Source organism: Parasphingorhabdus sp., assembly GCF_039977335.1.
Classification (GTDB): Bacteria; Pseudomonadota; Alphaproteobacteria; order Sphingomonadales; family Sphingomonadaceae; genus Parasphingorhabdus.
In genome coordinates, this window is record NZ_JBDWDI010000004.1 from 628,571 (window position 1) to 1,089,943 (window position 461,373).

454 protein-coding genes, 4 tRNA genes, 1 other RNA gene and 2 pseudogenes (2 of these 461 only partly in view) are annotated in these 461,373 nt (G+C 51.7%); 200 read left to right on the forward strand and 261 right to left on the reverse strand.

Features of this window, described 5'->3' with window-relative positions; all coding sequences use genetic code 11:
* A protein-coding gene (locus ABJM21_RS10220) for an FtsX-like permease family protein (RefSeq protein ID WP_348301249.1) crosses the window boundary here: on the forward strand, positions 1–586 show its final stretch. Its footprint begins 1,922 nt before the window's first position; the window shows 586 of its 2,508 coding nt (coding positions 1,923–2,508); its start codon lies beyond the left edge, outside the window; it ends in the stop codon at positions 584–586.
* Positions 587–597: 11 nt separating this feature from the next.
* Here ABJM21_RS10220 and ABJM21_RS10225 read toward each other — a convergent pair whose 3' ends face one another.
* Positions 598–1,557, reverse strand: a complete 960-nt coding sequence (locus tag ABJM21_RS10225) for a bile acid:sodium symporter family protein (RefSeq protein ID WP_348301248.1) — start codon at positions 1,555–1,557, stop codon at positions 598–600.
* Positions 1,558–1,622: 65 nt separating this feature from the next.
* Positions 1,623–2,498 (reverse strand): glycosyltransferase family A protein, encoded by an 876-nt coding sequence (locus ABJM21_RS10230; protein ID WP_348301247.1) that lies wholly within the window; start codon positions 2,496–2,498, stop codon positions 1,623–1,625.
* Positions 2,499–2,718: 220 nt separating this feature from the next.
* Here ABJM21_RS10230 and typA point away from each other — a divergent pair, with 220 nt between their 5' ends.
* Positions 2,719–4,536 carry a translational GTPase TypA gene (gene typA / locus ABJM21_RS10235; RefSeq protein ID WP_348301246.1) on the forward strand — a complete coding sequence of 606 codons (1,818 nt, stop codon included), beginning with the start codon at positions 2,719–2,721 and terminating at the stop codon, positions 4,534–4,536.
* Between the two features lie 20 nt (positions 4,537–4,556).
* On the opposite strand, the gene ABJM21_RS10240 is transcribed toward typA, so the two are convergent.
* Complete coding sequence (locus ABJM21_RS10240) at positions 4,557–6,056, reverse strand: PQQ-dependent sugar dehydrogenase (protein ID WP_348301245.1); 1,500 nt, start codon at positions 6,054–6,056, stop codon at positions 4,557–4,559.
* 225 nt (positions 6,057–6,281) lie between these two features.
* On the opposite strand from ABJM21_RS10240, the gene ABJM21_RS10245 reads away from it, so the two are divergent.
* The 8 genes from ABJM21_RS10245 to ABJM21_RS10280 all read left to right on the forward strand — a co-directional run bounded on the left by ABJM21_RS10245 (position 6,282) and on the right by ABJM21_RS10280 (position 11,491).
* The gene (locus ABJM21_RS10245; protein ID WP_348414414.1) at positions 6,282–7,223 is read left to right on the forward strand and encodes an MBL fold metallo-hydrolase; all 942 of its coding nucleotides are present in this window, start codon (positions 6,282–6,284) and stop codon (positions 7,221–7,223) included.
* A gap of 459 nt (positions 7,224–7,682) precedes the next feature.
* The gene (locus tag ABJM21_RS10250) at positions 7,683–8,135 is read left to right on the forward strand and encodes a DUF805 domain-containing protein (protein ID WP_348372835.1); all 453 of its coding nucleotides are present in this window, start codon (positions 7,683–7,685) and stop codon (positions 8,133–8,135) included.
* Positions 8,136–8,173: 38 nt separating this feature from the next.
* A complete protein-coding gene (locus ABJM21_RS10255; protein ID WP_348301242.1) occupies positions 8,174–8,560 on the forward strand; it encodes a DUF805 domain-containing protein in 387 nt (128 codons plus the stop codon).
* Between the two features lie 94 nt (positions 8,561–8,654).
* Positions 8,655–9,071: a DUF805 domain-containing protein gene (locus tag ABJM21_RS10260; protein ID WP_348301241.1), complete on the forward strand. Its 417-nt coding sequence runs from the start codon at positions 8,655–8,657 to the stop codon at positions 9,069–9,071.
* 86 nt (positions 9,072–9,157) lie between these two features.
* Positions 9,158–9,472, forward strand: coding sequence for a DUF3297 family protein (locus ABJM21_RS10265; protein WP_348301240.1), 315 nt, complete (start codon positions 9,158–9,160; stop codon positions 9,470–9,472).
* Positions 9,473–9,489: 17 nt separating this feature from the next.
* Entirely contained in the window at positions 9,490–9,879 is a 390-nt protein-coding gene (locus ABJM21_RS10270) for a hypothetical protein (protein WP_348301239.1), read from the forward strand.
* An 11-nt stretch (positions 9,880–9,890) separates the two neighbouring features.
* Positions 9,891–10,715, forward strand: coding sequence for an SDR family NAD(P)-dependent oxidoreductase (locus tag ABJM21_RS10275; protein WP_348301238.1), 825 nt, complete (start codon positions 9,891–9,893; stop codon positions 10,713–10,715).
* Complete coding sequence (locus ABJM21_RS10280; RefSeq protein ID WP_348301237.1) at positions 10,715–11,491, forward strand: enoyl-CoA hydratase; 777 nt, start codon at positions 10,715–10,717, stop codon at positions 11,489–11,491. The genes ABJM21_RS10275 and ABJM21_RS10280 overlap by 1 nt, the downstream gene beginning before the upstream one ends.
* Before the next feature lie 6 nt (positions 11,492–11,497).
* On the opposite strand, the gene ABJM21_RS10285 is transcribed toward ABJM21_RS10280, so the two are convergent.
* From ABJM21_RS10285 to ABJM21_RS10300, 4 genes are read right to left on the reverse strand one after another with little or no spacing between them, the layout of a single operon-like run.
* Positions 11,498–12,394 (reverse strand): alpha/beta hydrolase, encoded by an 897-nt coding sequence (locus ABJM21_RS10285; RefSeq protein WP_348301236.1) that lies wholly within the window; start codon positions 12,392–12,394, stop codon positions 11,498–11,500.
* On the reverse strand, positions 12,391–13,305 hold the full coding sequence (locus ABJM21_RS10290; protein WP_348301235.1) for an alpha/beta hydrolase: 915 nt from the start codon (positions 13,303–13,305) through the stop codon (positions 12,391–12,393). Before ABJM21_RS10290 ends, ABJM21_RS10285 begins: the two co-directional genes overlap by 4 nt.
* A 9-nt stretch (positions 13,306–13,314) precedes the next feature.
* A complete protein-coding gene (locus ABJM21_RS10295) occupies positions 13,315–13,719 on the reverse strand; it encodes a GFA family protein (RefSeq protein WP_348301234.1) in 405 nt (134 codons plus the stop codon).
* Between the two features lie 14 nt (positions 13,720–13,733).
* Entirely contained in the window at positions 13,734–14,867 is a 1,134-nt protein-coding gene (locus ABJM21_RS10300) for a beta-ketoacyl-ACP synthase III (protein ID WP_348301233.1), read from the reverse strand.
* Positions 14,868–14,996: 129 nt separating this feature from the next.
* Between ABJM21_RS10300 and ung the strand changes: the two genes are divergently transcribed.
* Positions 14,997–15,701 carry a uracil-DNA glycosylase gene (ung, locus tag ABJM21_RS10305; protein WP_348301232.1) on the forward strand — a complete coding sequence of 235 codons (705 nt, stop codon included), beginning with the start codon at positions 14,997–14,999 and terminating at the stop codon, positions 15,699–15,701.
* Positions 15,702–15,739: 38 nt separating this feature from the next.
* Positions 15,740–16,087: a DUF962 domain-containing protein gene (locus ABJM21_RS10310; RefSeq protein ID WP_348301231.1), complete on the forward strand. Its 348-nt coding sequence runs from the start codon at positions 15,740–15,742 to the stop codon at positions 16,085–16,087.
* Here ABJM21_RS10310 and ABJM21_RS10315 read toward each other — a convergent pair.
* Positions 16,084–17,067 (reverse strand): alpha/beta fold hydrolase, encoded by a 984-nt coding sequence (locus ABJM21_RS10315; protein ID WP_348301230.1) that lies wholly within the window; start codon positions 17,065–17,067, stop codon positions 16,084–16,086. The genes ABJM21_RS10310 and ABJM21_RS10315 overlap by 4 nt on opposite strands.
* Positions 17,068–17,186: 119 nt before the next feature.
* Entirely contained in the window at positions 17,187–17,393 is a 207-nt protein-coding gene (locus ABJM21_RS10320; RefSeq protein ID WP_207988636.1) for a cold-shock protein, read from the reverse strand.
* A gap of 420 nt (positions 17,394–17,813) precedes the next feature.
* On the opposite strand from ABJM21_RS10320, the gene ABJM21_RS10325 reads away from it, so the two are divergent.
* The 3 genes from ABJM21_RS10325 to ABJM21_RS10335 are packed head-to-tail and all read left to right on the forward strand — an operon-like array spanning position 17,814 to position 19,362.
* A complete protein-coding gene (locus ABJM21_RS10325; protein WP_348301229.1) occupies positions 17,814–18,452 on the forward strand; it encodes a hypothetical protein in 639 nt (212 codons plus the stop codon).
* A 32-nt stretch (positions 18,453–18,484) separates the two neighbouring features.
* A complete protein-coding gene (locus ABJM21_RS10330; RefSeq protein WP_348301228.1) occupies positions 18,485–18,931 on the forward strand; it encodes an ion channel in 447 nt (148 codons plus the stop codon).
* Positions 18,928–19,362, forward strand: coding sequence for a DoxX family protein (locus ABJM21_RS10335; RefSeq protein ID WP_348301227.1), 435 nt, complete (start codon positions 18,928–18,930; stop codon positions 19,360–19,362). The genes ABJM21_RS10330 and ABJM21_RS10335 overlap by 4 nt, the downstream gene beginning before the upstream one ends.
* Here the strand turns inward: ABJM21_RS10335 and ABJM21_RS10340 are convergent.
* Entirely contained in the window at positions 19,359–20,810 is a 1,452-nt protein-coding gene (locus ABJM21_RS10340; protein ID WP_348301226.1) for an MFS transporter, read from the reverse strand. The genes ABJM21_RS10335 and ABJM21_RS10340 overlap by 4 nt on opposite strands.
* Before the next feature lie 149 nt (positions 20,811–20,959).
* Between ABJM21_RS10340 and ABJM21_RS10345 the strand changes: the two genes are divergently transcribed.
* Positions 20,960–21,109: a hypothetical protein gene (locus tag ABJM21_RS10345; protein WP_348301225.1), complete on the forward strand. Its 150-nt coding sequence runs from the start codon at positions 20,960–20,962 to the stop codon at positions 21,107–21,109.
* A 108-nt stretch (positions 21,110–21,217) separates the two neighbouring features.
* Positions 21,218–21,664, forward strand: a complete 447-nt coding sequence (locus tag ABJM21_RS10350; protein ID WP_348301224.1) for a GFA family protein — start codon at positions 21,218–21,220, stop codon at positions 21,662–21,664.
* Positions 21,665–21,698: 34 nt separating this feature from the next.
* Here ABJM21_RS10350 and ABJM21_RS10355 read toward each other — a convergent pair whose 3' ends face one another.
* The 7 genes from ABJM21_RS10355 to ABJM21_RS10385 all read right to left on the reverse strand — a co-directional run bounded on the left by ABJM21_RS10355 (position 21,699) and on the right by ABJM21_RS10385 (position 28,861).
* Positions 21,699–22,358 (reverse strand): chromophore lyase CpcT/CpeT, encoded by a 660-nt coding sequence (locus ABJM21_RS10355; protein WP_348301223.1) that lies wholly within the window; start codon positions 22,356–22,358, stop codon positions 21,699–21,701.
* Positions 22,355–23,308, reverse strand: a complete 954-nt coding sequence (locus ABJM21_RS10360) for a cyclase family protein (protein WP_348301222.1) — start codon at positions 23,306–23,308, stop codon at positions 22,355–22,357. The genes ABJM21_RS10355 and ABJM21_RS10360 overlap by 4 nt, the downstream gene beginning before the upstream one ends.
* 267 nt (positions 23,309–23,575) lie before the next feature.
* A complete protein-coding gene (locus ABJM21_RS10365; protein WP_348301221.1) occupies positions 23,576–24,028 on the reverse strand; it encodes a DUF4442 domain-containing protein in 453 nt (150 codons plus the stop codon).
* A gap of 310 nt (positions 24,029–24,338) precedes the next feature.
* On the reverse strand, positions 24,339–24,707 hold the full coding sequence (locus ABJM21_RS10370) for a nuclear transport factor 2 family protein (RefSeq protein ID WP_348301220.1): 369 nt from the start codon (positions 24,705–24,707) through the stop codon (positions 24,339–24,341).
* Positions 24,708–24,821: 114 nt separating this feature from the next.
* Entirely contained in the window at positions 24,822–25,274 is a 453-nt protein-coding gene (locus ABJM21_RS10375; RefSeq protein WP_348301219.1) for a hypothetical protein, read from the reverse strand.
* A 183-nt stretch (positions 25,275–25,457) separates the two neighbouring features.
* A complete protein-coding gene (locus tag ABJM21_RS10380; RefSeq protein WP_348301218.1) occupies positions 25,458–26,573 on the reverse strand; it encodes a hypothetical protein in 1,116 nt (371 codons plus the stop codon).
* A 179-nt stretch (positions 26,574–26,752) separates the two neighbouring features.
* Positions 26,753–28,861: a tetratricopeptide repeat protein gene (locus tag ABJM21_RS10385; RefSeq protein ID WP_348301217.1), complete on the reverse strand. Its 2,109-nt coding sequence runs from the start codon at positions 28,859–28,861 to the stop codon at positions 26,753–26,755.
* Positions 28,862–29,040: 179 nt separating this feature from the next.
* Here ABJM21_RS10385 and ABJM21_RS10390 point away from each other — a divergent pair, with 179 nt between their 5' ends.
* The gene (locus ABJM21_RS10390) at positions 29,041–29,868 is read left to right on the forward strand and encodes a hypothetical protein (protein WP_348301216.1); all 828 of its coding nucleotides are present in this window, start codon (positions 29,041–29,043) and stop codon (positions 29,866–29,868) included.
* Positions 29,869–29,897: 29 nt separating this feature from the next.
* Here the strand turns inward: ABJM21_RS10390 and betA are convergent, their stop codons facing one another.
* A complete protein-coding gene (gene betA / locus ABJM21_RS10395) occupies positions 29,898–31,601 on the reverse strand; it encodes a choline dehydrogenase (RefSeq protein ID WP_348301215.1) in 1,704 nt (567 codons plus the stop codon).
* Positions 31,602–31,606: 5 nt separating this feature from the next.
* On the reverse strand, positions 31,607–32,755 hold the full coding sequence (locus ABJM21_RS10400; RefSeq protein ID WP_348301214.1) for a hypothetical protein: 1,149 nt from the start codon (positions 32,753–32,755) through the stop codon (positions 31,607–31,609).
* 61 nt (positions 32,756–32,816) lie between these two features.
* Between ABJM21_RS10400 and ABJM21_RS10405 the strand changes: the two genes are divergently transcribed.
* Entirely contained in the window at positions 32,817–33,488 is a 672-nt protein-coding gene (locus tag ABJM21_RS10405) for a cyclic nucleotide-binding domain-containing protein (RefSeq protein ID WP_348301213.1), read from the forward strand.
* A 21-nt stretch (positions 33,489–33,509) separates the two neighbouring features.
* On the opposite strand, the gene ABJM21_RS10410 is transcribed toward ABJM21_RS10405, so the two are convergent.
* The 5 genes from ABJM21_RS10410 to ABJM21_RS10430 all read right to left on the reverse strand — a co-directional run bounded on the left by ABJM21_RS10410 (position 33,510) and on the right by ABJM21_RS10430 (position 39,510).
* Positions 33,510–35,204, reverse strand: coding sequence for a long-chain fatty acid--CoA ligase (locus tag ABJM21_RS10410; RefSeq protein WP_348372213.1), 1,695 nt, complete (start codon positions 35,202–35,204; stop codon positions 33,510–33,512).
* A 99-nt stretch (positions 35,205–35,303) separates the two neighbouring features.
* Complete coding sequence (locus ABJM21_RS10415) at positions 35,304–36,482, reverse strand: amidohydrolase family protein (RefSeq protein ID WP_348301211.1); 1,179 nt, start codon at positions 36,480–36,482, stop codon at positions 35,304–35,306.
* A 212-nt stretch (positions 36,483–36,694) separates the two neighbouring features.
* A complete protein-coding gene (locus tag ABJM21_RS10420; protein ID WP_348301210.1) occupies positions 36,695–37,507 on the reverse strand; it encodes an alpha/beta fold hydrolase in 813 nt (270 codons plus the stop codon).
* Positions 37,508–37,619: 112 nt separating this feature from the next.
* Positions 37,620–38,837 carry a HAMP domain-containing sensor histidine kinase gene (locus ABJM21_RS10425; RefSeq protein ID WP_348301209.1) on the reverse strand — a complete coding sequence of 406 codons (1,218 nt, stop codon included), beginning with the start codon at positions 38,835–38,837 and terminating at the stop codon, positions 37,620–37,622.
* Positions 38,830–39,510 (reverse strand): response regulator transcription factor, encoded by a 681-nt coding sequence (locus tag ABJM21_RS10430; RefSeq protein ID WP_348301208.1) that lies wholly within the window; start codon positions 39,508–39,510, stop codon positions 38,830–38,832. The genes ABJM21_RS10425 and ABJM21_RS10430 overlap by 8 nt, the downstream gene beginning before the upstream one ends.
* 120 nt (positions 39,511–39,630) lie before the next feature.
* Between ABJM21_RS10430 and ABJM21_RS10435 the strand changes: the two genes are divergently transcribed.
* The 3 genes from ABJM21_RS10435 to ABJM21_RS10445 are packed head-to-tail and all read left to right on the forward strand — an operon-like array spanning position 39,631 to position 43,522.
* Positions 39,631–40,341: an ABC transporter ATP-binding protein gene (locus ABJM21_RS10435; RefSeq protein WP_348301207.1), complete on the forward strand. Its 711-nt coding sequence runs from the start codon at positions 39,631–39,633 to the stop codon at positions 40,339–40,341.
* The gene (locus ABJM21_RS10440; RefSeq protein WP_348301206.1) at positions 40,338–42,818 is read left to right on the forward strand and encodes an FtsX-like permease family protein; all 2,481 of its coding nucleotides are present in this window, start codon (positions 40,338–40,340) and stop codon (positions 42,816–42,818) included. The genes ABJM21_RS10435 and ABJM21_RS10440 overlap by 4 nt, the downstream gene beginning before the upstream one ends.
* Positions 42,819–42,820: 2 nt before the next feature.
* Complete coding sequence (locus ABJM21_RS10445) at positions 42,821–43,522, forward strand: type II CAAX endopeptidase family protein (RefSeq protein WP_348301205.1); 702 nt, start codon at positions 42,821–42,823, stop codon at positions 43,520–43,522.
* Positions 43,523–43,695: 173 nt separating this feature from the next.
* On the opposite strand, the gene ABJM21_RS10450 is transcribed toward ABJM21_RS10445, so the two are convergent.
* From ABJM21_RS10450 to ABJM21_RS10495, 10 genes and pseudogenes are all read right to left on the reverse strand, one after another.
* Complete coding sequence (locus ABJM21_RS10450) at positions 43,696–44,436, reverse strand: FCD domain-containing protein (protein WP_348301204.1); 741 nt, start codon at positions 44,434–44,436, stop codon at positions 43,696–43,698.
* Positions 44,437–44,670: 234 nt separating this feature from the next.
* Positions 44,671–47,676, reverse strand: a complete 3,006-nt coding sequence (locus ABJM21_RS10455; RefSeq protein WP_348301203.1) for a TonB-dependent receptor — start codon at positions 47,674–47,676, stop codon at positions 44,671–44,673.
* Positions 47,677–48,198: 522 nt separating this feature from the next.
* Positions 48,199–49,521 carry an oxygen-independent coproporphyrinogen III oxidase gene (gene hemN / locus ABJM21_RS10460; RefSeq protein WP_348301202.1) on the reverse strand — a complete coding sequence of 441 codons (1,323 nt, stop codon included), beginning with the start codon at positions 49,519–49,521 and terminating at the stop codon, positions 48,199–48,201.
* Positions 49,522–49,566: 45 nt separating this feature from the next.
* Complete coding sequence (locus ABJM21_RS10465; RefSeq protein ID WP_348301201.1) at positions 49,567–50,682, reverse strand: MBL fold metallo-hydrolase; 1,116 nt, start codon at positions 50,680–50,682, stop codon at positions 49,567–49,569.
* Between the two features lie 137 nt (positions 50,683–50,819).
* Positions 50,820–51,506: a DUF1013 domain-containing protein gene (locus ABJM21_RS10470; RefSeq protein ID WP_348301681.1), complete on the reverse strand. Its 687-nt coding sequence runs from the start codon at positions 51,504–51,506 to the stop codon at positions 50,820–50,822.
* A gap of 161 nt (positions 51,507–51,667) precedes the next feature.
* Positions 51,668–52,732, reverse strand: a complete 1,065-nt coding sequence (locus ABJM21_RS10475; protein WP_348301200.1) for a glycosyltransferase family 1 protein — start codon at positions 52,730–52,732, stop codon at positions 51,668–51,670.
* Entirely contained in the window at positions 52,729–53,643 is a 915-nt protein-coding gene (locus tag ABJM21_RS10480) for a UDP-2,3-diacylglucosamine diphosphatase (protein WP_348301199.1), read from the reverse strand. Before ABJM21_RS10480 ends, ABJM21_RS10475 begins: the two co-directional genes overlap by 4 nt.
* A 104-nt stretch (positions 53,644–53,747) precedes the next feature.
* A pseudogene (locus ABJM21_RS10485) lies at positions 53,748–54,026 on the reverse strand (hypothetical protein); the annotation flags it as partial.
* Between the two features lie 15 nt (positions 54,027–54,041).
* Entirely contained in the window at positions 54,042–54,176 is a 135-nt protein-coding gene (locus ABJM21_RS10490; protein ID WP_348301198.1) for a hypothetical protein, read from the reverse strand.
* Positions 54,177–54,179: 3 nt separating this feature from the next.
* Positions 54,180–55,190, reverse strand: a complete 1,011-nt coding sequence (locus ABJM21_RS10495; RefSeq protein ID WP_348301197.1) for an NAD(P)H-quinone oxidoreductase — start codon at positions 55,188–55,190, stop codon at positions 54,180–54,182.
* 132 nt (positions 55,191–55,322) lie between these two features.
* Between ABJM21_RS10495 and ABJM21_RS10500 the strand changes: the two genes are divergently transcribed.
* The 5 genes from ABJM21_RS10500 (at position 55,323) to ABJM21_RS10520 (ending at position 60,122) form a co-directional block, all read left to right on the forward strand.
* Entirely contained in the window at positions 55,323–55,523 is a 201-nt protein-coding gene (locus ABJM21_RS10500) for a DUF1192 domain-containing protein (RefSeq protein WP_348301196.1), read from the forward strand.
* Between the two features lie 265 nt (positions 55,524–55,788).
* The gene (gene clpA / locus ABJM21_RS10505; protein ID WP_348301195.1) at positions 55,789–58,110 is read left to right on the forward strand and encodes an ATP-dependent Clp protease ATP-binding subunit ClpA; all 2,322 of its coding nucleotides are present in this window, start codon (positions 55,789–55,791) and stop codon (positions 58,108–58,110) included.
* A gap of 127 nt (positions 58,111–58,237) precedes the next feature.
* Positions 58,238–58,963: a DUF1428 domain-containing protein gene (locus ABJM21_RS10510; RefSeq protein WP_348301194.1), complete on the forward strand. Its 726-nt coding sequence runs from the start codon at positions 58,238–58,240 to the stop codon at positions 58,961–58,963.
* Between the two features lie 92 nt (positions 58,964–59,055).
* Positions 59,056–59,427 (forward strand): VOC family protein, encoded by a 372-nt coding sequence (locus ABJM21_RS10515; RefSeq protein ID WP_348301193.1) that lies wholly within the window; start codon positions 59,056–59,058, stop codon positions 59,425–59,427.
* Between the two features lie 2 nt (positions 59,428–59,429).
* Positions 59,430–60,122, forward strand: coding sequence for a YafY family protein (locus ABJM21_RS10520; protein ID WP_348301192.1), 693 nt, complete (start codon positions 59,430–59,432; stop codon positions 60,120–60,122).
* Between the two features lie 78 nt (positions 60,123–60,200).
* Here the strand turns inward: ABJM21_RS10520 and ABJM21_RS10525 are convergent, their stop codons facing one another.
* Positions 60,201–60,392, reverse strand: coding sequence for a hypothetical protein (locus tag ABJM21_RS10525; protein WP_348301191.1), 192 nt, complete (start codon positions 60,390–60,392; stop codon positions 60,201–60,203).
* Positions 60,393–60,418: 26 nt separating this feature from the next.
* Here ABJM21_RS10525 and ABJM21_RS10530 point away from each other — a divergent pair, with 26 nt between their 5' ends.
* Together ABJM21_RS10530 and ABJM21_RS10535 are read left to right on the forward strand one after the other, a co-directional pair.
* On the forward strand, positions 60,419–61,039 hold the full coding sequence (locus ABJM21_RS10530) for a glutathione S-transferase family protein (RefSeq protein WP_348301190.1): 621 nt from the start codon (positions 60,419–60,421) through the stop codon (positions 61,037–61,039).
* 164 nt (positions 61,040–61,203) lie between these two features.
* Positions 61,204–61,653, forward strand: coding sequence for a hypothetical protein (locus tag ABJM21_RS10535; protein ID WP_348301189.1), 450 nt, complete (start codon positions 61,204–61,206; stop codon positions 61,651–61,653).
* 115 nt (positions 61,654–61,768) lie between these two features.
* On the opposite strand, the gene ABJM21_RS10540 is transcribed toward ABJM21_RS10535, so the two are convergent.
* The 4 genes from ABJM21_RS10540 to ABJM21_RS10555 all read right to left on the reverse strand — a co-directional run bounded on the left by ABJM21_RS10540 (position 61,769) and on the right by ABJM21_RS10555 (position 64,725).
* Entirely contained in the window at positions 61,769–62,425 is a 657-nt protein-coding gene (locus tag ABJM21_RS10540) for a hypothetical protein (protein ID WP_348301188.1), read from the reverse strand.
* Between the two features lie 151 nt (positions 62,426–62,576).
* The gene (locus ABJM21_RS10545) at positions 62,577–63,284 is read right to left on the reverse strand and encodes a Bax inhibitor-1/YccA family protein (protein WP_348301680.1); all 708 of its coding nucleotides are present in this window, start codon (positions 63,282–63,284) and stop codon (positions 62,577–62,579) included.
* A 319-nt stretch (positions 63,285–63,603) separates the two neighbouring features.
* The gene (locus tag ABJM21_RS10550; protein WP_348301187.1) at positions 63,604–64,062 is read right to left on the reverse strand and encodes a low molecular weight protein-tyrosine-phosphatase; all 459 of its coding nucleotides are present in this window, start codon (positions 64,060–64,062) and stop codon (positions 63,604–63,606) included.
* A gap of 81 nt (positions 64,063–64,143) precedes the next feature.
* Positions 64,144–64,725 (reverse strand): superoxide dismutase family protein, encoded by a 582-nt coding sequence (locus ABJM21_RS10555; RefSeq protein WP_348301186.1) that lies wholly within the window; start codon positions 64,723–64,725, stop codon positions 64,144–64,146.
* Positions 64,726–64,822: 97 nt separating this feature from the next.
* Between ABJM21_RS10555 and folK the strand changes: the two genes are divergently transcribed.
* Positions 64,823–65,311: a 2-amino-4-hydroxy-6-hydroxymethyldihydropteridine diphosphokinase gene (gene folK, locus ABJM21_RS10560; RefSeq protein WP_348301185.1), complete on the forward strand. Its 489-nt coding sequence runs from the start codon at positions 64,823–64,825 to the stop codon at positions 65,309–65,311.
* 86 nt (positions 65,312–65,397) lie between these two features.
* Positions 65,398–65,473, forward strand: a tRNA-Lys gene (locus tag ABJM21_RS10565).
* Positions 65,474–65,591: 118 nt separating this feature from the next.
* Here the strand turns inward: ABJM21_RS10565 and ABJM21_RS10570 are convergent.
* Positions 65,592–66,674: a DUF262 domain-containing protein gene (locus tag ABJM21_RS10570; RefSeq protein WP_348301184.1), complete on the reverse strand. Its 1,083-nt coding sequence runs from the start codon at positions 66,672–66,674 to the stop codon at positions 65,592–65,594.
* Positions 66,671–67,366, reverse strand: coding sequence for a hypothetical protein (locus ABJM21_RS10575; protein WP_348301183.1), 696 nt, complete (start codon positions 67,364–67,366; stop codon positions 66,671–66,673). The genes ABJM21_RS10570 and ABJM21_RS10575 overlap by 4 nt, the downstream gene beginning before the upstream one ends.
* Before the next feature lie 26 nt (positions 67,367–67,392).
* Between ABJM21_RS10575 and ABJM21_RS10580 the strand changes: the two genes are divergently transcribed.
* Positions 67,393–68,502, forward strand: coding sequence for a DNA cytosine methyltransferase (locus ABJM21_RS10580; protein ID WP_348301182.1), 1,110 nt, complete (start codon positions 67,393–67,395; stop codon positions 68,500–68,502).
* On the opposite strand, the gene ABJM21_RS10585 is transcribed toward ABJM21_RS10580, so the two are convergent.
* Both ABJM21_RS10585 and ABJM21_RS10590 read right to left on the reverse strand, forming a co-directional pair.
* Positions 68,491–69,285 (reverse strand): hypothetical protein, encoded by a 795-nt coding sequence (locus ABJM21_RS10585; RefSeq protein WP_348301181.1) that lies wholly within the window; start codon positions 69,283–69,285, stop codon positions 68,491–68,493. The two genes, ABJM21_RS10580 and ABJM21_RS10585, sit on opposite strands and share 12 nt — an antisense overlap.
* 134 nt (positions 69,286–69,419) lie before the next feature.
* On the reverse strand, positions 69,420–69,623 hold the full coding sequence (locus ABJM21_RS10590; RefSeq protein ID WP_348301180.1) for a helix-turn-helix transcriptional regulator: 204 nt from the start codon (positions 69,621–69,623) through the stop codon (positions 69,420–69,422).
* A gap of 93 nt (positions 69,624–69,716) precedes the next feature.
* Between ABJM21_RS10590 and ABJM21_RS10595 the strand changes: the two genes are divergently transcribed.
* The gene (locus ABJM21_RS10595) at positions 69,717–70,244 is read left to right on the forward strand and encodes a hypothetical protein (protein WP_348301179.1); all 528 of its coding nucleotides are present in this window, start codon (positions 69,717–69,719) and stop codon (positions 70,242–70,244) included.
* Here the strand turns inward: ABJM21_RS10595 and ABJM21_RS10600 are convergent.
* From ABJM21_RS10600 to ABJM21_RS10610, 3 genes are all read right to left on the reverse strand, one after another.
* A complete protein-coding gene (locus ABJM21_RS10600; protein ID WP_348376524.1) occupies positions 70,234–70,581 on the reverse strand; it encodes a hypothetical protein in 348 nt (115 codons plus the stop codon). The genes ABJM21_RS10595 and ABJM21_RS10600 overlap by 11 nt on opposite strands.
* A 25-nt stretch (positions 70,582–70,606) precedes the next feature.
* Complete coding sequence (locus ABJM21_RS10605; RefSeq protein WP_348301177.1) at positions 70,607–71,353, reverse strand: hypothetical protein; 747 nt, start codon at positions 71,351–71,353, stop codon at positions 70,607–70,609.
* A 172-nt stretch (positions 71,354–71,525) separates the two neighbouring features.
* A complete protein-coding gene (locus ABJM21_RS10610; RefSeq protein ID WP_348301176.1) occupies positions 71,526–71,753 on the reverse strand; it encodes a hypothetical protein in 228 nt (75 codons plus the stop codon).
* A gap of 119 nt (positions 71,754–71,872) precedes the next feature.
* Between ABJM21_RS10610 and ABJM21_RS10615 the strand changes: the two genes are divergently transcribed.
* Complete coding sequence (locus tag ABJM21_RS10615) at positions 71,873–72,334, forward strand: hypothetical protein (RefSeq protein WP_348301175.1); 462 nt, start codon at positions 71,873–71,875, stop codon at positions 72,332–72,334.
* On the opposite strand, the gene ABJM21_RS10620 is transcribed toward ABJM21_RS10615, so the two are convergent.
* Both ABJM21_RS10620 and ABJM21_RS10625 read right to left on the reverse strand, forming a co-directional pair.
* Positions 72,331–73,686: a phage terminase large subunit gene (locus tag ABJM21_RS10620; protein ID WP_348301174.1), complete on the reverse strand. Its 1,356-nt coding sequence runs from the start codon at positions 73,684–73,686 to the stop codon at positions 72,331–72,333. The two genes, ABJM21_RS10615 and ABJM21_RS10620, sit on opposite strands and share 4 nt — an antisense overlap.
* Positions 73,683–74,150, reverse strand: a complete 468-nt coding sequence (locus ABJM21_RS10625; RefSeq protein ID WP_348301173.1) for a hypothetical protein — start codon at positions 74,148–74,150, stop codon at positions 73,683–73,685. The genes ABJM21_RS10620 and ABJM21_RS10625 overlap by 4 nt, the downstream gene beginning before the upstream one ends.
* A 401-nt stretch (positions 74,151–74,551) precedes the next feature.
* On the opposite strand from ABJM21_RS10625, the gene ABJM21_RS10630 reads away from it, so the two are divergent.
* On the forward strand, positions 74,552–75,169 hold the full coding sequence (locus ABJM21_RS10630) for a hypothetical protein (protein WP_348301172.1): 618 nt from the start codon (positions 74,552–74,554) through the stop codon (positions 75,167–75,169).
* Between the two features lie 41 nt (positions 75,170–75,210).
* Here the strand turns inward: ABJM21_RS10630 and ABJM21_RS10635 are convergent, their stop codons facing one another.
* From ABJM21_RS10635 to ABJM21_RS10650, 4 genes are all read right to left on the reverse strand, one after another.
* Complete coding sequence (locus ABJM21_RS10635; protein ID WP_348301171.1) at positions 75,211–77,502, reverse strand: bifunctional DNA primase/polymerase; 2,292 nt, start codon at positions 77,500–77,502, stop codon at positions 75,211–75,213.
* Positions 77,499–77,750, reverse strand: a complete 252-nt coding sequence (locus ABJM21_RS10640; RefSeq protein ID WP_348301170.1) for a helix-turn-helix domain-containing protein — start codon at positions 77,748–77,750, stop codon at positions 77,499–77,501. Before ABJM21_RS10640 ends, ABJM21_RS10635 begins: the two co-directional genes overlap by 4 nt.
* Positions 77,751–77,969: 219 nt before the next feature.
* Positions 77,970–79,112 (reverse strand): tyrosine-type recombinase/integrase, encoded by a 1,143-nt coding sequence (locus tag ABJM21_RS10645; protein ID WP_348301169.1) that lies wholly within the window; start codon positions 79,110–79,112, stop codon positions 77,970–77,972.
* 257 nt (positions 79,113–79,369) lie between these two features.
* The gene (locus tag ABJM21_RS10650; protein ID WP_348301168.1) at positions 79,370–79,534 is read right to left on the reverse strand and encodes a hypothetical protein; all 165 of its coding nucleotides are present in this window, start codon (positions 79,532–79,534) and stop codon (positions 79,370–79,372) included.
* Positions 79,535–79,839: 305 nt separating this feature from the next.
* On the opposite strand from ABJM21_RS10650, the gene ABJM21_RS10655 reads away from it, so the two are divergent.
* A complete protein-coding gene (locus tag ABJM21_RS10655) occupies positions 79,840–80,004 on the forward strand; it encodes a hypothetical protein (protein ID WP_348382155.1) in 165 nt (54 codons plus the stop codon).
* A gap of 15 nt (positions 80,005–80,019) precedes the next feature.
* On the opposite strand, the gene ABJM21_RS10660 is transcribed toward ABJM21_RS10655, so the two are convergent.
* The 4 genes from ABJM21_RS10660 to ABJM21_RS10675 all read right to left on the reverse strand — a co-directional run bounded on the left by ABJM21_RS10660 (position 80,020) and on the right by ABJM21_RS10675 (position 82,499).
* Positions 80,020–80,337 carry a hypothetical protein gene (locus tag ABJM21_RS10660; RefSeq protein WP_348301167.1) on the reverse strand — a complete coding sequence of 106 codons (318 nt, stop codon included), beginning with the start codon at positions 80,335–80,337 and terminating at the stop codon, positions 80,020–80,022.
* A complete protein-coding gene (radC, locus tag ABJM21_RS10665; protein WP_348377250.1) occupies positions 80,338–81,114 on the reverse strand; it encodes a DNA repair protein RadC in 777 nt (258 codons plus the stop codon).
* A gap of 388 nt (positions 81,115–81,502) precedes the next feature.
* Positions 81,503–81,880, reverse strand: coding sequence for a hypothetical protein (locus tag ABJM21_RS10670; protein WP_348301166.1), 378 nt, complete (start codon positions 81,878–81,880; stop codon positions 81,503–81,505).
* 58 nt (positions 81,881–81,938) lie between these two features.
* Positions 81,939–82,499, reverse strand: a complete 561-nt coding sequence (locus tag ABJM21_RS10675; RefSeq protein WP_348301165.1) for a helix-turn-helix transcriptional regulator — start codon at positions 82,497–82,499, stop codon at positions 81,939–81,941.
* 494 nt (positions 82,500–82,993) lie between these two features.
* Here ABJM21_RS10675 and ABJM21_RS10680 point away from each other — a divergent pair, with 494 nt between their 5' ends.
* Positions 82,994–83,473 (forward strand): hypothetical protein, encoded by a 480-nt coding sequence (locus ABJM21_RS10680; RefSeq protein WP_348301164.1) that lies wholly within the window; start codon positions 82,994–82,996, stop codon positions 83,471–83,473.
* Between the two features lie 195 nt (positions 83,474–83,668).
* Positions 83,669–84,802 carry a sigma-54 dependent transcriptional regulator gene (locus ABJM21_RS10685; RefSeq protein WP_348301163.1) on the forward strand — a complete coding sequence of 378 codons (1,134 nt, stop codon included), beginning with the start codon at positions 83,669–83,671 and terminating at the stop codon, positions 84,800–84,802.
* On the opposite strand, the gene ABJM21_RS10690 is transcribed toward ABJM21_RS10685, so the two are convergent.
* From ABJM21_RS10690 to ABJM21_RS10775, 18 genes are all read right to left on the reverse strand, one after another.
* Positions 84,799–85,203: a flagellar export chaperone FliS gene (locus ABJM21_RS10690; protein WP_348301162.1), complete on the reverse strand. Its 405-nt coding sequence runs from the start codon at positions 85,201–85,203 to the stop codon at positions 84,799–84,801. The genes ABJM21_RS10685 and ABJM21_RS10690 overlap by 4 nt on opposite strands.
* 19 nt (positions 85,204–85,222) lie before the next feature.
* Positions 85,223–86,575 (reverse strand): flagellar filament capping protein FliD, encoded by a 1,353-nt coding sequence (gene fliD, locus ABJM21_RS10695; RefSeq protein ID WP_348301161.1) that lies wholly within the window; start codon positions 86,573–86,575, stop codon positions 85,223–85,225.
* A gap of 69 nt (positions 86,576–86,644) precedes the next feature.
* Entirely contained in the window at positions 86,645–87,787 is a 1,143-nt protein-coding gene (locus ABJM21_RS10700) for a flagellar type III secretion system protein FlhB (protein WP_348301160.1), read from the reverse strand.
* Positions 87,787–88,569 carry a flagellar biosynthetic protein FliR gene (gene fliR / locus ABJM21_RS10705; RefSeq protein WP_348301159.1) on the reverse strand — a complete coding sequence of 261 codons (783 nt, stop codon included), beginning with the start codon at positions 88,567–88,569 and terminating at the stop codon, positions 87,787–87,789. The genes ABJM21_RS10700 and fliR overlap by 1 nt, the downstream gene beginning before the upstream one ends.
* Positions 88,566–88,841 carry a flagellar biosynthetic protein FliQ gene (locus tag ABJM21_RS10710; RefSeq protein ID WP_348301158.1) on the reverse strand — a complete coding sequence of 92 codons (276 nt, stop codon included), beginning with the start codon at positions 88,839–88,841 and terminating at the stop codon, positions 88,566–88,568. The genes fliR and ABJM21_RS10710 overlap by 4 nt, the downstream gene beginning before the upstream one ends.
* A 3-nt stretch (positions 88,842–88,844) precedes the next feature.
* Positions 88,845–89,651, reverse strand: a complete 807-nt coding sequence (fliP, locus tag ABJM21_RS10715; protein ID WP_348301157.1) for a flagellar type III secretion system pore protein FliP — start codon at positions 89,649–89,651, stop codon at positions 88,845–88,847.
* Positions 89,641–89,895 (reverse strand): flagellar biosynthetic protein FliO, encoded by a 255-nt coding sequence (locus ABJM21_RS10720; protein ID WP_229953994.1) that lies wholly within the window; start codon positions 89,893–89,895, stop codon positions 89,641–89,643. The genes fliP and ABJM21_RS10720 overlap by 11 nt, the downstream gene beginning before the upstream one ends.
* Positions 89,895–90,236, reverse strand: coding sequence for a flagellar motor switch protein FliN (gene fliN / locus ABJM21_RS10725; RefSeq protein WP_348301156.1), 342 nt, complete (start codon positions 90,234–90,236; stop codon positions 89,895–89,897). The genes ABJM21_RS10720 and fliN overlap by 1 nt, the downstream gene beginning before the upstream one ends.
* A gap of 9 nt (positions 90,237–90,245) precedes the next feature.
* Complete coding sequence (locus ABJM21_RS10730; RefSeq protein ID WP_348301155.1) at positions 90,246–91,133, reverse strand: FliM/FliN family flagellar motor switch protein; 888 nt, start codon at positions 91,131–91,133, stop codon at positions 90,246–90,248.
* A gap of 22 nt (positions 91,134–91,155) precedes the next feature.
* Positions 91,156–91,731: a flagellar basal body-associated FliL family protein gene (locus ABJM21_RS10735; protein ID WP_348301154.1), complete on the reverse strand. Its 576-nt coding sequence runs from the start codon at positions 91,729–91,731 to the stop codon at positions 91,156–91,158.
* A gap of 45 nt (positions 91,732–91,776) precedes the next feature.
* On the reverse strand, positions 91,777–93,471 hold the full coding sequence (locus tag ABJM21_RS10740) for a hypothetical protein (protein WP_348301153.1): 1,695 nt from the start codon (positions 93,469–93,471) through the stop codon (positions 91,777–91,779).
* Positions 93,461–93,907, reverse strand: a complete 447-nt coding sequence (locus tag ABJM21_RS10745; RefSeq protein ID WP_348301152.1) for a hypothetical protein — start codon at positions 93,905–93,907, stop codon at positions 93,461–93,463. Before ABJM21_RS10745 ends, ABJM21_RS10740 begins: the two co-directional genes overlap by 11 nt.
* Positions 93,904–95,262 carry a FliI/YscN family ATPase gene (locus ABJM21_RS10750; protein ID WP_348301151.1) on the reverse strand — a complete coding sequence of 453 codons (1,359 nt, stop codon included), beginning with the start codon at positions 95,260–95,262 and terminating at the stop codon, positions 93,904–93,906. The genes ABJM21_RS10745 and ABJM21_RS10750 overlap by 4 nt, the downstream gene beginning before the upstream one ends.
* Positions 95,255–95,938 (reverse strand): hypothetical protein, encoded by a 684-nt coding sequence (locus ABJM21_RS10755; protein ID WP_348301150.1) that lies wholly within the window; start codon positions 95,936–95,938, stop codon positions 95,255–95,257. Before ABJM21_RS10755 ends, ABJM21_RS10750 begins: the two co-directional genes overlap by 8 nt.
* Entirely contained in the window at positions 95,931–96,983 is a 1,053-nt protein-coding gene (locus tag ABJM21_RS10760) for a FliG C-terminal domain-containing protein (RefSeq protein WP_348301149.1), read from the reverse strand. Before ABJM21_RS10760 ends, ABJM21_RS10755 begins: the two co-directional genes overlap by 8 nt.
* On the reverse strand, positions 96,976–98,748 hold the full coding sequence (fliF, locus tag ABJM21_RS10765) for a flagellar basal-body MS-ring/collar protein FliF (RefSeq protein WP_348301148.1): 1,773 nt from the start codon (positions 98,746–98,748) through the stop codon (positions 96,976–96,978). Before fliF ends, ABJM21_RS10760 begins: the two co-directional genes overlap by 8 nt.
* Before the next feature lie 3 nt (positions 98,749–98,751).
* The gene (fliE, locus tag ABJM21_RS10770) at positions 98,752–99,114 is read right to left on the reverse strand and encodes a flagellar hook-basal body complex protein FliE (RefSeq protein ID WP_348301147.1); all 363 of its coding nucleotides are present in this window, start codon (positions 99,112–99,114) and stop codon (positions 98,752–98,754) included.
* 14 nt (positions 99,115–99,128) lie between these two features.
* Positions 99,129–100,343 carry a sigma-54 dependent transcriptional regulator gene (locus ABJM21_RS10775; RefSeq protein ID WP_348301146.1) on the reverse strand — a complete coding sequence of 405 codons (1,215 nt, stop codon included), beginning with the start codon at positions 100,341–100,343 and terminating at the stop codon, positions 99,129–99,131.
* Positions 100,344–100,699: 356 nt separating this feature from the next.
* Between ABJM21_RS10775 and ABJM21_RS10780 the strand changes: the two genes are divergently transcribed.
* The gene (locus ABJM21_RS10780; protein ID WP_348301145.1) at positions 100,700–101,515 is read left to right on the forward strand and encodes a flagellin; all 816 of its coding nucleotides are present in this window, start codon (positions 100,700–100,702) and stop codon (positions 101,513–101,515) included.
* A 101-nt stretch (positions 101,516–101,616) separates the two neighbouring features.
* On the opposite strand, the gene ABJM21_RS10785 is transcribed toward ABJM21_RS10780, so the two are convergent.
* The 8 genes from ABJM21_RS10785 to ABJM21_RS10820 form a co-directional block, all read right to left on the reverse strand.
* Entirely contained in the window at positions 101,617–102,339 is a 723-nt protein-coding gene (locus ABJM21_RS10785) for a sigma-70 family RNA polymerase sigma factor (protein WP_348301144.1), read from the reverse strand.
* Between the two features lie 17 nt (positions 102,340–102,356).
* A complete protein-coding gene (gene flhA, locus ABJM21_RS10790; RefSeq protein ID WP_348301143.1) occupies positions 102,357–104,468 on the reverse strand; it encodes a flagellar biosynthesis protein FlhA in 2,112 nt (703 codons plus the stop codon).
* 6 nt (positions 104,469–104,474) lie between these two features.
* The gene (locus ABJM21_RS10795; protein WP_348301142.1) at positions 104,475–105,299 is read right to left on the reverse strand and encodes a transglycosylase SLT domain-containing protein; all 825 of its coding nucleotides are present in this window, start codon (positions 105,297–105,299) and stop codon (positions 104,475–104,477) included.
* Positions 105,300–105,472: 173 nt separating this feature from the next.
* On the reverse strand, positions 105,473–105,784 hold the full coding sequence (locus ABJM21_RS10800; RefSeq protein ID WP_348301141.1) for a hypothetical protein: 312 nt from the start codon (positions 105,782–105,784) through the stop codon (positions 105,473–105,475).
* Positions 105,781–106,071, reverse strand: coding sequence for a flagellar biosynthesis anti-sigma factor FlgM (flgM, locus tag ABJM21_RS10805; protein ID WP_348301140.1), 291 nt, complete (start codon positions 106,069–106,071; stop codon positions 105,781–105,783). The genes ABJM21_RS10800 and flgM overlap by 4 nt, the downstream gene beginning before the upstream one ends.
* Positions 106,072–106,193: 122 nt before the next feature.
* Complete coding sequence (locus ABJM21_RS10810) at positions 106,194–106,691, reverse strand: flagella basal body P-ring formation protein FlgA (protein WP_348301139.1); 498 nt, start codon at positions 106,689–106,691, stop codon at positions 106,194–106,196.
* A 74-nt stretch (positions 106,692–106,765) separates the two neighbouring features.
* Entirely contained in the window at positions 106,766–107,251 is a 486-nt protein-coding gene (locus ABJM21_RS10815) for a hypothetical protein (RefSeq protein WP_348301138.1), read from the reverse strand.
* 3 nt (positions 107,252–107,254) lie between these two features.
* On the reverse strand, positions 107,255–107,950 hold the full coding sequence (locus ABJM21_RS10820; RefSeq protein WP_348301137.1) for a MotA/TolQ/ExbB proton channel family protein: 696 nt from the start codon (positions 107,948–107,950) through the stop codon (positions 107,255–107,257).
* Between the two features lie 248 nt (positions 107,951–108,198).
* Between ABJM21_RS10820 and flgB the strand changes: the two genes are divergently transcribed.
* The 13 genes from flgB to ABJM21_RS10885 all read left to right on the forward strand — a co-directional run bounded on the left by flgB (position 108,199) and on the right by ABJM21_RS10885 (position 118,362).
* A complete protein-coding gene (gene flgB, locus ABJM21_RS10825; protein WP_348301136.1) occupies positions 108,199–108,552 on the forward strand; it encodes a flagellar basal body rod protein FlgB in 354 nt (117 codons plus the stop codon).
* A 2-nt stretch (positions 108,553–108,554) separates the two neighbouring features.
* Positions 108,555–108,953 (forward strand): flagellar basal body rod protein FlgC, encoded by a 399-nt coding sequence (flgC, locus tag ABJM21_RS10830; RefSeq protein ID WP_348301135.1) that lies wholly within the window; start codon positions 108,555–108,557, stop codon positions 108,951–108,953.
* Complete coding sequence (locus ABJM21_RS10835) at positions 108,953–109,621, forward strand: flagellar hook capping FlgD N-terminal domain-containing protein (RefSeq protein WP_348301134.1); 669 nt, start codon at positions 108,953–108,955, stop codon at positions 109,619–109,621. The genes flgC and ABJM21_RS10835 overlap by 1 nt, the downstream gene beginning before the upstream one ends.
* Positions 109,622–109,663: 42 nt before the next feature.
* Complete coding sequence (locus tag ABJM21_RS10840) at positions 109,664–110,494, forward strand: flagellar hook-basal body complex protein (protein WP_348301133.1); 831 nt, start codon at positions 109,664–109,666, stop codon at positions 110,492–110,494.
* Positions 110,495–110,527: 33 nt separating this feature from the next.
* Positions 110,528–111,274: a flagellar basal-body rod protein FlgF gene (gene flgF, locus ABJM21_RS10845; protein WP_348301132.1), complete on the forward strand. Its 747-nt coding sequence runs from the start codon at positions 110,528–110,530 to the stop codon at positions 111,272–111,274.
* A gap of 45 nt (positions 111,275–111,319) precedes the next feature.
* Positions 111,320–112,108, forward strand: a complete 789-nt coding sequence (flgG, locus tag ABJM21_RS10850; protein ID WP_348301131.1) for a flagellar basal-body rod protein FlgG — start codon at positions 111,320–111,322, stop codon at positions 112,106–112,108.
* Between the two features lie 29 nt (positions 112,109–112,137).
* Complete coding sequence (locus ABJM21_RS10855) at positions 112,138–112,824, forward strand: flagellar basal body L-ring protein FlgH (RefSeq protein WP_348301130.1); 687 nt, start codon at positions 112,138–112,140, stop codon at positions 112,822–112,824.
* A gap of 21 nt (positions 112,825–112,845) precedes the next feature.
* Positions 112,846–113,970, forward strand: coding sequence for a flagellar basal body P-ring protein FlgI (locus ABJM21_RS10860; protein ID WP_348301129.1), 1,125 nt, complete (start codon positions 112,846–112,848; stop codon positions 113,968–113,970).
* Positions 113,967–114,299, forward strand: coding sequence for a rod-binding protein (locus tag ABJM21_RS10865; protein WP_348301128.1), 333 nt, complete (start codon positions 113,967–113,969; stop codon positions 114,297–114,299). Before ABJM21_RS10860 ends, ABJM21_RS10865 begins: the two co-directional genes overlap by 4 nt.
* On the forward strand, positions 114,292–115,623 hold the full coding sequence (flgK, locus tag ABJM21_RS10870) for a flagellar hook-associated protein FlgK (protein ID WP_348301127.1): 1,332 nt from the start codon (positions 114,292–114,294) through the stop codon (positions 115,621–115,623). The genes ABJM21_RS10865 and flgK overlap by 8 nt, the downstream gene beginning before the upstream one ends.
* Before the next feature lie 22 nt (positions 115,624–115,645).
* Positions 115,646–116,494: a hypothetical protein gene (locus ABJM21_RS10875; protein ID WP_348301126.1), complete on the forward strand. Its 849-nt coding sequence runs from the start codon at positions 115,646–115,648 to the stop codon at positions 116,492–116,494.
* A 131-nt stretch (positions 116,495–116,625) separates the two neighbouring features.
* A complete protein-coding gene (gene motA / locus ABJM21_RS10880) occupies positions 116,626–117,489 on the forward strand; it encodes a flagellar motor stator protein MotA (RefSeq protein WP_348301125.1) in 864 nt (287 codons plus the stop codon).
* Between the two features lie 3 nt (positions 117,490–117,492).
* Positions 117,493–118,362: a flagellar motor protein MotB gene (locus tag ABJM21_RS10885; protein ID WP_348301124.1), complete on the forward strand. Its 870-nt coding sequence runs from the start codon at positions 117,493–117,495 to the stop codon at positions 118,360–118,362.
* Positions 118,363–118,944: 582 nt separating this feature from the next.
* Here the strand turns inward: ABJM21_RS10885 and ABJM21_RS10890 are convergent.
* Together ABJM21_RS10890 and sthA are read right to left on the reverse strand one after the other, a co-directional pair.
* Positions 118,945–120,006, reverse strand: coding sequence for a GGDEF domain-containing protein (locus ABJM21_RS10890; protein ID WP_348301123.1), 1,062 nt, complete (start codon positions 120,004–120,006; stop codon positions 118,945–118,947).
* A gap of 25 nt (positions 120,007–120,031) precedes the next feature.
* Entirely contained in the window at positions 120,032–121,453 is a 1,422-nt protein-coding gene (sthA, locus tag ABJM21_RS10895; RefSeq protein WP_348301122.1) for a Si-specific NAD(P)(+) transhydrogenase, read from the reverse strand.
* A 170-nt stretch (positions 121,454–121,623) separates the two neighbouring features.
* Between sthA and ABJM21_RS10900 the strand changes: the two genes are divergently transcribed.
* Positions 121,624–121,950: a hypothetical protein gene (locus ABJM21_RS10900; RefSeq protein ID WP_348117259.1), complete on the forward strand. Its 327-nt coding sequence runs from the start codon at positions 121,624–121,626 to the stop codon at positions 121,948–121,950.
* A 9-nt stretch (positions 121,951–121,959) separates the two neighbouring features.
* Here ABJM21_RS10900 and ABJM21_RS10905 read toward each other — a convergent pair whose 3' ends face one another.
* Complete coding sequence (locus tag ABJM21_RS10905) at positions 121,960–122,271, reverse strand: hypothetical protein (protein WP_348117261.1); 312 nt, start codon at positions 122,269–122,271, stop codon at positions 121,960–121,962.
* A 416-nt stretch (positions 122,272–122,687) separates the two neighbouring features.
* On the opposite strand from ABJM21_RS10905, the gene ABJM21_RS10910 reads away from it, so the two are divergent.
* Positions 122,688–123,275: a hypothetical protein gene (locus ABJM21_RS10910; RefSeq protein ID WP_348117264.1), complete on the forward strand. Its 588-nt coding sequence runs from the start codon at positions 122,688–122,690 to the stop codon at positions 123,273–123,275.
* Positions 123,276–124,243: 968 nt separating this feature from the next.
* On the opposite strand, the gene ABJM21_RS10915 is transcribed toward ABJM21_RS10910, so the two are convergent.
* Positions 124,244–124,423: a hypothetical protein gene (locus ABJM21_RS10915; RefSeq protein WP_348301121.1), complete on the reverse strand. Its 180-nt coding sequence runs from the start codon at positions 124,421–124,423 to the stop codon at positions 124,244–124,246.
* Between the two features lie 435 nt (positions 124,424–124,858).
* On the opposite strand from ABJM21_RS10915, the gene ABJM21_RS10920 reads away from it, so the two are divergent.
* Positions 124,859–125,641: a DUF2189 domain-containing protein gene (locus ABJM21_RS10920; protein WP_348301120.1), complete on the forward strand. Its 783-nt coding sequence runs from the start codon at positions 124,859–124,861 to the stop codon at positions 125,639–125,641.
* On the opposite strand, the gene ABJM21_RS10925 is transcribed toward ABJM21_RS10920, so the two are convergent.
* The 4 genes from ABJM21_RS10925 to aspS form a co-directional block, all read right to left on the reverse strand.
* The gene (locus ABJM21_RS10925) at positions 125,626–126,414 is read right to left on the reverse strand and encodes a polyphosphate kinase (RefSeq protein WP_348301119.1); all 789 of its coding nucleotides are present in this window, start codon (positions 126,412–126,414) and stop codon (positions 125,626–125,628) included. The genes ABJM21_RS10920 and ABJM21_RS10925 overlap by 16 nt on opposite strands.
* A gap of 88 nt (positions 126,415–126,502) precedes the next feature.
* The gene (locus tag ABJM21_RS10930; RefSeq protein ID WP_348301118.1) at positions 126,503–127,498 is read right to left on the reverse strand and encodes a hypothetical protein; all 996 of its coding nucleotides are present in this window, start codon (positions 127,496–127,498) and stop codon (positions 126,503–126,505) included.
* A gap of 116 nt (positions 127,499–127,614) precedes the next feature.
* Positions 127,615–128,493 carry an alpha/beta hydrolase gene (locus tag ABJM21_RS10935; RefSeq protein ID WP_348301117.1) on the reverse strand — a complete coding sequence of 293 codons (879 nt, stop codon included), beginning with the start codon at positions 128,491–128,493 and terminating at the stop codon, positions 127,615–127,617.
* The gene (aspS, locus tag ABJM21_RS10940; protein WP_348301116.1) at positions 128,490–130,274 is read right to left on the reverse strand and encodes an aspartate--tRNA ligase; all 1,785 of its coding nucleotides are present in this window, start codon (positions 130,272–130,274) and stop codon (positions 128,490–128,492) included. The genes ABJM21_RS10935 and aspS overlap by 4 nt, the downstream gene beginning before the upstream one ends.
* A 200-nt stretch (positions 130,275–130,474) precedes the next feature.
* Here aspS and rnd point away from each other — a divergent pair, with 200 nt between their 5' ends.
* The gene (gene rnd / locus ABJM21_RS10945; protein WP_348301115.1) at positions 130,475–131,665 is read left to right on the forward strand and encodes a ribonuclease D; all 1,191 of its coding nucleotides are present in this window, start codon (positions 130,475–130,477) and stop codon (positions 131,663–131,665) included.
* A complete protein-coding gene (locus tag ABJM21_RS10950; RefSeq protein WP_348301114.1) occupies positions 131,662–131,970 on the forward strand; it encodes an I78 family peptidase inhibitor in 309 nt (102 codons plus the stop codon). The genes rnd and ABJM21_RS10950 overlap by 4 nt, the downstream gene beginning before the upstream one ends.
* A gap of 5 nt (positions 131,971–131,975) precedes the next feature.
* Here the strand turns inward: ABJM21_RS10950 and ABJM21_RS10955 are convergent, their stop codons facing one another.
* From ABJM21_RS10955 to ABJM21_RS10970, 4 genes are read right to left on the reverse strand one after another with little or no spacing between them, the layout of a single operon-like run.
* Positions 131,976–133,466, reverse strand: a complete 1,491-nt coding sequence (locus tag ABJM21_RS10955; protein ID WP_348382303.1) for a Ppx/GppA family phosphatase — start codon at positions 133,464–133,466, stop codon at positions 131,976–131,978.
* A 28-nt stretch (positions 133,467–133,494) separates the two neighbouring features.
* The gene (locus tag ABJM21_RS10960; RefSeq protein WP_348301112.1) at positions 133,495–135,678 is read right to left on the reverse strand and encodes an RNA degradosome polyphosphate kinase; all 2,184 of its coding nucleotides are present in this window, start codon (positions 135,676–135,678) and stop codon (positions 133,495–133,497) included.
* Complete coding sequence (locus ABJM21_RS10965; RefSeq protein WP_348301111.1) at positions 135,679–136,329, reverse strand: DnaA/Hda family protein; 651 nt, start codon at positions 136,327–136,329, stop codon at positions 135,679–135,681.
* Positions 136,326–137,657: a heavy-metal-associated domain-containing protein gene (locus ABJM21_RS10970; RefSeq protein WP_348382157.1), complete on the reverse strand. Its 1,332-nt coding sequence runs from the start codon at positions 137,655–137,657 to the stop codon at positions 136,326–136,328. The genes ABJM21_RS10965 and ABJM21_RS10970 overlap by 4 nt, the downstream gene beginning before the upstream one ends.
* A gap of 62 nt (positions 137,658–137,719) precedes the next feature.
* On the opposite strand from ABJM21_RS10970, the gene purM reads away from it, so the two are divergent.
* Positions 137,720–138,826 carry a phosphoribosylformylglycinamidine cyclo-ligase gene (gene purM / locus ABJM21_RS10975; protein ID WP_348301109.1) on the forward strand — a complete coding sequence of 369 codons (1,107 nt, stop codon included), beginning with the start codon at positions 137,720–137,722 and terminating at the stop codon, positions 138,824–138,826.
* 6 nt (positions 138,827–138,832) lie between these two features.
* Positions 138,833–139,798, forward strand: a complete 966-nt coding sequence (gene purN / locus ABJM21_RS10980) for a phosphoribosylglycinamide formyltransferase (protein WP_348301108.1) — start codon at positions 138,833–138,835, stop codon at positions 139,796–139,798.
* Between the two features lie 170 nt (positions 139,799–139,968).
* On the opposite strand, the gene ABJM21_RS10985 is transcribed toward purN, so the two are convergent.
* The 3 genes from ABJM21_RS10985 to ABJM21_RS10995 are packed head-to-tail and all read right to left on the reverse strand — an operon-like array spanning position 139,969 to position 141,620.
* Positions 139,969–140,625, reverse strand: coding sequence for a LuxR C-terminal-related transcriptional regulator (locus tag ABJM21_RS10985; RefSeq protein WP_348301107.1), 657 nt, complete (start codon positions 140,623–140,625; stop codon positions 139,969–139,971).
* A gap of 59 nt (positions 140,626–140,684) precedes the next feature.
* Positions 140,685–140,834, reverse strand: coding sequence for a DUF2256 domain-containing protein (locus tag ABJM21_RS10990; RefSeq protein ID WP_348301106.1), 150 nt, complete (start codon positions 140,832–140,834; stop codon positions 140,685–140,687).
* Between the two features lie 12 nt (positions 140,835–140,846).
* Positions 140,847–141,620 carry an SDR family oxidoreductase gene (locus ABJM21_RS10995; RefSeq protein ID WP_348301105.1) on the reverse strand — a complete coding sequence of 258 codons (774 nt, stop codon included), beginning with the start codon at positions 141,618–141,620 and terminating at the stop codon, positions 140,847–140,849.
* 84 nt (positions 141,621–141,704) lie between these two features.
* On the opposite strand from ABJM21_RS10995, the gene ABJM21_RS11000 reads away from it, so the two are divergent.
* Positions 141,705–142,172, forward strand: coding sequence for a nuclear transport factor 2 family protein (locus tag ABJM21_RS11000; protein WP_348301104.1), 468 nt, complete (start codon positions 141,705–141,707; stop codon positions 142,170–142,172).
* Here the strand turns inward: ABJM21_RS11000 and ABJM21_RS11005 are convergent.
* The 4 genes from ABJM21_RS11005 to ABJM21_RS11020 form a co-directional block, all read right to left on the reverse strand.
* Entirely contained in the window at positions 142,169–144,049 is a 1,881-nt protein-coding gene (locus ABJM21_RS11005) for a CshA/CshB family fibrillar adhesin-related protein (RefSeq protein WP_348301103.1), read from the reverse strand. The two genes, ABJM21_RS11000 and ABJM21_RS11005, sit on opposite strands and share 4 nt — an antisense overlap.
* A 134-nt stretch (positions 144,050–144,183) precedes the next feature.
* Positions 144,184–144,606, reverse strand: coding sequence for a nucleoside-diphosphate kinase (ndk, locus tag ABJM21_RS11010; protein ID WP_348301102.1), 423 nt, complete (start codon positions 144,604–144,606; stop codon positions 144,184–144,186).
* A gap of 104 nt (positions 144,607–144,710) precedes the next feature.
* Positions 144,711–145,148 (reverse strand): DNA polymerase III subunit chi, encoded by a 438-nt coding sequence (locus tag ABJM21_RS11015; protein WP_348301101.1) that lies wholly within the window; start codon positions 145,146–145,148, stop codon positions 144,711–144,713.
* Positions 145,149–145,173: 25 nt separating this feature from the next.
* The gene (locus ABJM21_RS11020; RefSeq protein ID WP_348301100.1) at positions 145,174–146,631 is read right to left on the reverse strand and encodes a leucyl aminopeptidase; all 1,458 of its coding nucleotides are present in this window, start codon (positions 146,629–146,631) and stop codon (positions 145,174–145,176) included.
* A gap of 263 nt (positions 146,632–146,894) precedes the next feature.
* Here ABJM21_RS11020 and lptD point away from each other — a divergent pair, with 263 nt between their 5' ends.
* The 4 genes from lptD to rsmA all read left to right on the forward strand — a co-directional run bounded on the left by lptD (position 146,895) and on the right by rsmA (position 152,418).
* Complete coding sequence (lptD, locus tag ABJM21_RS11025) at positions 146,895–149,120, forward strand: LPS assembly protein LptD (RefSeq protein ID WP_348301099.1); 2,226 nt, start codon at positions 146,895–146,897, stop codon at positions 149,118–149,120.
* A 108-nt stretch (positions 149,121–149,228) separates the two neighbouring features.
* Positions 149,229–150,584 (forward strand): peptidylprolyl isomerase, encoded by a 1,356-nt coding sequence (locus ABJM21_RS11030; protein ID WP_348301679.1) that lies wholly within the window; start codon positions 149,229–149,231, stop codon positions 150,582–150,584.
* A gap of 11 nt (positions 150,585–150,595) precedes the next feature.
* Positions 150,596–151,591: a 4-hydroxythreonine-4-phosphate dehydrogenase PdxA gene (pdxA, locus tag ABJM21_RS11035; RefSeq protein WP_348301098.1), complete on the forward strand. Its 996-nt coding sequence runs from the start codon at positions 150,596–150,598 to the stop codon at positions 151,589–151,591.
* Between the two features lie 32 nt (positions 151,592–151,623).
* Positions 151,624–152,418, forward strand: coding sequence for a 16S rRNA (adenine(1518)-N(6)/adenine(1519)-N(6))-dimethyltransferase RsmA (gene rsmA, locus ABJM21_RS11040; RefSeq protein ID WP_348419753.1), 795 nt, complete (start codon positions 151,624–151,626; stop codon positions 152,416–152,418).
* Here rsmA and ABJM21_RS11045 read toward each other — a convergent pair.
* Positions 152,415–154,520, reverse strand: a complete 2,106-nt coding sequence (locus ABJM21_RS11045) for a malate synthase G (protein ID WP_348301096.1) — start codon at positions 154,518–154,520, stop codon at positions 152,415–152,417. The genes rsmA and ABJM21_RS11045 overlap by 4 nt on opposite strands.
* A gap of 196 nt (positions 154,521–154,716) precedes the next feature.
* Here ABJM21_RS11045 and ABJM21_RS11050 point away from each other — a divergent pair, with 196 nt between their 5' ends.
* The 5 genes from ABJM21_RS11050 (at position 154,717) to ABJM21_RS11070 (ending at position 159,014) form a co-directional block, all read left to right on the forward strand.
* Positions 154,717–155,121: a hypothetical protein gene (locus ABJM21_RS11050; RefSeq protein ID WP_348301095.1), complete on the forward strand. Its 405-nt coding sequence runs from the start codon at positions 154,717–154,719 to the stop codon at positions 155,119–155,121.
* Positions 155,122–155,191: 70 nt separating this feature from the next.
* Positions 155,192–156,400, forward strand: coding sequence for a hydrolase (locus tag ABJM21_RS11055; RefSeq protein WP_348301094.1), 1,209 nt, complete (start codon positions 155,192–155,194; stop codon positions 156,398–156,400).
* Positions 156,397–157,413, forward strand: a complete 1,017-nt coding sequence (locus tag ABJM21_RS11060; protein WP_348301093.1) for an arginine N-succinyltransferase — start codon at positions 156,397–156,399, stop codon at positions 157,411–157,413. The genes ABJM21_RS11055 and ABJM21_RS11060 overlap by 4 nt, the downstream gene beginning before the upstream one ends.
* Before the next feature lie 5 nt (positions 157,414–157,418).
* Positions 157,419–158,681, forward strand: coding sequence for an N-succinylarginine dihydrolase (locus ABJM21_RS11065; protein ID WP_348301092.1), 1,263 nt, complete (start codon positions 157,419–157,421; stop codon positions 158,679–158,681).
* A gap of 102 nt (positions 158,682–158,783) precedes the next feature.
* Positions 158,784–159,014, forward strand: a complete 231-nt coding sequence (locus ABJM21_RS11070; RefSeq protein WP_348301091.1) for a hypothetical protein — start codon at positions 158,784–158,786, stop codon at positions 159,012–159,014.
* Between the two features lie 44 nt (positions 159,015–159,058).
* Here the strand turns inward: ABJM21_RS11070 and ssrA are convergent.
* Together ssrA and mscL are read right to left on the reverse strand one after the other, a co-directional pair.
* Positions 159,059–159,439, reverse strand: a transfer-messenger RNA (tmRNA) gene (gene ssrA / locus ABJM21_RS11075).
* Between the two features lie 73 nt (positions 159,440–159,512).
* On the reverse strand, positions 159,513–159,932 hold the full coding sequence (gene mscL, locus ABJM21_RS11080) for a large conductance mechanosensitive channel protein MscL (RefSeq protein WP_348301090.1): 420 nt from the start codon (positions 159,930–159,932) through the stop codon (positions 159,513–159,515).
* Positions 159,933–160,075: 143 nt separating this feature from the next.
* Here mscL and ABJM21_RS11085 point away from each other — a divergent pair, with 143 nt between their 5' ends.
* The 4 genes from ABJM21_RS11085 to ABJM21_RS11100 all read left to right on the forward strand — a co-directional run bounded on the left by ABJM21_RS11085 (position 160,076) and on the right by ABJM21_RS11100 (position 162,719).
* The gene (locus ABJM21_RS11085; RefSeq protein ID WP_348301089.1) at positions 160,076–160,666 is read left to right on the forward strand and encodes a LemA family protein; all 591 of its coding nucleotides are present in this window, start codon (positions 160,076–160,078) and stop codon (positions 160,664–160,666) included.
* Between the two features lie 66 nt (positions 160,667–160,732).
* Positions 160,733–161,500, forward strand: coding sequence for a TPM domain-containing protein (locus tag ABJM21_RS11090; RefSeq protein WP_348301678.1), 768 nt, complete (start codon positions 160,733–160,735; stop codon positions 161,498–161,500).
* Positions 161,500–162,186, forward strand: a complete 687-nt coding sequence (locus ABJM21_RS11095; protein WP_348301088.1) for a hypothetical protein — start codon at positions 161,500–161,502, stop codon at positions 162,184–162,186. Before ABJM21_RS11090 ends, ABJM21_RS11095 begins: the two co-directional genes overlap by 1 nt.
* Positions 162,187–162,218: 32 nt before the next feature.
* Positions 162,219–162,719, forward strand: coding sequence for an NUDIX hydrolase (locus ABJM21_RS11100; protein ID WP_348301677.1), 501 nt, complete (start codon positions 162,219–162,221; stop codon positions 162,717–162,719).
* On the opposite strand, the gene ABJM21_RS11105 is transcribed toward ABJM21_RS11100, so the two are convergent.
* Complete coding sequence (locus ABJM21_RS11105) at positions 162,712–162,990, reverse strand: NADH dehydrogenase ubiquinone Fe-S protein 4 (protein WP_348301087.1); 279 nt, start codon at positions 162,988–162,990, stop codon at positions 162,712–162,714. The two genes, ABJM21_RS11100 and ABJM21_RS11105, sit on opposite strands and share 8 nt — an antisense overlap.
* A 26-nt stretch (positions 162,991–163,016) precedes the next feature.
* The gene (locus ABJM21_RS11110; RefSeq protein WP_348301086.1) at positions 163,017–164,030 is read right to left on the reverse strand and encodes a polyprenyl synthetase family protein; all 1,014 of its coding nucleotides are present in this window, start codon (positions 164,028–164,030) and stop codon (positions 163,017–163,019) included.
* 129 nt (positions 164,031–164,159) lie between these two features.
* Between ABJM21_RS11110 and ABJM21_RS11115 the strand changes: the two genes are divergently transcribed.
* Positions 164,160–164,444 carry a chorismate mutase gene (locus ABJM21_RS11115; RefSeq protein ID WP_348301085.1) on the forward strand — a complete coding sequence of 95 codons (285 nt, stop codon included), beginning with the start codon at positions 164,160–164,162 and terminating at the stop codon, positions 164,442–164,444.
* 5 nt (positions 164,445–164,449) lie between these two features.
* Here ABJM21_RS11115 and ABJM21_RS11120 read toward each other — a convergent pair whose 3' ends face one another.
* From ABJM21_RS11120 to ABJM21_RS11140, 5 genes are all read right to left on the reverse strand, one after another.
* Entirely contained in the window at positions 164,450–165,685 is a 1,236-nt protein-coding gene (locus tag ABJM21_RS11120; RefSeq protein WP_348372274.1) for an NAD(P)/FAD-dependent oxidoreductase, read from the reverse strand.
* On the reverse strand, positions 165,675–166,991 hold the full coding sequence (locus ABJM21_RS11125; RefSeq protein ID WP_348301083.1) for a HAMP domain-containing sensor histidine kinase: 1,317 nt from the start codon (positions 166,989–166,991) through the stop codon (positions 165,675–165,677). Before ABJM21_RS11125 ends, ABJM21_RS11120 begins: the two co-directional genes overlap by 11 nt.
* A 107-nt stretch (positions 166,992–167,098) precedes the next feature.
* A complete protein-coding gene (locus ABJM21_RS11130; protein WP_348301082.1) occupies positions 167,099–167,764 on the reverse strand; it encodes a response regulator transcription factor in 666 nt (221 codons plus the stop codon).
* A gap of 99 nt (positions 167,765–167,863) precedes the next feature.
* The gene (locus ABJM21_RS11135) at positions 167,864–168,172 is read right to left on the reverse strand and encodes a hypothetical protein (protein ID WP_348301081.1); all 309 of its coding nucleotides are present in this window, start codon (positions 168,170–168,172) and stop codon (positions 167,864–167,866) included.
* A gap of 67 nt (positions 168,173–168,239) precedes the next feature.
* The gene (locus tag ABJM21_RS11140) at positions 168,240–168,905 is read right to left on the reverse strand and encodes an SIMPL domain-containing protein (protein ID WP_348301080.1); all 666 of its coding nucleotides are present in this window, start codon (positions 168,903–168,905) and stop codon (positions 168,240–168,242) included.
* Positions 168,906–169,106: 201 nt separating this feature from the next.
* On the opposite strand from ABJM21_RS11140, the gene ABJM21_RS11145 reads away from it, so the two are divergent.
* On the forward strand, positions 169,107–170,921 hold the full coding sequence (locus ABJM21_RS11145; protein ID WP_348301079.1) for an ABC-F family ATP-binding cassette domain-containing protein: 1,815 nt from the start codon (positions 169,107–169,109) through the stop codon (positions 170,919–170,921).
* Positions 170,922–170,925: 4 nt separating this feature from the next.
* On the opposite strand, the gene ABJM21_RS11150 is transcribed toward ABJM21_RS11145, so the two are convergent.
* From ABJM21_RS11150 to ABJM21_RS11160, 3 genes are read right to left on the reverse strand one after another with little or no spacing between them, the layout of a single operon-like run.
* Positions 170,926–171,111 (reverse strand): DUF2474 domain-containing protein, encoded by a 186-nt coding sequence (locus tag ABJM21_RS11150; protein ID WP_348372278.1) that lies wholly within the window; start codon positions 171,109–171,111, stop codon positions 170,926–170,928.
* The gene (gene cydB / locus ABJM21_RS11155) at positions 171,060–172,055 is read right to left on the reverse strand and encodes a cytochrome d ubiquinol oxidase subunit II (RefSeq protein ID WP_348301077.1); all 996 of its coding nucleotides are present in this window, start codon (positions 172,053–172,055) and stop codon (positions 171,060–171,062) included. The genes ABJM21_RS11150 and cydB overlap by 52 nt, the downstream gene beginning before the upstream one ends.
* Before the next feature lie 5 nt (positions 172,056–172,060).
* Complete coding sequence (locus ABJM21_RS11160; RefSeq protein WP_348301076.1) at positions 172,061–173,494, reverse strand: cytochrome ubiquinol oxidase subunit I; 1,434 nt, start codon at positions 173,492–173,494, stop codon at positions 172,061–172,063.
* Positions 173,495–173,639: 145 nt separating this feature from the next.
* Here ABJM21_RS11160 and ABJM21_RS11165 point away from each other — a divergent pair, with 145 nt between their 5' ends.
* From ABJM21_RS11165 to ABJM21_RS11190, 6 genes are all read left to right on the forward strand, one after another.
* The gene (locus ABJM21_RS11165) at positions 173,640–174,185 is read left to right on the forward strand and encodes a DsrE family protein (protein ID WP_348301075.1); all 546 of its coding nucleotides are present in this window, start codon (positions 173,640–173,642) and stop codon (positions 174,183–174,185) included.
* A 256-nt stretch (positions 174,186–174,441) separates the two neighbouring features.
* Positions 174,442–174,726, forward strand: a complete 285-nt coding sequence (locus ABJM21_RS11170) for a hypothetical protein (protein WP_348301074.1) — start codon at positions 174,442–174,444, stop codon at positions 174,724–174,726.
* 118 nt (positions 174,727–174,844) lie between these two features.
* Complete coding sequence (locus tag ABJM21_RS11175) at positions 174,845–175,171, forward strand: hypothetical protein (RefSeq protein ID WP_348301073.1); 327 nt, start codon at positions 174,845–174,847, stop codon at positions 175,169–175,171.
* Positions 175,172–175,265: 94 nt separating this feature from the next.
* Positions 175,266–176,108 (forward strand): matrixin family metalloprotease, encoded by an 843-nt coding sequence (locus ABJM21_RS11180; RefSeq protein WP_348301072.1) that lies wholly within the window; start codon positions 175,266–175,268, stop codon positions 176,106–176,108.
* A gap of 139 nt (positions 176,109–176,247) precedes the next feature.
* A complete protein-coding gene (locus ABJM21_RS11185) occupies positions 176,248–177,171 on the forward strand; it encodes a tetratricopeptide repeat protein (RefSeq protein WP_348301071.1) in 924 nt (307 codons plus the stop codon).
* Positions 177,144–178,076, forward strand: coding sequence for a hypothetical protein (locus tag ABJM21_RS11190; RefSeq protein WP_348301070.1), 933 nt, complete (start codon positions 177,144–177,146; stop codon positions 178,074–178,076). The genes ABJM21_RS11185 and ABJM21_RS11190 overlap by 28 nt, the downstream gene beginning before the upstream one ends.
* 74 nt (positions 178,077–178,150) lie before the next feature.
* Here the strand turns inward: ABJM21_RS11190 and ABJM21_RS11195 are convergent, their stop codons facing one another.
* Entirely contained in the window at positions 178,151–179,743 is a 1,593-nt protein-coding gene (locus ABJM21_RS11195; RefSeq protein WP_348301069.1) for an isocitrate lyase, read from the reverse strand.
* Between the two features lie 201 nt (positions 179,744–179,944).
* Here ABJM21_RS11195 and ABJM21_RS11200 point away from each other — a divergent pair, with 201 nt between their 5' ends.
* Positions 179,945–181,366: a short-chain fatty acyl-CoA regulator family protein gene (locus ABJM21_RS11200; protein ID WP_348301068.1), complete on the forward strand. Its 1,422-nt coding sequence runs from the start codon at positions 179,945–179,947 to the stop codon at positions 181,364–181,366.
* Positions 181,367–181,420: 54 nt separating this feature from the next.
* Here the strand turns inward: ABJM21_RS11200 and ABJM21_RS11205 are convergent.
* A tRNA-Cys gene (locus tag ABJM21_RS11205) sits at positions 181,421–181,494 on the reverse strand.
* Positions 181,495–181,745: 251 nt separating this feature from the next.
* On the opposite strand from ABJM21_RS11205, the gene ABJM21_RS11210 reads away from it, so the two are divergent.
* The 8 genes from ABJM21_RS11210 to ABJM21_RS11245 all read left to right on the forward strand — a co-directional run bounded on the left by ABJM21_RS11210 (position 181,746) and on the right by ABJM21_RS11245 (position 190,608).
* Positions 181,746–182,399 (forward strand): protein-L-isoaspartate O-methyltransferase, encoded by a 654-nt coding sequence (locus tag ABJM21_RS11210; protein ID WP_348301067.1) that lies wholly within the window; start codon positions 181,746–181,748, stop codon positions 182,397–182,399.
* 43 nt (positions 182,400–182,442) lie between these two features.
* On the forward strand, positions 182,443–183,930 hold the full coding sequence (locus ABJM21_RS11215) for a TolC family outer membrane protein (RefSeq protein ID WP_348301066.1): 1,488 nt from the start codon (positions 182,443–182,445) through the stop codon (positions 183,928–183,930).
* Positions 183,931–184,022: 92 nt separating this feature from the next.
* On the forward strand, positions 184,023–184,592 hold the full coding sequence (locus ABJM21_RS11220) for a DUF2497 domain-containing protein (RefSeq protein WP_348301065.1): 570 nt from the start codon (positions 184,023–184,025) through the stop codon (positions 184,590–184,592).
* Between the two features lie 94 nt (positions 184,593–184,686).
* Complete coding sequence (locus tag ABJM21_RS11225; protein ID WP_348301064.1) at positions 184,687–186,741, forward strand: S9 family peptidase; 2,055 nt, start codon at positions 184,687–184,689, stop codon at positions 186,739–186,741.
* Positions 186,738–187,409: an enoyl-CoA hydratase/isomerase family protein gene (locus ABJM21_RS11230; RefSeq protein ID WP_348301063.1), complete on the forward strand. Its 672-nt coding sequence runs from the start codon at positions 186,738–186,740 to the stop codon at positions 187,407–187,409. The genes ABJM21_RS11225 and ABJM21_RS11230 overlap by 4 nt, the downstream gene beginning before the upstream one ends.
* 31 nt (positions 187,410–187,440) lie before the next feature.
* Complete coding sequence (locus ABJM21_RS11235; RefSeq protein WP_348301062.1) at positions 187,441–190,173, forward strand: valine--tRNA ligase; 2,733 nt, start codon at positions 187,441–187,443, stop codon at positions 190,171–190,173.
* Positions 190,174–190,217: 44 nt separating this feature from the next.
* Positions 190,218–190,457 (forward strand): GxxExxY protein, encoded by a 240-nt coding sequence (locus tag ABJM21_RS11240; protein WP_348301061.1) that lies wholly within the window; start codon positions 190,218–190,220, stop codon positions 190,455–190,457.
* Between the two features lie 4 nt (positions 190,458–190,461).
* The gene (locus ABJM21_RS11245) at positions 190,462–190,608 is read left to right on the forward strand and encodes a GxxExxY protein (protein ID WP_348301060.1); all 147 of its coding nucleotides are present in this window, start codon (positions 190,462–190,464) and stop codon (positions 190,606–190,608) included.
* Positions 190,609–190,711: 103 nt separating this feature from the next.
* Here ABJM21_RS11245 and ABJM21_RS11250 read toward each other — a convergent pair whose 3' ends face one another.
* From ABJM21_RS11250 to ABJM21_RS11280, 7 genes are all read right to left on the reverse strand, one after another.
* Positions 190,712–191,149: a hypothetical protein gene (locus ABJM21_RS11250; RefSeq protein ID WP_348301059.1), complete on the reverse strand. Its 438-nt coding sequence runs from the start codon at positions 191,147–191,149 to the stop codon at positions 190,712–190,714.
* A 130-nt stretch (positions 191,150–191,279) separates the two neighbouring features.
* Positions 191,280–192,995: a DUF87 domain-containing protein gene (locus ABJM21_RS11255; protein ID WP_348301058.1), complete on the reverse strand. Its 1,716-nt coding sequence runs from the start codon at positions 192,993–192,995 to the stop codon at positions 191,280–191,282.
* 109 nt (positions 192,996–193,104) lie between these two features.
* Entirely contained in the window at positions 193,105–193,848 is a 744-nt protein-coding gene (locus ABJM21_RS11260; protein WP_348301057.1) for a TIGR02186 family protein, read from the reverse strand.
* Positions 193,849–193,874: 26 nt separating this feature from the next.
* Positions 193,875–194,789, reverse strand: coding sequence for a sulfite exporter TauE/SafE family protein (locus tag ABJM21_RS11265; RefSeq protein WP_348301056.1), 915 nt, complete (start codon positions 194,787–194,789; stop codon positions 193,875–193,877).
* A 102-nt stretch (positions 194,790–194,891) separates the two neighbouring features.
* Positions 194,892–195,704 carry a hypothetical protein gene (locus ABJM21_RS11270; protein ID WP_348372291.1) on the reverse strand — a complete coding sequence of 271 codons (813 nt, stop codon included), beginning with the start codon at positions 195,702–195,704 and terminating at the stop codon, positions 194,892–194,894.
* Positions 195,705–196,010, reverse strand: coding sequence for a hypothetical protein (locus ABJM21_RS11275; RefSeq protein WP_348301054.1), 306 nt, complete (start codon positions 196,008–196,010; stop codon positions 195,705–195,707). It lies immediately after the preceding gene.
* Positions 196,003–197,427: a glycosyl transferase family protein gene (locus tag ABJM21_RS11280; RefSeq protein ID WP_348301053.1), complete on the reverse strand. Its 1,425-nt coding sequence runs from the start codon at positions 197,425–197,427 to the stop codon at positions 196,003–196,005. Before ABJM21_RS11280 ends, ABJM21_RS11275 begins: the two co-directional genes overlap by 8 nt.
* 233 nt (positions 197,428–197,660) lie before the next feature.
* Here ABJM21_RS11280 and ABJM21_RS11285 point away from each other — a divergent pair, with 233 nt between their 5' ends.
* Positions 197,661–199,085 (forward strand): MFS transporter, encoded by a 1,425-nt coding sequence (locus ABJM21_RS11285; protein WP_348301052.1) that lies wholly within the window; start codon positions 197,661–197,663, stop codon positions 199,083–199,085.
* A gap of 32 nt (positions 199,086–199,117) precedes the next feature.
* The gene (locus tag ABJM21_RS11290; RefSeq protein ID WP_348301051.1) at positions 199,118–199,552 is read left to right on the forward strand and encodes an acyl-CoA thioesterase; all 435 of its coding nucleotides are present in this window, start codon (positions 199,118–199,120) and stop codon (positions 199,550–199,552) included.
* A 26-nt stretch (positions 199,553–199,578) separates the two neighbouring features.
* On the opposite strand, the gene ABJM21_RS11295 is transcribed toward ABJM21_RS11290, so the two are convergent.
* From ABJM21_RS11295 to ABJM21_RS11330, 8 genes are all read right to left on the reverse strand, one after another.
* Positions 199,579–200,361 carry a crotonase/enoyl-CoA hydratase family protein gene (locus tag ABJM21_RS11295; protein WP_348301050.1) on the reverse strand — a complete coding sequence of 261 codons (783 nt, stop codon included), beginning with the start codon at positions 200,359–200,361 and terminating at the stop codon, positions 199,579–199,581.
* A gap of 39 nt (positions 200,362–200,400) precedes the next feature.
* A complete protein-coding gene (locus ABJM21_RS11300; RefSeq protein ID WP_348382159.1) occupies positions 200,401–201,027 on the reverse strand; it encodes a 2-hydroxychromene-2-carboxylate isomerase in 627 nt (208 codons plus the stop codon).
* A gap of 2 nt (positions 201,028–201,029) precedes the next feature.
* Positions 201,030–201,719, reverse strand: coding sequence for a glutathione binding-like protein (locus ABJM21_RS11305; RefSeq protein WP_348301048.1), 690 nt, complete (start codon positions 201,717–201,719; stop codon positions 201,030–201,032).
* Between the two features lie 241 nt (positions 201,720–201,960).
* Positions 201,961–202,644 (reverse strand): SDR family NAD(P)-dependent oxidoreductase, encoded by a 684-nt coding sequence (locus ABJM21_RS11310; protein WP_348301047.1) that lies wholly within the window; start codon positions 202,642–202,644, stop codon positions 201,961–201,963.
* 146 nt (positions 202,645–202,790) lie between these two features.
* Positions 202,791–205,703 carry an insulinase family protein gene (locus tag ABJM21_RS11315; protein WP_348301046.1) on the reverse strand — a complete coding sequence of 971 codons (2,913 nt, stop codon included), beginning with the start codon at positions 205,701–205,703 and terminating at the stop codon, positions 202,791–202,793.
* 212 nt (positions 205,704–205,915) lie between these two features.
* Complete coding sequence (locus ABJM21_RS11320) at positions 205,916–209,506, reverse strand: TonB-dependent receptor (protein WP_348301045.1); 3,591 nt, start codon at positions 209,504–209,506, stop codon at positions 205,916–205,918.
* A 179-nt stretch (positions 209,507–209,685) separates the two neighbouring features.
* A complete protein-coding gene (locus tag ABJM21_RS11325) occupies positions 209,686–210,756 on the reverse strand; it encodes a FecR family protein (RefSeq protein ID WP_348301044.1) in 1,071 nt (356 codons plus the stop codon).
* Positions 210,753–211,331 (reverse strand): RNA polymerase sigma factor, encoded by a 579-nt coding sequence (locus ABJM21_RS11330; protein WP_348301043.1) that lies wholly within the window; start codon positions 211,329–211,331, stop codon positions 210,753–210,755. The genes ABJM21_RS11325 and ABJM21_RS11330 overlap by 4 nt, the downstream gene beginning before the upstream one ends.
* 165 nt (positions 211,332–211,496) lie before the next feature.
* Between ABJM21_RS11330 and ABJM21_RS11335 the strand changes: the two genes are divergently transcribed.
* From ABJM21_RS11335 to ABJM21_RS11365, 7 genes are all read left to right on the forward strand, one after another.
* A complete protein-coding gene (locus ABJM21_RS11335) occupies positions 211,497–213,521 on the forward strand; it encodes an NADPH-dependent 2,4-dienoyl-CoA reductase (RefSeq protein ID WP_348301042.1) in 2,025 nt (674 codons plus the stop codon).
* Between the two features lie 202 nt (positions 213,522–213,723).
* Positions 213,724–214,620, forward strand: coding sequence for a sulfate adenylyltransferase subunit CysD (gene cysD, locus ABJM21_RS11340; protein ID WP_348301041.1), 897 nt, complete (start codon positions 213,724–213,726; stop codon positions 214,618–214,620).
* Positions 214,620–216,560 (forward strand): sulfate adenylyltransferase subunit CysN, encoded by a 1,941-nt coding sequence (gene cysN, locus ABJM21_RS11345; RefSeq protein WP_348301040.1) that lies wholly within the window; start codon positions 214,620–214,622, stop codon positions 216,558–216,560. The genes cysD and cysN overlap by 1 nt, the downstream gene beginning before the upstream one ends.
* Complete coding sequence (locus ABJM21_RS11350) at positions 216,557–217,285, forward strand: 3'(2'),5'-bisphosphate nucleotidase CysQ (protein ID WP_348301039.1); 729 nt, start codon at positions 216,557–216,559, stop codon at positions 217,283–217,285. Before cysN ends, ABJM21_RS11350 begins: the two co-directional genes overlap by 4 nt.
* Positions 217,286–217,507: 222 nt before the next feature.
* Positions 217,508–218,812, forward strand: a complete 1,305-nt coding sequence (locus ABJM21_RS11355; RefSeq protein WP_348301038.1) for a UDP-glucose/GDP-mannose dehydrogenase family protein — start codon at positions 217,508–217,510, stop codon at positions 218,810–218,812.
* 16 nt (positions 218,813–218,828) lie between these two features.
* Entirely contained in the window at positions 218,829–219,632 is an 804-nt protein-coding gene (locus ABJM21_RS11360; protein WP_348301037.1) for a class I mannose-6-phosphate isomerase, read from the forward strand.
* Positions 219,633–219,642: 10 nt separating this feature from the next.
* Positions 219,643–220,710 carry a mannose-1-phosphate guanylyltransferase/mannose-6-phosphate isomerase gene (locus ABJM21_RS11365; protein ID WP_348301036.1) on the forward strand — a complete coding sequence of 356 codons (1,068 nt, stop codon included), beginning with the start codon at positions 219,643–219,645 and terminating at the stop codon, positions 220,708–220,710.
* Here ABJM21_RS11365 and ABJM21_RS11370 read toward each other — a convergent pair.
* Both ABJM21_RS11370 and ABJM21_RS11375 read right to left on the reverse strand, forming a co-directional pair.
* Positions 220,707–221,084: a hypothetical protein gene (locus ABJM21_RS11370; protein ID WP_348301035.1), complete on the reverse strand. Its 378-nt coding sequence runs from the start codon at positions 221,082–221,084 to the stop codon at positions 220,707–220,709. The genes ABJM21_RS11365 and ABJM21_RS11370 overlap by 4 nt on opposite strands.
* Before the next feature lie 137 nt (positions 221,085–221,221).
* A complete protein-coding gene (locus ABJM21_RS11375) occupies positions 221,222–221,971 on the reverse strand; it encodes a class I SAM-dependent methyltransferase (protein WP_348301034.1) in 750 nt (249 codons plus the stop codon).
* 198 nt (positions 221,972–222,169) lie between these two features.
* Between ABJM21_RS11375 and ABJM21_RS11380 the strand changes: the two genes are divergently transcribed.
* The 7 genes from ABJM21_RS11380 to ABJM21_RS11410 all read left to right on the forward strand — a co-directional run bounded on the left by ABJM21_RS11380 (position 222,170) and on the right by ABJM21_RS11410 (position 228,720).
* A complete protein-coding gene (locus ABJM21_RS11380) occupies positions 222,170–223,657 on the forward strand; it encodes a hypothetical protein (protein WP_348301033.1) in 1,488 nt (495 codons plus the stop codon).
* Complete coding sequence (locus tag ABJM21_RS11385; RefSeq protein WP_348301032.1) at positions 223,654–224,013, forward strand: EamA family transporter; 360 nt, start codon at positions 223,654–223,656, stop codon at positions 224,011–224,013. The genes ABJM21_RS11380 and ABJM21_RS11385 overlap by 4 nt, the downstream gene beginning before the upstream one ends.
* The gene (locus tag ABJM21_RS11390; RefSeq protein ID WP_348301031.1) at positions 224,003–224,701 is read left to right on the forward strand and encodes a glycosyltransferase family 2 protein; all 699 of its coding nucleotides are present in this window, start codon (positions 224,003–224,005) and stop codon (positions 224,699–224,701) included. Before ABJM21_RS11385 ends, ABJM21_RS11390 begins: the two co-directional genes overlap by 11 nt.
* Entirely contained in the window at positions 224,698–225,039 is a 342-nt protein-coding gene (locus ABJM21_RS11395; RefSeq protein ID WP_348301030.1) for a DUF2304 domain-containing protein, read from the forward strand. The genes ABJM21_RS11390 and ABJM21_RS11395 overlap by 4 nt, the downstream gene beginning before the upstream one ends.
* A gap of 72 nt (positions 225,040–225,111) precedes the next feature.
* A complete protein-coding gene (locus ABJM21_RS11400) occupies positions 225,112–225,984 on the forward strand; it encodes a CoA ester lyase (RefSeq protein ID WP_348301029.1) in 873 nt (290 codons plus the stop codon).
* Between the two features lie 99 nt (positions 225,985–226,083).
* Entirely contained in the window at positions 226,084–227,538 is a 1,455-nt protein-coding gene (locus tag ABJM21_RS11405; RefSeq protein ID WP_348301028.1) for a coniferyl aldehyde dehydrogenase, read from the forward strand.
* A 12-nt stretch (positions 227,539–227,550) separates the two neighbouring features.
* Positions 227,551–228,720 (forward strand): CaiB/BaiF CoA-transferase family protein, encoded by a 1,170-nt coding sequence (locus tag ABJM21_RS11410; RefSeq protein ID WP_348301027.1) that lies wholly within the window; start codon positions 227,551–227,553, stop codon positions 228,718–228,720.
* A 44-nt stretch (positions 228,721–228,764) separates the two neighbouring features.
* Here ABJM21_RS11410 and ABJM21_RS11415 read toward each other — a convergent pair whose 3' ends face one another.
* Positions 228,765–230,285: a hypothetical protein gene (locus tag ABJM21_RS11415; protein ID WP_348301026.1), complete on the reverse strand. Its 1,521-nt coding sequence runs from the start codon at positions 230,283–230,285 to the stop codon at positions 228,765–228,767.
* 197 nt (positions 230,286–230,482) lie between these two features.
* On the opposite strand from ABJM21_RS11415, the gene ABJM21_RS11420 reads away from it, so the two are divergent.
* Positions 230,483–231,523, forward strand: coding sequence for a glycosyltransferase (locus tag ABJM21_RS11420; RefSeq protein ID WP_348301025.1), 1,041 nt, complete (start codon positions 230,483–230,485; stop codon positions 231,521–231,523).
* Positions 231,524–231,937: 414 nt separating this feature from the next.
* Here ABJM21_RS11420 and ABJM21_RS11425 read toward each other — a convergent pair whose 3' ends face one another.
* A complete protein-coding gene (locus tag ABJM21_RS11425; protein WP_348301024.1) occupies positions 231,938–233,281 on the reverse strand; it encodes a DEAD/DEAH box helicase in 1,344 nt (447 codons plus the stop codon).
* A 492-nt stretch (positions 233,282–233,773) separates the two neighbouring features.
* Between ABJM21_RS11425 and ggt the strand changes: the two genes are divergently transcribed.
* Entirely contained in the window at positions 233,774–235,570 is a 1,797-nt protein-coding gene (gene ggt, locus ABJM21_RS11430; RefSeq protein ID WP_348301676.1) for a gamma-glutamyltransferase, read from the forward strand.
* A gap of 5 nt (positions 235,571–235,575) precedes the next feature.
* On the opposite strand, the gene ABJM21_RS11435 is transcribed toward ggt, so the two are convergent.
* The 7 genes and pseudogenes from ABJM21_RS11435 to ABJM21_RS11465 form a co-directional block, all read right to left on the reverse strand.
* Entirely contained in the window at positions 235,576–236,238 is a 663-nt protein-coding gene (locus tag ABJM21_RS11435) for a cytochrome b/b6 domain-containing protein (RefSeq protein ID WP_348301023.1), read from the reverse strand.
* A 6-nt stretch (positions 236,239–236,244) separates the two neighbouring features.
* The gene (locus ABJM21_RS11440) at positions 236,245–236,772 is read right to left on the reverse strand and encodes a cytochrome c (protein WP_348301022.1); all 528 of its coding nucleotides are present in this window, start codon (positions 236,770–236,772) and stop codon (positions 236,245–236,247) included.
* Between the two features lie 112 nt (positions 236,773–236,884).
* Positions 236,885–238,045 (reverse strand): acyl-CoA dehydrogenase family protein, encoded by a 1,161-nt coding sequence (locus ABJM21_RS11445; RefSeq protein WP_348301021.1) that lies wholly within the window; start codon positions 238,043–238,045, stop codon positions 236,885–236,887.
* Positions 238,045–238,881 (reverse strand): S-formylglutathione hydrolase, encoded by an 837-nt coding sequence (gene fghA / locus ABJM21_RS11450; protein ID WP_348301020.1) that lies wholly within the window; start codon positions 238,879–238,881, stop codon positions 238,045–238,047. Before fghA ends, ABJM21_RS11445 begins: the two co-directional genes overlap by 1 nt.
* Positions 238,878–239,270, reverse strand: a complete 393-nt coding sequence (locus ABJM21_RS11455) for a VOC family protein (RefSeq protein ID WP_348301019.1) — start codon at positions 239,268–239,270, stop codon at positions 238,878–238,880. The genes fghA and ABJM21_RS11455 overlap by 4 nt, the downstream gene beginning before the upstream one ends.
* 22 nt (positions 239,271–239,292) lie before the next feature.
* Entirely contained in the window at positions 239,293–240,402 is a 1,110-nt protein-coding gene (locus ABJM21_RS11460; protein WP_348301018.1) for an S-(hydroxymethyl)glutathione dehydrogenase/class III alcohol dehydrogenase, read from the reverse strand.
* A 98-nt stretch (positions 240,403–240,500) separates the two neighbouring features.
* Positions 240,501–240,903 (reverse strand): annotated as a pseudogene (locus tag ABJM21_RS11465) (DUF6456 domain-containing protein).
* A gap of 88 nt (positions 240,904–240,991) precedes the next feature.
* Here ABJM21_RS11465 and ABJM21_RS11470 point away from each other — a divergent pair.
* Both ABJM21_RS11470 and ABJM21_RS11475 read left to right on the forward strand, forming a co-directional pair.
* Positions 240,992–241,555 carry a helix-turn-helix transcriptional regulator gene (locus tag ABJM21_RS11470; RefSeq protein ID WP_348301017.1) on the forward strand — a complete coding sequence of 188 codons (564 nt, stop codon included), beginning with the start codon at positions 240,992–240,994 and terminating at the stop codon, positions 241,553–241,555.
* Between the two features lie 24 nt (positions 241,556–241,579).
* Positions 241,580–242,755: a glycosyltransferase gene (locus ABJM21_RS11475; protein ID WP_348301016.1), complete on the forward strand. Its 1,176-nt coding sequence runs from the start codon at positions 241,580–241,582 to the stop codon at positions 242,753–242,755.
* Here ABJM21_RS11475 and ABJM21_RS11480 read toward each other — a convergent pair whose 3' ends face one another.
* Genes ABJM21_RS11480 through yajC form a run of 4 tightly spaced genes read right to left on the reverse strand, consistent with a single transcriptional unit; the run spans position 242,756 to position 246,105 of the window.
* Positions 242,756–243,136: an MTH938/NDUFAF3 family protein gene (locus ABJM21_RS11480; protein ID WP_348301015.1), complete on the reverse strand. Its 381-nt coding sequence runs from the start codon at positions 243,134–243,136 to the stop codon at positions 242,756–242,758.
* A 13-nt stretch (positions 243,137–243,149) separates the two neighbouring features.
* A complete protein-coding gene (gene secF / locus ABJM21_RS11485; RefSeq protein WP_348301014.1) occupies positions 243,150–244,133 on the reverse strand; it encodes a protein translocase subunit SecF in 984 nt (327 codons plus the stop codon).
* A gap of 12 nt (positions 244,134–244,145) precedes the next feature.
* Positions 244,146–245,750: a protein translocase subunit SecD gene (gene secD / locus ABJM21_RS11490; RefSeq protein WP_348301013.1), complete on the reverse strand. Its 1,605-nt coding sequence runs from the start codon at positions 245,748–245,750 to the stop codon at positions 244,146–244,148.
* A gap of 25 nt (positions 245,751–245,775) precedes the next feature.
* Complete coding sequence (gene yajC / locus ABJM21_RS11495; protein ID WP_348301012.1) at positions 245,776–246,105, reverse strand: preprotein translocase subunit YajC; 330 nt, start codon at positions 246,103–246,105, stop codon at positions 245,776–245,778.
* A 301-nt stretch (positions 246,106–246,406) separates the two neighbouring features.
* Here yajC and ABJM21_RS11500 point away from each other — a divergent pair.
* Positions 246,407–246,483: transfer RNA gene (locus tag ABJM21_RS11500), tRNA-Pro, on the forward strand.
* Between the two features lie 78 nt (positions 246,484–246,561).
* On the opposite strand, the gene ABJM21_RS11505 is transcribed toward ABJM21_RS11500, so the two are convergent.
* Together ABJM21_RS11505 and ABJM21_RS11510 are read right to left on the reverse strand one after the other, a co-directional pair.
* A complete protein-coding gene (locus tag ABJM21_RS11505) occupies positions 246,562–246,966 on the reverse strand; it encodes a hypothetical protein (RefSeq protein WP_348301011.1) in 405 nt (134 codons plus the stop codon).
* A gap of 126 nt (positions 246,967–247,092) precedes the next feature.
* On the reverse strand, positions 247,093–248,616 hold the full coding sequence (locus tag ABJM21_RS11510) for a carboxyl transferase domain-containing protein (protein ID WP_348301010.1): 1,524 nt from the start codon (positions 248,614–248,616) through the stop codon (positions 247,093–247,095).
* Between the two features lie 123 nt (positions 248,617–248,739).
* On the opposite strand from ABJM21_RS11510, the gene ABJM21_RS11515 reads away from it, so the two are divergent.
* On the forward strand, positions 248,740–249,975 hold the full coding sequence (locus tag ABJM21_RS11515; protein WP_348301009.1) for a hypothetical protein: 1,236 nt from the start codon (positions 248,740–248,742) through the stop codon (positions 249,973–249,975).
* Between the two features lie 18 nt (positions 249,976–249,993).
* Here the strand turns inward: ABJM21_RS11515 and ABJM21_RS11520 are convergent, their stop codons facing one another.
* Both ABJM21_RS11520 and ABJM21_RS11525 read right to left on the reverse strand, forming a co-directional pair.
* A complete protein-coding gene (locus tag ABJM21_RS11520; protein ID WP_348301008.1) occupies positions 249,994–251,097 on the reverse strand; it encodes an isoaspartyl peptidase/L-asparaginase in 1,104 nt (367 codons plus the stop codon).
* An 80-nt stretch (positions 251,098–251,177) separates the two neighbouring features.
* The gene (locus tag ABJM21_RS11525) at positions 251,178–251,843 is read right to left on the reverse strand and encodes an SDR family oxidoreductase (protein ID WP_348301007.1); all 666 of its coding nucleotides are present in this window, start codon (positions 251,841–251,843) and stop codon (positions 251,178–251,180) included.
* A gap of 117 nt (positions 251,844–251,960) precedes the next feature.
* Here ABJM21_RS11525 and ispG point away from each other — a divergent pair, with 117 nt between their 5' ends.
* Complete coding sequence (gene ispG / locus ABJM21_RS11530; protein ID WP_348301006.1) at positions 251,961–253,097, forward strand: flavodoxin-dependent (E)-4-hydroxy-3-methylbut-2-enyl-diphosphate synthase; 1,137 nt, start codon at positions 251,961–251,963, stop codon at positions 253,095–253,097.
* 24 nt (positions 253,098–253,121) lie between these two features.
* Here the strand turns inward: ispG and ABJM21_RS11535 are convergent, their stop codons facing one another.
* Positions 253,122–253,874, reverse strand: coding sequence for a class I SAM-dependent methyltransferase (locus ABJM21_RS11535; RefSeq protein ID WP_348301005.1), 753 nt, complete (start codon positions 253,872–253,874; stop codon positions 253,122–253,124).
* Between the two features lie 140 nt (positions 253,875–254,014).
* On the opposite strand from ABJM21_RS11535, the gene ABJM21_RS11540 reads away from it, so the two are divergent.
* Complete coding sequence (locus tag ABJM21_RS11540; RefSeq protein ID WP_348301004.1) at positions 254,015–254,308, forward strand: putative quinol monooxygenase; 294 nt, start codon at positions 254,015–254,017, stop codon at positions 254,306–254,308.
* 4 nt (positions 254,309–254,312) lie between these two features.
* Here ABJM21_RS11540 and ABJM21_RS11545 read toward each other — a convergent pair whose 3' ends face one another.
* Positions 254,313–254,822, reverse strand: coding sequence for an Rrf2 family transcriptional regulator (locus tag ABJM21_RS11545; protein ID WP_348301003.1), 510 nt, complete (start codon positions 254,820–254,822; stop codon positions 254,313–254,315).
* 142 nt (positions 254,823–254,964) lie between these two features.
* On the opposite strand from ABJM21_RS11545, the gene ABJM21_RS11550 reads away from it, so the two are divergent.
* From ABJM21_RS11550 to ABJM21_RS11570, 5 genes are read left to right on the forward strand one after another with little or no spacing between them, the layout of a single operon-like run.
* Positions 254,965–255,891 (forward strand): hypothetical protein, encoded by a 927-nt coding sequence (locus ABJM21_RS11550; RefSeq protein WP_348301002.1) that lies wholly within the window; start codon positions 254,965–254,967, stop codon positions 255,889–255,891.
* A 58-nt stretch (positions 255,892–255,949) separates the two neighbouring features.
* Complete coding sequence (locus ABJM21_RS11555) at positions 255,950–257,359, forward strand: NAD(P)-binding protein (RefSeq protein WP_348301001.1); 1,410 nt, start codon at positions 255,950–255,952, stop codon at positions 257,357–257,359.
* Between the two features lies 1 nt (position 257,360).
* A complete protein-coding gene (locus tag ABJM21_RS11560) occupies positions 257,361–257,852 on the forward strand; it encodes a thioredoxin family protein (protein WP_348301000.1) in 492 nt (163 codons plus the stop codon).
* A gap of 17 nt (positions 257,853–257,869) precedes the next feature.
* The gene (gene gspN, locus ABJM21_RS11565; protein WP_348300999.1) at positions 257,870–258,607 is read left to right on the forward strand and encodes a type II secretion system protein N; all 738 of its coding nucleotides are present in this window, start codon (positions 257,870–257,872) and stop codon (positions 258,605–258,607) included.
* A 3-nt stretch (positions 258,608–258,610) separates the two neighbouring features.
* Positions 258,611–259,612: an LLM class flavin-dependent oxidoreductase gene (locus ABJM21_RS11570; RefSeq protein WP_348300998.1), complete on the forward strand. Its 1,002-nt coding sequence runs from the start codon at positions 258,611–258,613 to the stop codon at positions 259,610–259,612.
* Here ABJM21_RS11570 and ABJM21_RS11575 read toward each other — a convergent pair.
* Positions 259,609–260,802, reverse strand: coding sequence for an acyl-CoA dehydrogenase family protein (locus ABJM21_RS11575; protein ID WP_348300997.1), 1,194 nt, complete (start codon positions 260,800–260,802; stop codon positions 259,609–259,611). The genes ABJM21_RS11570 and ABJM21_RS11575 overlap by 4 nt on opposite strands.
* Positions 260,803–260,843: 41 nt before the next feature.
* Positions 260,844–261,962 (reverse strand): acyl-CoA dehydrogenase family protein, encoded by a 1,119-nt coding sequence (locus ABJM21_RS11580; RefSeq protein WP_348300996.1) that lies wholly within the window; start codon positions 261,960–261,962, stop codon positions 260,844–260,846.
* A 190-nt stretch (positions 261,963–262,152) separates the two neighbouring features.
* On the opposite strand from ABJM21_RS11580, the gene ABJM21_RS11585 reads away from it, so the two are divergent.
* The 4 genes from ABJM21_RS11585 (at position 262,153) to ABJM21_RS11600 (ending at position 264,422) form a co-directional block, all read left to right on the forward strand.
* Positions 262,153–262,692: a glycosyl hydrolase 108 family protein gene (locus ABJM21_RS11585; protein ID WP_348300995.1), complete on the forward strand. Its 540-nt coding sequence runs from the start codon at positions 262,153–262,155 to the stop codon at positions 262,690–262,692.
* 180 nt (positions 262,693–262,872) lie between these two features.
* Positions 262,873–263,286, forward strand: coding sequence for a holin family protein (locus tag ABJM21_RS11590; protein WP_348300994.1), 414 nt, complete (start codon positions 262,873–262,875; stop codon positions 263,284–263,286).
* A 225-nt stretch (positions 263,287–263,511) separates the two neighbouring features.
* The gene (locus ABJM21_RS11595) at positions 263,512–263,769 is read left to right on the forward strand and encodes a hypothetical protein (RefSeq protein WP_348300993.1); all 258 of its coding nucleotides are present in this window, start codon (positions 263,512–263,514) and stop codon (positions 263,767–263,769) included.
* Between the two features lie 26 nt (positions 263,770–263,795).
* Positions 263,796–264,422 (forward strand): hypothetical protein, encoded by a 627-nt coding sequence (locus tag ABJM21_RS11600; protein ID WP_348300992.1) that lies wholly within the window; start codon positions 263,796–263,798, stop codon positions 264,420–264,422.
* 64 nt (positions 264,423–264,486) lie between these two features.
* On the opposite strand, the gene ABJM21_RS11605 is transcribed toward ABJM21_RS11600, so the two are convergent.
* On the reverse strand, positions 264,487–265,953 hold the full coding sequence (locus ABJM21_RS11605; RefSeq protein WP_348300991.1) for an ATP-binding protein: 1,467 nt from the start codon (positions 265,951–265,953) through the stop codon (positions 264,487–264,489).
* A gap of 110 nt (positions 265,954–266,063) precedes the next feature.
* Here ABJM21_RS11605 and ABJM21_RS11610 point away from each other — a divergent pair, with 110 nt between their 5' ends.
* Together ABJM21_RS11610 and ABJM21_RS11615 are read left to right on the forward strand one after the other, a co-directional pair.
* Positions 266,064–266,324: a hypothetical protein gene (locus ABJM21_RS11610; RefSeq protein ID WP_348300990.1), complete on the forward strand. Its 261-nt coding sequence runs from the start codon at positions 266,064–266,066 to the stop codon at positions 266,322–266,324.
* A 154-nt stretch (positions 266,325–266,478) separates the two neighbouring features.
* Positions 266,479–267,066, forward strand: coding sequence for a GNAT family N-acetyltransferase (locus ABJM21_RS11615; protein ID WP_348300989.1), 588 nt, complete (start codon positions 266,479–266,481; stop codon positions 267,064–267,066).
* Between the two features lie 83 nt (positions 267,067–267,149).
* Here ABJM21_RS11615 and ABJM21_RS11620 read toward each other — a convergent pair whose 3' ends face one another.
* A complete protein-coding gene (locus ABJM21_RS11620; protein ID WP_348300988.1) occupies positions 267,150–267,593 on the reverse strand; it encodes a host attachment family protein in 444 nt (147 codons plus the stop codon).
* 264 nt (positions 267,594–267,857) lie between these two features.
* On the opposite strand from ABJM21_RS11620, the gene ABJM21_RS11625 reads away from it, so the two are divergent.
* Both ABJM21_RS11625 and ABJM21_RS11630 read left to right on the forward strand, forming a co-directional pair.
* Positions 267,858–268,451: a hypothetical protein gene (locus ABJM21_RS11625; RefSeq protein WP_348300987.1), complete on the forward strand. Its 594-nt coding sequence runs from the start codon at positions 267,858–267,860 to the stop codon at positions 268,449–268,451.
* A gap of 35 nt (positions 268,452–268,486) precedes the next feature.
* Positions 268,487–268,927, forward strand: a complete 441-nt coding sequence (locus ABJM21_RS11630) for a hypothetical protein (RefSeq protein ID WP_348300986.1) — start codon at positions 268,487–268,489, stop codon at positions 268,925–268,927.
* A 51-nt stretch (positions 268,928–268,978) separates the two neighbouring features.
* On the opposite strand, the gene ABJM21_RS11635 is transcribed toward ABJM21_RS11630, so the two are convergent.
* The 3 genes from ABJM21_RS11635 to ABJM21_RS11645 form a co-directional block, all read right to left on the reverse strand.
* Positions 268,979–269,179 (reverse strand): hypothetical protein, encoded by a 201-nt coding sequence (locus ABJM21_RS11635; protein WP_348300985.1) that lies wholly within the window; start codon positions 269,177–269,179, stop codon positions 268,979–268,981.
* Between the two features lie 69 nt (positions 269,180–269,248).
* Positions 269,249–269,890: a response regulator gene (locus tag ABJM21_RS11640; protein ID WP_348300984.1), complete on the reverse strand. Its 642-nt coding sequence runs from the start codon at positions 269,888–269,890 to the stop codon at positions 269,249–269,251.
* Positions 269,880–271,412: a PAS domain S-box protein gene (locus tag ABJM21_RS11645; RefSeq protein WP_348300983.1), complete on the reverse strand. Its 1,533-nt coding sequence runs from the start codon at positions 271,410–271,412 to the stop codon at positions 269,880–269,882. Before ABJM21_RS11645 ends, ABJM21_RS11640 begins: the two co-directional genes overlap by 11 nt.
* 443 nt (positions 271,413–271,855) lie before the next feature.
* On the opposite strand from ABJM21_RS11645, the gene ABJM21_RS11650 reads away from it, so the two are divergent.
* The gene (locus ABJM21_RS11650) at positions 271,856–272,701 is read left to right on the forward strand and encodes a universal stress protein (protein WP_348300982.1); all 846 of its coding nucleotides are present in this window, start codon (positions 271,856–271,858) and stop codon (positions 272,699–272,701) included.
* A 17-nt stretch (positions 272,702–272,718) separates the two neighbouring features.
* Here ABJM21_RS11650 and ABJM21_RS11655 read toward each other — a convergent pair whose 3' ends face one another.
* The 8 genes from ABJM21_RS11655 to ABJM21_RS11690 all read right to left on the reverse strand — a co-directional run bounded on the left by ABJM21_RS11655 (position 272,719) and on the right by ABJM21_RS11690 (position 283,114).
* On the reverse strand, positions 272,719–274,287 hold the full coding sequence (locus ABJM21_RS11655; protein WP_348300981.1) for an MBL fold metallo-hydrolase: 1,569 nt from the start codon (positions 274,285–274,287) through the stop codon (positions 272,719–272,721).
* An 18-nt stretch (positions 274,288–274,305) separates the two neighbouring features.
* The gene (locus ABJM21_RS11660; protein WP_348300980.1) at positions 274,306–275,118 is read right to left on the reverse strand and encodes a universal stress protein; all 813 of its coding nucleotides are present in this window, start codon (positions 275,116–275,118) and stop codon (positions 274,306–274,308) included.
* Positions 275,119–275,231: 113 nt separating this feature from the next.
* Positions 275,232–275,813: an NAD(P)H-dependent oxidoreductase gene (locus ABJM21_RS11665; protein ID WP_348300979.1), complete on the reverse strand. Its 582-nt coding sequence runs from the start codon at positions 275,811–275,813 to the stop codon at positions 275,232–275,234.
* A complete protein-coding gene (locus tag ABJM21_RS11670; protein WP_348300978.1) occupies positions 275,810–276,445 on the reverse strand; it encodes a hypothetical protein in 636 nt (211 codons plus the stop codon). Before ABJM21_RS11670 ends, ABJM21_RS11665 begins: the two co-directional genes overlap by 4 nt.
* A 13-nt stretch (positions 276,446–276,458) precedes the next feature.
* On the reverse strand, positions 276,459–276,818 hold the full coding sequence (locus ABJM21_RS11675; RefSeq protein ID WP_348300977.1) for a hypothetical protein: 360 nt from the start codon (positions 276,816–276,818) through the stop codon (positions 276,459–276,461).
* A gap of 141 nt (positions 276,819–276,959) precedes the next feature.
* Positions 276,960–278,759: an adenylate/guanylate cyclase domain-containing protein gene (locus tag ABJM21_RS11680; RefSeq protein ID WP_348300976.1), complete on the reverse strand. Its 1,800-nt coding sequence runs from the start codon at positions 278,757–278,759 to the stop codon at positions 276,960–276,962.
* A complete protein-coding gene (locus tag ABJM21_RS11685; protein ID WP_348300975.1) occupies positions 278,760–282,326 on the reverse strand; it encodes a FecR domain-containing protein in 3,567 nt (1,188 codons plus the stop codon). It abuts the gene before it with no gap.
* 161 nt (positions 282,327–282,487) lie between these two features.
* A complete protein-coding gene (locus tag ABJM21_RS11690) occupies positions 282,488–283,114 on the reverse strand; it encodes a TetR/AcrR family transcriptional regulator (protein ID WP_348300974.1) in 627 nt (208 codons plus the stop codon).
* Between the two features lie 124 nt (positions 283,115–283,238).
* On the opposite strand from ABJM21_RS11690, the gene ABJM21_RS11695 reads away from it, so the two are divergent.
* From ABJM21_RS11695 to ABJM21_RS11710, 4 genes are all read left to right on the forward strand, one after another.
* Positions 283,239–285,578 (forward strand): TonB-dependent receptor, encoded by a 2,340-nt coding sequence (locus ABJM21_RS11695; RefSeq protein ID WP_348300973.1) that lies wholly within the window; start codon positions 283,239–283,241, stop codon positions 285,576–285,578.
* A gap of 11 nt (positions 285,579–285,589) precedes the next feature.
* A complete protein-coding gene (locus tag ABJM21_RS11700; RefSeq protein ID WP_348300972.1) occupies positions 285,590–286,495 on the forward strand; it encodes an alpha/beta hydrolase in 906 nt (301 codons plus the stop codon).
* Complete coding sequence (locus ABJM21_RS11705; RefSeq protein WP_348300971.1) at positions 286,496–287,770, forward strand: MFS transporter; 1,275 nt, start codon at positions 286,496–286,498, stop codon at positions 287,768–287,770.
* A 286-nt stretch (positions 287,771–288,056) separates the two neighbouring features.
* Positions 288,057–289,424, forward strand: a complete 1,368-nt coding sequence (locus ABJM21_RS11710; protein ID WP_348300970.1) for an alkaline phosphatase PhoX — start codon at positions 288,057–288,059, stop codon at positions 289,422–289,424.
* A 100-nt stretch (positions 289,425–289,524) separates the two neighbouring features.
* Here ABJM21_RS11710 and ABJM21_RS11715 read toward each other — a convergent pair whose 3' ends face one another.
* From ABJM21_RS11715 to ABJM21_RS11730, 4 genes are all read right to left on the reverse strand, one after another.
* Positions 289,525–291,231 (reverse strand): amidohydrolase family protein, encoded by a 1,707-nt coding sequence (locus ABJM21_RS11715; protein WP_348300969.1) that lies wholly within the window; start codon positions 291,229–291,231, stop codon positions 289,525–289,527.
* 8 nt (positions 291,232–291,239) lie between these two features.
* The gene (locus tag ABJM21_RS11720; RefSeq protein WP_348300968.1) at positions 291,240–291,638 is read right to left on the reverse strand and encodes an MAPEG family protein; all 399 of its coding nucleotides are present in this window, start codon (positions 291,636–291,638) and stop codon (positions 291,240–291,242) included.
* A 132-nt stretch (positions 291,639–291,770) separates the two neighbouring features.
* Positions 291,771–292,637 (reverse strand): DUF1295 domain-containing protein, encoded by an 867-nt coding sequence (locus tag ABJM21_RS11725; protein ID WP_348300967.1) that lies wholly within the window; start codon positions 292,635–292,637, stop codon positions 291,771–291,773.
* A gap of 2 nt (positions 292,638–292,639) precedes the next feature.
* Positions 292,640–293,869, reverse strand: coding sequence for an acetyl-CoA acetyltransferase (locus ABJM21_RS11730; protein ID WP_348300966.1), 1,230 nt, complete (start codon positions 293,867–293,869; stop codon positions 292,640–292,642).
* Between the two features lie 249 nt (positions 293,870–294,118).
* Here ABJM21_RS11730 and ABJM21_RS11735 point away from each other — a divergent pair, with 249 nt between their 5' ends.
* Complete coding sequence (locus tag ABJM21_RS11735) at positions 294,119–295,291, forward strand: acetyl-CoA C-acyltransferase (protein WP_348300965.1); 1,173 nt, start codon at positions 294,119–294,121, stop codon at positions 295,289–295,291.
* 49 nt (positions 295,292–295,340) lie between these two features.
* On the forward strand, positions 295,341–296,270 hold the full coding sequence (locus tag ABJM21_RS11740) for an acyl-CoA thioesterase II (RefSeq protein ID WP_348300964.1): 930 nt from the start codon (positions 295,341–295,343) through the stop codon (positions 296,268–296,270).
* A gap of 3 nt (positions 296,271–296,273) precedes the next feature.
* On the opposite strand, the gene ABJM21_RS11745 is transcribed toward ABJM21_RS11740, so the two are convergent.
* From ABJM21_RS11745 to ABJM21_RS11755, 3 genes are all read right to left on the reverse strand, one after another.
* Positions 296,274–298,016, reverse strand: coding sequence for a class I adenylate-forming enzyme family protein (locus ABJM21_RS11745; RefSeq protein ID WP_348300963.1), 1,743 nt, complete (start codon positions 298,014–298,016; stop codon positions 296,274–296,276).
* A gap of 30 nt (positions 298,017–298,046) precedes the next feature.
* Positions 298,047–300,083 (reverse strand): 3-hydroxyacyl-CoA dehydrogenase NAD-binding domain-containing protein, encoded by a 2,037-nt coding sequence (locus tag ABJM21_RS11750; RefSeq protein ID WP_348300962.1) that lies wholly within the window; start codon positions 300,081–300,083, stop codon positions 298,047–298,049.
* Positions 300,084–300,238: 155 nt separating this feature from the next.
* Complete coding sequence (locus ABJM21_RS11755) at positions 300,239–302,242, reverse strand: ATP-binding protein (RefSeq protein WP_348300961.1); 2,004 nt, start codon at positions 302,240–302,242, stop codon at positions 300,239–300,241.
* A 70-nt stretch (positions 302,243–302,312) separates the two neighbouring features.
* On the opposite strand from ABJM21_RS11755, the gene ABJM21_RS11760 reads away from it, so the two are divergent.
* Both ABJM21_RS11760 and ABJM21_RS11765 read left to right on the forward strand, forming a co-directional pair.
* Positions 302,313–302,960 carry a response regulator transcription factor gene (locus ABJM21_RS11760; protein WP_348300960.1) on the forward strand — a complete coding sequence of 216 codons (648 nt, stop codon included), beginning with the start codon at positions 302,313–302,315 and terminating at the stop codon, positions 302,958–302,960.
* Between the two features lie 170 nt (positions 302,961–303,130).
* A complete protein-coding gene (locus ABJM21_RS11765) occupies positions 303,131–304,804 on the forward strand; it encodes a hypothetical protein (RefSeq protein WP_348300959.1) in 1,674 nt (557 codons plus the stop codon).
* 214 nt (positions 304,805–305,018) lie between these two features.
* Here ABJM21_RS11765 and ABJM21_RS11770 read toward each other — a convergent pair whose 3' ends face one another.
* Positions 305,019–305,741, reverse strand: coding sequence for a helix-turn-helix domain-containing protein (locus tag ABJM21_RS11770; RefSeq protein WP_348300958.1), 723 nt, complete (start codon positions 305,739–305,741; stop codon positions 305,019–305,021).
* A 198-nt stretch (positions 305,742–305,939) separates the two neighbouring features.
* On the opposite strand from ABJM21_RS11770, the gene ABJM21_RS11775 reads away from it, so the two are divergent.
* Both ABJM21_RS11775 and ABJM21_RS11780 read left to right on the forward strand, forming a co-directional pair.
* Positions 305,940–307,196 carry a vanadium-dependent haloperoxidase gene (locus ABJM21_RS11775; protein ID WP_348300957.1) on the forward strand — a complete coding sequence of 419 codons (1,257 nt, stop codon included), beginning with the start codon at positions 305,940–305,942 and terminating at the stop codon, positions 307,194–307,196.
* A 276-nt stretch (positions 307,197–307,472) separates the two neighbouring features.
* Positions 307,473–307,910 carry a tyrosine-type recombinase/integrase gene (locus ABJM21_RS11780; protein WP_348300956.1) on the forward strand — a complete coding sequence of 146 codons (438 nt, stop codon included), beginning with the start codon at positions 307,473–307,475 and terminating at the stop codon, positions 307,908–307,910.
* 58 nt (positions 307,911–307,968) lie between these two features.
* Here ABJM21_RS11780 and ABJM21_RS11785 read toward each other — a convergent pair whose 3' ends face one another.
* From ABJM21_RS11785 to ABJM21_RS11825, 9 genes are all read right to left on the reverse strand, one after another.
* A complete protein-coding gene (locus ABJM21_RS11785) occupies positions 307,969–309,000 on the reverse strand; it encodes a sugar kinase (RefSeq protein WP_348300955.1) in 1,032 nt (343 codons plus the stop codon).
* An 11-nt stretch (positions 309,001–309,011) separates the two neighbouring features.
* The gene (gene eda / locus ABJM21_RS11790) at positions 309,012–309,665 is read right to left on the reverse strand and encodes a bifunctional 4-hydroxy-2-oxoglutarate aldolase/2-dehydro-3-deoxy-phosphogluconate aldolase (protein WP_348300954.1); all 654 of its coding nucleotides are present in this window, start codon (positions 309,663–309,665) and stop codon (positions 309,012–309,014) included.
* 30 nt (positions 309,666–309,695) lie between these two features.
* Positions 309,696–310,451 (reverse strand): 3-oxoacyl-ACP reductase family protein, encoded by a 756-nt coding sequence (locus ABJM21_RS11795; RefSeq protein ID WP_348300953.1) that lies wholly within the window; start codon positions 310,449–310,451, stop codon positions 309,696–309,698.
* Positions 310,452–310,490: 39 nt separating this feature from the next.
* Positions 310,491–311,777, reverse strand: a complete 1,287-nt coding sequence (locus ABJM21_RS11800) for an MFS transporter (RefSeq protein ID WP_348300952.1) — start codon at positions 311,775–311,777, stop codon at positions 310,491–310,493.
* The gene (locus tag ABJM21_RS11805) at positions 311,774–312,142 is read right to left on the reverse strand and encodes a cupin domain-containing protein (RefSeq protein WP_348300951.1); all 369 of its coding nucleotides are present in this window, start codon (positions 312,140–312,142) and stop codon (positions 311,774–311,776) included. Before ABJM21_RS11805 ends, ABJM21_RS11800 begins: the two co-directional genes overlap by 4 nt.
* Positions 312,142–314,313, reverse strand: a complete 2,172-nt coding sequence (locus tag ABJM21_RS11810) for an alginate lyase family protein (protein ID WP_348300950.1) — start codon at positions 314,311–314,313, stop codon at positions 312,142–312,144. Before ABJM21_RS11810 ends, ABJM21_RS11805 begins: the two co-directional genes overlap by 1 nt.
* Positions 314,310–316,559 (reverse strand): polysaccharide lyase 6 family protein, encoded by a 2,250-nt coding sequence (locus ABJM21_RS11815; protein WP_348300949.1) that lies wholly within the window; start codon positions 316,557–316,559, stop codon positions 314,310–314,312. The genes ABJM21_RS11810 and ABJM21_RS11815 overlap by 4 nt, the downstream gene beginning before the upstream one ends.
* Positions 316,560–316,660: 101 nt before the next feature.
* On the reverse strand, positions 316,661–317,401 hold the full coding sequence (locus tag ABJM21_RS11820) for a FadR/GntR family transcriptional regulator (protein ID WP_348300948.1): 741 nt from the start codon (positions 317,399–317,401) through the stop codon (positions 316,661–316,663).
* A 149-nt stretch (positions 317,402–317,550) separates the two neighbouring features.
* Positions 317,551–320,646 carry a TonB-dependent receptor gene (locus tag ABJM21_RS11825; protein ID WP_348300947.1) on the reverse strand — a complete coding sequence of 1,032 codons (3,096 nt, stop codon included), beginning with the start codon at positions 320,644–320,646 and terminating at the stop codon, positions 317,551–317,553.
* A 405-nt stretch (positions 320,647–321,051) separates the two neighbouring features.
* On the opposite strand from ABJM21_RS11825, the gene ABJM21_RS11830 reads away from it, so the two are divergent.
* The 5 genes from ABJM21_RS11830 to ABJM21_RS11850 all read left to right on the forward strand — a co-directional run bounded on the left by ABJM21_RS11830 (position 321,052) and on the right by ABJM21_RS11850 (position 326,805).
* Positions 321,052–321,363 carry a TolC family protein gene (locus ABJM21_RS11830; RefSeq protein WP_348300946.1) on the forward strand — a complete coding sequence of 104 codons (312 nt, stop codon included), beginning with the start codon at positions 321,052–321,054 and terminating at the stop codon, positions 321,361–321,363.
* On the forward strand, positions 321,360–321,641 hold the full coding sequence (locus tag ABJM21_RS11835; protein WP_348300945.1) for a TolC family protein: 282 nt from the start codon (positions 321,360–321,362) through the stop codon (positions 321,639–321,641). The genes ABJM21_RS11830 and ABJM21_RS11835 overlap by 4 nt, the downstream gene beginning before the upstream one ends.
* 417 nt (positions 321,642–322,058) lie before the next feature.
* Positions 322,059–323,186 (forward strand): DUF1611 domain-containing protein, encoded by a 1,128-nt coding sequence (locus tag ABJM21_RS11840; protein WP_348300944.1) that lies wholly within the window; start codon positions 322,059–322,061, stop codon positions 323,184–323,186.
* Positions 323,161–324,714, forward strand: a complete 1,554-nt coding sequence (locus ABJM21_RS11845) for an ABC transporter ATP-binding protein (RefSeq protein WP_348300943.1) — start codon at positions 323,161–323,163, stop codon at positions 324,712–324,714. The genes ABJM21_RS11840 and ABJM21_RS11845 overlap by 26 nt, the downstream gene beginning before the upstream one ends.
* A 96-nt stretch (positions 324,715–324,810) precedes the next feature.
* Positions 324,811–326,805, forward strand: a complete 1,995-nt coding sequence (locus tag ABJM21_RS11850; protein ID WP_348300942.1) for a serine hydrolase — start codon at positions 324,811–324,813, stop codon at positions 326,803–326,805.
* A 65-nt stretch (positions 326,806–326,870) separates the two neighbouring features.
* Here ABJM21_RS11850 and ABJM21_RS11855 read toward each other — a convergent pair whose 3' ends face one another.
* Both ABJM21_RS11855 and ABJM21_RS11860 read right to left on the reverse strand, forming a co-directional pair.
* A complete protein-coding gene (locus ABJM21_RS11855) occupies positions 326,871–328,136 on the reverse strand; it encodes an FG-GAP repeat protein (protein ID WP_348300941.1) in 1,266 nt (421 codons plus the stop codon).
* A 16-nt stretch (positions 328,137–328,152) separates the two neighbouring features.
* Complete coding sequence (locus tag ABJM21_RS11860) at positions 328,153–328,776, reverse strand: LysE family translocator (RefSeq protein ID WP_348300940.1); 624 nt, start codon at positions 328,774–328,776, stop codon at positions 328,153–328,155.
* A 117-nt stretch (positions 328,777–328,893) separates the two neighbouring features.
* Here ABJM21_RS11860 and ABJM21_RS11865 point away from each other — a divergent pair, with 117 nt between their 5' ends.
* Positions 328,894–329,367 (forward strand): Lrp/AsnC family transcriptional regulator, encoded by a 474-nt coding sequence (locus tag ABJM21_RS11865; RefSeq protein WP_348300939.1) that lies wholly within the window; start codon positions 328,894–328,896, stop codon positions 329,365–329,367.
* 89 nt (positions 329,368–329,456) lie between these two features.
* Here ABJM21_RS11865 and ABJM21_RS11870 read toward each other — a convergent pair whose 3' ends face one another.
* The 4 genes from ABJM21_RS11870 to ABJM21_RS11885 all read right to left on the reverse strand — a co-directional run bounded on the left by ABJM21_RS11870 (position 329,457) and on the right by ABJM21_RS11885 (position 331,974).
* Positions 329,457–329,948, reverse strand: coding sequence for a nuclear transport factor 2 family protein (locus ABJM21_RS11870; protein WP_348301675.1), 492 nt, complete (start codon positions 329,946–329,948; stop codon positions 329,457–329,459).
* 674 nt (positions 329,949–330,622) lie between these two features.
* The gene (locus ABJM21_RS11875; protein WP_348300938.1) at positions 330,623–330,781 is read right to left on the reverse strand and encodes a hypothetical protein; all 159 of its coding nucleotides are present in this window, start codon (positions 330,779–330,781) and stop codon (positions 330,623–330,625) included.
* A gap of 165 nt (positions 330,782–330,946) precedes the next feature.
* On the reverse strand, positions 330,947–331,345 hold the full coding sequence (locus ABJM21_RS11880; RefSeq protein WP_348300937.1) for a metalloregulator ArsR/SmtB family transcription factor: 399 nt from the start codon (positions 331,343–331,345) through the stop codon (positions 330,947–330,949).
* Entirely contained in the window at positions 331,342–331,974 is a 633-nt protein-coding gene (locus ABJM21_RS11885) for a peroxiredoxin (protein WP_348300936.1), read from the reverse strand. Before ABJM21_RS11885 ends, ABJM21_RS11880 begins: the two co-directional genes overlap by 4 nt.
* Before the next feature lie 101 nt (positions 331,975–332,075).
* Here ABJM21_RS11885 and ABJM21_RS11890 point away from each other — a divergent pair, with 101 nt between their 5' ends.
* From ABJM21_RS11890 to sulP, 5 genes are read left to right on the forward strand one after another with little or no spacing between them, the layout of a single operon-like run.
* Positions 332,076–332,993, forward strand: coding sequence for an MBL fold metallo-hydrolase (locus ABJM21_RS11890; RefSeq protein WP_348300935.1), 918 nt, complete (start codon positions 332,076–332,078; stop codon positions 332,991–332,993).
* Positions 332,993–333,433, forward strand: coding sequence for a YeeE/YedE thiosulfate transporter family protein (locus tag ABJM21_RS11895; protein WP_348300934.1), 441 nt, complete (start codon positions 332,993–332,995; stop codon positions 333,431–333,433). Before ABJM21_RS11890 ends, ABJM21_RS11895 begins: the two co-directional genes overlap by 1 nt.
* A complete protein-coding gene (locus tag ABJM21_RS11900) occupies positions 333,430–333,837 on the forward strand; it encodes a DUF6691 family protein (RefSeq protein ID WP_348300933.1) in 408 nt (135 codons plus the stop codon). The genes ABJM21_RS11895 and ABJM21_RS11900 overlap by 4 nt, the downstream gene beginning before the upstream one ends.
* A gap of 29 nt (positions 333,838–333,866) precedes the next feature.
* Positions 333,867–335,144, forward strand: coding sequence for an FAD/NAD(P)-binding oxidoreductase (locus tag ABJM21_RS11905; protein WP_348300932.1), 1,278 nt, complete (start codon positions 333,867–333,869; stop codon positions 335,142–335,144).
* Between the two features lie 7 nt (positions 335,145–335,151).
* A complete protein-coding gene (sulP, locus tag ABJM21_RS11910; protein WP_348300931.1) occupies positions 335,152–336,921 on the forward strand; it encodes a sulfate permease in 1,770 nt (589 codons plus the stop codon).
* Between the two features lie 286 nt (positions 336,922–337,207).
* Here the strand turns inward: sulP and ABJM21_RS11915 are convergent, their stop codons facing one another.
* From ABJM21_RS11915 to ABJM21_RS11935, 5 genes are all read right to left on the reverse strand, one after another.
* Complete coding sequence (locus ABJM21_RS11915) at positions 337,208–337,537, reverse strand: hypothetical protein (protein ID WP_348377256.1); 330 nt, start codon at positions 337,535–337,537, stop codon at positions 337,208–337,210.
* A 447-nt stretch (positions 337,538–337,984) separates the two neighbouring features.
* Complete coding sequence (locus ABJM21_RS11920) at positions 337,985–338,788, reverse strand: DUF4403 family protein (protein WP_348301674.1); 804 nt, start codon at positions 338,786–338,788, stop codon at positions 337,985–337,987.
* A gap of 43 nt (positions 338,789–338,831) precedes the next feature.
* Positions 338,832–339,230: a nuclear transport factor 2 family protein gene (locus ABJM21_RS11925; protein ID WP_348300929.1), complete on the reverse strand. Its 399-nt coding sequence runs from the start codon at positions 339,228–339,230 to the stop codon at positions 338,832–338,834.
* Between the two features lie 42 nt (positions 339,231–339,272).
* Entirely contained in the window at positions 339,273–339,707 is a 435-nt protein-coding gene (locus ABJM21_RS11930; RefSeq protein ID WP_348300928.1) for a hypothetical protein, read from the reverse strand.
* A gap of 64 nt (positions 339,708–339,771) precedes the next feature.
* Positions 339,772–340,158, reverse strand: coding sequence for a DUF4440 domain-containing protein (locus tag ABJM21_RS11935; RefSeq protein WP_348300927.1), 387 nt, complete (start codon positions 340,156–340,158; stop codon positions 339,772–339,774).
* 105 nt (positions 340,159–340,263) lie between these two features.
* Here ABJM21_RS11935 and ABJM21_RS11940 point away from each other — a divergent pair, with 105 nt between their 5' ends.
* Positions 340,264–341,175 (forward strand): LysR family transcriptional regulator, encoded by a 912-nt coding sequence (locus ABJM21_RS11940; RefSeq protein ID WP_348300926.1) that lies wholly within the window; start codon positions 340,264–340,266, stop codon positions 341,173–341,175.
* A gap of 31 nt (positions 341,176–341,206) precedes the next feature.
* Here the strand turns inward: ABJM21_RS11940 and ABJM21_RS11945 are convergent, their stop codons facing one another.
* Positions 341,207–342,103: a LysR substrate-binding domain-containing protein gene (locus ABJM21_RS11945; RefSeq protein WP_348300925.1), complete on the reverse strand. Its 897-nt coding sequence runs from the start codon at positions 342,101–342,103 to the stop codon at positions 341,207–341,209.
* Between the two features lie 120 nt (positions 342,104–342,223).
* Here ABJM21_RS11945 and ABJM21_RS11950 point away from each other — a divergent pair, with 120 nt between their 5' ends.
* The 5 genes from ABJM21_RS11950 to ABJM21_RS11970 all read left to right on the forward strand — a co-directional run bounded on the left by ABJM21_RS11950 (position 342,224) and on the right by ABJM21_RS11970 (position 347,470).
* Positions 342,224–342,775 carry a carboxymuconolactone decarboxylase family protein gene (locus tag ABJM21_RS11950; protein WP_348300924.1) on the forward strand — a complete coding sequence of 184 codons (552 nt, stop codon included), beginning with the start codon at positions 342,224–342,226 and terminating at the stop codon, positions 342,773–342,775.
* Between the two features lie 80 nt (positions 342,776–342,855).
* Positions 342,856–343,335, forward strand: a complete 480-nt coding sequence (locus ABJM21_RS11955; RefSeq protein ID WP_348300923.1) for a nuclear transport factor 2 family protein — start codon at positions 342,856–342,858, stop codon at positions 343,333–343,335.
* Positions 343,336–343,378: 43 nt separating this feature from the next.
* Positions 343,379–344,026 carry a glutathione S-transferase gene (locus tag ABJM21_RS11960; RefSeq protein WP_348300922.1) on the forward strand — a complete coding sequence of 216 codons (648 nt, stop codon included), beginning with the start codon at positions 343,379–343,381 and terminating at the stop codon, positions 344,024–344,026.
* Positions 344,027–344,175: 149 nt separating this feature from the next.
* Positions 344,176–346,155 (forward strand): hypothetical protein, encoded by a 1,980-nt coding sequence (locus ABJM21_RS11965; RefSeq protein ID WP_348300921.1) that lies wholly within the window; start codon positions 344,176–344,178, stop codon positions 346,153–346,155.
* 427 nt (positions 346,156–346,582) lie between these two features.
* A complete protein-coding gene (locus tag ABJM21_RS11970) occupies positions 346,583–347,470 on the forward strand; it encodes a DUF4238 domain-containing protein (RefSeq protein WP_348300920.1) in 888 nt (295 codons plus the stop codon).
* A gap of 164 nt (positions 347,471–347,634) precedes the next feature.
* Here ABJM21_RS11970 and ABJM21_RS11975 read toward each other — a convergent pair whose 3' ends face one another.
* The 4 genes from ABJM21_RS11975 to ABJM21_RS11990 form a co-directional block, all read right to left on the reverse strand.
* The gene (locus ABJM21_RS11975; protein ID WP_348300919.1) at positions 347,635–348,936 is read right to left on the reverse strand and encodes an APC family permease; all 1,302 of its coding nucleotides are present in this window, start codon (positions 348,934–348,936) and stop codon (positions 347,635–347,637) included.
* Positions 348,929–350,275: an MFS transporter gene (locus ABJM21_RS11980; RefSeq protein ID WP_348300918.1), complete on the reverse strand. Its 1,347-nt coding sequence runs from the start codon at positions 350,273–350,275 to the stop codon at positions 348,929–348,931. The genes ABJM21_RS11975 and ABJM21_RS11980 overlap by 8 nt, the downstream gene beginning before the upstream one ends.
* A 203-nt stretch (positions 350,276–350,478) precedes the next feature.
* Entirely contained in the window at positions 350,479–350,940 is a 462-nt protein-coding gene (locus ABJM21_RS11985; protein ID WP_348300917.1) for a hypothetical protein, read from the reverse strand.
* A 233-nt stretch (positions 350,941–351,173) separates the two neighbouring features.
* A complete protein-coding gene (locus tag ABJM21_RS11990) occupies positions 351,174–351,827 on the reverse strand; it encodes a PEPxxWA-CTERM sorting domain-containing protein (RefSeq protein ID WP_348300916.1) in 654 nt (217 codons plus the stop codon).
* Between the two features lie 335 nt (positions 351,828–352,162).
* Between ABJM21_RS11990 and ABJM21_RS11995 the strand changes: the two genes are divergently transcribed.
* Positions 352,163–353,764: a winged helix-turn-helix domain-containing protein gene (locus ABJM21_RS11995; RefSeq protein WP_348372365.1), complete on the forward strand. Its 1,602-nt coding sequence runs from the start codon at positions 352,163–352,165 to the stop codon at positions 353,762–353,764.
* Between the two features lie 20 nt (positions 353,765–353,784).
* Here the strand turns inward: ABJM21_RS11995 and ABJM21_RS12000 are convergent, their stop codons facing one another.
* Together ABJM21_RS12000 and ABJM21_RS12005 are read right to left on the reverse strand one after the other, a co-directional pair.
* A complete protein-coding gene (locus tag ABJM21_RS12000; protein WP_348302476.1) occupies positions 353,785–356,142 on the reverse strand; it encodes a TonB-dependent receptor in 2,358 nt (785 codons plus the stop codon).
* 141 nt (positions 356,143–356,283) lie between these two features.
* Positions 356,284–357,183 carry an alpha/beta hydrolase gene (locus tag ABJM21_RS12005; protein WP_348302629.1) on the reverse strand — a complete coding sequence of 300 codons (900 nt, stop codon included), beginning with the start codon at positions 357,181–357,183 and terminating at the stop codon, positions 356,284–356,286.
* 5 nt (positions 357,184–357,188) lie between these two features.
* On the opposite strand from ABJM21_RS12005, the gene terL reads away from it, so the two are divergent.
* A complete protein-coding gene (gene terL, locus ABJM21_RS12010; RefSeq protein ID WP_348302477.1) occupies positions 357,189–358,403 on the forward strand; it encodes a phage terminase large subunit in 1,215 nt (404 codons plus the stop codon).
* A 339-nt stretch (positions 358,404–358,742) separates the two neighbouring features.
* On the forward strand, positions 358,743–359,186 hold the full coding sequence (locus ABJM21_RS12015; protein WP_348302478.1) for a DUF1772 domain-containing protein: 444 nt from the start codon (positions 358,743–358,745) through the stop codon (positions 359,184–359,186).
* A 14-nt stretch (positions 359,187–359,200) separates the two neighbouring features.
* Here the strand turns inward: ABJM21_RS12015 and ABJM21_RS12020 are convergent, their stop codons facing one another.
* Complete coding sequence (locus ABJM21_RS12020; protein ID WP_348302479.1) at positions 359,201–359,662, reverse strand: MarR family winged helix-turn-helix transcriptional regulator; 462 nt, start codon at positions 359,660–359,662, stop codon at positions 359,201–359,203.
* 198 nt (positions 359,663–359,860) lie between these two features.
* Between ABJM21_RS12020 and ABJM21_RS12025 the strand changes: the two genes are divergently transcribed.
* Together ABJM21_RS12025 and ABJM21_RS12030 are read left to right on the forward strand one after the other, a co-directional pair.
* Positions 359,861–360,364: a hypothetical protein gene (locus tag ABJM21_RS12025; protein ID WP_348302480.1), complete on the forward strand. Its 504-nt coding sequence runs from the start codon at positions 359,861–359,863 to the stop codon at positions 360,362–360,364.
* 90 nt (positions 360,365–360,454) lie between these two features.
* A complete protein-coding gene (locus tag ABJM21_RS12030) occupies positions 360,455–360,988 on the forward strand; it encodes a cytochrome b/b6 domain-containing protein (protein ID WP_348302481.1) in 534 nt (177 codons plus the stop codon).
* 201 nt (positions 360,989–361,189) lie between these two features.
* Here the strand turns inward: ABJM21_RS12030 and ABJM21_RS12035 are convergent, their stop codons facing one another.
* Both ABJM21_RS12035 and ABJM21_RS12040 read right to left on the reverse strand, forming a co-directional pair.
* Positions 361,190–362,425: a cytochrome P450 gene (locus ABJM21_RS12035; protein WP_348302482.1), complete on the reverse strand. Its 1,236-nt coding sequence runs from the start codon at positions 362,423–362,425 to the stop codon at positions 361,190–361,192.
* Positions 362,426–362,577: 152 nt separating this feature from the next.
* Positions 362,578–363,621, reverse strand: a complete 1,044-nt coding sequence (locus ABJM21_RS12040; RefSeq protein WP_348302483.1) for an ester cyclase — start codon at positions 363,619–363,621, stop codon at positions 362,578–362,580.
* Positions 363,622–363,803: 182 nt separating this feature from the next.
* On the opposite strand from ABJM21_RS12040, the gene ABJM21_RS12045 reads away from it, so the two are divergent.
* From ABJM21_RS12045 to ABJM21_RS12065, 5 genes are all read left to right on the forward strand, one after another.
* The gene (locus tag ABJM21_RS12045) at positions 363,804–363,929 is read left to right on the forward strand and encodes a hypothetical protein (RefSeq protein WP_348302484.1); all 126 of its coding nucleotides are present in this window, start codon (positions 363,804–363,806) and stop codon (positions 363,927–363,929) included.
* Complete coding sequence (locus ABJM21_RS12050) at positions 363,930–364,697, forward strand: alpha/beta fold hydrolase (RefSeq protein WP_348302485.1); 768 nt, start codon at positions 363,930–363,932, stop codon at positions 364,695–364,697.
* Positions 364,698–364,708: 11 nt separating this feature from the next.
* Positions 364,709–366,343 carry a sodium/solute symporter gene (locus ABJM21_RS12055; RefSeq protein ID WP_348302486.1) on the forward strand — a complete coding sequence of 545 codons (1,635 nt, stop codon included), beginning with the start codon at positions 364,709–364,711 and terminating at the stop codon, positions 366,341–366,343.
* Between the two features lie 87 nt (positions 366,344–366,430).
* Complete coding sequence (gene hisD / locus ABJM21_RS12060; RefSeq protein WP_348302487.1) at positions 366,431–367,714, forward strand: histidinol dehydrogenase; 1,284 nt, start codon at positions 366,431–366,433, stop codon at positions 367,712–367,714.
* Between the two features lie 75 nt (positions 367,715–367,789).
* The gene (locus ABJM21_RS12065) at positions 367,790–368,935 is read left to right on the forward strand and encodes a cobalamin-independent methionine synthase II family protein (RefSeq protein ID WP_348302488.1); all 1,146 of its coding nucleotides are present in this window, start codon (positions 367,790–367,792) and stop codon (positions 368,933–368,935) included.
* Here ABJM21_RS12065 and ABJM21_RS12070 read toward each other — a convergent pair.
* Genes ABJM21_RS12070 through ABJM21_RS12090 form a run of 5 tightly spaced genes read right to left on the reverse strand, consistent with a single transcriptional unit; the run spans position 368,932 to position 373,289 of the window.
* Positions 368,932–369,633, reverse strand: a complete 702-nt coding sequence (locus ABJM21_RS12070; protein ID WP_348302489.1) for an RraA family protein — start codon at positions 369,631–369,633, stop codon at positions 368,932–368,934. The genes ABJM21_RS12065 and ABJM21_RS12070 overlap by 4 nt on opposite strands.
* Before the next feature lie 2 nt (positions 369,634–369,635).
* Positions 369,636–370,532, reverse strand: coding sequence for an amidohydrolase family protein (locus ABJM21_RS12075; protein ID WP_348302490.1), 897 nt, complete (start codon positions 370,530–370,532; stop codon positions 369,636–369,638).
* Positions 370,529–371,605 (reverse strand): ester cyclase, encoded by a 1,077-nt coding sequence (locus tag ABJM21_RS12080; RefSeq protein WP_348302491.1) that lies wholly within the window; start codon positions 371,603–371,605, stop codon positions 370,529–370,531. Before ABJM21_RS12080 ends, ABJM21_RS12075 begins: the two co-directional genes overlap by 4 nt.
* The gene (locus tag ABJM21_RS12085) at positions 371,602–372,324 is read right to left on the reverse strand and encodes an SDR family oxidoreductase (RefSeq protein WP_348302492.1); all 723 of its coding nucleotides are present in this window, start codon (positions 372,322–372,324) and stop codon (positions 371,602–371,604) included. Before ABJM21_RS12085 ends, ABJM21_RS12080 begins: the two co-directional genes overlap by 4 nt.
* A gap of 14 nt (positions 372,325–372,338) precedes the next feature.
* Positions 372,339–373,289, reverse strand: coding sequence for a cupin domain-containing protein (locus ABJM21_RS12090; RefSeq protein WP_348302493.1), 951 nt, complete (start codon positions 373,287–373,289; stop codon positions 372,339–372,341).
* A gap of 200 nt (positions 373,290–373,489) precedes the next feature.
* Here ABJM21_RS12090 and ABJM21_RS12095 point away from each other — a divergent pair, with 200 nt between their 5' ends.
* Complete coding sequence (locus ABJM21_RS12095) at positions 373,490–374,500, forward strand: hypothetical protein (RefSeq protein WP_348302494.1); 1,011 nt, start codon at positions 373,490–373,492, stop codon at positions 374,498–374,500.
* A gap of 170 nt (positions 374,501–374,670) precedes the next feature.
* Here the strand turns inward: ABJM21_RS12095 and ABJM21_RS12100 are convergent, their stop codons facing one another.
* Complete coding sequence (locus ABJM21_RS12100) at positions 374,671–377,136, reverse strand: TonB-dependent receptor (RefSeq protein WP_348302495.1); 2,466 nt, start codon at positions 377,134–377,136, stop codon at positions 374,671–374,673.
* A 359-nt stretch (positions 377,137–377,495) separates the two neighbouring features.
* On the opposite strand from ABJM21_RS12100, the gene ABJM21_RS12105 reads away from it, so the two are divergent.
* Both ABJM21_RS12105 and ABJM21_RS12110 read left to right on the forward strand, forming a co-directional pair.
* Positions 377,496–378,518 (forward strand): LacI family DNA-binding transcriptional regulator, encoded by a 1,023-nt coding sequence (locus ABJM21_RS12105; RefSeq protein ID WP_348302496.1) that lies wholly within the window; start codon positions 377,496–377,498, stop codon positions 378,516–378,518.
* Positions 378,519–378,690: 172 nt separating this feature from the next.
* Entirely contained in the window at positions 378,691–379,923 is a 1,233-nt protein-coding gene (locus ABJM21_RS12110) for an FAD-dependent oxidoreductase (RefSeq protein ID WP_348302497.1), read from the forward strand.
* Positions 379,924–379,926: 3 nt separating this feature from the next.
* Here ABJM21_RS12110 and ABJM21_RS12115 read toward each other — a convergent pair whose 3' ends face one another.
* From ABJM21_RS12115 to ABJM21_RS12135, 5 genes are all read right to left on the reverse strand, one after another.
* Positions 379,927–381,165: a dicarboxylate/amino acid:cation symporter gene (locus ABJM21_RS12115; RefSeq protein WP_348302498.1), complete on the reverse strand. Its 1,239-nt coding sequence runs from the start codon at positions 381,163–381,165 to the stop codon at positions 379,927–379,929.
* The gene (locus ABJM21_RS12120) at positions 381,159–382,757 is read right to left on the reverse strand and encodes an amidohydrolase family protein (protein WP_348302499.1); all 1,599 of its coding nucleotides are present in this window, start codon (positions 382,755–382,757) and stop codon (positions 381,159–381,161) included. The genes ABJM21_RS12115 and ABJM21_RS12120 overlap by 7 nt, the downstream gene beginning before the upstream one ends.
* Positions 382,758–384,041: a M14-type cytosolic carboxypeptidase gene (locus ABJM21_RS12125; protein ID WP_348302500.1), complete on the reverse strand. Its 1,284-nt coding sequence runs from the start codon at positions 384,039–384,041 to the stop codon at positions 382,758–382,760.
* Entirely contained in the window at positions 384,041–387,181 is a 3,141-nt protein-coding gene (locus ABJM21_RS12130; protein ID WP_348302501.1) for a TonB-dependent receptor, read from the reverse strand. Before ABJM21_RS12130 ends, ABJM21_RS12125 begins: the two co-directional genes overlap by 1 nt.
* A gap of 211 nt (positions 387,182–387,392) precedes the next feature.
* Positions 387,393–388,268 carry a LysR family transcriptional regulator gene (locus ABJM21_RS12135; RefSeq protein WP_348302502.1) on the reverse strand — a complete coding sequence of 292 codons (876 nt, stop codon included), beginning with the start codon at positions 388,266–388,268 and terminating at the stop codon, positions 387,393–387,395.
* A 252-nt stretch (positions 388,269–388,520) separates the two neighbouring features.
* Here ABJM21_RS12135 and ABJM21_RS12140 point away from each other — a divergent pair, with 252 nt between their 5' ends.
* Positions 388,521–389,153 carry a tyrosine-type recombinase/integrase gene (locus tag ABJM21_RS12140; RefSeq protein ID WP_348302503.1) on the forward strand — a complete coding sequence of 211 codons (633 nt, stop codon included), beginning with the start codon at positions 388,521–388,523 and terminating at the stop codon, positions 389,151–389,153.
* Positions 389,154–389,272: 119 nt separating this feature from the next.
* Here the strand turns inward: ABJM21_RS12140 and ABJM21_RS12145 are convergent, their stop codons facing one another.
* The 4 genes from ABJM21_RS12145 to ABJM21_RS12160 are packed head-to-tail and all read right to left on the reverse strand — an operon-like array spanning position 389,273 to position 393,894.
* Complete coding sequence (locus ABJM21_RS12145) at positions 389,273–390,709, reverse strand: aldehyde dehydrogenase family protein (RefSeq protein ID WP_348302504.1); 1,437 nt, start codon at positions 390,707–390,709, stop codon at positions 389,273–389,275.
* A 39-nt stretch (positions 390,710–390,748) separates the two neighbouring features.
* Positions 390,749–392,005: an FAD-dependent oxidoreductase gene (locus ABJM21_RS12150; protein ID WP_348302505.1), complete on the reverse strand. Its 1,257-nt coding sequence runs from the start codon at positions 392,003–392,005 to the stop codon at positions 390,749–390,751.
* Positions 392,006–392,007: 2 nt separating this feature from the next.
* Entirely contained in the window at positions 392,008–392,937 is a 930-nt protein-coding gene (locus ABJM21_RS12155) for a proline racemase family protein (protein WP_348302506.1), read from the reverse strand.
* Between the two features lie 15 nt (positions 392,938–392,952).
* On the reverse strand, positions 392,953–393,894 hold the full coding sequence (locus tag ABJM21_RS12160) for a dihydrodipicolinate synthase family protein (protein WP_348302507.1): 942 nt from the start codon (positions 393,892–393,894) through the stop codon (positions 392,953–392,955).
* A gap of 155 nt (positions 393,895–394,049) precedes the next feature.
* On the opposite strand from ABJM21_RS12160, the gene ABJM21_RS12165 reads away from it, so the two are divergent.
* Positions 394,050–394,760, forward strand: coding sequence for an AraC family transcriptional regulator (locus ABJM21_RS12165; protein ID WP_348302508.1), 711 nt, complete (start codon positions 394,050–394,052; stop codon positions 394,758–394,760).
* A gap of 171 nt (positions 394,761–394,931) precedes the next feature.
* Here the strand turns inward: ABJM21_RS12165 and ABJM21_RS12170 are convergent, their stop codons facing one another.
* The gene (locus ABJM21_RS12170; RefSeq protein ID WP_348302509.1) at positions 394,932–396,695 is read right to left on the reverse strand and encodes an alpha/beta hydrolase; all 1,764 of its coding nucleotides are present in this window, start codon (positions 396,693–396,695) and stop codon (positions 394,932–394,934) included.
* A 41-nt stretch (positions 396,696–396,736) separates the two neighbouring features.
* Here ABJM21_RS12170 and ABJM21_RS12175 point away from each other — a divergent pair, with 41 nt between their 5' ends.
* Positions 396,737–398,752: a hypothetical protein gene (locus tag ABJM21_RS12175; RefSeq protein WP_348302510.1), complete on the forward strand. Its 2,016-nt coding sequence runs from the start codon at positions 396,737–396,739 to the stop codon at positions 398,750–398,752.
* Positions 398,753–398,943: 191 nt separating this feature from the next.
* Here ABJM21_RS12175 and ABJM21_RS12180 read toward each other — a convergent pair whose 3' ends face one another.
* Positions 398,944–399,234, reverse strand: coding sequence for a hypothetical protein (locus ABJM21_RS12180; RefSeq protein WP_348302511.1), 291 nt, complete (start codon positions 399,232–399,234; stop codon positions 398,944–398,946).
* Between the two features lie 130 nt (positions 399,235–399,364).
* Between ABJM21_RS12180 and ABJM21_RS12185 the strand changes: the two genes are divergently transcribed.
* The 3 genes from ABJM21_RS12185 to ABJM21_RS12195 are packed head-to-tail and all read left to right on the forward strand — an operon-like array spanning position 399,365 to position 401,674.
* Positions 399,365–399,610 (forward strand): DUF3489 domain-containing protein, encoded by a 246-nt coding sequence (locus tag ABJM21_RS12185; protein ID WP_348302512.1) that lies wholly within the window; start codon positions 399,365–399,367, stop codon positions 399,608–399,610.
* Positions 399,607–400,065 carry a DUF2924 domain-containing protein gene (locus ABJM21_RS12190; protein ID WP_348302513.1) on the forward strand — a complete coding sequence of 153 codons (459 nt, stop codon included), beginning with the start codon at positions 399,607–399,609 and terminating at the stop codon, positions 400,063–400,065. The genes ABJM21_RS12185 and ABJM21_RS12190 overlap by 4 nt, the downstream gene beginning before the upstream one ends.
* A complete protein-coding gene (locus ABJM21_RS12195; protein WP_348302514.1) occupies positions 400,058–401,674 on the forward strand; it encodes a recombinase family protein in 1,617 nt (538 codons plus the stop codon). Before ABJM21_RS12190 ends, ABJM21_RS12195 begins: the two co-directional genes overlap by 8 nt.
* A 209-nt stretch (positions 401,675–401,883) precedes the next feature.
* Here the strand turns inward: ABJM21_RS12195 and ABJM21_RS12200 are convergent.
* The 10 genes from ABJM21_RS12200 to hisB all read right to left on the reverse strand — a co-directional run bounded on the left by ABJM21_RS12200 (position 401,884) and on the right by hisB (position 408,177).
* Positions 401,884–401,959, reverse strand: a tRNA-Phe gene (locus ABJM21_RS12200).
* Between the two features lie 99 nt (positions 401,960–402,058).
* Complete coding sequence (gene yacG / locus ABJM21_RS12205) at positions 402,059–402,262, reverse strand: DNA gyrase inhibitor YacG (RefSeq protein ID WP_348302515.1); 204 nt, start codon at positions 402,260–402,262, stop codon at positions 402,059–402,061.
* Positions 402,263–402,265: 3 nt separating this feature from the next.
* The gene (locus tag ABJM21_RS12210; protein ID WP_348302516.1) at positions 402,266–403,699 is read right to left on the reverse strand and encodes a sodium-dependent transporter; all 1,434 of its coding nucleotides are present in this window, start codon (positions 403,697–403,699) and stop codon (positions 402,266–402,268) included.
* 56 nt (positions 403,700–403,755) lie between these two features.
* On the reverse strand, positions 403,756–404,136 hold the full coding sequence (locus tag ABJM21_RS12215) for a histidine triad nucleotide-binding protein (RefSeq protein ID WP_348302517.1): 381 nt from the start codon (positions 404,134–404,136) through the stop codon (positions 403,756–403,758).
* 3 nt (positions 404,137–404,139) lie between these two features.
* Positions 404,140–404,457 carry a phosphoribosyl-ATP diphosphatase gene (locus ABJM21_RS12220; RefSeq protein WP_348302518.1) on the reverse strand — a complete coding sequence of 106 codons (318 nt, stop codon included), beginning with the start codon at positions 404,455–404,457 and terminating at the stop codon, positions 404,140–404,142.
* Between the two features lie 156 nt (positions 404,458–404,613).
* Complete coding sequence (locus tag ABJM21_RS12225) at positions 404,614–405,036, reverse strand: hypothetical protein (RefSeq protein WP_348302519.1); 423 nt, start codon at positions 405,034–405,036, stop codon at positions 404,614–404,616.
* Positions 405,037–405,377: 341 nt separating this feature from the next.
* Positions 405,378–406,145: an imidazole glycerol phosphate synthase subunit HisF gene (gene hisF, locus ABJM21_RS12230; RefSeq protein ID WP_348302520.1), complete on the reverse strand. Its 768-nt coding sequence runs from the start codon at positions 406,143–406,145 to the stop codon at positions 405,378–405,380.
* 103 nt (positions 406,146–406,248) lie between these two features.
* Positions 406,249–406,974: a 1-(5-phosphoribosyl)-5-[(5-phosphoribosylamino)methylideneamino]imidazole-4-carboxamide isomerase gene (hisA, locus tag ABJM21_RS12235; protein ID WP_348302521.1), complete on the reverse strand. Its 726-nt coding sequence runs from the start codon at positions 406,972–406,974 to the stop codon at positions 406,249–406,251.
* Positions 406,971–407,591, reverse strand: coding sequence for an imidazole glycerol phosphate synthase subunit HisH (gene hisH / locus ABJM21_RS12240; RefSeq protein WP_348302522.1), 621 nt, complete (start codon positions 407,589–407,591; stop codon positions 406,971–406,973). Before hisH ends, hisA begins: the two co-directional genes overlap by 4 nt.
* On the reverse strand, positions 407,584–408,177 hold the full coding sequence (gene hisB, locus ABJM21_RS12245; RefSeq protein WP_348302523.1) for an imidazoleglycerol-phosphate dehydratase HisB: 594 nt from the start codon (positions 408,175–408,177) through the stop codon (positions 407,584–407,586). The genes hisH and hisB overlap by 8 nt, the downstream gene beginning before the upstream one ends.
* Before the next feature lie 139 nt (positions 408,178–408,316).
* Here hisB and ABJM21_RS12250 point away from each other — a divergent pair, with 139 nt between their 5' ends.
* Genes ABJM21_RS12250 through ABJM21_RS12265 form a run of 4 tightly spaced genes read left to right on the forward strand, consistent with a single transcriptional unit; the run spans position 408,317 to position 411,416 of the window.
* Positions 408,317–408,802: a ClpXP protease specificity-enhancing factor SspB gene (locus tag ABJM21_RS12250; RefSeq protein WP_348302524.1), complete on the forward strand. Its 486-nt coding sequence runs from the start codon at positions 408,317–408,319 to the stop codon at positions 408,800–408,802.
* A 7-nt stretch (positions 408,803–408,809) separates the two neighbouring features.
* Positions 408,810–410,207, forward strand: coding sequence for a class II fumarate hydratase (fumC, locus tag ABJM21_RS12255; RefSeq protein WP_348302525.1), 1,398 nt, complete (start codon positions 408,810–408,812; stop codon positions 410,205–410,207).
* 47 nt (positions 410,208–410,254) lie between these two features.
* Positions 410,255–411,136, forward strand: a complete 882-nt coding sequence (locus tag ABJM21_RS12260) for a mechanosensitive ion channel (protein WP_348302526.1) — start codon at positions 410,255–410,257, stop codon at positions 411,134–411,136.
* A 4-nt stretch (positions 411,137–411,140) separates the two neighbouring features.
* The gene (locus ABJM21_RS12265; RefSeq protein ID WP_348302527.1) at positions 411,141–411,416 is read left to right on the forward strand and encodes a hypothetical protein; all 276 of its coding nucleotides are present in this window, start codon (positions 411,141–411,143) and stop codon (positions 411,414–411,416) included.
* Here ABJM21_RS12265 and ABJM21_RS12270 read toward each other — a convergent pair.
* Together ABJM21_RS12270 and ABJM21_RS12275 are read right to left on the reverse strand one after the other, a co-directional pair.
* Positions 411,413–411,988 carry a DUF2585 domain-containing protein gene (locus tag ABJM21_RS12270; RefSeq protein ID WP_348302528.1) on the reverse strand — a complete coding sequence of 192 codons (576 nt, stop codon included), beginning with the start codon at positions 411,986–411,988 and terminating at the stop codon, positions 411,413–411,415. The genes ABJM21_RS12265 and ABJM21_RS12270 overlap by 4 nt on opposite strands.
* A gap of 151 nt (positions 411,989–412,139) precedes the next feature.
* Positions 412,140–412,310, reverse strand: a complete 171-nt coding sequence (locus tag ABJM21_RS12275; RefSeq protein WP_348302529.1) for a hypothetical protein — start codon at positions 412,308–412,310, stop codon at positions 412,140–412,142.
* A 386-nt stretch (positions 412,311–412,696) separates the two neighbouring features.
* Between ABJM21_RS12275 and ABJM21_RS12280 the strand changes: the two genes are divergently transcribed.
* The 3 genes from ABJM21_RS12280 to ABJM21_RS12290 all read left to right on the forward strand — a co-directional run bounded on the left by ABJM21_RS12280 (position 412,697) and on the right by ABJM21_RS12290 (position 416,090).
* Positions 412,697–413,587 carry a DUF481 domain-containing protein gene (locus ABJM21_RS12280; protein WP_348302530.1) on the forward strand — a complete coding sequence of 297 codons (891 nt, stop codon included), beginning with the start codon at positions 412,697–412,699 and terminating at the stop codon, positions 413,585–413,587.
* A gap of 226 nt (positions 413,588–413,813) precedes the next feature.
* The gene (locus ABJM21_RS12285; RefSeq protein WP_348302531.1) at positions 413,814–414,413 is read left to right on the forward strand and encodes a thiamine biosynthesis protein ThiC; all 600 of its coding nucleotides are present in this window, start codon (positions 413,814–413,816) and stop codon (positions 414,411–414,413) included.
* A 330-nt stretch (positions 414,414–414,743) separates the two neighbouring features.
* Positions 414,744–416,090: an MFS transporter gene (locus ABJM21_RS12290; RefSeq protein ID WP_348302532.1), complete on the forward strand. Its 1,347-nt coding sequence runs from the start codon at positions 414,744–414,746 to the stop codon at positions 416,088–416,090.
* Here the strand turns inward: ABJM21_RS12290 and ABJM21_RS12295 are convergent.
* Positions 416,087–417,205: an AI-2E family transporter gene (locus ABJM21_RS12295; protein WP_348302533.1), complete on the reverse strand. Its 1,119-nt coding sequence runs from the start codon at positions 417,203–417,205 to the stop codon at positions 416,087–416,089. The genes ABJM21_RS12290 and ABJM21_RS12295 overlap by 4 nt on opposite strands.
* Positions 417,206–417,372: 167 nt before the next feature.
* On the opposite strand from ABJM21_RS12295, the gene gmk reads away from it, so the two are divergent.
* On the forward strand, positions 417,373–418,038 hold the full coding sequence (gene gmk, locus ABJM21_RS12300) for a guanylate kinase (RefSeq protein ID WP_348302534.1): 666 nt from the start codon (positions 417,373–417,375) through the stop codon (positions 418,036–418,038).
* Here the strand turns inward: gmk and ABJM21_RS12305 are convergent.
* Entirely contained in the window at positions 418,035–418,736 is a 702-nt protein-coding gene (locus ABJM21_RS12305) for a hypothetical protein (RefSeq protein ID WP_348302535.1), read from the reverse strand. The two genes, gmk and ABJM21_RS12305, sit on opposite strands and share 4 nt — an antisense overlap.
* Before the next feature lie 67 nt (positions 418,737–418,803).
* On the opposite strand from ABJM21_RS12305, the gene ABJM21_RS12310 reads away from it, so the two are divergent.
* Positions 418,804–418,947, forward strand: a complete 144-nt coding sequence (locus ABJM21_RS12310; RefSeq protein WP_348302536.1) for a hypothetical protein — start codon at positions 418,804–418,806, stop codon at positions 418,945–418,947.
* A gap of 58 nt (positions 418,948–419,005) precedes the next feature.
* Positions 419,006–420,601 carry a sulfatase-like hydrolase/transferase gene (locus ABJM21_RS12315; protein WP_348302537.1) on the forward strand — a complete coding sequence of 532 codons (1,596 nt, stop codon included), beginning with the start codon at positions 419,006–419,008 and terminating at the stop codon, positions 420,599–420,601.
* A gap of 8 nt (positions 420,602–420,609) precedes the next feature.
* Here ABJM21_RS12315 and ABJM21_RS12320 read toward each other — a convergent pair whose 3' ends face one another.
* Entirely contained in the window at positions 420,610–421,764 is a 1,155-nt protein-coding gene (locus ABJM21_RS12320; protein WP_348302538.1) for a serine hydrolase domain-containing protein, read from the reverse strand.
* A 114-nt stretch (positions 421,765–421,878) separates the two neighbouring features.
* The gene (locus tag ABJM21_RS12325; RefSeq protein WP_348302539.1) at positions 421,879–422,271 is read right to left on the reverse strand and encodes a cytochrome c; all 393 of its coding nucleotides are present in this window, start codon (positions 422,269–422,271) and stop codon (positions 421,879–421,881) included.
* Between the two features lie 228 nt (positions 422,272–422,499).
* Here ABJM21_RS12325 and uvrA point away from each other — a divergent pair, with 228 nt between their 5' ends.
* The 3 genes from uvrA (at position 422,500) to ABJM21_RS12340 (ending at position 426,407) form a co-directional block, all read left to right on the forward strand.
* On the forward strand, positions 422,500–425,412 hold the full coding sequence (gene uvrA, locus ABJM21_RS12330) for an excinuclease ABC subunit UvrA (protein WP_348302540.1): 2,913 nt from the start codon (positions 422,500–422,502) through the stop codon (positions 425,410–425,412).
* An 80-nt stretch (positions 425,413–425,492) separates the two neighbouring features.
* Positions 425,493–425,852: a hypothetical protein gene (locus ABJM21_RS12335; RefSeq protein ID WP_348302541.1), complete on the forward strand. Its 360-nt coding sequence runs from the start codon at positions 425,493–425,495 to the stop codon at positions 425,850–425,852.
* An 81-nt stretch (positions 425,853–425,933) separates the two neighbouring features.
* Entirely contained in the window at positions 425,934–426,407 is a 474-nt protein-coding gene (locus ABJM21_RS12340; protein WP_348302542.1) for a D-Ala-D-Ala carboxypeptidase family metallohydrolase, read from the forward strand.
* Positions 426,408–426,440: 33 nt separating this feature from the next.
* Here ABJM21_RS12340 and ABJM21_RS12345 read toward each other — a convergent pair whose 3' ends face one another.
* Positions 426,441–426,644 (reverse strand): dodecin family protein, encoded by a 204-nt coding sequence (locus ABJM21_RS12345; RefSeq protein WP_348302543.1) that lies wholly within the window; start codon positions 426,642–426,644, stop codon positions 426,441–426,443.
* 149 nt (positions 426,645–426,793) lie between these two features.
* On the reverse strand, positions 426,794–427,168 hold the full coding sequence (locus ABJM21_RS12350) for a DUF4345 domain-containing protein (RefSeq protein ID WP_348302544.1): 375 nt from the start codon (positions 427,166–427,168) through the stop codon (positions 426,794–426,796).
* A gap of 174 nt (positions 427,169–427,342) precedes the next feature.
* Here ABJM21_RS12350 and ABJM21_RS12355 point away from each other — a divergent pair, with 174 nt between their 5' ends.
* A complete protein-coding gene (locus ABJM21_RS12355) occupies positions 427,343–427,708 on the forward strand; it encodes a hypothetical protein (RefSeq protein ID WP_348302630.1) in 366 nt (121 codons plus the stop codon).
* A gap of 184 nt (positions 427,709–427,892) precedes the next feature.
* On the opposite strand, the gene ABJM21_RS12360 is transcribed toward ABJM21_RS12355, so the two are convergent.
* Positions 427,893–429,818: an EAL domain-containing protein gene (locus ABJM21_RS12360; RefSeq protein WP_348302545.1), complete on the reverse strand. Its 1,926-nt coding sequence runs from the start codon at positions 429,816–429,818 to the stop codon at positions 427,893–427,895.
* 357 nt (positions 429,819–430,175) lie between these two features.
* On the opposite strand from ABJM21_RS12360, the gene ABJM21_RS12365 reads away from it, so the two are divergent.
* From ABJM21_RS12365 to ABJM21_RS12375, 3 genes are all read left to right on the forward strand, one after another.
* Positions 430,176–431,204 carry a hypothetical protein gene (locus tag ABJM21_RS12365; protein WP_348302546.1) on the forward strand — a complete coding sequence of 343 codons (1,029 nt, stop codon included), beginning with the start codon at positions 430,176–430,178 and terminating at the stop codon, positions 431,202–431,204.
* Positions 431,205–431,762: 558 nt separating this feature from the next.
* Positions 431,763–432,356 (forward strand): DUF1353 domain-containing protein, encoded by a 594-nt coding sequence (locus tag ABJM21_RS12370; RefSeq protein WP_348302547.1) that lies wholly within the window; start codon positions 431,763–431,765, stop codon positions 432,354–432,356.
* 683 nt (positions 432,357–433,039) lie between these two features.
* The gene (locus ABJM21_RS12375; RefSeq protein ID WP_348302548.1) at positions 433,040–433,606 is read left to right on the forward strand and encodes a DUF1993 domain-containing protein; all 567 of its coding nucleotides are present in this window, start codon (positions 433,040–433,042) and stop codon (positions 433,604–433,606) included.
* A gap of 367 nt (positions 433,607–433,973) precedes the next feature.
* Here ABJM21_RS12375 and ABJM21_RS12380 read toward each other — a convergent pair whose 3' ends face one another.
* The 5 genes from ABJM21_RS12380 to ABJM21_RS12400 all read right to left on the reverse strand — a co-directional run bounded on the left by ABJM21_RS12380 (position 433,974) and on the right by ABJM21_RS12400 (position 438,554).
* A complete protein-coding gene (locus ABJM21_RS12380; RefSeq protein WP_348302549.1) occupies positions 433,974–434,660 on the reverse strand; it encodes a DUF4197 domain-containing protein in 687 nt (228 codons plus the stop codon).
* Between the two features lie 120 nt (positions 434,661–434,780).
* Positions 434,781–435,311: a hypothetical protein gene (locus ABJM21_RS12385; RefSeq protein ID WP_348302550.1), complete on the reverse strand. Its 531-nt coding sequence runs from the start codon at positions 435,309–435,311 to the stop codon at positions 434,781–434,783.
* A gap of 67 nt (positions 435,312–435,378) precedes the next feature.
* The gene (locus tag ABJM21_RS12390) at positions 435,379–436,170 is read right to left on the reverse strand and encodes an SDR family oxidoreductase (RefSeq protein WP_348302551.1); all 792 of its coding nucleotides are present in this window, start codon (positions 436,168–436,170) and stop codon (positions 435,379–435,381) included.
* Between the two features lie 12 nt (positions 436,171–436,182).
* The gene (locus ABJM21_RS12395; protein ID WP_348302552.1) at positions 436,183–437,319 is read right to left on the reverse strand and encodes an acyl-CoA dehydrogenase family protein; all 1,137 of its coding nucleotides are present in this window, start codon (positions 437,317–437,319) and stop codon (positions 436,183–436,185) included.
* 41 nt (positions 437,320–437,360) lie between these two features.
* Positions 437,361–438,554, reverse strand: a complete 1,194-nt coding sequence (locus tag ABJM21_RS12400; RefSeq protein WP_348302553.1) for an acyl-CoA dehydrogenase family protein — start codon at positions 438,552–438,554, stop codon at positions 437,361–437,363.
* Between the two features lie 221 nt (positions 438,555–438,775).
* On the opposite strand from ABJM21_RS12400, the gene ABJM21_RS12405 reads away from it, so the two are divergent.
* From ABJM21_RS12405 to ABJM21_RS12430, 6 genes are all read left to right on the forward strand, one after another.
* Positions 438,776–439,612 carry an SDR family NAD(P)-dependent oxidoreductase gene (locus ABJM21_RS12405; RefSeq protein WP_348302554.1) on the forward strand — a complete coding sequence of 279 codons (837 nt, stop codon included), beginning with the start codon at positions 438,776–438,778 and terminating at the stop codon, positions 439,610–439,612.
* A complete protein-coding gene (locus ABJM21_RS12410; protein WP_348302555.1) occupies positions 439,609–441,039 on the forward strand; it encodes an MFS transporter in 1,431 nt (476 codons plus the stop codon). Before ABJM21_RS12405 ends, ABJM21_RS12410 begins: the two co-directional genes overlap by 4 nt.
* A gap of 100 nt (positions 441,040–441,139) precedes the next feature.
* Positions 441,140–442,441, forward strand: coding sequence for an acyl-CoA dehydrogenase family protein (locus ABJM21_RS12415; RefSeq protein WP_348302556.1), 1,302 nt, complete (start codon positions 441,140–441,142; stop codon positions 442,439–442,441).
* 15 nt (positions 442,442–442,456) lie between these two features.
* Positions 442,457–443,542, forward strand: a complete 1,086-nt coding sequence (locus ABJM21_RS12420; protein WP_348302557.1) for a Zn-dependent alcohol dehydrogenase — start codon at positions 442,457–442,459, stop codon at positions 443,540–443,542.
* Positions 443,543–443,560: 18 nt separating this feature from the next.
* Complete coding sequence (locus ABJM21_RS12425) at positions 443,561–444,622, forward strand: phosphotransferase family protein (RefSeq protein WP_348302558.1); 1,062 nt, start codon at positions 443,561–443,563, stop codon at positions 444,620–444,622.
* Positions 444,623–444,644: 22 nt separating this feature from the next.
* Positions 444,645–445,439: an SDR family oxidoreductase gene (locus ABJM21_RS12430; RefSeq protein WP_348302559.1), complete on the forward strand. Its 795-nt coding sequence runs from the start codon at positions 444,645–444,647 to the stop codon at positions 445,437–445,439.
* Between the two features lie 4 nt (positions 445,440–445,443).
* On the opposite strand, the gene ABJM21_RS12435 is transcribed toward ABJM21_RS12430, so the two are convergent.
* The 15 genes from ABJM21_RS12435 to ABJM21_RS12505 all read right to left on the reverse strand — a co-directional run bounded on the left by ABJM21_RS12435 (position 445,444) and on the right by ABJM21_RS12505 (position 457,549).
* The gene (locus ABJM21_RS12435) at positions 445,444–446,103 is read right to left on the reverse strand and encodes a hypothetical protein (protein ID WP_348302560.1); all 660 of its coding nucleotides are present in this window, start codon (positions 446,101–446,103) and stop codon (positions 445,444–445,446) included.
* Between the two features lie 111 nt (positions 446,104–446,214).
* On the reverse strand, positions 446,215–446,745 hold the full coding sequence (locus tag ABJM21_RS12440) for a hypothetical protein (protein WP_348302561.1): 531 nt from the start codon (positions 446,743–446,745) through the stop codon (positions 446,215–446,217).
* 403 nt (positions 446,746–447,148) lie between these two features.
* A complete protein-coding gene (locus tag ABJM21_RS12445; protein ID WP_348302562.1) occupies positions 447,149–449,527 on the reverse strand; it encodes a TonB-dependent receptor in 2,379 nt (792 codons plus the stop codon).
* 315 nt (positions 449,528–449,842) lie between these two features.
* On the reverse strand, positions 449,843–451,177 hold the full coding sequence (locus ABJM21_RS12450; RefSeq protein ID WP_348302563.1) for an ammonium transporter: 1,335 nt from the start codon (positions 451,175–451,177) through the stop codon (positions 449,843–449,845).
* A 16-nt stretch (positions 451,178–451,193) separates the two neighbouring features.
* On the reverse strand, positions 451,194–451,532 hold the full coding sequence (locus ABJM21_RS12455; RefSeq protein ID WP_348302564.1) for a P-II family nitrogen regulator: 339 nt from the start codon (positions 451,530–451,532) through the stop codon (positions 451,194–451,196).
* Between the two features lie 142 nt (positions 451,533–451,674).
* Positions 451,675–452,493 carry a patatin-like phospholipase family protein gene (locus ABJM21_RS12460; protein WP_348302565.1) on the reverse strand — a complete coding sequence of 273 codons (819 nt, stop codon included), beginning with the start codon at positions 452,491–452,493 and terminating at the stop codon, positions 451,675–451,677.
* The gene (locus ABJM21_RS12465) at positions 452,490–452,702 is read right to left on the reverse strand and encodes a DUF2007 domain-containing protein (protein WP_348302566.1); all 213 of its coding nucleotides are present in this window, start codon (positions 452,700–452,702) and stop codon (positions 452,490–452,492) included. Before ABJM21_RS12465 ends, ABJM21_RS12460 begins: the two co-directional genes overlap by 4 nt.
* 5 nt (positions 452,703–452,707) lie before the next feature.
* Positions 452,708–453,268 carry a pyridoxamine 5'-phosphate oxidase family protein gene (locus ABJM21_RS12470; RefSeq protein WP_348302567.1) on the reverse strand — a complete coding sequence of 187 codons (561 nt, stop codon included), beginning with the start codon at positions 453,266–453,268 and terminating at the stop codon, positions 452,708–452,710.
* 14 nt (positions 453,269–453,282) lie between these two features.
* Positions 453,283–453,786, reverse strand: coding sequence for a CPBP family glutamic-type intramembrane protease (locus ABJM21_RS12475; RefSeq protein ID WP_348302568.1), 504 nt, complete (start codon positions 453,784–453,786; stop codon positions 453,283–453,285).
* A gap of 5 nt (positions 453,787–453,791) precedes the next feature.
* Entirely contained in the window at positions 453,792–454,331 is a 540-nt protein-coding gene (locus tag ABJM21_RS12480; protein ID WP_348302569.1) for a DUF924 family protein, read from the reverse strand.
* Positions 454,328–454,600, reverse strand: coding sequence for a hypothetical protein (locus tag ABJM21_RS12485; RefSeq protein WP_348302570.1), 273 nt, complete (start codon positions 454,598–454,600; stop codon positions 454,328–454,330). Before ABJM21_RS12485 ends, ABJM21_RS12480 begins: the two co-directional genes overlap by 4 nt.
* Positions 454,601–454,613: 13 nt before the next feature.
* Positions 454,614–456,041: a metalloprotease TldD gene (gene tldD / locus ABJM21_RS12490; protein ID WP_348302571.1), complete on the reverse strand. Its 1,428-nt coding sequence runs from the start codon at positions 456,039–456,041 to the stop codon at positions 454,614–454,616.
* 48 nt (positions 456,042–456,089) lie between these two features.
* Positions 456,090–456,302: a zinc-finger domain-containing protein gene (locus ABJM21_RS12495; RefSeq protein WP_348302572.1), complete on the reverse strand. Its 213-nt coding sequence runs from the start codon at positions 456,300–456,302 to the stop codon at positions 456,090–456,092.
* Positions 456,303–456,368: 66 nt separating this feature from the next.
* Positions 456,369–456,914: a DUF4402 domain-containing protein gene (locus ABJM21_RS12500; protein ID WP_348302573.1), complete on the reverse strand. Its 546-nt coding sequence runs from the start codon at positions 456,912–456,914 to the stop codon at positions 456,369–456,371.
* Positions 456,915–456,997: 83 nt separating this feature from the next.
* Positions 456,998–457,549 carry a DUF4402 domain-containing protein gene (locus tag ABJM21_RS12505; RefSeq protein WP_348302574.1) on the reverse strand — a complete coding sequence of 184 codons (552 nt, stop codon included), beginning with the start codon at positions 457,547–457,549 and terminating at the stop codon, positions 456,998–457,000.
* A 136-nt stretch (positions 457,550–457,685) separates the two neighbouring features.
* On the opposite strand from ABJM21_RS12505, the gene ABJM21_RS12510 reads away from it, so the two are divergent.
* The 3 genes from ABJM21_RS12510 to ABJM21_RS12520 form a co-directional block, all read left to right on the forward strand.
* Positions 457,686–458,621, forward strand: coding sequence for an ABC transporter ATP-binding protein (locus ABJM21_RS12510; RefSeq protein ID WP_348302575.1), 936 nt, complete (start codon positions 457,686–457,688; stop codon positions 458,619–458,621).
* The gene (nadB, locus tag ABJM21_RS12515) at positions 458,618–460,210 is read left to right on the forward strand and encodes an L-aspartate oxidase (RefSeq protein ID WP_348302576.1); all 1,593 of its coding nucleotides are present in this window, start codon (positions 458,618–458,620) and stop codon (positions 460,208–460,210) included. The genes ABJM21_RS12510 and nadB overlap by 4 nt, the downstream gene beginning before the upstream one ends.
* 257 nt (positions 460,211–460,467) lie before the next feature.
* Positions 460,468–461,373, forward strand: partial view of a hypothetical protein gene (locus ABJM21_RS12520; protein ID WP_348302577.1) — the 5' portion only. It continues 522 nt past the right edge of the window; 906 of the gene's 1,428 nt are visible here — the first part of the coding sequence; the start codon lies at positions 460,468–460,470; its stop codon lies off the right edge, out of view.

Sequence of the window (461,373 nt, forward strand, 5' to 3'; positions counted from 1 at the left end):
GCAAAATTTCGGTTTTAACTATGTACTGGTTTTCCCGCCTAATGTGCTGGCAAACACCCCGCACAATGTCGCTGCCACCATCCAGCTAGATGAAGCAAAGGAAGACGGTTTGCTGGGATCATTGCCACGCGAGTTCCCGTCCATATCCATGGTAAAGGTCAAGGAAATCGCATCGCAAATCGGTACCATATTGGACCAGATGGCGACCGCCATTGCCTCTGCCGCTTCCATAGCAATATTCTCTGGCATAGCCGTGCTGATCGGTGCCATTGCCGCATCCCGCCAGTCGCGGGTCTATGACAGTGTGATCCTGAAGCTGCTCGGTGCGACCCGGTCGCAGATATTGTCGGCGCAAGCGATTGAATATACCGTATTGGCCTTGTTGTTATCTGCCGTCGCACTAGGGCTTGGCCTGCTCGCTGGCTGGTTCGTTATCACACAGATATTCGAATTTACCTGGCAGCCGGATTGGATGGTGGTAAGCATCACTCTAGCTGTAGGTGCGATCATGACTTTGGGTATTGGGCTTTTGGGATCGATACCCGTTCTATCGGCCAAACCAGCGCGGGCGCTGCGCGAGCTGTAGGGTTTCTGCTCTTAGAGATCCGACAGACGCACTGCCAACGGCGCTGAGAGAACCAGACTCGATAGATGATAGAATAGCAGGGGGATCAGCAACAAGCCCGCCGCTTCGGCAGGAAATAATATGGCAGCCAGCGGTGCGCCAACTGCAATGCTTTTTTGCGCGCCGCCAAATAGCAAAGCCTTGCGATCATTTATCACAAAACCCGATAAACCGCCCAACAGCCAAGCCCCGCCAAATGCAAAGATCAGCAGCGCCACAATCGCGGCAGCAACGATCAAAAATTGATCACCCGGTACCTGCTGCCAAATGCCCGCCGCCACGGCTCCGGAGAAGGCAACATAAACGGCCAGGCTGATGGCTATTTTGTCGGACCATCCCACTATGCCGGCATATTGTGCCACCCATGCACGTGCGTGGCGCTGGATCAATTGTCCGATCACAAATGGTAGCAACAGCATGGTCATGATTTTTACAAAAGAAGCGCCCGTAATCACGATACCAACGGATTTAGCAAGCAACGCAAAAAACACGGGCGTAATGATGATCGAGGACAGGTTCACCGTCGCCGCAGCGACGACCGACGCACCCACATTGCCTCTGGCAATGGCAGTATAGCTCGCTGCCGATTGAATGGTGGACGGCAAGCAACCCAGATACAAGAAACCAACCGCAATCATGGGGGCAATATGTCCATCCAAAATCCACGACAGCGTAAGGCCCGCTATTACCATTGCGCCGAAAACAAATCCAAAAACGGCTGACTGAAGGCGCCAATTGCGAAAACCGGCAATCACCTCTTGCCGATCCAACCGAATTCCATGGAGCAGAAATATCCAGAAGATACCCGCCGAAACCGCGAAGGCTGCAATGGGTTCAGCGGTCCCGCTTACCGGAAGTAAGGTTGCCAGAAGAACAGAGCCCCCCAGCAGCCAGATAAACTTATCCGCCAAAATCAGTCTTATAGTCTGCATTACGCCTTCGCCCATGCGCTAGAGCAGTATCTGACGCAAGCCAAACAAACAGCTATCTAAGAAAACTACCGGCCAATCCGATGCCAGATGGCACGGGCCAAATCGACCGTCAGTTGGGGTGATGCTTTGACTACCGTTGCGGGATGGCTCGCGAAAGCCTTGCCGAGTAAGCCTAAATCAAAATGATACCAGTTTGACAATATACGCTGGACGAGCGCCTTGGCGCGCAAGCTTTTGTCATCAACATGCTCCAGTTCCCGAACCAGCACACAAGATACCAATTGCCGGATTTCATCGCTCCGTTGATCGGTCAGGCTGCGCTCATGGCGGCGGTAGAGATAAAGATCAGCGTCCACTGTCATCATTTGAAAATGATTTGCGGCCCGCATCCAGTAATCATAGTCTTCTGCGCCAAAAAGCGCCTCGTCATATCCGCCCAATTTTTCCGTAACTTGACGGCGATAGAGAAAAGCCGCCCCCACTGGATTGCCATACCAACGATCTTCGATCGGACGCGGCGGGACATAGCGCAAAATATTCTCTGTATCGTCAATCACACTATAGCCGGCATAAGCTATGTCCACATCCGGATATGCTGCCAATTTCTCGACCAGCGTTACAAGCATGTTCGGGCGCAATATATTGTCGTCACTGGTCCAACTATGCAACTTACCCCGCGCTTCAGCAAATCCGCGATTGAGCGTTGCCGGCAATCCCAAATTTTGACCGTTACTCAAATGACGTATGCGCGAGTCAGCGACAGCATGTCCTACAATAATTGCGTCCGAACCATCGGTAGATCCATCATCAATGCAGATCAGCTCCCAATCATAATATTCCTGCTGCAAAATGGACCGGATCGCACTATCCAGATAGCGTGCGCCATTATATACCGGCATCACGATAGTAACTATTGGATCACTATTATTAAATGACGACATAAAAGGGATTTTCATATCTATCTATATTGAGAACGAGATAGCGGAATTTCATCTTTATATTATCTATTCAGAAAATGCTTATGCTATTTTAGCGGCGTAGCGATAGACAGTATCAAAGCTGGTTTCTGATGTTGCGGCGCAGCACGAAACAGGTTAAGGGCGCACCCAATATAAGGCGCGGCAGATAAGCCCCCTTTCCTCTCTTACGGCAGAATTTGATATGTCTCTTCGCAATATAGCCATTATCGCGCACGTTGATCACGGCAAAACCACCCTTGTGGACCAGCTTTTCCGCCAGTCCGGTACATTCCGCGACAATGAACGTGTCGAAGAACGCGCTATGGACAGCAACGACCTGGAAAAAGAGCGCGGCATCACGATTCTTGCGAAATGCACCAGCGTTGAGTGGAAAGGCACGCGGATCAACATTGTCGATACGCCGGGCCACGCCGACTTTGGCGGCGAAGTGGAGCGCATCCTGTCGATGGTCGATGGCGTTATCCTGCTCGTCGACAGTGCCGAAGGTGCCATGCCACAGACGAAATTCGTCACCGGCAAGGCGCTGGCTCTCGGCCTGAAGCCTATCGTAGTCGTCAACAAGATTGACCGCCCCGATGGCCGTGCGGAAGAAGTCCTGGACGAAGTCTTTGATCTGTTCGTCAATCTCGATGCCAATGATGAGCAGCTTGATTTCCCGTCATTGTTCGCCAGTGGCCGCAATGGCTATGCCGGCGACACTCCAGAAGTACGCGAGGGAGATCTGTCTCCTCTGTTCGACAAGATTGTCGAGCATGTGCCAGAGCCGGATGTGAACCCGGACGCCGATTTCAAATTCCTCGTCACCCTACTCGACCGCGACAACTTCGTTGGCCGTATCCTGACCGGAAAAGTTGAAAGCGGTAAAATTGATTTGAACGCTCCGATCCACGCAATCGACATGGATGGTAATGTCGTTGAAACCGGCCGCGCGACCAAGATCATGTCTTTTGATGGTTTGGATCGTGTTCCCGTCGAAAGCGCAAAGGCGGGCGACATTATTTCGCTGGCAGGCCTTACCAAAGCAACCGTTTCTAATACCATATGCGATCCTTCCGTCACAGAACCGATTGCCGCACAGCCGATTGATCCGCCAACTCTATCAATGAACTTTGCTGTTAACGACAGCCCGATGGCGGGCCGTGAAGGCGATAAGGTGACCAGCCGGATCATCCGCGACCGCTTGCTCCGCGAAGCAGAGTCCAATGTAGCCATTAAGGTGACCGAAAGTGACGACCGAGACAGCTTTGAAGTCGCTGGTCGCGGCGAATTGCAATTGGGCGTTCTCATCGAAACGATGCGCCGCGAAGGCTTTGAGCTCGGCATTTCCCGTCCCCGCGTCCTGTACCGCCAAGAAGACGGCAAACGGCAAGAGCCATATGAAACAGTCGTCATCGATGTGGATGACGAATATAGCAGCACCGTTGTTTCCAAGATGCAGCGCCGTAAAGCGGAATTGACCGAACAGCGTCCGTCCGGCGCTGGCAAGACCCGTCTGACCTTCTCGGCACCATCGCGTGGCCTGATCGGTTACCACGGCGAGTTTCTATCGGACACACGCGGCACCGGCCTGATGAACCGCTTGTTCGAGAAATATGGCGAGTATAAAGGTATTATCGAAGGCCGCCCGGTTGGTGTACTAGTATCCAACGGCACCGGTTCCACGGCAGCTTATGCGCTGAATATGCTCGAAGAACGCGGCATAATGTTTATTGGCGCGCAAACACCGGTCTACGAAGGCATGATCATTGGCGAAAATGCCAAGCCCGGCGACCTCGATGTTAATCCTATGAAATCCAAGGCCCTTACCAACTTCCGGGTTTCGGGAAAAGAAGATGCCATTCGTTTAACAACGCCAAAGGTCATGACATTGGAACAGGCGATTGCCTATATCGACAATGACGAGCTGGTCGAGGTAACACCGAAAAACATCCGTCTGCGCAAACGCTATCTAGATCCCAACGATCGCAAGAAGGCGTCGCGTAAAGCTGAAGCGGCATAGATAGTTAGACAAAAGCTCTGTTACGCCGGTTCGACGACGAAGATTTCGCCGTCGGAATCAGCAATGATCAGGTTTTTCTCCTGATCAGTGCCAATAGCCACAATGGCATCAATACTGCCTACATCTGGCTCGAAATCAGCATTGAGCAATTCATAGCTTGATGAGGGGATAATTTCTCCCGACAAAAGGTCCGTAACGCTAACAGCCCATATATTGCCGTTTGCGAAATCCGCGAAGATATATTTCGATTGCAGACTTTGGACTGGGCCTTCGTAAATCGCGCCTCCGACAATAGAGCTTCCCTCCCGGTCGCCATTGCCCCTTGCATATTCAGTCACTGGCATAACCAGCGGACCTCCGCTGCTACCCATAAACGGGGAACTACCCTCAAAAAATGGCCAGCCAAAATTTTCGGCACTACCGGTATGCAGGAGGAAGTTGATTTCTTCGGCAACCGAGCTTCCTCTGTCACCAAAGTATACTCCGTCACCAAACAGAAAGCCGTTCTTGGGGTCCTGCACACCAAGTGCAAAAACAAACGGATCTCCGCCGCCAGCAGCAAACGGATTTCCCGCTGGAACAAGAAAAAAAGCAGGCGCTGCTCCGGCAAATGGATCTGGATTCGGTTGCAGTCGCAAAACTTTACCCAATTTTGAATTGGGATCTTGGGCTAAATTGGAATTACCAGAATCGCCGACCATAATGTAGAGATTGTTGTCGGGATCAAACCCAAGCCAACCTCCATAATTCGAGTCGGAAGCATGTGGTATCTGGAGCTGTGTCCCCGTACCTAACAAACCTTCGGGGATCGTACGATTAATTTTCCGGATCGTGATGTCACTCCCTGCGGTAGCAAATATCCCCGTTCTTGCAGCAGTGACGAATGCCCAGTAACTATTGTTGGAAGAGAAAGACGGATCAACGGCTAATCCCAGAAGCCCGCCTTCACCGACTGTGTTCACGTTCAGAACAGTGCGATCGAGAACACGCGTCCCATCAATTGTATCAAGTTCATAAATGTTCCCGTTACGCTGTGCCACGAACACCTTTGCCTGACTCGGTATCGTAGCAATGGCGGTTACATCGTTCATTCCCGTCGCTATTCTTCGAACACCAATTCCTTCCCGATCATTGTTGACGGTTACAGTGAATTCGAGGGTGTCACTAGCGCTACCGTCACTAACCTGAACCCTTAATCGATAAACGTTATCTCGATCAGCATCTGTTGGAAGTTCAAAATTCGGCTGTGACGCGAAACTGAGAACTCCTCCGGCCGAAATCGAGAAGTCGTCGCCATCATCGCCACCTGATATCGAGAAACTTAACCCATCGCCGTCTGCATCGGTCGCTTGTACAGTCAAAACTGCCGTCTCGTTTTCAGCAACGTTTGCCGTCGGACCTGTTGTGATTTGTGGAGGTGAATTGACACTGGGAGGCAACACTACCGGCGAAGAGGAATCCCCTCCCCCACCACAAGCCGTCAATGAAAGAACTAAACCAGTAAAAATATAACGCCGCATAGTTCACAAGCCCCCAACTATTTATTACCGGTGCTAGCGTTGAAATATTCGGCTTTCAAGGGAATTTTCTGATGATTATTATTGAAAATTTCAAAGAAAAATGGGCACTATTGTTATCTCAATGCGTGATCCTTGATAGAATATAATTAACAAGTCACTATTGTGCCACACGCTAAGATACCCCAATAAAAACTCATGACAACATTTACAAAAAGGCCTTTCAACTTGGGCAGCACATTGGCAGCCTTAGCAATGCTCTCTGCTTGCTCAGCTGATACGACTGTCGACACCAAAGTTCCGGCAGAGGATCCGACGGCGTGCCGAGACAATCCCATCGCTTTGCAGGTCCTCGGCTCAGGTGGCCCCATAGCTGATGACCATCGCGCGGGGGCCAGCAATATTCTTTGGATCGATGGTAAGGCACGACTGCTTATCGATGCCGGAAGCGGGGCGTTTGTCCGCTATGGCGAGGCAGGGGTCGATTTCAATGATCATGACGCCATCCTGCTCACCCATCTCCATGGCGATCATGCCAGCGGTCTTCCTGCCTTGCTGAACAACGGCGCTTTCGCGGCGCGGACAGAAGGGCTTACAATAGCTGGCCCAGCGGGTAGCGAGCAATTTCCTTCAACTACTGCCTATCTGGATGCCTTGATCGGCAAAGAGGGCGGCGCGCTTCGCTATCTCCATCCTTATCTGGACGACAACACCGCCCTACCCCGCCTCTCGGTTCAGAATATCGATAGCCAAAAACCGGGACTTCAGCGCATTTGGGACAAGGATGATCTAAAAGTCGATGCCATTGCGGTGCATCATTTAGATGTACCAACCCTTGCCTATGTCGTTCGCACGCAAAGCAAAACCCTGATCTTTTCCGGTGATCAGAGCTTCCTCAGCGAAAATTTTGTCGAAACGCTGTCTCACACAAAACCCGACCTACTGATCATGCACAATGCGATCACCATGGCCGATGGACAGCCCCGCGGCCTGCACCGCGATCCCCAGTCCCTGGGTGAAACCGCCGCCGCGTTGGATGCGCAAACATTGCTGCTCACACATCATATGCAGCGCGCCATTAAATTACAAAATGAGGTCAATGCAGCCATTGCCGAAAGTTTTGGCGGTCCCATTCTAATGGCAGATGATTTGTCTTGCCATCCTCTGTAGGGGAAGAGGGATGGAGCTCATGAAGCCTAGATCAGCTGGTCGTTGCAAACCATCTCCTTCTGATCTTGTCAGTTCCTGAATGGACGGCGTAACCAAGATATCACAAAGCGATATGAGTTGATCGAAATAAATATTGAATCGAAAACAGGTTTCAATTTATGATTTGTTGGCCGGCTCGAATATTCCTGATTTTCTGCTTTCCTACAGCATAGGAATTATCCTATATTCTTAATATGATTAAAATACCAAAAAACAGAAGCTTATAGAACTATTTTCAGATTTCAGTTCGGAAAATATTTTTTAGCAATTCTGTGTATAAGCAGTATAATGCTGCATGGTAGTGTGAATATAAAACATAATAATTGTGCAGTCTTACAAGTTGAATAGGTAATTTATTTTCATCATATCCAGTCCGGGTTCGTAATATGACTGTACGAATAGGAGAATATGATGAAATGGATGTTTTTACCATTAAAACGCTATGCGGATTTTAGCGGGCGATCGCGGCGCAGGGAATATTGGATGTTCTTTTTATTTCAGGTCATCGCGATCACCCTAATTACCATGATTGCTATGGTCTTCGGTGATTTCTCATTCGATCCATCTGATTATCTTGATGCATCCGGTACGTTTGATGCATCACGCGACTTGCCTTCTGGCATCGGCCTATTGGTAGGTCTGTTCAGCATCTATGCACTGGCCACGTTTATTCCGGTTTTGGCCGTGCAAGTAAGACGCCTTCACGATACCGACCGAAGCGGCTGGTGGGTCTTGTTGAGCGTCATCCCCGTGATAAATTATATCGGTTTTCTGGTCTTGCTTGTGTTCTATTGCTTGGAGGGGAACAAAGGCAAAAACCGTTTCGGAGAGGATCCAAAAAGGGATCAGAATACCCACGAGGTATTTGAATAAATATCTTGCTCTGACAGAGACATGAAGGAAATATTGATATGGAATGGATGCTACTTCCGCTCAAGCGATATGCCGAGTTTAGCGGGCGATCGCGGCGCAAGGAATATTGGATGTTCTTTCTGTTCTCTATCATCCTGGGGCTGATAGCATCTGCGATTGACACATTATTGCTGGGTTTCTCATTCGAGAATAATGGTCCCGTAAACTCGATACTTAGCCTTGCGCTGCTAGTGCCCAGCCTAGCAGTTAGCGTTCGCAGGCTACATGATACCGGGCGGTCCGGATGGTGGCTTCTTTTGATATTCTTGGTCCTTATTGGCTGGATCATGCTCCTGATATTTTTTGTGTCGGACAGCGATAGCCACAGCAATGCCTATGGTTCAAATCCGAAAATGGAACAGGATATCGGTGATATATTCAGTTGATATAGTCGGTTAGCTTGCTCGCTCTTCACGGTTGACTTGATTTTCGATCAGGACAGCTTAAGCTCGCCAGACAAATAAAAAGAGGGGAAGACCAATGGAATGGATGTTGATGCCGCTGAAACGCTATGCGGATTTTAGCGGGCGCTCGCGGCGCAAGGAATATTGGATGTTCGCGCTTCTCCAAATAATCGTTGTCTTCGGAATATCAATAATTGGCGGCATCTTAGGTGCTTTTTCACCAGATGCTTCGGGTGGAATGTCGTTGGGCGGCAGCTTAATGTTCGGCCTATTCGGCCTCTATTTCCTGGCAATCATCGTCCCGTCCATAGCTGTACAAGTTCGTCGTTTCCATGATCAGGACAAGTCCGGCTGGTTCGTCTTGCTGAATTTCATACCTTATCTTGGCGGACTGATTGTTTTTGTCTTCATGTGCCTCGATGGAACCAAGGGCAAAAACAGCTATGGTGAGGATCCGAAAATGAGTGATAATGTTGGAGATGTTTTCAACTAAATCACATATCAGGGCAGTTGCTAGCCCTTGATTTTCGATAGGGTTGTGGCAAAGCGCCGCAACCCTTTTTTGGAGATAGTTTTAACATGACCGACACCCCCGAAGAACCAGCGAAAGAAACCAAATCCGCTGCCGATACCCCACCTGATCATCTCGCGATCAATCCGCGGAGCAAATTTTATGGCGGAGAATTGCTAGAGCGCGGCATCGGTATTAATTTTCGCGGGGAGCGTAAGAACAATATTGAAGAATATTGCGTGTCCGAAGGTTGGGTTAAAGTTCAGGCAGGTAAAACCGTTGACCGCAAAGGCAATCCCCTGCTCATCAAGTTAAACGGCGATGTAGAGGCCTGGTTTGAAGATCTGGGTGACGACGCCCCGTCCATCAAAAAAGGCTCCTAAGAGCGGTCAGGCAGCAGATGACACCCCAGCGCATTCAATATTTTATTGCGCTGGTATTCTTCATACTGGGTGGATGGGCTGCTCTGTTTCCACAGCATGTTATCGATACCGTTTTTCTACCGGAATATCGCAGCGGTGGACGCATCTTGCCGTTCATGATGGCCTGCTTCGGCGCACAGGCCTTGCTAGCGGGGCTGTTCGCGGCTTTCGCCCGTTTCACCGCTAGGACATTTCTAGTCTACGGCATCGCGTTGATACCATTTTTTGGCTTCAATTATTATTTCACATTCCATGATCCGGTTTTCACGGCAATGGGCCTTATTGACGCTTTAGGTAATATCGTCATGCTTGCTCTCTGCTATGTTGGATGGCGGAAATCAAAAACATCCGAACAGATCGACAAATAAGGAATTGAACGATGGACTTTACCGATAAAATCGTCTGGATCACCGGCGCGTCGTCGGGGATCGGTGAAGCGCTAGCCAAGGCTTTTGCAGCAAATGGCGCACATATCATTCTTTCTGGCCGCAGGGTTGAAGCGTTGGAAGCTGTGGCAACCGACATCTCCACCGATACGCTGCTACTCCCTTTTGAGACCACTGACTATGATGCGCTGCCGGCCAAGGTAGCTGAAGCCCAGCGATGGAAAGGCCGGGTTGATGTGCTGGTAAACAATGCCGGCATTAGCCAGCGCAGTCTGGCGCTTGATACCGACCCCAATGTTCATCATCAGATCGTAAATGTTGATCTGCTGGCACCGATATGGCTCACGCAGCTGCTCCTGCTCCATATGATCAGTGCTGGCGGCGGTCATATTGTTGGGATTAGCTCCGTCGCCGGACGGATTGGTGTACCGCTCCGTACCGCTTATTGTGCAGCTAAGCACGGTCTGATCGGTTACATGGACGCGCTGCGTGCCGAAACCGAGACGCGCCACAATATCCATGTCACAAACATTTTACCGGGTTCCATACGCACCGATGTTTCGCGCAATGCCCTGACCAAAGACGGATCGAAACGTGACAAATCAGACGCGGTGATCGACAATGGCATGGAACCTTCCGAATGCGCGCGTCAGATCATTGAAGCCGTAGCCAACAAGGTGCCCGAGCTGATCATTGCAGAAGGCCCAGAATTGATGCTGGCCCAATTGCGGCAAAGTGACCCAGAAAAGCTGTTTGAAATGACCGCTGGGCTCGGGGCCCAGATTGCCGAAAAATATGAAGCTGGAGATGATGGCTGATGGCATTGGTTCTGCTTGATAAGAAAGACGGCATAGCAACCATCACGCTTAACCGCCCAGAGGCTATGAACGCCCTCTCCCATGCCTTGCGCGATGCGTTTTTTGACGCCTGTGAGAATATCAAGGCCGATCCCGATATCCGTGCGGTGATTGTAACCGGTGCTGGAGAAAGGGCCTTTACCGCTGGACTGGACCTCAAAGAATTGGGATCGTCAGGCCTTGGCGCTGCAACCGATCAGAAGCCAGCGAGCAACCCGTGCAGAGCACTTGAGAGTCTTGAAATTCCGGTAATTGGCGCGATTAATGGCGTGGCCATAACCGGCGGATTTGAACTGGCGCTCGCCTGTGACGTCCTAATCGCTTCCAGCAATGCGCGCTTTGCTGATACCCATGCCCGTGTTGGTATCATTCCCGGCTGGGGACTATCTCAAAAGCTATCGCGCTATATTGGCTTGTCTCGTGCCTGCGAACTGAGCTTTACGGGTCAGTTCTTAGATGCCCAGACCGCTTGCCGCTGGGGCCTTGTCAATCATGTCTATGCACCGGATGAACTCATGCCAGCAGCGCAGGCCCTGGCGGCCGATATGGTGACAATCGAGCCAGAATTTCTCAAGACCTATAAAAAGCTCATCCTCGATGGCTATGATCGCAATTTCAAAGACGCGATGGCTTTAGAAAAGCAAGTTACTAATGCGTATAACGACAGTGTCAGCGCTGAAGAAGTTGAGCATCGACGGCTAGCGGTTATCGAGCGTGGGCGCGCGTTGAAAGCTTAAGCCTGTTCACTCCTTGATGAATGATACGATCTGATCCAGTGCCAGTTTCGCTTCTCTGATCGGTTGTAACATCCAGACATGCTGCATTTGTTCTCCAACGTGAAGAGTGAGTGGAACGCCTTGTGCATCGGCCTTTTTCTTTAGGCGCAGCGCGTCGGCATAGAGCAGGTCATCGCTGCCGGCGAAAATGGCGATGGGCGGTAATTTATCGATGGCTGCAAAAAGCGGGCTGGCAGGAAAAGCCGAGGGATCTTTACCCTCACCCGCCCAGAACTGGCCAGCTGTTTGCGCGCCTTGGATCGAGAGCAACACATCGTGCTTCTCAAGCTCTCGCTGCGACGGATCGCTGACGGTCGCATCCAGCCAAGGGGAGAGCAATATAATCTTACCCGGCATCGGCTTGCCCTGATCACGCAGCATCTGTGTTAGTCCCAGACTATATCCGCCGCCTGCACTATCGCCCATGATCGTAATATTCTCGGCACCATATTTGGCCACGGCCCGGTCATAAGCCCGCATCACCACGGGGTAACTCTGGGACCAATCATGCTCAGGGGCGAGTGGATAAAGGGGAACCGTCGCGCTAGCCCCTGTCGCCTTGATGAGCTTCTTGATTATCGTCCAATGGACGAACACAATGTTGAACGCGTAGGCCCCGCCGTGCAGATAGAAAATGTGATGCTTGCTTGAGCCTTCTTTTAAATCAACTTCATAAACCTTATGATTATCAATGTGATAATCGCCAAGCTGACTATGCTTCCTGAACCACTTGCTGGGCCGGGCCGGGCCGTTTTTCCGGTCCCGTGATAGAAACTTCATGCCGGTATCATAGTCCGCCAGACGTTGCTGAACCTTCAGCAAGCGCAAGATGAAATTGATAAATCGCGCGCGTTTACTGATCACTTGGAAGCGGACTCAAGATCGGCATTGATGAAATCTGCAATCTGCTGACGAGCTTTCTTGGCTTCCGGAATCGGGAATAACATCCAGACATGCTGCATCGTAGGAAACTCAAAATAATCGATGGATAAATCGGCGGCCTCGGCCTTTTCTTTGAACTTTCTAGCATCGGGCCAAAGCAGATCAAATGTTCCGGTAAACACCGCTGTCGGCGGAAGGTTTTCAACGCTTCCAAATAGAGGACTAACCGGAGCTGTTTCGACGGAACCGCTTTCTCCGGCCCACCACTCGCCGGCTGCACGGAGGCCATCAATGCCCAATATCCCATCCCTCTTCGTCAAGGCTGGCTGCATCGGATCAGTCATACTGACATCGAGCCATGGGGATAACAGAACCATTTTGTGCGGCATCGCCTTGCCTTGATCCCGCAGTATCTGGGTAAGGCCGAGTGCAAAACCGGCGCCTGCGCTGTCCCCCATGATGATGATATTGTCTGCGCCAACCTCATCAACCAGCGCGTCATAGACCTGCATCATCCAGTCATAGCTTTGCTGCCAGTCATGCTCTGGCGTCAATGGATAGCAGGGCGCGACCACCGTAGCATCAGTCCGGTGCACGATCTCGCCCAGCAATGTCCAATATCCCGGCTGAATATCCAGAACATAAGCGCCACCGTGAATATACAACACACGCCGATGGCTTCCCGATTTTGGCGACAGAGTGAATATCGGGTGCCCGTCTCGATCGGTTTCCGTGACGTCAAACTTGCGATGTAAAGCCTTGCCAGGCGCAGCAACCTTTTTCGCACGGGATTTGGGAATACTCGCCCGGAGTTTCGCTTCATCCGAAAAAAGCGCCTTCAACCCCGTCAGCGGAAGGGCTTTGGCAAGCAACCGAGCTCTTATACTGGTCATGGCGCCGTCCTATCCCGGATTGCCTTCCATTTGCGGCACATTGGGGTCGATCGTTACCCAATCCTGAGAGCTTTTGGTCCAGAAATGCACTTGTGGATTGAGGTGGCTGGTATCATCCAAAGTGCCAGCTTTGACAAAGGTCATACCCGGTTGTGTAGGCAGTGTGGAAAGTAGCGGTGAGCCACATTTGCCGCAGAAATGCCGTTCCACGACATTGCCCGTTTCGCTGCTATCTTCATAAGTCGTCAGATCACCTTGAATGCTCAGTTGGTCATTGGTTACACCAAATAACACGGAATAGGCGCTACCCGACTGGCGCTGGCAATTTTTGCAATGACAGACGCCGGTCATTTGTGGCTCTCCGCTGACGTCATAGCTTACTGACCCGCAAAGGCATTGTCCTGTCATTGTCATAATATTCTCCCCGTTTATGCGACTTTTCTAACGAAAACCGTTCCCGCCGAATATCCTGCGCCAAAAGAGCAGATAAGTCCAATATCACCGTCTGACAGGTCTGCGCTATGTTTGTGAAAGGCAATGATTGATCCCGCCGATGAGGTATTGGCATAAGTGTCCAGCACCGTCGGGCTTTCATCGTCATTGGCCTCATGACCAAGCACGCGCTGCGCGATCAGCCGGTTCATTCCGGCATTGGCCTGATGTAACCACATGCGCCGAAGGTCTGAACCTTCGATACCAAGTCTCTCTGCCTGATCGACAATCATCTGGGCAACCATGGGCACGACTTCCTTGAAGACCTTGCGCCCTTCTTGGACAAAAAGCTTGTCCACATCATCCCGTGTCTCTGGGCTGGTCCGGTTGAGGAAACCGAAATTGTTGCGGATATTGTTCGAAAATTGAGTCTTGAGCTTGGTTCCAACAATCTCCCAATGCTCTGCTGGCGCAATGTCTTTTGCTTCAACCAATATGGCCGTTGCCACATCACCGAAGATGAAATGACTGTCGCGATCCCGCCAATTCAAATGGCCTGAACAGATTTCCGGATTGATCACCAGTACCGATTTCGCGCTGCCCGAGCGGATGTAGTCGGCTGCCGTTTGGATACCGAATGTCGCGGACGAGCAGGCGACATTCATATCAAAGCCGAAACCGTCACCAATGCCTAGAGCGTCCTGAATTTCAACAGCAATCGCCGGATAGGCGCGCTGAAGATTGGAGCACGCACAGAGCACCGCATCGACATCTTCTGCTTTCCGTCCGGCGCGTTCCAGTGCTTGTTCAGCCGCCTTTACACCAATTTCAGCAAGGATCGATATCTCCTCATTGGGCCGCTCCGGCATTTGTGGACACATGGTTTCAGGATTTAAAATCGGATCTTTTGACAATACATAACGCGATTTTATGCCGGACGCCTTTTCAATAAATTCTACCGAACTATGCTGCAATTCCGCAACTTCGCCGGCATCAATAGCGTCGGCATTTTCTTTATTATGCAAATCGACATAGGCGTTGAAACTGGACACCAGCTCTTCGTTGGTGATGCTATCGCTTGGCGTGAACAGGCCAGTGGCGGAGATGACGGGGGTGTTAGTATCGGTCATAAAGGCATACTCATAGATTCTGGTCAAAAGGGTTATGTCGTTGATCAATATCGTAAAGTCCCATTTCACAACTAGCAAGTCATGTCGCTGCTCGATTGCCAATTATGGGCATGTTGCTATTTGTCGGATATGACTGACACAGACCGAATAAAATTGCACGAAAGCTGGAAGGCGGCGCTCGCGCCTGAATTTGCCAGTGACTATATGACAAAGCTACGAAGCTTTCTGGTTCAAGAGAAAGAAGCAGGAAAGCCGATCTTCCCAAAGGGCAGCGAATATTTTCGGGCGCTCGACCTCACGCCGCTGGACAAGGTGCGTGTCGTGATCCTGGGTCAAGACCCCTATCACGGTCCGGGGCAAGCCCATGGACTGTGCTTCAGCGTGCAACCTGGTGTGCGGCCGCCGCCATCGCTAGTCAACATCTACAAGGAACTGGAAAGCGATATTGGCATGACGCGCCCACAGCACGGGTTTCTCGAATCATGGGCCAAGCAAGGCGTATTGTTGCTCAACAGCGTGTTGACGGTTCAACGGGCAGAAGCAGCATCCCATCGTGGCAAAGGATGGGAGCAATTTACCGATGCCATCGTCCGCTTGATTGCGGCGAAGGAAGAGCCCGTCGTGTTTCTGCTGTGGGGTAGCTATGCGCAAAAGAAAGCGAGCTTTGTGCAAAGCGTCGAGCAAGGCGGCAAGCATCTGGTATTGAAAGCACCGCACCCCTCGCCGTTGTCAGCCTATAACGGCTTTTTCGGTTGCCAGCATTTCAGCAAGACAAATGCCTTTCTGGAAGCCAAGGGACTGCCGCCGATCGACTGGTCTTTGCCGCTCGCATAGCCTATGACTATGTGGAAAGCAGAAGAAGGATAAGGCCAATGACGGCGAACAGACAAAAAGAACATCAGAGTTTTGAAACATTCTGGCCTTTCTATTTGCAGGAACATGCCAAACCGGCGACACGCAATTTGCATTATGTCGGGACCAGTCTGGTCGTTCTGATTGCGCTTTATTCGTTCTTCACGACCAACTGGCTATTGCTGCTCGCGATGCCATTGGCGGGCTATTTTTTCGCCTGGATGGCGCATTGGCGGGTCGAGAAAAATCGACCAGCAACTTTCACCTATCCGCGTTGGTCGCTGATGGCGGACTTCAAAATGTGGGGCCTTTGGCTGACCGGACGTTTGAAACCAGAGCTTCGAAAAGCCGGTGTAGAAGACATCTAAGCGGCGTCTTCCAACTCCGCTTCCGATGCTTTCATCGCTTCGGTTCCTTCAATCCAGGTACCGATATCCCGCGCCACCTGATCGGGAGTTTCCTCCATCGGCAGATGTCCGGCATCTTTGTAAATGATCAACTTGGATTCAGGTATAGCTGCTTCAAATGCCTTGGCATGCGAAACCGGAATGACTTTATCCTGTTCGCCCCAGATAAGCAGCACAGGCATTTTCAAATCCCCGACCTCTGCCCATTTTTCCGGTTCGCGCTCTGTTTTTCCACGCGCGATCGACGCCTGCCTATTACCCGGAAAGCGAAGCAATTCCCAATAGCGCGTGACCAATTCGTCGGTCAGCCGTTCCGGCTGCGCAAAATTTTCTTCCAGCGAAGAGCGCACGAGAAACTTGGGCGTAATTTCCGGCAACAACAATTGCCCGATGGATGACCGAGCCAGTCGCGCCCCGAGATAAGGTTTTATCTTTTCATCCGTCTGCGCGCCTGAGGCGTCAATCAGTACGAGCCCGGAAACCCGATCCGGAACCGCAAGGCCTCCGCGCCATGACAGCCAGCCACCCATGCTGTTGCCGACCCAATAAGCTTTATCAACGCCGACCGTATCCAGTACTTTCACAGCGGCAGCAATATTCATGTCGGCGCTATAATCGCCCTGCGCCTGAGGACCGGTAAGGCCATGGCCATATAGGTCAAGCGAGATTAGTCGGTATTTGTCACCCAATAACGCGACAACTGGCTCCCAAGTCTGCAACAAGCTGTTCGAGCCATGGATAAGGAGAATCGCGGGACCGTCTTTATTGCCTTCGTCGCGATAATGGATTTTGCCACCAGCACCGTCATCTACAAATTGCGATGCATCATTGCTATATTTGGCGATCATTTCCGCGCGGTCGGTATCTGGCGTTCGGAATATGAAAAACGCGGCGACCAGAATGACGATCAAGCCTAATAAAATACGCAATGCGGTTTTCATATTTTTGCCCCGAATTATTATGAGTGATCATATTACATAGCCGAACGCATGTAGGACAGACAAAAAAAGGGCGGAAGCACTTTCGCGCTCCCGCCCTTTCGAATTTCTAACCGAATGGCTTAGGCTTGCTGAAGATTTACAGCTGCTTTCTTACCATTGTTACCGGTTTCAACGTCATATGTAATGCGCTGCTCTTTTTCGAGCGTCTGCATGCCAGCTGCCTGAACGGCCGTGATGTGCACGAAGCTGTCATCGCCGCCATCTTCAGGAGCGATAAAGCCATAGCCTTTGTCTGCGTTGAAAAATTTTACTGTGCCTGTAGGCATATTCTTATTCCTATTCATAACTTAATTATGCCTGGCTCAGGCGGATTTGCCTAAGTCAAGCGGGTTGGCCAACGTCGAGAAAAAGGAAAAAAGAGTATGCGACCCGCAAGGGTGCGAAACCAGAATTTCGTCGTACGCGATTATTAGCTGCAGCGGCCCATAGCAGCCTCTACCGTACTTAGCAAACCGCTTCGCTAGCGGGATACGCCGATGCGAGCCATTACGACGTCGAAACCAAAGCAATGGCCGCCATTGTCAAAGTTAAAACCCCAATTTCAGTGACGATATCAGGCACAGCTTGACCAACCATCTTGATTCCATGCCTGCCGGCGATTGGTCGAATATGTTTCACAATGCCACCATGGCAGCTCTTTCACTTGATGCCGATAACGTGTAGCGCTTTATCTTATGGAACAGACAATGAAAAACACTAGCATCTTCTCGGCCGCCATCTTGACTATGGTCCTTTCAGCTTGCGAGCCAGGCGAACCACCGGTCGCGCCAGACCCTTCTCTACAGGATGTCTATTTCGAGCGCCTCTCGCTGCTTTGCGACAAGGCTTATCCGGGCCAACTTGTTTCGGATCAAGAGGCCGATGCCGACATGATGGGTCAACCGATGATCATGCACGTCGCGACATGCGATCAGAACCAGATTCAAATCCCGTTCCATATCAGCAATGCCGATGGCACGTGGAACCGGTCCCGCACATGGATCATCACCCGTACCGAAAATGGCCTGCGCCTCAAGCACCGCCACCGCCATGAGGATGGGTCACTTGATGCCGTTACCAACTATGGCGGCGACACAGCGACGGAAGGAACTGCCGAGCGTCAGGAGTTTCCGGTCGATGATGAATCCATCGCGCTGTTCAAAGCATCAGATCTTGATCAATCCGTCACCAACACCTGGGCGGTAGAGGTAAGCCCGCCGGGCGAGCAGGAAGCTCGCTTCGCCTATGAGCTGCGTCGTCCCGAAACATCCGGTGGCCGCTTTTTTCGTGTCGAGTTTGATTTGTCCAAATCGGTCGATGTCCCGCCACCACCATGGGGCGATTAGGGACAATGGTGGGTTGACGCAGGTATAGTTAGTTGCTCACAACCAACGTCATGCTTCCTGCCCTTCTCGTCAGCACTGTCATGGTTCTGCTCACCGTAATCATTCACGGGGCTGGCATCCTCGCGCTCGCCCGCCTTTTAAGGGTCGAGGCCCGCGAAGAGGCGGAAGAACATATCCACCCGATGTCACTGCGCGGGATCTTCGTGACCTTGATGCTGGTGCTGGGATTATTTGCCCTGCATGGCATCGAAATTTGGTTATATGCCTTTGTCTATCTTTTGCTCGACGCCCTGCCAACGCTGTCGGATGCAATCTATTTCTCGACCATCACCTACGCCACCACCGGCTATGATGACGATGGCTTTGCCGAAGCCTGGCGTATGGTCGCCGCGATTGAGGGAGTGAACGGTATCATCCTACTCGGTTGGTCCACCGCCTTCTTTGTCACCGTCGTCGCACGTATGGGGAAAAGTCGATGACCACACTTGTCAAAGATTCACTCTTGCGCCACTTCTTTCGGCTTCTGCTGGCTGTGTTCTACCTGCTCGCTGGCATCGCCCATATCAGAAGCCCCGGCGGATTTCTGGCGATTACGCCGGATTGGGTGCCCTTTCCGGAACAGGTCATCTTCCTGACCGGCGTCGCTGAGATTGCCGGAGCCATTGGCTTGCTCATCCCGCCCAAGCTTGTGCCTCATATTCGCTATGCTGCCGGTATCGGACTTGCGCTCTATGCGCTGTGTGTCTTTCCAGCGAACATCAATCATGCGATCAACAATATCGCCATTGGCGGAGAGACTGCCAGCTGGGCTTATCATGGCCCGCGCCTGCTGTTTCAGCCGGTCTTCATTTGGTGGGCGTTAATCGCTGGCGGGGTTATCAACTGGCCGTTCAGAGAGAAAACAGTCTAGTCAGCCGAGGCCCTTTCGTTGAGCTGACGCAGATTTTCTTCATGGCCCGCTCGATCAAGTCGGTACATGCTGATTACGGCAATCATTGTAAGCCATAGTCCCAGAATTAAGGGCACATAGACTGCGCCCAGACGCCAAATCGTTTCTGCTGACACTTGTCCTTGTCCGGCCCCAGATTGCAATCCAACAATCCCCAACACGGTGCTGGCCAATATTATACCAACCCCTACACCGCATTTGCGGATAAAGGTTGTGGCGGCAAAAAAGATCCCTTCCGAGCGCCGTCCCGTTTTCAGTTCCGCCTGTTCAACCAGATCGGCGATCATTGAAGAAGCTAAAATCTGATAACAAATGATCAAGCCAACATCGATGGTCGTGGCGGTCAACACAAACCAGAAAATAAATGGCGATTCATTACTCGGCAATATATCGAACACGCGCAGCATTATGGGCGTCGGGGAACCAATGAAGGCGATGAGACCGATAATTATAGCTCCGCGCTTCTTACCTATTGTCCGCGTAATAAAGGGTGCCAGAAACAATCCGATAAATGTTGAAATGGTAACGCAAACTGAAATCAGTCCGATTTGTTGGGGGCTGAAATTCCAGAAATAAGTCGCAAAGTAAAAGTTCAATCCGCCCGCAAGGCCAGAGGCGATAAACCCTAAGAGACTGGCAAAGAACAAGGCGCCAAAGGAACGGCTAGATAGGGTTTCAAAAATTTCCCGGAACATCAGCCCCGGTGTAATTTTTCGCTTTGGCGGTGGTGCCCGAAGCTTGGGGATGAGATGATGCGTACCCAGTGCGGATATCATAATCGCCCCAAACATGACTAGCGAGGCGATAAAGCCATATAAGGCATAAGCATCGCGGTTAAACTGGCCATTGCTGATCGCTACCGTCACGAAAGCCGGAAAGATCAATATAAACATAACGATCGCCATCGTATTGCCGCCAAGCCAACCAAAGAACCAGCGAAAGCTGATCACCGAACTGCGCTCATCATAATCTTGTGTCATCTCTGGCGCCAGCGCGGTGCTGGGAGTTTCGTAAATAGTTATCAATGTACGGATGAGGATGGATAGCCCCAGCACATACCAGAAAAGCTGCGCATTGCTCCAGCTTTCCGGTGGGTTCCACAAAAAATAATAGCTGACCGCAACCGGCACTGCGGCCGCATACATAAACGGATGGCGTCGCCCCCATTTGGACCGAAAATTGTCTGACCAATAGCCGACAATCGGATCACTCACCGCATCTGCGACCAACGCAATCAATATCGCCAATCCAACAAGCTGGGCATTTAGGCCAATGACTTGTGCATAGAATATCAGAAGAAAAAACTGAAACCCGCCATCCTTGATCCCATAGGCGACTGAACCAAAGCCATAAGCCAATTTCGTCCAGATTGATGGTTTGTCATCCATCGCACGCACCGTTGCGTTCATATATCCCCCTATTGGCGGCACCTCTTTAATTGGCGCTCTTTCTCATGATCCTAAACAGGTTCCTGCTGTTTACAAGCTGCGCGCCCTGAACAAACCCATCAATCTGTGCTATGGCCCGCATTGGAGGGCAATTTTGGAAGGAAGGCCCAATGGAACGCCATGGAGATGAAATCTTAGTCACGGAGAAGGAAGCCAGCAACAAGACCCGCCCCCAAGGGGTACGATGGGTCCTCGCCTTTTCGCTAGTCGCAGCGCTGATCGCGATGTCCTTTGTCTGGATCATACCGGCCCTGTCATAAAGCTGCGCCATAACGCTCTGGCAGGTGGACTTGGTTCGTTGATCATAGTCAATGGATCTTCTCTTGTGCCGGCATATATTTGCGGAATCATTCAACAGGAGAGCGCCAATGACCCATGCCCCCGACACGCCTAAAACCAAAGAACGCAAAGGCCATTGCCTCTGCGGTGCGGTCCAGATTACCGCCCATCAAGCGAGCACGGAAGTCGGCGCCTGCCATTGTCATATGTGCCGGCGCTGGGGCGGTGGCCCTGCCTTTGAACTGGATTGCGGCACCGATGTCACGATAACGGGAGAAAACCATATCGCTGTCTATAATTCCTCAGAATGGGCCGAGCGCGCCTTTTGCAAAACCTGCGGCACCAACCTGTTCTACCGGCTGAAAGAACCCGGCCAATATATGATCGCCAGTGCGATATTCGACACCGACGACGGCCTGAACTTCACAACACAAGTCTATATCGACAGCAAGCCCGACTATTATAACCTTGCCGAGCAGACCAAAAACCTGACCGGCGCAGAGGTGGAAGCCCTATACGCCCCTCAACCGGAATGACACCGAACAGCAGCAACGCTAACTCGCCTATGCTCTAGTCTGCGTTGACCCGTTGCATCGTTGAAAAAGCGCCGGGTGCCGTACCCCACAGCTGCTTACCGTCCAGATCAAAGCCGCGCTCCGCTTCTTGCAATGTGCTCTTGGTCAGGCGTGTTTCCGAGCCGATGGCGATCCGTTGGTTTCGGCGTTTCGAGAAAATTGTGCACTGCGCCGGATCAACCCGGCCGCGCCATGTGCCGCTCTCAAGCACCCAGATTTGCTGGCAGCCTGGCTCCAGCGTCGGAACAAGCGCATCCCGGGTGAGCGACGCCAACAGCACCGGATCATTGGGCGCGACGGCATAGCCTGCTGGCTCCTTCAGGCTCCACGTAATCTGCGCGACTTTACCATCCGGCCGGTTCACCAGTTGAAGCACCCGCTGGCGATAAGCCTCGCGCGTGTCTCCCGCATCGCGTTTACCGCGATCCCGCTGATAATATAGCCATTGCCCTTCACCCATAGACGGCAGCTTGGCGCGAAAATCGTAAATGGCGATATCACCTTGCTCAGCAAAGCGGCCCGCCATCATCCCGGCGAGTTGCACCGCTTGACCATTCTCCTGACCATCGATTGCGATAATATCTTCGGACGGAGCGCAGCCGGCGGCAAGTTGCGAGAATATCAAGGCGACCAGAACCATTGTCCTGAGGTTCACCGGATCGCGACCGGATTAATCACCATCTGCACCGCGCCCTTGAAACGCGGCTGGCCAAGCACGAACATAAATTCGGTCGCACCATCTTTGGCCAGCTCCGCCGTGTTGATGCTTTCCAAAATATGCACGCCATGTTTGGCGAGCAGAGTCTGATGAACAATGAACGGCTTGGTCGGATCTTCAAACGGGATCGCTTCCAGCGCCGCGGTATCCGCGCCAACCATCACAACGTCCAGCGAAGCGAGATATTCCGCTCCTTGAACGCCCAGGCCCGGTTGCTGCGCGATATAACCCTGCGGGTCAGTCGTGCTCTTGCTCATCCAGCCCGTGTGGAACAACACCACATCACCCTTGCCGATGGTTACACCAGCCGCTTTGGCCGCCGCCTCAATCTCTGCTTGGTTAAACGCTGTACCGGGATCAAGCACTGACTTCCCATAATGCTTGGTCATGTCTAGCAGCACACCCCGGGTTGCAGTTGGCAGGATCGTCTCCGTCCCGTATTTTGTCACGCCAGCCGGCTGATAAAGTTCACTGCCCTTCACACCATTATAATAATGATGGTCGATACCAAGATGCGCGAAGCCATCTATTTGCGTCCCGATCCCGACCCAGCTGTAAATAATATCATCATGCGCCGTCACCTTGTTCGCGCCCATGGAACCACCCTGCCCGTCATTGGTTTGCAAGATGGTCGCGCTATAGGATCGCGGCGGATAGGCAGGCGTTTTTGGCCCCGTCACCACGCCCAAAGCATAAGTTTTGCCAGTTTTGACCAGCTTGGCCGCGTTGACTGTACCTTCGGGCGACAGATTGTTCATCGCGCCCTTGGTATCTTCCGCGCCATATTTACTGGGATACCAGCTCTTCTCCCCCTGCTTTTGGGCATCTTGCGCCAGCGCCGGAACCGCAAGCGCTGCACCCACCAATAAAATCACCATCATCCGCATCTTGTTTCTCCCTTTTCTCGTCCCTGATCCGATCCCTAGCATCGCCATAATCCTTTCGCCAATCGTTGCCGTTTTCCGAAAAGAGAAATTCGACACATTATACGCAAAATGGGGGTCAAATTCGGTTGAGTGGAGCGCCAGCGACGATGAATCGTTTCACCAATGCCCGAGAAGACGATACTGATATATTCCGGTAGTCATGAGCCTAATATAACCGAAGAGGATGCGTGTAGGAAAGCATGTTTGGGGACGGCTCTCCCTGTCATCCTATTTCTTAAAACCGTGGCTAAGCAATTTCACGGTAACCTTCGCCGCGGCCACCGTCACGCAATCCGTATCTTTAATCGCGATTTCGGCGAGATATCCGGCCGAACCCTTGCGCTCCAGATCGGCTTCCAGCGCAGCGATATCCGCATCGCTCAAGCTATATTCCGCCGTCACATCGCTCCCCGCTGGCCGTTGAAAATCGACGAACAAATCCTTGATGATTGGGAAAAAGCGTTTCTTGTCGAGAAAATCAATCGCTGGCGTTGCAGCGGTTGCTTCTGCCAGCACGGTAAAGGCCCCCATATACATCACACCGACATGATTTTCATTCCCGGCAAGCGGCATCAGCATGTTGACATAACCCGTGCGCTTTTCAAGCGGCCGCATCCCGGTGCGCTCGACAAAGGGAACGCTATATTTTTCAGTTTGGATGGCGGTGCTATCAGTTTGCATGGGTGTGAGCTCCTTTGACGCGCAAATTGACATGGTGCACGGCGGAGGGAAATGCGAGATTGTGATAGGAAGTGAATGCAGACGTTTGATTTATCCAGATAGCGGACATTAGACACGACATCATTGTTGATATTCAAAGCCAACGATTGCTTATCTAGTAGACTTGATGAACAATCAGGAGGTTTTTGGGTGTCTAGTTTTCTCCAGAGATTTCTAACACGATCCGATCAGGCTGTGATTTATCGATGGTAATATAGTGGGTCAATGGGTCGTCTTCTGGCCTTGAGTGAAAGTGCCCAGGGCGTTTCGATCAACCGTAAAAATATCGCTCTTCAATGATTTTGCCGTCGCGGACGGTGTAGATAGCGATCTCGGAAAAGGGTTTGCGTTCACCGGTTGCGCGCCGCTTGATCAGCATGTCGATAAACAAGGCAAAGCGGTTGCCCGTGATGAACGGGCCATCGATGCTGAGTTCCTCCATCGCGCTGTGACCCAGCCAATTGTTTAATTTGTCGCGGGCAGCGTCAAATCCCGTCACGATGACCGGTACATGTTCGATACTATCCCCAGGCTCGATGATAACGATATCAATGGCCCAATATTTTTCCGCCGCCGCGACCGCTTGACCGGACTGGATAAGGGACAAAAAATCGTCTGCGAGTTCTTCGATATCGGCCATATCATCTGGCTCATATTTGCTAGAATGAAGAAGAAATCCGGCGGATGGAGGGTCGCAAGTCCATCCGCCGAACGCATCGCTTGCGCGTGCTTTTCGAAAAGACCTAAGGGCGGTCTATCGAACTTTATATTCGCGAAGCAGCATGCTGCTCTGCACGGTCCGGTATTCCGCCCGGTTACCGGATTCTGCTATTTGCTGCTCTGCAGACGATTTCATGTAGGCATCATATGCTTTGTTGCGTCTTTCGCCTTCCGCTGCATCAGCCATTTTCGCAAAGGTGGTCATCAGATAGATTGTTGGCTCGCCATCGCGGGGATATTCGTTGATGAGTATTTTGTAATCGCTGATCCAGCCCTTGGATTTGGCAAATTCCTGAACGTCGACCCACTTGGTTGCAAGGTGGGTCGCATATTTGAACGCTCCGCCGTCTTTGACAAAAATTCCGCTAACTTGCGAATAGTCACCGGCCACCATCGGGAATTCCTGTGCCGCTGCGACTGTTGGCAAGGCCATTGGTGTTGTCACCAGCATCGCGGTTGCGATCATCATTGTTTTCGTCAATTTCATCATCATTCTCCTGTTTTGGTTTGCTTGAAACCGCAGGCAAAGCTCTTCCATTGGCGGCAACCGGGGGTTTCCGGACCAACCTAAATGGTCTAACTTGTCTGCAATCTCAGTAGGTTGTTGATGGGCTAAAATGTAACATCCCGTCAACGGCGCTACCGTCAAAAAAGCGTCAATATTATTTTATCACTGCACATCATATTCGTCATCTGCAGCAATTTCATCAAGAGGTTGGTCTGTCTCACAATCATAGTCGATCTGTTCAGTCTCTGTGGACGCTGTCTTGTTCCCTTTATAGACACCATTGAAATTTTGCGACCTGACAACGTCTTTTTTGTTGCCGTTTTTGTAGTGGATCAGATCATAGGTATAGGGGAGATCAAGGTCAGCCTTTTTTGAGGTGGTTATGACATGTATTTTTGTGGCTGGCTGCGCAGTGGCGTTGATCGTCCGAACATAATTTGACTCGGTTTCAAAACCATTTGCTTTTTCGACAGTAAATGCAGTGTTCACACTGGTTTCAACGCCAGCTTTAACAATTGGTCCAAAACCGCCTTCTACATAGGTCTTGATATTTAACGCCGTTGTATTGCTAAATTTAAAGCTGTGCATCTCCTTCACTTTCTTAGAAATCTCAATTTTCTGAGAAACAGAGCTACTGCTTCGGCAAGCGCTCACAAACTGAAGATCAATCTGTTCCGGCTTGGTGACGTCCATCTGTTTTTTCAGGGCATCATAATCAAATTTGACGTTATCAATATAGTAAGGCAATCCGAAATGTACGCGTACGCGGTCGAGATAAACGCCCCATTTGCCGTCAATTTTCCGGATAGCTGCGCCGTTGCGGTCTTCTAGAATTGTCCGACGACCGCCCCCTTCGCTGAATATTTTAGAAGATTTGCCTTCGCTCATATGAAATTGAATTGCATCCATATATCTGCCGGACCAAATATAGATGCTTTTCAAATATCCCGTTTTCGGGAGAGTCCATATTTCACATCTTCCTCCATTGCCGCCAAATTTTGTGCCGCGTACACCTGCATAAATAGGCGTAATGCTATCAACATGTGCCCCATGGCAAACTTCAATTGCAGAGATTTCTCCGCGTTGCCAAATGGCATCTTTCTCCGCGACCCATGGACCGCCGCCGTTCGTGCCGGCGTCCTGAGCAGACGAGAGTTCAAAAACTTGTTCCGCTGTAACATCGGCAGCTGGTTTCGTTACGGTTTGGGCATTTGCCGCTGGAAAAAACAAAGCCGGTGTAATGCATGTCGCAGTCATCATCTTTTTCATCAGTTTCACTTTAACTCTCCTGTTTTCAATATTTTGAAACAGCAGGCACAGCTTTCTCGTTGCCGGAATCGAATGATTCCGATCCGATAAAATTGGTCTGGCTTGTCTGCAGTTTCGGTGCGTTATTGATGGGCGCAGTTGTAACATCGCGTCAACGGCGCTACCGTCAAAAAAGCGTCAATAATGATCTAGTTCATGGTGGAAGGTTTGGGGAGTAGATCCGGCCAGCCATATTTTTCCCATGCCGCAACCATTCCGATACGCTCTGCAAAATCCATAAAGTCCGGATCCAGTCGAATCTGGTTTATCGGCTCTGCGTCGGTCCACAGCGACATGAAAGAGAAAAAATTGGCCGTTGTTATCTGCTGGCCAAGGGTTTTGAAGACCATCTGCGCCTGACCCATCCAGATCGCCGGTAATGTGATCGTACTATCATAGGGATCGTGCAGTGTCGCGTGGAGCATCTCCACCACAATGCAATAATTTTTGCGATCCTGGTCTTCACCGCTCCAAAGTCCCTTCGCAGCCATCAGCCAATAGGCATCCATCGCATCCGGGTCGAGCGGTGCACTGCCCGCCGGCGGAAATATGACAGTGTTCATCAGCTTCTTTGTCAGCTGATAGGTTTCCACCGCAGCATCATTGTCGCCCGATACTGCCAATGCGGCTGCGAGCCACAGAGATGGAAAACCAAGATCGACCATCCTCTGCCCCGCCTCAATAGCGGCATCAACATTACCAAGGTTGAGATAAACTGCTGAAAGTATAGCGTAATTACGGCCATTTACCGGATCTTGATCTATGCTGGCTTCAATATAGGGCAAGGCGTCCCGAGAACGCCCGCAATAGAGCAGGAAAGAACCGACACGGTTTAGAACATCGGGATTGTTGGGTTCCAGCCGGTAAGCCTCGAAAGCCAGGTCAAGCGCACCGACAATATTATTTTGCGTCCACGCATAAAAGGCAAGTACGATACGGGCATGTGCCTGCTGTGGCGACAGGCTAAGCGCTTTCTTTGCATATCCGGCAGCTTTTTCGCATCGCTCCAATCTGTCCAGACAGGGCGTGTAGACCGTCATATTAATCTCTGCTTCGGCCAGTGCCGTCCAGCATTCCGCAAATTCGGGATCGATTTCCAGCGCCTTCTCGAGCAGTTCAATGGCTGTTGGCAGCACGCCATCTCCGATGGCCCTGATGGTTAGCGCCCGCCCTTGCAAATAAAGCCCATAAGCTTCCCTATTGCTGGTCAGCTTGCGGGGTTTGGTGTCATGCTCCTTCAATTTGAGCGCATCACTCAGCCCGTTTGTTACTGCCTGTACAACTTCTGCCCGGGCGGCAAACATATCGTCGAGACTCCCATCATAGCTAAAGGCCCATGATTCAAAGCCGCTTTCCGCGTCAACCAGACCGACGGCAACACGAACCTGTTCTTCTTGCCGGTGAACCGAGCCTTCCAAAAGATACGACACGTTAAGTGCACCGGCTATTTCCGACGGGGCTTTGTTCGAATCCTTGAACTGAAAGGATGACGTCCGACCGGCAACCAGAAGCTGCGGCACCTGTCCCAGACTGGTGATCAGTTCGTCAACAACACCATCGGCAAAAAATCCGTGATCGTCCGGATCGGACATCGATTTAAATGGCAGTACGGCAATCCGGGCTTTGCCTTGTTTCCGGTCCGATATTGTTTTGCCGGTAGGGGATCGCACCGACCAGACGTTAAGCAATCGGGCATGTCCAGCCAGATTATCACGTTTCTCCAAAGCTGATAATGCTGTTGTGACCGCGCTTTGCAAACGCTGTTCCGCCTGATGGCGATGCCCTGTAAGCCAATCGTTGAACGCTTCGCCAAAATTCATCTGATCCAACAATGGTTTGGTACCGATGGACGTCAGTCTTTCGGTCGCTTCAAGACTATCGCCTTCCGTGAGGCAGACATGCAGATCGGAGAGATCGGTTTTGACGGTTCCGGTTTTCAGGCGGATCCGGGATCGCGAAATATCCAAAAGGTCACAATCCGCTGTCGCCAATATTTTGCCCAAGTCCGACAAACATTGTCGCAGGCTCGCCCGCGCTTGTGCTTCAAACCGGCCAGGCCACAAAAGCTTGCTTAAATGATCGCGGTCAATAGGTTCATCCGGCGCCAAGCATAGCATTGCCAGCAAAGCGCGCGCACGGCGATTTGAAATAAGGATTTCTGCGCCATCCTGCGCAACAAGCTGAAATGGCCCAAAAAGCACCGCCTGTGCATGGCCACCAATTTCAGCGAGCTTATCTTGCCGCTCCAACGAATCCAAAAGGCCGTCCCCCAACCAACATATTGTAACATAATGCAAATTGGATTCGGCACAATCGATAAATCAGCAAGGACCTAGATACGAGGTGGTGAGCGCTTTTGGCTAACGTCCACTTTTGCACCCAAAGCGGGCATTCCTAATCGGTTGTAAGATAGTCAGACTTCTGCAATCTTCGGCTTATGAAAAAAGTTGCTGCAAACCCATTCACGCATTCTCATAGCGTTTTGGACGATGGAATTGTTGCATTCAAATGCTCATCGGACCGAGAGCAATGGCCTTGGCTGGCTTTGCATCCGTTTGATCCTATCGTAGTGCAGACCATTAATTATTGGGCATCAGTGGAAACCAGTTCGGCGCGAGGGACATGGGATCCGACCAAATGGTCTGCCTTGACCCAAACCCATTGGGCTTGTGGAGAGCCTGGTGCGGGTCATGCCACCCACGGCGTTGCAGATGCAGCTAGCGATGAAGGCAATCCGCGCTATCGGCTGACTTTTTTCGACCGCGATGGATCGTTGGTCTACCGCATGAGCGGGGCGGGTGTTGTCTTTCAAACCCGGGATTTCGAATCCTGGCGAGACAAGGCAAAGCAGAAAATCGCTGTGCCACCAGCGATAGACGGTTTTGAGTATGCGCCTGCCAATATTGTCGGAGTAGCGACTCAAAGAGAAAGTTTTCTCTCACCATTGATCAACCATGGTGTACCCACTGCTCACGCGCTAATCACAAAGGAAAATGGATTTCCACCAGCACACCCCTTTCTCAGCGGGTCTGGTGATCACGTGAATTCAACACATCTTGCCGATGTAGCCAGGCAATTTGCAAATCTCTTGCTCGAAGGCGGACCGCACCTATTCATCGGTGGTGAAATGAATTTCAAACGCTATGTGGAGTTGGGACGCCCGTTCCAAATTGAACTGACCCACAAAGACCTTTCACAAAATACGCTCTCTATGACGGTTCAACAGGCTGATCGTTTATGTGCGACTGTTGAGCTTAGATATTGAAGTGAGCACCCAATTACTTACCGCGGGCCTTAACCCAGCGCGCGAACTGCCTGCCCTTCGCGTTGCCGCGTTTGCCAATTTTCATCAATCCAGCTTGGCGCCGAGGAAGCGGGTAACAGGGGCTTCCCCAAGATCATGTCGGAGACACGTTCCGCGACCATGATGGTTGGCGCATTGATATTTCCGTTGGGGACTGTGGGAAAGATGGACGCATCGACCACGCGCAACCCATTCAGTCCGATGATCCGACACTGGGTATCCACCACAGCCATGGCATCGCTTTCCGGTCCCATTTTGCACGTACCGCAAGGATGATAGGCGCTTTCGACATTGTCCTTCACCCACGCATCAATCTGCTCATCCGTTTCAGTTTGTATGCCGGGCTGCAGCTCTTCCTCGCGATAAGCATCCATCGCTGGTTGCCCGATAATCTCTCGCGTCAGTCTTATACATTTACGCCATTTTTCCACATCATCGGCATGCTGCATGTAGTTGAACGTGATCTTTGGTGCAGCCGAAGGGTCTGCTGACGGGATACGCACATGCCCCCGGCTTTTGGGTTTATTGGGGCCGACATGAACCTGAAAACCATGACCTTTTAGAGATGGCGTGCCGTCATAACGCATCGCGGCAGGCAGAAAATGATATTGGATATCCGGCGACTTGATACCAGCGCCTGATCGAATGAAGGCACAGGATTCAAAATGGTTGGTCGCGCCAAGACCCGATTTAAAGAAAAACCAGCGGGCCCCGATCAACAGCTTGCTAAACCAACCAAGCTTGTTGTTTAGACTCACAGGTTCTTTGCAGCGAAACTGAAAATAAATTTCGAGATGGTCTTGCAGATTTTCTCCAACACCGGGCAGTTCATGCAAGGTTTCAACGCCAGCTTTGCTCAATAGGGAAGTGGCTCCAACACCGGAGCGCTGCAAAATTGCTGGCGAAGCGATGGAGCCTGCTGACAGGATTATTTCCTTATCGGCCAAGACGGTTTTCTGCACACCTCTATGGTTCAGGATCACTCCGACAGCCCGTTTGTCTTCCAACATTATGCGATCGACAAGTGCATCGGTCCATACTGTCAGGTTGGCTCGCGATTTTACCGGATCGAGATAGGCTCGAGATGTGGATTCCCGAATGCCGCCGCGTACCGTCATATGCATCGCGCCAAATCCTTCTTGGCGGAAGCCGTTATAATCCTCGGTGGACGGATATCCTGCCTCGACACCAGCGTCGATAAAGGCCTGATAGAGCGGATTGCCATTCATATTATTACCGCCGCCGACGCCCAGCGGTCCGCTACCGCCCCGATAGTCGTCTTCACCGGCTTGCCAGGTCTCTGATCGCTTGAAATAGGGCAAGCAATTGGCATAGCCCCAACCTTCTGCTCCCGCTTCTTCCCATTCTTCGAAATCGCAAGCATTCCCGCGTACATAAACCATGCCGTTAATGGACGATGTACCACCAAGTCCTTTGCCGCGTGGACAGGTTATCTGGCGGCCATCAAGCGCGGCTTCGCCCTCGGACAGATATCCCCAGTTATAAGTTTCGGATGCCATTGGATAGGACAGCGCAGTAGGCATCTGGACCAGGATATTCTTGTCACTACCACCGGCTTCCAACAACAATACGCGGTTCTTGCCGTCTTCTGTAAGGCGATTGGCGAGCACGCATCCCGCAGAGCCAGCACCAATTATGATATAATCCCAGTCTGCATCGGAGGTGGTTGGCATGCGTTTTATACCCTTTGGAACGAGGCGGCTGTTAGTTGACGCCGCCGCTGAAAAATCAGCGCGTATATACAAGCGTAGAGCAAAATAACCACCATGCCGATCCACTCAATTTTCAGCGGTGTGAATTGGTATAACAAGATTAACCCGAAGAGCAGGCCCCAATGGATGGCGATATATAATGATCGCCCCAACCGTTCGACCGTGAGATTGAGATTTTCCGAATAGAGCCGCGTTAAGGAATCCAGCGAATTGATCACAAAAATAATGCCGACCACTATCATGGAAATTTGCAGAAATCCGGTCAGCGGGATTTCTTGGCTGTGAACATGGAATAATATCGAAAACCACAAGGCGATGGGTATAGATGGCAAGACGAGCAATGCCGCCAGCAGCTGCCAAGGCCGAAGGCCGCCAACAAATCGTGCAACAAATTGGCCGATCATGATGCTCCAAGCGAACCACCAGAAAAGATAGAAAGCATGATAGTCGGTCAACGGGCTAACGAACCTGTGTAGATTGCGAAAATAGCCACCCAGATATTGTCCGCTTTGTACAAATTGCTCAACACGCATATCGCTGTGCATCAACATTGCTGTGATCAACGCAAGGAACAGCAGAAAAGAGCCAATACTCAGCCATATGACCAAGCGAATATCGGTACTTGATATTACGGCGGCGAGTACGACAACCGCCACAAGAGCATAGCGCGCGACCTCTGGAATATCGGCAATATAATCGGGGAGATAGCTGAAGAAAAGAAACCCGGTGAAAGCGCAAGTGCCAATAATCACCAGATTGTTGATCATCTTCACCCACCCGATCTCGAACAATTTTAGGCGAGGTTCGACAACACAGAAATAGAATGTTGTGAGAAAGTAAAAGCCCCAGACTAGGAAGCCCCAAAAGCCAAATTCAATCGCTAAGGGGTTAGTGAAGGCGTAAACGGATTCTGCCTCGTAAACCGGAAATTCGGTCAAAGGAAACAAGATCAGGCCAACATCCAAACCCGACGTGAACAGAATAGCGATAAATGCCATCAGGCGGCTCGGTTGCTCTCCCACAAGCAGGGTTTTGCGAGACCAAACAATCAGAAACACTGACGTCGTCAATGTGATCAATATGGCGGTCGTCAATATGATATGTGCGCTTTGCATTAATCGCAATTTTTCGAGTGAAGATATTGCAATACTTATGCAAAAACCCGATGGAAGCAAAATGGAAATTGATTTTAATGCCGCTTTGCTGATCCATGTCGGGGCTCTGTTCTACATCATCGCCTTCCTTATTCGGGATGAAATGAAACTGCGGCTGCTGGTCCTTAGCGGATCCGTTTTCTATCTGCTCTATTATTATCTATTCCCGGATACGCCTCTGTGGGACGCGATCCTGACCACGGTCATTTTGACTGTCGCCAATCTTATTGTTCTGTTTCGCATTGTATTGGAACGCTCGGTGTTCGCGTTGAGCGCTGAAGAAAAACAGTTGTACAAGGCATTTGAAGGATTCAGCCCAGGCCAATTTAGGCAACTATTGAAAATTGCAAATTGGCGCACTGTGCAATCCTCTGAGGCACTCACCAAAGAAGGCGAGCTACTTTCCAAATTATATTATGTGTTTGATGGATCCGTTCACGCGAAAAAAGGAAAGCACGAATTCACATTGGACGACGGCAATTTTATCGGAGAGATTGCCTTCGTGCTCAAAGGTCCACCAACAGCAGACGTCACCGCCCTGCCTGGCACGCGATATGTCGAATGGGATAGCGTCGAAATTGAGCGGCTGATGAAAAAGTCATCGGCTTTTGAGAATGCCATGATGGCGCTACTTAGTCGTGATCTCGCCGACAAACTTGCCACAAGTGTCCAACCAGATTCGGTGATTGCTTAGAATTCTGAGTTCAAGCGTTGGCTATCCCAATTCCTCTGCCCTGAGAGTTTTGCGATCGAGCTTTCCGATCATTGTTTTGGGCAGACGGTCACGCACAACCACATCGCTAACCCGCTCATGCTTTCCAAGTTGCGGATTGAGCCAGTCTTTCAGTGCCGGACCAACGATGTCCATTCCTTCTTCCAGAGCGACATAAGCGCGGGGGCTTTCGCCGCGATAATCATCGGGCACACCAATTACGAGCGCTTCCTTTACAGCCTCATGCTTGTAAAGCACTTCCTCGACTTGGCTGGGGAACACTTTGAAACCGCCAACTGCGATCATGTCCTTTATCCGGTCGACAATTTCTATGTAGCCGTCCTCATCAATAACCGCGACATCGCCCGTGCGCAGGAAACCATCTACAAATACTTCATCATCAGCAGCTGGCAGGTTCCAGTAGCCCTGCATGACCTGAGGCCCAGAGAAGATTAATTCTCCTGGCTCGCCTTCAGGAACTTGTTTCGTCGGATCTTCTTTGTCGACCAATTTAACCAGCGTCCCCGGCACAGGTTGCCCGATCGTTCCGGACTTATTCAAACCGGAATAGGGGTTAGCGCTAACCACTCCGGAACTCTCCGTAAGACCATAGCCTTCGACCAGTTTTGCACCGGTTTTCGCTTCAAATTTCTTCTTGAGCTCCAGCGGCAGCGGAGCTCCGCCGGATACACATACTTTCAGCGACGAGAAATTTGTCTTGTCGATATCGGGATGATCGAGCAACGCTTGATACATGGTCGGTACACCCGGCATCGCGGTAATCCGATTCCGGGTGATCGCTTTCAATGTTTGCTTGGCATCAAAGCGCGGCAGCATAACAATCTCTCCGCCTCTTTGCACCGTGCGGTTAAGCACCGCACTGTTGGCAAAGACATGGAAGAAAGGCAGCACGCCCATTAATCGATCATCATCGTCTATGAAGGGATCTATGCCATTTATCTGGCGAGCATTGCCGGTAAGGTTCTGATGACTGAGCATCGCCCCTTTGGGCGTCCCGGTCGTTCCGCCAGTATATTGCAATAGCGCTATATCCTTTTCGGGATGGATATTCGGCGCAACATATTTACCGTCATTGTCGGTCAGATCGGCGAAACGCGTGATCCGGTCATCATCTGGTTGAGGCGAATTTTCCTTACGCCTGAACAAGCGATAGAAGAGCGCTTTTGCAACGGGTAGCGCACCGGCAACGCTACCGACCACCAATCTTTCGAGGCTCGATTGTTGCAGCACAGCATAAGCTGTAGGAAACACCGCGCTGGCCGAAAGTGTGAAAAGGACTTTGGTGCCGCTGTCCTCCACCTGATGGTTCAGCTCTTCAACCGTATAAAGCGGCGAGAAATTGACCACCGTTGCGCCTATGGCCATCGCGCCATAATAGGCCGTCACATAATGCGGAACATTGGGAAGAAACAGACCAATCCGGTCCCCCTTTTTGATACCCATCTCCTGCAACCCCTTGGCCACCCGAACGACGCCAGCAGCAACCTCGGCATAGCTATATTTGCGGCCCATAAAGTCTAGCAAATTTGCATCGCCCCGGCGACCGGCCGATCGGAAAAACATGGCGGGCATCGACAAGGGTTCGAAAAATTGATCCCAATCCGTGGGATGATTATAGCGCGATTTCCAGATGGGAGTGGAATCGACGGGCGGAGGAGTATCAGGTATTTCGGTCATTGACATCAGTGTAAGTCATCACACCATCAGTGACAATGATTTGCTGACGACAAACTGTAAAAGCGCTTCCACCAGTTGCGGGCTGCAGGGCGCTGTATTTTAATGCGCTCGGGCTTCGGGCCAAATCCGAAGGAAATTTTCCGTAAAAAATGCTTCCTTGGTTGCGTCATCTGCATCGGCTAGATGTCCGTCAAATTTTCCGAGTGGATCGCGGCCACCTTCGACATGCGGATAGTCGCTGCTGAATAAATAGAGGTCCGGGTTTGACTGCGCAATCATATTGGCAACGTCTTCATGCGGGAATGGGGTAAAAGCCATTTGTGCCGTGATCTGTTCTGATGGCGTACGGTCAAAGCGCACGCTTTCATCCGCACGGCTATAAATGCGGGTTAAATCGTCCATCCGGCGGAGCAATTCCGGTACCCAGCCTGCGCCCAGTTCCACGGCGGCTCCGCGCAGATTCGGATGACGTTCGAATAGACCTTCGGCAACCATCATGCTGATAAATGTCTCCACCGCTTGGTGCAGAACGAACGCATCCTTGGTACGTACATTCTCGCCGCCACCCATCCAGTCTTTGACAGCGGCGCGGCCATTGTTGCTCCACGACTTCATCGCTTGCAGCGGTGATCCGCCGACATGGAATAGAAACGGAATACCCGCCTCTGCCAGCTTTGCCCAAAACGGTTCGAGATCGACATGACCGCATGAGAAGCCAATCGGTGCCCTATGAGGAACCCAAACCGCGTCGAGTCCGGATTCAATCGCAAAATCCAGTTCTGCGATTGCCATTTCAGGAACATCCAGCGGGGTGATTGCCACGCCGAGCAATCGCTCATCATCGCTGCAAAAGTCTGCCATGTGCCGGTTATGTGCGCGTGTCGCCCCGTAGCGCAATCGCGCTTCGGTTTTGGAACTGGGGTGAAAGGGCAACGCTACGCTGTGGGTGGCGAATACAAGCTGTTTGCGAAACCCCAACAGATCGACCGCCTTTGAACGGTCTGAGGAGTTAAACGCACCCAGGGCCTGTATTTCTTTGGAAGTTTTGATCAAATCGTCACCCAGAGCGATCATGGAATTTTTGTGATCCTCGCTATGCTGACCGCCTTGCTCCATAATAATCGCGACCTCGTCGTCAGTAACGAGCGAAGCACTATAACTGACTTCGGGAATTTCATCTCGCAAACCAGGGTCAGCATATGATTTAAGAAAGTTGGGGAGCTCCATGATGTGGCTATCTGCGTCGTAGATAGCCCTATTTTCAGGCACGTAGGTCATCTGTTTCTCCCCAGTCGCTTTTATCAACTCACATTGTAGAGTAGCCTAGATGCAATCTCTTCACAACATCGCTGCAGCAAGCGTGCTCATATGAAATAAGACCGCTTTTGCACCCATAGCGGACATTAGTGTCGTGGCGGCTTTATCCCGAAAGCGGACATTAGGAATGCAACGTGAATCGGTAGCAACTGAATAACTGCAAAAGTCTCATTCTACTGGATTTGAGTTTGATTCCTCGGCCCAATGCTCGCAATCCAATCGATCACAGCATCGACATATCCGCGCGGTAACCTGTGTTTGCTATCAAACTCAACCCGCGTCAGTTTTTCGCCACCAGCTTTGGCCAATGCATCATTGTCTGCCTTGCTTGAAAATTGATCCTTGCTCGCGGTTATCAAAAGCCATCGGGCGTGCACTTTGCTGGCATGGTTGATGGGTGCGACGACCTTTGCACTTTGCGCTGCCGGTGGCACCATGGTGACGATATGCGTCACTTCCTTGTGTTTCGCCGCAAAAAGCACCGCCATTTGCGCGCCCATACTATATCCTGCCGCCAATATGTGTTTGGGTGGTCCAAATTTGCTGTTCACTTTCGCAAGCAACACATCATAGTCATTCAAAGTGCCTTCGATCATTGCCAAATAAGGCTCAGGCTTGCCGGACCTTAGGTTTTTCAACCGCTCAAGCGGTTTCATATCATCTTTTCGTGCGCCATGTGATCGAGCGTCCAATGCTACAACCCGGTACCCTCTTCCAATCAAATCTTTGGTGATCAAATCAGTATAGGAACCGTGATCGTGCGCTAACCAGCCGAGGCTGGAGCCAGTCATACCGTGCATCAGTATAGCCAAGGGCGCATCTTTTTCTGTCTTTATGTTCTGATAGATAAACCCGGTAATCCGGTTCCCATCGGGCGCTTCCAATGCAAGCTGTTGGACATTGGTTTGTGCAGACGCGCTTGCGTTGCCCAAGATCATTGCCGAGGCAGCAAAGAAGGTCGTTACTATTGCCATGAGTTTGTTCATCGAAATCTCCATTAGGTTGGAGACTTTTTAAAGGCCCAAGAGTCAAAACAGCGTCAAATGCACCTCTGCGACAAAATACAGCACTAAAAGAGACTTTTCACAAACAGCCAATTTACCAGGAAACAACTGCTGATGTCCCGCCTTCCGAACGGGCATCAACGGAGACCTGAATTCCAAAATGCGAACACAGTCTTTCAACCAGTGATAATCCAATGCCAAAACCATTTCTGCTGGCGGATTGTCCAATCCCAATTCCGGTGTCTTCAATGCTCAACTGTCCATCGGATATAGAAAGCGAGACCATCCCTTTGTCTGTATAACCAAAAGCATTGCGCACAAGATTCCCGACAATGACTTGTGCAACAGCTTCCGGGACCGGCATGTCAATATTCTCACTACCGGTGATGTCTATTTCTACGTTGCCCTCATCAAGCAGATGCTTGTTCAGTTCGATTGCGTGCAAGCATGTTTTCCAGACATTGCATCTTGCGTTGTCATCAGGTTGCCGCCCCAGCCATAGGATTCCTTCCGTCAGAAGCCGCATGTCGCCTAAAGAGGATGCTAGTCTTTTGAAGGGAGCGCCCTTTTGACCCTCTTTCTCCATAATTTCGGCAGCGCCAACCGCAACTGATAGCGGCGTGCGCAATTCATGGCTCACATCCCGATTAAACTGCCTTTCGCGTTCCATCAGATTTTGAATGTGTTTGTCTTTGTCGGCAATTGCATCAGCCAAGACTTTTATTTCAACAGGAGCGCCGCTTAAGTCCAAAGAAGTATGCTCCAGCATCTTGCCAGAAGTCACCGCTGATGCAATTTTCTCTATTGGCAAACTCAACTTCTTGGTCATTCGCAGCAAAAAGAAGATGGTAACAAGCAGCATCAAACCGCCCAGCAGAGCTATCAATATCACAAAACCCCATACTTGCTCGGTTGATCGAACATAGGTGCGCGCATTGAATATCAAATATTGCTTTGCTTCGCCTTCGCCTCGCACCGCCAGGTGGTAATGCCCGTGCTCACCGCCAAAAACTTCATATTCTCCGGCCTTCCAATCAGATTTAATTTGACTGACCAGCCACTTGGGCATCGCCTCTGTCCCATGGAAATATTCCATTTCCAAACCTGAAACCGTTCTCTTGGTTCCTTTTTCATATTGTACCGATGATGACAGTTGATCTGCCTTCACGCTGACCTGATTTCCAAAAATCTCATCTTCAAGACTGAATTGAAACATCACCGCCATAAACACGGTGATTAAAAAACATATGCTGATTGACGTGATGAAATTGCGGAGCACCAGATCATTTACTTTTTGCGGTCGTCTATTCATCGGATGAACTTTCTTTCAGGCGATAACCGCGAGAACGATCGGTCTCGATCTTGCAGCAGGTTTCCAGCGATGACAGTATTTTCCGCAAGTTATATACATGTGTCCTGAGCGCCCCGGAATTTGGAGGATCCTCTCCCCAAATTTTATAAGCAATGGTCTCGCTGGAAATCGCATTGGGCGCAGCCTCTATCAGAAGCCTAAAAATTATGGCTTCTTTGTTGTTCAGAGGTCTCGATGAAGACCCATTGCTCACGATATTATCTGTGGGGTCAAACATTAGTTCGCCGTATCTCAGCGATGAAGCATTTTTGATTTTCGGACGCTTGGCAAGCGCATCAATCCGAATTTTCAATTCCCGCAACGCGAACGGTTTGGTCAGATAGTCATCAGCACCTGCGGCAAATCCAACTTCCTTGTCTTCCAATGTATCGCGCGCGGTCAACATCAGGATTGGCGCTTGCAGATTTGCTTCGTTCTTATAGGCTTTGCAGAGGTCTATGCCGTCACGTCTCGGCAGCATAAGGTCGAGGACAATCACATCATAGTCATTGGCGAGCGCCAGTTCTAATCCGTGATCACCATTATAAGCAAAATCCAGGATATATTCCGGCTCCAAAAACTCGGCAATATTGGCCTGAATATCCAGATTATCTTCAACCACCAAAACTCGCATCAGCTTGTCCATCTCCAAAATCTGGTTGCGCAAACTAGCACAAGCCAACGCATTATTCGCCCAGCCTTTGGCTTAGCGAAATCAATGTCAAAAAGCTGTCAAAACCGACTTCACATTCATTTGACACTGGCCACCCTATCAATGTTCTCACACGAAAATTTTGAGGACTGCATGGATCATAAAATAGAACTAAAGGACGTCGGTCACTATTTTGATACGCCGCATGGCCGTATCTCGTTGTTTGACAAACTGTCGCTTTCATTTTCAGGCGGAAGCACACACGCTATTGTTGGCCCGTCGGGCGTCGGCAAGTCTAGTTTGTTGTCTTTGGCTGCGGGTCTCGAGCTGCCTCGTTTAGGAGAGATAATATTTACTTGCGATGGCGAGCAAATCTCACCCGTTAAACTGCGCCAGAGGTCAGGTTTTGTTTTCCAACAATTTCACCTTATGCAGGAATTGGATGCGATCGGAAATATTGCGCTGCCGCTGCGGTTGAACGGCAACAAGCAGGCATATGATATCGCCAGAGAGTGGCTGAAGAAAATCAATCTTGACGATCGCGCCAATCACAAGCCCACGCAACTGAGCGGGGGAGAACAGCAACGGGTGGCGATTGCCAGAGCGTTTGTATCCAATCCAGCCTTTATCTTCGCCGATGAACCGACCGGGAATCTGGATGAAGCTACTTCGAACAATGTAGCCGATCTTATGTTCGATTTCGCCAAGGAAACCGGATCAGCATTGATTATAGTTACCCACAGTTCTGCTCTGGCTGAACGCGCTGATAATTGTTTCGCGCTTTCCGAAGCCCATCTCGAGAAAATCAAATGAGTTGGATAAAACTGGCCCTCGATAATTTCATAAACGACAGTAAATCAAGCGATGGTCGTTTGGTGATATTGACCCAAATTACCCTGATATTATTCCTATCGACATTGTCGCTAACGAGCGCTTCAGTGCAGCAATATCTGGATGGTAATCTCAACAATATGCTGGGTGCAGATATCTCTGTTTCAGGACCACGCCCGTTGTCAAATAGCGATGAAAAGTTGCTTGCTGACAAGGCCGCAAGAATTGCCAAAGTACAGTTGACCCCGCTGGCGATTTCCCTGCGCGGGGAAACCATTCCAGTGCAGCTAAAAATCACCGATGAAAATTACCCGCTGCAAGGCAGTCTCAAAATTGGGGCTACTCAAAATCAAACAATCCAGAAGACGATCGAACATGGACCGCCACCAGGAGAAATATGGTTGGGCCCCAGAGCAAGCAGCAAGATTGACGCAGATATTGGTGACCGGATAGCAATTGGCGAGGAAACATTCCGTTTCAGCGCGATTATATATCATGAACCTGATCGATTGATGGAAGGTCACTCCGTTGCCATGCGGGCGTTGATCAACGGTAAATCTCTGTCGATTGAAGATATTAAGAGTAGCAAGACCTTGTATCGTTACTTGCTAACGGCAACCGCTGGACAGCAGGAAAACATCGAAAATTGGGCCTCTGATAATCTCAATGATTTCACCCTCCTAACCAAAGCCAGCGGCGATCATCCGTTGGCACTATTCTGGCAGCGGACCGAGAATTTCCTTGGCCTTGCGTCGGTCATCCTCTTTTTCCTTGCCGCGATCGCAATCGATATGGCCAATCGGCGTTATCTGGAACGACAGAAGCAACGCTTGGCCGTGTATCTCAGCTTCGGACAGTCTTTGGCATCGTGCCTCCGTCTATCCCTGCTGCAATGGCTTTTAGGCTTCCTGCTCTCTTTCTTGATCGCAATTGGCCTCGCTTATATCGCGCAGTATTTTCTGATCGCGCAACTGGCCGAACAATTTCCTGGCATCACATCGGGCTGGCATCCAGCTACTATCGTGAAGACTGCTGGTTTGATATTTATACTCTTGCTTGCCTTTCAAATTCCGATGTTGTGGCAGCTCAGTCGCACTTCATTGGTTAGCCTGATCCGCGCTGTCGCATATCCGTCCGCACATTTGCTGAGATTATTTTGGGGTTTTGCGAGCATCTCGCTGCTCGCTGCATATTATTCGGATAATTTTCTGCTGACCGGTTTGACGCTGGGCGCGTTAGGCGCTGCTCTTTTGCTGATGGCAATATTGAGCTGGATCGTTCTAACCGCAGGTGAGCTTTGGGGACGAAAATACCCCGGATTATTGTCCTTTAATTTCTTCATCATGAAACAGCGGATATTGAGTAAATCATCGCAGATACTCGGGCTGGGTCTGTGCAGCCTGCTGCTGCTTTTTACGCTGATGTTGATGAAAGATATCGGCACCACCATGGAAGGTTACACACGCGCCAATAACGGCAATTTGATGGTCGCCGAACTGCAGGCCCAAGATAAGCCTGTGCTTGAGGATTGGGCACGCAGGAACAAGAGTGAAATCCGGCAATTACGGCCATATGCCGCCGCGAAATTATCCGAAATCAATGGCCTGTCCATTGATGAAGCAATTTCAACACCCAGCGATACCTTAGCCACCGTTAAAAGCTCCATCCGGCTTAATTGGTCAAATACCATCCCGTCAAACAACCAATTGGTTGGAGGCAAGTGGTGGTCAGAAAAGGAAGCGAACTGGAATCAAATCTCCGCTGAAGATGAAGTGATGACCGATTTAGGCCTGAACTATGGTGATCAGCTAACCTTCGTGATTGATGGGAAAGCAACACAGTTCAAATTGGTTGCCAGCCACGCCTTTAAACCGGGAGGCGGTTCGGTGACATTCTGGTTTCAGATCCCCGAGCGAGCGATTGAAGCGATCAAGCCCGAGGTCTTCTATATGGGAAGCATGGAACTCCCGGATGCAGCCTGGAGTGAGCTTGGTTCGCTTTGGCAGAACCATCCATCTTTATCACTGGTGCCATTGAAAGAGCTGACCCAACGCTTTGACGATACACTCGCGATGATCACAAAGCTTGTGGTTGGTTACGCTGCCATGGTGTTGATCATGACCGCACTGGTGATTGCCGCATCGATGAAGGGCTTTGAGGCCGAAGATCGGCAAAAAAACGGTCTGTTGATGAGCATGGGCGTGACCAAAAAATCATGCGTAAAACTCGCACTCTATGATTGGCTCACCGTTTCGTTGATCGCCGGTATCGGCGCGATATCGGGCACTTGGCTCGCCGGTTTGCTGATCTACCAGTCGCAATTCTCGATGACTTATGAGCCCGATCCGATCTGGCTTGTCAGCACCATGCTTGCGATCGGCGTTACCGTTTGCGGGATCGGCGTCATCTACAGCCGCAATAGCCTTTCGACATCTATCAACAACCTCTTGAGCGATTGATTATGACGGCGAAGACATCTGGCGAAAGCCCACGTGCATTTAATTTCGGGGCACTTGCTGACTTGTTGATTGTGATGACCGTGCTTGTCATCGTGAAGCAATCGGTGCTGCCCTATAGCTTCCTATATGCCGGCCCCGCATCAACTTTTAGCGCGATGGTGGTCGGCACGATATTGCTCCGGCGGAGGGGTCTCGGCTGGAAAGACCTAGGACTGCGTTGGCCGGAAAGCTGGTTAAAAACAGCGGGCCTGACATTACTCACGATGTTCCTGTTTATTGTGGCCGTAAAGTGCATGGAGTTGGTGGCGGGATATTTCTTCGAGAGTGTCGGTGCCAGCGGACGATTTGATCATGTCGAAGGCAATTTGCCAGCCTATATTGGTATTATGTTTCTTACTTGGACCCACGCATCCTTCTTTGAAGAACTGTTATTCCGGGCCTTTGTTATCAGTCGGGCAAGTCACTTTCTGGGAGGAGGGCTCAAGGCCGATTTAATCGCCGTGGTCTTCTCATCGATATTTTTCGGATATCGCCATTACTATTATCAAGGAATGTACGGAGCGCTGATTACAGGCGCTGCGGGATTTGCTTTTGGAATGTGTTATCTATGGTTTGCTCGGAAAAACATAATGCCGCTGATCTTTGCACATGGCATCTTCAACAGCATCTCGCAGACAAGCAGGTTTTTCGGGTGGGAGGATTAGGTCACTCAGCAACGAAGAATATCGAGAGCCCAGACGGTGTTTGCAATTGAGAACAGTCATGTCCGCTTTTGCCCCCATAGCGGACACTAGCGTTGTGACCGCTTTATCCCGAAAGCGGACACTAAGATCGACTAACCACGGTCATATTTCGGCCTCGTCCGAAAGCACGGTGATCAACCCATTTCGGCGGTTGGCAAGAACCGTTCGCGGCTTTCGCTGGCGCGTTGCTGTACTTCGCGTAGTGCTTCCTTTTCAGTGGCATCGAGCATCGAACCGATTAGACGCAGAAAATGCTCCCGCATGGCACGGCGCGCGGCTGCAGGATTGCGGGCTTTGAGGGCGTCCAATATGTCCCGATGCTCCTCGGCACGAATCTCGGCATCCTCATCACATACAGCTTCGTAGCTATGCCTAACCTGAGGTAATTCCTCGCGCATTCGCCACAGCGTTTCAATTGTATGGACGAGAGCCTCATTGCCGGACGACCCAGCGATTGTTGCGTGAAATTCACGATCAGCCGCAAGGGAAGCCTCTTCGTCGCTGCTGGCCATGGCTATAATGAGATCATCAAGCTTTTGCAGCTTCTCGTCCGAAATTACTTTTGCTGCCAACGCTGCAGCTTCCGCCTCGATCAGGGATCGCGCCTCGGTAAGCTCAAAAGCGCTTACATCGGGAAGATGACCGGGATTTTTGGGCTGTTCTTCACACACATAGGCGCCTGATCCGGTTTTAGTTTGAATACGTCCGATTGCTTGCAAAGCGATTTCGGCCTCACGAATGGTTACTCTGCTGACCTCAAACTTTTCGGCCAATTCTCTCTCGCCCGGCAGCCGTGTTCCGGGAGGAAACATACCCTCATCAATCAGACCGCTTATCCGTTCCGCAACACTATGAAAAAGTCTTTGCTCAGCCATCAGTTACCCATTCCTCCAAGATACCAAGGCTATCTAAGCCTTGTATTCCCTTAGCGCAAACCCGTGATATTGGTCGATAACGAATATGCAATTCAAGAGCTCCAATCGGTGCGGTGGGTTCAAGCTCCCACCGCACCGCCCCCGTTTGGAGTTCGATAAACCCGTCAATCAAAAGCGCTTGCAGTCAAAGGCACTTGAGCTTTTTACAGCTGCAATCGACCTTGCGACCGTTTCCTAGAAGCTCAGAGTAGCACCAAAAGTGATTCTCCGATCCGGTAGACCTTGGAAGCACAACTGTGCACCGCTATTGACACAAGACTGCTCAATTTTAGACTTAGTGAGGTTAACGCCTTCAACGCCGATGTTCAGATAGTCGGTGACATCATAAGTTACACTAGCGTTAAGCTGTCCTCGCGATTCTGTAACGGTTGGAAAACCAAGAGTACTGTTCAAGCTGGCTCCGGCTGCCGTATCCAACGTACGGAATGAATCGCGCCATGTATAACGCGCCCGGGCCGAGATACCATATTTCTCGTAATAGAGGGTTGCGTTGTAAGCATGCGGCGAAAAGTCCAGCAAACCTTGTACCCTAGTAAACGGCCCTGGCAGGCCACTGCTTGAAGCCAAGATTGCAGCTCCGCGAGTGGATGCACTATTTGTGGCCTCACCACCGCTGAACTTCTGGTAGGTATAGTTAGCAATGATACCGAAGCCCGATGCAAATCCTAGTGTATCCTCAAATTGAGAAAGGTCATATTGGAACGCAACTTCAACGCCCGTTTGCTTGGTACTGGCGGTGTCGTTAATGATGGTTTGAAGCGGAACACATAGACCATTGCCCGGAATGTTAGACAAGACGTTGCGATCGGGAAGCGGGTTGAAGATACCGCCGCCTTCACAAGGATCCGTGATATCCCGGAAACCGTTTGCATCAATTGCAACATCTTCTACTTGCGTAACAAACAGGCTGTCACGCTTCTTGTGGAAGAAGCCGACACTCAAAACTGATGCAGGTGCAAAATACCAGCTGACCGATGCATCAAATGATTGTACTGTTTCCGGTGCCAGATTGGGATTACCAAGTGACACGGCATTATTCGGACCCGTCGGGAAGCTAACCGAAAGCGATAGATCATTAAAATCCGGGCGGAGGAGATCTTCACCGTAGCTTGCACGAATGACGATATCATCAGTGACATCTGCAACCAGATTAACGCGCGGCAACCATTCCTGATAACTACCGCTTGACGTTACTGGCGTTACCACTCCGGCGGCAACAGTATTGCCTCGTGAATTAACTTTCGTACTGACATAACGTAGACCAATATTGCCACGGACTGGACCGAACTCAAAATTGGCCTGACCATATACCGCATTGGTTGTTTCATCGATATCAAAGAAAGCAGCCGGATTAGAAACGGGATCGTCTATAGATCCGTTTGTCGTTGCAAGGGCAGCTTGCAAAATATCCAATGTTCCTTCTGGATCAGAAAAAGCGCGATCCGGATCGACGACAAGGAAATTTCGGAACGCCAGCGCTCTACCATCAAAATCGCCAAAATTGCTTGGGCCTTGAACAATAAGCTCTGAGAACAAAGAGCCATTTGGGCTGTTTGCTATTGCGCCCGTGCCAAATGTAGAACGGATTTGATCAAATAGAGATGACGCCTTGTTATAGCGATAGCCCCAGTCAACAGAGGTGATAAAGCCAGTCAAATCTTCAAGCTCGAGAGACATATCAAGACGAGCCGCATTTTCAGCATTTTCGGTCCTGTTGTTACTCGCCGTTATCGCATCCAAAACAGTATTATTCGGGTCCAGAAGCTGATCCACTGTCGGCGCGAATGGTGAATCAAAGTTGACACCGAACGTCAGCGCGCCGCCTGTAAGATCGTAACGAAATGGAACACTGTTATCATTACTAGTGCCATCAAGCGGTGTAAGAGGATTTGGGTTGATGAAGTTCAATGTCGTGCTAAGATTCGGGTTGCGCGTATTAGAGGTCGACCTTGACGCCTCTGCCTGCATCGAAAAGCGGCCACTTTCCCATTCGCCGCCAAATCTGTACACCTGACTATCGGTGACACGGGCGCCCGTGTCGCTAGAAAAGCGAAGGTTCGGATCATCGTCATCGCGAGCCAGATTTGGTTCGATTACGCCAGTCAGTGCGGCTTGGATAGAACCCAAATTCACCCCGTCGAGCGTACCATAGTTGACCGTTTCAAAACTATCCGGGACATTGTTGAAGCGTAGAGAGCTTACACCAGAGCCCTGAATACGCGAGCTGTCTTGCCTCCGCTCCTGATCGTTCACGATCGCATCGAAAAAGAACTTCAGATTGTCGTTCGGTGCCCATTCCAGGGTGCCGGCAAAGTTGATGGTATCATATTCGAAATTCTCCAGCTCCTGATTGAGGAACTGAATGCCGATATAATCGAAGTCCGGTCCAGGGGCCCCTGTGGACGTAACGCCGCTGCCTTGGGCAATCAGGGTATCCCGGTCGACCCGAGGACGGAAAGATGTTGCTTCTTGTTGCGTATAGCTTCCGCTCAAAACAATGCCGATTTCGCCCATACCAGTAGACCAACTGTCACCGAAACTTGCCGAAAACCGAGGCTTGATGCTGTCTGACAGCTCGCTGTATTCCCCTTGGGCGCGGAAAGACATTACGCGATCGGTCAAATCTAGCGGACGAATCGTGCGCAGGTTGATGGTACCACCCACCGACCCTTCGGTCGTTTTTGCTTCCGGCGCTTTGGTCACTTCAACGGAAGAAATGATAGCGGCGTTAATATCTTCAAAACTAATGCCACCACGGCCCGTACCAGAACCAACGGTACCAACACCGTTAATCTCGACACGGTTATCATCGGTACCACGGATCTGGACCCCGGAACCGACACCGGCACGCCTAGTGATTTGCACACCTGTTACGTTTTCGAGAACCTCGGCAAGGTTTTGATCGGGCAGTTTACCAATATCTTCAGCCTGAATGACTTCAACGAGACTTGACGCTTCGCGCTTTTCAGCGAGCGCGCTGGCAAGAGAACTGCGAATGCCGGAAACGATGATGACATTCTCGTTTGCATCCGACGCAACTGCCGCGCCCGATTCTTGTGTTGCCGTATCTTGTGCATAGGCTGGGCTAGCCAACATCATGATAGCCGTGCTGCCCAAAAGTGCCGCCATAGCGCTCGTTTTGCCAGTGACTGACACGCGCGCAATTCCTACTCGAAACATCCTCATTCTCCCCTGTTATTTTTATTGATGGAGAAACTCGGCTCATTATTCCAAATTGTCAACCGTTAATATATACCCATATGTTTATATATGATGCACTTTATGTCATACCAATTATATGTACCAATAATCAAAGTGATAGGCGGGTTTGATCGGATCTGATCAGAAAATCATCGACCTCTGATCTAAGTTAATCCGTAAAAAAGATGAATTTGCTGATTGATTTTCTAGGAATCAGATAAGCTAGTGTTTGTATCGGTAAAGGATCAGAGTAATTTTGATACGTTGCCCGCTTTGTAGTCTGCGGCACATTTTTGACACTCGTGGCGTACAGCGCGTCCGTTATCGCTGACGGTTGGTACAAAAACGCTAGCGTCCGCTTTTGCGCCCATGGCGGACGCTATCTTTCTACGTTTTCCGCCAATGCCAAAGTATTCTGTCCCACGTTATCCCGGTTAATCTCGCTTTATCCCGGCGACATTCTCTAATGGTAATGACAAACTGTAAGAGCATACCTACTAGTCAGACGGCTTGGCTGAAGGTTCCAACCGTTTGCCCGCGAAATTCGTCAAATGTGGCAGCGATACTGCGCGCATAAGGCTTGGCAGATTCGTGTAATTTTATTTGTTCGTCGGTAATTTCAACCAGTCCGCGGTTGATATATGGTACGAGTGAGGTTGCATGCGCCGCTGCACCGCCTAGTGGTGAGAGATCAGCAAGGCCATTGGATAATATCTGCTCGATAATCGCACCATGCCTTTGGTTGCTGGAACTTCGTTCTATGCCCAGCACCGCCGGCAATTTGCCCTTTTCAAGGATCCCCCGATAGCGACCAGTATTTTTCTCATTCTGGACGATCAGGTTCGGAAATTCGCTAATCGCCGATGCTCCCATTCCGATCAATATACGGCTCTGATCATCGGTAAAACCCTGAAAATTGCGCCTCACAACGTCTTGCGCACTCGCCTGTCCCAATGGATCGCTGAGCAGCGCAAAATGATCAAAACCAACGGGTTGATAGCCTGCTTGGGTCAAAAAATCATGGCCGAACGCCGCCATATCAAACCGCTGTCTGGCATCTGGTAAATTGCTATCATCAATCTGGCGCTGACGTGGAATCAAGCTTGGGATATGCGCATATCCAAATAGTGCTATCCGCTCGGGCAGCAGCCTAACTGTCTGTTCAAGCGTTGCCTTTAGAATATCGATTGTCTGACCGGGGAGGCCATACATCAAATCAAAGTTGAGCGAAGTAACGCCCTGACCTCGCAAGTGTACAACCATATCAGTCACCATGTCGAGCGGTTGTACCCGCCCGATTGCCGCCTGCACCGATGGATCAAAGCTCTGTATCCCAAGGCTGACATTATCCATTGTCACCTCAGCCATCATATCCCGCCATTCTGCCGAGTAGCTGCGGGGATCCAGTTCAATCGAGAGCACCGCGTCGTCGACCCGAAAGTCGGTCTGAAGATGTGACATCAAAGCTTTGAAATCAGAGGCACTGAGGGCGTTGGGACTACCACCACCAAAAGCAATCCGTTTCACACGCCCACGCTGGTTAAGGCGAGATGCAACCAGATCAATCTCAGCAAACAAGGCTTGCAAATAGGCTGTTAAACGATGGGTTCGGTTTGCCCGCCCGGTATTACAGCCGCAATACCAGCATATCTGATCGCAATAGGGAATATGCGCGTAAAGCGAGATTTCATCGCACAGGCGAACATCTGCCAGTGCCTGTTCCAATTGCCGTGATCCTATATCAGCATTGAAATCAGCGGCCGTTGGATAGCTTGTGTAACGGGGAACCGGCCGTTCGAGCAATTCAGGATAATATTTCCACATGGACCGGATTTTATGCGGAGGGAATAGTCCCGTCTTTGCGCTAGATCAAAGTGCGCTGTACCAAGCGGTCCCATCTTTCATTTCATACACCGCACGGCCCGTATATTCGAGATGACGGAGCGTGGCCATCGCCTCTCCGGTCGCCATGCCGATCACATCATGGCCAATGGGACGGGAAAAGAGCAGCGGAAAGCTATCCACCACCCGCATAGGTTTTGCGGCTAGGGCGTCGGCAAGATCATCCAACGCCTCGTTGTGCCTAAGCGCCAGTGTGTCGAGCCGCTGATGCGCGCCTTTAAACGGCCTGCCATGTGCTGGCAGGACGAGTAAATTGGGATCAATCTCGGCGCGAAACCGGTCTATGCTGGCGAGCCATTCACCGAGGGGATCAGCAGTAGGCTCGCTAAGCATAACTGAAATGTTAGATGTGATCCGCGGCAATATCTGATCACCGGAAATCATCACATGATTTGCATCATCGATTAGGCATGCATGTTCCGGCGTATGTCCCCGCCCGATCATCACCCGCCAATCATTGTCACCGATGGACAAGCTGTCCCCTTCATCCATACGGATATGACCAACAGGCAACTTCGAGACGGCCCGCGCAAAGCGCCCCCATCCACCTTCGCATTTTTCCTTGATCAGCGCTTCATCCCAACCAGCGAAACGCCATTCATCGATCGCTTCCTGCGGAACATCTTCGCTGACATCAGCAGTCAGCATGCGCGCTAACAACCATTCGGTGCGATTCATGTGCAGCGGCACCTTGAAACGGTTAGCCAACCAGCCAGCACAACCAACATGGTCAGGATGAAAATGGGTAACGACAACTTTGGTCGCCGCCTTCCCATTCAATCCGGTTTTGAAAAGCGTTTTCCAGGATTCGATAACGGCTGGCATGAAAAGGCCGGTATCGACAATCGCAAATCCTAGTGTTCCATCCGGATGTACGTCATCCAGAACCCAATTGTTAATATGCCCCAGCGGCCCCGGAACCGGCGTGCGGGTCCAGCCAATGCCCGGCATCAGTTCAAAATATTCGCCATATTTGGGTTCATAGTCGCCGAGCGGATAGGTTAGCCCTTCCGCTTCTATGGGTTCAAAGCCATGGTCTGCAAGCGTTGCATCATAAGCCGGGGGCGTCGTTGGAGCATCCATCGCGCAACCATAGACGGCGCAGGCGAGCGGGCGCAACCAAATTTAATTGATCGATTAAGGTTCCTACCGCAATCGATAGTTACGGAAATTCGCTCCGCATCAAGTGCCGAACATAGAATCTCAAGCTATGCTAGAACCTAACTGTCTTTGAAGAGCGTCTCAGCGGTCAAATCTTCTGACGCGATCTCTTCCTCGCCAGATTCAGCAGCCAGTGCCGCTTCGGCATCTCGTTCCGCTTGGGCCCGCTCTTCATGCAGCTCGGCAATAAGCGCTTCCTTGTCGCCACCCAGTTTCTTATCTTCGGGAACTTCAGGTTCAATGCCGGCCTTTTTAGCAGCCTTCGCAACCACGGCATCCAGTTCGCGCTGCGAACAAAGACCAAGGGTAACAGGGTCTTTAGGAACGATATTGGCGATGTTCCAATGCTCACGGTCACGGATCGCATTGATTGTCGTACGGGTTGTACCAATTAACTTACCAACCTGTGCGTCGGAAATTTCAGCATGATTGCGCAGCAACCATGCAATTCCATCAGGCTTGTCCTGACGCTTGGAAACTGGGGTATAGCGAGGACCTTTGGTGCGGCGCACCTGATCCGGGCCTTTTTGCAGTTTCATCCGATATTCCGGATCAGCTTCAGCCTTTGCAATTTCTTCGTTGGTCAGTTCATGCGCCTGAACCGGATCACGACCAGTATATTTTGAACCGGCAAGGTCATCAGCCATCGCGTTGACTTCGAGAATGTGAATACCACAAAATTCAGCAATTTGTTCAAAGCTCAATCCGGTATTGTCCACTAGCCAGCTAGCAGTTGCGTGCTGCATGAGTGGGGTCGGGTTATCTTGGGCCACGGCGGCGTCCTTTTTATAAAAAATAAGGGCCGCCCCTTTCGGGAGCGGCCTGTTGTTGATCCCTATGTAGGGGATATCGAAAGAGTCGGCAAGATATTTGGTTATGGCATGGCTCTTTGCCATATTTTTGGCGTTCAGGTCCTCGCAAAAATCGCCTTCGCTAGAAAACGGCGAGATAGATGTGCCGTCCGATCAGGCTCCAATGGAACGAGCCCATCAAGAAATTGACGTGCACTTACACCCCAGTCAAAATCGGTCGCACGTTCCAAACAATCGTGCGACCGCAATTTTTGCGCTGCAATAATGGCGAGATTCAAATCTTCATCCATCACCCCACTTTTTTCAGTCAGTATATCAACTGGTCCAGTTACAGGAAAAGCTGCAACCGGCGTCCCGCAGGCCAGCGCTTCAATCAAAACCAATCCGAACGTATCTGTTTTGCTTGGAAATACAAAAACATCTGCACCGGCATAGCAACCAACAAGCTCGCGCCCGGATTTACGCCCCAGAAAATAGGCTTCTGGATATGCCTTACTCAAGTCGTTCAGCGCAGGGCCATCACCAACTACAACCTTGCTGCCCGGTTGATCCGTTTTGAGAAAGGCTTCGATGTTTTTTTCCACCGCCACCCGGCCGACATAGAGCTGAATTGGCCGTGGAAGGTTGCTGTATATTTCGGAAGCGTTGGCATCCGGTGAAAAAATTTTGAGATCAACACCGCGGCTCCAATCATGCACCTGCGGCAGATTCTCTGCAATCAACTGCTGTTGAACATTGTGGGTGGATACCATGATCGCTTGTGAGGCGCTGTGGAACCAGCGGATATACCGCCAGAAAATCCGCGGCGACAACCGCGTCCGCTTGGCAAGATACTCAGGAAACTGTGTATGATAGGCTGTTGTAAAAATGCGTTTATTTCGGCGACACCATCGCCTTGCAGACAAACATAATGGTCCTTCCGTGGCCAAATGAATTGCATCTGGATCAAATTTGTCAATACGCTGACCAACGCTGCGAGCACGCGTTATAGCCAAGCGAATTTCTGGATAGCTGGGAGCGGCCACTGAGCGATATTGATCGGGCGAGATGACCAGCACTTCGTGCCCCCACTGCCGTAAAATCGCGATGATTGTATCGAGGGTTCGCACAACCCCATTCACTTGCGGATGCCAAGCATCTGTGATCAGAGCTATTTTCATGCCGCCTGCTCCAGATCACCCTTCACTCTTTCCAACTTTACGGGTTGTTTTTGACGCTCTTCCCGTGCTGCAATTTCGTCTGACCAGTGCAATATTTCCATCGTACCGTCATCGCATTCAACCAGCGCGGTGCACCCCTCAACCCAATCCCCATCATTATAATATTCGATACCCTGAATCTCGCGCATTTCCGCAGTGTGGATATGACCGCAAACGACACCGTCAACGCCGCGACTCCCGGCTGCTTTGGCCACTAACTCCTCGAAACGACCTATAAACTCGACCGCATTTTTGACTTTATGCTTGGCTATTTTTGAAAGCGACCAATAAGGCAGTCCCAGCCTGCCTCGGACCTTGTTGACCACCCAATTTAATCGCATCAATGTCGTGTAAGCAGCATCCCCTATGAACGCGAGCCAGCGATGTGCCAGCATGACGGCATCAAACTCATCGCCATGCAGAACAAGCAGCCTTCGCCCATCTGCGGTTTCATGAACAGCTGAACGACGTATTTCGACACCTCCGAAGTTTAGCCCGGTAAACTGCCTAAACATTTCATCATGATTACCGGGAATATAGACAATCCTGGTATCCCGTTTGGCGCGCTTCAATATCCGCCAAATGATATCATTATGGCTATCCGGCCAATAGAATTTCTTTTTGAGGCGCCAGCCGTCAATAATATCACCGACCAGATAAAGCGTGTCGCTATCGACATGATCAAGAAAGTCGATAAGCATATCGGCATTGCAGCCGCGCGTGCCCAGATGAATATCAGATATCCAGATAGTCCGGTAGCGCGTTCGGTCCATCGGATTGACGCGAGGTTGCCGTGTCAGGCGGGCCTCATAACGATCCGCGTCTAGCAACGGGATATCGGACCTGAAAATCGGCGGAAATTGCTTGGCCATCACTTTGCTCCCAAGGAAACCATCCATGGAAGCAGCTTATAACCTGGGTTTGTGACAGGATGATTCCCGTTTTGTGAACCTTTGTTTACAATAGAGCGCAGAATTTAGCGGGATCGAACAAGATAATCGCGCACCCTTGCCTGTAAATGCGGCACCGCCTGATCGCTCTTTAGAAACTCTGGCACAGCCATTAGCTGCCAGTGCTGCCCCTCTTCGCCAAAAACAATAGCCGCAACTTGATCACGCGACAGTTGCCCGACGAAGAACAAAGCCCGGCTGCTACTCGCGCCACGCCAATTCTCGTAATGCTGGACATAATCAAGTGTAGCAACATCTAACCTGATGCCGAATTCTTCGTAAGTTTCCCTTGTTACACATTCAGGGCCACTTTCCCCGTTCTAGCGGCCGCCGCCGGGCAAATCCCAAATATTCGGGAATGGAATATCAACTTTGTTGTCACGGCGATAGACAAGCAATTGATCATCGACAAAAAGCGCTACTTTTGCACCGTGAAAGTCGATCTCATCTGCCATTGGCTAACTCACTGTCAAAATAATCTTCCCGATATGATCACCGGCTTCCATGTGCGCATGGGCCAGGGCTGCGTCGGCAAGAGGAAAACTCTCATCCATCACGGGTTTCAGTTTCCCCGCTTCGATGTCGGGCCAAACATATCGGTAAAGTTCGTCAGCCAGTAACGCTTTACGGTCGGTGGATTGCGGACGCAGCGTTGATCCAGTCAACGTCAGTCGCTTCATCATGATCTGTGCCATGTTGAGGGTCGCATTCAAACCGCCTTGCACGGCGATTGTGACATGCCGGCCATCTTCTTTCAGGCAATTTAGATTGCGTGCTACATAATCACCCGCAACCATATCGAGAACTACCTCAACACCCTGCCTACCGGTGATTTTCTTGATCTCTTCAACAAAATCCTGCGTTTTATAATTGATCGCATGATCAGCACCGATGGTTTTGGCTGCGGTGCATTTCTGATCAGAGCCGCAAGTTACGATGACATTGAGACCGAACAGTTTGCCTAACATGATTGCCATAGTGCCGATGCCGCTAGTTCCGCCATGGACCAGCACGGTTTCATCTTCTCTTGCAAAGCCGCGGTTGAACAGATTGCTCCAGACAGTGAACAAGGTTTCCGGCAAGGCCGCCGCTTCTTCCATCGTGAGACTATCGGGAACGGGGAGGCACTGCCCGGTCGGTGCGACGCAAAACTCGGCATAGCCGCCGCCATTTGTCAGCGCGCAGATTTTACGGCCGATCCATTCCGGTTCCACACCTTGACCCAGTGCGACCACGGTTCCTGATACCTCCAGCCCCGGTAAAGGCGATGCGCCGGGAGGGGCAGGATAAAGCCCCATGCGCTGCACCACATCAGGCCGGTTCACACCAGCAGCAGCCACCTTGATCAAAACTTCGCCAGCCGCCGGCCCTGGCACCGCCATCGTCTCGGGCTTCAGCACATCTGGTCCGCCCGGCTCGCTTATTGCCATGGCAGTCATCTCCGACTGCAATATTTCTGATACTGTCATCCCATCCCCCAAAAATGCCGCAAAAATAGTCAATGCAAATATGCTGATTTTCTTGAGCATCCTTATTGACAGCAAACCCCGAGCGGTCAACATTGACCAAGGTGATTGGCCGAAAAAGATAGGAAAAAATCTATGGATGACGACGATAATCTGCCGCGCAACGCCAATGATCCCCTCGGCCTACTGATAAAACAGGATTTGGATCCATTTTCCGTCGATGAGCTGGAGAAACGGATTTCAATGCTAAAAAATGAAATAAGCCGCTGCGAAGCAAAGAAAAGCTTTGCTGTATCGCATCGTGCCAGCGCCGATAGCCTGTTTAAAAAGTCGTAAACTCTGGCTTTCTGGTAAGGATTTGTTAACCCTATAGCTTAATATTCGGATTTAATATGATCCGACTTGAACCGTTTAGGAGAAGAGACGAGAAAATCCGCATAACCTTAGCTCGTCGCTTGCCCTTCTTGATGCATAGCCCTTGATGTTTTTTGGGTTGCACATAGATTAAGAAGGAAGCCGAAAAGTTAAGGTCTGAGTAAAACCGAACCCAAAAGTTTTCGGCCATCGGGACGCCTCTTTTGTCCCATCAAGGAGTAAGTATATGCCGTCATTCGCAGAATCATTGGAAAAGACCCTTCACCAAGCGCTGAAAAATGCCGCCGATCGGTCCCATGAATATGCGACTCTAGAACATCTCCTGCTCGCACTAATTGATGATGGGGATGCCTCTCAAGTCATGAACGCCTGCGGCGTTGATCTGGGCGAACTCGAAGATGCAGTTGTGCTCTATCTCGACAGCGAGCTGGACTCCCTGAAAGTTGAAAAATCAATCGATCCTTCCCCAACATCCGGATTCCAGCGCGTGGTCCAGCGCGCAATCCTGCATGTACAGTCTTCTGGCAAAGACGAAGTGACCGGAGCCAACGTATTGGTGGCTCTCTTCTCCGAGCGTGAAAGCTATGCCGTCTATTTCCTCCAGCAACAGGATATGAGCCGGCTAGATGCCGTCAGCTTTATCAGCCACGGTGTCGGCAAGGGCGGGCAGTCCCTCGATCCGGCCGAACTGTCCGGCAGCGACGAGGGCGACGAGAAGAAAGACGCAAAGAACAAGAAAGAGACTGCGCTCGATCAGTTTACCGTCAATTTGAACGAGAAAGCCAAGGATGGTCGGATTGATCCATTGATCGGTCGTCAGGCCGAGGTTGACCGCACGGTCCAAATTCTCTGCCGTCGATCCAAAAATAACCCGCTTTATGTTGGGGAACCCGGCGTCGGTAAAACCGCTATTGCGGAAGGCTTGGCCCTTCGCATTGTCGAAGAAAGCGTTCCTGACGTATTGAAGCCAGCGGTTATCTATTCGCTGGACATGGGCTCTTTGTTAGCCGGAACCCGTTATCGCGGTGATTTCGAAGAACGGTTGAAGCAAGTTGTCGCGGAGCTGGAAAAAATGCCGGACGCGATCCTGTTCATTGACGAGATTCACACAGTGATTGGTGCTGGCGCAACCAGCGGTGGGGCAATGGATGCTTCTAACCTTCTGAAACCGGCCTTGTCTGGCGGCATCATTCGTTGCATCGGATCAACCACCTACAAAGAGTTCCGCAATCATTTTGAAAAGGACCGTGCTTTGCTGCGCCGGTTCCAGAAAATTGATGTCAACGAACCTAGTGTAGAGGACACGATCAAGATTCTCGCCGGCCTGCGCGGCGCATTTGAAGAGCATCACAAAGTGCGTTACGCGCCCGACGCCCTAAAATCGGCCGTAGAACTCTCTACGCGCTATATTAATGACCGCAAATTGCCGGACAAAGCCATTGACGTGATTGACGAAGTGGGTGCGATGCAGATGCTGTTACCGCCTTCCCGTCGCAAGAAAATGATCACGACCAAGGACATTGAAGCGGTAATCGCCACCATGGCGCGCATCCCCCCCAAATCCGTGTCGAAAGATGATAAGAAAACGCTCGAAAATCTCGACAAGGATCTCAAGCGCGTTGTCTTCGGCCAGAATGCTGCGATCGAAAAACTGTCGAGCGCGATCAAACTCTCCCGCGCTGGTCTGCGTGAACCCGACAAACCGATTGGCAATTATCTGTTCTCCGGCCCGACAGGCGTCGGTAAAACAGAAGTTGCGCGGCAATTATCATCGATCATGGGCATCCCGCTCAAACGCTTTGATATGTCAGAATATATGGAACGCCATAGCGTCTCCCGCCTCATCGGAGCGCCTCCGGGCTATGTCGGCTATGATCAGGGCGGATTGCTCACTGATGCCGTCGATCAAAACCCGCATTGTGTGCTGCTGCTCGACGAAATTGAAAAGGCCCATCCGGACCTGTTCAACATCTTGCTGCAGGTCATGGACAACGGTAAACTCACCGATCATCATGGCAAGACGGTGGATTTCCGCAATGTCATCCTGATCATGACCACCAACGCCGGTGCGTCGGATATGGCAAAAGAAGGCATTGGCTTTGGCAATGTGTCCAAGGAAGATGCGGGCGATGAAGCGGTGAAGAAAATGTTCACCCCTGAATTCCGCAACCGTCTGGATGCGATTGTACCCTTCGCCTATCTGCCGCCAGAAGTAGTGGCGCGGGTTGTCGAGAAGTTCATCCTTGAACTGGAATTACAGCTGGCCGATCAAAATGTTCATATCACGCTAGACGATGATGCCCAGAAATGGCTCACCGAACGCGGCTATGACAAGCTCTATGGCGCGCGCCCAATGGGCCGCCTCATCCAAGAGAAGATCAAACAGCCGCTGGCTGAAGAATTACTGTTCGGCAAGCTGGTCAATGGCGGCGAGGTCAAGGTACATTTGAAAGATAATGAACTGACCTTTGAAGTCACGCCGTCGGCACCATCAGGCAAAAAGAAAAAGCCGACGCCCAAGAAAAAGGCGCCAACGAAAAGCAAGTAATCTCACTTAACCAACAAGGGCCATCGCCCTGCCCAATAATGAAACGGCGTGACTGGTCTCACGCCGTTTTTTTGTCCGGTTTCATTCAATCACTCTATTCTGTTATATTACCGGCAGGAGATTGAATATGGCCTATTTTCAAGGATTTATTTTACCCGTTCCAGAAAAGAACAAAGAAGCCTATCGCAAAATGGCACAAGACGTTGCACCCTTTTTTGCGGATTATGGCGCTCTACGTACGGTAGAATGCTGGGGTGACAATGTACCACAAGGCAAAACCACTGACATGTATGGCGCAGTCAATGCCGTGGAAGGTGAAAATATCGTCTTTTCCTGGATCAATTGGGAATCGAAGCAAGCATGCGACGAGGCGGCGGAAAATATGACTAAGGATAAGCGCATGGAGGAACCTGGTGAAATGCCCTTCGATGGCATGCGCATGATCTATTCCGGATTTGAGTTACTCGGCGAAAAGGGAGAAAACGGACCGACCGGCTATGTCCAGGGATATGTCGCCCCGGTTGAGAAACAGAAACGCGAGCCATTCGCGCTTATGTGTGCGACAATGCGTGAAGTCGCAATCGATAGCGGAGCTCTACACGCGATCGATGGTTGGGCCGAAAAAATTGAAGATGGCAAGCTGACCGATTTCAAGCGCGCCGTAAAAGCCGAAACCGGAGAGGCGGTTGCCTTCGGTTTTGTCGAATGGCCCACCAAAGAGGCTTATGAGCGCGGCTCAGCGAAGATGCGTGAAGACAAGCGCATGCCCCCACCCGGAGCCGATATGCCGGTTGACGGCAAACGGATGATTTTTGGTGGTTTTGATGTCCTGCTTGTCGTTGACAGCGACTAACTTCGAATAATATCGAAACACTCCTGACAATATGCTGTCAGTAGGCCTATGCCATTACCTGCTTGTCCCCAACAATGAGAAGGAACAAGTATATGACCGAAGCTAAACAAAATCGTCTTGTATGGACCGAAATTCCGGCAACAGATTTAAAGCGGGCATCGCGTTTCTATGAAACATTGCTCGAGGCTCCGCTTACAGAAAATAATGCCGGGCCGCAAACCATCATGATGCTTCCCTATGAAGGTGAGAATGCGGCATCGGGGCACGTATATGAAGGCAAGCCAGCGACCGAAGGCGACGGAATTACGGCTCACCTTGCTGTCGATGGATATCTCGATGACGCTATGGAACGTGTAAAAAGCGGCGGTGGAGAGGTCGTATCGGAGGTAATTTTAATTCCCGCCGGCTCCTTCTTCTACGCCAAGGATACCGAGGGTAATTCGCTCGGTATCTTTAAGAATTAAGCATGCGTAGAGCCGACCGCCTGTTCCAGATCGTGCAATATCTGCGCGGCGGTCGGCTTGTTACGGCAGCCACACTAGCCGAGCGCCTGGAGGTTTCCGAGCGTACAATCTATCGCGATATTGCCGACCTGCAGTCCACCGGCGTCCCCATCGATGGTGAAGCGGGTATTGGCTATATCATGCGTAGCGGATTTGACCTGCCGCCGCTGATGTTCACGCGCGAGGAGATTGTCGCGCTCGTGACCGGTGCACGCATGGTCCGCGCCTGGGGTGGCACCGCGATGATGGGCGCGGCGGAAGAAGCGCTGGTCAAAATTGAAACCGTATTGCCCGAAAAAGAGCGCGATCGGGTCGGTGGTACGAAGATATTCGCGCCAGAAATGGGCCTAGGTGATCAAACCAGGGCTATAATTGACCTTTGTGAAGCCGCCATCGAAGCGCGAGATATCTTGTCTTTTGATTATCACGACCAGGAAGGTTCAGCGACAACCCGCACTGTTCAGCCGCTCGGGCTATGGTTCTGGGGCAAGAAATGGACGTTAGTCGCATGGTGCGAGTTGCGTGATGATTTTCGGATGTTTCGCCTGGACCGAATGGAAGGTCTTGCTAAAACAGGTGTCACTTACGCCCCGGTACCAGAGCGCTCATTGGCCGAAATTCTGAGGCAGATCGAAGATAAATATGGAAAGCAGTAATCTGCTGGTAGGCAGTCGCCCTTATTTATCTGTTTATTTTCCAACACTTGCTGCAGCCTGCAAACAATCAGTTGCGAATTAGTCGATATCCGGAAGCGGTTCAGGGCCGGCAAAGCGAAAGTAACCTCCATCGCGATATCGAGCGACACTGATAACAGCGGAGAGACAATCACAGCGGCCTTTGCCGATATTCATCTCGTTCCGGCCGATCAGCAATGTCAGTATAGATAATCGCTTACTGTGATATCGCAGCCCATTTGCTAAGGTCATGATCCTCATTGCTACAGGAGTCTATTATGTCCTCATCCACCCTCACCTTCTACACCAATCCCATGTCGCGCGGTCAGATTGCGCGCTGGGCGCTGCATGAGGCGGGAGCCGAATATGATCAACAGATCATTGAATATGCCGACGAGATGAAATCGGATAAATATCTCGCTATAAATCCGATGGGTAAGGTTCCTGCCATTGTGCATAATGGCAAAACGGTCACCGAATGTGCCGCCATTTGTGCTTATCTGGCAGATGCTTTTCCCGAAGCGGATCTGGCGCCAAAGCCGGAAGAACGCGCTGATTATTATCGCTGGCTATTCTTTGCCGCAGGACCAATTGAACAGGCCGTATTGGATCGCAATTTCGGTCTTTCTCCAACAGCAGAACAAGAGCGCACGGCTGGTTATGGCAGCTACGATCGGGCGATGGATGTGTTAGATCAGATGCTGCAGTCCAACGATTATGTATGCGGCAAGCGCTTCACGATGGCGGATGTATATGTCGGATCACAAGTGGACTGGGGTCTGCAGTTCCAGAGTTTCCCCGAACGCAATAGTTTCAGGGCCTATGCCGAGCGTTTGCGGGCGCGGGAGAAATATCAGGAAGCCAAGGCGATTGACGCGGCATTAATAGCAGAAAGCTAAGAAATCTGCAGTTCAATATCTGGCTCAATCTATCAAAAGTATACTATTGAGCAATTTTTTCGATAAAAAAATCGCCGGGCTGTAACCTTATCCGGTATCGCCGCGAAACCTTCTATGAGAGCAGCAAGCAAATGCTCGCTGCGAAATATAGGAAGGACGAAGTCATGAAAAATGTAATTATTGCCACCGCCGCTGCCCTTATCAGCATGACCGCAACGCCAGCATTTGCTGACTCCGCCATCGACACAGAAAGCATGGTGGAAGCTGCTGCCCCCCAAAAGCAACAAGCTATCGACCTTCCTATCAGCAATTTTGATCTCGCTAGCTTTACCGGCAAGCAAGACCACAGCTTCATGGCAACCATGGCCGATGCGTTTGAGCCAGGTTACCGGGTAAAGGACAGCGGATCGCCTGTCACAGCACAACCCAATATCGGCCTTTCAAGCCTGCTCATCCCTCAAGAATTTGCTTACCGCTCCACAGCGCAAGATAGCGGTGTCGATGCCGTGAACCCAGGACGCTTCCTGTCCAGTTCGGTACGCTCGGACTATCTGTCGGACGCAGGCCCAGCGGCTGCCGACAAAAGCACCGTCGGTGTCCGCTTCGGCTTTTAAACTTCTCCCTCCTTCTTTCAGCGCTCTCTTCTCATCCCTCTAAAGCTGAAAGACAAAGGCCAGATGGTTCATCCCATCTGGCCTTTTTTTTGCTCTAATTTGTTGCAGCGAAAAATTAGTTAGCTGAATTCCCATATTGAGCCCGCCAAGCCGCAAGGTCTCTTTCATATTCTTCATAGGCCAGATAAAAATCGTTAAATGGTTTTTCCAGTTCAACCAGCGCCTGAGCGCCAAAATCCTTCATCCCATCTTCTTCTGTGATAATGGCTCGCTGGCTTACCTGTACTGCCTGATCGCAGAAAGGACGGCGTAGCGGCGAGAATGACCAGTAGTTATAAAGGCTGGTCTGATGGCGATCGTGGACCTTTTTATAGCCGCTACCTTGCTCACGACGATATTTGCTGATGATCGCATTATTGGCGTTGCGAAGGTATTTCTTATTGTTGCCGATAAACGCGTTATAATCGCTAACCAGGCGCGCATATTGCGGGCCAGTACAGCTAAGCGCTGCCACGTTCAAAGCCGCGCGGACATGCCATAAGGTTTCCAGCGGCCCAAGGTCACGGTTGATCGTTTGGCGTAGACCGTCCGCACGGAGCGCAGGAACGATAGTATTGGTGCTCGCCCCAAAAGGAGTGGTTGGCGCCCGCGGTGTGTAAGTGGGTTGCACCACAGGTGCGACCACAGGAGGAGGAGCGGTCTGACATGCTGCCAAAACAGCAACTGCGGCACCTGCCACCACTAGACGTAGATTTTTAATACCCTGTATCACTTTACTCTCCCCTACAAACTTAACCGTTTTCCTATGCCGGGCTTTTCGGATTGTCCAGCGTTAGCAACAGGAAAACGACCAACCGCCAAAAGAAAAAGCCCAGCAGTTTCCTGCCGGGCTTTGTCATAACTCAAAGCATATGAACTAAAGCTTAGTCCTGGCTGCCCATGAAGCTGAGCAGGAACTGGAACATATTAATAAAGTCCAGATACAGGTTCAGCGCGCTCATGATGATCACTTTTCCGACCATGTCGGTACCAGCTACATAAGCATACATGCTCTTGATCCGCTGCGTGTCATAGGCCGTCAGACCAGCAAAGATCAGGACACCAATCGCGCTGATAACAAAGTGCATCATCGTCGACTGAAGGAAGATATTGATCACCATGGCGACCAACAAACCGACGACACCCATGATCAGGAAACTGCCCCAACCGGACAAGTCTTTCTTGGTCGTATAACCAAAGAGACTAAGGCCCAGGAAAGCGGCCGCTGTGGCAAAGAATGTCTGCGCAATCGACGCACCGGTGTAAACCAGGAAAATCGTCGACATGGAGAGGCCCATCAACGTTGCAAAGCCCCAGAACATAGCCTGAAGCGTGAACGTCGAGAATTTATTCTGTCCAAAGCTCATCGCAAATACGATTGCGAGCGGAGACAAGATAATCACCCATTTCAGCGGTCCGCCGCCAAACATGATTTCAGCTGCCATACCAGAGCTGGCAAAGAGCATCGCCACAATACCGGTCAGCAGCACACCGCTAGCCATGTAATTATAGACTTTGAGCATGTACGAACGCAGTCCTGCGTCATAAGCGACATCGGATTGTGGCGTCGTGCCAACAGGTGTACGCGACATTGTCGCTCTAGGGTCAGGCCAAGCCATAATATTCAAACTCCTCAGTTTATACAGCCGCAAAAACATAAGTGCGGTGCTATCTCCTTTAATATCGGTTGATTATGTGAATTTTTCAAGAAAAACCGGAGATGTAACTGATAAAATCAACAAGCACTCCGATAGATAACATCAATCGATATGCGAAATTCAGCGAGAAAACAGAGGTTCAGGAGCGCATATTCCGGAAATTACCCTCTATGAATATGCACCCTCGCGTTCGGCCCACTGCCGCTGGGCATTGCTTAAGGCTGGTCTTGAATTCACATCTGTGAGTGCTTGTTCAAGATAATTTGTCGATAAGGGCCTTTGCTCCTGCGACCGCGTCTGTCCAGGTTGTATCAAACGCGTCATCGTCCAAATAATAAGGGTCTATAACCCCTTCCCCTTCCCGGCCTTTGACATAATCCAGGAATAAAGACAGCACAGCCGCTCCATCAGCCGGCTGCATGATCTCCAAATGATTCAGATTATCTCCATCGAGCGCGATAATGTGATCGAAATTCCGAAAATCCGCAGTTCGAACAGGACGCGCCCGGAGATGATCAATGGGCGCCCCATTTTTCGCAGCCACTTTCTGCGCGCGATCATCCGGCGGCTGCCCGGTATGCCAATCATGTGTTCCGGCTGAATCAACAATCATACCATGTCCCGACAAGGCGCATTGCTGGCGCAGCGCGGCCTCCGCCAATGGCGACCGGCAAATATTACCCATACAAACAAAAAGAACTGAAATAGCCATGCGACCCCCCGATAGCTAAACATTATAATGTGGTTTTATAGACTCTATATGATGACCATCACATGCCCAATATAGTGAAAATTATCGAACCGGCTCAAATTTCTGAAGCTCAAAAACACCGCAAGCAATCCGGCCACCGCTCTCACCGGATGGATCAGTCTTCATATCATCTGCCCCTGCATGAACCACGAACGCCGCACCATCCGCATCGACAAGAGCATTGGTCCCCTCTTTCAAACTGGCCCCATCAATAGTGGCTTCGGCCGAACCAAACCCATCTTCACCAATAACGAGATTGAGAAAATCACCCATATGCGCGCCTTCAGGGTTTTCCAATCCATGCTGTCTTTCGGTTGGATTCCAATGACCACCGGCTGATTTGAAATCCGGACCATCGCATTTCCCGACTTCATGAATATGAACGCCACGTGGTCCGGGTTCCAGACCCTTCGCATCTATCCGAACAATTAAGCCTCCATCGCCTTCTCCGATAATGACCTCGCCATATTGCGTTTGATCAGCACCAAATAGTGTCGCCCTTGCGATACTTTCGGCAGGCGCAACCTCAGAATCAGAATTTCCGCCACTACAAGCGGCTAACGAAAGACTTAGTCCCACGAGCAAAAACCCCGCTCCACCCGTCTTTCCAAGTTGACCACTCATTATAACTTCCTCAGTTTGCCTTAAGCTAGTTCCATGGTAGCAGCGCTTCTATCGCCTTGAAACCATTTATATAACAGCATTTATCTGTCGGAGCTCGATGCCAAAAAGCCGTTTCTTGATCGCATTGGGATCCAATCAGCGCCATATCCACTATGGTCTGCCACATGCTGTCCTCACAGCAGCGATCGCAGCATTGGAAGCGGATGCTGCCACTACCGTCCTTAGCCAGTCATCTATAGTCAGTTCACGGCCAATTGGACCGTCCAACCGTCGCTACGCCAACGCCGCTATCCTGATCGAAACCCGGCACGATCCCATCTCTCTGCTCAGCATGTTGAAATCTATCGAATCAACTTTTGGACCAAGGCGGGGGGAACGCTGGTCACGGCGCGTACTCGATCTTGATATTATTTTATGGAGCAAAGGTTATTTTTCCAGCCGCAACCCGGCGCTCATCATTCCCCATGTCGAGATGCAGCACCGCCCCTTCGTTCTGCGCCCAGCCGCCGAAATTACGCCCGATTGGAGCGATCCGGTCACCGGCCTGACGATCAGGCAATTGGCCTACCGGATTGGCCAAACTTAAAAACCGTATAAAACCGCTCAAAGCCGCTTGACCCGAAAGCCAAGCCCCACTAGGGAGGCGCTTCGCAGCAGCCATTGCGCAGTTGTGGGCCCTTAGCTCAGTCGGTAGAGCAACTGACTTTTAATCAGTAGGTCGCTGGTTCGAACCCAGCAGGGCTCACCATATTCATGGTTGCATATCAGCGCGTTAACTTGAATTCAGTTGATTGGGCATTGACGTCCGAACGTTCAAGCACCGAATAAGTACCGATTGGTTTTAAGAATTCGAAGATCCGACTGCGTTAATCGCCCTCTTCGATCTCCACAGAAAACCCTTCTATTACGATATCCTCTTCAGGAATCTCTAGCTCAAAACTTTCATTTGGAACGGAAGAAAGCAGCTGCGCAATAACTTCTCCGCGTTTTATACGATTGCTTCGATCATTTGTAGCCTGCAACGTTGTCTCAAAATATTTTCTAGCCTCTTCTTCCTCGGGAGGATCTTCTCTAGCTTCGTCTACAGCCGAAAATAGGTTAGTTAGGGACTTTGCTGCTTCAGCCGTATTCGGCTTTCTGCGCTCTTTGTGGAGCTGCCTATCGACTTCAACAAACAATGTATAAAAATCTACCTTTTTCCAAGCGCGAGAGCTGTCTTCCAAACCTAATTCAAACAAATAGCCGCACACATTGTTCATCCGTACGAATATTTCCTTGTATTGAGGGAACTCATCATTGTACTTTTCTAGATAGTTTTCGACTTCAGAATCCCGATGGAAATATGTCGACAGCATCGTGGCAACTAGTGATGCTATGTAAGAAACATCCTTCATTCTCCTAATATCTGCAGAACTGAAGATTTTTTTGCCTTTGAAAAAGTCTCGTTCGGCGATCGCCTCGCAGAATTTTTTGTATTCCCCAAGATAATTCGCGTTAAACCTCTCCATCTCGTTCAGATCATAAGAGGTTCGGTTCATCCGTGTAAAAATTTCACGAATGATTGAATCGTCGTGAAGGCCTAGATTTCGCACTGCGACTTCGTAATTCAAAAAGTCTCTCTTTTGTTCCTCTAACAAATTTTTATATAGTGTTATCGATTTCGTGCGCTTGAAGGGTGGAGCGCCATTAAAATAATCAAAAATCGTTTGCATACGTTGCTGACCATCAACCAAAAGTTCAGTCGCGACGCCAGAAACCGTGTCAACATTACTTGCTGCAATGTAAATTTCAGGGAACGGATAATCCGAAAGAATAGTCTCAATGAATGCGATCCTATCCTTGTTGGTCCAAACACTTCGCCTTTGAAAATCTGGACGAGGCACCAACGACTCCTCTCGTATTGATTTTATTATATTGGCGATCCGCCTACTTTCTGCTGATGCCTTCATGCCAGTTTCTCCAATTCTTTTCGACATTGGTCAAAAGCCAATGAGACATATTGATTCCAAAAATATTCATTAAAATAGACGCCGGCAGTTATCTTGTAGTGCCCAAACTTTCCAGATGATGTCAATTCCCTGAAAAATTCAAACCATTCGTTCGAACTCGGGAAATTTTCGCCCGCTGGAAGCCGATCCGGTCTCATCCATCCACGTAAATGATACTTTCTGAACGAGTTACTATCATGCCAATTGTTGCCGTGTTCATTCTGATAATCGAAAACTTTTTTCCAAAACCTCAAGAACAGATCTTCTGATATTATAGCAATGTCGATATCAGAAGTGTTGCCAAATTCAGAAAAAATTGGTCTGTCAATCTTTGCAACCGTCGTAAAACCAAGTTTGGCGGATCCAGTAACGATCACATCTCTCATGTTCACGCCATACTTTCCTGATACCAAACGACGTAATTCGGCTTCTTGCTCTGAAGAAAGCACAGCGCATGTTCCACCAAAATAAAAGCGATCAAGCAATGTTTGATTATTGCTATTGGCAAGTGCCGCCTTAAAGTTATCGAACTGCGATATAAACATAAGTACTTGAGAATTGCCCCTTACAACGATCTCTACAGGCTTATCTACTAGCGAGAAAAAAGCAATTTTTTTGTTCACTGAATGTTCGAGACGCGCTACGATTGGCATTTGCAATTTGGCTAAAGGGCAGCTCTATGAAGTTTGTTGATCTTTTTTCGTGTGGCGGCGGCATGTCTTCCGGATTTGTTGCGACGGGAAAATTCGAAACAATTGGTGCTGTTGACTTGGAAGTAGCGAAACCAAGCCATCCGATCGGAGCGACTTCTTGTAATGACACATATGAGAAAAACCTGGGGCTTAGGCCTTTATCTGCCGATCTATCGACTAAATCTCCGACCGATATTTCCGCGCACTTCGAGTTTAACTCGACTGATGTAGATGTTCTAATTTCGTGCGCTCCGTGTACCGGATTCAGCCAAAAGCGCGCCTCCAATCACAAATTTGACGACCCTCGGAATAGTCTTATTGGAAGAACAGCATACTTTGCGGAAGCTTGGAAACCTCAATATATCGTCATCGAAAACGTCAAAGAGTTATTGAGGGGTAGGCACAAACACCACTACCAGAACCTTCATCGATCACTAACCAAGTTGGGCTATAATGTTTTTGCAGAAGTTCATGATTTAAAAGACTTTGGCTTGCCGCAAAGCAGAAAACGCTCTTTGATAGTTGCGAAACTGGACGGAGCATTTTCCTTGAGTTTTCCAAGGGTCAACAGATTTAACACCGTGCGTGACGCAATCGGACATTTACCGCCAATTGAAGCTGGAGAAACACATGCAGATGATCCCATGCATGCGGCTCCAAAAATGAATGGTCTTTCAATGGAACGGATGAAAGCGATCCCGAAAGATGGTGGTAGTTGGATAGATTTGATGGAAAGCAATTCTCATTTGGCTATCCCTAGCATGGACCCCCTAAAACCTGGCTCTTACCCTGACATATATGGTCGCCTTTCATGGGACAAGCCAGCACCAACCGTAACTCGCGAATGCTGTCACCCTGGAAACGGACGATACTCACATCCTGAGCAGGATAGGCTTTTGTCCGTTAGGGAAATGTCGTTGTTGCAAGGGTTCTTCCCGGATTATAGCTTCATGGGTAGCCTGGCTTCTAAGTATCGACAAATTGGTGACGCCGTGCCTCCGATGATTGCACAAAAGATCGCCAGAGCTATTTGGGATGACAGTAAAGGGATAGAAACACATTCAAATCACGAAATGCAATTGGATCTAGCGGGTTAAACCTTCGGAAGATAAAGACCACCAGGCGTGCAAAGGACAGAAATCAATATCTAAATTCCGAATTGTCAGTTTGTCGTCGCTACCGTCAAGACTGAAAGTAAAAGCTCGCCGGCCATTCACCGACACATTCGCCGATGTTGTCTTGGTTTTCGTTGGTTTCTTAAAATCACTGCCTTGGAGATCACCAATCCTGAGCAAGAGGTCTTTGGGAATTTCTCGAAGATCGTACCTCACGTGTGCTGATCTTTCCCCATCTACATAACTCCGCATGATATAAATTCGATCATAATTGTCAAAATGAGGCATAACCTTAGAGGCTATAAAACCTGGAATATCCGATACGTTCTCCATCTGCTTTATCCAGGCAGCCTCCATTAGTTTTGAGATGGTAATGTAACCGTGCTTCAAACCCTTTGCCGCCTCTGTCTTAAGCGAAAGTGTAATCCCCCCAACTGTTAAATCTGCTCCACGATGCGTCATACTGTCCGCTCTCTTAGTAACAATTTTTTTTCGCGTAAAAACCTCTTCTAAGATGTGCTCGAAATTCTCTTTCTTCATAACCGTTGTGCTGAATGCGTGATGTGCCGCCAATCGAACCGCAAAATACTCCCAATCATCCTGTGCAAAAAAGTCATCTCGACAGAGTTCACCCACGGCTTCGTCTTCAAAACGATTCAGTATCAATTTGATCACATCAAACTGTGAAGAGGATAGTGCTTCAAGTGTATCGCGAACGCTGCGAAACTCGGAAGAAGATATTCTCGAATCTTCATTATCTGTCAAATTGGGGCCCTCCGATTCAATAGCAGAGGGTATTGTTGAATTAGTGCGTAATCAAGAACTTCTCGTCCTGACTCAATTGCCCAATTATTTAAAAGCGATCTGCTTTGCTTTTGCTTAGAACGAGAGGGAACAAGTCAGTCAAGTAAGTCCCCCATTGAGCATTCTAGTGCAGTTGCTATGCGATCAATTACGGTCATCGTAGGATTTCTAACCATTCTTTCAATGCCGCTGATATATGTGCGATCAAGATCAGCTTCATGAGCGAGAGCCTCCTGCGACCAACTACGTTCCTTGCGCAACCGCTTCATGTTTCTTGCTAATCGCTCTTTGACTTCCATCAGGTAGGATCAACGATATTGTTGCTGATTGTACCACGGACTATGAATCTCTTTTTCTGTTGACAGATTAGATAGCTACTGCAGTGTTAGTGGATGTTTGATCTATGGGCCGCAGAGCACTCGGTGCTACGTGAAAAGGTGCTTGAGCATATTTTTGTCGCCGAGCTTTCTAAGGTGCTTCTTCTCGACATGAAACTACCGTTTGAGATCCTGCGCGCCGAGTTTGACAGCAACGGTTATGATATCGTGATCGAAGTTGGAGAAGTCACCAGACGAATTCAACTTAAGGCTATGAGGCTTGGCGGCAAACGAGCTAACGTAAACATAAACCTAGCCCTGACTGAAAAAGTGGGCGGATGCATAATCTGGTTCAATGCTGACGCTGCCAATCTAGAACTTGGTCCATTTTATTGGTTGGGCGGACCACCGCAAGCAAAACTGAAATTGCCCGACAGTAAACCGGCTCGCCACAGCAAGGCAAATGCGGCGGGGGTTAAACTCAAGCGAGAACGCCTGCGGATCGTCAACAAGGGCAAGTTTTGGAAACTGGATAGCATGAAAGAAGTTGGCGAGGCTCTTTTCGGAACTTCGCCAAACAACTTTTGGGAACTCAAGGCTTGAAGACTCTTTCAATCCAATTGTCCAAATCAATCATCACTTCTTGACCGTCCTGACATTTGTCTTCCGGCCATTCGTCTGTTCTGATCCAAACCTCTTCAAGCTCGCCGAAAAATTCGACAACGGCTTGATCCTGCTTGTAACCGTGAGCTTTCAATTGACGACGGCATTCCCGCAAAGCTTCGTCGTCAAATGCATCAGCTTTGCCACCTAGGCGAACAAACAGCTCCTTAGGGGGAATGATCCTTTTGCCACAAAGAGCCCCGCGGGAAGCTTCGTGACGTGATGGATAAGTCAAATGAATGGACGATCCCCGTTCTATTGAACGAAGCTGCTTCAAACGCTCCTGTGTTTCTTTTCTTATGCTAAACATCCACATTGCCCCGAGCGGCGGCGTTGTCTTCTTCCTGCTTCATCACAGCGACATGCAAGTCACGACCTGGATTGCGCTTTCCGGTTTCGAAAGCGGTGTCATCATAAACCGCTTCCAAGGCCAGTCGTTCGATTTCGCTGAACGCTGACTGGATTTCCTTGAGTTCATCACCGACGATGACATTCGCCAATTCAGCGGCATCGAAGGGACGTTTTGTCGGTTCAAGTTGGTAGACTTTGGAGCAAAGTGCAGCGGCAAGGTCCTTGTTTTTAGTTGATGCAGCTAATTCGGCGAAAGCTGCAAGCTCAGCGGGACCCGAATGCGCAATTTGCTCAATGTAACGGGAGCGTTTCTCAGACCCTAAGGTGTAACGCGCCAACATCTGGGGTGAAGATTGATAATGATTAGCCGTGCTTTGAACATCATCGCGCAGTTTGCCAGCTGTTTGGACATAAGCCAGGCGTATGCTAGACGATTCAGCATTGAGTTCACGGCGATAGCCGGCAACCGCATCGGCAACCAAGTTCTGTGATCCAGAATTCAATCCTGACAAGGATCGCTCAACTTCTGACTGGCGTTTTTCCAATCTCTGCTTGAGATCACTGAATAGTCTCTTTTGTGCTTCACGATTTGTCTGTGCTTTGGATCGTGCTGCGCGAATTTCGTGCACGTCCATCCATTTCGTTCCAAGTTTTGCTTTGGGGGTTGTCATAGGTCTTCTCCTTGATTGGCTTTGCATTACGTGCAGCCCATGGATCAGACGATTAACGCGGATACATCCGCCCAACTTTCTGCCATCGCAGAGGTTCGTTCAATCAACAAACTGCACGTGAATTTATTAGTTCGATTTGAGGTGTTTGCGGACCAGCATCAGCGAAGAACTTTAGCCCTTCGCGGATGCTGCCTAGCATTCAACTACCCGCCTTACGGTCTTTCAAATAGTTCTTGATATGCTGGACAGGAATTGGATCTAGCAACACTCCAATTGGAATGTGCCCAGGCCCTATGACATATTGCGCATTACGTATTGCGTCCGCAATGCACGCAAGCGGCGCAACGGCATCGCGAGAAATTTCGCCGACCTCAGCCAGCCGTTCAAATCTTTTGATGTCGTTATGAAATGCAATATATTTAGTCATGATCGTTACTCCAAATTGGATGCTGAATTGCATCAAAGGAGCGCCCAATATTCACACGATTACCATCCACGCAACAATAACTGCGTGACTCAGAAGACAAAATAGTCAAAAGTGTCTACATGAGAATTGAAGACGTAAAAACGCTCACAGATCTTGATATTTTCCTTAGTAATCAGTGTGGTGTGCCATATAGTAGCCATGGCAAGAAAACACCCGATGGGACAACCTATGCAAACCGGCGGGCGGTCGTCCGGTTGTTTATTGAAACACATATCGCCGATGCAAAAAGACAAAAAATCAAACCGCGGATCACAATCAAAATGATTGCCGACATGCTGGAAAGACTTGATCGCAAATATGTTTTGAAGACTGATCAGATTAGCCGATCATTGGGCAGTTTTTATCGGAGAGGAGAACTCGAACGCTATTCCAGTAATAGTCGTAGAGTTTCAATTGATGGAACAATCTACCGTAGCATAAGACAAGCCGCTGAACGGAAACAGAAGCCCATTCGAACAGTAACCAATCGTATTGAATCTAGAAATCCAGATTTCCAAGGATGGAAATATACTGACGGCTAAAACGTCTTGCGAAAAAATGTTCGGCGTTCCCATATCACGCCATATCTAACTGCATCAGCAGCATGATCGGCTGAGTCACTATCCAAATCTTCTATATCACGTGGATCACGAGGAATGACTGGCAATGTGTCCCAAGCATATTTGCACAATGTGGAGATATACAGACCCGGTTTGTCAGGCATTCCTGATTGGGAGAGCAGTGTCCTCATTTTCTGCCAACCTGTTTTCCTAGTGCCCTTCCCCGCCGGACTGAAGTTTACGCCTTGCTGACTGAACTCATCGGCAATTGTTGCAGCACTGAACCCTCGAGCGCGAGCAAATATGGCATCGTCAGCGGTACCATCTGGTTCGACTTTCCATTTCTGGCAAAGCTCACAGATAGCTTCGCTAAGTCTAGGCACAGTCCAGCCGAGGCCTTCTGACGGGCGATTTGGACGGACTGTCGCGAGCTCATCGACTACGATGATTGAGCCCCGTGGATAAAATATCCCATCGGGGCCTTCGGCGCCGGGAGATTCAGTCATCAAGTATGTTGCTGATGGAGATGCCGTACCGAAGTCATGAGCAAGCCATGTGTCCCAGCCATCAGGGATTGAAGACCAAGGTTCGGTGGCGCAACGGTCAGGTGATAAGCACCCTGCAAAGAAGGCGCCGCGGGCAACTGACCAATCGCCTTCGGTCCAAGCCTGATAGAGATCTTCATCACCAGCACATGCTGCCTTCAACTGGCGCCGATAGTCATCAGCATCAAGATGAGGATTGTCCAAGTAAGTTGATGGGGCGTGGACACAAAGCCCTTCTGCTTCTGTTCTGAACGGCCGCCAGTTTTTGGCTGGGAGCACGTATCGAGAAGCCACCCACTGATGACCAACACCACCAGGGTTACCGGCATAAACCGTGCGAAGCGGAATTTCTTTAGGGCCACGCAGATTGGATCTGAGCATATCAATCACATGTGGGTCAGCCCATTGGGTCAGTTCATCCACCATGATGAGGGTGAAGCTCCTGCCCTGCACCTTGTCATAGGCTCCCAGGCTATCGACCTGAGCCAGTTCAACATATCCATAAGGCAGGCGAAAAACGTGCTCGGTGGCGTTGTATGAAGCTCCAGAGCCATATGCGGCGCCAAACATGGAGCGCAGCACGAGTTCAAAGTCAGCCAATCCCTTGTAGGTCTTCCTGACGTATAACACCCGGGCTTGTTCTTTGTATTGCTCGATATGACGCAAGATCAGCAGCGCCTTACAATGGGACTTGCCGCCGCCGCGCCCGCCGCCCAGAAACAGGTCACAGCTTTCAGGAACGCTCAGCACTTTAGACTGATAAGGCGTGGCTTCGACATTGGTCATCATGACGATGTGCCATCCACTGTCTTCAAGTAATCAGTCATGTCATTCTGAGCTGCAGGCAAATTGATCTGGATATTGACCTGCTGTTCGCTACCACCACTTGGCGTGCCATGGTCACGATAACCGTGCCGAGCTTTCAGGGCAAAAATGATGGAGGTAGTGTCACCATCCCTCGCTTTATCCAATAAGATGGAAGACAGCTCATCTTCCTCGATTTTTTTGGACTCCTGCAAAGCAGATGCAATCCGCTCATCTTCTGTTCGCACACGGAGCCAAGTACGATAGTTGATCTTGAGCGCGCGGGCGATTGATACCTCGGAGGCACCTTTGGCACAGGCCTCTATGATCTGTGGAACATGGTTCTCAGGGATCACATATTTGGGTTGCCCTGGACCTCTTTTAGCTAGATTTGTCGCCTCTTTCCGGTTCTCAGTGCGGTTTTTGTCCAATTCATTTTCGTTCAACACAATACAATCCCTGACGTTCAGCCAGATCGACCTTTGAACTAGGAATTAGCGGGGCGAATATCTGGCTTGGTTTCGGGGGTTTTTATGTCGCGGGTATTGTGCTTTTGGGGACCAGTGTTCTGGCCCATGGTGATTGATCGGTCATCAAAAATTACGGTGAGTAGACAAGGATACAGGGGGACAGGTCCTTTCCAAGTCTATCTGTTTCATAGAACCCAATTTTCACCTGATCAATTTTTGAGAAGATAATGATACAATAAGATTAGATGACTACCTGTATACAGAACAATAAAGTCAGCTCTCTCTTGCTTCACAGGGTAGGCAGGTGGGGTTGTCTAGAGCGTGTCTACCATCTGTCTATTACAACAAAATAATGTGACTATTAGGAAGGTTAATTCACCATGGGCTATGATATTTCAGCCACTGGCTATCTCAAGAGAGCAAAAGAAGCATTGCAGAAAAAAGATGTCCGAAATCTGTTTTACGCAGCCTTTGAACTACGTTGTTGCATCGAAACTCGGCAAGGAGAATACGCGAATGCTCTGCTTGCTTACGAAAACGTGAAAGTTAAACCTTGGAATGTGAAACAAACTGGCCAAAGAATTCGGCGGGCTTCTTACGCCGATAGGATGGCTCTGTGCCGATACCATCTTGAGGGAGAGACTTTCGATATCTACCACACACCCGTACCTGATAAACTGATCAAGTTTGTCGACACTCCCTTGGGCAACTTGCTTCATGCGCAGCAAAATTACCAAGAGTTAACTTGTGGAAAATGGTCAAAAATTAGAAATGAGTTATTAGAAATTTACAGACTAGCTTGGCTATCCTGTCAAGGAGATAGCCTAGTACCTCCCATGTGGGACAAAAAATCAAGTTATACTCACCCGTTTCAAATTGAGAGAACCGATCGAAACAAAGAGTTTCTTGATCGCCTTCTTTTGCTTCAAGGGAAGCAACTCAAAATGGAAATTTCTTACCCCTCAAAACCCCCAGCAGAATGGGTTTGCGATCTATAAATATGGCGGGATAATTTCCTACATCATCCCGCCATCGTTTTCTAAATCAAATCAGAATTCTGCTTCATAAAGGCATCAATTCTCGCCGATGGACCAGCTTCGTTCCATTTGTCATGATCCTTGATTGACCATAGAACATAATTCGGTCGGTTGGGAATTCCTGCCTTCGTATACCTAGTATGTTTCACGGCAGAAGCTTCATTGAGAAGCCAGTCACCAACACGATTTCTAAGTCGTTTCCCAAGACGATCGACCTTATGGGGTATAGAGTTAAGAACATCTTCGAACCTAACCAACGGGAAGTCGAATGGCGGCAAACCCTCTTCCAACCTTTCGCTCAGATATTGCTCAGCCTCACCAAGGGAAAGTCGACGCATCTTGTCCTTTCCTTTCGTCTTTGGCGCCATACCTTTTGGCTTCAGTGTTGGATCGCGCTTCAAAAGCCAATCCTTGACCGCAGCTGGACCGCCCTCGTCCAAGAAAGCGAACAACCGGTCATAATATGCCTCATCACGAGGCGTCGCGCCTGAAAAGACAACTAGCCATCGCCTATCGCCACGCTCCATCGGTACCGCATCCTCATGGTTGGTAAAAGCCATCAGATTTAGTTTGTTGGGAATGCTGTAGTGACTAAATCCTTTGTTCTCGATCCGCAGGTAGAGTTCGGTAATAATTGGCTTCAGACGATTAGTCATATCTAGTCTGCCTACTGCCATCAGTTCTTCGATTACTCCAAGGTTTGCGCCTTCGGTCCAGCCGGTCCAGTTTGATCGCACTTCGTCATTGCTTGGAAGTGTTACGTTCGGCAGACCAATGATGCATGTCATCAACCGTCCGATCCAGCTTTTACCAGTACCCTGGCTGCCTTTGACTAGTAGAGCATAGTTAATCTTCTGCCCCGGATTTTGTATCAGCATAGCCAAATAGTCGAGAACGTATTCTCGCTCAGCCTCGTCCACGAAAAGATATTCTAAGTGGTCGAGAAAAGGTGTTACGTCGCCCTCTTTTGCCTCTACACCTGATGAACGCCAGATATTGTATCGGTCACCACTTTCGCCATCGGGAAACTCTGCTTCCCCGGGTAAATACACCAACGATTCTAGCTTACGAATTGGCAGTTTACCCCTCCATATAGCATTTAGAACGTCGCCATCGGGATACTGACTGGCGTAGTAAGCTTTCCACTGTTCTTTCTTCCACTTCTTTCCATCAGAACGGCGCACAAATACCTCAGCGTCGACGACATAGACCCACTCATCGACAACTCCTCGAGGTCTCGGCTCGGTTGATGTCGATGGTAGATCATCGGGAAAATCATCCATTGCTGGGGACTTGGGTATGAGATGATCTTTTCCTGATTCATGCAACGCTTTATACAATGTATTTACCGTCACACTTGGACCGCCACGCTCAGTAGATAAGCTATCCCAACGCTTGCCAATGGGCAGGGCGTCATCCGAATATTGAGGATGGCTTGTCGACCATTCAATAAATTCTTCACGTCCTTCACCACCCGTTGCATGATGGCAAGCCATCATCATATTGAGCCAAGCATCGTGATCAGCATAGTCGTTGATATTCAAGCCTGCTAACATCACAGCAAGCTGCTCGGGAGTTACGTCACCTCCTTGGACAATATTATTTCTTGGATCTGGCTTTTTGAGCAAAGCTAGCATTGAATCAGGAACTTGCGGTGTCCTACTCACTTCCACTGTTAGTGGATCCCACTGATAGTTTTTGCCAGTATCGGGATGAACAGAACCAGGCGCGACCATCTGGCAGCCATATGATTTGAATTCTAGGCCAGGATATTCTTTGAGGTTGCTTCTCAGCGCAAGATCGATCGGTTTTTTCATGTAGTAGTGAAAGCCACCTGAACCGGTTACGACTTTCGGAAAGTCGGACAAATCAATGCCGAGATCTTTTGCGAACTGTGCCAAAGAGTCTTTGCCTTTATCATAATGGCGCTGATCAACATCCAAAACCAGATCGGTCCGCTTCAATCGAACACCTACATTGAAACCGCGACGCAAATGCTCTTTTGCATCGTCAATCGACATTGGAGCGATATCGCGCCACCGTTCCATTGGCACCTTCCCGATAGGCTTGCTTTTTTTGTCCTGTGCCTTAGCCGAGTGCAATTTTATGAATCCATGGTCAGAACCCACGAAGCCGTTCAGCTGAAAGGGCTCAGGCTTGAACGACGGTACCGATGCATGCTTGGATTTGTTATTTCCAGAAGCATCAGAGCGACCGTTCCATAGCTCATCTCCAGTGTGGGCGTCGGATCGTTTCCCAGATCCGGCGCCGCCGCTGTTATCATCATAACTCATCGGGCCACCTCCCCGCGAACATACGCGTTAAGGTCATCGACGTTATATCGAACAAGCTTATGGTTGATGACGTGATAGGCAGGACCTTCACCTCGAGAACGCCACGTCTTAAGCGTACCAGATGAGCAATTCAAATAACCGGCAGCTTGATCAGTATCCAGCCAAGGACTTTGATTATCTTGTTTTTTAGTATTTTCTAGAATCTCAGCCAGAAGCGATGAGATGTTTTTTTGATCAAAATGATCCATACAGTTACAACTTTCCTTCGACCAAATAGGGTCAAATCTTCAGAAAATGTTTCATCAAACCTTTTGGCTTGATGACTGTATGAAAGGATCCACACAAAGTGTGGACATTGCTGCGTATCCCTAAGAGTTCGCCCTTGCAAAAAAAATGGGAACCGGAAACGCTAATTTCAAGTACCATCTCTAATCACCTGAAAGAACCATCAAATGGCCCTGAATGACTTAGGCTGGACAATCGGATTTTGAACGGCGGTGAAACACGTACTCTTCCAAAGCTTGCGCATGCGGTCGCAGATGCTCGACCAAATGCTCAGGATGCACATAACCACCGGAAGCTCCAGGCAACTGCTGACCAAGTAGTAATGCTGACTCAGCATAGGGAACGCCAGAAGCAATGAACATCGTTCTTGCATGATGGCGGCATTCATGGGGACTTGGCAATTTCCTGCCCTTCTCTCTTGGCTCAACGATATGACCAGAGCTTGCTCCTGGTGAAGGCCACAGCCAAGGACTGCCGATTTTTTCATCCGCCGCCAGCCGGTTTTCCAAAATCGAACTCAGCTTTTTGCCCATGGGGAAAATCATTGGGCCACCTGTCTTCATATGGCAGAACGTCAAAATGGAATTTTGCAAATCAACATCGTTTCTTCTGATTTGTAGGATTGATGAACGACGGGCACCAGTCAGCAACATCGTCATGTACAGATCACGGCGTATTGGATTGAGCGTCTCAACCTCAAGAAAGAATTTTGGGATATCGAGTGCGCTAACCTTGCGCCGGTTATTTGTCGGGATTCTGATAGCTGCAACAGGGTTGGCAGCGATTGTTTCATCTAGCCTCATTGCCGTGTTTATGACCGCTCTGAGAGTCCTCATGACAGATCCAGCTGTTGTCTGGCCAGATTTTGACCGAAGCTTATCATAAAGCTCTCTGACCTCCTGACGGCTAATGTCGACCACTGCCCTATTTGCAAATCGCTTTAGGTATTTTTCAAGATGGTATTCATAACCTTCTTTAGTCCTGGACCGGAGCGGTTTGTCGATAAGATGAACATCCATAGCTTTTCTAAGCGTGATGCCGCTTTCATCAGGGTTGGCGGTCGGATCAATACCAGACTGAATTTTGCTCATCAGGGCTTTGGCTTGGCTGCGGGCTTCTCTCAAACCAATACGATCACAACGATCAATTTTGGCTCGTACAGTCCTTATGTGACGGCCATTTCGGCGAACATCACCTTGGACCGCATACGTCTTGGTCGTCTTGTGACATACGACCATAAGACCTTTGACTTGTTCGTCGCGCCAAGTCCCTGAACCAAATTCCAACCCTCGGATGCGAGCCTCAGTCAAATTAATAACCGCCATCTAAATTCTCCATAAACACCGAATTAAGTACCGAACGGTGACACCCTCTGGTCGCCGCCTGTTGACTGTAATGTCGTGGAAAACGTTAGTTGTACGCCATTATTCGCTCGGAGTGACCTTGAGCGACTAGCTTTTGCGGGGCTTTTAATCAGTAGGTCGCTGGTTCGAACCCAGCAGGGCTCACCATATTTTTCAATAACTTACGGTAAAAATACGCTAGCTTGGAGCCTAATGTTTTTATAGGCTCCACATCCTTGTTACTGAATTTTTTCAAGTTTCTGCTCCTTGGAATTACTAAGCCAACGCTCCAACTTGGCTTCATTTCCTGGTTGCTGGGCGATATCTTCTGAGCAGCGGCCTAGATCTGCTTTGCCAATATTTAACAGATAGTCCTTTCCTAGAAAACCATTCAACCCCGTCATAAACACCCTCAAATGCAAGGCAGATATCTATGACCAATTGTCCGTCTTCAGCGCCTTTGGCACTTTGAGGCCATGAGAGTTAAATAGATGTTGGTTTCATCTTCGTTCCTTACGTCACTACGATGATACGCAATCACTCACACTTTAATGAACCGCAATCTGTTTATCCAATGCTGACGGGGAACAGAAATTAAATTCTATTTTTCAGAGTTTTGCTGATACATTTATGGTTAATCGCTATTGTGTTGAAATGCTGTTTCGTCAATAGAGCTCCAAATAAAAAAAGCGTCGCAAGGACTAAACCAATGTCGTCGGATGATGAACATCAAAACTTCAGGGATTGTGAGATAAAGGAAAAAGCTAACGCTCTGATGGAGCAAGCATTGGAACTATTAGATTCGAGCGAAGAACTATTAGTAGCTGCTAAGCTGGATGACGCAATCTGCTCCTTAGGAGTTCGCAAAGACTAGGGAGAGCAAAAAGACCTAGTCTTCGAAAATAGATTGAAAACACTCTGTTGCGCTGTCCGAAAGCATAAACACCGAATCCTTAGAATCGCTACCCGATGACTTTTCAATCACGCCGTCATTTTCCATTAACGAAACATATCGATCAAACGTCGATGGTACGGCTGCCACCAAATTCATTAAATCATCTCTATCCAATGCATCTCCACTGCGTTGTGCAATATAGATATTCAGTCCTATCGCTAAAGGTATGTTCTTAGTCATATCTCCACCGACCGCTTGCTCACAGACAGTCAGCAAATTGTAGAAACTCTCTGATTTTGGTGGCTTATTCACTTAAGGTTTCCTTATGATGTTAAGCAATGACTGTAGGTAAATTTCAACCATACTGGCTGGTTTTCCTATTTCCCCAGATCTTGGTCGCTTCCCAAGATCCTTGTTCCGCAAAAGGTCCAGTTCGCGCAAACTGCATATGCCACTTCGGGCTACGATAAGATGATCGATCAATTCCAATTCAAAAGTTTCACAGGCGTTGATGATTTTCTCAGTCAACGCAATGTCCGCTGGACTTGGACTGGGATCACCTGAAGGATGATTGTGGACCAATATGATACTCGCAGCATTAAGGTCCAATGCAGCTTTGACCACTTGTCTCGAATATATCGGAACCCGATCCACAGTCCCAATGCTCATTAGCCTGTCTTCGATGAGACGATTGGCAGCATCCAGAAACAATACCCTAAACATTTCGGTTTCAGCCGCTGAGCAACTGTTAAACAAATAGTCATGCAGCGAACTCGAATTTGGCAGAACAGGGCCACTAAGGACCTCTCGCTCCAGCGCATAGGCAAAAGAATGTGCCAAAATTTTAAGGTACCGGGCAACCGGCTGACTCAGACCAAGAGGAAGCGCGTCATTCTTCGCAAAATACAGAAAGAGCTCGTTGACTGTACTGAACTTGGATATCAGCTTTTTTGCTTCAGCCTTGGCCCTGTCACCGATGATAGGCTCCATAATCTGAGCAACGGTTTTTATGTCCCGTGCTCTAATTGTCTCCTTTTTTTGCTCCGTAAGGCGGCCCAGATCAATATCAGCAGTTGGGGATAGCTCCATATTCCTTGGGTAAGTCCTATCCCGTAGGACTCCAGATCTCGTCCGACCCACGTCACGAAGAAAGTCAGTACCGGTATCATCTGAAAGGCGGCGACTGGCATTGGCCAAAATCTATTACTCCGAAAAGCAATCACTGCGAGAATTATCAGCGCCAGCAAATCCAATATGAATATGCCAACTTGCGGCTGAATCCAGTCGGATCTACCAAGCCAATATATCAAGCCAGTGGCTACAAAATTAATCAGTAAAACAGAGAGAGCTAAACGCTCCTCGAAACGTCCAAACAAAAAGACGAAGGTGAGCGCTGCAATTACGGCCGCTAGAAATATCCAAAAACCCATTTCTCAGGTTTCTAGCGGCGTCCTCACAGCGGTCAACTCGCTAGATTTCAAGCCGCCTGTTCTTTGTGATCTTCTTCTTTGTGATCTTCGTTAACGACAACTGACACATTGGCGGCGTCCGCATGAGGAGGTTTCCAAAAATTTCCGCCGGCATAGGTCCGCAGCCCCATTTGGTCGCGCGCCTCAGCAAAGGCGCTGTGGGCTTGTACCATTTGAGCTCTTGCCTCATGAAGCGACTTTAGAGCGTCGCCAGTCAGTCCTATAGCATCTTGAGCAACAACCGCGGAAAGATTGGCTTTTTGCCTACCGGATGCCACTGTAACTGTCAGATCACCAGCACATATAAGCGCATCGTCAATTGCAGCCTCAAGCGCGGTTAGCTTTTCGGTTACATCTCTCACCACACGCAAACGGTTCTTCAGCATTATAAAACTCCCAGTCGCCCGGTTGAGCGAAATCTTCAGAGGCAGCTGAGAAAAACAATTAAGCTATCCGCGACAATCCTTCAGCGACACTGACCAAAAGGGCGAATGCCACCAGGCCAGTCATCATAATCAACAACATCAGACCCAATCTTGCGCTTATTGAAAGTTGGTTTTCTCTGTCTACCTCAAACAGAGCCGAAAAAAGCGTAGACCATTTTGAAGCACGAGCAGGCCTGTTAAAAACAAATGCCTGAGACTCTCGCAGCTCAGTCTCTCCGCTATCAACCGAAGGGCTCCGTTCATCAGCTGATGCCCCTTCTTTGCGGGCATAGCGATATTGTGGAAGATCCGAACTTTGGTATACCAAAGTCTGGTATATGTCTGAGTCGAGTTTCTTTGCCTCTGCTTCATAAGAAATCAGCAATCGCGCTGCTTCCGCACGGCTAGAAACATTCAAAATAGATTGCGCACGTTTTAGGCGCTGATCTACCGTATGGTGTGATATCTGAAGAGATCTGGCTATCTGCTTTGAGGACATCAGGTCAGCCACCAACCGTAAGCACTGTTTTTGTGCTTCCGTCAGCTTTTCAACCTGAGAATTGACGTTCCGGTCACTCATAATTTCTGCCCCATGAGCTTCTGGAGTAACAGATCAGGTTAACTGCCGCAATTATCGATATTATGGAAGACTGATGTCTGGCGGCCCAAGATGGTCGCTTTAGAAAGCTGTTTCTCACAATAAACTACGCTTGATGATACACCGCCCCAGCATGGACTGATACATGTGCAATTTATATATCTGAAACCACCTAAATGTAAGGGTCTCGCGCCTTCTGACAGAGATGATTGAATACTAACTGGCGCCTCTCTCAAGAGCTTCCTTCAGCATCAGATTATTGAGCGCCAGACTGCCAGTTACATTGCTAGAACATTAACGATAATCCTCCATAACGGATCATTTTTCTAAAAAGATTCGCGGACATCTGAACTTCTTGCATTTCTTTCAGTGAGTTATGTGTGTTCTTCTCATGTTTCTAAAATTGTACAATACTGTAGATATTATCATTAGGGTCAGCTAATCAATTAACAGATGAAAAAATACGGCATGGAAAAATGGTCAAAGTTAGCGCCGAGATAGCTGCGATCAAATCGGTACTAGCCGAAGTGACAGAACACGTTGAAAACCTGGATGGGATGATCTCCTATTCCAGAGATCCGCAGTTGGATAATTCGGCTTTAGCAGCCGATGAAGTTGATGATGCAGAGCTTATCAATCGCGCAAAAAAATTTCTACAATGGAGCCGTTTTAAAGCAGAAACGCTAAATTTAGGGTCAGGTCTATTTTCAGATTCGTGTTGGGACATGTGTTTGGATATTTATATTTGCGACCTCAAAGACGAAAAAATCACAATTTCCTCGATCGCGCACAGCTCGGGTATTCCTATGACCACTGCTATGCGATATATTAATGTGATGACGGAGGATGGCTTATTGGAAAAATCATCCAATCCTTCGGACAATCGCATGGTTTTCATTTCCACATCGGATAACTGCAAGGAAAAAATTTCCACGATATTACGGAATCTAGGCTAGCGGAAAGTTAGCGAAAGTGCCGTGCGACGGTACTATTTTGCACGGACTCCCAAACCAGTTGGATCCGGTTAACCCTAACTTAACTATCTTTGTTCATTTCTGAATTTACCAGGTGACGGTTCGAAGATTGCGGGATCTTCGAACCACCCTTCCCCGGCCAAGCCGGGTCGTGTGGTTTGTTATCTGGGTAGTTGAATGACTGAAGTAAATTTAGAGACGCTCCTTGCAGAGAAGCTGATAGGCAGCAGTACCAAAATGCAGCAATTGCGTATGCTGGTAAAATTTGCCGGTCGTTGCAATTCCTCGATCATGATCACTGGCCCTTCCGGTAGCGGTAAAGAAGTTGTTGCCGAAGCCATTCACACCATCTCACAACGCGCATCCCATCCCAATATTACGGTAAATTGCGGGGCTCTCCCCGAACAGTTGATTGAATCGGAACTCTTCGGTCACGAAAAGGGAAGCTTTACGGGCGCAGTAAACAAACATGTGGGCCTGTTTGAACAATCCGATGGCGGCACCATTTTCCTCGATGAAATCGGTGACATGCCGCTTAACATGCAGGTCAAATTGCTCAGAGTGCTGGAGTCGCGGATCGTCAACCGGGTTGGTGGTAACCAGAATATTCCGATTAATGTCCGGGTAATTGCCGCCACACATAAAAATCTCGGCGCATCAATCCAGGGCGGATCCTTTCGCGAGGATCTTTTCTACCGGCTTTGTGTAGTCCCGATCGAAGTCCCTGCCCTGAACGAGCGCACCGAAGATATTCCGGCGCTGGTCGAGCATTTTCTGAAAAATCAGGCAGATGCCAATCCGTCCCCCATATTCACAGCCGAAGCCTATGCGGCGCTCCAAAGCCATGATTGGCAAGGTAATGTGCGCGAATTGCGCAATGTCGTGGAACGCGCGACCGTGTTCTTTTCCGGCCAGCAGGTGCAAGCACATGATATCGCAATGTTGGTGCAATCAGACATTGCTCCGGCACGCAATGATAACGCAGTAGCGCCCCATTTTGCACCAGCGCAGCCCGTCATGCAGCAACCGCAATTTGCAGCAGAAGATCAAACTGCAAGCACAGCGCAGTTTGCCCCACGCCCCTTTGCCGCGGTGCCAAGCCAGCAATCCAATAATATCATCGACCTCAACGCACATCTTCGAAATGAAGAGCGCCGGATCATCATGCAGGCTTTGGAAACATCTCACGGCGTCGTGTCGAAGGCGGCCCGTTCGATCAATATCAAACGCACCACTTTTATCGACAAGATGCGCAAGCACAGTCTCGATAAACAGATTGAGAATGAAACGGCACTGGCCGCAGGATTTTAGACTCTCATCGCCCCGGGTGCGATCGCTAGCCAGGCCTTTTCAATTTCGTACAGCATCTCTCTGGCTGACTCGGCTCGTTCAATGAATGACGCACCGATCTCCGCCTGAATCCGCCGCGTGGCTTCTGCATATATAGTGTGCAATGTCTGCGCGAGATCACCCGCTGCGTCAAAATCCAGCGACTCATCCAGCCCGTTTAAGATACCCAATGCCTTTGCCCTGAATTCAAAGATTTTTGCATTGTCGTTGCGGCGCGCGCTTTCAACCATCAGGTCAAGATTTTCGCGCAGTTCGGCAAACAGCACAACCACCAGATCATAGGGATTTGCCGACAATACGCGGCTGTTTTTGTGAATGGATTTATAGCTCGACGTGCGCCGAATATTTGATTGGTATGTCATTCTTTACTGCTTTCTAGCGTCAGTTATCATCAAAGGAGGCAAATTGTTGTTGGACATAGGATTGGGTTGCACGCAGGACGGAAAGCTGTCGCTCCAGCCCGGCAAAAGTGCCTTGCAACTGTTCACGAAGGCGATCACCTTCGTCATTAATTTTGACCCGGCGCTCCTCAATGGACTCCCGGATCGCATCAAGCCGCTCTTGTGCTTGCGCCAACGCGCCATTTTCGTCCTGCAACGAAGACGAGATAGTATCCAGCGCGCCTGAAAGACCGGTATTTGTTTCGGTCACAATGGCTGGCTCCAGCATCAGCTTGATCGCACCGGAATCGAGTTCCAGTGCTGCATCAAGCCGCGTATCGTCGATGCTCAATGTCCCGTTGCTTTCGGTCCGGACACCGATATCCGCCAGCGTCCTGAAGTCACCATTGTCGGCCAATGGCGTGGAGGTCAGTTGGCTTAGTTTCCGGATCACCTCTCGCGCGCCGCGGTCTCCGGCGAGCGGACCGCCGCTTGCACCGGCCAGTCCGGGTGCTGTTGCGTCATTTAAAGATGAGCGCAATTCGTTATAGGCGGTCACAAACTCAGTCACCAAACTGCGTACATCAAGCGGCTCTGAATCGCCGCTGATTGTGAAACTAGCCCCCGGTTCTGCCGCCAATAGTGACAGCTGCACACCCGGAATAGCGCCGGTCACGGCGTTGCTGCTATTGGTAAGTTCAATCCCATCCACCCGAATGATGCTGTCCTGAGCCGTCGCAATATTTGACAGGTTCAGCGCCGGTGAGGCTCCGCCCTGCGCAATTGTAAAACTGTTTTCTGTTCCCTCTTGCGCTTCAAAAACCAATCGCGCCCCGGCATTGTCGGTCAATATCGACGCCGTCACGCCGCTGTTGCTGGCATTGATCGCATCTTTCAGGCCAGCAAGGCTGTTATTCGTATTGTCGATGACAACATCAAAGCTGCCGCCGCTATTGGTAATAGTCAGAGTGCGCTCGCCAATGGGGTCGGAGGCACTGGCAAATATGTCGGTCATTTCGCGCTGTGCCGATGCTGTCTGCACAACCTCCACTGAAGCTGGCAATCCTTCCGGCCGGGCACCCTCCAAGACCGTTGCATTGGCCAAATCGGTACGGCTGGAGAGCAGCTCACCAACAAATCCCTGACCATTCAACGTCTCTTTTACAGCATCAGCAAATGTCGCCAGTGCCGAGGCTGTGGCTGCCATTGCGGATATCCGGCTGCTGTTGAGCTGCGCACGTTGATTGAGCTGGTTCAACTTCACACCCGTTGATGCGGCAACAAGGTCAGACACCAACTGGGAAGAGTTGATACCAGAGCCGGCACCAATGCTGTTAATGACATTATCAAACATATATTCTCACCTTCTGGGAGATTTACGGCTGGTTTCGAGACAAATTAAGGTGATGGGATCGGTTAAAAATCATGCCAATCGGCTCCCATCCACGTCGAATTGCATATCTTCTGGCAGTTGAATTCGCGGCTTGTTCAACGGACTGACCATCTTTTCATCCAGCTGGATCAGGAAGCTCAGAACGGCAGCGACCACGGCATAAAGACGGTCATCAATTGTCTCGCCCACATCCGATGTATAATAGATGGAGCGCGTAAGATCGGGATATTCCATTATCGGTGTACCAACGTCTGCCGCCATTTCGCGCATCGCAAGAGCGATGGCATCACAGCCTTTACCCAGCATTACAGGTGCATAATCCTGTTCCCGATCATAGCGCAGCGCGACAGCAAAGTGCGTAGGATTGACCAACAGGACTGTTGCGTCAGCGACCGCCTTGCGCGTTGAATCGCTCAGCATTTCGCTGCGACGCTGACGCTGGATGGCGCGGGTATCAGGCGAACCTTCGGTTTGCTTATACTCGTCCTTAACCTCTTGCTTGGTCATTTTCAGTCGCTTGCCGCGCTGAAACAGCTGGATCGGTACGTCGATCATAGCGATCAGCATCAAGCTGACCGTAATCCCGACCAGCAATTTCAAAAAAAGCGACGTATAGCTTGCGACTGCCATGTTCAGATCTTGCGCGCCCATTTGCGCCAGATCTTCAAGATGCAAGTATAATATGGTCCCGCCAACAATACCCAGCAACAGGACTTTCATCATCGATTTGCCCAATTCCATCAGGCCGTTTGTGCCGAATATCTTTCCCAGTCCCTTAATCGGGTCCAGCTTGGACGGCTTGGGTTTCATGGCTGACCAGCGAAACCCGAGTGATCCTAACAGAGCTGGCGTTGCGATGGCGGCGATGAGCAGGACAGTGAATAGCCCCATAAATTCCGGTATCAGGCCAGAAACAAGCGAAAAGCTGCGCCCCTCAATATCAAAGGCTTCGACGTCCCCCCGATTAAAGACCAAAGCACTGGTGAGCATATCGGCGAGCGCTTGATAAAGTGTGCCGCCAAACATCACGATGGCGACCGTACCGACAAAGGTGACCATCGCGCCGCCAAGATCGCGGGACTGGAGAACATCACCTTTCTTGGCGCTATCCTTCAGCTTCTTTGGGGTTGGTGCTTCGGTCTTTTCGCCGCCGCCTGGGGATTCTTGCGCCACTATCCGCCTCCTGCGATCCGTGCAGCTTGACCAAGCCCCATACCAAGTGACCGAGTAATAGTGTCGGCCATGATCGGCGCCGTAACCGCCAGCGCGACCAGACCGGCGGTGATGGTAACCGGAATACCCACTGCAAAAAGGTTTAGCGCGGGCGCAGTGCGAGCCAAAAAGCCCATGATCAATTGGGTCAGGATGAGCGCCCCGCCAACGGGCAAGGCAATCAACAATCCCATGGAAAACAGCGTGCCGCCAAATTCTACAATGCCCAGCAACAATTCAGGTCCAAGAAACGCGTAGCCAGGGGGCAAGGCGGAATAGCTTTGCACAATCGTGGCCAGCAGCATCAAATGACCATCAATGGCCAATAGCAACAATGTCGCCAATATCATCAGAAACTGGCCGATAACCGGAGTAGACTGGCCAGTCTGCGGGTCGGCCATGCTAGCGAAACCAAGACCCATGGCATTACTGATCGTTTCACCGGCGATTAACACGCTGGAAAAGCCCAATTGCAGGGCAAAACCGATTGCGACGCCGACAAGCACTTCGCCCATAACGAAAATAGTGTTGTTCAGGCTCATGGCGGTGTTGCTTGGCAAATCGAAACTCACGGTGTTGGTCGCCACCATACCGATCATGAAAGCGAGGATGATACGGACCTGGACCGGCACATTGGCCGCACCGAATACCGGCGTTACGACCATGGCGGCTCCGGGGCGGATCATCGCCATCATCCATATCCAGATTTGGCTCTCTACATCAGCAAAGCCCGGCGCAATCATAAGAGCAGATCCGGTATGCGGGCAAAAATCTCTCGGGTAAAATCAACGATCAACACCAATATTGATCCGCCGAATACAGCCGCCATTACAGCTACGACAACCAGTTTGGGGACAAAGCTCAAGGTTTGTTCATTGATTGAGGTCGCTGCCTGCACCATGCCGAGCAAGAGCCCGACGAGCAGTGCGGGGATCAGCAACGGTGCGGCTGACAGCGCGGTAACCCACAGCGCCTGTTGCGCGATACCGACGAAGAAATCTGCGTTATCGGTCATCGGCTAGCTCGCAAACGAGGCCGCGAGAGAGCCCATCGTCAGAGCCCAACCATCAACCAGTACAAATAGCAGCAGCTTGAACGGCATCGATATAATTACCGGTGACAACATCATCATACCCAGCGCCATCAAGACTGCGGCGACCACCAGATCGATGATCAGGAATGGCAGGAAGATCATGAAACCGATCTGAAAAGCGGTTTTCAGTTCGCTGGTGACAAAGGCCGGCAGCATGATCGAAAACGGGATTTCTTCGGTCGATGCAAAGCCCTCTTCATCGGCGAGGTCCATGAACAGGCGGAGGTCCGACTGACGCGTTTGTTTCGCCATGAAGCTGTGCATCACCTTGCCGGATATATCGACGGCCTCAGTCAACGTGATCTCGTCCGATGAATATGGGGCAATCGCCTGTTCGTTGATCTTCTCTATGCTCGGTGCCATCACGAAGAGGGAGAGGAACAGCGACAATCCGATCAAAACCTGATTGGGCGGGGTCTGCTGCAAACCAAGCGCGTGGCGCAATATCGACAGGACAATGATGATCCGGGTGAAACTGGTCATCATGAGGACAATAGAAGGCAATATCGTGAGCAACCCCATCAGGATGAGGATTTGCAGCGTGATGCTCAGCGGCTGTCCATCGCCCGAGACATCATCAAGAGCGCGTTCCAACGCAGCGGAAGCGCCAGGAGCGGCTGCTGCTGCCTCTGTTGGAGATGCCGTTGCCGCCTGGGCAAAGGATGGGTCCGCGACAAAGGCAGAGGCGATGAACGCCAGAACGACCCAGATATATTTAAAATTAGTCCGCATTTTTCGCATCAATCTTTGCAACGCCATTGCGGGTGACGGACAGAAGGATTTTGCGTCCTTCAAAATCGACAACCGCCAATTTGTTATTCACGCCAATGGGCATGACCTCGACGACATTCAGGCTGTTTGAATTTTGCCGCATCATGTTCTGCGGCTGATATTTGCGGTACAACCAAAGCGATCCGTAAATCAGCAGCGCGATAATCGGCAGCATGATGACCAGTTTGAGGATATAAAAGGTCATCAGTTGCGCCTTTCAACCCGCGCCCGCGCCATGCCGTTCGACACGATTTCCGCGATCCGCACGCCAAACTTGTTGTTGACCGGAACCACCTCTCCGCGCGCGACCAGCGTGCCGTTGACATTAATGTCGATCAGCTGGTCAACTTGGCGATCCAGCTCGACAACCGAGCCTTCTTTCAGGTCCATTATCTCAGAGACTTTCATTGATACGCTACCGACCTCGACCGACAGGCGAACCTTGATATCGGAGAGAAATGCATAGTGATCTTGTGGTTGGCTGATTGTTGCTGGCGCCGGTTCTGCGGCACTCAAAGCTTCAGCATCATGTGTCATGTCGTTCATCTTCTGGTCCTATAGAAAGTGTTTTATTTTGAAGGCGACACCGCCATTTTGCTCGCCGATGCTGCCATGTGCGAAGACACGGTCACCAACGATGAGCGGGACGTTATCGGTCGGCGCAACGGGCAATATGTCGCCCACAGCAAGCCTCGAAAGCTGCGACAAATCCATAGTCGGCCGCGCGAGTACAGAGCGGACAGGCATGTAAACATGGTCGAAGGAGTCTTTGAGAGAATGCTGCCAGCTAGGGTCCACTATTTCGTTGTCGCGTTGTAGCGGGCGGCTATGCTGCGGATCGATGGACACCAGTCCATCGACCGATTGAAGCAACTCAATGGCCTCAACCCCATGTCCTGAAATTTCGATGCGCGCTGCTGCAACGAGGATATCATCATCGTCGAGTTGCATCTCGATATCGTCTTTATCGTGGACAAATCCGGAATAGCGAACCGCCGACTCACATACTGTTGACCAGCTATCGCTCAAGCTGGTTTCCACGGCCTCGCCCAATCGCTCGATCATCCGTAGTTCGGAACGATTCAAAGGTCCGGTGGCGCAGCTCTCTCCATCATATTGACCGCCAAAAAAGCAATCGACACAGGCGGTCAAAAACAGGCGCGAGATGCGAACCCAAATAGGAGGTTCCGATATACCAAATTGATATTGCAGATAGACAGAATCCGTTTCCTGCGCTTCCAGCCAATCGGTAAATTTCGCCTTGTCACTGCTCGCGAGCTCCAGAGCAAGTTCACATCCGATCACGTTGATCAGATGCCCCTTCAACTGCCCGGCCAGCCGCTTTTCGACTTTGCCGTACATCGCCAGAAGCGTGTCATCGGGGCCGCCCTTTTTCAGGAGACTATGCTCTGCCGGTGCTGGACTTGGAGAAGAATTAGACATGGCCTTGATACTTTCTGCAGGTTTACTGGATGACCAGGCTGGTGAAGTAGACGTCTTCTATCCCACCAAAACCGGCTTTTTCTTTCAGCGTTGTGTTAATGACATCCCGCAATTTTGCCTTGAGTTTGACCTTTCCGACCGGCGTCTCAAGCTCGATCGGATCTTGCTGACCCAGCTCCAGGAGCACGGCAGAACGAAGTGCAATTTCATGCTCGGTGACATTCTCAAACACACGCTCGTCATAATAAGTCGAAATAGCGAGCGACATTTGTGCGAAGCTTTCAGAATGAGATAAGTTTGATGTAAAAGGCTGCTCAATCTGGTGATACGTGACCTTGAACTTACTCTCGTTTTCAGTCGGCATCGCGGTTTTTGCTTCTTTTTCGCTAACAGCTGTACCGTCTTTCAAAATGATCTTGGGCTTGTTCGGGTCTTCCGGTTCGTGATTTTCACCGCCCATGCTGCCCGCAACATAGAAGCCGCCAGCCGCGCCGCCGCCGCCGACAATGGCAACACCCAACAGCCCGATGATGGTGCCCTTCATCTTGCCCTTTTTCTTTTTGGGTTTTTCTTCTTCTTCTGGATTATTATCTGACATTGTTACCTCTGAAATTTCCAACGGTTCTTGTTGCTTGATCTATGCTCAGGCGTAGCGACTATTGTCGGACGGCATTTGCTGATCGGCCTGACCTTCAATGGGCGTCGATTGCCGATAATTTTGCGATGGATTGGAGCGTTCTTCCCGCGCGTCACTCCGGTCTTGCTGAGCAAAATTCATGCTGTCATTGCCGGAAGACGAGAATATATTGTCCCTGACGTCCACGCGCAGGGTCAGATCGGATCTCCCTTGCGCCTTCAGCATATCCTGGATCGCCTGGCTATGCTGTACAATGACTTCACGAGCCGCATCACTTTCGGCATCAATCTGAAGGACTTCTGATCCCCCCCTTGATACAAAGGACACTTCCAATCGGCCCAGATTTCTAGGATTAATCTCGAATCTCTTTAGATCTCCAGTGGCCGTCAGATCACTCAGTTCCGAGGCAAAGCGCTCTGCAAATTGCGGCGCATGCCAATCAAAATTCACAGTTTTTGGTGTGCCATTGGTCACGCCATTTACCGCAGTTGACTGGACCGGAGCAGACAGTTCAATATTTCTGTCCAGCTGACCGGTTGCGGGACGGCTGTTCAATTCCGCGAAAGATGGTTTGGTTTCGGTCCCAATGGGCTTGTCAGCCGCGAGGGATGTTTCGCCAATTTCGGATTTGATAGGCTGCCGAGAAACGGAATCCTCAATCTTGCTCTTGCTGGCCGTCCGAAGATCAAGCGCGTCTGTAATCTTCCGTCCGGCCCCATTGTCCGACGGTGTTTTGTTACTTAAATCATTGGCTTTGGTTTGATTGGTCATGCTTGGATCAAGCAGAGGCTTTGCTGCGATAGAGGTGCCCACTGTAGAAGCATGGGTTATGGTTTCGGCCGGATTGCGTTTCGGCATATTGATATCCGAAGGCTCCTTGATCACGCCCTGCGTGGAAGAAGATAAAAACTCAGTCTTTGCACCACTTTCCAAAACCGTTTTGCCGTCTGCCAGCGGCTTGCCTTCAATCAACGGCTTGAAAGCGGCAGGTGATTTGCTCTCGACGGCCTCGCGGCTTTCGATTGATGATGCATTCAAATCTTCCGAAACGGCAGAGTTTCGCAATATTGGCGGTTGCGTTTCTGTAGCAGCGACCGCTTTCTGGCCATCTGTGGTGGCCGTCGCAACACCATCATCATTGACTGTCGGACCGTCAACAAAGATCAACGGAATGGAAGCGCTTTTGGGAGCATCTGCCATTTTCTGCTTCTGTTGATCATGGCTGGACTCATCGGCTTCAATATCCGCGTGATCCCGCCCAACAGTCAATGCATGTGCGTTTGAGTGCGCTTCAGTAGCGGCACTGCCTGACTGTTTCGAATTTGATGACGAGACCGAACTGAAGCGTTCTATCTCTGAGACTGAAGGCAGCGATTTGGGTGCATCAGCGGGTAATTTGCTTTCGCCCTCAACTTGTTCGATGGCAAATTTCGTTCCGATCGTCTTGGCGATCTCCCGATCACTGACAGGCGGAACCGGCTGGTCATCACTGCCAACCAATTGCTCCAGGAACTGCATATCGCTTTTTTCTTCTGATGCGTCTGTACCGGCACCGTCAAGCGTCAGACGCGATCGATCTTCACCCGGCAGCAGAAGGGAGCTGAACTCTATATTTGCAGTTTTTGTTTCCATGTTCGAAGGCTTTGCAGAAAGCATGCCAATTATGGAATGAGCGGCCTCTGACATGATCTTACCAATCATCGCGACGATCCTTCCTTTTATTATTACCTATATTATACAATATGTTATGCCGGATATCGTTTTTGAAAATTTCCGATTTCCGGGCTTTTTGCAGGTTGGAGTTGAGGAGTTTTTCTGTCCCCTCATAGGTCGTCCGGGCGGCAAGGTTTTGCCGCTCTGCATGGGCAAAGTCTTGCCGGGCGGTTTCCATCGATGCCTCAATCGATCGCTCCGCATCGACCAAACGTTCTGAAAGCTCCATTCTGGCGGACAACATATCTGCGTCGATCGCTTCGACACCGGACAATGTTTCGTTCTGCAGATTCCTTATCCGGTTGGCATTCTGTTCGAGGATCGCACACTGATTGCCAGCCTTTGCAAGCGCGCTTTCCTTCAGTTTCTTCTGGGTATCACGCACCTTCAAGATACGCTGCAAGCCCTTCACTTTGCGTTTCATGACTGAAACAGGTCAGACAGATCACTGATACTTTTTTGCAGATTGACCAGTTCACGCGGCTTTTGCTTGAGATACTCGACCATGATCGGCCATTGCGCCAACGCTTCGTCGATATCGGGATCACTCCCGGCTTGATAAGCCCCCATCAGGACCAGATCGCGATTCTCCTCGTAGATGGACCAAAGTCTGCGAAAATGCGTTTGCGCTATGTGATGATCTTCATCGATAATATCGACCGCGACCCGGCTGATCGATTTACCGACATCAATGGCAGGGAAAATCCCCTGTTCCGCCAAGGATCTGGACAAAATAATATGACCGTCGGCAATGGCACGAGCGTTGTCGACCACGGGATCATCAAGATCATCACCATCCGCGAGAACCGTATAAATCGCGGTAATCGAGCCCCCTGTCTCGCTATCATTACCTGCCCGTTCAATAAGCCGCGGGATCATGGATAAGGCAGAAGGCGGATAGCCTTTCATGGTTGGCGGCTCTCCTGCTGCCAGGCCGATTTCGCGCTGCGCATGAGCAACGCGGGTCAGGCTGTCGATAACCAGCACAACCGATTTGCCTTCTGAGCGATAATGTTCGGCAATTGCCGTTGCTCGGTGCGCCGCCTTTAATCGGGACGAAGGTGAGTGATCAGCAGGTACCGCAACTGTAATGGTCGGGACCGCGTCCTTTTTCTCATTCCGGCGGGTAACGAAATCATTCACTTCGCGGCCGCGTTCACCAATAAGACCGACGACAACCACATCCGCAACCACGCCATCCAAAATCTGGTTGATCAGCATCGATTTGCCAACTCCGGATCCGGCAATGATCGCTAGACGCTGTCCCCGGCCGATAGTCAAAAGGCCATTCAGCGCTCTTATCCCCATATCAATGGGTGTCGTAACACTCGCACGGCGCATCACATTGCCTTCCATTCCCAACAATGGCACGCTTTCTGTCGCGAGTATCGGTCCCTTACCGTCGATCGGATCCCCCATTGGACCGATAATGCGACCAAATAGTGCATCACCAACAGCCGCCTCATTCGATTTCACGTAGGGCAATACGCGGCTTCCGCTTTTTAGCGGCGCATCCTGTACCATCGGGATCATCAACGCTCGTGATCCCTTGAAGCCAACAACTTCTGCACTAATTTCTCGGCCATCGGTGGCAATAACCCTGCCCGAATATCCCAGCGGATAAGCAAAGCCAGTGACTTCCAACATGCCATTATCATGCGCCGACAACTTACCGACTTGCCGCGGTTCATTGCTGATATGCTCGATCCGCGCTAACAGGCCCTGAATGCCCTTCCCGCTATTGCGATCACTGACAAAGGTTTTCGATGGATCACTCATGGTCACCATCCGACTGCTGGCCACTAAATTCATCGATTAGCCCGCGCAGTTCATCCAGCACGACTTCGGACCCTTTTTCGATCCAGCCCCCTGCATGACTAAGCTTCAGATTTCCGCGCAACATCAATGCGTCGGCACGCAAGGGTAGCTTGCACAAATCTTGATCAATCAATGCCATGTCATCGGGATGCAGGACCAAGCTTGCACCTTTCTGATCCTGATCAATTTTATCTGCCAATTGCGTAGCCCAAGCCTGCAACAATACAGGATCTGGCACGGCCAATTCAGAACAGCGGCGAAATAATGATTCTATGGCATTCAGAATTAACGAGAAACTTCCAGTGGATTGAAGGTCATTCAAATAGCAAATGGCATCTGCCAGATTGGCGGCGGCCTGATCAGTGATTTCTTTTTCGGCCGCCATGGCTGCCTGCCCGTCTTCCCACCCCTTGCGATAGGCAGCTTCAAAAATATCTTCTTCCTGACCATCGACACCTGCGGCGTTGGCAGAACCTTCCGCGTTGCCAAAGCCCTGAAACTGTCCGCCGGAAGCAGAAGATGTGCCGCCTTTCAGCTGGCCGGACCATGCCGAAAATTCCTTCTGCTCAATCGGCATCCGCCAGAGCGGGACTACATCATCCCCATGAAGATTATGTTCAGAGTGCAGATCAGACATAGTCAGCGCCGCCGCCGGACATACTGATTTCGCCGTTATCCAGCATCACTTTGGCAATAGCAATGACACCTTTCTGGGCATTGATTACAGCTTCCATCGGCTGCGGCGGCGCTTCATCAATCTCGTCCTGAATGGTTTCGGCGGCACGCTGTGACATAGCAGCGAACATTTTGGCTTTGAGTTCGCTGGATGCGCCGCGCAGTGCCGGTACCAATATTGCGGTATCGACCTTGCGAACCACTGTACCAATGTCTTTGTTCGACAGGTTCATCAAATCGGCGAACACGAACATTTCATCTTCAATTTGCTTACCGATCTTGCGATCCCGTTTGGTTACGCCTTTAAGAACCGCCTGGCTGAGCTGTTTCGGCAGGCTGTTGATGATCGATGCAGTATCCATCACGCCGCCAATTTCCATGGGCGGTGCAATCTCTTCGGCCGATGGCCCATTATCTTCCAGCAAAGCGTGGATTTGTGCCAGCGCATGAGCGCTAACCGGTCCCAATGTTGCCACGCGATAAACCAGCTCTTCTTGCAAGACCTGCGGTAGCAGTTGCAACATTTCTGCTGCAACTTCAGGGGACATGAAAGACATTAGCACCGCCGAGATCTGCGGCGGTTCGTTCGACACCATTTCGGCCAGATCCTTGACCGGGATCCATTTCAAGATTTCGGCGATATTGCTTGGCCTTTTCGGTGCGAAGCGGTTCATCATCGTTTCAGCGCGTGATGTGCCGAGCGCTTGACGGAATACCCGTCCGACTTTTTCGTCTGACTTATAGGCCAGCATCGTTTGATTCTTGGTGAGTTGCAAAAAGCGCTCCAACGAACCGTCAATCTGCATCGCATCAACATCGGCCACGCTGATCATAGCCTCACCGAGCATCTCAACTTCCTGTGGCTCCAAGCGCTCCAGAATCTTTGCCGCTTCATCATCGTCAAACAGCAACATCAGGATAGCCGCCGTCTGCCGGCCGGTTACGAGTTCCAGTTGCTTACCATTGTGATTAGAGTTTTCAGCGTTTTTTGATGTGGCTTCAGCCATCAGCTTCCTCCAACTCGTCTGCTTCTTTCAAAAGTTCCTTCACAACCAGCGCCGCATGATCTGGGTTCTGTTTGACAAAACTCTGGGTCAGGAGAGCACGTTCCTGATAGCTCGGCGCGGCCTGGATCATGTCTACCGTGACGGACCCGCCAGGAGCCTGCAGTGCTGCCGCTTCGCCGCCAACAGCGGCGCTTGTTTGCGTTCCAGCATTAAGCAGACCGGCATTTTGCGCCATCAGATCACCGCCTATGACGGAATTATTAGCTGCCGCATTGGCCTTCAAATCCTTCTCCGCATTGAGCCAACGCTTCAATATCGGACGGGCAATTACAAAGATGATCAGCAAGGCAACGATAAGCGCAGTGACGTTTCGGCTCACAATTCCAAACCAGGGCGATTCATACCAAGGCTCTTCAGCCTCTTTTTCGGTGACCGGTCGAAACTGGCTGGCAGAAACCGCGATCTGGTCGCCCCGTTCGGCGTTGAAACCGATCGTGCCTTTGACCAGTTTTTCTATTTCCTGAATCTCTTTGGGCGACTTGGCATCTTTCAAAGCCTTGTCATCAATCGCAACGGCAACTGAAAGCCGCGACACCTGACCAGTCGCCTGATTGGTTACGGCGATTTCACGTGCGAGCTCAAAATTACGTTGATACTCTTCGCTGGTTTTCTTTGGTTCCGTTTGTTGTGCACCCTCTTCTTGTTCAGCGTCGGGCTGATCTTCGAACTCTGCCGCAGCGGGGGGGCGATTAGCGAGAGCGCCTGGTATACCACCGAGTTGCGGACCACCAATAGGTTCTTCGGAACGCATGCCTTTTTCTGACCTCAGAACCGAGCCGTCAGTTGGGTAGATTTCACTGGCCGCCTGTTTTTCATCAAAATTCACATCGGCCGTTACTTCGGCAACAAAGTTTCCGGGCCCGACCATTGGTGTCAGAAGACTGGCCAAAGACTGACGATAACGATCTTCTATCGCCGCCTTTATTTTAAGCTGGGCATCATTTTGGTTGGATTCCGGATCTTCGCTGCGGGATAGCAATCTGCCATTTTGATCAATCACAGAAACATTGTCAGCAGACAGACCGGGCACGGAACTCGCTACCAGATTCAATATGGCTAGCGTTTGCCGCTCATCAAGCTTGGTCGAACCCGCCAATTGCAATATCACCGACGCTGCCGGTTCGTTCCTGTCGCGCAGAAAAATGCTCGGCTGCTCGACAGCCAGATGCACTCGAGCAGACAAGACATTATCAAGCGCTTCTATAGAACGCGCGAGGTCCATTTCCCTAGCGGTGCGTAACTTTTCAGATTCAACGGCGCGGCTGGCACCCATTGGCATGCTAGACATCACGGTGTCGCCGCTCGGCGCCGTGCGTGGCAAACCCTGCCCTGCCAATTCGATTTTTGCGGTATGATAGTCTTCATTGCTGACCATCAACGCTCCGGTAGTATCATCAACCTGATAAGCGATATTGGCACTTTGCAGCGCCTGCATCACTGCCGCTTTGTCATTATCCGGCAGTCCGCGAAACAGGTCGCGCTGCGCCGGTTCGCGCAGCATTAGCCAGGCAGACAATGCTGCCACCAAAACGGCTGATAATATAATAAGCGGCATGGCACGTGCAATTGCAGGTTGCCGAGCGAAATTCTGGATGCCGCCCAAAATGCCGCCAGCATTGGCGCCATTCCCGTTCATTGCAAATGCATCAGCACCTACGGAAGATACAGGCGTAAGTGTCTGATTATTGGATGTTTGCTCAGCCATCTATCAAACCTGCATGTTCATGATGTCTTTGTAGGCAGACAAGAGTTTGTTCCGAACCTGCAAAGTGGATTCAAAGCCCAGTGAAGCCTTGTGTTTTGAAAGCATGACCGCTGCCACATCATTGGTCTCACCCATTTGATATGCCGTGGTTGCTTCTTTGGCGGTCGCTTGAAGTTGATTCACCTCTTGAATAGCGTCGGTCAACTGCGCTGCAAATCCGGCAGGGCCTTCGGTCTTTGCTGGCGCAAGCGTTTGACCTGGGCCTGTCAATCCCGACGGCTTGTTGGCAATGTCCTGCAAAGCGTTGTTGCGGTTCAGGATCGCATTGCGTGCGGCCATTAGGCTGTTCATATTGACGGAAGACATGATCTATCCCCTGCTCAAGCCGCCAACGCACGCATATCGGCCATCCGATAGCGCAGCGTCCGTTCAGAAATGCCAAGCTCTTTTGCAGCTTCGCGGCGGTTGCCATTGGTTTGTTCCAGTGTTTTGGAAATCGTGTCATATTCGACGCTTTTCGAAATCGAATGCAGATCACGACCGCGGACGAACCGCGCAGAGCTGCCTGGGTGGACGGCATCTTGTTTGGGTTGGGAAGACAGGCTTTCACCAGAGAACATGAGATCACTGGCTTCGATCCGACCTCCATCACACATCACCAAAGCACGTTGTAGAACATTGGCAAGTTCACGGACGTTACCGGGCCAATGATGGGCCTTCAGCCGATCAACACAGCATTGGGAAAGCGCAATAAATTTCTGGCTGCCTTTTTGAAAGTCCATCATCATAAAGGCGGAAATCGCAACTATGTCAGCAGGACGTGCCGCGAGAGGTTTCAATTCGACCGGCATAACATTCAAACGCCAGTAAAGATCTTCGCGGAATTTTCCGGCATTGACCTCTTCTTCAAAATTACGATTGGCTGCACAAATGATGCGGACATCAATTTTCTCATGACGGGTAGCGCCAACGGGGAGAATTTCCCCCTCCTGCAGCACACGCAACAGCTTGGACTGACTTCCCAGAGGCATCTCTGTAATCTCATCAAGGAAAATTGTGCCGCCGTCTGCCTCCTTGAATAGTCCAACAGCGCTGGCATAGGCTCCGGTAAACGCACCTTTCTTGTGACCAAATAAAATGGACTCGATCATCGTTTCGGTGATTGCGGCACAGTTGACGGTCACAAGCTGTTTGTCTGCACGCGTGCTATTTTCGTGAATATATCGCGCAACTCCCTCTTTGCCGGTACCGGTTTCGCCGGTGATCATGACATTGGCATCGCTCTTCGCCACGCGGGCGGCATATTTATATAAGGCAATAGATTTGGGATCCGCAAAGGCCGGCCCTTTGCCCCCGCGCATGGATTCAATGATGCATGACAGACCAAATTCTCTGTCGGCATCACCAAATTCAATGCGTGGGGGCTGGCTGAGGGTAGCCGGAACGAAACGGAATGGGCCATCGCGAAAAATTACGACGGGATCTTTTGCACCACCATTAGCACCTGTTTTCGCTACGCCATCAATGTGGGGTAGTTGCGTAGCGGCAGACGACAATGAATGGTTGGAGTGAATAGTTTCAACACTCGCAAGCATATCAACAAGCTCTGGAAATCTAGAGACCAGGCTAGACTTTATTGCGTTGTTGATCATAACATTCCCTCACGTTTTACTCTGAGCACGGGATCCTTTGATGTGCTCATCCGACACTTCGCAATCCGCGTGCCAGTTTTGGGGAATGGCTGAAAAACGACGTATTTCTCTCTGAAGCCGTCGGTTATCCGACATTTTTGTCGGAAAGCAGACACCTCTGAAGGGCCCCTGTCGGATAACCGACAAGTTTTTTTCATTAATTTATCTAGACCCCACCGTTAACTCCTCTGAGGCCGCTTCAGGAGACGAGGTGACCCACAACATTAATCAAGTATGTTAAGTGTGAAAAGGATGTCACCATGACTGTAATAGGAACTAACGTAACGGCGCTGCGCACCAGCTATGCTTCTAACCAAGCTGAAATGGGCCTTGCCAAATCTATCGAACGCCTTTCAACCGGCCGCCGTATCAACTCCGCATCTGATGATGCTGCTGGTAACGCGATCGCTACCCGTATGACTTCTGAAGTTCGCGGCCTGAACATGGCTGTTCGTAACGCCAATGACGGTATTTCGCTGGCGCAGACCGCAGAAGGCGGCATGAACGAAATTACGAGCATGTTGCAACGTATGCGTGAACTGTCTGTTCAATCTGCCAACGGCACGCTTTCTGGCGGTGACCGCACCAACCTTCAGACCGAGGTTACCGCTTTGATCGCTCAGATCGGTGATGTTGCATCGCGTACAACCTTCAACGATGTTGCTTTGCTTGACGGTAGTAACGCATCGATCAACATTCAGACCGGCAGCGACGCCAGTCAGACTGTTGCTGTTACATTGACCGATGTGACTGCTGCTACCTTGGCTGTGGATGCGCTGGACATTAGCACCGAAGCCGGCGCTGGTGCGGCACTGACAGCTCTCGACACGGCTCTGGATACGATCACAACGGCGCAGGCATCTTTGGGTGCTGATCAGAACCGTCTGCAAACAACGGTATCCAACCTTACTGACCGGGTTGCTAACATCACGGAATCACGTTCGCGTATTCAGGATGTAGACTTCTCTGCTGAAACCACAGAACTGGCCAAGAACCAGATTTTGAGCCAGGCTTCATCGGCGATGCTTGCCCAGGCTAACCAGTCTCAGCAATCAGTACTGAGCCTGATCCGGTAATTGAAATTCTACCATCAAGAAAAGCCTCTTCCCCTAACCGGGAGGAGGCTTTTTCTTTGCCTGCAACATTTCTAGTAATTGGAGATAGAACAGCCGAAAGTCTATTTTTCGCTCATGGCGGCTTGCAGCTTTTCCAAGGCCCGCTTTTTTATCTGACAGACCCGAACAGACGACACATCAAGAACTGCGCCGATTTCATCGAGCTGCATCTCCTCTATAAAGTAACAGTTTAAGACCAGCTGCTCGCGCTCGTTTAGCTTCTTCAGATTTGCCGACAAAAGATCGACCATTTGGCTTTTCTCAAGTGTCTGATGTTGATCATCCTCCTGATTGGAGAACCAGCTGCTGGAATCGCAATAAACTTCATCCAGAGAATCGACATGAATATCGATTGCCCGGTCGGCATTTTTACGAAACTCCACCTGGTCCATGCCCATTGCTTCAGCCAGCTCAACTTCGTTCGGCTCACGGCCGTTTTGCTGGGCCAGTTGTTCACTGATCCGGCGCAGCTTCTTGTTCCATTCAACCGAACTTCTCCGCAAGCTGCAGGTCGATCGCAAATAATCGATCATTGCGCCCCGGACACGAACATAGAGATAGGTGCTGAAATTATGTCCCTGATCGACATATTTCGCGGCCGCCTCGACCATCGCGACCAGCCCAACCTGGATCAGATCTTCAATCTCTATCTGATCGGGCGAGAATGATTTGATCTGCCAGGCAATCTTGGTGACCAGGCTTTGGTTTTCTTTGACCAACCTGTTCTCATCAATTTGCATGGCACCATAAGCCAGAGATGCTTTGTTTTTGGGTTGTTGCAACATATGTTCATTCCACTCGATTATAATGTCGGGTTTGCGGCGACCTGGGGTATTTCGCGCGAAGATTGCGGAACCCCAATTTTGGCGAGCACTTCAATGGATTTGTCCTCAGGCAGCTCCTGATAAGAAAGCACGGTCAGATCCGGGAACCGGTTCTTAAGCAGTGCGCCCAAAGGTCGCCGAACAATGGGGGACGTAATCAGTGCAATATTACGCGCCTCCATCGGCAAGGTTCGCGCGGTTTCGTCGACGGCTTCCACCAATTGCTGGGCGAGTTGCGGCTCTATGGGGTAGCTGGCGTCCTCGCCGACCTTCAACGCTTTGACGAGCAGGCCTTCGAGTTCGGCATCCAGAGTCACAACCGGCAGCGGAAGGTTCACTGGCACCAGAGTCTGCACAATCAGGCTGCCGACCTTCTGCCTTATCGCGTCAACCATCTGATCGGTTTCACTATGAAGGTTTGATGCCTCGAGCATCGCCAGGCAAATTTGCTGGAAGTCTTTAACCGGCACCTTCTCCGCGAGAAGTTCACGGCAAATCGCTGTGATGGAAAATAGTGACAAGGGTTGTGGTGTCAGGCTGTCGACCAATTGCGGCGACGTTTCTTTCAACAAGTCGATCAGCTTCTGCGCTTCATCCATGCTGAACAATTGTGCCGCGTTCCGGCGGACAACATCATTCAAATGCGTCGCGACTACAGTTGGCGCGTCGACAACAGTATAGCCCTCCGCAATTGCTTGTGATTTTTTGTCAGCCCCGATCCACAATGCATCCATGCCAAATGTTGGATCCTTGCAGGGCCGTCCTTCGATAACCGCATCTACATGGCCATCATCAAGCGCCAGAAAGTCATTGGGCCACACCGTGTCTTCGCCCAGAACCATACCGCCCATCATGATCCGGTAGCTATTGGGCTCAAGCTCAAGATCATCCTTGATCCGCACCAACGGAACAACAAATCCCAGCTCTTTGGAAATCTGGCGGCGGATCCCGGTGATCCGCTTCATAAGCGGCGCACCTTTGCGATCCTCAACCATGGACACAAGCCCATAGCCGATTTCAATACCCAGCCGGGCTTTCTCGGAGACATCTTCCCAGTCAATCTGTTCCGGCTGTTTCTCCTGAACCGGTTCTGGAGGTGCTTCAACCGGCTTTGGTTTGCGGATCAGATAGAAGGCGAAGCCCCCGGCAACCGCTGCTGCAGAGAGAACCACCATATGTGGCATGCCGGGCAATATACCCAAAATGGTCAATATCACTGCCACCGGAACCCAGGCTGCGCCGGATCCAAATTGGGATGTGATTTGATCGGGCAGGTTCTTGCTAGACGAAACGCGGGTAACAATCGCCGCCGCTGCAATAGACAGGATCAGCGCAGGTACTTGAGCAACCAAGGCGTCACCAATGGCCAGCATCGAATAAGTACTCGCGGCTTCGGCAAAAGGCAGATCATGCATGGTGGTACCCAGGACAATCCCGCCAATGATGTTGACCGCGAGGATCAATATCCCGGCCACCGCGTCACCTTTCACAAATTTCGAAGCACCATCCATTGATCCATAGAAGTCAGCTTCGGTGGCTACGTCAGAACGCCGGGTCTTTGCTTCTTCCGGTGCGATTAATCCCGCATTTAAATCGGCGTCAATTGCCATTTGCTTACCAGGCAAAGCATCCAGTGTGAAACGTGCGGACACCTCTGACACACGGCCGGCGCCTTTGGTAATGACGATCAGGTTGATGATCATCAGGATCGAGAACACGAATATACCGACAACATAATTGCCGCCAAGCAACAGGCTACCAAAGGCTTCAATAATCTGTCCGGCTGAATCCCCGCCTTCATGCCCTTGCACCAACACCACCCGTGTCGATGCGACATTAAGACCAAGCCGCATCAACGTCGCGAATAGCAGGACCGTAGGGAAGCTTGAAAAATCAAGCGGCCTGCTAGCGTTCAGAGCGACCATCAGGATCGCAAGCGAGATCATGATGTTGGTAATGAAGCCCATATCCAAAAGGATCGTGGGCAGCGGCAACACCATGAAGATTACCAGCAAGAGGGTCGCCAATGGCAACAGGCCTGATTTGAGGCGACCGGCGATCTGGTCTGTCGAAAAAAGTTCTCGGTTCATTATATATTACATCCCCAGGGTAGCGAGCATCAGATAGGCAGCGCGTGCTGGCTCGCTAAATGGCTTCGGTTGATTGAAGTGGTTTTGGTCTTTGATGTGGGCTTGAGCGATCTTCAGATAATCTTCCGGCTGCACCGTTCGTGGAAGATCACTGGATTGCGGCAAGACACTGCCGCCCATCGGCAAGCTGTTGCCGCCAACCAAATCTACGGCATCGGCCAATTTGCGCTCAAAATGATCACGAATAGCTTCAAAACTGCGCGCCTGGCCTGCACCGTCAAAGAATATATTATGGTTCGCACGGGCCGCTTGCGGAAATTGCGATGCAGCGGATGCAGAGGGGTTCCTTGCCATATTGTTCAGAAATTTTGCAGCGCCGGTTGGCCCTAGAAAATGAGCCAAATAGAGATCAACAGACTCCGGCGGGCGTCCAGTTTTCTGTTGCAGATATTGGCTGTTATCCTTCGCGAACTCACCAGCCAAATTGGCGGAAAGTGCGGGATCGTTTCTGAGCGCCAATATGCTGGATTTCTGGGCTTTATCGGCAATGGTGAATTGCCCGCCACTGTTCTGGGAAATGGCGTCCTGCGCCCATCCCAATCCATATTTGTCGCCTTTTCCTTTTACCAGACCCAGCCAGGTTTGCTCGATAAACTGATAGAGACCGGTGGCTGATGAGGTCGATGCCTTGGCATCCGGCCGCATCCCGCTTTCAATCTGTGCTTGCGCGACAAGATACTGGAAATCAACACCAGTCCGCTGTGCGGATTGCGCAATAACACCCGGCAAATCGCGGCGCTGAGTAGAGCTGATGGTTGATATGTTCGACATGATGGTATCAAAATCTCCTGCAATGGAGATACGCAATCATCGTGCCAGAAATTGAATTGGACGCTTATGCCGATACTATTATGAAACAGGCGCGCCGTTGCCTGCGCAGGCCGGACATTACCAACCTACACATATGAAATAACAAGAAATATTTTTGATTTGGGCAGCTGCTCTTAGCGGCCGCGCGCAGAACCGGAATAGGTATTGGCCTGGTTCTCACGAAACCCTGCCAAAAGCTGCAAACGCGTCGAGCTATGGTCGCGCAAGAAACGCAAACGATAGATGGAAGCCTGCATCAATTCATCCGCTTCAGAGATTAACGGCTGAAGACCGGGATCAATCTCTCCGGCGTCAATGGCACCCAGCTGCGCCGCAGCCTGCCCCAATTGTTTGCTAGCCTGAAAGATCGCGTCGCTGTCATGCCCTTCCAGAGCGGAGAACAATATGTCCTGGGACGTGCGAAAAGACTCCACTATTTGTTTCATTTGTCCGAATCCACTCCAAAGACACCTGTGTCGAGCATCTTTTGTGCCAGGGCAGCAGTATCGACGCTATAAACGCCAGATGCTATTTTTTGCCGGATTTCAGACACTTTCTGTGCATCAAATGGCGGCGTCTGGGCGGCCAGAATAGAAGCGGTCGTCATAATCGACGGCGCCTTTTCGGTACCACCAGCATCCTTGCCAGCATCAAGTTTCTTAGGTGCGCCCTCTTGCAATACAGGACGATCCAGCCGCGTATTAATGGCAGAGTAGCTTTCTACGGGTTTCATTTCATTCCATCCTTAACAGGTTCAACCTATTGATTTTTGTTCCTGAGTTAAAACGCCTACAACTTCTTTCATAACAATTTACGGCGCGTTGTGAAAAAATTAATATCTTCACCGAAAATAAATCATTGGGCCAGTTCAACTTCGCCAGAATTGGAGACGCGCGCCATTAGCAGTTTCGACTTGCGGCTGGAACGGACCGGAATATAGTCCCCGATCCGGCCATTTTTTTGCGCCACCACTCTATAACTGATGCTAAAGCTAGGGCGTCTGACGACCAGTGTCAGCGGCTGATTTCTCAGCACCGCAAATTCTTCTGCACGCTTCGACTGACTGGAAGTTGCCGCCTGACCGCGCCGAACCGGCACAAATATCCGCCACCCCAGATCGGGGCAACTGACCAATACAGCATTGTTATTTGTATCCGATAGCCGAACGGAACGGGGGCAGCGTTTCAATCGCAGTTTCGTATCAATCGGTGCACGCGCGCCCCCTGCATCGCCAATATTTGCACTAAGATGCACGGCGACCTGACGATCAAGATTAGCCGTATCTTCAAAAGCCGATGCTGCGCCCATTGCAAAAATGGACAATATCGGAATGGCGAGACGATGATTGGGCATAAAATGTTCCTGTGCACTTTTGTTTGGGAAAAAACAAAGCAGGTTTCATGCCAATTTCTAATAAAGCCGTTTCACTAATCTGATTGCCCATTTTCCAATGGCAAAAAGGTCAATTTAATTTTCTGGCTTCCTTTTGCTGGGGAAACCAGTTTGTCAGGCATTTTCAACGCTATCATCTTCCCATCCTGCCCCGCCTTTTCAAAAGCATCGGCTATTGCGGCGGATCTTGCGGCTGTTTTTTCCCATTGCCGCAACCTTTGATCATCCTCTGTTTCAGCCATTGCGGGCACATATATCGTGAGTAGCTGATCTTGCTGGACAGCCCGAATTTCAGCAATTTCCTCACGTGCAAACGCAGTCAGCATCGCGTTGCTATCATTGAAAAAATCGCTGGTCTTGTATTCATAGGCACCCAGTACAACCGGTTTTTGTTCAATTCCTTCTGCAAATTTCTTGAGTGTTTCGGGATCAGCAATATTCACGAAATGCGCATAGGCAAAGGCGCTGAGCAACATCAGCGCCAGATCTAGAAAGGACAATGTGGTGCGACCGGCGTTCACGGGTCAGCCTGTGGCCCGCAAAGGCTTTGCCGGGGAAAAATGCACTGGTCCCAGCACCAATAATTCCCGCTTTGCAATTGCTATGGCATGCTGAACTACTGCGCCGCGATAAGCATCTAATATATCCGCTCTGGCTTGCAGACGCACGTAGATGGGAAAAGCGATGATGTGAGAGACGAACAGTCCGTAAAGACTGGTAAGCAGTGTGATACTCATCGCTGGCCCCATTTTCAGGGGATCAATACCTATTGCGAAAAGCTGGATCAGGCCAATAATCGTCCCGATCAACCCGATGGCGGGCGCAATTTCGGATGCTGAGTTCCAATAGGTCGCGGTAATGGTCTGCTTCTTGTGGACCGCGTGCTCTTCAAGCCGCGCCCATTCTTCAAAGTCTTTCGCTTCCTTGGAATTGAGCAATCGTGCGATCACCTGGGTGACGAAACTGTCCTCGCTCCGTATGCGCTCCAGTCCTACAAACCCTTGTTCCCGCAGAACAAAATCGATGCGCCGGCACATGAAGGTGGCATTTTCTCCGCTTTCCGCAAAGGGGTCTCTGCCGCAATTCATTAGCGCTGCAAAAGCCAAGAAAAACGATGCTCGGCCATTTTGAACCCAGGCCAAGATCAGCACGCTGCCCAGTACAAGACTGAACAACAAAGGATCAAAAAACCGACCTAGATTGGTAAAAATGATCTCCATCAGATCGCTGCCTGCGGCAAAGCGGCAAGATTTTTCCGGTGACCGGCAAAACTTTGCCGGTCTGGCCCAGGACCGAATTGACTTTTCCTTTTTACCGACATGAAACCCCCAAAAACAGCCAATTTCTTATCACTGCCACAAAACTGGCACGCCCTTTGCGATGAATTGTTCGAGATTACCGATCCCGGTGTTTCTCATGCCACAGTTACGGTCGTCGGACCGGACAGTTAAGACAGGAATTAGTTTCGATGCCCAGTTTGGATCAAGTATTTGCATTAAACGGCGGAGCGCTAAAATTGCGTTCGCAGCGTTTAAATATGCTTGCGTCAAATATCGCAAACGCATCCACGCCTGGATATAAGGCGAAGGATCTCGATTTCGATCGCGCGATGCAGCAAGCACAAAATGGCAGCTCGGTAGAAAAAGCCGCCAGCGATCACACAGGTTTTCGCGTGCCGCTGCAACCATCGCTTGATGGCAACACCGTTGAACTCTCAGTGGAACAAACCCTGTTTGCCGAAAATGCCATTCAATATCGTACCACCCTCTCCTTCCTTCAGGGGCAGGTGTCTTCGATCAAACGCGCTTTGAAAGGAGAATAAGGATGAGCGGAAGTATGAATGTTTTTGATGTCGCCAGTCGGGCCATGTCGGCCCAGATGGTGCGGCTCAACACCACTGCCTCCAATCTCGCCAATGCCCGGACGGACTATTCGAGCAAGGACGAAGCCTTTCGCGCCATGCGACCGGTTTTTCGTTCGGTCATGGAAGATAATATGGCGACAGTTGATGTCGAACGCGTGGTGCAGACCGACGCGGAACCGCAAAAACGGTACGACCCGTCCAATCCGATTGCCGACAAGGACGGCTATGTCTGGGAAGCGGCTGTCGATGAGACCTCGGAGCTGATCGACATGCTCGAAACGGCACGAAATTACCAAAATAACGTCCAAGTTTTACAAACAGCAAAATCACTCATTCTAGAAACGGTAAGGAACCAATAATGGAAATTGCACCACAAGTTTTTGAAAATAAAACGTCGAATATTGCCGGCCTCGCTGCTGCGCAGCCCGCCAATGCGACGGGTGACAACAATTTGGGTCAGGATTCCTTTTTGCGTCTGATGACAACGCAGCTCAAATTTCAGGATCCATTTGATCCGCTGGATAACCAGGCAATGGTTGCTCAGCTGGCGCAATTTTCAAGTGTTGCTGGTATTTCCGAAATGAACCAGTCGCTGACCGATATTGCGTCGATGCTGGGCGACAACCGCCTGTCTGATGCCAAAGAATGGATCGGCCATTCTATATTGGTGCCGGGCAACTTCGCCGTAGCGAACAAGAATGGTGAATATACCGGTGAATTTGAGTTGAACCAACCGACGGAAAATCTCTCCGTAGACTTGCTAAATGAAACGGGTGAAATAGTAATGTTCGCTGAGCTAGGCGCTCAGGAAGCCGGACCGATCCAATTTAATTTTGACAGCAAGAACGCCGCTGGTCAGCCACAGGATCTCGGACGATTGCGGGTTCGTGTAAATGGCGGTTCCGTATCTGATCTCGCGACATGGGTGCCCGTAGCATCGGTCCAGACATCGGAAGCCAATGGACCGCCCATTCTCGTGACCCCAATTGGAAATGTCTTACCCGCAGAAGCCCTGCGTATCGGATAGGCTTATCCGTCCCCCAATAGATTTAAAACAGGAGAAGAAATAATGTCTTTCTTTACGTCCCTTAGTGGCTTGAAAGCCGCACAGACCGACTTGAACGTAATTTCAAACAATGTCGCTAATACAAATTCTACCGGCTTTAAGAAAAGCCGTGCCCAATTTGGCGACTTGTTTGCCGCCGCACCAACCCAGACAACCAAAACGGTCGCTGGTCAAGGCGTCCGGTTGAGCGGCATCACTCAACAATTTACCCAAGGTACATTGCAGGCGACGGAGAAGACGCTCGACCTCGCAATTGCCGGTGACGGGTTTTTCTCCGTCCGCGGTCAACCTCCGCGGCAGGATTTGACCTTTACCCGTAACGGTGCTTTTTCGGTCAACGTTGATCGCGAAGTTGTCGATACAACGGGTGCCAAGGCACAGCTCTTGCCAGTCGACGCCAATGGCGTGGCGACATCAAATAACGCGGCCGACATGTTCGACTTCATTTTGCCGGAAACCGATCCGGGTGATCCAACAGCCTTGCTGACCAACATTGCCATTAATGGGGAAGGCGTGGTCAGTGCCACATTCTCCAACGGGAACCAGATCAATATCGGTGCGATGGCCATGGCGAGTTTTACCGCCATTGAAGGCCTGCGCCCGGTTGGTGACGCGCACTGGCAAGCGACCGGTGACTCTGGCCCGGCGCAGATCAACCAAGCTGCCAATGGTCCATTGGGTCAGGTCCGTTCTGGTTCTCTGGAACTCGCCAATGTCGACATTACTGAAGAGCTAGTGTCGCTCATTGCCGCTCAACGTAACTTTCAGGCCAATGCCCAGGCGATAGAAACCGCCAATACGCTTAGCCAGACGGTTATCAACCTTCAGGTCTAGAATCTGACGGCCTTATCAACCCGGGAATAGTCCATGGATAAACTTGCATATACCAGCGTGAACGCCATGAAATCGCTGATGAATCGGCAGACGGCCATCGCAAATAATATGGCGAATTCAAATACTGTGGGTTTCAAAGCCGATATGGTGTCGGCGAAATCCCAGTATCTGAACGGCCCGGGTCATGATAGCCGTGCGATGGCCGTTGAGCGTCAGATGCAGGCTGACATGAACAGCGGTTCCGTTACACAAACGGGCCGCTCCATGGACATAGCGTTAGAGGGCGATGGCATGATCGCGGTGCAAGCCGCTGATGGTAAAGAAGCCTATTCGCGGCGCGGCGACCTTCGCATCGCCGCGTCCGGGGCCATGGTAACCGGCGATGGCTTTCCGGTCATGGGCGCAGGTGGCCCCATCACCATGCCACCGGCCGAGCGGGTAGATATCGGGGCAGACGGCACCGTGTTTTTTGTTCCCCAAGGCGGGGATCCGACACAGCCGCAAGAACTCGACAGAATTAAACTCGTCAGCATGACCGGCAGTGCCATTTCCAAGGGACCTGACGCGCTATTCCGTGCAGCCGATGACGGTGTGCTTCCGGTTGATGACAATGCACGGGTTATCTCCGGCGCATTGGAGGAATCCAACGTCAATATGACCGCCGCCCTGGTCGATATGATCGAAACAAGCCGAGCCTGGGAAACCCAGGCAAAATTGCTGCGCACAGCCCAGGAACTGGATGAAAGCAGCGCCAGTGTCATGAACATGCCTCGTGGATAATGAACGCGATAATCGGTGCGATAATCGCACGAAGGAGACTATGAAATGAGCAATGCTGCCCTACAAGTCGCGCGCACCGGTCTGGATGCGCAAAACACCAAAATGCGCGTTATCGCCAACAATCTGGCCAACGTGAATACAACCGGTTTCAAACGCGATCGCGCGGATTTTGAAACCCTCGCTTACCAGAATGTCGTTACACCTGGCGCTCCATCGGATGCTCAGAATCGTTTCGCTAGCGGCCTGCAATTGGGCACGGGTGTGAAGCTTTCGGGCATCGGCAAGATCAGTACACAGGGCACATTGCAAAACAGTGAAAATGCCTTGGACATGGCCATAGAAGGCTCCGGCTTTTTTCAGGTGGAAAGACCCGATGGCACCACCGGCTATTCGAGAGCGGGCAATTTCAATCTGACCGCAGAAGGCAATCTTGTCACAAGTGACGGCCTGCCCCTGATACCCGCGATTCAGGTTCCACAGGGTGCAACCGCCCTGACAATTGGTAATAATGGGACGGTGACAGCGACCTTGGCCGGTCAAACTGAAACCAGTGAACTGGGTCAGATTGAACTTGCCAATTTCACTAATCCGGCGGGACTACTCTCCGTCGGCAACAATATTCTCACCGAAACTGCTGCTAGCGGCGCACCACAAGTTGGCGAGGCCGGCACAGAGGGGTTGGGCAATATCCGTCAAGGTGCGCTCGAACAGTCCAACGTCAATATTGTCGAGGAGCTGGTGAACATGATCGAGACGCAGCGCGCCTATGAGGTCAACAGCAAGATGATCTCGGCGACTGATGAAATGCTGCAATTTGTGAACCAGCAAATCTAATTTTAATTTGAGCGAGAGGCATTAGCATCATGCGCATATCATCCCTTACAAAAACGGCTCTGTCCATCTCGGTTGCCCCCTTTTTCCTGATCAGCTGCATAGGATCGGGCAGCAATATGGCATCGGCGGGTTTCTCGCCGGTGGTGGCTGAACCCCTCCCCGCTAGCGCATCCTCAACCGCCAATGGCGCCATTTTTCAACAGGCTTCGGGCTATGCGGCTCTGACGAGCGGCATGCGCGCGAGCCGGAAGGGCGACATCATCACCATCCTGCTCGTCGAAAATACGCAGGCCGCCAAGTCAAATAGCGCGTCCAAGGACCGCAATGGCGGATTTTCTCTGACCCCGCCGACCACTGGTCTTTTCTCTCTATTTAATCCCAGCGATGTCGCCACCAGCGGATCGCAGAATTTCAACGGCACCGGCAACGCCGCTCAATCCAATTCCCTACAGGGACAGGTTAGCGTCACCGTGGTCGAAAGCTATGCCAACGGAACCATGCTGGTGCGCGGTCAAAAACTGACCTCCCTCAATCGCGGCGATGAACATACGCAATTTAGCGGACTTGTCCGGGCGATTGATGTTTCTTCCGACAATACAATCCCATCCACCAAAGTCGCCAATGCACGCATCATTTACGGCGGCACCGGTGAAATTGCATCTGCCAGCAAACAGGGCTGGCTGCAAAAATTCTTCTCTTTCATTTCCCCTTTCTAATCCCCGATCAGGCGAAACCCTATGACCCTATCCTCGAAAATAACCCGTTTCATCCACTTGCTTGCTGCAATGACCATCACGCTGTTGATCGCTATGCAACCGGCGCAGGCGGAACGGATTAAAGATCTCGGCCATTTTGCTGGTCTGCGGACCAACCAACTGGTTGGCTATGGCGTGGTCGTTGGTCTGGCCGGAACCGGTGATGACAGTTTGGAATATGCAACATTGGGCGTGAAAGGCATGACCAGCCGCTTTGGCCTCGCCTTGCCCCCCGGCGTTAATCCGGCAACCAAGAACGCGGCGGCCGTCATGGTCACAGCGGAAATGCCAGCATTCGCAAAACCCGGACAACGCATGGACATCACCGTTTCTGCATTGGGGAAAGCCAAATCATTGCGCGGCGGAACGCTAATTTTGATGCCTCTCTATGGTGCTGATCAACAGATTTACGCGATGGCGCAAGGCAATTTGGCCGTGGGCGGTCTTGGTATTTCTGCGGCCGACGGATCGAGCGTTACCGTCAATATCCCTTCGGTCGGACGCATTTCCGGCGGCGCAACAATTGAAAGAACCGTCGCCACCGGCTTTGAAAGCCAACCGTTTCTCAGCTTTAACTTAACCGATGCCGATCTGACGACATCATTGCGGGTTGCGGATGTAATCAATGAAGCCGTCGGCTCTGATCTGGCGATAGCAGCCGATGCTGTCACCGTGCGGATCGTCGCGCCAGTTGGCACGCAGGAACGAGTCATGCTGATGGGCAGGATCGAAAACCTGAACGTCAAGCCGGCCGAAGCCAGAGCGCGGATCATCGTCAACGCAAGAACCGGTACGGTCGTGATCAATGGTGCCGTCCGATTGGGTCCAGCTGCGGTCAGTCACGGAAAATTGACTGTCCGGGTCGAGGAAAATCCAACCGTTGTGCAACCAGCTCCGTTCAGTCGCGGCAGGACCGAAACCGAGCCCAATAGTGACATTGCGCTAGAGGACAACGGAGCCCCCGCGTTTGAAATCGGACGACGTGCTTCTTTATCAGAAATTGTCGAAACTATTAATTCCATCGGAGTTTCGCCGTCTGATTTAACAGCGATCCTCGAAGGATTGAAACAGGCCGGGGCCCTGAAAGCGGAGTTGATCATCATATGACCATCATTAATTCTCATGGGAACCTTTTGGCGGCTTCATCTGGTGATGCCGCCAAACCGGCCGTGCGCGGCCAAAAAACCGAAGCGGAATCTATGGCGGCCGATTTCGAGGCGATTTTTGTCCGGCAAATGCTGTCTACCATGCGCACTGCGTCTTTAGGTGATGGCCTTTTCGACGGCCAAGGTACCGAGCAGTTCCGCGACATGCAGGATACCATGCTGGCCGAAAATATGGCAGATAAAGGCGTTTTCGGTATCGCAGCATTGCTTGCGCGCCACGTTGAGAAAGGTGCTGCGGATGGAAGCGGCGGAGTGAATGATAATGTCTGATCTATTATCCATTGGGCGCGCCGCTCTGCGGGTTAACACCCGCGCATTGGAGATTGTCGGGTCCAACGTCGCCAATGCAGAAAATCCGAATTATGTGCGCCGCACATTGAACATCGGTGACACGACAATTTATGGAACCACCAATCCGCTCTATGGAAATTATATCGGCACCGGCAGCGTTGCGGTAAATGGTATCGTCCGTTCCAGTGACCAGTTTCTGGAAGCGGCGACAAGGCAAACCGGTGCCAACAGGGTGCGGACCGAAGTCATGGTCCAATGGCTCGATCAAGGCGAAATTGCGCTAGCCAATAACCAATCGGACATTGGCAGCCAGCTGACCGAGCTTTTTGGAAGTGCTGAAGAGCTTTCGGCCGTTCCCTTCGAACCGGCGCTTAGGGGTCAGTTTCTGGGTGATATTGAAGATACAGTTGCTCGGTTCAACCAGACCGCTTCCAACCTGTCGGCCACCATCACTCTGATGGATGGTGCCGCTGCGCAAGAGGCGTCAGAACTAAATGGTGCGCTGGCCGAGCTTGCTGAAGTAAACGAAAAGTTGCGGCCTACTCGCCCTGGTACATCGCAGCACATTGCCTTGTTGGACCAACGCGACGCCGCACTAACCGTCATTACCGAAAAGCTGGATGTCGAGATCAGTTTTGGTGACAATGGTCTGGTTGACATCTCCAGAGGCGGAGCCAATCTGGTTGCCTTCAATACTGTCAGCCCAGTTACATTTGTTTCCAATGCCGGCGCGGCTTTTGACTTAGAGGTTGGCGGTGCAATTCAACCGCCGCCAACAGATGGAACATTGGGTGGATTGAACCGTGCACAGTCAGATATCGCGGCCGTCGCAACAAATCTTGATAGTCTTGCCGTCCAGTTTGCGAACGAATTAAATGGTTGGCAAGCCAATGGCCGAACGGACGGTGGAGCCGTAGGTGCGGCCGTCGTCTCACAGAGCGGAACAGCCGCCAGCCTCTCCGCCACGGGGTTGACCGCAGATGATCTGGCGCTGGCTTCACCTGCTGGGGTGGCCAATGGCAATATATTGGCATTTGTTGACCTACGCACGCCAGGCGGCACGGAACAACAATTTGAGGGCCTTGTTCTCGGACAAGCCCAAAATCTGCTTTCTGCGCGCAGCGAAAGCGACGCCGCGACAGCTTTTGACCGAGCAACCCGCGAAGCGCGAGATCAGGTGTCTGTGGTGGATCTTGATCGCGAGGCCGCTGATCTAATTCGCTTGCAACAATCTTACGAAGCATCTGCCCGGATTGTTCAGGTCGCTCGGGAAACTATTCAGTCCGTTTTGGCAATCTTCTAACGGCACGTGAAGGAATGACATGATGGAATCTATCAATCGCACGAGACCGGCAGACGCAATTCAAAAGCAAAATGAGCTTTCCCGGCTGATCGCCCGGAATCAGGAATCTGTAGCAACCGGCGTCAGTTTTAACCGGCCCTCAGAAGCACCGTCCAGCTGGCTCGAGATATCCAGCATAAGCCGGCAGTCGACGATCGAAGATAGCTGGTCAAATAATATCGGGCGCGCTCGTATTCTCGCACAACAGGCGGAATCGACTATCGATACGATGTCGAACGGTGTTGCGCGCATCCGGGAGTTAATGGTGCTTGCCAATAACGAAACATTGGCGCCGCAGGATCGTGATGTCATCGCGCTGGAACTGGAAAGTTTTCAAGCACAGTTTAATCAACTGACCCAGGCGAAAGACAATTATGGCGGCCAACTCTTCCACGCCGGCGACCCCATAGAGATGCGCATTGATACTGATGTTCTGGTCACACCCGCTCCAACGCTGCAGGCGGTCTCCGTGGATATCGATATCGGGGGCGGAGCGACCCAGAGCCTTGATGCGATCATGACGAATATGATTGATGCTGTTCGCACCGGCACACCAGCGGAACGCGCCGATCAACTGGATCGCGCCAAGTCTCTGACAGATCATTTCTCGAGCCTTCTCGGGCGGCAGGGCGTACTCGTCAATCGGCTCGATGAGCAGGAATTAAGGTTGCAGGATTCACGGCTCAACACCACGGAACGGCGTACCGTTCTAGAAAAAACGGATGTTGCGCAGGCAATTTCTCAATTCCAATCGCTCTTGGTCAATTTAGAAGCGGCCCAACGGATTTATGCTCAAACGGCAAGCTCTTCCTTGATCCAGCTTATCGGCTAACTCCCAAAATATCATCGCTATCACGCCCTTAACCATGTTGGCTTTCGTCCGTTCACAACTGTGATGATTGTCCGTTCGTAACTTAACCAACGGACAAAATGTAAACGGACCTGTGGATTGGAATTGAGCTTATGTTCGCTGGAATTGGTATAGTCGTCTTGCTCGTCATGGTATTTGGCGTGTTCTTGATATCCGGTGGGGATTTGGGTGTGGTTGTCGCTGCTCTACCAGTCGAAATGGGTATTATCGGTGGCGCTGCTGTTGGTGCGCTCATCATCGGAAATAGCGGCTCACAACTTAAAGCACTATTGGGCGGCTTTGGAAAAGTCTTTAAAGGCCCAACTTACATCAAACAGGACTTTATGGACTGCATATTGCTGGTGTCCAAACTGACCAAAATTCTGAAAAGTGAAGGACCGGTTGCGCTGGAACCACATATCGAAGACCCGAAATCATCTCCGATATTCAGCGAATATCCCAAGCTGCTGAAAGACGAGACGCTGATCCATCTTATTGCTGATAGTCTGCGGCTTGTTGTCGTATCTTCCGGCACGCTCGATCCGCATGCCGTCGAAGATGTCATGGATCAGGCGATCAAAACGCACCATCACGAAGCGATTGCGCCGGCTGATAATCTTCAGGGGCTGGCCGATGCTTTGCCTGCGCTGGGCATTGTTGCCGCTGTTTTGGGCATTATCAAAGTCATGGGCTCGATCGATAAACCGCCGACCATATTGGGCGGTATGATCGGTTCTGCGCTCGTCGGAACCTTCCTTGGTGTTTTGCTGGCTTATGGCCTGGTTGGCCCGATGGCCAATCGTGCGCGCTCGGTAATCGAGAGCGACGCGAGCATCTATCATGTCGCCAAACAGCTGATCATTGCCAGCCTGCATGGTCATCCACAGCCGCTTATCATTGAAGCAGCCCGTACCAGCCTGCAGCATGAGAATCAGCCAAGCTTCTCTGATGTATTTGATGCCATAAGGGCAAAATAAACCATGGCCAAAAAAGCAGCCCCGGAACCGGTTCAACCGATCATCGTCAAAAAGATCATTATGGAAGAACATGGCGGCCATCACGGCGGCGCATGGAAAGTCGCCTATGCTGACTTTGTGACAGCCATGATGGCGTTCTTTCTGTTAATGTGGCTACTTGGCGCGACGGAAGAGAAACAACGCAAGGGTCTCGCTGACTATTTTGCACCAACGCTGGCACAGGTGAAACGCGATAGTGCTGGCGGCAAGGGAATGTTCGGCGGTTCTTCGGTCACTGATCCGGATAAGTATCCCCACAAGAAAGCGAAAAACGTCGGAGACCAGTCGGTTGCAATTCCGCGCCCGCCTGCCGACAATCCAGCTGATATTGCAGGTAAATATAGTGGTACGGAATCCCCGCCCAAATCAATTACGGCAAAAGAGTTTGAAAAACGTATCCGCGAGCAGCTGAAAAATGATCCAGCAAATCTAAAGCTCCTTTCGAACGTTCGTTTTACCGATACTATAGAAGGTTTACGGATCGATATTATTGATGAAGCCAATTTCAGCATGTTTGCGCTTGCGACAGACACTTTGAAGCCAAAAGCTATCGAACTGATCGGACAAGTCGCGAAAATCATCGATACCGTAGACAATGAGCTTGTTATCCGAGGACACACGGACAGCTTGCCTTATGCCAGCGGGAAAAGCATGAATAACTGGCTATTGTCGTCCGCTAGAGCGGAAGCGACTAGACAAGCATTGGTTAGGCAAGGTGTCTCGACAAACCGTATGGCCCGGATTGAAGGCGTTGCTGATACAGAGCCTTATAATCCCCAAGAGCCGACAGATGATCGGAACCGGCGTATATCTATTACGATGAAGTCAAAATAGGCGGATTCTATATTCGCTAACATCATGATATATAAAATAAATACGTAATCAAAACCAAATGAAAGTCGTTTGGTTATTGGAGAATTTGTGTCAGTTAAACCCATTTTGGAAATAAAATCCTAAAACCCTCTCAAATTGGGCTGAAAATGAATTGCCATTCATGTCCTGGATTCGGATACACGTGTAAGAAAGTGTAAAATCTTTCCATCAAGGCCGTTCCAGCCCCCGCAGGCTAGGTCTTGATGTACGTAGCGCACCTGGTCTGCGTTATTACCGATTGGGTAGAGTGGCCGATACCACTCTACCCAATTGCTATTTGGGCAATGACTGCACGGCATCATACTGCCCCGAAAACGTACTCTGGTTTCTATCTGCTTCAACTGCACAGACCTTGCCTTCGCTTCGCACCATGTAACGACAAGGCACAAAAAAGGGGAACAAGCTCGCGCCCATTCCCCTGCCCCAAAAAGATCAAAGCCATCTGCAGAAGGAGTATAGTTCCATCAGCAAATGGCTTTGTAGCTAGTTAGTGTCGATCCGATGGACCGACGAAATAAAAAATCTCATACCCAAATGATCGATTTACAGGTCATTAGAATATGTCAGCACTCTGTTGCGACCTTGGGACTTTGCTTCGTAAAGCGCCAGATCCGCCTTGCGAAGAAGGGAACGCTTTGAATCAGAGTCCAGGCATTCCGCGACTCCAACAGAGAAGGTAACTGTTCCCAAGGCTTTACCGGACTCTAAATCAACAAGCGAACGGGACGCGAGAGCTTCCCGGCATTGATCAATTCGTTTGCAAACCGCCTTGATATCCTCATCTTCGAATATAACCGCAAATTCCTCACCACCATAGCGAGATGTGTGGCAGCGACTGTTGGACAAAGTCTCCAGTTCCTCTGCAACTAGTCGCAGAACGCGATCCCCACATTCATGACCGAAAGTATCATTGATCTTCTTGAAGTGATCAATGTCAATAAAGGCCAACACCATTGGCTGTCCCTTATCAACAAGCTTTTGCAGAACTTCATCCAGAGTTCTTTCAAATTTCCGCCTGTTTGCAAGCTTTGTCAGTTGATCGAAATCAGCTTCGTTCCTGGCCAGCTCTAGCTCGGTCTGCAAGTTTGCCAATTTCTTGTTGGTTTCGTTAATCTGATCTCGGTTTTCACGCGTTGATTCAACCATCAACTGTGAAAGGTCGAGCAATTTTTGGATGGCAATATCAACATCCCCAGACCGTGACCGAATACTGTCAGCCTGCTCGATAAGATTGACCTCGCATTCGATAGTATTTTTATTGCCGTCGTCAATAATTTGCGTGGTGGCGCGAATATGCTCAATCGCTTCCATCAGAATCTTATCAATTTGGACGCCAATATCCGACCGCAAATATTTCTCATGTAGCTCCTGAGCCGAGGCATTATTCAAACGTCCTGCGGAAGACAGACCTAAAATCTCATTTTTCAAGACGCTCTTGCCGCCACAAATATATTCCCATGCCAATTCAAGATTGCATGAGGAAAGGGCTAGGTTATGCTGACGAATGAAACTGGCAATTGCATAGATAGGAGAGCGTTGGCCATCATCCTCTATACAAACCGGACAAGACTCGTCGCCGTCATTTTCGCGGAAATAGCTTTCCAATATATTCTTGATATCGATTTTCATGTTACGCTCGCAATCTAGGTTGGGGCATGCGGTTGTAAGCGTCTAGAGCAGCAACCTTATATGCTTCGGCTAATGTAGGGAAATTGAAAACTGTGCCAGATAGATAGTCGATACCACCGCTCAGGTTGAGAACGGCTTGGCCAATATGGATCAGCTCCGTCGCACCTTCGCCAACAATATGGACACCCAAAAGTTTTCGATCATTCAGGTCAAAAATGCATTTCAACAGTCCCTTGCAGTTACCCAAAATATGCCCGCGAGATGTTTCCTGAAACCGGGCAATGCCGACTTCAACCTGCATGCCCTTATCCCGTGCATCATCTTCCGAAAGGCCAATGCTGGCAATCTCTGGAATCGAATAAATGCCCAGTGGAAAACTATGTTCGGAACAGTGGATCGGATGATCAAAAGCGTGGCATGCCGCAAGCCGGCCTTGCTCCATGGAAGTCGATGCAAGTGCCGGAAAGCCAATAATATCACCAGCGGCATATATGTGAGGCTGTGATGTTTGCAGTGTTTTTGGATCTACGGTCAAGCGCCCTCTATTGTCAGGTTCAATTCCAATTTTATCCAAGCCAAGCTTGTCTACCGCTCCAACACGGCCAGCCGTGAAGAGCAACATCTCGGAACGGAGCTGGCGGCCGTCGTCAAGTTCAACATGCGGATTGCCGTTTTTATTCAATTCGATTTTTTTGATAGTCCGCCCAAGACGAAGACTGATCCCGCGCTCAGAGAGTTGATGAGTGAAATTGGCAACAATATCCCGGTCAATAAATTCCAGTATGTTTTCTCGCGCTTCCACAACTGTGACTGGAATCTCCAGTGTCGAAAATATCGTCGCATATTCAAGCCCAATGACGCCGCCACCAACGACAACAATGGACTTTGGCATTGGCATATTTGCGGCGATAGAATCGCTATCAACAACGCTGGAGCCGTTAAACGGAATATGGTCCGGTCGATAAGGTTTTGTTCCCACTGCTATAAGGAACTTTTCAGCAGTGACAGTATAGGTCGTTGTCTTTCCTTGAACGGATTGTGACACGGCCAATTTGTTGGGCCCGGCAAACTTCGCTCGGCCTTTCAGCGTCTCAATATTGTTGCGAGACAGCTGGCTATCAATCACCTCGACTTCGTCACCGAGTGTCGTCGAAAGCCGAGAGGAAATAGAATTGCGCGTTGCATCTGCACCACTACGCTGGCGCCCGGATTTAAAATATTGATCGCGCCATCCTGTAATAGACAGCACCGATTCCCGGATCGTTTTGGATGGCAAGGTCCCGGTATGCACTGACACACCGCCAATTTTCTTTTGATCATCAACGATCGCTACCGACTTGCCGAGTTTCGACGCTTGTATTGCTGCCCTCCGCCCCGCGGGACCGCCTCCGATTATCACGAAATCATAGTCAAAATCAGTCATGTGTTTCCCTTTCGTGCTATGGTTAACGGCGACAACGAAAAAGATTAAACTGAAAGCTAAAGTGGCAACTTGGTTCAGAGAAAATATGGACGTTCCATGTTCAACATTTGGTGAACAAATTCATCATGATTCATATTTCAATTTCGGAACCATTCTGTTGACTAGTCGATTTGGAACAGACCTCAGTATTTTTGTTGAAATCGCAGCCAGTTGTAATTAGTGGCCTTGATCTTAACAAAGGCATCGTGTTTCTTCATTTGCCCGAACAATGTTATAAAAGCGTAACCCAAACCAGTTCCGCTGACCCGGGAAAGGCACTGTCGATTAATATGAGTAACAGCCAAATCGACGTACTCAATTTAATTGAAAAGCTCCGAAACATCCTGATGATACTGGACAAAAACGATCATCCCATAGCAGCCATAAAAGTCGAAGAAGCTATTAACGTACTAGAACAAGCGGCGGATCAACAAGGGGAAACTGAGAACAATGTCTGATCTTGATCATCACTGGATCTCGTAGATCATCAAGACACAATTTTTAATCAAATGCCGTATCTCGGCATCACAATCCCGAAGGCTGATATCCGGTAAATTTTGATCAACATGGCTTTCGGGTTTCGCAAAATTCTTCGACCGGACCTCGAACCGTTCATGGATTTGTGCACTGGCATAGGTTGTCGCAGATACCTCCCCCTTTCGGGCAAGACTTTCTTCCGCCTTTGCCGAAATCAACATAGAAGCAGCCAATATGGGAGTGATCGCGAATTTCAATCTAGCTGTGCGAGACAACGTGACCTGCCGGTGAAAATAGAGCATGCTATCCTTTCCCTGATACTAGAGTAGTTCAGAGTCAGTAACGGCTGCCGCGACAGAATTTTAAGGTAGTTCGCTTCATCCACGATCGTCCAAAATTCGTGAACTTCTTGAGCATAGCGATTATGCGACGACGTTGCGCTATGCGCCTTTAGCGCCCGAGCATAAGCATAAAGCCGTTGAGATGCTCGACAATAGACAGCGAATGGGCGTCCCTTATCGGCGTTATACAGACAGATGAGTCAGGAAAATATCGTAAATTTCTGCAACCCTCGACCGATGTTTTATCTCGTTCGATTGAACCATTTTGGGCGCAACACTATTTGCTAGTTTGACGAATTGCACGCAATTCATGAACAAGAACAATATTATTCAACCAAATTTCAATTGTCACGAAAACCATAGGACATGGGTGAGTTATGCAATTTTCATATGCTGAAATTCTGGAGATTTTTTCAGAAAAGCATAAAATTATACCAGCTAAGAAAAATGCATTCCGCGGGCGATTACAGCATTTTCAGCGGCTTGGTTTTCCTGCTGGCGCGAATACGGGTAAAGGCAATATGGTTGCCTATTCATGGCGCGACCTGTTTTTAATTGGTCTAGCGCTGGATTGTTTGGAAATTGGCTCTACTCCTGACCGAAGCGTCAATGAGATTACTAAATTTGAAGATGTGTTCATGTCAGCGGTGGCAAGCGTTGTGTTGAGAGATCAGGAAGAAGATAGCACAGAGTTTAAATGCTTTCTGATTGTCGAGCTTTCCAACTTAATGTCGCTAAAAGGAGAAGACGGTTGGAGCGAAACTGTAAAGCTATTGTCCCACCAAGATATGATGCAGATTCTGTCAAGCGAAGGACTGGATGCGCATCAATCACCCTATACACTGATTGATTTACGGCAATTTTTGGCGGCTACCCTGAATGCCATTTTTATGAACGTCAGTGGTTCCAAGAAAAAAATAGTTCGTGAATTGAAGTTGTGGGCCCACAAGAAATTGGAAACTTGATGAGAAGTGAACAGTGTTTTTGGTTGAATTCTGAATCGGTTCACTCTTGCTTTAGCTAACGATATACAAGTAGCATTTATTTTGAGAGGCTTCCGAAAATTGTGGTGGCATAGCCCCACAATTTATTTCAAAGCGTCGGTATAATTTGTTTGAGATTTTATTTGAAGATGCTTCAGGTTTTTCCTTTGGATTGCTTAGTCAGAAGCCACTTCCGAAATATTCAATTTTGACAAAAGATATTCAAAAACTTTTGGATGCAATGCGTGCGTAAACTGACAGCCATAGTCTTTGAACCCTTCCCATTGTATAGTCGCACTGAGCGACCGGATCCCAGGCAATCTTATGAAGACGGCTTGATTTGGATTCAGGCTTCGCCGACTCGTCATCTTGAATCCTGACACTGATATATCTGAGAGGACTACACGGTATAATTTGTTTTCGGACTGCGATACGAAAATTTCGGCCTGGATGCTTTTCCGGCTGGCTTTTCGATTTTCAACAAGGGCGTGCCCATTGTCGGCGTTAGAAATGGGCTGTGCATTGGTCATATTTCATTCCATTCTGATCTCTATTATGATTAGAACGGTATTTTGATTGAATTCTGAAGGTCTGTTTTTTTACAATACCAAATGCGTGGAACAAGTAGTGTGTGAGAGATCAGATTTTGCGATCCAATAAGCCGCTGACGCCTCATTCTGCAGAATTTGGAATAGGCTCATATCTTTTCTGGATCGCTATATGGTTCCCCAGAAAACAACTTCGCAAGAAGCTTAATTCCGATAGGCGAGATGGTATCGGCATGTTGCCCCAGCGTAAGAAATTATAGTGTGAGTTTTAGAAGGGAGCGATCAAATAAGGACCAGTAACAAGATCGCTCCCCTCAAGTTGATGTTAAACTTACCGCTTCATTGTGGGGATGATTAACGCGGGTTTTAACAGTTCGGGCAGCCTAAGTTGCCCAAATCAATTTACGGAACTTCCAAATCCAGATTAACCCCGGTTGCATTTTTTCTTTGCATGCCCTTTATCGTGAAGGATATGAGGACAATGTTGGTGTCGGTTACAACGGTAGTGATACCAAGCGGCACGCCAGCGTCAGCCGAGACAATCTGGCGGATCGGCAAACGTGCCTTCGGAAAGTCCTGCAAGTTGGAGTTCTCGATGCGCTCTGTTGATCTTGGTGGCCAAAGTAACCAATCACTGGTGACTTCCGATAGGAAGGCGAAGGCAAAATAATTGCACTGCGTCACCAGGTTCGATCGCGACTGTCTGCTTTCGGGATAAAGCTGCCACTAAATCCTATCCTATTCATAGCATTCTCGTTCAACGAACCCAGCAGGGCTCACCATTATTTCAATGGACTATGTTGAGTTTCCAACTTCCTTACAATGCCACTATGCCGAAGGTAGAAACTCGCAATTGCGGCAAATGTTGGAAGAAAACTAGCAAATAGACAATTTCTCGCTTTTGTCACCCAAACGGACACGAGGCTGACATCGACTGACAGGCTGCATCCTGCAAAACTTGATATGGCCGATGATTTAGCGCATTATCTCACGACGTTTCCACGAGGAGGGAATGTCATGAGCACCGCCAAACAAGCTCTGATCGCGCCGGCAACGGTCGCAAGCGATCTCAAGGTAAGTGACCTTCGCGCTGCACTTACAGCAGGTTGGAGTGATTTCAAAGCCTATCCAATATTTGGGCTGTTTTTTGCTGCCATCTATGTGGTTGCGGGACTGTTCCTCTATTTCGCACTGTTTGAGCGCGGCGAAATTGCTTGGTTAGTACCGCTTGCGGCGAGTTTCCCGCTCCTGGCACCTTTTGTGGCCGTGGGCCTTTATGAAGTCAGCCGCCGCCGGGAAGCTGGCACGCTTATGAGTTGGCGCGCGGTCCTCGGAGCCCTGAGAGGCCGCGGCGACGAGCAGATATTGAGCATGGGCGTTATCCTGTTTGTCGCTTTTGCATTCTGGCTGATGGTCGCACATGGTATCTTTGCGATCTTCCTGGCGGAATCCGGCATCGGGTCAGAGTCACTTGAACTGTTTCGCACGACAGCGGGCATCGCCATGCTGGTGGTCGGCAGTATCGTAGGTGCGCTGATGGCTCTTGTCTTTTATGCTATCACCGTCATTAGCTTGCCAATGTTGGTCGATCGCGAAGTTGACTTTATCACGGCAATCATCGTGAGCTTGGCGACGGTGCGGTCAAACAAGTTGGTCATGCTGATTTGGGCTGCGCTGATTGCGATTGTCCTGTTTGTCGCCATGCTCCCGCTTTTCTTGGGATTATTTATCGTACTACCTGTGCTGGGACACACGACATGGCATTTATACCGTCGCTCGGTAAGTCAATCCGCCTCATAACCGAAGGCTTCTTCCGCCAGCTTCACCAATTCTGGATCTGCTTCCGGCAATTCGCTCGGCAACGCGGCCTCTAGCGTTTTAGCGACATAGATCATTGCAGCAATCCGGGCCGCTTTCTTGTCATTGCCGTCAATCACTTTCCACGGTGCCCAGCGCGTATCGGTCTGTTTGAACATATCTTCCATCGCATCCAGATAGTCAGCGCGTTTTGACCGGTTGCGGAAATCGTCATGTGTGATTTTCCAGCGTTTTTCCGGTGTATTTAAACGGTCGGTAAAGCGCTGGTCTTGCTCGTCCTGCGTGGTGTGAAAGAATAATTTGATCAGATTTGTTCCGCCGTCAATTTGCTGCGCTTCAAATTCGTTGATTTCATCATAGCCGCGTTTCCAGTCGGCCTTGCTGCAAAAGCCTTCCACCCGCTCGACCAGAACGCGTCCATACCAGCTGCGGTCGAACACAGCTATCTCGCGGCTACCGGGCAAACGTTTCCAAAAGCGCCAGAGAAAGTGCCGATCAAGCTCTTCCCTAGTTGGTGCGCCGATAGGATAAACCTCAAAATAGCGAGGGTCCCATTCGGCGGTCATCCGGCGGATGCAGCCGCCCTTCCCAGCCGCATCCCATCCTTCAAAAACCAAAATCGTGCGATTCCCGTGAATGATATGCTCAAAATGAACACGCGCTAGACGCTCCTGCACCTCTTTCAGTGCCTCGGAATAATCACCATCAAATTTCTTGCCGTCCTCATAATCAGACAGTTTGATATTTTTGCTCATGTTTCGCCTCAATATATTCTTCAGCCTGCATCAGCAGACGGCACGACATACTATAGGACGGAAAAAAGAACGAATCGGTTAACCCTGTTCACTCATCGGTCTTTGCGGTGGCAACAGCTTCGCTCTCGTCTTGCAAACGGTCCTCCTGCAAACTGGCAAAGCGAATATCCCAGTCATCCAATGCGCGTTGACGATCTTCAACGCGGCGGATGGCCTGCTTAATCTCTGTTTTGCTACCCGCTAGTTGTCCAGTTTCGCCATAGAGCGTCAGAGCTTTTTCCAGCGCGCCGTCTTTCTCCGCACATAGACCACGATTATAGGTGATGGATCGATGGGGCGCGCTGTTCACTGACGCCTCGTCCCACATCCGACAGGCTTCCTGCTCATCTGTTTTGGTCATCTTGATCGCCGCCTTAAAAAGGTTAGCGGTGGCCTTATCCATATCTTTGCGGCTTTCAAACACGCGGATATTCCGGCGTTTTTCTATCGGAGCAAGGTCCCGGCGCACTGACTTAGCAGCGCGGCTGATCATATTCCGAATAATCTCTTCGCTGCTCGAATAGCTTTCCTTACGACCACAGACTGTCTGTTCATTGCCATCGGATTTGCGATCGGAATAAATGGTTTGGCCGTCACGGAAACGGGATAATCGGACCTGCGCCTGAAAATCGATCACGCGTTTGAGGCAAAGTACCTTAATGCTTTTGCGTTTTTCGCACTTGCCCTTGTCATTGCGCTCAATGCAGCGTTCCCGATATTCGCGTGTTTCATATTCTTCGATACCGGCTGTAGCTGTGCCTGATAGCGTTGCTTCCGGTTCAATCGCCGAACGTCCCGTCATAATTTTGAAATAGGGTGCAGCGTCAATTTCGACATCGCTCAACCTGTCCTCAATGGCAAAGGCGAGAGCCGTACCATCGCTGCCGCCAAAGCGATCAATAGCTATGGACTTGATCGACGCGACATCTGGCGCTCTGGCGGGATAGAGCCCCTCCACGCGCAAAGTTTCCGCTTGCGCAGTCGCGGCCAGACATAGTGCAGTCAAACCGACCGAAGCCATTTTACTTATAGACAGAATTCGCATTATATAGCCCCTCTAAGTCATTCACCCTGTGGATTTATCCCAATATAGGTGAATGGACAATTACGAGATCGTTCAGAAAGGTACCATGTTGAATGAACGCTGGATCAGATGCTGATTCAGGCGGCGATATAGCCTGCTATACGCTTGGGGTCCTGCATCGGCATGAAGTGCGAAAGCTCCGGCATGTGAACTTCCTGCGCATTTGGATATATGTTTACCAGGTTCGGCCAAGTCGGACTGTTGGCAAAGTCACGCGCCGCTGTGACATCATCATCCACGGACTGCGCGCGCAATATGACGACGGGTAATATGTTCCGCTTGACCAACGGATAGGGATCCACCGAACGAAAGCCTTCGTAGACCGATGCTTCAAGATAGGACGGACAGGCAAGAACGAAACCGTTTCCATCATCGGCCGGCAATAGGCCATATTGGCAATAATCCATCAGCACATCAGGCTGCCAAAGGCTGAAGGGGTGACGATCCTTGAAAGCAGCGAACATTGCTTCCGGAGATGCCCAGCTATTGCGCCGCCGCGATACCGGGTTCTGGTTGGGATCGATATCTGCCAATGCTGGCGGATTTTGGTAGGCCTCTGGTTCTGTAATGGTCGGATCGACCAGCACAAGCCGTTCAAACCGCTCTGGCATAACGTCCGCAACCTGCACGATCACATGGGCACCCATGCTGTGCCCCACGCCGACGATGTTTTGCAGATCAAGCCCATCGACGAACGCGCGAATATCACGCGCCATCAGACTCCACTCGCTTAAGCTATCAGGCTTGGCGCTACGGCCATGGCCGCGCTGATCCACCGCAATGACATGATAGCCGGAAGGCAAGGCCGCGATTGTTTTGTCCCAGCAGCGCGCATGAAAGCCAGTGGCATGGACCATCAGGATCGTCTGATGATCCGGATTGCCCCACTCGAAATAGCAGAGATCCGTATCGCCCTGTTGAAACCGGTTTTCTGTTGGCTGCCCCGCTGCGTTCATCCCTCTTTCGGCGGCTCCACGACACGGATATGCAGTTCGCGCAATTGCTTGGGCGATACGCCACTTGGGGCGCTCATCATCAAATCTTCCGCTTTCTGGTTCATCGGGAAGAGCACGACCTCGCGGATATTGGGCTCATCGGCCAGCAGCATCACGATTCTGTCAACACCCGGCGCAGACCCGCCATGTGGTGGCGCGCCATATTTCAGTGCGTTGATCATGCCGGAAAACTCCCTGTCGACAGCGGCCTTATCATAACCAGCAATTTCAAACGCCTTATACATGATGTCGGGACGGTGGTTCCGGATAGCGCCGGATGACAGCTCGATACCGTTGCAGACAATATCATATTGCCAAGCCAGAATATCGAGCGGATCTTTATTCTCCAACGCATCCATCTCGCCCTGCGGCATCGAGAACGGGTTGTGCGAGAAGTCGAGCTTCTTCAATTCCTCGTCATATTCATACATTGGATAATCAACGACCCAGCAGAATTTAAATTCATTCTCGTTGATCAAGCCTAGTTGTTCGGCTGCACGAGTACGCGCGACACCAGCCAGTTTTGCAGCTTCCGCTTCCTTGCCAGCAGCAAAGAATACACCGTCATCAGGTCCACAGCCGAGATCAGCCAGCAATTTAGCCGTGCCTTCTTCACCATGGTTTTTGGCAATTGGTCCGCCAGCGGCACCCTCTTTCATGTTAATGTAACCGAGACCCGCAAAGCCTTCGCCGCGTGCCCAGTTATTCATGTCATCAAAGAATTTGCGGCTGTTTTTGCCGGCTTCGGGTGCGACAAAAGCGCGCACAGTGCCACCGGATGCGGTAATCTTGTCAAACAGGCCAAAGCCGGAACCTTTGAAATGATCCGACACATCCTGAATGATGATCGGGTTCCGAAGATCGGGCTTATCCGAGCCATATTTCAGCATCGACTCTTTGTAAGGGATACGTGGAAACTCACCGGCAGGCGTTACCGATTTGCCATTGGCAAATTCTTCAAACACACCAGCCAGCACAGGTTCCAGCGCCTGGAACACATCTTCCTGCGTTACAAAACTCATCTCGAGGTCGAGCTGGTAAAATTCACCGGGAGAACGATCTGCCCGTGCGTCTTCATCGCGGAAGCACGGTGCGATTTGGAAATAGCGATCAAAGCCTGCGACCATCAGCATCTGTTTAAACATCTGCGGTGCCTGTGGCAGCGCGTAGAATTTGCCGGGATGCACACGGCTTGGCACCAAATAATCGCGCGCGCCTTCCGGAGATGAAGCGGTCAGGATCGGGGTCTGAAACTCTGTAAAGCCCTGTTCCACCATACGGTTGCGCAGCGAAGCGATCACCTTGGAGCGCAGCATCATGTTGGCGTGGACTTTCTCCCGCCGCAGATCGAGAAAACGATAACGCAAGCGGATATCTTCCGGATATTCTTGTTCGCCAAAGACCGGCATCGGCAATTCATCTGCAGGCCCCTGCATTTCGACAGCTTCGGCCACCAGTTCAACTTGGCCCGTCGGGAGGTTGGAGTTAACTGTCTCTGCCGAGCGCGCCGCGACCTTACCGGTGACGGTAATGACCGATTCTTTGCGCGCCGAGTCCAACAGCTTGAACGCATCGCTACCTTCTTCACTGACAATCTGCGTCAGACCAAAATGGTCACGCAAGTCAACAAAGAGCAAATTGCCATGATCGCGAATGTTGTGAACCCAGCCGGACAGGCGGACTTCTTCGCCAACATTGGCGGCGCGAAGCTGTGAACAATTGTGGGAGCGATATGCGTGCATGATGAACCTTTGATAATTGAAATGTTTCCCGGTTGGAAACTTATGGGGCGTAACACAGGCCAAAGCCACTTTTGTCAAGGAGGAAGGTACAATGGAAGGCCATAAATTGCCCGTAGCAAAAGGCAGAACACAGTTATTGATAATAGACAATCTCTATCGGAAATGTTTGCGACACTCGGCTCAGCTTGTATAGATGCGGCATGAAAATTCATCCTTTACTGACTGACAGTCAGGATATTGCCGATATTTGCGAACGCTTTTCGACCGCTGAGTTTGTTGCGGTCGATACAGAGTTCATGCGCGAAAATACCTATTGGCCGATCCTCTGCCTCATCCAGATTTCTGATGGCAAGGAAGCTGCAGCCATCGACCCGTTGGCCAAAGGCGTTGACTTGAAGCCCTTGCTCGACTTGCTCGTCGACAATGAAGATGTTCTGAAAATCTTCCACGCTGGCGGTCAGGATGTGGAGATTATCCACAATATGACGGGTAAAACGCCGCATCCTATTTTTGATACACAGGTCGCGGCCATGGCTTTGGGACCGAGCGAGCAAATTGGCTATGCCAATCTCGTTGATAGCTGGCTTGGTATCACGCTGGACAAAGGCGCCCGCTTTACCGATTGGTCGCGGCGTCCGCTGAACGACCGGCAGATTGAATATGCCATTGGTGATGTCACACATCTGTCCAAGATTTTTTCAATGATGCTAGAAAAACTGATCAAAACCGGTCGCGGCATGTGGATCAATGCCGAGATGGAAAAGCTCGCCGATCCTGCAAATTATGTGAATGATCCTAAAAATTCTTGGCGGCGTGTCAAATTTCAGGGTCGCAACCTCGAGGCGCTGGGCCGTCTTAAAGCGCTGGCCGCCTGGCGAGAAAAAGAGGCCCAGTCCAAGGACATGCCGCGTGGCCGGATCATGCGTGATGAGACGCTGGCAGATATTGCCGCTCATCCACCCAAGGATCAGCATAAATTATCGCAGGTACGCGGTCTGTCATCTGGTTGGAAGAACAACGAAATTGGCGAACGATTGATGACAGCATTGGCCAATGCCGAGCCACTATCAAAGGACGAATTGCCTGAGCGCAATAGCCGGCGTCCGAAATTCAGCAAGGAAAATGCCCTGGTTGCGGACCTTTTGAAGCTGCTGCTCAAAATCCGATCGGCGGAAATGAATGTTGCATCGAAATTACTGGCGCGTGCCGATGATCTCGAACGCATAGTCGGCGGCGAACGCAACGGTGTTGCACTACTCGAAGGCTGGCGTTATGAAGAATTTGGACGGGATGCGATCGACCTGATCGAAGGACGGATGAGCTTCACGGTCAAAGACGGAAAGTTGCAAATGACCCATCAGCCGGAAACGGATGGCGAAGCGGCTGAATGATAAAACGATGTATTCCTATTGCTCTATGTTGCGCTGCTTTGGTTGCCTGTTCGACCAATGGATCGGAACCCGAAATACCGGAGCGCGGTGTCACACCGGGATATATGTGCAAAGCGGATGATCTAAACATATATGTGGGGCAGCGCGCAAATACTGAGATAGGTGCAAGTGCACTGAAAAAATCCGGCGCAAAAAACCTGCGCTGGATAGCGCCGCGCAGTGCCGTGACCATGGATTATCGGCAGGACCGCCTTAATATCGAATATGATGATACGATGGTGATCACACGCATTAACTGCGGATAAAAGGCTTATTCAGTTACCAGAACTGGTTCGAGATCGAGCATATTAGCCAACTGTACATGCCGCTTTGCGACAGCATCTCCGTAAAGGTCGCGCAAGTCGGCAGCCATTATGATTTCCAACCTACAGTCAATTTTGCGAAGCTGTGTTTGCTCTAACGGATTGCGAGTCCCGCCGCTGAGCCTTTGACCCAGGCGCATCGCTAAACCCCAGCAAATGGCGCGCTGGGTTGCTTTTGCGCTCGCCAACTTGCCGCCACCCGGGAAGATATTATTCCCACCGCCAAAGCTGGTAAACAGCGCTTGCCCCAGCAATTCCCGTTCGGCACCGGTGATGCCAATCCAATTGCCATGCAGCCCCATAACCAGTCCGCGCTCGGCGCGAAAATTAGGATTGGCGCGCCAAGCGACATCACCCAAATTGCAAGCGGCTTGTCGGATACGTTGCCATTCCGGCGGATCTTCTGCAAAAATCGGGGCGATCCACTTGCCCAGCAATTTACTGTTTGCGGGGAAGCGTGCCTGTACAGCTCCAGATTCTTCAGTCGCCAGCAGTAGTGGATCGCGTTTGCTTTCCGATTTGCTGACATTCTGAAAAAGTAATCCTTCGCGCACACCATAAGCGGAAACTATCATCGTGCTGCTGCCCAGATAGCGAATGATGAATGACAACAACCATGCGGCATCATCCAATGTTGGTATCCGCGACGTGGAAAGGCCGGGAACGGCTTTGAGCTTGGCCTTGTTCATACGGGCGAGCTGGCGGACTAGGCGTCTGGCGCGCTCCGGCTGCATTTCGTAATGGTGGATCACCGGAAGTGGATAGCCGCTATCAAACATGTCGAGCCGGGCCAGCGAACGCCAGGAACCACCGACGAGATAAAAGGGCAAGTCTTGTCCGTCTTTATCCCAACCGGTTTTTTTGAGCATCTTGCGCACTTGACGTTTTAGCTTGTCTTTGCCCTTCGCTCGCAAGTCTGCGACGCGCAGCACGCCAAGTGGAAAGCTATAGCGCTCCAGCACCTTGCCCTTGTCGATCATCGCCAATTCAAGACTGCCGCCGCCCAGATCACCCACTATACCTTTGGCACCGGGCATTGCTGAGATCACGCCAAGCCCGGCCAATTCGGCTTCTTCTTCGCCCTGCAATACTTTGGTATCAAAGCCGATTTTTGTCGCAGCTTTGAGTAGTTCATTACCATTGCTAGCATCGCGAACCGCAGCGGTCGCGAAACATTTGATCGAATCCACGTCCATTTGAATGCAAAGCCGATAAAACCGCTCGAGCGCCTGCACAGCCAAAGCCATGGAATCCTCGTCAATAGATCCGGTTGTAGAGAGATTTTTGCCCAGGCCCGCCATGACTTTTTCATTGAACAATATCGCAGGTACACGGGCCGGCCCTTGATAGACAACCAAACGGATTGAGTTAGAACCGATATCAACAATCGCGGTCCGGCGGTTTATTCGCGGTGTCTTTCTCTTCCTGGTTATTTGCAATCCCCCGACCTGCATCTGGCAATCGCGATCAGGCTTTTTTCTTGCGGCGGCGAAGCGACAATCGCGGCACCGCGTTGCTTTTGCTCAAAGCCTTACCACGACCAGATAGCGACGGATTGGTCATAAAGTATCGATGGAGGTTGAACGGTTTCTCGGACGGTTCAACCCGCACATAGCTGCCGTCGGGGTTAAGCTCCCAGCTCTGCTCGTCGTCTATGAGGTTCGCAACCATGACCTGATCCAATATTTGATCGTGGACGGTTTCGTTGGTGATAGGCATCATATATTCGACGCGGCGATCCAGATTTCGCGGCATCCAATCGGCAGAGCTAATGTAAAGGGCCGCGTCATTATTGGGCAGATCGCTTCCGTTACCAAAGGCCCATATCCGGCTATGTTCCAGAAAGCGGCCAACTACCGATTTGACGCGGATATGGTCGGACATCCCTGGTACACCGGGACGCAAGCAACAGATACCGCGAATGACCAAGTCGATTTCAACGCCCGCATTGCTTGCTGTGTAGAGCTTTTCGATTAGCGCTGGGTCAACAAGTGAATTCATCTTCGCCCAGATCATCCCGGGCTTGCCTGCCCGTACATTCGCGATTTCTCGATCGATCAGGTCCATGAGATCATTCCGCATATAGCGCGGTGACATGGAGATCATTTCCAGTTTCTCCGGCTCAACATAGCCGGTAATGTAATTAAACAACTGCGCAGCATCGCGCGCCGCTTTGGGATCGGCTGTAAAAAAGCTCAAATCCGTGTAGATTTTGGCGGTTACCGGATGATAATTACCCGTGCCAAAGTGACAATAGGTCCGATAACCTTCTTGTTCCTTGCGCACGACCATCGAAATTTTGGCATGGGTTTTCCACTCAATAAAGCCGTAAACGACCTGGACACCTGCACGCTCAAGCGCACTAGCCCAAAGCAGATTCTGTTCTTCATCAAACCGTGCTTTGAGCTCAACGACGGCAGTTACCGACTTGCCGGCCTCTGCTGCATCAATCAATGCGCGGATCACTGCGGACTGCTTGCCGGCACGATAAAGCGTCTGCTTGATTGCGACTACGTCTGGATCGGCTGCGGCCTGCCGAAGGAATTCGATCACCACCTCAAATGACTCATAAGGGTGATGGACCAAAATATCCTTGTCGCGAATCGCCGCGAAACAATCTCCGCCATGATCACGAATCCGCTCCGGAAAGCGCGGACTATAAGGTGTGAATTTTTGATCTGGCCTGTCCTCATCGACCAACAGGTCGAGATCGCCAATACCAACCAAGCCATTGATCCGGCTTTCAGTAGCCCCCTCTGTCAATAAATTTTCACGCAGCATCGCAACAACGGGTTCTGACAAATCCGATCCCATTTCGAGGCGAATAACATCCCCACGGCGCCGACGTTTGATCGCACTCCGGAAATAACGGACAAGGTCTTCGGCTTCTTCTTCCACTTCTATATCGCTGTCACGAATGATCCGGAAAAGGCCGCTATTGGTCACGTCATAGCCAGGGAAAATTTGAGCGGAATAGCATTGGATGACAGATTCGACGGAAACATAAGTCGCGGTCTTACCAGGCATACGAATGAAGCGCGGCAGGCCAGATGGGATCATCACCAATTCACGAATACGCTGGCTGTCGGATTGCCGGACAAGGTCGAATACCAGACTTAAGCCCTTATTCGGGATGAAAGGAAAAGGATGAGCCGGGTCCAATGCCTGGGGAGTCAGGACCGGAAATATCTGATCCATGAAGTGCTTTTTCAGCCAGGCATCATTTACATCATCGAGCTCGGTTGCCGGCAGTACATAGATATCTTGTTCTGCAAGCGCGCTAACAAGCTGGTCCCATACTTTTTGCTGATTGGACGTCAAAGTGTTGCTCTGGGTAGCGATGGCCTGCAATTGTTGACTTGCCGTCAATCCGTCAGCCGATCGTTCTTCAATATTTTGACGAAACTGACCGACCAGTCCGGCAAAACGCACCATGAAAAATTCATCTAGATTATTTCCGGATATGGACAGGAAACGGAGCCGTTCGAGCAAAGGATGCGAACTATTCTGCGCTTCATCAATGACCCGCTCGTTAAACCCAAGCCAGCTAATTTCGCGGTTAAAATAGCGCTCTAAACCGCCGTCCTCAACATATGCAGGGCTTTCATTTTCATCATCGGATTTTGGAGTCTGGGGGGCGAGACTATCCATTCAACCTTCCTCATTATTCTGATTTATTTCTGATTCTTCGCCATGCTCTTCGGTCATGGACTGATGCTGTGAAAAGGCTTCCATGGCTATCGCACGCGTAATCGGTTTCTTCCTCTCTATAGCAAGATTGTCCATCAATTGCGCCAAAAGCTGAATATCACGATAACTGCGTTCCATTCTTTTACCGAGATAAGCCATAGCATCTTCCGAAATCGAGAGGCCACGCAGCGAGAAATATTTCTGAAGCAAGCCCTCAATCATTGCTCCGTCTGGAGCGCCAATTTCTATCAGCAATGACGCTGCTAAACGCGATTTGAGGTCGGGAAGCGCAACCTTCCAGTTCGATACTTCCCGCGAAGACATCAACAAAAGTGGAAATTTGTCCGCTTGTGACTGATTCCAGAGATGGAAAAGGTCATCATCCGCCGCTTTATGTGCATTTGCGACAAACCGACCACCGCTTTGACTTGCAAATTTCTGAGCCATTGCAAGTTTGCCGGCGCCATGTGCACCAATTAATATAGCGGTTGCGTTTGGCCAACTGCTCCAATTTTCCAATTGCTCGTGCGCCTGCTTGTTGCAGTCCGTCACAAGATAGCCTTCATCCTGCGAGCTTGGCTCGATATCAAGAGGAAGGGCTATCTGAGTCACTGATCCTGCTCGTCACTCCCGGAATCCGCTGCCGGACCAGATGGTGCACTACCACCCCTAGATATCCGCAGCGCCCCGGAACCCTGCTGCACTTGCCAGCCTTTGGAGCGGAGTGCCGAAGCCAGATCTGACAGATTACCGGTATATGATACCCGCATTACTGAAACACCACCCAATGCAAGGCTGGATGTGGCAGCTGATGAAACACCGGAAACAGAGCGAACAGAAGCCTCGCCGCGACCGACAGCACCAACGTCTGGGGTATCAAACTGAACATTGACCGTTATTGCCGAACTGGTTGCAGCAACGGCATTGCCGCTATCGGTTCCAGCGCCATTCGCATCACTGCCGCTAGACGATCCCGTTGGAATACTGCTGGCTTCAGAGGCCAACTCTGCCTCAATTTCTTTCTCTAGTGCTTCAAGATCAAATCCGTCATTGTCGATAACAAGCGACTTGTCGGTCCGTAGAACCCCGCGAGACAAGGCGCTGGTGTAAATTTTATCCAGACGCTCAATCGCCTGATCCATCATCGCCGGAATGCCGCCGCTGGACTCTGTCTTCAACGTGAAGCTTTCAATGTATTTGTTATCCGGCCCATAGCGCGCGCTAAATCGCCCCGTTACCGGCCCGCCCGGATATTCGTAATGCATCCGAACAATCGGGACAATGACATCGGCCGCTCCGAATTGATCCAATATCATCCGCCACCATCGCCGATCATGACGCTCCGCTTGTCCTGCTGTCAGCATCAATGATTCGCTGTCGGAGCCATAGGGGCGGACATAATCTATCGCACTGTCGCCAGCACGGAACCGTGCCCATGCCTTTTGCCATTCGGTCTTGTTTTCAAACACCTGAGGTGAGCCTTCACTCCACATGATTGGCAGGACGAGCAAGGGCGGGGATCTGAGTCGCCTGCCCCCGACGCCCAAAATCTGTCCAGCACGGGCACGGTCAAACATAACGCCCAATCTCGCAATATAGCGGGTTGGTCCGATTTGCTCTTCTTCCACAATGATTGCAGAGACAATGTTGTTCAATGCGCTATCGGAAAGCCCAGCTGTCTTGCCGCCTTGCGTGCGGGCATAGAGCATGACCCATGCTTTCCGCTGCGCCTCTTCCCAACCTTTTTGGCGCGCTTCGAAAGCATTTTTCCCGCGCGTATTCACTTCAACGCCGAAAACCTCGAAATCACCGCTACTGGCAAGCGGTGCTACACCGCGTTCTGTGCCTTCCAGCTGCGCGTAGACCAGCCCGGCAGTCGCCAGTCCAATCAACGCAAACAGGGCACCAAATCGGTATTTAAAACTAGTCAAAAATCTCATTTCCGCTCTTTTGACGATTATGACGTGGAAATCCACCCACGACTTGTCTAATCGCCTATTTTATGAGTGACAAACTAAATGAACCGGAATCTTACACTTATGCGAAAGCCGGTGTATCGATTGAGGCAGGAAACGCGCTAGTAAAGGCGATCGCTCCGCTCGCCAAGGCTACCGCACGTGCGGGCGCCAATGCAGAACTGGGCGGCTTTGGCGGTTTTTTTGACCTGAAGGCAGCTGGTTACGATGACCCGCTATTGGTAGCGGCCAATGACGGCGTCGGAACCAAGCTGAAATTAGCGATCGACTATGATCGCCATGATAGCGTCGGCATTGATCTGGTTGCGATGTGCGTCAACGATCTTATCGTACAGGGTGCAGAACCGCTATTTTTCCTGGATTATTTTGCAACCGGGAAATTGGAAAGCGGAGTCGCGGAACGAGTCGTCGCGGGCATAGCGGAGGGCTGTAAAATGTCAGGCTGCGCCTTAATCGGCGGTGAGACCGCAGAAATGCCGGGCATGTATGCTGCTGGCGACTATGATCTAGCGGGCTTTTGCGTCGGTGCTGTCGAACGCGAGAAAGCATTAACCGGCGCACAGCTTGCAGATGGCGACATATTGCTGGGCCTGAGCTCATCAGGCATCCATTCCAATGGTTACTCGCTCGTCCGAAGGTTGGCAGAAGATAAGGGATGGAAATTGGACCGCCCAGCCCTTTTCGACCCTGACATATTGTTGATCGAAGCTTTGATCGCTCCGACCCGGATTTACGTAAAGTCTCTGCTGCCGCTTATGCAATCAGGCCGAATCAAGGCCCTTGCCCACATAACCGGCGGCGGATTGCTGGAAAATATTCCGCGCATGCTGCCAGATGGTCTGCACGCGCATGTTGATGCCAGCAGTTGGGATCAGCCGCGGCTAATGGCATTCCTGCAGGCGCAAGGAAATATCGAATCAGAAGAAATGGCCCGCACCTTCAATTGCGGCATCGGCATGATATTGGCCGTATCGCCAAACGATATCGCTTCGGTGTCTGCAGAATTGGAAGCTACAGGCGAATCTGTGCATCAGGTCGGTGTTGTTGCAGAAGGCACAAAGGGTTGTACTGTTGCCGGCAACGCCGGGACATGGTCAGCCCGGAGCGATTGGTCCGCAACTCATAGTGGTTGATGCAGGATGACAGAACGAGCAAAAGTCGCCGTCCTGATTTCCGGCCGAGGATCGAACATGGCAGCTCTAGTTTATGCCGCAAAGGCGGTTGACTGTCCCTATGAGATTATATTGGTAGCTTCTAACGACCCTGAGGCTCCGGGCCTGAAGCTCGCCGAGGCTGAGGGCATTGAGACTTTCGTCCATCCCCACAAAGGCCTGAAACGTTCAGAGCATGACCAGATCCTCCATGAAGCCGTCACAAACGTGGGCGCTGAATATATAGCACTAGCGGGCTATATGCGCATTCTAAGCGATGATTTTGTCAGCAAATGGCAAGACCGGATGTTGAACATCCACCCTAGCCTTTTACCCAAATATAAGGGCCTTGATACCTACCAGCGCGCCTTAGACGCCGATGATACGCATGCGGGTTGCAGCGTGCATCTTGTCACCCCTGAACTGGATGATGGGCCCGTGCTGGCACAAACTGCAGTTACCATAATGCCTGACGATACAGCAGATACACTCGCCGATCGTGTCCTGATTGCCGAGCATCAGCTCTATCCAGCGGCACTCACCAAATATGTTAGCCGGGAGGCGGACCCCAATTGGATATTGGATCAGGTTCGCGACCGTGCATTGGCCCTTGAAGAAACCCATGAGCGTCCCAGCTTTGGCACCCCCGGGTGGCGGGTTGGCAGTGAAAAGACTGGAAAATATTTTGCCTATTTCTCGCGCCGCCATTTCGGCGAAACTGGCACATCGGTATTTGTTAAAACTAGCGGCCTAGATGAACAAAGCGCTCTGTTAGATGCGGACCCCGACCTATATTTTGCCCCCAAATTTTATGGCAAATCAGGTTGGATAGCCATTCGTCTTGATACCGGCCGAACGGATTGGGGACATGTTGCAGATTCTTTGAAGAAAAGCTGGCGTATGGTGGCCCCTAAAAGGTTGACCAAAATGATGGATATCGCTGACGATTTTTAAGAAAATTCGCATCGCGGAAAAAAACTAAAATCCTGAGCGACAAGGAGGAGGGAGGATTTGCCGCCGGAAATCTTGGATCTGGGATGACTGTTTGATCCGCGATGCTTAAGGACTAATTAGCCCATGATCTTGCGAAAACCGATACGGTATTAGGGCCGTAGTCGTTTTACTTACATTCCTGCTTCAACCGCCAGCCGCACCATATCAGCAGCGCTGGGCGCATCCAGCCTCTTCATCAAGATCGCACGGTGCATTTTTATCGTACGCTCACTCAAATTCAGTTCATGAGCAATTTGCTTGTTTAACAACCCCTTGGCGATGAAGTTTAAGACCTCTCTTTGCCTGTTTGAAAGGTCTTTTACTATCTCGGTAGCCCTCATTCGTCGTGCCTTGGCGAGACTTGGCTTATCACCATCTATCTCGACCTGAGATCCTAGAAAATACTCGAGTTCCCCTTTTTCATCAAACAAAGGAGCGACCAGAACAGCATTTTGAAAAGGTGTGCCGTCATTTTTATAATTTAATATTTCGACCAATACCGGTTTGTGCTCTCGGACTCCGCGACGAATTTCCTCCGTCAGCCAGGGTTCAGTCGCAGATCCAGCCAGAAACCTGCAATTTCTACCGATAATAAATTCAGGCTGGTAGCCCGTTAGATCTGAAAACGCCTGATTAGATGCCACAATCGGATTGTCAGGCAACCTCGGATTGCTAATCACCGAAGCGATCGGGCTGTTGTCAATCAACGCTCTCACAGTGGTTTTGGGCAAATCAACCTTGGGGACTGATTGCTGCTCTATGTTATTATTCCCATCCTCTGCCGTCATGATGTAAACTTAGTCCATACTCATCCGCCATGGCAAGCGGAATGCCTCGATATTTGAGGCTAATTTGCTCCATTGCTGCAACGTTTCGAGCAGTATTTCACATCATCCCAAACATCTTTCCATTTCTTGCGCCAAGCAAATGGTCGTCCGCAAGTCTCGCAGACCTTTTGCGGAAGATGATGCTTCTTGATTTGTTTCTTCGCTGGCATTTCAGCGCGATACTATGGAACCACACCCTCCACTACCGATTTTGCATTATCGACCCTGATCGCCGCGCCATTGATAAATTTCGATTCATCCGAGGCTAAAAATAGCACCGTATTGGCAATGTCATCGGGCTCCCCCAAAGCGCTCGCAGCTGGCCCCTCGCTAGCCGGGCGCAAATCCTCTCTACCCATCATCTTGGGTCCAATTTCCTCGACCATGGGCGTCAATATGCCAGCCGGATGGACGCTGTTGCAGCGAATATTGTAGCCATTATTGGCGCAATGTACCGCTATGCTGCGAGTCAGGCTTTCTACCGCCCCTTTTGCGGCTGCATAGGCAGCTACAACAGGCTCCCCCTGCACTGAGGCGATTGATGCCATGTTGATGATCGAACCTCCGCCAGAAGCCTTCATCGCTGGCACCGCATATTTGCATCCAAAAAAAGTCCCATCGGCGCTGACCGCCATCACAAAACGCCATTCTTCGGCTGTTTGGGTCTCGATCGTACCAGGCTCGACCACGCCCGCATTGTTAACGAGTACATCAAGTTTTCCATGCCGAGACACGACATCTGCAATCAAGTCTTCCCATGCGGACTCATTTCGAACGTCCTGCAAATGAAATTCAGCAGAAGAGCCAATTTCGGACGCCACGCGCGCGCCATTTTCCTGATCCATATCGGTTAAGATGACTGTAGCCCCTTCCCGCGCGAACATGCGGGCATCGGCCTCTCCCAATCCTTTTGCCGCGCCGGTGATGATAGCAACTTTGCCTTGCAGCCTGCCCATGTTTGTCCCTCTCTTTTTTGCCAACTATCCTTGGTTTAGCAGCACATGCTAATCCCTTTGCCTAACAATATGAGGGAGAGCGGCATGGACAAGGTTGAAGAGCTTATCGCACGGGAAGAAATTCGCGATTTACTGCACAGTTATTGCAAGGGAATCGACCGAAAAGACTGGCCTCTGGTGAGATCCTGCTTCGCCGATGATCATATCCACAATCATGGCGACTATTCTGGACCACCGGATGAGTTTGTCGGTTTTGCAAGCGAGATCCTAAAGAAAGTACCAGCCACACACCATTCCATTTCCAACGTCCATTTCACTTTTGATGTTGATGGGACAAGCGCATCTACCGAGGCAAATTTTGTTGCTTATCACTATGTCGAGGAAGGCACGCCAGATTTCGAACCCGTGCCAACTAACGGCAAGGCTACCGACTGGATTGTTGCCGGCCGCTATTGCGACAAGTTTGAAAAGCGGGATGGTAAATGGATCATTGTCCGGCGCGAGGCAGTCCATGATTGGGAACGCTACGATGAAGCCAATCCGAACAGTTAGTCCAGGCGCACCTCGAAGCTGATGGTGAAGCTGGGACTACTACTTCCCGTAGAGGCGTCCAAAATACCGGCTGGATTGACAATCACGCCTGTCACGTTCGAATCAAAACCTGCTATATTCGGCGCATAGCTATATGGCGCTCCACCAGATGGTTGGTCGGAAAAATCGACCATCGTCGTCGCATCAAACGGGTCCAAACCGCTTGATACTGGGCCATCAGAAAATGTGACGGGCGCCGAAGCGTTGTAGCTAATATAAGGCGGCAGAACATCGGCAATTTCAATGGTACTAGTATCGACCGGTGCGTCTCCCCTATTCGTCACTTCGATAGTGTAGCGAATCACGGCTCCGGGGATGGCTTTGGGATTGGAAGTACCGTTTACAGGATCGGAAAGTACCATCGATTGCTTGCTGATCTCAAGCACCGCATTGGCGGGATCACGGGTATTGGTAATGATACAGCTTATCACATCGCCAATTGCCGGCGTGAAATCTATTCCCAAGCTGCTAGGCAATATTGTCGAAGAACCCGAATTGGCGTTGGTGCAGGATAGTGTTGCGGTATATCGGCTGAGATCGGTTGTTCCCCGCGCCAGTTCATCGACTTGGTAGCTGTTTCCATCAACCAATTGCGTCATCGCTATAGGAGCATTGCTAACAACCGCTCCCGTACCGGTCGTTGTCCTCGCCGCAACCGTACTACTGCCTTCTCTAATACGAATTCGGAATTCATCACTGTCAAATATCCGGCCTGCTGCGCCCAACTGCTTTTCCAACGAAAGGTGCGCAAAGGGTGTATTGTTGAACACGCATTCGACAGCATCACCAAAAGCCAAGGATCCAAAGCTATAATTTGTTGTTTCAGCGTTTGTCGGCATCACCGTTGGCGAACCACTGCTATTATTCGCACAGGTCAGCTGTGAGCGATACTGGTTTATCGCGCTGGCACTGCCGCTCGCCATGACTTCTGTCAGACTGATCGGAATACCTGATGCTGTTGATATCACAGCCGCCGGGAATGGACCATTACCGGTGCCACTGGTCGTGCCAGATGCCAGCACGTCACCGGAAGAAGTAGATGTAATCTGAAAGGTAAACTGATCATCGGCATCAATCCGCGACCCGGTAATAACCTTGTTAAGAGTTATCGAGGCGAAGCGCACAGCAAACATCATGCCTTGCAATCCCTGCCCTCGCATTTCAGCAGTCACATTGGTTGGCGTATTGGTGCCGGCAATATATCCGCCCATACGGCCGGTTTGCCCGCCACCAGCCATGCGCAACGTCGCTGTACCTGTTCCGGTCAAGACCGGAAACTGATTGCCGCTGATCGGAGGCACAGCATCTAATATTTGCCAGGTCGATCCATTTGTGCCGAACTCTAGATATTCGCTGTTATCTGTTGATTCCGCATCGGCGGCAACAAATGCATAACTGCTCACCGATGCCACGCCCGGAGGCGGAATAACGGTGATATTCGAAAAGATAAAATTCACCAAAGCACCGCTGTTCACCATGTAGAGAATGGGGCGTCCGGGAATGTTCAGAAAGGATGAGTTACCCACTGCGGCTCCGGACCAGCTGGGTGCCGGCCTGTCGTCAGCAGCTGATGCTGTCGAGCTTGTTGCCCTGAGATTAAAGGTCAGCGTCGATCCATCGTCTAGATCGAAAGAGAAATTCTGCCCCAACGCAGAGCGAGCTGTAGTGTCACTATAAGTTGAGAAATCAAGCCAACAATAGGTCTGCCAAGCCGCCGGAGCCGCGCCTTGCGCCCCAGCAGGTGAGCAAGTTGCAGCCACGGCTGTGCCGCCGCCAAAACTGACGGCAGCGGCAGCATAGATCATGATCAGCATGAAATGCTTGATGATGTGTTGCACTGGTCTGTTCCCACAATTCCGATCATCCGGCACCGGATTTCCCACTCCCGTGCCAGTGATCGAATTGCGGGTTAGCAGATCATGCTTAAAATTCCGTGAAAGCCTTGAAAAACAGTCACTAAATCAGCGTAAGTCTAACCTACGATCTCATCTTCATTGAAGAAATAAGCGATTTCGATCGCTGCATTTTCATCGCTGTCAGAACCGTGAACTGAATTCGCTTCGATGCTTTCAGCCAGTTCTTTACGGATCGTGCCAGGCGCGGCATCTGCAGGGTTAGTGGCACCCATAATGTCACGATTACGCTGCATGGCGTTTTCGCCTTCCAGAACCTGAACAACGACCGGGCCGCTGATCATGAAATCAACCAGTTCGCCAAAGAACGGACGCTCTTTATGAACTGCATAAAAACCTTCCGCCTGATCGCGGGTCATGTGAATGCGCTTGGAAGCGACAACGCGCAAGCCAGCGTCTTCCAGCATTTTGGTGACCGCACCGGTCAGATTGCGTTTGGTAGCGTCAGGTTTGATGATCGAAAATGTCCGTGTACCGGCCATGATTTTGCTCCGTAAATAAGATGAAAATGGGGTTTGTTACACAATTGCGCCGCCCTTAGCCGCTGCATTGCAACATGGCAAGCATTGAGACGCGAGCTATAGCCCTATGGTCCTTCGACCCAGCGACCGCCATCCTGTTTCCAATAGCGGGGCGTCACATCATCCCTGGCCGACAACGCGCGCCAAGTGGTTCTGGCATTGTCGATCTGTTCGGCAGTGAAGAGATAGAACGCACGGTCAAAAGTCAAAGCCTCGTCCCGCCATTCGCCATCGGTCAGGGCGACAAACCGCGCTCCGTTGGTGGCTTCACATTTGCCGGAAATCAAGATGGGTTGTGCTTCATCCTTCCCGTTTCCGGCCAGACCGTGGGCAAGAAAACTTGTCGAACTCACCTGCCATAGAGACTTGCTCAGCTTTTCGAGCTGGCCGACGAAACTGGACACCAGCAACATCCTTTGCCCACCATCTAGGGTTTTCTGGGCCAATATGGGCACCAGCTTTTCCGCTGGATCGCGGGTCAAATGATAAAAATCGACCTGCACCGGTCAGATTATCCTCATAGTTGGCCTATTTCTCGAAATTGTCGGCGACATATTGGTCCAGCAAGCGCACGCCAAAACCGGTTGCACCCTTATCCCAAACAGCCCCTGGCTTATCGGCCCAAACCATACCGGCAATATCAAGATGCGCCCATTTGACGCCGTCTTTAATGAATCGCTTCAAAAACTGTGCAGCGGTGATTGATCCCGCGCCTTTACCGCCAACATTTTTCATATCGGCAATTGGCGAGTTGATCTGCTTGTCATAAGCGGCCGTCAACGGGAAGCGCCAAAGCGGATCACCAGCGGTTGTACCAGCGGCGAGCAGATTATCAGACAAACCGTCGTCATTGCTGAAACAACCTGCATGCTCGTTGCCCAAAGACACGATGATCGCTCCGGTCAGCGTTGCCAAATTGACCACCACTTCGGGTTCAAAAGTCTCCTGTGTCCAATGCAGCGCATCGCACAATACGAGCCGTCCTTCCGCATCCGTATTGATGACTTCGATTGTCTGACCGCTCATACTCGTCACAACATCGCCAGGGCGCTGCGCATTGCCATCGGGCATATTCTCAACCAAGCCGCAGATACCCACGACATGCGCCTTGGCCTTACGGCCAGCGAGTGCCTTCATCGTGCCAGCAACAGCACCAGCACCACCCATATCCCATTTCATATCTTCCATGCCGCCCGGCGGCTTCAGAGAGATACCGCCTGTATCAAAGGTCACACCTTTACCGACTAGAGCCAGCGGTTTCTTCTGCGCACCATTGGTACCATCCCAACGCATGGCGAGCATGCGCGGCGGGCGAACCGAACCTTGCGACACGCCCAAAAGCGCGCCCATACCAAGCTTCTCCATTTCTTCCTGACCGAGCACGGTAAGTTCGACACCCATGTCCTGAAGCTCTTCGCAGCGAGCGACAAAGCTTTCCGGGTAAATCACATTGGCCGGTTCCGAAACCAACTCGCGGGTCAGCGATACCCCGTCAGCTACGGCCGAGAGATCTTGCCAGACCGATGCTGATTCCATGTCGGTATCAAGCACGGTAACAGCTTCCAGCGTTTGCTTGGCGTTTTCCGGCATGGTCGTTCGATATTTGTCGATTCTCCAGCTGCGTAGCTTTGCGCCGAATAAAAGGCGCGCCAACTGATCCTGTTTGAGCCCTGCCCCGTTTATGGCGAGATGTTTCACGCCAGATGCAATCAGCTTTGCAATAACCGCCCCGCCGGCTGCTTCACAATCTTTACGCTCACCTTTGCCAATACCAGTTAAGATGATCTGAATAACGGCATCACCCTCAGTCACAAATGTCTGGAATGTCTGCCCGGTCTTGCCTTCAAATCTTCCCGCTTTTGCTGCAGCGCGCACCATAACTGCCTGTTCAACCGATATTTCGGCACTCTCCAAACCATCTCTGCCGACGGCAAAGGCAATCGCATCAGGCGTGGCAGAAGGGCTAGCGGCAAATGTGAATTTCATGGGTTAGGCATCCTTATCAATGGATCAATCGCGTTTGTATCTCACAGTTTTGATCATCTGTTCAGGGTGGATCAATGAAAGATTGGCACTGTATTTGCAATCATCATTTCACTCCGGTTATCGATCAGATTGGGGGATTGCTAAAATTCTGCAACAGAAAATTTGCAGCAAACGCAATCTGATGCAATAGGGCGATGGTCGGGTTGGTAGCAATGTAAAGCGCGCCAATATCTCATCAAGCCAAAGGTAGGTTAATCTCGTCGATGAAATCTTCAATCGCACTGATTGCTCTGGCTTTTCCCTTGGCGCACCCGCAAATTGCGGCGGCACAAACAGAGCCCGATGCGCCGCCCCCTGTTGCTGAATCCACCACTCAAAAATCTGACGAAATCGAGTTCAGCGCTGATACGGTCGATTATGATTTCGAAAATGACGTCGTCACTGCCAAGGGTGACGTACTGCTAAACCGCGACGGCTATAAACTGCGGTCCGATGAAGTGATCTGGAATCGCAAAACCGGTGTTGTTGAGGCAAAAGGCAATATCCGCTCAACAAGCCCCGATGGCGGCACTGCTTATGGTGACAGCATTGTCCTTACTGACAGTCTGCGCGACGGTATAGTTGATAATCTGCTGTTGGTATTGGAAGACGGCAGCCGTCTGGCCGCGCGTAAAGGCGAGCGGTTTGCCGATGGCTCATTGGCACTCGATAACGCCGCCTATACAGCCTGCGCTGTAACAACCGAAGATGGCTGCCCAAAAAACCCGAGCTGGGAAATCAAGGCCGTCAAAGTCCGCTATGACCCGATAAAAAAACGTGTCAGCTATGACGGTGCAAGGATAGAAATTTTTGGACTACCGGTCATTCCCCTGCCCGGTCTTTCTCACCCCGTGAGCAATGAAAACCGCAGCGGGATTTTGGTGCCGAACCTGCGATTCGATTCAACCAACGGCGTTGCGGTATCAATACCCTATTATTTCAATCTCGCTCCCAACCAAGATGCAACCGTTACCGCGCAGGTCTTCACAGAGGTAGCGCCACTGATCAGCGGAACATTTCGAAATCTGGATGATAAAGGCGCCTTCCAGATGACGGGCTATGCTACCTATAGCTCACGTATACCCACTGGGGCATCGGGCGCTTTGCCTGATTCAGAAAGGGATTTCAGAGGTTATTTTGCTACAAGCGGCCGCTTTGTCCTGGATGATAACTGGACGATATCGCAATCTGCACGGATTGCCTCTGACCGCACGTTCCTGCGCCGCTATGATATCAGCGATGATGATAGCCTGCGTTCAACAATCAATGTCGAGCGGATAGACGATAGCAGTTATTTTTCTCTGGCTGGCTGGGCCTTTCAAACATTACGCGCTGGTGATCCACAGAACCGCGTTCCAATTGCGCTACCAGTCGTCGACTATCGCAAGCGTTTCGCCGAGCCGATATTGGGCGGAAAGACTCAGATTCAGCTAAACAGCCTCGCGATCGGGCGGACAGAAGGCCAAGACACACAACGCGCATTTGCTTCCGCGCGCTGGGACTTGCGCAGATTGACAACCATGGGTCAGGAAATCACCCTGACCGGCTTCGCACGCGGCGATGTTTACAATAGCGAGGATAATGCCCTTAATGAAACCGCCATCTATCGCGGAGACACTGGCTGGCAAACGCGCGGTATCGTTACCGCAGCGCTTGATGTGAAATGGCCATTTATTGGCCAAGCTTTTGGTGGCACGCAGACTCTAACCCCGCGTTTTCAGGTGGTAGCTACGCCCGCCATCTCCAACCTGTCTCTCCCTAATGAAGACTCTCGCTCGGTCGACCTAGAAGACACTAATCTCTTTGCGCTGAATCGTTTTCCAGGCTTTGATCGCTATGAAGACAATGTCCGGGCGACCTATGGGTTGGAGTGGAATCTCACACGACCTAATTTAAGAATCGATGCCATTGTCGGTCAAAGCTATCGACTGGCCAACAACAGCAATATTGTCCCTGAAGGAACCGGCCTATCAGAGCGATTTTCCGATATAGTTGGGCGCACAGAGGTCAGATTTAAAGATATCGTGAAATTTACCCACCGATATCGGCTTGATAAAGATAGCGCCGCTGTCAGACGAAATGAGATTGATGCGACGGTTGGGTCAAAAAACACCTATGCGCAAATCGGTTATCTGCGACTCAACCGCAATATCGGCGCCGGCGTTGAAGATCTTAGCGATCGCGAGGAAGTGCGTGTCGGCGGGCGTTATCAGATTGATCAGTACTGGTCCGTCTTTGGTTCAGCGATTATTGACCTTACAGATAGCCGGGAAGATCCGACATCTTCCGCAGATGGTTTTGAACCGGTCCGACATCGTATTGGCGTGGCTTATGATGACGGTTGTCTGTCTCTTGGCGTGACCTGGCGTTATGATTATGACGATACCGGAGATGATCAACGCGGCAGCACTTTCCTGTTCCGGCTGGCTTTACGCAATTTGGGTGTGTAAGGCGTTTGCTGATGACAATTGACTGCTCATATTAGGTTCAGCAGAAATTTGATAATTGATGGTCTCAAAATGTTCTTAGAGTTTGAAAAGAAACAAAAAATGAATTTTATGCGTACCAGAATATTCAACATTGGCGGAAAGTTTGCAATTGCTGCATCTGCCGTATTATTGGCAGCTACACCTTCGGTAAGCCAGACGGTTTCTGACGCTAGCGTGCCGCAAACGGGACTGGATATTCCCGAAAAATTGACCATATTTGGCGAGAATGATCCCAATGTTCGCCGTGCGACGGCACTGGTCAACGGAGACATCATTACCGGCACTGATGTTGATCATCGCTTGGCCCTGATCGTGGCAGCAAATGGCGGCGAAGTTTCTGCCGAAGAACGGGAGCGTCTACGCCTTCAAGTTTTACGTAACCTGATTGATGAAACTCTTCAGATTCAGGAAGCCGAAGCCAATGAAATCACCATTTCCAATGGCGAGATTGAGCAGACATTTAACCAGGTCGCTCAGCAAAATTTCAAACAAGATGTAAATGCATTTGATGCTTTTTTGCGCACCAAAGGCTCATCCACCGACACGTTGAAACGCCAAATCAAAGGCGAACTGGCTTGGAGCCGTTTGCTTCGTCGGAATATCCAACCTTTTATCAATGTTGGCGATGATGAAGTGAATTCCATTATCGAGCGACTCAATGCTTCCAAAGGCAGCACCGAGTATCGCATTGGCGAAATCTATATGTCTGCCGCGCCAGAAGCGACAGAGCAGGTCGCAACAAATATGCGCAAAATATTGGACCAGATTCGTCAAGGTGGTTCATTTGTTGCCTATGCACGCCAATTTTCGGAAGCATCCACTGCCGCAACCGGCGGCGATCTCGGCTGGGTTCGCCCGGCCCAATTGCCGCAGTCGCTTGCTGAAGCCGCTGTTCAAATGCAAGTTGGTCAAGTCGTCGGGCCAATAGAAGTACCCGGTGGATTTTCGATCCTGTATCTTATCGATCAGCGTCAGATCCTGACCGCTGACCCGCGCAATGCAATCTTGAGTTTGAAACAATTGGCAATCAGCTTTCCCCCCGGCACTACTGAAGCGCAAGCAACAAGCAGGGCAGCTCAGTTTGCAACGGCAACCCAAAATATCAAAGGATGTGGCGCAGCCAATGAAGTGGCAGCATCAATAGGGGCACAGGTTGTTGACAATGATCAAGTTCGCTTGAGGGATCTTCCAGGACCACTGCAAGGGACGATCGCGCAATTGCAGATCGGACAAGCTAGTCAGCCCTTTGGTTCGGTGGCAGAAGGGGTACGGGTGCTAATTCTTTGTGGCCGCGACGACCCACAATCGGCAGCAGCACCGTCGTTCGACCAGATCATGTCGCAACTGGAAAACGAACGCGTAAATAAGCGTGCTCAAATTTACCTCCGCGATCTGCGTCGCGACGCCATTATCGAGTATAATTGAGGAATGCGGGGGTGACGAAACCCTTTGTCATTTCTTGTGGTGATCCCGCGGGAGTAGGCCCTGAAATTATCTGTAAAACGTGGCTGGAACGGAACAGTTTCGCTTCCAGGCCATTTTTTGTCGCCGGCAACTTTGCCGACTTTCATGGCCTATACAATACGCCAGTCGTTAAAATTTCCGAGCCTGCAGAAGCCAATCTTGCTTTCGATGGAGCACTTCCCGTTTTGCACATTTACGATGGCGAGATAACCCGTCTTGGCGAACCTACATTGGATGGGGCCCAATGCGCGCTGCATGCCTTGGAAATTGCTTCTGGTTTGGCTCGCTCCGGTGATGCCGGAGCCGTAATCACTGCACCCGTTTCCAAATCACAACTCTACAAGGTCGGCTTCCGCTACCCTGGGCAAACCGAGTTCGTTTCTGAAAGATGCGGAATTGCCCGCGAGAATGCGGTCATGATGCTTGCTGGTCCATCGCTCCGCGTCATTCCAATGACCACACATATTCCATTGAAAGATGTTTCCGGCCAACTTACTCACGCCCTTATAGTCGCCCGCGCTAAGTCCGCTGCTAAAGCGATGACGCGAAACTTCGGCATTGAAAATCCTCGTATCGCGATTGCCGGTATCAATCCGCATGCCGGAGAAAGTGGCAACCTCGGCGACGAAGAAAAGTTAGTTATGCAGCCAGCGATTGATGAACTTCTTGCATTGGGTCTGGATGTAAAAGGCCCGTTGCCCGCCGATACCATGTTCCATGCGGAGGCGCGGTCGCAATATGATATTGCCTTATGCCCATATCATGACCAAGCCTTGATACCTTTGAAAACACTGCATTTTTTTGATGGTGTCAATATGACACTTGGCCTCCCTATTGTCCGCACATCACCGGATCATGGGACCGCGTTTGATATTGCTGGCAAAGATATTGCTGATCCTCGATCAATGATTGCTGCGATCGAGATGGCAGTAACCGCAGTCTCCAATCGCGAGAAATACGACAATTGAGTGCATCACCGCCCCTGCCCCCTTTGCGGGAGGTGATCAAAAAACATGGTCTGACCGCCAACAAGGCGCTAGGTCAGAATTTCCTGCTAGATACTCAATTATTGTCCCGCATTGCTTCCGTTCCGGGCGAGTTGCAGGACAGCGAAGTTTTTGAAGTTGGTCCAGGCCCCGGTGGATTGACGCAAGCTTTATTGCAGGCTGGTGCAAGAGTGACAGCCGTGGAGCGGGATGAGCGATGTCTACCTGCATTGCAGGATTTGTCCGACCATTTTCCCGGTCAGCTGCAAGTGATCAACGAAGATGCCTTGAAAATAGAATTGTCCGAACTGTTTGATGGTCCTTTTCACATTGCGTCTAACCTGCCCTACAATGTCGGCTCCGCGCTGTTGATCAAATGGCTGTCCAGCCCCACTTGGCTGCCTGCATGGCAATCGCTCACACTCATGTTTCAGCGTGAAGTCGCCGACCGGATCGTCGCTAAAGAAGGCTCGAGCGCTTACGGGCGGCTATCGATATTGGCCCAATGGCGCTGCGACGCAAAAATCGCCATGTCGGTCCACCGCTCTGCCTTCACACCACCGCCTAAGGTGATGTCAGCCATCGTGCATTTGACACCGAAAGCGCAACCCGACGGCGTTAATCCAGAGGTGCTTGCCAAGCTCACGCAAACTGCCTTTAGCCAGCGCCGCAAGATGCTGCGCCAAAGTTTGAAAGGCTTACCCCGCGGGTTAGATGCCCTGAACGCCGCTGGAATTGATGGCGCGCGGCGCCCTGAAACTGTAAGTGTCGAAGAATTTGTTGCGCTAGCGCGCTTCCTGTCCGCCTAATTTGCGGCCTTCAGTTTCAATCGATAGGCGTGCAAAAGTGGCTCGGTATAACCACTCGGCTGCTCGACACCTTTGAACACCAAATCGCGCGCCGCCTGAAACGCCAGACTGGCCTCTGGGGCACTCGCCATCGGTCGATACAGAGGATCATCTGCATTCTGACCATCAACCTTTGCCGCCATGCGCAGCAAAGCCGCATCTACCTGCTCCGCCGAACAGACGCCGTGCAGCATCCAGTTGGCCATATGCTGCGAAGAAATCCGCAAGGTCGCGCGATCTTCCATCAAGCCAACATCGTGGATATCGGGCACTTTGGAGCAACCAATGCCCTGATCAATCCAACGTACAACATAGCCCAATATCCCTTGAGCATTATTGTCCAGCTCACGCTCAATTTCTTCGGCTGACCAGTTATGGCCTTCTGCCAAAGGAATGGTTAGCAATTTATCTAGCGCCGGAATTCCTTCACCAGCAACCTCTTGCTGACGCGCGAACACGTCCAGCCGGTGATAGTGGATCGCATGCAGCGTCGCCGCTGTCGGGCTTGGCACCCATGCGGTGTTCGCGCCTGTCATCGGATGACCGATTTTTTGCTCCATCATATCGGCCATCATATCTGGCGCTGCCCACATGCCTTTGCCGATTTGCGCTTTGCCAGACATGCCGCAGGCCAGACCGATCGCGACGTTGCGCGCTTCATAAGATTGGATCCAGTCGCTGGCCTTCATATCGGCCTTGGCGACCATCGCTCCGCCCTGCATACTGGTATGAATTTCGTCACCCGTACGGTCGAGAAAGCCGGTGTTGATAAACACAATCCGGTCTTTCACGACATAGATGCAGGCTGCGAGATTGGCAGATGTACGCCGCTCTTCGTCCATCACACCAACTTTGATCGTGTTACGGGCAAGACCCAAAAGGTCTTCGACCGCATCGAACAGGTCATTGGTCAGGGCACATTCTTCCGGTCCGTGCATTTTTGGTTTCACGATATAGATGGAGCCAGCCTTGCTGTTGCGCAAATCACCAAGACCTCTCAAATCATGCATGGAGATCAGGCTGGTAAACACACCGTCGAGCAAGCCTTCCGGCGCTTCCGATCCATCGGCCAGCAAAACGGCTGGGTTGGTCATCAGGTGGCCGACATTGCGAACGAACATCAGACTGCGTCCCGGCAATGTGAAAGACCCACCTTCCAGATCCTGATAATCACGATCCGGGTTGGCGCGCCGTTCGGCTTCCTTGCCACTCTTCATGAATTTGGCGGCAAGATCGCCACGCATCAGGCCGAGCCAGTTGGTATAAGCCAGCACCTTATCCTCGGCATCTACTGCCGCGACGGAATCTTCCATATCGATGATCGTTGTCAGCGCCGCTTCCATAAGCACATCGGCAATATGGGCCGGATCGTCTTTACCGATGGGGTGATTGGCATTGATGACAACTTCGACATGCAGGCCGTTATGTTTGAGCAGCAGAGAGTCGCCGTTCCGTCCAACCAACTGCGCCGCTTCGGCCAAAGCAGGCGTGCCGCCTTGATAATCTGTCCACGACCCTGATGCTAAGGGAAACGTCTCGTCCAGAAACGCCTTGGCCGCCTTGATGACCGCAGCACCGCGCACTGGATCATAGCCACCCGGCTGGGCCGGCGCGGCATCCAGAGCATCGGTGCCGTAAAAGGCGTCGTAAAGGCTACCCCAGCGTGCATTGGCCGCATTCAGAACGAAACGATCATTCAACGACGGCACAACAAGTTGCGGCCCCGCCATGGTCGCGATCTCCGGATCAACATTTTCGGTGGTGATAGCAAAGGGCGCTGGCTCATCGACCAGATAGCCGATCTCCTTCAGGAACGCCTGATAGGCTGCCTGATCAATCTGTTTGCCTTTGTTGGCGATATGCCAGTCATCAATCTGCGATTGCAGTTTTTCCCGCTTGGCAAGCAACGCCGCATTGCGCGGCGCAAATTGGCCCAAAAGGTCCGCAAAACCCGACCAGAATTGCCCTTGATCTAAACCAGTTTCCGGCAAAGCACGGTCATTGATAAAATCAAACAGCAACGGGGAAATTTGGATACCGTTTTGACTGACATATTCGGACATGGATAGTTCCTCTTTTCACAAAAAGCACAGCACGCCCCGGACATCATCATCTGAGCGCAAAAAAGCAAATGTTCCGGGGAGGAATCGGTCGCATCCTATGGCTGGTGACGCGGATTTTGTAAATGATCGAAATCTAATCCTTGCCGATCGAGGATCGATGGTTCAAAAATCTCGATCTATGGACCGAGATACAAAAATGGAGCGACTTGAAACTAGTCTTGAACGGGCGGCTGACGAGCTCGGCGATATTACTGATCCAGTGATGAAACGTTATTATGAACTACATCCAGACGCCCGCGCTTCCTTTCGCGAGCATGGTTTAGGCAACACGGTAAAGCTAGAGGCGGAAATGGTCGAAAGCGTCGTTTACTGCCTGATGAACTGGCTCGAAAGCCCGCAGGAAATCCGCATCATGTTTGGCAGTACAGTTCCGCACCACGAAGAGACCCTGCATGTTGAGAGCAATTGGTTCAGCGGGTTGGTCGATGCCGCGGTGCATGTCATTGCCGCAACCATTCCCGAAGCGCAGCAGGAAGAGCGCGCGCTTTGGGAAGAGATTCATCAGGGCGTCAATGCCCTGATCGCAGACGCACGATATTGAATTTTGTGATGTGCCTCCGCGTTGCTGGAAACAGGTGACAGCGATTGATTACAAATGCTATCAGTTTCAAATGAAAGCAAATCTTCTCCCCGAAAGCACTATTTTGGAAACAGCCGAAGGCTTGTCGTTGCTGGAACGCACGGAAACATGGTCCAAGGTCAATAGTGGAACCGCCAATCTGGATGGCCTGAAAACCGTTGCCGGACAATTGACAGATGCATTTTCTGTTTTGCCAGGTGATATCAAACTGGTTGATCCCGACCCCGTCGAGGCCGTGCGACCCGATGGCTCTGTCGATCAGGTCCAGCGCGGCCAGCATCTTCATGGATCCATCCGCCCCGAAGCGCCGGTGCGGATATTACTCACCGGCCATATGGACACAGTATTCCCCGCCGATCATCCTTTCCAAAAGCTCGAATGGATTGAAAAGGGCGTGCTCAATGGCCCCGGCGTTGCGGATATGAAAGGCGGACTGTCCGTCATGCTTGGCGCATTGCAATTGCTGGAGCAAAGCGAACAGGCCAGCCGTATCGGCTATGACATCATGATCAACAGCGACGAAGAAGTGGGCTCTGCTTCCTCTGCTGCGCTGATCGAACGCTGTGCAAAGGGTAAGGTCGCGGCCCTCACCTACGAACCTGCTTTGCCCGATGGGACATTGGCGGGCGAACGCGGCGGCAGCGGTAATTTTTCGATCATTTTTACCGGCAAAAGCGCCCATGCTGGCCGCAATCCCGATGAAGGTCGTAATGCGCTGGTTGCGGCGGCAGATATGGCGTTGCAGCTTAAAGCCCTGCACCGGGAAGGCCTGAGCGTGAACCCAGCTAAGATTGAAGGCGGCGGCCCCAATAATGCGGTTCCCGATCATGCAATCCTGCGGGTGAATTTCCGGCCCAAATCGCTGGCAGATCAGGAAGAGGCACAGAATACACTCGATAATCTGGTCGACATTATCGCCCGCAGTCATGATCTCGACGTGCATTGCCATGGCGGCTTTGGCCGTCCGCCCAAGCCGATTGACCCACAAGCGGAGAAGCTGTTCCATCTAGTCAAAAGTTGCGGTGCTGATCTCGGACTGGATATCAACTGGCGCGGAACCGGCGGGGTGTGCGATGGCAATAACATTGCCGCTTGCGGTGTACCTGTCGTTGACACAATGGGGGTGCGCGGCGGTGCCATTCACAGCAGCGATGAATTTTTGATCAGCGACAGTCTGATCGAACGCACGCAGCTATCGGCACTTACAATCATGCGAATTGCCGACAAGGGGGGATTATGAGTTTTAAGATACGGGCCGCGCGCATTGACGATCTGCAACATCTTTACGAAATGGCAAAATTGACCGGAGGCGGGTTCACTAATCTGCCGGCCGACAAGGATAGTTTGACGGCAAAGCTGGGGCGCTCGGCAAAGGCCTATGACCGGAATACCGAAGAGCATGGCAATGACCTGTTCGTTATGGTGCTGGAAAATGTCGAAACCGGCGCGGTGCGCGGAACATCGCAGCTCTTCACGATGGTCGGGCAAAGCTGGCCCTTTTATTCCTATCGCCTCAGCACTTTGTCACAAACCAGCAAGGAACTGGATCGGACATTTAGCGCTCAAATGCTGACGCTGGTCACCGATCTCGAGGGCGCTAGCGAAGTCGGCGGACTATTCCTTCATCCCGGCGAACGTGCTGGTGGGCTGGGTATGTTGCTGGCGCGCAGCCGCTATTTGTTCATCAAGGAGCATCGCTCACGCTTTGGCGATCGGTTGTTCGCGGAATTGCGCGGTGTCATTGATGAAGCTGGCGGTTCCCCTTTTTGGGATGGGCTCGCTGGACGCTTTTTCGGCATGGGCTTTCAGGAAGCGGATTATTTCAACGCCATTCACGGCAACCAATTTATAGCTGACCTGATGCCCAAACATCCTATCTACACGGCAATGCTAAGCGAAACCGCGCGTGCCGCCATTGGCATCCCGCACCCCAATGGCCGGGCAGCGATGCGAATGCTGGAGAATGAGAATTTTTCCTATGATGGCTATGTTGATATTTTTGACGGTGGCCCGACGATGATTGCCAAGACCGACCAGGTCTCCAGCGTGAAGAACGCCAAGTCTGACGAAGTTGCGGGGATCACAGCCTCCGGTGCTGGCATCAAGTCGATTATCTCCTGTGGGAAGCTGCATGATTTTCAAGCCACCTACGCCTTTATCGGTGAAGCGGAAGGAGGTGTGACGATTGATGAAGATGCCGCAGCCAATCTCGGTCTCGCAGTCGGCGATACAATCCGGCACATTCCAAGGTAATTAAAATGACGAAGCTTCAGGAAATCAATTTCGACGGGATTATCGGTCCCAGTCACAATTATGCAGGCCTCAGTCTCGGCAATATCGCGTCCTCAACCAATGCCGGAGAGGCGTCCTACCCACGCGAGGCCTCGCTTCAGGGTATCGCCAAGATGCGACACAATATTGATCTGGGACTGGCGCAGGGCTTTTTCATGCCGCTCGACCGGCCTAATATCGGCTGGCTTGATACCCTTGGAACGAAGATAAAAGAGGCAGAACCGCATATTCGCGCGGCCGCCTACTCCGCCTCCTCTATGTGGGCGGCCAATGCGGCGACCATATCCCCTGCTCCGGATAGCGCAGATGGCAAATGCCATATGACGGTTGCGAACCTGCAAACCATGCCGCACCGCAGCCATGAATGGCCGGGTACATTGGCGCAATTGCGACTAGCCTTTGGCCATCAGGACCATTTCGCAGTCCATGGGCCGATACCCTCTCCCTTTGGTGACGAGGGCGCAGCCAACCATATGCGATTGTGCCGGTCTCATGGAGAGGCTGGGGTCGAGATATTCATCTACGGCAAAACCGGAGGCCCCTTCCCTGCACGGCAGCATGTCGAGTCCAGCAAAGAAGTAGCAAGGAAGCATGGTTTGCAAGACGATCGTGTGATCTTTGCACAGCAATCTGACAGAGCAATTGCTGCTGGCGCCTTTCACAATGATGTGGTTGCCGTTGCCAACGAACAAGTGCTGTTCGCGCATGAAGAAGCGTTTGAACAACGGGAAGAGTTTTACGCAGAAGTCGGTCGCAAATTCCCAGAAGTAGAGATTATCACCGTCCCGGCAGACAAAGTCAGTCTAGCCGATGCGATCAAATCCTATTTGTTCAACGCCCAGCTTGTCACGCTGCCTGACAATGGCGGAATGGCTCTCATTTTACCGACCGAAGCAAAAGAGACGAAAACGGTTTGGTCCTATCTACAAGAACTAGTGGCTGGCAACAGTGCAATCCGCAAACTCTGTCCCGTCGATGTGCGTCAATCCATGGCCAATGGAGGTGGCCCAGCTTGCTTGCGTCTGCGCGTCGTTGCCGATCCAACACTGGTGGATCAGCGCTTCATGGCAACACCATCAAAGCTGGACGCAATTGCTGGAGTGGTAGAACGATATTGGCCGCAAACCATCATGCCCGATCAATTAACCGATGCCGGTCTGCTTGTGGAAATCCAGAAAGCCCGCAGAGCGCTTTTAGAGACATGCGCCTTGACGGATCTCGATAACTAGAATCCAAGCCCCAACTGTCGAGTTAACTTACAGTTAACTATGTTGCTATGCGCGAAACTCCGACTTTTCTGGGCTTGGCATAGGCCTTGCTAAGCAATTGTCATGTGGAAAAAATTCAAACGGCTGTTCATTGTCAAAACCAAGTTTGAAGCGTTCTTGATTATCTATGCACTGGCGACTGGCGCTGTGGCGAGAGGTCAGGACTATTTGATGCAATATCCCGGTTTTGGCGGAAAGTTGTTATTTCTAGCCTGTACTGGCGCAGTTTTCATGGCCGGAGCCAAGATGCTCGATGCGATCGAGTATCGCAACGCTTATGGGCCGGACTACTAACAGTCCTTCTTTTACATCTCAGCGTTCTACGAAGATTTCTGGGAAGTGGGGGTTTCTGTTGCTCGGCACCCCCAGGCCGCCGGTATCCCTTCTGTTGCCCGGTGGGTCCAACCGCGCTTTAACTTCTTAAGTTACAACCGTGAGGTCGTTGGCTTAAGCCGCTACTGCGAGTGCTTCATTATCGTTTGCACTTATAGTTTTTGAGCAATCACGGCATACTCAGGCCGGGTAAAAATAATGCTTTTCAACACACGTCGATCCTAGTTCGGCCCCATCAACAAAGATGCTGTAAAAACATCCAAAATGGTGGAGCCGCCGGGTACCGCCCCCGGGTCCGTTGTGCCTATTGCACATCACAATTTATCACCATAGACTGCCGAAGCAGACAGGTCCTATATAGGCGCTTAATCCTGAATGAAAAGAGAATGACACAAAAAAATGGGCGCGGATATCTCTATCCACGCCCATCAAAAAAGCGCTTAAGCTATTGATTTAGAATTATTTTTTCAAATTATCCCGAATTTCCGTCAGCAGGTCTATTTCGCTTGGGCCGGAAGGAGCTTCCTCTTCAGCCTTTTTCATCACCTTGTTAGCATAACGCACTATCATGAAGATGATGAACGCCAGGATGACAAAGTTGATCACAACGGTCAGAAATTGACCCCAGCCCAACATAGGGACGCCCGCCTCTTTCAGCGCTGCATAGTCGGTTGAACCGGCTAGTTCCGCTGGCGGTGTACCGAGCAGTATGAACATCGTCGTGAAATCCGGTGTGCCAAAGATCGCACTAACGATCGGCATAATCACATCTTCGGTCAATGATGTCGTAATTGTTGCAAAGGCGGCACCAATAATGACCGCAACTGCCAAGTCCAGCACATTGCCTTTCAGTATAAAATCTTTAAATTCTGCAAACATAGCAATACTCCTCTTCCCCGTAAGATGATGGTTAAATGCCTGATAACCTCTGATTTGTCGAGGGAAGTCATTGCATTTGCCCGTTTTCGTACCTATTTTTACATTTGATGAGGCGACCAATCTGAACGTGGGAGAAAATCGACATGCGTGGCAAGTTAAGTAAATTTTTGATGGTACCGGTTTTGGCATTAGCGCTCAGCGCCTGTGGCATTAACAGCGTCCCGACAGCGGAAGAACAGGCCAAGGCCAAATGGGCCGATGTCGAAAGCACCTATCAACGCCGTGCTGACCTGATTCCCAATCTGGTTGAGACCGTGAAGGGCTTTGCTGCACAGGAACAGGATACATTGACTGCCGTGGTTGAAGCGCGAGCAAAAGCTACATCTATCCAAGTCAGCGCCGATGATCTGGGCGATGCTTCTAAAATTCAAGAGTTTGCTGCCGCTCAAGGCCAACTTTCACAGGGCCTGGGCCGCCTATTGGCCACCGTGGAAGCTTATCCTGATCTTAAATCCAACCAAAACTTCCTGGCTCTGCAAAGCCAGCTTGAAGGCACCGAAAACCGCATCAATGTGGCACGCCGCGACTATAACGAAGCGGTCCGGCAATATAACACAACGATCCGGACCTTCCCTGATATAATTGGCGCCAAAATTATTCACGGTGCCGAACCGATGGAACCATTTACGGCGACAACCGAAGGTGCGGATGAAGCGCCAAGTGTAGCGTTCTAAACGACAATGCGTAGTTTCCCCCACAGCGTTTTCACAGCCATTTGGGCTACTTTGGTCTTGGCGATCATGATCCCTAATGGATCAGCCGCCGCCCAAAATTTCCCTGACCTGACTGGCCGTGTCGTCGATCAGGCCAATCTGCTTGATGCTGCGCAGGAAGCTGCGCTCACGGCCAAGCTTGAAGCATTAGAGACAAATTCAAACCGTCAATTGGTCGTCGCAACGGTCTCTGATTTGGAAGGCTATGATATTGCCGACTATGGCTATCAGCTGGGCCGGACATGGGGCATTGGACAAGATGGTGACGGTGAGGTCGAAAAAGACAATGGCACGATATTGCTGGTGGCCCCCAATGATCGCAAGGTCCGTATAGAGGTTGGTTATGGCCTTGAAGGCATTATGACCGATGCCCTGTCGAGCATGATCATTCAAAATGATATCCTGCCCCGATTTCGGGATGGCAACATGCCGGCTGGAATCAACGCTGGCGTAGATCGGATATCAACCCAATTGACACTGCCGGAAGAAGAAGCGCGTGCATTTGCTTCACAGGCGGTCGTTCAACAACGCGAACAATCCAGTAAAGGCGAAGGCGGTCTGGCGATATTCTGGATTATTGTAATGATTGTTATTATTGTGATGTCCATCTCCAATTCACGAGGCGGCAGACGTTATCGTGGTGGTGCTGGCCCAGTCGTTATCTGGGGCGGAGGCGGCTCCAGCGGATGGGGCAGTTCCGGCGGTGGATTTAGTAGCGGTGGCGGCTTTGGCGGTGGCGGCTTCAGCGGCGGTGGCGGCAGCTTTGGCGGCGGCGGCGCATCGGGAGGGTGGTGATGAAAAAAGTAAACCAGCTTTCTGAAGCAGATCACAAACTTGTCACCGAAGCAGTCGGTGAGGCAGAAAAATCGACCGATGGTGAGATTGTTACCATAGTCACTGATCTATCAGATAAATATCATGATGCCGGCTTGCAATGGGCCGTTGGGATCACCTTTTTATTCTTGTCCTCCCTCGCAATTTTTCCCGCCTTCTATCAAACCATAATCATGGGCCTCTTCGGCGGTTGGGAGCAGGACTTCACCACAGCGGGTGAGCAAATGGCAGTGCTTTTCATTGCCAGCGTCGCCTTGTTCCTTATCATGCGCTACCTCTTTGCCTGGATGCCGCTTCGGCTCTTGGTCACGCCCAAGAGCACCAAACAGCGCCGTGTGCGCAGGCGGGCGATTGATTTCTTCAAGGTGGGTGCAGAACGCCGGACGGTGGGACTGACAGGAATTTTAATCTACGTTTCTCTGAAAGAGCATCGCGCAGAAATTGTTGCCGATGCAGCCATTGCAGAGAAGGTCTCACCGGAAGTCTGGGGCGAAGCTATGGTGGCGTTGATTGATGAAGTCCGTGAAGGCCGCCCCGGCGAGGGCATGGCAGCAGCAGTGCGCCATGTCGGCGTGGTGCTCAAGGAGCATTTCCCCAAGACCGACAATAATCCGAATGAATTGCCAGACCGGTTGATCGAGATTTGAGTACAGTAGATTCCGACGCTCCCGTCGAAACCATGTGGGAAGGCCGCTTCATTACGGCCAAACGCCAAGGTCGTTGGGAATATGTCTCGCGCAGCCGCGGCATCAGGGCTGCTGTGATATTGGCCATTGACCAAGGCCATGTCTTGCTGGTGGAACAATATCGCGTACCGCTTGGCAAAAAATGCATCGAGCTACCGGCCGGACTTGTCGGCGATCACGACGATAATAGTGATGAAGACGCGTCGCTGGCGGCAATCCGCGAGTTGGAAGAAGAAACGGGCTATCGCGCTGAGATAATGGAAGATTGCGGGCAATATTATTCCTCTCCCGGAATGGTTTCAGAGAGTTTTTCGCTATTCCAGGCTAAAGGTTTGACCAAAGTAGGAGATGGTGGCGGCGTCGATGGTGAGAATATCACTGTACATCGCGTTGCGTTGGATCAGTTGAATGGGTTTATCGAACAGAAACGCAACAATGATATTGGGATTGACGTGCGACTGCTGATGCTTTCAAATCTAGTAAAGTTTATCTAAAATTGTCCGCATAAGCCTGTATTTTGAGCGTCTTATTAGGCGTAGGTACAATGGAATAAGCAATCCCATATTTGTCTGCATAGGCTTTGGCCGCTTCAACATTTGGAAACTTCATCTGCACTTGACGTTGTGTATCACCAGACCCTGCCCAACCAGTGAGCGCATCAGCCTTGCGGGCTTCGGATGGTTCAAATTCCAGCATCCATTTGTCGGTCAGCGCCCTGCCCGACTGCATAGCATTCATGGGGTTCTGATAAATCCGTGCGGCCATCACATTTTCCTTTGTTGATGATCGCCTCAATAAGCCCGTGAAATCGCAAATTCAACCGCTTCGGTCATTGCCGCTTTCGCCTTACCTGATGGGAAAGCACCTAGCGCATCAATCGACCGTTGACCATAGTGCCGCGCACGCGAGATTGTATCATCAATAGCCCCAGTTTTTTTGAGCAGACTGGTTGCATAAGCAAGATCATCGTCCGAGACTTTATGTCCGATAATCGCGTCTTTCCAAAATTTGCGATCCTCGTCACTACCCCGAGCATAAGCCAATATTACCGGCAGAGTCACCTTACCCTCACGGAAATCATCACCGGCATCCTTGCCCATAGTTTCGCTGTCGGAAGAATAGTCGATTGCGTCATCCACCAACTGAAAAGCGATACCAAGGTTGCGGCCATAAGAATCGAGCGCGAGTTCTGTCTCTTCATCCCGCTCCGCAACGACAGCAGAAATCCGGCTGGCGGCTGCAAAAAGCGCTGCTGTCTTTGATCCAATAATATCAAGATAACGATCTTCACTGGTGTCGATCTTGCGTTGCGCAGTCAGCTGGTTGACTTCGCCTTCTGCAATGATCGCTGACGCGCTGGACAGGATTTTCAAAACTTTGAGCGAGCCGTCTTCCACCATCAGTTCAAAAGACCGGCTGAACAGAAAATCACCGACCAATACGGTAGCCGGATTACCAAAGACCAGATTAGCGGTGGTTTTGCCGCGCCTAAGATCGGAACCATCAACCACATCATCATGCAACAAGGTGGCGGTATGAATAAACTCCACCGCTGCAGCCAGCTTGAAATGGCGGTCGCCTTCGTAACCGATCAATTTGGCAGCCGCCAATGTCAGCATAGGCCGCATTCTCTTGCCGCCGCCGGCGATCAAATGGCCTGCCAACTCGGGGATAAGAGGTATTTCCGACTGCATCCGATCGAGAATCACACTGTTAACCTGATTCATGTCACTAGCGACGAGTTCCATGAGCGGTTCTAGCGAAGGAGTGGCTTCACGCCCCAGATGGTGGACAGTTGCGGTCATATTGCATGCGATGTGGCAAGGGAACCGGAATAAGGCAAGTGAAATCAAAGCATCAGCAGGTGAAGTTTGCAAAACTTGCGGGCAAGTCTATCAACGGGCGAATCAATTACGGAAATCAGGCGACTATCCATGGACCAAAAGCTCAAGCAATATCGCGAAAGCATCAACAATATCGACGCCGCGTTAGTATTCATGCTGGCGGAACGGTTCAAGGTCACGCAGGCCGTTGGCGAGTATAAGGCTGAAAACAACCTCCCTCCCGCGGATCCTTCGCGCGAACAGGAACAAATTTCTCGCTTGCGACAACTTGCTAGCGACGCCAATCTTGATCCCGAATTTTCCGAAAAGTTCCTGCGCTTCATCATCGATGAAGTCATCCGCCACCACGAACAGATTCGCGAAGAGTCTGCCTGATCCACTTATTTTGGACGCTTGAGCCCCAAAACGCCTGATACAGTGTGGGTTATGAAGCTGCGAACCAACGGCAATCTCGCAAAATAATGAATCGCCAAGTCCCGGAACAGTGGCAAAAAACGGCCATTGGATTGATAGAGCGGCGTGAACATTATGCTCAGCAACTGATATAGCTCGATATGAAATGACCGCAAACGGCGATAGCGTTTCGACACATCTTCAAGACTAACCGCCCGCTCAACTGCCTGTGCCAGAGCTCCAGCATCGATGAGGGCCATATTTGCGCCCTGCCCCAGTTGCGGACTGGTGCAATGCCAGCTGTCGCCGACATGATATAATCTGGTCGATGTCTGGGATCGACCGGTGCGATGGCTGTAAACGGCCATGGTCAACTCATCCATCGATTTAATCTGCGCGATAAAGGGTTCTGCCTCTGGCCAGAGTCTGCAATATTGATCGCGAAACTGTTCAATTCCTGCATCAATGACGCTGGCAGTATTTTCAGGCTTTTCAGACCAAAAAATGGCGGCCCCCTGATGGCCTGTGGTTGGATTGATTCCAACTGGCATGATACCGGCCATTTTACTCGCATGCCAGTAGCGCTGATCCAAGGCATTTGGCATAACCTTATGATTTCCGGGCATATCAACCGTCGCCCAAAATGCACCATAGCTGAGCTTTCTGATACGTCCGGTCGCAAGGGGACTACGCGCACCACTGGCATCGACCAGCACGTCAAATTTCTCTCCCTCCAAGCCACCTGCAAAAACTGGTTGAATGGAAGTCTCGGTCTCCTTGACCCCTAGCAGTTCTCTGTCCACTTCAATCGGGATTTTCATTGCCAGCACTGCATCCATCAGCACTGTGAAAAGACTGGCGCGGTGAATGCCAAGGGCAGAAACTGCATGGCGAGCATGTTCATATTTCATATCAAGTGCGCGGCGATTTTTGTGGACTGAAACACCGTGCAGTTGATCAACCGGTCTTGATCGCTGCTTAATATTTTCAAGCAAGCCCAGCAATTGCAATATATGTTGTCCGGAGGGTTGAATGAGCAAACCTGAACCAAGGGGCTTCGGTTCAGAAAAACGCTCAAATAAGGTTACATTATGCCCCTGCTGCGCAAGGAAAAGAGAGGATGCTAAGCCGCCCGGTCCACACCCAATTATTGCGATATTCTGTTCGACTAGCCCCAAAGTCTCGATACCCGTTATGATTGATAAACTAGATTCAGGCTGCAACCTGCGACTTGGGCAAACATAATCGCACCATTAGTCCGCCAAGATCTTCGCTTTCTTCCAGTGACACCGTGCCCTGATAAATCTCTGCTACGTCGCGAACGATGGCGAGGCCCAGGCCGGTTCCCGGTTTGCCAGTGTCGAGGCGCGCCCCGCGGTCGAATATGCGCTGACGTTCTTCCGCCGGAATACCCATTCCGTCATCTTCGATCAGCAGTTCAATGAATTCTTCACCGGATTCGACCGTCACAAAGACACTACCACCGCCATATTTAGCGGCGTTCTCAACCAGATTACCGATCATCTCGTCGAGATCCTGACGTTCGACAGACACTGCGGCATCCTTGTCGCCATCAATATCGATGCGAACATGTTTGTAGAGCCGACCAACAGCGCGCTCCACCGCTTGCAGGCTGGGCCATACACGGGAACGGCTATGGGCGTGACCGCGGCGGCCGACTGCGCGGGCGCGAGCGAGATGATGATCCACCTGGCGACGCATTACGCCGGATTCTCGGATCACTGTATCCGCCAGATCATCGGCCTTTGCCGTGGCACTGTTCATGATCACAGTCAGGGGTGTTTTGAGCGCATGGGCAAGATTACCCGCATGACGCCGGGCTTCCTCAGCCTGTTTTTCATTGTGATCAAGCAGCTCATTGAGTTCGTCGACCATCGGCGTCACTTCATTGGGCATAGGTTCGCTAACCCGCTTTTGCAGACCGTTCCGCATCTCACCTATCGCCTTGCGAATTTTACGGAGCGGCCACAGCCCGTAGAGCGTTTGCAACGCTGCCATGCCAATCAGGCCGAGCGCCAACAACAAGAAACTATTGATCAATATCGATCGAATTTCGCTAATCTGTCCGTCGAGCCCATCGCGGCTTTGGCCGACCTGAAATGCCCATTTTACCTCCGAGTCAGGTAGAATAATTGTCCGCTCCAACATCCGCAAAGGCTCATCAGGGAATTGATTGCTGTCATAGATATGGGTTTCCGGATCTTCGTGCGTGAGGGCAGCTTCCAATGTTCTGTCCCATAAAGATCGAGACGTAAAATCATCATGGCCACTACCGCTAATCTGCCAGTAAAGACCGCTATTGGGCTCCAAAAATCTCTGATCACCTAGTGGACGATTGAGCAAAACTTCCCCATCCGGACCAATTTCTGCTGACGCGATCATTGCTGTCAGCACATATTCGAGTTGATTATCGAAATTCCGGGTGACCGCATTGACCAAAACCCGGTCGAGCGCAACACCGCCGCCAAAGAGCAATACGATGATCCAAGCGGCTGCAATACCGATCATGCGGCGGCTCAACGAACCAGTCGTTTGCGTGCCTAGTCGAGACTTCGCTTCAGCAGCCGTTTCGGCGACCGCCTCATCTGACGGTAAATCTATTTTGCTTGTTTCATTCAGCTGTCGGGATCCTCTAGACTATAGCCCAGCCCCCTGATGGTCGAAATAACATCCGCGCCCAATTTTTTGCGGATACGCGTTACAAACACTTCGATAGTATTGGAGTCACGGTCAAAATCCTGATCGTAGATATGCTCAATAAGTTCAGTACGCGATACGACCTTGCCCTTGTGGTGCATGAGATAGGACAAAAGCTTATATTCCTGTGCCGTCAGCTTCACTGGACCACCATCCAAGGTCACTTTGCCGGAGCGCGTATCAAGACGGACATCGCCAGCAGTAAGTTCGGACGACGCATTGCCCGATGCACGGCGAATAAGTGCCCGCAAACGCGCGATAAGCTCTTCTGTCTGGAATGGTTTGGCTAGATAGTCGTCGGCACCGGCATCCAATCCAGCCACTTTGTCGGACCAACTATCGCGTGCGGTGAGAACCAGCACTGGAAAATTCCGCTCTTCCTTGCGCCAGCGATCCAATACCGTCAGCCCGTCAATTTCCGGCAGGCCAAGATCCAGTATAACAGCGTCATATTCTTCGGTTGAGCCCATGAAATGACCATCTTCACCATCAGTGGACAGATCAATCGCATAGCCATTGCTTTCCAGCGTCGATTTTAGTTGTTGTCCTAAAGTAGGCTCATCTTCGACTATAAGCACGCGCATAAAGTTACTCCAGAAAACCGTTTTTCATGATGATGTAGCTATATCACCATCATTAAATCTCACAATGATAAAGAGAAATTGGGGTAAAGAGAAACTGGCTCAACGGCGCTGGCGAAGGATCGCACCGGTCCGGCCATCGACGTCTACAAAGATGACACGACCTTCGCGGATAAATTTCAATCTATAAACCTGTGCCGAAGAATCATATTCGGGGCCGATATACTGGCTACCTGACATTTTCGGTAAAACCTTGTTCTCTATTGAGCGCAAGGATTTCACTTTACCCGCCATCATTTGCTGGCGCGCGCCATTTTGCTCATCACGGCGCTGCAGTGCGTCTGCCGGGACCGTGGTCACAGCAAGGGCGGTAAAAGCACCGAGGGCGAAAAGAACCATTTTGTTCAACATGACAAACCTTTACCTCCGGCGCTTTTAACATGACGTGAACGGTAAGTTCACCCTGCAGCTTTAAAGCTTAACGCGTCATTTCATAGCTAATATTCAGAGTAATCGTCGTGCCAACCTGCCCCGGCGCTATCGGAACCGATTCATCCTGCATGGCCATCATACGGGAAGCAGGCATTGGGCCCGGTGCATTGTTACTAATCCCTTCAGCAATCGACAGCACACGCACTCCGGTATAACCCAATGCTTTGGCATAGCTCTCTGCCTGCTTCTTGCCATTGGCAAGCCCCCGCTGGCGTGCCAGCTGCTTGATCGCGCTGTCATCATCAATTGAAAAATACGGTCCGCTGAGATTTGTTGCACCATCGCTGCTGACCAGCGCATCCAATATCATTCCCAGCTTGTCTATATTGCGGATTTTTACCTGGACCTGATTCGACACACGATAGCCGACAAAGCGGTTTGTTTCGCTCGCACGGTCATATTGATAATCGGCATTCAGGTTAATGCCGGTTGTTTGAATATCGTCCTCTGCAATGCCGAGTGATTTCAGCTTGTCGATCACCTGCTTGGCCTGGCGCGAATTGTCACGCAGCGCCTTTGTTGCGGTTGGCGCCTTCGTTTCCACTCCGGTACTGAAAGTTGCGTTGTCGGGGCGGTTATCAACCTGCTCTGATATACTTAGTTCAATCACCGGATTTTGGGCCGTTATCTGGACATTGGCAGCTTGGGCCATAGGACTGCTCCCTAATATAGCGGCAGCAAGGATGATCATTCCAAGATATTTCATAATGTTCCTTCCGAAAATTCTTTGAGTTAAGAACCCTGCTTCGGCCTGAGTTAAGTGCCCCCAAGTGGCTATATACGCTTTGCATAGCATGATTTTATGAAAACGTAACTTGAGCAAATGGCCGCTTGCCCCTAACGCGCAAGAGCAATGTCACAACCGCCCATTTTTTCCTATGAACGACTGGCCCTCCATCAGGGTGAAGGTTGGCTATTCCAGGACCTCGACCTCCATGTCGGTCCGCGCGACCGGCTGGCGCTGATAGGTCGCAACGGCGCGGGTAAAACCACATTGCTGCGCCTGATAGCGGATCAGATAGAGCCCGACAAGGGCAAGCGCATGATCCAGCCCGGCACTAATATCGTGATGCTGGAGCAGGAACCGGATTTTACCCCGTTTGAGACATTGCTGGATTTCGCCATAGACGGGAACCCGGGGCCAGCGGAACATGAAGTCCAATCCATTGCAGATCAGCTCTCTACAGACCTGTCTATCCGTGCGGACAAAGCCAGTGGTGGTGAGAAAAGGCGGGCGGCCATCTGCCGGGCGCTGGCATTGAAACCTGACCTGCTGCTGCTGGACGAGCCAACCAACCATCTCGATCTGGGCGCGATTGACTGGCTTGAGGATTGGTTGCGGCGTTACAAGGGCGCGTTCATAACAATATCACATGACCGGACTTTCCTTACCCGGCTGACCAAGCAGACCATTTGGCTGGATCGCAGTGCGCTGCGGCGTCAGGAAGTTGGTTTTGGTGGCTATGATGCCTGGATGGAGAAAGTCCATGCCGATGAGGCCCAGGCAGCCAGCAAAATCGATGCGAAACTGAAGCTGGAAGCCCGCTGGCTCGAACGCGGCGTCACCGCACGGCGCAAACGCAATCAGGGACGGCTAGAAAAGCTGTATCAAATGCGAGCTCAGCGCGCGGCAATGATTGGCCCTGCCGGAACCGCTAATCTAAAGGCGCAGAGCGATGATGTTCGTACCAAGTCGGTCATCATGGCTGAGCATATTTCCAAATCCTTCGGAGAAGGTGACGCCAAACGCACCATCATTCGCGACTTCTCGCTGCGCATCCAGCGCGGCGATCGCATCGGTATTGTGGGCGCGAATGGCACGGGCAAGACGACATTGCTAAAGATGCTAACCGGTGAACTTGAGCCGGATACTGGCTCGGTCAACCTGGCCAAAACACTGAACGGTGTTTTTATCGACCAGCAACGGAGCCTTTTGGAGGGCAGTAAAACCGTCCGCGATGTGCTCGCTGACGGCAGCGATTGGGTTGAGGTTCGCGGGGATAAAAAACATGTCCAAGGCTATCTCAAAGACTTCCTTTTCGCACCTAGCCTGATTGACGCCAAGGTCGGTACACTGTCCGGTGGCGAACAATCGCGGTTGCTGCTCGCTCGGGAATTTGCGCGTATGTCGAATTTGCTCGTGTTGGATGAACCAACCAATGACCTTGATCTCGAAACACTCGATCTGCTTCAAGAGGTGATCGCGGATTATGAAGGTACTGTTCTGCTCGTCAGCCATGATCGCGACTTTCTCGATCGCACGGTAACGGTCACCTTAGGGCTCGATGGTAGCGGTAAAGTTGATATAATCGCCGGCGGCTATGCCGAGTGGGAAGCCAAACGCAAAGCGGATGCTGGTGCATCAAAACCGAAAAGCAATAGCAAACCGATTGCGTCAAAACCGGCAGTAAAATCGAACAGTCCAGCGAAGAAGCTCAGCTATAAAGATCAGCGTGATTATGACATGCTGCCGGAGCGGATTGAGGCGATTGATGGTCGTATGATCGAAATTTCAGAAGCTCTTTCTGACGCTGATCTTTACACCAAGGATTTTGCGCAGTTTGAAAAATTAACTGCAGAAAATGTAGCCTTGATCGATGAGAAAGATGAAGCCGAGATGCGTTGGTTGGAGCTGGCCGAGCAAGTCGAACAGCTACAAAAGAAATAAGCCTCTATGCAATCCACAGTCTCAATATATACGCAACCACTCCCAATACGCTGATACTCATCAGCCATATCGCCGCCATCCAAGTCAGCCGCTTCCATAGCGGCGAATCATCGACTGACTGTTCATCTGCGGGAGACATTAGTGATAACCGTCCGTACCAACCTTGCCGCGAAACACCCAATAAGCCCATCCCGTATAGATCAGAATCAACGGCACCGTGATCACAACACCAACCAGCATGAATATCTGGCTACTCTCGGGGACCGCCGCATCCCAGATCGTGATCTGATCTGGGACAATATAGGGAAACATCGAAATGCCCAGTCCTGCCATACCGAGGAAGAATAGACCGAGTGAAATCAAAAAAGGCACCCCTTCCTGCTTCTTGTAAAGTCCGCGAAACAGGAAATAGGTCAGGATAACGACCAACAAAGGCACTTGGGCCGCGAATAATATATTCGGCATTTCAAACCAGCGCGTCCAATATTGCCCATCCAGAAAGGGCGTATAGAGGCTGATTGCAGCCATCAATGCCAACGTCCCGATCGCAGCTGGCTTTGCCAATCGATAGGCCATTTCTTGTGCACCATGCTCTGTTTTCCAGATCAACCACGTCGCGCCGAGCAACGCATAGCCAGCAACCGTCCCGAGCCCGGTCAACAAAGTGTAAGGCGTAAGCCAGTCAAACCAGCTTCCTGCATAGGCCCGGTCTGCTACTTCGATACCTTGCAGCAAAGCTCCCAAGATCATACCTTGTGAAAATGACGCGGCAAAGGAACCGCCGGTGAAAGCAAAATCCCAGAACGCGCGGTGATCCGGATCACGCCAGCGAAATTCAAAAGCAACACCGCGGAATACCAAGCCGAGCAGCATAATAATGATTAACGGATAGGTGGCGGGCAAAATAATTGCATAGGCCAGCGGGAAAGCAGCAAGCAGTCCGCCGCCGCCGAGCACCAGCCAAGTCTCATTGCCGTCCCAGACCGGCGCAATGCTGTTCATCGCCTGATCGCGTTCATCACCAACTTTAAAGGCTGGAAATAATATACCGATACCGAGATCAAATCCATCCATCACCACATAAGCAAAGACAGCGAAAGCAATGATGAAGGCCCAAATGACAGTTAAATCCATGGCATCTACTCCGCTGGTTTCTGTTCAAAGGCGAGGGCATCTTTTTGTGCAGGTCCCGGTGCGATACCAGCGGTACGGACTGGACCGCTTTCAGAAGACTTAACACCCTTCTCTCCAACTTGCGGGACCTTGCTCATCAGACGCATAATATACCAGGTACCGATCCCAAAGACGAAGAAGTACACAATGACGAAGGCGATGAGAGACGCCGCCACAGCAGGTGCAGCAAGCGGCGAGGCACTGTCGGCGGTGCGCAGTAAACCGTAGACCGTATAGGGCTGCCGCCCCACTTCCGTGGTGATCCATCCGGCGATGACCGCGACAAAGCCAGCAGGCCCCATTACAATGGCGGCCCGGTGCAACAGGCGCCAGTCATACAGTTTCTTTCGGAAACGTGCGAACAGACTCCACAGGCCGATGCCGAGCATCGCAAAACCTATTCCAACCATGATCCGGAAAGACCAAAACACCATACCCACAGGGGGTTCATCGGCATCGGGAATCGTATCTAACCCATCAAGCGGCGCGTTCAGGTCGTGCTTGAGGATCAGAGAAGATAGTTTGGGAATTTCCACCTTATAATCGATGCGCTTTTCTTCACTGTTGGGAATACCAAACAGGATCAGCGGCGCGCCATCGGGGTAGCTGTCATAATGACCTTCCATCGCCATGACCTTCACTGGTTGATGTTCCAGCGTATTAAGTCCGTGCAAGTCACCGGCGAAAATCTGCACCGGAGCCACTAGGGCGGCCATCCACATCGCCATCGAAAACATCTTTCGGGCATGAAGATTTGTCTTGTCCTTCAGCAAATGCCAAGCGCCAACCCCGCCAACCACAAAGGCTGTAGTCAGATAGGTTGCCATAAGCGTATGGAATAATCGATACGGAAAGCTGGGATTGAATACGATGTCCCACCAGCTATCACCTGGAACAAACTGACCGTTGGCTGCAATCTCGTGTCCTGTTGGAGTCTGCATCCAGCTGTTCACGCTCAAGATCCAGAATGCCGAAATAAACGTGCCAATCGCGACCATCAATGTCGCGGTAAAGTGAAGTTTCTTGCCAACTTTGTTCATACCAAACAGCATGACACCCAGAAAACCTGCTTCGAGGAAAAAGGCGGTTAGCACTTCATAGGCCATAAGCGGCCCGATAACCGGCCCGGCCTTGTCCGAAAAAACAGCCCAGTTGGTGCCGAACTGATAAGACATCACGATACCGGATACCACGCCCATGGCGAAGGTAACGGCGAATATCTTTATCCAATATTTGAACAGATCCATATATATCTGCTTACCGGTTTTGAGCCAAAGGCCCTCCAGCACAGCCAGATAGCTTGCCAGACCAATGGAAAAAGCCGGAAAAATGAAATGAAAGCTGATTGTAAACGCAAACTGTATGCGTGCTAGTAATATGGCGTCAAACTGCTCAAACATTGTCGATTGTCCCCTTTTGGGTGGATCGATTTTCAAATTTGTCTGGACTGAAATAGAAGTCTAACTCTGATATCACAATATTATGGTACTTGATAACAAGCATGTTACAGTTGCGTAACACGAAACTGTAACAGATGGGCCTGCCATGAGATACTTTAAAACTGCTTTGTTTCTGAGCGTCCTGACGCTTAACAATCCAGCTAATGCTCAACTCGAAGGGTTTAAAACTGGGCCCGTATTTGATGAATTCGGCCCCACCGCATCGGTACAAACCGATATACCCATCGCTGCGACAACCCAGTTTAGAATAGCTTTTGATGTCGCCAAGAAAGCCGATGCAGGAAAACTTAATCGCACAATTGAGAGCGCTGCTCGGTTCATTAACATGCACGTCGCTGCTGGTATCCCAGCCGAGAATATCAAACTTGCTATCGTTGTTCATGGCGGCGCATCATTGGACCTCACCAAGCAGCAACTATATGGCACTAGAAACGATGGCACCGCCAATGGTAGCGCAAAGGCAATTGATACCCTTCAAAAACACGGAGTGGAATTTCGCCTGTGCGGTCAAAGCGCAGCAGCACATAAAATCACCAATGCTGATCTATTGCCGGGTGTAAAAATGGATCTTTCGGCAATGACTGCACATGCATTGCTGCAGCAACAAGGATATACTCTAAATCCATTCTAGACCATGCCCGTCTATTCTTTAGCAGAGATTTGGTAATGGCCACAGCCCGGCGGCTGCCCTCCAACCTGTCTAATTTCTGAGTCGCGGCCTCGCCCCTCTTTTGTAAATTGGGGCAGATTGCACCACATTTCCGACGAATTTCAGCCAGTTTTCACTTGATCGTGCAGGCTGTTCCGCTGACCGCTTACTTCTGGAATGTCTCCTGATAACCACCATTTTTTAGATAGGCAGGGGGTTAACAATGGAGTTGAGTATTATGAAAAAGCTACCAATGATCGCAGCCGCTTTTGGTGCTGCTACACTAATCGCCGCCCCAAGTTTCGCTCAAGACGCTGGTGCTGAAGCCCCAGAAGAAGGCGCAGCAACAGAAGCGGCACCTGCCCCTGAGGCAGCACCTGCGACCATCGATACTGATGGTGATGGCACAATGGATGCCTGGGACCAACGTGGTGACGGTAAACCCGATAGTTGGGATACCGATGGCGATGGCGCCCCAGACGCTTTTGATCAAGATGGTGACGGCGCGCCCGACCCTAAATAGTCAAAGCATATAAGGCTGAACCAGCCTTAAGCTGTGCCTAACGTGTGCGGCCAATTTGAGCAAATCTCCCTCCCTGCTCGGTTGGCCGCCACATATCTCTGACAAAGGAAGAGAGCTCATGAAACACCTATTGAAACCAGCATTGATTTTGACACCCGCGATATTTGCGCTTGCTGCTTGCGATGCCCCGCCAGCAGATGATCCGGCCGCTGATGGCTTGGAAGATGGATCGGGAATGGAAGCTTCGCCAATGGAAGAGCCGGTTGATACGGCTCCAATGGATGACACTATGCCGGCAGATGGCGGCCTCGAAGGCGGCGCAGCCCCGGCAGATGAAGTATTGCCGGAAGCAGTTGATGCCATTCCTCCGGTAGGAGAAGACAGCGCAACTGATGATGCTACAGAATCTTCAGCAGCTGAAAGCGAAACTGAAACATCTGAATAGATTCCAGATAACCGGGCATTGGGTCGCAACAAATGCCCAGGGATATTTCGGGGGTGACGAACAGGGCTAGCACTCTTACACAGAGGTGAGACCAATGACGACACCCCCAAATATCTCCCAGATGCCGCTCAATGATATGCTTTATTCTCGCGGCATGTCGGGCGATGAAATCCACGGCATTCAATCTTATCTTCGACACTACGGATATCTTCAGGACCGATTTGGTGTGCTGCATGATGGGGAATATGATGATGCCACCGAAAAAGCCGTCCGTCTTTATCAGTGTTGTTTCGGTTTGCCGGCGACCGGTAGCCTGGACCAAGCCACACTCTGCGAAATGGCAAAACCCCGTTGTGGCTTTATAGATATTCCTCCAATGGACGCTGCATTTACAGCAATCAGTCGATGGGAACGCTCAGACCTTACCTATAAATTCAACAGCTTTTCAACAAAGATGGCGCAGACTGATATTGAGCGCGATGTCACCGCCGCTTTTGACCTGTGGTCCGAACAATGTGATCTTCGCTTCTCCATCAGCGCCGATGGCGCGGTCGACATTGAAATTGAGTTTGCCACCGGAGAACATGGCGATGAGAGCCCTTTTGATGGGGCATCAGGCGTATTGGCACATGCCTACTTCCCACCGCCAAATGGCGGCCCGCTAGCCGGTGACACCCATTTTGACGATGATGAAAACTGGACCTGCAATGTCAGCGACACACAGGGCATCGATTTCCTTACTGTCGCTGCGCATGAATTTGGTCATGCTATTGGTCTCGGACATAGCCGCCAGAGAGGAGCATTGATGTTTCCAAGCTATTCCGGTCCGCAGCGCTTTTTGGCTCCTGATGATATCGCTGGATGCCAATCGCTATATGGCCCGCCAAGTGCTGCCGCCGCCGCCGATTGCTCACCATTGCCTGGCCGGACGCGCTGACCTCCATTCTCTCATTTTGATCACTTGACCTTGATTCTGTAACTTTCTGGCTCGGTTTGCCGAATATTGAACATTCGGCAAATTTCGCGTCTGGAGCATGTTTATGCTATTGGGCTAATCACAAGCAGAAGGAAACAGCATGCATATCTTCAAGTCAGTCGCAATCCTAGGTACCGCAACGACACTCGCGTTTAATCCAGGTTCGGCTATCGCCGCTGGTGGCGGCGGTGGTGGCGGCTCAGCGCCCAGCAATAGCGCACCTAAATATGACGCATCGGCTGAATATCAAAAGGGTATCGCTGCCCTCAAAGCCAAAGATCACAAGAAAGCGGTCAAATCTTTCAGACGCTCGCTGAGCGTGGCGCCGCGCAATGCCAGCGCGCAATATCTGCTTGGTGTCAGCTATATCGGACAAGGCAATTATAAAAAGGCACGCAAACCACTGGAAAAGGCGGTTAAATATAACGGCAATCTCATCGAAGCCCACCGTGATCTCGCAATTACCTACCACAAGCTCGATATGACCGACAAAGCATCGGCTTCGCTCAATAAACTGACGGCCAAGGATAGCGCCTGCGGTAAGGGCTGTGCTGAAAAAGACAAGCTGACCAAAGCGATTGCCAAAGTAAAATCGGCGATGAATGGCGGTGGTTCAGCCAGCTACCATCCAGCGGATAACATGGAGTTTGCCAGCAACGGCAATGGCGATCTGGCTTATATGGGCGCCGTCGCATTGATCAACGAAAAGAAATATGAAGCCGCGATTGCGGAACTGCAACTGGCATCAATGACCTTTGGTCCGCATCCCGACATTTTGACCTATCTCGGTTTCGCCAATCGGAAACTCAAGAATTTCGATCGTGCAGAGCAATATTATCAGACCGCCTTGGCCGTTGCCCCTGATCATCGCGGGGCCACGGAATATTATGGCGAGCTGATGGTGGAGCGCGGCGATCTTGTTGGTGCCAAGAAGAAGCTGGCCAGACTGGAAAGCCTGTGCAGTTTTGGATGTTATGAAGCAGAGGAACTGAGCCGGTGGATCGGCGAAGCCTCCGCCTCCTAAAATATAGCGCCGCGATCAGTTTAACCTGTGCAGCGGTTGCACATGCCGCTGATCGCTCGCTTATTGAAGCTATGGCATGGCTTGACCCTGCCCAGCATTTCGTTGCGCTGACCACTGAACCGCCGCTGCATGCAGCGGTTCAGGATCAACAAATGTTGGCGGGTGAAGCCTTGTTCCACACGCCAATATTGCTGGGTGGTCAGGCCGCGAAAGCTGGATTGTCGTGCGCCAGTTGCCACGAAAATGGGCGCGACAATCCCGCCTTTCTGTTTCCCAATGTATCTGGTGAACCTGGTACAGCAGATGTCACGAGTAGCTTTTTTAGTTCCCATCGCGGCAATGCGATATTCGATCCGGTGAAGATTCCAGACCTTACAGTCCCGGGTAAAGTCTCTCGCGCCGCCGATAGTCAGGAGCTTGAAAAGTTCATCCGTGACCTGATTGTGGAGGAGTTTAATGGACAGGAACCGACGCCATCGGTTCTGGCCGCCCTCGCCCACTATGTACGATCTTTAACAGCAGCCCCCGCCAGTACGCGCGTTGCGTTGACGGTCGAAAACCAATTGGTGGCGGTCGATCAGGCTGTGCTTGCTGCCAAAGAAGCGCGGGAAAGTGACGACTTGAAACTTTCTCACTTGCTGCTCGCTTCCGCGCGTCATCGACTCGGTTTGATCCACGAACGCTATGCGGGAAAGAGCCTTACCAAACAGCGCAGCGCGATCATTTCGGCCAGCCGGCGGCTTGGCGAACTGCGGGAGATCAAGGAAAGTGGGGACTTCTCCGTGGCCTTGGAAGAATGGGAAGGCGGTTATCGGAGAACCCGAAAACTGATCAGCGATAAACAACATCTGTCGCTTTATAATCCCAAGCTACTGCAGGCGGCCTTGAAGCAGGCGGCAAACTGACAAGCCATATTGCAAAGAAAAACGGCCCGGAAATTTAATCCCCGGGCCGTTTTATTCCGTCTGTAATCCAACGATTAGCCAAACTGGTTCATCGTGTTGTCGGCGCCGCCCGCTTTCAGGGCCGCATCGCCAGCGAAATATTCCTTGTGATCATCACCAATGTCGGAACCGGCCATGTTCTGATGCTTCACGCAGGCAATGCCCTGGCGAATTTCTTCGCGCTGAACGTTGAGAACATAACCCAACATACCTTGCTCACCGAAATATTCCTTGGCGAGATTGTCGGTCGACAGAGCAGCCGTGTGATAGGTCGGCAGCGTAATCAGGTGGTGGAAGATACCGGCCCGTTTTGCGCCATCAGCCTGGAAGGTACGGATACGCTCATCGGCATCGGCGGCCAATTCGGTCCCATCATATTCCACACTCATCAGGTTCGCACGATCATAAGCCGTGACGTCCTTGCCTTCGGCTGCCCATGCATCATAAACCTGCTGACGGAAATTCAACGTCCAGTTGAATGATGGCGAGTTGTTATAAACCAGCTTGGCATTCGGCATAACTTCGCGGATCCGGTCAACCATGCCAGCGATCTGCTCAACATGTGGTTTCTCGGTTTCGATCCACAGCAGGTCAGCGCCATGCTGCAGTGACGTAATGCAATCGAGCACACAGCGATCTTCACCGGTTCCTTCGCGGAACTGGAAGAGATTGCTTGGCAGACGCTTCGGACGCATCATTTTGCCATCACGGTTCAGGATAACATCGCCATTTTGCGCGGTTGCCGGGTCAATTTCTTCGCAATCGAGGAAGCTATTATATTGGTCACCAAGATCGCCAGGCTCATTGCTCACCGCAATTTGCTTGGTCAGGCCTGCGCCCAGAGAGTCGGTGCGTGTAACGATGATGCCATCTTCGACGCCCAGTTCCAGGAACGCATAACGACAGGCGCGAACCTTCGCGAGGAAGTCTTCATGTGGAACCGTAACTTTACCGTCTTGGTGACCACATTGTTTTTCGTCAGACACTTGGTTTTCGATCTGAAGGGCGCAAGCACCGGCTTCGATCATCTTCTTGGCCAGAAGATAAGTTGCTTCAGCGTTACCAAAACCAGCGTCGATATCAGCGATGATCGGAACAACATGGGTCTGGTGATTTTCGACTTCGTTCAACAGCCGCTTTTCGGTGACCATGTCACCACCTGCGCGCGCCGCGTCAATATCACGGAACATTCCGCCCAGTTCACGGGAGTCGGCCTGACGCAGGAAGGTGTATAGCTCTTCAATCAGCGCGGGCACGGATGTCTTTTCATGCATGGACTGATCGGGAAGTGGGCCAAATTCGCTTCGCAAAGCAGCAACCATCCAGCCAGACAGATAGAGATAGCGGCGTTTCGTGCTACCGAAATGCTTCTTGATTGAAATCATTTTCTGCTGACCAATGAAACCGTGCCAGCAACCCAGAGACTGGGTGTAGTTGGCGGGATCAGCGTCATAAGCAGCCATATCTTCACGCATAATCTTTGCGGTATATTTAGCAATGTCGAGACCCGTGTGGAACCGGTTCTGTAAACGCATCCGAGCTACGGCTTCAGAATCGATACCGTCCCATGTTCCGTTTTGTTTTTGGATCAGCGCGTTGGTCTGATTGATATGATCTTGATATGACATTGTCATGCTCCTTTTAGAAATTCGGCGATTTAAGCGGTGTTCGCGAATCGTTGTTCACGAGAGCTATGCCCCTTCTTACGCCGCGCAGAGCCGGGTCCGAAGCGCTGTGAAGTTTAACTGTAACGCTTTACAAAATATTGTTGTACAGTTGTAAGAATATGACAACTTAAGCGATTCGGAAAACTATGAATAGACTCCATCATGTCCAGTGAACGCCCCGTTTATATGGGACCCCGCCTGAAAAGACTCCGCCGCGACCTCGGCCTCACACAGGCGGACATGGCTGCCGATCTTGAAATCTCTGCATCCTATGTCGCTTTGCTGGAGCGCAATCAACGGCCCTTTACAGCCGATATGCTGTTGCGCCTCGCACGTACCTACAAAATCGACATGGCCGAACTGGCTGGCGATGGTGGCGAGGAATATACCGCGCGGTTAGAGGCAGTGCTGAAAGATCCCATGTTCGCGGATATAGACTTTCCGCAACTCGACACAGCTGATGTCGCAACCAGCTACCCGGGCTATACCGAGGCGATGTTGCGGCTTTATACCGCCTATCGGGAAGAACAACTTGCGCTGGCCGATAAAGATACCGCCCCTCGTGCTGACGGTAGCAGCGTTGACCCTGATGCCGCTGATCCCGTCGCACAAGCGCGCCGATTTCTTGCCGCTCGGCGAAACAGTTTTTCCAATATCGACGACGCCGCCGAACGCCTTGCAGAGACCGCAAGTAGCGAGGACAGCATGGCCGCATATCTAAAGGAAAAACATGGCCTGCAAGTGCGCCGTCTTCCCGCCGATGTCATGATGGGGGCAACACGACGACTAGACCGTCATCGGCGTCAGATATTGATCGATGACCAACTAGATAACGCCAGTCAAAGATTTCAACTGGCCCTGCAACTTTCTTATCTCGAACTGAGTGCAGAGATTGATGTGGTTCTCAACGAAGGCAGCTTTGCAACAGACAGCGGCGAGAGGCTGACCAGAAGGGCCCTCACCGGCTATGCCGCGGCGGCACTACTAATGCCTTATTCAGCTTTCGCAAAAGCAGTGGAACAGCGTCACTATGATGTCGAAGCACTCGCTCGCCAATTTGGCACCAGTTTTGAACAAACGGCCCATCGATTGACCACGCTGCAAAAACCGGGTCAGGAACGCGTGCCGTTTTTCTTCATTCGGGTCGATCCCGCCGGCAATGTTTCGAAACGGTTGGATGGCGCGGGATTCCCTTTCGCTCGTCATGGAGGCGCTTGCCCCCTATGGTCTGTGCATCAGGCGTTCCGGTCGCCACGGCAAGTCGTCACGCAATGGCTTGAGCTGCCTGATGGTGAACGCTTTTTCTCGATCGCCCGCACCGTTACGGCGGGCGGCGGCGCGTTCGGGTCACAGCAAGTCGAACGCGCTATCGCGCTCGGCTGCGCGGCGGAACATGCCGACCGCCTTATCTATACACGCGACCGTCCCGATATCAGCCCCGACAATGCAACACCCATCGGTGTTACATGCCGCCTTTGCCACCGGACGAAATGCCGCGCGCGTTCCGCGCCGCCCATTGGCCGTCAAATTCTATCGGATGATAATCGCCAATCAAACACGCCGTTTGGGTTTTCTCATAGCTAAAATGTCTAAAAATAGTCTTTTCTCAAGATCAATGCAGACATAAGAAAAAATGTCTGGAGGCCCGAGCCGGAATCGAACCGGCGTACACGGATTTGCAATCCGCTGCGTCACCACTCCGCCATCGGGCCGGAGAGGGGGCGCAATTGCTTCGCTTTTCGGCCAATGTCAACCCATAGTTCTTGCAAACCGTGCTTCATGCACACTTAATATCGCCACGAGTATCGCCGGGTAATTTTTATCATTACAGGAAAATCCCTGAAATCCGTCTTGGCGGCGTCGACAAGTGCAGCTAGAAGCGGTCGAATTATATACATACTGTATTGCCTAAATAATACAGGGATGGCATAGGCGAACAACAAAGTAGGTTAAAGGTACTATAGTGGGTCAAGAAAATTTCACCGAAATGCGCAAGGCCATGGTGGTCAGCCAGCTACGAACAACCGATGTAAACGATCCTCGCGTTATAGCAGCGATGAGTCATGTTGCGCGGGAAGATTTCGTTCCTGCAGCATCGCGCAATGTCGCTTATTCTGATCGCGGCGTGCAAATTGGTAACGGCCGCGCCCTCAACGCGCCACTTGCGACCGGTCGGCTACTGAACAGCGCAGAATTGACGAAGGACGATAAGGTTCTTTTGATTGGCGCAGCGACGGGTTACACTGCTGCTGTTATCGCGCAGCTGGCAGGATCAGTCGTTGCCGTGGAACAATCCTCGAAATTGGCGACTAAAGCAAAAGCCAATCTGAACGATCTTGACAATATACAAGTCGAGAAGGCTGACCATGCCGATGGCTTCGCGGATCACGGTCCGTACACTGTAATCATTATCGATGGTGTTGTTGACGCCATTCCAGCGGCTTTGGTGGAGCAAATGGCTCCAGAAGGCCGTCTGGTTGGAGCGATTATGGATGGTTGCGTGGCACGGCTAGCCATCGGACATAAGGCTGGCGACACTATCGGCTATCAATATTTCGCGGATTGCGGAGGTGTTGCCCTACCTGGCTTTAAACAAACCGAGAGTTTCAGTTTCTAATATGCAGTTGTTTCTACAAAAATTCCCTGAGAGAGGTGTTTTGATGAGTAAACGCAGTTTGTTGCTTGGCGCGGTCGCCATTGCGACTCTCTCTACACCCGCCCATGCGGATACACTCCGCGAAGCTTTTGTTGCTGCTTATAACACCAATCCGACATTATCTGGTGCTCAGGCAGCGCAACGCGCAGAAGACGAAAATGTTCCAATAGCCAAGGCCGATGGTCGTCCAAATGCAGGTTCCCAGTTTGGCTTTCAAGAGGATTTTCTGCGCAATGCGATTAGTTTTACGGCCCCTCTTCGGAGGGTCACGGCTTCTGGTGACTTAAGTGTGCCAGTATACTCTGGCGGCCGAGTCAAAAATGCCGTGCGGGCGGCAAAAACTCGTGTTGCTGCTGGCCAATATGATTTGCGGGGAACCGAGGCTAGCCTGTTTAGCAACGTGGTCGCGGCCTATATGGACGTGATGCGCGATGAGGCCGTCGTACGACTTAATCGCGCGAATGTTGGTGTTCTAGCTGTCAATCTGGAGGCGACCAGCGATCGTTTTGAAATTGGTGACCTTACCCGTACCGACGTCGCCCAGTCCGAATCACGGCTAGAGGTTGCAAAAGGTGAATTGGAATCCGCGCGCGCTAATCTGATCACCAGTAAAGAAAACTACATTGCTTTAGTTGGGCAAGTTCCTGGCGAATTGCAATCTCCTCCTCCCTTGCCAAATTTACCAAAAGCGCCAGATGAAGCAGTGGACATTGCGTTGCAATTTAATCCTGATCTGCTGGCAGCGAAGGAACGGAGTGCTGCCACGGAGTTTGATATTAAACGGGCGCGAGGTGCAGTCAAACCTACCGTCGAAGCCTATATGCAAGGCACTTACATCAACTTTCTGAACACGCTGGACCGCCGTGATCCTGATTCACCGACGAATCCATTGCTAGGGCCGCGGGCATCACAGGAACAATCCAATGCAGAAGCGGGTGTACGCCTAACCATTCCAATCTATCAAGGCGGACGTCCGGCAGCTCAGATTCGCCAAGCCCAGGCAAGATCCGGCCAGGCCTATGAGCAAGTCATTGCAACGGAGCGCAACATCATTGCACAAACCCGTGCCGCATATTCCAGCTGGCGTGCATCCGAGCGGGTGATCCAATCATCGGAGCGGGCGGTTGCAGCCAGTGCTTTGTCACTGGAAGGCGTTCGAGCAGAAAATAGCGTGGGCAACCGTACCATCCTCGACATTTTGAATGCAGAGCAAGAGTTGCTGAACGCCCAAGTGCAACTAGTTACGGCGCGGCGCAACAGCTATGTTGCAGGCTTCACTTTGCTGGCCGCCATGGGTCGTGCCGAAGCGCGTGACTTGGGTCTCGATGGTGGTCCGCTCTATGATCCGCAAGTCAACTATGATCGGGTCAAGAACCAGTTTTATGACTTCCAGTCCGATCCAAATCCTGAACCCAAAGCAACCCGAACCGTTGATACACCGGCTCAAACAGCAGACATAGAGCCGTTACCGGAGCAAAACGAGCGCAAATAACAAGCATTGGCTGCCAAATGGTTGCCGATATTGTAGTTAATGCGCTAAGACTATCTCAATAGTGGCAGTTTTTGAGTTTTGAGGATTTGCATATGGCGGAACAAAATAAGGAATCGTCGATGGAAGAGATTCTTTCTTCGATCAAACGAATCATCGCCGAAGACAAAGCAATTGAACCAGAACGATCAGACAAGCAGGCCACAGCCGCGTTGAACGAAGAAGAAGAAACCTCGCAAGACAAACCGATGGCTGACAATGTTACGCCAATAGCTCCATTGCCGAGAAATATTACTGCCAAAAAGGAGACGTCAAAGAAGACTCCCGTCGTTGTGAAAGACAGCGATGACGGCGTCCTTGAACTCACTAATGAAGTAAAGGACAATGGCCCCTCTTCCGCGCAAGGCGTTTTCGGCGACCGGCGTAAAGACGAACGATTGATCAACGACCAAAAGCTAGATGCCATGCGGCAATCGCTTTCAGCACTTGTCGCGATGGATGGCACCAGCGCGCCCGCTCCAAAAAAACCGGCCAATGGTACATCGCTGGAAGAATTGACCCGTGATCTTATGCGACCGATGCTGAAAGAATGGCTCGATGAGAACTTGCCCCAACTGGTAGAAGGAATGGTTGCTCGCGAAATTCAGCGAATTAAAGACAAATAGTCACACTAAACTAATCCCAATTGCCAAGGTGCGCAGGCCTGCTAAACCCGCATCCATGAAAAACATATCGAAAGCATCATGCGTCGCCTTCTTAATGGCAGGCACGCTTCTCTCCACCTCGATGGCGGTCGCACGTCCAATGACCGCCGAAGATCTTGCGATGTTAAAACGCGTCGGCACTGTTGCAGTATCTCCGGATGAAAAATGGACTGCTTTTGGTGTTACGGAAACTGATCCGGAAAGCTATGAGCGGTCAACAGCGCTCTATATGCTAGATCTAACAAAGCCCAATGCTGCCGCCGTGCGCATTGCCGACAAAGCAGATTCCAGCGAACACAGCCCGGCCTTTTCAGCTGATGGTGATAGGCTCTATTATCTGTCCGACGCCAGTAAAACCGAACAACTTTGGCAGGTTGCGATTACCGCAAGTGGTCAGGAAGGTGATCCAGTTCAAGCAAGCGCGTTGAAAGCAGATATTGCGGGCTTCAAACTATCTCCGAAAGGCGACAAAGTAGCGGTCTGGGGAGATATTGCGAAGAATAGCCCAACATTTGGTCGTGATGAAGCGGAAGGCGGAGATGGTAATAACGCCCTGCCCGGTCCCGGCACTGGTCGCGAATATGATGAGCTATTTGTACGGCATTGGTCGAGTTGGGAAACACCAGGCAATTACAGCCGAATTTTCGCATTTGATTTGCGGGACGGCAAACTCAGTGGCAATGGCACCGCGCTAGATGGTGACCTCGTCGGCGATAGCCCTTCTAAGCCTTTTGGCGGCGGGGAAGAAATTTCATGGTCTCCCAGCGGAAGTGGCTTGGCCTTCACCTTGCGCAAAGCAGATCGCAATGAGCCGAAGTCGACGGATCTGGACATTTATGGCGTTGGCATTGAAGATGCCAACCCAAAACCAATGCCCGGAAACGGGAATGCAACGGACACTCTGCCCGCTTTCTCTCCGGATGATCAATGGCTGGCCTGGGCGGCAATGGAGCGGCCGGGTTATGAAAGCGACCGCAAAGTCGTCAAACTGCTTCGCAGAGGTGAAAAAGAGCCACGCGTACTCACCGGTGATTGGGATCGCTCAGTCAGTTCGATCACTTGGGCACCAGACAGCAAGGCGCTGATCGTCACGGCGTCAGAAATTCTCGACTATGCCGCTTTTCGAGTAGATATTGCTGACGAAAAAATCACCCGCCTGACCAAAGGCGGCAGTGTTGGCAATATCACACCGCTTAACGACGGATCGATGATCTTCACTAAGAAGAGCTTGCAAGCACCCGATGATATTTATCGCCGTAGTGCCGATGGGACGGTTACTCAGCTTACCAATATCAATGGTAAGGCGTTGGCGGAAATTGACGAAGTTTCCGTGCAACGGTTTGATTTTAAGGGTGCTGGAGGCGATCAGGTCTGGGGGCAGATCGTCAAACCGAAAGGTGCCAAGGGCAAGCTGCCGATGGCGTTTCTGGTCCATGGCGGACCGCAGGGTAGCTTTGGTAATAGCTGGTCAACCCGTTGGAATCCCAAGGTAATGGCGTCTCAGGGCTATGCTGTTGTCACCATCGATTTCCATGGCTCGGCTGGCTATGGTCAGGAATTTATGGACAGCATTAATCAGGATTGGGGCGGCAAACCGCTGGAAGACCTGAAGCTCGGCCATGCAGCGGCGCTGAAAATCGACAAGCAGATTGACGGGACACGATCCTGTGCTTTGGGGGCATCCTATGGCGGCTATATGATGAGCTGGATTTCCGGTCAGTGGCCGGATCAGTTTGACTGTATCATCAATCATGCTGGCATATTCGATCTGCGCAGCTTTGCCTTCTCGACCGAGGAGCTATGGTTCGATCAATGGGATCATGGCGGCCCCTGGTGGGAGCGCGCCGACCCCGAAAAATGGAACCCGATCCAGCATATCGACAAGTGGAAAACACCAACACTTTTCATCCATGGCGAGAAGGATTTCCGCATTCCCTATACCCAGTCGCTAATGCCATTCACTTATGCACAGGAACGAAACATCCCTTCCAAACTGTTGATTTTCCCTGATGAAAATCATTGGGTGCTCAAGGGTAAGAATAGTGTGCAATGGCACAACACTGTGTTCGACTGGATGGCGCGATGGACCGGGAAACGCGAAGAGAAATGAGCTTTTTTCCGACCCAGAGCGATGGCGACACCGTCATCGTCACCCTGACCAACGCCCCTCGCAATACGCTGTCGTCAGAATTGCTCGAGGAAGGTATCAGTGTCTTCGAAAAACTCGCACAGGACAAACCCAAAGGTGGCGTCGTCCTGACGGGTGCTGGCGAGCATTTCACCTGTGGCATGGATACAAAGATCGCGGCCTCCCTCGATGAAGCTGGTCAGAAACAGGCCGTTGCCGCAATCAACGCTTATGCAGCCGCGCTCCACCGCCTGCCCTGCGCGCTGGTATGCGCGGTCAATGGCAATGCGATTGGTGCTGGCGGTATCATGATGCTGTGCGCCGACTGGATTTATGCCGCTTCTGGCAATTATAAAATCGGTCTGCCCGAGGCCAAGGCGGGTCTGCCCTTCCCGCCTGTCCCGCAAGCCATATTGGACCATTGGCTGGAGCCGTCGTGGCGCAGGCGGTTAGCGCTGTCGAGCATGTTGCTAAAACCCAATGAAGCCATTGGCGCTGGCATGGTCGAAGCGACCCTGATGCCCGGCGATTTGATCGAAAAATCCGTGGCAAAGGCGCAAGAATTAAATGCACAGCCCGGTTTCGCTGCCTGCAAGCGCCAACTGCGCGCCAAAGCCAATGCAGAAATTGACGCAATTTTGCACGGTTGAATAACGGCGCAAGCGCTGGCAAAGGCAGCGCATGACATTAGACAAAAATTTCGATCCAGCGGCCATTGAAGCGCGCTGGTATGCACATTGGGAACAATCCGGTCAGTTTCGCCCTGAACGCGGCGATGCGGAACCGTTTACGATCGTCAATCCGCCGCCCAATGTTACCGGAAGTTTGCACATTGGTCACGCGCTCGACAATACGTTGCAGGATATCATCATCCGCCACGAACGGCTGAAGGGCAAAGATGCGCTTTGGGTTGTCGGCATGGACCATGCCGGGATCGCGACCCAGATGGTTGTCGAGCGGCAGATGGAAGAGCGGCAGGACAAGCGCACCAACTATACCCGTGAAGAATTTGTCGAGAAAGTCTGGGAGTGGAAAGAGGAATCCGGCGGCGCGATCACCGGACAGCTCCGCCGTCTGGGTTGTTCGATGGACTGGTCGAACGAGCGCTTCACTATGGATGAAGGCATGAATGAAGCCGTGCTCAAGGTGTTTGTCGATCTTTACAACGATGGCCTGATCTATCGCGACAAGCGGCTGGTCAACTGGGATCCGGCGCTGAAAACCGCGATTTCCGATCTGGAAGTCGAAACCACGGATACCAAGGGTAGTTTTTGGCATTTCAAATATCCGCTGGCTGACGGCGTAAAGCTCGACAACGGTCAGGACTATATTGAAGTTGCAACGACGCGGCCGGAAACGATGCTGGCTGATATGGCTGTCGCTGTGCACCCCAGTGATGAGCGCTATAAGAGCGTGATCGGCAAAGAGATTGAGCAACCGATTACAGGCCGCCGTTTCAAAATTGTAGAAGACGAACATGCTGATCCGGAACTGGGCAGCGGTGCGGTTAAGATCACCCCGGGCCATGACTTTAACGATTTCGAGGTTGGCAAGCGTGCCGGTTTTGCGGCTGGTGAGATGCTCAACATGCTCGATGGTGAAGCCAATGTTTGCCAGAGTGCCGACGATCTAATCCCGGAAGAATTTATCGGTTTGCATCGTTTCAAGAAAGACGGCGTAAGCGGCGCTCGCGAATTGGTTGTCCAGCGGATGAAGGAACTGGGATGCCTGATCCCGCATGTCACCAAATCCAAAGATGGCGAGACGCAAGAACATGACGCCGAACCGCGCACCATAGCGACACCCTTTGGTGATCGCGGCGGCGTGGTGATTGAGCCTTGGTTGACCGATCAATGGTATGTCGATGCGGAAACATTGGCCCAGCCTGCGATTGAAGCGGTGAAATCTGGCGCTATCGAGATAGTCCCGAAAACTTGGGAAAAAACCTGGTTCAACTGGATGGAGAATATCCAGCCTTGGTGCGTATCACGCCAGCTTTGGTGGGGTCACCGGATACCGGCTTGGTTTGACGACAATGGCAAAATCTATGTTGCCGAAGATGAAGCTGCCGCTCAGGCACAGGCCGGGGACGGTGTAACGCTGATCCGCGACGCTGACGTCCTCGACACATGGTTCTCCTCCGCCCTCTGGCCTTTCGGGACCCTGGGCTGGCCGGAAGAAACCGAAGACCTCAAGCGCCACTACCCCAATGACCTCCTCATCTCAGGCTTTGACATCCTGTTCTTCTGGGACGCGCGGATGGCGATGCAGGGCATTCAGTTCATGAAAGATGTGCCGTGGAAGCGGCTTTATCTCCACGGGCTGGTGCGCGCCGAAGATGGTTCGAAAATGTCCAAGTCCAAGGGCAATGTGGTCGATCCGCTCGGCCTGATTGACCAATATGGCGCCGATGCGCTGCGCTTCTTCATGGCGGCGATGGAAAGCCAGGGCCGTGACATTAAAATGGATGACAAGCGGGTCGAGGGCTATCGCAACTTTGCAACCAAGCTTTGGAATGCCTCGCGCTTCTGCGAAGTAAACGGCATTGGTGCGAGCAAGACACTGCGCGCGCCAGAGGCCAAGCTGCCCGTCAATCGCTGGATCATTTCCGAAGTGACCGAAACGCTGGCCACGCTCGACAAAGCGCTGGGCGACCTGCGCTTTGATGCAGCAGCGAACACCATTTATCACTTCACATGGGACCGGTTCTGCGACTGGTATCTCGAACTGATCAAACCCGTCTTGCAAGGCGACGATGCCGACGCAGCCGAAGAAACCCGAGCGGTGGCCGGTTGGGTGCTCGACCAGATCATCGTCATGTTGCACCCGTTCATGCCGTTTATCACCGAAGAATTGTGGCACAGCATGGCTTCCGAAACCGGCGGCCGAAACTACGACCTGATCGTCGCGAAATGGCCGGAGCCCAAAGCGGAAATTGATGCTGACGCGAAGGCAGAAGTCGATTGGTTGATCCGTTTGATTTCGGCAACCCGTACAGCAAAAGTCGAACTTAATATCGCGCCGGGCACGAAGATGACCGCCCATGTCCGCGATGGTGATGATGCCTTGCGGGCACGCATTGCGCGGCAGACGTCTGCTCTGGATCGGGTGGGCCGGCTTGAGAGTTTCTCCTTCGATCCGGCCCCTGAGGGCGCGACTGCGCAGATCGTCATCGATGGCGCAACCTATGTGCTGCCTCTGGCTGGCGCGATTGACATTGATGCGGAAAAAGCGCGTCTGGGCAAAGCTCTGGAAGGTGTGTCCAAGGAAGCCAAATCTCTCGAAGGCCGGCTTGGTAACGCCAATTTTGTTGAGAAAGCCAAACCGGAAGCGGTCGAAAAAGCCCGTGCCGATCTGGCGGACAAAAGTGCCGAAGCCGAACGCCTGCAAGCGGCTCTTGCCCGTTTGGGGTAATGGTTTCACGCAAAGCACGCTAAGATTTTTAAGAGGGCAGTATTGTGGTCGATCTTGAGGAGATTGCCAGCCGGGTCATTGATACGGCTATGGGTGTGCATATTGATTTGGGGCCGGGTTTGCTGGAATCGGTGTACGAACAGGTTCTCGCTAATCGCCTGCGCAGCCAAGATCTGAAAGTTGACCGGCAAATGCCGGTCTGCACGCGGATTGATGGCCTGGATTTTCCAGACGCATTTCGAGCGGACATATTGGTACAAGACAGCCTGTTACTGGAAATATAAAGCCGTGGAACGGCTTTCACCTATTCATACGCGCCAGACACTGACTTATCTGCGGCTGATGAAGCTGCCACTAGGCCTACTGATCAATCTCGGCGGCATTACCCTGAAAGAAGGACTGAAGCGCGTAGCGAATAACTACCGCGTGCCTTGATCCAGCATGATCGCCAACCCCAAACCAATCACCGCCCTCTTAAAAATCTTCGCGCCCTTTGCGTGAAACCAAAAGCGCCGGTCGGTCAGGTACTAGCGCTGCCCTAGTTCGCCTCACCACGCCGCATTCTTTCGGCTCCCTTTCGCATTTCCGCCGCACCTTCGCGCATCTCGGCAGCACCGCGCCGAAACTCGGGAGCCTGCTTCAAAAGTTCGTCCGCGGTCATATTCCCTTCGTTCCATTTATTTCGCTTGGCGGCTTCCGCTTCACGAAAGGCCGCATCGCTTTCCAGCCGGTCAGCATAAGCTTCCATCCTGTCCGCACCGCGCAGCATTTTATCCGCACCTTTTTCCATCCCGATCGCACCCTTGGCCATGCCGGCAGCAACCTTGGCCTCAATCTTCGCGGCTAGGTTTTTGCTCCATTTTTTGTCGTATTTATGCTTGCCATCATGCGCATTGCTCGCGGCCAAAGGGATTATCGACACCGACGCGGCTAGCGCCAGTCCTGCAATTACTCGCGCGAAATTTCTGTTTTTCATTTTGGTTCTCCATCCAAACTGACCGGACATGATTACCGGCCCTTCGACTACAGATGTAATCGAATAGGATGGCAGTGCTATTGATGTTCGACCAACAACCTATGAACAAAGACAAAAGTCGGGATAGGGATTAGCGCCCCTGGCTTCTCCAGCGCTTAATAACCCGCTGGATAATCTCGTCTTCGCCGCCCTGCTCACGCCACAGTTCGGAGAAGAGCGGATCTTCGGATGCCGGACGTTTTTCTTCGGCCAACGTATCGAGCGATACACGGATGGGAATAGCTACACCCTCACCGCAGCAAATAATCTCACGGTTTCTCAATGCAGGAATCGAATCCAGGAAGCCGCGCGCGCCCTCTGGCATCGCAGCTTTCACAAAGGCTTGGTCACGATCGTTGTTCAGACGCATGGAGAGGATGGTACCGCATTGTGACAGCACACCCTCGGCCAAATCCGATGGACGCTGCGTAATCAGGCCTAACGAAACGCCATATTTACGGCCCTCCTTGGCGATCCGGCTTAAAATGTCGCGGACGCTGCTTTCGCCAGCAATATCGTCATTGGGGATATAACGGTGAGCCTCTTCGCAAACGAGCAGGATAGGACGGCTCGGTTCATTTTTTGCCCAAATGGAATAGTCGAAAACCAGTCGGCTGAGCACCGCAACCACTGTCGGCGTTATCTCAGATGGAACCGCCGATACGTCAATAATCGAAATCGGTTTGCCTTCCGCAGGCAGACGGAAAATCTTCGACAGAAAGTCCGCCATCGTGTCGCCGACCAACATGCCGGAGAACATGAAGCTATAGCGGGGATCGGCTTTAATCTCGTCAATCTTGGTTTTCAGCCGCATAAACGGTGCGGTATTGGTCGACTTGTCGAGCTTACCCATTTCATTCTGGATGATGTTGGTCAAATCAGAAAGCAGGTAAGGGACCGGGCTATCCACAGTCAGCTTCGCGACACCAGCCGCGGCTTGACTCTTGGCTTTGGCCGCGAGCAGACATTTCGCAAGGATATCGCAATCCATCTGCTTTGCATCGCCGGTGGACTGCACAAACACTTCGCAATGTTCGCGAAAGTTCATCAACCAATATGGCAGGTTCAGGTTGTTCACGTCGAACAGACGGCCATTGCCTTTAAATGCTGCGGAATATTCGCCGTGGGGATCGATCATCAGGATGTGACCCTCTGGCGCTATATCGCAAATCTTGTGCAGGATCAGTGCTGCCGACGTCGATTTACCGGTACCGGTTGAACCCAGAAGTGCAAAGTGCTTGCCGAGCATCGCATCAACATAGAGCGCGCCGCGAATATCGTCGGTTGGATAGACGGTACCGATTTCAACATTGGCCCGGCCATCAGAGGCATAAACCTGTTTCAAATCAGCCGTCGTCACCGCAAAGATGACCGACCCGGGAACTGGATAACGAGTCACACCGCGGCGGAAATTATAGATATGTCCGGTCAAACGCTCTTCATCGCCTTCACCGAGAAAATCGATTTCGGCGATGATCAGGCCGCTCTGACCCTCATGTAACTTTTGGGTACGAATATTAGCAAGCAGCCATGTCACACCAACACGGATTTTAACCTGGCTACCGACCTGCCCCGCCATTGTTACTGTCTTATCGGGATGATTGCTCAAACCAGCGAGAACGGCAGCGTCCATGACAATGCGCGACCCTGATCCGGCAATCTCGATGACTTCGCCAATTTGATGCCCCTCAGACTGCTTTGGTGCTGTCGATGAAGCATGAGTCGCCACTGCTGGCGCTACATCTTCGTCATCAGTCTGAGGTAGCGGCCTGGCCGCTGGAAAATTATGGGAGCCCATATCTGACATGAAGTCGCAATCCTGTGTTGTTTATCTGGCACATGGATTAAGCCATCATGGTTAAGGAATATTTACCGGACTTTCGGAAAGGTAAACCACCGCGCGAAACTGTGTTTTGTCACATCTTTCGGAACAGATAACCTGCGCCCCAGCCGAAAATGATGGAAATGAGCACGGCCATCAAGCCGTATATGAACCCGTTTTCCTGCGACAGGTTCGTAATGAACCGCCCCATACCGATTTTTTCTATGGTAATGTCCTTGATTTCCGCAGCCTCTACGCGGCCGTCGATGATCAGAAATGTCTCCGCAGAATATTCTCCCACCGGTACACTGGCAGGTAGGTTAATCCGTGCTTTATAGAGAACGGAGTCAGTAATTTCGACGCTATTGGGCAGGTTCTTATATAGACTACCGCGGCTATTCAGATCAACAAGACCATTGGTAAATCGGGACAGTTCCCGGCTTTCAATGGCGCCTGCAGGGGACAATTGCAGATGGTCGAGCCCCAGCTCGTAAATATCAGCCGTTTTGTCATCGACAATTTCTTCCACCGGCCGCGAAGAGGCAAGCGCATAATAGCCCGGTGCAGAGCGGAATTCGCTGCTTGCCGCGTTGATCCATATTCCGGCCACTTGTTGTTTTTCGCGCACGACGATGGATTCGGTCGGCCCCTTCAGAACGACAACAATGTCGGCCCGTTCACGGTTACGAGTGCCAGGAGGATAAGTGATTGCGCCAAATAGAAGCAGCTGCGCGCCGTTAAAATCGCCTTGGATGCTGATCTTGTCCTGCGACACATCGGGCACCAACACCGGCGTATTTGCGGTGGCCAGAAATAGGATGGCAAGCCCACTGAACATCTTGATCCAATTTGATCGTACCGCAATCATAGCAGTTGTATCGTGTATATTTCATCAGGCTGAAAACCAAGCCCAAGCGCCATCCGAATGGCCACCAGCAATACCATGATGGCAAGCGCCAGCCTGAGATATTCAGGCCGCATGCGTTGCGCAAATTTCGCACCCAATTGTGCACCAGTCACGCTGCCAATCAAAAGCAGTCCGGCCAGAACGATATCAACAGCTCTGGTGGTCATGCTGTGCATCATTGTGGATGCAATCGTAACAAACAATATCTGGAACAAAGATGTTCCAACAACAACCTGCGCCCCCATGCCAAGCAGATACAGCATTGCAGGGACCATGATGAATCCACCACCGACACCGAGCAGCATAGTCAATATGCCAGTCAGCAGCCCAAGCATGAACGGAGCGATCGGAGAAATATACAGACCGGAACGATAAAAGCGCCAGCGCATCGGCAGATTTGCCACCAGCGGATGATGGCGACGTTTTCGCGCGGGAAGCGGCTTGCCCGAACGAACCGCTTTCACGCTGCCCCATGCTTCCTTCGCCATCATGCCACCAATTCCGCCCAGCATCAGGACATAAAGCACTGAAATTACGGTATCAATTTGGCCCCATCGCTGCAAAACCTGAAACAGCACGGTGCCAAAAAACGTGCCAAAAATACCCCCTACGACAAGCACCGCGCCCATTCGAAAATCAACGCCTTTGCGCCGCATATGGGCTGCAACACCGGAAATACTGGCGCCTGTAACCTGAGTTGATGCCGATGCGGCGGCCACTGTCGGCGGGATGCCATAGAATATCAAAAGCGGTGTGGTCAGGAAACCGCCGCCAACGCCGAACATCCCGGATAAGATACCCACGAGCCCGCCAAGCAACACGATGACAAATGCATCGACCGACAGATTTGCAATAGGGAGGTAAATATCCATATTTCCAACGACTAATCCCTTTTGGTTACAGGATAAAGGGACTTGATCCGATCTCGTGCAAGAATTCTAATATTTCGGAGCCGGATGGAGCTTCAAATGCACTCAAAACCCAGCGGACAGAGTCACCGCAGCGCCCGATCCAGGGCTTGCATTTCCCCCAATGCGCTCGCGCCAGTCGACCGATAACTGCATATTGATCTGCCCGACCGGAACGTGAAACCGTAACCGCGGACCGATATCAAGACGGGTAGCGCCCTCCTGCCCGCTGGCCCAAACCCCTGCACCAGCGCTCATTTTGTTGCTGCCACGCTCGATGATTTGTTTTTGCACTGCAGCCGAAACATCAAAAAAATAGCTATCGTCTCGGGCAAAAACAAATCCCATCTGGCCATAAGTTTCTAAGCTGGTGTCAGGGAGCACCATATCCGGACCAGTTCCACCAGCCAAATAGAGTGCGGTCCCGCGATCGTTATCGTTCCCTGCCCCGAAACGCTGCTCTGCAAAAAATGAAACCGGAAAATTGCGTAACGGTTTTGTCTTGATGCCGAGGGCCAGTTCCTCTTGCCCGCTGGACGAAAGAGCGGTCGATGCCCGCGCAAAAGTAGAAATGTTGCGACTATCATCTCCCAACACTCTGTAAGTCAGGATCGCGCCAGCCTGACTTGCGCCATATTGCGCATTGGGGAGTTGGGTTGCTGGGGATCGCGCGCCCGGTCGCTGTGGATCACTGCCTTGCCGAGCGAACAGCCAAAAATATCCCGACAAGGCGTTCGATTTTGGATTGATATATGTTTCCGGCTGTCGATCAGCCAATGGTCTCGGCGAAGATAACAGAGTTGTTTTCTCGTGCGTGCTAGGCGTGAAACCTTCTGACACGACCGGCAATGACGCCAATTGCTCAAAGGAAGAACGCAATCACAATTCGTCTTCTGCTATACTTGTCTCTCTTTGAAATCCTTCAAAATGTGGATGAACCGGAACAGCTGACAAAGAGATGATATCCCGAAAAACAGCGGTTGAAAGATTTGGAGAATCAGGGAACGCGATCAAATACTCGTTAAGTAAAGCCCCTTCCACTTCATCGATAATAGACAATGCTGGCAGCTCCGATGCGGGAATAGCGTCGTGCCAAATCACCCTTCCCATCACCCAAACAAGCAGCACTATCAAAAGGACTTTAAACGGTTCTCCTCGGCGGACCGGCATTGCGGATTCAATCATCACGGACGGAAAACCTGGTTGGTCTTAACTGCCGAACATCTTTAAAATGCGGGTGGAAGTGATTTGTTTTCTCCCATTTTGGCGGAACGCCAGCCAGACTTTTCAGATACTGGAACAAAGCGCGCCGCGCTGCCATTATATTGATTATATTGGCGACTAGCGTGCGGGGAACCGACAGCAGCGCTTCTCGCAAACCGTAGAGTCTGAAAACAAAATAGCCCTTGAAAGCCAAACGCCAGATTACGAACAAAGCATTGAGGCCCAGCATCGCCATAAGCAAATCGGAAATCGGGGTCGGTTGATAAATACCACCCCATTTGAGCATATGGAGAAAGCCGGTCAGCAAAATCGCGAAATAGGCAATGGCCAGCACGAAAGCGGCGAAGCTTGCCTTACGATCCCTGAACCGCATCCAATTTTCGCGCCAGCAACCTTGCCACCCCAGCCGATCCCATCCCGACATCGCAATTCCGATCATCCAGCGGCTTTTTTGTTTTATGGCATCGTCAAAACTCTCGGGGAAGAATTCCTGCGTTGCGACCCATTGCCCATGCTCATCCTTCAGGCGAACGAAAATGCCTCGCGCATTTCCGCCCGTGATCTGCAACCCCAGTTCGTAATCCTCAGTCAGGCTGGTTGCGTCGAAAGGTTTTCCGTGAGTTAAGGCCGATAGTCTGCGCAGTTCATCACGCCTGAATGCACATCCAACGCCTGCAGACGGCATGGACACTCCCAAGGCTTCCCGTAATACCATTTGCTTGCCATGCATTTCCGCAAATTCGTCGCCATAATGACCGGCAATCCAAATGGATCGAGCAGCACGGCGCGGAATGACCGGTATCTGGACCAGAGACGCCCGGTCGATGAGATAATCAAACAGGTCCAATGCCTTGGGATGAACCAGATCTTCTGCATCTTGCAGAATGATGGCTTTATAGCTCATGGATTCGAGGTTTTCGTCCTGACACAAAGCACGCCACAGCCGGTTCAGGCAATCCGCCTTTGATGTCGGACCAGCATGATCACATATGACGACGCGGATATTGTCCGTATCTTTTGCCGCGCAGGCGACAGCCGCGATTGTTTCGCCATCATTGGGATAGCATCCAACATAGATGCGGTAATTGCCATCCCTCCATTGGTCGAGGCACCGCCGAAGCATGGCTCCAATTACCGGTGCTTCTTGCCACGCCGGTACAAATACCGCCAAAGGGTTCTGGTTTTCAGACTGCGGCAATTCATCGACGGTTGCGCGATCATGGCGCCTATAGACAAATAATTTTCGTTTTATCGAGTGCACGAGCCAAATGACGTCGAATATCACATCATCAATAGCGCCGAGGATGAAGCACAAGCTCGCGAACAGGAGCAGCTCCTTTTGCACGAGATCAATAGTCGGCAAGATACACGCGCCCATATACCGGCAAACTCCAGCAGTTGCCGCACCATATCCCAATTACCCACGCCGCCGAAGCAGCCCCCTATAAGCGCCCCTGTGGCGAGTGCTCAAAACTATATATCGGGATGTAAATTAATGTAAACTATTTAATGCTGCCTACCCAACAAATTATAGTGGGCAGTTGATAATGGGCGCTGGACTTGCGGCTCAGATCAGGCCATCATCGAATGAAAATAGCATTAGGAGATCATATGAGCGCAACCCAGGTTCAGGGCTCGCCCGCCACAAATACCGGACAAGCATTTGGTACCAGTGGATATCGCAACTATGTGATCATTTCTCTCATGTTACTCTACACGCTGAACTTCATCGATCGAATATTGATCGGTGTGGTTGCGCAGCCGATTATCGAAGAATTCAAACTACAGGATTGGCAATTTGGTTTGCTGTCTGGCTTTGGTTTTGCCTTGATGTACACCGTGATGGGCATCCCTATTGCGAGGCTGGCCGAGAAGTGGAACCGGGTTCGCATCATTGCCGCCAGTGTTGTTCTATGGTCTCTTATGACCGCTCTGTGCGGTATAGCCGGCAGTTTTATCGCCCTACTGGTATTTCGAATTGGTGTCGGCATTGGCGAGGCCGGACTAACGCCAGCGGCGAACTCGATCATTTCTGATTATTTCCCGCCGCGCAGCCGGGCACGTGCCATCGCTATCTATACGATGGGAATTACCTTAGGCGGCGTGCTCGCAAATGCCTTTGGCGGTCCGATTACCGAGATGTTTTCTTGGCGCGAGGCTTTTCTGGCGCTTGGTATTCCCGGCGTTCTCTTCGGACTGATTTTCCTTTGGACGGTAAAGGAACCTCCGCGGGGTTATGCGGATCCTCCGACCGCGACAAAGGCCGAGAAAATGGGGATTGGCGATACGATCAAGGAACTCTCGGCCAAACCGACTTTCTGGATCAATATGTTTGCGGCGGCCTTCGTGGCGTTCGTTGGCTATGGTGTCAGCAATTTTCAGGTCGCATTTTTCCAGCGTGCTCATGAAATGTCGATATCGGAAGTAGCACTGCAAATCGCGGTGCCACTTGGTCTTGCCGCCTCTTTTGGTGCGTTTATCACTGGATATCTGACCGAGAAGCTTAGCGGCCGCTATCCCAATGCCGTTGCATGGCTCCCGGGCGTCATGCTGATTGCCTGTGTGCCACTTTACTGGATTGGGTTCACCTCCGATAGCATTCCCTTTGCGCTCGGCGTTCTCATTGTCGGCTCCATTCTCCACTATGGCTATCTCGGTGCCCAATATACAATCTGCCAGGGTGTCGCGAGTCCGCGATCCCGGGCAACAGCAGTGGCGCTGTTCCTGTTTGTCGTTAACCTGATCGGCTATGGCTGCGGCCCTCTGGTGATGGGCATATTAAGCGATATTTTGGCGAATGCTGATCTGGCCGCATCTCAGTTTGGGGCTGAGTTGACGCCGCAAATTTGCAAAGGCAGACCGGATGATCTGATCGCTGCGCTTGGCACAGACAAAGCACAAGCTTGCCTCACCGCCAGTGCCGAAGGATTGCGCTGGTCCATGCTATATATTGTCAGCATCTTTTTGGTCGCTGGTGCCATGTATGTCTATGCCTGCAAGACCCTGCAGAAAGATCTGGTCGCCAAAATGAACTGATCACCTCGCTTACAATTTTCAAAGAGTAACCTATGTCCAAACCTGAATCTTGGCAGCTGTCAAAGGCTAGCTATCCCTTTTCCAATGTCACTCAAACCCGCTTTGGCGACATGGACCTGCTCGGTCATATCAACAATGTCGCGATGGCGGATCTGTTTGAAAATGGCCGGGTCTGTTTCAACCGGTCCATGGGTATGGAGAACCGCGCAGAGGGCGATCGCTGGTTAATCGCAGCCGTACAGATCAACTATCTCCGCGAGGCGCATTTCCCTGATGATGCAGAGATTTGCAGCGGCATTGGCCGGATCGGCAAAACATCCTGGGATATCTTGTCTGCCGCGTTCCAGAACGATTCATGTGTCGCGACCTGCACCACGACTTTGGTCCTGACCAACAAGCAAGGGGCCAAAGTTATTGATGGCGAATTTCGGACCGTGCTGGAACAGCAGATGGTAAAACGCGACTAGCGACTAGCGCCCGGGCTTTACCGTTCCTAGTCGTTAAAATTGGCCGCGCGTTTCTGCATGAAGGCCATGACCGCCTCTTTCTGGTTGGGTCTCTTGCCGACCTTGTTCTGCTCGACACTTTCCATCATCAGGATTTCGTCTTCATTCATGTCCGGTAGCTGGTTCATCAACCGCTTGGCAGCCTTGATCGCATCCGGGTTCTTGCCGGCAATTTCCGCCGCCAGTTCCATAGCCCTGGCATGCGGATCATCAGCAAGATGTGACACAAAGCCCAGCTCTTTGCCTTCCTCGCCAGAGAATATCCGGTTGGTGTAGGTCAGCTCGCGTAAAATATCATCGCGCACAAAGCTGCGCCATGTCGTATAGCTGCCCATATCTGGGATCAGGCCCCAGCGCATTTCCATGATCGATAATTTGGAGTCGGGCGTTGCAATCCGCACGTCCGCCGCCGAAGCAAATTGCAGACCACCGCCAACACAGGCACCGTGAATGGCCACGATCACCGGTGCGGGCAACCGCCGCCACTGCAGCACAACATGCTGATATTTATTCGCGTTGCCATAGCTGCGGTCGGTCAAACTGCCGGTCGTGCTCGACTGCGTAAAGCTCGCCATATCAAGACCAGCGCAAAAGCCCTTACCATTGCCGGATAGCACAATCGCCCGCACATCCTTCATCTCGGCGAGCTTGTCGGTCGCATCGATAATCGCATCAATCTGCTCCGGGTCGAGCGCATTCATCTTGTCCGGCCGGTTAAACCGGACATCGGCAATATGATTTTCAACCGAGATAGTGACGCGTTCTGACATGGTTAGGCTCCCGAATTTCTGGGGTATGACTGGATTCGTTTATGTGTTGGTCGCCAGTTTAATCGCTCGATTAACTAACGGCAACTGATCATTACCAAAATACATCCGTTCGCCGCCTTGATAAGGCACAAAAATACTAGGTGACCCGTAAGAGCCGCGGGCAATCGCCTCCTCGGTATTGGCGCGCAACCGGTCTTTTACCGCCTGTTCCTGGGTTTGCGAGACCAATGCTTCCCCGTCCAAACCGATTTCATTGGCAATCGCCGCCAGCACCGCCGGATCATCCAAATTGCGCTGATCTGTATAATAGGCATTAAACGCAGCCGTCGCGAATTTATGCAGCGCTTCTTGATCATCCTCAAGCGCACAACAGGCGCGCATGGCGTGAACGGATTTGACCGGATGGTGCTCGCTCGGAAAATTCATCGGCACACCGGCCAGCGCAGCCCAGTCCTTCATCACACGAAAACTGTGCACAAATTTTGGATTGTCGGGATTTTCGCGCGCCGCATAAACACTCTGGTTCACGGCATTGAACACACCGCCGACAAGAAACGGCTTCCAGATGATTTCGGCTCCGGTTTCTTTGATAATCGGCTGAATATTATGGAAAGCCAAACAAGTCCAAGGGCTGGAGAGATCGAAATAAAATTCAACTGTCGTCATGGTCATTCCTTTATCCCGAACAATGTCTTTCGTACCGCGGCATCATCCTGCGGGTTCCGATTAATCTTGTCACGGCCCAGCGCCATCCCGCGCCGCAATCCTTCGCGCTGCTTCAGTTCTTCATACCAACGTTTGACGCCCGCGAAATCCGCCAGATCAATTTCCTGCCGTTTGTACGTCTGCACCCAAGGGAAACAGGCCATATCGGCAATGCTATAATCTTCCCCCGCCAAATAAGCGCTATTTGCCAGCCGCCGGTCCATCACCCCGAACAGGCGCAGCACCTCGTTGCGATAGCGCTCGGTAGCATAGGCAATGCGGTCGGGCGCATAGAGTTTGAAATGGCCATGCTGCCCCATCATCGGGCCCAGTCCGCCCATTTGCCACATCAACCATTCGGTCGCCGCGACCTGGCCGCGCAGGTCATGAGGCAAGAATTTCTCCGCCTTGTTCGCTAGATAAAGCAGGATCGCACCGGTTTCAAAAACACTCACAGGATCGTCTTCATCCTCTGGATCATGATCAACAATCGCCGGTATCCGGTTGTTCGGGCTGACCGCGAGAAAATCTGGTTTAAACTGCTCGCCCGCGCCAATGTTAACCCACTTAACCCGATAATCGAGCCCACATTCCTCCAGCATCACGCTGATCTTCCAGCCATTAGGTGTGGGAGCAAAATAAAGGTCAATCATCGCAAAAGATATCCCGGAACAAAGATGACAAAATATACGCGAAACAGGGGTGAAATTCTGTTCAACTGATGCCTTACAGCGGTGAATGGAGACAAACTGTCAAAGGCGCGCGCAGTAGGCATAAGTGACGGTTGCACGAAAACGGGCGTGTAGGACAGGAAAATTGTGGAAATTCACGACAGGTCTCGATTTTGCTGTTGATAGCCGCTGGAGCATGCAGGCCAAACAGAGCCAGCTTTATCTAGAGAGGATGCGCCTCCCCGTTCCAGCGCTTGAAATCACCCGTTTCTTCAATTGTCCATGCCTCAGCCACAGCACGGACACCCTGCGCGCTTTCTTCGGGCGTAATTTCCGCCCCCGGACCGCCCATGTCGGTTTGAACATAGCCGGGATGGATAAGCCCCACGACAATGCCCTGATCTTTCAAATCAATTGCCACTGATCGCATCATCCGATTAAGCCCTGCCTTTGCGGCACCATAGGCGTAAAACCCGCCATAAGGCCACCAGGACGCAGCAAGCTGACTTGAGAAATTCATCACTTTTGAACCGGATTCCATTTTGGGCAGCAATGCTTGCATAACTCGAAGCGGAGCCATCAAAAGGATGTTCAAAACATCGTTCCAAGCGGACCAATCTGACTCTTCCAATTCAGGAGCAATAGGACCAACAATCCCCGCCACATTATAGAGAATATCCACTTGGTCTTCGACATGCGACGCCGCTTCCTTGACCGAGGCGTCTAGCCCTACGTCCATTGCGACAGGCACTATCAGGTCTTGATATTGTCCGACAATGGCGTTGAGCGCATCAGCGCCCTTTGGGTCGCGCAAGAACGCATAGACTTTATCACCCTGTTCCGCATGTTGCCGGGTTAGTTCCAGCCCAATACCTCGACCCGCTCCGGTAATTGCAACAACCGCCATATCACTCCGCTCCTATTTTGTCTGCGCTGTGACTAACCTCTGGATGCTACCGAAAATACTGATGATTATGTCAGTGCGGGCACTCGGCTCGCAAGTTGCTTGGAGCGCTTCGAGCGACATGGGTTGATTGGAAATTGATAAACCTTCTAACGTGGTGGATCTATCGCGCGTGCAATATCGGTCGCGCTATCATCCTTTGTTGCTGGCAAAATATAGCCTGCGACAGCACTTCCTTTGACAAAAATCTGCGCTGCAAGGGCATTTATGTCTTCCACCGTCATTGTCTTCAAAACCGTCTCACGCACCCGGTGCCGGATCATCCCATGACCCTCTGTCTGGGCATCACCCAGCACAGACAGCCAATAGCCGTTATTCTCCAACGTGCTGTCAATGTCATCGACAATGGGTTTTAGCGCTCGCCCAAAAATATCCTGATCAATCGTCCCGTTGGCGAGATCCTCACCAACCGTCAGAACAGCCTGACGAACATCCTCCACTTTTTCGGGCGCTGCGACGACGTTGGCAAAAATATAGCCATAGGCCTCAAACAAGTCGTTAGCGAACATGCCAACGCCGGGAGAATAGGTCGCCCCCATTTCTTCCCGCAGCACGGTTGTCAGACGGTTGCGAAATATGCTGCGCAACACCTGCATTCTGAAAATATTACCCGGGTCAGAAGCATCAGGTGAAGGCCAGTAGACACGGATCACCGCCTTGTCCGCATTGCCCTGATGATAATAGGTAGACGGCTTGTCTGCTGGCGCCGGAAAATTCAAAACCTGCATATCCGGGTAAGCCTGTTTGCTATTGGCCCGCTTTGGCAGAGCGCCAAATGTCCGTGCAACCTCGGCGACAGCGGTGGCTCTGTCGACGTCACCAACTATGGTAATCTCGATCAGTCCATTTTTAAGCTGCGGCTCCATCCAGTCTCTTACATCCTGAATTTCAGGAGCTAGCAATGCCTCAAGGTCGGAATAGCCGTAACGCAAGTCACCAGATCTGATCATCCGCGGCAACTCTTTTTCGGCCACTGTCATCGGGGTGGCGTCATGGGTTGGATACCATGCCCTCATTTTTTCGTGATAGCGCTTCGCCGTTTGTTCGCGATAGGCGGGTGCTATGACATGGGCCGTCATCAGATTGAGCTGGTCCGCCAGATTGTCTCGGCCGGTGCTACCAATCACCTCTAGTGCATCATTATCGGGACGTAACCGGACCCGAGCCCCCACCCGTTTACCAGCAAAGAGTGTTTGCAGTGCATCCGCACTATGCCCTTTAACACCGCTACCGCTCAGCAGATTTTCCGCGAGCCGCCGCAAACTCTCGCTTTTTTTGGGCATCGAGAGGAAACCGCTACCCACTCTCACTCGAACGCCAATGGTATCGGTATCAAAATCCGTCTGTTTGAAATTCAACCGGACATTATTGGCAAATGTCACCGTATAGGCATCCGCATCCGGCAGATAGGCTTCCTTCGCAACCAGTCCAGCCTTGCCAAAGTCAGTATAGGCAAATTTCTCTGCCTGTTCATTCTCCAACGGCGAAACTGCGATTTTCCGGGAGGCGAGCAGAGCGGACTGTATCGCCGCTTCCGGATCATCCAGCTTCTGGTTTGTGGCGAGATAAACAATCGGTTTCTCAAGGCCGGTCCAGCGCTCCCGAAACACGCGCTCGACATCGGCTAGCGATATACTGGCCGCGAACATCTCAAACCGCTCCAGATCATCTTCCGGCGCCATAAACACCCGGTCCTTTGCGAAGCGATCGACCAATTCATGGGCATAATTATATTCGAGCCGCGCATAAGTCTTGCGTGTATCCTTACGATCCACCGCGACCTGAAGCCGTTTGCGCCACCGTGCGATAGCTTCGTTGAGCTCTGCATCCGTAAATCCGTAGGTAAACGCCCGCCGGATTTCCTGATCTCCCGCCGCCAGCGCTGCTTGCCAGTTTTCCGGAGTGCTACGCATCCGGATGAGCCAGGCGTCAACCGAGTCCTCTGGCGCATAGCGACTAATCGATCCGTCCAGATAGGGGGCATCACCAGCATCTACTCGCCGGTCCAGTCGGCGATTGACAATCTGTGCGCCTAGTGCGCGCAGGAAGCCTTCTTTTCGCCGCGCCACATTGTCCGGGCGTTTCTCATAAGGATGCAACACGCCGAGCGAGACAAAGGTCAATATTTCGTCATTTTGATGATAGCCGATTTTTCCCGGTACAATATTGACGGGCGGCAATTCGGCATCAGGGAGTGGAGGAGTGGTGGACCGCCAATCACCAAAATAGGCTTCGATCTTTTTGATCGCCACCGCGGTATCGACATCCCCGACAAAGGCGATAAACGTATTTTCCGGACGATAATAGCCGCGATAATATTTGACAAATTCTGACCGCGGCATGGTTGCAATGGTCTCATCTGTCCCGATCGGCAAGCGATCGACCAGCCCGCTGCCTTCGGTCAAGAAAGCCATATTCGCAACCAAGGCCCGAAAGTTCACCGAATCGCGGCTGCGTTTCTCAGACGCAATGACTCCGCGTTCCCGTTCAATCGCATCTTTGTCGAGCGTCAAATTTTGGGCCGTTTCCCGCATAAGGAAAAAGGCTTCGTTCAAAATCTCTTCGCCGGCTGTCGGCAGATTGAGCTTGTAGGTCGTCTGGCTAAAACCAGTGCTGGCATTTGTATCTGCGCCGAAGGCCAGGCCATATCGCTCTAGCCGTTTGATCATTTCCCCTTCGGCGACATTTTTGGAACCGTTAAACGCCATATGTTCGAGGAAATGAGCGATGCCCAGCTGCTTCTCGGTTTCATTCAAAGATCCCGTCGCAATCCGCATCCGCAGTGCCGCAACACCGCTTGGCGTGCTGTTCTTCATCACCGCATAGCGCAGCCCGTTATCGAGTGTTCCATAGACCACCCTGGGATCAGGTTTCAAATCACTCTGATCATGCGCAAAGCCACTTTTGCTGTCTGCATTCTCGGCCAACGCCGGAGCCGGCATGAATGTCAAAAATGCCGCAAGCAGCGCCGAAGGAAATAGCAACCGGGATATCTGTCGCATTACAAGTTCTCCAGAGAATCAGGGGAAATCTATCTGATCTTGTTAAAGGATGTTACTATATAGGACGCGCCGGGACGCCAATCCCTCAAAAAACAATTTAATATTCGGGCCGTGTTCTTGGTCATTCCATAGCTCTGCTTCCTGAGACCGATGCGGGGTATTGGGGTGGGAACGACCAACCCCAGGAAGCAGATAAGGGAAGTAGATGAGCGTTAGAATTTCGCGCGGAGACCCATCGTCACCGTTCGGCCGCCGTTGAACTGGAAAGTGTTCGGAAAGTTGAACGACGTATTGCCATCACCAAATTGCGAGCTTGTAGTTTTACGTATGTCAGGCTTTTTTGATCCCCGCAGAAGATTGTCACCTTCTAGGAATAACGTAAAAAGACCGCCTGCTTTCTCGAAACTGTAGGAGAACCGAGCATCCAATGTGTCATATGCCGGAATGACACTATTGATATTAAACTCGTCGAACCTCTCGACTGTAGCGGATTGACTGGTATAGATTACCCTGCCCTGGAAACCGTTCCGTTCATAATCCAGTGACAGATTGTAGACCCACCGCGCCTGATCACGTAAAGGCCGGTCAAGACTGAGTTGAATGGTATTCCCATCATCATCCCGCGCCGAAACAAGCGTTGGAAAATCACCATTAGTATAGGTGATATTGGCGAGCACGCCGAAATCACTCAAAAAACCGGGAAGGAAGTTCAAGCGCCGTATCAGCTCGCCTTCAATACCCCAGATCGTTCCGCCTTCACCATTTTCAGGTCTATTGACGAGAAACTGAGTATCATCTGGCAAGTTGAGCAGATCCGGGCGAGTTGCCAGCAATGGCTGATACCTGTCCAGAAATCTTTGCTGCACATCAGTATCGTCAAGGGGTGTGAAGGCAACATTGGTGAAATTATTGCTGATTTTTTTGTAGAAAAAGCCCGCTCGGATCAACCCGGGAGAATCATCAAAATAATAGGCAACGTCCAAATCATAGTTATCTGTTGTTGATGGCTTGAGACTGGGGTTAGCTTCCAGAATAGTCACTCTGCCAGATCCGGGACGCAGATCAACGCTGAAAGTTGTGCCGCGGTTGAAGAGACGGAAATCCGGGTTCACGGTAGAACGAAAATACCCGAAACGGGCGGTAACATTGTCTATCGGACGGTAGGTTAGTAGCAAGCTAGGGGTCCATGTGCTGACTGTACCCGAGGTACTTTCAAAACTGACCAATCCTTGTTCAACAAAGGTCTCGCGCGGTTCAAAACGAAAACCTGGCTCATCCAAACGGAAACTTTGACCGCTAATTGTTACTCCAGATCTTTTTTCGCGTTCATAGCGAACGCCAGCGATCAGATCGAATCTTCCCACAGTGAATTTTGATTCCAGATAGCCTGCAAATTTCTCCTCGATCGTCTTTGTCGGTGTAAAGGATCCCGTCCCACCCTGAATCGGGTCCAGCAAGGTGAAATCTGTAAACCGCAACCTCGCTTCATTAAAACCGGGCGTTGCCGGATCGTCCGTCACAAAATCGGATAGCTGGTTGAAAACACTGACGGCATTTGCAGAACTCAGGAACGGGATAGAAAAACCGTTTAAGCCCAGGTTTTCAAAACCATCTTGTTCAAGAACACCATCATCAAACAGTGACAAGGATGCCGGCAGGCCACCAAATATCTGCAAATAGCGCTGACTCGTAATAGCTCTTGCGTTTGTCACATTGCCATTCGTGTTGCGCTTGCTCCGTTGATACTTTCCACCCAGTTCCAGATAATCCAAAAAATCTAGCGGGGTATTATATCGAGCCTGAAATTCGCCACTGTAGGTTTCTGTGGGATTGTTAATCGGATTGGTAACAGCGTTATTTACCGCATAGTTCGATGGATCATTGATGAAATTCAATCCAGTCTGGGTAAGCGACGGTATTATCAGACCGTTTGCGGTTTCAACAAACACGCCATTAACAACTCTTTGGGTAGCAGCAGCATTATCGTCTGGATTAGTAACTATTGTTGAGGGGTCTATGAAATCGATAAAATCGGTCTCTACTGCGCCCAGTGTAATAGCCGTATTATCCCCCCGCCGTTTTGATCGCGCATAACCGGCCTTATATTCAAATTCCCAACGCCCGATATCGGTATCACCGCGAAAACTTATGCTATCGTTCGTAATTCTTTCATCCACAGTACCGTTGACGATACTCGGCCTAATACTGCTCAGTGTTGCACGTCGGCGTACTTCGCCTCCCAGTTCAGGGATGGGCATGTCGGTAAAAAATGTTCCAAATCCCACAGAAGATGCCGAATTACTGCGTTCGACATCACTCTGATTGCGCTGCAGATCAAGCCGCAGGCTTGTATGACTTGCAATATCCCAAGCCAGATTAAGCGAACCCACAATTGCTTCCTGTGCGGAATCGCTTCGAGTATAGCGTACGCTGCTTATCTGCTGCTGACTATCAAGCTCAGGGTCGAACGGAAACTCAGTGCTCGCCGGTACGTTGAAAAGCGAAGTAGAACCAACGGGAAAAACCGGCGGAATTCTGCTAACTGTTAAAGCAGTGTAGTTGAGCCGATCCGCTTTACGATATTGCAGAGATGCGGCAACGCCAAAATTGGGAGCCAGCTTTTTGGCAATCGTGCCATTGACCTGATATTCTTCACCAAACGCACGATCGAAATTGCTTTCCCCCTCAACCGAAAAACTCGCCGAAAAGTCACCATAGTCGAGACCAGATTTAGTTTCAATTTCGACCAAACCACCGGACCCTGTAGCCTCATGACTAGGTAGTAGTGATTTGTGGATGGTGATTTCCGAAATATTGTCGGTTAGAAATCCGCTTAAATCAACGGTGCGCTCAAATCCGGTACCCTGTACCTCCAGACCGTTCAATTGAACGTTGATCGCCTCAGAACTAAATCCGCGCACGGTGATACGAGATCCCTCACCAGTCTCATCATCACGCCCGAATGCCACTCCAGGAACCCGCCGAAGCGCCTCCGAAACCGTTTCGGCGGGAAAACCACCGAGAAGGTCCGACGAAACGATAGTAGCATTATTATCCGCATTTTTTTGCTTATTGAGCGCCTGTTGAATAGAACTGCGGTAGCCGAAAACCACGATATCCTGATTGGCTTCACCGATCTGGACGTTCGCCTGTTGTCGTGATCGGGGAGACACGGACACCACAACGGTCTTTACCTGCTCACCCAGATACTCCACCCGAACGACCTGCTGCCCACGCGGGACCGCAGGGAAGTAATATTGGCCGCGATCATCGGTCACAGCCTCCAGATTGGTGCCGTCAATGCGCACCAATGCCCCGCGCAGAGCAACACCAGTGCTCCTATTCACAACCGTGCCCGATACTATACCAGTGGCACCATCCGCCGAAGACCTGTCATCCTGTATCACAGCCGATGTCGATGCGGTCTGAACTCTCGCTGGCGCAGCGGCCGCTCGCGTGGCTGCATTTTTCCGCTGCGTCGTTTTAGCAAAACTGAGCGCGACGACATTGGGTTGAATTTCGCGAAAGGAAATGGAGGTTCCGCGGAGCAATATTCGCAAGGCTTGGGTCGGGGTCAATCGACCGGTGACCGCGCGGGCCCGTTTGTTTGCAACCATGCTGGGAGGATAGACGAGATTTTTTCCGGTCCTCAGTGCATAGTCTTTCAATGCTGAGGACAAGGACTGGTCCGGCATGTTGAAGGACATGGCCTGTTCCTGGGCATGGGCCGGACCGACAATTGCGATATTGGCGGCGCCAGTAAGCATTGCTGCCTGGAGCAGTTTGAACGAACGAGATTGCATTATGATCCCCTGTCTTATTCTTTCCCTGCCGGCCGTCAGTCATTCGCTGACTGGCCTAACAAGAAGTAAGACGCGCAAGTGTTCGCTTCCCTCAAAAATAATTTTGGATCGAGGGGATATGCTCGCTTTGTTTGGGGTAAAGTTAGTAAGGAAAAGCCTGTCTGTTCAGTGGCTAAAAGCTATTCTTTCCAACTCAATATTATATCACCTTCATCAGACTGCGCACTGTTCGCGACCGGGAAAGAAGCTTCCAAGGCAGCCGCAAAACTGTCGACAGAGCCCACCTGAAAAATGCCGCTAACCCGCATATCGGACAAAGTTGGATCGCCGACGATCAGCTTGCGCGTGGAATAGCGGTTCACTTCCTGCACTATCATTCCAAGCGGCTCGTTGTCGAAAATCAGCCTGCCATCTTTCCAACTGGTCACCGTATCGGTGTTGATCAAATTCACCTTAAACGGCTGGTCACCGAGCGCGATTAGCTGTTCGCCCGGCCGCAATTGTTTCTTGCTGACAGCATCTGGGTTAGCGTCGTCGCTGCCTTCGTTATCGACCGTCACAATCCCTTCTATCAGAGTCACACGTATCTCATCATCGGCGCGCCGGACAGAAAAGCTTGTGCCAATAGCGGTGATCAGCTTGCCATCTGCCTCCACGACAAAGGGCCGACTGGCATCTTTGGCAACATCAAATAATGCTTCACCGCGCAGCAAGATCAGATCACGCCTCTCCTCACTGAAGTTTATCTGGATGAGGCTATCCGTGTTGAGTTCGACAACGGACCCGTCCGGCAAGTTGACTGTAGATCGTTGGCCGATAGCCGTTTTGTAGATAGGCGATGATTGAGGATCAGCCTGCGCGAGCTGTTCAACCGGATTGGCGCTATCAGAACCGTTCCAATATTCGAACGGTTTCAACATGACCATCGAGACCACCAAAACCAAAAGAGTGGCGGCGATTGCGCCATATTTTAACCAGCCATTATTATTGGCCGCTGCCGGCATAGCCAAAGCAGTTTGCCGCATCGCAAGAATATCGTCGTCAACCGCGCTATCTTGCATCGCTGTCCAGACTTCCTCCTGAAGCGCATAGGCTTCGGCATGGCGCGGAGACTCTTCCAGCCAAGCTTTGAACCGTCGTTGATCGCCTTTACTCGCATTATCGGCACGCAAACGAGCAAACCAATATGCAGCCTGTTCTTCGACGCTGTTATTCGCGTTCAACGCGTTCATGCTATGGGGATCTTTCATTCTGATGACCCCAAACGATGTGTAAGATGTTTGATGGCATCCATCATATGTTTTTCAACTGAACTCATCGATATACCCAATTGCTGCGCGATCTCGCGATATTTAAACTCTTCAAACCGGTGCAGCAGGAAAACTGTCCGCGTACGTTCCGGCAATTCGTTCAATGCGTTTTTCAGCGCCACTACTTTCTCTTTACCTAACAAGACGCGCTCGGGAGAAAGTTCCTCAAAAGCATTTTCATTTTGATCGGTTAATTGCTTTGTAAATGCCCGTTTGGTTGCCTCACGGCGGGCTTTATCGCGCAATAAATTAGCGGCAATCTGGAAAATAAAGGCTTCAGGGCGTTCCAGATCAGCATTGTCAGCGCGGGAGGTTAACCGGTAGAAAACATCCTGAACCAGATCTTCCACTTCATTTTGGTTATAAACTCTTTTCCGGAAGTATTTTTCCAGCGGGATTTGGAATTGGGCAAATAGTTCCGTCAGGTCATCATGCTGTGACTGGCCTTTAGCGGCATCACCATCCACATGAGAACTACCCGCTTTCTGGGAGTCAGTATGTTTTTTTGATGTCAACTTAATCCCAATCGAATCCAAAAATGTCGCTTAATTAAGAAAGCGCTTGCCAGTTTTGTCAATGCAGGCACAATCTGTGGCCGCGGATGTCAAATGCTGACGACACTGCCCGACCTAACAGATACGATAATAGGACGATGGAGAAATACTATTATACCGGCCGCTATGAAATATCCTCATTTGCTAACGCCACTTGACCTTGGCTTCACCACGATAAAAAACCGCTCGATCATGGGTTCCATGCATACGGGACTAGAGGAAACCGAGGGCGGATTTGAGCGCATGGCGGCCTATTTTGCCGAACGCGCAGCCAATAATATCGGCATGATTATTACCGGCGGGATCGCGCCAAATGAAGAATCGTCAAGCGGCGGCGCGATGATGTCTAGTGATGAAGAAGCCGAAAAGCATCGCTTGGTGACGGATGCTGTCCACAAGGCCGATCCTGATGTTAAAATCTGCATGCAGATTCTGCACCCGGGGCCATTGGCTTACACCCCTAACGCTGTTGCGCCATCGGCGGTTAAATCGCGGATCGCACCATTTGTTCCGAATGAACTCGACAAGGCCGGCATCAAAAAGCAAATTGATGACCATGTCCGCTGCGCCGTGATGGCAAAACAGGCAGGTTATGATGGCGTCGAAATTATCGGTTCTGCTGGCTATCTAATTTCCACCTTTCTGGTTCAAAAAACCAATTTGCGCGAAGATGAATATGGTGGATCCTATGAGAACCGTATGCGCTTTGCCCTTGAAATTGTGGAACAAACTCGCGCCGCAGTCGGTGATGATTTCATATTGATTTTCCGTATCGCCGCCATGGATATGCTGGAAGGCGGCATGAGCTGGGAAGAAATTGTCGCCCTTGGGAAAGCGCTGGAAAAAGCCGGCGTTACAATCATCTCCACCCATTTCACCTGGCATGAAAGCGCAGTTCCCACCATTGCAACCATGGTACCAAGGGCAGCGTTTACATCGGTAACCGGCCGGTTACGCAAAGAAGTCAATGTACCAGTTATCACGTCTAACCGGATCAATATGCCTGACGTTGCGGAAGAGGTTCTGGAACGCGGTGATGCTGATCTGGTATCCATGGCTCGCCCGTTACTCGCGGACAGTGCTTTCATGCGCAAAGCCGTTGAGGGGCGCGAGGACGAAATCAACACGTGCATCGCCTGTAACCAGGCCTGCCTTGATCATACATTTTCGGGTAAATTAACATCCTGCTTGGTCAATCCGCGAGCTTGCCACGAGACAATGCTGAATTATCTGCCAACCACGACAGCGAAGAAAATCGCCGTGGTCGGAGGCGGGCCAGCCGGCCTCGCTTATGCCACCGTTGCTGCTGAGCGCGGCCATGCGGTCACTTTGTTCGAAGCATCTTCGGAAATTGGTGGTCAGTTTAATCTCGCCAAAACCATTCCGGGCAAAGAAGAATTTTATGAAACGGTCCGCTACTATAATCGCATGATTGAGGTTCATGGCATCGACCTTAGGCTCAATACACCTGCCGATGCCGCGACGTTAAAAGCAGAAGGCTTCGACGAAATAATCATCGCAACCGGTATCAAACCGCGGCAACCGGACATTGAGGGCATCGATCATCCCAAAGTAGCCAGCTATATCGATGTCATAACCGGCAAAAAATCAGTCGGGAAAAAGGTCGCGATCATCGGGGCGGGTGGCATCGGCTTCGATGTTTGTGAACTCATCAGTCATTCCGGACCATCCGGCGCTGTAGACCGCGATGTCTTTGCCGCAGAATGGGGCGTGGATTTTGAAAATCACCCGCGTGGCGGCGTCACGGGCGTTGAACCCAAAGTTGCCAAGTCGGATCGAGAGATCACATTGTTGCAGCGTAAGGAAAGCCGCGTTGGAGCTGGCCTTGGAAAGACGACCGGATGGACGCATCGGATCACGCTTGCACGCCGCGGCGTGAACATGATGAACGGCGTGGAATATGTTAAAATTGACGATGACGGACTACATATCTTGCAAGGCGGACAGCCCGAAATTCTGGAGGCCGACACCATCATAATCTGCGCCGGGCAAGATCCACTGCGAGACACTTATGACGATTTAATTGCTGACGGTCTAAAACCTGAACTGGTTGGCGGCGCTTTTGAGGCGAAGGAACTGGACGCCAAAGCAGCAATAAATCAAGCCAGTCATATGGCTGCGGCTGTCTGAACCTGATATTCTGCGCGCTGATCGGGTGGTTCATTGCAATGCCATCTGATCGGCTCGCAAAATAATAAACAAGCAATGTTTATCCACAATTAGAAAATCTTGCCAGCCTTTGCGCTCCAACTTCGCTATGTACATGTTTCTTGATTGTTGCCTTTGGCCTTGTAGGCATTTGAAAGTGACATGTAACGAAAGCAAACTCGCAATGCCCCTCACCCATCTTCAGCGCCTCGAATCCGAAGCCATCCATATTATGCGCGAGGTCGCAGCGGAGGCTGAGAAGCCTGTCATGCTCTATTCTGTAGGCAAGGACAGTGCAGTCATGCTCCATCTGGCGAAGAAGGCCTTTTTCCCTTCTCCTCCCCCCTTCCCGCTTCTCCACGTAGATACCACGTGGAAATTTCAGGAAATGTATAAATTGCGCGAAAAGGCCGCAATCGATGCAGGCATGGAGCTATTGGTTCACCAAAATCCAGAGGCTAAGGACCAAGGGATTAATCCGTTCGACCATGGTTCGTTGCACACAGATATGTGGAAAACCGAAGGGTTGAAACAAGCATTGGATCATCATGGCTTTGATGCAGCCTTTGGCGGCGCACGGCGGGATGAGGAAAAAAGCCGGGCGAAGGAACGTATTTTTTCTTTCCGGTCTGCCAATCACCGCTGGGATCCCAAAAATCAAAGGCCAGAGCTTTGGAAAGCCTATAATACACGCAAAGCCAAGGGTGAGACCATAAGAGTTTTCCCTCTGTCCAACTGGACCGAACTTGATATCTGGCAATATATCCATCTCGAGAATATCGAGATTGTTCCTCTCTATTTCTCGGCCCCTCGCCCGACCGTGGAGCGCGATGGAATGTTGCTCATGGTTGATGACGATCGGTTCCGGTTTGAGGAAGGGGAGAAACCGGTGGAGCGCTCCATTCGTTTCCGTACGCTTGGCTGCTATCCCCTAACCGGTGCAGTGGAAAGTGAAGCAACAACCCTGCCCCAGATCATTCAGGAAATGTTGCTTACAACGACATCGGAGCGACAAGGACGGGCCATTGATCATGACCAGGCCGCCTCGATGGAGAAGAAGAAGCAGGAGGGGTATTTCTGATGGCTCATTCTGAAAATATCGATGCCGATACCATCTACGAGACCGATGCCCTTATCGCCGAGGATATCGATGCTTATCTGGAAGCACATCAGCATAAGACGATGCTGCGGTTCATTACCTGCGGATCGGTAGATGATGGCAAATCTACGCTGATTGGGCGTTTGCTATATGATTCAAAGATGATCTTTGAGGATCAGTTGGCGACCTTGGAAGCAGACAGCAAGAAAGTCGGCACACAGGGCCAAGAGATTGATTTTGCACTGTTAGTGGACGGATTGGCGGCGGAACGCGAGCAAGGCATTACAATTGATGTCGCCTATCGCTTCTTTGCGACGGAGAAACGCAAGTTCATTGTCGCGGACACACCCGGCCATGAACAATATACCCGCAATATGGTCACCGGCGCGTCCACCGCAGACCTTGCTGTGATCCTGATTGACGCACGGCAAGGCATTTTAACCCAGACACGCCGCCATAGCTATTTGGCCCATTTGATCGGCATCAAACATCTCGTCGTCGCCGTGAACAAAATGGATTTGGTGGGATATGATCAATCCGTCTATGACCAGATTATCGCCGACTACTCCGATTTTGCTGAAGAAATTGGAATAAAAGCGTTCACACCTATCCCTATTTCAGGTCTGGCAGGCGATAATATCACCAGCAAGTCAGACCATACTCCTTGGTATGATGGTCCGGCTCTCGTCGAACATCTCGAAAATGTTGAAGTGATGGTTACGGCCAATCAAGCGCGCCCGCTGCGCATGGCCGTGCAGTGGGTTAATCGGCCCAATCTCGATTTCAGGGGCTTCAGCGGACAAATTGCAAGCGGAACCGTTAAACCGGGCGACGCAGTCCGCATTTTACCCTCCGGGAAAACGACCACTGTTAAACGCATAGTGACGCTGGATGGCGATCTTGATGAAGCAGTCGCAGGACAGTCAGTCACACTGACTTTTGCAGATGAAATTGATTGTTCTCGCGGGGATATCATCGCCGCCGTAGATGCCCCGCCTCAGGTTGCGGATCAGTTTGAAGCGACAATGGTCTGGATGGATGAAGCCGAACTGTTGCCGGGCCGCAGCTATTGGATGAAGATCGGCACGCAATTTGTGAGCACCACCGTTCAGCCCCCGAAATATCAGGTCAACGTCAATAATATGGAGCAGCTTGCGGCCAAGACGCTGGAGCTGAACGGCATTGGCGTGGCTGAGATTGCGACAGATCGTCCAATCATATTTGAGCCCTATGCGGATAACCGCGATCTTGGCGGCTTCATCCTGATTGATAAGATCAGCAATGCAACCGTTGCTGCCGGAATGCTGCACTTTTGTTTGCGGCGATCACAAAATGTCCATTGGCAGGATGTGGATATTGACCGGGCCGCTCATGCTTTGCAAAAACGCCAGGAGCCCCGGGTGGTCTGGTTTACCGGCCTGTCTGGATCAGGCAAGTCGACCATCGCCAATATGGTGGAAAAGCGCCTGCATGCGCTTGGGAAGCACAGCTTTCTATTAGATGGTGACAATGTTCGTCACGGGCTCAACAAAGACCTGGGTTTCACTGATGTCGATCGGGTAGAAAATATCCGCCGCATTGGCGAAGTCGCGAAATTGATGGCGGATGCGGGATTGATCGTGCTTACCGCCTTTATCTCTCCGTTTAGAGCGGAACGGCAACTGGTTCGATCCATGTTACCCGACGATGAGTTTATCGAGATATTCGTTGATACACCGCTATCTGTGGCGGAAGAACGCGATGTCAAAGGTCTCTACAAAAAGGCGCGCGCAGGGGAGCTGAAAAATTTCACCGGTATCGACAGCGACTATGAAATCCCTGAAAATGCCGAAATGAGAATCGACACAACCAAGATGAGCCCCGAAGAAGCCGCTGAAATTATCGTGGACAAAATAGTCGGTAGTTGGTCCTATACGATATGACAGATGCTGAATTGGCGGCAAAGCTAGCGGAAGATACCGGCGCTTTGCTCTTGGAATTGCGCGATAGCTCGAATTTGACTGGCAAAAGCCTAGGCGATGCTGGTGACAAAGCAGCCAACGATATGTTGGTGGCCGCTCTTCGAGAGCATCGTCCGGATGATGGGCTTCTATCGGAAGAAAGCAAAGACACTAGCGACCGATTGGATAAAGACCGCGTCTGGATCATTGACCCAGTGGATGGGACCCGCGAATATGGTGACGGCCGCGACGACTGGGCCGTTCATGTAGCGTTGGCTATGGATGGCAAGGCGGCGATTGGGGCGGTCGCTCTGCCGAGCTTAGATTTAACGTTACGCAGCGATTCTCCCATTGCTCCACCGGATCGCAGCAATAAGTTGCGCATGGTGGTTAGCCGTTCCCGGCCAGCCAAAGAAGCTGTGGCGGTTGCCGAGATATTGGAGACCGATCTAATCCCAATGGGCTCTGCTGGCGCAAAAGCGATGGCAATTGTTCGAGGAGAAGCCGACATTTACCTCCATTCCGGTGGCCAATATGAATGGGACAATTGTGCACCCGTTGCGGTTGCCGAAGCGCACGGGCTTCATTGCTCCCGTATCGACGGCAGCCCGCTAATCTACAATCAACGAGACACTTATTTGCCCGACTTGCTGATCTGTCACAGAGAAGATGCAAACCATATATTGGATTTGGTAAAACGGCTTTAGACGCCCTCTCCTTAAGGTCGCAAATCTTTCTCGAACTTCGGTTAGATCAGGCCCGCTCTGCCGATGCACATTAATTCTTTACCCGTTCCCACTAAGAAGGGACAGAATGCACTCTAGAGAGGCCGGATTAATTTACCACGCTTGACCCCAAATGTTGATCAGGCCAGAAGCGCGATATTAAGCGTAAATCTCATCTAACTAACAGAATATCAAAGGATCACTATGAAAATTGCAATGATCGGATCCGGTTATGTCGGCTTGGTTTCTGGCGCATGTTTTGCTGATTTTGGTCATCAGGTTGTCTGCGTAGACAAGGATCCCAGCAAGATTGAGAAGCTCAATCAGAATATCATGCCGATTTTTGAGCCTGGCCTAGCCAGTTTGGTTGAGCGAAATGTAAATAGCGACCGCCTGTCTTTTTCAGGAGATCTCAAGGAATCGGTAAAAGACTGCGATGCGGTCTTTATTGCAGTGGGAACGCCATCTCGTCGCGGTGATGGTCATGCCGATCTGAGCTATGTTTACGCTGCGAGCGAGGAAATTGCTGAAGCAATCACCAAGCCCACGGTCGTCGTCACCAAATCGACAGTGCCCGTCGGTACCGGCGACGAAGTCGAGCTGATATTATCAAAAAAACTCAGCGCCGATCAATTTGCCGTTGTATCCAACCCCGAATTTCTGAGGGAAGGTGCTGCGATTGACGATTTCAAACGCCCGGATCGTATTGTGATTGGCGCCGAAATCGAATGGGCAAAAGATGTCATGAGCGAGATATATCGCCCGCTATTCCTGAACGAATCCCCTATTCTCTTTACCGGTCGCCGTACAGCGGAGTTGATAAAATATGCCGCTAACGCATTTCTTGCGACGAAAATAACATTCATCAATGAAATTGCCGACTTATGTGAGAAAGTTGGCGCTGATGTACAGGAAGTTTCCCGCGGGATCGGCCTGGACAACCGCATTGGTTCCAAATTTTTGCATGCTGGCCCCGGCTATGGTGGTAGCTGCTTTCCAAAGGATACTTTGGCGCTGTTGAAGACTGCCCAGGATAACGAAAGCCCGGTGCGCATCGTGGAAGCCGTCGTTCAAGTGAATGACCAGCGCAAGCGGGCTATGGGCCGCAAAGTCATTCAGTCATTGGGCGGTGAGGCAAGAGGCAAGAAAATTGCACTGCTCGGCCTGACTTTCAAACCCAATACAGATGATATGCGGGACGCACCGGCCATTGCCATCGCGCAAACGCTTTTAGACGCGGGTGCACAGGTTAGCGCTTTTGATCCGGAGGGGATGGAAGCCGCATCTGAAATAATGCCCGGCGTAACGATGACGAACAGCAGCTATGAGGCGGCTGAAGACGCTGATGCAGTCGTTATAGTTACAGAATGGGATGCTTTCCGTGCCCTTGACCTTCGAAAACTATCATCAGTAATGTCCGGTAAGGCGCTGGTTGACTTGCGCAATATTTATCACCCGACCGATGTCACCAAAAGCGGGTTGGAATATACCAGCATCGGGCGAAGTTGATTGTAAGAAGGCACGCATGAAGCTCAAACAAAAAACCGTTCCAAAACCTTGGGGGCAATCAAGCTTACCCAAGATATTTGGCGGCAAACAGAAAGACAAAATAGGTGAAATCTGGTTTCAGCCGCCAAAAGGCATAACGCCGAAACTGTTAAGCAAATATCTGTTCACCAGTGAAAAGCTATCCATACAGGTCCACCCGAATGATCGCCAGGCGCGCCGAAAAGGCCTTCCCAGCGGCAAGGAAGAATGTTGGTACATATTGGAAGCCAAGCCAGATGCGCGACTAGGCATTGGGCTAACCAAGGAAGTAAGCGCAGCGAAATTGCATGCTGCGGTTGCCTGCAGCCAGATTGAACAGCTTATCGATTGGAAATCCGTGAAAGCTGGCGATTTATATTATATTCCAGCCGGCACTATCCATGCCATTGGTTCTGGAATACAGTTAATCGAGGTACAGCAAAATGCTGACATAACCTATCGACTGTACGATTATGGCCGCCCGCGTGAACTGCATTTGGATGATGCCCTTTCCGTTGCCACATTCGGCCCCTATGACATGGCACATCATCAAGAACTTGCAGCAGACCAATCTGCTAAGCTAATTGACGGGCCGCATTTTAAACTCTTCCAAGTTATCGGGGATGACCAAGCTATATTGAAAGGCACGACTGCAGGAGAGTGGCAGATTTTGCCACTGGAAGGTAAGGTTACCGCAAGGGGCAAGGCCGTAGGTGCTGGAGAATGCGGGCTTTGCACCAAGGTTTCGGAAATAGATTTGTCGAAAAATGTCAAATCCTTGATCGCTTGCAGCATGAATTGAGACGGATGAAATGAGTCAAAACGATCTGATTACACCGGTTATCCTGTCCGGTGGCTCTGGAACAAGGCTATGGCCAGTTTCGACAGACGAACGCCCGAAACAATTTTTAAACCTCACTGGTCCGTTGAGCATGTTTCAGCTCACACTTGAGCGCTGCCAAGAAGCTGATCTTTTTGAACTGCCAATCATCGTCGGCGGAACGAAACATGCAGATCTCGCAGAAGAACAGATGGATGAAATTGGCGCAAGCGTTCAGGCTCATATATTGGAACCTTGTGCTAGGAATACTGCTCCGGCCATTGCCTTGGCTGCTCTGGCCTGCAAAAGCCCGCAAGATCTATTGCTGGTCATGCCCAGTGATCATATCATCAAAAATGTATCCGCCTTTCAAAAGGCCGTACGGCAATCGGTTTCATTGGCCAAAGCCCGTTGGCTGGTCACATTCGGCATAGAACCCAATGGCGCTGAAACCGGTTACGGATATATTCAGCAAGGCGAACCTGTGATCGGCAGTTCAAATAGTTTCGCCGCCCAGCGTTTCGTAGAAAAGCCAAATCAAAGCAATGCAGAAAAAATGCTGGCTGAAGGTGGATATCATTGGAATGCTGGAATATTCCTGTTCCGCGCAGACACCTATTTGAAGGCCTTGTCCGAACATGCACCGGCCATGCTTGAAGCCGCTGAAAATGCAATGGAGAAAGCGGACCGGGACCAAACACAAATAAAACCACATGAAGCAAGCTTCGCCAGTGCACCATCTGACTCGATTGACTATGCCATCATGGAAAAAGCAGAAAAGGTAGCGATAACCCCGGTTGATCCAGGGTGGTCGGATGTCGGAAGCTGGGACTCTTTGTTGGAAATCAGCCAATCTGATGCGCAATCCAACGTGACGTTCGGTGACGTTGTGGCAGTTGAATCAAAAGGCAATCTCATTCATTCTGATGGACTTGAGATTACGACATTTGGCTTGGAAAATATGATCATTGTTGCCAGCGGCAATCAAGTGATGGTTCTGCCAAAAGGGCAATCGCAAAATGTCAGAAAGATCGTAACAGCTCACAGGAATGAGAGCTAGACGGCCTCTTTTTTCTGTGTTTGGTTTGCAGTCGCTAATTCTCGATCCACGGTTTTACCGGCAATCCACGTCGGCCAGAACCGCGCAACCAAAAGCAGAAACGTTGGAATTACCATCGTATTCCACATGTCTTTATAGCCTTCGGCCCGAAACAGCGCTATTGATTCAGCGCTTTCGCCTACTCGCTGATAATCGAAATATTCATTGGCCGCTGCAGCGATAAATACCGCAATCCACGGCCAAGGACTTGCCAATGATCGACGAAAAAACAGAGCAAGACCGAATTGAATTACGACCGCGCCGTAAATATGCAGCACGTCACGATCGAGGCCGGTACTGCTTTCCAGCCACATTTTTATTTCTAACCATTGCATATGCGCCGCTTGGCCGAGTGATCCCTAACCGTCAATGAACAACAGAGAATTTAGAGCACTTCCTTTGTTGCCGCCTATCGAACATATTGGCGAGTATCAATCCTATGCCTATGATTTTAGTTGGTATTTTTAATCATCTACTGATCAGGCTTCTGCCAGACGATAGTCAGATATTTATTGCAGAAACCATCAACCAAAGTTGATCGGATGCGACTGTACACCGCTTTTGGATGGGATAAGTAATAACCGAGAAGGTTTTTACGCATATCATCCAGACGCGCCTCGTTCCCGCTGACAATTTTGAACGGGCTAAAGGGTTGCACCTGATCCATCGCATCTATTTCCTTCAGGCCCAGTTCGGTTCCGAACTTTCGGAACGATGCTTTGGTAAAATCATGAAGGTGGTAAGGATTAACGTCCACAGACGGTGTTACCGGAACCGAAGCAATTAACTTTCCGCCGGGCCGAAGCAAATTCGCGAAATTGGCTAGCAATGCTATTGGGTCTGGAACATGTTCCACAGTCTCCAGGGATACGATCGTATCGAAACCCTGTTCATCTCTCAATTCGCAGCCGTCTCCCTGTCTAAAGGAGACAGTCTCTGATGCATAAGATTCAGAAGCGTAGTTGGCTGCCTTGGGATCGATATCGACACCCAATACTTCAGAAGGCTTGTTTTCTGATTTGGCCAAAATGGCAGTGCCATATCCAACGCCGCAAGCACAATCCAGCACACGGCCACCGTTTACATAACCGGAAGCAAAACGATAGCGCGCCATATGCAGCTCAAGCGTTTCCTGTCCTGTTGCATCATCATCCGTAAGCGTTCCTGGAACAAGGCGCTCCAGAGATATTGATGACGGTGATTCTTTCATAGTTTCGGTCATAGCTGCTCCAGCATTTTCTTTATTTAAAAGCGGTTTACAGCATCAAAAGTTAATTCTCCGTAAACTATATTTTCTCAGCGCCTGAAACTAAAAATTAACCATTAAGATCATAGATAACCGGCCATGGAAAACGCCAATACCATTGCGCCTGGACGCGTGAAAATGTCACTTCAAAGTTTGAGCTCAGGCCGCGCTTACATGCTTCTATGTATCGCATATTTTGCAATCATGATTGGCTATTATCTGTTTGACCCGTTTGGATTTGAACATCCTGGTCGCGATACGTGGCACCACCTTGCTGTTCTTAGAGAGCTGATGGTTTCACCATTTGATCCGTCCAATCCCCATCTACCAACAGACGAGCCATCGCGATATTATACGCCGCTCAATATATTGGCCGCCATAATCGGAAAGATGTTCAATATCGTCCCTTGGGCGCTTTTCAGCTTCATGGGTGCAGCAATGTGCGTGGCCTTTTGCTGGACCACTTGGTTGTTTGCTCGGCGCTATTACAAGGCAGCCTGGGCACCTGCTATATTGCTTACCATATTGCTATTTGCCTGGGGCGCTCAACGTGGTCATGCCGGGTTTCATAATTTTGCGACCTTTATAAGCAGCGGCGGTTATCCTGCCACGCAAGCTTTGGTATTGGGCATATTTAGCTGGTTTCTGTGCCTCTTCGCGCTTGAGGAGGACAGATATTACCGTTTGAACTTGGTGGTACTGGCGCTGTTGACCGCGACAATCGTCATAACGCATCAATTTAGCGCTTTCATCATGTTGGCGGGTACCGGCAGCTTTATTTTATTTCATAAAACGGCTGCAATGGATCGGAAGATCACTCTTTTGGCAACGCTTTTCGTTGGCGGATTACTCTCACTGATATGGCCCTATTTCAATCCGCTGGATGTTGTTCTTTCGGCGGCTGATCCGCGTTGGGAATCCGATGCCAAGGAAATGACAACCATATCCTACCTTATCCTTATGGCGGCACCGACTATACTGGGTATTCTGGGCTTTCGTGATGCAAAAACCGGCCAGGTCCGTTGGGATATTCTGGCCCCTGTATTGTTTTTCGCGTCCGCCTATTTTCTGCTGGTGGGTCTCGACATGTCGATCGCGCATCGGTTTCCGCCAGCGATCATATTATATCTTCAACTTGCGCTCGTTTGGGCGGCTATATCCTCCAGCTTTTTCAAGAAAACCAGTCCGGCAATGCGCGGCATACTGACAACGGCTGGAATCATTTTCATCGGGTTTAGCATGTATATCGCTTCTATGCCGCGCCAGATGGAGTTTGTGACGCGTGCATCGCACGGCCGGATGCTCCCATCCGTGGATGATATGCAGGCTCATTTACCGGCAGGATCTGTTTCCTTCGCGACCAAGAATATTGTGTATCCGTTACAATCGACAGGCCACCGCGTCGTTTCCATTCCGCGCCCTGAACCAGTGGCACCGAGCCTGTTTGACAGACAAGCTGCGACCGACAAGTTTTTTGACGCCGGTACCAGCCAAGCCGAACGGCGCGCACTCATTCGCAAATGGAATGCCACCCATATTGCGTTTGCGCCCCCGGACATGACTCGAGCAATTGCAAAAGAGTTGCGCAAATTTGGTCCGTCACGAAAGTTCACAAGGAATACCGAGATCATTACCATCCAAACGATGGAGAAGCCGCAATGACCCGGCTCCTCTGGCTTGTTCTAATCCTATACCCGATCGCGGTGGGAGCCGGACAAATTTTGTTCAAACTGGCATCGCAACGCTTGCGCCCGGATCAACCCATTTGGGTACAGGCAACAGAGCCCATGTTGGTCGGTGCCGTCAGTTTATACGGCGCTTTGGCTGTCGTGTGGATTCTTATCGTGCGGGAACTGCCGTTGAGTGCGGCCTATCCGTTCGTCGCACTGTCTTTTGTTTTTACGCCATTATTTGCCTGGCTGTTGCTCGGCGAAAAACTCAACCCCGCTTACATGATTGGCATTGCCTTCATCTGCGCGGGCGTCATCATCACGCAAAGGGCTGTTCATGCTGTATGATCCCATAAATCTCCAGAAAGACGTCTGGATCGTCATTCCAGCCTATAATGAGGGCGGAATGATCGCAGATGTCGTGGCAGAAGTCGGGACGATGTTTCCGAATGTCGTTGTAATAGACGATGCTTCAGCCGACGAGACCTCTGCAACGGCACGCGGTGCTGGCGCTACAGTGCTCCGCCACCCTTTTAACTTGGGCCAAGGGGCCGCTCTGCAGACCGGTATCGAGTTCGCATTGGCACGTGGTGCCAGTCACATTGTGACTTTCGACGCAGACGGTCAGCATCATATAGAGGATGTGCCGATCATGCTCGAGCAGCTTGCTCAAAGCGGAGCAGACCTTGCTCTTGGCAGTCGTTTCCTAGGCAACACGGTGGGAATGAGCCAATCGCGCGGCCTTTTGCTGAAAGCGGCGACCTTGTTCACCCAGATTACAACCGGCCTCAAACTCACCGATTGCCATAATGGCCTGCGGGTCTTTACTGCCGAGGCAGCAAGCAAGCTCAACCTCCGTCAAAACCGTATGGCCCATGCGTCAGAGATTTTGGCTGGCATCCGTAAAAACCGATTTGACTTTGTAGAAGTACCGGTAACCATAACCTATTCAGATTATTCGCGGGAGAAGGGCCAGACGTTTACCGACGCTTTCGTCATTTTCCGCGACCTTATTGCAGCGAGGCTTCTATCATGATCGCCCAAATCATCCTTACACTGGGCCTATCGGTCTGCTTATTCTATATTATCAGCCTCGGAAAATCCTTGCCCATTGTCCGGCTTGGTTTGTTCCTTGTTGTTCTCACCGGCTATCTGTTCATTTGGTTCCCAGAGATGACCAATATATTTGCCAGCCTGGTAGGCATTGGTCGCGGTGCTGATCTGATCATCTATCTATGGATATTGATGAGTCTGTTCTTGATCCTGAAATTGCACATCAAACTGCGAGAGCAATCGGAAGCCCTGACAACATTGGCCCGCCATCTTGCTTTAGGACAGGACCAAAACGAGCATCAGGCTGAAAGCACAAAATAGTGCACCTGCCCTTTTGATAGGGTGATTGGTTTTCCATTGTCCTGAACCGCTCCGTTCCGATATAGACGGGGTATGACCGACCCTAACTTCCGTCCGCGCCGTTCTTGTCTTTACATGCCTGCATCCAACGCGCGTGCCTTGGAGAAAGCAAAGACACTGCCAGCCGATACGATCGTCCTTGATTTGGAAGATGCCGTTGCCCCGGATGCCAAGGATGATGCCCGGTATGCCGCCTGCAATGCGCTGGCAGAAGGCGGCTATGGCAAGCGGGAAATGGTTGTGCGTGTAAACGCAACGGACACACACTGGTTTGCGCAGGACATGAAGAACATATGCGCCAGCAAAGCAGACGCGATATTGGTTCCCAAAGTTCGCAGCGCCGCCGACATAACGGAAATATCCAACATCATGGATCAGGAAAATGGCGGCGATTTAAAACTATGGGCGATGATTGAAATGCCTATTGCCGTGCTGAATATCGCTCAGATCGCAGAAACAGCAGCCGCAACCCGGCTAACAACTTTCGTCATGGGCTTTAATGATCTCGCCAAGGAAATGCGTGCTGAGCAGAACCGCAATCTGTTCATGCCTGCTATCGCACAAACGATCATGGCGGGACGCGCGTTTGGATTGAATATCCTGGATAGCGTCTACAATGATTTTAAAGACCCTGCCGGTTTCGAGCAGGAATGTCGGCAGGCCAAAAACTTTGGTTTTGACGGGAAGACTCTTATTCATCCGTCTCAGATAGATATCGCAAACAACGAATTTGCCCCGGACGACAGTAAAATCGCCGAAGCAAAAGCGATTATTGCTGCGTTCGACGACCCCGCCAATGCTGGTAAGGGTGTCATCACCGTTGATGGAAAAATGACCGAGATTCTGCATCTGCGGCAGGCCGAACAGACGATTGCCCTAGCCGACGCAATTGCGGCGGCTTCCTAATCAGGCGTTCAGCCTCGACAAACTGCAAAAATATGGTTTAAGTGGTCAATTGAAACCAAAGTTAAAAAGCGCACGAAAGCGTTTTGCAGGAGAAGAGTGATGGAAGCATTGGAAGCAGCAGCTGGCGAAGTCAGCAAAGATGAAATTATGGCAGCGTTTCAGGCACAGCGCGATGCCTTTCATGCCGAGCTGCCGGTCAGCTATGAAAGCCGCATGGACCGGATCAACCGGACCGCGCAGATGATCATCGATAATAAAGATGCGCTATGCGAAGCTGTATCCAATGATTTTGGTCATCGCAGCAGCGTGCAGACCGTGATGACCGATTTGATGTCAGTTGTCGGCCATGCCAAGGATCACAAAAAGAACCTGCGCAAATGGATGCGCCCGGAAAAGCGTAAAATGGATTTTCCATTGGGCTTATTGGGCGCGAGCGGTGCGGTCGAATATCAGCCAAAAGGAGTTGTCGGTGTGATTGCACCGTGGAACTTCCCCATCAACCTCGCTTTCGATCCGGCCATTGGTGCTTTTGGGGCTGGCAATCGCGTGATCATCAAATTCTCCGAATTCTGTCCGGAAACCGGCGAATTGGTGAAACAACTGGTCGCCAAATATTTTGCGCCAGAGGAAATGACCGTGATCACTGGTGGCCCTGAAACCGGTAAAGCTTTCTCTGAAATTCCTTGGGATCATTTGATCTTCACCGGCGGCGGCGGAATTGCCAAGCATGTGATGGCGGCGGCAGCACAAAACCTGACGCCGGTCACACTCGAACTCGGCGGCAAGTCGCCGACCATCGTCGGGCCTGATGCGGATATCCAAAAGACAACCCAGCGGATTGCTATGGGCAAGATGATGAATGCAGGCCAAATCTGCCTTGCACCTGATTATTTAATGGTACCGGCCGACAAGGAAGATACGGTTGTCGAAGGCATTGCAAACAATGTGGCAGAGCAATATCCGACCATGATTTCCAATGATGACTACACGTCTGTGATTAACGGGCGGCACAAGGAACGCTTGCAGGGCCTGATCGACGATGCGGTCGCCAAAGGCGCAAAGCAGACGGTCGTGAATCCGGGCGATGAAGATTTCTCCAACACCAACAGCAACAAAATGCCGCTCACTGTGCTGCAAAATGTCAACGACGACATGCGCGTGATGCAGGAAGAGATTTTTGGCCCGGTGCTGCCGGTTAAAACCTATCGCAACCTGGATGAAGTCGTTGAATATGTGAACGACCATGACCGTCCGCTGGGGCTTTACTATTTTGGCGAAACGGAATCGGACAAGCGCAAGATGCTGGACCGGACCATTTCCGGCGGTGTCACTGTTAATGATGTGATTTTCCATATCGCACAGCATGACCTGCCCTTTGGCGGCGTTGGTCCTTCTGGCATGGGTGCCTATACGGGCCCGGATGGCTTCAAGGAATTCAGTCACGCCAAGGCCGTTTATCGCCAGCCCAAAGTGAATATTGCCAAAATTGCTGGTTTCCTGCCGCCTTATGGTTCCGCTACCGAAAAAACCATGAAGCAGCAGATGAAACTGTAAAGTCAGGCGGATATGGCAGATTTCCCTTTAGCAGGGCTCAAGGTCCTGGATTTTTCGCGCGTGGTCGCAGGCCCCTATGCGACCCGGATGCTGTCCGATCTTGGCGCAGAGGTCCTGAAGGTCGAACCACCAGAAGGCGACGTTACCCGCAAACTCGCAAAGCGTGAGAGCGGGGTTAGCGGCAATTATCTACAGCTGAATATAGGCAAGCAGAATATCTGCCTTGACCTAAAGGCTGAAGGGGCATCCGAACTGGTGCGGAAACTGGCCGCCGAAACCGACATTGTCGTGGAGAATTTCCGCCCGGGTATCATGGAAAAATTTGGTATCGGCTGGGGGGATCTGTCGAAGGTCAATCCGCGGCTCGTGATGCTGTCCATCTCCGGCTATGGCCAGAACGGACCGGAGCGAGAAAAGGCTGCCTATGCGCCGGTATTGCATGCCGAGACGGGTTTGATTGCCCGTCAGGCACAGATGAGCGGCGGGCACCCGACAGATATCCAGTTTGCCATGGCGGACAGTTATAGTTCCTTGCACGGGATCATCGCGATCTTGTCCGCTTTGCGCACGCTCGACCAGACGGGTGAAGGACAGCATATCGATCTGGCCATGCTCAATGTGCTTCATTCAGCAGATGACTATGCCCATTTCGCGCTTGATGATATTTGGCCGAAACCGCCCGAGACATTGGTTTGGGAAGCGCCCGAGGATCGTCAAATCCTGATTGTCGGCGACATGAAATGGCTGTGGATTATGTTTTCCACAAAAGATGACTTGCAAGACCCCACACCGGAAGGTGCCGATATCCCGACCAAAGTGCGTCTGCGGCAAGAAGCGATGGAACAGCATATCCGGTCCCACAAGAGCTTTGATGCGCTTACTGCGACGCTGGATCGCCTCAATCTGGCTTGGGGCGAAGTGCATCCCTTTGGGCCGGACGTCTATGATCAGCCCAGCATCGACCACCTGGGCACGATTGTTGATGTGACCGATGATGCTGGAAATGCTCGCCGAACCGTTCAGTCACCTTATCGTTTCTCCAAGTCACAAAGCGGCATTGATAGCAACGCTAAGACAGCCAAGCGCGGCGAACATAATGTCACCGCTCTCAAAAACTGGCTTGGGATGACCGATGATGAAATTGCTCATCTGTCAGAGAACAAGGCATTGCGCAGCGATTGATCGAAGACCTCGGGCACTGCCCATAAGTTAGACCATATCTCAAATCATTCTGTTGGTTGGGCCGCTTCCATGCGCCTTTGCCTGTTCGGTAACAAACTGGCCGCAGCCAGAGGCAACACCCAGACAAGCCGCATTTGATACCGGCCCTTTGCTCCTGAAAGGGCACCACAAATTGCAGCGTTGGCAAATATTCCCACAACGATCAACAACGAGAAAATCGCCGTTTTACTGAGATGTCCCGACTGCCGAAAGTTTCGAAATATGAACCCAAGCAAGAATAGCAATGCGAGGCCTGATATGATGAAGGTTGATATCTCCCAAAAACGTGTCGGCATGGTATTTTTGAAAGCAGCAGACTGCTTTTGCGCGCTGAAAAGCTCGCTTGGTATCTTTTCCTGATACTGGGCTTTCTGCTTGTCGTTATAGTTGAAATTCGGAAGATTGAAGGTGACGAGCTGTGTTCCGAAGCCGCGGAAAGAGGCTACCAAGACTTCAATTGGATATTCCAAAAAGACATCCAAAACGAAAGCCTTTTCCAAAGCCGCTATTTCACGTTTTTCTCTATTGGACAGCGCCTGGAAGACGCCTTCATCCTTGCTTGTGCTCCAGAGCAATTGATCATGGTTGATCACAGGAAAGTCTAATACACGACAAAATTTAAGGTCTTCTGTTTTGCAATGTTTCTCCAGATACTGATATCCCGGTCCATCAGAAATCACTCTTGCCGCCAGGAAGGGCGGCATAACCGGCGCATTGCCGGAATATTTCGTCACCCCCCAGTAGAAAACGGATTGCCCGGCAAAAGATAGCAATATGCTGGCCATAACCACTAGAACGGGTTTCCATCCCACCTGCAAAATTTTGGTCAGGTTGCCCAATACAACCAATGCCAGCAGGGAGACTGTGATCAGAACATTTGTGTTGTGAAAAAGCATCGCTGAGAGGAGCAGCACAAACCAGAACAGCCTCTCCATCCTCCCTTGCCGATCCCAGAAAGCAGCCAAATGGACGAAGGATAGCAAACCCAGACCGGCAAAAATATCAGGCATCAGGAAGCCCGAGAAAAAGGCGACAGAAGATAGAAACACGATCGGCAAGCCGATGGCCAAAATGCGAATTGTGAGCGAAACACGGCTTTGCTCCGGCATGCAAGTGCGGATCGTCAACATGATCGCTATGCCCACAACTAGGGATTGCAGCACCGCTGCCAGCCAAAAATTTCCGAAAATCTGAGCGATATAGAGAAAGGCACCATAGAAGACCGACCGACCTGCCAAAGCCACAGGAGCATTGTCGGCTGTATTAGCAGGTGTAGTTTCTATGACGGCATCAGCTGACGCGGCTGTCTTTGGCGCCGCTGCATATCGGTCGTGAAATTCATTCGTCCAAGGTGATTCCATGCCCGTCAGCTTATAAACACCGGCATCCGCAGCTCGAATATAGCTTGGCGTATCCGGCATATAGAACGGCTCACCATTGATCAGCGAGGGCCATAGCAAAGCGAGCGCCAAAATTACGACGGTGATGGTTGGTCCGAAACCCGTCTTTCCAATTTTACCCAACATTGGTCTCCGACCGTTCACATCAGTGTTTCGTGAGGCCTATTTCACCACAAAACCATATTCCAACCCGAATTAGCTGATAGCCCATAATGGCACATATTCAATAGGATATGCCGCTCTAGAGCCAGTTTTGCCTTTTACAAACAGATGCATAATAGCTACCACTTGGCCGCAATCATCGGGCGAGGAAAGAGACGACCATGAAATTGATAGTACAGATTCCATGTTTCAACGAAGCGGGCACGCTGGAAGAAACGGTCGCGGACATCCCGAAATCAATTGACGGCATCGATATAATCGAAATTTTGATCATCGACGATGGTTCGTCCGACGGGACATCTGAACTGGCCCAAAAACTGGGCGTCCACCATGTCCTCAGAAACAAACGCAATATGGGTTTGGCCCGAACATTCAAGAAGGGACTGGATCACAGCCTTAGCTTGGGCGCGGATATCATCGTCAATACCGATGGAGACAATCAATATTGCGGCGCGGACATCGCCAAGCTGGTACAGCCGATCATTGCGGGAACAGCCGACATAACCATTGGCGATCGGCAAACATCAACCATCGAACATTTCTCCCTCGGCAAGAAACTACTACAGCGGTTTGGCAGTTGGGTCGTCCGGCGCTTTTCCGAAGTTGATGTTCCAGATGCCGTCAGCGGTTTCCGCGCGATTTCAAGAGAGGCGGCTTTCCGCATCAACATTGTGTCATCATTTAGCTACACAATCGAAATGCTGATCCAAGTCGGCAAGAAAGGGATTGCCTTCACCAGCGTCCCCGTTCGTACCAATCCCAAAACCAGAGATTCACGGCTGTTTAACAGCGTATTCCGGTTTATCGAACGATCAGGAACAACGCTGCTGCGCATGTATTCTATGTATCAGCCCTTGCGGGTTTTCACCCTGATTGGACTGGTTATCGGATTGATTGGCACAATCCCCATGATCCGGTTCCTATATTTCTATCTGTTCGTTTCCGGCGAGGGAAAAATTCAGTCGCTGGTCATTGGCTCAGCGTTTCTGATCGTCGGTGTATTGACGTTCATTCTGGGCTTAATGGCCGATCTGATAAATCATAATCGACAACTGATTGAAATGTCGCTTGAAAAGCTCAGACACATTGAGGACGCGCAAAAGGCCTCATTGGCCGATAACAGCTCAAGATCCGCTATTGTCGAAGAGCCTGCGATACCAGAAAAACTTGAGGAAAGTGGCAGTCGTCAGGATAATCAATAGAGCCACGATGTAAGCGATATTAAGAATCTCGTGCAGAACCAGAAACATCATATATTCGGACGTCCGAAACGCTAAGCTGCTCAGCGCAAATTTGACGAAATCGCCCTTTACGGAACCCGAACTGTCAAAGACGACGCGCCGTAGCGACAGAAAATTGACCAGATAAGCAACGACGAACGCAACAAGCACCGCGATCTTCTCTTGGACTTCAAATATCTCGTGAAGAAATATCGGAATTCCAAGAGTGATCGTCGCACTTGTCGCGCTCACTAACACGAACTTCTGAATTTGACGCCAAGTCCGTTTGTTAGCAAACCGATCTCGCAAATTCGCTATCATGTTAACAAACCTTGGTTTTCTTATCGGAAGCAGGGACCTGCATAAGAAGCCCTTATCGCATTACCTGTCCGCTATTCAAGCATCCGCCTTGCGCACCTGCCGACGCTTAAATGACTTTGCGCCATTATTCCAATGCTTTGGGCCACCTTTTTTGGGGCCGCCACCGGGACGTCCTTTGCGGGCGCTATGCTTGTTCTTCGGTGGACCACCGCGGGTTGGCTTCGCCCCATATTTCTTGGGCTTCTGACCATAGATGCGGGGAGCAACTTCTTCGCGCGGCGGCTCATCATAGCCTTCTGGCAGCGCGATCACTTCCGGTTTGACACCAGTCAGTTTAACCACATCGCGCAGGAACTGCCGTTCATCCGGAGCCACCATCGAGTAGGAAATACCCGAAGCCCCTGCCCTTGCAGTACGCCCGATACGGTGAACATATTGCTCTGGCACATTCGGCATATCAAAGTTGATCACGTGACTAACGCCATCAACATCAATACCACGTGCAGCGATGTCAGTCGCGACGAGAATGTTAATCTTGCCCTTGCGGAAATCACCCAAAGCACGTTCACGCTGTGGCTGGCTCTTGTTACCGTGAATGGCAGCGCTGTGGATACCCACCGCGTTCAGGTTCTTCACAACCTTGTCCGCACCATGTTTGGTCTGGGTAAAGACAAGCATGTGATCCGGATTTTCCTGGTTCACAAAGTCTTTTAACAAACGCTGCTTATCGTCTTGATTAATATAGGTAACACGCTGGTCAACCCGCTCAGCAGTTGTCGATTGCGGTGCAACCGATACCTGAATCGGATTGGTCAGGAACTGGTCGGCCAGTTGAGAGATAGTCTTAGGCATGGTTGCCGAGAAGAACAGGCTCTGACGCTTTTTCGGAAGCAACGGAACGATCTTTTTCAGCGGAACGATGAAACCAAGGTCGAGCATTTGGTCAGCTTCGTCGAGCACCAATATCTCAACCTTGCTGAGGTCGAGGCAGCGTTGATCGACGAGGTCCAGCAAACGGCCGGGGGTTGCGACAAGCACATCCACGCCGCGCTGCAAAATGCGTTTTTGTCGGTTGATCGGAACGCCGCCAAAAGCAGACGTCACATACATGCCAAGACCTTTGGAATAGCCGGTCATGCTATCGGCAATCTGCCGCGCCAGTTCGCGCGTGGGAGCGAGTACCAGCATCCGGCATTCGTTGCGGCCAGCCTTGCGCTTGTTGTTCAAAAGATGATGGATAGAAGGCAGCGAGAAAGCAGCGGTCTTCCCGGTGCCGGTCTGGGCGATGCCAAGAATATCCTTGCCTTCCAGCGCTGGCGGAATAGCCTGCTGCTGAATGGGGGACGGTTTGGTGTAGCCGCCTTCAGCCACACGCGTTTGAATTGGTTTCGCCAGAGCGAAATCAGAAAATGAAGTCAAAAATAATACCTTAAAAATAGCAGCGAGTGTTACGGCACAGCATCATTGCTATGCGCGCGTCCGCCGTCGGTTAAGACGACCCGCGTGATCAGGCTGCCGGGAAATAAAAGAGCAATGAGGCGAGGTTCGAGATAAACTTTTCATCTCTCACGCAGAACTTTCGCCAGACAGTTATCTGCCTTTGCTGTGATGCTAAATAGGATCAAATGATATCAAGTCAAGTTTTTTGTGCACCGCAACATACCTGCATCTTGCCCAAACAGGCTATGAAAGCCCCTGTAAATACTGCTTTCCTACATTGATGGCATGCGTATAGATTGTCTGTGACGCTGTTCGTTCCTTTAAGAGCCTAATTTTGACTTTTTCGGCCAGACATGATTCGAATTTTCGGTCGATTCTGTGTCGAACCTGTATAAACTGTCAGGAATTCCGGCCTTAATATGAACGAATCGAATAGTGAAAAAAGATAAGGGTTAGGGTTTGCAGGATATGATGAAACGGTTTTTGGCTTTTACCGCGGCGGCGGCTTTTTCCTTTAATCCGGCGTTGGCACAACCGAATATGCCAGAAAGCGGCGTTCAGGAACCCGCTCTTGAAATTGGCGGCGGTGGGCGTCCGGTTGGTGAGGCCTGGGCGCGCAGTCCCGTCTACGCGGCCAATGGCATGGCCGCGACCGCCCATCCGCTAGCCAGCCAGATCGCGATTGATATCCTCAAGAAAGGTGGCACCGCGGTTGATGCCGCAATTGCCGCCAATGCGGCGCTTGGGCTTATGGAACCGACCGGAAATGGCATCGGCGGAGACCTGTTTGCGATAATCTGGGACCCCAAGACCCAAAAGCTTTACGGCCTGAACGCGTCTGGCAAGAGCCCGATGGGCACGTCCTATGAAGAGTTTATCAAGCAGCTGGATGGCCGTGAAACCATCCCGCCCTTCGGTCCGCTGCCGGTCACTGTGCCCGGAACAGTCGATGGCTGGTTTGAGATGCATGAGCGGTTTGGCAAGCTGAGCATGGCCGACATCCTCGCGCCAACAATTGACTATGCCAATGAGGGCCATCCGATTGCGCCAGTGATCGGCTATTATTTCGGCCGCAATCTCAAGCGCTTTGAAGAAAATCTCGACATGATTGGGGAGTTTGACAATGCCCGCGCGACCTATTTTTCGGATGGCGCGCCTGAGGAAGGTAAGATTTTCAAGAATCCCGATCTGGCCAGCACCTTGACCAAGATTGGCCAAGGCGGCCGCGATATATTCTACAAGGGCGAGATCGCCCGGACGATGGACGCCTATTTCAAACGCATTGGTGGCAATCTGCGCTATGAAGATTTTGCCGCGCATAGCAGCAAATGGGTAGAGCCCGGCTGCGTGACCTATCGCAAAGGCTATGAATTGTGTGAACTTCCGCCAAACAGCCAGGGCTTTGCAGCGCTGCAAATGGCCAATATTCTAAAGAATATCGACTTGGCCCAATATCCGCGCGGCAGCGCCGAAGTGCTGCACTATATCACCGAAGCGAAACGGCTTGCATTTGAGGATGTGGCGCGTTTCTATGCCGATCCGGACATGTCCCCTGCCCCGCTCGACTGGCTGCTCAGTGATGCCTATGGCAAAGAGCGTTTCGCGCTGATTGATCCGGCCAAGGCCTCACCGGAATTTGGTCCGGGCGAGCCCAAGCTGGAAGGCGAAGGGGATACAACCTATCTCACCGTGGCCGACAAGGACGGCATGATGGTATCGCTCATCCAGTCCAATTATCGCGGCATGGGCAGCGGTCTGGTCGCCGACGGACTGGGTTTCATGTTTCAGGATCGCGGCGAACTTTACTCGCTCGATCCAGAGCATCCCAATGTCTATGCGCCAGGCAAACGTCCGTTCCAGACGATCATCCCGGCCTTCATGAAAAAGGATGGCAAACCTTATATGTCCTTTGGCCTAATGGGCGGCGGCATGCAGCCGCAGGGCCATGTGCAGGTGATGATCAACATGGTCGACTATGGCATGAACCTGCAGGAAGCGGGTGATGCCGCACGGCTCAATCATGATGGCGGACGGCAATCGACCGATGATCTGGCCGGCACCGGCGCTGATCTGCTCGGCACGCTGAATGTGGAACCGGGTATCTCAGATGCGACTGTCGAGCAGCTCACGGCGATGGGGCACAAGGTCAAGCGGGTCGATAATGGCGCAATGTTTGGTGGCTATCAGGCGATTGTCCGCGATCCGGAAACCGGGGTCTATCATGGTGCCACTGAAATGCGGAAGGACGGGCAGGCGCTGGGTTATTAAAGCCGCTAACCGGCGTTGATGATTGCGTAAAGGCTGGCGGCAACGATGACCACACTGGCAATGAGGGCCATGGGGCGTACTTTTACGGTCGATACCGGCTCGACATCGCCGCGGCGGCCGGTGACCATCGGGCGAACCAAGTCGTCTTTCAGGACAAACCGATAGATGGCGACGGCGATAATATGCAGCGCCACCAGCGCCACCAATATGTTGAAGTTCAGTTCATGGAAATCGGCTATCTCCCGGCCAGTTTTGAAACTGATCAGAATTGCCAAGGGCCCAGATTCAAGCCCATCGACATCCACGGAAAACAGACCGGTTCCAACCTGAATGGACAAAGCCGCCAACAGGGCAAAAACGGCTAGCGAACCAATCGGACTATGTCCAAAAGACGGACCATTCCGGCACGCAATCAGGCCGCGAACATAAGCTGGCACCGATCGCAACCGTTTAATCATAGGCACAAAGCGGGCTGTCCAACTGCCTATCACACCCCAAACTAACCGGAACAGGATCAGAGCAAACATCGTCAGACCCAGCCGCCTGTGCCAGTCCATCATGCCTTCTTCAGCTGTCCACCACATCAGCGGGATGAGCAGGACGATCAGCCAGTGAAACAGGCGGATCGTCCAGTCCCAGACCAGTGTCTGTGCCCTGTCGGCGGTCATCGCAGGCTAGTCGTCCAGACGATAATCATCATGACAGGCTTTGCAGGTACCGCCTGTAGTTTTGAACGCCTCGCCAATGGCGGCTATGTCGCCGCCTTGAGCTGCGGTATTGAGAGCCGCGGCGGCTTCCTGCATATTGCCGACCTTCTCTTGAAAGTCAGGCATATTTTCCCAAATCGATGGAAGTGCATCAGTATCGATACCGGATTCAGGGCCACTGCCTTCAGGGAACCAGTCAGCCATGCCTTGCGTCGCTTCCGGAACGGCAGCGGCTGCTTCTTGTATAACTGCAATATCCGGGCTGCCAGCCTTCAACTGATCGCTAATCGCTTTGAACGCATCGCCGACTTTTTCCAGTTGACCCTGGCGCGCTTCAATCTGCTCCTTGATCGTCATCCCATTGGGCAATTGTGCGCTCGCCGCTTCGCTAGAAGCTTCAGAAGCGGCTTCTGATCCGCCACTTTCACCACATGCTGTGAGTATCATTACAGCAGCGATAGCCGGGGCTGCAGTCTTTACCCTAAGAGTTTTCATCAAGGCCTCCTAAATTATTTTGGGTCCCAAAGGATGTTGGGATTGATTGGAATTACAGTAAAATCAACAATCTGACCAGTCCCGATGAAGTCATAATTAACAAGGGCAATGACTAATAGGAACGTGGCAGATCCAGGACATGCTCGGCAAGATAGGAAAGGATCAGGTTCGTCGAGATCGGTGCAATTTGATAGAGCCGCGTCTCGCGCCATTTGCGTTCAATGTCATAATCCTCGGCAAAAGCAAAACCGCCATGCGTCTGCATACACGATTCTCCCGCCGCCCATGATGCTTCAGATGCCAGCATTTTCGCCATATTGGCTTCCGCCGCCATCCCTTCACCAGCATCGAACATCGCTGCAGCTTTGCGCACCATAAGGTCGGCTGCTTCGGTTTGTGCATAACTGCGCGCGATGGGGAATTGAACGCCCTGATTTTGACCTATCGGCCGATCGAATACTTCCCGCTCGCTGGCATAGTGCGAAGCCTTTTTGGTGAACCAGCGCGCGTCACCGATACATTCGGCCGCGATCAACACCCGTTCGGCATTCATACCGTTGAGGATGTAGCGAAGCCCCTTGCCTTCCTCGCCAATAATATTGGTCGCGGGCACCCGCAGGTCATCAAAGTAAACTTCGGTGGTGCTGTGATTGATCATCGTGCGGATGGGCTTGATGGTTAGGCCATTGCCAACCGCTTCCCGCATATCAACGATAAACACTGACAGGCCATCCGTCCGTTTCTGCACCTGATCCTGCGGTGTGGTCCGCGCCAGCAAGACCATCAGATCGCTATATTCCGCGCGGCTGGTCCAGACCTTTTGGCCGTTGATCACATAGTCATCACCATCACGCACGGCGGTGGTTTTGAGGCCTAGTGTATTGGTGCCGCTACCCGGTTCCGTTACGCCAAAGGCCTGCAGTCTTAGTTCGCCGGTTGCGATTTTGGGCAGATATTGCTGTTTCTGTGCATCGCTACCATCGCGTAAAATGGTGCCCATGATATACATTTGCGCATGGCAGGCACTGGCGTTGCAGCCGCTGCTGTGAATTTCTTCAAGAATGGCCGCTGCCCCAGTAAGCCCAAGGCCGCTGCCACCATATTCTTCGGGGATAAGGGCAGCAAGAAAGCCAGCCTTGGTCAGCGCATCAACAAATTCCTCAGGATAAGCGCGCTCCCGATCTTTTTCCCGCCAGTAACTGCCCGGAAAATCGCCGCATAATGCCCTCACGGCTTCACGCATCTGCGCTATGTCTGGCGTATCAGTCCACATTAGAGGCGATCCGCATGCCAGCGCAAATGGTCATCCATGAAGGTCGAGATGGTGAAATAGCTATGATCATATCCTTCGCGCATGTTGAGCGTCAGAGGGATAGCGGCCCGTTCGCACGCGGCCACTAGCAAATTTGGTTTGAGCTCCTCTTCAAGAAACTGATCCACCGTGCCTTGATCCACCAATATATCAGCAACCCGCGCGCCGTCTTCGATCAACGCGCAGGCATCATAGTCTCGCCATACTGCTTGATCAGCACCGAGATAACTGCCCAGAGCCTTATGCCCCCACGGACAATTAAGCGGGGAGACAATCGGCGCAAAAGCTGAAACACTTTTGAACCGATCGGGATTGCGCAACCCGATGGTCAGAGCACCGTGACCGCCCATGCTGTGACCAAATATGCCTTGCCGCTCCATATCCGCTGGAAATTCTTGCGCAATCAGTTTGGGTAGTTCTTGCTCAATATAGCTGCGCATGCGGAAGTTGGCTGCCCACGGCTCTTCGGTCGCATCGACATAAAAGCCGGCACCTTGCCCCATGTCATAGCCTTCGTCGTCCGGCACTGCTTCACCGCGCGGTGAAGTATCGGGGCAGACTATGATCAGCCCCAATTCACTGGCCAACCGGCGATATTCGCCTTTGTCCATGACATTGGCGTGGGTGCAGGTCAGCCCGGACAGATACCAAAGCACTGGTAGTCTCGCGCCATCCTCATGCTCAGGCACGAAAACAGCGAAAGTCATATCGGTGCCGGTTTTGGCGGAGGCATGGGAGTAGACCCCCTGCACTCCGCCAAAAGCTCTATTTTCGGAAACTGTCTTCAGTATGCTCATCCGGGTCGATACATCGCGCACAGTTTATGACCATCAGGATCGCGAACATAGGATAAGTGCATTTCACCCATTGTTGAGCTTCTTGGACCGGGAGGATCTTCAATAGATTTCGCGCCATTGTCGATCGCGACATCATGAAACTCCTTCACCTGCTCCGGAGAGGAACAAGCAAAACCAATTGTCGCACCGTTAGCGACTGTCGCAGACTGACCGTCAATCGGTTGGCTCACGCTAAAAATATTACTGTTATGAATATAGAATAGCCGGGTCGTGCCGTCTTCCTTCACATCCACCATTGGCTCACCCGCACCCAGCGTGCCAAGCACAGCGTTATAAAATGACTTTGATCTTTCGATGTTATTGGAACCAACCATTACGTGACTGAACATGTCTCTCTCCTCGTTTAATTTCTTAGAAAACCACGACGCTGCGGATGCTCTCACCCGCATGCATCAAATCAAAACCTTTGTTAATTTCTTCCAATGTCAGCGTGTGTGTGATCATCGGATCGATCTCGATCTTGCCATTTACATACCAGTCGACAATTTTCGGCACATCTGTTCGCCCGCGAGCACCGCCGAAGGCGGTTCCTTTCCAGACGCGGCCTGTAACGAGTTGAAAAGGTCGTGTTGAAATTTCCTTACCTGCCTCTGCCACGCCAATGATGATGCTTTCGCCCCAACCGCGGTGACAGGCCTCCAGCGCTTGGCGCATCACATCGGTATTTCCGGTACAATCAAATGTATAATCGGCACCACCATCGGTCAGCGCGACCAGATGTTCAACGATATCACCGTCAATCTTGGCCGGATTGACAAAATGAGTCATTCCAAATTTTTGGCCCCAATCTTCTTTATCGTCATTTAGGTCGACACCAATGATTTTGTCCGCACCCACCATGCGCGCACCCTGAATCACGTTAAGGCCAATACCGCCCAGTCCAAACACAATGACATTGGCCCCCGGCTCAACCTTGGCCGTATTGGTGACTGCGCCGACACCCGTCGTCACGCCGCAACCGATATAGCAGGTCTTGTCAAACGGAGCATCGTCACGGATTTTTGCGACCGCAATTTCCGGCAGCACAATGAAATTGGAGAAAGTGGAGCAACCCATATAATGATAAATCGCTTCGCCCTTATAGGACATGCGGCTCGTCCCGTCAGGCATCAAACCCTGCCCCTGTGTCGCGCGAATGGCGGTGCACAAGTTGGTCTTGCCGGAGAGGCAGGATTTACACTGGCGGCATTCCGGCGTGTAAAGCGGGATGACATGATCATCCGGTGCCACCGATGTGACACCAGCGCCCACTTCGCGGACAATTCCGGCGCCTTCATGCCCCAATACGCTCGGAAACTTGCCCTCACTGTCCAGACCATCAAGCGTATAGGCATCGGTGTGGCAGATACCGGTGGCCATGATCTCGACCAACACTTCGCCCGCTTTCGGACCTTCCAAGTCCAGTTCGACAATTTCCAATGGTTTCTTGGCTTCAAACGCAACGGCAGCGCGAGTTTTCATAGGGCAGCACTTCCTGACAGGTGGGTTGGCCTATGACCTTATCTTATCGCCGCACGCAATCAACTGGATTTCGATTTTCATCTCCATTATTAGCAAAGCTAACCTTCTCCCGGCATTCGATAAAAACTCGCCAGCCGGTCGAGCGCTATTTTCAGCACCAGCTTCCCCGATCGCGCTGGCCAGCCGAGATCTTTCTCCGCTGCGGGAACGCCCTCGCCTGCGCAGATAATCCTCCAGGCGATGTCTGACAAATCGCTGCCCAGATAGACAATCGCATTATCAAAACGCTGCTTCGCGGCAATCTGCGCTTCAGTTGCATTCAGCATCTCTGGGGCCGCGCGCATGAAGCCAAGCTAGCGGTGATTCCGACAGGTTAACCGTCAAACTGCGCGCAGGGCATTTTCGGGCATCGGCCTTGGCGCGATCCCTGCCATCCTTGGGCAATGGCCGTTCCACCAATATGCGAGGATCTTTAACTTCATTAGTTCTGGCTGAGGACATAGTGATCTCCGTTTCAAATAACACGAATCTCCCTTGCCATTTTGGCAAATATGTAGGAAAGAAAAAACCATATAGGTTGGAGATAGGAATGATTAACCGCATAAGAGATGCTCGTAAGGTCAAGGGACTGACGCTGGATGATGTCGCGAAGCGCTGCAATCCAACGACCACCGCCCAAACCATCGGACGGCTGGAAACCGGCATGCGGACATTGTCCTTGGATTGGCTCAACCGGATTGCCGATGCGCTTGGCGTTGACAGCGCGGAATTGCTTGCCTTGCCGGATCAGGATGAGTTACCGGTTGCTGCGATACTTGATCACAAAGGCGCGCATGCGCTTAAAAAGACCGAAGCTATTTCTCAGCCGACCATAGAGACGGATATGGTTGCCCTGCGCGTCAAAAGCAGCGTTGGCGACTATCGCTCTGGCGATGACGTTTGGCTGTCGCGCCGCACGCCGGATCAATATGGCCCGGCGCTGAACCGCGATATCTTGGTACCGCGTCCCGCTGGGCGCTTTCTGTTTGGTCGCCTGATTGGGCGCGAGGGTGATATGATACAGGTTTTGCCACTTGGCAGCGGCGCGCGACAACAAGTCGTCAAAGACCCCGAATGGATTGGAGTTGCTGTGCGTCTGGTAAGGGCGCTTTAAAGGCTTTGCTCTAAAGCCGTCCCCATGTCCCGCCCGCTCAACATATTGACGCTATCAACATTGTACCCGAATGCGGTGTCGCCCAATTTCGGTATTTTTGTTGAACGGCAAACAGCCGAATTGGCGAACCGGGCTGAAGCGAACGTGACGGTCATCAACCCCATCGGAATTCCGCCGCCGCCATTGAGAGGCCTTGCGCCCTATCGTGCGCTTTCCGAGCTACCCGATCACGAACAATGGCGTGGGCTGAATGTCCATCGCCCTCATTTCACGTTGATCCCGAAACTCAGCGGTACAAAAAATCCTGAAAAGATCGCATCAGCAATCCTACCGCTGGTCCAAAGGCTCCATGCAGAAAAGCCATTTGACCTGATTGATGCGGAGTTTTTCTATCCCGATGGCCCCGCAGCGATACGATTGTCGGCGGCCCTGGACATCCCTTTCACAATCAAAGCCCGCGGCGCGGATATCCATCATTGGGGCAGCGATCCCAAATGCCTGCCCCAGATATTATCTGCAGCGGAAAAAGCATCGGGTTTGTTGGCAGTTTCTAACGCGCTAAAACAAGATATGATTACCCTCGGCATGGATGGTGATAAAATCACCGTCCATTATACCGGTCTTGACCAGCAGAAATTCAAACCCGTTGATCGTGCTGCTGCCAAACAGGAACTAAATGTAGAAGGCCCCCTAATCATCTGTGTTGGCGCTCTTATCAAGCGTAAGAACCAGGCGCTGGTTATCGAGGCCATGACATCATTTCCGGGTGCTACTCTTATGCTTGCTGGTGTTGGTAAGGAGGAAAAAGGGTATCGGGCACTGGCGAACAAACTAGGCATCCAAGATCGCATTCGCTTTCTTGGTAGTGTCCCCCATGATGATTTGCCAAAGTTGGTAGCAGCGGCGGACATTTCCATATTGCCGTCAAAATCCGAAGGACTGGCTAATGCTTGGGTAGAAGCGCTTTCCTGCGGCACACCGATTATCATCAGCGAAGCCGGTGGTGCACGAGAACTGATATGCTCCGATATTGCCGGCCGGGTTGTGGAACAAAATAGCCTTGCGATTATTGAGGCCATCAAAGCCATTCTGGCCGCCCCACCGGCACAAAGCGAAGTGCGTGCTAGTGTCAGTCACTTTAGCTGGAAAAACAATGGTGACGAGTTGGTGAAGCTATTCGCTAAGATTGCGCAACGCTAGTTAACGAAGCGGCAGGAATGCGCCGATGATCCAGCGTTCTTCGGCCCGCAATACGCCCCAAGCGCGCGCCGCCGCCCGGCTATCCATAACTTCTATGCCGAGCTTCGCTGTTTCAGCTGCGCGGCGAAAGGCCGCTGGTGGTTGCTCCATCTTTGTGCCGCTACCAAATAACAAAAATTCAGGAACCGGAAACAAGTTAAGGGCAGCAATAATATCCGTCAGATTCAGATCGTCGCGTGCAGGCGCGTTCCAAGACTGCGCCTGTTCCGGCGACAGAAGCAGGCCGTTATCAAAGCGCTGATCGCCGATTTTATACCCATTGGGTGTAAAGCCGGTTACGATCGGCCCTTCAAATTCAACGTCGCGTCTGAGTTCTACCATCAACTTCAGCCAATCAGCCGACTTCTTCCGGGCCACCCAATTTTTCAGCCCGATCGCCTGCCGTTTCCGGAGGAATGAAGCTGTCAGGGCCGACTTTCAGCCAGATCAAGATTGGCGCTGCCATATAAACGGATGAATAGGTGCCAATCAACACGCCGAGGAACATCGCCGCCGAGAAACCGAAAATCACATCTGGTCCCCAGACCATCAAAGCAATCAGCGCGATCAACATAGTCAAGCTGGTCATCACTGTACGTGCCAGTGTTTCATTGACCGACAGGTCGAGCAGCGCGATAATATCCATCTTCCGATATTTCTTTAGATTTTCCCTGATCCGGTCATAAACGACGATCGTATCATTTAGTGAATAACCAATAATCGTAAGTAGGGCGGCCACAATATTGAGGTTAAACTCAAGCTGCGTCAGCGCGAAAAACCCGAAGGTCAGCGCAACGTCGTGGAACAATGCAAACAGCGCCCCGGCACCAAATTGCCACTCAAACCGGATCCAAATATAGAGCGTAATCGCGAGCATCGCGCCAACTAATGACCAAACACCTTTGGACAAAAGTTCCTCTGACACCTTGCCAGAAACAGAATCCACACCGTCGATACGAACATCAGGATAATCTGCCTTCAACATAAGAGTAATTTCATCAGCCATCGTGTTGGCTAGCTCTGGCTCCTGATCCGCGCCGTCAGGTAGCTTCATGCGGATCGACACCTCATTCGGCTCGCCGAAGCGTTGGATGGTTGGATCCCCGTAACCCAGTGCGCCGACTTTTTCGCGCAATTCGGTAATTGGCGCATCTGCAGTCTGTGTGAAAGTTGTCCGGATCATCTGACCGCCAACGAAATCAACACCAAAGTTCAACCCGCGCTGGGCAACCAATGCCATGGAGCCAATGATCATCAAAATGCTGATAGCAACGGCTATATTCCGCCACTTCAGGAATGCGATGTTGGTATTATCGGGAACAAGTTTGAGAAGTTTCATGACCATTCCCTCCTATATGACCAGCTCTTGCGGACGGGTGCGGCGCAACCACAGCGCGACCAGCATCCGCGTCACAACAACGGCGGTAAAGACTGATGTGATAATCCCGATAATCAGAACCACGGCGAAACCGCGAACCGGACCGGAACCAAATATAAACAAGAGCAAACCGGCGATGACGTTGGTGATATTGGCGTCAAAAATCGCGCGAGAGGCCTCTTTATAGCCGACCTCTACCGCTTGCACGACCCGCCTACCCCGGCGCCGTTCCTCGCGTATTCGCTCGTTAATCAGTACGTTCGCGTCCACCGCCGAGCCAACCGTCAGGATGAAGCCGGCAATGCCTGGCAGCGTCAACGTCGCATTGAAAATAGCCATGACCCCCAGGATTAGAAACAAGTTCAGTGCCAGTGCAAAGTTCGCATAAAAGCCAAAGCGGCCATAAGTCACAACCATGAATGCCAGCACCGCCGCTGTACCAATGATCGCGGCGATCATACCTTTACGGATGGAATCAGCTCCAAGGTCAGGGCCCACAGTGCGTTCTTCGACAACCTGCAGTTCCACAGGCAAAGCACCTGAGCGCAACGCGATCGAAAGCTGGTTGGCTCCTTCCACGGTGAAGTTTCCGGAAATTTGCGCCGACCCGCCCAAAATCGGTTCGTTGATATTGGGAGCAGATAAAACCACACCATCCAAGATGATCGCAAACGGACGACCGACATTATTCTGGGTTAGACGAGCAAATTTTGCACCGCCTTCGGTATCAAAGGTTATGTTTACAACCGGTGCGTTGGTTTCTTGATCAAAGCCTTGACCAGCATCGGTGAGTTTGTCACCGGAAATACCGCCAAGGCGTTTGACCGCAATATTCGGCAACCCGGCTGGGTTATCGGGATAAGGAAATATCTGACTGCCAACCGGCGGACGCCCTGCCGTGACGGCGTTGGGATCAGCCTCAAAATCGACAAGTTTGAATTCCAATTTAGCGGTTTTACCAAGCAGTTCCTTCAACGCCTCCGGGTCTTCCAGGCCCGGCACTTGAACTACGATCCGGGTGTCCCCTTGACGGATAATGGTTGGTTCGCGCGTTCCCATTTCATCGATGCGCCGCCGGATTACATCCGTCGCCGTGTCCATCGCATTATCTACCGCATTATCGAGACCAGCAGATGTGGGAGAAACAACAAAGCGCGTATCGTCCCGTACTTCTATGTCCCAATCCCGTTGGCCAGTAAGCCCTGCGCCGGTGGTCAAAGGCAATAAAGCTTCACGCGCGGCATCCACCTGAGTTGAATCGCGCACCATGAAAGACAGCACGCCATCTTTGCGAGAGATATCACCGATATTAATACGCGGGCTTGCGCGCCGCATTTCCGCACGCACAGACTCTTCCATTGTTTCCAAACGTGTTTCGCCCACATCAGCTGGATCGGCTTCCAAAAGAATGTGACTACCACCAGACAGATCCAGCCCCAGATTGATTGTCTCATCCGGCAGAAAGGACGGCCAGTATTTATGGCTTTCGCCAAAAAACAGGCTGGGAAGCGACATCAGCACGCCGAAAGCCAATAACAAGGATATGGAAATGACTTTCCAGCGCGGGAAATCTAACATCGTAAAACTATCCGTTCCCTAGGGTTTAATCGTTGGCCGGTTTGCCGCTACCGCGTGGCGTAACATCTGATAACGTAGCCTTAACCGCTTTCACGCGAATACCTTTGGCAATTTCAACCTCGACATATTCATCATCGACTTTCATTGCCTTGCCGACCAGCCCGCCGCCGGTCACAACTTCATCATTTTTCTGAACGGCCGAAATTTTTCCTTGATGCTCTTTCATTTTCTTTTGCTGCGGACGGATCAACAGGAAATAGAAAACGGCAAATATCAAAACCAGTGGCATGATCGAAACAAGAAATCCGCCGGCTCCACCGGAAGCTGCCTGCGCCGTGATCAAAAGTGAAGTCATTTCAATATCCCCAATATAACGGCCTGATTTTCAGGCCCATGGACCGCCAATATTACTTACGCAAAGCGCCGGTCATTAATGCTGCGCGCGCCTATCACGCACCCCCGGTGAAAGCAATCTCTTAGCAAAAGGAAAGCAATCTAACCGGGCGCACCCAAGACGCTTACAGGTAAATGGGAACCGCTCTGCAGGAGATCAAGTAGTCGCAAATATGAACGATGAAGCCATGCCCAAAGAACTTGCCAAGAATAGCAGACCGCCATATAGGCGCTGGCTCGGTCGGCAATGCCGCATCGAAGGTCGGGACGTAGCGCAGCCTGGTAGCGCATCACACTGGGGGTGTGGGGGTCGGAGGTTCGAATCCTCTCGTCCCGACCATTTTTTTCGGCCTTTGCCGCCCCATATCCTTGAACTGCACCACAACGCCGATTTCGGAATACCAAATTGGTCGCCCGGCTATTCACCCATTTCACGGCGCTCAGCAAACCATTGCCGCAGCAGCGCAGCTCGGCAGCCAGACCAGCCATTGGTGCCAACAACCGAGCAGCTATTGGGACGAGAGGGCCGTGCCGCTTCTTCATGAGATGCCACGGTAGAGGACCAACTTTGCTCGCCGCCGCTTTCCTCTTCCGCTTGCCTCAATTCTTTGGGAATCCGGTAGCGCTCGGATTCCGGCCGCTGCGCACAGACCACAATTTCGTCGGGCTCCCCTTCCGGACAAATGTCATCGCCATAGGTCACCAAAACGGAAAACCGCTCCGGCGTATCCACCTGTTTTGCAGTTTCGGCCCCGGCATTAGCGTTCCAGAAAAGACTAGCCAGGATGATGAAACCGGTTTTCGAAATAGGAGCAAGGGACATAATATTACCTTTCAGCCTTTCGGCTTGTAAACGATGGTCCCAGTAACAGGCACCGAATGTGATAATATTATGGATGTTGCGGCAGGCTGAATGAGCCGGATCATTTTTTTACTGCTGGCAATCTGGTCATTCCCCGTCCAGTTTCCGCCACGCCAGATCGGCAAATTCACACAATAATGGCCGGGTTTCCCTTGGATCGATAATGTCTTCGACGCTGAACTGTTCCGCCGTGCGGAAGGGCGATGTCACCAGATTGAGCTTCGCCTTTATCTCTTCCAACCGTGCCGCCGGATCTTCCGACGCCTCGATATCCGCTTTATAGGCGACCTCGAGCCCACCAGCGATAGGAAGCGAACCCCAATCCCCGCTCGGCCAGGCAAAACGATATTGGAAATTCTCCGCGTTGGACATAGCGCTGCCCGCAATCCCATAAGCGCGGCGGACGATGATGCTGGCCCATGGAACCGTTGCTTTATAGACCGCGTTCATAGCCTGCACCCCATAACGGATCGTGCCGGTGCGTTCGGCGTCCTCGCCAATCATGAAGCCGGGATTGTCGACCAGATGGACGACGGGTAGGCGAAATTGATCCGCCAGCTTGGCGAAGCGTTCTACCTTCTCCGACGACTTGGCTTCCCAGCTCCCACCAAGGAAACTGGGATCATTGGCGAGCACTGCAACCGGGTAGCCATCCAGCCGTGCAAAGGCGGTAATTGCCGCCCTGCCCCAGCGCTTACCCATCTCAAAAACTGTCCCTTTGTCGAAAACGGAATCCATGATCTTGCGCATGGAATAAACCTCTTTATCCCCGCGCGGAACGGCGGAGAGCAAAACTTCATCGCGGCGACTGGCGGGATCTCCCGTAACCACACGCTCGGCACGCTGGTCGATATTGCTCGGCAGGTAAGAGAGAAATTTGCGCGCCGTGGCAAAGGCTTCGGCCTCGCTGCCAACTTCTTCATCAACCACGCCATTGCGCGTGTGGATCTCGCTGCCGCCTAATTCTTCCTTGGTCAGATTATCACCAATCGCAGCAGCGACTGCAGGACCAGCGGCGAAAAGCTGAGACAATCCGCGCACCATTATTGAGTAATGGCTTGCTACGGTGCGGGCCGCGCCCATGCCAGCCGTTGGTCCAAGTGCCAGTGCCACAACCGGAACGGTTTCCTGGTTTTTGATGATATCTTCCCAGCCGGGTACCGCTGGCACATAGGTAAAGCCCATATCCTCGAGCGATTTGACCGAGCCACCGCCGCCCGTACCATCAATCATCCGGATCATCGGAATACCCAGCGTGTGCGCCATTTTCTCGCATTGGGTGAACTTTCGATGCAGCGCCGCGTCCGCCGCGCCTCCTCTGACGGTAAAGTCATCGGCGCTGGCCACCACCGGACGGCCTTCAATATTCGCGCGGCCAAAGATCAGGTTGCTCGGAGCAAAATCCTCAAATTCCGCTTTATCATTATAAGTCCCGCGTCCGGCTATCTTGCCAATCTCACGAAAGCTGCCTTCGTCCACGATACCGGCAATCCGGGCACGCGCATCAAGTTTGCCCCGCCCATGCTGGCGAGAAACTTTTTCCTCGCCGCCCATTTTTTCCGCAAGACGTTGCCGCTCACGCAGTTCTTCAATTTCGGGTTTCCATGCCATCCTGCGGGTTTAACCGAGTGATTAAGCGAGGGGAAGCGGGAATTTGCAACCGCTTTCGAAGATGGATTTACATTTACTGTATTAGCGATATAAATCACTAAATCAATCAACGGGAGAAATGATATGCGGATGTTTTTTGCGGCGCTATCGGGAATAGTCGCACTGGCAATCACGGCACCGGCAATGGCCGAAGAGGTGACCGCGCCAGCCTTGGACATTCCGATCTGGGAAATCTCATTCGGACCGGATGGATTGTCCGGTCCCGGTGCCAATATCTTGCGGCCAGAGATAGCGAGAGCCCAATTTGTCGCGCTGGGCGAGGATCATGGTTTTGCGGATTCGCCGGAACTGGGTCGCGGTCTGGCCGCCGAGATGAAAAAATATGGCCGCGCCTATCATGCTGTCGAAATCGGCCCCTGGTCGGGCAAGATTGTGCAGCAAGCGCTGCGTACCGATGGCGTGACCGGTGTCGCCACACTGGTAGCGGGCAAGCCGATCGCCCTGCCCTTCGTCAGCAACCGCGAAGATGCCCTGCTCGCTAATGATTTTGCCGAGCCCGAAGGTACGGTGGACCTTTGGGGCATTGATCAGGAATTTATCGGCGCGCCGACAATCCTGTTGGAAGAGTTAAAAGCCATGGCCCCGAACGCCGCTGCGCGTGAGGCAACGGATAGCTTGCTGCAGAAAGACCTTGCCGCTGTGGCTGCCGCTGATCAGAAAGGCCTGCTGATGTTGTCGGCACCGCCCGCAACTTTTGCCGATCTGCGCGCCAAATTTACTGGTTCCCCGGAAGCGCAGGCGATTATTGATTCTCTGGCGGAAAGCGCCGTCATCTATCAGCACAACAATGCTCGTCGCTATTTCGCCAATAATGCGGACCGCATCGCCTTGATGCACCGCTTATTTTTACAGCAATATCATGAGGCAGAAGAGCCTGCCCCGCGCGTGCTATTGAAAATGGGTGCCTATCACCTCGGACGCGGGACCACGCCTACCAAGATGTTTGATATCGGATCAATACTGCCGGGGATGGCCGCCGCGAACCAGATGCAATCGCTGCACATCGCCTTTAGCGGTCTCAGCGGTGAGCAACTGACCATGCGGCCTTCATCGGAAGGCTATACGCAAGTCAAGGCGGTGGATGACAAGATCATCACACCCATCCTCGAAGCAGCGCAGATTGACAGCGCCCGGATTGGCGATACCGGCCACTATCTGATCCCGCTCGCCCCAATCCGGCGCAAGTTGGAGAGCAAGGGGATAAATGAGTTGTCGACCTTCAGTAAATTTGTGGTGCTAGGCTTTGACTATATCATCACGACGAAAGCAGCAAAAGCCGCGACGCCGATGGGGGATTAGGTGACGACTTTCTAAACCCTATTCCTCATCCCCATATATCGAAACACTCGCCGCTCCATCACTCGTAGCGCGGCCGCGGTACATTCCCGGAGTGTTAAAACTGTAACCGGCTTGCCCCCATGGCGTGGCAAAGATGATCCCGCCGGTGCCACCGATTTGGCCCAGTTCCGCTATCACTTCGTCCGCGATTTTTTGAACGGCTTCGTCATTCAACCTCACGTTGCCTAGGCGAAACTTAACCGCTTTCTCTTGATTCTTCCGCTTTAAGATCGCTTTTTCCGCCATTTTCTCAGTGTTCCGGATGCGTATCTTTATGCGTGTGCAAATCTCGTGCGCAACGCCCAACCTAATGAAATATTCGCCAGCACCGGTTGCCGAAATAGCACAGCTCCGGTTATCTGCATAAGTCCCGGCACCAATGACCGGGCTATCGCCAATCCTGCCCCAGCGTTTGGCCGTCATTCCGCCCGTGCTCGTCCCAGCGGCCATATTGCCATTGCTGTCCATTGCTACCGCTCCGACGGTGCCGAATTTATAATCGACGTCTTTAACGCTTACCTGCTTAGCCAGCACATCTTCAATCTGTTTCAGGCGGCGGGGCGTTGCGTAGTAATCAGGCGTTACCTGCTCCAACCCCTGCTCGCGGCTGAACTGATCGGCCCCTTTGCCGGACAGCATGACATGCGGGCTTTTATCTTTCACGGCACGGGCCAATAAAATCGGATTTTTGGTCGCGGTTACACCAGCGACCGCACCAGCCGACAGATCGCTGCCGTCCATGATGCTGCTATCCAGTTCGTTAGTCTTGTCCCAAGTGAAAACCGCGCCCTTACCCGCGTTGAAATTGGGATCATTTTCAAGCAGCACTATAGTGGCTGTAATCGCCTCCATAGCGTTGCCACCAGCTTTCAGGATTTTGGAACCCTCCGCCAAAGCTGCATTCAAAGCAGTGCGAATTTCCGCGTCCTTTTCTGGTGTGATCTTGTCTCGCTCAATCGTACCGGCACCGCCGTGAATAGCGATCGACCAGCTTACATCGTCATCTTTTTGCGCGGCTGCATTGGTGCTGAACGCCAGCGCGGCCATTGTTAAAACCGGTGCGATAATTGCGAACTTGAACATGAAGCGGCTCCTTTGCACACAGGTGTAGCACCAATAATCAGAGCCGCAACCATTGTGCTGTGTTCACGTACCATGAAGAATTACCAAGGGATTTCGCGGCCGCTATAATCATGAAAAGCACCAGTTTGCGCATGATGAAGATTGTCGATAACCTGCCGCATGCCGCTGACGCTTTCTTGCGGGGTCAGGTCGGCATGGGGGCCGCCCATGTCCGTCTGGACCCAGCCGGGATGCATCATCGTGAGTGTCAGGCCTTCATCCTTCCACTGGTTGGACAGCGATTTCCATGCCTGATTCACCGCCGCTTTGCTGCTGCGATAATACATCATTTCGCCGCTTTCATTTTCGGTAATGCTGCCAACCTGGCTCGATATGACCACCATTTTCTTGCCGTTGGACTTGGCGATATTATCTTTCAGCGCATTGGCGAGTTTAACCGGCGCGACGACATTGACGTTCATCAGCTCCAGCCAGCCATCGCGATCAAATTCCTGCGGACCAAATATACCCGCATTGTTGATGTAGAGATCAATCGGTTGATCGCCGAGTTCGTTGGTAAAGCGCTCAACGCTGCTGTCGTTGGCCGCATCCAGTTGCATTGTCTTCGCATTGCCAATTGCGTTCAGCTCTGCTGCCTTTTCCGGTTCTCGCGCCGTACCGATGACGTCCCAGCCGTTATCGGCATATTGCTTGGCCATTTCCAGCCCGAGGCCGCGATTGGCGCCAGCAATTAAAACAGTTCCCATTATGGTTTCCTTTCCAATATTGTGCTTTTTTCAGATGCAGACGCAATCGCCCCTCGCACCGGCGGCATGAAACCGCTATATAGCATGGAACGAGTAATATTGTGACAGGTTCCCATCATGACAGCCGATAATCCTTCCCTGCGTCCATGGCGCGATATAGAGCGCCGCAAAAGCCGCCAGATCATGGTCGGCGACGTGGCTGTTGGCGGAGATGCGCCGATTACCGTGCAGACGATGACCAATACGCTGACGAGCGACCCCAAGGCGACAATTGACCAAATCCGCCGCTGCGAAGAAGCTGGTGTCGATATCATCCGGATCTCCTGTCCCGATGTTGAAAGCACGACAGCGCTGAAACAGATTGTTCGCGCCAGCCGTGTACCGATCGTTGCGGATATCCATTTCCACTATAAGCGCGGGATCGAAGCCGCCGAAGCGGGCGCGGCCTGTCTGCGGATCAATCCCGGCAATATTGGCAGTGCAGATCGGGTCAAGGAAGTGGTCGATGCGGCGAAAGCCAATGGCTGTGCCATCCGTATCGGGGTGAATGCCGGTAGCCTGGAGAAAGATCTGCTCGAAAAATATGGTGAGCCTTGTCCAGAGGCGCTGGTCGAAAGCGCGCTCGACCATATCAAGCTTTTGCAGGACCATGATTTTCACGAATATAAGGTCGCCGTGAAGGCGTCCGATGTGTTTCTCGCTGTTGCCGCTTATTCGCAGCTCGCCGATGCAGTGGATTGTCCGCTGCACCTTGGCATTACCGAGGCAGGCGGCCTGATCGGCGGGACGGTGAAAAGCTCCATCGGCATGGGTAATCTGCTCTGGGCCGGCATTGGCGACACAATTCGCGTCAGCCTGTCCGCCGAGCCAGAAGAAGAAGTGCGCGTAGGCTATGAGATGCTCAAGGCCCTCGGTTTGCGCACCCGCGGTGTCCGCGTCGTGAGTTGCCCAAGCTGCGCGCGGCAGGGCTTTGATGTGATCCGCACGGTGCAAACGTTGGAAGAACGACTGCAGCATATTCGCACGCCTTTATCGCTCTCCGTCCTCGGCTGCGTCGTCAATGGCCCTGGTGAAGCGCGCGAAACCGACATCGGCATAACCGGCGGCGGTGCAGGCAAGCATATGGTGTACCTCTCCGGCGTAACCGATCATCATGTGTCGGACGGCGATATGGTCGACCATATCGTGAAGCTCGTCGAGGCGAAGGCGGCGGAGATCGAAGCGGCAACAGAACAGGCGGAAGCGGCAGAGTAATTATTCGTTCTACATACCCAAGCGTCAACTCCGCTTGGTCCCACAAATTAGATAAGCCATATCCCAGGCAATCGGACTGGCCTTCTGACGCTCTGCAACAAGACGCTCGGTCAGACTATCAGGCTGGATCGTTTCTCGGTCTGCAACCCCGGCCTCTATCACCCTGTCCACCATATAATTGGCGACATCTTCAATCCCTTGATCACTCGCGGAACCCAGCATGATCACCTCTGCTCTATAGTGAGCAATATCCAATGCTGCCTTTTCAAGGAGCTTTGGAAATTCGAGACCCATCGTGATTGTGCCATCCTCTGCGGCAATCATGCGCCACAGCCAGTCATGGGCCTGTCGATGCTGGGGTATCGGCCCCGCCGCAAAGGGCATACCGGTCGCGCTATGTTCCTGAAAGATCATTAAACCATCCGTCTTGAGTAATGCCGTCAACCGCCGCACTGTCTCTGCAGCATCCGGCAGATACATTAATATCCGGCGGCCGACGATGGCATCGAAAGGCTCCCAGTCCGGCAAGCTTCCGGAAAGATCAACATTCTCATAGGTGATGCTGGCCTGCTCCGGTTCAGCAGGTTGGCTTCTGGCGTCTGCAAGGCGATCCTCATTGCTATCAACTCCATGAACATGTCCATTCTTCCCCAGCAACTGAGCCAGTTCGCGCGTTAAAATGCCATTTGCGCAACCAATATCCAGAACCCGCATACCTGGTTCCATACCGGCATCACGCAAAAATCGTGATGTCGGGGCATTGCTTGGATTAATCATAGACACCTCTTTTTAAATGATATGGTATATCATAACCTCAATAAATTTCGATTCAAGTATTTTTTGGGCTTGCAAAGGCATGGGAACGGGTTGAAAATGGCGGCATAGCGGGGGCCAATTAAGCACTAAGTCTGGAACTTATGACCAACACCCTATTCGGTTTCGCCAAAATCACCCCTAAATCCACACATTATAGAGACGCACAGAACGCGATCCTTGCCATTGTTGAAGAAACCCGCGCCGAGCCGGGTTGCATTCAGTTCACTGTCTTGGCCGATCCGGATCAGGAGCATATCTTCCTCTATGAAGAATGGCGGGATGAAGCAGCCCTGAAAGAGCATCATGGCAAGCCTTATACCAAGGCGGTTATGGATAATTATGAAACCTGGCTGGCCGAACCCCTGCGGTTTGAGACGATGGCCAAGCTCATATAACTGGCTAGGCGCTTTTCTCGCTCAGCGGTTCGGCCTCTGCATTGAGCCAGTTCACCATGGCAAGTAGATGATGCGGCTCTGAATCATTGACGACCTGACCAGCCAGATCAGCCAGTGAGATCGCCGACAGACTTTCCCGAAAAGCCTGTTCCGCAGACGCAAAGGCAGCGGCTATCTGGCAGGGTCGTTTACAGTCTTTGGGCTTCAGTCCGCATGGTCCGTTTTGGCGGATTTCGGTGCACCGGAATGCCGGACCTTTGCCATCGACCGCTGCGGTAATGTCCCATAGCGATATCTCGTCAGCCGGTTTGGCGAGGCGGTAACCACCATGCGCGCCGCGTGATGTTTTTGTGATCCCGGCCTTGCTTAAGGCCTGTAGCTGCTTCGCCATATAGGGCGCCGGCACACCATGATATCGGGCCAAAGCTTCGGCCTTCAAGCCGCGACCAGCGGGAAGTCCATTCAGCAACGCGGCCGCGTGCGCCGCCCATTCAACACCTTTGGAAATCTGCATAAGCTACCTGCTTTATATTATATTCCGATATTTCATATCCGAATAGCGCAGCTACGGCAATTTCCCGAATCCACATTGACAATGTTTTTAATTCGGATATTTATTGTCTGAATATAGATGGAAGCAAAGAGGAGTATTTGTCATGCAGACCGGAAAACCCGATTTTCTGGATAGACTAGCGCAGTTTTTGGTCATCGCGGTTGGAATATCCACATTGTTTTTCGGCCTGTTCATGATCATCAGTCCGCTTGACTGGTACACCGCGATTCCCACTGTCATCACCACCGGTCCGCCCAATAAGCATTTCATCCGCGATATCGGGATCGCCTATGGGGCCTGTGGGATTATCCTGCTTTATGCTGGTGCCAGTCTCCATATGCGTTGGCTAGGCGCGCTGGCAGGCGCGCTGTGGCTTTCTCTGCATGGCGTCCTCCATATCTATGAAGTGGCGGCCGGAATTTGTTCACCAGATATTTTCTGGGCTGATGCGCCGGGTGTGCTCGGCCCGCCGCTGCTGGTGCTGGCCGCCCTCGCCATCCTGTTCTTCCGCCAGCGGATAGTACCAGCGGGCGTGCCAGACCGCTTGTTTCTGGCGATGGTGGACCGGATGTCGCCGGGCGAAAGCGCCTATTTTCACGAAATCGCAAGTGCGCCAGGGCATATGCTGGAGAAACTCAAGCATTTCATGCCAGCCAGCAATCATCGCTATGAAGCGAGCGCGGGGCTGTTGTCCGCTGCGCGAATTGGCGCGACGCTCGTCGAGGATTGTGGTCCCTGCGCAATCACCGCTGCGCAAGGCGCACTGGCGGAAGGCCTGCCGCGAGACGAGGTCAACGCCATGCTGGCGGGCAAGCTATCCGGCGACAACAAACTGGCTTTTGATTTCGCTCAGGCCATTGCCCATCAATCTGCGGAAGCGGATGATCTGGGGCTGCGCATTGAGCAACAGTTCGGGCGCCCGGTCCGGCGGGAACTAGCCATGGTCGCGGCGATGGTCAGGGCTTATCCTGCCATGAAACGCGGCCTCGGTCTTACAACCGCTTGTTCTCTGACACGCCTAGAAGTTTGATTGCCCTTCGCGTCCGAAATCATTAGGGATTTTAAGAAGGACGTGAAGGAAAGACACCATGGCGACTGCCGAAACGGATTATCTAATTATCGGCAGCGGTGCCGTGGGCATGGCTTTTGCCGATACACTGCTGGATGAGAGCGATGCGCATATCACGATTGTCGACCGGCATGGCAAACCGGGCGGTCACTGGAATGATGCCTATCCCTTTGTGTCCCTGCATCAGCCATCTGCCTTTTATGGTGTGAACTCGACCGAGTTGGGCAGCGGTGCGATTGACAAGACCGGTTTGAACAAAGGCTATTATGAACTGGCTACCGGTACGGAGGTAAACAGCTATTTCGAAAAGGTGATGCACCAGCGCTTCTTGCCGAGCGGACGGGTGAGCTATCATCCGATGAGTGATTATCTGGGGGACGGCAAGTTTGTGTCTTTGCTCTCGGGCAAGGAAACCCAGATCAACATCCGTAAAAAGGTCGTGGACGCGACCTATTACGGCACCACCGTTCCATCCACCCATATACCGAAATTTGAGGTGAAGGACGGCGCGCAGATGATCCCGCCCAATGCGTTGCCACAGCTTTGGCAGGGCACGGGACCACGGCCCAAGAAGTTTGCTATCCTCGGTGCGGGCAAGACCGCGATGGATGTCGGTGTCTGGTTGCTGCGTTCCGGCGCTGATCCGGATGACATAATCTGGGTTTGCCCGCGCGATAGTTGGCTGCTCAATCGGAACAATACCCAGCCCGGTCAGGAATTTTTCCACGAAACCATTGGCGGCCAAAGGGATTTGATGGCGGCGCTGGCAGCAGCAGAAACTACCGATGATCTATTCCTGCGCCTCGAAGCATGCGGCGTCATGTTGCGCATTGACCCAGACGCGAAACCTAGCATGTTTCATTATGCTACCATCTCGCAAGGCGAAGTCGATATCTTGCGACAGATTAAAAATGTCGTGCGCATGGGTCATGTCGAGACCATTGATCAGGGCGGCATGCACCTGAAAGAGGGTGACTATCCGATGCCAGCGGAAACGTTGTACATTGATTGTACCGCCACAGCTGTCGAACGCCGCCCAGTGGTCCCGCAATTTCAGGACGGCTTGATCACACTGCAAATGATCCGCGTGCCGCAACCAGCGTTTAGTGCTGCTCTCTCGGCATTTCTCGAAGTCACTTATGATGATGACGAGACCAAGAACCGCCTGGGAAAACCCATTCCCTTGCCCGATGGCATAGATACATATCCCGCCGCAACGATGGTCAATATGATGAACCAGTTTCAATGGTCGCAAGACAAGGTCGTCAACAAATGGATCACGCAAAGCAGGCTCGACGGCTTTGGTAAAATGATCTTTGGCGTATCTCCTGATGATGAAGAGAAGATGGCAATATTGGGCGAGTTCCGGACCAATGCTATGGCGGCCATGGGTAACCTTCCAAAACTAATCGCACAGGCAGGCAGCTAAAATGCTGAAATATTTTTTCCTGGCCGCAGGATTGTTGTTAGCAACACCCACTCTTGCGGCCCCCGATAAGGATGACACTGCTGCGGAACACCCGGAAGCCAAACCTTATAAAAAGAACGCCAAGGCATCACAAGAAGTCGATGCCGCGCTGGCCCGCGCTGTGGCGGCGGACAAGCGTGTGCTGGTCGTCATGGGCGCCAACTGGTGCCATGATAGTCGCGGGCTGGCCGGATGGTTTGAAAATCCGCGCTTTGCCGAGATGCTCAATCCCAAATATGAGATTGTCTATGTCGATGTTGGGTATCGCGACCGCAATATCGATATCGCCCAGCGTTTTGGCATTAATCAGATTAAGGGCACACCGACCGTGCTCGTCCTCTCACCACGCGGCGCGTTGCTCAATCCCAAGTCCGCGCCAACATGGCGCAATGCCGCGAGCCGCGACGAAGCGGATATTTATACGTATTTTGATCAGTTTACGCCTGAGCTATAATAGTGGATCTGAGATAAATGGGAAAGCAGGTGCCGCGCACTTTGATCTATATTCTGATTGTCATCGGGCTGATAATATTGGCGCTTGTCTTCATGCCGCTGAAGCTCGCGGTGAGCATGGCCGGTCTGGAAAACTCGAAATTTTCTGCACGCGAGATTAGCGGTAGCATCTGGAACGGTCGTGTAGAAAAAGCACAGCTTGGACCTTTTGCGCTGGGTGACCTGGACGCAGGCGTGCAGTTTTTTCCTTTGCTGACTGGCAAGGTAAAGATGGATCTGGAACGCCCTGCTGTTGCGGGCGACGGTGGACTAACCGCCACCATCGGTAAGCAAGGCAACAGCCTGTTGGTTGAAAACGCCACCACGGTCCTAAGCGTCGGTGGGCAACTTGCACCGCTGCCGGCATCTAATATTGCACTAGATAATGTCAGCGCAGCCTTTGCTGGTGGTCGTTGTCAATCCGCCAGCGGCAAAGTGCGATTGTCTCTGGATGCCAATATTCCGGGACTGGATCTCAAACAGGGCCTACTCGGCAACGCGATGTGTGAAGATGGCGTACTTGTTCTACCGCTAAAAAGCGGGTCGGGTATGGAACAATTGACAATGAAACTCGAAGGCAATGGCTTTTATACGGCGCGTTTGTTCCTAAATGGAAACGAGCGGGCTTGGACAGTCCTGCTCCCCACCCTGGGTTTTCAGGCAGTACCGGGCGGTTATGCCATTAAAGTAGCCGGTCAATTGGGGCAAAAGAGGTAGATGATGAGCAAAGCCGTGAAATTTTCCATTCTTGATCTATCGCCGGTGCCGCAAGGTTCTGATGTCAAAACTGCATTGGACCGCTCGCTAGCCTTGGCGCAGCATGGTGAAGCCCTGGGCTTTGAACGGTTCTGGATGGCCGAACATCATGGCATGGCCGGGATTGCCAGCGCGGCGACATCGGTGGCGCTCAGTCATATTGGCGCAGGCACGAAGACCATCCGCATTGGCGCCGGCGGGATCATGCTGCCCAATCATGCGCCGATGGTGATTGCCGAACAATTCGGAACGCTGGAGGCGCTTTTCCCCGGCCGCGTTGATCTCGGCCTTGGCCGTGCACCGGGTTCCGATCAGCGCGTGGCTCAAGCCATGCGGCGCAACCTCAACACCGATCCTAATCAGTTTCCACGCGACGTCGTCGAACTCCAAGCGCTGCTTGAAGGCGACCCGGCACTGGGCATTCAGGCGACACCCGGTGCAGGCGCGAAAATCCCGCTTTATATATTGGGCAGCAGCCTGTTCGGTGCGCAGCTCGCTGCCGCTCTTGGCCTGCCTTATGCCTTTGCTTCTCATTTTGCGCCGCAAGCGCTCGATGAAGCGCTGGCCATTTACCGTCGTGATTTCAAACCATCGGCGCAATTGGCGGAGCCTTATGCGATGTGTGGCTTCAATATCTTCGCGGCCGATACGGATGACGAAGCCGAACATCTCGCGACATCAATGATGCAAAGTTTCGTGGCGCTGCGCACGGGCAATCCCGGCAAACTGCCGCCGCCAGTCGAAGGCTATCGCGAAAGCCTGCCGCCGCAGGCTCAGTCCATGCTCGCCCAGATCATGCAAGGCAGCGCCGTTGGGGCGCCCGATGCAGTGCTTAGTGGCGTCCGCGCCTTTCTCGATCGCACACAGGCTGATGAGCTGATCGTCTGCGGCTCGATCTTCGATCAAGCCGCGCGCGAAAAATCTTATGGTTTAGCCGCTGAAGTCCGCGACCTGATCGCCGCCTAGAAAGCAGAGAAAGGCTTGTCCTTGTCGACCCGCACATCCTGCGGCAGGCCCAGCACGCGTTCTGCGATAATATTTTTCAGGATCTCGTCCGTGCCGCCGGCAATCCGTAGACCCGGCGCCCACATGAAGCTTTCCTGAAAAATCGCATCCGCTGGCGCATGATCCTTGTCGGAGATAATCCCGTAATGATCCTGCATCTCGATCGCGCTATTACAGATGTCCTGCAAATGATTGGCGGTGATCACCTTGCCGATTGAGTTTTCCGGCCCCGGCGTTTCGCCTTTCGACAAAGCCGTCTGGGTACGGAACTTGGTCAGCTTGTAACCCTGCGCCGCGACATACCAGTCAGCCAATTTCGCACGGAATGCCTGATCGCTCATTGAACCGGAGGACCGCGCATAGTCCATAATCTCTGCCCAATCCGGTCCCGGAGACCCGCCAACGGCCAGCCGTTCGTTCATCAGCGTGACCAAAGCAACCTTCCAGCCCATGCCGGGTTCGCCCAGCCGGTCGCTGTCGGGAATACGGACATCGGTGAAATAAACCTCGTTAAACTCGCTACCACCAGAAGCCTGATGGATCGGGCGCACATCAACGCCTTCCTGCTTCATGTCGACGATGAACATGGTCAGGCCTTTATGTTTAGGCACATCAGGATCGGTGCGGACCAATAATATGCCATAGTCCGAATAATGCGCACCGGAGGTCCAGACCTTCTGGCCATTTATCACCCAATCATCGCCGTCCTTGACCGCCTTGGTTTTCAGACCAGCGACGTCCGAACCAGCTGCTGGTTCAGAGAAAAGCTGACACCAGATTTCTTCACCGAACAGTGCTTTTTGGACATAACGCTGCTTATGCTCATCAGAACCAAAAGCGATGACAGTGGGGACACACATACCAAGGCCAATGGCAAAGGGGCCAGTCGGCGCATCAAATTTACCTTCTTCCTGATTCCAGATGACCTGCTGCATTGACGATCCACCGCGTCCGCCAATTTCCTTTGGCCAGGTGATCTGCGCAAACTGATTCTCGGCTTTAACTTTCTGCCAATCCTTTGCGCGCTTCAGATAATCTTCGCGCCGGCCAGAGCGGATCGCCGCTGCCTTTTTGGGTTCAAGATGCTGACTCAGAAACGCGTTGGCTTCTGCTCGGAACGCCGCTTCTTCTTGTGTGTCGGTAAAATCCATTTTCTTCGTCCCTACCTTTATCGTGTTACGTCTTAATCTGATTACGCGGCGTTTTTGGCTTCAAGCGCCGAAACAAGCTTCTCTTTCCAAACCGCCGGACTGCCTGCCTGCACTGCCAGCAATTTGGCGCGGCGATAATAGAGGTGGCAATCCACCTCCCAGGTAAAGCCCATGCCGCCATGGGTCTGGATATTTTCTTTACTGGCAAACCAGAAAGCTTCGGACGCCGCGACCCGCGCCGCCGCAGCCGCTTCCGGCAATTCAGCTGCGTCGGTAGAAAGAGCCCAAGCGCCATAATAGGCGTTGGAACGCGCCACTTCATTTTTCACATAGATATCAGCGAGCTTATGCTTGATTGCCTGATTGCCGCCAATTGGCCGACCAAAAGCATGACGTTCCTTGGCATAGTCTGTAGCCATTTCCAGACAACGAGATGCCCCGCCCAATTGTTCAAAAGCGAGCAAGACTGCCCCACGGTTCATTAATTGATCCAAAACCGCCATGCCGTTGCCAGTCTCATGCCCCAGTCGTGCAGCAGACGCCCCGCTGAATTTAATCTCTGCATGGCTACGGGTGGGCTCGATCGTTTTCAGCGATTTGCGTGATAAATTGTCCTGATCCAATGCCGCTATATAAAGGCCGGTGCCGCTGCCTTCTTTGGCAAGCACAACAGCATGGGTCGCAATGTCTCCATCGGTCACGGGTACTTTGGTTCCAGAAAGAGCTCCGTCCTTTGCGGTCGTTTGAACAGAAGAAGCAGACAGCGCGCCCGGTCCTTCGGTCGTCGCCAAACACCCAACAATCGAACCGTCGGCTACTTTAGGCAACCATTCGGCTTTCTGCTCGTCAGTGCCAGCCAGCTTAATCGCTTCGGCAAAGAAAAAAGCCGATGATCCGAACGGCACCGGCGCGAGCACCCTGCCCAACTCTTCTGCAATCACACAGAGTTCCAACATGCCAAGACCAAGACCCCCAAATTCTTCGGGAATAGCGGCGCCTAGCCAGCCCATTTCGACAATTTTCTGCCAGACCTCATCATTATGACTCATCGCGTCATCGTCGAGCACCGCGCGCACATGGGCACTGGTACACTGGGCTTCGAGAAATTTGCGTGCTTCATCACGCAGGAATTTTTGATCATCAGAAAAATCAAAGTTCAATCTACCAACTCCTAAATATTATTTTTGCAGCGCGATTCAGCCAACGAATCGCTTGGCCAAAGTTGAGTATGAATAGGCCCGAACGGAGTTAATCAGTCAATTAAATTCCTCGCTGACCATCTCACTCTTTCCTACATATAACCAAATAGGTTATTTGAAGACTTTCCCCATATAGAGAAAGGTAGAAAAGATGAATATCGACAAACTGATTGATGATGTGATCGCCATAGAAGGTGACTATTCCAACCATCCGGCGGATCGCGGTGGCCCCACCCGCTGGGGCGTAACGGAGATGGTGGCACGCCGCCATGGCTATGCTGGCGATATGCGGTATTTTCCTTATGATCAGGCGGCGGCCATATATAAGCGCAATTATTGGTTGCGCCCGGGCTTTGATAAAATCGCTACACACGCTCTGCGGTTGGCAGAAGAATTATTCGACACTGGCATTAACATGGGGTCTGGGATTGCGACCGGCTTTTTGCAAAGGGCGCTCAATGCGCTGAATCGTAATGGCCGGGATTTTTCCGACCTTAAGGTTGATCGAAAAATCGGGCCGCAGACTATCGCCGCCCTGGAACAATTTCTGAAAAAACGCGGCACGAGTGGTGAGACAGTTTTGTTGAAGGCTGTGGAGGCGCTTCAAGGCGAACGCTATATCAAACTGGCTGAACAACGCCCCGCCAATGAGGCCTTTCTCTATGGCTGGCTCGCCAATCGGATCGGGTGAACAGGCCCGCCAAGTTATCACCAATAGTATGTGTGTACTTTGTGAACTTCGTAGCTGCGCATGGTCCGGCTCTATTCAACCGAAACGAAAAATACCGGAAATACCGCCTTTCGTAGTGAGAACTATGTGAACTTTGCGGATTTACCGCTCCCCCCTCCCTAATTCAAAAAGGAACAGAATATGTCTCTACTCTCCACTCTCATCGGTCCCATTTCCAAAATTATCGACAAGATCATTCCCGACAAGCAGGCGCGCGACCTTGCAAAGCTCGAGCTTCTCAAACTCGAGGGCAGTCAGGAAATGGAGCAAGTCCGGATCCAGATATCTGCAATATTAGCAGAGGCACAATCTGCCGATCCCTGGACGAGCCGGGCTCGGCCGAGTTTTCTCTATGTTATGTATCTTTTGCTGCTGTGGTCGATACCCATGGGCATCATTGCCGCGATCAGACCAGAAACAGCCAAAGATATTGCCAGCGGCATGAACGCCTATCTCGCCGGTATTCCCGAACCGCTCTATGCCTTATTTGGAACGGGCTATCTCGGTTACACGGTCGCGCGCCAGTGGGGGAAAATCCGTGGTGCAGAGAAATAGGCACGGAAATCAGCAGAGAATCAGGGTGATTCATCGCCCAAAAAATGAGCAATTAACTATTTTACTGCCTAAAAAACCCTCAATTTCTGCCATTTTTTTGAATAACGTACAAATAGACTTGCCATGTCCATAACTTTGCAGATAGAGGGGAAAGTCTAGTTCATTCCAAAGGGGATATTTTAATGTCTAACGAAACAAGTTTCCGCAAAATGCTGGCAGTAGCTGGTGGTCTTGCTCTTGCAGTTCCTGCTCTTTCAGCATGTGCTGAGCAAGCTGAAGATGCTGCTGCTGCTGCAGAATGTGCCGCTGAGTGTGCTGCATGTGCCGCTGGTTGTGCTGCTGAAGCTGCTGGCTGTGCTGCATGTGCCGCTGGTTGTGCTGCTGCATGTGCCGCTGGTTGTGCTGCTGAAGCTGCTGGTTGTGCCGCTGAAGGCGCTGCATGTGCCGCTGGCGACGCTGCTTGTGCCGCTGCAGACGCAGTAACCGAGTAAGCTTAAGCTTATTCAGCATTGGAAAATGCATTAGAAAGGCTGTTTGAGCTCACGGGCCAGATAGCTAAAGAGGGCGTCTCGCTAGTACCCAGAGTGGTACCGGCAGACGCCCCTTTCGTTCAGTACGAACATTACCCAAAGGGCGACTGTGTTGCACCCGGCAACAAGTCTCGCTGGTTCTACCATGCGCACAAGCCCGAGGAACGGGAAGAAGGCGAACATGGCCATTTTCACATGTTCCTGCCGCTGGACATGTTTAAAGGCGTAGACGCGCTTTACGAACCACCCAAAAAACTGCCCAATGGCAAGCCGACACAAGGCGTTGTCCATTTTGGTGCCTTAAGCTTCGGCCTGGACGGCATGCCGCTCAGTTGGTTCACGACCAATTATTGGGTTACCTACGAATATTTCATGCCCGCCGAAGCCATTGCCTCGCGGCTCAAACTATTCTCCATGAAAAAAGCGCCAGGCGATCCGCTGGTCAACGATTGGCTGACTGCCGCCGTTTCGGTTTTCCACGATCCGATCATCGAAATGCTCCAGCAACGCGACAAGCATCTTGCCGAAAAGAAGGCAGAACTGGGCGATGCGGTTTTCGAGAATAAAACAGTCGAGATCATGTCCCGCCAGGCTTTTGATCTTTAAGTCTGAAAATCAAAAGCTGACAGGCAGAGCCATTATATTCGGTGCTTCACAAAGATAGGTACGCCTATTCCGCCTCCGTACTAAGACCCAGCTGCGGAATACCAATGGAACGTCTTCCGCCAAAATCGGCACGAACAACGACAGCACCTTGCTTCTCCATATATTCGACCAACCGGCGGATACGGCCCGGCGATCGCGTACCATAGGCATGGCCAAGAGCTTCGTCATCGGGACATGGGTTACCCTCCATGGCGGCGCGCGCGATTTGCAGGAAAGGAGCGGCCATATCTTCGGGCAACTGCCCTGCTGCTTTCAGAATGTCTTCCCAACGCGGTTCGGTGGGATCGAGTATCCCGCCTTTTGCCAAAGCAAACCGGCGGCGAAAATCAGCGAGTTCCAGAGGCACCGTGGCAAGCTGTTGCATCCGGCATCGGACCGAGAAATCCTGATATAACAAAGCATCCGGTTGATAGGCACTGTTGGTATCAGCAAGCATTTCCTCCAAAATATCTACGATAGCTGCCTCGATGTCGGCAGCATCCGCCTTAACCTCTTCGCTCATATCATCAGATGCAGACGCCGCTTCGGCTAGGTCCGGTGTGGCGATACGGCGAATCAACTCCTCGGCGGCAACCGGTTGTGGCTCGGGCTGAGGTTGAACCGGCACCGGGTCGGTTTCCATTTCGGCAAATAGCATGGATCGTAAATTCTCTGGCTCAGCCTCTGGCATAGGCAAGAGGCTATGCGTGCCCATACGCGCGCTGGTTTGCGTCGACCCAATTTTCATGGATATTGGTCGCCGCGATATCGCTGGACCAAGGCCAAGGAAACACCCTCGCTCCAAATCCCTGATGCGTTCGGCTTGTCTGCGTTCCATACCCAATAAGTCGGCCGCGCGCGCCATATCAATATCCAGGAAGGTGCGTCCCATCAGGAAATTACTGGCCTCAGCAGCCACGTTTTTTGCCAGCTTGGCAAGCCTCTGGGTCGCAATTGCGCCAGCTAGCCCACGTTTACGCCCGCGGCACATGAGATTGGTCATTGCGCCCAGGCTCGAACGGCGAACGATATCCGGAACATCTCCTGAAACGGCGGGCGCGAACATCTGCGCTTCGTCGACTACCACCAATGCGGGATACCAATGATCACGCGGCGCATCGAACATGGCATTGAGAAAGGCCGCGGCACAGGTCATTTGCGCTTCGAGCTCCAGCGCTTCCAAATTGAGTATGATCGACGCGCGGTGCTCCCTTATGCGAGTGCCCATCGTCGCGATTTCCTGCTCATTATAGTCGCCCGCATCGATCACAACATGATTATAGGCATCGGCCAAGGTGGCAAAATCACCTTCGGGATCAATCACCACTTGTTGAACAAGATGAGCGCTTTCTTCAAGCAAACGGCGAAGAAGATGCGACTTGCCGGAACCTGAATTGCCCTGAACGAGCAAGCGCGTCGCCAGCAACTCTTCAATATTTATGTGCACGGATTGCCCCGTGTCATCGGTTCCTATTTCTATACCAGCATTCACATGGCGGCCCTACCCAGAAGGTTATGAACTTTCAACAGATGGAACGAGCTCAAACCCGGTATTTTGCGACTATGTTGCGAATAGACTGGGGATAGATTAGATCGACCTGCATGGATTTCGATGATCAATTGCAACGCTATTTCGGTACCACCGACCTTTCGTCGGTCCGCGCAGAGGCGATGAATGCCGGCCTCGAACGGATGCGCGTCGATCTGGGACTGGAAACTGATCGTGGGCGGCGCTTTGCCTTATGGGCTGTCCTGTATATGCTTGGCTCTGCGCCGGATCTCGACAGCAGTTTCGAAGATGAGGCAGATCGCAACACAGCGCGTGACTTTATGGATTTGATGGCCCGCGCTCAGGGCAATTAATCGCACCACCATTGGCGGGATGGAAAACATGAACAGCCGCGACCTTCCCTCTGGTTACCAAGATAGGGATCATTACGGATAACCGAACTGGACTCTAGGGATCATATTTGCCGGATCACCCCATCCCGACAATATGACCAAGAGGAAATCCGCTATGTCAGTTTCGAGAAAAAACGCGCCAACACCAGAGCATCACGAAAGCCATGATTTAATTGTCAGCAACAGCATCCCCCTCACAACCAATACTGGTTTTGAATTTCATGTCCGCCCAGTCGAGCCGGAAGACAAAGAAGCTCTAAGGAAGTTTTTTGCCAATGTTTCGAAGGAAGACCTGCGTTTTCGTTTTTTATCGAGCATGCCAGAAGTGAGCAATTCTATTTTGGATAGCATGATCAATGTCGATCACGAGCATAAGGAGGACTATATAGCCCTCGACATTGACGACAAAACGATCATCGCCAGTGCCATGATTGGCGCCAATGCGGATCGGTCGGAGGCCGAGGTCGCCATTGTAACCCGCTCTGATTACAAACATCGCGGAATGAGTTGGACCTTCCTAGAATATGTCACCAGCGCAGCTAGGCAAAGTGGCATCAAGAAGCTTCAATCCATCGAGAGCCGTCAGAACCATGAGGCGATCGAGCTGGAACGAGAAATGGGATTCACTGTCCAAAGTTATCCCGGCGATGCGACTCTCATGTTGCTGGAATTCGACCTTACCGCCAGCAATACTGACGCCTGAAGACAAGCCATCGTCCATCGTCGTTGCAACAACGCCATCGGGGCTTGTGAACAGTCAGGTCCCGATGGTTCTATATAGCCATGCTAAACGTCATGCTTCTCAAGCGTCTTGGCCAAAGGTTCCGCCTCATGCGGACCAAAGGCTTTAGCAATTTCGGCGAGCAATTTTTGACTGGTTTCCGGCTTGAGGTTTTGGCGGATCACACCCAATGCCCGGGGGGCGGCGACCAGCACCAGACCAACTTTGGCATCCCGAGCGATCTGATCAATACGCTCGGCAGCTTCCCGCGCAAAGCGGTCTTCGGCCTGTTGATGCAAGTCAGTCTGCTCATAGGCGCCTTTGCGCGGTGTTGTACTTTGGGAGCTTCGGCCAGGCCGGTCCGTGCCTAGTTCAGATGACCGGGGTGAAGGATCCTGATGTTCCTCAACAAGTTCCAACGCGGGCTTGAAGGCTTCACCAACATTCCGAAAAATCGACATGCGTGACCCATCGACCGCGACGATCAAACTACCATTGCGTATTAGCACATTTTTTTCCTGTTTTAGATTTCCAGATCAATGCTGCAGGTGAAACCGCAGCGTTGTAAATCACGTTACGATAGCAAGGGCCAGAGCTGCGATAAGTATTGTTACTGAACAAATGCCCGTGACCTTTATTGAAACCTTGAAAATAGTGCATTCACCAAAATAGGGTTCCATCTCCGAACAAATACGTAAAGACACAAGACGCCTGCCTGTGGAGATTGCATCATCTGGTTCTGACCAGCTGTCCAATTTTAAAGGAGGAAAATAATGGCCCCAATGCTCAATATTCGTAACTACGCTACAAAGATTACGGCGTTGATGCTAACGCTTGTGCTTGTCGCCTGTGCGACTGCCACTCCATATCAGCCAAATATTTACGGGCAGAAAGTCTCAGGCGGGTATTCGGATAAGCGTCTGACTGATGATCGCTACCGGGTGGATTTTGCGGGCAATATCTTCACGTCGCGCGACCGGGTGGAGGGTTATTTGCTCTACCGCGCAGCCGAACTAACCGATCAAAACGACTATGACTGGTTCATGCTGATCGACCATACGACCGAACGCGACCGGCGCACCTATGTCGATCGTTCTCCTCGCTATGATCCTTGGTATGGCACGGGCTATGGTTATTGGCGGCCGCACTGGCGCTATTATCGCGGGAATGTCTGGACGACCTGGCATCCCTATGGCGGCTATCGTTTCTGGTCCTATGATGTCGATGTGCGGACGGTCGAAAAATTCGAAGCCCATGCCGAGATAAAAATGGGTAGCGGCCCGGCGCCAGAAGATGGTCAGCGGGTGTTTAATGCTCGCGAGGTCCTGGCGGATCTGGGGCCAACGATCGAGCGGCCAAAAAGCTGATCGTTCAAGGCGCGCCGCCTAGTGGCAATTACGTTATGACCGCTGTGAACTGGCACGACATAAATTGCCCCGGAATATTGAAAACACGTAACGATGAAGAAGGAGTGAAAGACATGAATAAAGAAACGACCCTAGCCCACCCCCAGCATGATCATGACTATGGCAACCAAATTGCTGCCATCCGCAACGATCTGGAAAGCCTGCAAACCGACATAAGAAAGTTGCGCGATGAAGTCGCAGAAGGCGCCACAGAGCGCATGAAGGACTTCAAAGAACAAGCGACTGAAACACTTAAAGAAAAAAGTGAAGCATTACGGGAGCGTAGTGAACAACTGCGCGAGACCGGCGAGCAAAGAAAAGAAGCTATTGCCATTGAAATGCAGCAACATCCTTTTGCCAGTGTGTTAGCGGCAACAGGTGCTGGCCTGGCCATTGGTGCGCTTGCCATGTGGGCGCAAAATGGCGTCAAATCCTGATCTATCTGCTTTGACTGTCCGGCAGCCGCAATTGGTTATTTGGGGCTGCTATTAAAGGCTGGGTAATGCGGATGTTTCATCGGGCACGGGATATTCCGGCGGGCGTTCTGCCGGTTGCTCGGGTTCAGGTGGCGGTGTTTCCGGCGATCCAGGCTCACGTATCCGATCTGGTTCAAAAGGCGGCGTTTCTGTTGGTTGCGGACTCGGCAGCTCATCAGGTCGTCCGGGTTCTTGTTGCGCAATATTGGTCATGGGGTGTCCTTCCATTATCGGCAATTTGCCCCCTGCCCTCCAACAACACCATCCGCAGATTTACGTAAGTCAGTTCTGGATGGGTTTGACCTGAGCTGTTTCGCCAGCTTCGGCTGCAAACCCGATCCGCAACGCTTCGGCAAGGCTTCTGACGCGGAGTTTTTCCATCATGTTAGCGCGGTAAATCTCCACGGTGCGCGGGGAGATACCAAGGTCATAGGCTATGGTTTTATTGGGGTAACCGGTCATCAGCCCGTCCAGCACATCCCGCTCGCGACCAGTCAGACAAGCCAGTCTTATCTTAGCTTCAGAAGATTCCATTTCCTTCAGCTCGCTATTCTCCAACCGCTCAAAGGCTTCTTCCATCGCCGCAAGAAGTGCCTCTTTCTCATAGGGCTTTTCTAGGAAGTTTATCGCTCCAGCGCGCATGGCTTGAACCGCAATTTCAACGTCGCCATGACCTGTCAGAATGACGACGGGCATATCAATACCCTGCCTGACCATCTCCTGCTGGACTTCTAGCCCGCTCATTTCGGGCATCCGGACATCCAGCAGCACGCAGCCACGTTCGGCATTTTTCGCGAGCTTCAGAAAGGCGACACCCGATTCCACTGGGCGGACCTGAAATCCGGCATGACGCAGCATGAACGCTGCGGAACGGCGCACCGCATCGTCATCGTCCACAACATAAACCAAATGCTCATTCGACATTCAATTGCTCCTCAGCAGCTTTCAAAAGGAATATCCGGAAAATCGTACCCCCAGGCGGATTGGGCTCGGCATATATTGTCCCTTCATGCGCCTCGATGATCGTGCGGCAGATAGACAGGCCGAGCCCCATGCCGCCGCCCTTGGTTGTAGCAAAGGGATGAAAAAGCTTGTCAGCCATTTCCGGATCAATGCCGCTGCCGGTATCGGAAATAGCAATTTCGACACGTTTACCGGGTGCCGATTGAACGCTGATACCCAGCTGCTTGTCCGCGCTGCCGGCCATCGCTTCAATGGCGTTGCGCATCAGATTGACCATCACTTGCTGAATCTGCACCCGGTCGGCAAAGACGTGATTGGTGTCGGGGTCAATGTTGGTCGTGCATGTTATGCCTTTGTCATAAGCGCCGACCAGCCCCAATGTCATAGCATCCTCGACCAGCTGAGCGATCGACAATATTTGGCGGTTAATTTCACCCTTTGCGACAAATTCTCGCAGCCGCCGGACAATTGTCCCGGCCCGCAAGCTTTCTGATACACTTTCCTGTAAAGCCTCATAGAGCAATGGTTCATTACCTTCGACACCCTGATCAAGCATATCACGAGCAGCCGAGAGATAGTTGGCAATGGCGGTGAGCGGCTGATTCACCTCATGGGCTAGGGCCGAAGCCAGACTGCCAACCGCACTGAGCCGCGAAGCATGCATGAGATCGCCTTGCAAGGCTTGTAATTCTGCCTCGGTTCTTTTCTGCTCGGTCAAATCGACTATAAAACCGGTGAAGAGACACCGATCGCCAATTTGCGCTTCTCCGACTTCCAGTCTGATCGGGAATATCGTGCCGTCTTTTTTGCGCCCTTCAACGGTTCGTCCGATGCCGATTATATGTTTTTCACCGGTACGCAGATAACGCTGAATATAGCCATCATGAGCATCTTGGTGCGGCGCTGGCATAAGCATGTTGACATTCCGGCCGAGAATTTCAGATTCCTGATAACCAAACAACTTCTCGGCAGCGGCACTGAAGGAGGTTATATGACCGTGCTCATCAATCACTACCATCGCATTTGGCACAGCAGCCAATATCGATTCCAATATCGAGCTGGATTGTTCGGCTGCATCAAGCGCATCCTGCCATTCTGATATATCGCGAGAAGTGATCACAGCACCATTGATGATACCGGCTTTATCGGCGAGCGGTGCGAACCGACATTCTAACAAATGGGTAGCACCATCAACTGCATTAATTTGTAGTCGGAAAGGGAGGTTTTTTTCCTGATCTCCACCGCGAAGAGCGCTTTCAAACGCTTCTCGATAAATCCGGCGATAGGGTTTCGAAATTAGCGATAGTGGCGCACCTTCTGGCAGGTCCTCAAAGCGGTCCACGCCGATTTTCGCGAGCCCGGCCTGGTTCATATCGATCAGCTCGAAATTGCGGTCCACGATCGCAACACATTCTGGCAGAGCCGCCAGCACAGCTTCCAAATAGGTCTGACGATCGGTGTCGATAGTCACGCTCTCGCGCATGGCGAAACATCCTCATAAAATACGCACCCTCGGTTGCGCTTTTTATTACATATTGTCTCGTTCATTCCCATCTCCAAAGAAGAGTGCCAGCTACGCGCGATAAAGCAGACGCGGAAAATACGTAAAACTACGTAGGGAACACCACTGATTTTATCAGGTGCACAAAGATAATATTCCACGTGGCGAGAAGAGAACAAAGAGGTCCGAGATCAAATCAGGAGATGATGATAACGAAAAGAGATGGCATGTTCGCATCCCATTCTCACCAAAAGATCAAAGCCCCACAAAAGATCCCGATCAACGCCGCTTAGCTAGCGGGTTGAGGAGGTACGCAGGTCGCCTTTCTTTCCTACAACAACCGCCCTCCCCCCCCCCGGGCGCAAAACGGAGGAAGAGCGGCCTGCACCCTTTCAAATTCTAACTGATGGGATGATTTTCCGCACATGACCGATACCAAAGTAACAAGCAAACCCATCCTTTTGGCCACCGATATGACAGCCCGATGTGACCGTGCCTTTGACCGCGCACTGATGCTGGCGAAGATCTGGGGAACGCGCCTGATCGTGGTCCATGTACTCGATCCCAAACAGGCCAAGAAAAAGGGGTTGGTCCCCAAGGAAGCCCGTATCCAGCTGGAAGAGGAATTGCCCGAAACCGAAGTGGATGTACAATTCATCATCGAAATGGGCAATGTCGGAGAATTGGTCATTGAGACCGCCAAGCGGGAACGCTGCGGCATGATTGTCACCGGAGTGGCCCATTATGACGGGTTTAGCGATGTTTTTCTGGGATCGCCGGTAGACCATATCGTTCGCCACGCTGATATCCCGGTGCTGATCATCAAGCGCAAACCGGTCAAACCCTATCGCAACATATTGATCGCGACGGACTTCTCCGATTGTTCCATGACCGCACTCAACACCGCTGCAGAATTGTTCCCAGACATACCGCTGCATCTCGTCCACGCTTATAACGTTCCCTATAGCGGCTGGCTGAAATCAGACCAGGTCGCAAAGGATATCGGCTCTGAGGAGGCCAAGTTGATGGAGCGCTTTTTGGCGCAAACCACAATCGACAACAGCACGTTCAAACGCCTGGAAGCTTCCAATGAAAAGGGCGAGCTTGGTGTCGTCCTGTTCAAAAAAATCAAGGAGGTGAAATCCGATCTGGTGGTGCTGGGGACCCATGGCAAAAGCGGCTTCATGCGTGCCAGCATGGGCAATAATGCGCGGGTATTATTGGGCTGGCTTAAACAGGATGTAATGATGGTGCGGGATTCTCAAAGCTGAGATTAAGCACTAGCTGCTCATCGCAATTTTTCTTTCTGATAGCTCTCCAGAGCCCGTTCCAGCGCTTTTAGCATTTTATCACGGTCCTGATCTGATGGCAGTGCATTGACTTTTTGCTGTACCGAAGCACGCAAGGCAGCCAGCCGTGATGTCCAATCCTGCGGTGCGACCAGCTGATCGACATCATTACGGGCTGCCACCTTTAACAAAGCTGGCGCGCGCGGGTTCAGTTGCCATTGCTGACCCAGTGATGGGATGATCGGGTCATTATACCGCTTTGTCGCTACAAGGTCGCCGGTAAGAGCCTTCAGCCCCTGTTGCTCGCCATGGACGAGAAATATGGAACCCGAAACTGGGCTATGTTCGTTCAGCCAATGCGCCAATTCTTTGCGATCAGCATGGTTGGAATAGCCGTCCAATATGTCAATATCGGCATTGACGATTACATCATTGCCAGAGATTCGGACCAATTTGGAGCCGCCATTCAGCACCGAGCCCAGTGTTCCGGCAACTTGAAAGCCGGTAAACAAAACTCGAGACTGTCGCTTCGGCAGGTTGCGGATCAGATGATGGCGAATCCGCCCGCCTTCGCACATTCCGGAACCGGCGATAACAACAGCACCCGTTATATGGTTTAACTGTTTGGATTCCGACACAGATTGGACAAAGCGAATATTGGGGCGTTTGAGCAAATCCGCCCCGTTGTCGCGATATTTTAGCATCGCCATCGTTATTTTCTGGGCAAGCGGCGCGTCGAGAAAAACATTGATTGGCGATAATCTTCCAGCGTCAAACAGAGCGAGGAAATCTTCCAATATGACCTGCGTCCGCTCGACCGCAAAGGCTGGAATCAGCAAATTCCCACCGGATTTCAGTGTATTCTCAACATAGCAAGCCAGCGCTTCGCGGCGTTCACTGATCAGCGTTTCTTCTCTATCCCTTGCGCCATAGGTCGCCTCGCAGATGATATGATCATATCCGCCCAGTTCCTGACCCGCGCATTCTATTGCCGTGCCAGAACCAATATCGCCGGATATCATCAACCTCTGACCAGCAATGTTAATCTCGACCGAAGCCGAACCAACGATATGGCGCGCATTCCACAAACGAAATGAAACACCATTACCCAGGTCCACTTGCTCACAATAGTCGACTGCCGTTATGTTTTTCATCAATTTTGTGACATCTGGGCCGGTATAAAGCGGAACAAATGGCGGGAGGCCAGCGCGATCTGCGCGCCGGTTGCGGCGTTCTGCCGATGCCGCCTGCAGCTTAGCAGAATCGAGCAATAGCGGCTTCAATATGTCAGCGGTAGGTGCCGTACAAAAAGTTGGCGCTTTGCAGCCACTTGTGTAGAGGCAAGCCATCCTTCCACTATGATCCAGATGCGCATGGGTCAGAACGATCGCATCGATTGTACGGGGGTCAAAAGGAAGCTTCTCATAGTTCAGCCGTTCAAGCGACCGTGTGCCCTGAAACAGGCCGCAATCGACCAGTATCGTCTTGCCCGCACCGCTAATTTCGAAACATGAACCCGTTACAGTACCGGCGGCACCGTGAAATTTGATGATGGTGGTTTCGGCCATTACGCAACTCCCAAAAGCCTAGTGAGAGACGATAAGCGGTATGGAGCATTCCCTGAAAAGACTTCGTGTGACACCGCCAAAAAGAAACTCGCGCGCACGGCTATGGCCATAGGCGCCCATCACCAAATAGCTGGCGTGCAGCGCTTTGGCTGACGATAGGAGCACAGCTTCCACAGAAGGCTTTTTTGCCGACATGCTATGTATTTCAGAGGTGATGCCGTGGCGCGAGAGATATTCTGATGCGGCGAGCGGGGGCAGATCGTGATCCTTGTCTTCGTCCACGGTGAGGATATGAACGGCGCTTGCCAGATACAGCATAGGAACAGCGGCACGCAGCGCGTTGCCAGCTTCAAAGCTACCATTCCAGGCCACCACCGCAGCTCCGGTAGCATCAAATTTTTTGACATCATCGGGCTGGACGAGCGCTGGGACATTTGTGTTGAATAGCACATCACCCAATATTCCAAGGGGCAAAACATTGTCCTCGTCACCGCTGGCCGAGCTCAAAACCATAAGATCCGCTAGCGCCGAGTTGCGGGCGAGCGCGCGGGCCGGACTGGCATTGACCTCTTCATAGTGCCAAGGCACATCTTCATCCGCCAATCGGCTTTCAATTTCAGTGCGCAATTTCTCATCGGCCTCCCGCGTCAGTTTTGCGACGTCATAGACCACCGACATGCCGGTTACGCCGTCAAAGGCCATTTGCGGATTATAGGGATTGGCGCGCAGGCAATGAAGATGGCCATTTGTTGCGCGGGTCACATCTAGCGCTGCCTGAAGCCTCGCCTCCAAACCGGAGTCATCGTTGACGTAGAGCAGCACGGATTTCATGATTTTTCTCCTATTTTTGATGGCCTTCCGCTTGGAAAGCATCAGTAGGAGAAGTGTATCCCCATCGTTTTTAGCTCTGTATAAGGGTTATTACGGAGACCCAGACACCCGTCTCAATCGCCATTGGCGCCGTGATCGATCATCTTTTTCAGCCACCGCTCACGATGCTTGGGCCTACCATCGACATTGCCGATCAGAGAGGTTGCAACCGGTTCTACACCGGCCAGCGCCAGAATGTTCCGTTTGAAACTGCGCACGCTATGTGACGCAAAATAGGCACGATAGAAAAAGGCCGGCATCCCCATCGTGACGATCAGCCTTGCGGTGCGGCCGCGCAATAATTTCTTCGGTACGCGTTTGTCTTCTTCATAGCTGAGCGCGAACCCAGGCCGAAAGGCGTGCTCGATAAAGGCTTTTAACAGAGCAGGCATGTCACCCATCCACAAAGGATAGAGAATGACAATATGCTGCGCCCATTTAATCGCATCCTGGCCCGGCTTAACATCGGCAGGCACGGGTTCCTCCATCCATTGGCTACGGCTTTGTAATATCGGAATATCTTTCCCCGCCAACCGGATTTCTCTCACTTCATGACCAGCTTCTTTGGCGGCATGGGCATAGGCAGAGACCAAAGCATGTCCGAAGCGCCCGGGATCAGGATCGGGATGAGCGTCGATAATCGCAATGCGTTTCATCGTCCGTCTTTTTCACTTTTGTCGTCCGCAGGGCTTTGCCATTGGAAGGCCGCAACCAGTTCCATCAGAGCTTCTTGCGCTGGCACATCGAGTTCGTGAGGGTAGGATGCGATCAAACGGGCATCCCAATAGCCATAATCAATCGCGGTCACGCTGACGTGCCACGGCACCTGATCTTTCTGCCCGTCAAATATGCCTTGATAAGCGGACAAATCTTCCCGCCCAGATACGAAATAATCGCCTTCCGACTCGATCGAGGCGCTAGCATAATGCGACATGACCGTAGGCTTGATGATCAGGTAATGGTCACGAGCGGTGAGGTCTTCGAGATGGACCACCGCAATATCCACGGCGATCAATTGCTCTCCAATCGTACGCTCATAGCGAATTTGGAAATTGTCTCCGGAAAAGTCAGTGGTCATTTCACACAGACGCCTGAACCCGGCCGTTTCAGCTGGGAAAACGAAACCGCTATCTTTATGCACTATGGCTGACCCGCCCTTATAGGGAGCGAATGGATCGAAAAGCGGCTCGGAACCGATCACACATTCGGCAGCAGCAGGCGTGCTGGCGACGCATAGCAAGCCTGCGCCGATCAAAAGATTGCGTGATATTGTTGAGCAAAAAAACATGATCATTCCTCCCTTATTCGTGGCAGCGGATCACCCGGAACGGCAACTCGCTGCCATCAGCTTCCGTGATTGTTAGATATTCACCGACCTTGATCGGATGATTTTGCAGTCCGAATATGACTTCGTCATCATCATCACCAACTTTGTAAGAAAAGGCCCAGCCTTTGTCGGTGGTTATTACCACCCCATTCTGATCCCGCTCTCCGAGCCAGAAGCGGCGGACTACCGGACGTTTTTCAGCTTCACGGAGCGCCTTTGGTTCGATGAACCCGGCATCATCCAGCGGAGCACGAAAGACATAAGCATGAGCTGACGATCCATTGGGATGCTCAGCGGTTCGGGCCAGTTCCAGGCGTATTGTTTTCCAAGTCATACCCAATATTTGGCGAGAGAAATTCTGTAGCGCGATACGCAATATTGCGTAGGTGAAATGGACCGGGTCAACCCTGTCGCTATGTGGTGCGCCAAGTTAAATGCAGATCAACAAGCTCACGTTTATGAGGTGGTATGTGAACTAAAGTTCGTCACATAGGGTATAAGTTGGCTCTGTCGCTGATCGACCTTTTACCTGAATATCGGCTACTTTCTTGAAAGCCAAAGACGGTGCGGCGGTGGCGGTGGCCTGACCAATTAATATGTCGACAGCCTGTTCTTTACATTCACCCTCGAGGCGCGATGCCAGGTTGACGGCATCGCCCAACACCGAATAATCAAACCTGCGATCCGACCCCATATTGCCAACCACGCATGTGCCAGTGTTGATGCCGATGCCTATCCGGATTACCGGTACATTGGCGTCAGCGGGAAGCATCGCCTGAATTTCGCGATTGATATTGTCCATTTCCGCCAGCATCTCGCGCGCTGCTTCCAGCCCGTGCAGAGCATGATCGGGATCATCAAGCGGGGCATTCCAGAAGGCCATCACGCAATCGCCCATATATTTGTCGATTGTACCGCCATGGCGGAGGATGATGTTGGATAGCGGGGTAAGGATCGTATTGATTATGCGCGTGAGCCCCTGCGGATCGTCCTGCATCGCTTCTGAAATCGCTGTGAATCCCCGAATGTCGGAAAACAGTATTGTCAGTTCGCGGTTAACGCCGCCGAGATTGAGCAGACTGGGATCATCTGCAATTTTTTGCACCATTTCTGGCGCTAGATATTGGCCAAAAGCATTCCTCACTTCACGGCCCCGTCTCTGCTCACCAGCAAAATCCCGGGTCGCAATCGCAGCCACACCCAATGCTAAAGCAATCAATGGCGCCACTGGTCCGATCCAAAAACGCCCATATTGCAGCAGCAACCAGGACATGCCGATTAAACCCAGTAATGCAAGTGCGAGCAATAGAGCTTTCCTTACCGGGGCCTTAGGCCGGGAGACGAGCAGCGCCAACGCAGCTGCAACTGCTATGAACACAAGTGAAAGCCAGCGCGGTGCTTGTCCGATGGATAGCCCAGTGCGCAGATTGTCAAAAATCGTTGCCTGCACTTCGATACCGGGAGTCAGTTGGCGTGAGCGTAACGTATAAGCGGTTTCAAAAGCATCAATGCCACCCGCTGCCACATCGGCATTGGTCTGCAATGCGAAACCAACGATGACGATCTGGTCTTTGAGATAATCAGGCGGCAGATAGGTCGCTGGATCGAGCGCCTGATAATAGGAGATGGTGGGATAGCTGCCCGCCGGGCCAAAATGCTGGATCCGGCGTGACGTTTGGCTTTTTGGTGTAGTTTCCCCCGTGGTCATCTCAAGCAGCTTGGTCATAAAGCCATCACGATAAAGCGGCATGTTTCGCAGAACTCCATCACCGTCCATTGACAAGCTCGCAACACCAAATTGCGCACCAGCCGTAATCAATACAGGCATAGGTTCCGTCCGGACCAGCGTGCTGCCATAGGGCCGTTCAATCAGGCTTTCATCGGCAGCTAGAACGATATCGGGGCCCATGGCGTCCACCAGCGCCTGATCCTGCACTTCGTCAGCAGGTTCGGCGAAGAGCACATCAAAGGCGATAGCTTTGGTCCCGGCATTGCGCAGCTGACGGATCAGTTCTGCATGTTGAGCACGAGACCAAGGCCATTGCTGACCGATCGCGTCCATGCTTGGTTCGTCAATCGCAATCAGGGTGATACCGGGCTGTTCAGGCAGCACCGGCGCGGTCGTCGACAAATAGTCAAAGCTACGCCCGTCAAGATCACGCATGACCGTGGTGAGACTCAGCAATCCGACTAGCAAGGCTACAGCCGCAACCATTATCGCGCCAGACAGCTTATGGCGCGGTGAAAAAATCTCGCTGATCCCGGACGTAGCCATCTAGAAACGAACCTCCGCTCCAACGACCACCGTCAAGCGCGGCGCGGCTACATCGGTCGCGGAGTCATATCGTTTATCTAGTAAGTTCAACAAAGAAAAATTGATTGCCAAGCGCTGGTCAAGCGGCTCCCATTCCAACTGGGCATCGATAAGTGTTGCATCTTCGATCGGCAAGCGCAGGTCGTCTCTCTGCCCGCCAATGTAGCTGCCCGAAACAGTTGCCTTCAGCCGGACGGGCGCTGGCAGGCTCCACACGAGCGAAGCGCGTGCGAAATGGCCAGGAACGAACGGCAGTTGATCGCCAATTTCGTAAGTGCAGCCAAAAAAGAGATTCAGGTCAGCCGTGGCACAACCAAAAGTTGGCCCAATGGCTTGATTGACATTGTCACCTGATACGAAGCTGCCTTCAATCGTGCTGTCCGTATAGGCGTAGGAAGCCCGCAGCCCGATATTGCCGCGTAGCCATAAATTGGCTTCCGCGCTGATCCGTTTCACCGACACCGGGAAGCCGGTAATGTCCACAGGCAAATCAGGAATAGCATAGCTTACCGCTTCCAATTGCTGATCCTGATACTCGACGGTGGTGAAAAGTTGATCAGACCATTCGGCATCCCAGCGCGTGATGAAACTGTCATTGCGGCTCTCGCGAAAGCTGGGCGCACTATTCGCCTGCAAACCGACCACCGCGGCAGGACGAAAGCTGAAGTCGAACAATCCGCGGCTCTGGCGCAGGAAAGCCGCCCGCAGCCATTGACCCTCAATCGGCTCATAGGATGCACCAAGCCGCCAGTTAATCGGATGACGCGTATCACCGGCAATCGTGCGAGCGATAACTTCCATCTGGCCCTGGAGAACTAGCGGCTCTATCGGATTGTAACGCAGATCGACATAGGCACGCGCCTCTTTGGACCGCAAATCGAAGCGGGCGGGCACGAGATTGGGATCGACAATATCCTGTTCGAAATCAAAGGGAGTGTTCAATTCCCGCGTCCGCACATCACTCCACTCCCCGCCGATCCGCAGGTCCAGCGGACCAAAGCCTTTGGCATAGTTCGCGCTCAGATAACGAAAAGTACCGCGGTTTTGCGACAATTGGTCCGAGAAAGGCAGGGTACTGGAAACGTTCAGCGTGATGAGGTTTAGCTGTGATCTCCCGAAGCCGCCTCCGATGGTAAGCTGATCGCGATAACCGAATTCGTGATTGTACAGTCCGAACAAGAAATTCCTCTCGGTCTCACGGTCTTCTTCGAGATCAAATCTATTGTCCTGAATGCCAATAATATTGGATTCCGACAAGCTGCTGTTGCGGTTTAACTCACCGTTTAAAACCAAGCTGTCTGACGGTGTGAGTTCCAGCCCAACATAGCTGCTGAAAAACCAACTATCCGCGCCACGTCGCCTCGAAAATGGGCTGATATCCGGGCGCCGCCGTTTATCAGAAACATCGGTATAATTGCCGCGGATCCATATCGCCGTGGGCAGAGGGGCATCAAAAATTGTATCAAGACCGCCGCTGATCACCTGCTCGCTGCGCAAGTCTTCGCTGAGGAAAGCAGCCCCCACAAATGGTTCGAAAAAATTGCCATTGTCGAACCGCAAGCGGCGGCGGGAACTAGCGACACTTAATGGATCAAGCGCTACACCCTGCAGGAAGCTCGAAAGCGCTTCGAAACTCTCCCCCTGCTCGCTACCGGTCGCTGCCTGCTGGGCATTATAACTACCATCGGGATTGCGGATCAGGAAAGGGCCCGGGGTCTGATTAATCGCTTGATCGAAATAGCTTGATGGAGTGAAGCTGTCGAACACCCGGTCTGCATAATAGCGGCCCCAGCCTTCGAGATCGAGGAAACGAAAAGCCTGAGAGACAAGGCTGCCGGTTTCGCGATTTTCGGACAAATTGGCATATTCGCCGCCCCGCCCGCGATAACGATCCAAAGCTTCACGGGCGTTCCGGATCCCGTCATCAGCCGCAAAATCCTGCAAAGCCACGCCCGTGCGGGCCAGCGGAATGGCGGGATTAAACGGATCAAGCCGGTCGGCTGCATCAAATTGCTGTTCGGCCAGTCCGATCTCACCCATTTCATGATGGACCTGCGCAAGGCCAAGAAAGCCCATGCCATAGTCTGGATTACGCGCCGATGCGGCTAAAGAGGCCTCCAGCGCCTGATCCAAACGGTCCTTGCGGCGCCAATATTGCGCCAGCGCATTGCCCGCCAGCGCATTACCGGCATCCATTTCCAGGGCTTTATCGATTTCAGCCTTGGCCGCCGATAATCTGTTTTGCTCTAGCAAGATTTCGGCCCGCATGCTGACCAGTTCGGCATCATAGGGTCGCACCTCGAGCGCTTGTTCCACAAGCTGATTCGCCTCTTTCAGTCCGCCAATAGCCATCCAGTTTTTTGCCTGCGATTTTCGGGCAAGGAAATTGTCCGGATCTGCGGCAAGTACCGGTTCCAAAAGATCTCGCGCAGCCTTCGGTTCGCCGCGATAATCACGGAGTAAATCGGCTTCACCAACAGTCAGTATAACATTTGAGGGAAAGGCGGTACGGGCCGCCGCCATGGTATCGATGGCGGCATCAGAGTCGCCCAATAATGTCTCTACCTCTGCTTTGGCTTGATAAAGCGGAGCAGAGTCCGGAAAGGCCCGCAGTCCCTTTTCTGCTGTGTTTTTCGCTGCGCGCAGATCCCCTTCATAAGCGTCAATCAACGTAAGCACGAGAAAGCTCTCGGCTGTATAGTCCAGCACGGGCCTTGCTGGCTCGTCGCCTATTTGTACGGCAGCGACATAGCTGCCATAGATACCGGATAACTGGTCCGCAGCGTTGGTCGATTGGGTCAATTCGCCAAATAACCGAGATGCACCTTCCCAGTCTCCGCTGGCGGCCTGTCGCCTCGCCCGAATGAACGTATCACTATCGTTACCCAGCAAATCCAGCCCATCAGCCAGATTGACAAAATAGAGCATCTGCTCGCGCCCGGTCGGATTGACCAACACCGTTCGCGTCGGTGCTTGCCCGCGTAAGACGGAGGCTGCCTGCCCTGCTTCGACGGTCAGCGATCCTGCGTCGTTCGATAGTTCGACCGTGCCTGAAAAAACCTGCAACTGGCTAGAAACTGCGTCGGCGGTGATAGCCCATTCCGTGCCGCGAATTGCCGCCGTAGCCGATGGTGTTTCGATGGACAGGTTGCTTCGCTTTCGCGGACTACGCCCCCATGCCCGCCCACGCTGCAATGATAGCGAGGATGATCCGCTCTTGGCGACGCGGCGCACAACCATGATCGAATTTCTGCCCAACCGAACTTGGGTACCATCGACAAAAACAATAGCCAGCGTGCCTGCGGCCTTGGTGCGAAGGACATCTCCTGCTTTGAGATCCTGTCGGCGTAATGCTTTTTGCCAGGCCTTGCGAGGCAACAAAGTCGCCTGCTCGCCGCCCTTGGTAGCTGAGATCTGTCCAGAAAGTGGAGCGGTCCGCTTTAACGGTTGGGCATTAGTTGCTGGCGAACCGACAATTTGCGCCAGCAGGATGATCAGAAAAAAAGAAAAGGTTCTTTGAAGTTCCACGATCTTTTAATGCCCCCAGATCCAGTGAATTCTTGAAGTACTTGGCGATATCATAGAAAATTTGCAATGATCGATGCCCGCCAAGATAATATAATCTGCTAGCTAAGCTACATAGTGTTAAGAAGTAATTCTTCCTGTGCCGCAGATCACCGAAATTATAACTATTTTTCGCCGACCGTGATGCCGGTAGCTAAAATTTCATTCGCGATCTCAGCAATTTCAGCTGCGGATTTCTCCTCACTCCAAATACCGTATCTCAAACCAAGAAAAACATTCATGCCCATGATGGCCCAAGCATGGGCCTCATCCAGATCATCACGCAAATCGCCAGCGTCGCTTCCTTCTTGCAGCCGTTCGAAGATGCGGGCGGCGGTTTCCTCATAGTGAGATCGATAGCTTTCCGGATCGACAAATTCGGCTTCGTCGATGATCCGGTAGATCTCCTTATGCTCGCGTGCGAAGTTCATGAACGCTTCCAGCGCCAACTTTTCCCGTTCCAGCGCGTCCTGCCACTCTGTCATTGCGCTGGCGGCATGGCTTTTGACACGCGCACTCATGTCTTTCACCAGTGCGCTAAACAATTCCTCCTTCGAATCGAAATAGGTATAGAAACTGCCCAAAGCGGTCCCGGCGCGTTGGGTTATTCCGGTAATCGACGCTTCGTGAAACCCTTTTTCACCAAATTCCAGCGCGGCTGCGTCGAGCAATTTTCGTTTTGTTTTCAGACCGCGAGCAGTGCGTGGTTGCTTGTCTTTAGATTCAACATGATCGGAATATTCTGTGTCCATGAAGTCACGGCTAACGACATTTTATGGGATTAGCAAATTTCAAAGTTGAAATATGATTCACCTTTCAGTAAAGACCTGTCAATAATCTGGAAATACCAGGCAAAATATTAGCAGGAGGGTTCTCATGAGATTTCAACACAGCGTTAGTTATGCCGCTTTGGTATCGGGCTTGGCAACAGCATTGCTTGCCCCAACCGCTGCCCATGCACAGGCCGGTGAAACGGCAACGCAAGACACCGATGACGGCACGATTGTTGTTACTGCACGTCGCCGCGAAGAGCGCCTGGTCGACGTCCCTCTTTCCATTACAGCGATTAGCGGCGACGCTCTAACCGCATCCGGTGTGCAGGACATTACCGAGATTGGTCAGGAAGTTCCCAACCTGACCTTGGAAGTATCACGCGGCACCAACACAACATTGACTGCCTTCATTCGCGGCGTGGGTCAGCAAGACCCGGTTGCCGGCTTTGAAGCGGGCGTAGGTCTTTATGTCGACGATGTGTACCTCAACCGACCGCAAGCCGCTGTTTTGGATATCTATGATGTCGAACGGATCGAAGTACTGCGCGGACCGCAGGGCACGTTATATGGCCGCAACACGATTGGTGGTGCGATTAAATATGTCTCGCGGCGCCTGCCTGATGACACTTCGGTCAAGATAAAAGGTACCTATGGTTCCTATGATCAGGCCGACTTAATCGTCACTGCCTCTACCCCGATCACCGATAGCCTGCGCATCGGCGCCGGCGGCGCGCGGCTCAGCCGCGGCGGCTTTGGTGACAATCTGGTGCAGCAGGGTGTTGAAAATTACAACAAGCATGTCTGGGCAGCGCGCGGCAGTATTGAATTTGATAATGGCGGATTTTTTGTCCGCTTGTCCGGTGACTATATCCGCGACGAAAGCGATCCGCGTCAGGGGCATCGCCTGATACCCAGCCTGCTGACGGGTGCGCCAGTGTTGGATGATGTTTTTGATACGCGGGCTGGTTTGACTGTCCCTAAACAACTGGTCGAGGCTTATGGCGGATCGTTGCTCATCGAAGCGCCTGTTTCGGACAATATTACCCTCAAGAGCATTACTGCATACCGTGAAGACAAATCCTCTTCCAATATCGACTTTGACAGCTTGCCTTCCGAAGATCTCGACGTTCCGGTTATCTATGAGAATGACCAGTTCAGTCAGGAATTCCAGCTGCTGTATGAAAGCGATAGCTTGAACGGTGTTTTGGGCGCCTATTATCTCGACGCTAATGCGTTTAACGTGTTTGACGTGCTACTCGCAACGACAGGTGCCTTGCCGACTGTTGGCTTACCCGGCTTAAATGCCCAGACGCTAGGTGATGTCGATACCAAGACATGGTCGATATTCGGTGATTTCACTTATGATATTTCCGACCAGCTTAGCGTTTCTGTTGGTGGCCGCTACACAAGCGACAAACGCAGCGCGCGGATCTTGCGAACGACATTCATCAACGGGTTTTCCGATCAATTTGATGGTGCCGGCGTACCGATATTGGTTACATCCGATTTTGAAGGCAGCGATACGTTCAAGGAATTTACCCCGCGGGCATCGGTCAGCTGGAAACCAAATGAAAACCACAATATATATTTCACCTATTCGCGCGGTTTCAAGGGTGGTGGTTTTGATCCGCGCGGCCAGACCAGCCTAACTCCGGATTTCGATCAGGATGGCACGATTTCAGCAGATGAGGTGTTCAACTTCCTTCAATTTGATCCGGAAACCGTCGATAGTTATGAACTGGGCTGGAAAGCATCCCTGCTCGACAATCGACTGAATGTAAGTGTTGCGCTGTTCAAAGGCGATTATTCCGATGTTCAGATACCGGGTTCAGTCGGCGTCGATACTGATGGCGACGGCACCAACGACAGTTTCGCTGGGATCACATCCAACGCCGCCAGCGCCGACGTCAACGGTTTCGAATTTGAAGGCCGCGCTCTTGTTGGCAAAGATTTTGCCGGAACTGGCAGCCGGTTCAATGTCAGCTGGTCGCTTGGCTATCTCGACGCCAATTTCAATACGTTTATCGACAATCTCGGCAATGATGTCGCAGACGAACGCGTGTTCCAGAACACACCGGACTGGACTGGCAGCATGTCGTTCAATCTCGGCGTACCAGTAGCAAGCGGGATGCTCGACCTGATCAGCTCCATCTCGTTTCGTGGCGATGCCAGCCAGTTTGAATCGCCCAATCCGTTCCTGGATCAGGACGGTTTTGCGCTGGTCGATGCCAGCCTGGTTTACACAGACGACAGCGACTTTTTCTCCATCGGAGTCCATGGCAAGAACCTGTTCGACAAGCGCTATAAGGTGGCTGGCTATAATTTTGTCGCCGGTGGCCAAAATGGTGCACCCTTTATTTCGACCTTGGGACGGGAAGGCACGCTAACCGCCTTTTTCGGTGATCCCCGGCGCGTTTTCGTCACTGGCGAAATCAAATTTTAAGCCGGCCGGACGTGGCGAACAACTTCCTCCAGGCGGATCGCGAGCAAAGCGATCCGCCTGTCTATCAGGATCATTTTTACCGCAGCGGTGATGATCGACTGACGCTTTACGCGCGCATTTATGAAAGCGACGGACCACCGCTATTGTTGATGCACGGCCTCACCAGGAACAGCGCCGATTTTGAAGGTCTCGCCGCACGTCTGACCGGGAAATACCGCTTGATCATCCCGGACCAGCGCGGGCGCGGACGGTCCGACTATGACCCTGACCCGGCCAACTATATTCCGGCCACCTATGTTATCGACATGATGGCATTGATGGACAGCCTGCAACTGGATCAAATCGGCCTGATCGGGACATCCATGGGCGGCCTCATGGCGATGATGATGGCAGCGATGGAATCACAGCGTTTCAAAACACTGATCCTCAACGACGTCGGCCCGGTCGTCGAGCAAGACGGCCTAGACCGTATTCAAAGCTATGTAGGAGCACTACCTCCGTTTGAAAGCTGGCAAGAGGCCGCCGATCATTGCCACAAAGTACATGGCGACACGATGGTCGGCTATGATGATCAAGACTGGCTCGGCTTTGCGCAGCGCACCTGCCAGCGACAACCAGACGGGTCTGTCAAATTCGCATACGATCCTGCTATCGCACAGGGCCTATCGGGCAACCAGCAAACTGCGGTCCCTCCCGACCTTTGGCCCATGTGGGATAGTCTCGCGGCCATACCCACACTGATCATCCATGGCGCGCTTTCAGATATAATTTTTCCCGCGACCATAGCGGAGATGCAAAGCCGTCATCCCGGACCGATCAGTGCTGTCGAGATTGCCGATCGCGGCCATGCACCGATGCTCGATGAACCGGATGCCTTGACCGCGATCGTACAGTTTTTGCAAAGCGCGGACCACTAGATGGCAAGTAAGGCCGCCGTCTCATCCCGCACCACCTCTCCCAATGTCGCACTCGGCATGTTGCTGATCGTATATATCTTCAATTTCGTTGATAGACAGATATTGGCGATACTCGCAGGGCCCATCCAGTCCGACCTCGGGCTTAGCGACACCCAGATGGGATTGCTCGGCGGCATTGCGTTCGCCCTGCTCTATTCAACTTTGGCCGTGCCGCTCGGCTGGATAGCGGACAAGACCAGCCGCAGCTGGGTCATCACCATTTCCTTGGGCATATGGAGCGGATTTACAGCTCTTTGCGGCTTCGCCCAGGGATTCTGGTCGATCTTCCTCGCACGCCTCGGCGTTGGCATTGGCGAAGCTGGCGGCGTCGCGCCATCCTATGCGCTGATCGCGGATTATTTCCCGAGCGAAAAACGCGCACGCGCCTTGTCCATCTATTCGCTCGGCATCCCGATCGGATCTGCCACCGGCGTGGTTGCGGGGGGCTATATTGCGGCGACGGTTGACTGGCGCCTTGCCTTCCTTGTCGTCGGATTATCGGGTGTTTTGATCGCACCGTTGTTCAAATATCTCGTCCGCGACCCTGTGAAACAACCGATAATCGTTGGCGCTTCACCGGCACAGGCCCGTTTTATCGATATCCTCAAGATTCTATCCAAGAAACGCGCCTTCTGGTTTCTTGCCTTTGGTGCCGCTTCCAGCTCAATGCTCGGCTATGGCATTGCCTTTTGGCTCCCTAGCCTGTTGCAGCGTAGTTTTGGCTTGGACCTCATCGAAACATCTCTATTTTTTGGTTTGATCTTGCTGATCGGCGGCGTTGGAGGCGTGATCGGTGGCGGCATCTTAGGCGATTGGTTGGGCCGCAAGAACAAAGGCGCCTATGGACAGGTTCCAGCGGTCGCCTTCATACTGGCGGTACCGCTATTTGCAGCTGGGATAATGAGCAGCTCCCCTACCGTTGCGTTCTTCCTGTTTCTGATCCCCCAAGGACTAGCCTATATTTGGCTCGGCCCAGTGTTGTCGGCAGTGCAACATCTAGTGCCTGCAGAAACACGAGCCACGGCCTCGGCACTATTCCTGCTTATTAACAATCTAATCGGCATCGGAGGTGGTATATTCTTTTTGGGGGTTTTGTCCGACCGCCTTACGCCCATCTTTGGTGAAGACGGGTTGCGGTATTCGATGCTGATTTCACTGACATTCTATATTATCGCAGCCGCGCTCATGGCGCTCGCTGCGAAACCATTGCGGCGCGAATGGTTAGAAGACACTTGATATATTAGCGGGACATGATGGAGGCACTTGTTGCCGAAAGTAGGGAGAAATTGGGGCCAAGCCTATTTTGCCAACGCAGCGCCCTCCCCCTCGATGTAAGTTAAGTCAGCAATTGCGCTCCAAGTGCCCGCCTTGGGCGCAAAAACCAGCGTTGCATTTACAAGTATACTCAGTACCTTATGCTTTTTTGTAAGCGCTTCCCCTATTTTCGCCTACTTATTGCCGACTAGTCTGTTGTCGCGATAGCATGTGACATGATGCAGTTATTTTAAGGAGTACAGCTAGTATGATTTTCACCCGCCGCCAATTTGGAGCGACCATGCTTGGCACTGCCTTTGTCGGCCTTGCCACGCGCGCTTACGCAAACCTTCCTTTCACGGGCAAGAATGAAGTGGCAGGCTATGGTGATTTGCTGTCCGATCCAGGCCGCCTTCTCGATCTGCCGGAAGGCTTTTCCTACAAAGTCATCTCGCGGCTTGGAAATCTTATGAATGACGGAATGGTTGTGCCCAATGCCGCCGATGGCATGGGTTGCATCGATATTGGTGACGGCAAGATTGCCCTGATCCGCAACCATGAACTGGATCACCGTCAATTGCGCGAAGGGCCATTTCGCAGCAAGGTAGGTCCTGAATTGAAAGCCTATGATCGGCTCAGCAACAAATCAAAAATGCCCGTGCCCGGCGGCACAACCACGCTGGTCTACGACATGAATGCAGGCAAGGTTGTCGAGGAATATCTGAGCCTTGTCGGTACGGTGCGCAACTGTTCGGGCGGGATCACGCCTTGGGGTAGCTGGCTGACTTGTGAAGAAAGCTCGCTGGAGGTTGGCGAAGGCGTGGACAAGAATCACGGCTATATTTTTGAAGTGCCCGCGAGCCATAAAGGGCTTGTCGACCCTGTGCCGCTAAAAGCGATGGGCTGCTTTGTCCATGAAGCGGTCTGTATCGACCCACGCACCGGCATAGCCTATATGACCGAAGATCGCGGGGACAGCCTCTTTTACCGTTTCATCCCCAAAGTGAAAGGCAAGCTGGCCGAGGGCGGCACGCTCCAGGCGCTGGCGCTGAAAGATATTTCCGATACGCGCAACTGGGACAGCAGGCAGATTGACCGTGGCAGCGATCACCGCGCAGAATGGATCACATTGGGTAATCCCGAAAGAAGCGCCGGCGAATTGCGGGAACGCGGTGCAAAACTTGGGGCGACAATATTTGCGCGCGGCGAAGGCATTTTCTGGGATGAGAAGGAACAACAGCTTTTCTTCACCGCAACTAGTGGCGGAGCCAAGAAATTTGGCCAGATATTCCGTTACAAGCCGAGCAGAAAAGAAGGCGGCAAGGGCAAGCAAGGGAAGCTTGAACTGTTCCTCGAAAGCCAGGATGCAGCCATCTATAATCTGGGCGACAATATCTGTGTCATGCCAAACGGACATCTGATGGTTTCGGAAGACCAATATACCGACATCACCAATAATCATCTGCGCGGGGTCACGCCGGATGGTAAAACATATATATTTGGCAGGACGCGCATCCAGACAGAATTTGCAGGAACCTGTTTTTCACCAGATGGGTCAACAATGTTTGTGAATCTCTATTCACCATCGACGACATTTGCCATTACCGGCCCATGGGATAAGGTCATCAGCGCTTAGTGTAGCAAGCCCATATCAAGTGATCACAAGAACTTTTTTGTTTCGGGAAGGTATCGATATTGGCAACTGGAAACACAAGACAGATTACATCATCTTTGTGTCATGCATTCCTGATCAATTGCCCGGGCCTCGCGCCGGTTGACTGATCAAATCGGCGGATCACCTCGCCTGAAACAATGGTCGCGTCATAGCCCGTTGCGCGTTGATGCAGGCGTTGTCCACCCGCTGGCAGATCATGCACGATTTCGGGCAGATGCAACTTCAAGCTGTCTAGATCGATCACATTGAGATCCGCTTTCGCGCCTAGCTTCAGCAACCCGCGATCGGGCAGACCAACCGCTTTGGCCGCTTTGTGCGACAGCATATGTACCGCCTCAGCCAGATCGAAGCGCAGTTCGCCGGGTTTCTGGACAAATTGCGTGAGCAAAAAGGTCGAATAGCTGGCATCGCATATTGCGCCATAATGTGCACCGCCATCGCCCAGTCCGGGAATGCAATGCGGGTGGCTGAGCATTTCATGGGCGCTGTCCAGCTTGGCATTTTCATAGTTGCCAAGAGCGGCCAGAAACAGCCCTTTGCCTTCGGTGTTCAGCAACCGGTCATAGGCAATTTCCTGCGGCGAACAGCCTTTTGCCGCGGCCTGCCCGGCCATGCTCATTTTCCTTGGCGGCGCGTAGTCTGGTGGATCATCGAGTGGGAAGAGCCAATCCCAGTCCCTAGCCAGCTCATTGAACGGATGGCCTGCTTCAAAATCTTCGGTAATCAGGGCTTCGCGCAATTGCGGATCCCGCATCGCTGCAATCTGCTCTTTAACAGACAGATCGGCAATTTTCTTCCAACTGGGGCAGAGCACAAAGGGATGCACAGTCAGTTCGAGGCCAGCGATCAAGCCAATTGGGCGCGGCATGATTTGCGCCGTTGCTTTGCCGCCGCTGGCATTGGTCTGATCAATCATATCGAGCACTTTACGCCAACGCGGCGGCGCATCATTTCCCGAGGCCAGCGTGAAGGTGGCGGGACGACCGCTGGATTCAACCACCCGTTCGATCACCTTATATTCTTTATCCCAACCAACAAAAGCGTCCAATACCACCTGAAACGTTCCCGTTCCGGCATCGGCCATGCCGCCGCAAATGGCTTCCAGTTCGGCAATATCGGCTTCAAAGGTCGGAATGCTTCCGCCGTCCGCTGTTTTGTGAATCGAAAGCCGGGAAGTTGCAAAACCCAGCGCGCCTGCTTCGATCGCTTCTTTCGACAGCTTGCGCATCAAGGCCAGATCATCCGCATTGGCCGGCTCTCTCGAAGCACCGCGTTCACCCATGGCATAGACCCGAAGCGGCGAGTGCGGCAGATAAGCGGCAACATCAATGTCGCGTTTGCCCTTTGCGACGGTGTCGAGATATTCTGGAAAGGTTTCCCAATTCCACGGCAGACCATCAGCCATCACAACGCCAGGAATATCCTCCACGCCTTCCATGACATTGATCAACATATCATGATCCTCCTTGCGGCAAGGAGCAAACCCGACGCCGCAATTGCCCATGACCGCGGTCGTCACACCGTGCGAAGAAGATGGACTCAGTTCCTCAGCCCAGATGCATTGCCCGTCATAATGGGTGTGCACATCTATGAAGCCGGGCGTCACAATCCGGTTCGTAGCATCAATTTCTTCGCGGCCAGTGCCGGCAACCGTGCCAATTGCCGAAACTTTTCCATCGCTAATCGCAATATCGCCCTCGATCAGATCACCACCGCTGCCATCAGCAATGGTGCCGCCACGGATCACCAGATCATATTCCATAGTCATAAGCTCTCTTATCCTTTGATCAGTTGCACCATAGCGCCAATAAGCGACCCCAGCACAAAAATGTAAATCGGCGGCATGCTGATATATAGCCACAGCAAGCGTTTTTCCGGTGCCTTGTGATAGCCCAAGGCATAGCCGACGCGCATGAAGGGCCAGATCAGGCCAATGGCCGCCGCCCAAATGGGACTAACGGCATAAGCGAATAACCAGAGCCCCGGCAGAAACAGAACGAGATGTTCCAGCGTATTGTGATGGGCGCGCACATATCGCTCATATTCCGGCGGGCCGCTATGAGACGGCACTTCAATCTTGAACCTGCCCCGCGCCAGACCAGCCATCAACAAAGTGAAATAATAGGCCAGCAAAGCCAGCGCACTGACGATGACGACATAAATATAAGGATCCATGGCTATTCCGCCTCCCTTGCGTTCAGGGAGCAATCATAGATGGCAAAACACGGATCACCATACTGCATTTGGATAAGGGTCAGGATGGCTGAACAGGCGCCGGCCACCCTTCACGATAGTCGGATTTGATCTTCACCCTCGCGGTGGGCGGGGGATGACCAGCGGAACGGATGCGATGTAATCCTGATATTTCTTCTCATCGCCCCATTTCTTTTTCGCATGCGCCTCGAGTTTCGGCACGCCGCTGATGCGGATGATCAGGAAGGCGACAAATACCGGTGAAATGAGCGTTACCCATTGCCAGCCGCTTAGCACCGGCAAAGATGCTACAGTTACGCCAGTCCACAATAATATCTCACCGAAATAATTGGGATGCCGGGACCATGCCCAAAGGCCTGAGGAAATGAAGCGTCCCTTGTTGGCTGGCACTTTGCGAAATTCACGTTTTTGTCTGTCAGATATGACTTCAATCGCAAAACCAGCGATCCACAACCCAATGCCGACAAACGCGAATATATCGAGCGGCAGTCGTGTGCTGTTGGTGATGATGACCAGAGCACTTGCGGCTGTCAGCAGGACCCATATCCCTTGCATAGTCCAAGTCAGAAAGAAGCGCGCGGGAGATTTTTTAATCTCGTCAAAGCGTTGGTCACCGCCATCATCGCGGATGCGCAGGAACAAGAATGATCCCAACCGCACGGCCCAGATAACCACCATCAGGGCAATAATCCCAGAACGCAAATCCAGCGGGGCCGATAGCACAGCCGCAACCACCATCAGAGACAAATAGGTAAAGGAACCTGTCAGGTCATAATATTTCTCGGTCCTCGCGGCATTGGCCGGAATGAACGCTAGCCAGTTAATGCCAAAGGCCATGATCCCGCAGATCAAAAATACCGGTACGCCGCCAGCAATTGCCCCGCCCTGACTGCCCGCCAGAGCAACCAGTCCGCCGATGAGCACTGTTACAACTAAAGCGATAAATAATTTCGGGCTCATGATCAGGCTCCTACGACGAACGCGCAATTGGTGGTGCCAGAGCCTCCGACGTTAAAGGTTCCGACTGTTGCAGCGCCTTCTACTTGATAATCGCCTGCATTTCCAGTGACTTGCTTGGAAGCATCCAGCATCATGCGAACGCCGGTCGCTCCAACGGGATGTCCCATGCCGATCAAACCGCCCGAGGGATTGACCGGAAGGCTGCCGTCAAATGCGATGACACCGTCCTCGATCGCTTTCCATGCTTCGCCGGGGGCCGTGATGCCGAAATGCTCAATTGCCATATATTCGGTGACAGAGAAGCAATCATGGGTTTCGATGGCATCCAGTTGATCCGGTCCAGTGATGCCAGCGCGGCGATAGGCGTCCGTAATTGCCCTACGGGTCCATGGCAAAACATAGTCATCATTGGCGCTGTCGACCAATTTTGTTTGCATGAGCATGGGCGCTGTCGTGTGCCCCCAGCCTTTGATCTGGGCCAGACTCTCCAGCGGAATGCCATGACTATCTGCATATTGCTTGGCGCGCGCTTCGGATGCGAGAAAGACGACCGCTGCGCCATCTGAAACCTGCCCGCAATCTTGCCGCCGCATCCAGCCTTCGATCACCGGGTTATAATCGTCATCTGCGGTAAAGCTCTTGTCCTCAAACTTCCAGTCACGACTTTGCGCATTGGGATTGCGGCGCGCATTGTTAAAATTGGTTTTGGAAATCTCCATCAAATGCTCGTGACGCAGCCCATAACGGCGATCATATTCTTCGGCGAGATCGGAGAACATGGCGGGCCAGATGAACTTGGCATCCTGTCCTTCTTTACCGACGAAGATCGCGGCACCAAGATTATCCGCTGCTTGCCCACCGGGAACATTGCGCATCAATTCTACTCCGGCCACGCAAGCGAGATCATAACGGCCGCTTTCGATATCCGTCATCGCTCCCAATATGGCGAGCGATCCGGATGCGCAGGCGCCCTCATGACGCGAGGCCGGCATGCCGGAAAAGTCTTTGTGCACATGCCCGAAAAAGCCGCCAAGCATCCCTTGGCCGGTAAACAGCTCCGCCACAAAATTACCGACATGACCGACTTCTATATCCTTGGGTTCCAACCCGGTCTTGTCGAGCGCGGTGAGCACGGTGGTCGAAAACAGATCGAATAAAGACAGATCCTCACGCGTCCAGTTTTGGGCAAAATCTGTCTGATGACCGCCCAATATATAAATATTCTGTGACACCCCTGTCTCCTTTATCTCAAAGCATCGCTTTCCTCTGATGTCGCATTTTTGCGGGTAATGAAAGGGTGCACTAGTTCATAACCGCAGGATCTTGCAATAATCATGAAGCTTACGCGCCGTTTTGCGATATCCGTTTGAGGCAAACATCAACCCGGAATGCCGACAGCTAAGCGCGCCTCCATCAAGCGACTGGCATCTTGACTCCGTTCCAAATTGACTTAGGCCAGCATCATCAAAGGGAGATTTATCATGCGTGAAGCCGTTGTCGTATCCTATGCCCGCACCGGGCTCGCTAAAGCTGGTCGTGGTGGCTTCAATATCACGCCGCCCATGACGATGGCGGCCCATGCAATCAAACATGCGGTTGCCAAGTCTGGTGTCGAAAGTGACTTTGTCGATGACAGCTTGATGGGCAATGTCGCCCATGCTGCTCCCAATATCGGGCGCAATGCGGCGCTTCTAGCGGGCCTGCCCAAGACAACGGCGGGTGCGACGATCAACCGGTTCTGTTCGTCCGGCATGCAGGCCATCGCCATGGCCGCGAACCATATTCGCGGGGATGGCGCGGATTGCGTTGTGGCGGGCGGTGTTGAAAGCATTTCGATGCAAGGGCAACGCGCGCCGGAAGGCAGCATCGATAACGAAATCCTGAAAATTGCGCCTGATATCTTCATGCCAATGATTGATACCGCCGATATTGTGGCGGAGCGCTATAATATCAGCCGCGAATATCAGGACGAATATTCCCTTCAATCGCAGCAACGCATGGCAGCAGCGCAGGAAGCTGGACTTTTTGCCGACGAGATTGTGCCGATGCAGACCAAGATGAAAGTGGTCGACAAGGAAACCAAAGAAGAAAGCATCGTAGATTACACAGTGGATCGGGATGAGTGTAATCGCCCGACCACAACCTTGGAAGGCCTCGCCAAATTGCAGCCAGTCATGGGCGAAGGAAAATATATCACCGCCGGCAATGCCAGCCAATTATCCGATGGCGCGGCGGCTGTCGTTTTGATGGAAGCCAAAGAAGCGGAGCGTCGGGGCCTAAAACCTTTGGGCCGTTTTGTTTCCTGGGCTGTGGCCGGATGCGAACCGGATGAAATGGGCATTGGTCCGGTCTTTGCGGTGCCCAAGCTGCTTGAGCGGCAAGGATTGACCGTCGATGATATCGATATCTGGGAACTCAACGAAGCTTTTGCGAGCCAGTGTCTCTACAGCCGCGATCGTCTGGGCATTGATCCAGAAAGTTATAACGTCAATGGTGGCTCCATCTCTATCGGCCACCCCTTTGGTATGACCGGCGCGCGCTGTGCCGGACATTTGTTGCAGGAAGGTCGTCGTCGCGGAGCAAAATGGGGCGTTGTCACCATGTGTATTGGCGGTGGTCAAGGCGGTGCCGGACTGTTCGAGATTTATCCCTGAACATTCCAGCTACCCGGCAATAACAGTATTTGAAGGAATAGAAGCAGTTTTGGATCAACTATCGGACGAACAAGTCGAACGTCGGCTGTCGGAAGCTTTGGCGCATCGCTCCTCGGTGCCTGCTGAAAAGCTGATAACCGGACTGCTCCGCACCTTTAAGCTCACGGCAGATGCGGATGATGAATTTCACTATCCTGCACTCGCTTCAACCGCTCGCGAACGCATTTTTGGCGGGCAAGTCATTGCTCAGGCCATTGTTGCAGCCGATCGTACCGTCGATGATGAAAAGACCATACATTCGCTGCATTCCTATTTTCTGCGCGCCGGTGACGAAACAAAGCCGCTTCATTTTCGGGTGCACCGCGACTTTGATGGGCGCAGCATTTCGAACCGCAGGGTCGTTGTCCGGCAAAATGAAAAGGTCATATTCAACTTGACGGCCTCGTTTCAAAAACCAGCGGAGGGGCTCCAACATCAGGTGCCGATGCCGGATGTATTGCCGCCCGAAAAATGCATGAGCATGATGGAGCAAATTGCCCGCAACCCGCAAGTATCGGACAAACATATCCACCGGATGAGCATGCCGCGGCCCTTTGACGTGCGAAGCTTTCGCCCGGAAGGAAAAAGTGAACCCGCACGTCAATATCAGTGGTTCAAAACCGTTGCGCCGCTGCCGGATGATCCGCTGACACACCGTGCAACCCTCGCCTTCGCGTCCGATATGGGATTGCTCTCCACTTCGATGATCCCGCACGGATTGCATTGGACAACACCCGGGTTGTTCTCGACCAGCCTTGATCACGCCATGTGGTTCCATGACGATTTCAGGATGGATCAATGGATTTGCTATGTGATGGATAGCGACTGGACTGGCGGCACCCGCGGCCTTAATCGCGGATCACTTTACACGCAGGATGGCAAGCTGGTTGCGTCAGCCGTGCAGGAAGGCCTTATCCGCGTCACCCCGAAAAGCGACTGAAGTTCAAAAGAGCGACTTCAGATCGCGTTTCAGTATTTTGCCGTTGGCGTTGCGCGGCAAGCTATCGGCGCTGAAGAGGATTTTTACTGGCACCTTGAAATTCGCCAGCCGGGCGCGAACCCATTCTTGCAGTTCGGCTTCACTGGCTGTTTGTCCCTGCACCAGATTCACGACCGCCGCCGGTTCTTCACCCAATGTCTTGTGTTCGATGCCAATCAAAGCCGCATCCATCACAGCCGGATGATCATAAAGGACATTCTCGACCTCGGAGGAATAGATATTCTCACCGCCGCGGATGATCATGTCTTTCGCGCGGTCGACAATATGGCAGAAGCCTTCATCATCCAGACGCGCCAGATCGCCGGTGCGGACCCAGCCTTCGACAAAGGTTTCAGCCGTTGCGTCGGGACGGTTCCAATAGCCTTTCACAACCATCGGCCCGCGCGCCCAAAGCTCGCCAACCTCGCCAATAGGCATTTCCTGACTGGCATCTTCACTCATGACTTTGAGGTCGGCCGCAGCCACCGGCGGGCCGCAACTGGTTGGGCGATTGAGATAGTCCTCGGCGCTATGCGATGTGACCGTCGCCATCGTCTCGGTCATGCCCCAGCCATTGCCGGGCAGCGCGCCGAAGACCTCATAGATTTTGCGCGCCAATTCCGGCGCGGACGGCGCACCGCCATAGCTGATGGCATCGATGGAACTCAGATCATATTGATCCCGGTCGGGATGTTCGATCAACTGCCATGCAATGAACGGCACACCGCCGGTTGCGTTGACCTTTTCCTGCTCGATAATCTCCATCGCCTTTACGGTATCCCACTTGTGCAAGAAGACCATTTTATGCCCCCCTTGAACGGTAGGCATCATGATGGCCGAACAAGCGGTACAATGGAACATAGGTACAACGGTTAGGCCAACCCGAATGGTGGGTTCCGGAACTTCATTGCCCCGGCGCAATGCCGCGGCCGCCCCGGAATAACCAACTGAAATAGCATTGGTGGTCAGATTACGATGCGTACCGAGAGCGCCTTTGGGTTGGCCGGTTGTACCGCTGGTATAGAAAATCGTCGCTGGATCATCAGGCGCAATGTCGATTGCTGGCAAATCCTGATCTGGAAGATTGGCATAATCATTGGGCCGACCGATAATCTCTTCGAGCGCACGTGCTGGATCTGCCAATGCGCTCTGGCTCCGCGCCACAATGACATGTTTCAGATCCGGCAATTCTCCAAGATGCGGGGAGATCCGATCCCATCTCTCGGCATCGCAGAGCAACACGCTGGTCTCTGAATTTGCGAGGCCAAAGACCAGTTCCTGATCCGTCCACCAGGCATTGAGCGGCACAACAATGGCGCCGATGGAAGCTGCGGCAAAGAAAATCACCGGCCATTCCGGCAAATTGCGCATGGCGAGCGAAACCCGGTCGCCTTTCGACACACCGATATTCTGAAGTTCCACCGCCAGAGCAGCCACTGCGCGATACCAATGGGCATAAGTGACGCGCTCATTCTCAAATATCAGAAATTCGCTATCGCCATGGCCACGCGCATGTTCCGCCATCGCCGCGAGCGTAGGATGGGCATTTTTCCATACGCGGGTCGGGACGCCATCAATATCGACCATTTCCATTTCGAACGGCTGACCCGGCGCGCATAGCAAGGCATCAACCTCTTTGCGTGATCGTACGGGCCATCCAGAAGGTGGTGTCCACTTTTCAAGTGGATCTATTGCTTCAGCTGACAAATTTTTCTCTCCTAATTAATATACGCGAACCTATCCGTTGAACGTGCCTCCTGCAGCGGCCTTTTCCTGCAGCAGGTCTGCAACCGGTAGATTATGTTTTTTCAGGCCGGCGACGACATTGTCGAGCCCGACCGTATCGGCCCAGAACATCGGACCGCCGGTATAAAGCGGCCAGCCATAGCCGTTGATCCAGACGACATCGATATCGCTCGCACGCTGGGCCATGCCTTCTTCGAGGATTTTCGCCCCTTCGTTGACCATGGGATAAAGCATCCGTTCGCGAATTTCGTCCTTCGAAATTTCGCGCTGCTCTTTGCCTGCTTTGGCTGCGAATTCAGCGATGATCTGTTTGACTTCATCAGAGGGCGTCCGTTGGCGCGCCTGATCATAGTCATAAAAACCTTTGCCAACTTTCTGTCCCCAGCGACCGACAGCGCATAAAGCGTCGCGCAATGTTTCGATGCGTTCGGGATCGCGATGCCATCCGATATCCACACCGGCCAGGTCGGACATTTGGAACGGTCCCATCGGGAAACCAAATTCCAGCAAGACGTCATCGACTTCCCAATAATTGGCACCTTCCATGATCATCTGATTGGCCTGCTCCTGGCGCAGGCTGAGCATCCGGTTGCCGATGAAGCCGGGGCAAACGCCGGAAACCGCTGCCACTTTGCCGATTTTCTTCGACAGTTTCATCGCCGTCATGAGCACGTCATCAGCGGTCTTTTCGCCGCGCACGATTTCCAGCAATTTCATGACATTAGCGGGTGAGAAAAAGTGCAAGCCGAGCACATATTCCGGCCGCTTGGTCACCGCAGCAATCTCGTCAATGTTGAGATAGCTGGTGTTACTGGCAAGGATGGCACCCTGTTTCACGATCCCGTCCAGCTTGGTGAAGACCTCCTTTTTGACATCCATATTTTCAAACACCGCCTCGATCACCAGATCGCAGTCGGCGAGATCGTCATAGGACAGACTGGGCGTCAAAATGCTCATCGCGCCTTCGACCTGCTCTTCGGTCATCCGACCGCGTTTCGCTGTATTCTCATAATTTTTTCGGATCACGCCGACACCGCGTTCCAGCGCTTCCTCTTTGAGTTCAACTATGGTCACTGGAATACCAGCGGACAGAAAGTTCATACCAATCCCGCCGCCCATCGTGCCGGCCCCTAAAATGCCGACTTTCTTGATCGGGATCAGATCGATTTTGAGATCAATGCCGTCAATCTTATTGGCCGCGCGTTCGGCAAAGAAATAATGCCGCATCGCAGCAGACTGGGTGCCGGTCATAAGCTTCGTGAACAATTCGCGTTCTTTGTCAACGCCATCTGCATAAGACAGTTCGCCAGCTGCTTTCACCGCCTGAATGCCCGCTTCCGGGGCTTCGAATCCGCGAATCTTGCGGCCGTTTTTCTGTCGGAATTCATCGAATATGGCCGGGTTTTTAATGCCATCCTCATTGGCTGTGCCTTCAGAAGAACGTGGTGGTTTTTTGCCAATTTGCTCGCGTGCAAAGGCGATCGCATCGTCGGCGAGACTGTCTTCACCAACCATCTTGTCGACTAAGCCAATTGCATGAGCCTTTTTCGCGGAAATCGGATTGCCGATCACGACCATCGGCAAAGCAGCCTCTGCGCCAACCACGCGCGGCAAGCGCTGGGTTCCGGCCGCCCCAGGGATCAGACCCAATTTGACTTCCGGCAGCCCTATTTTCGCAGACGGAACTGCAACCCGGTAATGACACGCCAAGGCAACTTCACATCCGCCGCCCAAAGCGGTTCCGTGTATCGCGGCAACAACTGGCTTGTTGCTAGCCTCCAACTGGTCAATCGCCTGGCCCAGATTGGGATCTTGCATCGGCTTACCAAATTCGGTGATATCCGCACCGGCAAAAAAGGTCCGTCCATCACACCGGACCACGACAGCCTCAATCTCATCGTCGGACAGAGCCTCTTTGATACCATCAACTAATCCTTGCCGAACCGCTGCGCCCAAAGCATTAACCGGCGGATTGTTGGAAATGATGACCAGTATATTGTCATGCTTTTCGGTGGTTACGACAGACATTTTTTTCTCCTGCAAGATCATACTTCAGCGACAAGGAACGACAGCACCGCACAAAGACCAAACCCAAAAATCGGGCAAGAGCTTGGCGTATCACAAAGAATAGGGATTGGAAATCAGGCTTTTGTTCGGGTGAGAAAAAGCGAGATTATACAGTATCAATAGATATGGTTCGTAGTATTGGAGATGCGTATGCAAGTCCCTCGACCAAGTTTGGAACTGATTTCCATATGAAGATCATTTTGTTTCGCCAGATCTTGGCAGATTGCGAGCCCCAATCCTTCGCCTTTTGATTTATCGCTTTTTTCATATGCTGACTGAAAATGGATAATCTCATCTTCCGACATGCCCATGCCAGTGTCGAGAACGACAATCGTGAATCCATTCGAACGACGCCTAGTTCCGATCAATATCTTTCCCGTCTCCGTATATTTGATGGCGTTGGAAGCGAGGTTACTGAGGATCCGCATCAACGCTAAGGGCGGAATCGTAGATTTTACGCTGCTCTCAACGATACGAAGCTGGAGCCCTTTCGAAATAGCTTCTTCGCGAAACATTTGCCCCACGGTCTCGAAAATCATCGACAAGGAATAAGGCTCATCAGCCGTCTCGGGTTCAGAGGGCGACGGTCGGCTTTCCACCAGATAATCCCCCGAAAGTGTTTCGAGATAATCTAGTGCTTCGCGAATATTGGCTTTCTCTCCGTCTCCCAATTTGGCCGAGGCGGCATCCAGGCTCATGCGAAGGCTACTGATTGGCTGCCTGATATCGTGAGAGGCGGTTGCAAGCTGTCTTTGCCTTAGTGCAGCTTGATCCCGGGCACGCGAATAATTTTTCTCAGCCTCCAGCAGACGCTGACTTGTCTGCGCGTCCTTTTTGAGGACGCGGATTTTTTCCTCCTGGGCCCGGTCATGTTCTCTTCTCAGCGAGATGATGCCGTAGGTCAGGCCCAACATGACCAGTGTCCCGATCACAATGAATGTTGTTTTAGCAAAATTGCGCAGGACGATCTGGTTTTCCAGATAACCGCTGAACATCAAAGTGGCATAGATCACAAACGCGATGAAAATGATGATCAGTCCCGCCCACATCTCGAACAGTCTGCGATTGGATGATTTCTCCCACCAATAGAGCGGCAGGAAATGCGCAACGCACATGATGCCCGTCCAGACAAGCTGGATCTTGTAACTTGTGACGCGCGGCAGGAAGGGGATCATTGCCAGAGTCACGATGGGCAGTAACGCCAGCCATCGGACATGTGTGGACCAGGGGTGGCTACCCCTGCGGGTTACCATTGAAAACCCCGCCACGTAAAAGCCGAACATGATGCAGGCATAGCTGATCAGAAAACCAATATAGGCATTCCATTCCGGATGATTTGGATACAGAAACCGCAGGGGAATGTTGTCGTCAAAGGACAAAGCGGTGAGCAACAGGCAAAATAGCAGGGCATATCGGATTCCGACAGAGCTTTTCAGGGAAATGTTAATCCCCAGCATCACGATCAGTCCGAATATGGCGAGCGTGTAGAACGCCGCGTTGAGCGCAGCCGTGCGCAGCTCATGTTCGACAAGATCAGCTTCGTCCCTGATCGCAAGGCTGGGCGAAGCTGCCATAAGCTTGGACGTCCGGACCATGAGGATGGCCGATTCTCCAGGCCGCAATATCAGCGGTTTTGACTTGAGCTGGGTGCCGCTGAATATTGTTGGATCATAGGGTTCGGCCGAAGAGAAAGACAATAATCTGTCAACATCACCGGACTGCCGGACCAGCACGATATCGGCATCCCGCACCGCAAATGCGTCGAAAGTTACAATCCACTGGTCTGCCAGCCGTCCATCCGCTTTGAGGATGTTTTTTACGGTGATGGCAGACCACAGATCGGAATAGGGCTCAAACTGCTCTTCGGATACCGGCACGCTGGTTTCAAATCTGCCTGCCTCATATTCCGGAACCATTTCCGCCAGCGTTCGATTTTCACCCAGGCGATATACCATATGATCATGCAGATCGGTCTGGTTTTCGCCAGATGTCAACGGAAGGACTGGCGCGGCCATTGCTGGCCGAACATCCAGAATCGCAATCACCATAAGAACGGCCATCAAGGCCCAAAAGCGGAAAGCCGGTTTGAAATATGGTGCGATCAGGCTAGGAAATGTCATAGGTTACAATCATTTGTGCCATGTTGTAGAACAGGAAAATGCCCCAAGGCAAGCAGAGCAGAAATTTGAAATGAGCCACTTTACCGCCGTTATTGCCGACGACCATGCGATCGTCCGTTCGGGATTGAAAGCCGCTCTGGAAAACGAGACGCTTGTCGACGGGCATATTATCAGCGTGGTTGCAGAAGCCGGTAATGGTCTGGATGCCATCGCTGCGGTCAAACAGCACCGGCCTGATATGCTTGTTCTTGATGTGTCCATGCCAATGGCGGGCGGTGTCGAAGTACTTGTCGAAACGCGGCGCTGGTCGCCTGATACCCGGATCATCGTGTTCACCGGCATATCTGCGATGGGAAAAGTCAGCGAACTTGTCGAGGCCGGCGTGGATGGTCTGTTTTCCAAAGCCGAAGACAATCAGGGACTTTATCAGCATGTCCCGATGATTCTGGAGGGCGGTCGCTATATTTCGCCCTTTTTTACCGGCATTATGGACAATGCACCGCAGCAGAGCGCCCTGACCGACCGGGAAAGACAAATATTGAACCTGATCGTGGCCGGACAATCCAACAAGGAAATTTCCGGCCATCTTGGTATCAGCGCCAAGACCGTGGATCGTCATCGCACCAATCTCATGCAGAAACTGGATGTCCATTCGGTCGCCCAGCTTATCGCTTATTCCTTGCGCGAAGGATTGATCGATCCCGCGGCGGAAGTCTGATCTCGTTAAAGATATAGTGTCGGAAAAAATTGTTGCCATGACCGGCAGATAGCTGCTGGGGCCCCGATTTTGAAATGGGGGATTCACCTCATTCAGCATCACATCCTTCCTTGCTACCCAAGATGACAGGGAGTGGGACCATATTGGTCTCCGATGAAAAGGAAGAGATGATGAAAAAGGGAAACAACGCCATTCGGGGTAAGAAAATCGGTTTGAAAATTTCAGGCGCCTTACTGACGCTGGCCGCAGCCGGTGCGGTCATCGCACCGCTGCCACATCAGACAGCGCAGGCACAGATTCCAGGATTGCTGCCAAAGGCAGAACAGGTAGCGGTCACAGAGCCCATGGCGATTGATGGCGTCTGGCAAATTCGCGAACTGGGCAAACATATTATAGTCGAGGCCGGACGTGCTTACGCACTTGAAAGCTGGATCCACGCCTTTGTCTTTGAAATTCAGCCTGAAATGGTTGTGCTGCGCAATTTCAAACAGCAAGCACCCAATGTTTATGTGGCGGACGACCTCCCCCTGATGGCGAAGGCCAATATGGTGGTTGAGGGAGACGGTTCGATCACGGCGACGGTCGCATCTCTGGTTCCGGTCACCTACCATCTTGACCCGGTCGAGCTATTCTATCCCCAGCATTTCATTGCGGCGATACAGGAAAGCCAGGTGCCTGCCCAATATAGTGGTCGTCTCGGACCGCCATCACATGCGCTGGGGCCACCACAACCCGGCGTTATCGGGCAGCCTATAATTGAAGCTCAACCAGCCTTGGAACCGGGCGTCACAGAGCCTTTCGTGGAGCGGTGTGGTAACTGCGGTCTTTTGCCCTCGGGCGTAGCCGCGCAGGCCGAATTGGCTACCAGCAGCAATGACAGTGCCGATGAAAGCGGTCTTTCAGACGGGGCCAAGCTGGGTATTGGTACGGTCGTGGTTGGCGGCATCGCTTACAAGGCAAGCGGATCCATCGGCAAAACCGCCAAAATGGTCGGCTCGGCCGGAAGGGTTCCTCGCGGTGGTACAGCCGCAACGAAACTGACCGAAGGACGCCTTAGAGGCCAGATCTTAAAAAAGGCCGGTCCCAAGGGAACCGGAAGGCTTATCGGGAAAGGCACAGCCGCGCAGGCAGCCCGCGGAATCGGCGGAGCCACCAGCGAAGCCCAGCTGATGCAGCGGATAAACAAGGCGGGCGATGTTTCCAAACTGAACAAAGCCGGTCGCGCGGCTCAGGTAGCGCGCGGTGCGGGCGGAATAAAAGCCGCATCCACCGCTGCAGACGCTGCTAAGCTTGCCAAAATGGCCAAAGTCGGCGCGACCGCCGGAAAACTGGGCAAGGCGGGTCGTGCAGCGCTGGCGGGCACAGGCGTAGGAGCGGCCGTAGTAGTGGCTGAAATCGCCGCGACCGAAGGTATTGAAGCCGTCACCGGAGCCGATATTCAGGATCCGGTCTCCACCACGTTCCAATATGGATCCGCGATTTTCGACAAGAATGTAACCTTAGGTGACGTCGCAAAGGCACGTGCAGCGCATCACCGAGAGAATTTCCGCAAGATTGGTGAAACATTCACCACACCAGGAAAGATGCAGGAAAATCTGCAAGCCTATGGCGATAAAAATCGTGCGAAAGTCGAAAATGCCACCGGCATGGACCTGCAAAGTGGCAGGGAACGGCGCGCAGCTTACGGAGCGGCCCTGACCAGTGACAAGCCTGTCGCAGCGACTGCGAAGGTCATGGGCGATCGAGCCAAACACCACCTGGAAAATACCGGCAAGGTCACGAAGAAAGTCGGCTGTGGTCTGGGCAATATTTTCCGCAAGAAGGAAAATGTCAAGAAGTGCTGACCTGATCGACATCGGAAGCGACCCGCGATCTCGACAGGTCAGGATAAGGAGGAGCGGCGACCGCTCCTCCTTATTCATTTGGCGCATCGAAATCGAGCATTGGAATCTTCAGTAATTTCATTTTTGAAGTTTACTATTGTGTCCGCTTTTGCGCCCATAGCAGACGTTAGTGTTGAGGCCACAACTATCCCGGAAGCGGACATTAGACGCTTTGTCATGCTTCGCGGACTGAAGCGCGACGTTCTTCTGGCTGTATGGGGATATTGGCCAATCGACTCCGACCGAGCAACTCGGGTAAAAGCTTGGTATATTTTTCGTCACCGAGCACTTCCATCTCTCCATTTGCCATCTCTTCAGCAAGTTCAGCCCTCCCCAAGTAAATTTTGGCAAGAGTTTTGGCTGTTACATTGATCTGCATATCGACGTCGAAATCACGATCAATAATACATAAATCGACCTGATCCCCTTCGAATATCAGCCAGCTATTCTGGCGCTTGCTTGTTTGATCATGCAGGAAAAAATGAACAATGAACGGATTTGGAAGTGCCGGATGTGGATTTGCCTTATGGCGTATGTTCCACAACAAATGATCGCTGTCGAAATCTTCAAGCGCGGGTTCTATCCGCAGCCATTCTTGTGCCCAGTCAGCCATACTGAAAACAACTTTACTGAGTGCATCACCAGCGGGCGTAAGCGTGTATTTGGTTTGATTATGATTGGGCGATTCTGTTTTTTTGACAATTCCTGCATTTGTCAATTCTTTCAGCCGATTAGACAAAAGAGAGCGTGACATACGTGGCACTCCCCTGCTGATATCATTGAACGATGTATAGCCGAATACCAATTCTCTCATGACCAGCATTGTCCAACGCGTACACAATATTTCTGCTGCCATGGAGAGGGGGCAATACTGGCCATAGCCAGGCGCTTTACTCATATTGCTGTCCTTCGGTTTATTTGGCGATAGCACCGTCTGTTGTGACAATCGGTTCAGACTCAGAAAATCGCCAGTACAGTAACTGTACCATGTAGTCCTATCATAGGACTATAGCGCATCATAAAATGGGTATAACAACTCAACAGGGCTTAACCTTGCCGCTTTTGGAAAGGCTAAAAAACCCACATAGGAGTGATCATGCGCAATCTCAAAAAACATACAATTCTTTTTGTGTCGGGCGCGTTATTTGCCCTCAGCGCAAGCGTTGAGGCCCATGCCGATAGTGTAACGGATTGGAATATAAAGGCGCGCGAGATTGTTGTTGATGCAAAATTCCCGACACCTCAGTCTAACCGAGCTTTAGCCATCGTGCACACGTCGGTTTATGAAGCTGTGAATGCTATCACCAAAGAATATCCCGCTTCTCTTAATCTGAAAGCGTTGGATAATTCTTCAGTAGACGCCGCTATCGCATCAGCAGCTCGGGTTTCGCTGCTATATCTAATACCTGAAAGGAAGCGCGAAATTGAAGATGTTTATAAAGAGGCCTTATCCAAGATCGCAGATAGTGACGAAAAGGCTCAAGGCGTTACAATCGGTCAACAAGCGGCGAAAGCTGTTTGGGTTGCGCGTGAGGATGACGGCAGCCAGTCCCAAGAAGCTTACAAGCCCTACACAACGGCCGGAAAATATGTTCCAACGACAATACCGGCTGTACCAAATTGGGCAAACCGTAAGCCCTGGATGTTTGCTGACCCGACCAAATTTCGTCCGGCACCTCCGCCAAAATTGACGAGTGATGCCTGGACGCGTGACTTCATGGAAGTCAAAAAAATGGGCCAAAAGAAAAGCAAGGATCGCACTGAAGAACAGACGAAAATGGCGAAATTTTGGGAAGCAACCTTACCGCCAATCTATCATGGCGTTGTGCATTCTGTTGCTAACATGCCAGAGCGCGGAGTCACCCAAAATGCCCGTCTGTTTGCCGCCGTGACGAGGGCAACTGATGACGCTATGATAGCCGTGTTCGAAGCAAAATATCATTACCGGTTTTGGCGGCCAATAACCGCAATCCGCAACGCTGATATTGATGGCAATGAGAATACCCTGACTGATGCTAGCTGGGCCCCTTTTATTCCGACACCAATGCATCCCGAATATCCATGCGCCCACTGCGTAGTTGCGGGGACTGTAGGGGCTATTTTGAAAGCCGAAATTGGGGAGAACGCTACACCAGAATTGTCGACAGTGAGCTACACGGACGGTGGGGCGAGAAGGAACTGGAAGAGTGTTGACGACTTCATACAAGAAGTTTCCGATGCGCGTATTTATGATGGCGTTCATTACCGAACCTCTACTGAGGTCGGTTCTGCAATGGGATTGCAAATTGGAGCATTGGCTATTGAGACCTATTTATCACCATTGAAGTCAGCTACAATTCTACAAGATAGATAGGGGTCTCTGCCGCAGCACAGATTTAAGCAATGAAAGCCACATAAACATCGGCTTTTGCGCCCATAGCGGACATTAGCAGGCAGGACGAACTTCACATTAACTAGCCTACATCCATTGAATAAACCTTGGAACAAGGGAAAACTGATTGGACAAAAGGAACCGCTCAAGCCTCAAGAAGTCTGGGCTATTCGTATCCGGTTGGAGTTAGCCGAACAAACCCGGGATTTGGCGCTGTTCAATCTGGCTATCGACAGCAAATAGCGGGGTTGTGACCTGTTGAACCTGAAAGTCAGTGATATACGCAGGAGTGATGAATTTCAGTCTAGAGCAAAGATCATTCAGCGTAAGACTAGTAATGCCGTCCAATTCGAAATCTCGAAGAGAACCCAAATTGCGCTTTGCGATTGGTGCGAATTTCTAGACCTGGATTCATATGATTGGTTGTTCCCGTCGAGGATGGATAGATCCCAACAGCTTTCGACGCACCAATACTCCAGACTGGTCGCCAGATGGGTCGCTTCCATCGAACTTCCTCGTTCGTCCTATTCAACCCATTCGCTAAAAAGGACAAAAGCTACTTTGATCTATCGTAAAACTGGAAACCTAAGAGCCGTGCAACTGCTGCTGGGACATTCGAAGATTGATAGTACCGTAAGGTATCTTGGGGTTGAAGTGGGGGATGCGTTGGCACGTACGGAATCTATTGATCTCTAATGTCTGCCATGGGCTCAAAAGCGGAAATTGGATTTCGATGGTTTTGGCTCCAAAAAGACTATCTTTGAACGCGGCCCGATCCATCGCCACTCATCAGTTTCTCAACTTCTGGCACGCTAACCCGGTTAAAATCACCCAAGATAGAATGTTTGAGGCAGCTTCCTGCAACCGCAAATTCCAGAGATTGCTGAGGATCATCATAGGCATTGAGGCCATAAATAAGGGCTGAAGCGAAGCTATCACCGCCACCGACGCGATCGACAATGTCGGTAATCTCATAGTGCCGGGACAGCATGAAACCCTTGTCTCGCGTCCGCAGGCAGGCGGACCAGCCGTTGCGGTCCGCGCTATGACTCTCTCGCAGGGTAATCGCTATTGTCGACATGTCCGGATAAAGTTCCAGCACCTTTTCCGAGAGCGCTTCATATTTTGCGGTATCCAATTCCCCGGTTTCAACATCAACGTCTGCTGTGATCCCGAGAGATTTTTGGCAATCTTCTTCATTCGCAATACCGACATCAACATGCTTGACCAATTCGGACATGACTTCCGGAGCAGTCTTACCGTATTTCCAGAGTTTGCCACGGTAGTTAAAGTCACAGGAAACGGTAACGCCCGCCTTTTTCGCCTGCTGCACGCATTCAATGCTAAGGTCGGCTGCGGACTGGCTCAGGGCCGGTGTAATGCCTGTTATGTGCAGCCATTTTACGCCGTCGAAAATGGTTTCCCAGTCGAAATCGCCCGGACGACATTCGCTGATCGATGAATGGGCGCGGTCATAAACAACCTTGGAAGGCCTCTGGTTAGCGCCTGATTCCAGATAATATATCCCGACACGGTCTCCCGATTTGCGGATCTGGGTTGTATCTACGCCAAAGCGCCGCAATTCTCCGATAGCTGACGCGCCAATGTCATTATCGGGCAATGCGGTCACAAAGCCGGCTGACAAACCGTAGTTGCTGAGTGCCACCGCGACATTGGCTTCGCCGCCGCCGAACGTAGCTTCAAATGCAGGTGACTGGAAAAACCGTTCGTGGCCCGGCGTTTTCAGCCGCAGCATAATTTCGCCAAAAGATAAAAAATCTGCCATGTTAAAACTCCTTATGGCCTCGCCGCTTTAGCGAGCGCGACGGCCTCTTTTGCCAATTTTGTAATTGCACCATAGTCACCGGCCTCAATAGATCCTTTGGGGGTTAGCCAGCTGCCGCCGCATGCCACCACCGATGGAACAGCGAGAAATTCCGGTAGATTCTCTGCAGAAACGCCGCCGGTTGGCATGAAACGCATTTCGCGAAATACCGATGATAGCGCCTTGAGCATCGGAACACCGCCCGCAAGCTTTGCCGGGAAAAATTTCACGGTGCGCAAACCCAAGGCATAAGCCCGCTGCACTTCGCCGGCCGTCATCGTGCCGGCAAATATTGGTACCGATCGATCCAGGCAATATTGCGCCACCGCATCCACCAGACCGGGCGAAACCACAAATCGCGCGCCTCGCGACACTGCCTGTCCCGCCTGATAAACGGTAAGTACAGTACCCGCGCCAACGATTATGTCGGAAGTTTCCTTCACAATGGCTTCCATACAATCGAGCGCTGCATCGGTTCTCAGAACCACTTCAACAACGTCCAATCCGCCGGCCTGAAGCGCCTTGGCGGTTTGTACAGCCACATCCGGATCGTCGGCCTCTATCAGCGGCACAATAGGGGCGGCCTGGAATTTTTCCTCCAATATTTGCGCGATTATTTTACTCATATCTTGCTCGCTTGTTTCATGTTTTCGTTGTTACGAAAACAGGAGGCCACCGTTAATATCGATGTTGGTTCCGGTGATGAACGAGGCTTCATCGGACGCCAGATAGGCGACCGCATCGGCCGTTTCTTCTGCCCGACCCTGACGGCGCAGCGGTGTTGAATTGGCAACATTTTCACGAACAGCGTCTTTTGTGAATTTGTCGTGGAAGGTGGTGGCAATCATGCCGGGACAAAGGGAATTGACCCTAATACCCTGTGGCCCAAGTTCCTTTGCCATACTGCGTGTGAAAGTCATCACCGCACCTTTGGATGTCGCATAGGCGGATGCGCCCGGCCCACCGCCATCACGGCCAGCCTGTGAGGCGAGGTTTACGATTGCGCTGCCTTCGGGCATGTGCGGAACGGTCGCTTTGGTAACCAGGAAGGTCGAGGTGGCGTTGAGCTGCATGACATAGTTGAAAAATTCTTCGTCCATCTGGTCTAGCGTTTTGCGCTCCACCAAACCGCCGGTCACATTAACGACGATGTCAATTGCATCACCAAAGGAACTGCGCGCTTGATCGACCAAGTTGGTCACATCGGCTTGCTTGGTCATGTCGCCTTGTACCAGCAAGGCCTTGCCGCCAGCGGCTTCAATTTCAGCGATGGTGGCATCGCCCTCATCTTTATTGTTGCAATAGTTGACGACAACATTGGCGCCTTCTGCCGCTAGCTTGACGGATATCGCCCGACCAATATCGCGGCTTCCGCCGGTAACGATTGCTGTTTTGCCATTAAATTTAGTCATGTTTTTTCCTGTTTTTAGAACATTGAAGATTGAGATGTTTTAGGGAGAATTGGGTTTGAGAGGCTTGATGTCGGGGCACAAAATAAACACCGACAACACGGTGAGGATCGCCAACGCTGCGCCAACTGCAAAAGCAGGTGCATAGCTGTTGATCGTGATGATCGGGATCAGGAAGTTGAGACCCACCACAGCGAGCTTGGCCGCTGTTCCGGCAAATCCGGCGAGTGAAGCTACAGACTTCCCGTTATAAAAGTCACTTGGCAAGGTCTGGATATTACCCACTGCCGTCTGGAAACCGAAGAGAATGGCCGCCATTAACAGCACCGCCATAAGCGGCGTTGCAGCTGTTATCGTCGCCAGCAATGAAACAAGCATGATAAGTCCGCCCAATGCGATGACAAACTTGCGGCTCTTATTGACGGTCCAGCCCGATTTGATCCGGTTTTGCGCCAAAAGCCCACCAAACCAGGCACCAAACATGGCGCCAACATATGGTACCCAGGCATAAAGACCGATTTCCGCAACCCCGAAGCCATAGGTTTCGGACAGATAGAGTGGCAGCCAACCAACAAAGAGCCACCAGATCGGGTCGAGGAAAAAGGACGCCATAATAACGCCCCAGCTTTCTTTGCGAGAAAGTATCTCACCGGAGCTAGGCGCATAGGTTGCGACTTCATTCGTCTCGACATTTCTTTGACCGGTCAGAATATATTGGCGCTCGTCCTCCGACAGCCAAGGATGATCTTCGGGGCCGGACTTATACATGATGAGCCAAGGCACCAGCCACAGGAAACCGAGCGCACCGACCGCGATAAAGGTCGCCTGCCATGTTCCCAGAAAGACAAAAAGATAGGCAATGATCGGAGCCGAGACGATCCCGCCAATGGCCGCGCCAGAGTTGAAGATACCTTGAGCAAGTGCTCGCTCGTTAATCGGGAACCATTCCGCGTTAGCCTTGGTTGCGCCGGGCCAGTTTCCTGCCTCTGAGACGCCTAGCAATCCGCGGAAAATAGCAAAGCTCGTCAAGCCGTTGGCTACCGCGTGCAGCATGGTAGCGGCAGACCAGACAACAATGGACAGCACAAATCCCATTCTCGTGCCAATCCAATCAAATATTTTCCCGAACAATGTCTGGCCAAAGGCATAAGCGAAGGTGAAAACATTGAGGATGATCGCATAGTCTAGTTTCGTCAGACCAAGTTCGGCGGAAATTTCCGGCCATAAAAACCCGAGTGCACCACGATCAATATAGTTTATGATCGTTGCCAATGCGACAAGGCTAACAATGGCCCAGCGGAATTTTCCGACTTTAGTAACAGCGCTCATGATGGGTCTCCGGCATCCAAAAAGTCTTCCCGTGCGGGACTAAAGGTGTCGAGCAAAACGCCAGCTTCCAAACAAACAGCGCCATGGTCCTGATGCGGCGCGACATAGAAACAATCGCCAGCGCCCAGTTCAAAATCCTTACCGTCGACATGGACCATGAACCGCCCAGATTCGACATAGCTGGACTGGCTGTGAAAATGGCTGTGCACGTCACCGATCGCGTCTTTCTCGAACCACACGCGGCAAATCATAATGCCGGGACCATAGCCAAGCATTTGACGCTTGATGCCGGGACCTACGTCTTCAATGGGAACATCTGATGCGCGCACGGCGCTGGAACTGCATTCGTCCATAGTTACACTCATCATTCTCTCCCCGTTCCCAAATCAATTCGGGCGGCAAAGCCTTTCCAGCTTAGCGTCTGTCCCCGAAACTTGATGCTATGTGTCGCCGCGCTATCGGGATCATAAGAGATCGCGAAGGCCAGCCTTGTTCCGCCCAGTGTTTCAAGGAACAACACATCGTTGCCATCCACTGTTTCAAACTTCATTTCCTTGATCTGGCTGTCACTCGCTACTGTTTGTTCAGCAGCGCCGTCATAGCGGCCATGGGCTTCCAATATCCCGGCAAAGCTTGTGTTTTTGGCATTGTCTACCCGCTGGATTAGCATAGGTTCGCGGCGCAGATTAAAATTGGGATCATTGGCCCCGCTTTCAGCGAGGATCATCTTCGCACCAGCCTGCGGCGCAAAACGCCACGTATAGAAACGATCATCCAATAGCCAGGTGATGAAGCTTTCGTCGGCAGCAGCTGTGCCTTCCGCGTCAACCCAGATATGCTGATAACCATTTTTGTCGCCGAGGACCGGACGGCTTTGGGCATTGGATGTAACATCAAAGCCAATGCGCATGATCTGGCCCTGATAGTGTAGCGGCAGGTCATAGCGGTGCGTGCTGTCGGATTGCGCGCGCGTGATATCGACGACGAGCGGCTGGCTGAGCCCCGTGATATTGAGCAGTGCCATGGTGCGTGTGAAGGCGACGTCAGGATAGGCACCCGTCATGCTCGCAGCACTGATTTGGGTCCCGACTTCATCGGAGAAATAAAGCTGTTGGGGTGACTGGGCTTCGCCCGCCTTGGTGTTCCCACCAAAATGACTTTCCTCGTCCACTACCAGCGTATTATGAGCGATCGTCTGTTTGGCCCAACTTTTGTTCTCGGGGAGATAAATTCCGCCTTCTTTAGCTTCGATATTTAGGAAGCGTGCAGCGCCATAATCCGAAACCAGTTCGCGGCCGTTGTCATAATATTGCCAGCTGAGCTTGTCGAAATGGCCATGGCCCATGCCCTGCGAGCTATTCTTCGTCACCAGTACCTGATGGCGTGGTCCGCTGCCGTTACGCATAATCCCGACGGCACCTTTTTTGCCTTCGGGACCGTCGCGCAATAGCAGCGATTTATAGTCAAATGGTGTGGCCTTCCCGGCAGAGAGATCTTTGGCCAGTTGCTGGCCATCGCTGGTCAGCACTGTACGCCCTTGCCATTTAGCAACCGATAGCAGCTGCGGGTCTTGCGTCTTGGCATAGGCAATCGCGACGCCGTGATAGAGCTCCTCAGTATTGAGGCTCTTGTCCTTGATCGCATCGTTAAACGGGAAAAAGAAACCACCGTAGGTCAATTGGACGGTTGTCCGCAGCGCCTTGAGCAATATCCCGTCGCGGCGCTCGAAAATATTTCGCGCAGGGTCATTTTTCTCAATCGCGTCTGCGAAAACCATGAAGGGCATCAGCGCATAACGCTGATAATAAGGCCCTTCCGAATAATAACCGTCTGGGGAGAAAAGGAGATCGGTCTGACGCAAGAAACCCGATTTTCCGTCTTTAGCAGAACCAAGCAAGGCGCGCTCGACCATGTCCTGATCACCCAACACATAGCCGGTCATACCAACGCCAGCGGTTGCCCAGGTTGCATGATTGTGGATCAGGTTAAATGTCCGCGCAGACTCTACCGACAAGAAATCAGCTGCTTTGCGAAAGATCTGATTTTCGATCCGATCACGCTGTGCTTGTGGCAAGGAATCGCGAATTTGCTCATAACCCTGAATGCTCTGCACGAGCCACACGGCGTCGTTCAAAACCTGCCAGAAAATCTTGCCGTAATTTTGTTTCTTGCGTGCTGGATGCGCTTCAAGCGTCGGATAAAGCTCGGCATAAGCCAGCAGAATATCCCGCGCATAGTCGGCATATTGTTGCTCGCCGGTAATCCGGTACAGCATGCCCGCCTGATAGATTGCCTTGTAATTGCGTTTGTGTTGTTCGTGGGTATAGCCGCCGCCAGGATCCTTCGGAACCGGGACAACTACCCCGGCATCCATCATCATTTTCAGGAAGTCGCGCGAACGGGCAACTTCGCCATCAAATAATGAGTTCGATAGCTGTGGCGTCGCAGCAGACGCTGACTGCGCTGCATCGGAAGCGCCGGCAACGCAAGCGGTTGAACAGCTCAACAGGGCAAAAGGAAGAATGAAATGCTTCACTTTGCAACCTCGTCCGACATCACATTGTCTGACATCTGCACACGCGGTTCACCGGCCCAGATCAACTCTTCGACAATCGGCGCCGGTGTAGCGGAAAAGCCATTCCCAGCAACGCGGGTTTGGGGACGGCCAACTGTGTGAACAATCTTAATTGCTGCACTATCAGCAAAATTCGATTTTTGAATGTCGCTATGCTGAACACCGTGCAGCACCATCGCCGCGCCGGAAGCATTATTGCTGCCTTTGCCGACATTCAGGAAATTGGACTCCGAAAGAGAGAAATGCGGGCCAAAGGTACTTTCGTCGCGACCACCGCGATAAATGTTGAATGCCTCGCCGCCAATATCTTGGAAATTGGATTCCGAGATGCTGACATATTCCGCATTATATTGACCGTAATCCTCGGTCTCCGCTGCGGCCTGTATGATCGACCCGGATATGTTGAGGAAATTGCTGTTCTTGATGCTGATCCGATCCGCAAAGCTGCTCTTGCCCAGCGCGATGACATGGAAGGATTTATTGACATCCAGATTGGCGACATTGACGCGGTCCAGCGCGATCACGAAGTTGGATTGTATCGGATAGCTGGTCGTCCGAATGACCGCATTCCCTACTGAATCCGGTGCCAATGCACCATCAATCAAGACGTTCGATAGGCTCAGGCTGCCGCGCTCGCGAATCTCGAAGAGTGAGGGGCGCGCAAAAGTGATTTTGGCAACCGCATCAGTGGGGCCAACAATAGCAATCGCCTTATCCAGCGGCAGCAGCTTGTTGACCACATAATCACCAGCGCTCAGCACCAACCGGTCGCCTTCTTCGGCCTTGGCCAACGCTTTCGTCAGGCTATCCTCACCCGGTGCAACCGCGACGTCCTTGCCCTTGCCAAAACGATCACCGGTTGCCGGTTTTGCATACCATGAAACCCCGACCTGATCGCGCGTCACCGGTTTCAAATCGCGGGACGCTCCAACGTTCAAGCCTTCGGGATAAAGCAAGTCATTGTCCGCGCGGTTTAACGCTACGGATGTGTTTGAGATACCAGCAATGGGTTTTTCTACCTTGCCGACCGTCAACAGATTATCGGCAAAGCGTATACCGCTAACATCGTCCTGCACCTTGATGAAAGTGCCATCGCCAAAGCCGCTCAGCATATTGTTTGAGAACTGGCTGTTTACTGGCGGCGCAGAGCGTTCTTTGTCAGCACCAGCCGCAAAGGTAATCCGGCTGCTGTCGACAACACTGTTGTTTTCCACAACAGCATTGTCGACTTGCACATAGCGATTGACGGGTGAATTGGGCACACCGTTCATCACTGTAAGCGCGCTGGAAAAGCCAGTACCCCGCAAGCCCTCCATATAGTTATTACGGATAATCTGGTCGCGATTAATCACGCGGATACCGCCGCTATGATCTTTGCCATTACCCATGAAGACATTATTCTCGACGAGATTGCCGTCGCCATGGCGCAGGGTCAATGTTCCGCTCGATTCGAAAAAGACATTGCCACGATAGACATTTGCGCCGGATTTGGAGGAGATGATTTCTACCTCGCCATCACAGCGGTCAAAATAGTTATTCTCGACCAGCGTGTGGGAATTGAACATCGAATATTTGCTGGTACCGATCCGCAAGGTCTCACCGCCATTGGAACCCAAGACCGGACGCGGGCCGAAATAATTATGGTCAATGCGGTGATGGTTCTTTTGACTGTCCTTGCTGTCGAGCCTGACAGCAAAGGTCACGCCTTTGTTGCTCTTGCCGACGAGATGATTGTGATCAAAGCGGTTACGCTGACCATACATGCCAACCCAATAATCGCTCTCAAAACGATCAGGCTTGTTGAAATGGTCAATCACCACTTCGGTAATGCGGCTGTCATAGGCGAGGTCGCCTTTGGTCCGGCGAAAAGAGATCACCTCTCCAGTTGGACTGTAGCCGTTGCGAAATACTAGGCCGGTGACGAGAATATGCTTACCACCGATGCGCAAATTGGATTGCCCGGAGATAATCACTTTTCCCGCTTCTTGTGAGATGAGGGTGATTGGTTTTTTCTTGGTGCCTTTGGCGCTCAAAACGATTTCAAAGTCTCGCCATTCGCCATTGGCCAGGATGATAATATCCCCTGCCTTAACCTTCTTGGCGGCGACGAAATATTCCGTCTGGTTTTTTACTAGATATTGAGCGGACTGCGCAGGCGATGCCCCGGCAATGAAAATCCCAATTATCAGGGCAAACCTGAACACCATCTCCTGATCATCCTTTTATTTTATGATCAAGGGCTAACACTGACGTGATTTTACGTCAACCAATTTGTAATACCAAAATATGCTTTTTGTTTATACCAATTTCAGCCAAGATTGGCATTGGTAAGGAAACGTTCACGGCTCTCGGTCGCGCGTTGCTGCACTTCGCGGAGCGCTTCCTGTTCCGTGGCGTCCAGCATCGCGCTGATTAACCGGAAGAAATGGGCGCGCATCGCATTACGTGCATCATCCGGGTTATGCGCCTTAAGCGCATCGAGAATCAGTTGATGCTCTTTCATGCGGGATTCGGCGTCTTCTTCGCATACCGAACCATAGGTTTTCTTAACCTTGGGCAGTTCTTCACGCATTCGCCACAATGTCTCGATCGTATGCACAATCGCTTTGTTTCCAGAGGCTTTAGCGATGGTCATATGAAAGGCGCGATCCGCACTGGTCGCGGCATCATCATTAGCCGCCGCCATCTGGCTGACGAGTTCCTGCAAATCTTGCAGCGCCTCGTCCGAAATCACCTTGGCCGCAAGCGCAGCCGCTTCAGACTCGATCAAGGACCGGGCTTCTGTCAGCTCAAACGCACTGACATCTGGTAACTGCCCGGGATTTTTAGGTAATTCTTCGGAAACATAAACGCCGGAACCCGTTTTAATCTGAATTTTTCCGACCGCCTGCAGTGCGATTTCTGCTTCCCTGATGGTTACACGGCTGACACCAAAGCGCTCAGCTAGCTCACGCTCCCCGGGAAGGCGGGTACCTAGTGGAAAGACACCTTCATCAATAAGGTCAGAGATTTGTTCTGCAACGCTGTGAAAGAGTCTCTTCTCCGACATTATGCTGCATATCCTTCAATTACAATTAGTCCGGTCAATTCAGATATCTAACCTAACAACACTTCAGTTGTCGACCAAATTACCAAACCAAAGCGCCAAGAACCGGCGCGGCGGGTTCAAGCTTCCGCCACGCCGTCCCTCTTGGGAGCCTAGAATTTGAATTGAACGCCTGCGAAATAGCGCGGTCCGTAGACTTGAATCGCTCCAAAATCATCCGGCGCCCCTCTGAAATTGGTCCGTGGCTCATTGAACAGGTTAATCCCTTCAAGTGTGAATTTCACATTACTATTCAATTTTACGGACATACGAGCCTCGAAGACACTTGTGTCATCGACGTAACGAACACGGCCTGGTGTCGAGATAAACTGCTGGAAGTATCTGCTACGATATTTGTAGACGCCTTGGAAATCAAACGGGCCAATTTCGTAATAAGCCTGCGCCGACAGAACGTGCTTGGAGTATCCAAACAGATTCGACGGAACGATCAACCCATTATTGGTGCTGGTCGTACCATCATCATTCAGCGATGTGATCGCACCCAACGTGTCGTCTTGAAATTCAAAATTAGAATCCGCGTAGTTATAGCTAATCTTGAAGCCAAGGCCGTCAAGCGGCTTCGGCAGCCAGCTGAGTCGATGAGCGGCTGTAACTTCGACACCATAGATAGTGCTGCTCGATTCATTGGTATTAACCGAACTCACAAGCAAATCTTGATCCACTCCATTAATATTGAAGTTTTCGAAGATACCAGCCACTTCAAATCCACCATCAAAACTCTTATAGTAAGCGTTAACGGCTAGGATCGTATCGTCATTCGGATACCATTCGAGCCCAGCGTCTACATTCCATGAAAGTAGCGGATTAGTGGCTGGATTGCCTGTGGCAGTAACAGTATCAATGCCATTTGCGATCGCCTCTTGCGCGGTCGCAAAGTCATCATTGTTCAAATTGAATAATCGACCATCGCCAAGGCTCGAAGGATCAGGCCGCGATATAGCGCGATAAATCGCAAAACGCCCCTGAAGATCCGGCCGAAACTCCGCAACCACGTTAAGGCTCGGCAAAAATTCTGTGTAAGAGCTCTTCGTCTGACGAGGAGTTAGGTTACCGCTCTGACTCAGCGTAAAGTCACCCGTAACTGGATCAGCAACGACCACAAGATCGGCTTCGAACCCCTTAGAGATCACTTCAGTACCGATTACCCGCAAGCCAATATTACCTCGGACAGGCAAATTGCCCCAATCTGTGTCAAAATTCGCTTGGCCATATAGAGCCCAGCTTCGCTCCGTCACATCAGTATTTTGGATCGAGTCAAAATCGCCAGTTGGGTAGATCGGAACGCCATCTTCATCAAATTCCAAACCGGACGGATCTTCTCGCTCCAAAACCTGTGCGATACACAGCGCATCAAAAGTAGCGAAAGTGTTGGATGTGCTGATTACATTGCCAGCATCGTCAACATTGGTAATCAATGCGTTTCCACCGGAAACAGACGATAGGAAGCCGGACTCAGGGAAGCTTGTACGGCATTCCTGATTGGCTACAGCAAGAGCGCCCGTTGTGCTGGTGTCGTTATAGGTGTTTTGAAACCGGCTCGTTCCATTCTGAGCACCAGGTACATCTCTATATATCAACTCCTGATATCGACCTCCCGCTTGCAGCGAGGACAGGAAACCGTCCATTTCATATTCAACATCCCCGCGAAATGCCCACACGCTATTGAAGCGATCCTGCTCAAGATCGGCGCGCAGACGCGGATCATTGGCAAATAAATTGTGGTCGTTAACATCGAAATTCTGAGTGACGAAATTAAGCGCCTCTGATCCATTCTGGAAAATCTGAACAGCGGTTTCGACACGGTCATCCTGAGTACTGCCATCGCTTTCGATGCTAGGAGTAAATGCGCCGGTATTACCGAAGATATCTTCATCATCTTCCGTCCGAAAACGAATTTGAACAGCCTCTTCGACACGACGCGTCTGAGAATAGGATGCATCGAGCGATATCTTGACCCGATCCGTCACCTGCGCATCGAGCGAGAGCCCACCACCATAATATTCTTCATCGCGCTCAAGATATTCACTAACCGCTTCAATGCGTTGTTCATTAGTGAATTGGCGCAACGCACCGGTTTCTGTGAACGTCAACGGAAAGCCATCAATTAGATTCGCATCGCCGATACCGTCAATTCGACGACCTTCAGCAAAGTTCAGGTCGCTGCGTTGCTCACGGAAGAGGCGCTTTGAATATTGGAAATCAGCGTTGATATCAACATCAGGGCTTGGCTTGAGCTGAATCGCACCAAAGAAAGAATCGCGAGTGTCGTCCGTAATGTTGGAACGGAATGAATAGCTGTTCCGTGCGATCACAAAATCGTCAGTCACGCTGCCATCGCGCAACCCATCAATTGTACCAGAGCTCGTATCGCAATTACCATCATCAAACACACCGTCACCTGTGTTGGTCGGATCAACCACACATGCCCGGATTGTATTGGAAACATTTGCTTCCTGCTCAGGGTTTGTCGTTTCGTTACGAGAATATCCAAGTGAGATACCGAGTTCTGCATCACCTAGCTCAAACTGGTCAATGTAACTGACAGTCGCCCGATAACCATATTTCTGAAACCGCTGATCTGAATCAATATCGAGATTGTCAGGATTCGCATTGAGCTTAAAATTGCCTTGAAAACGACGATTGCCAAATTCCAGTGGCTTAACCGTCTCAAGCGAAATCTGACCAGCAACACCACCTTCTATATAACTAGCAGCCTGTGTCTTGTAGATTCCAATTTTATTGAACAATTCGGAAGGAAACTGGCTAAAGTTGACAGAACGGTCACCGCTACCATTTGATGCAATACGACCGTTGATCACCGTAGAGCCGAGAAACGGTCCAAGACCTCGAATGGAAATCTCGGTCGCGCCACCTTGCTCACGGTGAGAGGCTGCACCGGTCAGCGTTTCCAGCGCCTCACCAATCGATAGAGCAGGAATGTCACCAATTTCTTCGGCTGAGAGGGCATCCAAGACCTCGACCGAATCGCGCTTTGTATCGATCGATCCCTGAATCGTCGCGCGAATACCAGAAACCACAATCGTATCTTCATCCGATTCGCTGGGCTCCACGTCTTGCGCAGCGACCGGCACTGCCATTGCGGTGATCGCGGTTGTGGCCAGCAAAGCCTTGATTATTCGATTTTGTTGATTCTGCGAACGTGCAGCTAGAGCGTGAAAGCGCATCATGGATCCTCCCTGAATATTTTCTTATTTTTTTGGAAAATGACGCGGTCTGATACTATTGTCAACCTAATTTACATACCATATACATTTTAAATGCATACCAATTTGTAATACCAAAATCTCTTGAGCAGTTTTCACTTTCGAAAATATAGGAATCGCAACTAACCCGATGAGCAGATTATAGGATTTCTGCTGAAATCGGTGTTCATGTTTAGTCGAAAAGGGATCGAGTATATCGTGATAATCGATGGACGGACTTATAAGGTTGCGCTGTTCTTACAACCGTTTTCAACCCGGAACTAAATTCCAAGGTGACCATTCGTGACGGACAACTGATACAAAAATGCAACTATGCCTTTGTCGCAACTTAGCTTTCCTAGTGGCGCTGACCACTGCGATCGCTCACTGATGATGCCATCCTGCCTAGGTCAGGGTTTATCAAATGCCTGCCTGCCATCTGATATTATTGCAGCAGAACGCCGTGTGGCTGCGGCTTTTGCCAGCCTGGATCAATCCAAAGCAGCACGCTTACCGCTAGTAACCCTTACCGGCAATCTGGGTGGAGTTTCAAACGATTTGGCGGACATATTGAACGGCCCCAACCTGATTTGGTCGATTATTGGTAATGTGTTGCAACCCATTTTCGACGGCGGTCTGCGCGATGCCGCGGTTGACGAGGCAGACGCCAACCAGCGGGCTGCCATGCGAGCGCTGCCTTGAATGCACTGCAAGAAGTAGAAGGCGGCCTTGATCAAACGCAAGTTTTACAGAAAAGGCAGCAGAATCTACAAGATGCAGCTGACAAATCGACAAAAGCTTATCGGTTGACCGAGCAGCAGTATAAGGAAGGCGAAACAGACCTTATTGATGTACTGAACATTCAACAAAGACTGTTTGAAGCACAACGCAATCTCGTCTCAGTCAAAAGGCAGAGAATTGATCAATGGACGGCGTTGAACCTGGCATTGGGCGGCGATTGGCAACCAACTGAAGAATAATAGAGCGCAAAACAGGTAACGCTGTTTAGATAGAAATTACAAAACAACCACGGAACGCTCTCCAAACTTGTCGCGTCAATGCACTCTCAAGATCGCCTGCGTTTGCTGAACGGCTTCACGCTATTGCGTTGATCATGAATCCGAATCGATCGATAGTAGGTAAAAGCGGTCTTATCGATCCCCGTTATATTACAGTTAGATGAATGGAAGTGACTGTGTTCATGAGCGATTAACGCAAATGTTCAGGTGGCCGTCATGAACATGAAGATCATGTGAATCCATAATGAAACTGCGCTTAAAGAACGCCTAACCCAGTTTACATCCAAGTCAATTTGCCGCGATCTGGCAGCGGGGCAATTACCGAGCTGTGATCGCAGGAGGATCAAAGCGGATTGCATTACAAGAAGGGTTATAAAGATGACAGTCGATAAAATAGAGACACTGAACTTCAAGACAGCGAAACGGGCTTTTGTTACCCGCAACGTTAATATCGAGGACGCGAAAGGGTATCGAAGTGATTTGAAACCGCGCAATGGCGATCTTTGCGTTGCCCGGGTGAAACAGCTTGGCCATCACCAAAGGATTGAGCAGACAGATGGTCGCCGCGCACGGATGTTCCCCGGCGATATGATCATCATCGCTTATTCCAACCGCTACGCCACTGATCAGTTTGAAGGCAAAGTCCCCGAGGCGGTCGAGCCATGTTCGCTGGTGGCCGCAGGTGGTATTGCCGCGACCTTGTTATCGCGCCACAGCAGCACGAAAAAGCCAACGGCGATCGAACCGCTCGGTATATTATGCCGGGAAGATGGCAGTGCGATGAATGTGATGGATTACGCTTTGCCAAAAGCTGCCATTGACCGCACTGTCCGTCCTCATATGGCTTTGGTGGTTGGATCTGGCATGAATGCCGGTAAGACGACGACCGTCGCGGCCATTATCCGGGTTGCGAAACGCGCTGGCCTTAAAGTCGGCGCGATCAAGATAACCGGCACAGGTGCAGGCGGAGATCTTTGGTTCTACAAAGACTCAGGCGCAAAAGTGACGATCGATTTCACCGATGCTGGCCATGCCGCCACGGTCGGGCTTAATCTGTCGCAGCTGCAAAATATCGCGGATACACTTTATGCTCAGGCGGCAAAATCCTGCGATATCATCATCGCGGAAATTGCCGACGGCCTGTTTCAGACCGAGACTGATCTGTTGATGAGGTCACCGAAATTCCAGAACATGGTCGACAGTGTCCTGTTCGCTAGCGGTGATCCGATGGGCGCGCTTGCCGGTGTCCGCCACTTGCGAGCGTTGGGATTAATCCCGAGTGCCGTTTCCGGTGCGCTTACTGCATCGGATTTGGCAGCCAAGGAAGCGGCGGCTGCGACTGGCTTGCCAGCGCTAACCCTTTCTGAGTTCGAGAAGAACGAGAAAGTTCTCAGTCTGATCATGAAGCCAGCGAAACCAGCCGAAACTGCAGCACCTGTCGGCATCACGACGGGCCTTGGACTTGCAAAGGATTTTTCCGATGAGCAGTTTGCCGCAATTATTTAACCGCACGCGCGGAACGATACTCTTTCAGCTTGTTCTGAATGGTTTCGCGCAAGCGGCTGCTATTGGCGGCATCGGTCTGGCGTTAAAATCGCAATTTGATGCCATGCAAGCTGTTGCCGATAGCAGTCTCGCCACTCTGGTTTCCCCCGCGATCATCATGGCCGGTCTGGCCATGGTGATCGCAGCCCTGAAATGGCGGGAACGCATCGATATGGAGCGGCTGGGTCAGGATTATGTTTTTGAAACCCGGATGCGGATTTTCAGTCACATCAACGGCATGTCCGCCCGCGGGATAGAAGAACTGCGCAAAGGCATTGTCATGCTCCGCTTTGTCAATGACCTGACCGCATTGCGTCAGTGGGTTAGCATGGGCATTGCCAGCGGAATTGTCGCGATGACGATATTAGTCGGTGCGTTGATTTTCCTTACCGTTATCAATCCGATGATCGGGCTGGTTTCATTCGCTGCAATGAGCGTGGGTATCATCGCAATCCTTTTGCTTGGCAAACGGGTTGATCGCACCATCCGCGAAGCGCGTCGTCGTCGCGGTAATATCGCTGGCAATATTGCAGAAAAGCTGGGCAACATGGTGATGATCCAGGCCTTTGGTCAGCGTCGGACCGAGCGCAAGAAACTCCGCCGCCAATCCAAGAGCCTGCAAAATGCGATGATCAATCGCGCGTCGGCAACCGGACTGGTTCGAGCACTCGGCTATCTGGTGGCCAGCATGACATTGGTCGCGGCCATGGGTATGGGTGCCTATGCTGTTTACAATGGTGTCGCCACGATGGGCGAGATTGTTGCCGCTTTTGGTATTGTTTCGCTAGCGGCTCCTGCCCTGAATGGGTTTGGCCGTCTGTTTGAATATTGGAAAAATGCCAGCGTTGCGCGAGAGAAAATCGGTTCGATCTTTCAAAAAGGGCCGGCCGTTGCGCTTTCCACGAGCCGCAAAGCATTAGGGCCGGTCCGTGGTGAATTACGCTTTGAAAATATCAGTTCCGGTTCGGTGATCGAAAATTTCAGCGCTTGTGCTGCACCGGGCGCGGTTATCGCGATCAAAGGCCGCAGCGGTACCGGCAAGACCACCCTTTTGCGTTTGGCGCAGCGGCTGATTGATCCGGATAGCGGTACGATTTTTTTGGATGGCCGTGATATCTTGTCCATCCGCACGGGCGAATTGCGCCGGACAATTTCGATTGCATCGCCATTGATGCCACTGATGCGTGGAACAATCTGGTCCAACATCGCCTATGGCTGCGCCAAGGCATCGGATAGCGATATTCAGGATGCAGCGCGGATTACCGGGATCATGATCAATAATCCCGACGCGGCATTGCATGCGGACCGCGCAGTGCATGAACAGGGCACTAATTTGAGCGCGGGTGAACGTGCGCGGATCATCCTGGCGCGCGCTTTGGTAAGCAAACCCAAAATTCTGCTGCTCGATGAGCCAGAGCAAAATCTTGACGAGCTCGGCATGGCTGCAATGCGCAGTATAAAATGGTTATCGCAGCTGAACAGCGAGTGATTTTTCGCGCTTGTAGAATGACAAAATGATGAACAGTTTTTGAGGACTAATATGACTATCAGATCGACGTTCAAAAATTTAGTTGCCATCGCTCTATTGAGCAGCTTTGCCACAGCAGGTGCGGCAAAAAAATCGGATGTAGACGATGGCCTCGCACCTGAGGCCACGGCCGAAGAAGCGACGCTCTCATTCAGGGATATTCCCGATCTCGACAAAGCCTTTATCGATACCACGCCGACCGACCGCAAGGACGCGCTCGCATTAGGTGAGTTGGGCGTCGATGGCGGCCAGAAAGACATTATCGTCAAGCTGGCTCAGGAGATGGCGGAAGGCAAACATGGTAGCTACGACAGCCTACTCATTGTCCACAAAGGCAAGCTACTGTTTGAGTCTTATTATTCTCGCGGCCGAGTCAACCTGCCGCACTATCAAGCTTCAACAACCAAGGCTTACACAAATTTGGCTATCGGCCGTGCGATCCAGATGGGTTATCTCACAATGGCAGATCTCGATAAACCTCTGACCGGCTTTCTAAATCAATTAGACCCCGAAAAATTTGTCGAAGGCGCAGAAAGAATCACCCTTCACAAGGCAATGACGATGCGTTCCGGTCTCCGCTTCAGTGAAGAACAGAAGGAAGAAATCAACCAGAACCCCGACTGGCTAAGAGGTCAGGGTCAAGTTCAGACGTATCTTGAACGCAGTGCGCCTATTTCGTCGGATTCTCAGAGCTTTCTTTATCAAGGACGGGATCCGCAGTTGGTGATGCAAGTGCTCGACGCCGTAGTACCAGGCACAGCCAAAGATTTTATCAAGACTGAACTCTTGGGGAAAATAGGCATTGCAGATCATATCTGGCGTACGGATGTAAGTGGCTTGCCGAGCGCCCCCTCCGGCGCCAGAATGACGTCGCGCGATATGGTCAAGTGGGGAATTTTGGCCAAGAATGAAGGCAAATGGAATGGCGAGCAGCTAATCCCAGAAAGGTTTATAGCTAGATCAACAAACAGCATTGTCCGCATAGGTAATGATGACATCTTCTTCACGGGAAACAACGTTTCCAACCCCAGCTATGGTTATTATTGGTGGCAGGCAGAAATGAAAGTCGGCGACAGGATCTATTTCACTAGATCGGCGCAAGGCGGTGGCGGCCAATATATCATTTTGATTGATGAGCTTGATCTGATGGTCGTTACCACCGGTCATGAAAGAGATGACAAAACCATGCAGATTACGGCAGAAAGGATCCTGCCTGCCTTTACCAGCCAGATCGCCAAATCTCGCGGAGGTCTTGCAAAGACTGAGTCTACAGAACTCAGGGGGCCGTATCTCGGGCAAACGCCTCCAGGTTCAACGCCCAAAGTTTTTGCTCCCGGAATTGTCTCGACAGAGCATCGTGATTTTAGCCCCTTTTTCTCTCCCGATATGAGGGAATTCTATTTTACAAGGAAGAATCTTGAATCTGAAAAATGGTCGCTAATTTCTTACAGATCAGAAAATAATCGATGGCGCGAGTCTGTCATAAGGCCAAGAGTGTGGCGCCCGAACATATCGCCAGATGGCAAGACCATGCATTTGGGTAAATATTATATGGAGCGCACTGACAACGGCTGGTCAGAAATAAAAAGCCTTGGCCCCATGTTTGACCGGGAAGACTTGGGTATCATGCGTTTATCAGCATCCGCCAGCGGCACCTATATCCTTGACGACTACAAAGGAGACAATGTCATTCGCATTTCCACGCTCAAGGATGGCAAACGCGAAGAACCCAGACCGCTTGGCAAAGAAATAAATACCGGAAAGTTGAATGCCCATCCCTTCATCGCGCCCGATGAATCCTACATAATCTGGGATGGAGAAAGAGATGGGGGATTTGGCGGGATTGACCTATGGATTAGCTTCAAACAGCAAGACGGCTCTTGGGGTGACGCTATCAACATGGGTCCGGAGATTAATACGATCGGCCGGGAAGCCAGTGCTTATGTGACCCCTGACGGAAAATATCTATTTTTCAACAGAACTGTACCCCCTGCAGAAGGGGATATTTATTGGGTGGACGCACAGATTATTGAAAACCTGAGGCCCAAATAAACGGGACCGAAAGTGGACGATTTCTTAGCCGGCCTGGACTGGATTCTTGCAGCAGCTCAGGTGCGTTAGTCGCCGTAAATATCAAATATGTAAGCTGAGCCTGCTTCATTGCCTTTGTCGTCATTGCGAGTGGCCGCTATCAGTGCAGCATTTTCAGAGAGCGCAACGCTCCAACCAAATAGATCACCGGCCGCGCCATCGGCAGCGGTAAGCTTGGTCTGAAGGTTCCAGACGTCGCCAGAGCGTTTGAACACATAAGCTGAACCCGAGTTCTCACCCTGATCGTCTCGATGCATAGCGCCAATTAACGCCGTATCCCCAGAGAGCCCAACATCGCGGCCAAATCTATCGTCCGCTGCTCCATCAGAGGCGGTGAGCTTCGCCTGCTGGCGCCAGCTGTTCCCGGTACGGGTGAAAATATAGGCTGAGCCCGCATCAACGCCCATAGTTTCGTCATCGTCTCGGCGGGCCGAGATTAAGGCGGTATCGCCGGACAGGGCCACTCGTACGCCGAAGATGTCGGTTTGTGCGCCGTCGGCAGCGCTAAGCTTGGCCTGCTGGCTCCAGCTGTCGCCCGACCGAGTGAAGACATATGCTGCGCCCGCATCAATGGCTTTTTCATCATTCAAATCAGCACCGACCAAGATAGTATTGGGGGAAAGAGCGACGCTGATCCCAAAAAGGTCACCATCTGCTCCGTCAGCTGCCGTAAGCTTTGCTTGTTGGTGCCAAGTTGTTCCGGAGCGTGTGAACACATAGACTGAGCCAGAGCCATTGCCGTTATCATCGTCATGCGGCGCGCCAATAACAAGAGTATCGCCGGAAAGTGCGATGCTTTGGCCAAATGCATCGCCCTCAGCGCCATCTGCAGCGGTGAGTTTAGTCTGCTGGTTCCAGGTCGTCCCGGAACGAGTGAACACATAGGCAGCGCCCGAGTTATCACCGTTTTGATCATGGCCTATAGCGCCAGCTACCGCGGTGTCCCCTGAAATTGCTACGTTACCTCCCAGAGTATCGCTTGGTGCCCCGTCACTGGCGGTGAGCTTCGCTTGTTGGCGCCAGATGGTTTCGCTACGTGTGAAAATATAGGCCGAACCGGCATCTATGCCGATATCTTCGTCGTCAGCTCTGAAAGCTCCTATTATTGCGGTGTCACCCGAGATCGCTACACTGAAGCCGAAAAAATCTTCTGATGCGCCGTCATCTGCAAGCAGCTTCTGCTGCTCTACCGGCTTAGCTGCAAGTACTGGAGCATATATCAGAGAAAGCAGCATCACGAAAAAGGTCACGCCACGATTTGCATTCGAGTGCAGAACAACATTGGTAGTCATGTTCTAGTTCCTATCATCAAAACGTATTTCTCAATGCCGCAACTGCGCTGATCACACCAACAGCGATCATCAGCAAGCCCGAAATGCGTGCCAAGTGCGCCTGTATCGGCCATTGAGCGAGTGAGCTCATCATGACTGCAGCTGAGACCATCCAAAGACTGAGGGTAAGAGCTGCAATTGTCAAAAATACAACGCCTAGTAAGGTTGCTTGGATGAAGATATTGTCTTCCAAGACAAGAAATTGAGGAAAGAAGGCGGCGTAAAAGACAAAGGCTCCGGGATGAAGAGCCGCCAGACCGAAAGCTGTAAGGAACAGTGATCGTGATCCTACTTGGGGCAGCTGATCGATATCGATATTGGACTTCCTCAATCCCTGCATCCCGATCCAGATCAGAAAAGTTGCACCAAGGACTTTGACCGCTGTTGCTAGGCTAGGCACAGCTTCGAGTAAAACACCAAGGCCGGAGAGCGAGAGTGCCATGGCCGTTGCATCTCCGAGGATGACGGCTGGAATCAGAAGAACACTTGCGCTGAGTCCATGAGTTTGAACTGACTGAATCGCGAACAAGACAATCGGTCCAGGAGAGATTGTTATCAAAAAACTGGTGACGCAATATGCGATCCATAGATCAATGCTCATTGTCTCTCATTCACAGGGTTGAGGAGCTATTTTTCTCATTTTTGTCGATAGATATCGTATATACTATAGGTACTCCAAGGTAATATTGAGTTTATTCCTTGGATTCGGAGATAATCTATGAAGCGACAACGACATCAGACAGGCCCGCTGGATGCGACGGACGCTCAAATCCTTGAACTACTTGTCGGCAATGCGCGATTAAGCTTGGCGGAGCTTGCTCGAAAAGTGGGTCTTTCCGCCCCAAGTGTGTCTGAAAGATTGAAACGGCTGGAAGAAGAGGAAGTCATCCAGAGCTATACCGCGATCATGAACCCTGTTGCGATCGGACTATCCGTCTCAGCCTATATTAGAATTCAACCAGTGCCTGGAAAGATGAAAAAGGTCCTAGCCATTGTCGAAGGTTTGGAAGAAATCGTCCGTTGCGACCGCGTTACGGGTGGTGATTGCTATATCGCGCGCGCACATGTTCAGTCTGTTGGTGACCTGGAAGCGCTTGTTGATGAACTATCTCCTTTCGCAATGACTGATACCTCAATCATTCAGTCAACGCCGGTTCCCTATCGATTGCCGGCCTTTCCGATCGATCGTTAGAGGGTCTTTCTATATCCCAAGTCCGAATGGAATTCGGGAGCGCAGCCACTTGATCGGTCATCTTGATTCTTTTCGTGGATCGGTAAATTCTACAGATCATCCACCGTCGTTTGCCAGTTTTTATCTTTGGGATTGTGAAAAGCCTCAAAGCCGATGTCGCCGCGCTGCTGATATTCGCGCCAGATTTTGATCTTTCCTTTTTCTAGCGTGATAACGGCAACGCCATGCGCAGCCGTTTTGCGACCACCATTTTTGAAGGAATATTCTCCGGCACCATAGCCAGTATCCGAATTGAACCAGATGTTTTGCCAGATCATTGTCGCGCCGGGTGTTATCCTGTCGAAAAAGATGCGAAGTTCTTCTGTACCTTGATACATCTGACGGTCAGGCGGCTCCGTGTACAAGGCACTATCTGCAAATGCGCTTAAGGCGAGTTCCGTGTCCTTCGCATTCCAACCGTCTGACACCTTGGACAGCAATTGTTCAAACTTCTGTTGGTTCATGGCCATCGATTGCTGCTCCAGCGGCGTCGCGGCACTGGCAGTACATCCTAGAAGGATTACACTAAGAAAAGTCATCATCCGCCGCACCAAGCATCTCCTTTCTATTGAGAGATAAGGGATACCCGCCAATTTCTGCAAAGCACATCTGATAACGAAGGCAAAGAACCTCCACTACCTTCGAAAGCAGGTTCGCATTGGCAGCTTGCCGGTTCAGCGGGATGAGCAGCGAGCTCTTCTTGGATTCGTTCCAGCAGCCATCCGCTCCTAGACAACCAAATCCCCTACATGCACCGCGACCTCTCTTATAGCGAACAGAGAATTATGCGGCATTCACGTGGATTATCCGATTCTAAAGTTCTCTGAGGTCACGAACTGAAGTATCATCACCCAGAATACGGCATAACCAGGCCATCTATCGCCATGATCGAAACCGCAATCTACAAAATATCAGATTATGAGAAAAAAGTGGTGCGCGACGCAGTCTGTGGCGAACGGGTCTCACGCAGTTTTTTCCTGTTTCTGGTAAATTTGCAGGGAAAATCACTAGTTACAAGTGTTTTCTAAATGTCCGCTTTTGCGCCCATAACGGAAGCTAGCGTCGTGTCTTCTTAAGCACCATCTGTCCTATCGATCGCTGACGGGGAACAGTTAAACAATAACGGCTAAGCGGGGTAACTGCGATACCGGTCTTGAAGAGCAGTACGGCGATGTCCGCTATATCCCGAAAGTCGGCTATAGACCATATCGAATGGTCACTCTTCCGGCTTAATATTCCCCGTCTCTTTCTCCCATATTTCTTTCGCCGCGACTGCCACAGCCTGACTTGTATCGGCCGTTGCTGCAGAGGCCTTGATCACGGCTTTTTGTCCCGAAAGCGCGGCCTTTTTCGCGACATCGGAATCAGACTTCAATTCCTTAATCTTTTTGAACAGGACGAATCCAAGTTCGACTTTCTCATTGGAAGCCTCCAACCGCTTGAACGCGATCTACTCGATCCTGGTCTAACGGCTGAAAAATTAACTTGCTCTCGTCGGCGACAGCTTTTGATGAATTGATCGGAAATGTTTCGGCAGCGTCTAGAGAATTTTGGCAAAACCAGCCGTGCCGGCGGTCGCCGACTTTCTTTTTTTTAACAATGCGTTAGGTATTGCAGCTGCCAAAAGTTGCTGCTTATCCGGCTCGTCCTTCAATATGACTTCCATGGTGTTAACGCACAGGCGTGCGGTATCATCGGCTAGTTCGTACCAAATTTGCTTTCCATCCCGGCGCGTTTTTACAATTTCAGCACGTCTGAGCGCCGCTAATTGCTGACTCAACGCAGGTTGTCCGATGCCCGTTGCGTTGTCGATGTCACTGACCGTACTCTCTCCGCCTGCGAGAAATGACAGGATCATCAATCGCTGCGGCTGCGCATAGACTTTCAATTTTTCGCTGGCGCGATCGGCCATTTCCCGGCTTTCGAAGAGCGCGGTCATTCCGGTTTCACCTTCCTGCAGAACCAGTCTTCACCATAATCAATATCCGCAATCGAGACTGGCGGCGGCGCAAGCAGATCATCGCCGGGCTGCCACCCCTCGGGGGTGAGAAATTCCCCGTCTGCAACCGTTTGCAAAGCGGTGAGCAGGCGGATCATTTCATCGACCGATCGCCCGACATTATAGGGGTAACAGGTCGTTGCCCGAATGGTGCCCTCCGGATCAATGAAGTAACTTGTTCGCATAGCGATAGAGTCCGTTGCATTGTCGTCGATCATCCCAAATGCTTTGCCGACGGCCATGCTTGGATCTTCAACAATCGGAAAGGATATTTCCGCCCCGTATTGTTCCTGAATGACGCGAACCCAAGCGAGATGCGAGTATAGACTGTCAACCGATAGACCAACCAGAGCGCAATCCAGTTTTTCAAAGGCGTCGGCTTTGCGCGCGAGCGCAACAAATTCGGTTGTGCATACTGGCGTAAAATCAGCCGGATGGGAGAAGAAAATCAACCAGCGACCACGATAATCGGACAGCTTGATCGGGCCATGTGTGGTGCGTGCCTCAAAGTCCGGTATCTTGTCGCCAACGCGCAGCATTGCTGGGGTATTTGGTTGTTCTTCTGTCATCAAGTCTTCCTCTGGCACCCGTTTGGCATCGCCGTCCCATTGACGCAACACGTATAGTGTATTACATGATTTATGTAAATATGAATATAATAGGATATCCGATGACCGACCCAGTACTTACCCATGCGTCGAATCAAGTGTCTTCGGCGCAACGGAACATCCCGATTATCAAGGCATTTTTTGACGAACCGACCTTCACGGTCACCTATGTTGTCCACGACGAAGAGACGAAAAAGGCAGCGGTCGTCGACAGTGTTTTTGACTTTGATGCCGCGTCAGGACGAACGTCTTTCGATTCAGCTGACCAGGTGATCAACTATGTGAAAGAGCAAGGCCTGGAGGTTGAGTGGCTTCTGGAAACGCATGCCCACGCGGATCATCTTTCGGCAGCACCCTACTTACAGGAAAAACTTGGCGGAAAAATTGCCATTGGCGAGCATATCGTCACTGTCCAGCAGGTGTTCGGCAAGCTGTTTAATGCTGGAACGGAATTTCAACGCGATGGGTCGGACTTCGACCATCTTTTTACCGATGGCGACACGTTCAACATTGGCAATATTGATGTGACCGTCATGCATGTTCCCGGCCACACACCGGCTGACATAGCCTATGTGATCGGCGATGCGGTGTTTGTTGGCGATACCATGTTCATGCCTGATTATGGCTCTGCACGGGCCGATTTCCCGGGTGGTGATGCGCGGCAGCTATTTCGTTCGCTCCGCCGGATATTGGAGCTTCCCAGAACCACGCGCCTCTTCATGTGCCACGATTATCTGCCGGAAGGACGCGACCAATATGTTTGGGAAACCACGGTCGCCGCACAGCGGGAAGGCAATATTCATGCCCATGACGGGGTGAGCGAGGATGACTTTGTCAAGATGCGTACCGCGCGTGACAAAACGCTCGATATGCCGCGTCTGATCCTGCCATCGGTCCAAATCAATATGCGTGCGGGTCATCTACCGCCTGCCGAGGATAATGGTGTGCGCTATCTCAAACTTCCGCTGAACGGCGTCTGATGCTCGCCGCTTTTCCTCACGCAATGCCGGTTGAAGGCCTCATTGGAGGTCTGATGATCGGGATCGCTGCGGCCCTGATGCTGCTTGGCCTTGGCCGTATCGCAGGCGTCAGCGGACTTGCCGCACGGGCGACAGGCATTGCGGACAGCGGTGCGCCGAGAAACATTGCGATAGCTTTCGTTATCGGTCTGCCTTTGGGCGCGTTTTTGGTGTCGCTTGCAACTGGCGGCGTCGTAACGCGGTTTCCACCATCGGTGATCCCGATGATTTTGGGCGGCTTGCTCGTCGGGTTCGGCACGCGGGTTGGTTCGGGATGTACCAGTGGTCACGGTGTCTGCGGGATGTCGAGGCTCTCGCGGCGCTCGCTCACTGCAACAGCTATATTTATGGCCAGTGGTTTTATAACGGTGGCGCTGATGCGCTTTGGTGGTTTGTTATGATCCGCCTTGCAATAGCCCTTGTCGCCGGGAGCATATTCGGCGCTGGCCTTGCCTATTCCGGCATGTCCGATCCATCGCGGGTTCAGGGCTTTCTTGATCTGTTTGGTAGTTGGGATCCAACGCTCGCCTTTGTGATGGGTGGAGCGATCATTCCAATGGCTATTGCATGGTTTATTCAGCGGCGGGTCGAAAAGCCATTTGCAGACGCTCATTTTTCGTTACCCGGAACAGTAAATATAGATGGCAAATTGGCGATTGGAGCGGTTCTTTTTGGCGCTGGTTGGGGCATTAGCGGCCTCTGCCCCGGTCCGGGACTGGCCGATCTGGCCATCAATCCTCTGCCAGCTTTAGCGTTCGTTATCGCCATGCTGGCGGGAATGGCTGTGCATCGCGTTACCAATTGATCCATGAAAATCACCGGGAAGGATGTCTAATGGCAAGTGATGGGAAAATTACGAAATCAGGCGCAGCAAAGGAGCAAAGCAGGTTCAACATCGTCATTGTCGGTGGTGGTTCAGCGGGCATTGCAACCGCCTCAAGCATATTCAAACGCAACAAAAAAGTAAGCCTGACAATCATAGAACCGTCTGACGTTCACTATTATCAGCCCGGCTGGACAATGGTTGGCGGCGGTATATTCTCCGTGGACTTCACCAGGCGTGAGGAAAAACGCCTGATCCCCGGTCGTGCCAAATGGATCAAGGCCGCAGCAGAAGCATTCGATCCCGACAACAACCTTGTTGTCACCGCTGATGGCCAGCAAATTGGCTATGATGTGCTCATCGTTTGCCCGGGAATCAAATTGGATTGGAAGGCGATAGAGGGCTTGCCCGAAGCCCTGGGAGAAAACGGTGTCACCTCCAACTATCGCCATGATCTCGCGCCTTATACAAATCAGCTGGTCGAGGACCTAGCGAAGGGCCGCGCGCTCTTCACGCAGCCGCCCATGCCGATCAAATGTGCCGGTGCACCGCAAAAGGCGATGTATCTATCCTGCAGCCGGTGGGAGAAGGCGGGCATTTTGCACAATATCGATGTGCAGTTCCACAATGCCGGCGGGGTACTGTTTGGTGTGAAGGAATATGTCCCAGCGCTGATGGAATATGTGGAACGCTATAATGCGCATCTGAACTTTGAATCAACGCTTGTTGCTGTTGATGGCGAGGCCAAGATCGCGACTTTTGAACAAAAAACCGGTGACAAAACGAAGCGCGTCCAAGAAACATTTGACATGATCCATGTCGTCCCACCCCAATCCGCTCCCGATTTCATTCGATCGAGTCCGCTGGCAGCAGAAAACGGGTTTGTCGATGTTGACCAGGCAACATTGCGACACATAAAATATCCAAATATTTATTCGCTCGGCGATGCCTGTAGCGCGCCCAATGCCAAAACCATGGCGGCGGCGCGCAAGCAGGCTCCAGTGGTGGCGGTGAATGCGCTAGCCGCTTTGGAAGGCAAGCCGCCCGCAGCCGATTATGATGGCTATGGAAGCTGCCCGCTGACAGTGGAAAGTGGCAAGATCGTTCTTGCGGAGTTCGGATATGGCGGCAAGCTGTTGCCCAGCTTTCCTACCTGGCTAATCGATGGAACACGCCCCTCTCGGCTTGCATGGTTGTTGAAAGATACGATACTGCCTCCAGTTTACTGGCACGGAATGCTCAAGGGGCGCGAATGGATGGTCAAACCGCATCAAATTGACGCGGATTGACGCACAGATGAAAATCTCCAGATACTTCCCGATCCTCGAATGGGGCCGATCGTATAATTCTACGACTCTGACCAACGACGGGGTCGCAGCAATAATTGTTACGATCATGCTGATTCCGCAAAGCCTTGCCTATGCCATGCTCGCAGGGCTGCCTGCGCAAATCGGACTTTACGCATCGATCATGCCACTGATTGCCTATGCAATATTTGGCACCAGCCGAACGTTGGCTGTGGGCCCTGTTGCGGTGGTATCGCTCATGACATTGACCGCAGCGAGTACTATCGCGCCGCCCGGAAGCCCTCAATTTATCGCGGCCGCTTTAGTACTGGCGTTGCTGTCGGGTCTGTTCCTGCTGCTGATGGGAATATTCAAGCTTGGTTTTTTGGCCAATCTGCTGTCGCATCCAGTGGTATCAGGGTTCATAACCGCTAGCGGCATCATCATTGCAACCAGCCAGTTAAAGTCCATTCTTGGTATCAAAGCCAACGGCGCTGCAATGCCGGAGCTTATTTCAAGTCTATTCTCATCAATTGGCACCGTGAATATACCAACCCTTGTCATCGGCGTGCTCGCCACCGCTTTTTTATTCTGGGTCCGCAGAGGATTAAAGCCGCTTCTGATGCGTCTCGGCCTGAAAGCGCGCGCAGCAGAATTGACCGCTAAAACAGGTCCGATCGCCGCCGTTGCGGTGTCGACAATTGCCACCATAGCTTTGGGATTAGAGGCCAGAGGCGTAAAGGTCGTTGGTGATATCCCGCAAAGCTTGCCACCTTTTTCCGTGCCGTTAATTGACCTTGAACTATGGAAAACGCTCGCCATTCCGGCCCTACTGCTTAGCATCATTGGCTTTGTTGAATCTGTATCGGTTGGGCAAACTCTGGCCGCCAAAAGGCGCCAGCTTATCGATCCGGATCAGGAACTTGTTGGTTTGGGCGCGGCCAATTTGTCGGCAGCATTTTCCGGCGGCTATCCTGTCACAGGCGGATTTGCCCGATCAGTGGTCAATTTTGACGCAGGGGCAGAGACGCCAGCCGCCGGTGCCTTTACGGCAGTTGGTATCGCCGTCGCTGCTCTGTTTCTGACCCCATTGCTGGCATCGCTCCCCATCGCCACACTCGCAGCAACGATCATTGTGGCCGTGCTCAGTCTGGTCGATCTAAAAACGCCGCGCACCATCTGGCTCTATTCCAAGACCGATTTCTCAGCGATGGCAGCAACTATTTGCATTACCCTTCTCGCTGGCGTTGAACCGGGCGTTATAGCCGGAGTGGCTCTTAGCCTCGCTCTATTTTTATGGCGCAGTTCGCGGCCCCATGCCGCAATTGTTGGACGCGTGCCAGAGACTGAGCATTTTCGTAACATTGACCGCCACAACGTATTTACCGATCCGCGCATATTGACGATCCGGATCGATGAAAGCCTGACCTATCTCAACGCACGCTGGCTGGAAGAATTTATTTTGGAACAGGTCGCGGACCATAGAGATGTCCGCCACGTGATCCTGATGTGCTCGGCAGTTAACGCCATTGATGCATCCGCACTGGAAAGCATTGAAGCGGTTAACCACCGACTTGATGATTCCAACATAAGCCTACATCTTTCCGAAGTGAAAGGACCAGTCATGGACCGGCTTCAAAGGTCGCATTTTCTAGACGAGTTATCAGGACAAATTTTCCTCTCCCAAAACACCGCATATTCCAAACTCATCGAAGCCAGCAATCACAAGGAAGCGACTGATGATGGCAAAGACCTATGGAAAGCAAGAGGCCTCATATGATTGAAAGTGATCCCCGTAGTTAATTTGGTTCGGGTGCTAACTCCGGTCTGTGTAGGCTATTTGCGATCCACCGTTCCGATGCCCTGTTCTACCATAGCCCGTCGGTAGGGCTTAATTGCTCAAGCTGAAGGTCGCTCTCAAGGTCTTGCAGAAGCAAGCTTTATCAACCTTCACATAAGATAAATTATCAACCAACTTCTAGTGTCCGCTTTGGGCGCAAAAGCGGACACTAGAAGTTGGTTAGTTGATTGTCAGCAAGCACCCGAATAGCAGTCGTTTAGTCTCCTCAGTTGAAACACGAGCCTCCCTTGACATCTCCAGTGACCAGATCGAGATGAAACGGTAACCAGCAGTCGGCGCCTGATGTGGGATCATAGGCCTCTCCTGTAACGGACAGGTCATGCTGTTGTATATTGCGGATGCCGTCAAATGAGAACCGGCGACTTTCCCAGAGCAGCCGATCCTCATTGAATGCTTCAAACGAAAGCCCGTTGGAAATCACGATGGCTTGCAGACTATCTTCAAACCAGCTGTGAGTTATCCCGAACCCAATTTCACGCACCAGTTTCGCCTGAATATCGACCATATAGCCGACGCTACCAGTTATGACGAACACGGCGCGTGGTCCCAGTTCTACATGAATCGTGCTTAGACCGTCTTTATGAAAAGTAGCGAAGTTTCCCACCCACTCCTCGCCACTGTCAGTAGTGAACTTGACGACATATCCCTCCCGGAAAGCACTTGCATCGGGAAAAGCTATCGCGCGAGGTCCGTAGGGGGGTAGACCGTCTTGTGGTTCAGCTTTAAACATCGGACTTGAATAGGGATCAAGCTTCAGAATGGCAACGTCCGCTAACCACCCACGTTCAGACGTTAGACGCGGTGAAAGCTAATTTCCGCTAACGGGATATTGCGGTCAAAACGCTAGTGTCTGCCTTGGGCGAAAAAGCGGACATTAGGAAATGAACATTCAGAAAACCCAAAAACCATTCTGTAGGCCGCCGAGAAAAGAACTCGAGATCAAAGAAACAGCGCCCTGTTTCAAACAGACGCAGTATCAATTTTATTGAATAATTTTTTTGTTTCGTTTTCTCACCGCGCGGCGCTCGCGCCTTTTGGCAACTAGTGACGCAGCTTCCTTGGGTGCATAATACATTCTTCCATCCCCCACGGCGGGCGCTTGAACGATCAATCCTTCGGGCATGATATGCAAGCGCTCGAGATCGGCACTGATAAGGCGACCTCTGAATACGAGCTCCTCGAGCGGTTCTGCCTTTAGCCATTCGTCGGCTTTTTGCAGGCCATCATCATAGTTATTTGAAAAATCGTAGCTTATCTTGCGGATAAACTCCCTGTCGATTTCATCTTTGCTGACCACACCAACCAGTTTGTTAAACAAACGACTATTGGTTCGGCTGACGACGGACAGATTGGAAATTCCAATAATCTTGTTAGCAAGGTCCAGGCGCGGCCTTGCCAATATCCAAATTTTGCCCTCGACATCGCCAAGCCAGCTTATGGGTTCCTCAATGGTAAGGCCTATCCCTATGGCAATCTTACCGCCGTCAGCACCAAAAACCTCAACATCGTCAAAGCGGGCCTGAACCTGCGTTCCGTCTTCCATTTTTACAGTTTGAAATTGTCCAAGCTGCAATGCTTTTTCAATTGGCTTTTGGAACACAGAATAGGGGATGTGGAAAGGAACATGCACCCGGATTCCTTCGGGCGGGAGCGCCTTCATGAGATTTGGAAGAGAGGTGATTTCGGGGTCCTTCGGCCGACTGCCAAAAATCGTTTCCGTTTGCGCGCATGCAGCAAGATTGACGATCAAACGAAGGTTGCGAACGGTATATCCAGCAAAGCCAATTTGTTCTGCAAGTGTAACTCATGCTCATGGAAGTTCTGATCGGTCATGTCGTCTCTCGATCAAGGCTAGGCGGACCGTTGGGGCAATCAATTAAATAGCCCCAACCACCATTGTCGAGCTTCTTCGCGACTTCTGTTGATTGACCTTCCGCCATGACCGATCCGTCTGGTGCGATAACACGCCAGTTTGCCCGGAGAAGTGCTGTGTCGCCCGTAACAACTTCGCTAAAGACATCACTTTCGATCTTAGGACGCACTTCCAAGAAGCCTTCAAAGGCCTTTTGGGCTCCATCCAAGCCCACGCTTGGCGGGGCATCTGGCGGAAAGAACACAAGGCAGTCGGGGTGGAACATTGATACGATCCCATCCAAATTGCCTTCTTGAAGATAAGCGCTGACGCAGTCGGCGATTTCGCGCGGTTGCTGTGCTATGTGTTGGGTCATTGGAGGCCCCTTTCTGTATTAGGTTGAGAGTTATCGGTAGCTTTAGAAATCGAACGAACCTGCGTTTCGCACGGCATCGGGAAGCCATGTTTCCTGAATGTGCAGCCACGTCACGGGATTGGTCATTTCGACAAGAACAGTGGTGACACGCGCGTTGTTCGCCTCAGAAGACAAAGCAGCGCCGGTCTGCCATTCCGTGTACGTCGCGAGAACCAAATTGCCGCGTTCATAGCGGACATCTACGTCCCGAATTTGGATGCGGAAGTCAGGGTTTGATCCGTAGCCACGCCCAAATCCCTCTTTCAGAACGCTGCCGGTCATGACCTGGCCCTCTGGCGGGATGAATTGCACGTCTTCGTGCAAATGCGATAGAAAACGCGGCTCGAGCTGGTCACGCTGAGCCGTGCCGTTGAACCATTCGGTGAAGAAATCGTGTAGGTCTACAATCTCTTTGGTGACTGTTTCCAGAGTTGTCATGTGTCTGGCTCCTGTAAGTGTCGAGGAGATATGGTCGCGCCGAACCGGCGCGACCACAGGGCGCTTACGCAGGCCCGTTGTTGTCCATGTCGAGGAACATCTTCCATGCGCCGGTCTCATCGCGCTTATAGCCAAGCACCAAACGACCTTCAGGCTTTTTGACTTCACCAGTGTCGCGCATCTTCATGGTTCCGTAGAACCGGCCTGATACGATTGCCGTGTCGCCATAGAATTGCAGGTCCTCGATGTCATAACCGGAGGTGATTTCTGCTGCTGCGATACGCGGATTGTACTTGTCCCGGATTGCTTGAGTTCCGACAGTAACGGGCTGGCGCTCGTTTATCGTCATTACGTCCGCGTGACATGAGGCGACCATCCGCTCAATGTCGCCGCCGTCAAGGCCGCCGTTCCACTCTTCAATTGCGGCTTCGATTTCTTCACGTTCAGTCATGTTGTTACTCCTTTGTTGCGGTTTTGACTTGCCAATAGAAATAGATGAATGTTATTGTTCTAACAATAGTGATTTAACTGAACATACTGTAAGGAATATCGAACAATGGAACGACAGCAGCTAAGTGATCTTACGGTCTTCGCAGAAGTTGCGCGTGCAAAGGGGTTCCGCGCTGCCGCATCGCGTCTGAACCTTCAGGCAGGTTCAATCAGCGAAGCCGTGCAGCGTTTTGAAGATCGCATTGGCGTTAGGCTATTTGAGCGATCTACCCGCTCGGTTGCGCTTACGTCTGCAGGCGAAAGGCTTTATTCGCGCAGCCTACCGGCTCTGTCCGATCTTGAGATAGCTATTCAGGAACTTGATGAAGCCAAGGATGTGATTGCAGGCACGCTAAAGCTTAGTGCGCCGTATAGCGCTGGGCCATTTTTTCTGGATCGACTTCTAGCGCAGTTTGCAGAAGACTATCCAGACGTGCAAATCGAACTAATCTATGACGACGCGAAAGTCGATCTGGTTACAAGCGGTATCGATGCTGCGATCCGGTCGAACACACTTCTTGAGCAAGACACCCATGCTGTACCTGTCGGACCTGCGCTTAAGATGGCAGTCGTCGCATCGCCTGATTACCTCTCAAAAAACGGTACGCCTGAAAGCCCCGATGATTTACTTGATCACGATGGAATATTTTTTGCATTCGGTAACTCAGGAAATGTCGCGCCCTGGTCCTTCGAAGGGCCGAATGGCCCGCGTTTAATCAATCCCAAGCGCCGGATCGCCATTAACAATCTTCGATCCATGGTACAATTTGCTGAAAGCGGTCTGGGCATTGCCTATGTCTATAAAGAAGCCGCCAAAGACGCGCTGGATCAGGGCCGATTGCTGTCGCTTTTTGAAGGGCAGGTCCCGCAGCTTGCGCGTTATTCATTAAACTACCGAACGAAGCGTCACATGCCGCCTCGATTGCGAGCATTCATAGACTTAGCGAAATGTGCATCAGCCGATGGCGCGCTCGCTTGATTGGCTTCTCATTTTGCCCGGTACTTCGCGTTCAATTCAGCACAGCAACAGCGCGAAGTCGTTCCGATGCAAGGTCAACAAACGCCCGGACCTTTCCCGCTGCCCGGCGGCCTTCGACATGAACTAAGTTGATGGGCAAGGGTTCTGGCTCAAAATCTTCAAGCACGGTTTGCATTGCGCCGCTCTCAAGGTCAGGACCGATTTGATAGGATAAAACGCGCGTGAGACCCCAACCTTTTCGGGCTATTTCAAGACCCGATGCCACGCTGCTTACTGTCAAGCGAGAGTCGATCCGGATCACCTGATCCATATCGTAGCCAAATCTCCATTCTGGAGATGGGCTGACGGGACGGATAGCGGCGGTTCTGTGTGCCTTTAGGTCCTCCGGAGAACGAGGCATGCCATACTTGGCAAAGTAGTCGGGTGAGCCGCAAATCACTCTTCGCACGCGGCCTACTTTGACCGCAGAAAGATCAGACGATGGTAAGTGCCCGATCCGCACAGCAATATCAAACCCTTCCTCAATCAGATTTACGATGCGGTCCCCCATGACAACATCAACCGAAATGTCAGGATAAAGGTCAAGAAACTCGCTGAGGATCGGCATCACATAGATACGCCCAAATTCATGCGAGCAGGTTAACCGCAATTGACCAACCGGATTGGTTGCCGCACCTGAAGCGGTATCATTTGCGGTTTGTAAATGTTCAAGGATTTGCCGGGCGTCTTCAAGATATGCCTGGCCAATGTCAGTCAGGCGTACTCGCCGGGTAGTGCGTGTGAAGAGCCGCGTTCCTAACCGTTCTTCTAAAGAATTAATGCCTCGAGTTATGGAGGGCGCGCTGAGCCCGGTCGCACGGGCCCCGCCAGCAAAACTCTGCGCTTCAGCCACAGCCACAAAAACTTCTAGTGCTTGAATTCGATCCATATGATCTATTACTATCAATGTATGAAATAATCTATTTTAAAAGCACACTATTCTTCTGCAATATAGATCACTCTATCTCCTTCGGTATCAGCACGACACCAAATTAAAAGGAGACAAAATATGTCCCGCATTCCTACCCCAGCTAAGGTTTCTGAAGCACCAGAAGGTTCCCACCCACTCCTCGAAGCGGTTGAAGGATCGATCGGCTCAGTGCCAAACCTCTTTCGCCTTGTTGCAACCAGCCCAGCCACGCTTGAAGGCATGCTGGGTTTGAATGGCGCGCTAGGAAAGGGCGCACTTAACGCGGCAACGCGCGAACGTATTGCCCTCGCAATAGCGAACTTTAACGGCTGTAGCTATTGCAACAGCGCCCATACTTACATCGCCAAAAACGTTGCCAAACTGGATGAGGCTGAGATCGAAGCCAACCGCAAGGGACGCTCGACGGATGCAAAGGCCGATCCGGCAGTACAATTCGCGCTGAAGATTGCCGAGCAACGCGGCCGCATTACCGATGGTGACATCGCGGCGGTCAAACTCGCAGGCTTCACCGACGCCGAACTCCTCGAGATCGTGGGGCACGTCGGATATAACATCCTGACCAACTACCTCAACGAGGTGTTTGGAACGGAGATTGATTTCCCCGTGGTCGAAGCGGCCCGCGCCGCCTGACCCCATAGGGAGGCCTGCCGTTTCCCCCTCCCTGATCCCCACCGCAGGCCTCCCTCCCCACCCAACCTAGGAGTCAAACGATGGAACAGAAAGAAGCCCCCCGAGCACCGCCGCCACCTTTCACGCAAGAGACGGCAATCGAGAAAGTCCGGCTCGCAGAAGATGGCTGGAACTCTCGCGATGCGGCCAAAGTTGCGCTTGCCTACACATCCGACAGCAAATGGCGCAATCGCGCAGAGTTCCCAAGCGGCCGCGCTCAGATCGAAGAATTCCTAACCCGTAAATGGGCAACGGAACTCGACTATCGCCTTATTAAAGAGCTCTGGGCGTTTGATGCCAACCGCATCGCCGTCCGATACGCCTACGAATATCGCGATGACAGCGGAAACTGGTTCCGCGCCTATGGCAACGAGAATTGGGAGTTCGATGCCCAAGGCTACATGGCCGTGCGGCATGCCAGCATCAACGAACACCCAATTGCCGAGCAGGACCGCAAGTTTCGCTGGCCACTTGGCCGCCGACCCGGCGATCATCCGAGCCTGTCTGAATTCAATTTTTGAAGCCCCCACCAAAGCAAATAAATTTTAATGAAAGGACTTACCAATGAACACTCACTTGCCCGCCGATGCGAATCCCATAAAGCTTTTTCGTAACCCCAAATCAGGCCATAGCCACCGGGCCGAATTGATGCTTGCGCTGTTGGACATTCCCTATGAGACCATTGATCTGGACATGACCAATGGAGCCCATAAAGCGCCCGAATACCTCAAGATCAGCCCGTTTGGTCAAGTACCTGCCATTGACGATAATGGTGTTACTCTATCCGATTCCAACGGTATCATCGCCTATCTGGGTGAGCGCTATGGCGACACTGATGAATGGATTGGAAAAGACCCAATTGAAAAGGGGCAAGTACAACGCTGGCTCTCGGTTGCAGCGGGTGAAATCTTCGCAGGACCGTGCTGCGCGAGACTCGTCACCGTCTTTGGTGCTCCATTCGATCACGCAGCCTGCATCGCAAAATCGCACGCTCTGTTTGAAGTCATGGAGAAGCATCTTGGTGGCAAAAGTTTCCTCGTTGCAGAACGCCTGACTTTGGCAGATGTGGCCGGATATAGCTATATCGCGCATGCACCCGAAGGCGGTGTCAGCTTGGATGCCTATCCTAATATCCGCAACTGGTTAGGCAACGTGGAAGCGCAGCCACGCTTTGTTGCAATGGCAAGTTCGCCAATACCAGCTGCGGCCTAATCCAACCAAGGGAGCCATATCATGATTGTAGCACTAGGTATCTTCCGTCCCGGAGGTAACGTTAGAATCCGTGATTCAGCGATCTCAATCGCGAGCGCGGCTGATCTAAAAGTCAGCCGCGCCAAATATCGTCGATGAAAGGACCGAAAATGACCGCAGGACATCCATGGCATAGAGGCGAGGCGCTGGTTCAAGAGCGCCGTGGCACACCGCGTGAGCTTTCAGTATCGGTGCCAGATCATATCGAAAAGGATATGCCTCAGCAGCACGCGGAGTTCTTTGCCGGACTGGATTACCTGCCCTTGGCGACGCTGGATAAGCAGGGTCGGCCATGGGCTAGCATTCTGGTCACCACGTCGGATAGTGACCCTTCCATTGGCGTCACGACATCTGGCCGTAACCAGACCGACGTTGTCGCCGAAGTGAGTCCTTACGATCCCTTCGTTCGAGCTTTGGGACCAGACCAGGAACCCTCTGACGATGATCGCCGCCTTTTTGCCGGAGTAGGGGTGGATTTCTCCAATCGCCGGCGCAACAAACTGGCAGGACTCATCGAGCCCATCTCACTCGACACTATCGGCAAAGTTAGTCTGCGACTGATCTCCGATCAGCATCTGGGCAATTGCCCCAAATACATCACGGTCCGCTCGCTAGAGCATAAGGCTCGAGAGGCTGAGCTAGCCCTCGATAGCTTTGATGCGCTCACAGCGGCTTTGCCAGATGCTTCAAAGGACCTGATTGCTCGGGCAAGCACAGTGTTTCTGGCGACAAAACACAGTGAGAATGGTGATGATGCGTCTCTCGACCAAAGAGATATGGGGCTCAATCATCGCGGTGGAGCTCCGGGCTTTGTGCGTGTGTACGAAGAAAGGGGCGGTGACGGCGTCACCACCTATCTGATCCTGCCAGACCATTCTGGAAACCGTTTCTATCAGTCATTGGGAAACATCGAAACCGACAGGCAGGTCGGGTTGGCGTTTCCCGATTTTACCACGGGCGATGTTCTCTACGTCACCGGCAATGCTGAAAACTTGTACGATACTGAAGCAGAAGCAATCATGCCGAGAGTTGGCCTACTTACGCGCATCCAAGTGACTGGAGCGGTGTTTGTAAAAGGCGCGCTGAACCTGCGACTTTTATCTGAAGAACAGCATTCTCCTTACAATCCTCCTGTACGATATCTTCGGTCTGAATTGGACGCGATGGGCCATATTGCTGATGCGGTTGAGGCATCCAATCCGATTGGAGCAACACTCGTTTCGACCCGGCAAATCTCCGATACCGTTCGCACATTCACCTTTGATTTGTCGGAAGAGATTGAAATGCCCATGCCGGGCGGCTTCGGCATCTTCGATTTCTCCGGGATGCTCGATTCTGGGTATAGCCACATGAATGAAGCCAATCCTCAAATGGTGAACGAAGACTTTGTTCGCACCTGGACTCTCTCAAACGCTCCGGAGTTTGATGCAGAGAAAAACCTGTTCCGATCAACCAATCAGGTCAGTGTGACGGTCAAGCGCAAACCAGGCGGGCTGATGTCCAACTTCTTGCATAAGTATGCGGCCCAACAGATCGAGCAACCAATGCAGGTGGACTTCAAGGGCGCTGGTGTCGGGTTTAGTTGCTTTACTCCAGATCCGGCAGGCGGAGCCCCAACTATTCCGGCGAAGATGCTCTGGGTCGCGGGCGGTGTTGGTATCACCCCATTCATGGCGATGTGGGACGGGATAAAGAATGTCACAAAAACCCTCCCCGAACAGATGTTTTCTGAGATCGTCTTGGTGTTCTCCGGGCGCGGCGATGACATCAACGTCTTGAGGCATTTTTTGGCGACAAGCAATGCATTGCCAGAAAGTCTCAGTATTCGCATCCTTGCTTTTCAAAGCGTGGGCGAGGCCTCATCAGAAGCTCAAACTGCGCTTGATATTTTAACCCAGAAATTTCCTGATGCTGCGCTGAATATTGCACAAAGGCGCATTCAATTCTCGGACTTAAACGCAATCGAGGAGTTGGCCGACAGAGAGGTGTTCCTGTGCGGACCGGACCCCTTGATGAATTGGAGCAAGAACGCGCTTCGTGAGCTCGGTGTCAACGAATCCAAGCTGCATCAAGAGCAATTTGCCTTCTGATGGTCGGCATTGGCGACAACGAAGCTATTGTGGGGGGTGTATGGCAATGGGCATAGTCAGTACGACGCTATGGCCACTTCAGTTTCAATCTCATGCACGAGCGCGTTCGATAGCCAGCGCTAGCATGCTTAGCTTCAGATCTCACTTAAGTGCCAGTTTTTGTCCGTAACGGATTGTCCGACTTCCACCTCAATAGTGGACGCCAGCCGCAAACCAACTGGCGTCCAACATCAGTCAGATCTCTGTCTTCTCAGCTAGTGTACCGAACAGAGAAATCGAACAGTTCTTCTTCGGGAAGTGGGACAGGGCTGCGCCGGCGGCGCTAGACCATTTTTCAGATTTCGCTTTTGGTGGTGGAAGCGAGGACGCTTTCAACGTTCTGCTTCCCTATCTTAGTATTCAGAAGTTGCGCACACCGAGAGGTCTTGTGTGGTTGCAAAAACACCTACGATCCCGCGACAAGAATCAGGTGCTTCTCGATCTACAAGAACTTCAAAATCTGTTCTGTGCAATCTGGACTGAGTGTGCTTGGCAAATTGCTGATGCATCCGAAAGCGGGACGAAGTTCATAATCTCCGACAATCCGGTGGTTTCTTGCAATCGAGAGTGTCAGCCGAACTCCCAATGGTGCCGAGGCGTTGAAAGCCCGGACGTTCGATATGTGGCCACGCACACCTATTTCCCATTGAACCCCAACAAGATCCTGATTTTCACAAACTTATCTTGGGTTCGGGACCCTTTTCAAAAACCCCGTACCGTTAGACCCAATCCTGGCTTCTTTCGCAATGCGATGTTCAAGTTCACCGATATTCAGGTTGAGCGAATGCTGACAGAGGAGGAGGTGAGAGAAATAAACTACATCACTAAGATGAGTGCTCATCGCTATATCGCAGCGGCCGAGAAAGAGTGGCTTTACCCCGAAGAACACCTTTCATCGACAACTTGGCGGACATTCGGCGACGGCTACCTCCTTATGCCCGATCCCCGACACGTTCATGGCGGTGGCGAAATCATCATTGGCTACAAGGACGGTCATAGTGAGCGCTTTTCGGAATATGGTCACAGGCCTTGGGATAGTGACTTCAAAAACAAAAGGCGTGAGAAGCGTGAGTGGGATGCAATGCAAAAGTTCAAAGCAGAATGGGCAGCAACCTATGGTCCGGAATACCGAGGAGTTATTTACAATATGGGCCCCAAAGACGCTCGAAGAGCAATGAGCGACGACTATTATCTAGATGAATGCGAAAGAGACAAAGAATACCTCAAGGCTGCCGGTGAGCTAAACCGACGAAAGAAACTGCAACGAAGAAGATGACGCTTTGGATTGATGTCCAAGCGTAGCACAATGTCCGCTTTCAACTAATTGAACACCGACGATCAACGGCCGAAATTGGGGCGCAAAGCGGATTGTCCGCTTTGCGCCCCAATTTCAGACATTCCCATAGATACCGCTTATCCCGAAAGCGGACACTAGCGATATTATGTTTGCGCGACCTTCGGAATTTGTTGCGATACTCGGTATTTTGCTAGCCAGTACAAAATTGTCCCAATCGCTATCATAACCATAGTTGAGAGAATTGCAGTTGCCGGAACTTGCCACGACATCCAAGCGACCATTGCGACTGCAACGGGAAGGATTACTAGCCACCGGGAACCAGTAGCGTCTCTTAGTTCGCGAAAGTTGCTTTTCCATAAGGCACCGAAAGAAAGCAGTATCAATGCGAAAATAATTTGCTCAACCGCGACAAGCAATGTGGCAAGTGTTGCAAAAGAACCGGTTATTGCAATGGTCGCTACGAATAGCCCATAGGACAAAATGGCATAATCGGGAGTCAGAAAACGGGGAGAAACATGGGCAAAAAAGCGCGGCAAAAGATTTCTCTCCCCCATTCCGAAAAGAACACGTGGGAAAACAATAAAGCCGCATAGCTGATTGGTAGCAATGGAAAAGACCGCCGCAATACTGATCATCACGCTCCCCCAATAACCGAACAGCTTTTGCGCGGCGACAGCCAGGGGAATATCTGCGTTGCCCGTTTCCGGCGCTATGGCGATGTAAGCCCATTGGACGACGGCATAGAATAGCGCCACGCCGACGATTGCCATAATCACGGAACGGAACACTGTTGTGCGGGGATCCTTCGTTTCACCGGCAGTGGCAATTGATGTTCCGAAACCCGAAAAAGCATAGGCGATTAAGAGAGCAACGGATTCCAGCCCAGAAAAGCTAGGCAATTCGATGTCAGCGGGCACACCATTCATCCCGATGCCAACAACACAAAGCAGCACGAGCGGAGCCAGTTTGAATATAGTCCCCACCCACACGCCGCCAATCGACCGTTTCGTACCAATAACAGACATTATGGTCATGAAAGCGATGCACGCTATAATTGTCATCGGGCGTGCGACCGGGCCGTCGAAAACCGGGAACAGCGCCGCCAGATAGGACACGAGCACATGGAAATTCGCGGCTCTGCCGGCACTGCTAGCGCAAATCACAAACCATCCGACTTGAAAGCCGGTAAATTTCCCCAAAGCTGTTTCGACATAAAGTTGCGCGCCGCCTGATTGATCGAAGACGGTCGAGAGTTTCGCGCAAGTCGCCGCCAAACAGATTGTCGGAATAGCGAAAAGTAGAATTGCAAACGGGGCGAAATTACCCAATCCAACATAAAGCAATGCCGGCAGGGCAAAAATACCCGCCCCGATCATCCCGTTGAGATTGAGCAAGCTTGCCCCGACAGTGCCCAGCACCCGCGGTGGTTTCAATGCTTCAGACACGCGCTATTCCCCCTGGCGTCACGCTAGCATCATTGCCAATTTGCCGGGTGGGAAATTTCACGACGAGCAAAACCAGGACCGAAGCAGCCTGCACAGCAACCAAAAACATCAGCATCACCTTTGGTTCGGCCAGCACCGCAATTGATGCGACTAATATGCCGGCCAGACTGATGCCCATGTTGGCGACGGCCATGAAAACAGAAAACTGGGTGGCCGCTATGGCGGGTGGGCTCAGTCGCATGTTGATAACAACAGTGCTAATGCCGCATAGCGAATATAGCAAAAACCAACCGATAGCAAAGCTGACCAATATCCGCGGGTCCGTCCAACTGTCTGCGGACCAAATCATCCAACTGAGCAACATCATATAGCCGATGCGCAAAATCCATAAGGCGCGTTGGGCTCCAATTTTGCCTATCGCAAACCCGCCAATGCTAATGGCCACAAGTCCGGCAATAAGCTGGGCTGTGCCATTGAGCGAGCCCAGTTGATCTTCCGCCCAACCGGTATGGGCGGTGGCTATGAGTGGTACCGCGACAATGCATATTCCATAGGTCAGGCCCGTGGTCAGCAGCGGCACGAACCACAAGAAACTGCGCACCGAAAGCGTATTTTTCAGAGCGGCCAAAAGCAATGGCAACCAGCTGTTCGACTGCGCCAAAATGTTCACGTCCTGCGCTTCGCCAATTGACCAGGGAAGGCGACGCTCGCCAACGCGTTCGCGCGTCCAAATAATATGGATAGTGACTAGCAGAACAAGAATGGCGCAGGCAATATAGGCGGCGCTCGCGCCAAAGACATAGATCACCGCCCCCGTAAACGAAGCAGAGGCCGCCATGCCCAAAATCTGACCACCTGAAGCAAGTCCTCCGCCCATGGATCGTTCGGATTCGGGGAGAATATCAACCGTTAGTCCATCAACCGCGACGTCTTGAAAGACAGTGGCGGTGTTAACCGCAAGCCCGGCAATCCCAAGCAGCAAGATATCGCGCGGCCCCGGATCGACTATTGCAAATAGGATGAGACAAACGATCATCACGGCCTGCGCCCCGATAATCCAGCTCCGGCGACGGCCCATGGAAAGCAGCGTGTAGCGGTCCATAACCATGCCCGCGATAAATTTAAAGCTCCAGGGAATACTGACCATCGCCACCACAAAGCCAATATCCTGCGCACTCGCACCGTTGACCGCCATCCATGCCGGTATAGCGAAATCAAACAGGCCAAGTGGTATGCCTTGGCCTGCATAGAGTAGAAAAATTGTGAACAACCGCCAATTGCGGTTTTCTGCAAGAGATACGGGCATAGGCGAAGGGCTTTGTAGCGCTACGGATTCCATAATATTCCCCCATCGAGCGCAAGTTGGCAAAACCCGCTTCGATACGTCCTGTTTCTTGTGATATTATTGAAAAATACCCGGCGAATGACGGGTCGCATATTCATTCGCCGGGTACCGGGCGGGGTCAGGACTGATAGCGCTTGAGGAGCACAAACAGCTCTATGCCAGAGGCATTAAGACCCCGTCATTTTGGTGCATTTCGTTTATTTGACTTCGACTTTACGCAACATATAGCTGCCGGTTATGGACCGGATCGTGGGATAAAGATCTTTCGAAATCTGCCGGGACTCTTTTACTTTTGTCTCGCCCCATTCTTTCATGAAGGCATCATATTTTTGCTTATTCGGTTCCAGATCAGCGGTGTTTGCGAACTTGGTCAGCAAAACCATATTGAAAGAGCCAGATGCTCCCAATTCGCTGCGATAGATTGCATAATCTTCGATCTGGCCGAGTTTTTTGGCGACTTCGTTGGACGCAATCCATGTCGAACGCAGGCCTTCCAGATAATAGTCCTCCATATTGGCGTCTATCTTGATGGTATCCATGACCCAGACTGAATCAGAAACCGTATAATCCTTGAACATTTCAAGCTGGGCCTGTGCAGGCGTTGCGGTTGCCAGAACACTGGCTGCTGCGATGGCTGCGAATTTCATTACATTTTTCATATCCATTCCCCTATTTTATGATCGGCATCCCTGCCTGCAATTTGGCTAGCGGGAGCCTGCGTCAAAGTCCTGATGGAAAAAATGATGTTTTTATGATGGCGCAGAAAGGCAAAGTGGCCATCCTGTTAGGGGTCGGAGTTAGGCGGTCATGCCTGTTTGGGTTGGGACCAGAGCGCAACGAAAAACCCCGCCAGATTGCTCCAGCGGGGCTGTTGCTGCGCTTCGGGTTGCAATTAAGCGTAGCTAACCTTGATATTCGCGTTTTGCGCGGTGTTTTTCTGACGCCGCCGATTTGATCTCAGGGCGCCGCCAACAGCGCCAAAGCCAAAGATCATAAACGCCCAAGTGGCAGGTTCGGGAACCGCACCAAGCGCCGCCTGGCCGATGTTCACGGTGATCGTGTCATTCGGCGTGGTGTAGGAATAGACACCAACATCGAGACCCAGGCTCGCTATGGTTGCGCCAGCAAAGGTCGCAGTCGATGCAATTGCAGAATTAGATATATAGCCAACAGGTAGGTAAACAGATGATTGATCCACCACTATACCAAACGTGTCACCGGAGAATGACTGTCCATTTAGCCGACGGCCCATTCCCCAATTCGATGGACCTGCTATTCCTTGATAAATATCAGACGGTGCCTTTTTAATTTCTGCGCCTAAAAAAAGGCCGCGCCTTGCTTCTACAGAGTTCAGAGCCCCCCCGTTAAAATTTGCAACACTGCGAAAAAACGTCAGGCCAGTTAAATCAAGCGAACCGCTGACAGTACCGATTACATCCGACCCATTTTGTTCAATGTTGATGACAATCGCTGCTTGCGCAGCGCCGGGTAGCGCAATCATACCTAGCGAAAATGCAGCGACGGAAGTGCGTAAAATATTTTTCATAAAGTTGTCCTTAGTGATTATTTTGATTGGCGATACTCGCGGGCAAACCGCCGTCCGGTGCGATTGACGCTCTATATCGATTTAAGATATTTGATATGCTTTGTTTCCCCTGGTTTTCCGTCGAGATATTGTCCCAATCCGTCTACAATTGCCGCATAACGCAATGACTTCCGCCCAGTCCTGATGAAAAATATGATGTTTTTATGATGGAACAGAGCTAGGCTCGAACCGGCGGTTTGGAAGATTCGTTTTACCGTGCGTTAAAAAAGAAAGTTTCTGGTTCGAGGCCACCTGAAATTTTCTTTTCCCAAGGGGTGGGATGGGGAGAAAAAGCCTTGAAGACAGCGAGTTTCGCTGCCCAGTCGGGCGCGGCTTTTCAGATAAACGGGGTGGCTGTTAATCCGGCCGAATTGACCGTGGGCCGTGATAAGGATGCGGTTCGGGTCGAGCCAAAAGTCATGGCCCTCCTCTCCATTCTCGCGACAAAATCCAACGTCCAGGTCAATCGGGAATATTTGATCGACACGATCTGGCAAGATGGCTTGGGCAGCGATGAATCGCTAACGCGCCTGGTCTATCAATTGCGCCGAGCGTTTAAGTCTTTTCCGAAACTCGAAAACACGATCAAAACGGTTTCCAAATCGGGCTATAAGCTGGAAGCCCCGGTTGAAGGACAGATTGAAACACCTCAGCCTCGCCGCCGAGGCACAGACAATATACAAATGGATCGGCGGGAATATAATCTTTCGATCGCGGTGATACCGGTCACCGATTATGACGATATTCCAGAGAACCGGTATCTTGTCGACGGTATGGCGCGTGATTTGACCGGCTTGCTCGCAAAAACACCGATGCTTTCTGTAACGCCGCACAGCTCGGTGATCGCTCTTCATGATCAAACACTGTCTATAGAAAATCTTGCCGAAACTATTGGCTGTCGTTTCATTCTGACGGGTAGTTTTCGGCGACAGGCGGAACAGATCAGACTGCGATTTGAACTGGTCGACACGCAAGATTCATCGCTCGCTTGGTCAGGTAAATATAATACTGTCCTGGACCAGTTTTTTGAAGTTCAGCATGATGTCTTGCTAAATGTATCAACCGCTATTTCCACCAATGTCCAGTTCCCGTTGGTGACGGCTGACAGGACGGCGCGACCGTTCAAAAACGAAGTATATCGTATCATTCAAACAACCGAAACGCTGCGCTACCGCTATGGGAAAGATACGGCTCAGGAAATTGTCCGGCTCCTCACAGAAGGTCTGGAAATCGATCCGGGCAATGCCGTGTTGCAGGCCGGTTTGGCGGTGCAATTGAGCCAAAATACTGTCAGTCAATGGGAGGAATATCCCAATGCCGCCCGCATTTCGGCCTTTCAGAATATCGAACTGGCCTTGGCAACAGCGCCCACCAATGCCGAGATATTGGGCGCGGCTGGCATTGTACATGCCATGTTCCATCAGCCTAAGGACGCGATTGGCTATTTGCGCCGGGCGGTAGAACTTGATCCCAATAACGCACATGCCACGGCGGTGCTTGGTTGGCAGATATGTCTAGCCAATGACGATGCAGACGGACTGAACTTTATTGAAGCGGCAGAAAGCCGTGCCCCCCATCACCCGCGCTTCGGCCTGTGGGCCACCTATCGCGCGACAGCCCATTTGTTCATGCTGGATTATGGCTCTGCTGTGCCCGCTTGCGAGCAAGCTATTTTGCGGACACCTCAATATTATCAACCGAGATTATCTCTGGCTTGGGCGTTGCTTGGCGCGGGAGATCATGATTCCGCGAAAAAGGCAACGGAAGAAGCCGAGAAATTCGAAGGCGCAGAGATTACTGCTAAATTTGTTTGCGAAATGAAAAAATGGTCCGCAAATTCTCCCCATGCGGAACAGTGTAATCAGGTGCTGGACGAGTTGCTCTTAATGTCCAGCTAACCCCAATATCCAGCGCCTGATCAGAATTTTTTGAGAATTTCGACGCCCCATTTCACCGGCTCGTTCAACGCTGCGTTGGGAAAGGCACCCAATGCTGTCACCTGCGATGCGTGGCGATTATCAAAGATATTCTTCCCAAAGACGGCCGCTGTAATATTGCTCGGCAGATGCGTGTATGAAACGCGCAAATTGACTTCATCAAAAGCCTCACCAGAGAAGGTGCTTTGGGTCTGGTTTGTCTCCAGAAAGAACACCTTGCTTTGGTAGCGATAGGAAGCGTGTAAGTTTAATTTTGCGGCGCTTCCAAGGGCCAGTTCATATTGCGCTGCGCCATAAAATTGAAAGTCGGGGGCGCGGCTCAGGCTATTTCCGGCAATATCAACCGGGGACAGGGGGATGGGCGCGCCAAATGGAAAACTGGTGTTTTCCGGTACGGCTGGAATGCTTCCTTCGGTAAACTCGGCATCCAATAGCGCGATATTGGCCGACAAGTTCAGCCCAGTAGTTGGTATTATGGTGAACTCGAATTCAGCACCCTTTATGCGTGCTTCTGCAGCATTGGCGATATTGACACCACCCGTGGGTACCGGCAGCCGTACTTGAAGATTGGTATAATCATAATAGAACGCACTGGCGTTCAGGCGTATTCTATTGTCCCAGAATTCTGATTTCAAGCCAACTTCATAAGCGTTTATGCCCTGTGAACCGAATTCAGGAGCCAGCCCGAAAACATTGAATCCGCCGCTGGTAAATCCTTGCGAGTAACTGGCATATAAGAGCAGGTCATCATCCGCTTTTGCTTCCAGAACGACGCGCGGCGAGAAGTCTGTGAATTTCCCGCTATCAGCAAAATCCGTCGGTGGCGTCAGCGTTGCGCCAGCAGCAAAACTCTGACCGGGAAAGACAGGTGCCGCAACAGGAACCATTCCGCCATTCAGTATGTTCACTGCCAACTGGTTGGTAAAATCTTTCTTTTCGGAAGAATATCGTCCACCGGCTGTAACCGAAAATATCTCATCGATCATCCATTTGCCTTCCGCAAAAACCGCAAAGGCATCAACTGTTTGCGTGGCTCGAAAGGCGGCAACTGTGCCTAAGCCGAAAAACCCGTTGATGTTGCGAATTTGGAAGAAGAAATCATTATCTTCACGGAAATACATTCCGCCCACAATCCACGATAAGGCGCTTTCCTCATTTGAGGACAATCGGATTTCCTGACTGAACTGGTCATTCTGCCCGTTACCGTCATTGTTGATTAAGCTTAGCGCTGTGCCATCGCTATCCTGAGCCGCATCAAATTCATAGCTGCGAAAAGCCGTTATCCAATCGAGGGTCAGCGTGCCAATGTCCCACCTTGCCTTCAGGTTTAGCCCGCGATGCTCGGCTTCATAGAAATTGGGATCATTTATCGCAAAGACACGATCATCTAAAACCTGATCAAAATCCGGACGGACGATAAAGGGCGAGGCCGATGCTGGATTTGAAAGGTCCGCCACAGCAATGGTTGCTGTATTGGACATTTGGTCGAAATAGTCGCCAACAAGGTCAATGGTCAGATTATCATCCGGGGTAAAACGCAATGATGCCCGCGCGAAAATATCTTCTGCTCCGCCAATCCGCGATCCATCGAAACTGTTCGTCCCATAGCCGCGCCTGTCCGCATAACCGGCAGCGATACGTCCGGTTAGCAGGCCATCGACAATAGGGCCCGAAATGGCGCCATTGACGCGATATTCATCGTAACTCGCAACCTCGGCGCCGATATAGCCCGTCAACGCGTCTGTCGGTGCTTTGGAGTTGATTAAAACCGCCCCGGCTGTTGAATTGCGACCATAAAGCGTGCCTTGAGGCCCGCGTAACACCTCAATATCTTGTATGTCGAATAAGGCCGCGGTGGAGATGCTCAGCCGGCCAACATAAACTTCGTCAATATAGACAGCCACCGGCTCGTCAGCGAAAAAATTACCCCCGCCATTGGCCCCACCTACGCCGCGAATGGCGAGCGGCGCGGCACCATAGTTCACACTATGCGTTGTGACAAAACCGGCAACTGTTGACGCCAAATCTTCAAGCGAATCAACATTGTTGCCGGTCAAAAAACCATCGGTAAGAGTTGTGATGGCAATCGGCACATTCTGCTGATTTTCTTGCCGTTTTTGCGCAGTGACAATGATGGTGGAAAGCCCGCCTTCACCGGCGCTATCTTTTCCAATATTATCTTGCGCAGCAGCCTGATTGCTTGTCGCAATAAACAAGCACAGTGCCAATACACGAACCACATAGTTCATGATACCAAGCCGCTGCTTGGTATATTCAGATGGATTGCCATGTTTGCCCCCGATAGTCTGCGCCTGTCCGAAAGATTTGACGCTATGCACGATAGTAAGTTCTGTAATTGCTGTTTTTAAGCGACGTATCAGATGAATATCAAGTCCGCATCCTTCATTTGAAGGATGCGGATCACGTTATTGCGATTTGCCTGCATTTAGAGCCCTGATCAGGGCCGCTGACATTTACTTTTACATGCTGAGGTCGCTTTTCAACCATTTCAAGAATACCGGACCCTGCTGATGATGCGCCAGATAACCGCAATTGGGTAGTATTTCCAAAGCCACATGCGGCAATTCACCTGCCCATTTTCGCGCCGCATTCCATTGGACATTGCGGTCATGCTCGCCAATCACCAACCGGACAGGAACGGGGCAATCGATAAGCAACGGCCGCCAATCCTCCGCAAAGCTAATGTCGCCATAATTGCCGATATAGCCATTTTCTTGATGGACGTAGAGTCCCTCTACGATGATCGGCAGAATATTGGGGCGGGATACCCATTCCACATCTTTTGCCGAAGCCCTGGTGACGGCTTTGGCAAAAGCTTCGGGGCCTTTGGTTTTTACAAAAGCAAACCCGGCCTTGCCCATAAAGCGTAAAGCCTGTGGAAAGCGCAAACGGGTCTGCGGGATCAGGCGGTTATAGCCATTGGTCCCTTCCAAATCTTCATCGCCCAGAACAGGCAGCAACGGGTGTGATGCGGTTATAGAGGTAAAGCGGTCCGGCATAAGCTGCGCTGCGGCCAGACCGTGGACAAGACCGGAACTGACCGTCATTAAGGCCGCTTTGTCGATGCGCAGATGATCAAGCAGCTCTTCCATCTCCAAAGCAAAGCTATAGGGGTCGCTGGATGCACCTTCATAAATACTGGTTCGCCCAAATCCCGGTCTCAGCGGCGCAACGATCTGCATATTGGCGCGAATAGCCGCATCGACAGTTTCCTTAAACCAGATGTCGCCAAAGACCTGGCAATGATAAAATAGGATTGTGTCGGGGCGCTTGTTTCCCGTTTTCGTCTTCGTCCCGAATATGGCATATTCAATCTGACGCCCATTCTTAAGCTTATATATCGAACGCTGGCTTTCCAGCTTGGATGCTTGGAAAAAATCCCTCCGCCTCGATTATGATTGCTTGTTACAGCGAAGGCTTGTCGCGTCAGCATGCTAGCGATTTCAAACGTGCTGTTAGCAGCGCTTGGTATCAGCGGCTCTTCCCTGCCCTGCGTATCGCAAAGGATGGTGACCGCCTTCTTCATCTCAAGACAACTAAAGGCGGAGGCAGACAGTCCGTTTCGGTAAATGGCACTGTAACCGGCTTTGGTGCCGATATCATCATCTTGGATGATTGCATGAAGGCGGAGGAGGCCAGAAGCGAGGCCGAACGCCAAAAACTGTTTAGCTGGTATGACAGCACAATCTCAACACGTCTTAACAATCCGAACAAAGGCGCGATTATTTCCATCCAGCAACGTCTTCACGAATATGACTTACCTGCTTATTTGAAGGAGAAGGGATTTGAGACGCTGTCGCTTCCTGCAATTGCTGAAAGAGACGAAAAGATTGCCATGGGCAACGATAGATTTTGGCATCGTAAGGTCGGCGATTTACTGAACCCGGAGCGCCAATCACGTGATCTTCTTGAAATGGAAAGGCGAACCAAAGGGCCTCGGGTCTTCTCGTCCCAGTATCAGCAAAACCCGGTTACGCCAGAAGGCAATATGATCCGGCTTGAATGGTTTGGTCGTTATAACAAAGCGCAGGACCGTAGCTGGTATCACAAAGTTGTTCAGAGCTGGGATACGGCCGTCACCGATTCACCTCAGAGCGACTATTCTGTCTGTACGACATGGGGCTTTCGAGACAAAAAATGGTATTTGCTCGATGTATACCGGAACAAGCTGGATTATCCGAAACTCAGGTCTAAGGTTCTTCAGCTATATTGGGAATGGAAACCTGACAAAGTGCTTATCGAAGACGCGAGTAGCGGCAAATCACTGGAGCAGGAATTGCGTGTAAAAGCTCCCTTTAGGCCTCATATGATTTCGCCTCGTGGCGACAAGGTAGAACGGGTCAATGGCTGCCTAGGAGAGATTGAAGCAGGCCATATCTTGCTGCCATCAGCAGCGCCCTGGCTGGAAACCCTCCTCTCGGAGCTTCGCGCCTTTCCTGATGGGCGCCACGACGATCAAGTCGACAGCATATCACAATTTATCATATGGCAGCTAAGACATTGGAAGTTTGTCTTGAAAGAAAGGACGGCAAATGGGCGACTTAAACGGCCTATTCGTATTCCCGACAGACCTTGGTGATTGTAGGCTGGGTGGGCTTGTCCAAAATCCCAATCGTATTTCCCAACGAATAGCCATTTATTTGTCAACTAGTCTGGATTCTAGTGTCCGCAACATCCCGAAAGCGGACATTCCCTTTACGCTGCTTGAGTTCCCGCTGTGCCTCTGTCGTCAAAAAATATTACGGCGATTAACTTGCATTCGGACCAAGCAGAAACTCCAATTCGGCTGGTAATTCTAACCAACCAAGCTTGCTTGCAGTCAGAGTTTCGCCAGAGGAAACACCTTGACCGGTAGTATGCATCTGCAATAGATGCGTTTGCATACTACCGGTCAAGTCGTAACTTTGGAGATTATTGAGTGCTTATACAGCTATTGGAATTTGCAAGCGTTTTAAGCGCTGGTGTTATCTCCGGTGCAATGATTTATGAATCTATTGTCGAAGTTGGCGTACGAAAAAATACGCCGCCTGTGGATCAGTTGGCCAATTGGCATAGATGCTTCCCCGTCGCATCAGGAATTTTTAAGCCACTTGGATTCATCACCGCTGCTCTGTTCGCTATCACTGGTTATGTTACGGCTGATTATCTTTGGTTTATCGCTGCCTTGGTTGCGTTTCTGCTGGGTCCGATAACATGGCTTCTAATTGCACCCACAAATACGAGACTGTTGGCGATGAAGGAAAAGACAGACGGCTCGGAAATATCGGATGCGATAGCTAAATGGGGTGCTCGTCATCACCTTAGAACGACGCTGATTACCATTTCTTTTGTACTAAGTCTGTATATCGTGATTGTTCGATAGACCTCAAATATCATTCAAAGGTTAGCATCGCCTTCTTCGGGAATTTTGGCTGCTTTGTGCAGAAGTTTGATCACTTTTTCGATTTCGGCATCTGACAAATCTTCGAGTGTTTCTTTGTTGTTTGCTTCTATCATAGCGGGCAGAAGATCAGCTTTCTTTTTTCCCGCTGGCGTAAAATATATAAGATGCGTGCGACGAGAATTGGGGTCCCGCCGACGTTCAACCAAGCCCGCATTTTCCAAAGCATCGACATTTCGGCTCGTAGAATATTCAGGAAAATCAACAAGCTTTGCCAATTGGCGCTGTGTGATTCCATCCCCTTCTCGTAGCATCATCAGATTGGAGAACATTTTTATATCCAGATCGATTTCAGCCAGTTGGGCTTTCATACGTGCTTCAATACGGCGTGATAAAAGCTGTATCAGAAACCCGAAGCTACTTTGCCTAAATTTTTGAGCTTTAGTAACTTTGGTCATAAATTCCGCACTCCACGGAAACAGATAACTTCGATACTTGCTCATTGCAACGTTTGCATCCGTGAAATTGACTTTACTTAACTTGCATATGCTAGTAATGCGTTTGCAAGTAATGGTCAACGCATAGGCTACGATGTGATTCAAAATCAGTTGAGACGGCAGGTCTAGCCAAATGCGAAAGAAAGAAAGGGCAATTTGGTGAAACGATTACTTCCGCTGGCTTTGGTGGGAGCATGCCTCCCGATAACTGCGTGTAGCGAAACCTCAATCGAAAAAGAGCAGCAAAACCCGAGTGATCAAGACCTCATATCTATGACGATTATGCTTGCTGACAAAGATCAAGATGGTTTCTTGAGCCGTTCAGAATTGATCAACTACGGAGACAGCGTTTTCGCATCGATGGATTATGATGACGATGGATCGGTCTCAAAAGAAGAGTTTTCAGCCCTGGATTTTGGATTTCAGACAAACTCTAAGAACACTGGCTGGTCAGCAGAATATGAAGCCGCGAGACGAATCTTGTTTGCGATCAAAGACAGAAATGGCGACGCCGCAATTTCAACAGAAGAACAGCAGGTCTCCAGTACTGAAGAATTCAACCATGCCGATCTAGATGGCGATGACCAGCTGTCTAAAGAAGAGTCAAACTTAGCTCATTTACCGGGGGTTATCTTCCAAGCTGCGAAGCCCGATCCTGACTGAAGGGCCATCCATTGTTCTAAACACAATCGGAATCATTGCCAGTTTCAGCTTGAGCAACAACTGCATCACTAATCGCGAGATAATAATCATATGTCTGCAAAAAGTATCAAAGATCACTATGGCTCGGTAGCCGTAACCATCCACTGGCTCAGTGTTTTTCTGATCCTTATTCTTATTGGCTCGGGTTACCGAGCGGGTGACATCGAAGATGCTGCCGCAAAAGCAGCTATTTTGAAGGTGCATATGCCTATTGGTTCCGCAGTCCTGTTGTTGACTCTGGGGCGGATAGGCTGGTGGCTATTTGCAGATAAAAAGCCCGACGCTGTTTCAATGCCACCTTGGCAGGATCGATTGTCCCGCGCGGTACATATTTTGTTTTACATCTTAATTCTAGGCACGGCGGCTAGCGGAATTGGAATGATTGCACTTTCTGGAGCAGGACCAATAATCTTCAGCGGATCTGTCACGGCTTTACCCGATTTTTGGGATTACCCTCCTCGAATGCCACATCGAGCTGGTGCCGGTCTTATCTTTTTCTTGTTTATTATTCATGCCGGAGCAGCGTTGTACCATCAATTTGTAAAACGCGATGGGTTATTGGGACGGATGTGGTACAAAAAATAAGTTGCGATAGATGTGCTTTTGACGGTAGATTTCTATAGCCCGTTTCTGACATTGTTTTGGATTGACCGAAAGACAAGCCGACTGAGGGATTGTGAGGTAGTCAAATCAGGAATTACATGCTTCATTCAATGTCCGCTTTTGCGCCCAAAGCGAACTCTGGCGTTGTGACCGCTTTATCCCGAAAGCGGACATTAGGTTTTGCTATTCAATAGGAACCAATTGCACCGGCATTTCGGTAAACCCGTGCAGGAATGGGCTAGCCAGCCGCGTAGGTTCAGCAACTTCCTCGATCCGAATACCACGCGACAGAATTTCTTCAAATAAGACCGCCAATTGAATCTCCGCCAACCGTGCACCAACGCACCGGTGTACACCATGACCAAAGGCAACGTGACGCCGGGCATTTTTTCGTGTCACATCGAACTGATCGGGATTTTCGAAAACACCCTCGTCGCGGTTGGCAGAAATGTACCAAAGAATGACTTTATCGCCTTTTGTCAGTTGTTGTCCGCCCAGTTCTGTGTCTTGCGTGCAGGTACGGCGCATATGTGTGACCGGCGATTGCCAGCGGATAATCTCTTGGGCGGCATTGGGAACCAAAGACGGATCGGCACGCAGCTTGTCGAATTGCTCCGGGAAGAGGTGGCAAGCGTGAACAAAGCCGCTCATTGAATTGCGGGTGGTATCATTTCCACCCACTATCAGCAGCGCGATATTGGCAATTCGTTCCATCGGCGGCATATCGCCCATGGCGTCGCTATGCACTATCCGCGAGAACAGATCATCGGCAGGCGGAGCAGCGCGGCGGGCTTCAAAAAGCTCATCGAACTTGGTAAGCATCTGTGTCATCTGCTCCATGAACTCCGCAGTTCTTTCTTCGGACTGATCGGGTGACACTTCACTCGCCCAATCCGACCAGCGTTTCATGTCAAGACGCTCTTCCCACGGAAAATCGAACAAGATACTGAGCATACCGATTGTCAATTCAATTGAGACCCTTTCAACCCAGTCAAATGTCTCGCCAATTGGCAGATTGTCAAAAAGCTGCTTAGTTCGTTGGCGTATTTCAGCTTCGCGCCTGCTCATTTCGCTCGGGTTGAAGGCAGGCTGCACCACTTTACGCTGGGCGGTGTGTGTAGGCGCATCGGCGGCGATAAAATTGGGTAACTTCATCTCCTCGGGTGGATCAATGATCGTGATGCCGCCCAGCGTTATTGAAGACGCAAATATTTCCGATTTCAACTCCACCTGCTGCACGAGATCAAGCGTGGAAACCGACCAATAGAGTCCGTAAGGACTATCAGGGCAGTAGCTAACTGGCATATCGCGCCGCAATTGTTCAAAGGGCTCTTTCCAACGATCTTCAACGTAAAGTGCTGCATCACTTACATCATAAGGCGTAATAGTTCTCGATGCTTCAGTCGCTTGATCAGGCATAAGTTTCCCCCCTCAATTACTAACTTACCGATTAACAAGAGACGCGCAAGGGAACCGAACTCTAGTGCCCGCTTTTGCGCCCAAAGCGGACTCTAAGGCTTATCCTGAAAGCGGACGTTGGTCTGATGGAATCTCCAGAAGCCAAATCACAGCTAGTTTTTCGAAAGGACGTCTGGAAGGGTAATCGCCCCCAAGTTCCTGGCCTTGTTAAATTCACCCATACGCGTCAGCACATCGACGCCAACCTGTGCATATAGATCGAGCAGGTCGACAAGCACCCAGTTCTCGCGGATAAGGCCGTCCTCCATTCTCCAGAAATCGAGACTGCGCAGAAGAACCTCCGTGCCAGCTGGAGCGATTCCCATCCAGCCATCATGGGACAAAGTCAGGCGCATATTGGGCCATCCGGTCTCACAGACATAATTCCCTTCCGCCACCCAGTGCGACAATAAATCACCCATGGCGTCGAGCTTTCGATCAGGCATGGCGCGCAGAAAAGGTATCTGGTGCCAATTGCGAAACCCGGAAATGCCGCGCGCAGTCCCGATACCGGCGGGGCCGTACCAATTAAATCGTGGATGCCAGTATTTTTCCAAGTTCATGACCTTCGGATCCTGATCTGCAGGATAGCGGCACAAATCCTCCAGCATCGCGATGACATGATCCATCGTCGCTTGCCCATCGCCTGATAGATGAAGGCCATCTCCACTCATTGGGGCGGGGGTGCACAAATAGGCACCAAGTTGCGGAGCCATTGGCCAGGCACCCGCCTGCATCATCAATTCTGGAATATCCCAGATAGCCTGCATCTCTATAATCTTGCCGTCTTCGATGCGGAAAAATTCATGGTAGCGCATGTGGGCAAGGCTACCAGTTGGCGGAATGTCGAGGAAGGGTGCTAAAAACGTCCCCATATATTGCCCCATGGCGCCTATCCATTCTTGTCCCTCCGGCGTTGTTCCTGCCAGCAGGATCATATCGCGCCGTTCGAGATCGGGCATCGCCTGATGCAGCGGAATCAGGCAGCCATCAAGGAATGCACCAGGTCCGCGAACTGTGCCAAACGGATGGCACAAATTCAGGGTCGCATCGTGTGCGAACAGATTGTCCATGATTGGGCGTATCACGGCAGGATCGAAATTCTCGGCGGCTTTGCGAAAATTCGCCAAGATCGATTTCAATATTATTGGTGTCATGATGATGCGTTCCCGGTGATTTTGAATATCGGCATGCTTCCAGACCCAATTGCCGTGAGATGCCAATGCCCTAATGTTGGTTTATCGTCATTCCTTGCTTAAAAAGCGCCATTAACTCAAATTGACTTCGAATGCAAAAATCTTCACAAGGGGAAAAGAAAAAGTCGTTTTGGGAGCATATCATGTCAAAGATGAACATCACCGCTGAATTTGTTCATGTATGCGAAGGACTGGAAGGCCGATCCGAAGCTGAGCAGACCAAGAATGTGCTGGTAAGTTACGGCATTGAAACACTCGGTTTCTTTTAGATGTCCGCCATCGTGCCGCAACACCCGATAGTCTTCCTTCCTGGGTTCATGTGCGATGGACGCCTGTTTCAGGCACAGAAAGCAAGCCTGTCCCGAAACGGCTATCTTTGCCTTGACGGCGATATCACTCGCTCGGCAAGCATCGAGCGCATCGCCCATGACGTGCTGACCGATGCACCAAAGAAATTTGCGTTGGTAGGGCTCTCAATGGGCGGGATTGTCGCATTGGAAATTGTCAGGCAGGCTCCAGATCGCGTCATGCATCTTGCCTTGCTCAATACCACCGCCCATGCAGATAGGGTTCAGGAGCAGCGGAAAACACAGATATGTAAGGTTGCAGAAGGCAAGCTAAGCCTGGTCATGCAAGAGGAGCTCAAACCAAATTATTTGGCGAAGTGCAACCGGACGTCAGAACGACTGAATCTGTTGGCAGACATGGGCTTGAAGCTTGGTGAAGAAGTTTTCGCACAGCAGTCCATCGCGCTCATGAACCGTTGCTCGGCACATGACATATTGCCTAACATTTCTTGTCCGACGATAGTTATGACCGGACGCGATGACATAGTCTGCACACCGGAGATTCATATCGAACTCGCGAATGCCATTCCCGATGCGGCTTTGTCGATCATTGCAAATTGCGGCCATCTTTCAACGATGGAGCAACCACAAATCGTAACAAACGCTCTGTTAGCTCTGTTGAAACAGACAGCTCCAACGGCGCAATCGACAAGCACTGGACCGGCCAGATTGCGCTTGGTCAAAGGTTAATAGGGGGCATTATGCAGGGATTTGGATTGCTGAACTGGGGCATAGTAGGGGTCTATCTGATCGCTAACCTGATGCTCGGCTGGTATATGAGCCGGCGGGTAAAGACTGCACAGGACTATAATTTTGGCGACCGCTCTGCGCCATGGTGGGCGATCGGTATCTCGGTCATCGCCACCTATGTCAGCGCGCTCTCTTTCCTTGGCGGTCCGGCATGGGCTTATGGCGACGGTATGGCTGCGCTTGCAATCCATGTGAATTATCCGCTGGTTATCTTTGCTGTGATCGTCCTGTTCTTGCCCTTTTTCTTCAACAGCGGCGTCACTTCCATCTATGAATATCTTGAGAAGCGGTTTGGCCCGACCTCTCGTACGGTTATGAGCATCATCTTCCTGATGACCCAGAGCATCACGACCGCTTCGATACTAACAGCAACCGCCGTTGTGGTTACTTTCATCACCGGCATTGATCCCAAGATATCAATCATCATCATGACGGCGATTGTGCTGGTTTACACCTTGCTAGGCGGGATGAATGCGGTGATCTGGACCGATGTGCTGCAAGGTGCGATCCTGTTTCTCGGTGCCGGTATCATCCTTTACTGTCTACTCGGTGCGGTTTCTCCCCTATCCGACGCGACGGCGTTTCTTGCAGAGAATGGTAAGCTTGATCCGCTCAATACCGATCTTGATTTCACCGTCGCACCCACAGTCTGGGCCGGTGTGTTTGCGATGACTTTGTTCCATATCACCGTCTATGGCGCGAACCAGATGATGGTGCAGAGGGCACTAGCGGCGAAGAATATTGGGGACGCGAAAAAATCCTATCTGTTGATGGGCTATGTTGCCTTCATTCTCTACTTCGTCTTTTTCTTCGTCGGTGCGTTGCTCTTCGTGCATTTCAAAGGAGAGCCATTTGAGCAACCCAATGAGATTATCCTCACCTTTGCCAATACATTGGCCATTCCCGGTCTGATGGGAATATTGGCAGCAGCGATACTATCTGCTTCCATGTCCAGCCTATCGTCGGCTTTCAATTCGCTATCCACGGTCAGCGTTGCTGATATCTACAAGCCGTTCATCAAAGGGGATGGCAGTGAAGCACATTATCTTCTGATGTCGCGGGTATTCACATTGATCTGGGCGCTGCTGGTCATCCCGATGGCTTATGCTTTCATCTCCAGCGGCGGGTCGATTTTGGAAACATTGTCGAAAGTCGGTTCCTATTTTGTCGGCGCCAAGCTCGCCATGTTCGGCATGGGGTTCTTCTCCAAACATACGACCGAACGCGGTTTGCTGGTCGGTGTTGCGGCGGGGGCCATTGGCCTGATTGTAATTGTCGGTCTGGGCGGATTAATGGGCATTAACGGCCTCTATCCCGAAATCGCTTGGCCCTGGTATGTCGTCATCGGCGGCGGGATTAATATCATTATATCGTGGATCGCAAGCGTGCTTCTCGACGGTTTTCAGAAAGACTGGCATAAACAAACAGTGCCGGGACAGATCCGCCATTTCCGCGAAAGTGGAAAAGCCGAAAAGCAGGATGGATGGTATCTTGTGCCGGGGCGGATTGACCGTCCATTATGGGGACTTCTTATCGCCTTTGTCGCGATCATGCTGTTCCTCTATCTATTCGGAAAGCTCGCTTAAGACATAAATTAGTATCTGTTCGGCGGCAATTATTGCATTCGAATGCAAAACCGATTATGTGCGCTCAAAATCGACAAGGAGAATGTTATGCCCCGCTGGCTCAAAGAAGGCATTGATGCCGATACCAAGATGAAAACCGATGCCAAAGTCCGTGAAATTGTCGAAGGCATTATTGCCGATATGGAAGAACGCGGCGATGATGCGGTTCGCGAATATTCAGAAAAATTCGACAGCTGGACGCCCGATTCCTATCGGCTGAGCCGCGAGGAAATTGACGCCTGTTATGCACAGGTACCGCAATCGGCACAGGATGATATCCGCTTTGCGCAGGAACAGGTTCGTAATTTCGCACAGATTCAACGGGACTCAATGAAAGATGTTGAGGTTGAAACGCTTCCTGGCGTGACATTGGGGCACAAGCATATTCCGGTGAATGCGGTGGGTTGCTATGTCCCGGGCGGGAAATATCCTTTGATCGCTTCTGCACATATGAGTGTTGTCACAGCAAAAGTGGCTGGCGTCCCGCGTGTTATCGCCACCGCGCCGCCATTTGAAGGCAAGCCGCATCCGTCGATTGTTGTTGCCATGGATATGGGCGGTGCTGACGAAATCTATACCGTTGGCGGTGTTCAGGCCGTGGCCATGATGGCGGTTGGAACGGAAACAGTCGATCCGGTCGATATCCTTGTCGGTCCCGGAAATGCGTTTGTTGCAGAGGCCAAGCGCCAGCTTTTCGGGCGTGTCGGCATTGACCTGTTCGCTGGTCCAACCGAGACGCTGGTCATCGCGGATGACAGTGTGGATGGTGAGCTTTGCGCAGCGGATTTGCTGGGTCAGGCGGAACATGGCCCGAACAGTCCGGCTGTCCTGCTGACCAATTCCGAACAACTTGCCAAGGACACTATGGCAGAGGTAGAGAGGCAGCTGACGATCTTGCCAACCGCGGAAATTGCAGGAAAAGCCTGGGAAGAATATGGACAGGTAATTGTCTGCGACAGTTATGACGAAATGGTTGCGGTTGCGGACGATATCGCCTCAGAGCATGTGCAGGTGATGACAAAGGACCCAAATTATTTCCTCAAAAATATGACTAATTACGGTGCATTGTTCCTCGGCAAAGAAACAAATGTTTCCTACGGAGACAAGGTGATCGGGACCAATCACACGCTGCCAACCAACAAGGCCGCGCGCTACACTGGCGGGCTATGGGTCGGAAAATATCTCAAGACCTGTACATTCCAGCGGGTCACCGAAGAGGCTTCGGTTGTGGTTGGAGAATATTGTTCGCGGCTCTGTGCGCTGGAAGGATTTGCAGGCCACAAGGAGCAAGCTGATATCCGTCTGCGCCGCTATGGCGGGACGCCAGGATAGCAGTTTTTGACGCAATTATTTGCATTCGCAGTCATAGCGCTTTAGGCCGTTCTCGAAAGCCATCGAGGAGCAGGCATGAAAATCAGTACCGACCGCATTTTAACAACCCATGTCGGCAGCTTGCCACGCTCCAAAGCGGTGACAGATTGTGTCTTCGCTCATGAACATGGCGAAGAACAGGATCAGGCAGCATTTGCCAAAACGATCCGTGATGCCGTCACCGATGTTGTAAAGAAGCAAGGCGAGGCACGGGTCGATATCGTCAGCGATGGCGAGATGAGCAAAATCTCTTACGCGACCTATATAAAGGACCGGATTACAGGTTTTGAAGGGGACAGTCCGCGCTCGCCTCCATCGGACTTGGAAGAATTTCCCGGCTTTCTGGAACGGCAGGCATCAAGCGGCGGTACACCAACCTATACCCGTCCATGTTGTGTGGGGCCGGTGGCAGTCAAATCCATGCAACCGTTGCAAGAGGATCTCGACAATTTCACTGCTGCACTAGAGAATGCAGATGTTGCGGAGGGTTTTATGAACGCGGCATCACCGGGTGTGATCGCTCTGTTCCAGCCCAATAGCCACTATGCCACACAGGAACAGTATCTCGAGGCTCTCGCCGAAGCTATGCGGCCCGAATATGAAGCCATTGTGGAGGCCGGATATATCCTGCAACTCGACACGCCCGATCTCGGTCTCGGCAAGCATATGATGTTCAAGGACCAGCCAGAAGAAGACTATGAACGCCTCGCCATGCGCCATGTTGAGGCGCTAAACCATGCACTGCGCAATATACCTGCCGACCGGGTGCGCATGCATATCTGTTGGGGTAATTATGAAGGACCGCATCATCACGACGCGCCGATGAGCATGGTCATGCCGGTTGCGCTGAAGGCCAAACCGCAAGGGTTGTTGTTCGAAAACTCCAATCCACGTCATGGGCATGAATGGGCCGAGATTGCCGAAATGGATATCCCGGATGACAAAATCCTGATCCCCGGCGTGATCGATAGCACGACCAACTTTATCGAGCATCCCGAATTGGTTGCACAAAGGATTGAACGGTTCGCCAATATAGTTGGCCGGGAGCGCGTAATTGCGGGTACCGACTGTGGTTTTTCAACCTTCGCCGGATTTGGTGCGGTCGATGAGGATATTGTCTATGCGAAACTGGCAAGTATGACGGAAGGCGCCGAGATCGCTACCGGACGGCTTTGGACCTAGGTCCGGGATTGCTCAAATTCGCGCCAGGCTGTTTCCAGCGTTTCGATATCAAACCCGTCCTGTTTTGCCGGCGCAATGATGATCTGTTCCGTCGCTAACAGCTTGTCGATGGCGGCCTGCAATTCCGGCATGATTTCTGGCGGGATGACAAGCGCGCCATGCTGATCGGCATGGACAAGATCACCCGGCGTGACGTTCATCCCGAAAATCTCGACTGGACATTCTAGTTCTTCAACGCGCACAAAGGCGTGACTGGGTCCGATTGACCCAGCAATAACAGGAAAGCCTTCCTGATGATCATCGAGATCGCGCATCACTCCGTTGGTAATGGCGCCTGACAATTTTAGACCCTTGTGCACGACTGTATGCACTTCTCCCCACCAGGCGGACACGCAATTGGGACCATCAATATCTTCGATGACGCATAGAGCAGGCCGGGGACCGCCGGCCATATAACGGAAATAGTCCAATCGGCGTGCCTTGATGACTTCAGGCGATTCCTTCGGCGGATTCTTCCCGGCAATCTTGGCCGTCCGTGCGTAGCCGACCATCGCCTTCGCACCGTTCATCGCTGCCTGAAAAGTACCCCGCGTATAGTCATCGAAGCCGCGTTTGCCCTGCGCCACTTCAATCGCATTGCAAATCGTTGGCGTATCATAACGGGCAAGCGATCGGACAAACTCTTCATTCTGGGTCATCATCATATCCTATAGAAATTTGCGGCGTTATCGTGGAACATGGCCTGACGTTCACCATCTGAAAAGCCTTCGGTAATATTCAAATAAGCACCCATGACATCGCCATAGCTCGCATATAGTTTATCGACCGGAAAATTACTGCCAAAGGCGATACGGTTTGGTCCGAAAATATCGATAACACGCAGCACATGGTCCCGGATCGTATCGACAGTCCAATCATGGTTGAACATGCCAAATCCCGATATTTTACAGATGATATTCTCGTGACCAGCAAAGGCCTCAAGGCCGTTTTGCCATTGCTCGATACCGTCCACCGAAAAATCGCTTGGGCTGCCGCAGTGACAAAGAGCCAGCGGTGTTTCGGGAATCGAACAGAATAGTTTGGCGGCCGCCTCCATAAGCGGCGGAGTAAGCTGTAGGTCAAAAGATAATTTGCGTTTGGTCAGCAGCCTTAAGCCAGCGGCAAAGGCATGATCCGATAGCAAAGCCGAAGTGCCGGTCTTGGCGTCTTCTTCAGCGCTGCGTCCGACAATCTGGCGAACACCGCGCAGGTTAGCGGCTCTGCCATGGGCATCTAGATTTGCCTCAAGATCAGGGCGAGTCAAATCGGCAAATGCGACAATTGCGTGCGGGAAGCCGCCCTTATCTGCGACGCTTTGTAGCCAGAGCGTTTCCTTGATCGCGTCTTCTTCCTGCACGCCAACCTGGATATGCACCGATTTTACTATGGGCAAATCACCGTGATCAGCGGTGAAATCAGAGGTCAGATAATTTTTCTGTATTGGTTCAGGATCACCAAAAAAGCGCCTCACACCGCGTTCCATCAACCAGGGATAATGGCAATGGGAAAGGTCCCAGAGGTGGTGGTGCGCATCAATGATCCGCGCCGGTGCCGTCATGCGGACAACCGGGCGGTCTCGATTTGCCGGTGGACCGCAACGTCATCCCAGATGGTGGTTTCTTCTCGGACACGGCCATTTATCACGCGAAAATGACTGACTGCCAAGATCAGGACGGGGGCATTGGTTGGCGTTCCATAAAGGTCGCCGCCACTATGCGTTCCGGCCAATGTCCAACGTACCGCGATATCACGCGCCTCTCCTAGATAAGGAATATCGGCAATATGGTCGACGCGGATTTTGGCATCAGGAAAAGCTTCCAGAATTTCCTGATGATAGGGCGAAACTTCGTCCGGACCGTAAAAGTCCCTTAGTCCGGGATATTGGGCACCAACACGATAATCATATAACTCCGGATAGGCTTCTTGATTGCGACGATTCCAAGTGTCTTTGAAATATCGGGCTACAAATTCTTGCGCTTCTTGAGAAGCTGAATTGTCCGGCAGTTGATTGGTATCGGCGCGCTGAACGGCTTCATGCTCTGCCGTGTGAAAGTCGATCAGAGAATTGTTGGCGGCGATGTCTTGCTGCGCCAACTTACGTGCAGTCTCACCAACATCAAAGTCCAGTTGCATGACCGCTGCCGAATAATCGCGCACCAGCCATTCTTCATAAATCTGATTGTCGCGGCAAGCGCAGTCGGCAATGGTCATCACACGGACCTTTTTACCAGTCGCGGGACCAAATTCAGAAGGTCCCAAGTTGGTCATCTTACTGGTAATGAGATGCGAGGAATAAAGCCCTGCTTCTCCGTCTTCCGACCAGATCACATTGTCCGCATCGAGCCTCCGGTCGGGAAATGCCTTCAATGTTGCATGGGTATTGTCGACCACAGTTTGTGCGCCCACAATATCCCCCGACAATGTATGGATCAGGCAGCTTTCGGTATAATATTTCAGGCACAGGTCAACCTTGCGATCATGCCATATCCGTTCGGTTATACGGATAATATAATCGGGAAAGTCGACAAATTCCTCGTCAAAACCGGGAAGATCCATTCGCCGCCCCGGTGCGGGGTCGAGCATTTCGGAAATGTCCGTCGTGGCGACATGGGTGATTGGTAAATTGCTCATTGTGCGGTCCATCCTCCATCGACGAGCAGGCTATGCCCGGTCACCATTGCAGCGCCATCGCCGCACAAGTAAAGCACGGCCGCAGCGACATCTTCCGGCTGACCAATTTTCCCAAGCGGGATCATGCTTTTCACAAAATCTGCAAATTTCGGATCATCGAGCATAGGCTTGGTCATCGGTGTTTCGATAAATGTTGGTGCAACCGAATTCACGCGAATACCTGTTGGCGCCAGTTCAACCGCCATTGCCTTGGTTAACCCCTCTATTGCGTGCTTTGTCATGCAATAGACCGTACGACCCGGCGATCCGACATGTCCCATTTGCGAGGTCATATTCACTATGCAGCCACCTTGCCCCATTTTCTTTGCCGCTTCTCTTGCAATCCGGAAGGTTGCGCGGACATTCATATCAAGCATCGCATCCAGATTTTCATCGCTCACCTCAACAAAAGGCTGCGGGCGGTTGGTGCCGATATTATTGATCAGGATATCGAGCGATTGTAGCGCTGCAATTTTCTTAAGAAATGCATCGCTAGTTGCATCTTCTGCCCAAACCGTTCCTCGATCTCCTAGTTGCGCGCCAAGGCTGTCCAAATCTTCAGACGAGCGAGCCACGGCAATCACATGGGCACCGGCCTCACAAAGCGACAACGCGATAGCCCGGCCGATTCCTTTGCTTGCACCAGTGACGAGTGCGGTTTTCCCTTCCAAAGCAGTCATAGCTTTCTTTCAGCTTATAATTTACCGCGAACAATCAAAAAATCGACGTCGCCTGATGATTTATTGACGAAAGACCGTGTCGATCCCGGTGCAATTGTGGCAGTGTCGCCAGCGCGAACAATTGTCTCCTCACCAGCCGTTTCAATCGTCAGTTCACCGTCATGAACAAACAGCACTTCGGAGCTCCCAAATGCATAGGGACTAACTGAATCTTGTTCACCAAGGCGGGCTTGAATGACCTCAAAACCGTGTGGCCAATCCAATTCACCGTCTTCGGCGATTAACTTGCGATTTCGGCTAGCTGATTGTTCTGAGAATGTACAACAGCCCCGCAATTGCGCTTCGTCGAATGTTTTCAGTTTGGCAATTTGCTCACCTGTCGTAACCGGCATCGGCTTCTTGTCGGCGGGAACGACATCACCTTCATTGGTGTCAATCAGACTGCCATCTTCGAGAAGGACAAGGCCATATTTTTCGGCCATTTTGAAAACTTCAGGAGCCCAGAGCACGTGGCCGGGATCATCTCTGCCAAGCACGGCCCACAGAAACCCCATGTCATCGCCAATATTTTCGAAGCCTCGAAAGACGTGGGTCGGAATGGATATCAAATCACCGGGTTTCAGAGTGATCCGGGCATCGTCACCGTGCTCCCCAAGGTCGAAGGACCAGGTCCCTTTGTGCACGAAAAACACTTCCTCGGTTTCATGGCTGTGCTGTGAGTTCACGCAACCAGGCGGTTGACGCGCTGCGCCGATGTTAAAGCCATGTGGTTCAGCGATATGGACATGCTGGTCAGGGTTCTCCGAGACGCCGGGGCCAATTATTGTGAAATTCTCTTTCTGATCTGATCCAGGTGTGCGGGTGTCAATGAAGGCATTGTAACACGGAATCAGCTCTTCATATCGAACCAGCCGAACCGGTGAGCGCTTCTCTGAACCTGATTCATTTTGAGAACGGACTGTCATGCTTTACCCTTATTGAGACTGGGATTTATTGGCTTTTTTGCATCCGAAGTCAATTTAAATTGAAAAGATTTTTGTAAAGAAATAGGTTATTTGTGATAGTTTAAAAATGACCTTAGGCCGAAAGTTGAAAATTGATTGCATTCGAAGTCATTTTTCAATGAGATAGGTTATATCGCAGCTAATAGGAGAATGGGCTGAGCATGGAGCTACAAAAGGCAAAACAGATTGTAAGAAACTATCAGGACGCGTTTGACCGGGTGAGACCGGCCGGCCTCTACGATGTTTTGTCTGACCATGTTGTGTCGGAATACCGTTGGCGCGGAATGCATCCGTTTTCCGACAAAAATGATGCAAGGCATGCCGTAGATGAATTCTGGGACCCTTTGCATCGCGCCTTTCATCGCTTACAACGCCGGGAGACAATATTTTTTGCCGGGCAAAATGACGTTGACGACGGTGGCTCCACCTGGATCTGCAGCAGTGGACATTTTATGGGATTGTTCGATGAACCATGGTTAGGCATTCGACCAAATCACAAACTGGCCATGCTGCCATATGCAGAATTTCACTGCGTAACGGATGGCAAGATCAAAGAGACAGCGTTTTTCTGCGATATATTGAGCGTTATGCAGCAGGCCGATCAATATCCGTTGCCGCCGCAAATGGGATCAGATGTTATCAAGCCTGGCCCAAAAACAAATGATGGCATCCAAATTGCTCCGGTGGCCCCTGCAGAGGCCAGCCGCACCATGCAGATACTCAACCAGATGATTGAAGACCTTGATCAGCTTAACAAGTCAAGTGAGGACAGATGTTCGCCGGAATATCTTGCCCGGAGCTGGCATGAAGATATGGCCTGGTACGGACCAACTGGAATTGGTGCCACTTACACAATTGAGCGATATCAGCAGCAGCATCAATATCCTTTTCGTGAAGGCCTGACTGACAAGGTCTATAACGGTCATGTGGCAAGATTTGCAGAAGGAAATTATGCCGGGTTTTTCGGCTGGCCCAATCTGAACAACCGCCTGTCAGGCGGTTTTCTCGGCATGCCTGCTGGTGTTGGCGGAAGCGAAATGCGGGTCGTCGACATTTATCGCCGCGACGGCGACAGGCTTTCCGAAAACTGGGTATATATTGATCTGCTGCACTATTTTTTCATGCAAGGTCTCGACCTGTTGGAACGCAATCGCCAGGTGCAGGGACTTTAAAATCAGATAGTTGGCGCACGGAATTGTACGAGACCATTTCCCAGGAAGCGATCAATTGGCAAAAAAAGGGGAGAGGTGAAACACCTCTCCCAAATTGGAAGGATCGCTTGCCTTTGATCCTTCCGTCTCCGTTCAATTCCAGCCCTCCGTTCAGGACCGAGGCGTGATTGTCAGAAGCGTGCCTTCAGACGCAGACCATAATTTTGTGGATAAAGGTAGGAAGACTGTAGCAAGTCGTCCCCGCCATTATTGTTGCTGCGCGACAGAACCGCTTCATCTTCAATATTCTCGATAAAGGCTTCGATAGAATAGTTCCGATCAGGTGAGTCCCAAACCAAACGTATATCGGTTTTGGTATAACTGCTCTGGAACGCGGCAGGATCAATGGCGAACAAATTCGATGTTCCAAATCCGTCACTATAATAGAACTGGACATATGGCGTAAGGAAACCAAAATCTTCACCTAGATCAAATTCATAAGACCCGGTTAGGGACACTGTCAGGTCAGGCGCAAATGTTGGTGTCTCTCCAGACAGGTCAACAAAGGTAGTCGTGCTGCCATTGTTCAACTGATAAGGACTTGTTTGACCAAATGTTCCAAACTGCACATCCTGCCAAGCAGCGTTCATCGCCAAGGTCAACTCTTGCGTTGGTCGATAAACCGCCTCTAGCTCAACACCATAAGCTTCGATCGAACCGCCATTTTCACTGAACGTAACACCGATTCCGGTATTGGGGTCAATGACTTGGAACTGTGACAGAAGATTAGAATATTCCGTGTAATGTCCCGCGAGATTGAAGGTCAGATCGCCGTCAAACAAAACGCTCTTCAAACCGATTTCATATACTTGCGAGTCCTGCTGGTCGGTCGTTGAACCATTGTTATTTACAACACCAGAAAGAAAGCCCGTTGCCGTGTTGGCGTAAAGCAGCACGTCATCAGCTATATCGAATTCAATGCCGACTTTATAGTCCACATTGTTGAAGGTCCGACTTGCTGTATTGGCACCGGCCGCATTTTCGTTGATGAGAAACACATCGCGGCTATCAGGAAGAATGACGGGAGATGAGCCAGCCGTTCCTGGGACGACTGTCACAGGGCCGTTGGCGGTAAAATTACTGCCGCCGCCGGTCAGTTCTTTCTTCTCTGAACTATACCGAATGCCACCGATGATACGCAACTGATCGGTGATTTCGAACTCAGCCTGTCCATAGATACCAAACGTTTCGATATCCAAAAATGCACTATCCGCAAAAAATCCGTTGAGGCTGCGATTCAGTCCAACAGTAGGCGTTGCCGTCAAGACAGGTAAGGACAGAGGATTACCCATGCCGTCCAGAACCGGATTACCCGCATTATCCAAAACAGGAGCAACTACACGCGGAAAAGCGGGATCGCGAACCGTTTGGTTGTAGATCGAGAAGCTATAAAAAGTGTCTTCCCTCGAATAGTAAGCACCAGCCGTCAGGTTGAACGGCCCATCAAAGTTGGTGTTAAACTGCAATTCCTGGCTATAGGATTCCAAAGTTTCATCAAAGCCGCCTATGGCATGCGGGTTCGGTCCAAAATCAAAATCAAACCCAAACAGGTTCTGGAAATCCGTGTAAGAGCTAATCGATTTGATCGAAACTGCACCGAGGTCAAGATTGGCCTCCAGCGACACAACCGTTTCTTCCAAATTCACATCAGGCACATAGTCTTGCGCGATGGTATGCGGGCCAGAGCCGGGAGTACCGGCATTGGCGGCTGCCCCCAGGCCTGCCGAACCGCGATTGGGATTAGCGCAATCGCGCTCTGATCCAAAGGCATCGGTGTGACCTGACGGAGTCACATTCCGGCACAGGAAAGTATAGCCAAACAGGCCAGCTTCGCGGCCATCTTCAGCCGTGTGTTGAAGTCGAGCGATCAGATTGAAATTATCAGTGGGCTCCCAAAGCGCACTGATCCGGAACCCCTTATCATCCTGCTGACCAATATCCGGTCCAGCAAGATTGTTGATGAAGCCATCACTTTTCTGGATATAGCCTGCATATCGAACAGCAAATGTATCGCCGAGCGGAACATTTATAAATCCTGAGGCTTTGACGCTATCGAACCGCTCGTAGCCAACCTCTATTCCTGCTGAGAAGTCTGTCAGGTCTGGTTTTTTAGTGTGAAGATTCAGCGCGCCGGCAAATGTATTACGACCGTATAAAGTTCCTTGCGGACCTTTCAGGAACTCAACCCGTTCTACGTCAAAAAATGCCCGTGTTTGCTGCGATGCCCGTGCTTTATACACACCATCCACATAAGCGCCGACGATTGAGCCATTATCTGCGAAAGTATTGTTCGAGTTCGCGCCACGAACATTGAATTTCGCATCATTGCCCGAAAACGCGTAATTAACACCCGAGACCAAAAGCTCCAGCCGGGACGCATCGGTAATACCTGCTTTATCGAGTGCTTCGGCGTCAAAGGCCTGAATAGACAAGCTGACATCCTGGATGCTCTCTTCTTTTTTGTTCGCCGTAACAATAATTACATTGCTGTCTTCGGCGCCCGCCTCGTCTTGTGCATATGCCGGAGCAAAGCCTCCGATAGCCAAAGCACTGCCGGACGCACCAAGCATTAATTTCTTTGTAGTTGATATAGCCATACGACTCCCTCCCTAAATTTTATGCAAACGCTGTTTGAAATTTTGATATCCACAACCGTGCAATATGGCAATAAAATAATGACTTCGAATGCAAAATGCTAGAATACTGTTGCCGATTTGCCAGATTTTATGTATTATTATTTATTTTCAATGACATAGATTAGGGCTAAATTTCTGTCGATCTGATGCTTTGAAAGCATTCCGGCTAGATATTGAATGCATCGGTGCATGCGCATGCAACTTTTCAGAACCACTTAATCAGTATATCACTGGTGCCTTGCAATCGGCAGTAGCTTTGTTGATAGAAAGGCTGTCACAGCTACGATATGCCGTTACAGCGGCGAGGGGTAACCACAGACATGGCAGATATTGAGAAACGTAGAGGCAAGCCCGTCACATCCTATGATGTTGCAAAGAAGGCAGGCGTTTCTCAATCTGCTGTCTCTCGCTGCTACAAGCCCGGAGCGTCAGTTTCTGCAAAAACGAGAGAAAAGGTTCGGATAGCCGCAGAGGAGTTGGGATACGAACCCAACGCGATAGCAAGAAGCCTGATCACCAAACGTTCAAATTCTGTCGCCGTGATTATTCCCAATCTGACCAATCTATATTATCCCGAAGTCTTGGCCCAACTTGGTCAGCGGTTTTCGAAACGCGGTATTCGTGTTTTGTTATTCGCGCTTGAAACAGAAAGTGACGCAGAAGATGCGCTACAACAGATCTGGCAATATCAAGTCGACGGGGTGATAGCTGCCGCCAAGCTTTCAGAAAAACAAATCGCCGAATTTTCACGTCGGAAAAAGCCTCTGGTTTTCTACAATCGCCATTCCAATGATCATAGCGCAAGCGCGGTATGCTGTGATCAAGCAGAGGGTGCCGAAACGCTTGCAACTGGTCTGGTTGAATCCGGGCATAACAGCGCAGCTATTATTTGCGGCCCGCCAGATTCCGTCGTTGGACAAGAGCGAGAGCAAGCAAGTGAAGCGCGCCTCAGAGAGCTGGGAATAACCGATATCGTCAAAATCGACGGCGATTTTTCTTATGAATGCGGGGCTGCAGCAATTGACAAAATACTCGAACAACATGGAAATATTCCCGATGCCATCATGTGCGTGAACGATATGAGTGCGATTGGTGTAATTGATTCCCTGCGTTTTGAGCATGATCTGAAAGTACCGGAGGATGTTTCTGTCGTTGGATTTGACGGTGTTGGCCCTGCAAACTGGCTGAGTTTTGACCTCAGTACCGTACGCCAACCAGTTGGACGAATGACTGAAGCTGCCGTTAACATGCTGATCGAGCGTATTGAAAACCCGGAAATCGCAAATGAGAAAAGAGTGTTTTCCGGTATTTTGATGGAAGGGACTTCAGCCCGGCTTTCTTGATTTTGCTTCTGGGAATTCCGGCCACAACGCTAGTGTCTGCTTTGGGCGCACAAGCGGACACTGGTTCTATCATTTTGTAAAAGCGGCCAAGCACCAACCCATAGCCTCAATCTATAATCAACTCCCCTTTTGCTTATGGTAGAAACGCTGAATTCACCTCATTCTCCCACCCATGGGGAAGCACTCTGATCAGAAGCCTAGTTCGGCTAATATTATAGGGGCCGGAGTGGTAGGCATAGCAACTGCTTACGCACTCGCAAGACGGGGCGTTGATGTTACGATTATTGATCAGCATGACGGTCCCGGTGAGGGCGCTTCTTTCGCTAATGGTGCCCAACTCAGTTATTGCTATACTGATGCGCTAGCCAGCCCTGGGTTGATTGCCCAAATGCCACGACTGGTGCTACGCCTTGAGGAAGCATTTCGGTTCCGTTGGAAATGGGATATTGACTATTGGCGATGGCTGGCCAAATTTCTTGAAAATTGCACCAGCCGGCGTTTCAATTCCAACACGTTGGTAGGCCTCGATCTGGCTCAGCAATCCCAGCAATCAATGCAACAATTGCTGGACAGTCACGAGTTGCAATTCGGGCACCGTGTAGCAGGAAAGATGCATCTCTATTCCACTGGTGAAGCTTTTGATCAGGCGCGAAAGATATTAGCGCTTAAAAAAGGCGGATGCCCTGACCAGCAAATATTATTCCCCGATGAAGCCATAGCCATTGAGCCTGCACTTGCGCAGCTAAACGGGTCACTGGCGGGGGCAATTTACTCACCGGACGAAGCAGTTGGCGATGCTCATGGTTTTTCGCGGGAGATGCTTGATCTGCTCAAACGCGAATATGATGTAAAAACCCATTTCGGCCTGCCTGTGGAGGATATTGATCTTTCCAACAATCAGGCCAGTGTTCGGTTAGGCAATGGAGACACGCTTCAATCCGATATCACTATTCTCTGTGCCGGTGTCCAATCTGCAAAGCTTGCAAAGCCGCTAGGCATTTATCTCCCGATCCAACCGCTCAAAGGCTATTCTTTCACGGCACCCCCCGGCTCCATTCCCCCGAAAACCAGTATCACCGATACTGCAAGGCGGATTGTATTTACGAATTTGGGAGATAGGATACGCGTGGCGGGGCTGGCTGATCTGGGCGATGGCGATGTCCAAGTCAAAAGTGCTAGGATATCGGCTCTGATCAATTCTGCCCGGGTTTCGATGCCAGAAGCGGTGGACTATGATTCCGTGAGCAATATCTGGACAGGACTGCGTCCGATGACACCCAATAGCCTGCCGATTATCTCACGGCCTCGTCCCACTTTGGCGATCAATACCGGACATGGCGCGCTTGGCTGGACTTTGGCGATGGGATCAGCGGATCGGCTCGCAAATCTGGTGGCGCCGGACTAGACGTCAGACATCGTCAGCGGAAATATATTCCTCGACATCAATTTCACCGGCCATTCTGCCCACCGCAACTGCCACAGTTGCGTCACCGGTCACATTGGTCATGGTGCGCATCATATCCATGATGTGATTGATACCCGCGACAAAAGCAATAGTTTCAAGCGGGACACCGATTGAACTCAAGACGAGGCTCATCATAACAAGTCCCGAGCCGGGTATTCCAGCCGCACCGACCGATCCCAGAGTCGCCGTTAAACCGATTAGCACATAGGAAACCCAGGTCAGCTCAATGCCATAAAGCTGTGCGCCGAACAGAGCAACCAGACCGAGATACATGGCCGTCCCGTTCATATTAATGGTCGCTCCTAGAGCGACCGTGAAACTGGCAACGCTCTTTGAAACGCCGAGATTGCGTTGCACACAGCGCAAAGTGACTGGCAGTGCCGCGTTGCTGGAAGCGGTCGAAAATGCGACTGCTTGTGCGTCAACAATCCCGCGGAAAAAATCGATCACTGGGAGCTTTGCGATCGTCTTTAAGATGATCGGATAGACCAGCATTATGATGATGAAGCAGCCGGCATAATTCAAAGCAACCATTGTCGCGAGCGGCAGCAAAGCTTCAAAGCCAAACGTCCCCGCGACCCAGGCCATTAGCGCAAACACACCAAATGGCGTCAGCTCCATGACCAGCATCGTCATTTTTTGCATGACCGCAGAACCGGCATCGACAGCGCGGACCAAAGGCGCCGCTTCCTTTCCGGCCATAAGCAGCGCTATGCCGAACAGCATCGCAAATATTATGAGCGGTAATATTTGTCCCTGCGCCATTGTCATCACCGGGTTTTCCGGGATTAATGATAATATCATCTCGGTTGGTGATGTTGTGGCCGGTTCCGGTATAGCTACATCTGTTGGCAAGCTAATATCCAGTCCCAACCCAGGTTGGAAAATAGTGCCCATTGTCAGGCCAAGGGAAACCGAGATCGCCGCGGTGGTGACAAACAACAAGAGCGCCTTCCCACCTACATTGCCGAGCTTTTTCAAATCGCCCAGGGCTGCGATCCCGGACACAAGCGAGAAAAAGATCAATGGAACAACCAGCATCTTGATCGACCGTATAAAAAGGTCTCCAATCCATTTGATAGTCTCTGCGCCCGGCCCCCAGGCGAGACCGACAACAATTCCTAAAATGAGCGCGCCAACAACGCGTTGCCATAACGGAATGTTGAACCAGAATTTCAGCATGAACTTTCCTTAAGCAAAGGTTTGCCGGGCAATGCTCCCGTATGCTTTCCATCGGCGATTACCGGTACGCCGTTGACCAAAAGATGCTTCACGCCTTTCGATAGCCGTCGCGGATTTTGATAGGTCGCAACGGGCGTGAATTTTTGCGGATCAAAAATAACTATATCGGCAACCATCCCTGCCTTCAGATAACCGCGGTCTTTCAGGCCCAAAATGTCGGCGGTTTTTCCGCTGCTACGGCGGACAAACTGCGCAAGTGACATAAACTTCTTGTCTTGCACAAAGTCGCGATAGGCTTTTGGGAAGCTGGCGTATTTCCGGGGATGTCCCGCGCTACCATCTGATCCAGTTACAACCCAATCGCGCGATGCGAAGGTATTGATATCACTGGGCTTCATGTTGAAAGAAGCAACACGGCTATCGCCCTTTTTGAGAATTTCTATGGCAGCATCGAGAGGATGAAGGCTTTTGTCAGCAGCATATTGCGCCAGCGTTATGCCCGTCAACACATTCGCTTGCCCCAAAGAACCAGTAAACAGCAATGCTTCTGCACCGCCCCGCCGTTTCAATCCCTGGCTCATTTCCGACCGAATACGAGCTCGCAACACATTGTCCTGCAGCCGTTTGCGTAGTCCAGACAATCCGCCATCCAGCGCCCAGCGTGGAACCAGAGCATTGCTGATCCGTGTACCCGACGCACGCCAGGGATATTGATCCGCCGTAATTTTCTGACCGTTCGCCTGTGCTTGCTCGATCAAGCCAATCATCTTGGCGCTATGCCCCCAAACAGCTGGGCCAAGCGCCTTGATATGCGCGATATGCAGCGGCGTGCCCGATTGCTTGCCAATTTCCATCGCTTCCCTGAGCGCACCTTCCAAGCCGATATTGTAAGTGCTCTCATCACGCATATGCGTGTCATAATACCCGCCAAATTTTGCGGCGATTTTCGCCAGTGCTATGACCTCTTCTGTCTTGGCGAAGTTTTGCGGTGTATAATAAAGCCCAGCCGACAGCCCGCGTGCTCCTTCACACATGGCGCTGGCCATCATAGCCTTCATTGCGCCCAGTTCCGCATCGGTTGGTGCACGATTTTCATCGCCAATGACGGTTTTGCGAATACGGCCAAAGCCCGCCATGTAGGTGACATTGGTTCCTATGCCCTGATCAGCGGCCTTCTTCGCTTTTGCCGCGACGGCGGTATCGCCATTACCATCGTTGCCCACCATCACTGTGGTAACACCCTGAAAAGCAAAGGGGAGATTGGCCCGCTTTCTGGCATCATCGGAATCTAAATCGCCACCTGCATGGGTATGGGGATCGATAAAGCCCGGCGCGACTATCATGCCACTGACATTCAATGTTTCATCTGCGGAGATTTTGCTGGTCAGAGCATCCCCCACAAAGACGATTCTATCGCCTTTGATGGCCATATCTGCGGGATATCCATCCTCTCCTGTGCCATCAACAATGGTCCCGCCTACAATGAGCAGATCGGCAGACAAGGCTGGTTTAACTGCAGGGACCGCGACGCACGCATTCAGCAGTGCCGTTGCCGAACCCACCAAAAGCGCGCGGTACCACAATTTCTCCATTCAGGGCGCGTCCGTGGCCAGCAGGGTTTCCATCATCGCTATGGCTGATTCCTTGCCGATACGCTTGATCAGCCCGCGATCAGTCTCATCACCAATTTCGAAGGTTACCGCCGGCGCGCCATAAGTCTCGTAAGTATAGGCTTTCGAAATCGGTCGATCCGCGCTGTGCCTCGCATCGCGGTTAACATTATAGCCCGGCATACGGTCCTGATAACGCGCTAACCAATCGCGGATGAACAGCGGTGGGTTGGTTGGATATTCGTCCGGGATTGTATAAAAAACATCCTTCTGCGTGGAGTGGAAATCTAGCAATAGCTGTAGCTTCTGATCAGGATTTTCTTCAATCTTACGAAGCAATCCATCCATCAACTTTGTTTCGGGCTGGGTAAAGGGGCCCCAATCCCGATTGAGATCTACCCCGCCCGTATTGTGGCGCCAATGACCACGGACAACACCGTCGGGGTTCAGCATGGGGACAATGACCGTTTCAAAACGGGCTCGATATTTTTTCGCAACCGGATCGTCCGAAAGCAGCGTCTCGACAAAGGGCAGCATGGCCAATGCTCCGGTCACTTCCGGTGGATGTTGACGGCCAACCAAGACCACTTGTTCTTTTGGTTTTGATCCGGCGGCTTTGATGGTCATCCCCGGGATATTTCTTCCCTCCGCAGATTTTCCCAGCAACCATTGCGCTGCATCCGGCGATTTGGACACCTGGTCAAGCCATGTCTGATAGGTGGATGGAGCGAATATTTCTTGCCCGGCGACAAAGACAGGGTTGGCACCGAGTTGGACCTTGATCCATGCCTGTTTGACCCCGTCTACCTCCTCGACCACAACATTTTTCTTAGGCAGATAGTCCCACTTCACACCGTCTTCGCTGACCTTGGGCCAATAGCGATGCCCACAGGCTTCATAAGTCAGATTCACAGTAACTGTTCCTGCACGCGAAGGGGTAAGGCGAAAAGCATACCAGGCACTGCAATTGATCGGCGGCGCATCTTCAGGCGCAAGCGTGATATCGAAACGTGTTTTCCCCGACGCTTTACAGGATGCGATATTCCCGGTCGGAAAATCGGTATCAAGCTTCACCAGAGACGTTTGGCAGAGAGATTTGGACTGTGCCGGCTGTTCGACATTCGCTGTTTCGACCGTTGACGCACAACCTGACAGAACCAAAGAGCTGAGCAGCAAGCCGAGGGTGGTTGGAGCGTTTCTCATGGCTTTGAATTGCCGAAAATGAAGGGGAGAAACATAGGCATCCTCCCCTTTCATATTCCGCATCAGAATTTCTTCTGAATTTCAAACAGGAACTGGCGTCCCCTCGCGCTGTGTAGAGAGCTAAAGAAGCCGAAACTCTGGTCAGCAATGGGCGGGTCTTCATTGAAGATATTGTTGAAACCGAATTTGATGCGCGTGTCATCGAGAGCGGTTCCGGTATCTTCAATCGTATAGCTGACCGACGCATTCATCACGAACCAGTCATCAACCGGCAGGAAATCACCGGTTGTGTTCTGTGAGACGCTCGTATCGAAAACTCTACCTACATATCGACCAAATAGATTGACGTTTACCGGACCTGATTTGTAGTTGATCGAACCACTTAGACGCCATCTCGGACGGCCATTTAGTCTCAGCTGTTCCCCAAAGCCTTCAGGGGCCAAAGAAGTTATGTCACCAGCGGTAAGGAGATTACCGCTTCCGCTAACGGCACTAGCAGGAATTGCAGCCAAGAGGTCGGGTAGATCATTGATCAGAGGTAACCCAGCTGCACTTGGTGTCTGGTTGAAGGAATTTAGGCGTGCGGCATTAACGCTGAACTTGAAATCTCCAATCGGAGTGTCTCTTAAATCATAGAAGAAACCAAAATCCCAACCTTTTGTCACACGGCTATCGAGATTGAGAAACGGGTTCAAAACCTGAATAATGTCACCTGCTGGGAGAATACCCGTTCCAGCATAAAGCGCGATTTGATCCGCATCGGGTGCCGCGCGAACAACATTCGGGTTGCTTCTGCCTTGCAAGCGCTCGTTTAGATCGAGCAATATTGCGTTCTGGCCGCCAAAAATACCGACAATCCCGTCTTGCCGAACGCGCCAGTAGTCGGCGGTAAGTGTAAGGCCCGGAATGAATTCAGGTGAGAACACGACGCCTAGGTTGATGCTCTCTGTTTTCTCCGGTTCAAGATTGTTGCCACCTGTACGGAAGTCAATCGTGCCCGATGTGCCACAATCCCCGACATCATCCTCTGCGCCCGACAGGATTTCCGCGACACATTCAACGGCGTGTATTTCACTATTGGACCGCGTTGTGCCGGTATCGTTCACCTGTACTAGGTTTGGTGCTCGAAAACCTCTCGACCACGCTCCGCGGAGAATGATACCCTGGACGGGTGTCCAGGATAGCGCGGCTCTTGGGACAACAGTGGTTTCGCTGATGTCGGAAAAATGTTCGAACCGTCCTGCAAGTTGAAGATTCAGTTCGCTGATCAGCGGAATATCCATATCTTCTGATACAAGCGGGATGAAGGCCTCTGCAAAACCGGAGTAAACCTCTCGACTACCATTGGTATCGGGTGACGGACTCGATCCTGCGACGTCGCTACTCGCTACAATCCCTGTTGTTGGATTGGTAACACCTACTACGTCGCCGGTTATCGCGTTGGTGAAACTGATTGTGCCATCTAGTCGATCGTCGCGATCGTCGCTAAAAGTTTCACGGCGGAACTCGACGCCGAGCGCAACGCCCACATCACCACCTGGCAACGCAAATAAGTCCGGCTTGGAAACTTTGAAGTCCGCCAACGCTAGTGACGTTTTGCCAATACGAGAAACATCGATGCGCGCTGCATCCAATGCACTTTCCACACTCGGCGTACAATCACCACTATTGGGTGTTGTTGTCGCTGTTGGCAAGCACCCGCCGTTGAATGGATTATAGGCCGTCGCATCGGTACGGTTGATCGCATCCTGCAGCCCGGTCAGTGAAAAACGGTTGCGCGTTAGGTCGGTAGTTTTGGCTTCAGAATAAACGAAGCCGGTATCAAAGTCCCAGCCCCAAAGATCGCCTTCGAGACCAGCGACAATACGGAAAGTGTCTTTGTTAACCGAGATATTCCTCTGCCCAATATCAACCGGACGATAATCTTCCAACTGGACATCCGCGCCGCCCGCACCAATTCCAGGAATCAAAGCCGCCGGAAGCCGGTTGGGATTGGGCGAACCGTCTGGCAATGTGGTTGCGCCAAACGGATTGTAAAAAGCGGTCGCCAAAATCCCGATCGGCTGCGCGTTTAAGTTTGATCGTTGTTCCAAGTTTCTATTTGACTCAGAACGATAATAAGAACCTTCAAAATAGAACTCCACCGCATCGCTCAGTTCGTGACTGAACAAGGCTTGGACATTATAGCGATCTTTTTCCGAAAACAGCTGACGCTCCGCCGCAATATCATAGCGAATGTCGCGAGAAATTGTTGTTCCACTATTCGCGCAAATGCCGCCGCCCAAATCTATATTACAACCCGAAAATGTGTCCGGTTGGGTGAAGAAATCGTCATCGCCAATCAAGGTCGCGTTGCGAGAGGCTTGAATGTCAAATTGACCAAAGGGCGAATCTGTCGAGCGGTTATCGAGCTGAGTATCACCATCGAAGTCGGTGCCGGAAAAGAAACCACGCCGGTCGGAGTTGCGTGCATAGTCACGGATAGTCGCAGGCGCTCCATTTTCATGGAAATAATATCCGTAAAGCGTCAAATTGGTACGGCCCTCGTTAAAATCAAAACCATAGCCGCCACGAATGCTGGAACTATATAAACTTGTACCTGTTGACGCGCGATAGTTTGCACGGAGAAATCCGCCATCCAGCTTGTCTTTCAAATGCGTATTGACCACACCAGCAACGGCATCGGCACCATATACAGCGGAAGCACCATCTCTGAGCACCTCAACACGCCTAACACCTCCAGGAGGAATAGTGTTCGTGTCTGGAGAAACAACTGGAACAAACAGTTCGGTCTGAAAACCGGGATTGAGAACCATCCGGCGACCGTTGATCAACAGCAATGTGTTACCGGTTCCCAAAGCGCGCAGGTTAATCGAGGCAATGTCGCCGCGTGCGCCGTTAACGCCGCCAACAGTGCTTTGATCGTTAAACGCTACCGCTCCCGCTTGCGGAATGGCGCGAAACAATTCATCACCAGACGAAGCCCCGGTGGTTTCAATCGCTAGTTCATTCAGCACGGTAACCGGCAGTACGTCGTCAATCTTCGCACCCTTGATCTGCGTACCCGTCACAACAATGACATTTTCATCGTCAGCCGCTGCTTCCTGCGCGGCCGTATCTTGCGCAAAAGCACTCCCTGAGCCAACGGAAACCATTGCGGTTGTGCACAGCAGCGCACAAATCTTTTTGTGTGAAATTAGCATGTCCCTCTCCCTGAATTGCCGCCCAACATATACCTGGCGGCGCATAACATTTTACCGAAATCACATTCTGTGGTGACTTTACAAGGATGTGACATGAAAACGTGGCATATTACAACCTTTCGATGCCCAATAACTTCGCGTCAGGTCATAACAAGAGGCTATAGCTCGGTGTTTCAGGAGGCTTGCGGGTGCGGTAGATTCGGTCGGCCGATCAGCCTAAAACAGCTTCCAGCTCGACGATGCAGGATTTGATCAATGCCAGCTGTTGATGATCGGCGAGGGATAGAGCGCAAATCGGAAATTGCGGAACCTCGGCCAAACGATATTTGTACAGATCGGAACCGAGCGGCGAATAGGCTGTAAACTCGTCAGTGACCGCCAGGCCCACACCCTTTTGCACCAAGGCAAGCGCGAGATAATAGGTGTGCGCTGTCACTACTTCGAGCGGCGCGATATCCTCTTGCTCCAACGCATCGGATAGCAAATCGGCAAGCGGGCCACTCGCTTTCATCCCAATAAAATCAGCTCCATCCAAAACGGAAAGATCAATCTTGCGTGCTTCTTTTTCTAGGTCTTTGTCGGCAACCAGAACAAGCTGTCCTTGCGCAAGTTGTTGCACGTCGATGCGTTCGTCATGAATATCCTCAAAGCCGATACAAATATCACATTTCTTTTCGATCAAAGCAGAAGCAAGTTCGTCCGAATGCAGGGTGGTGAGTTCGAAACTTAAGTCCGGATTGACCTTGCGCAGCCTTGAGATCGCGTCTGGCGCTACCGAAAGACTAAGCGAAGGTAGAACGCCAAAGCGAATGTGGCCACCCTTGCGATTACGAATATTATTCGCAGTTCGATTGAACGACGATATCCGGCGATAAATATCCTTTATTTCATCATAAAGTTCATGTGCTGCTGGAGTCGGATACAAACGACCTTTTTGTCTGGTAAACAGATCAAAACCAAGTTGATCTTCGGCATAACGCAAGACTTTGCTTACTGAAGGCTGGGAAACATGGAGCTCCCTTGCTGCACCGCTTATCGACCCAGCGCGATACACATAGTAAAAAATTTCGATTTGTCGCAATCGCATGAACGATGTTTGGCCTGAATTGGATTGGAGTTCAACTGGCAAACAGAAGTCGTCAGACAAACAGGTCTAGAAAACAAAAAACGTCCGCTTTGGGTATATTGCGGACATTCGCACCCTCCCCTTCAACATAAGATAAATTATTAACCGTTGCCCTACGACCGCTTTGCGCCCCAGTTTCGGTCGTAGTGACCCAATTTCTTAGCAGTTGAAAGCGGACGTTCTTCGAGGCCATTCCGGCCAAGGAGAAAGCAAATGACATACTCACAGTTCGATCCAGCAGCACAAAACCGTGTGCCTTGGAATTTTGGAGCCAAGATTGGCCCCAAACGACCTTTCAATCAGAAACAGATATGGGCGATCCGGTTCTTTCTGGATAGAGAGAAGCGTATTCGTGATCGGGCGCTGTTTGATTTGGCTATCGACAGCAAGCTCAGGGGCTGTGACCTGGTTGAACTCAAGATCGGTGATCTCGTCAATGGTCCCGACATCCGAAAGCGAGCCGCGATTACGCAACGCAAGACAGGACGGCCGGTTCAATTTGAAATTGCATCCGATGCCCGTGAAAGCCTGTTTGTCTGGTTGGAACGTAGAGGTGGTTCAGTGGAAGACTATGTCTTTCCGAGCCGTGTTGACCAAGCAAGGCATTTGAGTACTCGCCAATATGCGAGACTCGTTGATGAATGGGTCGAGGCAATTGGATTGCGATCCGAAGATTACGGGACGCATTCGCTTCGCCGAACAAAGGCGTCGATCATCTACAAGGCTACTGGTAACCTCAGGGCAATTCAGATCTTGCTGGGTCACTCCAAGCTAGAGAATACCGTTCGCTATCTCGGCGCCGATATCGAAGATGCGCTGACTTTGGCTGAGAAGACTGAAATTTGACTGATACTGGGTGCCAGCCTGATTGTGGCTGGCGTCCACTATGGGGGTGGAACCAGACCTTTCACCCAAGCTCACAATTTTCGACCGCAAACCGCCTCACATCTCGTTGAAGGCAATTTTCATGTCTGAGTGTATGCCGTTTTTACTGTTGTGTAGAAATCGCGTGCATAGCCGCCTTGCTCGCGCGGCCCGAAGCTGGACTCTTTCGTGCCGCCGAAGGGAACGTGGTAATCAACACCGGCCGTTGGCGCATTGATCATGACCATGCCCGCCTGACTTTCTTGTTTGAAACGCGCGGCCGAGCGCAATGACGATGTGCAAATGCCGGCCGACAGCCCAAACTGGGTATCATTGGCACGATGCATCGCCTCATCAAGGTTCGAGACCTTGATCACCGAGGCGACTGGCCCAAAAATCTCTTCCATATTGATACGCATCGAATTGTCCGTATCGATGAACAGAGCAGGCCTCTGGTAGAAACCGGGCTTCTCCCGCTCCAACACTTCGCCGCCTGTCAGTAGCTCAGCGCCTTCTTCTTTGCCAATCTGTACATATTCGAGATTCTTGTTCAACTGAGTTTGATCCACGACTGGGCCGATATCCGTCCCTTCGACCAAAGCGTCCCCGATCACCAAGCCTTCCATTTTTTGGACGAAGGCCGCAACGAATGCGTCATGGATCGATTCCTCAACAATCAGCCTTGACGACGCGGTGCAGCGCTGACCGGTTGAGAAGAAGGCTCCGTTCAGCGCGCAATTGACAGCGTTGTCGAGATCGCAATCGTTCAGAACGACGAGAGGGTTCTTACCGCCCATCTCAAGCTGGTAGCGGGCGTTGCGACCGCTGCAGGCTCCGGCCACAATGCGTCCGGTGTCGGTCGATCCGGTGAAGCTGACGGCACGGATGCGGTGGTCGTTTAGCAGTAGTTCTCCGATTTCGGCACCAGGGCCCATCACCAAGTTGAACACGCCCTCTGGCACGCCCGAACGAGCAATAATGTCGGTCAACGCCCACGCGCTACCTGGCGTTAGTTCTGCGGGCTTAAAGACCACTGTGTTACCAAATGCCAGTGCTGGTGCGATTTTCCATGCGGGAATGGCAATCGGAAAATTCCACGGCGTGATGATCGCTATCGGCCCAACCGCCTCGCGGGAAACTTCCACGCTCAGATCAGGTCGCACCGATGGGATTAACTCACCTGCATTCCTTAGCGCTTCACCGGCGAAATATTTGAATATCTGTCCTGCGCGCGCGACCTCTCCTATCCCCTCGGCCAATGTCTTGCCCTCTTCACGCGACAGCAAAGTGCCTAATTCCTGCTTGCGCGCGAGGATTTCTGTGCCGATGGCATCGAGGAAGTCGAAACGTTGCTGGGTCCCGCTTTGCGCCCAACCGGCGGAAGCGGCATAGGCGGCATCGACCGCCTGACTCACCTGATCGCGGTCCGCCTGCGCATATTCGCCGACAATATCGTTCGTATCGGAAGGGTTGATATTGGCGATCTGGTCACCGGAACCGATCCACTCACCGGCAATAAAATTATTGTGAACTGACATGTGAACTCTCTTCTCTTGTTTGATTGTAATTAACTCGCTTCAACAGAAGCGTGCTGCGGAATATGGGGTGGGGTCGATATGCGGAGTTTTGCCTTGAACACACTCCGCGACCAGCTTCCCGGTCGCAGGGGCAAGCGTCAGACCCAGCATGTTGTGCCCGGTGGCGAGGCAGACATTGTCCGTACCCGGCATGGCGCCAATAATGGGCAAGCTATCCCATGTCATCGGGCGCCAGCCGTACCATTGTTCGACGTTGGATTTGGGTAGATCATCAGTCAGATAATGCGATACGGAAGCGCGCAGCTGATCTAGGCGGCGGCGTGGAATCGACGTGTTGAAACCAATGAACTCCATCATCGATCCAACTCGGAAGCCGCTGTCGAATGGCGTGATACCCACATGATGTTCAGAAAACAACATAGGAACACGCGGCGACTGCGCTGGTCGATCTAAAGTAATCGAATAACCCTTGCCCGGTTCGACGGGCAAAGCCGCACCAAAATGTCTGGCCATGCGTCCGCTGATAGCACCCGCAGCCAGGACAATGTGATCGGCCTCCATCAGACCTTCAGAGGTTTCAATCGCGGTTATCTGCCGCCCTGATCGTATCGCACCCAAGAAGCGTACACCTTCACGAAACACCACAGCTCTGTCTTTGAGCATGGCGACCCATTGCTCAGTCAGCCGATCAGGCCGCAAGCTGGCATCATCAGGGAATAGCACCCCTCCGGCCAAGTCGGGCTTGAGTGCTTTATCGAAATCCCTGAGGTCAGAACCATCAATCCAGCTGGACCGGACGCCAAGCTGTGCCGCCACGGTCCGCGTGTTCACCGAGAACTCCTCAGCCGCCTTGGTGGTTTGGAAGGCGTAGAAAAGACCAGACTGACGGTATTCTGTTCCGTTGATCTCATCTACCAACAAGCGGCGATATTCCGCTGCCGAAGACTCCAGAATGGTATTTAGATGCTCGGCGGTTTCCAACATTTGGCGCGTCGAGCAGCGCTTTGCGAATTGCCAGAGCCATCGAATGAAGGGCGCCTCAAGGCGCGGCTTAATCCGGAATGCCGCGGACGGATCGAACAGCGACATCATACCTTCGCGAAGCGCACCCGGCGTTGCCAGCGGTAAAACATGACTGGGGCAGATATAGCCGCAATTGCCATAGGAACAGGCTGCTGCGAGATTACCGCTTTCCAGAACGGTAACGGAATAGCCTGCTTTGTTGAGATAATGCGCGCAAGCGATCCCAATCACACCGCCGCCAATGACAACAACCGATTCTGAATTGCGGTCCATCTTCAACCAAAGCCTCTGGCGAAGGGATCGCCAGGCTGATGGACCAGCTTGGCATCCGCAATCACATAGGCCGTTCCGGCAATCGACGGAATTACACGGCCTTCCTCATCGAACCGATATGAGCCGCGAAAATGACTTCCCATGATGCTTTCTTGTACCCACGCTTCACCGGGCGCGAGCTGGCCCTTTTCGGCAAGGCAAGCAATCTTTGCGCTGGTGCCGGTACCGCAAGGCGAACGGTCATAGGCAATGCCCGGGCACAAAACAAAATTCTGGCTGTTGGCGTCTGAACTCTGCCCGGGACCAAAGAACTCAACGTGATCGATCTCTCCGCCATCCGCGCCAAATATAGACTGCTCCACAAGCGCATGTTTAATCTTGCTCGCTGCATCGGTGAGCTGCGGGATGTTGTCGCGCGACAGAGTGAAAGGTGCGCTATCGGCCAGAAAAAACCAATTCCCGCCCCAGGCGATTGAACCGGTAACCTTGCCAAGCCCGCTAACCATTAGCTCCACGCTTTTGCGGAAACAGTAGCTCGGGACATTTTCAACCGTTACCTCATTCGGCCCGTTCAAATCGACCCGCACTACTCCGCTTGGCGTGTCAATCAGGTGCGACCCCTGACTCAGCTTCCCCAGATAAGCGAGCGTGACTGCCAACCCGATTGTACCGTGGCCGCACATCCCTAGATATCCGGTATTGTTGAAGAAGATCACACCAGCAGCACAATCCGGATTGGGAGATTGGCATAACAGAGCGCCAACCATCGCGTCCGAACATTTGGGTTCAAGAATACTCCTTTGACGCAATTCATCATGGTCCCGAGCAAGCAATTCACGGCGCTCTGCCAACGAGCCAGATCCCAGATCAGGTCTACCATCGACGATGACTCGGGTCGGCTGTCCCCCGGTATGTGAGTCGATAATGCGCATCTACACAGCCTCCGGCTAAACAGCGCCGGGCCAGCTGTCCCACCATGTACGGAACAGCTTCCATTGCGCTTCGAGATAGGCTTGTTGCGACGGACTTAATCGGTCCGACGAGTGAAATTGATGCATATATTCAGGAGATCCCTCGAGCACCATCAAATGCTTGTAATACAGAACGAGATCGGGGCTTTCATCAAAGGTGGCAAGGACATGCATGGCCTTGTCCAATTCCCATGCCAGTACCCGGGCTTTGGCGTCACCGGCTGCGGCCTGCTGGCACAGTTCTACCAGGCGCAGCACTTCACGTGGCAAAGCATTACCGATTCCGGTAATTGCTCCATCGGCCCCACAATTCACAAAGCCGTGAAAAGCCTGCGTATCGACACCGACCATCAGCGCAACACCGGGATCTGCAGAAGTAATATTCTCCGCAGCATAACGCATCGATTCTGCGCCGCCAAATTCCTTGAATCCAGCGAGATTCTTGTGCTCGCTTCGCAGAGAGAAGAATAAGTCTGCCTTAGTCTCAAAACCATAATAGGGGCTGTTATAAATCACAGCGGGAAGATCAGGTGCTGCGTTCAGAATATCGGTAAAATGCCTCCGCTGTGCAGCAGCGGATATTCCGCGCGAAAGTACCCGAGGTATAACCATCAGCCCAGACGCCCCGACCTCTTGTGCGTGGCGCGCCAGAGCAACCGCACGGACAGAATTTTGTGCGCCGGTACCGACTATCACAGGGACGCCGGCTGCGCATAGGCGCGCAACGCCTTCCATCCGCTGCTCATCACTTAATAGCGGCCAATCGCCCATAGAACCGCAATAAATGACGGCGTCCATCCCTGCTTCGATGAGCTCGGTGCCTTTGCGCACTAGTGCGTCAAAATCGATCGTTCCGTCCGCGTCACAGGGTGTCATCAGGGCCGGCATACAACCGGAAAAAATGGTGTTTGTTTGCATAATGCGCTGTCTCCGAACTTGCAAAATAATGCACCAAAACCGCGAAGCGATGGCGCAAGGTGATGGAGCTTCCTTACGCGCATCGGTTCTGAGGGTCTTGCCAGTTGATTGATTACAAACTTGAATTTTGGTATATTTCTGGCATAGAGTGTCTCATGCGAGAGACGCTTCCTCTAAGCATGGTTGCTATCCTGTTCGACCATTTACCCGACGTCGTTTTCTTTAAGAAGGATATCGCAGGCCGGTATAAAGCTGTGAATACGACGCTTGTCGAACGGTCCGGTCGCACGGACAAAGCGCAGCTGATCGGCCGCTTGCCATCTGAAATACTGGGCAAGCAGTTGGGTAGCAGCTACGAAAAGCAGGACCGATCGGTTGTGCGAACAGGTCAACCCATAGAGCAACGACTGGAAATGCACGTCTATCCGAACCGAATGGTTGGCTGGTGCTTGACCGCAAAGCAACCGGCTTTCGATGATCAACGCAATATCGTCGGCGTCGTCGGCATTTCGAAAGATCTACAATCTCCCAACGTATCGCGCAGTGAATATGACGATGTGGCAGGTGTAGTTGAGTGGGTGCTGACCAGCTTTCCAGACGCCCCGTCGGTCATACAGATGACGGAGAGAACCGGCATGTCGCAGTTCAAATTGAACCGACGTTTCCAGCAAATCTACGGACTTAATGTTGGACAATGGATCATCAAGCAGCGCGTAGATCGAGCGCAAAGGCTGCTCCGCGAAACTGACCTTCCAATCGCCGAAATTGCCCTCGAAGCTGGGTATAGCGATCAAAGCTCTTTCACGCGTCAGTTCAGACAGGCGACAAATCTAACGCCTAAGAAGTTTCGAATGATCGCTGTATGACTGTAGTTGGGTCATCTACCTAACGGCAGCTTTGATAGGCCGCCACCGGATAGAAGACATTCCGCCATCGGCCCAATTGTTGAACTTCCTGATTTGGTCAGAGCGGCCATTCAGCAGTGCGCCCCAATTTCGGACTTTCATATGGATTTCGCAACATCCCCAAAGCGGACGTCAAAGGTCCATCATTTCGGCAAGCGTGTTAACGAGCAGCTCTGAATGACTGAAGAAAAGTAACTCTCCGCCACCTTCCACAATATCCAGCCCCATATTTGGACGCGATGCGATAAATTTCTCGACCGCCGCCACCGGGTTTGCTGGATCCTTCGTGCCGTGAAGATATCTTACCGGTATCTTGCAATTTTCAAGGTCAGTCGCCCAATCGGATGTCAGCATCCGCAGATCTGCAGCCAGCGCATGATGTTTATGGACAGAAAGCATTGAATAAGCGGCGCGAACAAATGCACGACAATCGGGATCGTTAAGCAAAGCATCATTGACCTCGCATTCGCTGTAGATGGAACGCACAATGAATTCCGGCCCACTTGCGCGCATTGAGCGGTAAGATATCTTGGCCATTAAATCGGCAAATTTTGGTGACGCCGACGCAAGGCGTAACGCCACCTTCCTGGTGTTCGAATAGTCTTCAAAGCGCATTTTCTTTGTAAATGGAAAATAGATGCCGATGCACGCTATTCCAGCAATTGCCGATGCCGGATTGGAATGCGCGCGAAACAGGGGAAGCGAGCCAGATCCCTGTCCCATCACTATCCAACGGTCTATATCCAGATGGCGAGAAAGCGCTATGACTGCATCGGCATTGACCTGGATATTTTCATCAAGCGGTGCCGGATCGCTGTTTCCGAAGCCTGGCCTGCTGATCAAGTACAGCTTGATGTTATGTTTTTTTAGGGCCCGCATCCCTTCATCCGGAAGCAGATATCCAGTCGCAAGTCCATGGCTGAATAATGCCGGTCGGCCGTCCGGATCGCCGGCCCAGCTGTAGGCAATTGCCCGTCCATTCTTGTCTAGGAAAATTTCTTCACGGCCCAACGGATCTTCCCACTCGGCACTGCTTCCGCCAAAATCGTGATTCAGTCGCTGCGAGATCATTGCCAACAGGCGGACAAGATCGACCTGCGATTTGGTCTCCGTTTTTTCAAAAATGGTGAGAAGCTGTGCCCGAACGGTGTTAAAGGACGATCCTCGCTGGCCTGCTATCAGTTTGGTGTCTCGCAGTTCCATCAGCAATCGACAGACATCTATCTCGGCTTCGGTCAGCCCGAATGCTTCTTCAAGCATATTGGAAACACGAAACGACCAAGTCAGTTCTATTGCACGAACTGCGACCATTCCCTTCTGGCCGTCTTCGAGCAGGCTATAGATTTCCGCAATACCACTACCACCGTCCTTGTCGATTGTACGAATAATAGAATGCTGCTGGTTGCCAGCGATTGTGGCACCTCGCAACATCTGTTCAAACGACGCATGCGATAGAGGGTCGATCCAATCGGTGTTTGCGGTTCTACCTCGTTTCAAACCCCAAGCCGTCACCGCTCTTTCGTTTACGGCCGCAACTCTTTTACCGCTGCTAAATACAGTCGCCGGGCTGGTGACGGAACTGATCACCTGCTCGATGGGATCATTTGCCTGGTCTTCACTAGATTTCTCCAGCATGTCGGAAACAGCCTGCATATGCATACTCAAAAGCGGGTGCTCGATATCATCCAGCTTGTTAGAATCAACACGATCGAGACGGCGCGCCCAATGCGCGACCACGTCATCAAATGCGCTCGCATCGGAAACCAGCCGGTAGCTGGCCTCCAACAATCTCAGCTCTTCATCATCCAGTTCGAATTTTACAGACATATCGCCACAATAGCCGCCCTCCAGAAAACCGCATACACCATATGGTGTATGACGAGCCAGCAGGATCATTTTACAGCTGTTTAGAAATCGACACGGATAGGAGACAGGCTATGATCCGCATTTGGCTGACAATTGGAATATTCGCTCTCGTCGCGTCGGTTCCAGTATCCTTTGAGCCACTCCAGCAACAACTTGTTGCGCAACCGGCGGCTAACAACGGAGGGCCCGCCTTTCGTCGTGTTAAACGCAACTTTGAAAAGCGTGTGAACGCCGCAACGAAAAGCTGCAACCTCGGCGACTACAAACTGCTGACAGCGGAGCTTAAAGTCGAACGGAAACTGCAATTTGAAAGTTACTCGCGTGCGTTGGAGAAGATTCAAGATCTGCAAATAGCAAAAGTGAAAGACGAAGATAGAATAAAGCAGGCTCGGCAGCGATTCGATGATTTTGGCAATGCTAATAATCTTGTTGGTCAGTACCAAGGTGACCTGATCAACGCCTGTGATCCTGCTACATTGGAATATCGGATAGTTACCTTAAAGAAGCAGTGTAAGAAAAAGGAAGCCGACGAGCTTTTGGCAAAATTCAAAGCGATCGTCACAATGTACGAAAAGCAGCTGGCCAGTGCGAAGCTGAGCGGTTCTTTTACCACCGTCACGGTCAAACAGGCCGAAAAAGAACTCAAGACTGCAAAGGGAGCCTATAATCGCGCCGCGTTTCAACGCGTGTCAAAATGCAAGGAAAAAGTCGGAACAGGCGATTTAGACCGTGGCGGTGAAACCGTCAGCCTGCCGCCGTTCAGCCAACCGGCACCGGATACCCCGGAACCGGTCTCGACCACAGATTTTGAAGCTGACCGGCTGGGACAGATCAGTGAAAACTCCGCGTGGTTGTTAGGCGACTGGGTCTACACAGCCTGGAATGGTGGAACTACAAATTCGGTGCTGCGGTTCAGATTGGAAAGCGACGGTACGATATCAGGCTACCTTGTCTCCATTACCAAAGAAATGGCACAGAAAGGCTATCAGCCGAGCATGAAACTGCTACGCGGCATTCGCGATACCAGCCATCAGCTTAACCCCAACGCAACCTGGAGCCACAGCGGCATTGTTGCTGGAAGGTTTTCTCCCAAAGATCCCCGCCGTAGACCTGGTCAGATATTTGGACAGGATGAATGGTTCAACTCTAACAGTGTTATATTTCTTGAAAAGAAATCAGGCAAACTCGGCGGTACAACTGGATTTGGGAATCGTCTGAATTGGCATCGCGGGAAATTGGTCCGGCCCAATTTAGCAGCGCTTGATGAAACTATCCGTCAGTTGAACGGACAGATTTATCGATTGAGCCGCCCTGGCAATGAGTTTGAGCGGCTGGAGGAACTGCCGGGAATAATCGAGCGGCTGCGCGCCAAAGGTCAATACTCGCAAGAAGCAAGGGACACAGCGAACCTGATGCAGCTATTGCTAGAAAGGGACGAGCTTACCAACAATCCGGAATTTCTGCAAACATTGGGCGCAATAGAATCAGGACAGGCCAGCAGAGAGGAAATCACGGCACTTGCCAGCTATCTTGTCGCACAGGGAGCGCATCTGGCACAGCCTGTTGCAAACAATGACTACGACAGCAAGATCGCTGCTCACATGCTTTTGATTGCCACCAATGGCTCGAGACTGCGTGATGATATCGGCAATCCATCAGGGGCCTATGCTAAAACCAATATGTCACGGCTGACCAAGGGCCTGACTACGCTCAAGGGTATCGCTGGACTGGCAGGCAACCCAAAAGACAAGACAGGTCAGCAACTAATGAATGGTCTGCGTGATCTCAGCACCATTCCCGCGACGACGGCCGGGGTTTCTCCAGCATTGGATATTCCAGCTCAGACCTCAGCCGCAATATTGCAGCAATCTGCCAGCGGCTTCACCCATGCGTCCAATGCTCTTAAGGAAGTCACCAACGCCATTAAGGGTGATCCTAACGCAATAAACCGGGCACTGGGGCATGCCAAAGCGCTTGAGCGGACTATTTCGAGCCGAGGCTATTATGAAGCCGTGAAGGGCGCTGTGACGGAGAGGATCGTCAGACGAATCCCGTTTGTTAGATCGGTTGTTGACTGGTTTAAATAAGCAGGGTCGTCTTTGCGTTGAGGTGACACTTGTTAGCAGAGAGAACATGCCTGCATCAGCGCGAAGCTGAGTTTGAAAAAAGCTAGTTGCAATGCTCGTTGCAATGCTCGTTGTTTAGTCGCAGCTGAATGTCGGCTATCAGCTGAACGGCTCCAAAAGCAAGCAGGCCGCTAACGGCCCAATAGTTGACGCTAACGACTATTCATCAATTCAATTGCATCTAGTTGAACATTGATCTCGTCGACCAGCGAACGCAGTTCAATGACCAAGCCGCTGACATCGAGATTACCGAGGTTAGCGGCTTGCCCCTTAACTGCGATTTCATTGGCATCTTCAAGTCTTGCCGTGATCAAGGCAAATAGGCCGGTTCGCACTTTGATCGGGTTAATTTCGTCGTCATCAGCCATGCCCTTACCCATGCTCGACTTTTTACGGAAGTCCACATGCAGCTTTGCGATTTGTTCGAATAAACAACTGGACATAGGAGTGTGTTCGAGCATTGTTGTTGGTGTCGCAAACATCAATTGCGACGGGCCGCCCGCTCTTAAAAGCGATCCGCGGCTCCGGTCAGTGGAAGCGTTGGAAGTACCAGCGCCAAACTGGAGACCTTCGATGTCATCAAAAACCAAACCACAAACCAAGTCCGCAAAGGTCATCACGCTGCTATCGCGAGCGAAAGGCGCTACTCTCGATGAGATATGCAAAGCAACAAATTGGCAGCAACACAGCATCCGCGCATTTCTAACCGGCCTGCGCAAGAAAGGCTATGTGTTCGCACGTGAACAGCGCGGCGATGATGGGACGGCCTACCGCATCACACAAAACCCAAGCGACACCGACGCCGAAGGATCAGCATGACCAAGCCGGATAACCGTTTGGCGGATCTCATGGTAATGCCGCCTGCCCAGTTGCGATCGGCCTGGCGTGACACGTTCAAAACACCAGCACCCGATATCGGACCGGACCTGCTCCGACGGGGGATTGCCAACCGCTTGCAAGAACGTGTTCATGGTAGCCTGACTGGTGCTACCGAACGCGAGATCGAGCGCCTTCGCAAGCGCGTCGAGCGAACAGGCAAAGCTGGTCACATGCATGCGATATCACTCAAGATTGGGACAAGACTTGTCAGATCGTGGAACGGTAAGAGCTATCACGTGCTTGTTTGCGATGATGGCTTTGAGTTTGACGGCCGTCATTATGCAAGCCTGAGCCATATCGCCCGCGAGATAACTGGTGCCCATTGGTCCGGTCCTCGTTTCTTCGGATTGAAGAACCGAAGCGAATATAAACCAAAGGCGTTAGCCAATGGTTGAGCGAGCAAAACGGAAGCGGTGTGCCATCTACACTCGCAAATCCACAGAAGATGGTCTGGAACAGGATTTTAACAGTCTGGATGCGCAGCGAGAAGCGTGCGCTGCCTATATCTTAAGCCAGGCTAGTGAAGGTTGGGATGCAGTCCACGAGCTATATGACGATGGTGGTTGGTCCGGTGGGAACATGAAGCGTCCTGCCCTTGTACAACTGCTAGATGATGTGACAGCCGGCAAGGTCGACATCATTGTAGTGTACAAGGTTGATCGTCTAACCCGGAGCCTCGCCGACTTTGCCAAGATTGTAGAAATACTGGATGAGAATGAAGCATCGTTCGTCAGTGTCACTCAAAGCTTCAACACAACAAACAGCATGGGAAGACTGACCCTTAATGTCCTGCTTTCTTTTGCCCAGTTTGAACGCGAGGTAACCGGTGAACGCATCCGCGACAAAGTAGCGGCATCCAAAAAGAAGGGCATGTGGATGGGCGGCGGTGTCCCATACGGATATAAGGTGGAAGAGCGCCAGTTGGTCGTCAACGAAGCAGAAGCAGAGACTGTCCGGCACATGTTCCAGCGTTATGTTGAACTGAAGTCAGTCCCGCAGCTTGTCGATGAACTCGCTGTCAAAGATATCAAAACCAGAACTCGAACTTGGAAGAGCGGGCGCGCAGTTGGCGGCATCCATTTCAAAACCGGTACTTTGACGCATCTGCTCAAAAACCCGATCTATGTGGGGAAAGTTCGGCATAAAGACAAAATCTACGATGGAGAGCACAGCCCGATCATCTCACACAAGGTTTTCGATTTGGTCCAATCTGTTTTTGCTGAAAACAGGCGTGACAACGCGTTGGGAAAGAAGAGCTGCAATCCTAGTTTACTGACCGGCATGATAACCGATCCGGATGGTAAACCAATGACACCTACGCATGCGAAAAAGGGTTCGAAGCGTTTCCGCTACTACGTCACACGCACTCCGCCTGGAGACAAATCAGACAAATGGCGAATGCCCGCTGGAGAGATCGAACGACTGGTAATTAGTGCAATATCCAAGAAACTCAACTCTGCGGAATCTGATGCACAGGAAACCGCTGAGATCCTGTCACAAACTATAGAAAAACATGAAGTCATCGCTGACTCTTTGCCCGACATGAGCATTTCCGAGCAATACCAAATGTTGATCGATTTTAATGCCAGTGTATCTGTTAATGAAAGCTCAATCGGTATTGAATTTACACCTCCGGACCAGGATCAAACAGTTGCTATCTCAATCAATGCGAAGCTCGTTAGCAAAGGACGCGATCTGAAACTGGTTATCGCTGCCGGCGAAGGATTGGCGAAACGCGATCCCGATCCCGTTTTGCTTCGATTGATTGCTCACGCTTTCGCAGCACAAGATCAGATGGTTCGAGGCATCCCTTCACCCATGCTATCCGAGTATAGCAAACGGCATCTGCAACAGCTCACCCGTCTTAGTTATCTGGCTCCGGATATCATCTCATCCATTATCGATGGAACTCAGCCAGTTAATTTGACCGGCCGGAAGATCTTGCGGATCGGAAGCCTGCCTCTTTGCTGGGGTTCCCAACGTGCCATGTTTGGGTTCAAATAGACCCCAAAATCCTCCTATTTCTAAAAGTGCATCTGGTGCCAGCGTTTCAGCCCATCGAGATCATCGGTCATTTTGGCCGCATATTGGCACGGACAAATGGTCTCTGGTAGCCAGCTTCCAACATCAACCTTAGCTAACCCACCGGAATACCGGCACTAAATCAGGACTCCACGAGGAGACTTGGAGACACCAGAAACTCAGGAAAAAAGTGGTGCCCGAAGGCGGATTCGAACCACCGACACAGCGATTTTCAGTCGCTTGCTCTACCAACTGAGCTATTCGGGCAACAGGTGAGTTGAATGTTCCCACCGAATTTGAAGCGTCGCTATAGGCGGGGGTTGCATGGCTTGTCCACCCTAAAAGTGGCCGTTTTTCAATGCCGCTTCAGGACTCACCGTCGCGGCCTGTTTCTCCTGAAAAATGATCGGCCAATTGATCCGGTGAAACCGCGGGTCCGGGGACTTTATACCCCTCGCCCAGCCATTGCAGTAAATCACGATCTTTGCAGCCGGCACTACAGAACGGTGCGAAATCCGACGACTTGGGCTTGCGGCACACCGGACATTTCGATTCTTTTGCGCCAGCCACCGTTTATCCTTGGCCGACCAGATTAGGAAATACCGCGAACACAAAAATCAACAACACGCCGATCGGCGCCAACCACGCCACCAAGAAGCGGTAAATGCTGAAGACGGCACCTTCCAGCCCTGTTTCCGCCTCGACCAGCTTTTTGTCCGCGCGCCAACCAATGAATACAGCCGTCAGAAAGGCGGTTGTCGGCAGCAATATTTTAGAAACAAGGTCATCAATCGTGTCGAAAATATTCTTGTCTTCAAACATTGGCCAGAAGCCGAGCAACCGGACATCGCTCCAGACATTCAGCGAAAGCGCACAAGCAATCCCGACCAGAAACACCAGACCGCCAAACAGCCAGGCGGTCGTGGCCCGGCGCCACTCAAATTTGCGCATCGCCCAAGCGACCACACCTTCCAACAAGGATATCGAGCTGGTCAGGGCAGCAAAAAAGATCAGGACGAAAAATAATAGTCCGACCAAAGAACCGGCCGGCATGGTGTGGAAAGCAATCGGTAGCGACTGAAAAACCAAGGTCGGTCCAGCGGCAGCATCCAAGCCCACTGCAAAAACAATTGGGAAAATCATCAAGCCCGCCAGAAGCGCAACGCCAGTATCGGCGAAGGCAATCATACCAGCGGTCGGAGCCAGCTTGGTGTCCTTGGAAACATAACCGCCATAGGTGATCAGGGCCGCGGATGCGACGCTCATCGAAAACAAGGCCTGCCCCAGCGCGTCATTTATGACCGATGGCGTCAGTTTGCTGAAATCCGGGGTAAACAGAAAGGCCACCGCTTTCGCAAATTCGCCGGTAAAGGCACCATAGATCGTGATTACCACCAGAAGGACGAAAAATGTCGGCATCAGATAGGTTGCCGCTTTTTCAATTCCATCAGTGACGCCTCGCGCCACGATCCAGATAGTGATCGCCATGAAAAGCGTGTGCATGCCTAGTAACAACGGGACATTGCCAAAAAGATCGGTCATTCTGCTCGGTATGGACTCCGGATTTTCAGAAGCGAGGGCACCGGCAAACGGGTTGCCGGAAAAGAGCGCGCCGAGAAAATCGCCGCCCATCACGCCGACATAGTAAAGTACCCAACCAGCCACGACACTATAAAAAGTGAGAATTAGAAAAGCGCTCAGTATCCCAATACCGCCAAAAATCCCCCAGTTTCTGCTGACATTCGAGTCTTCAGCTACTTTGACCACACTGTGATAGGCGTCGCTGCGTCCATGGCGACCAATTAATATCTCGGAGAGAACCATGGGCAAGCCAATCAGGACGATGCAGCCGATATAGACGAGCACGAATGCGCCGCCGCCATTTTCACCAGCCAGCGTTGGGAACCGCCAGATATTGCCAAGGCCAACCGCGGCACCAACCGCTGCCAACACAAAGGCCCATCTCGACGACCAGCCTTCTCCGCCCGGTGCTGCTGATCCTGCCATGATAAACTCCCCTGTAATCTATACGCACCGTCTAAGCGGCCTAGTTGCCGCTGTTACTAGCCTCTCATCAACATCGGGCCAAGTGGTTTTCCGGCAAAAATATGAACATGCAGATGCGGAACTTCCTGATGTCCGTCCTGGCCGATATTGGCGAGCAGGCGATAGCCTGGTTCAACCATGCCCGCTTCGCGTGCCACATGACCGACACCGCGTACAAAACCGGCAATTTCAGGCTCGCTGGCCTTGGCTGAAAAATCATCCCAACTGACATATTTTCCCTTGGGGATGACCAAAATATGATGTGGCGCCTGCGGGTTAATGTCATGAAAAGCGAGGACATGATCATCCTCGTACACCGTCTTGTTGGGGATTTCGCCGCGCAAAATTTTGGCGAAGATATTATTGTCATCATAAGGCTCGGTTGCGTCAATCGCCATCGGTCAGTCCTTTCTTGAAGCTTTTTCGGCTATGCCAGACAAGCCTTCCCGGCGCGCCAGTTCGGCTAGCACGTCATCTATCGACATATCCATATCGGCGAGCAAGACCATCAGGTGGAACAGGACATCCGCCGCCTCCCCCGTCATATCCGCCTTTTCATCCTGCACCGCCGCGATGACCGCCTCGATCGCTTCTTCACCAAGCTTTTCCGCCATTTTGGCGCGGCCCTTGGCGCGCAGGCTGGCGACATAGCTGTCTTTGGGATCGGCGTCACGGCGCTGGTGGATGGTGGCTTCCAGCTTTTGCAAGATATCATTCATGGCTGCCCGTTTGCGCGAGCAATGGGACAGGCGTCAAGTCTTTGAAAGGCTGTAAGCCATATTACCCATAAGAAAGGGCCGTCTAATCCCCCGATGACGGCCCTTCCATGGTGCAGCAAGATCAGAGATCTGCGCATACCATTCGGTGACGAACTGTTACAATTTCTTGCGTTTCTTTCGCGCGGCGAAGCGTCCCACAACAAGACCGGCGACACCTAGCGCAAGCATGGCCATGTTAGAGGGCTCGGGTATCGGTGTGCCGCCCGAGGACGAACCACCGGATGACGAACCAGTCGACGAAGCGCCGCTGGATGTGCTGGTTGAAGTGGTTGTGGTACCGCCATAGCTGGATGATCCCCATCCAGAGCTACCCCAGCCCGACGAGCCCCAGCCCGACGAGCCCCAACCGGAACTGCCCCAACCGGAACTGCCCCAGCCGGAACTGCCCCAACCACCGGAACTGCTCCAGCCGCCATATGATCCGCCGTTGCTAGGATACCATGTCGCTTCAGCCGGGCCTGCAACGGCAAAGCTGATAACGGCGGTGCCGGTTAACATGGCCAGTTTTGCGAGTTTCATTGCATATCCCAAGGAAAAAGCTGAAGGTCAAAATGTCTGTTGAAATAGAAAAGCAATTTTCCTGCCAAAAACATAAGATCCGCCTCATTGGTCGGTACTGATGGTTAACAATTTTTCGAAGCCGTGGAGAATGTAAGGTAAACCGACATTAACCATCGCGGCAAACGTCCCATAGTGGGACAATTGTCAGCGATGGCACCACGCAAGACCGGGGTTTTTTAAAATTTACCTACGCAAAAGTTAATATTGTTTTAATAGAAACAGTTATGGGTCATTGCACCCAAAATTGCTGAACTAGATATAGTTGAGACTATTTCTTAACTATCGCTTCGCATGGGGTCTTAACTGTTGCGGCGTGCAGGCAATCCGGCGGTGCGGAGAGCATCATGCGCTTCAGCGATAGTGTGCTGGCCAAAATGGAAAATTGACGCGGCAAGGACAGCATTGGCGCCGCCTTTTGTCACGCCTTCGACCATGTGATCGAGCGTACCAACACCGCCGCTGGCCACCACCGGTATAGATACCGCATCAGCAATCGCCCGAGTCAGCGCAAGGTCGTAACCGTCGCGCGTACCATCGCGGTCCATGGATGTAACGAGCAACTCCCCTGCTCCCAGTTCCGCCATGCACACCGCATGTTCCAAAGCATCAATGCCGGTAGGCGTGCGCCCGCCATGGGTGAAGATTTCCCAGCGGCCTTCTTCCACGCGCCGCGCGTCGATGGACGCGACCATACACTGGCTGCCAAAGCGCCCGGCAATGTCACTGACCACTTCGGGGCGCGAAACCGCTGCGCTGTTGACCGCAACCTTGTCGGCTCCAGCCATCAGCAGCGCGCGGGCATCATCCGCTGTCCTGACGCCGCCGCCCACCGTGACTGGCATGAAACAGACTTCCGCTGTCCGCCGCACCACATCGATAATCGTATCGCGCTTTTCATGGCTGGCGCCAATATCGAGAAAGCAAAGCTCATCCGCACCAGCCGCATCATAAGCCCGCGCTTGTTCGACCGGATCACCAGCGTCTTTGAGATCAACGAAATTGACACCCTTGACCACGCGGCCATCGGCAACATCGAGACAGGGTATGACGCGGATACGGACGGTCATACGAAAACCGCGCTCACCCTGAGCCTGTCGAAGGGTCGAATGTGGTGCCATACATGCTTCGACAAGCTCAGCATGAGCGCATTTTGGGTTACCAAGATATACCTCATCGGTTCGCCATCGCTATCGCCGTCGCCAGATCAAGCCGCCCGTCATAAAGCGCTCGGCCGGTAATCACGCCTTCAATGCCATCCTGCGTAAACTGGCTGAGCATATGGACATCATCAAGCCCCTTTACCCCGCCGCTGGCGATCACTGGAATATCGACTGAGCGCGCCAGATCGACCGTCGCTTCGATATTGCAGCCGGTCAGCATGCCGTCGCGGCCCACATCCGTGAACAAAAGCGATGCTACTCCGGCATCCTCAAAGCGGCGCGCCATGTCCCTCACGCTGACTTCCGATACATCGGCCCAGCCTTCGGTGGCGACCATGCCGTCCCGTGCATCAACCGCGACCACGATACCGCCTTCATATTCCTTTGCCATATCGCGGACGAATTCCGGGTCTTTCAAAGCCGCCGTGCCGATCACGAGCCGCGCCACGCCCAGTTCGAACCAGCGCTCGACCGTTTCCCGGTTTCGGATGCCGCCGCCTAGCTGCACATAGCCCGGGAAGCTCGCAACAATGGCCTCTACCGCTTCCGCATTGCGCGGGGACCCGGCAAAAGCGCCATCGAGATCGACCACATGAATATGCTCGGCGCCAGCTTTGGCGAACAGACCCGCTTGCTCCGCTGGGTTGTCGCCGTAAACGGTGGCGCGATCCATATCGCCCTCGGCCAAACGCACGACTTCGCCTGATTTCAGGTCGATAGCAGGAAAGACGATCATGGTTTCCACTCCAAAAAGCGTTTCAGGAAAGCCAGTCCGTAGGCCTGACTTTTCTCCGGATGAAATTGCACACCAACAATATTGTCGCGGCCAACGGCGGATATCAACGGCATACCGTGATGGGTGGTCGCAAAAATATCATCCGCATTTGCCGCATCAAAATGATAGCCGTGGAGATAATAAGCCTCTCCGGCTTCCAACAGGTCATGACCCGCTGTCGGGGTCACATCATTCCAGCCCATATGGGGGATTTTGATGTCCGGGGACGGCGCTTCGATCGCGTGGACGGTGCCGCCAATCCAGCCAAGCCCCTGATGCTCGCCAAATTCTATGCCCTTGTCAGCAAGCAATTGCATGCCCACACATATGCCGAGAAAAGGGACAGCGTCCTGCCGCACCCGCTGCTCCAGCGCCGCAATCATGCCATCGATCCCGGCCAAAGCATCGCGGCAAGCGCCAAAAGCACCAACACCGGGCAAGACAATGCGATCCGCTGCAGCGACAACGTCTGGATCAGCGGTCACCACGACCCCGGATGACCCGGTTGCGATCAACGCATTATGTACGCTGTGTAAATTACCGGCGCCAAAATCGATAAGCGCGATGGTTTCAGCCACCAAGCTGGCCTTTGGTCGACGGAATGGCATCCCCTTTGCGCGGGTCGCGTTCGACAGCCTGGCGCATCGCCCGGGCAAAGCCTTTGAAGATGCTCTCGGCAATATGGTGATTATTCTCACCGTAAAGCAGCTCGATATGAAGTGTAATTCCAGCGGCATCGGCGACGCTGTGGAACCAGTGCTTGAACAGCTCAGTATCCATCTCGCCCAGCCGCTCCTGGGTAAACGCCGCATTCCAGACCAGCCAAGGCCGTCCGGAAATATCCAATGCGACACGGCTCAACGTCTCATCCATCGGCGAATAGGTGCTGCCATAGCGCACGATCCCGGCCTTATCGCCGAGCGCCTGATGGATCGCCTGACCCACTGCAATAGCGCTGTCTTCAGTCGTGTGGTGCTGATCGACGTGCAGATCACCTTTGATCTTGAGCTTTAGGTCAATCAGCGAATGGCGCGAAAACTGTTCGATCATATGGTCGAGAAAACCAATGCCCGTAGACACGTCATATTCACCGGTTCCGTCCAGATTCAACTCGACGAAAATCTCGGTTTCCTTGGTGTTTCGCTCTATTGTCGCTGTTCTCATGGACCATGCCTATAAAGGCTGGATTTTATCAGGCAAGAATTTCGCTGCAAAATCACCAAGAAAGGACGAGGATATCACAGTTGATGAAAATTATGCAAATCCCCTTGACCCTGCCCCGTGTTCGCGCCACCAAGTAGCAATGAATGACAGTGCCCCCGATAGCCTGATTCCTTATGATGAAATTGTGCAGGAAGCGCTGCGCGCCGTTGTCGGCCGTGTGCTGGGCGAAGTTGAGGCCAATGGCCTGCCTGGCGAGCATCATTTCTACATTACCTTCAAAACCCGCGCGCGGGGTGTGGATATACCCGATCACCTGATTGCCAAGTTTCCCGACGAAATGACCATAGTGCTGCAAAACCGCTATTGGGATTTATCGGTCAGCGAAGACCGGTTTGAGGTCGGGCTCAGCTTTAATCAGATCAGCTCTATGCTGCATATTCCGTTTGCTGCGATTACATCCTTTGTTGACCCAGCCGTTGATTTTGCCCTGCAATTTCAGGTGGATGAGGTCGAAGGCGATCTCGACGGTCACGAGCCGGCACAAAATGACGGTGATCAGGAACCGGTTGAAGTGGTCGATGATGGCTCCAACGTTGTAACGGTGGATTTCGGCAAGAAGAAGTGATCGCCTGATGTCAGGCAACCCGTCAAAAACTACTCGCACAGAAACCGACAGCATCGGTCCCATAGAAGTTCCGCAAGACGCCTATTGGGGCGCGCAAACGCAGCGCAGTATCGAGAACTTCCCCTTCCCCCGTCATGAACGCATGCCGATCCGGCTAATCCATGCCTTGGCGACGGTCAAACAGGCGGCGGCACGGGTAAATGGCATCCACGGACTCGACCCTGAAATTGCCGGTGGGATCGCAAAAGCGGCCGAAGAAGTACGCTCAGGGGCCTTTGACACGCAATTTCCGCTGACCATTTGGCAGACCGGATCAGGAACCCAGTCCAACATGAACGTCAACGAGGTGATCGCGGGCATCGCCAATGAAAGCCTGACCGGCACCCGTGGCGGCAAAGATCCCGTCCACCCCAATGACCATGTCAATCGCGGGCAATCATCCAATGACAGCTTCCCCACCGCCATGCATGTCGCCGCCGCGCGGGCATTGGAGGTGGAGCTATTTCCGGCGCTGGAACAACTCCATGATGCGCTCGCTCAAAAGGCACAGGACTGGAAAGCCATCGTCAAAATTGGCCGGACCCATTTGCAGGACGCGACTCCGCTAACGCTGGGACAGGAATTTTCGGGCTATGCCGCGCAGCTGCTGGCCGCGCGCGACCGTATCGAAGCCGTCTTGCCGCGCCTCTATCAACTAGCGCAAGGCGGCACAGCTGTCGGCACCGGTATCAATGCGCCGGAAAATTTCGGCGACCATATGGCACGGGAAATTGCCAAGATTACCGGGCTGAAATTCACCTCTGCACCCAATAAATTTGCCGAACTGGCCGCCCATGACACGATGGTCGAACTGTCTGGTGCGCTCAGCACCCTTGCCGTTTCGCTCACCAAAATCGCCAATGATATCCGCCTTCTAGGGTCTGGGCCGCGATCCGGCCTTGGCGAACTTGATCTGCCAGCCAATGAACCAGGCAGCTCTATCATGCCGGGCAAGGTCAATCCGACCCAATGCGAAATGCTGACCATGGTGGCCGCGCAAATGATTGGCAATCATCAGGCCGTAACAGTCGGCGGCATGCAGGGCCATCTGGAACTCAACGTATTTAAACCCATGATCGGGGCCAATGTGCTGCGCTCCATTGAAATCGCCTCCATCGGCATGTCCAGTTTCGCCACGCGCTGCGTCGATGGGCTGGAAGCGAATACGGCCCGTATTGCCGAACTGGTTGAACGTTCCCTCATGCTCGTCACCGCACTGGCGCCGGTTATCGGCTATGACAAAGCATCCAAAATCGCCAAGCATGCACATGAAACCGGCATGACCTTGCGTGAGGCCGCCCTGAAATCGGGATTAGTCGATGCCGAAACCTATGACGCCCATGTTAAACCGGAAAATATGGTATAAGTTAGAGTGATATAGCGGCATCTTAATCGGGGCGTGTCGGGGAAAATATGGACGATCCAATAGACGAGTCACTAAACGCTGTAGATATATTGATTCGACAGCTGTTGAGCATGTGGGAACAAACGGTTTCGCTGCTACCCAGTCTGGTCATCGCTTTGATCGTACTCATCATTACCTGGATCATCGCTCGCTTCGCTACCCGCATTGCTGACAAACTGACCTACAAGACCAATATGCGCGCATCGCTGCAAGAGTTGGTTGAAACGATAGTGCGTTTGGCGATTTGGATCGTCGGCCTGATGGCGACACTTACTATATTGCTCCCCGGCCTGACACCGGCCAGCCTGATCGCCGGCCTCGGTTTTGGAGCCGTTGCGATAGGTTTCGCCTTTCAAGATATTTTCGAAAATTTCATGGCCGGTATCCTTATCATGATCCGCGAAAAAATGCGGATTGGCGACTATATCGAATGCGAAGGCGTCGAGGGCGTTGTCGAAAGCATCGCCCTGCGAGAAACCCACGTCCGTCGAAACAACCGGGAACTGACCATCATTCCCAATTCGATCCTGTTTAAAAACCCGGTCAAGATCCTGACCGATGACGACAAACGCAGACATGAGATTATCGCTGGCGTGGCCTATGATACCGATCTGGATAAAGCCAAGAATGTCATCCTGACCGCCGTGCAATCAGCGGAACAAGTCGACAAGAGCAAACAAGTGGATGTTTTCGCCTGCGAGTTCAATTCCAGTTCTGTTGATTTCAAAGTCCGCTGGTGGTCGGGCTCCAAACCACGCGCCATGCACGAAAGCCGTGACAATGTAATCCGAGCGATCAAACGCGCATTGGATGAAGCGGGTATCGAAATCCCCTTCCCTTATGTTACACATACATTCAAGGAACCGGTTCCACTCGCAACAAAGGATTAAGTTCATGTCCCTCATTCGCAATGTCGCCACCGCCCTGGTCGGTAACGAAGCGCGCAAGCGCGGCAAGGGCAATGGATTATTGGGCTTTGGCGTGGGTGTATTGGCAGCGCGTATCGCAACGCGCTCTCTGCCCGGTGCACTGCTGGTTGGCGGCGCAATGGTGGCCAAGGCGCTTTATGACAGGTCGAAAGAAGAGGAAGAGGAGCTTCCGGCATCGGACCAGATTATCGATATAGTAGGGACGCCTGCACCAACCGAAAATGCCAAGGCAGAGGCCTAGATCGCGCCCTGCCATTCCTTGATTGCTTCAATCGGGAAGGTCAGCATCAGCACATTCAGCGTCAGATTATCACGAATGGCATAGAGCGCCACCAGTTCAAATATCACCGCAATCGCCACCGTCACCTTCACCGGTAACTTCCGCGCGGCGATAAAGCCCAACGTCATCCAGCCAATATCAGCCATGGAATTGATGATGCTGTCTCCAGCATAGCCAAAGGCAAAAGTCGCTTCACGATAGCGATCGATGATGATGGGCGAGTTTTCCAGAACTTCCCAGAAGCCCTCTAAAAATACCGCGAGACATAAGGCAAAACCAAGCCGCGCTGCCTCTGGCTGTTTTCGGAACAGCCAGTAACCAAAACCGTAAAACAGAAAGCCATGAATGATATGGCTGAACGTATACCAGTCCGCAATATGTTGGCTATTTTCCGCCGACTGCACCGCGCCATGCCACAGCTTTATGTTGCCACATTCACATATAGGCGGCCGGTCCATCCCGAACAAAATCACCAGTGTGAATATAGCCAATCCGGCCGCGGCCAATATGTGGTTGCGTGATAGGATCGTCATAGGCCCCCTCATTGGATGCGCAACACAGCATTATCAGGGGATGATTGCAAGATTGATTGTTCGAAAATGGCGGGTGGAGCAGCATTACTCCACCCGCCACTAAAATAGACCCATCATAGTTTGGGCTAAATCTGCGATATGAAGATCGCTGTTATTCCGAAGATGATTGGGTAGGCCCCTCTTCTCTTTCCGGCACATAGGGTTCGGAGGATGACTCAATATCTTCGTCCTGAACCGTATCGCTGCAGGCACTTAATGACATAAGCGCTACGCTGGCCAAGACAAAGACGGAGGATGTTACTGATTTACGTGTTAGGCACATGGGGGCTGTTCCTTATAGAGATCTGCCCCGCTCGAGTGGTCATATCTACAAGCCGATAATCAAATTCCGAAGCATTTGCGCTGCGACGAGCCTATAAGGCGTTTGTTGTTAGTAACGCTGGAATGCCGATGATGGTACTTGCTCACCATATCTGCTTCATCCCGAAAGCGGGAACTAGAGGTAGATGAGCAATTCTTACTCGTCTTCGCAGAACCTATTCAAATTCCGCGTCGTATCTAGACCTATAACGACTGTCGCACACTACCCGTAAACTCTTGCAAATTAATATAATTTGCGGATGACTTAAGAGTTTTTCGCCGTAATGAACTCTTCAGTAAGCTGCGATTACAAAATCGTTCCCAAACGAGTTAATCTCAAGGAATATTATGAAAACGAAGATCGCTACACTTTTGCTTTCAGGCGTCTGTTTGGTGTCATTTCCCGTCTACGCACAAGAGCAACAGTCGATTGAGTCAATTGTCGACGCGGCCATTGCAAGCGGTGACACAGAAGCGCTTGATGCGATTTCGAAATATGCCGGCGACCCTAGAATCGCGGCTAAGATAGAGGCCTATAAGGCTTATGTCGCCGCGAAAGAAGCAGCTGCACTTGCTGAGAAGAACGAAGCTGGTTTTTTTGCTAATTGGGAAGGTTCCGGGGAATTGGGTGCGTTTCAATCTGGAGGTAATACCACTTCAGTTGGCGTCACTGCTGGCATTGCATTGACTAAAGAAAGTGAGCGCTGGCGCTTCAAGTTCCGCGCGCTCGCCGACTATCAACGCACCAACAGTACCACAGTCCGAGAGCAGGGTGTTGTCTCTTTGGAGCCCAATTACAAATTTAGCGATCGCTTCTATGGGTACGGGCTTGCGCAGTACGAGCGAGATAGGTTTCAGGGCTTTTCATCGCGCTATACATTGTCGGGTGGATTGGGTTATCAAGTCATAAAGAGTGACGCAATGCAATTGGATGTCAAAGCAGGACCTGCTTGGCGTAAAACCAATTTTGTTGGTGGCGGTTCAGATTCAAGTGTCGCTGCACTAGCTGCTGCAAATTACGCTTTGAAAATCTCACCTGCGATTACCTTTAATCAAGACCTCTCTGCCTACATCCAATCGGGTAACAACAGTTATAACTCTCTGTCAGCATTAAACGCAAAGCTTAGTGACAAACTAACCGCGCGACTTTCGTATCAGATCGATCACGAGACCAATCCGCCGCTGGGGCTTAAGAAGACAGACACTTTATCGCGGGCGACATTAATTTTTGGGTTCTGATTGATTTGTATCCGTTTCATCCCGAAAGCGGGCACTGGCAATCGATTTGAGAAGCTAGTCATAAAAAACACATTGATAGTTTTTACTTTGGTAAGCCACTAGTATCATTCGTTTGATTGAAACCATGCAGATTGGTTTTCGTTGAGCTATTTTTTATCTGGCTGTATCCTTTTCGTTTGCGCCAGCGAATAGCTGGGAGGGATCAAATTCATCAAAGGAAACTGTTATGGAATTCACGCAAAGTCGCACGGTTGAAATTGTTGCCGTGCTGCTGCTTCTGGCAGCCATTTCACAACCGATCTATACAGCCTTGTATCTTGGCGCACCCGACTTTAACCGCCAATTCCTGTGGGGTTTGGAAGGGTTACTGTTTGTGCTGCTGGCAACTTTTGCGGGTTCCGCTCTGGTCATGGCGAAACGCTACACTCTGGGCTTTTCCGCGATCGCGTTCAGCGCAGTGCTCAATGTGGTACAGGTTGGCGTGGGCCTGACTCAATTCGGTCCATTTCGTTCGGCTGCCGAATCGAATGCTGACCTCAGCGATATCGCATCCTCAGTCGTCGCATTCTCTTTCTTCGGCTACAACGCGGCAAAAATCCTATTGGGCCTTGCAGCGGTGGTTTTTGGCGTAGCCAAGATGAACGAAGGCAACAAAGTTTTGGGAGGCGCAACGGTGTTGATTGGTGCAGTGGCTTTTGTCGCCAACGCCTTAGTTATGATGTTCGGTTTGCAGGGATTTTTACCTTCACCGGTAGCCGGAGGCTCTGGAGTTTTGGCCACTTTTCTCCTGGCGTTATGCCTGTTCGGCATCAGCAGCGAAGACTGACCATATCGCCTATATGAATAATGGGTGGGTCAACGATAGTGATCGTTTCTGCGCCCTTAACAGACGCAGGAAAATACTCGATAGCCTCTCGGAATTCACGACAATGACGCGCGTCCTAACGCTAGCAACATAATTTCCAACATCGGCAATAAATAATCCAACATGGCCACTCAGATCCACTCAAAGGACTATGTGCACTTTGTGAACTTCGTCGTAATTCCGGGGTTCGCGGGCTTTGTCCTTCTTCTGCTTCCGATCCATTGACGCCCCTGCCACAAAGCGCTTTCCTACTGAGCATCTCTCCTGCTAACACAGATGTCAGGAGAAGCGATGACGCACGAGAAGGCTTTGGCAGCGACACAGGCCAGTGAGAAAGAGCACGCGTCGTCGGACGGAGAGCCACGCCGGAGATTCTACGGCTGGAATAATGCCGGGCTTTTGTTCTTCATCCAGTTTGCCGCATCCGGTTTTGTCTATTTCGCCTATGCTGCGATTTTTCCAGCGATGGTCGAGGCAATGGACTGGAACCGGGGAGACGCGTCCATTGCCCATAGTCTCAGCTTTTTGATGCTGGGTCTCAGCTATCCGTTGACCGCGTGGATGATTGGGAAAAAAGGCGTTCGTTTCACCCTGACAGTCGGGCTCACGATCATGCTTGCCAGCCTTTTGATGACCGTCTTTTTCGTGACGCAGATATGGCACTGGACCGTCATCTGGGGTCTGTTCATGGGGGTTGCCAATGCGCTCGCAGGGCCGCTGTGCGGGCAAACCGTGGTCATCAATTGGTTTAACGTCAAACGGGCCACCGTTTTGGGGATCATATTGACCGGCAATGCCTTGGGAGGCTTTTTCGCGCAGCCGATCCTTATTCGGGTGATGGATGTGTTCGGCAATTGGCAATCCGGCTGGCTGGTTAGCGCAGCGGCTGTCGTCGTGGCGATCCTGCTGACGCAGTTTGTCGTCAATCGCCCCAAAGATATCGGGCAGCATCCCGACAATATCAACCCGCATGTACCCAAGACCCATGGCCAGAAACCTGCCCCCAAACCGCGTACCTATCGCAGCGCCCATAGCTGGACAATCGGTCAGGTATTTCGCACCCGCGCCGTCTATTTCATCATGATTATCAGCGTGACATATTTGGGTATCGGTACATTTCTGCTCACCCATGGTTCGCTTTACTTGTCCGATATCGGCATTTCGAAATTACAAACGGCTTCGATCGTTAGCATCTTCATCATTGGCAGCGGGCTTGGCCGGATGCCCGCGGGATGGCTCGGTGACCGGTTTGAACTGCGCTGGTTAATGGCGGCGATGATGGCGGCGATGTTGGGGGGCTTCATCATGCTGTGGTCGGTCGCCAGCGTGGTCGGGCTGAGCATAGCCGCCTTTATACTGGGCCTATGCTATGGCGGGTTTTTCGCTCTGTCTCCTGCCCTGACCAGCAATTTTTTCGGGCAGGAAAGCTTCGCCAAAATCAACTCGGTATTCGCACCGTTGCTCTTGCCTTTCGTGGCGACAGCGCCAGCGGGAGCCGGCTATATTTTTGATATATATGGAAGCTATGATCTCGCCTTTTTAATCGGCTCTGTCTTGCTCGGCCTGTCGCTGGTGGCCGCGATCTGCTTGGTACCACCCCAACATGATTCAGCGCATGAGTCAGCGGAGGCGGCTTAAACTTTACCGTCGCTGGACAATAAAGCAGCAATGGGTTTGGTGCCTTTGCGGCCCGCCAAAATGATCATCAAGATCGTCGTGAACGGCACCGCCAAAATCGCACCCGGAATGCCCCACAATGTACTCCATACCGAGAGGGCGACAAGCACGACCATCGGGCTGAGATTGACCGATTTGCTGAGCATACGGGGTTCGACAACATTGCCGATAATCACCTGTGCGCCGGTCATCAGGCCGGTGGCAATCAGCGGCACGGTCAGCGTACCAAATTGCGCCACGGCAAACAGCGCGGGAAAGGCAACACCGACAATCGAACCAATATAGGGGATATAGTTGAGCAGACCGATAATGATCGCCCATAGCGCCGCATATTCGATACCCAGCACCATCATGATGATCCAGCAAATCACGCCTAGCATGATATTGATCAATGTCTTGGTGGCGAGATAGCTGCCGATATCATGGTTGATCCGGGCAATCATGTTCATCGTGTCCTTGGACTCGCTCGCGCTGCCAAAAGCGCGCTGCACCTTGGCGGGAAAGCCGGTAATTTCGCTCAGCATGAAAGAGGCATAGAGGATGGTGATAAACACAAAGCCGCCAAAACTGGTCAGCGAGGACAGCACCGATTGCGCCAGCGCGGCAATGTCGACTTCGGTCAGCAGCTTGGTCGCAAATTCACTCACCGCTTTGACCACTGCTTCGCTCCCGCGATCAATCATCAGGCCCGGTGAGGCCATCATGTCACCCATGTCGGCGTCGACCGCAGCCGTCTCTGGTTGCGCGGGGAACCAGGCCGCAAAAAGATTTTCGAGGTTGGTCTGATAGGTCGGCAGTGATGGTACCAATGTCTGCAGACTGGCCACCAGCATCCGGGTCATTGCAAATAGCAGCAAGACCACCCCGAATAAGGCTAACGTCGCTCGCACCCACATGGGCGAGCGGCCAAGACCGGGAATACGCGCTACCGCAGCACTGGCTGCGTACAGGATCTGAAGGAGGATGATCGCCGTCACAATCGGCAGGATGATATCCTTGCCGACATAGAACAACCAGCCGATCATGATCGTTATTCCGACCGAGAAAAATATCGTGCTTACGCGGCCCTGCATCATGGTCTTGAATCAACATCCTCTTTGACGGCGGAGAGCCCGTGCAAATATTTGATAAACATAAAATTCCCGCCTGTCATCACATCAGTTTTGCAGCCGGCCCTGTAACATCTGCAAGCAATCGCGACTAGCATCTTGACGGCACGCACCCTTCTCGGCCAATAGCCGCTATGGCCGACGATATTTCTTCCCTTCCGCATGATGAACTGAGCCGCCGCGGCCTGCTGTTTGTCCTCTCTTCACCCTCTGGCGCTGGCAAATCGACGCTCGCACGCATGTTGCTCGAAGCGGATGACCAGATCGCCATGTCCGTATCTGTCACCACCCGGCCGCAACGCCCCGGCGAAGAAGAAGGCAAGGACTATCATTTCGTTAACGGTGATGAATTTGAAGAAATGGTCGCGGACAATTCCTTTCTGGAATATGCGACGGTGTTCGGCAATCGCTATGCCACGCCTGCTGCACCGGTGCAGAAAAACCTTGAAGAGGGACAAGACGTTCTCTTCGACATTGACTGGCAGGGCACACAGCAGCTTTACCAGCGCGGCGGCGAGGATGTTGTGCGTATCTTCATCCTGCCCCCTTCCCTAGCCGAGCTGCGTGAACGGCTTGAGGCGAGAGCCACGGACAGCAACGAAATTATCGATAGCCGTATGCAGCGCGCGGCCAGCGAAATCAGTCATTGGGACGGCTATGACTACGTCTTGATCAATGATGACCTCGAAGCCTGTTTCGCCAAGGTTAAACAGATATTGGCAACCGAACGCATGCGCCGGTCACGGCAAACGGGTCTGATTGGTTTTGTGCGCGATTTGGTGGCGCAAGAACGCGGTTAGTTTTCCGCTCGTTTCACATAAAGGCCGTCAAACACCGTCGTCCAGCTCTCACCGCCGTCTTTCGATGCCTGCCAATGCTGGCGGACGCTTGTGACATCGGCGCCATCCTTGTTCGGGGTGCCATCCTTGTTCGGAGTCCCATCCTTGATCGGAGTCCACGTGACACGATTGATCGGGGAGCCTTTCACATAGCCAGGCCAATTGGCATTGCTCAGCACCATCTCGCCTTTTTCGTTGAGACCGCCTTCGACAAATAAAGCCGTGCCATCAGCGCCCATCCATGTCTGATGCCATGTTTTGCGCGCGGCATCGTAGAAGCTCATGCTCATACCGGTGTAACCGCCGTTGGTTTTATATTCTTCACGGATCACGCAGCCGCCATGCTGTGCGCTGATGCTATTGATGCCCGCGGGGGTTGTTTGGCCTGCTGGCGTCACATCCCATGTGCCGATCCAGAAATCAAAGGCGCGGTGATCCGCAGTAGCGCAAGGTGGTGGCGGTTTTTGCGCGGCTGGCGGAACAGGTTGGACAGATTGTGCAAAAATAGGGGATGATACCAACAACGCCGCAAACAAAGCGCAGATTAGGGGTAGGGCGCTTTGGGTATTTGTTCCGGGGGTACCGGGCCGGGAAAAGGAGCTTGCCCATGCGGAGGGCAAAAATTCCCGAAATACCAAATTACGAACCACGTTTGTCATGTGGTACCACCCCCCTTTTTTTAAAGCCGCGCGGCGATCCCAATGCGTAACCAAACAGGACCACAATGTGGCTCTTGAACACATTATGCCGGACCACGCCAAGGCCAGAGCCACTTTCGACGAAAAGATGACGAGCTTCGACGATCGTTGCCGACGGTTTGACCAAATCGGTCAGAAACCGGCAAAACCGGCGGCGGTCACCGTTTCTTAAAGGCTTTATGCCATATTAAATGGCCGATTTACCAGCTTTCTGATGTGAGAAGCAGCGCGTGACCAATAGCCTCTTTGGCAACTCTGACTGTAAATGGCCGATTGGCCGGCTTCTGGCCGGTTTTCTGCTGTTCAGCGTGGCCTATGCTTTGGTCAACCAATTGCCGCTTACGCACGCTATCCTCTATCGCGCCGCGGCGTTTGATTATAGAAGCGCAGGTCTCGCGACTTTATCCTTTGCGATGCAGGCTTTGTTGCTGTTCGCAGCGGTTGCGTGGCTTTCGAACCGGTGGTTTTCGATCGCTCTGGGCCTTGTCGTGCTCTCCGCTGGCGTCAACATGACCTATGGGCAGATTGTTGGCGACACGCTCGACATCCAGAAGGCGGGTTGGTTGGTGAGTGAAGCCAGACAGGCAGGTCAAGCCGCAGGTGAATTCGCCATTCCTCTTGCCCTTGCAATGGTCAAATTGTTGCTCGTCATCACATTGTTGATTGGAGCGAGAAGCCTGTTGCATCGGCCTGTTCGCCAACGGTTCGGAGACAGCATTGCCAGCAAGGGATCGACAATAACCTCACTGGCTCTGCTAGCAGCACCCTCGCTTATATGGCCATGGCTTAATCTCCATCCCCTGGGCGCGGAACGCAATATATATAATTATGCCGCGACCCTATTATCCGCCGATCCACCGCCAGAACGCGCAGAAGTCATCGCTGTTCCAAGTGTCGATCCAGCGATCCGCAAGATCATCTGGCTGGTCGATGAAAGCGTTTCTTATAAAGCTTTTGATAAAATCATAGCGCCGCAATTGACCGGCCATGCCGCTATCGACTTTGGCGAAGCGGCATCCATGGGCCATTGCAGCACGCCATCTAACGTCGCGCTGCGTTCAGGGGTTGCGGTTCGTTCGGTCGATAGCGTTACGGATCTTCGCCGTACCGCTTCCATCTGGGGCTATGCTGCAAAAGCGGGCTATGCGACCATGATGGTCGACGGACAGGTGACCGGACCGCCGCAAAATCAGTTGCTAGCGCCCGAAAAGGCGCTCATCGACCGCTATGAAAGCGCGGCTGACGGCATCAAAACCGATCTCAAAATCGCACGCACGCTCAATGCCGATCTCAAAAACGACAACAAGCAATTTGTCTATGCCCTGTTGCGCGGCGTGCATTTCCAATATCGCGATCACTATCCCGAGGGTACGCTGCCAAAAGACAGCAGCACACAGGAACAATATGAGGCAGCAATCACCTATTCCAAAGCCGGATTTTTCGATGCGCTGCTGGATGGTGTGGATCGTTCAAAAGTAGCGATTTTCTATACCTCCGACCATGGTCAGAATATCAACGATGGGATCACGCCGCATTGCAGCGGGAGCCCCGTTAGCGCGGAATTTGCGGTGCCGCTCGTCGCCTTTCTGCCGCCTGATATTCAGGACAATTTTGCGGCTCAACCATCAGGTGGACGCAGCCTGAGCCAGCTATTCCCGACTACCCTGATCTTCATGGGCTATGATCCAATCTATGCAGCGAAGAATTATGACAATATGCTGACTGTGCCAACGGATCGTTATGTCTGGTTCGGACGTGGCGTCGTGCCGGTCAGGGATGGCGGCACGATTGATTTGCAAAGCGGAGAGACGTTTCCGGGGCGATAAGCGACCGCCTATCCTCCCGCCTGCATATTCATAAATGCGTCCAGACTGGGATCGGGATATAAGGTTTTCACCACGTCACGGATCACTTTCTGACCCTTGGCGCCATTGGTGAAGATCACGGCTCCGGTTTTGTTGACTGGATCAAAAAATCCCAAAGTGCGTTCGCCGACATCGCCGCCGCCATGCATGACGATCACATTATCCGCTGTGTGATAGACATTCCAGCCTCCGACAAAGCCCAAGATTTTCGGGCATACTTCCGCCGCCAAGCGGCCCTCGCCGCAAATCTGTCTGCTGAGATTTTCCTTTGCGGTCCAGTAGGTTTCCGTTGGCTGATCACTCACCGGATTAGCCATCATCCAGGTCAGAAAACGCGCATAGTCACCGGCAGTGGACCAGACATCATCGGCTGCATTCCAATCCTTGCGTACGGTGGCATGGGCATGTTCTCCTTTGCCATTGCGCGACATTGCAATCCGGCCAGCAAACCATGGCTTTTCGGTAAAGCTTGTCTGGGTCATACCCGCCGGTTCAAAAATCTGCTGAGCTACCAGTGTTTCCAGCGGCGCACCCATTTTCTTCTCGGCAAAGCGCGCCATATATTGAAAGCCCTCACCCGAATATCCGAACTGCGTGCCCGGATCATTTTTAAAGGTCAGCACATCCTTGGTCTGATAGCGCCAATTGGTGAAGCCAGTCCGATGCACCAGCGCCATGCGCGGCGTCAGCAGCTTGTGCCGTGGATCAGATTTTATATCCGGATCAACCCAGCTACTCGCCATACTCTCATCCAGCGTAAAGGCCCCGCCCTCGGCAAGCCGTACGAGCGTTTCCGCGACCAAGGGCTTGGTCATCGAGGCGATGTTATAAAGCGTGTCCGCCGTTGCGACCTTGCCAGGCTCGGCCTCTCCGGCAACATGGGTCCATGCGACATTGCCATCGGCAATATAAGCTATAGCCGCGCTTGGGACGTCATATTCCGCAAGCCATCCGGGTAGTTTTTCGGCAAGGATTTTCTTTAAATCAGCAGGGTTCTGGCTTTTCGGAGCAGCAACAGTCTCGCCATCAGAAGATATGCCATCCGCGCTACTTGCCCAAGCTGATGGTGTGGCCAAGGTCAAGGCCGCACCAAGCGCGGCGCTGATAAGATATGCTTTTTTCAATGGCTTCATCCTTTATTGTATTACTATATTAATACAGCAATACAAATAGAACACAATGATGGAAATCAACTTTCAGGCATATCGTGTGAAATGAGCGTATCCTGCGGCCCCCGCCTATTGAGTTGGCGGCTTATAATCGGGCCTTTGCAGCGTCAATATGTAGGCGGCCAGATCATCAATGTCCCCGCTATCAATATCAAAGTCCATCAAGTCCGGATAATTATGGGAATCGCTAAGCCAGGTGGTTAGCGTTTTGTCGGTAAGGCCTTTGGTATTGGCAATTGCACCAAATGGCGGCGCTTGCGGATTTGGCGACTTCTGTCCGTCCGCCACCTCATGACAAGCAGCGCAATGGGCCCCAGCAAATGCCATCCCCTGCATTGGCCCCTGCATTGGGCCCTGCATTGGCTTGCCGGCGCTATTGTCTGATGCCGCCTGTTCGCTTGCCACAGTAGTGCATCCCATCACGGTAAGCGGAAGAAATATTCCTAAAACAAATTGGCGCATCAAAGAGATTCCTATCAGTTAAACTATGGATCCCCACCCAGCAGCATGTTCGGCCATATTATAGATTGTTGCGGCACCAGATAAAGCGAAAAGCGCTGGACTGCCGACCTTCTCACAAGGCGATCACATCCGCGTAAACAAACGCACTTGCAATAAGAACATATATAGAACATAGTACAACCCTATGACCCGCTGGACTCTCTTCAACATCTTCGGCAAAGCAAGCGCATGAGTCTTACCCATATTAAAGTCAAAGGCGCCCGGGAGCATAATCTCAAAGGCGTTGATATCGACCTTCCCCGCGACAAACTGATCGTCATTACCGGCCTTTCCGGCAGTGGGAAGTCGAGCCTTGCGTTCGACACCATCTATGCCGAGGGGCAGCGGCGCTATGTGGAATCGCTCTCCGCCTATGCGCGCCAGTTTCTGGAGATGATGCAGAAGCCGGATGTCGAGCATATCGAAGGCCTGTCGCCTGCTATCTCGATCGAGCAAAAAACAACATCGCGCAATCCGCGTTCAACCGTGGCGACGGTAACCGAGATTTACGATTATATGCGCCTCCTGTGGGCGCGCGCGGGTGTGCCTTATTCGCCAGCCACCGGGGAGCCAATTACTGCCCAGACGGTCAGCCAGATGGTCGACCGGGTCATGGCGCTGCCAGAGAAAACCCGTTTCTATCTGCTGGCCCCCGTCGTGCGCGGACGCAAGGGTGAGTATCGCAAGGAATTGCTGGAATGGCAGAAAGCCGGCTTTACCCGTGTCCGTGTCGATGGTGAATTTTACGATATTGAGGAAACGCCCAAGCTCGACAAGAAACTCAAACATGACATTGAGGTGGTCGTCGACCGGCTGGTCGTGCGCGCCGAAACTGACAATAAAGAAGGCATGGAAACCAGACTGGCCGATAGTTTCGAGACGGCCTTACGGCTGGCCGACGGGCTTGCTTTTGTTGATCTGGCCGAGGGCGTTGTCCCGGGCCGCGACGAAGCGGCAACCGGCACCAAGATGAAGGGCACTGGCCTGCCCGATAATCGCATTGTTTTTTCAGAACGCTTTGCCTGTCCGGTGAGCGGTTTTACGATTGAAGAAATCGCGCCGCGGCTTTTCTCGTTTAACGCGCCGCAAGGAGCATGCCCTGCCTGTGATGGTCTGGGTGAAAAACTCCATTTCGATACCCAGCTTGTCGTGCCTAATCCGGCGCTTTCGATCAAAAAAGGCGCAGTTGTTCCCTGGGCAAAGTCCAATCCGCCCAGCCCCTATTATATGCAAGTGCTCGGCAGTCTTGCGAAGCATTTTGAATTTTCGCTGGATACACCGTGGCAGGATCTGTCGGAACATCACCGCGATATCGTCCTCAACGGTACGCAGGGATTGCCCGTGACATTGCGCTTTCAGGACGGGCGCAAAAGCTATGAGGTCAAAAAACCGTTTGAAGGCGTGGTCGGCAATCTCACCCGCCGCATGCTGCAGACGGAGAGCGCGTGGATGCGCGAAGAGCTCGCCAAGTTTCAGGCGGCTGCACCCTGCGAAGTCTGTCATGGCGCGCGGCTCAAGCCCGAGGCGCTGGCGGTCAAGATCGCGGGCGAGGATATCAGCATTCCGACCCGCCGCAGCGTTGGCGACGCGCTGGCGTTTTTCAATGGCCTCGCGGATCAACTCGACAAGACGCAAAAGCAGATTGCCGAACCGATCCTCAAAGAAATTATCGAACGGCTCGGGTTTTTGAACAATGTCGGCCTCGATTATCTCAATCTCGACAGGACCAGCGGCACTTTATCCGGCGGAGAGAGCCAGCGCATCCGCCTAGCGAGCCAAATAGGTTCAGGATTAAGCGGTGTTTTATACGTGCTAGACGAACCTAGCATTGGCCTGCATCAGCGTGACAACGACCGATTGCTGACCACGTTGAAACGTCTACGCGATCTTGGGAATACCGTAATTGTCGTCGAACATGACGAAGATGCGATAAAAACAGCCGATTATGTCGTTGATATGGGGCCAGGCGCAGGCGTCCATGGCGGTGATGTGGTTGCAGCCGGTACGCTCAAGCAAATCCTGAAATCGAAGAAATCGCTTACCGCTGCGTACCTAAATGGTTCGCGCGAAATTGAAGTTCCGGCAAAACGCCGCAAAGGCAATGGCAAGAAGCTGACCGTCCACGGTGCGTCCGCGAACAACCTGCAAAATGTCACGGCATCGATCCCGCTCGGCACATTTACCTGCGTTACCGGCCTGTCAGGCTCCGGTAAATCGTCGCTGACTATCGATACACTTTATGCTTCGGCTGCGCGGACGCTGAACGGCGCTCGGATGATCGCGGGCAAGCATGACAAAATCACCGGTCTGCAATATTGCGACAAGGTCATCGACATTGACCAGTCACCCATTGGTCGGACACCGCGTTCCAATCCCGCGACTTATACTGGCGCGTTCACCAACATTCGCGACTGGTTTGCCGGACTGCCCGAAGCGGCGGCGCGTGGCTATAAACCGGGCCGGTTCAGCTTCAACGTCAAAGGCGGCCGCTGCGAAGTATGTCGCGGCGACGGGCTGATCAAGATCGAGATGCACTTCCTACCTGATGTTTACGTGACCTGTGAGGAATGCGGCGGCAAACGCTATAATCGCGAAACGCTAGAAGTGAAGTTCAAGGGCAAGTCGATCGCCGACATACTCGACATGACGGTCGAAGATGCGGTGAGCTTCTTCAAGGCGGTCCCGCCAATTCGCGACAAGATGGCGATGCTCTATGAAGTCGGGCTTGGCTATATCAAAGTTGGTCAGCAAGCGACAACGCTATCCGGCGGCGAAGCCCAACGCGTGAAGCTTGCCAAAGAGCTTTCCAAACGCTCGACCGGGCAGACGCTCTACATATTGGACGAACCAACCACCGGTCTGCATTTCGAGGATGTCCGCAAACTGTTGCAAGTGCTCCACCAGCTGGTCGAGCAGGGCAATAGCGTAGTCGTGATCGAACATAATCTCGACGTCATTAAGACCGCCGATCATATACTCGACCTCGGCCCCGAAGGTGGGGTCCGCGGCGGAGAGATTGTTGCAGAGGGCACGCCGGAAGAGGTGGCGAAGGTCAAAGGCAGCTTCACCGGCGGCTATTTGAAGGACATGCTGTCGAAGTAAATTGACACTGGCTGCATCCGATGCAGACAAATCTCCGTAACTCCTGCCAGCGGATCCAACCGCGATATTAGGAGAAAGCCATGTTGAATAAATTTGCTCTTACAGTAGCCATTGCAGGCAGCATGATGGCCAGCGCCGCGCATGCGGGCATCAGCCAGAATAATTATATAGCCGAAGGCGAGACATTGTTGCTCGGCGGCACACAGCCCAAAACAATCAGCTTTGACGGTCAAAATCGCGGCGACGTGGCCGTCGAAATCCTCCTGCAGAACGGAACGTCGCGCACCGTTGTCGGATCCATTGCACCCGGCGAGAGCTTCAATCAATCTGTCCCGAAAAATCAGATCATGGTTCTGCGCAACAAGTCGAACGACCAGCGCGCCAGAGTCTATTGGCATGTCAGCGGTTATTCCAGCACAGTTAATCCTCGAAGCGATTGACTGCTGTTTCTGGGCGCGAGATAAAGAATATCCCGCATTGGCGACATAGGGAAGCAAGATCAGCACCCAAAGGACCAACCCATGAAACTCAGCCCGAATTTTCACCTCAGCGAATTCACGCAATCGCAGACGGCCACCCGGTTGATGCTCGACAACACACCCGGACGAGCGGAGATCGCGGCGCTCAAACTCCTATGCGAGAAAGTGCTGGAACCGGTGCGAGAAAACTATGACCGCCCGGTGCTGATCTCCTCTGGCTATCGCTCGCCTGCGGTCAACCGCGCCATCCGCGGATCGCGCAGTTCGCAACATGCCAAAGGCGAAGCGGCAGATTTCGAGATTGCCGGTATCGACAATCTGCGCATCTGCCAGTGGATGGAACGGCGGCTCAACTATGATCAGCTGATCCTGGAATTTTACGAGTCCGGCGTCCCGGCCAGCGGCTGGGTTCACGTGTCCTACCGCGAACCCTATCGCAATCAGGAACTCACCGCCAAGCGCGTCGTCCGCAATGGCCGTCGCAGGACCGTTTATCAAAACGGGATTGTAGGATAATGTCCTGAAGCGACAAACCGGCTGCCGGAAAGGCTAGTCTTCCAGCAAAAAAGTCACCGCCAGTGTCGTTCGCCATTCGGTTACCTTGCCGTCGGTTACCACGGTCTTGATATCCTTGACCCAGGCGGACTGAACATTGGTCAGCGTTTGCGATGCGCGGGACACGCCTTCATTCACCGCATCTTCGATCGAACTGGTTGAACCGGAAATAATTTCGGTCACTCTTGCTACAGCCATTACACTCTCCTTTGGGTTAGCCCCCTTGGAAAATGCCGCCCTGCCCATTCCCTGTTGCAGCGGCAGGCATGAGAATGCGCCTTTCGGCCGCCGCCGTCAAATCCCGCCTGCAAATTAGAGTGTTTGCGGAGAGCAGGTGGATCGCCCTATCATGCTTCCTTGATTACTTTGGACTGCCAGAGAATGAAAACCGGCGCGATCAGCTCCAGCACCATTCCAGCAACCATATCGGCTGGCGGTGCCCCCACGCTGAGGTAAGAAACCACCCGGCCCAATCCGCCGATAAACACCGCTAGCACTGTCAACCGAAAGACGAGCGCCCGCCCGACTATATCGCCAGCGGAATAGAATAGCATCGCGGCAATGCCGATATAGACGCCAGAGAGATAGCGAAACTGGTTATCCATCGCATTGGTAAACGGCTCCCCGCCCATGAGCTGCGCCGCACCCAGCGCAATGCCCGTGAGGCCGAAATAAAGCGGGATCAGGCCGAAAATATAGATGGCGATGCGGAATAATTTCATGTTGGTTCTCCCCTGATGCGTCTTCCAAGATAGACTGCAATCTCCGTTGCAATATGAAACGCGCCTAGCAGAATGAGTGACAATGACAAGGGGGCGTAAGGGCTACGCGATGACCGTCTTAACAACCCCAAAAAACAATGCTAGCCCCGCGCGATCGAAACGATCATTCTCTGGATTGGCCTGGCCCTCGCGGCAACAGGACTAGCGCTGGCGCTGCGCAGCGATTTGCCGTTTCTGCGCAACCCCGTCCGCCGCGTTTCCGCGAAGATTGTCCGCCATGATCGCAAGTCAGAGGACGGCGTGACCCTCTATAACCCGGTGTTCCTTTTTCCCAATGAAAACGGCACATTTATAGAGGTTCGCGACAAGGTCTATATGCCCTTTCCCACGCCGGTTATTGGCGAAAAGATCATAGTCATTCATCCCGAGGGCTATCCCGAAAAAGCCCGCATCCCCTATCCGGTGTTCCGCGCATTGCTATATGGTGTGTTGGGTTATGCGTTTGTCATGCTGGGGATGGAGATTACCGGTTGGTGGTGATTGGATGGGTTTGATAGAGCCCAGGATATCAGAAGCAGCCAAAAGCTGAAGTCCGCTAAGGGCGCAAAAGCGGACACTGGCCGATTGTTGCGTCTACTTCCGAATCAGAGGCGGAAATAGGTCGTTGCTAGGCCATCCGGCCCAACAGATTTTATGACTGTGGGATTATCATGCGGCCGCCTGATTAAGCAGTTTGTTGCCATTCTTCCGTTTTGTCGTTCGTCTCAAAAAATGCAATTAATTCCTTTGCGGTCATCGGCATCCCGCAAAGATATCCTTGAACCGACTGGACCCCTGCACGTTTGGCCATGACAAGCTGTAGTTCGTTTTCAATCCCTTCGAGAAGGCATTCAACCCTGAGCGTCAGAGCCATGCCCACCAAAGAATGGAGGATTTTTTCTGTCATTGGATCGCCCAAATTTTCGATGAACGAACGATCAATTTTGAGTTTGTTAATCGGCAGAGTTCGGAGATAATTGAAGTTGGAATAGCCGGTTCCGAAATCGTCAAGCGCTATCGGATGGCCAAGTTCTGACAAGCGAAAGAGGTTGGCGCTGGCTTTTTGTGTATCCGCCATCATCGCCGTTTCCGTAACTTCAAATTCAAGTAAGGCAGCACTTAATTCGCTATCTTTAACTTGTTGAATGATTTGACCGATGGTCTGATCAGCCATCAAATCATTGCCGGAAAGATTGATCGAAAGAGGAAACGGATGGTCCCAGCTCTTGAGCGTAGCAAGCGCCTTTTTGAGCACTGCCAAAGTTATATTCGCAATCAGACCACTTTCTTCGGCAACCTTGATGAAACGGTCTGGACCAATCTCACCAATGGTTGGACTGTTCCAGCGCGCCAAAGCCTCAACACGCACAATCTTGTTCTGCCCCAAATCAAATTGCGGCTGGAAGAGCAACTCAAGCTCTGAAGCAAAATCGGCGGCACGTAGGGCCTTTTCGATCCGGAAGCTTTCAAGCGCGTCCTTTTCATGCTCGTCGGAGAAGACAACCACCCTGTTCTTGCCATTTCTTTTGGCGTGTAAGAGGGCGTAATCTGCATTGCGAATGGATTGGGTCTCCGTTTCATTGGCAGTGATCTCGGTACAGCCTATGGAGCCTGAAATCTGAATGAGCCTCCCTTCGATGTTATAGACCTTTGAAATCTGTGGGAGCAATTGCTGGCACCAGAGTTCAACATCGTAGGCCTTGGCACGTGTTGGCAGGATTATATTAAACTCATCACCGCCCATCCGGCTGAGATGAGCTGCACTACCGCAATAGCCACTTAAGCGATCTGCCACAGCCTTTAGCAACTCGTCGCCCATGATATGCCCGTGAACATCATTTACTGCCTTGAAGCCATCTAGATCCAGCAGGATGAGCCAAGCATTGTTAGATGGGCCATCCGCCGTTTTGTAGCCCTTAAGTATCTCAAAAAAAGCGCGGCGATTAGGCAGGCCGGTTAGACTGTCTGACAAGGATCGTTGGCGCATCGTTTCGCCAAGACTTTGGGCTTCATCCAAACCGATTTCAGCTTCATGCCGCGCGGCGACCGCCAACCCGATGGCACGGCGCAACATGGAAGTGATTGATACCGTGCAGAGAGAAGCGGCAAAGGATATGAAGCCATATGTCACCAGCAGCGAAGGATCATGGGTGATGAGCGTGTAAAATAGGCCCAAAATTGCACCCGCAATCGAGATAAGCGCTTGCCGGATAGTAACGCTTGCGAAGCCGAAGACTATCGCCATCATGATGAAGTAAATTAGTTTAGCCTCGGCATATTCAAGGTGCAGTGCGACCAAGACGTTAATGAGAACAAGCAGGTTGGTGGTACCCGTCAGTAACTCTAGCTTCCCAACAGAGAGCTGTTTACGCAGAGCGTACCATGAGACAGAAATGAAAATGCAAGCAGTTGTTGAGGCCGCCGCTATCATTGAAAGAGCCGTTCCGCTAAACCACCAGAAATGCGCCAATGTCATGAGCGCATAGTAAGCCGCCGTGACGCCGAAATAGGTTCTGATAATTGGCCTGTAGGTATTGGAAACAATAGAATTGGTATCGCGATCAGCAGGCGAACGCGCGCTATTGATAATTTGCCTAAGCAAACGCTTCACCCCCAATTGTCCCTATATAACCCCACAGTGCAATTAGCTTTACTCTCAAATACTTAACAATCTCTATTCAGATTACCCCATGGGGCGAGACCCACAATTTATGGGATATTTGCCAAGTTTTTTGCAAACTGCGCGTCGACTCTCTTGCTAGCCGATTTTTGCCGTTTCGTGCTTCGCACAATCAGAAACGTGATCTGGACATCTTGTGTCAAACGTCCGCTTTCGCGATGAGGCGGACATCGAACATAACGTGGCACCGATACATGCTTTCCTACATATCACCATATAGGTTATTATGAACCTTTAAAACAACCATATCTGTCTCCTAATCAGATATGGAACCAGAAAGGATAGGCTATGGGTTTTCAGGACGATTTTGCGCGGAGTTTGAAGCAACAGCGGACTGGCGGTGATACGCACGCGCCGGTTGGGCAAGGGATTGAGGATACCGCTCTCCCCAACCTCTCACCGGACGACAGGGAAGTTGCAGCAACATCATCATCGGATACTCGTCATCCCGAACCTGTTTCAGGATCTCCTGATGATATGGCGGCTTCCCAGAATGACGAAACACGCCCCTCCCCCACACCCCGTCATGATGGCTGGACACCGGATATTCGCGTCCGGTTTCTTGAGGCATTGGCCAATTGCGGGAATATCAGTTCGGCGGCGGCCTTTGTGCAGCGTTCGCGGCGGTCGGCTTATAATCTCAAGCAGCGGGATATAGATTTTTCGCGCGGCTGGGATGCAGCTGTGCTGATCTCCCGCGATGCGGCGACGGACTGTTTGCAGGACCGGGCGATGAACGGGATTGAGGAGGATATATATCATCAGGGCGAAGTGGTCGGCACGCGGCGGCGCTATGATAGCCGCCTGCTGCTTGCTCATATCGGGCGGCTCGACCGACTGGCCGAACGCATAACCGTAAGCCGCGGGGCCGCGCGTTTTGACGCGATGCTGAACGCGATTGGCGGGCAAGAGGATACGGCCATGCTAATCGCCGAACCAACCACCGACGAGATTGCTGAAATTATTGCAGAAGCCGAAGCGGAGGCGACCGTCCACCAAGTGGAATCCGCCTGTCTGCGCCAGAATAATGAAGCAGCGGCGTTGGAAGCGGTCGCCATACAGGATGCCGATCAACGGGCTGCCCCCGATATCGACCATAGCCCGATGCGTGAAATCGATTGGGGAGATGGCGGCCCGCTGGAATATTATCGCATGTCCGACGCTGAGGCGGCGACTTGGTCGGCGGATTACCCCCAAGTCAAAACCCGCAAATTGGACGAGCATGATCCGGCCTTTATCGCCGCCATTACTGCGCGCAACGCTCACGCTGTTGCGGAAATGGCGGCAAGCAAAACGGGTGAAACCAATAGCGCATAGGAGACTGTGTACATTGTGAACTTCGTCCGCATGCGGAAGAGAAAAAGACACAGGCGATATAGTGGGACGATATGGCGGAAAAGATTCAAGAGAAGCCCGACGACTGGGTCGCATATGCCGCCGGACTTCCCAAGAATTACGGCGTTTTTGCGTGACGCTTAAACATCCGTGATTTTTCTTATAGCGGAAAAAGTTAAACATAATGTGACGAAGCTCACAAAATGGCGGAAAATAAGGAAAAATGTTGTAAATTCAGGGGCTCGGGAGCAGTTTTTCTCTAAGAAGCTCGATGGTTGGGTCGCTTAACCATCGAGCTTCCAGAGGAATGCCCATACTGGGCGGTCCCAAAGGGAAGATACCAGCCACGAGGTCGGAACCCCATGGTGGTGCGATACCGCCGCCCCCCGCAAACTCCTGCGATATTAGCGGCATCGCAATATTCTGGTAGCAGGTGATTCTGCACATGATTGTGATGGTGATCACTTAGGGAAAATTCAGGGCTCAAATATGCTATAATCAGCATCTGGGCGGCAAAGACGGGGCGGAGAAAGGACGATCATGGCGCATTATACCGGACGACCGCGGTTTGAATGGGACGAAGATGGGCGGATCATGACGCTGCTCAACCGCTTCGCTTTCATTGACGATGTGCGGCTGGTCTGGTCGGTGCCCGCCAATGCGCGCGTGGACGGCGCGTCTATTCCGAAATTCGCCTGGTCAATCCTCGGCAGCCCGTTTGTCGGACGCTATCGCAAGGCATCGGTCGTGCATGACTGGTATTGCGACATCCGCACTCGCAGTTGGAAGGCCACCCACCGGATGTTCTACGAAGCCATGCGTACATCCAAGGTCAGCGGGGCGAAGGCACGGATCATGTATGGTGCGGTCTATTATGCCGGGCCGCGTTGGGATGTTGCCGCCGATTTCGATGCCGCGCTGGCCGAGACGATGGCACCGGCAGCCTATAGCAGTCTGGAGCAAGACCAACTGCCGGAAATCGACCGGGTTGAGCGGCCAGAGGTGACCCTTTGGCACCGCAAGCAAACGGATGAGAAAGCGTTTCTGGCGCTATGCGATGACTTTGCCAAGAAATGCAAATCGATCGAGGATGTTGAGGCGATGATCGAGGAAGCCATGGGCGCAACCGAATGAGGAACCCTTGGACAGATTATCGGACCATCAAGATAGGGGAGACGCGCAAAAAAAATGGGAGTCGATCTCCAAACGAATTTGGATTTCGGCTCCCACTGCGCCTGATCTGGGATGCTGTCCTCTTGCGATTCCAACGTCCGCTTTTCCGGCGTCCGGTTTCCGGGCCAATATCGTTATGGTTTTCGGTTTTCCGCATTCTCGCTTGCGCAATCATGTTTCGGTTTAAACCCGATATTGGTCCAGTCACCCGATGATTGTTGTCCATCTGATCCGCTCCGGCTTGCGCCTTTGCTTTTCGGGTTTTTTCCAATCATCAATCGAAAGATCATTCCATTTTTCTTGCAAAAAACAATATGTTCGTCTCGATTATCTTCCGGTCTTTTCTCGCCTCAACGGGTCATTGCTGACTGGTCGTCGGTTTGGTCTATTTCCTTCCGATGACTTGTATATGACACGGGTTTGCGAGTCGCTCCAAATGCCAGAAGGCCAGTTATCCACAGATGTTGATCTTTCTTGTGGAAAAACAGTTGCCGGATTGTGGACAATGTTTTCACGGGGGCAGAATATCGAAACCGCTTTCCTACTCAGGCCTGGCGATGATAGATTTGCACTGGTTTAACGGCGCTGATGGCAAGAATGATTGTCAGCCCCGGTCATCACCATTTCAAATCAAAGGACCCCCAATGTCATTAACAAAACTTCTGATCCCGACATATATGCAGATGTTAAAAGCGCTTTCAGGCTGGTTGAAAAAGGCTGAGGCACAGATGCCAAAAGAAGATGCGGAAGCACTGTTGGCCGCGCGCCTTGCACCAGACATGTTTCCGCTATCGACCCAGATCCGGTTTGTCTGCGTACAGGCCCAAGAGCCGATATATCGTTTGAGAGGAGAGGCTTTTCCGAAATCTATTCATCAACTTGTCGATGAGGGGCGTAATGCTATCGATAAGCCTGGTTCGCTTGCGGATGCGCACGCTCGAATTGATGAAGCTCTGAATTTGCTGGACGGCCTTGCTCCCGACGCGCTGGATGTCGATCTGGATGCGCCCATCGTGCTTGAACTTCCCAGCGGCATGATATTTGACCTGACGGCGGAACAATATGCCCGTGACTGGGCGCTGGCTCAGTTTTATTTCCACCTCATGACCGCATATGCCATATTGCGCAGCGAGAAAGTTGAGCTCGGCAAGGTCGAGTATATACCGCACATGCTCGAATTTCTTCGTCCTGAATCGATTTCCGAGGCATGATATTTGGCGGTGAGGATGGTCAAACGGAAAAATCCGTTGGCCCGGCCTTTCTAATCGGGGGGGGATATTTTGAAAGGGCCGGGCCGTCGGAACAATCCCGGTGCCTATCGGGAGGAGGAGGAGGCAACCGGGACTGAAAAAATCTGCAGCTTAAACCTGAACCGTCGACATCAAGATGATGGTGCTAACGGTCAGAGAGGCTACTATATTGAAAAGCGTTTTCATGGGACAAACTCCTGTTTTAAAAACGCCGATCAAACATCACTTTTCCTGTCTAACTTATAGACATGAAATGGTCGCCAAACCGTTAAGTTGCAATTGAAAACGGAGATTCATTAGTTGCATATTTTGCAACTAATGGGTGTTCCTAGAAAATGCCTTTGAGCAGCTTTTTGCCCTTTTTCAGCGGGTTTTTACGGAAGTTGGTTTCTTCTGCGCCGATATATGAGAATATGCCGTCCAAGGCTTGTTCCGTCACGCTATCGGTTAATCCGTCGCGAGACAGATCAATCCCGCCAAGCGACGATAGAGCTGAGAGTGAGCCAAGGCTTTCGACCTGTTTATAGGCACCGACTTCGCCGAGCGCTTTTTCGACCAGGGGACGAATTTTAACGGCTAGCTCTTCACCCGACGTTTTGCGCAGATAGTCGGTGCCGCCCGTTCCGCCGCCAGTGACAACGCCCACGCCGTCGGTCAGGGTCATGTTATCAATGGCAGAACGGAAAATCGGCTTGGCTTCCAGAGCCGCCTTGCCCGCTGCATCGTTCAGGTTCCTGGTAATATCCTTGGTCAGGCCTGCCTTGCTGGTGAAGCGCAAAATCTTGGTGGCATTTTTCAGAGGGCCGGGCAGCAAAACACGCACCGCCTTATCTGCATAAAATGCGCCGGGCTTTGACAGTTTGTCCAGTGCGCCATCAGATGCATTGCCGAGCAGGCTTTTGACACCTGTGTTTTGTGCATAGGCCGGGGCGGACAATATCGGAGACACGGATAATGGTACTGCCAAAAAAGTCGCTACCGCAGTTAGTTTCAATTTCTTTGTCATATTCCGCATTATCCCACTCCTGCTATATTGTTTAAGATGACCGTAACATAGCATAGCATTTTGGCGGGAAGCTGAATAGCTTCACGGGAATGTGTAAATATTTGTCACCGCAGATCGGTTTGACGGTGCCTATTCATTTTCAGAAAACTGGAGCTTTCCGCTGGTTTCATCCGCCGTCTTTTCAGTCAACTCCAGAACAAAGGGATCGCCTTCATCGGTTTTTCCGGAGAGCGTATTGCCATCCTTCTCGATAACAAAATTCTCGTCTGTCATCTTCGTTTCAAACCAGGTCACAAGCTCTTCGGTGCTGCTTGGTGCATCAAAACTCAGAATGACCTTGCCGCCCTCCCCGTCTTTATCTTCAACATTCAGGCCAGTGACTTTGGTCCCTGGATAGAGCGATACATTGTTTAAATCGAAATCATCGCTGTCCAATGATATCTGCGGCAAATCGACGTCCATCGAGAAACCGTCTGTCTTGATGGAGAATTTACTGTCTTCGCCTTCCCCGCCAATTTTTACTGTGTCGGCTTTGCTGCCGCCCTTGCCGTCAACGTCGATCGACATTTCAAAACCATCGCCGTCCTCACTCTCTCCGGCTGAACAGGCAGACAGAGTTAAAGGAATGGCAGCGAGCGCTATAAGATATTTATTAGTCATCGGGAATCTCCAAACTGTATTGCATTGATAATACAGTTTGGAGATGTCAGGTCAAGTCAGAGCTTGTTTAGGGCTCAATTGTTGCTCCCGGATTGGCCGCGTTGACGACGCCGCCGTCAACGATCAGGGTCGTGCCAATCACATAGTCGCCTGCACTGCTCGCCAGATAAATGGCTGCTGCGGCCATATCTTCGGGTCGACCAATCCGTTTCGCCGGAATGCCTTTTTCGACAGCATCCTCATGATCGCGCGCTGCCTTGTTCATGTTGGACGCAAAAGCACCTGGCGCGATGCCAGACATGATGATGTCTTCCGAAACCAGTTTGGATGCCATTTTACGGGTCAGATGAACCACCGCCGCTTTGGACGCCTGATAGCTATAGGTTTCCCATGGATTGACTTTGAAGCCATCGATCGACGCTATATTGACGACTTTGGCCGGCCGATCAAAACTGGCAGCGGCCTTCAGTTGCGGATGCAATGCCTGGGTCAGGAAGAATAGACCTTTGACATTCGTGTCCATCACCTTGTCCCAGCCGGCTTCGGGGAAACTCAAATATTCTTCGCCCCAAGCCACACCGGCATTGTTGATGAGAATGTCGAGCTTTTCTTCATGCTTCGCAAGCTCTACAGCGAGCGCCTTGCAACCTTCAACAGTACTGACATCGCCCGGTACCGAGATGCAATTGTCACCCATTTCAGCCGCAGCGGCATCACAGGCATCGGCTTTCCGGCCCGAAATATAGACCTTCGCACCTTGAGCAAGAAAGCCTTCCGAAATCATCCGCCCGATACCGCGATGCCCGCCAGTAACCAGAGCAACACGGCCTTCGAGCGAGAATAGTTTGTTAAAATCCATCATGATATCCTTTTAGTAGCCGTGCATCTCGGCAACGAGATTGGTGTGATAATTGGCATCACCCATAAATTCAGACAGCGCTCGGTCACGTTTCATGTAGAGGCCAATGTCATATTCATCGGTCATTCCAACGCCGCCGTGCATTTGCACGCCTTCCTTGACCGACAGTGAAGTGGCCTTGCTCGCTTTGGCCTTGGCAACCGATATCATCAGTTCAGCTTTTGATGAACCTTCATCCAGCATTTGCTGCGCCTTCAACACCGTCGCACGCGCAATTTCCATTTCGCTGTAAAGATGCGCCGTACGATGCTGCAACGCCTGAAACGTTCCGATAATTGTATCAAACTGCTTGCGACCTTTAATATAGTCCACAGTGATATCCATGGCACCTGCGCCAACGCCAAGGGTCTCCGCTGCCGAACCTGTCCGACCCGCATTGAGCATCCGCTGCAGAACCGCACCGCCCTCATCGACCTCACCAATCACTGCATCGGCATCAACGACCACACCATCAAATTCAACATGGGCCGCCACTGCACTATCCACTAAACGGACGCTGTCTCTGGACAGGCCAGCAGCTTTGGTATCCACAGCAAAAAACGTAAGCCCCTTGTCATCGCCCGCACTGCCACTTGTCCGCGCTGCGACGATCAACGTATCGGCCGATCCGCCCTGCACCACAAATTGCTTCTTACCATCTAGTTTGAAACCATTGCCTTCACGGGTTGCCGCCATGGAAATTTGATCGGGACGGTGCTTAGCTCCTTCGTCAATAGCAAGCGCTAGCACGCTATCGCCGGACAATATTCCAGGGAAATATTTCTCGCGCAATGCTTTCCCACCCGCGTTGAGCGCTTCCACGCCGGCAACTGCAGTAGCCAGAAAAGGTGACGGTGTGAGGTTGCGACCGATCTCTTCGAGCACAACACCCGCTTCCACATGACCAAGACCAAGACCGCCTTCATCTTCAGAGACTAATATTCCCGTAAAGCCCATTTCTGCGAACTGCTTCCAAAGAGCGTGCGAGAAACCATCTTTGCAGTTTTTGTCACGAAATTCCCGGAAATGAGCGACATTACCTTCGCCCTTCATAAAATCTGCTGCGCTGTCCTGCAGCATCTTCTGGTCGTCATTCAAGTAAAGCGGCATCGCTTTTATCCTTCTAATATGGTTGTTTAACTGCAGCCCTCTTAAGAGTTTGGCAATTGCAATATCTGTTTAGAAACGACGTTCAGCATCACTTCGCTGGTACCGCCTTCAATACTATTCGCTTTGGTCCTGAGCCAACCACGCGCCGTAAGCCCGCCATTGGATGCATCACTTTCCCATTCCAGCACTTCACTACCACCGGCGGACATGATCAGTTCATGACGGCGTTTGTTAATTTCGGTCCCGGCATATTTCATCATATTGGGTTGTGCGGGATGACAGAGATTAGCTTTGAACGTATCACCAAAACGCTCCGCCATCGCACGGAACGCAAGAACGTCAATATCCATATCCGCCATCTGTGCACGGAGCATTGGATCATCCAGACGGCCCATTTCATCACGGCCATATTGATCCGCAAATTTAGCGCCCAGAGATGTTGCGCCAGAAGAACCATCACCGGAAATCATGCTGCGCTCATGACCCAGCAGATATTTGGCAACATCCCAGCCACGATTCACTTCGCCGACAACCGAAGAGACAGTATCACCATATGATTTTGGCACTTCTACATCAGCAAAAAATGTCTCACAAAAAGCGGATTGACCAGAAATCAAAACGATCGGCTTTGTTTCCACACCCTTGCTCATCATGTCGAACAACATAAAGCTAATGCCCTTGTGCTTGCTCGATTTATCGGTCCGCGTCAGACAGAAAATCCAGTCAGCCTTATCAGCATAGCTGGTCCATATCTTCTGACCATTGATCAGATAATGATCACCCTTGTCTTCGGCTGAGGTTTGCAGCGACGCCAGATCAGAACCTGAACCGGGTTCGGAATAGCCCTGACACCAACGCACTTCGCCGCGCGCAATCGGCGGCAGGAAATGGAGCTTCTGTTCTTCGGTACCAAAGTGCAACAGCGCGGGCCCAAGCATCCAGATGCCAAAGCTCGACAAGGGCGAGCGAATTTTTAGACGCCCCATTTCCTGCAGCAAGATTTTGGTTTCGGCACGCGACAGCCCGCCGCCGCCATATTCTTTGGGCCAGTCGGGAACGGTCCAGCCTTTGGCGGCCATTTTGTCCATCCATTCTTTCTGACCCGGTTTAAAAGTTGGGTTTTTACCACCCCAGCAAATATCGCTTTCATCGACAACAGGCTGGCGCATTTCCGGTGGGCAATTGGCTTCGAGCCATGCTGCAGTCTCTGCACGGAAACTTTCAAGGTCGGACATGATGAGGGTTCCTTTAATTGGTCAGTTAAGGCGTGACTATCATAGGTGAGGCCCAAGGTTCAATGACCCGCTTACCCAAAGACGGAAAAAATAATCGAGCCGGGGGAAGCATCATGGATTCCGTAGCGGCAAATCAATCTGTTATCAGAATCGATTGACGGCCAATTCTCGCTAGGCCTATGTTCCAAAGAAAAACAGCCCCGAAAACTGGAGTGAGATGGATGCGATTTGAAGGAAAAACCGTTGTGATAACGGGCGGCTCATCTGGCATCGGTCGCGGGACTGTTGATCTGTTTTTGCGTGAAGGTGCAGAAATAGTGATGGGCGATATCGACGCTGAGGAAGGCACTGCGATGATGTCGACACTGGGAGATAATTTTTATTTTTATCGATGCGATGTCACGCAGGAAAATGAAGTCAAAGCGCTGATGGATCATGCCGCCGAGAAAACCGGCGGAATTGACATAGTCTTCAATAATGCTGGGGCTGGCGGGCCGCGCGATGCAATTGACGAGATAAGCGGCGATGATTGGGATTTTGCGATGGCGTTGCTTTTGAAGTCCGTAGCAATGGGTATTCGTCATGCAGCACCACATCTGAAAAAACGCGGCGGCGGTGCGGTTATAAATACGGCATCCGTTTGCGCTTTTCAGGCTGGGTTTGGCCCTGTCGCCTATTCGACGGCAAAAGCCGGTGTACTCCACCTCACCAAATTGGCCGCCGCCGAGCTTGCGCAATATAAGATCCGGGTCAATGCCATTTGCCCTGGTTTCATCCAAACCAATATTTTTGCCGCAACGGTAGGTGCCAACAAAGAAGAGGCGCAGCAGATAAATAGCGTTTTGGGACAGGCCGCAGCGGGCGCGCAGCCAATATCCCGACCTGGTATTCCGGACGACATTGCCGAAGCCGTTGCCTATTTTGCCTCTGATGCGGCCGGATTTGTGACCGGCACACATTTGCTGGTCGATGGCGGATTGCTGGTTGGCACGCAATCAAGCTGGGATCCTGAAGCGCCGGGTATGCTGGATGCTATTTTGCCGGAGCATCTAAAGTGAGCGCACTCACCGATCCGCTGCCGACTAAAACCAAAATCCTCTATGGCTTCGGCTCTATCGCTTACGGGATAAAAGATAACGGCTTTGCTACATTTCTTCTGTTCTATTACAATCAGGTCGTCGGACTACGCGCTGATTTGGTCGGGCTTGCGATTGCGATAGCGCTGATCGCAGATGCTTTTATTGATCCCCTGATCGGACGAATGACTGATCGAACCCACACCCGTATAGGTCGCCGCCATCCCTGGCTATATGCGTCCGCTGTTCCGATTGCCGCAACATGGCTGTTATTGTGGCATCCACCGGAAGCTAGCGAAACCGTCCAGTTTTTCTATTTATTGACGCTTGCAATGCTGGTTCGGTTCAGCCTTTCTTTGAACGAAGTTCCAGCCCTCGCGATGCTACCCGAATTGTCGCGGGACTATCATGATCGCACCAGCATCACGCGTTTTCGTTATCTGTTCGGCTGGGGTTCGGGGCTTTCCATAATGGCCCTCGCCTACAGTATTTTTCTGGCTCCGACCGACGAGCACCCCGTGGGGCTATTAAACCCCGACGGTTATTCCAAATATGCGATTGTTGGCAGTATATTTATGTCCATTGCCGTGCTCGTCGCTGCATCATCGACTCATAAAAGAATTGTCGGCGCCTATCACGATTCAAAATCCAAGATTCAAGCGTCAGATACATGGAAGCAGATGTTTGACACGCTGCGATATCGCCCCTTCCTGCTGCTCCTTCTGGCTGGTGTTTTCGCTTTCACAAATCAGGGCGTGGTATTTGCTCTGAATACTTATTTGCTGCCTCATGTCTGGCAGCTGGACCAAAACGGTCTCTTCCTATTTGCTATGTTGCTGTTTATCGCAGCGGTCATCGCATTTGTTTTCGTGACGCCAATTTCACAGCGCTTTGGCAAGGCGCGATCGGCCAGCGTCTTTACGCTCATCGCTATGGTGTTAGGAACGGCCCCTTATTGGCTGAGAGCGATGGATTTATTTCCCGAACCCGGATCACCTGCTTTAATCCCTACTCTATTCACCTTCCTGATTTTGGGCACTTCGGCCAGCATCTGCGCGATGATATTGACGACGTCGTTGATGGCAGATGTGACGGACGCATATGAGCATGAACATGGGCGTAGATCTGAAGGCGTATTCGCGTCCGGTGTCTGGTTCATGCAAAAAACCGTCGGTGCATTGGGGATATTATTCGCCAGCCTCATTATCGCATTGGTGCAATTGCCGGAGAAAGCAACGCCGGGGACAGTAGACATTGCCATCATCGACCGCTTATCACTGGTTTTCGCTTCCTTGACCGTCGTTATCGCGCTGATCGGCGCATGGGCTTACACTCTCTTCCCGCTCGACGAAAAAGATCATCAGGCGCGATTGGACGAGCAATCGAAAAAGCCGATGCCCGCAGAGTAACAAATTTCAATCCCAGCAAGTTTACGTGTGGAAAAGCAGAACGGTCTCTGATAGTTTAATTGCATAGTTAAATTAGAAAGCCCCCAAAAAGGACACGCGCATGGATTTTGATCTTACCGAAAAGCAAGAATATTGGCGCAATCAAGTGCGCGAGCACATCGACAACCACGTCCGTCCGCGCGTGGCCGATTACAAAACCGAAGACGAATCTGGAGATCGCTGGAAAGTGATTCAGGTTGTTGAAGAAGAAAAAGCCAAGGCGAAAGAAAAGGGTATCTGGAACCTTTTCATGCCACCGGCAAACCCCAATCTCACGCATATTGACGATGTTTTCCAATTTGAGGGGCCGGGCCTTACTAACTTGGAATATGCTTTGTGCGCGGAAGAAATGGGCCGTGTCGGTTTTTCATCTGAAGTGTTCAACTGCTCTGCCCCCGATACCGGCAATATGGAGGTTTTCCATCGCTACGGCACATTGGAGCAAAAAGAGCAATATCTGCGCCCTCTCATGAACGGTGAAATTCGCTCTGCATTCCTGATGACCGAACCAGCGGTTGCATCTTCCGATGCTACCAATATTGAAACCGCGATTGTCCGCGACGGCGACGAATATGTCATCAATGGTCGCAAATGGTGGTCTTCCGGTCTCGGTGATCCTCGCTGCAAAATAGCTATCGTGATGGGCAAGACATCTTTTGAAGGCAGCCGCTATACGCAACAATCCCAAATATTGATGCCGACCGATGCACCGGGTGTGAACATCATCCGCCATCTGCCCGTCTTCGGCTATGATGATGCACCACATGGGCATATGGAAGTTGAGATGAAAGACGTTCGCGTTCCTGCTTCCAATATCATCTTGGGTGAAGGTCGTGGTTTTGAAATCGCACAGGGGCGTCTTGGACCTGGCCGTATTCATCACTGCATGCGTACCATTGGTGTTGCGGAAGAGGCTCTGGAGAAAATGGTCAAGCGCCTGCAATCGCGTTCAGCCTTTGGAAAACGCATTTCCGAACACAGCGTTTGGGATGAGCGTGTTGCACGTGCACGTATTGATATTGATATGAGCCGCCTGCTCTGCCTGAAAGCGGCTGACATGATGGACAAAGTCGGCAATAAATATGCAAAAGCCGAAATCGCCATGATCAAGGTTCAGGCTCCAACCATGGCTCTGAAAATCATTGACGATGCTATTCAAGCACATGGCGGCGGCGGCGTAAGCGAGGACTTTGGACTGGCGCAGGCTTATGCACACCAACGCACGTTGCGCCTCGCGGATGGTCCTGATGAAGTCCACAACCGGACCATAGCTAAGATGGAATATGGCAAATATGCCGAAACCGCTGATGGCAGCAAAATGAAGGAAGAGTTTTCCTCAGGCGATCTTGCTGTTACGCGATAGAAGAGGATCGAATAGATGAAAGCAGCAGTCCTGGTTGAGGCGGGCAAACCGCTCGAAATCGAAGAGGTTAGCATCTCCAAGCCTGGACCGCATGAGGTGCTGATCCGAACGGCCGCTTGCGGTTTGTGCCATTCGGATTTGCATTTCATTGACGGTATCTACCCACATCCCTTACCTGCCATCCCTGGGCATGAGGCAGCTGGCATTGTTGAAGCCGTTGGTAGTGAAGTACGAACGGTTGCTGTCGGCGATGCCGTCGTCTCTTGCTTGTCGGCTTTTTGCGGACATTGCGAATTTTGTGTCTCCGGTCGTATGTCCTTGTGTCTTGGCGCGGACACGCGGCGGGAGGCAGGTGACGCACCTCGCATCACCCGGCCAGATGGTTCGACTGTTGCGCAGATGCTCAATTTGTCTGCCTTTGCCGAACAAATGCTAATTCATGAACATGCCTGTACTCGGATAGATCCCGAAATGCCGCTTGATCGCGCCGCCGTTATTGGCTGCGCTGTCACGACCGGAGCAGGAACGATATTTAACGCCTGTGCTGTCACACCGGGAGAAACTGTAGCTGTAGTCGGCTGTGGCGGTGTCGGGTTGGCAACCATAAATGCTGCCAAAATTGCTGGTGCAGGCCGTATCATTGCGGCAGATCCTGTTCCAGAAAAACGGGAACTTGCAATGAAACTTGGCGCGACAGATACTGTGGACGCCATGGCCGATGATGCGGCAGCACAGATTTTGGAGCTTACCAAAGGCGGCGTCGATCATGCTATCGAGGCTGTCGGTCGTCCGTCATCGGGCGAACTTGCAGTCGGATCGCTCAAGCGTGGAGGCACAGCGACAATTTTGGGTATGATGCCTCTGGATCATCAAGTTGGCCTCAGCGCCATGGATTTGCTATCCGGTAAGAAATTGCAAGGGGTGTTGATGGGCGAAAACCGTTTTCCGGTTGATATCCCGCGCCTTGTTGATTTCTATCTGCGTGGAATGCTCGATCTGGATAGTATTGTTGCTGAGACCATTCCATTGGAGCAGATTAACGATGGTTTTGAAAAAATGAAAAAAGGTGATGCGGCGCGATCCGTCATTACATTTGCTTAAATTAGGTAGAGGACTTCCATGAACCCACAAGAAGACATGACTGGTACCATGGCGGTGCCGGATAAAGACAAACTGGACGAGGCAAGCCTCGCCAAATGGATGGAAGCCAATGTCGAAGGCTTCGCCGGTCCTATGGATATTACAAAATTCAAAGGCGGCCAGTCTAACCCGACCTACAAGATTGAAACCCCAGGCACCGACTATGTGTTGCGGAAAAAGCCGTTCGGTAAATTGCTGCCATCGGCCCACGCAGTCGATCGGGAATTCAGAGTCATTGCTGGACTGCATCCGGCCGGTTTTCCCGTCGCGAAGCCATATGGTCTTTGTGACGATGATGATGTCATCGGCACTATGTTTTATATCATGGGCATGGCTGATGGCAGGACGCTGTGGGACGGCACTCTGCCGGGAATGGAACCAGATGAACGGCGAGCGATTTATCACGAGATGATCGATACGCTCGCTTTGCTTCACAGCTATGATCCTACTGAACTTGGCCTGGAAAAGCACGGTAAACCAGGAAATTACTGTGAGCGTCAGATTTCCCGTTGGACACAGCAATATAAATTATCCGAACTGGGAACCATTCCGGAAATGGATCAGCTAATCGAATGGCTGACCAAAACGATACCGGAGCAGAAAAGCTTCGGCATCGTTCATGGCGACTACCGGCTCGACAATATGATCTTTGCCCATGACAAACCTAAAGTCATCGCGGTTCTTGATTGGGAGCTATCGACTCTCGGTGATCCGATTGCCGATTTTGCCTATTGGCTGATGGCTTACGAGATGGAACCAGAGGGTCGAAGCGGCCTGAAAGGCGTGGATCTGGCATCTCTCGGCATTCCGTCCAGGGAAGAAGCCATCGCTCGCTATTGCGAGAAATCAGGCATTGATGACTTGCCCCCGATGGACTGGTATCTTGCTTATAATCTGTTCCGGATTGCCGCTATTTTGCAGGGCATTCAGAAGCGTGTAGTAGATGGTACGGCGAATAGCGCTGCGGCAGCTGAAATGTCCGATCGCGTAACACCATTGGCGCAAGCCGGATGGGAAGCAGCGAAGCGCGCTGGCGCATAACTCAAAACTTCAGGAGCACAGCATGGCGGACCTCAAAGACAAAGTAGCCATTGTCACCGGCGCAGGTAGCGGCATTGGCCGAGCATCAGCGCGGCTATTTGCAGAACATGGCGCCAAAGTCATCGCCAGCGATGTGACCGATGCCGTCGAAGAGACGGCCAAAGGCTCTGACGGTAACATCATCGCTATCAAGGCTGATGCGGGCTCTGAAGGCGATATAGAAATGCTCGTAGAGGCAGCAGAACAAAAGTTCGGCGATCTCCACGTCTTCTTTGCCAATGCCGGTATTGGCGGAGGCTTTGAGGGTATTTTCGATAGCAGTGTTGCTGAATGGCAGGAAGTCTTACGCGTCAATCTGATTGGTCCTTTTCTCGCCGCGAAATATGCCGGTAAAGTCATTGCCGAGAGCGGACATGGGGGTTCGATTATTTGCACGGCCAGTGTTGCTGGCATTCGTTCCGGTGCCGGTGGTCCGGCTTATTCCGCGTCTAAGGCTGGTGTTATCAATCTTGTCAAAGTGGCCGCGCAGCAATTTGCTACAGCCAATGTCCGGTGCAACGCTATTTGCCCAGGTATCACGGAGACTGGTATGACCCAGTTTATCTATGACAAAGCGCGGGAGAAGGGCAAAGAGGACCGGCTTGGTTATCTCAATCCGCTGCGCCGCGGGGCCAATCCGATTGAAATGGCGGAAGTTGCCTTATTTCTGGCATCTGACCGGTCATCCTATGTCAATGGACAGGCAATTGCGGTAGATGGTGGACTAAGTGCGTCGCACCCGGTTACCCGTCAGGAATTTGGCCGTACCGCCGTTTAACCGACTAGTTCGCGAAAGCAAGCGCGCCGTCTCCCAATTGAACAAAGTCTACCCGGCCGTCAGTGGCACCGCACAGGAATGTCGTCTGCGCTGTGCCCGACAAACCGCCTTCGACGCGCCAGCCTGCACCGTCACGGGCAACTGATTGTATTTCGGAAACGCGGGCTTTATCTCCTGCTTGCCGTTCGGCGGCATTGGAGCAGACGTTTATCGCTGTGTCCATCGAGCCCGTGCCGCGATCGCTGCGATTGTCCGAGCGACGATCTGAACGGCGATCATCATAGCGCCGGTTGTCGCTGCGCCTGTCATAACGATAATCGCGGTCTTCATAGCGGCGATCCTGCTTGTTCTTCGAAGCCGCGCTGGCAATGGCTGCAATGCCGCCAATGATCAATACACCTGCCAATACGTCGCCTGCATCCACCCGGTTTCGGTGCCGACGATAGCCGCGGCCATAGCCATAGCCGCGATAGCCACGGTAACCACGATGGCTGCGCCATCCTTCGGCTTTGTCAGCGTCGGCGGTCCAACCCAGGCTATCCAGATCCAGGACATTAACGGGTGCTGGTGCAGGATTGACCGGTGCTGCCATCGCAGGCGCAAATCCGGTGAACACCAAGGCCGTCGACGCAACGGCTGCTGAAATTGTCTTTTGAAAACTCATAACTCATACCCCCAGTTTCACTAGATTCTGTACCTCAAAACCCAGCCATATACCACAAATAGTTGGTTCAGCCTGTCGCCAGGCTGAACCATATTCTTATATCATGTAACCTTAGTAGCGATGTCTAAGGTCTTTCAGGCGAACTCCGGAAACCCGGCGACCTTCAACATAACAGGTAAACTTACCGCGATCATAGCTGCGGCGATAACCGCGACCACCATCTTTCACCACAATCCGGCCCTTGACCTTATAGCCATAGCGGGTCCGCTTCACATCGCGGATCTGGGTTACATCGGCGCGGCCATAATAGCTTGCTTTGCGCTCCGCAGCCCGGACACATTTGTTCACTGCCCGGCGCGGTTTGATCCGCTTGCGATCACCATAGCCATAACGGCCATCACGATAGCGCCGGTCACGATAACGGCGGTCACGATAATCATCGTCATAATAGCTGTTGCTATATTTATCCTTCTTGCCCGACGATAAAATCGCCGCCAGTCCGCCAAGCACGACTGCGCCTGCAATGACTTCTCCGGCGCCAATCCCATCCCGATCATAGTCTTTCGCCATCGCCGGAGTCGCTGAAACGGCCATCGCAGTTGCGGCAGCGGTTCCGACGACTGCTGTTTTAAGAGTATTCATCTCCACTTTCCTTTCAAACTACTCGAGAATCTTTTTCCGAGCTTGCAAAGCCTTTTTAGAGGATGGCTGTTGAGTGGAGACTGAACCTTCTTGTCAGCAGTTGTTCAGGTTAGTGGCTAGTTTTATGAACGCAATAATTCCCAGTTTTCTGCCAAATAGGTGCGAAGTTCACAACATGCACAATCCCCTTATGGGCTTTCACGGAAAAGTCGGATTCAGCAGAAATGACAAATTCCATGTGCCGATTCACCAAACATATGAAATCGAATCCCAATCCAGAAACAATGCTGAATGATATCATAAGCAGCGACATGTAGGACAGCGGTCTATCCACAGCTCGATCCCGGAATCAAAAAGGCCGGAAGTGTCTCCACCCCCGGCCTTTCGTAGAATATGTTGAGCTTTAGAAGCCTTTGCGAACGGTCAAACCAAATGTTCTTGGCTGACCAACCCGGAAAGCGGTTCGCGCGCGCCCTCCCCGTTCCCGATCAAAGGACAGCAGTGCGTTTTCGTCAAAGACATTCTTCACATAGATTGTCACATTGAGCTGATTGTCAAGTTTGACCCCTGCGCTGAGATTGACCAGTTCATAGGCTGGCAATTTCAAGTCGATGACCGTCGCTTCATTGCCAGTGGCGCCGCCAAATGGCAGTCCTGAAACGAAGGAGCGTGGATTGTCGACCTGGTCGCTTGGTTGGGTGAACCGGCTGCCGACATGCTGCGCCGACGCACTTACAAACGCTTCACCGCTGCCAATCGGCCAGCTGTAGGTCGCATCACCCGATATCTGGAATTTCGGCACTGAAGGAAGCCGATTACCGTCTTCCACACCGCCCAATACGTTACCGGAGCCATCGACAACGGTGGAGTCGAACTCCGCTTCCAGTATAGATCCCGACAACCCGATATCGAGACCGGTGAGCACCTCTGCCGACAATTCCCATTCCAGACCCAGCGTATGCGCTTCCGGAACGTTGAAGGTGATCCGCGAAGAACAGGAGCCTGCATCCAGCGTGACCTGCAAATCGCTGATATCGGTATAAAAAGCCGCAGCATTGAATGTAATGCCGCCCTTTTGTGCTTTTACACCGACTTCATAGTTCCACAGCGATTCATCATCATAATCCTGGAATGAACCAAATATGGCCGCATCCTGTGGTGAACATAGAGGGACGTTCAACGGATCATTCACACCGCCTAGACGAAAGCCTTGCGATGCTTGCGCATTGACCGAAATATCATCGGTTATGTCATAATTGACCAACAGGCGCGGTGTGAAACCATCGGACGAAGTCACATCAACCACACCGCTATCGCCATTGGCGAACAAGCCGCCCGTGGTAATCATCCGCGTTTCTTCAAAGTCATAAAAACGACCGCCAGCCGTAATCGTCAGGCTGTCGGTGAGATCGAAGCTGGCTTCCGCAAAGGCAGCAAATTGTTCGATGTCATAGTCCAGATCGGAGTTGAACGGAGAGTCCGCACCAAATCCGTTGGCAACAGCGGCGGATGTTCCGGCACCCAATGTCGCATCGGTTGCCGCATCATAACCGGGGGTTGGCAGGCGCTGGCGATATTCACGCGTAACGGACGAATAGAAACCACCGACGACCCACTGGAACCGGCTGTCATTATTGGAGGCAAACCGGACCTCTTGGGAAATTTGCGACAGATCAGTCGTGTCACGCAAATTGGATGGCAGCAATACCGCAGCATCCGGAAAACCGAGATCCACCGATACTGAACCGGTTAGCGCGCTCGCATCGCGGCTGACCAGAATTTCACGATCAGTATAGCTGGTGACAGCAGTAAAGTTCACTGGGCCCAGATCCGCATTGAACGTCAAGTCGGCGATCATCGTCTGGTCTTCAAAAGCCTCGTCGAGCAACAGATATTGTTGCCGCTCGCCAAGTTGAATGTCAGGCCGCGTGGTGGTGAACGGATTGGCAAAGACGTTAAACACTTCCTGACGATTGAAACCGTCAGACTTGATCTCCTGATAAACAATCCGCGGGGTAATTGTCATGCCTTCGACCGGCTGCAGTGTTAGCGCCAGACGGCCGCCATAGCGTTCACCACTGTTCACGTCTTCCTCTGACGCCCCGCCTTCACCCAAAGCTTCGATAAACCCGCCAAACTGGGTGTAGTAACCGACCGCGCGCAGGGCGAGCTTGTCGTCGATCAGTGGGACGTTGACCGCGCCTTTCAAACTGTAACCGATATCATCACCGTCGACGAGATTGATGTCCGCTTCAGCAACACCTTCCAATTCATTCAGATTGGGTTGATTGGTGATATAGCGAATGGTGCCGCCAATAGAGCCCGAACCGAACAACGTGCCTTGCGGTCCGCGCAAGGTTTCCACACGATTGAGGTCAAACAGGTCAAGGTCCGGCGTAAACAAGGACAGCGAGATTACTGACTCATCGAGATAGACACCGACCTGTTCTTTCACGCCGGGTTGATCACGAACAATCTGTCCCGCAGAAACGCCGCGAATGGCCACCTGACTTTGGCCGGGTCCAAGATTTTGAATGGTAAGGCCCGCGACATTCCGGGAAATGTCCTCCAGGGTCGTAGCCCCGCTTTTCTGAATATCCGCCGCTGTCTGGGCATTGATGGAAAATGGAATATCTTGAAGATTGGCGTCACGTTTTGTGGCCGTAACAATGATGATATTGTCATCCGCCTCTGCCGCTTCCTCTGCGTCTTGAGCCCATGCCGGCTGTGATGCCATGGCAAAAGCCAATGCGGACAGACTGGCAAATTTTACTGATTTCATAGCTAAACCCTCTCCATATGTTCTGCTGCGATGACCTTTATGGTCAAGTTCACAACTGAGGCTCTTTGGCCCACAACCATATTAAAATGGGATTTTACATGTAAGGGAAGTCGAAACTCTCATTTTGCCTAGTATTTTTGACAGGGGCTGGTTTTCTGTGACGAATTGGTCACAGATCGGACCTATTCATCCGATTTGGACAAAAAAGGGCCGGGGTGTTTTCACACCGCCGGCCATAAAGTTGTTGTTCTCAGGAGGAACAAGGTGAGGTGCCGGCCTCAGTTCTGGGAGGAGAGATGGCCGGCACCAAGCTGTTTAACCCTTGGCAAATTCCGGGTAGGCTTCGACACCGACTTCGGTGATATCCATACCCAGCCGTTCGTCTTCCTCGGAAGGCCGAACACCAATGGTGAATTTCAAAATAGTCCAGACAACAGCGCTAAGGACAAAGGTAAAGGCGCCAATTGCGACCACACCCAAAGCCTGAACACCAAGCTGTTGACCAACGGTCAGGGTAACACCGTCAACTTCCGACTGCGTGTTCCAGGCGACGATCAACGTGCCCCAGATACCGGCCAGAAGGTGGACAGGAATAGCACCCACGACGTCGTCAATTTTCAACTTGTCGAGCAGCGGCACTGCGAACACTACAATCAAGCCGCCAACGCTACCGATAAGGATAGAAGCCGGAACAGACGGCGTAAGCGGTTCTGCCGTAATCGACACGAGGCCAGCCAGCGCGCCATTGAGCGCCATGGTAACATCGATCTTCTTGTAGAGCAGTTGCGTCAGGATGATCGCTGTAACAACGCCACCGGCTGCAGCCATGTTGGTGTTCACGAAAATCTTGGAAACATCGCTGACATCGCCAATTGTGCCCATGGCAAGCTGTGATGCGCCGTTAAATCCGAACCAACCAAGCCACAGGATAAAGGTACCCAATGTCGCCAGTGGAATGTTGGAACCCGGCATCACGGTGATCTTGCCGTTTACATAGCGTCCCAGACGAGGTCCGATGATGAGCGCGCCAGCCAGGGCGGCCCAGCCGCCGACAGAGTGCACCAGTGTCGAACCGGCAAAGTCACTAAAGCCGCGCTGATCAAGCCAGCCTGTGCCCCATTCCCAGCTACCGGTAATAGGATAGATAAAGCCGGTCAGGACCAGAACAAAGAGCATGAAGGGCCAGAATTTGACACGCTCGGCAACGGTGCCTGAAACGATCGAAGCGGTTGTCGCGCAGAAAACCATCTGGAAGAACCAGTCCGATGCAACGGAATAGCCGGTTTCGACATCGGCTTCACCAACGGCCTGCATGCCATAAGGGCCGAAAGTTCCAATCCAGCTCGTCACATCTGTGTACATCAGATTGTAACCGGTGACCCAGAACATGATGCCAGCAAGCGAATAGAGCCCGATATTTTTCAGGCACTGCATGGAGACATTTTTCGAACGAACCAGCCCAGCCTCGAGCATCGCAAAACCAGCGGCCATCCACATGACCAGGAAACCGCCGATGAGGAACAGCAGCGTGTTGAAAATATAGGCGACATTGGCGCTTGGATCAGCAACTTCGGCTGCTTCCTGCGCCAGTGCAGGTGATGCCATCCCGATGGCCATCAATCCCGCGGATAAAGTTATGATTTTTCTCATTATTATAATTCCCTGATTAAATCGCGGTATCGCCGGTTTCGCCGGTGCGAATACGAACGGCATCTTCCAGCCCCATAACGAATATCTTGCCATCTCCGATGGACTCCGTACCGGCCGTGTTTTGAATAGCTTCAACGGCCTGAGCAGCCAGATCGCTGCTGCATGCGATTTCCAGCTTCACTTTCGGAACCATGTTGGTGGTATATTCGGCACCGCGATAAACCTCGGTCTGGCCTTTTTGACGCCCGAAACCTTTCACTTCTGACACGGTCATGCCCGCAATCCCGACTTCGGTCAGCGCGTCTCGCACATCGTCGAGCTTGAATGGCTTTATTATGGCAATGATAAATTTCATTATGCCCCCTTTGATTTGTTACCAACGGCAACTTCGCAAAGGGCATGCCAGAATCACAAGCGACTGGATTCAAACAGAAAAGTGAATCTCAAATTCTGAAGAAAGTGTAAATATTGTGCAGCGCAGCAGGATTGCCTAATTTTTAGGCAGCACCTTTTTCGATTCTCGCAAGAATGTCCGGAATGATCGCAGCAGTTTCCCGGCGGCCGATTTCAATCAGTTCATCCGCCTTGGTGAAATTCTGCATATCGATATGGCCCACTGGCGGCGATAGAGCGAAATCAGGCGGATCGAGCGCCAATGAATAGCGCCCCAGATTACGCAGCGACAAGCCGATAGAGGCTTTGACGATAGCGATGCTGTTGGGATATTTGCCATCCTCACGGCTGATCCCGGCCATTTCGGCGCGATTGATAAAATCGTCCTGCAAATTGACCGACAGGCAAAGCGCGTCGGGGGCCATTTCCCTTGCGGGAGAAACCGGCACCGGCAAGGCCGCACCGCCATCAACCAGCAAACGGCCATCATATTCCACCGGTTTAAAAATGCCGGGTAAAGACATAGAGGCCCGAACCGCAGGCACCAGCTTGCCGCTATTCATGATAATCGTGTCACCGGTCTTCAGATCAGCCGCGACAGCCGCAACCGGAATAGAGAGGTCGGCAAAGGTCAAGCTGCCCAGCTGTTCCTCCAGCTCTTTCTCAATTGTCCGCGCGCCCATGACCGCGCCGCGTTTGAAATGCGGGTCCATGAAGCGGATCAAAGTGCGCAAATTCGCCGTGCGCGCCGTTTCCTCAAGATAGTCGAGTTTTCCGGCAGCAAAGCTCGCCCCTGCAATCGCTCCGATGGAGGTGCCCGAAATAGCGGCAATTTCAATCGGCGAATCCTCAAGCGCACGCAGCACGCCGATATGGGTCCACCCCAAACCAGCACCGCCACCAAGAGCCAGCGAAAGCTTCATAACGCAACATCCTCAGCCAATATCGCTTTCGCTTCGTCCAAATCCTCGTCGAGCACCATGACGCGGGCTGGCAAAGCTATCCCTGCCCCCTCGACAATATTCACGCCGCTGTCGAAACAAACGGCGCCAATGCCAGCGGCTTCGAGCCGGCCGCGGATTATCTCTGCTTCATAGCCATGCATATGGCGGGACAGTTCGACCAAGCTCATAGCCCTTAGCCATTCCCGCTGAGATAACGGTCGGTCGCACGCGTCGGCAGGCCATCGATGCTCTGCACCCGTTCCGCGATCTTCTCCATCCATTTTTCGGGATCAGCCTGCCGGTGATATTTGACCAGCGTTTCGCGCTCGGCCTTTAATTCCATCTGCGGCACGCCCCAGCCGCAACTGGTTTGCACATTGTCCACAGCGATATCGAATATCTGACGCGTGCCTGGCAAAATCTCAAAATGAGCAGCGAGTTCATCCCAACCGTCATCCTGCGGCAAGACCGGCTTTCCGGTCCCATAGAGTCGCATGATCAGCGCAGGATTGGCGAAATTGTTGAACATGATCGTCACCCGGCCATCCGCAATCAGATGCGCATGGGTTTCATTGCCGGACCCACCAAGGTCCAGATAAGCGACACGTTTTGACCCCAATACCCGAAAGGCATCATATCCTTTGGGCGAGAGATTGATCCGCGCGTCCGGTGCGGCCGTCGCCACAAAAAATACCGGCTGCTTCGCGATAAAAGCGGTATGATCGTCATTTAATGCATCAAAAAATTCAGCCATTGTCTCATTCCTGTTCAGTAGAACTGCCGTCCTAGCACTAACATCCATATAACGGCTGCGACCCCGTGAATCAGTATCACTGGCCATAGCGACCGCGAAACAATGCGGATGTGGGACAGGATAATACCAAAAACCAGCATGGCAAAGCAAAACGAAGGCATGGCCAGAACCCCGTTCCATTTCGTCTCGTTGATCATCACATAAATCGGGTATGAAAGCGCAAATGCGACGGTCGCGAGCCAAGCCCCCCACCGCGGACTATATTTGGCCAAGGCGGACAAGAGAACACCACGAAACACCAATTCTGCTGGAATCGCTGAAACGAAAAAGGCGACAAAGACAGCACTCACAGCCTCTTGCCAGCGATCCACTGGATACCAATGGGCCCAGCCACCTAGAAATCCAATGAAACCGACAATGGCCAGTACGGGTATGGCAAGGCGCAAAGCCGCCAGCCACTGTTTCGCATCCGGCCATGTCTTGAGCGCCGTCCATGTTTCTTGAAATATTATCCGCACAGCGCCTACCAACTCGCCCCCTCATCCATAGCCGCCTGCTCCTCCGGACGGGTTTCACGGCCCAGCACATCATTGCGATGCGGAAAGCGTCCAAATTTCTCGATCACATCGCGATGCGCCTTGGCAATTTTAATGTTGTTTTCAACCCCCAAAGCCGTGAACAGTCCCAGCGAGCGGGTCTGATCTTCCAAATCTTCGCTGTGCATCAAGGGCATGTAGACGAACATCCGTTGATCGTTGGTCAGTTTGTGATCCAGTTCACGGTCGATTGTTTCGTTGGCAATTTGCAGTGCCAGATGGTCGGTCGCAAAGGCCTCTGACGTGTCCCTGAACATATTGCGCGGAAATTGATCGAACAGGATGATCGCAGCCAGAGCAGCTTCGGGCGACGCGAGAAAGTCTGTGGCGACTTTCGCCCTCTGCTCTACCCAAAGCTCTTGAAAGCGCTCGGTGATTTGTTCGTCGATAGCTTCGCCCGACCCGAACCAGTCATTGGAATCGAGTTCAGTGAACCAATAGACTAGGATGTCGTCAGTCCAGCTCATTCAAAAATTTCGTCTAGCGGCTCACTGTGCAATCCAAGTCCATGCTTGATCAACGCCTGCCTAAATGCCCAAAAAGACACCGGCACCCCAGCCAAGAAACCAACCGCAGCTACTAAAAGGGTGGTATTCCCAGAAAACCCTGACCAACCAGCAACTATTCCAGCGAAAAACACTGCGATACCAGCAGCTAAAAAACCAAAAACCGAATTACGCCAGAACATACTCCACCAGATCGGGATTGTTTGACGATATGGAGGACTCTTGGTCATTCTATCTCCAACCTTATGCCGTGCCCCCAACGGTCAACCCATCGACCAACAATGTCGGCTGTCCAACGCCAGCTGGCACAGATTGCCCGCCTTTACCGCACACGCCGATACCTTCGTCCAGCGCCATGTCATTGCCGATACCGGTCACCTTGGTCAGTGCGGTCGGACCGTCGCCAATCAGCGTCGCGCCTTTGATCGGTGCGCCCAGCTTGCCGTTCTCAATCTTATAAGCCTCGGTGCAGGAGAAGACGAACTTGCCGGAGACAATATCCACCTGTCCGCCGCCAAAGCTCTTGGCATAGATACCGTTTTTAACGCGGCCCATCAGCTCGTCGGGATCATCGTTACCGCCGCGCATAAACGTGTTGGTCATCCGCGGCATTGGCGCATGGGCATAGCTTTCGCGGCGACCATTGCCGGTCGCGGGAACGCCCATAAGGCGAGCGTTAAGCCGATCCTGCATATAGCATTTCAATATGCCATCCTCGATCAGGACATTTTCCTGCGTCGGCGTGCCTTCATCATCGATGCTCAGCGATCCGCGCCGTTCATTGATCGAACCATCATCGACAACCGTCACACCCGGCGCGGCGACACGCTCGCCAATGCGTCCGGAAAAGGCGCTCGTGCCCTTGCGGTTGAAATCGCCTTCGAGACCATGACCAATAGCCTCGTGCAAAATAATGCCGGGCCAGCCAGGGCCAAGCAATACGGTCTGTTCGCCAGCAGGCGCATCGACACTTTCAAGATTCACCAACGCCTGATTAAGCGCTTCATCAATGGCCCGATTCCAGCGGCTTTCCTCAAACAGCTGATCATAGAGATAACGCCCGCCCATGCCAAAGCTGCCGGTTTCACGGCGGCCATTTTGTTCGGCGACAATCGATACGTTGAGCCGCACCAAAGGCCGCACATCGGTTGCAACGAACCCGTCGGGACGAACAATCTCAACCACGCTCCAACTGCCGGACAGGCCAACAGACACCTGTGCAACCCGCGGATCACGGGCGCGCGCCGCCGCGTCAATTTCTTGACACAGCGCGACCTTTTTCGCGAACGGAATTGTTTCGAGCGGATTGGCCTCACCATAAAGATGCTGGTTCGAACCACGCGGGGGCGCAGCCGCTTCACCCTTGGCCGGATCGAGCAATTGCAATGTCTGCGCCGCGCGTTTGATGGCCGCTTCGCTGATCTCGTTGCTATGCGAGAAACCGGTCATTTCGCCAGATACACCACGCAGGCCAAAACCACTGTCCGTGCTATAGTCGGCTGTCTTCAGACGGCCATCATCAAAGCCGAAGCTCTCTACCGCGCTATATTGCAGGTAAAGCTCCCCATCATCACAGGCCGAAAGACTACCGGAGACAAGCGCTTTGGCCCGTTCCGGGTCCAAGCCATCAGGGCGATACAAAAACGAGCGAGGGTCAATATTTTTCATCATTTCTTTTATATAGAAACGAAATCGGGGCTGCGCACCCCTTAAGTCAGATTATTCGCCTGAAAACGCCTCGGCAGCGACATCAGCCGGTCCGCCAATTAATATGAAACGGCGATCACAATAGCCGCAATCGACATAACCTTTTTCATCAATTTCCAGCCAGACGCGAGGATGGCCAAGCGCTGCACCACCCGGAATATCGGATGCGCCATCGCAGGCGTTGCGCTTTTTTGATGTTCTTACGGTTTCAGGTGTGTCGTTCATGACGCGGAATTAGCAACAGTGATCCGCCAGCGCAATATATTACGGTCGGCGAACCGTTTGATTTTATCAGAGATAATCAACCGTCATGATGAAACTGCCCGTATAGTCGCCATCCAGCTGGTTGGCGTTAACATTCAGCCTGCCACCAACGGTGAGCTGGTAAATGCCGAGCGTGCCCAAAAGGCCGCGTACAAATGTGCTGAAATTCCGATTGCCATTACCGATAGCCATCTGATCGATAAGCATGTTGTCCGAGCCATTGGTATGGGTGATCGTTGTCGATCCGGGAATCGATATTTCAACAATCTGGTTTGGACCACCATAGATGATGAAATTGGCGCGGTTATTGGCGCCAGCAGCCGTTGTAACACCGCCGGTAGTGCTCCGGTTGCCATTACGCGTGTCAATAAACACTGTGCCAGCCGTTGCACTCGGGATAATGCTCCCGAACTCAAGGTCAGCGATATTGACAACGGATAGCGGGCCGATGGTTACGGCTCGACTATCAGCATTTGCATCCTGCGCAAGCGCGGCTGGTGCACTGGTCACGCCAATAAGCAGGATCAACAGGCCGCCGATCATGCGCGGTATAATCTGGTCTCTGGTCTTCATAATCTACTCACTACCCACAAAAGTCTAAACAACACCCAATTTTCAAGGTTAATCCCCATTAACCCTTGGGCTTTCCTATATATTCACTGATATTCAATCGTCACATTAAACGTCCCGCGATATGTTCCAGCGGCCTGATTGGGTCCTATACGCAACCGGCCTCCGACAAAATATGTGGCTTGCCCAGCAGCATCCAAAATCTGATCGCGCAAGCCCCCGCTGTTGCCGAGCCAAAAATTATCAACCCGCATTGTCTCTGATCCGCCATCTCGAACGATATCAATACTATTTTGCGAACGCCTTATATTGGCCTGAGCAAAGGGCGTTCCGGTCGCGGTAAATGACGCACGGCTTTGTGTACCACCGATCGAAACCGCATCGCCGCTCTGCTGAATCAAATTGCCCGTAACAGCGTGCATGCGAAAATTGCTATTGGTCGTCCCGGCAATAAAATCACCGAAGAGCAAGTCGCTATTTTTAACAACTGTAATACTGCGACTGACCGATGCCATTGTATCAGCAGACTGCGCATTTGCGTTCGAAACAACTGACGCACAACTAAGTGCAAGCAACAGCATTGCTGCACGCGCAAAGCGGGGCTTCAACGCCCTTTTCTGGTCCCCAATTTGTTCCACACTGCCTTTACTAGCGGCAACACAAGAAAGATAAGTTTAACATCGTACCTAATTTTTTATTAAAAGCTGTCACATTCTGTATATTCGCTGACGCAAAGCCTTTGATTGTAGAGAACAAGATGGTTATGCGGATGGCATGACCGAAGCTGCTATTTCCATCCAAAATCTTTCCAAAACCTATGAAGGTGGCAAAAAAGCCCTGGATGATGTCACTTTTGACGTGAAACGCGGCGAGATTTTCGGCCTATTGGGGCCTAATGGGGCCGGCAAATCGACCCTTATCAACATATTGTCGGGCATGGTTAGCAAGACTAGCGGTTCTGCCAATATTTGGGGCTTTGATATAGATATAGATCACCGCAACGCCAAAGCTTCCATCGGCATTGTACCACAGGAAATAATGTTCGATCCTTTCTTCACGCCGGCAGAATCGCTGGAAGTGGTGGCGGGGCTTTACGGGATCAAGAAATCCGAACGCCGGACGATGGAATTGCTCCGCGCCGTGCATCTGGATGACAAGGCGGATGCCTATTCGCGCACGCTGTCAGGCGGGATGAAACGGCGTCTTTTGGTTGCAAAAGCGATGGTGCATTCGCCGCCGATATTGGTGCTTGATGAACCCACAGCGGGCGTGGATATCGAATTGCGGCAGCAGCTTTGGGAATATGTGGAACAGCTCAATAAATCCGGCGTGACGATTGTTCTGACCACGCATTATCTGGAAGAAGCGGAAAATCTCTGCGACCGGATTGCTATTATCAATCATGGCAAGTTGATCGCGCTGAAGACCACCCCGGAACTCGTCAATATGGCGCGCGAGAAATTGGTTGAACTGACTTTGGACCGAGATGTTTCACAAGAATCCGATGCCGTGACCTTTGCAGATGATCTGTTTTTGAAAGCGGAAATTATCGGGCCGCGCACGGTCGCTGTCACTTATAACAAAGATCACACAAATGCCGGCGGTGTGATGCAAGCCGTGCAAAAGCGCGGCTATCAAATTGTCGATGTCACGACGCGGGAAGCTGATCTCGAAGACGTCTTCCTAAATCTGACGCGCAAAGCCGCGTGAGTCATTTCGATGTCATCATCGTCGGTTCCGGAGCAGCGGGGCTAAGCGCTGCGATCACGCTGGCGCGGACGCACAAGGTTCTGGTGCTTGCCAAAGGCGATCTTGCGGGCGGCTCAACAGCCTGGGCGCAGGGCGGCATTGCCGCTGTGCTGGATGCTGGTGATACATTTGAAAACCATATCAATGATACCATGGTTGCCGGCGCTGGCCTGAACCGGAGGGAAACAGTTGAGTTTGTGGTTGAAAATGCGCCTGCCGCGATTGAGCGTCTGGAAGATATGGGCGTTCCCTTCAACAAGGAAGCCGAAGTCCTTCACCTGACCCGCGAAGGGGGCCATAGCCACCGCCGGATTGTTCATGTCGATGATGCAACTGGCTGGGCCGTGCAGGAGGCGCTGCAAAATACCGCAGCATCCCACCCCAATATCACCCTGCAACCGCATATGGTCGCGATTGACCTGATTGCCGACCGCCATGCTGAAACACCCACCGGCGCGAAAAATGTATGGGGCGTATATGCGCTCAACAACGACACGGGCCGGGTCGAGACGCTGACATCGCGGGCCACCATCATGGCAAGTGGCGGCGCGGGCCGGACCTATTTGTTCTCCACAGCCCCGCGCGGCGCAACCGGGGATGGAATTGCGATGGCCTGGCGCGCTGGCGCACGGGTTTCCAATATGGAGATGATGCAGTTCCACCCAACCTGCCTCTATAATCTCGAAGTCAAAAACTTCCTTATCACCGAGGCGGTGCGCGGCGAAGGTGGCCATCTGAAGCTACCGCCCGGCGTACAGGATGGCGGCGAACGCTTCATGGATCGCTTTGATCCCGAACGTATGGAGCTGGCTCCGCGCGATATTGTTGCCCGTGCCAATGACCATGAGATTAAGCGGCTTGGCCTCGATTATGTCCATCTCGATATTTCGCACCAAAAACCGGAATTTGTGAAACATCATTTCCCAAACATTTATGACAAGCTCATCGGTCTTGGCATTGATATGACCAAGGAGCCGATACCCGTGGTGCCGGCCCAGCATTATACGTGTGGCGGAATATTGATCGACCTCAATGGCCGCACCGACCTGCCTGGCCTTTATGCAGCCGGCGAAGCCAGCGAAAGCGGCCTGCACGGTGCGAACCGCCTCGCCTCCAACAGCTTGCTTGAGTGTTTCGTCTTTGGCGATGCAGCAGCGCGCGATATCGCCGCCCATTGGGATGAGATGCCGGAACCTCCGGCGATCCGCCCATGGGATGAAAGCCGCGTCACCGATAGCGACGAAGAAGTCGTGATCAAGCAAACCTGGACCGAAATCCGCCGATTCATGTGGAATTATGTCGGCATCGTCCGCACCACCAAACGCCTCGAACGCGCCCAACACCGCATCGACCTGCTCCGCGGCGAGGTAGAGGAATATTACGGCCATTTCCGGGTGACACAGGATTTGATCGAGCTGCGGAATTTGATCGAGGTCGCCGATTTGATCGTGAAGTCAGCTTTGGCCCGCAAGGAAAGCCGGGGGCTGCATTATATTACCGATTATCCAGAGCTGTTGCCTGAAGCGGTGGATACGGTTTTAAGACCGTAAAGGGCCCTTCGTCAGACGATTAGTTCACTTCGATACTGACCCGCTCATGTCCTTCCGAAGGCCATGTAAACAGACGGCCTTGCTAAATTTAGACGGCTAGCAGGCGATGGAAGTTGGCCAAAAACCTCAATAAACAGCCAACAATTCTGTGGGTAAAATTCCCTAGTAATCGCGAATGTTGACAGAAACGTCCTATTGCGATTATTAAGTATCCACTGGATACATACAAAGTCAATGAAAGTTTAGAAGGAAAAATCATGTCCCCTCATGAAGTGAAAACACGTTTTGGTGCATCGCGGCGCAGAATTCTCGGCGCTTCGATGCTCGGCGCAGGAACGATGCTGGCAGGAATGGGTGCAACGGCCTCTGCCGCGACTCTGAAGTCAAAGGGCAATATCCTGTTAAACAGAATCCCCGACCTGCCCAAAGGCCTTTCTAACGCGGTCAACTTCCCGCTGATTGAGGCCATTCAAGGCCGGCGGTCTCGGCGCTTTGCGCGCGGTGCGTCGATCCCCGATGGGCCGCTTGCCTATACGTCCCAGCAGAAACCAGAACCTTTGTCCGAGCTTGAACAGATGTTGCTGCTTACCACCGTCGCGGGCAATACCGGATGGTCAAACCTCATCCCCCATAATCCCAATTATCTGCCCCACATTCCCAATTATGCCGGGGCAGCCGGCGGGCGAACATTTCCGTCCTGCGCGGGATTTCAGATTACCGAATTTTTCTACACAGATGATAAGGGAGTCTACTTCCTCCCTACCCGCGACATGCCGGCAACAAATGCAGTCAACGCCAAAGGCGAGACCGACCTCAAAGCCTATTTGGATGTGCATAAATCGCGGATCGTAAAGCTGGCAGATGGTCGCTTAAAAATACCAGCCCAGCCGCAGCATATGGAAATGCACAATGAATGGTGCGCCAATGTGCCCGGTAGCACAATGATCTTTCCAGTCGCAGATCTGGCACAGCATATCATCATGGCACTGTGCTACTTCGTTCAGGGCGGCGTGTGCATCTATGACGATGTGAACAATCGCCCCATCCCGGGCCTCGATAAGTTCAAGCATCTTGTTGATCTCAAGAACCCATACCCGCTGACCTATGTCGAGCAGGTCAGTGCGACGGAAGTGACCGTTGAACTATCCTGTTCCTGCTATGCT

Bases quoted from the DNA above. Each gene is read 5' to 3' on its own strand.
- ABJM21_RS10225 (WP_348301248.1), bottom strand. From the start codon at position 1,557: ATGCAGACTATAAGACTGATTTTGGCGGATAAGTTTATCTGGCTGCTG.
- ABJM21_RS10230 (WP_348301247.1), bottom strand. From the start codon at position 2,498: ATGTCGTCATTTAATAATAGTGATCCAATAGTTACTATCGTGATGCCG.
- typA (WP_348301246.1), top strand. From the start codon at position 2,719: ATGTCTCTTCGCAATATAGCCATTATCGCGCACGTTGATCACGGCAAA.
- ABJM21_RS10240 (WP_348301245.1), bottom strand. From the start codon at position 6,056: ATGCGGCGTTATATTTTTACTGGTTTAGTTCTTTCATTGACGGCTTGT.
- ABJM21_RS10250 (WP_348372835.1), top strand. From the start codon at position 7,683: ATGTTTTTACCATTAAAACGCTATGCGGATTTTAGCGGGCGATCGCGG.
- ABJM21_RS10255 (WP_348301242.1), top strand. From the start codon at position 8,174: ATGGAATGGATGCTACTTCCGCTCAAGCGATATGCCGAGTTTAGCGGG.
- ABJM21_RS10260 (WP_348301241.1), top strand. From the start codon at position 8,655: ATGGAATGGATGTTGATGCCGCTGAAACGCTATGCGGATTTTAGCGGG.
- ABJM21_RS10265 (WP_348301240.1), top strand. From the start codon at position 9,158: ATGACCGACACCCCCGAAGAACCAGCGAAAGAAACCAAATCCGCTGCC.
- ABJM21_RS10270 (WP_348301239.1), top strand. From the start codon at position 9,490: ATGACACCCCAGCGCATTCAATATTTTATTGCGCTGGTATTCTTCATA.
- ABJM21_RS10275 (WP_348301238.1), top strand. From the start codon at position 9,891: ATGGACTTTACCGATAAAATCGTCTGGATCACCGGCGCGTCGTCGGGG.
- ABJM21_RS10280 (WP_348301237.1), top strand. From the start codon at position 10,715: ATGGCATTGGTTCTGCTTGATAAGAAAGACGGCATAGCAACCATCACG.
- ABJM21_RS10290 (WP_348301235.1), bottom strand. From the start codon at position 13,305: ATGACCAGTATAAGAGCTCGGTTGCTTGCCAAAGCCCTTCCGCTGACG.
- ABJM21_RS10295 (WP_348301234.1), bottom strand. From the start codon at position 13,719: ATGACAATGACAGGACAATGCCTTTGCGGGTCAGTAAGCTATGACGTC.
- ABJM21_RS10300 (WP_348301233.1), bottom strand. From the start codon at position 14,867: ATGACCGATACTAACACCCCCGTCATCTCCGCCACTGGCCTGTTCACG.
- ung (WP_348301232.1), top strand. From the start codon at position 14,997: ATGACTGACACAGACCGAATAAAATTGCACGAAAGCTGGAAGGCGGCG.
- ABJM21_RS10310 (WP_348301231.1), top strand. From the start codon at position 15,740: ATGACGGCGAACAGACAAAAAGAACATCAGAGTTTTGAAACATTCTGG.
- ABJM21_RS10315 (WP_348301230.1), bottom strand. From the start codon at position 17,067: ATGAAAACCGCATTGCGTATTTTATTAGGCTTGATCGTCATTCTGGTC.
- ABJM21_RS10320 (WP_207988636.1), bottom strand. From the start codon at position 17,393: ATGCCTACAGGCACAGTAAAATTTTTCAACGCAGACAAAGGCTATGGC.
- ABJM21_RS10325 (WP_348301229.1), top strand. From the start codon at position 17,814: ATGAAAAACACTAGCATCTTCTCGGCCGCCATCTTGACTATGGTCCTT.
- ABJM21_RS10335 (WP_348301227.1), top strand. From the start codon at position 18,928: ATGACCACACTTGTCAAAGATTCACTCTTGCGCCACTTCTTTCGGCTT.
- ABJM21_RS10340 (WP_348301226.1), bottom strand. From the start codon at position 20,810: ATGAACGCAACGGTGCGTGCGATGGATGACAAACCATCAATCTGGACG.
- ABJM21_RS10345 (WP_348301225.1), top strand. From the start codon at position 20,960: ATGGAACGCCATGGAGATGAAATCTTAGTCACGGAGAAGGAAGCCAGC.
- ABJM21_RS10350 (WP_348301224.1), top strand. From the start codon at position 21,218: ATGACCCATGCCCCCGACACGCCTAAAACCAAAGAACGCAAAGGCCAT.
- ABJM21_RS10360 (WP_348301222.1), bottom strand. From the start codon at position 23,308: ATGCGGATGATGGTGATTTTATTGGTGGGTGCAGCGCTTGCGGTTCCG.
- ABJM21_RS10365 (WP_348301221.1), bottom strand. From the start codon at position 24,028: ATGCAAACTGATAGCACCGCCATCCAAACTGAAAAATATAGCGTTCCC.
- ABJM21_RS10370 (WP_348301220.1), bottom strand. From the start codon at position 24,707: ATGGCCGATATCGAAGAACTCGCAGACGATTTTTTGTCCCTTATCCAG.
- ABJM21_RS10375 (WP_348301219.1), bottom strand. From the start codon at position 25,274: ATGAAATTGACGAAAACAATGATGATCGCAACCGCGATGCTGGTGACA.
- ABJM21_RS10390 (WP_348301216.1), top strand. From the start codon at position 29,041: ATGAAAAAAGTTGCTGCAAACCCATTCACGCATTCTCATAGCGTTTTG.
- betA (WP_348301215.1), bottom strand. From the start codon at position 31,601: ATGCCAACCACCTCCGATGCAGACTGGGATTATATCATAATTGGTGCT.
- ABJM21_RS10400 (WP_348301214.1), bottom strand. From the start codon at position 32,755: ATGCAAAGCGCACATATCATATTGACGACCGCCATATTGATCACATTG.
- ABJM21_RS10405 (WP_348301213.1), top strand. From the start codon at position 32,817: ATGGAAATTGATTTTAATGCCGCTTTGCTGATCCATGTCGGGGCTCTG.
- ABJM21_RS10410 (WP_348372213.1), bottom strand. From the start codon at position 35,204: ATGACCGAAATACCTGATACTCCTCCGCCCGTCGATTCCACTCCCATC.
- ABJM21_RS10415 (WP_348301211.1), bottom strand. From the start codon at position 36,482: ATGACCTACGTGCCTGAAAATAGGGCTATCTACGACGCAGATAGCCAC.
- ABJM21_RS10420 (WP_348301210.1), bottom strand. From the start codon at position 37,507: ATGAACAAACTCATGGCAATAGTAACGACCTTCTTTGCTGCCTCGGCA.
- ABJM21_RS10425 (WP_348301209.1), bottom strand. From the start codon at position 38,837: ATGAATAGACGACCGCAAAAAGTAAATGATCTGGTGCTCCGCAATTTC.
- ABJM21_RS10430 (WP_348301208.1), bottom strand. From the start codon at position 39,510: ATGCGAGTTTTGGTGGTTGAAGATAATCTGGATATTCAGGCCAATATT.
- ABJM21_RS10440 (WP_348301206.1), top strand. From the start codon at position 40,338: ATGAGTTGGATAAAACTGGCCCTCGATAATTTCATAAACGACAGTAAA.
- ABJM21_RS10445 (WP_348301205.1), top strand. From the start codon at position 42,821: ATGACGGCGAAGACATCTGGCGAAAGCCCACGTGCATTTAATTTCGGG.
- ABJM21_RS10450 (WP_348301204.1), bottom strand. From the start codon at position 44,436: ATGGCTGAGCAAAGACTTTTTCATAGTGTTGCGGAACGGATAAGCGGT.
- ABJM21_RS10455 (WP_348301203.1), bottom strand. From the start codon at position 47,676: ATGTTTCGAGTAGGAATTGCGCGCGTGTCAGTCACTGGCAAAACGAGC.
- hemN (WP_348301202.1), bottom strand. From the start codon at position 49,521: ATGTGGAAATATTATCCTGAATTGCTCGAACGGCCGGTTCCCCGTTAC.
- ABJM21_RS10465 (WP_348301201.1), bottom strand. From the start codon at position 50,682: ATGGATGCTCCAACGACGCCCCCGGCTTATGATGCAACGCTTGCAGAC.
- ABJM21_RS10470 (WP_348301681.1), bottom strand. From the start codon at position 51,506: ATGCAGCACGCAACTGCTAGCTGGCTAGTGGACAATACCGGATTGAGC.
- ABJM21_RS10475 (WP_348301200.1), bottom strand. From the start codon at position 52,732: ATGAAAATAGCTCTGATCACAGATGCTTGGCATCCGCAAGTGAATGGG.
- ABJM21_RS10480 (WP_348301199.1), bottom strand. From the start codon at position 53,643: ATGGCCAAGCAATTTCCGCCGATTTTCAGGTCCGATATCCCGTTGCTA.
- ABJM21_RS10490 (WP_348301198.1), bottom strand. From the start codon at position 54,176: ATGGCAGATGAGATCGACTTTCACGGTGCAAAAGTAGCGCTTTTTGTC.
- ABJM21_RS10495 (WP_348301197.1), bottom strand. From the start codon at position 55,190: ATGACAGTATCAGAAATATTGCAGTCGGAGATGACTGCCATGGCAATA.
- ABJM21_RS10500 (WP_348301196.1), top strand. From the start codon at position 55,323: ATGGATGACGACGATAATCTGCCGCGCAACGCCAATGATCCCCTCGGC.
- clpA (WP_348301195.1), top strand. From the start codon at position 55,789: ATGCCGTCATTCGCAGAATCATTGGAAAAGACCCTTCACCAAGCGCTG.
- ABJM21_RS10510 (WP_348301194.1), top strand. From the start codon at position 58,238: ATGGCCTATTTTCAAGGATTTATTTTACCCGTTCCAGAAAAGAACAAA.
- ABJM21_RS10515 (WP_348301193.1), top strand. From the start codon at position 59,056: ATGACCGAAGCTAAACAAAATCGTCTTGTATGGACCGAAATTCCGGCA.
- ABJM21_RS10520 (WP_348301192.1), top strand. From the start codon at position 59,430: ATGCGTAGAGCCGACCGCCTGTTCCAGATCGTGCAATATCTGCGCGGC.
- ABJM21_RS10525 (WP_348301191.1), bottom strand. From the start codon at position 60,392: ATGACCTTAGCAAATGGGCTGCGATATCACAGTAAGCGATTATCTATA.
- ABJM21_RS10530 (WP_348301190.1), top strand. From the start codon at position 60,419: ATGTCCTCATCCACCCTCACCTTCTACACCAATCCCATGTCGCGCGGT.
- ABJM21_RS10535 (WP_348301189.1), top strand. From the start codon at position 61,204: ATGAAAAATGTAATTATTGCCACCGCCGCTGCCCTTATCAGCATGACC.
- ABJM21_RS10545 (WP_348301680.1), bottom strand. From the start codon at position 63,284: ATGTCGCGTACACCTGTTGGCACGACGCCACAATCCGATGTCGCTTAT.
- ABJM21_RS10550 (WP_348301187.1), bottom strand. From the start codon at position 64,062: ATGGCTATTTCAGTTCTTTTTGTTTGTATGGGTAATATTTGCCGGTCG.
- ABJM21_RS10555 (WP_348301186.1), bottom strand. From the start codon at position 64,725: ATGAGTGGTCAACTTGGAAAGACGGGTGGAGCGGGGTTTTTGCTCGTG.
- folK (WP_348301185.1), top strand. From the start codon at position 64,823: ATGCCAAAAAGCCGTTTCTTGATCGCATTGGGATCCAATCAGCGCCAT.
- ABJM21_RS10570 (WP_348301184.1), bottom strand. From the start codon at position 66,674: ATGAAGGCATCAGCAGAAAGTAGGCGGATCGCCAATATAATAAAATCA.
- ABJM21_RS10575 (WP_348301183.1), bottom strand. From the start codon at position 67,366: ATGCCAATCGTAGCGCGTCTCGAACATTCAGTGAACAAAAAAATTGCT.
- ABJM21_RS10580 (WP_348301182.1), top strand. From the start codon at position 67,393: ATGAAGTTTGTTGATCTTTTTTCGTGTGGCGGCGGCATGTCTTCCGGA.
- ABJM21_RS10590 (WP_348301180.1), bottom strand. From the start codon at position 69,623: ATGGAAGTCAAAGAGCGATTAGCAAGAAACATGAAGCGGTTGCGCAAG.
- ABJM21_RS10595 (WP_348301179.1), top strand. From the start codon at position 69,717: ATGTTTGATCTATGGGCCGCAGAGCACTCGGTGCTACGTGAAAAGGTG.
- ABJM21_RS10605 (WP_348301177.1), bottom strand. From the start codon at position 71,353: ATGCAAAGCCAATCAAGGAGAAGACCTATGACAACCCCCAAAGCAAAA.
- ABJM21_RS10610 (WP_348301176.1), bottom strand. From the start codon at position 71,753: ATGACTAAATATATTGCATTTCATAACGACATCAAAAGATTTGAACGG.
- ABJM21_RS10615 (WP_348301175.1), top strand. From the start codon at position 71,873: ATGAGAATTGAAGACGTAAAAACGCTCACAGATCTTGATATTTTCCTT.
- ABJM21_RS10620 (WP_348301174.1), bottom strand. From the start codon at position 73,686: ATGATGACCAATGTCGAAGCCACGCCTTATCAGTCTAAAGTGCTGAGC.
- ABJM21_RS10630 (WP_348301172.1), top strand. From the start codon at position 74,552: ATGGGCTATGATATTTCAGCCACTGGCTATCTCAAGAGAGCAAAAGAA.
- ABJM21_RS10635 (WP_348301171.1), bottom strand. From the start codon at position 77,502: ATGAGTTATGATGATAACAGCGGCGGCGCCGGATCTGGGAAACGATCC.
- ABJM21_RS10640 (WP_348301170.1), bottom strand. From the start codon at position 77,750: ATGGATCATTTTGATCAAAAAAACATCTCATCGCTTCTGGCTGAGATT.
- ABJM21_RS10645 (WP_348301169.1), bottom strand. From the start codon at position 79,112: ATGGCGGTTATTAATTTGACTGAGGCTCGCATCCGAGGGTTGGAATTT.
- ABJM21_RS10650 (WP_348301168.1), bottom strand. From the start codon at position 79,534: ATGACGGGGTTGAATGGTTTTCTAGGAAAGGACTATCTGTTAAATATT.
- ABJM21_RS10655 (WP_348382155.1), top strand. From the start codon at position 79,840: ATGTCGTCGGATGATGAACATCAAAACTTCAGGGATTGTGAGATAAAG.
- radC (WP_348377250.1), bottom strand. From the start codon at position 81,114: ATGGAGCTATCCCCAACTGCTGATATTGATCTGGGCCGCCTTACGGAG.
- ABJM21_RS10670 (WP_348301166.1), bottom strand. From the start codon at position 81,880: ATGCTGAAGAACCGTTTGCGTGTGGTGAGAGATGTAACCGAAAAGCTA.
- ABJM21_RS10675 (WP_348301165.1), bottom strand. From the start codon at position 82,499: ATGAGTGACCGGAACGTCAATTCTCAGGTTGAAAAGCTGACGGAAGCA.
- ABJM21_RS10680 (WP_348301164.1), top strand. From the start codon at position 82,994: ATGGTCAAAGTTAGCGCCGAGATAGCTGCGATCAAATCGGTACTAGCC.
- ABJM21_RS10685 (WP_348301163.1), top strand. From the start codon at position 83,669: ATGACTGAAGTAAATTTAGAGACGCTCCTTGCAGAGAAGCTGATAGGC.
- ABJM21_RS10690 (WP_348301162.1), bottom strand. From the start codon at position 85,203: ATGACATACCAATCAAATATTCGGCGCACGTCGAGCTATAAATCCATT.
- fliD (WP_348301161.1), bottom strand. From the start codon at position 86,575: ATGTTTGATAATGTCATTAACAGCATTGGTGCCGGCTCTGGTATCAAC.
- fliR (WP_348301159.1), bottom strand. From the start codon at position 88,569: ATGATTGCGCCGGGCTTTGCTGATGTAGAGAGCCAAATCTGGATATGG.
- ABJM21_RS10710 (WP_348301158.1), bottom strand. From the start codon at position 88,841: ATGACCGATAACGCAGATTTCTTCGTCGGTATCGCGCAACAGGCGCTG.
- fliP (WP_348301157.1), bottom strand. From the start codon at position 89,651: ATGCGGACTAATTTTAAATATATCTGGGTCGTTCTGGCGTTCATCGCC.
- ABJM21_RS10720 (WP_229953994.1), bottom strand. From the start codon at position 89,895: ATGACCTTTTATATCCTCAAACTGGTCATCATGCTGCCGATTATCGCG.
- fliN (WP_348301156.1), bottom strand. From the start codon at position 90,236: ATGAACGACATGACACATGATGCTGAAGCTTTGAGTGCCGCAGAACCG.
- ABJM21_RS10730 (WP_348301155.1), bottom strand. From the start codon at position 91,133: ATGTCTAATTCTTCTCCAAGTCCAGCACCGGCAGAGCATAGTCTCCTG.
- ABJM21_RS10735 (WP_348301154.1), bottom strand. From the start codon at position 91,731: ATGTCAGATAATAATCCAGAAGAAGAAGAAAAACCCAAAAAGAAAAAG.
- ABJM21_RS10740 (WP_348301153.1), bottom strand. From the start codon at position 93,471: ATGATTGGTAAGATCATGTCAGAGGCCGCTCATTCCATAATTGGCATG.
- ABJM21_RS10745 (WP_348301152.1), bottom strand. From the start codon at position 93,907: ATGAAACGCAAAGTGAAGGGCTTGCAGCGTATCTTGAAGGTGCGTGAT.
- ABJM21_RS10750 (WP_348301151.1), bottom strand. From the start codon at position 95,262: ATGAGTGATCCATCGAAAACCTTTGTCAGTGATCGCAATAGCGGGAAG.
- ABJM21_RS10755 (WP_348301150.1), bottom strand. From the start codon at position 95,938: ATGTCTGATCTGCACTCTGAACATAATCTTCATGGGGATGATGTAGTC.
- ABJM21_RS10760 (WP_348301149.1), bottom strand. From the start codon at position 96,983: ATGGCTGAAGCCACATCAAAAAACGCTGAAAACTCTAATCACAATGGT.
- fliF (WP_348301148.1), bottom strand. From the start codon at position 98,748: ATGGCTGAGCAAACATCCAATAATCAGACACTTACGCCTGTATCTTCC.
- fliE (WP_348301147.1), bottom strand. From the start codon at position 99,114: ATGTCTTCCGTCAATATGAACAGCCTAATGGCCGCACGCAATGCGATC.
- ABJM21_RS10775 (WP_348301146.1), bottom strand. From the start codon at position 100,343: ATGCTTGCGAGTGTTGAAACTATTCACTCCAACCATTCATTGTCGTCT.
- ABJM21_RS10780 (WP_348301145.1), top strand. From the start codon at position 100,700: ATGACTGTAATAGGAACTAACGTAACGGCGCTGCGCACCAGCTATGCT.
- ABJM21_RS10785 (WP_348301144.1), bottom strand. From the start codon at position 102,339: ATGTTGCAACAACCCAAAAACAAAGCATCTCTGGCTTATGGTGCCATG.
- flhA (WP_348301143.1), bottom strand. From the start codon at position 104,468: ATGAACCGAGAACTTTTTTCGACAGACCAGATCGCCGGTCGCCTCAAA.
- ABJM21_RS10795 (WP_348301142.1), bottom strand. From the start codon at position 105,299: ATGTCGAACATATCAACCATCAGCTCTACTCAGCGCCGCGATTTGCCG.
- ABJM21_RS10800 (WP_348301141.1), bottom strand. From the start codon at position 105,784: ATGAAACAAATAGTGGAGTCTTTTCGCACGTCCCAGGACATATTGTTC.
- flgM (WP_348301140.1), bottom strand. From the start codon at position 106,071: ATGAAACCCGTAGAAAGCTACTCTGCCATTAATACGCGGCTGGATCGT.
- ABJM21_RS10810 (WP_348301139.1), bottom strand. From the start codon at position 106,691: ATGCCCAATCATCGTCTCGCCATTCCGATATTGTCCATTTTTGCAATG.
- ABJM21_RS10820 (WP_348301137.1), bottom strand. From the start codon at position 107,950: ATGGAGATCATTTTTACCAATCTAGGTCGGTTTTTTGATCCTTTGTTG.
- flgB (WP_348301136.1), top strand. From the start codon at position 108,199: ATGCCCAGTTTGGATCAAGTATTTGCATTAAACGGCGGAGCGCTAAAA.
- flgC (WP_348301135.1), top strand. From the start codon at position 108,555: ATGAGCGGAAGTATGAATGTTTTTGATGTCGCCAGTCGGGCCATGTCG.
- ABJM21_RS10835 (WP_348301134.1), top strand. From the start codon at position 108,953: ATGGAAATTGCACCACAAGTTTTTGAAAATAAAACGTCGAATATTGCC.
- ABJM21_RS10840 (WP_348301133.1), top strand. From the start codon at position 109,664: ATGTCTTTCTTTACGTCCCTTAGTGGCTTGAAAGCCGCACAGACCGAC.
- flgF (WP_348301132.1), top strand. From the start codon at position 110,528: ATGGATAAACTTGCATATACCAGCGTGAACGCCATGAAATCGCTGATG.
- flgG (WP_348301131.1), top strand. From the start codon at position 111,320: ATGAGCAATGCTGCCCTACAAGTCGCGCGCACCGGTCTGGATGCGCAA.
- ABJM21_RS10855 (WP_348301130.1), top strand. From the start codon at position 112,138: ATGCGCATATCATCCCTTACAAAAACGGCTCTGTCCATCTCGGTTGCC.
- ABJM21_RS10860 (WP_348301129.1), top strand. From the start codon at position 112,846: ATGACCCTATCCTCGAAAATAACCCGTTTCATCCACTTGCTTGCTGCA.
- ABJM21_RS10865 (WP_348301128.1), top strand. From the start codon at position 113,967: ATGACCATCATTAATTCTCATGGGAACCTTTTGGCGGCTTCATCTGGT.
- flgK (WP_348301127.1), top strand. From the start codon at position 114,292: ATGTCTGATCTATTATCCATTGGGCGCGCCGCTCTGCGGGTTAACACC.
- ABJM21_RS10875 (WP_348301126.1), top strand. From the start codon at position 115,646: ATGGAATCTATCAATCGCACGAGACCGGCAGACGCAATTCAAAAGCAA.
- motA (WP_348301125.1), top strand. From the start codon at position 116,626: ATGTTCGCTGGAATTGGTATAGTCGTCTTGCTCGTCATGGTATTTGGC.
- ABJM21_RS10885 (WP_348301124.1), top strand. From the start codon at position 117,493: ATGGCCAAAAAAGCAGCCCCGGAACCGGTTCAACCGATCATCGTCAAA.
- sthA (WP_348301122.1), bottom strand. From the start codon at position 121,453: ATGACTGATTTTGACTATGATTTCGTGATAATCGGAGGCGGTCCCGCG.
- ABJM21_RS10905 (WP_348117261.1), bottom strand. From the start codon at position 122,271: ATGCTCTATTTTCACCGGCAGGTCACGTTGTCTCGCACAGCTAGATTG.
- ABJM21_RS10910 (WP_348117264.1), top strand. From the start codon at position 122,688: ATGCAATTTTCATATGCTGAAATTCTGGAGATTTTTTCAGAAAAGCAT.
- ABJM21_RS10920 (WP_348301120.1), top strand. From the start codon at position 124,859: ATGAGCACCGCCAAACAAGCTCTGATCGCGCCGGCAACGGTCGCAAGC.
- ABJM21_RS10925 (WP_348301119.1), bottom strand. From the start codon at position 126,414: ATGAGCAAAAATATCAAACTGTCTGATTATGAGGACGGCAAGAAATTT.
- ABJM21_RS10930 (WP_348301118.1), bottom strand. From the start codon at position 127,498: ATGCGAATTCTGTCTATAAGTAAAATGGCTTCGGTCGGTTTGACTGCA.
- ABJM21_RS10935 (WP_348301117.1), bottom strand. From the start codon at position 128,493: ATGAACGCAGCGGGGCAGCCAACAGAAAACCGGTTTCAACAGGGCGAT.
- aspS (WP_348301116.1), bottom strand. From the start codon at position 130,274: ATGCACGCATATCGCTCCCACAATTGTTCACAGCTTCGCGCCGCCAAT.
- rnd (WP_348301115.1), top strand. From the start codon at position 130,475: ATGAAAATTCATCCTTTACTGACTGACAGTCAGGATATTGCCGATATT.
- ABJM21_RS10950 (WP_348301114.1), top strand. From the start codon at position 131,662: ATGATAAAACGATGTATTCCTATTGCTCTATGTTGCGCTGCTTTGGTT.
- ABJM21_RS10960 (WP_348301112.1), bottom strand. From the start codon at position 135,678: ATGGATAGTCTCGCCCCCCAGACTCCAAAATCCGATGATGAAAATGAA.
- ABJM21_RS10970 (WP_348382157.1), bottom strand. From the start codon at position 137,657: ATGAGATTTTTGACTAGTTTTAAATACCGATTTGGTGCCCTGTTTGCG.
- purM (WP_348301109.1), top strand. From the start codon at position 137,720: ATGAGTGACAAACTAAATGAACCGGAATCTTACACTTATGCGAAAGCC.
- purN (WP_348301108.1), top strand. From the start codon at position 138,833: ATGACAGAACGAGCAAAAGTCGCCGTCCTGATTTCCGGCCGAGGATCG.
- ABJM21_RS10985 (WP_348301107.1), bottom strand. From the start codon at position 140,625: ATGACGGCAGAGGATGGGAATAATAACATAGAGCAGCAATCAGTCCCC.
- ABJM21_RS10990 (WP_348301106.1), bottom strand. From the start codon at position 140,834: ATGCCAGCGAAGAAACAAATCAAGAAGCATCATCTTCCGCAAAAGGTC.
- ABJM21_RS10995 (WP_348301105.1), bottom strand. From the start codon at position 141,620: ATGGGCAGGCTGCAAGGCAAAGTTGCTATCATCACCGGCGCGGCAAAA.
- ABJM21_RS11000 (WP_348301104.1), top strand. From the start codon at position 141,705: ATGGACAAGGTTGAAGAGCTTATCGCACGGGAAGAAATTCGCGATTTA.
- ndk (WP_348301102.1), bottom strand. From the start codon at position 144,606: ATGGCCGGTACACGGACATTTTCGATCATCAAACCTGACGCTACCAAA.
- ABJM21_RS11020 (WP_348301100.1), bottom strand. From the start codon at position 146,631: ATGAAATTCACATTTGCCGCTAGCCCTTCTGCCACGCCTGATGCGATT.
- lptD (WP_348301099.1), top strand. From the start codon at position 146,895: ATGAAATCTTCAATCGCACTGATTGCTCTGGCTTTTCCCTTGGCGCAC.
- ABJM21_RS11030 (WP_348301679.1), top strand. From the start codon at position 149,229: ATGCGTACCAGAATATTCAACATTGGCGGAAAGTTTGCAATTGCTGCA.
- ABJM21_RS11045 (WP_348301096.1), bottom strand. From the start codon at position 154,520: ATGTCCGAATATGTCAGTCAAAACGGTATCCAAATTTCCCCGTTGCTG.
- ABJM21_RS11050 (WP_348301095.1), top strand. From the start codon at position 154,717: ATGGAGCGACTTGAAACTAGTCTTGAACGGGCGGCTGACGAGCTCGGC.
- ABJM21_RS11055 (WP_348301094.1), top strand. From the start codon at position 155,192: ATGAAAGCAAATCTTCTCCCCGAAAGCACTATTTTGGAAACAGCCGAA.
- ABJM21_RS11060 (WP_348301093.1), top strand. From the start codon at position 156,397: ATGAGTTTTAAGATACGGGCCGCGCGCATTGACGATCTGCAACATCTT.
- ABJM21_RS11065 (WP_348301092.1), top strand. From the start codon at position 157,419: ATGACGAAGCTTCAGGAAATCAATTTCGACGGGATTATCGGTCCCAGT.
- ABJM21_RS11070 (WP_348301091.1), top strand. From the start codon at position 158,784: ATGTGGAAAAAATTCAAACGGCTGTTCATTGTCAAAACCAAGTTTGAA.
- mscL (WP_348301090.1), bottom strand. From the start codon at position 159,932: ATGTTTGCAGAATTTAAAGATTTTATACTGAAAGGCAATGTGCTGGAC.
- ABJM21_RS11085 (WP_348301089.1), top strand. From the start codon at position 160,076: ATGCGTGGCAAGTTAAGTAAATTTTTGATGGTACCGGTTTTGGCATTA.
- ABJM21_RS11090 (WP_348301678.1), top strand. From the start codon at position 160,733: ATGATCCCTAATGGATCAGCCGCCGCCCAAAATTTCCCTGACCTGACT.
- ABJM21_RS11095 (WP_348301088.1), top strand. From the start codon at position 161,500: ATGAAAAAAGTAAACCAGCTTTCTGAAGCAGATCACAAACTTGTCACC.
- ABJM21_RS11100 (WP_348301677.1), top strand. From the start codon at position 162,219: ATGTGGGAAGGCCGCTTCATTACGGCCAAACGCCAAGGTCGTTGGGAA.
- ABJM21_RS11105 (WP_348301087.1), bottom strand. From the start codon at position 162,990: ATGGCCGCACGGATTTATCAGAACCCCATGAATGCTATGCAGTCGGGC.
- ABJM21_RS11110 (WP_348301086.1), bottom strand. From the start codon at position 164,030: ATGACCGCAACTGTCCACCATCTGGGGCGTGAAGCCACTCCTTCGCTA.
- ABJM21_RS11115 (WP_348301085.1), top strand. From the start codon at position 164,160: ATGGACCAAAAGCTCAAGCAATATCGCGAAAGCATCAACAATATCGAC.
- ABJM21_RS11125 (WP_348301083.1), bottom strand. From the start codon at position 166,991: ATGATCGGTATTGCAGCCGCTTGGATCATCGTATTGCTCTTTGGCGGC.
- ABJM21_RS11130 (WP_348301082.1), bottom strand. From the start codon at position 167,764: ATGCGCGTGCTTATAGTCGAAGATGAGCCTACTTTAGGACAACAACTA.
- ABJM21_RS11135 (WP_348301081.1), bottom strand. From the start codon at position 168,172: ATGTTGAACAAAATGGTTCTTTTCGCCCTCGGTGCTTTTACCGCCCTT.
- ABJM21_RS11140 (WP_348301080.1), bottom strand. From the start codon at position 168,905: ATGGCCCAAGCTGCCAATGTCCAGATAACGGCCCAAAATCCGGTGATT.
- ABJM21_RS11145 (WP_348301079.1), top strand. From the start codon at position 169,107: ATGTCACAACCGCCCATTTTTTCCTATGAACGACTGGCCCTCCATCAG.
- ABJM21_RS11150 (WP_348372278.1), bottom strand. From the start codon at position 171,111: ATGGGCTTATTGGGTGTTTCGCGGCAAGGTTGGTACGGACGGTTATCA.
- cydB (WP_348301077.1), bottom strand. From the start codon at position 172,055: ATGGATTTAACTGTCATTTGGGCCTTCATCATTGCTTTCGCTGTCTTT.
- ABJM21_RS11160 (WP_348301076.1), bottom strand. From the start codon at position 173,494: ATGTTTGAGCAGTTTGACGCCATATTACTAGCACGCATACAGTTTGCG.
- ABJM21_RS11165 (WP_348301075.1), top strand. From the start codon at position 173,640: ATGAGATACTTTAAAACTGCTTTGTTTCTGAGCGTCCTGACGCTTAAC.
- ABJM21_RS11170 (WP_348301074.1), top strand. From the start codon at position 174,442: ATGAAAAAGCTACCAATGATCGCAGCCGCTTTTGGTGCTGCTACACTA.
- ABJM21_RS11175 (WP_348301073.1), top strand. From the start codon at position 174,845: ATGAAACACCTATTGAAACCAGCATTGATTTTGACACCCGCGATATTT.
- ABJM21_RS11180 (WP_348301072.1), top strand. From the start codon at position 175,266: ATGACGACACCCCCAAATATCTCCCAGATGCCGCTCAATGATATGCTT.
- ABJM21_RS11185 (WP_348301071.1), top strand. From the start codon at position 176,248: ATGCATATCTTCAAGTCAGTCGCAATCCTAGGTACCGCAACGACACTC.
- ABJM21_RS11195 (WP_348301069.1), bottom strand. From the start codon at position 179,743: ATGTCATATCAAGATCATATCAATCAGACCAACGCGCTGATCCAAAAA.
- ABJM21_RS11200 (WP_348301068.1), top strand. From the start codon at position 179,945: ATGTCCAGTGAACGCCCCGTTTATATGGGACCCCGCCTGAAAAGACTC.
- ABJM21_RS11215 (WP_348301066.1), top strand. From the start codon at position 182,443: ATGAGTAAACGCAGTTTGTTGCTTGGCGCGGTCGCCATTGCGACTCTC.
- ABJM21_RS11220 (WP_348301065.1), top strand. From the start codon at position 184,023: ATGGCGGAACAAAATAAGGAATCGTCGATGGAAGAGATTCTTTCTTCG.
- ABJM21_RS11225 (WP_348301064.1), top strand. From the start codon at position 184,687: ATGGCAGGCACGCTTCTCTCCACCTCGATGGCGGTCGCACGTCCAATG.
- ABJM21_RS11230 (WP_348301063.1), top strand. From the start codon at position 186,738: ATGAGCTTTTTTCCGACCCAGAGCGATGGCGACACCGTCATCGTCACC.
- ABJM21_RS11235 (WP_348301062.1), top strand. From the start codon at position 187,441: ATGACATTAGACAAAAATTTCGATCCAGCGGCCATTGAAGCGCGCTGG.
- ABJM21_RS11250 (WP_348301059.1), bottom strand. From the start codon at position 191,149: ATGAAAAACAGAAATTTCGCGCGAGTAATTGCAGGACTGGCGCTAGCC.
- ABJM21_RS11255 (WP_348301058.1), bottom strand. From the start codon at position 192,995: ATGTCAGATATGGGCTCCCATAATTTTCCAGCGGCCAGGCCGCTACCT.
- ABJM21_RS11260 (WP_348301057.1), bottom strand. From the start codon at position 193,848: ATGTTCAGTGGGCTTGCCATCCTATTTCTGGCCACCGCAAATACGCCG.
- ABJM21_RS11265 (WP_348301056.1), bottom strand. From the start codon at position 194,789: ATGGATATTTACCTCCCTATTGCAAATCTGTCGGTCGATGCATTTGTC.
- ABJM21_RS11275 (WP_348301054.1), bottom strand. From the start codon at position 196,010: ATGATTGAATCCGCAATGCCGGTCCGCCGAGGAGAACCGTTTAAAGTC.
- ABJM21_RS11280 (WP_348301053.1), bottom strand. From the start codon at position 197,427: ATGGGCGCGTGTATCTTGCCGACTATTGATCTCGTGCAAAAGGAGCTG.
- ABJM21_RS11285 (WP_348301052.1), top strand. From the start codon at position 197,661: ATGAGCGCAACCCAGGTTCAGGGCTCGCCCGCCACAAATACCGGACAA.
- ABJM21_RS11290 (WP_348301051.1), top strand. From the start codon at position 199,118: ATGTCCAAACCTGAATCTTGGCAGCTGTCAAAGGCTAGCTATCCCTTT.
- ABJM21_RS11295 (WP_348301050.1), bottom strand. From the start codon at position 200,361: ATGTCAGAACGCGTCACTATCTCGGTTGAAAATCATATTGCCGATGTC.
- ABJM21_RS11300 (WP_348382159.1), bottom strand. From the start codon at position 201,027: ATGACGACAGTTGAATTTTATTTCGATCTCTCCAGCCCTTGGACTTGT.
- ABJM21_RS11305 (WP_348301048.1), bottom strand. From the start codon at position 201,719: ATGATTGACCTTTATTTTGCTCCCACACCTAATGGCTGGAAGATCAGC.
- ABJM21_RS11310 (WP_348301047.1), bottom strand. From the start codon at position 202,644: ATGGCGGTTGTTGCAATTACCGGAGCGGGTCGAGGTATTGGGCTGGAA.
- ABJM21_RS11315 (WP_348301046.1), bottom strand. From the start codon at position 205,703: ATGCGACAGATATCCCGGTTGCTATTTCCTTCGGCGCTGCTTGCGGCA.
- ABJM21_RS11320 (WP_348301045.1), bottom strand. From the start codon at position 209,506: ATGCAATCTCGTTCGTTCAAACTGCTCCAGGCAGCAATGCTTACTGGC.
- ABJM21_RS11325 (WP_348301044.1), bottom strand. From the start codon at position 210,756: ATGAAAGATCCCCATAGCATGAACGCGTTGAACGCGAATAACAGCGTC.
- ABJM21_RS11335 (WP_348301042.1), top strand. From the start codon at position 211,497: ATGAAATATCCTCATTTGCTAACGCCACTTGACCTTGGCTTCACCACG.
- cysD (WP_348301041.1), top strand. From the start codon at position 213,724: ATGCCCCTCACCCATCTTCAGCGCCTCGAATCCGAAGCCATCCATATT.
- cysN (WP_348301040.1), top strand. From the start codon at position 214,620: ATGGCTCATTCTGAAAATATCGATGCCGATACCATCTACGAGACCGAT.
- ABJM21_RS11350 (WP_348301039.1), top strand. From the start codon at position 216,557: ATGACAGATGCTGAATTGGCGGCAAAGCTAGCGGAAGATACCGGCGCT.
- ABJM21_RS11355 (WP_348301038.1), top strand. From the start codon at position 217,508: ATGAAAATTGCAATGATCGGATCCGGTTATGTCGGCTTGGTTTCTGGC.
- ABJM21_RS11360 (WP_348301037.1), top strand. From the start codon at position 218,829: ATGAAGCTCAAACAAAAAACCGTTCCAAAACCTTGGGGGCAATCAAGC.
- ABJM21_RS11365 (WP_348301036.1), top strand. From the start codon at position 219,643: ATGAGTCAAAACGATCTGATTACACCGGTTATCCTGTCCGGTGGCTCT.
- ABJM21_RS11370 (WP_348301035.1), bottom strand. From the start codon at position 221,084: ATGCAATGGTTAGAAATAAAAATGTGGCTGGAAAGCAGTACCGGCCTC.
- ABJM21_RS11375 (WP_348301034.1), bottom strand. From the start codon at position 221,971: ATGACCGAAACTATGAAAGAATCACCGTCATCAATATCTCTGGAGCGC.
- ABJM21_RS11380 (WP_348301033.1), top strand. From the start codon at position 222,170: ATGCTTCTATGTATCGCATATTTTGCAATCATGATTGGCTATTATCTG.
- ABJM21_RS11385 (WP_348301032.1), top strand. From the start codon at position 223,654: ATGACCCGGCTCCTCTGGCTTGTTCTAATCCTATACCCGATCGCGGTG.
- ABJM21_RS11390 (WP_348301031.1), top strand. From the start codon at position 224,003: ATGCTGTATGATCCCATAAATCTCCAGAAAGACGTCTGGATCGTCATT.
- ABJM21_RS11395 (WP_348301030.1), top strand. From the start codon at position 224,698: ATGATCGCCCAAATCATCCTTACACTGGGCCTATCGGTCTGCTTATTC.
- ABJM21_RS11400 (WP_348301029.1), top strand. From the start codon at position 225,112: ATGACCGACCCTAACTTCCGTCCGCGCCGTTCTTGTCTTTACATGCCT.
- ABJM21_RS11405 (WP_348301028.1), top strand. From the start codon at position 226,084: ATGGAAGCATTGGAAGCAGCAGCTGGCGAAGTCAGCAAAGATGAAATT.
- ABJM21_RS11410 (WP_348301027.1), top strand. From the start codon at position 227,551: ATGGCAGATTTCCCTTTAGCAGGGCTCAAGGTCCTGGATTTTTCGCGC.
- ABJM21_RS11415 (WP_348301026.1), bottom strand. From the start codon at position 230,285: ATGTTGGGTAAAATTGGAAAGACGGGTTTCGGACCAACCATCACCGTC.
- ABJM21_RS11420 (WP_348301025.1), top strand. From the start codon at position 230,483: ATGAAATTGATAGTACAGATTCCATGTTTCAACGAAGCGGGCACGCTG.
- ggt (WP_348301676.1), top strand. From the start codon at position 233,774: ATGAAACGGTTTTTGGCTTTTACCGCGGCGGCGGCTTTTTCCTTTAAT.
- ABJM21_RS11435 (WP_348301023.1), bottom strand. From the start codon at position 236,238: ATGACCGCCGACAGGGCACAGACACTGGTCTGGGACTGGACGATCCGC.
- ABJM21_RS11440 (WP_348301022.1), bottom strand. From the start codon at position 236,772: ATGAAAACTCTTAGGGTAAAGACTGCAGCCCCGGCTATCGCTGCTGTA.
- ABJM21_RS11445 (WP_348301021.1), bottom strand. From the start codon at position 238,045: ATGTGGACTGATACGCCAGACATAGCGCAGATGCGTGAAGCCGTGAGG.
- fghA (WP_348301020.1), bottom strand. From the start codon at position 238,881: ATGAGCATACTGAAGACAGTTTCCGAAAATAGAGCTTTTGGCGGAGTG.
- ABJM21_RS11455 (WP_348301019.1), bottom strand. From the start codon at position 239,270: ATGTTCAGTCACGTAATGGTTGGTTCCAATAACATCGAAAGATCAAAG.
- ABJM21_RS11460 (WP_348301018.1), bottom strand. From the start codon at position 240,402: ATGAAAACTCGCGCTGCCGTTGCGTTTGAAGCCAAGAAACCATTGGAA.
- ABJM21_RS11470 (WP_348301017.1), top strand. From the start codon at position 240,992: ATGATTAACCGCATAAGAGATGCTCGTAAGGTCAAGGGACTGACGCTG.
- ABJM21_RS11475 (WP_348301016.1), top strand. From the start codon at position 241,580: ATGTCCCGCCCGCTCAACATATTGACGCTATCAACATTGTACCCGAAT.
- ABJM21_RS11480 (WP_348301015.1), bottom strand. From the start codon at position 243,136: ATGGTAGAACTCAGACGCGACGTTGAATTTGAAGGGCCGATCGTAACC.
- secF (WP_348301014.1), bottom strand. From the start codon at position 244,133: ATGAAACTTCTCAAACTTGTTCCCGATAATACCAACATCGCATTCCTG.
- secD (WP_348301013.1), bottom strand. From the start codon at position 245,750: ATGTTAGATTTCCCGCGCTGGAAAGTCATTTCCATATCCTTGTTATTG.
- yajC (WP_348301012.1), bottom strand. From the start codon at position 246,105: ATGACTTCACTTTTGATCACGGCGCAGGCAGCTTCCGGTGGAGCCGGC.
- ABJM21_RS11505 (WP_348301011.1), bottom strand. From the start codon at position 246,966: ATGTCCCTTGCTCCTATTTCGAAAACCGGTTTCATCATCCTGGCTAGT.
- ABJM21_RS11510 (WP_348301010.1), bottom strand. From the start codon at position 248,616: ATGGCATGGAAACCCGAAATTGAAGAACTGCGTGAGCGGCAACGTCTT.
- ABJM21_RS11515 (WP_348301009.1), top strand. From the start codon at position 248,740: ATGCGGATGTTTTTTGCGGCGCTATCGGGAATAGTCGCACTGGCAATC.
- ABJM21_RS11520 (WP_348301008.1), bottom strand. From the start codon at position 251,097: ATGTTCAAGTTCGCAATTATCGCACCGGTTTTAACAATGGCCGCGCTG.
- ABJM21_RS11525 (WP_348301007.1), bottom strand. From the start codon at position 251,843: ATGGGAACTGTTTTAATTGCTGGCGCCAATCGCGGCCTCGGGCTGGAA.
- ispG (WP_348301006.1), top strand. From the start codon at position 251,961: ATGACAGCCGATAATCCTTCCCTGCGTCCATGGCGCGATATAGAGCGC.
- ABJM21_RS11535 (WP_348301005.1), bottom strand. From the start codon at position 253,874: ATGATTAATCCAAGCAATGCCCCGACATCACGATTTTTGCGTGATGCC.
- ABJM21_RS11540 (WP_348301004.1), top strand. From the start codon at position 254,015: ATGACCAACACCCTATTCGGTTTCGCCAAAATCACCCCTAAATCCACA.
- ABJM21_RS11545 (WP_348301003.1), bottom strand. From the start codon at position 254,822: ATGCAGATTTCCAAAGGTGTTGAATGGGCGGCGCACGCGGCCGCGTTG.
- ABJM21_RS11550 (WP_348301002.1), top strand. From the start codon at position 254,965: ATGCAGACCGGAAAACCCGATTTTCTGGATAGACTAGCGCAGTTTTTG.
- ABJM21_RS11555 (WP_348301001.1), top strand. From the start codon at position 255,950: ATGGCGACTGCCGAAACGGATTATCTAATTATCGGCAGCGGTGCCGTG.
- ABJM21_RS11560 (WP_348301000.1), top strand. From the start codon at position 257,361: ATGCTGAAATATTTTTTCCTGGCCGCAGGATTGTTGTTAGCAACACCC.
- gspN (WP_348300999.1), top strand. From the start codon at position 257,870: ATGGGAAAGCAGGTGCCGCGCACTTTGATCTATATTCTGATTGTCATC.
- ABJM21_RS11570 (WP_348300998.1), top strand. From the start codon at position 258,611: ATGAGCAAAGCCGTGAAATTTTCCATTCTTGATCTATCGCCGGTGCCG.
- ABJM21_RS11575 (WP_348300997.1), bottom strand. From the start codon at position 260,802: ATGGATTTTACCGACACACAAGAAGAAGCGGCGTTCCGAGCAGAAGCC.
- ABJM21_RS11585 (WP_348300995.1), top strand. From the start codon at position 262,153: ATGAATATCGACAAACTGATTGATGATGTGATCGCCATAGAAGGTGAC.
- ABJM21_RS11590 (WP_348300994.1), top strand. From the start codon at position 262,873: ATGTCTCTACTCTCCACTCTCATCGGTCCCATTTCCAAAATTATCGAC.
- ABJM21_RS11610 (WP_348300990.1), top strand. From the start codon at position 266,064: ATGGATTTCGATGATCAATTGCAACGCTATTTCGGTACCACCGACCTT.
- ABJM21_RS11615 (WP_348300989.1), top strand. From the start codon at position 266,479: ATGTCAGTTTCGAGAAAAAACGCGCCAACACCAGAGCATCACGAAAGC.
- ABJM21_RS11625 (WP_348300987.1), top strand. From the start codon at position 267,858: ATGGCCCCAATGCTCAATATTCGTAACTACGCTACAAAGATTACGGCG.
- ABJM21_RS11630 (WP_348300986.1), top strand. From the start codon at position 268,487: ATGACCGCTGTGAACTGGCACGACATAAATTGCCCCGGAATATTGAAA.
- ABJM21_RS11635 (WP_348300985.1), bottom strand. From the start codon at position 269,179: ATGACCAATATTGCGCAACAAGAACCCGGACGACCTGATGAGCTGCCG.
- ABJM21_RS11640 (WP_348300984.1), bottom strand. From the start codon at position 269,890: ATGTCGAATGAGCATTTGGTTTATGTTGTGGACGATGACGATGCGGTG.
- ABJM21_RS11645 (WP_348300983.1), bottom strand. From the start codon at position 271,412: ATGCGCGAGAGCGTGACTATCGACACCGATCGTCAGACCTATTTGGAA.
- ABJM21_RS11650 (WP_348300982.1), top strand. From the start codon at position 271,856: ATGACCGATACCAAAGTAACAAGCAAACCCATCCTTTTGGCCACCGAT.
- ABJM21_RS11655 (WP_348300981.1), bottom strand. From the start codon at position 274,287: ATGGCCGAAACCACCATCATCAAATTTCACGGTGCCGCCGGTACTGTA.
- ABJM21_RS11660 (WP_348300980.1), bottom strand. From the start codon at position 275,118: ATGAAATCCGTGCTGCTCTACGTCAACGATGACTCCGGTTTGGAGGCG.
- ABJM21_RS11665 (WP_348300979.1), bottom strand. From the start codon at position 275,813: ATGAAACGCATTGCGATTATCGACGCTCATCCCGATCCTGATCCCGGG.
- ABJM21_RS11670 (WP_348300978.1), bottom strand. From the start codon at position 276,445: ATGTTTTTTTGCTCAACAATATCACGCAATCTTTTGATCGGCGCAGGC.
- ABJM21_RS11675 (WP_348300977.1), bottom strand. From the start codon at position 276,818: ATGACTTGGAAAACAATACGCCTGGAACTGGCCCGAACCGCTGAGCAT.
- ABJM21_RS11680 (WP_348300976.1), bottom strand. From the start codon at position 278,759: ATGGCTACGTCCGGGATCAGCGAGATTTTTTCACCGCGCCATAAGCTG.
- ABJM21_RS11690 (WP_348300974.1), bottom strand. From the start codon at position 283,114: ATGGACACAGAATATTCCGATCATGTTGAATCTAAAGACAAGCAACCA.
- ABJM21_RS11695 (WP_348300973.1), top strand. From the start codon at position 283,239: ATGAGATTTCAACACAGCGTTAGTTATGCCGCTTTGGTATCGGGCTTG.
- ABJM21_RS11705 (WP_348300971.1), top strand. From the start codon at position 286,496: ATGGCAAGTAAGGCCGCCGTCTCATCCCGCACCACCTCTCCCAATGTC.
- ABJM21_RS11710 (WP_348300970.1), top strand. From the start codon at position 288,057: ATGATTTTCACCCGCCGCCAATTTGGAGCGACCATGCTTGGCACTGCC.
- ABJM21_RS11715 (WP_348300969.1), bottom strand. From the start codon at position 291,231: ATGACTATGGAATATGATCTGGTGATCCGTGGCGGCACCATTGCTGAT.
- ABJM21_RS11720 (WP_348300968.1), bottom strand. From the start codon at position 291,638: ATGGATCCTTATATTTATGTCGTCATCGTCAGTGCGCTGGCTTTGCTG.
- ABJM21_RS11725 (WP_348300967.1), bottom strand. From the start codon at position 292,637: ATGAGCCCGAAATTATTTATCGCTTTAGTTGTAACAGTGCTCATCGGC.
- ABJM21_RS11735 (WP_348300965.1), top strand. From the start codon at position 294,119: ATGCGTGAAGCCGTTGTCGTATCCTATGCCCGCACCGGGCTCGCTAAA.
- ABJM21_RS11750 (WP_348300962.1), bottom strand. From the start codon at position 300,083: ATGTCTGTCGTAACCACCGAAAAGCATGACAATATACTGGTCATCATT.
- ABJM21_RS11755 (WP_348300961.1), bottom strand. From the start codon at position 302,242: ATGACATTTCCTAGCCTGATCGCACCATATTTCAAACCGGCTTTCCGC.
- ABJM21_RS11760 (WP_348300960.1), top strand. From the start codon at position 302,313: ATGAGCCACTTTACCGCCGTTATTGCCGACGACCATGCGATCGTCCGT.
- ABJM21_RS11765 (WP_348300959.1), top strand. From the start codon at position 303,131: ATGAAAAAGGGAAACAACGCCATTCGGGGTAAGAAAATCGGTTTGAAA.
- ABJM21_RS11770 (WP_348300958.1), bottom strand. From the start codon at position 305,741: ATGAGTAAAGCGCCTGGCTATGGCCAGTATTGCCCCCTCTCCATGGCA.
- ABJM21_RS11775 (WP_348300957.1), top strand. From the start codon at position 305,940: ATGCGCAATCTCAAAAAACATACAATTCTTTTTGTGTCGGGCGCGTTA.
- ABJM21_RS11785 (WP_348300955.1), bottom strand. From the start codon at position 309,000: ATGGCAGATTTTTTATCTTTTGGCGAAATTATGCTGCGGCTGAAAACG.
- eda (WP_348300954.1), bottom strand. From the start codon at position 309,665: ATGAGTAAAATAATCGCGCAAATATTGGAGGAAAAATTCCAGGCCGCC.
- ABJM21_RS11795 (WP_348300953.1), bottom strand. From the start codon at position 310,451: ATGACTAAATTTAATGGCAAAACAGCAATCGTTACCGGCGGAAGCCGC.
- ABJM21_RS11800 (WP_348300952.1), bottom strand. From the start codon at position 311,777: ATGAGCGCTGTTACTAAAGTCGGAAAATTCCGCTGGGCCATTGTTAGC.
- ABJM21_RS11805 (WP_348300951.1), bottom strand. From the start codon at position 312,142: ATGAGTGTAACTATGGACGAATGCAGTTCCAGCGCCGTGCGCGCATCA.
- ABJM21_RS11815 (WP_348300949.1), bottom strand. From the start codon at position 316,559: ATGGTGTTCAGGTTTGCCCTGATAATTGGGATTTTCATTGCCGGGGCA.
- ABJM21_RS11820 (WP_348300948.1), bottom strand. From the start codon at position 317,401: ATGTCGGAGAAGAGACTCTTTCACAGCGTTGCAGAACAAATCTCTGAC.
- ABJM21_RS11825 (WP_348300947.1), bottom strand. From the start codon at position 320,646: ATGATGCGCTTTCACGCTCTAGCTGCACGTTCGCAGAATCAACAAAAT.
- ABJM21_RS11830 (WP_348300946.1), top strand. From the start codon at position 321,052: ATGATGCCATCCTGCCTAGGTCAGGGTTTATCAAATGCCTGCCTGCCA.
- ABJM21_RS11840 (WP_348300944.1), top strand. From the start codon at position 322,059: ATGACAGTCGATAAAATAGAGACACTGAACTTCAAGACAGCGAAACGG.
- ABJM21_RS11845 (WP_348300943.1), top strand. From the start codon at position 323,161: ATGAGCAGTTTGCCGCAATTATTTAACCGCACGCGCGGAACGATACTC.
- ABJM21_RS11855 (WP_348300941.1), bottom strand. From the start codon at position 328,136: ATGACTACCAATGTTGTTCTGCACTCGAATGCAAATCGTGGCGTGACC.
- ABJM21_RS11860 (WP_348300940.1), bottom strand. From the start codon at position 328,776: ATGAGCATTGATCTATGGATCGCATATTGCGTCACCAGTTTTTTGATA.
- ABJM21_RS11865 (WP_348300939.1), top strand. From the start codon at position 328,894: ATGAAGCGACAACGACATCAGACAGGCCCGCTGGATGCGACGGACGCT.
- ABJM21_RS11870 (WP_348301675.1), bottom strand. From the start codon at position 329,948: ATGATGACTTTTCTTAGTGTAATCCTTCTAGGATGTACTGCCAGTGCC.
- ABJM21_RS11880 (WP_348300937.1), bottom strand. From the start codon at position 331,345: ATGACCGCGCTCTTCGAAAGCCGGGAAATGGCCGATCGCGCCAGCGAA.
- ABJM21_RS11885 (WP_348300936.1), bottom strand. From the start codon at position 331,974: ATGACAGAAGAACAACCAAATACCCCAGCAATGCTGCGCGTTGGCGAC.
- ABJM21_RS11890 (WP_348300935.1), top strand. From the start codon at position 332,076: ATGACCGACCCAGTACTTACCCATGCGTCGAATCAAGTGTCTTCGGCG.
- ABJM21_RS11895 (WP_348300934.1), top strand. From the start codon at position 332,993: ATGCTCGCCGCTTTTCCTCACGCAATGCCGGTTGAAGGCCTCATTGGA.
- ABJM21_RS11900 (WP_348300933.1), top strand. From the start codon at position 333,430: ATGATCCGCCTTGCAATAGCCCTTGTCGCCGGGAGCATATTCGGCGCT.
- ABJM21_RS11905 (WP_348300932.1), top strand. From the start codon at position 333,867: ATGGCAAGTGATGGGAAAATTACGAAATCAGGCGCAGCAAAGGAGCAA.
- sulP (WP_348300931.1), top strand. From the start codon at position 335,152: ATGAAAATCTCCAGATACTTCCCGATCCTCGAATGGGGCCGATCGTAT.
- ABJM21_RS11925 (WP_348300929.1), bottom strand. From the start codon at position 339,230: ATGACCCAACACATAGCACAGCAACCGCGCGAAATCGCCGACTGCGTC.
- ABJM21_RS11930 (WP_348300928.1), bottom strand. From the start codon at position 339,707: ATGACAACTCTGGAAACAGTCACCAAAGAGATTGTAGACCTACACGAT.
- ABJM21_RS11935 (WP_348300927.1), bottom strand. From the start codon at position 340,158: ATGACTGAACGTGAAGAAATCGAAGCCGCAATTGAAGAGTGGAACGGC.
- ABJM21_RS11940 (WP_348300926.1), top strand. From the start codon at position 340,264: ATGGAACGACAGCAGCTAAGTGATCTTACGGTCTTCGCAGAAGTTGCG.
- ABJM21_RS11945 (WP_348300925.1), bottom strand. From the start codon at position 342,103: ATGGATCGAATTCAAGCACTAGAAGTTTTTGTGGCTGTGGCTGAAGCG.
- ABJM21_RS11950 (WP_348300924.1), top strand. From the start codon at position 342,224: ATGTCCCGCATTCCTACCCCAGCTAAGGTTTCTGAAGCACCAGAAGGT.
- ABJM21_RS11955 (WP_348300923.1), top strand. From the start codon at position 342,856: ATGGAACAGAAAGAAGCCCCCCGAGCACCGCCGCCACCTTTCACGCAA.
- ABJM21_RS11960 (WP_348300922.1), top strand. From the start codon at position 343,379: ATGAACACTCACTTGCCCGCCGATGCGAATCCCATAAAGCTTTTTCGT.
- ABJM21_RS11965 (WP_348300921.1), top strand. From the start codon at position 344,176: ATGACCGCAGGACATCCATGGCATAGAGGCGAGGCGCTGGTTCAAGAG.
- ABJM21_RS11980 (WP_348300918.1), bottom strand. From the start codon at position 350,275: ATGGAATCCGTAGCGCTACAAAGCCCTTCGCCTATGCCCGTATCTCTT.
- ABJM21_RS11985 (WP_348300917.1), bottom strand. From the start codon at position 350,940: ATGAAAAATGTAATGAAATTCGCAGCCATCGCAGCAGCCAGTGTTCTG.
- ABJM21_RS11990 (WP_348300916.1), bottom strand. From the start codon at position 351,827: ATGAAAAATATTTTACGCACTTCCGTCGCTGCATTTTCGCTAGGTATG.
- terL (WP_348302477.1), top strand. From the start codon at position 357,189: ATGCTTGGAAAAAATCCCTCCGCCTCGATTATGATTGCTTGTTACAGC.
- ABJM21_RS12020 (WP_348302479.1), bottom strand. From the start codon at position 359,662: ATGACCAAAGTTACTAAAGCTCAAAAATTTAGGCAAAGTAGCTTCGGG.
- ABJM21_RS12030 (WP_348302481.1), top strand. From the start codon at position 360,455: ATGTCTGCAAAAAGTATCAAAGATCACTATGGCTCGGTAGCCGTAACC.
- ABJM21_RS12035 (WP_348302482.1), bottom strand. From the start codon at position 362,425: ATGCCTGATCAAGCGACTGAAGCATCGAGAACTATTACGCCTTATGAT.
- ABJM21_RS12040 (WP_348302483.1), bottom strand. From the start codon at position 363,621: ATGACACCAATAATATTGAAATCGATCTTGGCGAATTTTCGCAAAGCC.
- ABJM21_RS12045 (WP_348302484.1), top strand. From the start codon at position 363,804: ATGTCAAAGATGAACATCACCGCTGAATTTGTTCATGTATGCGAAGGA.
- ABJM21_RS12050 (WP_348302485.1), top strand. From the start codon at position 363,930: ATGTCCGCCATCGTGCCGCAACACCCGATAGTCTTCCTTCCTGGGTTC.
- ABJM21_RS12055 (WP_348302486.1), top strand. From the start codon at position 364,709: ATGCAGGGATTTGGATTGCTGAACTGGGGCATAGTAGGGGTCTATCTG.
- hisD (WP_348302487.1), top strand. From the start codon at position 366,431: ATGCCCCGCTGGCTCAAAGAAGGCATTGATGCCGATACCAAGATGAAA.
- ABJM21_RS12065 (WP_348302488.1), top strand. From the start codon at position 367,790: ATGAAAATCAGTACCGACCGCATTTTAACAACCCATGTCGGCAGCTTG.
- ABJM21_RS12070 (WP_348302489.1), bottom strand. From the start codon at position 369,633: ATGACCCAGAATGAAGAGTTTGTCCGATCGCTTGCCCGTTATGATACG.
- ABJM21_RS12075 (WP_348302490.1), bottom strand. From the start codon at position 370,532: ATGACGGCACCGGCGCGGATCATTGATGCGCACCACCACCTCTGGGAC.
- ABJM21_RS12080 (WP_348302491.1), bottom strand. From the start codon at position 371,605: ATGAGCAATTTACCAATCACCCATGTCGCCACGACGGACATTTCCGAA.
- ABJM21_RS12085 (WP_348302492.1), bottom strand. From the start codon at position 372,324: ATGACTGCTTTGGAAGGGAAAACCGCACTCGTCACTGGTGCAAGCAAA.
- ABJM21_RS12090 (WP_348302493.1), bottom strand. From the start codon at position 373,289: ATGACAGTCCGTTCTCAAAATGAATCAGGTTCAGAGAAGCGCTCACCG.
- ABJM21_RS12095 (WP_348302494.1), top strand. From the start codon at position 373,490: ATGGAGCTACAAAAGGCAAAACAGATTGTAAGAAACTATCAGGACGCG.
- ABJM21_RS12100 (WP_348302495.1), bottom strand. From the start codon at position 377,136: ATGGCTATATCAACTACAAAGAAATTAATGCTTGGTGCGTCCGGCAGT.
- ABJM21_RS12105 (WP_348302496.1), top strand. From the start codon at position 377,496: ATGGCAGATATTGAGAAACGTAGAGGCAAGCCCGTCACATCCTATGAT.
- ABJM21_RS12110 (WP_348302497.1), top strand. From the start codon at position 378,691: ATGGGGAAGCACTCTGATCAGAAGCCTAGTTCGGCTAATATTATAGGG.
- ABJM21_RS12115 (WP_348302498.1), bottom strand. From the start codon at position 381,165: ATGCTGAAATTCTGGTTCAACATTCCGTTATGGCAACGCGTTGTTGGC.
- ABJM21_RS12120 (WP_348302499.1), bottom strand. From the start codon at position 382,757: ATGGAGAAATTGTGGTACCGCGCGCTTTTGGTGGGTTCGGCAACGGCA.
- ABJM21_RS12125 (WP_348302500.1), bottom strand. From the start codon at position 384,041: ATGCGGAATATGAAAGGGGAGGATGCCTATGTTTCTCCCCTTCATTTT.
- ABJM21_RS12130 (WP_348302501.1), bottom strand. From the start codon at position 387,181: ATGCTAATTTCACACAAAAAGATTTGTGCGCTGCTGTGCACAACCGCA.
- ABJM21_RS12135 (WP_348302502.1), bottom strand. From the start codon at position 388,268: ATGCGATTGCGACAAATCGAAATTTTTTACTATGTGTATCGCGCTGGG.
- ABJM21_RS12140 (WP_348302503.1), top strand. From the start codon at position 388,521: ATGACATACTCACAGTTCGATCCAGCAGCACAAAACCGTGTGCCTTGG.
- ABJM21_RS12145 (WP_348302504.1), bottom strand. From the start codon at position 390,709: ATGTCAGTTCACAATAATTTTATTGCCGGTGAGTGGATCGGTTCCGGT.
- ABJM21_RS12150 (WP_348302505.1), bottom strand. From the start codon at position 392,005: ATGGACCGCAATTCAGAATCGGTTGTTGTCATTGGCGGCGGTGTGATT.
- ABJM21_RS12155 (WP_348302506.1), bottom strand. From the start codon at position 392,937: ATGCGCATTATCGACTCACATACCGGGGGACAGCCGACCCGAGTCATC.
- ABJM21_RS12160 (WP_348302507.1), bottom strand. From the start codon at position 393,894: ATGCAAACAAACACCATTTTTTCCGGTTGTATGCCGGCCCTGATGACA.
- ABJM21_RS12165 (WP_348302508.1), top strand. From the start codon at position 394,050: ATGCGAGAGACGCTTCCTCTAAGCATGGTTGCTATCCTGTTCGACCAT.
- ABJM21_RS12170 (WP_348302509.1), bottom strand. From the start codon at position 396,695: ATGATCCTGCTGGCTCGTCATACACCATATGGTGTATGCGGTTTTCTG.
- ABJM21_RS12175 (WP_348302510.1), top strand. From the start codon at position 396,737: ATGATCCGCATTTGGCTGACAATTGGAATATTCGCTCTCGTCGCGTCG.
- ABJM21_RS12180 (WP_348302511.1), bottom strand. From the start codon at position 399,234: ATGTCCAGTTGTTTATTCGAACAAATCGCAAAGCTGCATGTGGACTTC.
- ABJM21_RS12185 (WP_348302512.1), top strand. From the start codon at position 399,365: ATGTCATCAAAAACCAAACCACAAACCAAGTCCGCAAAGGTCATCACG.
- ABJM21_RS12190 (WP_348302513.1), top strand. From the start codon at position 399,607: ATGACCAAGCCGGATAACCGTTTGGCGGATCTCATGGTAATGCCGCCT.
- ABJM21_RS12195 (WP_348302514.1), top strand. From the start codon at position 400,058: ATGGTTGAGCGAGCAAAACGGAAGCGGTGTGCCATCTACACTCGCAAA.
- ABJM21_RS12210 (WP_348302516.1), bottom strand. From the start codon at position 403,699: ATGGCAGGATCAGCAGCACCGGGCGGAGAAGGCTGGTCGTCGAGATGG.
- ABJM21_RS12215 (WP_348302517.1), bottom strand. From the start codon at position 404,136: ATGGCGATTGACGCAACCGAGCCTTATGATGACAATAATATCTTCGCC.
- ABJM21_RS12220 (WP_348302518.1), bottom strand. From the start codon at position 404,457: ATGAATGATATCTTGCAAAAGCTGGAAGCCACCATCCACCAGCGCCGT.
- ABJM21_RS12225 (WP_348302519.1), bottom strand. From the start codon at position 405,036: ATGAAACTCGCAAAACTGGCCATGTTAACCGGCACCGCCGTTATCAGC.
- hisF (WP_348302520.1), bottom strand. From the start codon at position 406,145: ATGACCGTCCGTATCCGCGTCATACCCTGTCTCGATGTTGCCGATGGC.
- hisA (WP_348302521.1), bottom strand. From the start codon at position 406,974: ATGATCGTCTTTCCTGCTATCGACCTGAAATCAGGCGAAGTCGTGCGT.
- hisB (WP_348302523.1), bottom strand. From the start codon at position 408,177: ATGAGAACAGCGACAATAGAGCGAAACACCAAGGAAACCGAGATTTTC.
- ABJM21_RS12250 (WP_348302524.1), top strand. From the start codon at position 408,317: ATGAATGACAGTGCCCCCGATAGCCTGATTCCTTATGATGAAATTGTG.
- fumC (WP_348302525.1), top strand. From the start codon at position 408,810: ATGTCAGGCAACCCGTCAAAAACTACTCGCACAGAAACCGACAGCATC.
- ABJM21_RS12260 (WP_348302526.1), top strand. From the start codon at position 410,255: ATGGACGATCCAATAGACGAGTCACTAAACGCTGTAGATATATTGATT.
- ABJM21_RS12265 (WP_348302527.1), top strand. From the start codon at position 411,141: ATGTCCCTCATTCGCAATGTCGCCACCGCCCTGGTCGGTAACGAAGCG.
- ABJM21_RS12270 (WP_348302528.1), bottom strand. From the start codon at position 411,988: ATGACGATCCTATCACGCAACCACATATTGGCCGCGGCCGGATTGGCT.
- ABJM21_RS12275 (WP_348302529.1), bottom strand. From the start codon at position 412,310: ATGTGCCTAACACGTAAATCAGTAACATCCTCCGTCTTTGTCTTGGCC.
- ABJM21_RS12280 (WP_348302530.1), top strand. From the start codon at position 412,697: ATGAAAACGAAGATCGCTACACTTTTGCTTTCAGGCGTCTGTTTGGTG.
- ABJM21_RS12285 (WP_348302531.1), top strand. From the start codon at position 413,814: ATGGAATTCACGCAAAGTCGCACGGTTGAAATTGTTGCCGTGCTGCTG.
- ABJM21_RS12290 (WP_348302532.1), top strand. From the start codon at position 414,744: ATGACGCACGAGAAGGCTTTGGCAGCGACACAGGCCAGTGAGAAAGAG.
- ABJM21_RS12295 (WP_348302533.1), bottom strand. From the start codon at position 417,205: ATGATGCAGGGCCGCGTAAGCACGATATTTTTCTCGGTCGGAATAACG.
- gmk (WP_348302534.1), top strand. From the start codon at position 417,373: ATGGCCGACGATATTTCTTCCCTTCCGCATGATGAACTGAGCCGCCGC.
- ABJM21_RS12305 (WP_348302535.1), bottom strand. From the start codon at position 418,736: ATGACAAACGTGGTTCGTAATTTGGTATTTCGGGAATTTTTGCCCTCC.
- ABJM21_RS12325 (WP_348302539.1), bottom strand. From the start codon at position 422,271: ATGCGCCAATTTGTTTTAGGAATATTTCTTCCGCTTACCGTGATGGGA.
- uvrA (WP_348302540.1), top strand. From the start codon at position 422,500: ATGAGTCTTACCCATATTAAAGTCAAAGGCGCCCGGGAGCATAATCTC.
- ABJM21_RS12335 (WP_348302541.1), top strand. From the start codon at position 425,493: ATGTTGAATAAATTTGCTCTTACAGTAGCCATTGCAGGCAGCATGATG.
- ABJM21_RS12340 (WP_348302542.1), top strand. From the start codon at position 425,934: ATGAAACTCAGCCCGAATTTTCACCTCAGCGAATTCACGCAATCGCAG.
- ABJM21_RS12345 (WP_348302543.1), bottom strand. From the start codon at position 426,644: ATGGCTGTAGCAAGAGTGACCGAAATTATTTCCGGTTCAACCAGTTCG.
- ABJM21_RS12350 (WP_348302544.1), bottom strand. From the start codon at position 427,168: ATGAAATTATTCCGCATCGCCATCTATATTTTCGGCCTGATCCCGCTT.
- ABJM21_RS12365 (WP_348302546.1), top strand. From the start codon at position 430,176: ATGGGTTTTCAGGACGATTTTGCGCGGAGTTTGAAGCAACAGCGGACT.
- ABJM21_RS12370 (WP_348302547.1), top strand. From the start codon at position 431,763: ATGGCGCATTATACCGGACGACCGCGGTTTGAATGGGACGAAGATGGG.
- ABJM21_RS12375 (WP_348302548.1), top strand. From the start codon at position 433,040: ATGTCATTAACAAAACTTCTGATCCCGACATATATGCAGATGTTAAAA.
- ABJM21_RS12380 (WP_348302549.1), bottom strand. From the start codon at position 434,660: ATGCGGAATATGACAAAGAAATTGAAACTAACTGCGGTAGCGACTTTT.
- ABJM21_RS12385 (WP_348302550.1), bottom strand. From the start codon at position 435,311: ATGACTAATAAATATCTTATAGCGCTCGCTGCCATTCCTTTAACTCTG.
- ABJM21_RS12390 (WP_348302551.1), bottom strand. From the start codon at position 436,170: ATGGATTTTAACAAACTATTCTCGCTCGAAGGCCGTGTTGCTCTGGTT.
- ABJM21_RS12395 (WP_348302552.1), bottom strand. From the start codon at position 437,319: ATGCCGCTTTACTTGAATGACGACCAGAAGATGCTGCAGGACAGCGCA.
- ABJM21_RS12400 (WP_348302553.1), bottom strand. From the start codon at position 438,554: ATGTCCGACCTTGAAAGTTTCCGTGCAGAGACTGCAGCATGGCTCGAA.
- ABJM21_RS12405 (WP_348302554.1), top strand. From the start codon at position 438,776: ATGCGATTTGAAGGAAAAACCGTTGTGATAACGGGCGGCTCATCTGGC.
- ABJM21_RS12415 (WP_348302556.1), top strand. From the start codon at position 441,140: ATGGATTTTGATCTTACCGAAAAGCAAGAATATTGGCGCAATCAAGTG.
- ABJM21_RS12420 (WP_348302557.1), top strand. From the start codon at position 442,457: ATGAAAGCAGCAGTCCTGGTTGAGGCGGGCAAACCGCTCGAAATCGAA.
- ABJM21_RS12425 (WP_348302558.1), top strand. From the start codon at position 443,561: ATGAACCCACAAGAAGACATGACTGGTACCATGGCGGTGCCGGATAAA.
- ABJM21_RS12430 (WP_348302559.1), top strand. From the start codon at position 444,645: ATGGCGGACCTCAAAGACAAAGTAGCCATTGTCACCGGCGCAGGTAGC.
- ABJM21_RS12435 (WP_348302560.1), bottom strand. From the start codon at position 446,103: ATGAGTTTTCAAAAGACAATTTCAGCAGCCGTTGCGTCGACGGCCTTG.
- ABJM21_RS12440 (WP_348302561.1), bottom strand. From the start codon at position 446,745: ATGAATACTCTTAAAACAGCAGTCGTCGGAACCGCTGCCGCAACTGCG.
- ABJM21_RS12445 (WP_348302562.1), bottom strand. From the start codon at position 449,527: ATGAAATCAGTAAAATTTGCCAGTCTGTCCGCATTGGCTTTTGCCATG.
- ABJM21_RS12450 (WP_348302563.1), bottom strand. From the start codon at position 451,177: ATGAGAAAAATCATAACTTTATCCGCGGGATTGATGGCCATCGGGATG.
- ABJM21_RS12455 (WP_348302564.1), bottom strand. From the start codon at position 451,532: ATGAAATTTATCATTGCCATAATAAAGCCATTCAAGCTCGACGATGTG.
- ABJM21_RS12460 (WP_348302565.1), bottom strand. From the start codon at position 452,493: ATGAAGCTTTCGCTGGCTCTTGGTGGCGGTGCTGGTTTGGGGTGGACC.
- ABJM21_RS12465 (WP_348302566.1), bottom strand. From the start codon at position 452,702: ATGAGCTTGGTCGAACTGTCCCGCCATATGCATGGCTATGAAGCAGAG.
- ABJM21_RS12470 (WP_348302567.1), bottom strand. From the start codon at position 453,268: ATGGCTGAATTTTTTGATGCATTAAATGACGATCATACCGCTTTTATC.
- ABJM21_RS12480 (WP_348302569.1), bottom strand. From the start codon at position 454,331: ATGAGCTGGACTGACGACATCCTAGTCTATTGGTTCACTGAACTCGAT.
- ABJM21_RS12485 (WP_348302570.1), bottom strand. From the start codon at position 454,600: ATGACCAAGAGTCCTCCATATCGTCAAACAATCCCGATCTGGTGGAGT.
- tldD (WP_348302571.1), bottom strand. From the start codon at position 456,041: ATGATGAAAAATATTGACCCTCGCTCGTTTTTGTATCGCCCTGATGGC.
- ABJM21_RS12495 (WP_348302572.1), bottom strand. From the start codon at position 456,302: ATGAACGACACACCTGAAACCGTAAGAACATCAAAAAAGCGCAACGCC.
- ABJM21_RS12500 (WP_348302573.1), bottom strand. From the start codon at position 456,914: ATGAAGACCAGAGACCAGATTATACCGCGCATGATCGGCGGCCTGTTG.
- ABJM21_RS12510 (WP_348302575.1), top strand. From the start codon at position 457,686: ATGACCGAAGCTGCTATTTCCATCCAAAATCTTTCCAAAACCTATGAA.